We start from the raw sequence: 442,393 nt of genomic DNA, 5'->3' as shown, positions 1-442,393 counted from the left end.
CCGTCCGGTCGGGGTATCAACATATCTGGCGTTGACTTTTGGCACGCTGTTGAGTTCTCAAGGAACGGACGCTTCCTTCGTACTCACCCGGACCACTGTCCGAGGCTTTCCTCCGGGCGCTTCCCTTCGGTGTTTCTTTATTTTTGCTTTGTTGCTGTGTTCCGTTCTTGCGTTTCCGACTCTATCAGACTCTTTCGTGTCCGATTCCCCGTCGGAGCGGGGTTGCTTTCCAGTTCTTCGCTTTCGCGTTTTCCCTTTCCAGCGATTCCGACTTTATCAGAGATTCTCCGAGCCGGATTCCCACCCTCCAGCGGCAGCGGCTCGGGCACATGAAAACCCGGGCTTCCCGTTCAGGTGGAGCCGTAAACGTACTGGAGCGGGGGGCCTCGAAGCAAATCGAGGCCCCCCGCTCCAGATACCGTGACGGTCCGTCAGACCTCGACCACCACGGGGAGGATCATCGGGCGCCTGCGGTAGGTGTCCGAGACCCACTTGCCGACCGTGCGGCGGACGAGCTGCTGGATCTGGTGCGGCTCCGCCACACCGTCCGAGGCCGACTTGGCGATGACCTCCTCCACCTTGGACAGCACCGCCGAGAACGCCGCGTCCTCGATGCCGGAGCCGCGCGCGTGGAAGTGCGGGCCGCCGACGACCTTGCCGCTGGTGGAGTCGACCACCACGAAGACCGAGATGATGCCCTCGTCGCCCAGGATGCGGCGGTCCTTCAGGGACGCGTCCGTCACATCGCCGACCGAGAGGCCGTCGACGTAGACATAACCGGCCTGGACCTTGCCGACGATCCGGGCCTTGCCGTCGACCAGGTCGACGACGACGCCGTCCTCCGCGATGACGATGTGGTCCTTGGGGACCCCTGTCAGCGCGCCCAGTTCGGCGTTGGCCCGCAGGTGGCGCCACTCGCCGTGGACCGGCATCAGGTTCTTCGGCTTGCAGATGTTGTAGAAGTACAGCAGTTCGCCGGCCGAGGCATGACCCGAGACATGGACCTTGGCGTTGCCCTTGTGGACGACGTTCGCACCCCACCGGGTCAGGCCGTTGATCACGCGGTAGACCGCGTTCTCGTTCCCCGGGATCAGGGACGACGCCAGGATCACCGTGTCGCCCTGGACGATACGGATCTGGTGGTCGCGGTTGGCCATCCGGGAGAGCGCGGCCATCGGCTCGCCCTGGGAGCCCGTGCAGACCAGGACCACCTCGTGGTCGGGAAGGTCGTCGAGGGCCTTGACGTCGACGACCAGGCCCGGCGGGACCCGCAGATACCCCAGGTCACGGGCGATGCCCATGTTGCGGACCATGGAGCGGCCGACGAAGGCGACCCGCCTGCCGTACTCGTGCGCGGCGTCCAGGATCTGCTGGATGCGGTGGACGTGGCTGGCGAAGCTCGCCACGATGATCCGCTTCTGCGCGCCGGCGAAGACCTGGCGCAGGACGTTGGAGATGTCCCGCTCCGGCGGGACGAACCCCGGCACCTCCGCGTTGGTCGAGTCGGAGAGCAGCAGGTCGATGCCCTCCTCGCCGAGCTTGGCGAAGGTGGGCAGGTCGGTCAGCCTGCGGTCCAGCGGGAGCTGGTCCATCTTGAAGTCGCCCGTGTGGACGACCATGCCCGCGGGGGTCCGGACGGCGACCGCCAGGGCGTCCGGGATGGAGTGGTTGACCGCGACGAACTCGCAGTCGAAGGGGCCGATCCGCTCGCGGTGGCCCTCGCTGACCTCCAGGGTGTACGGGCGGATGCGGTGCTCCTGGAGCTTCGCCTCGATCAGCGCGAGGGTCAGCTTGGAGCCGATCAGCGGGATGTCCGGCTTCAGCCGGAGCAGATAGGGGACGCCGCCGATGTGGTCCTCGTGGCCGTGGGTGAGCACGACCCCGTCGATGTCGTCGAGGCGGTCCCTGATCGTGCTGAAGTCCGGCAGGATCAGGTCGATGCCCGGCTGCTCCTCCTCGGGGAAGAGGACGCCGCAGTCGACGATGAGCAGACGGCCGTTGTACTCGAAGACCGTCATGTTCCGGCCGATCTCGCCCAGACCGCCGAGCGGGGTGACGCGCAGGCCGTTCTTGGGCAGCTTCGGCGGGGCGCCGAGTTCAGGATGCGGATGACTCAAAAGACTCTCCTCACCACACGCGCCACGTACCGCTGAGGCACGTGGCGCGCATGACATTCGTGCACTTGCAGTTGTCTGTGTATACCGGTGTGTGTATACCGATGTGTCGCGCGTGACCATGACCGTCGGTCACCGGTCGGGAGCGCGATCGGGTTCTGCTGTCCTCGCGTATTCAGTTGTGAAGTCTGTGGCTAGATCTGTACCCCGCCGGCGGCCAGGTCGATCTTGAGCTGGGCCGTTTCCTGGGCCGACAGTTCGACCAGGGGCAGCCGCAGCGGTCCGGCCGGCAGGTTCTGCGAGGCGAGCGCGGCCTTGGTGGTGATGACCCCCTGCGTGCGGAACATCCCGGTGAAGACGGGAAGCAGCTTCTGGTGGATCTCCGTGGCCTTCTGGACGTCGCCGTTGAGGTGGGCGTCGAGGAGGGCGCGGAGCTCCGGGGTGACCACATGGCCGACGACGGAGACGAAGCCGACCGCGCCCACGGAGAGCAGCGGCAGGTTGAGCATGTCGTCGCCGGAGTACCAGGCGAGGCCGGACTGGGCGATCGCCCAGCTCGCCCGGCCGAGGTCGCCCTTGGCGTCCTTGTTGGCGACGATGCGCGGGTGCTGTGCGAGCCGCACGATGGTCTCGGTGTCGATGGGGACACCGCTGCGGCCGGGGATGTCGTAGAGCATGACCGGGAGCCCGGTGGCGTCCGCGATGGCGGTGAAGTGCCGCAGGAGGCCTTCCTGCGGGGGCTTGTTGTAGTACGGGGTCACCGCGAGGAGCCCGTGGGCGCCGGCCCGTTCCGCGGCGCGGGCCAGTTCGAGGGAGTGCCGGGTGTCGTTGGTGCCGACTCCGGCGACGATGTGGGCCCGGTCTCCTACGGCTTCCAGTACGGCCCGTACGAGCTGCTCTTTCTCCGTATCACTGGTGGTCGGCGACTCACCGGTGGTGCCGTTCAGGACCAGGCCGTCGTTGCCTGCGTCCACCAGATGGACGGCGAGCCGCTGGGCACCGTCGAGGTCGATTGCGCCGTCAGCCGTGAAGGGCGTGACCATGGCGGTGAGGACCCGCCCGAAGGGGGTCTGCGGAGTGGAGATCGGAGCCATGGGTAACACGCTACTCGCTGCTCAGTCCGCCGTGTCCCTTTGGGGGACGGGTTGAGGGGCGGGACGGTAGGAGCCCGGCACTGCCTGCTCGGGGGTTCAGGCAGTGCCGGGTCCGTTTGATCAGCCTAGATGAACTTCTCGAAACGCCGCAATTTGGACACTTCACCCGGCTGACCGTACATCTGTACCCCGGGCAGCCCGCGACCGTACCCGGGCATGCGGCGCTCCTAGGGGGCGACGCGGCCGTTCAGGTTGAAGGCCGCGTGGGTGAGGGGCATGAGGCGCGCCCAGTGCTCCTCCATCAGCTCCCCGACCATCTCGATCTCGCGCTGCGGGAAGGACGGCACCTTCGCCTGCTCGTGCTGGGTGCGCAGACCGAGGAAGTGCATCAGCGAGCGCGCGTTGCAGGTGGCGTACATGGAGGAGAAGAGGCCGACGGGAAGGACCGAACGGGCCACCTCACGGGCGACGCCCGCCGCCAGCATCTCCTGGTACGCCTCGTACGCCTGGATGTACGAGGCCTCCATCGCGCGCGCCGTCAGCTCGTGCTGCGCCTCCGTTCCCGGCACGAACTCGTACTTGCCGGGACGGCCCTGCTGGACGAGCTTGCGGTCCGTGTCCGGGACGTAGAAGACCGGCTGGAGCTCCCGGTAGCGGCCCGATTCCTCGTTGTACGACCATCCGACGCGGTGCCGCATGAACTCGCGGAAGACGAAGATCGGGGCGCTGATGAAGAAGGTGATCGAGTTGTGCTCGAACGGGCTGCCGTGGCGGTCCCGCATCAGGAAGTTGATCAGGCCCTTCGAGCGCTCGGGGTCCTTCGTCAGCTCGTCGAGGGAGTCCTCGCCCGCGGTGGAGACGCGCGCGGCCCAGAGCACGTCGGAGTCGCCCGCGGCGTGCTTCACCAGCTCCACGGTGACATCGCCGCGGAAGCTCGGTTTGGTCTCGGCGGAGGTCACGGAGGTATCCGCGGGGGTCTCGCTCACGAAGGGGTCCTTCCAGTCACGACGCTCGGGCGGCGACCACTTTACGGCGCGGCACCGACAAGACCGGCCACGGCCGGTGTTCCTCGGCCAATCCGGGGAATTCGGGCACGGCTCGGCGCTTCTGTTCGTCAGAAGAAGTAGCAATCGACCGACCAGCGGCGTTCCCCATCACGGCCGCTCCGACCCCGAGGAGAAGTGCCTCCATGTTCCGCCGGCGAGAGGCCGTCCCGTTCGCGTTCGTCGCCGAGGCCGACCGTTTCCGCAGTAATGTCACTCCCCCGCCCCGCCACCGTGCCACTGTCCCCGAGGTGGTGGGCCGTACCCTGATCGGGCTCACCGTCGCCGCCGGTTTCGTCGGCGCCCTGCTCTTCGGGATGCCGGCGCTGGACACGAACCACGCGTCCGGCCACAGTCAGCAGTCGGAAGCGTCACAGGGCCGCTGACACATCCGGCCCACACGGGGTGGTCCGGGCGGGGGCGTGATCGATAACCTCACCGGGCACAGCAATCGAGCGTGCTTGTGAGTGAGGATCAGTCGTGCCCCTGCACTTTCTGACGGCCGACCGGGCCTTTGAGGCGACCGACGAGGTCGCACTGCCCTTCGACGATCATGATGACTGGCGGCGTCCGTACCGCCCGGGGCCCTGGCGGGTGGTGGCCTCGGCGCTGCTCCTGCTGCTGGCCTCGTTCGTTCTGCTCGCGGCGCTGATCACCGCGATCGCGGCCGGGATGGCCGGGGCGACGTTCTGCCTGGTCGTCGCGGCCGTGGCCATCGCGGTCGCGCTGCGGCTGCTGCGGGTCGGCGCCTGGGTGAGCCGGCACGGCGTTCGGCGGGTGAGCCTGCTCCGTACGACCACACTGGCGTGGAACCAGGTCACCGCGGTCCGCACCGTCCAGCAGCCCGTACGGTGGCTCGGGCTGCCCCGCACCGTACAGGGACAGGCGCTGCTGGTGGTCCGCCGTCAGGGTGAACCTCTGGTGGTACTGACCGATCACAACGCGGACTTCCTGTCGCGTACGGAGGCGTTCGACCGGGCGGCCGACACGGTCGAGGCCTGGGCGGACGAGTACCGGGGCGCCTGAGCCCGGCGGAGAGACGACAGGAGCGGGGCCCGGCTACGGCGGCCGGGCCCCGCTCCTTCGCGTGTGGGGCGCCGTACGGGGCGTAGCCGTACGTACGGGGCGGACCGGCCCGCGCCGTACGGTACGCGGCGCCCCGTACCCCCCGTACCGGAGCCGGAAGCGGGTCAGGCCCGGACCGGGGGGCGGCCCTCGTGGAGGGCGATCGCCCGTTGCATCGCCTTGCGGGCGCGGGGGGTGTCCCGGGCGTCGTGGTAGGCGACCGCCAGCCGGAACCAGCAGCGCCAGTCGTCCGGGGAGTCCTCCGTCTCGGCGCGGCGGGCCGCGAAGACGGCGTCCGCGGAGTCCCGGTCGATCCGGCCGCCCGGGGTCCGTACCAGCTCGTCCACCGGAAGTCCGCCCTCCGCCTCCAGCTCGGCGGCGAGCCGGTTGGCGCGGGTGACGAACCGGGTGTTCTGCCAGAGGAACCAGACGCCGATGGCGGGCAGGATCAGCACCGCGACGCCGAAGGTGACGGTGAGCGCCGTACCGTGCCGGATCAGCAGCACGCCCCGGCTGCCGACCAGGACGAAGTAGACGACGAGGACGGCGGCCGTGACGCAGTAGGTGATCTTCGCGCGCATGGGTCAGCCCAGGTCGAGGAAGTGTTCGAGCCCGAGGGTGAGCCCCGGGGTGGAGACGACACGCCGTACACCGAGCAGGATGCCCGGCATGAAGCTGCTGTGGTGCAGCGAGTCGTGCCGGATGGTGAGGGTCTCGCCCTCGCCGCCCAGGATGACCTCCTGGTGGGCGAGGAGGCCCCGGAGCCGTACGGAGTGCACCGGCACGCCGTCGACATCGGCGCCGCGCGCGCCGTCCAGCGCCGTGACCGTCGCGTCGGGCTGCGGGGCGCTGCCCGCCTCCGCGCGGGCCGCCGCGATGAGCTGGGCGGTGCGGGTGGCCGTCCCGGAGGGCGCGTCGGCCTTGTTCGGGTGATGCAATTCGATGACCTCGACGGACTCGAACCAGCGGGCGGCCGTCTCGGCGAACTTCATGGTGAGGACGGCGCCGATGGAGAAGTTCGGTGCGATCAGCACACCGGTGCGCGGCGAGGCGTCGAGCGAGGTGTGGAGCTGCGCGAGCCGTTCGTCGGTCCAGCCGGTGGTCCCGACGACCGCGTGGATGCCGTGGCGTACGCAGAAGTCGAGGTTGCCCATCACCGAGGCCGGGGTGGTCAGTTCCACCACGGCCTCGGCGCCGGCCTCCACCAGGGTCTCCAGCTTGTCGCCCCGCCCGAGGGCGGCGACGAGTTCGAGGTCCTCGGCGGCCTCGACGGCCCGTACGGCCTCGGCTCCGATCCGGCCCTTGGCGCCCAGCACGGCCACGCGCAGCTTGCTCATTGCTCTGTTTCCTTCACCTTGGGGGTACGGCCGGCCCGGGGCCGGTCAGGAGACCGCTTCGTCGAGGCGGGCGGCCTGCTTGTCCTTGAGCGGCCCGATGACGGCGAGTGAGGGGCGCTGTCCCAGGACGTCGCGGGCGACGGCGCGGATGTCGTCGGGGGTGACCGCGGCGATCTTGGCGAGCATCTCGTCGACGGACATCTGGGTGCCCCAGCACAGTTCGCTCTTGCCGATACGGTTCATCAGCGCTCCGGTGTCCTCCAGGCCGAGGACGGTGGAGCCGGAGAGCTGGCCGACGGCGCGGGCGATCTCGTCGTCGGGGAGTCCGCCGGCCACGACGCGGTCGAGTTCGTCGCGGCAGATCTTCAGGACGTCGTGCACCTGTCCCGGCCGGCATCCCGCGTACACCCCGAAGAGCCCGCAGTCGGCGAAGCCCGACGTGTACGAGTAGACGCTGTAGGCCAGGCCGCGCTTCTCCCGTACCTCCTGGAAGAGGCGGGAGCTCATACCGCCGCCCAGCGCCGTGCTGAGGACGCCGAGGGCCCAGCGGCGCTCGTCGGTACGGGAGAGGCCCGGCATCCCGAGGACGACATGGGCCTGCTCGGTGGAGCGGTCGAGCAGGTCGACGCGGCCCGCGGCCCGTACGGCGGTGGTGCCGTCGCGGGGCGCGACGGGCGTGGCGTCCGTACGGGAGAGGGCGCCGGCCCGGTCGAACGCGGCGCGGACCAGGTCCACCACCGCGTCGTGGTCGACGTTGCCGGCCGCGGCGACGACGAGGCGCGTCGGGTCGTAGTGCTCGCGGTAGAAGCGGCTGATCCGGTCTCGGTCCAGGGCGTTGACGGTCTCCACGGTGCCCAGGACGGGGCGGCCGAGGGGGGTGTCGCCGAACATGGTGTGCGCGAAGAGGTCGTGCACACAGTCGCCCGGGTCGTCCTCGGTCATGGCGATCTCTTCGAGGATGACGCCGCGCTCGGCGTCGACGTCGGCCGCCTCGATGAGGGAGCCGGTGAGCATGTCGCAGACCACGTCGATGGCGAGCGGCAGATCGGTGTCGAGGACCCGTGCGTAGTAGCACGTGTACTCCTTGGCGGTGAAGGCGTTCATCTCACCGCCCACCGCGTCGATCGCCGAGGAGATGTCGAGGGCGCTGCGCCGTCCGGTGCCCTTGAAGAGCAGGTGCTCCAGATAGTGCGTGGCGCCGTTGAGGGCGGGGGTCTCGTCGCGGGAGCCGACCTGGACCCAGATGCCGAAGGTGGCGGAGCGCACCGACGGCAGGGTCTCGGTGACGACGCGGAGCCCGCCGGGGAGCGTCGTACGGCGGACGGTGCCGATGCCGTCCCGGCCGGCGAGAAGGGTTTGGGTACGGGCGACGGCCCGCGCCTCGGAGGAGGTGCGGGCCGTCGTCCTGGAGCTGTCCGTCACTTGGAGGTGTCGTCCTTCGCGTCCTCGGATCCGGACTCCTCGCCCTCGATCACGGGGATGAGGGAGAGCTTGCCGCGCTGGTCGATCTCGGCGATCTCGACCTGGACCTTCTGGCCCACGCCGAGGACGTCCTCGACGTTCTCGACGCGCTTGCCGCCGGCGAGCTTGCGGATCTGCGAGATGTGCAGCAGCCCGTCCTTGCCCGGGAGCAGCGAGACGAACGCGCCGAAGGTGGTCGTCTTGACGACCGTGCCCAGGTAGCGCTCGCCGACCTCCGGCATGGTCGGGTTGGCGATGCCGTTGATCGTGGCGCGGGCGGCCTCGGCGGCCGGGCCGTCGGCGGCACCGATGTAGATGGTGCCGTCGTCCTCGATCGTGATGTCGGCGCCGGTGTCCTCCTGGATCTGGTTGATCATCTTGCCCTTGGGGCCGATGACCTCGCCGATCTTGTCCACGGGGATCTTGACCGTGATGATCCGGGGGGCGTTCGGGGACATCTCGTCCGGGACGTCGATGGCCTCGTTCATCACATCGAGGATGTGGAGGCGTGCGTCGCGGGCCTGCTTCAGCGCGGCGGCCAGCACCGAGGCGGGGATGCCATCGAGCTTGGTGTCGAGCTGGAGCGCGGTGACGAAGGTCTTCGTACCGGCGACCTTGAAGTCCATGTCGCCGTAGGCGTCCTCCGCACCGAGGATGTCGGTGAGGGCGACGTAGTGGGTCTTGCCGTCGATCTCCTGGGAGATCAGGCCCATGGCGATACCGGCGACGGGGGCCTTGAGCGGCACACCGGCGTTCAGCAGCGACATGGTGGAGGCGCAGACCGAGCCCATGGAGGTCGAGCCGTTGGAGCCCAGCGCCTCGGAGACCTGGCGGATCGCGTACGGGAACTCCTCGCGCGTCGGCAGGACCGGCACGATGGCGCGCTCGGCGAGCGCGCCGTGGCCGATCTCGCGGCGCTTCGGCGAGCCGACGCGGCCGGTCTCGCCGACGGAGTAGGGCGGGAAGTTGTAGTTGTGCATGTAGCGCTTGCGCGTCACCGGGGAGAGGGTGTCGAGCTGCTGCTCCATGCGGAGCATGTTGAGGGTGGTGACGCCCAGGATCTGGGTCTCGCCGCGCTCGAAGAGCGCCGAGCCGTGCACCCGCGGGATGGCCTCGACCTCGGCGGCGAGCGTACGGATGTCGGTGACGCCGCGGCCGTCGATGCGGACCTTGTCCTTGATGACGCGCTCGCGCACCAGGGTCTTGGTCAGCGCCCGGTAGGCGCCGGAGATCTCCTTCTCGCGCCCCTCGAACTGCGGGAGCAGCTTCTCGGCGGCCAGCTCCTTGACGCGGTCCAGCTCGGCCTCGCGGTCCTGCTTGCCGGGGATGGTGAGCGCCTGGGCCAGCTCGGAGCGTACGGCGGCGGTGAGGGCCTCCAGGACGTCGTCCTGGTAGTCGAGGTAGACCGGGAACTCACCGGTGGGCTTGGCGGCCTTGGCGGCGAGGTCGGCCTGGGCCTTGCAGAGCGCCTTGATGAAGGGCTTCGCGGCTTCCAGACCGGCGGCGACGACCTCCTCGGTGGGGGCTTCGGCGCCGTCCTTGACGAGCTGGATGGTCTTCGTGGTGGCCTCGGCCTCGACCATCATGATCGCGACGTCGCCGTCCTCCAGGACCCGGCCGGCGACGACCATGTCGAAGACGGCGTCCTCCAGCTCCGTGTGGGTCGGGAAGGCGACCCACTGGCCCTTGATGAGGGCGACGCGGGTGCCGCCGATGGGGCCGGAGAAGGGCAGGCCGGCGAGCTGGGTGGAGCAGGAGGCGGCGTTGATGGCGACCACGTCGTACAGGTGGTCGGGGTTGAGCGCCATGACCGTCTCGACGATCTGGATCTCGTTGCGCAGGCCCTTCTTGAAGGAGGGGCGCAGCGGGCGGTCGATGAGGCGGCAGGTGAGGATCGCGTCCTCGGAGGGCCGGCCCTCGCGGCGGAAGAAGGAGCCGGGGATCTTGCCGGCCGCGTACTGCCGCTCCTCCACGTCGACCGTGAGGGGGAAGAAGTCGAGCTGGTCCTTGGGCTTCTTGGAGGCTGTGGTGGCCGACAGCACCATGGTGTCGTCGTCCAGGTACGCCACGGCGGAGCCGGCGGCCTGCTTGGCCAGGCGGCCCGTCTCGAAGCGGATGGTGCGGGTGCCGAAGGTTCCGTTGTCGATGACGGCCTCGGCGTAGTGGGTCTCGTTCTCCACTAGTGATTTCTCCTCGTCTTCGTCCCGTGCCCGTGTGGCAGGGACGTGGCGGAGGAGCGCGCTCCTTGGTGCGGGCCGGTCTTCGATCGAAGCTCCCGGGGCGGCGGCATGGGCCGTGCCTTTCCGGGCGCCACTACCGAGGACCGGCGGCGGTGGAGATCGCTCCCCCTGCTTCAGTTGTGCACTTCGGTGGTACTCGTGTGTCCAGATTACTGAGCTTGGCCACGGGATGGCATTCCGGCCGTCCCGGGCGAGGCGCCCCGTCCGCCCCGGTACGGCGTGGACGGTGGGCCCGGAAGATCCCGTACCCACCGTCCGCCCCGTACATACGGCGAAGGGAGCGGTTCCCCGGACGTGGGGAACCGCTCCCTGGTCGCCATGGACTTACTTGGCGCCGCCGGCCGCACCGCGGCGGATGCCGAGGCGGTCGACCAGCGCGCGGAAGCGCTGGATGTCCTTCTTGGCCAGGTACTGGAGCAGGCGGCGGCGCTGCCCGACCAGGATGAGCAGGCCACGACGCGAGTGGTGGTCGTGCTTGTGGGTCTTGAGGTGCTCGGTCAGGTCCGAGATCCGGCGCGACAGCATGGCGACCTGGACCTCGGGGGAGCCGGTGTCACCTTCCTTGGTGCCGAACTCGGTCATGATCTGCTTCTTCGTAGCGGCGTCGAGCGACACGCGTACTCCTCGTGATTCTTCGTGGCCACCGAGTGCCCCAGGTCGAATACTCTGGGGAGCTTCCGTTACTCGGGAGGCGGGAGATCCGTCGTACGCCGACCGCGCAGCCAGGGGCTTCGGTGGTCGCGTACAGAGACGGCCGCCGCCCAGGGTATCAGCCCTGGGGCGGGGTCTCGGCCGGGGTGCGGGTCCCGGCGTACGGGGCCCGTACGGCGCGGTACGGGGCCCCGGTACGGGGCGGTACAGGGCGGGGTCAGCCGGTGAGGGCGCGGGCGGCGCTGAAGACGTCGAGGACCGCGAGGCAGAGCGGTACGAGGGTGAGCAGCACCGCGCCCTCGGTGAGGTCGAGGAGGCGCCCCCAGAACGGCGAGAGCCCCTTGCGCGGGATGATCAGGCCGATCGCGGTGATCAGGGCGGCGCCGGCCGCGACGCTCGCGGTGAGCCAGATCGTACGGATGTCCAGGGCGCCCCGGTCCCCGTACACGAGGAGCTCCCTGACGTGGTCCAGGGGCGGGTTGAGGGAGAGCCCGAGGATCAGCAGGGCGATCGCGGCGATGCCCGCGGCGAGCGCGCAGACGACCTGGGCCGTGTAGCGGAAGAGGCGGGCGCGGAGCAGGGTGGCGAGGCCCGCCATGAGGGCCAGGAGCTGGGCCCAGAGGGAGTCCGCGAAGCCGAGGACGGCGGCGGAGCCGACGACGACCGCCGCGCAGCCGCCGACGAGGCCGAGGAGCATCTCGTGGCCCCGGCGGGCCTGGGCGGCGATCCGTTCGGCGTCGACCGGGTCGGCCTCGGCGGCGTGGGGGTCGGCGTGCGGGTCGCCGGGGGTGCCGAAGGTGTCGTCGTAGGGGCCGCCGCCGGTGCGCGGCGAGGCGTAGCCGATGGGGAGGCGGGCGAAGCGCGCGGAGAGGCCCGGCAGGAAGGCGACGAGGCCGACGGCGACGGGGGCGCAGACGGCGGCGGTGTCGGTGGCCGACGCCTCGGTGAGGATCATGACGAAGGTGGCGAGGGTGCCGACGGTGGCGAGGAACGTCGCGGCGACGAACGGGGCGTCGCCGCTCGGGGTGAGCGCGACGAGGGCGACGGAGGCGACCAGGACCGTGACACAGCCGAGGAGGAACTGGAGCCGCCCGGGGCCCTGTCCCGGCTCGGCGGCGAGGATGCCGGAGCCGCCGATGAGCAGGAGCGGGAGGGCGCCGAGGCCGAGGGCGACGGCGGTGGCGCGATCGGCGTACACCCGGGCCCGTACCCCCGCGAAGGCGGTCAGCAGGAGGCCGGCGACGCCCGCGATGACGCCGGGCAGCCCGTGCATGTCGTGGCGCACCGGGTCGGCGTACCAGAGGACGAAGCCCATGAGGACGAGGAGGAGGACGCCGCCGACGAGGCCGGCGCCGCGCAGCATGTCGTCGCTCCACAGGTGGCGGTCGCGGCGTACGGCGGAGGCGACGGCGTCCGAGACGTCGTCGAAGACGGCGGGCGGCAGGGAGTGGCCGAAGGGGCGCAGGCTGAGGATCTCGCCGTCGAGGACCTGCTGGGCGGCGAGGGTGCGGGCGCCGTCGAGGACGGTGCCGTCGCGCCGTACGAGGTGATAGCCGGTGGGGGTGCCGGCCGCCTGGGTCTGTCCGGTGAGCCGAAGGATCTCCGGGTGGACGTCGGCGACGGCGAGATCTTCCGGCAGAGCGACGTCGATCCTGCTGTCCGGCGCCACGACAGTGACGCGGCAGAAGCCGGTCGCTGTGGTCGTACTCACGTGTCTGTCCCCCTGATTCGCGGTTGCGCACGGTGCGCGCGTCACCCTACCGGGAGGGGTGCGGTGCGGCTGCACGTAGGATCACGGTCGCGCGGAGCGACGCCGTCGCCACGGGGGCGCCGGTACGGAATCGCCCGTCCGTCATGAGGGATTGATGCGCCGGTGAGCCAGATCGTAGTCAAACGCCCGCCACGTTCCCTTCCGCCGGAAGTGCCCTCCGATGCGCTGACCTTGGAACCACCGCCCGAACTGCCGCGCGGTCAGCAGGAGGGCATGCTGATGCAGGTGCTCCCGGTGCTGGGCATGGCCTCGTCGGTGGTGTTCTTCTTCTCGCCCCAGGCGCCGCCGTTCATGAGGATCATGGGCGTGCTGATGCTGTTCTCGACGGTCGCGATGGTCGGTGCGCAGATCGTCCGGTACCGCCGGGGTACGCAGGGGCAAATGTCCGATGTACGGAGCGACTACCTCAAGTACCTGGCTCAGACGCGGCGTACGGTGCGCAGGACGGCGCGGGCGCAGCGCGACGCGCAGTTCTATCTGCACCCCTCCCCCGAGCAGCTCTGGTCGGTGGTGGCCGAGGGGTCGCGGGTGTGGGAACGCCGGGTCGGCGACGAGGACTTCGCTCAGGTGCGGATCGGGCTGGGGGCGCAGCAGCTCGCGACGCCGCTGGTGGCGCCGGAGACGGCGCCGGTGGACGAGCTGGAGCCGCTGTGCGCGGGGGCGATGCAGCGCTTCCTGGCGGTGCACGGCTCGCTGGACGGGCTGCCGATGGCGGTGTCGATGCGTGCCTTCTACCACGTGACGGTCTCGGGTGAGCAGGAGTCGGCGCAGGGTGTGGCGCGGGCGCTGGTCGCGCAGTTGGTGACGCTCCACTCGTGCGAGGACCTGATGGTCGCCGTGGTGGCGTCGCCGGGCGCGGCGGGGCGCTGGGAGTGGACGAAGTGGCTGCCGCACACGCAGGTGCCGGGGCAGATCGACGGGGCGGGTACGAAGCGGCTGTTCGGGGACGACCTGGGCGAGCTGGAGGCGCTGTTGCAGAGCAGGCTGGAGGGGCGGCCGCGGTTCGGCAGGGACGCCTCGCCGGTGCTGGACCAGCCGCATGTGGTCGTGGTGCTGGACGGCGGTTCGGTGCCGCCCGACTCGCTCTTCGCGGCGGCGGAGGGCGTGCAGGGCGTGACGATCGTCGAGGTGGTCCCCGGGGAGCTGGACGAGCCGCGGGGCGGTCTTTCGGTGGTCGTACGGCCGGGACGGCTGCGCCTGGAGTCCGGGGGCGGTCTGGCGTACGAGGGGGTGGCCGACGGGCTCTCGCTGCCGGCGGCGGAGGCGCTGGCGCGGCAGCTCGCGCCGCTCCGTACGGGCGGGGGCGACGACGACGAACCGCTGCTGGCCAACCTGGACTTCACCGACCTGCTGGGGCTGGGCGACGCGGGCGCCGTAGACGTGGCGCGTACGTGGCGGCCCCGGTCGACGGCGGAGCGGCTGCGGGTGCCGATCGGGGTGGGCGAGGACGGCGCTCCGGTGATGCTGGACCTGAAGGAGGCGGCGCAGGAGGGCATGGGGCCGCACGGGCTCTGTGTCGGGGCGACGGGGTCGGGGAAGTCGGAGCTGCTGCGGACGCTGGTGCTGGGGCTCGCGGTGACGCACTCCTCGGAGACGCTGAACTTCGTGCTCGCGGACTTCAAGGGCGGCGCGACGTTCACCGGGATGTCGCAGATGCCGCATGTGGCGGCGGTCATCACCAACCTGGCGGACGACTTGACGCTGGTGGACCGCATGGGGGACGCCATACGCGGGGAGTTGCAGCGCCGTCAGGAGCTGCTGCGTTCCGCGGGCAACTACGCCAACATCCATGACTACGAGAAGGCGCGGGCGGCGGGCGCGGCGCTGGAGCCGCTGGCCTCGCTGGTCCTGGTGATCGACGAGTTCTCCGAACTGCTGACGGCGAAGCCCGACTTCATCGACATGTTCATCCAGATCGGCCGGATCGGCCGTTCGCTGGGGGTGCATCTGCTGCTGGCCTCGCAGCGGCTGGAGGAGGGCAAGCTGCGCGGGCTGGACACGTATCTCTCGTACCGCATCGGTCTGCGCACCTTCTCGGCGGCGGAGTCGCGTACGGCGCTGGGGGTGCCGGACGCGTACCACCTGCCGTCGGTGCCGGGTTCGGGGTATCTGAAGTACGGCACGGACGAGATGACGCGGTTCAAGGCGGCGTACGTCTCGGGGACGTACCGCGCGGGCGGGCCGGATCTCTCGGTGGGGCAGCTCGCGGTGGAGCGGCGGCCCGCGGTGTTCACGGCGGCGCCGGTGCCGGTGGTGTACGCGGCGCCGGATCCGGTGCGTACGGTCGCGGAGCCGGTGGAGGACGACGCGCTGGCGGACACGGTGCTGGACGTCATCGTGCGGCGGCTGGACGGGCAGGGGGTGCCGGCGCACCAGGTGTGGCTGCCGCCGCTGGACAAGGCGCCGACGCTGGACCAGTTGCTGCCGGGGATCGCGGTGACGGCGGAGCGCGGGCTGAACGCGACGGAGTACTCGCGGCCGGGCGGGCTGACCGTACCGCTGGGGCTGATCGACAAGCCCTTCGAGCAGCGGCGCGAGGTGCTCTACCGGGACTTCTCGGGGGCGGCCGGGCACCTGCTGGTGGTGGGTGGCCCGCAGTCCGGGAAGTCGACGCTGATGCGGACGCTGATCTCGTCGTTCGCGCTCACGCACACGCCCCGTGAGGTGCAGTTCTACGCGCTGGACTTCGGTGGCGGCGGGCTCGCCTCGCTGGCGGAGCTGCCGCATGTCGGCGGGGTGGCGTCGCGGCTGGACCCGGAGCGGGTGCGGCGTACCGTCGCGGAGGTGCTGGGGGTCCTCAACCGGCGCGAGGAGTTCTTCCGCGCGCAGGGCATCGACTCGATCGCGACGTACCGGCGCAGGCGCGCGGCGGGGGAGCTGCCGGGCGAGGCGTGGGGCGATGTCTTCCTGGTGATCGACGGCTGGGGCGGTTTCCGCAACGACTACGACATGCTGGAGTCGGTGATCTCCGACATCGCGGCACGGGGGCTGGGATACGGCGTCCATGTGGTGGTGACGGCGGCGCGCTACATGGAGGTGCGCGCGGCTCTGAAGGACCTGATCCTGAGCCGGCTGGAGCTGCGGCTCGGCGATGTCATGGACTCGGAGTTCGACCGCAAGGTCGCGGCGAACGTCCCCGCGGGGGTGCCGGGCCGTGGCCAGGTGCCGCAGAAGCTGCACTTCATGGGCGGGCTGCCGCGTGTCGACGGGGTGAGCGGCGCCGAGGACTTGGCGGAGGGGGCGGCGGCCTTCGTGGCGGCGGTGCGGACGCACTGGGCGGGCCCTTCGGCCCCGACGGTGCGGCTGCTGCCGCGCAAGCTGCCGGCCGACCGGCTGCCGAAGGGGTTCGAGTTCCCGCGGGCGGGGATCGCGGTCGCGATCGACGAGACGAGTCTGGAGCCGGTCTTCGTCGATTTCGAGACGGACCCGTTCTTCCTGGTCTTCGGGGAGAGCGAGGCGGGCAAGACGAATCTGCTGCGGCTGATCGCGAAGCAGCTCGCCGAGCGGTACACGCCGGACGAGGCGAAGTTCGTGGTCGGCGACTACCGGCGGACGCTGCTGGGGTCGCTGTCGGAGGCGCATCTGCTGGAGTACGCGCCGATGGCCTCGTCGCTCCAGATGCACATGGAGGCGCTGGGCGGCGTCTTCGCGCGGCGTCAGCCTCCGACGGATGTGACGCCGCAGCAGCTCAGGGACCGGAGCTGGTGGAGCGGGCCGCAGATCTTCATCATCATCGACGACTACGACCTCGTGGCGACGAACTCGGGCAACCCGCTGGCGCCGCTCGCGGAGTACCTGCCGTTCGCGCGGGACACGGGGATCCGCTTCATCATCGCGCGGAACGCGGCGGGCGCCTCACGGGCGCTGTACGAGTCGTTCATGCAGCGGGTGCTGGAGCTGGGCGCCCAGGGCGTGGTCCTGTCGGGTGACCCGTCGGAGGGCGATCTGATCGGCCGCGTACGGGCGACTCCGATGCCGCCGGGGCGCGGTTACTTCGCGTCGCGGCGGCGTGGCAACCCGCTGGTGCAGACGGGGCTGCTGCCGGGCGCGTGAGGCGGGGCGGGCGGTGCCACGGGGTGCGATCCGCCCGGCGCGGCACCGCCCGGGTCGACAAAGATGTCTGCCGACAACGAAAGAAACGGGGGAGGAACCTCATGGGGTTCGATCAGGAGTGGAGCCAACTTCGGTCGGAGGCGACAGCGGCATGCGGCTGAACAGCGCCGACGCCGGCGGCGCCCCGTGGGGCGACGCGGACGTCGCCTCGACACCGGGCCAGAAGAAGGCCGCCGCGAACACGATAGAGACGGAGTTGGAGCCCGACACCAGGAAGGCCGGGAACTGGGCGGACGACGCGTCGGGCAAGGCCGTCACCGGCTTCGACGGCTGGGACACGGCGGCGGGCCTGAAGAAGGTCCGCGAGACCTGGGAATCCCAGGTCAAGACCCTGATGGGCCGCCTGTCGGCGGAGAAGGGCGCGCTCCGGGGCGCCGGCGGCCTCTTCGCCCAGAACGACCTGGCCACGGAGAGCGCCTTCAAGAACGGGTCGAAGCTGAACGGGCTGTAGGGCACGGCCTCTGACTGCCCGGAGCGCCCGGAGCGCCCCGAGCGGAGAACGGCATCGGGCGCGTACAGGGTGCTCTCACGGGCGTACGAAGCGCTCGTACGCCCGTGAGAGCACGGGCAGGGACTCGACGGGCAGGGACATCGACGGGCGGGAACACGGCCCCGGGCACGGCGACGGGCCGGGGTGTGAGGCGGCCCCGGGCGCGGCAGCGGGCCGGGGCGTGAAGCGGCGACGTTTTCTCACGGGGAGAGCAAGAGAGACATGCTGACGTACGAAGACGTCATGACGACCGACTTCGGCCTGCTGACCACGGCGGCGGGCAAGTGGGACGACATGGCGGCCGAATTCAAGAAGGTCGAGACCCGCTACAAGGAGAGCGTCCAGTCCATCACCATGGGCTATCAGTGGCAGGGTGCCAGCGCGATGGCGGCGCACACGAACTTTGCGGCGACCCGCTACGAGTACAAGGCGGCCCAGACGCAGGCCAAGGCGATCGCGAGCCTGCTGCGCGACGCCCACGAGCAGTTCGTGGAGTTGAAGAAGCGGGTCGAGTCGGCGCGGGACGACGCGATCAAGGCGGGGATGAAGGTCTCCGAGTACGGGACGGTCTCGTACGACTACGCGAAACTGAGCGACTCGGAGCGCACCGCCGTCCGGCACGATCCGGATACCCGCACCATCGAGCAGTCCTGGGCGAAACACATCAATGATCGCGTGAAGGCGGTCGACGACGCGGACAAGGGCGTCAAGCTGGCGCTGGCGGCCGTGGTCATCGACTCGTACGGGGACAAGAACGACGAAACCCTGGGCACCGGCTTCAACGCGCATGCCAAGGGCGACATCGAACTGTACGAGGCGGAGAACCAGAAGGAGATCGCCACCCGTATCAACAACGGGGAGAAGGTCTCCGCCGCGGAGTGGGCCGAATTCCAGCGGGCGTTCCGGGACAACGCCGACAACAAGGTCTTCAACCAGACGTTCCTCAACGGCCTCGGTCCGGACGGCGTCATCAAGCTCAACGACAAGCTGAACGATTTCACGCACGACAAGGACAGAAAGGCCGATCGCGACCAGTTCAAGGCCGTCCAGAGGGGACTGGCCAACTCGGTGGCCGAGGCGACCCGCGTTCCGGGCAGTGTCGCGGACGCGCCGCCCGGTTCGAAGAAGTACCGGGACTGGGTGGCGAGTTCCGACGGGAAGTTCTACCGGGAGTGGACGGAGGAGCTGGATAAGTCCGGCACGAAGAACTTCGGTTCGAACACGGAACCGCTTTACGGCTATCAGTTGTTCGTCGACATGATGGACCACGCCGACAGGAAATACGACGACCAGTTCCTGTATGCGCTGGGCGACGACCTCATCGCCGCCGAGAAGGACCATCCGGGCATCTTCACCAAGTGGGGCCGGGGTCATGAAGGGGTGAACACCGATGCCGTCGACGGACTGCTCAAGGTCATGAGCAAGAACCCGGACGCCGCCACCGCCTTCTTCGATCCGGATGGCAACGGGACCGGCGAGAACCACGTCTCCAACAACCATCTGAAGTATCTGGTCGGCAGCGGGGACGATACCCGCGAATGGCCGAAGAACATGGTCACCGGCCTTGGGACGAAGCCGTTCGACGACCCGGCGAGCCGGCAGGGCCTCGGCGCGGCCCTGGAGGCCGCCACGACCGGGCATCCGCCGCTCAAGGAGGGCCAGTCCGGCGGCGAGCCCGGCCCGCACACCGCCGCACAGGCCCGGGTGATGCAGGAGACCATCAACACCCTCGACAGCAAGGCGGGCGGCGAATCCGTCCACCAGAACCTCCAGAGGAATCTCGGGCGGGCGCTGGCCGACTACGCCCAGGACAATCACAACATCCTTGCGGAGAAGGGCACGAAGTACGGCAGCCCCGAGGGGATGGACGACATCTGGACGAACGATTCCGGCAAATCCGGAATCACCGTCGGAAAGGACAGCCTCATGCGTGTGATGCGCGGGGTCTCCTCCGACGACCAGACCTATGCCCTGCTCTACGACACCCAGCGGGCGTACGCGATGGATCAGCTCGCCGAGGCTCCGAAATCCGGCGGAGAGGGCCACGAGGCGTGGAAGAACCCGGCGAGTGATGTGGGCTCCGTACTGGGCGCGATGAACTCGATCGGCTCCGATGTGATTCTGGACGAACGGGACGGAAAGATAGCCGCCGTGAACGACCAGGCACGGTACGCCTATCACTTCGCCGGTGCCCCGGTGACCGGACTTCCGGTGTTCGGCGACACGGCGCAGCGACTGATCGACGCGGCGACCTACGAATGGTCGAAGGATGTCAGCTCGGCGGCGTCCTCGGCGGCCCAGGAGAAGAACTCCGAACATTACGCGTCCGGAATCGGCGGCACGTACAGCATGATCGACAGTTGGGCCCAGGACCGCGGCGTGGACATCACGGACGAGAACAACAGCAAGAAGGACCCGAACTGGGATGCCTGGCAGGCCATGCGGCGCGAGGCCAAGCAGTCCTATTCCAGCTCCCGCGGCGACGCCGCGGTCAACCTCGGATGGGAATGACCCGCCATGCCCGTACGTCTGCCGGCACGACTGCCGATACGTCTGCCCCGATCCCGGCGTGCCAGGTGGACCGCCATCGCGGTCCCGGCTGTGCTCGCGCTCCTCGGCGGAGCGTTCCTCACGTACAACACCCATGTCCTCGGCCCGGAGAAGCTCTGTCACGGGCTGGTGTCGGCCGAGGACGTCAAGCGGGCGTTTCCCGGCATGGGACGGCTGAGCGGTGAGGACTCCGGAACGGGCCGGAGCCGGAGCTGCACGGTGGAGCGGAGCGCCGTGGGCACCGGAGACGCGCGGTTCTCGCTGCGGGTGTCCTCGGAGACCGCCTCGTTCCCCTTCGACGTGGGCCATTGGGAGATGACCGCGAGCGGTGACGTCCTGACCGGTGCCACGCCGGGTACGGCCGATCCGTACAAGGGCTGGGTCCTGCTGCCCTCCTCGTGCGCGGCGCTCTCCGGCCCGGCAGGACCGGCCGGCTCGGCCGGCCGGCCGGTGCTGCGGGTCTCGGTGGAGAAGGGCAGCGCGGAGCCCGCCGCTCTGGCGCGGCTCCTCGCGGCGGCGGCCGCGTCCCTGACCGCCGAGAGCGGCTGCCCGCCCCGTACCGGGGCGGGCGGGGACGACGTACAGCCGGCCTCCGCGGTCTCCCCCACCGACCTCGGCCGGGTCTGCTCCCTGCCGGGGTTCCGGCTCGGCAAGGTGACCGGACCGCGCGGCGGAACCGTACAGGAGCGGACATCCGGATCGTTCGACACCGCGTGGTTCTGCGACCTCTCCTTCACCGGGGACGAGCGCGACGGCCCCTTCACCACACTGGCCGTCGTCAAAGACCCGGAGCTGGCCGCGGTGCTCAAGGAGCGGAACGTGAAGAAGGCCACGTGCGGGGGCCGGGAAACATACTTCTTGCAGGACAACGCCACCTACCCGTGGGAACCGGAGGAGCGCGCGGCGGCGGGGTTCCCGGCCGAGAGCGAACTGAGCGACCTCTTCTCGGAGGCCGCGCGCAAGGCACTCCACTGCTCATGACCAGTTGCTCATCAACCGTCACTCATCAACCGTTGCTCATGAACCGTTGCTCATGAACAGTCACCGAGGAACAGCAGAATGAAGAAACGCCGGTACGGGCTTCCCGCCCCGCTCCCGTTCGCCGCCCTCGCGCTCGCGTGGCTGTTGAGCGGCTGTACGAGCGGCGCGGAGCCGGTGAGTGTGAAGGAACTCGTCAGGATCGCGGACGAGGCCGGGCCGGGGAAGAACGGGAAGCCTGCCGAGCTGGACGCCTGTCCGCTCCCGTACGACATCGGGAAGGCCGCCGAGGCGGCAGGAGTGACGGCCGGGAGCGGAGCGGGAGGCGGCGGGGACGGGCCGGCGGCCACGGTCGAGGGCGGGAAGTACGCCGCTTCCGGAGATCCGTTGGACGTCAACCCCGGTGCGCTGGTGAGTTGCGCGTTCCGGCTCGGGGACGAGGACGTGGAGGTGCACACGATCGGCACCGAGCGGCCCTCGGCGCTCGCCGTGCTGGCCCCGGCGATCCAGGCAGCGGCGAAGATGAGGACGGAGGACCTCGCGGCGTACGTCGACAAGGCCGCCCAGGGCGCTCCTGGGACGCCGCTGGTGTCCGGGAGCGGGAATGTCGCCTCGGTGCCGCTCAAGGACGCCGACGGGGGCTCCACCGGCCTTGTGGTGGCCGTGGCGCCCGACGCGGGGAAGACCTCGCTGAGCCGGGCGCAGATCGAGGGTCTGGCGAAGGCTCTCGTGTCGCAGGCGGGGTGAAGCTCCGCGACCGGCGTGAGCGACAGCACCGACTACGGATACTTTGGTCTGCGACTCCGTACCGTGACGAGGAAGGGGAGGACCCTGATGGGTACTCAGCAGGAGAAGGACGAACTGTACGCGCTGGACATCAGCGGCGTGGAGTGGCAGGGCGCTCCCGGTACGAGCCCGGACGAGGAGCGCGTGGAGATCGCCTACCTGCCGGGCGGCGCCGTCGCGATGCGGTCGTCCCTCGACCACGACACCGTGCTGCGGTACACGGAGGCCGAGTGGCGGGCGTTCGTCCTCGGCGCGCGGGACGGGGAGTTCGACCTGGAGTAGGGCCGGGAGCGGAGAGCGGGACGCCGGGGCGGCCCGGCGGACGTGTCGTTCCCGGGAGAGGCCGAGGGGCACGCGCGGTACGTGTACGTACGGTGCGTGCCCCTCCCCGTGTTCCCGGTGGTGGGCCGGTGGCGTCAGCGCGCCTCGGCTCAGTACGCCTCGGTGAAGTAGCGCGACGCCTTGTGGTCCGTGGCGCGGTAGCCGTCCTTGCCGCTCTCGATCAGCTTGGCGACCTTCTCCAACTGGTCCTTCATGTGCGTGGCCTTGCCCTTGTACTTGCGCTGGAGCGCCTCGTACTCGCGGTGCGCCTCACCGTCCCAGGTGTCGGTCACCACCTTGAGCGCGTTGTCCATCTGCTGGAGGTCCTTGATGATGTTCTTCGAGACCGTACGGACGCGGTCGGCCATCTCCTGAACGGACTCGTACCGGACCCGGGTGCCCGGATCTGTGCCGGCCATGGTGTTCTCCTCGCTGTGTGATGGGGCGGCCGTGGGGCCGCGGGCGGAGCGGGTGGTTCAGATGCCGTTGAGGCCCGAGGTGTTCGGCGGCGGGGCCGGGGCCTGGGACTTGGCGGCGGCGAACTGGGCGCGCACGTCCTCGTCCTGTTCGTTGCTCAGGTTCTTCGTCGCGCCGACAGCGTGCTCCAGGACGGTGAGCAGACGGAGGATCTCGTCGTGGTCCTCGTTGATCATCACCTGGGCCGAGACGAAGCCGCCGGCGCCCACACCCGTCCAGCCCGCGCTGACGGTGGCGATGATGTCCGCCAGCTCCCTGGACTGCCTGGAGACCGCGTCCTTGGTCTCCGCGATCTTGTTCTTGGCACTGACGACCGGGTCGTCGGTAAGTCCGAACCCGCCTGAGGGGTTGCTCATCCGGAGTCCTATCTATCGGTTCCCGGCCCGGCGGACACCGTCGCCGCCGGGCTTCTTCTCTTCGCGCGCGCGGCCGGATCCGCCCGGGTGTGGTGCCCGGACGTTCCCGCTGGTACGTCGCGCCTGCCCCCGTGTCCCAGAAGAGGGGGAAGCAATGGGTGAGGGCGGCTTCTCCGTCGGGCGGGACGGTACGACACACCGCGTACCCGGACGGCGGGAATCCCCCGCGCCGTCCAGTGTTTCCCCCGCCATGTCAGGTCCCCCACGCCCCCGTCGGCCCCATGGGCTTCATCGCACTCGTGAAGCCACGGTCACTCTAGTCATATCCCTTCCCGCCCCCAACACGGGTTTCGGGGAGAGTCCGCCTTCACTCCGCCGAAAGCATCGCAAAGGACGGTGGTGGCTCACGTCAACCTGCGTGGACGCCGGCGCCGTGCGTCCCGCCGCCCCAGGTCTCGCAGCACGGTGGCCGAGCCGGCGACGACCGCGACGAGCACGGCGCCGATCCCCAGGGCGTAGGTGGCGTACCGCTCCGAACGTTCCTGCGGCGTCTCGGAGAGCGCGAGGTGCGCGGGCTCCGGCGCCGGCGCCTTGGGCGGGCCAGGGTCGGGACGCGGGGACTCGGGCGGGGTGTCGGCCTCGGCGAGCGCGCGGACCGGGTCTACGACGCCCCAGCCGACGAAGTCGTCGTGGCCGTTGACGCTGCGCTCGGCGGTCTGCTCGATCTGCGCGACGATCTGGTGCGCCTTCCACGTGGGGTGCTTGGCGCGCAGCAGCGCGGCGACGCCCGCGACGTACGGGGCGGAGAAGCTCGTCCCGTTGTCGACGCACTGGCCGTTGCCGGGGACGGTGGAGACGATGTCCACGCCGGGCGCCGCCACCCCGACGAACGCGCCGGCCTGGGAGAACGCCGCGCGCTCGTTGTTGCGGTCGGACGCGGCGACCGCGAGGACCCCGGGGAAGGCCGCCGGGTAGGTGTTCTTGCGCTTCCCGTCGACGCCGTCGTTGCCGGCCGAGGCGACGACCACGATCTCCCGGTCCAGCGCGCGGCGTACGGCGCGGCCGAGCGCGGAGTCCTCGGTCAGGGGCTTGGTGGTGTCCTGGGAGATGTTGATGACATCGGCATCGTGGGCGATGGCGTGGTCGATCGACTCCGCCATCGTGGTGTCGTTGCCACTGTTCTTCTCGTCGTTCTGGCGGATCGGGATGATGGTCGCCTCGGGGGCGAGCCCGACGAACCCGGTGCCCTTGCGGGGGCGTGCGGCGATGATCCCGGCGACCTTGGTGCCGTGACCGACCCGGTCGTCCGTGCCGTCGCCGTCGGCGCCCTTCTCCATCTTCTTGGCCAGGAACTCGGTTCCGGCGGCGGTGTCGACGGCCTTGCGGAGCTGCCGGTTGGTGTTGTCGACCCCGGTGTCGATGACCGCGACGCGCACCCCCTTGCCCTTGGTGTCCGCCCACAGTTCGTCGAGGATCACACGCTGGAGGGGCCAGGGGGTGTCCGCTATCTGCTTCTTCATCGGGAAGGCGCATTCGCCGCTGCCGTCCAGGCCGAGGGCCGGCAAGGCGGCTCCCTGGCCGTCTGCGGGCCGTTCGGCCCCCCGGACGGGGGGAACGGCCGCCAGGGCGGTCAGGGCCGTCACAGCGGCCACCACGGCCGTTGGTCGCATCAGAGACATCGGATCCCGGTCCCCCTCACGAGCCCTGCGGCTGGCGCGCGCTGTTGGTGTCGAGACGGGGCCCCTTCGACAGGAACTCCGACCAGGCGAGCGGGACCAGCGCCGGGGTGACCTTCTCGTAGCCGAGCCGTATCTGCGCCGCGCTGGGCTCGGGCCGGCCGTCCTGCTGCTTCTCCCCGTTCCCGGTGCCGATGTCGGAACGCGCCGCGTCACTGTCGCCGTTCGTCTGGACCGCGTACCGCAGTCCGGTGTCCGTCACCAGGAAGAGCGAACCGTCGGGGTTGGTCTGACGGCCCCGCACCTGCGTGTAGAGCAGTCCGCTGCCCGGGGTGACGTATGTGCTCGTCCCCCCTGCCGTGATGTCCGCGGGGTACGCGGAGCCGGCCCAGGTGGAGAGCGTCGCGCGGCCCTTGGCGTCGACGGAGCGCAGCACGCTGCACACGGTGTCGCGGGCGCCCGCGCCGCTGCCCGTGTTGACCTGGGTGGTGCGCCGTTCGGGCCAGCGCTTCTTCGCTCCGAAGGTCTCCGTGTCCGGGGAGAGGGCCTGCGCGTCCACGGTGTCGGCCTTACCGCCCATCTCGAGACCGCCGGTCTCCGGGGAGTTGATCAGCAGCCAGGCCGTGAACTCCGACACCGGCTGGACCCTGCCCTTGAGGACCACGTAGTGCTGCGGTCCCGCGCCGGTCTGGGCGAGCAGCACCTTGCCGACCCGGTCCTGCTCGGGCGTGAGCCCGCCGCCGACGCCCGCGTCGGCGGCGACGGTCCCGGGGACGTCGGGGAAGTCGATGGTGCTGCCGGTGCGCAGCGTGGCCAGCCAGTCGTCGGTGACGGCCTGCGGCTCCCGGTCACCGACCAGGGCGCGGGTGAGGTTGTCGCTGGCCTTCTCGCGCACCAGGTACTTCGTACCGTTGGCGTCGACCAGGTAGCGGTCGCCCTTCTGGCCCTTCACATAGAGCACCTGGGCGCCGGAGAGCCGCTGCCGGCCCTCGGTCCTGGCGAAGTCGCGGGAGGCGAAGAGGAACGCGGCCTTCTGCACGCTGGCGCCCTTGCCGCCGCCCGGCTGCTCGCAGACGGCCCACCGTTTGGGTGCGGCCGCCTCCTTGTCGCCCGGAAGGCGGTCAGGGGCGTACGGGATGCCGAGAACGGGGCCGCGCGGTGGCTCGCCCGCGTCCAGGATCGTGTCGGGCACCTGGATGACCGCGAACTCCTTGGGCGTGAGCAGGAGTCGCGCCGATGCCAGGTTCAGCACGGGGTGCAGCAGTGTCTCCTTCTGCTTCCCCTTGCCGGTGCTCAGCACCACGTACCGCGTGGTGGAGTCCTTGCCGACGATCACCTTGGTGTCGGGTTCCGCCCAGTCGGCGGGCGCCGTGGGCTTGAACATCCCCCACGCGCCGAACCCGGCCAGGATCAGCGCGCCGGCTATCAGCCCCGGGACGACGGCGCGCAGCGGTCTGGGCGCGCCCTCGTCGGTGGCCGTGGCCGTGGGTTGGAGAAATGCTGCCACCGTGCGCTTCTTCGCGAAGGTGTACGCGTTGAGCTCATCCCGCCGTGATGCCATGAGTCCCCATCGATGAAAAACGGCTCGGTCTCCCCCGAAGGGCAGGGCACCCCGGCAGGGCCGCCGGGCCCTGCCTGACTGTCGGACCGGCCCCCTACTATGCCTGTAGACGGGGTGTGCTGGTGGGGCGGGTAGGGTGAGCGCGCTGTCAACGCCCTGGTCCGCCAGGGTGATCGGGATGAATGGGGGGATTCTCCGCATGGCTTCAGCGACGCAGACGCGGCCTGCCGTGACCGCGCCGTCCGGCGCCGCGCCCCGAGGGCAGGCACGGCCCGCACTCCGGGCGCGGCCGGGGCAATTCGGACCTTTCCGAATGCAACAACTCGTCCTGATCGAGCTGGCGGTGGCGCTGCTGCTGGTGGCGTGGGTGATCAGCCCGCTGATGCTGGTCCCGGCCGGCGCGGTCGCCACGGTCCTTGTGCTGCTGGCCGTGGTGCGCCGCCACCGGCGCGCGCTGCCGGACTGGCTCTCCACCGTGCTGGCGCTGCGCGCCAGGACCCGCAGGGCGGCCTCCCTGGCGCTCCCCGCCGGTACGGAGCCGGGGCTGGCGCCCGCCGTCGAGTGCGACCCCGCGTTGCGCACGTACACGTACAGCGACCGGGACCGGCGCCCGGTGGGGCTGATCGGAGACGGCACGTTCCTGACGGTGGTGCTCCAGATCGAGTCGGACGCCACGGCGCTGCGCCCCGAGCGTTCGGCCAGGCCGCTCCCGGTCCGCCTGGTGCGGGAGGCGCTGGACGTGGACGACGTACGGCTGGAGTCCGCCCAGGTCGTCCAGCACACGCAGCCCGCGCCGTCCCCGTTCCTGCCGGAGCAGTCGGTCGCCGCCCGCAACTACGCGCCGCTACAGGCCCAGACGGGCTCGCCCGCCGTACGGCTCACCTGGGTCGCGCTCAAGCTCGACCCGGAGCTGTGCCCCGAGGCGGTCGCGGCGCGCGGCGGCGGTCTGGTGGGGGCCCAGAAGTGCGTGGTCCGCGCGGCGGACCAGCTCTCCAGCAGGCTGGCCGGCGCCGGGTTCAGCGCGACGGTGCTGACGGAGCAGGAGCTGACCGCGGCGATAGCCGTCTCCTCCTGCGCCAATCCGCTGGCCATAGCGCAGGCGGGACGCTCGGAGACACCCGCGCGGCGCACCTCGGAGACGTCGCGTACGTGGCGCTGCGACGACCGGTGGCACACCTCCTACTGGGTGGCGCGCTGGCCCGAACTGGGCGGAAGCGGCGCGTCCATGCCGCAGTTCGTCGCGCTGCTCACCTCGATACCGGCGCTCGCCACGACCTTCAGTCTGACGCTGGGGCGCGGCGAACGGCAGGGGGTGACGGTCAGCGGGCACGTACGGATCAGCGGGCGCAGCGACGAGGAGCTGGTGAACGCCCGTCATCAACTGGAGCGCACGGCCCGCGGGGTGAAGGCCGGGCTGGTACGTCTCGACCGTGAGCAGGGGCCCGCGGTGCTCGCCACTCTTCCGCTCGGGGGTACCCGCTGATGTCCGTACCGACGATGAGGCCCACGTCGGGGGCCGTCCCGGTGACCGGGACGCCCGCTGCCGGGGCGCCGCTGCCCGCGATGATGCGGGAACCGGTACGGGGCCGGGGCAGGCCGCGGATCGGCTTCGGGCTGATCGGGCCGCGCCGGGAGCGCCACGCGATGTCCGTGGACCAGTTGGAGGCGCTCGCGCTGCCGGTCGGGGATGACGGAGTGGTGATCGGTGTTGACGCGAACAACCGCCCTGCCGTGCTCGGCGTCAACCGGCCGACCCCGTACGACATCACCTTGATCGGCGGCTTGTGGACGGCCCAGGTGATGGTGTTGCGGGCCGCCGCGACCGGTGCGCGGATCGCGGTGGAGACGGGCCGTGCGCATGTCTGGGCCGCGCTCGCCCAGGCGGCGGGTGGGGGCACTCCTTGTGTCACCCTGCACGACGTGGGACGGGTGCCGCCGCAGGGCGCCTCGGCGGGCAGCCCGGTGATCGTCGTACGGGACTGCGGTATGCGACCGCCACGCGGCCGCGTGGTGTCGGCTCCCTGGCAAGCGGTGTTGACGCTGCTGCCGTACCTGAGTCCGGTGGCGCCTCGGCTGCTGGAGAAGTCCGCGCTCGTCGGCCTGCAACGGGTGTCGCCCGACGAGGCGGCGCAGATCGGCCGGATCATGAGTCTGCCGCGCGCCGAGACGGAAGCGCTGTCGACGCTCTCCGACGGGGTGACCCTCTGGTGCACTCCGCGGGACCGGCAGTTCGTGATGACCCAGGCGACGGACGCCGAGACCGGATTGTTGGGCAGCGCGCGCCGGATGGACTGAGACCGCGCCGTACGGTACGGGGCCCGGCCCGCGTGGCCCCGTACCGCCCGCACACAGGTCGCCACATGTCTCGATTCAGCCACCTTGCACCGTTCTGACAACCCCTTATGTCCGCTCCGTTCCGCCCCGTACGCCGCCCGGTGCTCACCCTCCTCATCTCCGGGGTCACTTGGGGGGAGCGCGGGGGCGGCGGAGCGGGCTTCCACGGGGCGGTCCGCCCTGCCGTATCCGCGCTGTTGGCGATTAGGGTGGGTGGGGGCGCGGGAGCAGCGAACCTGCGGGCAGACCGGCCGCGTCGCAAGGGGAAGAGCCGGGCGGACCGGAGCGAAGGATTCGGCCGCCCCCACCCACCACGGCACAAGGGTGCTCGACCACACCAGGAGGCAAAGTGAACGGCGATCGGGACGAGATCCGCGGCGGCTGGAACCGGCCGGCCGCGGACGATCAGTCCGACGCGGAGCCCGAGATGACGGGTGAGTTCACCATCGACTACACCCCGCCCGCCTGGTACACACAGAACGCGCCGGGGGACACGACCGGTGGTGGCGCGACGAGCGCACCGTCCTACGCGAACACTCCCCCGCCGCCCGGTGGGGCGCCCATAGCGGTACCCGGGCTGCCGGCGGGGGGCAGCTTCGAACCCAACTGGGCAGCGCGGCCCGCCGGCCCGGCGGGCGCCACACCCGCCGCCCCGGGACCGGCCGCTCCGGCGGCGCCCGTCGCGCCGGCCGCTCCCGCTGCTCCGGCTTCCGGCGGGGCGCCTGCGGCGTCCGCGGCGGCTCCTGGGCCCTCGCACGAGGAGACGGGGGCGTTCGGCGGCGGCGACGTGGAGAGCGGCGCGACGATGCGGTTCTCACCGACGGCGCTCAAGCGCGAGTTCGAGCGGCGCGACGCCGAGAAGGCAGCAGCGGAGAAGGCGGCAGCCGAGAGGACCGGCACCGCCGCCACGCCGGAGGACGGCACGCAGGCGGCGGGGGCGGGCACGCGCCCGGACGCCGCCGACGGGACGGCCCCGGCCGACGGCTCCGGTACGGAGGAAGGTGCCGCCGCCGAGGGCGGCGAGGGCGCGGGGAACGACGCGCGCGCCGATGCCGCGGCCGCCCCCGTGGACGCCGCGCGGGACGGGGCCCGGGAAGGGACGGAGGACGCGCGGGACGCCTCAGGCGCCCCTGACGCGCCAGATACTCCCGGCGCGAGCGCCGCCGTGGGTGACGGGGCGGAGAACGGCGCCCCGGAGGGAGCCGACGCCGCCTCCGTGCCGTCGGTGCCCGAGGGCTCGTCGGACGGCGAGGACGCCGCGTCCGACGGTGCGGTGAACGAGGTTACGGAGCCGGACGCCGCACCGGCGGACACGGCACCCGAGGCCGGAACCGAGGCCGCCAGCGGCCCCGGGAACGTGGCGGAGGCGGAGTCCGCCGCCCCGTCCGATGCCTCCGACGGCGGCATCGACGGCGTCGAGGACGCCGTCCCCGCGTCTCTCAAGGATGCGACCGACAAGGAGCCGTCCGACGCGGTCCCCCCGGCCGAACCGGAGGACGCCGTACCAGCCGTAGAGGACGCCGTACCGCAGGACGCGGTCCCCGCCGACGCGCCCCAGGACGCTCCCCCGGCCCCGCCGTGGGCGCTCCAGCCGGGGGCGGCGCCGGCCGCCGGACTGCCGCCGCTGCCCCCGGCGTTCCAGCCCGCCGCACCGGCCGCCGCGCCGCAGTGGTCAGGACCGGAGCACTCCGCCGAACCGCCCGCCGCCCCGCAGAGCCCGGTGCCCCCGGCCGGGACCACGCCGCCCGTTCCTGCCCCCGCCGCCGCACAGGCGCAGCCCCAGGACCAGCCTCCGGCGGCGCCCCAGGGGGCGAGCCCGTGGCCCGCGCTGCCCGCCGCCCCGCAGGCACCGGGCGGCTACGGCTTCCCGCAGCAGCAGCCTCCGGCCGGCCAGGCCCCGGCGCCCGCCGCCCCGGTGCCGGCCCTGCCCGCACCGGCGACGCCCGCCGCGGCGGCCCCCGTACCGGCTGTTCCGGCTCCCCTGCCGCCCGCGCCGCAGCCGCCCGCCGCGCTGCCGCCCGCGGCGTCCTCGGGCCCCTCGGCGCCCGCGCCGAACGCTCCGGCCCCGGACGGCCCCGTACCGCCCGCCGGTTACGGCTTCCCGCAACCGGGCGCCCCAGGGCTCCCCGTACCGGCGAACGCGGCGCAGCCGCTCGCGCCCCAGCTCCAGCCCCAGAGCGGTTACGGCTTCCCCCAACAGGGTGGATACGGATTCCCGCAGCAGGGCAGCCCCGGCGCCCCGGCAGGCGTCCCTGGGCAGCAGCACCCGGTGCCGCCCGGTTACGGCTTTCCCCAGCAGCAGGGCCGCCCGGACACCGGGGCGCCCGTACCGCCGTCCCCGCCGGCCCCTTCGGCGCCCCAGCCGTCGGCGCCCGGCACGCCGCACCTCCCCGCGCAGCAGGCTCCGCAGCCGCCCCAGGGGCAGGCCACACCGCCGGGGGCCGGGGAGCCGCCCCAGCAGTTCCACCAGGCGCTGCCCCAGGCGGCCCCCGGGGCGCCGCCCGTCGACCCCCGTACCGGTGCGGCGTGGCCCTCCCCCGTCGCGCACGACCAGCGCGAACGCTCCGTTCCCGGCGCGCCGCTCGGCTACACGGCGGCCGTGGAGCTCTCTTCCGACCGGCTTCTGCGCAACAACAAGCAGAAGCCCAAGAGCAGCCGCAACCCGTCCGGCGGTTCGCGCTTCAAGATCGGCGGGAAGGCCGCCGAGGCGGAGCGTAAGAGGAAGCTCGAACTGATCCGCACACCGGTGCTCTCCTGCTACCGGATCGCGGTCATCAGCCTCAAGGGCGGCGTCGGCAAGACGACGACCACCACCGCACTGGGCGCGACGCTCGCCTCCGAGCGGCAGGACAAGATCCTGGCGATCGATGCCAACCCGGACGCCGGCACGCTCGGCCGCCGCGTACGGCGCGAGACCGGTGCGACCATCCGTGACCTGGTGCAGGCGATTCCGCATCTGCACAGCTACATGGACATCCGTCGCTTCACCTCGCAGGCACCGTCCGGCCTGGAGATCATCGCCAACGACGTGGACCCGGCGGTCTCCACCACCTTCAACGACGAGGACTACCGGCGCGCTATCGATGTCCTGGGCAAGCAGTATCCGATCATCCTCACGGACTCGGGCACCGGCCTGCTCTACAGCGCGATGCGCGGCGTGCTGGACCTGGCCGATCAGCTCATCATCATCTCGACGCCCTCCGTGGACGGCGCGAGCAGCGCGTCGACGACGCTCGACTGGCTCTCCGCGCACGGGTACGCCGATCTCGTGCAGCGCTCCCTGACGGTCATCTCCGGGGTCCGTGAGACGGGCAAGATGATCAAGGTGGACGACATCGTGCGGCACTTCGAGACCCGCTGCCGGGGCGTCGTCGTCGTACCGTTCGACGAACACCTCGCGGCCGGTGCCGAGGTGGACCTCGACATGATGCGGCCGAAGACCCGCGACGCGTACTTCCACCTCTCGGCGCTGGTCGCCGAGGACTTCGTACGGGCTCAGCAGGCGCAGGGGCTGTGGACGGCGGACGGCCAGCCGCCGCCGCACCTCGCGCCGCCGATGCCGGGGCCACAGGGGCAGCCCGTCCAGGGCCGGCCCGCGGCGCCGCAGCAGGGGCAGGCGCCGTACGGGGCGCCGGTCCAGGGGCAGCCATACGGGCAGCCGACGCACGGTCAGCAGCCGTACGGGGCCCCGTACGGCGCTCAGCAGGGCCAGGAACAGGCTCAGGGGCGGCCGGGCCCGGCGCAGCCTCCTCAGCCCGCACAGGGCGCCCAGGGCGCGCCGCACCAGGGGCAGCCGTACCCGCCACAGCAGTACGGGCAGCCGCCGATGCCCCAGCAGCCGCAACCGCCACACGCGCAGCCGCAGCCCCACCAGGGTCAGCAACCGCACCAGGGACACCCGCAGCAGCCACCGCAGCAGCAGCCTCCGGTGTATCCGCAGCCGTACCCGCCGCAGCAGTACGGTGCGCCGCCCGGGCCCGGGGTCCAGCAGGGCTGGCAGCAGTCCCCGCCCTCCCAGGCGCAGTCCCCCGCGAGCCCGGCGGGCGCCCCGCAGCCCCAGCACGGGGCCCCCGGCCAGCCGGTACCGCCCGGTCAGCCGGTGCCCCCCGGGGGCCGGCCCGCCCTGCCCGGTCCGTACGGTCAGCAGCCGCCGGGCACCGTGCCCGCGGACCCGTCGGAGCAGCCCGACCCGCGGCACCCCGTACCGCCCGGCGGCTGGCCCCAGCAGCAGACCCCACCCGCACCGCCAGCGCCTCAGCAGTAGGGCGTCAGAGGTAGAGACCAATGAGAGGCCGCACCGTCTTCACGGTGCGGCCTCTCGGCGCATTACCGCAGACCACACGCGGTATGGGCGGCCGTTGACGCGGCCGACAACCGCTGATAAACCTTCGCTTCACCAGTTGACGAATCAGCATCAACCCGGCTTCTCCGTGCGAGTGATAACGCGAGGTCACCCTCCCATGGTCGAAAGAGTTCCGCCGCGTACGCCGCGGCAGGCCGCGCCGTGCCCCGCGCACCGGCCCGAACCCCGCCCCGTACGGCAGCGCCGCCGTCCCCGGCTCCGTCATCTCCTGGCCTCCGTCGCCGCCTCCGCCGCTCTGGTGGCCGGATCGGTGATCCCGCTCGGTCCGCTGCTCCCGGCGCCCCAGGAGGCCCGTGCAGCCGACGGAAAGAACGTCCTCACGGTCGCGGTCAGCCAGTCGATCGACTCGCTCAGCCCGTTCCTGGCGCAGCGGCTGACCAGTACCAGCATTCACCGGCTGGCCTATGAGTACCTCGTCAACTACGACCCCAAGGACGCCCATCCCGTCCCGGGCTTCGCGACCGCGTGGAAGCCGTCGGAAGACAAGTTGACGTGGACGTTCACCATTCGTGACGACTCGAAGTGGTCGGACGGGCAGCAGGCCACCGCCGAGGACGCCGCCTGGACGTTCAACAAGATGATGTCGGACCCGAACGCCGCCGTCGCCAACGGCAGCTTCACCGCCAACTTCGAGAAGGTGACGGCGCCCGATCCGACCACCTTGGTCGTCAAGTTGAAGAAGCCCCAGGCGACGATGACAGCGCTCGACATACCGATCGTCCCGAAGCACGTATGGGAGAAGGTCGGGGACTTCTCCACGTTCAACAACGACAAGACGTTCCCGATCGTCGGCAACGGTCCGTTCGTCATCACGGACTACAAGGTCGATCAGTACGTCAAGCTGAAGCCCAGCAAGGACTTCTGGCGGGGCGCGCCCAAGTTCGACGAACTGGTCTTCAAGTACTACAAGGACGGGGACGCCGCCGTCGCGGCGCTTCAGAAGGGCGAGGTGTCCTTCGCCGCCAACCTCACCCCGGCCCAGGCAGCGGCGCTCAAGAGCGCCAAGGACATCAAGGTGAACAACGCCCCGGGGCGGCGCTTCTACGCCCTCGCGGTCAACCCCGGCGCACGCGCCAAGGACGGCAAGAAGTTCGGCAACGGGAACGTCGCGCTCCAGGACCCCGCCGTGCGCAAGGCGCTCTTCCAGTCCGTGGACCGCGGCACGATCATCGACAAGGTGTTCCAGGGGTACGCGGTCGAGGGCGAGGGGTACATCCCGCCGCGCTTCACCTCGTACTTCTGGAAGCCCTCGGAGAGCCAGAAGATCGCGTACGACCCGGCCGAGGCGGCGAAGACGCTCGACGCCGCCGGCTACCGGAAGAACGCCGAGGGCAAGCGGCTGGGCAAGGACGGCAAGCCGCTGGACTTCCGGATCCTGTGCCACGCCACCGACCCGAACGACAAGTCGATCGGCAAGTACCTCCAGGAGTGGTGGGGCACGCTCGGCATCGGGCTGAAGGTCGACTGTCTCGACAATGTCTCCGACCCCTGGCTGGCCGGTGACTACGATCTCGCCTTCGACGGCTGGTCCGTCAACCCCGATCCGGACTTCGTCCTCTCCATCCACACCTGCGGGGCGCTGCCCGCCACGCCCAAGGACTCCGGCGCCACCGACAACTTCATCTGCGACAAGCAGTTCGACGAGCTGTACGCGCGGCAGGTAGCGGAGTACGACGCCGCCAAGCGGGCGGATCTCGTCAAGCAGATGGAGTCGCGGCTGTACGACATCGGGTACATGAACGTCATGGCGTATCCGAACGCGGTCGAGGCGTACCGCACCGACCAGATCAAGTCGATCACGACGATGCCGGAGGCGGCCGGGAACATCTGGGGCCAGGACGGTTACTGGAGCTGGTGGTCCGCGACGCCCGCCGACGGCACGGGGGGCGCTTCGGGCGGTTCCTCGTCGAACGGGGCGCTGATCGGGATCGGCGCGGCCGTGGTGGCCGCCGCGGCGCTCGGGGGCTTCTTCGTGCTGCGGCGCCGCTCCACCGCGGAAGACCGTGAATAGCCCATGAGCGCAGCGAGCACGCCCCGTACGGCGCGGGACGCGGCGGACGGTCCGGTGTCCCCCGGGCCGTCCGGCTCCGCCGGTCCCGCTGGCTCCACCGGCCCCGGCGCGCGCGACGTCCGCGCGGCGTCGGGCGCCGGGGCCGCTTATGCGGTCTATGTGGCGGGAAAGCTGGGCGGGGCGCTGGTGTCCCTCTTCGCCGTCCTCGTCACCAGTTTCTTCCTCTTCCGGATCATCCCGGGCGACCCCGTCAAGGCGATGACCCATGGGGTGCCGACCTCGGCCGAGCAGTTGGCGACGCTGCGCCGGCAGTTCGGGCTCGACCTGCCGCTGTGGCAGCAGTTCACCGACTACTGCGCGAAGGCGCTCAGTGGCGATCTGGGCGTCTCGTACCAGTTCCACGCGCCGGTGGGCGAGCTGATCGTCCAGAAGCTGCCTGCGACGCTGTTGCTGACGGGCGTCGCCGTGGTGATCTACTCGGCGCTGGGGCTCTGGCTCGGCACCCGCTCCGCGTGGCGCAACGGCAGCCTCGGCGACCGCGTCAACACCGGCGTGGCGCTCACCCTGTGGTCGGTGCCGTCCTTCTGGCTCGGGCTGCTGTTGATCATCGTCTTCGCGGTGGGCATCGGACCTCTGCCCGGCATGTTCCCCACCGGCGGGATGGAGTCGGGGAACACGACCGGCCTCGCGTACGTCGCGGACGTGGCGCACCACATGGTGCTTCCTGTGATCACCCTGGTGGCGGTCGGCTACGCGCAGACGCTGCTCGTGATGCGCTCCTCACTGCTGGACGAAATGGGCAGTGACTATCTGACGACGGCACGTGCGAAGGGGCTGCGGGACGACCTGGTGCGCCGCCGCCACGCGGTGCCCAACGCGCTCCTGCCGACCGTCACCATGGTCTTCATCAATCTGGGCCATGTGGCGGCCGGTTCGATCCTGGTGGAGACGGTGTTCTCGTGGCCGGGGCTGGGCGGGCTGTTCTACTCGGCGCTGAGCGTGCCGGACCTGCCGCTCGTCCAGGGGCTGTTCGTCGTCTTCGCCGGCGCGATGATCCTCATGAACCTCGTCGCGGATGTGCTCTATCCGCTGCTCGATCCCCGGGTGGGCCGATGACGCTGGAGAAGACCCCGCCGACGCCGCCCGTCCCGCCGTCCGGCGCGGACGGGGCCGCGGTGGCGCCGGACCCCCCGGAGGGCGCCGCACGGCCCGGCACGGGGCCTACGGCGGCCTCGCTCGCCCGGGCGCGGCGGCGCCGCTCGGTGGCCCGCTTCTGGGCGGCGTACCGCACGCACCGTACGGGGCTCTTCGGCCTCGTCGGGCTCGCCTCCGTCGCGCTGCTCGCGCTCCTCGCCCCGCTGCTGGTCGGCGGCGACGTGGCGAGCGTGACGGACGCCCCGGGGAAGGCCCTGGAGAAGCCCAGCGGGGCGTTCCCGCTCGGCACGGACCAGTTCGGACGGTCGCTGCTGGGGCTGCTGATCTGGGGCTCACGGGTCTCGCTGACGGTGGGTCTGCTGGCCGCCGCGCTCTCGGTGGCCATCGGGACGCTGGTCGGCATCGTCGCCGGGCACTACGGCGGCTGGTTCGCCACCGTGGTCATGCGGATCACGGACTGGTTCCTGGTGATGCCGGCGCTCGTCCTGGCCATCGTGCTGGCGACGGTCATGTCCCGTTCGATCTGGACGGTGATCCTGGCGATCGGCGTCACGAGCTGGCCGACGACGGCGCGGCTGGTACGGGCGCAGACGATCGCCGTCGAATCCCGCCCGTACATCGAACGCGCGCGGGCCCTGGGCGGCGGGCACCGCCACATCATGACGCGGCATGTGCTGCCCAATGTGATGCCCCTGGTACTCGCTCAGACGACGCTGGGCATCTCCAGCGCCATCCTGACGGAGGCCACGCTCGCCTTCCTCGGCCTCGGCGATCCGATCGTCATCTCGTGGGGCGGCATGCTCCAGGACGCGCGCGAGGCGGGCGCCGTCTCGTCGGGGCACTGGTGGTACCTGGCGCCGCCCGGTCTCGCCATCGCGTTCGTCGCGCTCGCCTTCACTCTCTGCGGCCGCGCCGTCGAGGCCGTGCTCAACCCGAAGCTGGGGGTCTCCCGTTGACCACTGCGAGCAGCATGCCACCGCAGCCGGGCGCGAGCGGCGCCACCAGTCTGCTGGAGGTCAGGAACCTGCGGGTGACGTACGGTACGGGGCCCACCGCCGTGCCCGCCGTACGGGGCGTCGACCTCACCCTGGCGGCCGGCAGCAAGCTGGGTATCGCGGGCGAGTCGGGGTGCGGGAAATCCACGCTGGCGCTGGCGCTTCTCCGGCTGCTGCCGCCCGCGGCGAAGCTCTCCGGGGAGATCCTGCTCGACGGTGAGGACGTTCTCGCCATGAAGTGGGGCCGGCTGCGCGCCGTACGGTGGGCGGGCGCGTCCATCGTCTTCCAGGGCGCCATGCACTCGCTCAACGCCGTGCACCGCATCGGCGACCAGATCGCCGAACCGGTGCTGCTGCACCGCCGCACCACCCCTGGTGCGGCGCGGGCGCGCGCCGCCGAACTGCTGGAACAGGTCGGACTTTCGGCGGCGCGCGCGGACGCGTACCCGCACGAGCTCTCCGGCGGCCAGCGCCAGCGCGTCATGATCGCGATGGCGCTCGCCTGCGATCCGCGCCTGATCGTCGCGGACGAGCCGACCACGGCGCTCGACGTGATGATCCAGGCGCAGATCCTGCGGCTGATCGAGCAGCTCGTCGCCGACCAGGACATCAGCCTGCTGATGATCAGCCACGATCTGGCGGTGCTGGCCGACACCTGTGACCGGCTCGCCGTGATGTACGCGGGCCGCGTCGTCGAGGAGGGCCCCGCACGGGGCGTGTACGACGCGGCGGAGCACCCCTACGGCCGCGCCCTCTCCGCCGCGTTCCCCCGTATCGGGGACCTCACATCACGCCGCGCCCCCCGTGGCCTCCCCGGCGACCCGCCCGACCCGGCGGCGCTGCCGTCCGGCTGTACGTTCCACCCCCGCTGCCCCGTGGCACTGGCCACCTGCGCCGAGCAGGACCAGCCCCTGCGCCACGTCACCCCCGACCGCCGCGCGGCCTGCGTCCACGCGGGCCTCCCACGCGAGGCCGACACGACGGCGCCGACGGGGCGGACAGCGCGAACGGAGACGCCCCAGGCTCCTCCTGAGGCGGCGGAACCGACGGAAGCAACCCAGACGGCCCCCGAGGCGGCGGAGCCCCTGCCGTGACGGGACGCACGGCACGGGGCCGCAGAGCGGCGCCCTGCCCGCCCCGTACGGCGCGGAGCGGCACGGACCGCCCCTGCGCGCGCGGTACGTCGCGGCGCGTCCCGGTGCGCGGGGCGCCGCTCCGTGGCACGGGGCGCGGACCACGACGCCGGTGCGTCGCCCCGTACGGTGCGCCATGGCACACGGCCCCGTACACCGCGTCGTGGCGCGGGCCGCGTACGGTGCGCGACGCGTCGCGGCGGCACCTACCACCGCGCCATGGGTCACCCGCAGTGCCATGGCACTGCGCCCCGTACTACGCGCCCTGTACGCCGCATACGCCGCGGCCCTGCGCAGCTCCTCACGGAATGGCGTCACGCCGTACGCCGCGCGGCGGCGCAGGGCCCCGTACCGCGCCCCGTACGCCGCGCCGCGCGGGCCGTCCCCGTCCCGTCGCCGAAGTCCGCCTCCTCGCCCCGTCGTCCGGCGGCGCGTCGCGCCGTTCCCTTCCGTATGCCGCGCCCCGTACGCCCCGTACGGGGCGTACGGCGCACCACCGTGGTCCGTACGCACACCGCACGGCCGTTCTCCAGGAGCCAGCCATGACGACCACCCCCGCACCGTCGGCGCCCCCGGTGCCGGCGCCGCTGCTCTCGGCCGCCGGGCTGAGCGTGACCTTCCCGGGGCGGCGCGGGGCGGCGCCCGCACGCGCCGTTGACGGGGTCGACCTCGACATCGCCCCCGGGGAGATCGTCGCCCTGGTCGGTGAATCCGGGTGCGGCAAGACCACCCTGGCGCGCTCGCTGCTCGGGCTGGTGGCGCCGACGGCGGGCCAGGTGGCCTTCGCCGGGGCGCCGCTCGGCTACGGGGCCCGCGACCTCAAGGCGTACCGCCGGCGCGTCCAACTCGTGCTCCAGGACCCCAGCGGCTCGCTCAACCCGCGCCACACCGTGTACGACGCGGTCGCCGAGGGGCTCCGGATCCACGGCCACCAGGGCGACGAACGCGCCGCCGTCGCCGAGGCGCTGGCGCGCGCGGGGCTGCGGCCCCCCGAGCGCTTCTTCCTGCGCTACCCGCATGAACTGTCCGGCGGGCAGCGCCAGCGCGTCGTCATCGCCGGGGCGCTGGTCCTCGAGCCCGAACTGATCATCGCGGACGAGCCGGTCGCCTCCCTGGACGCCTCGGTACGGGGCGAGATCCTGGCGCTGCTGCTGTCGCTGCGCGACGAACTCGGTCTCTCCGCACTGGTGGTGACGCACGATCTGGGGCTCGCCTGGAACATCGCGGACCGGGTCGCGGTGATGTATCTCGGCCGCATCGTGGAAACGGGCCCCGTCGAGGACGTACTGACGGCGCCTCAGCACCCGTACACACAGGCGCTGCTCTCGGTCCTGCCGGAATCGGACGCCGCCCCGGTCGTCCTCACGGGCGAGCCGCCGGACCCGTCGCGTATCCCCCAGGGGTGCCGGTTCCACGTACGGTGCCAGGTGCTCGCGTCGGGCGCGGCGGAACGCGCGGGCGTCGCGGACCGGTGCCGTACCGCGCCGCTGCCGGTACTGACGGGCGGCGCCGGGGCGCAGGTGGCCTGCCACGCGGCGACGACGGCGCCCACAGCCACGGAGTGACGGGACATACACGGCGGCCCCGTACGGGGCGCGGGGCCGGTGGATGCAGCCTGGGTCGCGCCGTACGGGGCCGCAAGGCCGGCACGTGACCGGAGTCGCGCCGTACGGGGCCGTGGCGGCGTCGCTCTACGGGGCGGCAGCGGCGCCGCTGGGTACAGCCGGGGGGGGGCGCCCCGTATGGCGCCGTACGCCCGCCGTACGGGGCTTCTGGGGCCCCGGGACGGTCCCTGCGCACCGTACGGCGCCATACGGCGTGAACGGTCGCCGCGTAAGACGCCGCCCCGGTTACGACGCGTCGTACGACTCCGTCAGGGTTCGTGCGCGCTTCACGTCGTCGCCCATCGCGTCGAGCAGCGCCTCGATGGACTCGAACTTCCGCATGCCGCGCACATAGGCGAGGAAGTCGACAGTGACATGGAGTCCGTAGAGATCCAGGCCCACCCGGTCGATGGCGTACGCCTCGACGGTCCGGTCGACGCCCTCGAACTGCGGGTTCGTGCCCACGGAGATCGCGGCGGGCATGCGCTCGCCGTCGGCCGTGAGCCACCCCGCGTAGACGCCGTCGGCGGGAACGGCGGTGTGCGGCAGGGTCTCCACATTGGCCGTCGGGAAGCCGAGTTCGCGTCCGCGCTGCGCGCCGCGCACCACCACGCCCTCCACCCGGTGCGGCCGCCCCAGGATCTCCGCGGCGCCCGCGACGTCCCCCTCGGCGACGAGGCGGCGGGTGAGCGTGGAGGAGAAGGGCTCGCCGCCCCCCGCGGCGCCGCGGACATACAGGTCGACGACCTCGACCTCGTAGTCGTACGTGGCCCCCAGGTCGGCGAGGACGGCGACGTTGCCCGCCGCCTTGTGGCCGAAGCGGAAGTTCGGGCCCTCGATGACGGCACGCGCGTGCAACTTGTCGACCAGGACCTTCACGATGAAGTCGGCGGGCGACAGCTTCGAGAACTCCAGCGTGAACGGCAGGATCAGCAGCGCGTCCACGCCCAGCTCCGCCATCAGCTCGGCGCGCCGGTGGTGCGGGGCGAGCAGCGGTGGGTGGCTGCCGGGGCGTACGACCTCGCTGGGGTGCGGGTCGAAGGTCACCACGACGGACGGTACGCCCAGTTCCCCGGCGCGCTCCACGGCGCGGCCGATGATGAGCTGGTGCCCGCGGTGCACCCCGTCGTAGGAGCCGATGGTGACGACGCTGCGCCCCCAGTCCTGGGGGATGTCCGCCAAGCCACGCCAGCGCTGCACTGAGACCGCTCCTCGCCCGAACCCATGTACGTCATTTCCAGTTACGCAATGCTAAGACTGCCATGCCGCCCGTTCACGCCCCCCAATGCCCCCGGAGTGCATTCCGCGCGCCCCGCTGAAGGGGTGACGGGGAGGTTCCGGCTGGACAGAGATCTTTCTCGGAGGGGGACCGTGGGGCGGACAGGCGAGCCCGTCCGTCCCACGGTGGGAATCCGGTGACGAGGCGACAAGGTGACGAGGCGACGAAGCGACCGGCAGCCTGCCAACCGGCGGCCTGCCTGCCAGCAGCCTGCCGGCGGCCTGCCGACCAGTGGCCTGCCAATCCGGCAGCTTCCACTCGCCGGTATCCGCCCGCCGACCACCCGCCCGGGCAGAACTCGCCGGCCGCCCGCTCAGGCGAAAACCGCGAGGCTCTTCGCCTTGCCGTGCCGCTCCTCCAGCAGCGCCAGAAACCGGCCCGCCGGGTCGAAGGCCGCGACCGGCCCCGTCCCGTACGCGGGCATCTCCAGCCGTACCCCGTTGAGCAGGAGCTGCGCCCGCTTCTCGTCCACGTCCCAGCGCGGGAACGCCGCGGCGGCCGCCTCGGCGACCGGCATGACGGTCAGCTCCTCCTGGAGCTGGTCGAGCGTCCGCGCGGCGTCCAGCGCGTACGGGCCCACCCGGGTCCTGCGCAGCGCGGTGAGGTGGCCGCCCACCCCGAGCCCGGCCCCGAGGTCGCGCGCGAGGGCGCGGATGTACGTACCGGAGGAGCAGACGACGGAGACGACCAGGTCGAGGACGGGGGTGCCGTCCTCAGCGACGGCGGCGCGGACGTCGTAGAGCCGGAAGGAGGAGACGGTGACCGGCCGGGCCGGGATCTCGAACTCCTCGCCGCCGCGCACCCGCGCGTACGACCGCTTCCCGTCGATCTTGATGGCGCTGACCTTGGAAGGCACCTGCATGATCGCGCCGGTGAGGGCGGCGATCCCGGCGTCGATCGCCTCGCGCGGTACGGCGGAGGCGTCGGTGACGGAGGTGATCTCCCCCTCCGCGTCGTCCGTGACGGTGTCCTGGCCGAGCCGGATCGTCCCGAGGTACTCCTTCTCGGTCAGCGCGAGGTGGCCCAGGAGCTTCGTGGCGCGCTCCACGCCGAGGACCAGGACTCCGGTCGCCATCGGGTCCAGGGTGCCCGCGTGGCCGACGCGACGGGTCCTGGCGATGCCGCGCATCTTGGCGACGACATCGTGCGAGGTGAAGCCCGACGGCTTGTCCACGATGATCAGGCCGTCGGGCGTCCGGGGCCGCTGATCCTGCCGCTGGCCCTGCTGCCGGCTGTGGTGCTGAGTCATTCCGCGGCGGCGCCGTCCGTGCTGCCGGCCGCACCGTCCGTGCTGCCGGCGGCGCCGCGCCGGGTGGCCCCGCCGGAGGCGTCCGCACCGGCGGCCCCGCCCTCGGCGGCGCCGCCGTCGTCGGAGTCGGGGTCGGCGGCGGAAGCGGAGGCCGCGTCGTCGTCGGAGGCGTCCGCCTTACGGTACGGGTCGGCCCCGGCCGCGTACGTCTTGCCGGTCGAGACGTTCCGTACCTCGGCGTCCTTGGCGCGCGCCTTGTCGAGCAGGTCCTCGATGGTGCGCGCGTTGTCCGGGAGGGCGTCGGGGACGAACGCCAGGGTCGGCGTGAAGCGGACGCCGGTCTGGCGGCCCACCTCGGAGCGCAGGATGCCCTTGGCGCTCTCCAGGGCCGCGGCGGACGCCGCGCGCTCCTCGTCGTCGCCGTAGACCGTGTAGAAGACCGTGGCCTCCCGCAGGTCGCCGGTGACGCGGGCGTCCGTGATGGTCACGAAGCCGAGTCGCGGGTCCTTGATACGCCGGTCCAGGGTCTCCGCGACCACGACCTGGATACGGTCGGCCAGCTTGCGCGCCCGCGCGTTGTCGGTCACCGGTCCGTCACTCTTCCTTCTGGGATTCTTGCTGGTTCCCCGGCCGCTCGCACGGCCGGTCTTCTCTGGTCGGTCCTGCCGCCCTGGACCTCGTGCCCCGGTCCTGAGCGCTCCGTACAGCGTCTTCTCCATACGGCGCCCTCTGTACGGCACCCTCTCCCTACGGCGTCTTCTCGTACAGCGTCGCCTCGGTCCTCGTCACCTCTGTACAGCACCGTCACCGTACGGCGACGGTGCCTCCGTACGGCGCGGCGTCTCAGTCCTCGTCGTCGCCATGGAGGCGGCGCCGTACGGAGAGCAGCTCCACCTCGGGGCGGCCGGCGACCATGCGCTCGCACCGGTCCAGCACCTCGGTGAGGTGCCCCCAGTCGCCGGAGACCACCGCGAGACCGATCTCGGCCCTGCGGTGCAGGTCCTGGTCGCCGGTCTCCGCCACGCTCACGGCGAATTTCCGCTGCAGCTCGGCGACGATCGGCCGGACGACGGAACGCTTCTCCTTCAACGACCGTACGTCGCCGAGAAGGAGATCGAAGGACAGTGTCCCCACATACATGGATGTCCGGATGTCCCGCCGGTACGGGTTCGACGGTCCCGGCCGTGCTGGGCAGGGACACCAGAACCGTACACGGAACGGCCGGGGCCGATCGACGGAAATACGTCCCGTCGACCGGCCCCGGACCGGCTGCCGCGCGTCAGCCGCGCGGCTTCTCCCGCATCTCGTACGTCGCGATGACGTCGTCGATCTTGATGTCGTTGAAGTTCCCGAGGTTGATACCGCCCTCGAAGCCTTCGCGGATCTCGGTGACATCGTCCTTGAAGCGGCGCAGACCCTGGATGTTGAGGTCCTCCGCGATGACCTTGCCGTCGCGGATGAGCCGGGCCTTGGTGTTGCGCTTGACCTCGCCGGAGCGGATGAGAACACCCGCGATGTTGCCCAGCTTGGACGAGCGGAAGATCTCGCGGATCTCCGCCGTACCCAGCTCGACCTCTTCGTACTCCGGCTTGAGCATGCCCTTGAGGGCCGCCTCGATCTCCTCGATCGCCTGGTAGATGACCGAGTAGTAGCGGACGTCCACACCCTCGCGGTCGGCCATCTGCGCGGCGCGCCCCGCGGCGCGCACGTTGAAGCCGATCACGATGGCGTCGGAGCCCATCGCCAGGTCGATGTCCGACTCCGTGACCGCACCGACGCCGCGGTGCAGGACGCGGATGTCGACCTCGTCGCCGACGTCGAGCTGGAGCAGCGAGGACTCCAGGGCCTCGACCGAACCGGACGCGTCGCCCTTGATGATGAGGTTGAGTTCCTGCACCAGGCCGGCCTTGAGGGCCTCGTCCAGGTTCTCCAGGGAGAACCGGACGCCCCTGCGGGCGAACGCCGCGTTCCGCTCACGGGCGGCGCGCTTCTCGGCGATCTGCCGGGCGGTACGGTCCTCGTCCACGACGAGGAAGTTGTCGCCGGCGCCGGGGACGTTGGTGAGCCCCAGGACCAGGACGGGCGTCGAAGGCGTCGCTTCCTCGACGTTGTTGCCGTTGTCGTCGAGCATCGCCCGGACCCGGCCGTACGCGTCACCGGCGACCATGGTGTCACCGACGCGCAGCGTGCCGCGCTGGACGAGGACGGTCGCGACGGCGCCGCGGCCGCGGTCGAGGTGCGCCTCGATCGCGATGCCCTGCGCGTCCTGCTCCGGGTTGGCCCGCAGGTCGAGCGAGGCGTCGGCGGTGAGGACGACGGCCTCCAGCAGGCTGTCGATGTGCAGACCCTGCTTGGCGGAGATGTCGACGAACATGGTGTCGCCGCCGTACTCCTCGGCCACCAGACCGAACTCGGTGAGCTGGCCGCGCACCTTGGTCGGGTCGGCGCCCTCGACGTCGATCTTGTTGACCGCGACCACGATCGGCACGTCGGCCGCCTTGGCGTGGTTCAGCGCCTCGATCGTCTGGGGCATCACACCGTCGTTGGCCGCGACCACGAGGATCGCGATGTCGGTGGACTTCGCACCACGGGCACGCATGGCGGTGAACGCCTCGTGACCCGGGGTGTCGATGAAGGTGATCTTGCGCTCTTCACCGTTGACGTCCGTGGCGACCTGGTACGCGCCGATGTGCTGGGTGATACCGCCGGCCTCGCCCGCGACGACGTTCGTCTTGCGGATCGCGTCCAGCAGCCGGGTCTTACCGTGGTCGACGTGACCCATGACGGTGACGACCGGCGGCCGGGACACGAGCGCTTCCTCGCCGCCCTCGTCCTCGCCGAACTCGATGTCGAAGGACTCGAGAAGCTCGCGGTCCTCCTCCTCCGGGCTGACGATCTCGACGACGTAGTTCATCTCGCCGGCGAGGAGCTGCAGCGTCTCGTCGGAGACGGACTGCGTGGCCGTGACCATCTCGCCGAGGTTCATCATCACGGCGACGAGCGACGCCGGGTTGGCGTTGATCTTCTCCGCGAAGTCGGTGAGCGACGCACCGCGCGACAGCCGGACCGTCTGGCCCTGGCCGCGCGGCAGCATCACGCCGCCTACCGACGGGGCCTGCATGGCCTCGTACTCCTGGCGCCTCTGCCGCTTCGACTTACGGCCACGACGCGCGGGCCCGCCGGGGCGGCCGAACGCACCCTGTGTGCCACCACGGCCGCCGGGACCACCCGGACGTCCGCCGAAGCCGGGACGGCCACCGCCGCCGCCGAAGCCACCGCCGCCGCCGGGACGGCCCGGGGCACCGCCGCCGCCACCGGGACGGCCCGCGAAGCCGCCACCGCCGCCGCCACCCGGACGGCCGGCGAAGCCGCCGCCGCCGGGACGACCGCCGCCGCCACCACCGGGGCGACCGGGGCCGCCGGGTCCACGGCCGCCGCCGGGACCGCCACCGGGGCGCGGGCCGGCTGCGGGACGCTGCGGCATCATGCCCGGGTTCGGACGGTTACCGCCGGGGCCCGCGGGGCGCGGCGCCTGGGGGCGCGGCATGCCGCCCGGGGTGGGCCGGCCGCCGGACTGTCCGCCGGGGCCCGCCTGGGGCCGGGGACCGCCCTGGCCGGCGCCCTGGGGGCGCGGGGCGCCGCCGGGGGCACCGGGGCCGCCGGGACGCGGGGCGCCGCCGGGACGGGGCGCCTGCGGGCGCGCCATGCCGGTGGAACCGCCGGACGTGAAGGGGTTGTTGCCCGGACGCGGGCCCGCGGGGCGGGCGCCGGGACGGGGTGCCTGGCCGGGACGCGCGCCGCCGGGGCGGCCGCCCTGGCGCTGCTCGCCGCGCTGGTCTCCCTGGCGCTCCTGCCGCTCTCCCTGGCGCTGGTCGCCCTGGCCGCCGGAGGGGCGGGGGGGACGCGGTCCCGGGGTGGCGCCGGGCCGGGGGCCGGACGGGGCCGACGGGGGCGCGGTGAACTCCGGCGCCGCCGGGGCGGGCGCCGGACGCGCGGGCCGCGGGGCGGCCGGGGTCGGACGCGGGCCCGGGGCCGGCACCGGGGAGGGTGCGCTGCTCCTGGGGGCCTCGGCGGCCGCGGGCTTGGGGCCCGGGACGCCCGGCTTGGGGGCAGCGGGACGGGCCGCCTGGGCCTGCGGGCCCGGAGACGGCGGGGCGGGCCGCGCGGGGGTCGCCTTACGGGGCGCCCCGGGCTTGGCAGCGGGCTTGCCGGCGTTGCCACCGGGCCCCTGCAAAGCATCAGTCAACTTGCGTACGACCGGCGCCTCGATCGTCGAGGACGCCGAACGGACGAATTCACCGAGTTCTTGGAGCTTGGCCATGACGACCTTGCTCTCCACACCGAACTCCTTGGCGAGTTCGTATACCCGGACCTTAGCCACTTCGCTCCTTTTAGGTCCGGGTTACCGCCGGACCGTCGCTACTTCATGGGCGTACTCATCGCGTACTCATCGAGTGCTCATCGCAATCTCGACCTACTTCCAACTCGCGAGGTACCTGAACCGCACGGGGTCCCGTGCCGTACTTCTTCTTACAGTGCCGACCGCTCGACATACCGGCGCAGTTCCGTGCTGTCGAGCGGCCCCTGAGCCTTGAAGGCCCTGGTGAACGCCCGGCGGCGGATGGCCAGGTCGAGACAGGTCAAGGCGGGATGCGTGTACGCACCCCGGCCGGGCAGCGTACCGCGTTGATCGGGAACACAGTGTTCACCCATCACCACGATGCGCAGCAGATCGCTCTTGGCCGCTCGCTTCCGACAGCCCACGCACGTTCGCTCAGGGCAGGGTCGGTCGCTCGTCCGGCCAGACACGTTCAAGTCTACCTCCCCGCGCCGACCTCACCCCTTTGGGGCAGCGTTCGGGCGCTCACGTACAGACTCATGGACACCTACGGGCCGTGCTGGTGCCGCGACGTGCGGTGCCGCACGTCGCGGCACCGGTACGCGGCTCACTGCGGCGGTGCGTGGTGGTGCGCGGCAGGATCTCCGCCGTACGGGGCGCGTGGGGGCGCGCGAAAGATCGCCCCCGGATCGTTACCAGCGGTATCCCCCGCGTCAGCGGTCCCGTCCCCGATCGGCGCGCTCGCCGCGCTCCGTACGGGGCGCGCGCTCCGTACGCCCCGCGTCCCGCCCCGCGGCGCCACGGTCGGCGGTACGGTCCCGGTCGGCCGGGCGATCGCGCTCGGCGGTACGGTCCCGGTCGGCACCCTCCGGTTGCTCCGTGTCGGGGCGGATGTCGATACGCCACCCGGTGAGCCGCGCGGCGAGCCGGGCGTTCTGCCCCTCCTTGCCGATGGCCAGCGAGAGCTGGTAGTCCGGCACGGTCACCCGCGCGGAACGGGCGCCCAGGTCGACGACCTCGACCTTGCTGACCCGGGCGGGCGAGAGCGCGTTCGCCACCATCTCCGCCGGGTCGTCCGACCAGTCGACGATGTCGATCTTCTCGCCCAGCAGCTCGGCCATGACGTTGCGCACCCGCGCGCCCATGGGGCCGATGCAGGCGCCCTTGGCGTTGAGTCCGGAGCGCGTCGACCGTACGGCGATCTTGGTACGGTGCCCCGCCTCGCGGGCGATCGCCGTGATCTCCACGGAGCCGTCCGCGATCTCCGGGACCTCCAGCGCGAAGAGCTTCTTGACCAGGTTGGGGTGGGTGCGGGAAAGGGTCACCGAGGGGCCCCGTACGCCGCGGGCCACGCGCACCACGTACGTACGCAGCCGCAGCCCGTGGGTGTACTCCTCGCCCGGCACCTGCTCCTGCACGGGGAGGATCGCCTCAAGCTTGTCGTCCAGCTTGACGAGGACGTTCTTGGGGTCCTTGCCCTGCTGCACCATGCCGGCCACGACGTCGCCCTCACGGCGCGCGTACTCGCCGAAGGTGACGTCGTTCTCGGCGTCGCGCAGGCGCTGCTGGATGACCTGACGGGCGGTGGTCGCGGCGATCCGGCCGAAGTCCGAGGGGGTGTCGTCGAACTCCTTGGGCTCCTGGCCCTCCTCCAGATCGGCCGGGTCCTCCTTGGCCCAGACGGTGACATGGCCGTTGTCGCGGCTGAGGACGACGCGGGCGCGGCGGTGGCTGCCGTCGGTGCGGTGGTAGGCGATGAGGAGGGCGGATTCGATCGCCTCGACCAGCAGATCGAAGGGGATCTCCTTCTCTTGTGCCAAGCCCTTCAGGAGCTTCACATCGATGTCCACGGCTACGCCTCCTCTTCCTTCTTGTCCTTGCGGTTGAACTCGATCTCGACCCGCGCCTTGGCGATCCGGGCGAATTCGAGCCGCCGGGCGGTGGGCTTACGGCCCTTCACGCCGGGCACTTCGAGGTCGATGCCCTCGTCGTCCACGGTGAGCACGCGGGCCACCAGTTCGTCGCCCTCATGCGGCTGGATACGGGCGAGCCTGCCGACGGCGCGCAGATAGTGGCGCTGCTCGGTCAGCGGGCGTTCCGCTCCGGGGGAGGTGACTTCGAGCTGGTATTCGCCGTCGCCCATCGCGTCCGTCTCGTCGAGTTTCTCGGAGATGGCGCGGCTCAGTTCGGCGCACTCGTCGAGGTCCACGCCCTCGTCGGAGTCGACCACGATTCTCAGCACACGACGCCGGCCGGCCCGGGACACCTCGATCTCTTCCAGATCCAGGTCCTTGGCGCTGACGAGCGGTTCCAGCAGTCCGCGCAGCCTTTCGCTCTGGGTGGTGCTCATCCGGGTGACTCCTCGGCCGCGTGTGCTGTTGTGGGATCGTCGCGTGTCAGATCAGTCGTGTGTCGGATCAAAGGGTATCCGGTCCTGAGGGGTGTTGCCGTCCACGAAAGAGTGACCCGCGGGTACGCTCAACCCTGTTGATCATGGAGATCTTCACCAGGCCCGAGGAGAAACGCGTGGGGCTCACGGGGACGACACGGAGACATGCTCTCTTGGCCGCGGGCGCCGCGACGGCCGGTCTGCTGACCGCCGCGTGCTCCTCGTCGGACTCCGCGGAGGGGCCGGCCGCCGCGGCGTCGGAGCGCGCCGTGCGCGCCGCGGCGCGGGCGGAGCAGACGTTGCGGCGGCGGACCGCGGAGAGCGGCCGGGCGCTGCTGGCACGGTACGACGCGGTACGGGCGCGGCATCCGGGGCAGGAGGCGCGGCTCGCCCCGCTGCGGAAGGCGGTGGCCCGGCATCTCGCGGTGTTGACGCCGGAGCCGAACCAGGAGCCGCGCAAGGAAACGTCCCCCAAGGCGCAGGGCACGCCCCATGAGGCGCGGCACGGGGCGGCGGACGGGGCGAAGGGCGGGGCGGCGGACGGGGCCGCCGCCAGCGCGGAGCACCGTGTGGCGGCCGACAGGAAGTCCCCTCCCGAGTCGGATACGGAGCCGGGCACGGGGCAGGCGCCGATGTCGGCACCGGAAAAACCTTCCGCCACTCCCGCCCCGTCGGCCACAGTGTCGGCGGCCCCGGGCCCCGGGGCGACGGCCGAGCCCGTGGCCGACGACCCCGCCACGGCGCTCAAGGACCTGGCCGCCGTGGAGCGCCGTACCGGCGACGCGTACACGGCCGCCCTCATGGCCGCTCCCCCGGAACTCGCCCGGCTGCTGGCCTCGCTCGCCGCGGCGAGCGCCGCCCACGCCTATCTGCTGACGGAAGGAGCCCGCTCGTGACCACCCGTGCGCTGGAGGCCGCGCAGGCGGCGCTCGCCGCGGAGCACGCCGCCGTCTACGGGTACGGCGTGGTCGGCGGCCGCGTCGGCACGGAGCACAAGGCCGAGGCGACCGCCGCGTACACCGCGCACCGTGCCCGGCGCGACGCGTTGACGCGCACCGTACGCGACATGGGTGCCCGGCCCGTCGTCGCGGCGGCGGCGTACGAACTGCCCTTCACGGTGCCGGACGGGGCCACGGCCGTACGGCTCGCCGCCGAACTGGAGGACCGGGTCGCGAACGTCTACGCGGACCTGGTACGGGCCTCCGAGGGCGCCCTGCGGCGCGAGGCGGCGGGGGCGCTGCGCGAGGCGGCGGTACGCGCCGTGCGCTGGCGCGGAAGCGGCGTAGCCTTTCCTGGGCTCGCCGAGAGAGCGTGAGCCCGGCACATTCCTGGCTCCGAAAGGGATCTCCGCGCGTATGGGTTTCGAACCGCCGCAGCGTCTGGCGCGTACGCTCGGCGAGCTGACCGGGGAACCCGCCGCCGCGGAATGGCTCGCGCGGCTGCCCGCGCTCGCCGCCGAGGCCGTGGCGCACCGGGGCCTGGACGTCGAACGGGTGGTCGCCCCGGGCGGCCGGAGCGGCCTGGTGATGCTGGTACGGCGCCCCGACGGCTCCCCCGCCACCCTCAAGCTCGCGCCCCCGTTCGCCGCCCCGGCCCTGGAGCACACGGCGCTGGCCCACTGGCACGGCTGGGGCTCCGTCCGGCTCCTGGCCGCCCCGTACGGAGCCGAGGGCGCCCCGCAGGGCGCCGGGGCCGCCCCGTACGGCGCGGAGGGCACCGGGGCGGCGGAGGACCCCGCAACGGACGCCCCGCCGTACCCACCGGACGGGGCGCTGCTCCTGGAGCGCCTGCACCCCGAGGTGTCCCTACGCTCCCTGCCGGAGGCCAAGGCGCTACTCGAAGCGGCCGGCACGGTACGCCGCCTGTGGGTGGCCCCGCCCGCGGGTCACGCCTTCCCGACGGTGGCCGAGCGGACCGCTGCCCAAGCGGCGACGGTGCGGGCGGCGTCGGACGAGAGCACCGCCCCGCTCGTCGCGGCGGCGCTGACGGCGCGCGACGAACTGTGCGCCGCACCGCCCGAGCACCTGCTGCTGCACGGGGAGTTCCACCAGGGCAAGGTCCTGGCGGGCGACCGCGCCCCGTGGCTGGCGGTGGGGCCCGAACCCGTCGTGGGCGAACGCGCCTACGACGTGGCACGGCTGGTGCGCGACCGGGTGGAGGACCTGGTCGCGGCCTCCTCCGGCGCCTCCTCGGCCCGCCGCCGCGTCAAGCGTCTGGCCGACTCCCTGGACCTGGATCAGGAGCGGCTGCGCGGCTGGACCCTCTTCCGCGCGGTGGAGTCGGGCACCCGAGCACTGTCGACGGGCCACCGCCAGAACGCCGAAGTGCTTCTGGAGTTCGCGAGCTGGCTCTGAGCACACTCCGCGACGTACGGGGCACGACGAGGCGTACGGGCGCGGTACTGAGCAGCGGCGCGGCGTAGGCGTGGGCGTACAAGCACTCCCCATGAGTCGTGCACAAGCACGTGGCCACCTAGAAGTGGCGCACTGTGCCACACCACACCGCGCGCCGTGCGGGCGGCGGAAGCCGGGCCCCGTACGGCGCGCGGTGGCGGATCCGTGGTGGAAACCGTCAGGCGGTGAGGCGGGCGATCGCCTCCGCGACGGTCAGCTCCTCGCGCTCCCCGGTGCGGCGGTCCTTCAGCTCCACGACGCCCTCCGCGGAGCGGCGGCCCGCCACCAGGATGTGCGGAACACCGATCAGCTCGGCGTCCGTGAACTTCACGCCCGGCGAGACACCGGCGCGCTCGTCGACCAGGACGCGCAGCCCGGCCGCCGAGAGCTGCTCGGAGACGTCCAGCGCCAGCTCGGTCTGGAGCGCCTTCCCTGCGGCCACCACATGGACGTCGGCCGGGGCGATCTCCCTCGGCCAGCACAGGCCGCGTTCGTCGGCGCTCTGCTCGGCCAGGGCCGCCACGGCGCGCGAGACGCCGACACCGTACGAGCCCATGGTCACGCGGACCGGCTTGCCCTGCTGGCCCAGCACGTCGAGCTGGAAGGTGTCGGCGTACTTGCGGCCGAGCTGGAAAATGTGGCCGATCTCGATCGCACGGTCCAGCTTCAGCCCCGTACCGCAGACCGGGCAGGGGTCGCCGGGCTCGACGACCACGACGTCCAGGTACTGGTCGACCTCGAAGTCGCGCCCCACGACGACGTTGCGCGCGTGGGTGTCGGGCTTGTTGGCCCCGGTGACCCAGGCGGTGCCGGGGGCGACGCGCGGGTCGGCGATGAAGCGGACCTTGAGGCCCTGGGGGCCCACGTAGCCCCGTACGAGGTCCGGCCGGTCGGTGAAGTCGTCGGCCGTCACCAGTTCCACCACGGCGGGCGCCAGGTGCTCGCCCAGCTTGCCGAGGTCGACCTCACGGTCGCCCGGTACGCCGACCGCCGTGATCTCGCCGTCGACCTTGACCAGCAGGTTCTTCAGGGTGGCCGAGGCCGGCACGCCGAGATGCGCGGCGAGCGTCTCGATGGTCGGGGTGTCGGGCGTGTCCAGCTCCTCAAGGGGGCCGTGCTCGACGGGCGCCGTCTCCGGGGCGTTGAAGGTGACGGCCTCCGTGTTGGCCGCGTAGTCGCAGGCGGGGCAGTCGACGAAGGTGTCCTCGCCCGCCGCGGCGGGGGCCAGGAACTCCTCGGAGGCCGAACCGCCCATCGCGCCGGAGACCGCGGAGACGATGCGGTAGTCGAGCCCGATCCTCGCGAAGATCTTCTGGTACGCGGCACGGTGCAGCGCGTACGACGCGGCGAGGCCCTCGTCCGTGGTGTCGAAGGAGTACGAGTCCTTCATCTGGAACTCACGGCCGCGCAGCACGCCGGAGCGCGGACGCGCCTCGTCGCGGTACTTCGTCTGGATCTGGTAGAGCATCACCGGCAGGTCCTTGTAGGACGTGCACTGGTCCTTGACGACCTGGGTGAAGATCTCCTCGTGCGTGGGACCGAGCAGGTAGTCGCCGCCCTTGCGGTCCTTGAGGCGGAAGAGCAGGTCCCCGTACTCGTCCCAGCGTCCGCTCGCCTCGTACGGCTCCTTGGGCAGCAGCGCGGGCAGCAGGACCTCCTGCGCGCCGATGGCGTCCATCTCCTCGCGGACGACGCGCGAGATGTTGTCGAGGACCTTCTTGCCGAGCGGCAGCCAGCTCCAGATACCGGCGGACGTACGGCGGACATAGCCGGCGCGGACGAGCAGCTTGTGGCTGAGGGTCTCGGCGTCCGCCGGGTCGTCGCGCAATGTCTTGACCATCAACCGGGACATGCGCTGGACCTGGGACATGGGGAGCACTCCTGCGTTCTGCTTCTCTCGGGTGTTGCCTGGAGGTTAGCCGGGGTGCGTCGGCTGGCGGAAATCAGTATGTGCCGGGCACGGTGCGCCGCAGCGGCAACGGGGCGCCCATCACGGCATACGGCTTCGGCGCGCTGGGGAAGTGGACCTGGCGGGCGAGGTCCTCGTAACCGAGGGTGCGGTACAGCCTCCGGGCGGGGCTCTCGATGTCGATGGCGGAGAGGATCGAGCGGGGCTGGACCGCGGCGTCCGTGATGGCGGTGATCAAGGCACGGCCGATACCACGTGCCTGAAACTCGGGATGCACATGGAGCTCGGTGATGACGAAGGAGTCGTCGAGCCACATATCGGCCCCGCCGGCGCGCAGATACGGCTCGACGACCGTGGACCACCAGTGGGCGCGGTCGTTGGGCATGCCGTAGACGAAGCCGACGAGGCGCCCCGATCCGGTGGTCGCGCCGAGCGCGCGGCAGCCGCGGTGCAGTACGTGGCGGAGCACGATGTGGCGCCGTACGCCGACCTCGGCGTCGCTGAGGCCGAAGGCGAGGGCCTGCACAGCGAGGGCCTCGTCGACGCGCGCGGCGAGGTCGACCGGGCCAACCTGTACGTCGGGGGTGCGGGGGGTGCCCCCGGGGATGCTCGGCATGGCCGAACCCTACTTTCAGAACAGCACGCTCATGAAGGCACCCACTTCGTGGAAACCCACGCGCCGGTAGGCGGCCCTGGCGGGCACGTTGTAGTCGTTCACATAGAGGCTCACTATGGGGGCGAAGTCGGCGAGGGCGTACCGTACGACGGCCGCCATACCGGACTCGGAGAGGCCGCGCCCCCGGAACGCGGGGTCGACCCAGACGCCCTGGATCTGGCAGGCCTGTGAGGTGGCGGCGCCGATCTCGGCCTTGAAGAGAACCTTGCCGTCCTCTATGCGGGCGAACGAGCGCCCCGTACCGACGAGTTCGGCGACGCGCGCCTGGTAGAGCAGTCCGCCGTCGCCCGCGAGCGGGGAGACGCCGACCTCCTCGGTGAACATGGCCACGCAGGCAGGCATGATCACGTCGAGCTCGTCCTTGCGGATACGGCGGACGAAGGGGTCGGGCGCGACGGTGGCGGGAAGCTGCTCCGTGACCATCAGGGGCTGATGGGAGCGGACCTCGCGGGCGGGGCCCCAGTGGGGCTCCAGAAGGCGCCAGAGCGCGGCGGTGGGCTCGGCGGGGCCGACGACGGAGGAGCAGCGGCGGCCGGTCCTGCGGGCGCGGTCGGCGAAGGCGCGGACGGCCTCGGGGGTGGCGCAGATGGGGACGAGGTTGGCACCGGCGTAGCAGAGCGAACGGAGCCGGCCGTCCTCGTACCAGCCCCACATCTCGCCGCCCAGGCGCCACGGGTCGAGCCCGGCGACCTGGACGCGGGACGTGACGAATGCGTTGGCGACGGGCTCGCTCTCCAGGATGGCGAGCGCGGCGCCGAGTTCACCGGGTTCGAGGACCCGGGTGGTGGTCTGCGTCAACACGAGGGGGCCTCACCATACGTATGCCGATCTCCGCACTGTACCCGCCACCACCACACGCCGCCGCCCGCGCGCACGCAAGGCCCCACCACGCCCCGTACGCCGCCCGCTACGCCCCGTACGCGCGCTGCCGGCGGACGGGCACCGCACCTGCCGTACGGGCTCCCCAGGCGGCGCTCCAGGGCCGCGCAAGACGCCACGTGAGGCAGCGGCGCACGGCGCCCGGGCAGGACGCTGCGGGACGGAGCGCGCATCGCGGCGTCCCGGGGCGGTGCGGGGCAGACCGGTGTGTACGGCGCGGGGCCGAGCCCGGAGCGGCGTACGGGCAACGTACGGGGCGGCTTTGCCGTCTGGGGCGACGCCGCCCCGCGCGGCGTACGGCGCGCAGGGCCGGGCCGTACTACAGGGCCAGGCCGGCGTACAGGGCCGGGCGAGCCTGCGCGTCGCCGAGAGGGCGGCGTACGGGGCGGTTCATGGCGGCGCGGCCGGCGCAGGGCGGGCTCGGGGCGGCGTACGGAGCGCTGGCGGGTCAGGCTCGTAAGGCGCGGCACGGGCCCGAACGGGGCGGCGTACGGGGCGGCGTGGGGCGGCGTACGGGGCGGGCACATCGCCCATCCACCCGCGCCCCGTACGGGGCCACAGGCGCCCCGCAACGGCGACGGCCCCGCAGCCAGTGCCCAGAAGAGGGTGGCTGCGGGGCCCACGGGGCGTGGGGCCGGGCGACGGGTTGGTGCTCGGCTGGTGCTCGTCCGGCCGACCACGTGCCTTACGAGTCGTGCGTACGGTGCGCTACGGGGGCCGTGGGTCAGCTCACGGAGACCTCGGGCTCGCCCGAGGCGACGCCGTCCTTCTCCATCTGCTCGGCGATCTTCATGGCCTCGTCGATCAGGGTCTCCACGATCTTCGACTCCGGGACGGTCTTGATGACCTCGCCCTTGACGAAGATCTGGCCCTTGCCGTTGCCGGAGGCGACGCCGAGGTCGGCCTCACGGGCCTCACCGGGGCCGTTCACGACGCAGCCCATGACGGCGACCCGGAGCGGGACCTCCATGCCCTCCAGCCCCGCCGAGACCTCGTCCGCGAGCTTGTAGACGTCCACCTGGGCGCGGCCGCACGACGGGCAGGAGACGATCTCCAGGCGCCGCTGCCGGAGGTTCAGCGACTCCAGGATCTGGATACCGACCTTGACCTCCTCGGCCGGGGGCGCCGACAGCGAGACGCGGATCGTGTCGCCGATGCCCTCCGCCAGCAGCGCGCCGAACGCCACCGCCGACTTGATGGTGCCCTGGAACGCCGGTCCCGCCTCCGTGACACCGAGGTGCAGCGGGTAGTCGCACGCCGCGGCGAGCTGCCGGTAGGCGTTCACCATGACCACGGGGTCGTTGTGCTTCACGGAGATCTTGATGTCGCGGAACCCGTGCTCCTCGAAGAGCGACGCCTCCCAGAGCGCCGACTCCACCAGCGCCTCGGGGGTGGCCTTGCCGTACTTGGCGAGCAGCCGCGCGTCGAGCGAACCAGCGTTCACCCCGATACGGATCGGCGTGCCCGCGTCGCCCGCCGCCCGAGCGATCTCGCGCACCTTGTCGTCGAACTGCTTGATGTTCCCCGGGTTCACGCGGACCGCCGCGCACCCGGCGTCGATCGCCGCGAAGACGTACTTGGGCTGGAAGTGAATGTCCGCGATCACCGGGATCTGGGACTTCTTGGCGATGACCGCGAGCGCGTCCGCGTCGTCCTGGGTGGGGCATGCCACGCGTACGATCTGGCACCCCGAAGCCGTCAACTCTGCGATCTGCTGAAGCGTCGCGCCGATGTCCGATGTCCGCGTCGTCGTCATCGACTGCACCGAGACCGGCGCGTCCCCGCCGACCGCCACCGACCCGACCTGGATCTGACGGCTGACCCTTCGATCGGCGAGCTTCGTCGGTACGGACGGCATTCCGAGAGAAATTGCGGTCATCTGTAGTGCAACCCCAAGGTATGGATCAAGGTCCCGAGATCGGCGGGCTCCAGGACCCGAGATTACGCCACCCCGCGCCGGGCGGGCACATCCTCGCGGGAAGTCCACGCAAAGGTAAGCGGCCGGACACACATGGTGCCCGGCCGCTGTAAAACGGCTGTTATCAGCTGATCTTCACGGGGTTGAAGACATCAGCGACCAGAACGAGCAAGGTGAAGCAGATGAAGATCCCGGCCACCACATAGGCGACCGGCATCAGCTTCGCCACGTCGAAGGGGCCCGGGTCGGGGCGCTTGAACAGCCGCGCCAGCCTGCGCCGCAGGGACTCCCAGAGGGCGCCCGCGATGTGGCCGCCGTCGAGGGGCAGCAGCGGCAGCATGTTGAAGAGGAAGAGCGAGAGGTTGAAGCCGGCGAGCAGGAACAGCATCATCGCGATCTGGTTCTGCGCCGGAATGTCGAGGGTCATCACCTCACCGCCGATGCGCGCCGCGCCGACCACGCCGACCGGCGAGTCGTCCTTGCGCGGCCCGTCGCCGAACGCGGCGCTCCAGAGGTCGGGGATCTTCGAGGGCAGCGAAATGATCGAGTCAACGCCGTGCACGATCATGTCGCCCATGCGGTCCACGGACTGGGGGAAGGAGAGCGGAACGATCTCCGTGGCGGCGGCGAACCCGAGGTAGCCGGCGGGGACGTACTTGTCGGGGATGACCTCGCCCTTGGAGTCCTTGGCGGCCACCATGTTCTTGGCGAGCGTGGCGTGCAGGACCTGCTCCGTACCGTCGCGCTGAACGGTGATGGTGGCGGGGCCGATCGTGCCGCGGATCAGGTTGGAGAGTGTCGACCAGTCCTCGACGGGCTTGCCGTCGAAGGCGACGATCTTGTCGCCTTGCTTGAGGCCGGCCGCTTCGGCGGGCGAGACGGGGTCGCCCTTCTCGCAGGTGTCCCGCTTGTCGCTCTGCGAGATCACGCACTTCTGGACGCCGGCGACGGTCGTGGTCTGCGTCTGGAAGCCGAAGCCCATGGCGACGCTGATGAAGATGACCGCGGCCAGGACGAGGTTCATGAACGGGCCCGCGAACATCACGATGACGCGCTTCCACGGCTTACGGGTGTAGAAGAGCCGCTTCTCGTCACCGGGTTCGAGCTCCTCGAACGCGGCGGACCGTGCGTCCTCTATCATCCCGCGCCAGGGCGACGTGGAGCGCGCCTCGATGCGCCCGTCGGGGCCCGGCGGGAACATCCCGATCATGCGGATGTAGCCACCCATAGGGATCGCTTTGAGGCCGTACTCCGTATCGCCCTTCTTGCGCGACCAGATGGTCGGTCCGAAGCCGACCATGTACTGGGGTACGCGGATACCGAAGAGCTTCGCCGTGGACAGATGTCCCAGTTCATGCCAGGCGATGGAGAAGAGCAGCCCTGCGACGAACACAAGGATGCCGAGGACCGTCAACAGAATCGTCATGCGCGAGCCTCCGCTGGCTGTTCATCACGTGACTGACGTAGGTCACTGAATTTCGCTGCTGTCTCACGGGCACGGGCGCGTGCCCATGTCTCGGCTTCGAGGACGTCGGCCACCGTGAGCGAGGTTCCTTCCGCGGCGCCCCGTCCCGCGACGTCACCCGCGCCGGTACGGGGCGCCGCGCGCTCAGCCTCCGCCACGACGGCGGTGACCGTCTCCATGATGGCGTTGAACGGCAGCCGCCCCGCCAGGAACGCGTCCACGCACTCCTCGTTCGCGGCGTTGAACACCGCAGGGGCCGTGCCGCCCAGCTCCCCGACGTGCCGGGCGAGTCCCACGGACGGGAACGCCTCGGTGTCGAGCGGGAAGAACTCCCAGGTCGAGGCCTTCGTCCAGTCGAACGCGGGCGCGGCGTCGGGAACCCGCTCGGGCCAGCCGAGACCCACGGCGATCGGCCCGCCCATGTCGGGCGGGGTCGCGTGGGCCAGTGTCGAACCATCCATGAATTCCACCATCGAGTGCACATACGACTGAGGGTGGACGACCACCTCAATGCGCTCGAAGGGAATGTCGTAGAGCAGGTGGGCCTCGATCACTTCGAGGCCCTTGTTGACGAGGGTCGCGGAGTTGACCGTGATCACCGGCCCCATGGCCCAGGTGGGGTGCGCGAGGGCGTCGGCGGGGGTGACGCTCGCGAGATCGGCCTTGGAACGGCCCCTGAAGGGCCCTCCTGAGGCCGTGACGACGAGCTTGCGGACATCGGCGCGGGTGCCGGCCGCCAGCGCCTGGAAGAGCGCGGCGTGCTCGGAGTCGACCGGGATGATCTGCCCGGGCTTCGCCAGCGCCTTGACGAGGGGGCCGCCGACGATCAGCGACTCCTTGTTGGCGAGCGCCAGGGTGCGGCCTGCCGTCAACGCGGCGAGCGTGGGGGCGAGCCCGATGGATCCGGTGATGCCGTTGAGGACGGTGTGGCACTCCGAGGCGGCCGCCTCGGTGGCGGCGTCGGGGCCGGCGAGGATCTCGGGGAGCGGTTCGCCCGCCCCGTACCGCGCGCGGAGGGCCTCCCGCAGTTCGGGGACGGCGCTCTCGCGCGCGACGGCGACCGTACGGACCCGCAGCCGCCACGCCTGCTCGGCAAGGAGCGCCACGCGGCCGCCGGCGGCGGAGAGCGCTGTGACGCGGAAGCGGTCGGGGTTGCGCAGGACCAGGTCGATGGCCTGCGTGCCGATGGATCCGGTGGAGCCGAGGACGACCACGTCACGGCGGCCTTCGATCGGGTCGAAGAAGAGGTGCGGATCGGCGAGAGGGGCTGGGCTGTCGCTCATGCCCCCCATTCTTGCCGCATCCGGGGGTGCGACCGACAACGCGCCCCCATGGGTGTCTCCATGCGCCACCCGTGCCCGCGCCCCGGCCCGCCCGGTACGGAGCCCCGGACCCGCCCCCTAGGGGACCTCACGCCGCGACGCACGGGCACAGGCACGAAGGAGGCCGACACAGCGGCGGGCGGCGCAGCCACGGGCCTCGGCACCGTACGGGGCCTGAGTGAGGCATTGCGTACGGGGCGCGTGGGCGCTTCGTACCGGCGCGGCCCGACGGCACCGTACGGGGCGTGTGCAACAGGCACCGTACGGGGCGTGCGCGCGGCGGGTGGGGGCGGTTCCGTAAGCCTCCGGTCGGCTCCGGTCCGTGGGAACACGTTGACACGTCTGCCGTCCACCCTGATCCTGAGAGCGCTCTCAGACTCTTCTTTCCACCCCCACTGGAATCCACCTCCTAAGGAGGAAGAGCGTGCCTGCCCTACGGAAGGTACTGACCCACCTCGCCGCCACCGTGGTCTTCGCTACGGGGTTCACGGCCACAGGACCCGCATCCGCGGCCACCGCAGCCGCCCCCACGGCGTCCGCCACGCCGTCGGCAGAAGCGGCGGTTCCCGAGACCATTCCGCTCACCATCAAGAACAGCTCCGGGCGCGGCGATCAGGTCTACGTCTACAACATCGGGACAGAGCTCTCGACGGGCCGGCAAGGCTGGGCCGACGCGAACGGTACGTTCCACGCCTGGCCGGCCGGGGGCAATCCGCCCACCCCGGCGCCGGACGCGTCGATCGCCGGGCCCGCCAACGGGCAGTCGATGACGATCCGGATGCCGCAGTTCTCCGGCCGGGTCTACTTCTCGTACGGCCAGAAGCTCGTCTTCAAACTCACCACGGGCGGCCTCGTACAGCCCGCCGTGCAGAACCCGTCCGACCCGAACCGGGACATCCTCTTCAATTGGACCGAGTACACGCTCAACGGCTCCGGGCTGTGGATCAACAGCACCCAGGTCGACATGTTCTCGGCCCCGTACGCCGTGGGCGTCAAGGTCCCGGACGGCACGACGAAGACCACCGGCCACCTCAAGGCGGGCGGCTACAACGGCTTCTACGCCTCTCTGCGGGAGCAGCCGGGCGGCTGGGCCAACCTGATCCAGACACGCGCCGACGGCACCGTTCTGCGCGCTCTCGCGCCCGGTCACGGCATCGAGGCGGGCGCGCTGCCCGCGTCCGTCATGGACGACTACATCAACCGCGTGTGGAACACCTATGCGTCCTCCACGCTGACCGTGACTCCGTTCGCGGACCAGCCGGGCACCAAGTACTTCGGCCGGGTCTCGGGCAACGTCATGAACTTCACCAACGCGTCGGGCGCGGTCGTCACCTCGTTCCAGAAGCCCGACTCCGACAGCGTCTTCGGCTGCTACAAGCTTCTGGACGCGCCCAACGACGCCGTACGGGGCCCGATATCGCGCACCCTCTGCGCAGGCTTCAACCGTTCCACCCTCCTGGTGAACCCCAACCAGCCCGACACCAATGCGGGCAGCTTCTACCAGGACGGGGTGACCAACCACTACGCGCGGAAGATCCACGCGCAGATGGCCGACGGGAAGGCGTACGCCTTCGCCTTCGACGATGTCGGCAACCATGAGTCGCTGGTGACGGACAACAACCCGCAGGAGGCGTTCATCACCCTGGATCCGTTCAGCTAAAGGACGTGTGACGGGGCATCACGGGGCCGGGCCGGGGGGCACGCCGCCCACCGGCCCGGCCTCCCCTGTGGCGCCGTACGGGGCGCCACAGGGGCTCAGCGGATGGTACGGCGCACGTTCTCCCGCCGAGTCGGTCCCGGCGTCGCGTCGGCGATCCAGGGGCCCTCTCCGCTCGGATCGACGATGCCGTCCTCCAGCCAGGCGTACGTCCCCGAGAGGACACCGTCCACGACCTTGCGGTCGAGGTCGTCCGTGTTCGACCAGAGTCGCGTGAAGAGCTCCTCGACGCGGATCCTGGACTGCTCGCAGAAGGCGTCGGCCAGTTGGTACGCCTCGCGGCCGTGGTTGCCCCGCGTGCGCAGCAGGTCGGCCCGTACGCACGCGGCGCTCATCGCGAACAGCTCCGCGCCGATGTCCACGATCCGGCCCAGGAAGCCCTGTTTGGTCTCCATACGGCCCTGCCAGCGCGACATGGCGTAGAAGGTGCACCGGGCGAGCCTGCGGGCCGTGCGCTCGACGTAGCGCAGATGCGCCGCCAGGTCGGGGTGTCCGGCCGGGTGGAACGCCGCGTACGAGCCGGGCAGTTGCCCCGGGCCCGCCACCAGCTTCGGCAGCCAGCCGGCGTAGAACTTCCCCGCCCGCGCCCCCGCCCGCGCCTTGTCCTGGAGTGTCTTGTCGGGGTCGATGATGTCGCCGGCCACCGCGAGGTGCGTGTCGACGGCCTCGCGGGCGATCAGCAGGTGCATGATCTCGGTGGATCCCTCGAAGATCCGGTTGATGCGCAGGTCGCGGAGCATCTGCTCGGCGGGGACGGCGCGTTCGCCGCGGGCCGCCAGGGAGTCCGCCGTCTCGAAGCCCCGGCCGCCGCGGATCTGAACGAGTTCGTCCGCCATCAGCCAGGCCATCTCGGAGCCGTACAACTTGGCGAGCGCCGCCTCGATCCTGATGTCGTTGCGGTCCTCGTCGGCCATCTGGGAGGCGAGGTCGACGACCGCCTCCAGCGCGAACGTGGTGGCGGCGATGAACGAGATCTTCGCCCCCACGGCCTCGTGGCGGGCCACCGGCCTCCCCCACTGCTCGCGCACGGACGACCACTCGCGGGCGATCTTCAGCGACCACTTGCCGGCGCCCACGCACATCGCGGGCAGGGAGAGCCGCCCCGTGTTGAGCGTGGTGAGCGCGATCTTGAGGCCGGCGCCCTCCGGGCCGATACGGTTCGCGGCGGGGACGCGGACCTGGTGGAAGCGGGTGACGCCGTTCTCCAGACCGCGCAGTCCCATGAAGGCGTTGCGGTTCTCGACGGTGACGCCGGGCGAGTCCGCCTCGACGACGAACGCGGTGATGCCTCCCTTGTGCCCCTCTTGCCGGGGGACGCGGGCCATCACCACCAGCAGGTCGGCGACGACACCATTGGTGGTCCACAGCTTGACGCCGTCCAGGAGGTAAGCGTCTCCGTCGGGAATGGCGGTCGTGGCCAGCCGGGCGGGGTCGGAGCCGACGTCGGGCTCGGTGAGCAGGAACGCGGAGATGTCGGTACGGGCCAGGCGCGGCAGGAAGCGGTCCTTCTGCTCCTGGGTGCCGAAGAGCTTGAGCGGCTGCGGTACGCCGATCGACTGATGCGCGGAGAGCAGCGCCCCGACGGCGGGGCTGGCGGAGCCGACGAGTTCCAGGGCCTTGTTGTAGTACACCTGGGTGAGGCCGAGACCGCCGTACTTGATGTCGATCTTCATACCGAGGGCGCCCAGTTCCCTGAGGCCGTCAACCACCTCGTCCGGGATCCTGGCCTCGCGTTCGATGAGCGCGCCGTCGACGCGCGTCTCGCAGTACGCGCGGAGCTTGGCGAGGAACTCCTCGCCGCGCCTGACGTCCCCCGGGGCCGGCAGAGGGTGCGGATGGATGAGGTCGAGGCGGAAGCGGCCGAGGAACATCTCCTTCGCGAAGCTGGGCTTGCGCCAGCCCTGCTCACGGGCGGCCTCGGCGACCTGCCGCGCTTCGCGTTCGGAGACCTTGGGCTTGCCCTGTGGCTCGCGAGGGCCTTGGGGCGCGGACGCTGCTGACGGTGCGGATGGGGCGGACATGAGGAACTCACCTCGCCGCGGAGTCGGGGCCAATGGCGTTGCCTGGCGGGTACGGGGCCGGTACGCGGCCCTGTACGCGACGGCGCGGGACGGAGCCGCCTCCGCCAGTGACGGTGTCGATATGCCGACTGCTGCTACTGGTCCGTATCTACCCGATTCCGGGCGCCCCCACCAGTCGTGCACGGCTCCCCCGTCGCCCCGTACGCGCTCCGTCGCCCCTCGATGACGCCTCCGCCCCTCATGCCCCCCATTCCGCCCGGCATGGAGACGCCGCCCCGTACGTCGCTCCGTATACGCACCCCGTACGGAGCCCCGACGAGGCGGCGTACGGGGCGCGTATACGCGTATAGAGGACGGCTTTACGAAGCGGCGTTACAGGGCGACCACAAGGGCGCGGTATGGGCCTGCCTAGAGGTCGATCCCCGTCAATACGAGAACGCGCTCGTAGGTGTAGTCGTCCATGGCGAACCGCACACCCTCACGGCCCACACCGGACTGCTTGGCCCCGCCGTACGGCATCTGGTCGGCGCGGTACGAGGGGACGTCGCCGACGATCACACCGCCGACCTCCAGGGCGCGGTGGGCGCGGAACGCCGCCCGCAGGTCGTGCGTGAACACGCCGGCCTGGAGGCCGTACTTCGAGTCGTTGACGCGGGCGAACGCCTCGGCCTCGGTCTCGACGCGCTGGAGGGTGAGGACCGGCCCGAAGACCTCCTCGCAGGCGAGGGTGGTGTCCTCGGGGACGTCGGCGAGGACGGTGGGCGTGTAGCTGGCGCCGTCACGCTTGCCGCCGGTGAGGAGCCGCGCTCCGGCACGTACCGCCTCGTCGACCCAGGATTCGACGCGCTTGGCGGCGTCCTCGCTGACGAGGGGGCCCACGTCGGTGGTGTCGTCCGCGGGGTCGCCGGCCACCTGGGCCTCGACGGCGGCGACGATGCGGGGTACGAGGCGCTTGTACACGGTGGCGTCGGCGATCACCCGCTGCACGGAGATGCAGGACTGGCCGCCCTGGTAGTTGGAGAACGTGGCGATACGCGTCGCCGCCCACTCCAGGTCCTGGTCGCTCGCGTAGTCGGCGAGGACGACTGCCGCGCCGTTGCCGCCGAGTTCGAGGGTGCAGTGCTTGCGCGGGACGGAATCCATGATCGCGTAGCCGACCTTGTCGGAACCCGTGAAGGAGATCACCGGCAGCCGCTCGTCCTGTACGAGTGCGGGCATGCGGTCGTTGGACACGGGCAGCACCGACCACGTACCGGCGGGGAGGTCGGTCTCGGCGAGCAGTTCACCGAGGAGAAGGCCGGAGAGCGGCGTCGCCGGGGCGGGCTTGAGGATGATCGGAGCGCCCGCGGCGATGGCCGGGGCGACCTTGTGGGCGCAGAGGTTGAGCGGGAAGTTGAACGGCGCGATGCCCAGGACGACGCCGCGGGGGAAGCGGCGCGTCAGCGCGAGGCGCCCCGTACCCCCCGCGTCGGTGTCGAGCCGCTGGGCATCACCGGAGTTGAAGCGCCGGGCCTCCTCGGCGGCGATCCGGAAGACGGAGACGGCGCGGCCGACCTCACCCCGGGCCCACTTCAGGGGCTTCCCGTTCTCGGCAGAGATCAGTTGGGCGATCTCCTCGGTGCGCTCGGCGAGGCGGCGTGAGACGTGGTCGAGGGCGGCGGCGCGTACGTGCGCGGGCGTCGCGGCGAACTCGTCGACCACGGCGTACGCGGCGGCGACGGCCTCCTCGACCTGTGCGTCGGTCGGTACGGAGACGGTCCCCACGACGCGCCCGTCCCAGGGGGAGGTGACGTCGAGGGTGTCGTCGCCGGTGGCCTGGCGGCCGGCGAGCCAGAAAGCGTGGGTGGAAGTCATTGCGAGTCCGGGCCCTTCCGAGGAGACGTCGTGTATGTCCCACGGTAGGGGCGCGAGGGCATGCGGCGGATTATCCGTGGTGGAGTGGTGCGCCGGGAGTTGTGCTACGCAATGTCGTACGTAGGGACCTGCGGCGGCCCCGCACCGTACGGCGCCCAGCAGGGCACATGGCGTCCCCGGCGTTCCCCAGGCCCCGGATGTGACCGCCTCGGTGCCCCGCAGGCCGAGCCGCCCCCGCACCCGGCTGCCCCGTGCTCTGCTCCCCGTGCTCCGCTGCCCCGTCCCCGCTACGTACGAGGCTCCGGGGGCGTGGGAACGGGCGGCGTCGGGGCCGACGGTGCCGGGGAGGGCGTGGGGGCGGGCGGCGTCGGGGCGGCCGTGGTCTTGAGCGCCAGCCACAGCTCCATCCGTACGTCCGGGTCGTCCAGCGAGCGGCCCAGGATCTCCTCGACCCTGCGCATGCGGTAGCGGAGCGTGTGGCGGTGCACGCCCAGGTCGGCTGCGGCGGCGTCCCACTGACCGTGGCGGGAGAGCCAGGCGCGCAGGGACTCGACCAGATCGCCGCGTCCTTTGGCGTCGTGGTCGCGCAGTGCCCGCAGCATGCCCTCCGCGAAGGCGCGTACGGCGTCGTCCGCGAGCAGGGGCAGGATCGAGCCCGCGGCGAGCGCCTCGTGCTCGACAAGGGCTCTGCCGCGCCGTCTGGCCACCGACAGGGCCTGCTCGGCCTGTTTGTAGGCGCCGGCCGTCGCGATCGGCCCCGTCGGCGCGGAGAGGCCGATGACGACGCCCGCCTCCTCGGCCTCCTGCGGCGTGTACGGCGCCGTGGCGGCGACCACCGCGCCGCCGTCGGAGGCCACCACGGCAAGACGGTCCTCCCCGTCGGTCACCACGAGCACGGCTTCGGCGGCGCGTGAGGCCGCCGCCTCGATGGCGTCGGTCAGCGCCTGGAGCGGGTGGTCCGTCCTGGCGCCCCCGGCCCCGTGCGGGGCGGCGTAGTTGCCGGCTCCCGCCACGGACTCCGCGATCAGCAGCCGGAACGGCGCGTCGAGCAGCGCACCGTACAGGTCCCCCGCCACGGTCCGCGCGTGGTCCGGTTCGCCGGACAGCAGCATGCGGAGTACGGCGGCGCCCAGCCGCTGCTCGGCGGCCTGGAGGGCGCGGGAACGCTCCGTGGTGAGCGTCAGCAGCGCGACGGCGGAGTGCACCGCGTACCGCTCGGCCGTGCCCAGCGCGGCCCCCGTACCGACCGCGAGGGCGCCCCGGACGCGGCGGCCGGTGCCGAGCGACTGGAGTTCCACCCGGTCCTCCGCGTCGCCGGGCGCGCCGTCCCCCGCGTCCGCGCCGCCGACGACGGCACTCGCCGGCGCGGGGCGCTCACGCAACCGCTCGACCTCCGCCGTGAGCCGCGCCGCGCGCCGCGCCGCCCACTCGGGCGCCGCCGCGACGACGGCGCCCGACGCGTCGTACAGCGCCGCCCAGCCGTTCACATGTGCTGCGAGCCGCTCCAGCAGCGCGGCAGGCCCTTCGGAGAGCGCGGCGCGGGTCAGCTCGCGCTGGACCTCGAACCCCGCCGTCACGGCGCGGTACTGGTCGGCAGCGAGCGCCGCCGACACGGCCTTGCTGATGGCCAGGAACGGGGTACGGCGTGGAACGCCCAGCAGCGGCAGCCCCGCCTCGCGCGCCGCGCCGACGAGGGCCTCCGGGACGTCTTCGTAGTTCACGCCGATGGCGAAGCCGAGCCCGGCGACCCCGGCGTCCGCCAGCCGGCGTACATACGGCCGCATCGCCCCGGCGTCCGCGGCGTCCAGCGTGGTCGCCGTGATGAGGAGCAGTTCCCCGCCCTCCATGTACGGGACGGGGTCGGGCAGCTCGCTGGCGTGGACCCAGCGGACGGGCGTGCTCAGCCGGTCCTCCCCCGCGTACACGGTGAGGTGGAGCGCCGAGTGCTGGACGAGCGAGGCGAGGGTGGGCGGCATGGTGGAACCGTAGGACCTTCGGCAGCGGAGGGGCAGGGCGACGGACAGAGGCCGTCAGGGGCATGGACACCCCCGTCCGGCCCGAGCGTCCGGCCCGAGATCCGGGCCGTGCGGTCATTTTGCCGTCTTGTAGCAACGGTAACCCTCAATTGTGCCAGCCTGTACGAAGTACAGGTCATATGCACTCACCCGGAGAACCGCCCGGCCCCACGCATCGTGGACGGCGCCATGGGGCCCGGCCGCCGCGCGACGGCCGGGCCCCACCGGCTCAGTTCCGCAAGTCGACGAGGAGGGGCGGCGCGTGCTCACCGTCCACCGTGCGCAGCGACAGGACCGCATGGCCGGCGGGCACGGAATGCGCCAGGTCCGAGGCCGACCAGCGCTCGCGCTCGACCTTCCGCACGGTTACCGCGTCCGTGGTCACCGCCTTGCCGGTGACCAGCTTGCGGAAGGCGTGGATGGCCCGGGTCAGCGGTTGGTCCGCGAAGACCGTGCGCTGGGTGACGTCTCGGGTCTCCACCCATTCCGTGCCCCATGCCTCCGCGAAGCGCTTGCCGTCCCAGGTGGTGATGCCGGAGAAGGCCATACGGCAGCCGACGGCTCCGAGCAGCGCGGTGTGCAGCGCCTCGGGTACGTCGTCGAGGGTGCGCAGCGTGAGCACCGCGCCCGCGTTCACGGACCGGAGGCGCTGTACGCCGCGCAGTGTCTCCGGGGTGAGGGTGCGCGTCGCGTCGTCCAGGACGAGGCAGGCGAAGAGCGACCGGTCGGCCCGCGTCGCGGCATTCGCCGCGAACTGGGCGAGGACGATCCTGGCCAGCATCCGTGACGCCTCCGCATGCCCACGCTCGGGCAGGTCGATCCGGACACGGAGCGGGTGCTCCAGGGTGCGGAGGGAGAACGGCCTGGTGCGGCCGTTGGTGTCGAAGAAGCCCGCGAAGGCGGGCCGGTCGAGCAGCGCCACCCGGTCGGCGAGAGCCCGCCCCGGGTCCCCGGGGGTCCCGGACTGCCGTTCGCGGGTGTCCAGCTCACGCCGCATGGCGGTCTGTCCCGCGGCGTCCAGGGCCTCGCGCAGCGCGACGAAGGCCGTCGGTTCACCGTCGAGCAGCTCCCGCAGCTCCGGTACGGCGGGGAGGCGGCCGTGCGCGGCACGGAACGGCCCCAGAAGCTGCGCGAGGGCCGTGGAGGCGCGCCGGGTGTCCGTGTCCGCGAGATCGCCTACGAGGCCCTCAGCGAGGGCGACAGCGGCCTCGTCGGGGTCGTTGGTGCCACCGTACAGGTCCAGGTCGTACACCGACTCGGGATCTCCGAGCCTGACGACGACGTCGTAGGCGCTGTCCGGCCCGAGTTGTGTGCCGGTGGCGCACACCGCGATGACGGCGGCCTGCCCGGCGAGCGCCTGGAGCGCCAGCGATTCGACGACGGGGCGCACCAGGGTGTGTGTCTTGCCGGCGCCGGGCGGGCCGACGGCGAGCAGCGAGGTGCCCAGCAGGACGGGGTCGAGTGCGAGCCCCGTACCGCGCCGCGGGTACGGATTGCGCTCTCCGTCGTGAACGGTGCCGAGCCTGACCTGCCGCACGAGCAGATCGTGCCGTGCGGCGCGCACGGGCAGATCCCGCTTGCCCGAGGGGTGGACACAGGCACCCGCTCCGTCGCCCCGTACGGCCTCGGCGAACGCCGTGAGGCGCGACGGATCGGCGCGTACGGAGTGCCAGGCGCGGCGGATCCTGGCGTAGTCGACATCGTTCATCCGCCCGTCCCGCACCTCGGAGGCGAGGCGCGCGGCGACGTCGCCCTGCCCCGCGGCCCGCAGCTCGGGCCACTCGGCGAAGTCGTCCTCGGGCTCGGGGGGCGGCGGGGCGGCTTCCTGGGCGGCGACGCCGGGGACCAGGCCGAAGACGCGGCGTACGAGTTCGGGCCAGCGGCCGAGGCGGCCGAAGAGGAAGGCGATCGCGCCGCCGATCACGACCACGATGTAGAACTGCGCGGCGCGTTCGCCGGTCTGCGTCCCGGGCCAGGAGTCGGGTGTGACCAGGAGGAGAGGCCAGAGCCAGAAGCTCCCCAGATAGCCGTTCGACACCAGTGACCAGAGCAGCAGACCCGCCAGAAACGAGATGAGCGCCCCGCTCACGAGCTGACGGAGCGGCGTCCGCTCCGGTTCCTCGGCGGGCCGGGCCCGGTGGCCGTACGCCCACGTACCGGGCGCGTCGCCGACCCGTGGGACGCGCAGCCACTCCGCCAGCGTCGGCCCGGAGCTCGGCGCGTGGCCCGGCGCGGGGGGCGGGACGGATTCGAGCGGCGCCGACGACGGCATCGGCGGGGGGGTGGCGGGCCGCTCGGGCGGTGGCCCCGCCGGGCGCGGCACAGGGTTGGCGCGTGTGCCCCGTGCGTCGTGCGTGCCGTCGCTGTCCATGTGAACTCCTGCCCCCTGCGCAGTCCGCCCTGCTGTACCCGCTCAATGTATTGCCACCACCGGGTGTTGGACGGGTGGCCACCTCCGAAGGTCTCACCCTCGGGGCGCCGACACCCACCCGTGCCCGCGCCGCGCGACGCGCCCCCGCGACGTGGCCCCGTACGGCGCGCCGCCATGCTGCTATGTCCGTCGCGGACAACGACACACCCTTCACCACTCCCGATCGGAGCATGCCCGCCTTGCTCTCCCGCCCCTAGCCTGCGGAGAAAGACCCGGAATACCCCCAGGAGCCCCGCATGACCGCCATTCCGCAGGAGCGCCGCGTCGTCACCGACATCCCCGGACCCAAGTCGCGTGAGCTACAGACCCGCCGTACGGCCGCGGTCGCGGCCGGGGTCGGGTCCGTACTGCCCGTCTTCGCCGCCCGCGCGGGCGGCGGCATCCTTGAGGACGTCGACGGCAACCGGCTGATCGACTTCGGTTCGGGCATCGCCGTGACCTCCGTCGGGGCCAGTGCCGAGGCCGTCGTACGCCGCGCCGCCGCCCAGCTCTCGGACTTCACCCACACCTGTTTCATGGTCACGCCGTACGAGGGGTACGTGGAGGTCTGTGAGCAGCTTGCCGCGTTGACGCCGGGCGACCACTCCAAGAAGTCAGCTCTGTTCAACTCGGGCGCCGAGGCGGTGGAGAACGCCGTCAAGATCGCCCGTGCGTACACCAAGCGCCAGGCGGTCGTCGTGTTCGACCACGGTTATCACGGCCGTACGAACCTCACCATGGCGCTGACCGCCAAGAACATGCCGTACAAGAACGGCTTCGGCCCGTTCGCGCCCGAGGTCTACCGCGTGCCGGTCGCGTACGGCTACCGGTGGCCGACCGGTGCCGAGAACTGCGGCGCCGAGGCCTCCGCCCAAGCCATCGACCAGATCAGCAAGCAGGTCGGCGCGGAGAACGTCGCCGCGATCATCATCGAGCCCGTGCTCGGCGAAGGCGGTTTCATCGAGCCGGCGAAGGGCTTCCTGCCCGCCCTCGCGCGGTTCGCCCGCGAGAACGGCATCGTGTTCGTGGCGGACGAGATCCAGTCGGGCTTCTGCCGCACCGGCCAGTGGTTCGCGTGCGAGGACGAGGGCGTCGTACCCGACCTGATCACCACCGCGAAGGGGATCGCGGGTGGCCTGCCGCTCGCCGCCGTCACCGGCCGCGCCGAGATCATGGACGCCGCGCACGCGGGCGGCCTGGGCGGTACGTACGGCGGGAACCCGGTGGCCTGCGCCGCCGCGCTCGGCTCCATCGAGACGATGCGGGAGTTGGACCTCAACGCGAAGGCACGCCGCATCGAGACGGTCATGAAGGGCCGCTTCTCGGCGCTGCGCGAGAAGTACGACGTCATCGGCGACGTCCGCGGGCGCGGCGCGATGATCGCCATCGAGCTCGTCAAGGACCGCGACACCAAGGAGCCGGACCCGCAGTCGACCGCGGCGCTCGCCAAGGCGTGCCACGCCGCGGGGCTGCTGGTCCTCACCTGTGGCACGTACGGCAACGTTCTGCGCTTCCTGCCTCCCCTGGTGATCGGCGAGGAACTGCTGAACGAGGGCCTGGACATCATCGAGACGGCACTCGCCGCTCTCTGAGCAGACCGGCGCACCGCAGCGCACCGTGGGCGCGTTCGGCAGCGCACTTCAAGGGCATGACGGCGCCACCACACGTGTCAGGGCCTGTGAAGAAGGTGTGCGGGGGCGATGGCGGGATGGGTTTCCCGCTGTCGGAGCCCCCGGCGCTGCCGTACGGTTTTGCCAGATGAGAGAAACACCCCGCTCACAGGGGACTGCGAAGCGACCTGTGGGCGACACCAATGCGGGGCATCCCCAGCGTCGCCTTGGTCGTGCCTTCGCGCACAGCACTGGAGCTTCTGGCTCTGGATCTCCTCACCGATCGGATGTCCGCTCGCCCCAAACCCCCCGGGGCGTGCGGTACACCGGTCCTGACGGCCGCCCCGGAACATCCCCCCCTGTTCCCGGGCGGCCGCCTCTTTTCGCTCCGCGCGTCTCGCGGCGCGCCGTCGCCAGCTTCGCCCTGTGTGCGGTCGCCTTCGCCCTGATGACCTGGCAGACGGCCTCGGACGGGCCACTGCGGGCCGCCGACGAGCGGCTCGGCCTTCTGCTCGCCGGCGAGGGCCCGGGGGCTCTGACGCAGCTTCTGGCCGATCTCGGAAGCATGGCGGTCGCCCTGCCCGTGCTCGCCCTCGCGCTGGGTGAGGCGCTCCGACGCGGCCAGCGCGTGCGACCGCTGGGCGCCGTCGTCGCGATGGCCGCCGTACCCGCCCTGGTCGTTCCGCTGAAGCTGTGGATCGACCGGCCGGGCCCGCTCACGGACGCGACCGGCTACTACCCGTCCGGGCACACTGCGACCGCGATGGTCGCGTACGGCAGCGCCGCGCTGCTTCTCGCCCCGTACCTGGGCCGGAGCAGGACGCTGCCCGTCGCCGCGCTGCTCACCCTGGCGACAGGTGTGGGCCTCGTACTGCATGGCTATCACTGGCCCCTGGATGTCCTCGGGAGCCTGGCACTGTGCGGCATGCTGCTTCTCCTGACGGAAGCGGCGATCAACGGCTTCTGTTCACGTCAACTGGAACATGACGGTGAACGCCACCAAGGTCCCGGATCGCCTCACACCTGAGGCGATCCGGCGGGGCGCCCCGTACGGTGCTCCGTGGCCGTGCGCCGTCGGTCCGCGGCATCCCGTCGCTCCGCTGCCCATCACTCCGTACCGTCACCCTCCTAGCCACCTCCGCCCCCGCTCCCGCGCGCCATCCCTGCCGCCGCCTCGTGCATCGCGAGCTCCAGGAGCGCCGCGTCGGTGAGAGTCCCCGCACCGTCCGGTGGGATCAGCCAACGCACCCCGCCGCTCGCCCGCCCCGGGTGCGGAACGACGATCCAGGTGCCCCGACCTGCGCCCCGTACCCCGGTACCGATCCAGCGCGCGGCTGTCCCCGGTGGCACGAAGAACCCCATCCGCGCGTCACCGAAATCGGCGAGTACCGGGCCCGGGCGGTCCACCAGCCGGGCCAGCACATCGAGCGTCGGATACCCGAGTTCGCCCGGCAGGATCAGTACGTCCCAGCGCTTGCCCGCCGGAAGGAGAGTCACACTGTTCGGGCTGCGTTCCCATTCCCACCGACAGGCGTCGGGATCCGGTGCCACCGATACCAGCCAGTCCACCGCGCTTTTCGCCCCCGCGCCAGCCATCCGCCTGGCCTCCCATCCGTGTTGTTGGACAGTCCGTCCAACAAAGGAGAAGGCGGCAGATCCGGTATATGACGCGGGTTCGCTTCACCATCTTGCGGTGATCTGGCTCACGGGCTCCGAAGGAAGCGCGGGACGGGGCGCCGTACGAGGCCGCATCGACCGCCCCGCTCCACGCATGGCCAAAGCTCGCGTCCACCAACTGCGGGGACAGCGGAAGAAATAAGCAGCGGGCTGGAGACACACCCGGGATGGTGCTCCGCATGGCGACGCCCCGCCGGTCCCCCAGGGCCTGCCCAGGAAGGCCGGTGAGTCGACCTCAGCGCGGAGCGCGTCGCGGTCGAGAAGTTCAAGCCCCTTCAGCCCATTCTCCCCCGCTGCACGTGCCCCCTCGCGGCGCCCGTCGAACCGATAAGGCGCGGTAGCGACGTCAGTCCTACCTGCGCGTTCGAAGGTGCATTCGATGACATAGCGGGAGGCGCGGCGGCATTGATGGCTTCGAGGTTGCCCTCGTTGTTGCCCTCGCTCGACTTCTTAAGCATCCGCAGTTCGCCGGGCGAGTGGGCGAGCCTGCTGTCGAGGCCATGAGGGAGGAAGGCTGCTCAGAAGCCGCCTTGCGGCCCAAGTCGGCCCAGCCGACCTGGTGAATCCCGATCACCTCGATCAGAACTTACGTCGCGCTCCGCGGCGCGCTATCGGACGGCAAATGAGCTACCGCCGGGCTCCCCGCTGTTCAGGCGCTCGTAGCGCTCTTCCTCCGCCGGTTTCCGACGGTCTGGCCGATGACCACCGACACCACGGCCACGATGAACATCGCCGTCCCGATCACATTGATCTGCACCGGCGTGCCCCGCTGCGCCGAGCCCCAGACGTACATCGGGAAGGTGACGGCCGCCCCGGCGTTGAAGTTGGTGATGATGAAGTCATCGAACGAGAGGGCGAAGGCGAGCAGTGCTCCTGCGGCGATACCAGGCGCGGCGATGGGCAGTGTCACCCGTACGAAAGTCTGTACCGGCCCCGCGTAGAGGTCACGCGCCGCTTCTTCGAGGCTCGGATCCATCGACATCACGCGTGCCTTGACGGCGGTCACGACGAAGCTGAGGCAGAACATGATGTGCGCGATCAGGACAGTCCAGAAGCCGAGTCGCGCACCCAGGTTGAGGAAAAGCGTCAACAGCGATGCCGCCATCACCACTTCGGGCATGGCCATCGGAAGAAAGACCAACACATTGATCGCACCACGCGCCCGGAAACGGTAGCGGGCCAACGCAAAAGCGATCATGGTTCCCAGAACAGTCGCGCCGAGTGTCGCCAGGACGGCGATACGGAGCGAGAGCACCAGCGAGCCGCACAGGTCGGCGACGCCGCACGGATCCGCCCAGGCGTCGAGTGAGAAGCGCTGCCACGCGTAGTTGAAGCGACCGTTCGGCTTGTTGAACGAGAAGACCATCACCACGACATTGGGGACGATCAAGAAGCCGAGCGTCAGCGTCCCGGCCATAAGCACCAGATTGCGTCGTACCCAGCGCGCCGCCGCCCTGAGACCGCCCCGTGGTGCTCTGTTCGCCGGATTCATCGAACCAGCTCCTCCGTCCCGGCCCGACGGATGTAGATGGTCACCAGCAGGAGGACGGCGGCCATGAGGATGAACGAGAGTGCCGCGGCCGTCGGGTAGTCGAGGACCCGCAGGAACTGCGTCTGGATGACGCTTCCGACCATCTTGGTGTCGGTCGAACCGAGCAGTTCGGCGTTGACGTAGTCACCGCTCGCGGGGATGAAGGTGAGCAGTGTGCCGGCGACGACGCCCGGTGTGGAGAGCGGGAACGTCACCTTGCGGAAGACTGTCACCGGTCTGGCGTAGAGATCGGCCGCCGCCTCGTGGAGTCGGCCATCGATGCGTTCAAGCGACGCGTAGAGCGGCAGGATCATAAAAGGAAGGAAGTTGTACGTCAGCCCACAGACCACTGCCATGGGCGTCGCCAGGACACGGCTGCCCTCGGTCCAGCCGAGCCATCTGGTCACATCGAGGACATGCAGGGCGTCCAGGAGGCCGACGACGGTGCCACCGTCCGCGAGGATCGTCTTCCACGCGAGCGTACGGATCAGAAAGCTGGTGAAGGACGGCGCGATCACCAGAACCAGCAGCAGACCGCGCCGGCGCCCCGCCTTGAATGCGACGAGATAGGCCAGGGGGTAGCCGAGCAGCAGGCACAGGAGCGTCGCGGTTCCTGCGTACAGCAGGGAGCGGACGAACTGCGGGTAGTACTCCCGAAGCGCCTCCCCGTACGTCGCGAAGTGCCAGGTGACCTGGAAACCCTCCTCCAGGGAGCCGGTCTGTACGGACGTCGACGCCTGGTAGACCATCGGCAGCGCGAAGAAGACCAGCAGCCAGAGAACGCCGGGCAGAAGCAGCCCGTACGGAACGAGGTATTGCCGCGCGGCCGCCCCACGCCCGGCGCTCCCGGGTTCCGCACTGTCCGGCGCGGTGCGCGAGGGCGGCGCGGGCGCGGCGTACGGGGCCTCTGTGGCGGTCACACGCCCACCCCTCCGGCCCGACCCTCGCGGGCGGCCTCCAGGGCCGTACGAGCGCCTGCGACGCCGCCGTCCGGCGCCACGTGGACACCGTCGTCCCCCGTGGTGCCGGCCAGGAGCGACTGCGCGGCGTCCAGGCCGAAGGTGTGCGCCGGGCTCCAGTGCAGGACGACCTCGGTCCCCGGGGCCAGGCGCCTGTCGCGTTCGATGTTCTGCGCGTACACCTCCAGCCCGGGACAGACTGCACTGTCGATCACGTACTGCGTGGAGACGCCGATGAAGCTGGAGTGGACGATCCGGCCGGATATGCGGTTGCGCCCGTCCGGAATCGACGCGGCGTCGCCGGCGTGCGTCAGCGAGACCTTCTCAGGGCGTACGCCGACCAGGAGCCGGCCTCCGCGGGCGATCGGAGCGGCGCACTGCGCGCTCGGGAGCAGGAGCCGTACGGGGCCGGCCATGACCGCGACGTCGCCGCCCTGTGCGCCCGCCGTCTCGGTGATCTCCGCCGCTATGAGGTTCGACGTACCGAGGAAGTTGGCGACAAACGTGCTCCGCGGATTCTCGTAGAGCTCGGCGGGGGTGCCGAGCTGCTCGACGTTCCCCGCGTTCATCACCGCGACGGTGTCGGCCATCGTCATGGCCTCCTCCTGGTCGTGGGTGACATGGATGAAGGTGATCCCGACCTCGGTCTGGATGCGCTTCAGTTCACGTTGCATCTGGCGGCGCAGTCTGAGATCGAGGGCACCGAGCGGTTCGTCGAGGAGGAGTACGCGCGGATGGTTGATCAGGGCGCGGGCAACCGCGACGCGCTGCTGCTGACCGCCGGAGAGCTGGTGCGGCTTGCGCCGTGCGTGGTCACCGAGCTGAACGAGGTCGAGCATGTCGCCGACCTGACGGCGTACGGACCTGATGCCTCGACGTCGCAGTCCGAACGCGACGTTCTCGTAGACGTCCAGATGCGGGAAGAGGGCATAGCTCTGGAACACGGTGTTGACGGGACGCTTGTACGGGGGGAGCCCCGTAACGTCCCTGTCGCCCAGGAAGACCGTGCCATGGGTGGGTTCCTCCAGTCCGGCGATCATCCGCAAGGTGGTCGTCTTGCCACACCCCGAGGCACCGAGCAGGGCGAAGAAGGACCCTTGCGGCACAGTGAGATCGAGCGGCCCTACGGCGCGGACGGAGCCGTACGTCTTGCTGATCCCCACGAGGTGTACGGCTCCGCCATCCCGCCCGCCGGACGCGGTCTCTGGCTCTGTCATGCGTCCTGTCATAGGTCATGGTCCCGGTAATGAATGAGAGAGGTGATGTAGGGAGACGGCGCAGGTGGCGCGCACCGTACGGGGCGGACGACGCGAGGTTACGCGCCGATCAGCTTGGCGAACTTCTGCTCGTAGACCGTCTCCTCCTCGGCGCTGAGGGTACGGAAGGCACGCGACGCCGCAGCCATCGCCGCATCGGGGAGAATGAGCGGGTTGTCCGCCATCGACGGGGAAATTCTCGCCAGCTCCGCGCGGACTCCGTCGACCGGGCAGACATAGTTGATGTACGCGGCGAGCCGCGCGGCGATCGGCGGCCGATAGTAGTGGTCGATGAGTTGTTCCGCATTGGCCTTGTGCCGCGCCTGAGCGAGGACGAGCAGGTCGTCGCTGGCGAGCATGTAGCCGACCCGCGGGATCGCGAACCTGATGTCCGGATTGTCACTCTGGAGCTGCACAATGTCGCCCGCCCACGCGACGCACGCCGCGATATCGCCCTTGTCGAGATCCGCCGTGTAGTCGTTGCCTGTGAAACGGCGTATCTGCTTCCTGTCGACAGCCTTCTGGATCCGATCAAGCGCAGCGTCGAAGTCGTCGTCGGTGAAGTCCGCTGGGTTCTTGCCGAGGTCCAGGAGGGTCATGCCGACGGTGTCACGCATCTCGGAGAGCAATGCCACCCGTCCCTTGAGCTCCGGGTCGTCCAGGAGCTGGGAGACCGAGTCGACGGTGCGCCCACCGGTCGCCCTGGCGTTGTAGGCGATAACGGTCGGGATGCCGGTCCAGGGGTACGAGTAGGCGCGGCCCGGGTCCCAGTCGGGCGCGCGGAACGGCGCGGAGAGGTTGGCGAACGCGTTCGGAAGATGCGACGGGTCGAGTTTCTGCGCCCAGCCGAGCCTGATGATGCGGGCGGCCAGCCAGTCGGTGACACAGATGAGGTCACGCCCGGTGCCCCGACCGGCGGCGAGCTGTGGCCGGATCTTGCCGAAGAATTCGACATTGTCGTTGATATCAGCCGTGTAAGTGACAGCGATGCCGGTGCGCCGCGTGAACATCTCCAAGGTCGGATAGTGCTTCTCGTCTTCGCTGACGTCCATGTACTCGGTCCAGTTGGAGAAGACGACGCGGTTCTCCTTCGCCGAGTGATCGTGGGAAGCCACCCCCTCGCCCTCCCGTTTCGCGGGCGGAATGCCGCAGCCGCTCGTCGCGGCCGGCCCGCCGAGCATGAGGGCCCCGGCCCCGGTGGCGCGCAGCATCGAGCGGCGGCTCAGGGCACCTCTGCCGCCGGCCATAGTGCGCCGTATCGCCGCCCACTGTGCCGCAGAGAGGCGGTCGGGTCCGTACTGCTCCATCTGTTCCACGCACTGTGTCCTTCGGCTGTACGGCTGGCTGACGCTGGCCGACGTGGTGACTCGGCCGCCCCGCCGACGAGGCGGCCGAGTCACGGATCGGTGAGCAAGTCGGGGAGGGCTGTCAGTGGTGGCCGGCAGACTCGCCCCATGGGGATGAACACGAGGGTCACGCGGAGCTCCGCTCGTACCGCGGCCGATTTGGTGGAGCGTGTGAAGGGCGGCGAGCCGGTCAAGTACCTGCGCTTCTGGGGGCACACCCCACGGCGTGACGGCACGCTGAGCGCGAGCTGTCTGAGTCAGTGGTGGGCCTCACCGTTCACGGTCGACGGGGTCGGATACGCGACGGCCGAGCACTGGATGATGGCCGCCAAGGCGCGCCTGTTCGGGGACAAGGCGGCCGAGCACAGGGCCCTGGGCGCCCCGAATCCGGCGCTCGCCAAGAAAGCAGGCCGCTTGGTGCGCGGCTTCGACCAGGAAGTCTGGGAACGGGAACGGTACGGCATTGTGGTAGCGGGCAGCGTCCACAAGTTCGGCCAGGACGCCACCCTCCGCGGCTTTCTGCTGAACACGGGCGACAGGGTGCTCGTCGAGGCGAGCCCGATGGACCGGATCTGGGGCATCGGGCTCGCCGCCGACGACGAGCGAGCGGCTAACCCCACGCGCTGGCGCGGGCTCAACCTGTTGGGCTTCGCGCTGATGGAGGCACGCGACAGGCTCCGGGCGGACCAGAGGTAGGAGCCCGGTGGGGCCGGGTTTCTCGCGTCCACCATGCGGGCGGTTCAGCGGTGGGACAGGGCACCGACGACGAGCGAGGTGGCGAACGGATCGGTCCGGTTCGAGTCCAGTTCCTCGCCATTGGCGATCGCCCAGATCAGGAAGCCGAGGAAGGCGGCGCTGAGCAGCGTGCCGATCGCGCCGAGGATGATGCCCGCCAGGGCCATCCCGGCGTTGTTCGCCTCGCCGCGCTGGGCCCGGCCCCGCCCGACGAACCCGAAGATCAGCGCGAGGACGCCCAGCAGGATCCCGAGCCCCCAGAAGCAGAAGCTCACGACGGCGAGGATGCCGAGCACCAGCGCCGTGATCCCCATCCCGTTCGACTGCCCCTGTTGCCAGCCGGTCTGGCCGTACCCCTGGTACGGAGCGGCCGAGTAGCCGGGATAGCCGTATCCCGGCCCCGTACCGGCCCCGTACGGGGCACCGGGCTGCTGGGCCGCCCCGTAGCCGAACGGTCCCGGCGTGGGCCTCGCAGGGCCCCCTGGAGCGGTCGGTGGCGGCGGTACGGCTCCCCCGCCCGCCCCTGATCCCGTGGCCGGCCCCGAGGCGGCGCCGGCGGCCGGCATCCCGGTGACCGTCGGCTGGTTGTGCACCGACCCGTCGGACGGCGGCGACGGCGGCGCCGACGAGCTCTGTGGGGTGTGCGGCTGCTGTGCGAACGACTGCTTGTCCAGCGGTACGGGACGCTCTGGTGGCGCCCAGGGGTCGCGGGGCTCGTTGCCGCGCGACGGCTGCTCGCTCTGGTCTGACATGGGCCTCCCCCACTCGTAATCCGTCATGCTACGGCCTCCGCTCCGCACGGATCCGGCCCGGCCTACGATGATCCCTGCCCCGGAAACCGTCCGGCAGGCGCCCCTGGTGGCGCGCCCCGCCGTGGCCTCGTTCCGGGCATCCACGCCGGGGTCCCGCCCCGTACCGCTCCCCTCCCTGGAGGATCACGATGACCGATCCGAGCGCCTTCATCGCCGGTCTGCCCAAGGCTGAGTTGCACGTTCACCACGTCGGCTCGGCGTCGCCGCGCATCGTCGCCGAACTGGCGTCCCGGCACCCGGACTCCACGGTACCCAGCGACCCCGACGCCCTCGTCGACTTCTTCACCTTCACCGACTTCGCCCACTTCATCGACGTCTATCTCGCCGTCGTCGATCTGATCCGGACGCCGGAGGACGTGCGACTGCTGACCTTCGAGGTCGCGCGCGACATGGCCCGGCAGAACATCCGCTACGCGGAACTGACGGTCACCCCCTTCAGCTCGACCAGCCGCGGCATCGACGACCACGCCTTCATGGATGCCATAGAGGACGCGCGGAAGGCCGCGGAGACCGAACTGGGCGTCGTACTGCGCTGGATCTTCGACATCCCGGGAGAGGCGGGGCTGCGATCCGCGGAGGAGACGGCGCGCCTCGCGGTCGACCTGCGCCCCGAGGGGCTGGTGGGTTTCGGACTGGGCGGTCCCGAGATCGGGGTGCCGCGGCCTCAGTTCAAGCCGTACTTCGACCGGGCGATCGCGGCCGGGCTGCACTCCGTGCCGCACGCCGGGGAGACGACGGGGCCGGAGACGGTCTGGGACGCGCTGCGCGAACTGCGCGCCGAACGCATCGGTCACGGCACCAGCTCCGTCCAGGACCCGGAGCTGTTGGCCTACCTCGCCGAGCACCGCATCCCGCTGGAGGTGTGCCCTACGTCCAATATCGCCACCCGCGCCGTCGCCGACCTCGACGAGCACCCCATCAAGGCGATGGTCTCGGCGGGCGTGCTGGTGACGGTCAACAGTGACGACCCGCCCATGTTCGGTACGGACCTGAACAAGGAGTACGGGGTGGCGGCGCGGCTCCTCGGCCTGGACGAGCGGGGTATCGCGGACCTTGCGAAGAACGGGGTGGACGCGTCGTTCCTGGATCCGGCCGCCAAGAAGCGCCTCGCCGAGGAGATCGACACGTACACCACGCAGTGGCTCGCGCGCTGATCATGGCCGGTGGCGACAGTTCGGGTGGCCGCGTGGGCGGTACGGGGCGGGCGGTCGTCGCCGTGGGGCACCGCGGCGACCCGTACCGCCTCCGGGAGAACACCCTCGCGTCGCTCCGTTCCGCGCGGCTACGGGGCGCGAACGCGGTGGAGATCGACGTACGGCTCACCCGGGACGGCACGCCCGTCCTGCTCCACGACGCGTCGCTGGCACGGCTCTGGGGCGACGAGCGACGGCTCACCGAGGTGACATACGAGGAACTGCGCGAGCTGACGCGCGGCGAAGTACCTCCCCTGCGCGACGCGCTTCTGCCCCCACCGGGCGCGGCGTACGGCGCCGACGGGGCGGCCTGGGGTGAGGCGGGTGGCCGGCTCATGATCGACCTGCCCGGAGCCACCGCGGCGTCGGTGCGTACGGTCGTGGGCACTGTCCGCGAATGCGGCGCGCAGGACCGCGTGTACTACTGCGCGGGACCGGACGCGATGCTCGCCGTCCGCGCCGCCGACCCGCGCGCCGAGATCGCGATGACCTGGACGACGCTGGCGCCGCCGCGCCCCGCGCTGCTCGCCGCGGTGCGGCCGCGCTGGCTCAACTACCGCTTCGGACTCGTCAGCAGGGAACTAGCCGACCGCAACCACCGGGACGGATTGCTGGTATCCGCCTGGACGGTGGACACGCGGCGCAGCATGCGCAGGCTGATCGGGCGTGGTGTGGACTCGATCACCACGAACCGGATCGACGTGCTCTCCGACGTACTGCGCGGGACCCTCGACGCACCAGCTTCACAGGCGACGGACCCGCCGACCGCTCCCACGTCGCTCCGGTGACAACTCCTTGGCCGGCGACCTACACGGCGGGCTTCCGCCGATCGGCCAGAACGCGACGTGCGACGGTGTGGGAGAGCACGGTGGCCGCGGCGGCCAGACCCAGCCCTGCCGCCACGTCGCGCGCCCTGCTCTGCCTGAGGACGCCCGCACGGCGCAGCCGTGTCCGTGCCCAGAGGGTGAACGGAACGACGAGCAGCGGCGACGTGACGGACCCCGGCGTGTAGCCGCGTACGGCTACGGCCTGGGCGATGTGGACGACCCCGTGCAGGCCGAACCCGTCCAACGCCCCCTGATAGAAGCCGGACCGCCCGCCGGTACGCCGCCCCGCCACGGCCGCGGCGGCGACGACGGCGCCCATCATCCCGACGGCGACGGCGAACTCGCGCTCGTCCACCGCCTCCATGGCGCGCCACAGCCGCTCCGGAGCGGCCGGGACGCGTGTGCGCAGGGCAGGCAGGTTCTCCCGGATCCACCCGGGCCCCGTGGCCAACTCCTCCGCATCGTGCGCCACCCATGCGGCGAGGAGCCCCAGAGTGACGGCGGCGCTGACATCACTGTCGTTGTTGTCGCCGTTCATTGACGTCAGTCTGCCGCAAGGGCGCCTGCCGGCGTAGCGGTCCACCGCGCGTTTCCCACGCACCGTACGGGGCGGCGAACGACGCACCGTACGCCGCGCATTACGGTGCGTCCGGACACCGGTGCACGAGAACACGCACAAGACGGACACCGGTGCACGAGGACACGTACAAGACGCACCAAGGGGTGTACGAGGCGGAAAGCACCGCGCCCCGCAGACCGCTCCCCCATACGTCCTCCGCCGCCCCGTACGGCGCCCCGCTTCTGCGCGAGCCTTAGCCGTCCAGCGACGTCATCACATGCTTGACGCGGGTGTAGTCGTCGAAGCCGTACGCCGAGAGGTCCTTGCCGTACCCCGACTTCTTGAAGCCTCCGTGCGGCATCTCCGCGACCAGCGGAATGTGCGTGTTGATCCATACGCAGCCGAAGTCCAGGGCCTTCGACATCCGCATGGCCCGTGCGTGGTCCTTCGTCCATACGGAAGACGCGAGCGCGTACTGGACGCCGTTGGCGTACTCCAGTGCCTGCGCCTCGTCCGTGAAGGACTGGACGGTGATGACAGGGCCGAAGACCTCGTTCTGAATGATCTCGTCGTCCTGCTTGAGGCCCGAGACGACGGTCGGGGCGTAGAAGTAACCCTTGTCGCCGACCCGGTGCCCGCCTGCCTCGACCCGTGCGTGCGCCGGCAGACGCTCGATAAAGCCGGAGACCTGCTGGAGTTGCTGAGCGTTGTTGAGCGGCCCGTAGAGCACGTCCTCGTCGTCCGGAGCGCCCGTCTTCGTGTCCGCCGCCGCCTTCGCGAGCGCGGTGACGAACTCGTCGTGGATCGATTCGTGGACCAGAACGCGCGTCGCCGCCGTACAGTCCTGCCCCGCGTTGAAGTACCCCGCCACCGCGATGTCCTCGACGGCCTTCGCCAGGTCGACATCCTCGAAGACCACGACCGGCGCCTTGCCGCCCAGTTCCAGGTGGACCCGCTTGACGTCCTTGGCCGCTGACTCGGCGACCTGCATGCCCGCCCGAACGGAGCCGGTGATGGAGGCCATCGCGGGCGTCGGGTGCTCGACCATGGCACGTCCTGTGTCACGGTCACCACAGATGACGTTGAAGACACCCTTGGGGACGATCCCGCCGATGATCTCGGCGATCAGCACTGTCGAGGCGGGGGTGGTGTCCGACGGCTTGAGCACCACCGTGTTGCCCGCGGCGAGCGCCGGGGCGAACTTCCACACCGCCATCATCATCGGATAGTTCCAGGGCGCGACCTGGGCGCAGACACCGACCGGCTCACGTCGGACGATGGAGGTGAAACCGTCCATGTACTCCCCGGCCGACCGGCCTTCGAGCATCCGGGCGGCACCCGCGAAGAAGCGGATCTGGTCCACCATCGGAGGGATCTCTTCGGTACGGGTCAGTCCGATCGGCTTACCGGTGTTCTGGGACTCCGCGGCGATGAGGTCCTCCGCGCGCTCCTCGAAGGCGTCCGCGATCCTCAGGAGCGCCTTCTGCCGCTCGGCAGGGGTGGTGTCCCGCCACGCCGGGAACGCCGCGGCAGCGGCGTCCATCGCGGCGTCGACATCGGCCTTCCCCGAGAGCGGGGACATGGCGTACGCGTCGCCCGTGGCCGGGTCGACCACCTCGATGGTCCGCCCGTCAGCGGCGTCCCGGAACTCCCCGTTGATGTAGTTGCGCAGCCGACGCAGTTCGGTGGTCACTGCCACCCCTCCCTGCCAGATGTCCGATGGGTGAGACACCTACCCTAGTCACTCGGTCGACGCTTTCGACAGATCCGACCCTCCAGAACTTCGAATTCCGCACTTTAGAGTCACAAGAACAACGAATTTCATCGTTTCAGAGTTGCGATACGGACAGTCCCGGTGCACAGTGAAACTTGTGGCCACTCGTAACACAGACTCCTCGCCGCCCCTCGACCCCGTATCGCTCGCGATCATCGAACAGCTCCAGCAGGACGGACGCCGCCCGTACGCAGCGATCGGCAAGTCCGTCGGCCTCTCCGAGGCCGCTGTACGCCAGCGCGTCCAGAAACTGCTCGACCAGGGCGTGATGCGAATCGTCGCCGTCACCGACCCGCTCACCGTCGGCCTGCGGCGACAGGCCATGGTCGGCATCAACGTCGAGGGCGACGCGGAGACAGTCGCGGACTCGGTCTCCGAGATGGCCGAGTGCGAGTACGTGGTGATGACGACGGGCTCCTTCGACCTGTTGGTGGAGATCCTCTGCGAGGACGACGACCATCTGCTGGAAGTGATCAACAAGCAGATCCGCGCACTGCCCGGCGTGCGCTCCACCGAGAGCTTCGTCCACCTCAAGTCGAAGAAGCAGAGCTGCATGTGGGGAACCCGATAGCCCTTCATCGCCAGGGGTGGCTGCGAGCCGTGGAGACCTATGGAAGCTTGCCAGGGGGACGCCCCGGAGACGCTCGGCCACTGGGGCGCCAACCGGATCGAGCAGCAGATTCTCTTCGAACGCGAGAGCCCGAACCAGCATGTGCTCGACAATGAGGGCACGTACTTCGAGACCCGCGGAAGCTGACCGACCTGCCCACCGTGGGCGACGTCCGCGCGTTTCGTGCTGAGTGGGCGCCTGCGGCCCGTACGGACCCGGCCGCACCCCCTGTGGGGCCCTCCCCGCGACTCCCGGGCTCGTACAACACCCTGTAAGCCCCTTGCGCCCCCTTTCGGGTGATATAGGGCGGCACCTGGGCCTGTGCTGTCCGCCCTTCCCGCTCCGAAAACCTAGCGTGCCCTATGACCGATCGTCGCCGCCCCCGTTCCATCGGACGAGGTCCGCCGGGCGAGGGGATGGCCAGGGGAAGCGCCCAGGCGCCCCCACATCCGATCAGAACCGAGGTGTACGCCATGGTGGCCCCGCCGGACAACGACGTGCTCTGGGCGCGTTCCCTGACCTACTCCCACAACGGATCCCCCGCCCTCGACAACGTTTCGCTCGGCGTGCGCGAGGGCGAGATCCTCGCCGTGAACGGCCTGCGCGGCAGCGGTAAGACGACGCTGCTCCAATGCCTGTCGGGGCAGTTGGTCCCGCAGGAGGGCGAGGTCTGGTTCGACAGCTCGCCGGTGCACACCATGAGCCCGTTGCTGCGCGAACGGCTGCGCCGTGACCGCTTCGGCTGGATCGGGCCCGAGCCGGCCCTCGTACCCGAGCTGACGTCCTGGGAGAACGCCGCGCTGCCCCTGCTGATGCGCGGTACGCCGCACCGTGCCGCCAAGTCCGCCGCCTTGGAGTGGCTGGAACGCCTCGATATCGGTGCCTGCGCCCGCAAACGGCCGTACGCCCTCTTCCGCTCCCAGCAGCAGCGCGTCGCCGTCGCACGCGCCCTGGTCACCGAACCCTCGGTCGTCTTCGCCGACGAGCCGACGGCACCCCTGCACCGCAAGGACCGGGCACAGGTTCTGCGTACGTTGACCACTGCGGCGCGTTCACACCGGATCACCGTCGTCCTGGCCACTCTGGACGCGGAGGTCGCGACGCTCGCCGACCGTACGGTCACCCTGGTGGACGGCCGACGCGACACAGCGTCGCGCTCGCCCGAGGCGGAAGGCCAGGCCGCGTGCTCGCTCTCCGTCTAGGCCGCGGCACTCACCCCCTGGTCCAGTTCCGGCGACTGCTGGTCGCCGCGGCGTCGGCGGGTGTCGGTTTCCTCTTGCTGTGCACACTCGGCGGGGCGATGGGTCACCCGGCGGGGGCGATGGGCCGGCTCATCTGGTGTCTGATCCCGCTCGCGGCGACGGTGCAGTTCGCCGTCGCCGTGGCGCGCGCCGACCCGCGTACCCGCTCGCGTCGCGGCCTGTCGGCTGTGGGCCTCGGCCCGGCGCGGCTCACCGCCCTGGCGGCGACGTCGACGGCGATCTCCTGCACCCTGGGCAGCGCGCTGGCGCTGCTGTTCTTCCTGCATTTGCGCGGCGATCTGACGGGCATGCCGTTCGACGGCGAGGCGGCCGACCTGCTCGCCACCGGCCAACCGCTGCCGCTCGGCGCGGCCCTGACGCTGCTGGCCGCCGCCCCGGTCCTGGCCACCGTGGCGACGGCCTTCGCTCTCCGCAGAAGGGGATACGCCGAGGCGAGGGCCACAGGCGCCGTACGGGCCCCGGCACGGGGCCGGATGCGGGCGACCACGGGAACCACGATGGCAGGGGACGGTGGCGGCGCGGAGACACCTTCCGCGGCTCTCTCGGCGCCAGCGGCACCGGAGATGGACGACGGGGGCTCCACCGCCGAGGGCCCCGTAGCAGTCCGTACTGCCGTCTCCGCGCCCACCGCTCCCGCCCCGAAGCCCGTCCACACGCCCGTGGCAGCACCGCATCCCTCGCCGGCACCGACGGGGCTGCCCTGGGGCGTCGCGCTCGTCGCGGCCGGCCTCGCGGTGGAGACGTACGCGAGCCGGGGTGGGGGCGACTCCGCGCTGGCGCTGCCCGGCCCCTTGGGCAGCAGCCCGACGGGGGTCCTGGTCGGCTGGGCACTGACCGCCGTGGGGCTGACGCTGGCCGGGCCCGGCATCATGTACCTGTGCGGCTGGCTGCTTCAGGTCGTACGTCCCGGAGCGCTCCGTCTGCTGGCGGGGCGGACCCTGATGGCGGAGTCGCGGCGTATCGGTCACCCTCTGGGCGTGCTGTGCGCCGTACTCTCGGGCACGTTCGCCGCAGTGTCCTTGTACGGCCCCACGGACGAGCGCCCGTTCGGTCCGCTCACTGCGCTCGGCACCGCTCTGGTCATCGGTTGCACTGCGGCCACGGTGCTGACAGCAGCCCTGGAAGCGCGGCAGACCCGACTGGCCACCACCGAGAACCTGCGCGTCACCGGCGCTCCGGCGACGCTGCTGCGCACAGCGACGGTGCTCAGAACAGTCACCGTGGTAGCCGTCTTCACTGCCCTGACATGGGGCGTGGCAACGCTGGCCGCGATCCCGCTCACCGCGTAGGTACGGGGCGAGGCCACGGGCCCTCGCCCCGTTGCATCCCCGCCCACGGCCCCACGGCGCGCAGCCGCGCTTCGTGGGGCCGCCCCGTACGTCGCCGACTCGTCGACCTTCCGGCGCTACCGCTCCATCAGGGGCTGCCTCAAGGGGACGCCGTTGCGCCCCGTACGGGGCGTGCGGGGCGCTCCGTACGTTCGTCCAGGACCACTACATCCTCGGCTTCGAAGACGACGCCCACCGTCGCGCCCTCCGCCGGGGCGGCGTACAGGCCGCATTCGGCCTCCAGGGGCGGTACGTCGCCAGGGCAGTCGGGACGCAGCAGGACGGCGACGCGGCTGCCCCGGAATGTGCGGGCCTCCACGGTGCAGCGCAGCCCCTGGGCGGCGTCGACGAGGCGTACCCCGCCGGGTCGTACCAGGAGAGACTGTTCGCCCGTCGCGGAGCCTTCCGGTACGGGGATCTCGCCCCAGGGAGTGTCGGCGGCCCCATCGCTCACCGTCGCGGGTACGACATTGTCGAAGCCGAGGAATCGCGCGACGAAGGCGGAGGCGGGGCGCTGCCAGACTTCCAGCGGTGTGCCGTTCTGCGCGATCCGGCCTTCGCGCATCACCACGACGCGGTCGGCGAGCGCGAATGCCTCGCCCTGGTCGTGGGTGACGGCGAGCACGGTCGTACCCAGTCGTCCGAAGAGGCCGCGCAGTTCGACCACGAGGCGCTCGCGCAGGCTCCGGTCCAACTGGCCGAGCGGCTCGTCCAGCATCAGCAGCCGAGGCCGGGGCGCGAGCGCCCTCGCCAGGGCGACCCGTTGTTGTTCGCCGCCGGAGAGCGTGGTGACGGCGCGGTGTCCGGCGCCCGGGAGGCCGACGAGTTCGAGCAGTTCCTCGACGCGTCGCGCCTGCTCGTCGCGTGACCCACCGTGCATCCGCAGGCCGAAGGCCACGTTCCCCGCCACGTCGCGCTGGGGAAAGAGCTGGTGATCCTGGAACATCAGGCCGACGCCACGCCGGTGCACGGGTACGTACGACAGGTCGGTGCCGTCGAGGGTCACGCGCCCAGCGTCCGTGGCCTGGAGGCCCGCCACGACACGCAGCAGTGTCGACTTGCCACTGCCGCTCGGCCCGAGCACACAGACGATCTCGTGTTCGGCAACTTCCAGGTCCACCGCGTCGAGGGCCGCGCGCGGCACGGTGCCCGCGCGCGTGCCCGTACCGAACCGCACGGTCACGTCGGAGAGGGTCAGCAGGGGCATCAGAACTCTCCCGAGCGGTCGGTACGGATACGTTCGAGCGCCAGCAGCGACACGGCGCACACCACCATCAGGACGGTGGACAGTGCCATCGCCTGCCCGTAGTTGAGTTCGCCCGGCCGGCCCAGCAGCCGTGCCACCGCGACCGGGAGCGTCGGCCGGTCGGGGCGTGCGATGAACACTGTCGCGCCGAACTCGCCGAGCGATACGGCGAAGGCGAACCCCGCCGCAACCAGCGCGGCGCGCCCTACCAGCGGCAGATCGACCTCGCGCCAGACGCGCAGGGGGGAGGCGCCGAGGACTGCCGCCGCCTCGCGCAGTCGGCCGTCCACCGCGCGCAGGACGGGCAGCATGGTCCGTACGACGAAGGGGACACCCACCAGCGCTTGGGCAAGCGGTACGAGGATCCAGGACGCCCGCAGGTCGAGCGGAGGCTTGTCGAGGGTGATCAGGAAGCCGAAGCCGACGGTCACGGCGGAGACACCGAGAGGCAGCATCAGGAGTGCGTCGAAGCCCCGTACGAGGCGTCCTGCGCGGCGGGTCAGCGCGGCGGCGGCGAGGCCGCCGATCACTACCGCGACGGCCGTGGCGACCAGCGCGTACCGCAGCGAGTTCCAGACGGCCTCCAGCGGCGGTACGAGGAAGGTGCCCGCGCTCGCCTCGACGGAGGCGAGCGCCCGGTAGTAGGCGAAGCCGTACCCGTCGGGGCCTTGTAGGGAGCGTTCGACGAGCACGCCCAGGGGCAGCAGGATCAGCAGCGCGACGGTCGCGAGCACACCGGCCAGCAACGCCCACTGTCCCGCTCCGCGGGGCCGGTGCGCGGTCCGTGCCGGGTCGACGAGCTTCAGCGCGGTCTCCCGCCGCCGTACGGTGCCGGCGTGTACGGCGAGGACCGCCCCGACCGCCGCGAACTGCACGAGGGTCAGTACCGCAGCGGTGGGCAGGTCGAGGAGTTGGGCGGTCTGCCGGTAGATCTCGACCTCAAGGGTGGAGAAACCGGGGCCGCCGAGAATCTGCACGACACCGAAAGAGGTGAAGGTGAAGAGAAAGACCATCAGTGCCGCGGCGGCGACGGCGGGGGCGAGCGCGGGGAGCGTCACATGCCGCCACGCCCGGAGGCGCCCCGCGCCCAGTACGCGCGCGGCTTCCTCCTGGCGCGGGTCGAGCTGTGACCACAGGCCGCCCACGGTGCGTACGACCACCGCGTAGTTGAAGAAGACATGGGCCAGCAGGATCGCCCAGACGGTGGTGTCGAGCCGTATGCCCCACATGTCGTCCAGGAGTCCACCGCGACCGAGCAGCGCCAGGAAGGCGGTACCGACGACGACGGTGGGCAGCACGAAGGGCACCGTCACGGCGGCGCGCAGGACGTGTTTCCCTGGAAAGGCGAAGCGCGCGAAGACGTATGCGCCGGGCAGGGCGATCAGCAGGGTGAGCGCCGTGGAGGCGAGTGCCTGCCATGTGGTGAACCACAGGACGCCGAGAATGTCGGGGCGGCCGAGTACGTCGCCGACGCGGCCGAACTGCCAGGCGCCGTCCATCTTGAGGCCGCGGCCGACAATCGCTGCCACCGGGTAGGCGAAGAAGACCGCGAAGAAGGCGAGGGGCGCGGCCATGAGGGCGAGGCGTACGGCGCCGCCGTGGCCGCGCCGACGTCCCCGCCACCGCTCTCTGCGCCACGAGGCGCCCCGTACGGCGCCGCGCAGGCCGCCAGCGTGCCGTACGGGGCGCCGGGCGGTCTGGTCGTCCTGTGCTGCCCCGTCGGCCTTCTCCGGGGTTACTTCACGGCGAGTGAGGACCACGACTGAATCCACTGTTCACGGTTGGCCGCGATGCGTGTGGGCGCCACGGTCTCGGGCCGCTCGACGGTCGCGCCGAACTTCGTGAACAGTTCGGGCAGTGCGACGTCCTTGACCACCGGGTTGACGAACATGTTCAGCGGCATGTCCGCCTGGAACTTCTCGCTGATCAGGAAGTCCAGCAGAGCCTTGCCCCCCGCCACGTTCTTCGCGCCGTCGAGCAGACCCGCGAACTCCGTCTGCCGGAAGCAGGTGCCGGTGGAGACACCCGTCGGGGCCTGCTGGGGCTGCGGCTTCGCGTACAGCACCTCCACAGGCGGGCTGGAGGCATAGGAGACGACCAACGGCCGGTCGCCCTTGGCCTTCTTGCCACCGGCGGAGCCGGAGAAGCTCTCGTTGTACGCCTGCTCCCAGCCGTCGACGACCAGGACGCCGTTGGCCTTCAGCTTCTTCCAGTAGTCCTGCCATCCGTCGTCCCCGTAGTGCGCGACCGTGCCCAGAAGGAAGCCGAGGCCCGGCGAGGAGGTCGCGGCGTTCTCGGTGACGAGCAGGTTCTTGTACTGGGGCTTGATCAGATCGTCGAAGGACTGCGGCGGAGTGAGCTTCTTGCCCTCGAAATACTTCTTGTCGTAGTTGACGCAGATATCGCCGCTGTCGACGGGGGTGACGCGGTTCTTCTCCTTGTCGAGTCGCGCGCTCGCGTCGACCCGGTCCAGCCCCTTCGCCTCGTACGGTACGAACAGGTCGTTGTCGAGAGCCCGAGAGAGCAGCGTGTTGTCAACGCCGAAGAAGACGTCACCCTGAGGCGCCCCCTTGGTGAGGATCTCCTTGTTGAGCGCTTCGCCGGCGTCACCGCTCTTGAGGACCTTGACGGTGTAGCCGGTCTCCTTGGTGAACTCCTTGAGCACCTCGGGGGACGTGTTGAACGAGTCATGGCTGACCAGGGTGACGGTCTTGGACTCCGTACCGCTGCCGCTTCCGCCGTCGCCGGACGGGGCGGAGGCATCGGAGCCGCCGCAGGCCGCGAGGGTGGTGATGCCGAGCGCCACGGCGATCGCGGCGTACGCCGCCTTTCTGGCACCGGTACGCGTACGGGTGGTGCTCACTGGTTTTCCTCCTGGGGGTGTCCAGGAGAAGACGCCGCCCTGCCCGGAGCACGGCAGTCGACAAGGACGGCCGGTCTCCGGGCAGGGCGCAACAGCTTGAGTGATGTCCGAACTTCCTACCCAGAATGACCTGGGCAAGGTTCAGAGGGTCTGCGACCGCTGCCCGCTCTCACGGGCACATGCCGCACTCTCAGCGCTGTAGCGCTCCCCTGCCGGAAATATGCAATACGTTTCGGGGCTAGGTTACCCCTAGGACGCGCTAGCGCTCCGTGGCGGCCAACTGTCCGCACGCACCGTCGATCTCTTGGCCACGTGTGTCACGTACGGTGACCGGCACGCCGTGCGCCGCGATGGCCTCGACGAACTTCTTCTCATCCTCCGGGCGGGACGCCGTCCACTTCGACCCTGGGGTCGGATTGAGTGGGATCAGGTTGACGTGGACCCGCCTGCCCTTGAGGAGGCGGCCGAGACGGTCGCCTCGCCACGCCTGGTCGTTGATGTCGCGGATCAGGGCGTACTCGATGGAGATGCGGCGGCCGGACTTCTCCGCGTACTCCCACGCGGCGTCCAGCACCTCCCGTACCTTCCAGCGGGTGTTGACCGGGACGAGGGTGTCGCGCAGCTCGTCGTCGGGGGCGTGCAGGGAGACCGCGAGCCGGCATTTGAAGCCCTCGTCGGCGAAGCGCAGCATCGCGGGGACCAGGCCGACCGTGGAGACGGTGATTCCTCGCTGCGAGAGCCCCAGGCCGTCCGGCTCGGGGTCGGTCAGGCGGCGGATCGCGCCGACGACACGCTTGTAGTTGGCGAGCGGCTCGCCCATGCCCATGAAGACGATGTTGGAGAGCCGCGCCGCGCCGCCGGGCACCTCGCCGTCGCGCAGGGCACGCATCCCGTCGACGATCTGGTGGACGATCTCCGCGGTGGACAGGTTGCGGTCCAGGCCGGCCTGTCCTGTCGCGCAGAAGGGGCAGTTCATGCCGCACCCTGCCTGCGACGAGATGCACATGGTGACCCGGTCCGGATAGCGCATCAGGACGGACTCGACGAGGGTGCCGTCGTGCAGCCGCCAGAGCGTCTTACGGGTCGTGTCGTCGTCGCACGAGATATGCCGTACCACCGACATCAGGTCGGGCAGCAGCTCCGTCGCGAGTTTCTGCCGCGCGGTGGCCGGGATGTCGGTCCACTGCTCGGGGTCGTGCGCGTACCGCGCGAAGTAGTGCTGCGACAGTTGCTTGGCGCGGAAGGCCTTCTCACCGATGGCGGCGACCGCCTCGCGGCGCTCGGCGGGGGTGAGGTCGGCGAGGTGCCGCGGCGGCTTCTTGGCTCCGCGGGGCGCGACGAAAGTGAGTTCTCCGGGTGCAGGCATGGTCCGTCCAGTGTCGCAGACGGTGCCCGGTGCCCCGTATGCCGATCGCGGCGGGCATACGCGAGGGGGGTACGCCGCACCGTGGCGGACGTACCCCCTTCGCCGAAACCGGCACGCGCCCCGTACGGGGCGCGCGGCGGTCCCCTTCATGCCCGGGGACCGCCACTGTCTTTCATGCCCCCACGAAGAGCACCAGGAGCAGCCAGACCACCGGCGCCGTGGGCAGCAGCGAATCGAGCCGATCCATGATGCCGCCGTGCCCCGGCAGCAGGGTGCCCATGTCCTTGATCCCGAGGTCGCGCTTGATCATGGACTCGCCGAGGTCGCCGAGTGTGGCGCTGGCCGCGACGGCGAGGCCGATCAGCAGACCCTGCCACCAGGCTCCGCCGTCGATCATGAACTCCATCAGGAGCGCGCCGGCCACCATGGCGAAGCTGACGGCGCCGCCGAGCCCCTCCCAGGTCTTGCCGGGGCTGATGCGCGGCGCGAGCTTGTGCGTGCCGAAGCGCCAGCCGACGGCGTACGCGCCGGTGTCGCTCACGACGGTCAGCACGAGGAACATCAGCACCCGCTGCGATCCGTCGCCCGCTGTGAGCATCATCGCGACGAACGTCGCGAGGAAGGGTACGTAGAACGCGGCGAAGACCCCGGCCGTGACGTCCTTGAGGTAGCCCTCGGGCGGCTCCGTCATCCGCCAGATCAGCACGGCGAGCGCGGTGAGGGCCATCGCGACCCAGGCGCCCTCCGCGCCGCGCGCGTACCCGGCGACGACCATGGCTGCGCCGCCCACGGCGAGCGGTACGAGCGGTGCCTTGATGCCCTTCTTCTCGTCGAGTCGCGAGGTCAGCTCCCACAACCCCACGACCACGGCGATCGCTATGACACCGATGAACACGGCCTTGACGATGAAGAGCGAGGCGGCGACCACCGCGCCGAGCCCGACACCGACCCCTATGGCCGCGCGCAGATCGCGGCCGGCCCGCTTCTTCGGCGGGGGCTGCGGGGGAACGGCCATGGGCTCCTGCGGCGTCTCGTCACGGAACGGGGGGCCGCCCGGTCGAGCAGCCCCCCGGTCGTCGTTGTGGTCCCCGCCGTTCGCGGGTTCGTCGGGCACGATGGGCATGGGCCGAGTCTGCGATGCGGGCTGCTCATCGTATGCGGGACCCGCCGGGGCAGCCCCCTGGTCGGTCGGTCCCCAATAACCGGCTGTCGGCGAGGCACCCCGGGAAGAGTCGTTCATCAGACTTCGAGCAGCTCGGCTTCCTTGTGCTTGAGCAGCTCGTCCACCTGCGCGACGTACTTCGCGGTGGTGTCGTCGAGCTCCTTCTCGGCGCGGCGTCCCTCGTCTTCGCCGACCTCGCCGTCCTTGATCAGCTTGTCGATGGTCTCCTTGGCCTTGCGGCGGACGGCGCGGATCGAGATCCGCGAGTCCTCGGCCTTGGTCTTGGCGACCTTGATGAACTCCTTGCGGCGGTCCTGCGTCAGCTCCGGGAAGACCACCCGGATGATGTTCCCGTCGTTGCTCGGGTTGACGCCGAGGTCGGAGTCGCGGATGGCCTGTTCGATGTTGCGCAGCGCGCTCTTGTCGAACGGGGTCACCACGGCCATGCGCGCCTCGGGCACGGCGAACGAGGCGAGCTGGTTGATCGGGGTGAGGGCACCGTAGTAGTCGGCCACGATCTTGTTGAACATCGCCGGATGCGCCCGCCCGGTGCGGATCGCGGCGAAGTCGTCTTTGGCGACCAGGACGGCCTTCTCCATCTTCTCCTCGGCCTCAAGGAGGGTCTCTTCGATCACCACTTGCTCCTGCGTGTCTTGAGTGGGTCCGGCATGCTTGCCGGCCGGCGGAACCTGCGTCGCGTCTTGTCCTGCACGGTGTCCGACCGGCAGGGCTTTGTCCATCCCCGTGCGGGGCCGCCCGGAATCAGCTCCGGGTGCCCTGGTCGCTCACGAGAGTGCCGATCTTCTCACCCTTGACGGCGCGTGCGATATTGCCTTCCTTCAGCAATTCGAAGACAAGGATCGGCAGCCGGTTGTCCTGGCACAGCGTGATAGCGGTCATGTCGGCGACGCGCAGATCGCCGGCGATGACCTCGCTGTACTCAAGTGCGTCGAACTTGACCGCGTCGGGGTTGGTCTTGGGGTCGGAGTCGTACACCCCGTCCACGCCGTTCTTCCCCATCAGCAGCGCCTGGGCGTCGATCTCCAGGGCCCGCTGGGCGGCGGTGGTGTCGGTGGAGAAGTACGGCATGCCCATACCCGCGCCGAAAATGACGACGCGGCCCTTCTCCAGATGGCGTACGGCCCTCAGTGGAATGTACGGCTCGGCGACCTGCCCCATGGTGATGGCCGTCTGGACGCGGGAGTCGATGCCTTCCTTCTCCAGGAAGTCCTGAAGCGCCAGACAGTTCATGACCGTACCGAGCATGCCCATGTAGTCGGAGCGTGCCCGGTCCATGCCGCGCTGCTGGAGTTCGGCGCCGCGGAAGAAGTTCCCGCCGCCGAGGACGACCGCGATCTGGGCGCCGTCGCGGACGACGGCGGCGATCTCGCGGGCGATGGCGTGGACGACGTCGGGGTCGACTCCCAGCGCCCCGCCGCCGGCGAACGCCTCACCGGACAGCTTCAGCATGAAGCGGCGCTTCGTGCTGTCGTCGGTCTTCTCGACGCTCTTGTCGGCCTGTTCCATGGAGATCTCCTCGTGCACATACGAAGAAGGCCATTGCCGGGGGTCCTTACGGTTCCCTGTGCGGCAATGGCCTCCTCGTCAGATCTGCGGTCGCCCGGCCGCCTACGAAGCAATGCCGTCAGGCACGCGCGAGCGACTGCCTCCGACCCTATCGGGGTCTTTGGTTGATCGCGTACGGGCTCAGATGCCGACCTTGATGCGCGAGAAGCGCGTCAGGGTGACGCCGGCCTCGTCCAGGATCTTCTGAACGGACTTCTTGTTGTCCTTGGCGAAGGCCTGCTCCAGAACGACGTTCTCCTTGAAGAAGCCGTTGACGCGACCCTCGATGATCTTCGGAAGGGCGGCCTCGGGCTTGCCCTCCTCGCGCGACGTGGCCTCGGCGACGCGGCGCTCCTTCTCGACCGTCTCGGCCGGGACCTCGTCACGGTTGAGGTACGTCGGCGCGAACGCGGCGATGTGCTGCGCGATGTCCTTGGCGACCTGGGCGTCTTCCTTGTCCAGCTGGACCAGGACACCGACCTGGGGCGGGAGGTCGGGCATGGTGCGGTGCATGTACGCCGCAACGTAGCCACCGGTGAACTGCGCGAAGCGGTCCAGGACGATTTTCTCGCCCAGGTTCGCGTTCGCCTCGTCCACGTACGCCTGGACGGTCTTGCCGGCCTCGATCTCGGAGGAGAGCAGGGTGTCCAGGTCGGCGGGGGACGTCGCGGCGACGTGCGCGGCGAGCGCGTTGGCGACGGCCTGGAACTTGTCACCCTTGGCGACGAAGTCCGTCTCGCACTTCAGCTCAAGGAGGACGCCGGAAGTCTTGTCGTCGGAGATGAGGGAGACGACAGCGCCGTTCTCGGCCGAACGGCCTTCGCGCTTGGCGACGCCCTTCTGGCCCTTGACGCGGAGCGTCTCGACAGCCTTGTCGACACTGCCGTCGGCCTCTTCCAGGGCCTTCTTGCAGTCCATCATGCCGGCGCCGGTGAGCTCGCGGAGCTTCTTGACGTCAGCGGCGGTGAAGTTCGCCATGATCTGTAATTCTCTTTCGAAGGTCTGAAAGATCTACGGGTGGACGGCGGGGACCGATGGCCCCCGCCGTCAACTGCCGAACCTGGTGAAGGTCAGGCCTGCTCGGTGCCGGCGGCCGGGGCGTCGGTGGCCGGGGCCTCGGTGGCCGGGGCGGCGGGCGCCTCGGCGGCGGCCTCGGCCGGCTTCGCGGCGTCGTCCTTCTTCTCGCCTTCGAGCAGGTCGCGCTCCCACTCGGCGAGGGGCTCGCCGGCAGCCTTCTCGCCCGGCTTCGAGTCGCCGGTGGCGACGCCGGAGCGGGCGATGAGGCCCTCGGCGACGGCGTCGGCGATCACGCGGGTCAGCAGGGTGACGGAGCGGATCGCATCGTCGTTGCCCGGGATCTTGTAGTCGACCTCGTCGGGGTCACAGTTGGTGTCGAGGATCGCGACGACCGGGATGTGGAGCTTGCGCGCCTCGCCGACGGCGATGTGCTCCTTCTTGGTGTCCACGATCCAGACGGCGCTGGGCACCTTCTGCATCTCGCGGATACCACCGAGGGTCTTCTCCAGCTTGGCCTTCTCGCGCGAGAGGACCAGCAGCTCCTTCTTGGTGAGGCCGGAGGCGGCCACGTCCTCGAAGTCGATCTGCTCAAGCTCCTTCAGACGCTGAAGGCGCTTGTAGACGGTGGAGAAGTTGGTGAGCATGCCGCCCAGCCAGCGCTGGTTGACGTAGGGCATGCCGACGCGCGTCGCCTGCTCGGCGATGGCTTCCTGCGCCTGCTTCTTCGTGCCGACGAACATGATGGAACCGCCGTGGGCGACGGTCTCCTTGACGAACTCATAGGCGCGGTCGATGTACGACAGCGACTGGAGCAGGTCGATGATGTAGATGCCGTTGCGCTCCGTGAAGATGAAACGCTTCATCTTCGGGTTCCAACGACGGGTCTGGTGACCGAAGTGGACGCCGCTTTCCAGCAGCTCCCGCATCGTGACGACGGCCATGGCCGTACTCCTTGAGATACTCGGTTGTCGCGCCCGCCGGACGGCAGTCGCGCCTGACGCCCCGAGCGCGCTGTGCCACGGAAGAGCCCGAGACCGAGAAGCGCAGGCATCGGCACGGAGAGGCCGATGACGGGGCGTGCGAAGTCGACCCGGTGACCCGGATCGCCACAAGAAGTGTACGGGACCTTCGCACCCCCGGGTGACGGCGTTATCCACAACCGGTCGGTTGTCCACAGATCCGGTTCATGATCAGCGCGGTCGGGCCGTTCTGGTCCACGGTGTATCGCATGATCACCCATCGATTCACCCGCCGTTCGCGTCTCCCGCGCCTGCTCGCCCGCGCCGGAGGACATGTCCTCAAGCCGTCCTTCACCCCTGTCCTCTCGCTGGCCATCGCGCTCGCGGTGGGGCTGCTCTGGCAGCCTCGCGCCGCCGCGGACCCGGCTGCCGACCCGGCCGGTACGCCAGCTCCCGCGCCTGCGCGCGCACCCGCCGAGCCCCCTCCCGATTCCCCGGGCGCGCCCCCGCCGCCCGATCTCCCCGACGCACGCCGGTCCTGGCCGGTGGGTACGCGGCCCACGGTGCTGCGCGGCTGGCAGCCGCCCGCGACGGAGTACGGGCCGGGGCATCGGGGCGTGGACCTCGCGGCGCCCGCGGGTGCGCCGGTACGGGCCGCCGCGTCGGGGCAGGTCTCCTTCGCGGGCCCGGTGGCGGGGCGCGGGGTCGTCTCGATCACCCTGCCCGGCACCGGCGACCCTCCGCTGCGTACCACCTACGAGCCGGTGGAACCGCTGGTCAGGAAGGGTGAGCAGGTCGTTGCCGGCCAAGTCGTCGCGATGTTGTCGGCCGGCCCTTCACACTGCCCGACGACCTGTCTGCACTGGGGGCTGCTCCGGGGCAGGACGTATCTGGATCCGCTGTCGCTCCTGCCGCCCGCCCTGCTGCGCCGGGGCCCGGCCCGGCTGCTGCCGGTGTTCGGGGTGTCGGAACCGCGGGAGCCGGCCGTATCCCGGGGCGCGACCGGTCGCCTCGGGCATCCGCCCGGCCCGCCGCGGCCTGCGGGGCCGGTGCCGTTGGCCACGGTTCCGGCCGGGCGCCAGGGTGTCTCGTACGGGGTGTTCGGGTGGTACGCGCTGGTGCTGCTGGCGGTGGCGGCCTGGGCCCACCGGGCGGGGCGGCGCCGGGGTCAGCCCCGTACGCCGCGCAGCGCCATGGAGACGGCCGCCTCGGCGATCTCCGGGGGCGCCTCGGCCGCGCCCAGTTCGATGCGGCGGACCGCCGCGTCCACCACGCCCTGGAGCAGCATGGCGGCGAGCCGGGGCTGCTCGTGGCCCAGCTCGGCGAGGGCTTCGACGATCATGGCGATGAGGCCGCCGTGCGCGGCGCGGATCTTCTCGCGGGCACCGGCGTCCAGCTCGCTCGCGGAGATCGCGACGACCGCGCGATGGCGCCGGTCGCCGACCAGGGCGAGCTGCTGCCGTACGTACGCCTCCACCTTGGCCTCGGCGGTGTCCGCGTCCGCCATGGCCGCCTCGACCTCGGCTGCCCAGACCGGGAAGTCGACCGCGCACAGTTCCTCGACCACGGCGGCGCGCGAGCGGAAGTATTCGTAGACCGAGGACCTGGCGAGTCCCGTGCGCTCGGCGAGGGCGGGGAAGGTCAGCGCCTCCGTACCGCCTTCGGACAGGAGGGAGCGCGCCGCGTCCAGCAGGGCGCCGCGTTGCATGGTCCGGTGCTCGGCCACGGAGGCCGCTCGAATCCTGGGCACGCCTCCACTTTACGGATGCGGTCGCCGCGGCACAGTGTCAGCGTCCGACGTCGGCCAGCTTGGCCCGCAACTGGAGCACGGACTTTGTGTGGATCTGGCTGACCCGGCTCTCGGTGACTCCGAGCACGTTGCCGATCTCCGCGAGGGTCAGGCCCTCGTAGTAGTAGAGCGTGACCACGGTCTTCTCCCGGTCGGGGAGGGTGTTGATGGCGCGGGCGAGCAGCCGCCTCAGCTCACGGTCCTCGGCGACCTCCACCGGGTTGTCCGCAGCGGTGTCCTCCAGGGTGTCCATCAGGCTGAGCCGCTCGCCGCCCTCGCCGCCGACATGGAGCAGTTCCTCCAGCGCCACGACGTTCGCGAGGGACAACTGGCTGAAAACCGAGTGCAGTTCCTCCAGGGCGATACCCATCTCCGTGGCCACCTCGCCCTCGGAGGGGGTGCGTCTGAGCTGGGCTTCCAGGGTGGCGTAGGCACGCTCGACGGCGCGCGCCTTCTGCCGTACGGAGCGCGGGATCCAGTCCAGCGCCCGGAGCTCGTCGATCATGGCCCCGCGGATCCGGGTGATCGCGTAGGTCTCGAACTTGATCGACCGCGCGATGTCGAACTTCTCGATCGCGTCGATGAGCCCGAAGACCCCGGAAGAGACGAAGTCCGCCTGCTCGACGTTGGCGGGCAGGCCCACGCTGACCCGGCCGGCGACATATTTCACCAGCGGCGAGTAGTGCAGGATCAACTGCTCGCGCAGCCGGCCGTCCCCTGTGGTCTTGTAGGTCCGCCACAGCTCGTCGAGTGACGAGGGCGCGGGGGAACGCACGGCGCTCCGGGCGGCGGGGGGCGCTGCCGCGCGGTCAGACCCGGAGATGTGCTGGGGCATACGTCGCCTTGAGCCGTTCTGCCGTGAAGTGCGGGGGATGTCTCCTTGGACCGGAGTCCAGGTGAGCGTAGCGTGACTGAGGCGTCGCGCTGCGCGAGGGGCGGGCGCCGGGCCCCGCCCCGGTGAATGCCGTCGGCCACGTATTCGATCGTGCTCGGGGTCCGCCAGGCCCTGTCCGGCCGCCGGCCCTGCGGGGATCGCCACAGGTGGAACGGGGGGCGTCCGCCTCACCTTTTCACCCGATTGCCCCAGGTCGAGCGCCGCCTCGCCGAGCGCTGGTCTCCGCTCTGGTCCGGGCGGCCAACTGCCATCGGTCGCCGCGCCGTTCGACGTACCCCAACGAGTGCAGTTCGTACAGCTTGCCGAGCGCTTCGTCCTCGCCGGCCCCGGCGTCCCGCGCGATGTCGAGCCGGTCGGCGGCTCCTCGGGACGGCAGGGCCTCCAGGATCCGCGCGCTCAGTGGATCGAGCAGGTCTCTGGGGAGTACGGGGCCCTTGCGCGCGGGGGCCAGCTCCCCGATGTCCCCGACGAGTTCGGCGACCTCCGCGGCGTCCGTGACCAGCGTCCCTTCCCCGCGCAGCAGTTCGTGCACGCCGGCCGAGAGTCCGCTGGTGACGGGGCCCGGGACGCCCATCGTGTAACGGCCGAGCCGCCGGGCGCAGCGGGCGGTGACCAGGGATCCACTGCGGTACTCGGCCTCCACCACGACGGTGCCCCTGGTGAGGGCGGCGATGACGCGGTTGCGCAGCACGAATCTGCTGCGGGTGGGGTGGTCGCCCGGTGGCAGTTCGCCGACGACCAGGCCCTGTTCGACGATCCGGCCGACCAGTTCGGCGTGGCCCGGCGGATACACCACGTCGACGCCGCAGGCGAGTACGGCCACGGTCGCCCCACCGGCTGCCAGGGCGCCCCGGTGGGCCGCTCCGTCGACACCGAACGCGGCCCCCGAGGTGACCACCCAGCCGCGCTCGGCGAGACCGGAGCCGAGGCTCGCCGCCATATGTGCCCCGTACGGAGTACACGCCCGCGCGCCGACGACGGCGACGGAGCGCAGGGACCAGATGCGCAGATCCGGTCCGCCGCGGACCCACAGACCGATGGGCCGGGCCGTACCGAGGTCGTCTAGCTGGCTCGGCCATTCCGCGTCACCGGGGCAGACGAATCGGCCGCCGATCCCGGTGATCGCCGCCAGGTCCCGCTCGGGTACGGCCCGCCGGGCCCGGGCCCGGTAGCTGTCGAGCCGCCGTTCGGTGGCTCCGGCGAGGCGGCCACGTACCTCGTCGGCGGAGTCGGCCGGCGCGGCGAGCAGTTCCAGCAGGGCGACGGCACCGCAGGTGTGCAGCCACCGGCCGCCCTGTTCGTCACCTGGTTCGAGGATCCGGGTGAGGGCGGCGCGCGCCCGGCGTTCCTCGGGGCCGACGGGGGTCATGAGAGGGCTCCTGCCGCGGCCCGGGCGCCGTGCGCGATGCCGGTGCGCAGTTCCAGGGCGAGGTCCACGTGGTGGGCCTGTGGCAGATCGCTCCCGGCGAGGTCGGCGACCGTCCAGGCCACTCTCAGGACCCGGTCGACGCCCCGTGCGGTGAGCAGCCCGCGCTCCAGGTCCCGTTCGGCGGCCGCGAGGGCACCGGGGGCGACGGACCAGCGGGTGCGCAGCTCATGACCGGGGACCTGGCTGTTGACGGCCCAGGGAGTGCCGGACAGCCGGGCGGCGGAGCGGGCCCTGGCCTCCCGTACCCGCGCGGCGACCACCTCCGTGGACTCGCCCCGGTCCCCCTGTCCCAGCAGGTCGGCGCGGCCGACGGGCTGAACGTCCACGCGCAGGTCGACCCGGTCGAGCAGGGGCCCGGAGAGCCGTGACTGATAGCGGCGGATCACCGAGGGCGGGCACTCGCATCCCGCACCGTTCACGGTGTGCCGTCCGCAGGGGCAGGGGTTGGCGGCGAGGACCATCAGGAACCGGGCCGGCAGCCGGACCACCCCCGCGCTGCGCGCCACCACGACATGTCCGGATTCGAGAGGCTGGCGCAGCGCGTCGAGTGCCCGTCCGGAGAATTCGGGCGCTTCGTCCAGAAAGAGAATTCCGCGGTGGGCCAGCGAGACCGCGCCGGGACGTGGCAGCCCGTTACCGCCGCCGACCAGTGACTGCATGGTCGCCGAGTGGTGGGGCGCGCAGTACGGCGCCGTGTGGACCAGGGGTTCGCCGGGCGGCAGGATGCCGGCGACCGAGTGGATGGCGGTGACCTCCAGGGATTCCTGTGCGGTCAGCGGGGGCAGTACGGCGGGGAGCCGCTCGGCCAGCATGGTCTTGCCCGCGCCCGGCGGCCCCTGGAGCAGCAGGTGGTGTCCGCCCGCCGCGGCCACCTCCAGCGCTGTACGGGCGGCGGTCTGGCCGGCCACGTCCGCGAGGTCGGGCCGGTGTCCGTCGGCCGTGGTGCGCGTGGCGAGCCCGGTGCCCACCCCGGCTCCGGGCACCATCAGCCCCGCCAGCATGGCGTCAGGACGGCCCTGGAGCGGTTCCTGCGGCTCTTCCGGAACGGCCTCGCCGGTGAGGACCGCGATGAGTTGGCGCAGGCTCCGTACGCCGAGGACGGAGACTCCGGGCACGAGGGAGGCCTCGCCCGCGGTCCGCTCGGGGACGACGACCTGCCGGTACCCGGCCTCGGCAGCCGCGAGCACCGCGGGGAGCACTCCGCGCACCGGCCGGACCCGTCCGTCCAGGCCCAGCTCCCCGATGAGCACCAGGTCGGCGATGGCCTGTGGATCGATGCGCTCGGCGGCGCCGAGGACGGAGCAGGCCACCGCGAGATCGAAGCCGCTGCCGCTCTTGGGTACGGAGGCGGGGCTGAGGCCCACCGTGAGTTTCTTCTGCGGCCACTCGCCGCCGGAGTTGACGATGGCCGCCCTGACCCGGTCACGGCTCTCGACCAGGCTCTTGTCGGGCAGGCCGACGAGGGTGAAGGCCGCCACCCCGGGCTCCAGGTCGGCCTGGACCTCGACGACCACTCCCTCGACGCCCACCAGGGCGACCGAGCACGTACGCGCGAACCCCATCAGGCCACCCCCCGCGCGTGCTCGACCTCGGGGGCGCCGCGCCGGGGCACCACCACGCCGATCAGGTCGATCCGTACGCCACCGGGCGGCGGGCCGCCGTACCGCTCCAGCCAGCAGCCGGCGAGCCGCCTGAGCCGGTCGGCCTTCTCCGGCGTGACCGCGGCCATCGGGTGTTCGAACGAGCCCACCCTGCGGGTCTTCACCTCGCAGACGACCAGCGTCTCCCGGCCCCGCGCGTCCCTGTCCCGGGCGACGATGTCGATCTCGCCCGTCCTGCCGCACCGCCAGTTGCGGGCGAGCACGGTCATGCCCGCCGCGACCAGCCGTCGCGCCGCCAGATTCTCGCCGTACTTTCCGAGTGCCCCCGTCGCGTTCATGTCGGCACCACCTCCGGCACCGACTCTGACGCGATTTCCCGAAACAAGTGGATCTTGGTGGATAACTCAGCGAATGTGGATAACTCGCTCACCCGTCCGAGTGATCATCACCGCACGGGTGAAGCATCTCGCCCCCCACAGCCCGTCCCCCGTCCAGGTGATGGCCGGAACCGGGAACCCTCAGCCGTCTCAGCTGCCGGGCAGTTCGAGATCGCTCTTGTTCAGCTCCTCGATATTCACGTCCTTGAACGTGAGCACCCGCACCTGCTTGACGAACCGAGCGGGGCGGTACATGTCCCAGACCCATGCATCGGCCATCGTGACCTCGAAAAAGACCTCGCCCTGGACCGAGTGGACCTGCATCTCGTAATCATTGGTGAGATAGAAACGACGCTCGGTCTCGATCACATACTTGAACAGACCGACGACATCGCGGTACTCCCGGTAGAGCTTCAGCTCCATCTCGGTCTCGTACTTTTCGAGGTCCTCGGCGCTCATGGCATGTTCCCCTTCAGCCGTACGTGCCCCTATTGTGCTCCGGACTATGCCCTGGCCCCGCGCCGTCAGACGTGCTCGGACGCGAGGTCCACCGGTGTGTCCGGGGGACCGTCGTCGAGCAGCGTGCGCAGCAGCTCGGCGAGCCTGTTCGGATACACCGTCTCACGCGCCGCCGACAGTTCGGCGGAGGTCCACCACCTCAGCCCGGCTACGCTGCGCCGCTCCAGGTCGGTCAGGCCGGTGGGGGCGACGTCGGTGCGGGTCGTACGTGCCAGGAAGTACCACTCGTCCTGTTCCCAGCGGCGCCCGTCGAACGGGAAGGAGCAGATACGGCGCCACAGCACGGGCCCCAGCTCCACCTCTGTGATCCCCGTCTCCTCCGCCAGCTCGCGCAGTGCCGCCTCCTCCCGGGACTCGCCGCCCTCCAGGCCGCCGCCCGGGGTGAACCACCACCGTCTCCCGGGGTCGTCCGGTTCGTACCCGTGCATCAGCAGGATCCGGTCCTCGGGGTCGAGCAGCACCACCCGCGCCACGCGCCTGAGCGAGCCGCCCCGTCCGTCGCCCGCCGTTCCGGGCCGGTCCTCAGCCGGCATGCGCGGACGCCTCCTCGTGCCGGAGCGCGCTCCGGCGCCGCTTCGCGATCGCCTCGGCGACCGGAGGGTACGCCGCGCCACCGAAGATCAGCAGCGCACCGCCCGCCACCGCCACGAGCAGCGGCGCCAGCGGTCCGGGCGCGGACACGCCGCCCGGGAGCGCCGCGAAGGACGACGGGCGGTCGATCATGCCGCCCCATGGCCATGCGACGGCGTCCACCCGCGCGTCCACCGCCGTACGGGGCACCGAGCCCTGTGCGGGGTCCTGGAGATGGACCCGGGAGTCCAGCGAACCGCTGCGTTCGTCGCCGAGCAGAAAGAGCTGCCCCTGGGGCACGGTCGCCTCGAAATCGGTCGAGGAGGCGCGTCCGCCGAGCATGCCGTGTACGTACGGTTCCTCGATCGGCCGCCCGTTGACGGTGAGCCGGCCGGCGGCGTCGCAGCAGGCGATCCTGTCGCCTCCCACGCCGACCACGCGCTTGAGCATGGGCAGGTCACCCCAGTCGGCGTCGCTGAAGACGACCACGTCGCCGCGGCGTACGTCGCCGCCGGAGATCCGCTGGGCCAGTACCCGGTCCCCGGCCTTCACGGTCGGGTCCATGGAGTTCGTGGGGACGGTGTACGGCCGGTACTCGACCGCCGCCCAGGCGAATCCGCCGAGGAAGAGCACACAGCCGACGGCCACGGCCAGCCCCGACAGAATGCTGCCGAGGCGGCCGTGGCCGTCGTTGTCGCGTTTCGTTATGCCCATCCCAGCACCCCCCGTTCGGAGAACGATCTGGGACGGCACCCTACCCGGCGGTACTCCGGCGGGTCAGCCTCCTTCTGCGCCAGAGCACGATCGGCACGGCTCCGGCCAGGGCGAGCGCACCAGGAGTCGCGGCCGTCGCGACAGAGGCCGCGGTGCTCAGTCCCGGCTGGTCGAAGGTGCCGGGCACCGGCAGCAGAGACCAGCGGTTCACCGGCCAGGCGACGACGACGGCGCGTCCGACGACATCCTTGTTCAGCACCGTGCCGTGACCGGGAAGCTCCTGGTGGTAGCGGGAGTCCAGCGAGTTCTGCCGGTGGTCGCCCATCACCCAGATGCTGTCCTTGGGCACGGTGATCGGGCCGAACGGCTGGTCGTCGCAGGGAGTGTTGCCGGGGTAGATGAAGTCCGTCTCGTTCAGCGCGTGGCCGTTGACCTGGACCTTTCCGCCCTTCTTGCACTCCACGGTGTCCCCGCCGACCGCGATGACCCGCTTGATGAGGTCCTTCTCGTCGGAGGACGGCATCAGGCCGATCTGCCCGAGGAACCACTGCACCGCGTTCGGTTCGGGGGTCTCGGCCCCGTCGAGCCAGCCGCCCGGGTCGTGGAAGACGACGACCTCGCCGCGCTGCGGTTCCGCGCCGAACCATGGTGTGAGCTTGTCCACCAGCACCCGGTCGCCGCGCTGCAATGTGTCCTGCATCGAGTCCGAGGGGATCGAGAACGCCTGGACGAGGAATGCCTTGATCAGGAAGGCGAGCAGCAGCGCGATCCCGATCAGCAGGGGCAGTTCCTTCCAGAAGGAACGCGGCTTTCTCGCGGCGCCTGCGCCGCTGCCCTCCGCCGTGTCCCTGTCGTCCCGTCGCTCCCCGCCGTCACCGCGCTGTTCCGCCGGCCTGTCCGTCACGTCTTCGGGCGACTCGGCGAGCTGCTCGCGTCCCTCCTCGGGATCGTCGTGTCCGGATCGTGCGCCGACCGCCACGTCCCCCACATCCACTCCTTACTCCGCGCGAATACTCTCTGTGATCGCCTGTCCCGGAGAAGGGACAGGCTCACCACTCCCATAACGAGCGGGAGTTCCGCAGGGGTCGGGAGCCGGACCAATCCGTTTCGATCCTGGGACGACAGACTATTCGACGGTGCTGTGGCCGTCGCCGGTGCGGCACGCGGATCGGGTACCGAAGCGAAGGTGGAGCGCTGTTCCAGGCCGCTCCAGTGGTCGAGCGGCCAGGCGATGACCACGGCGCGGCCCACGACCCCGGACTCCGGGACGGTCCCGTTGTACTCCTCCTGGAGATGAAAGCGGGAATCGGCCGAATTGGAGCGGTGGTCCCCCATCACGAAGATGCGCCCTTCGGGAACCGTGACCTCGAAGGGGATCGTGGAGGGCGCGTTACCGGGGTTCAGGTACCCCTCCGTAAGAGGCATGCCGTTGACCGTCACTTTGCCGTTGACGTCACAGCACCTCACTGTGTCGCCGCCCACCGCGACGACGCGCTTGATCAGGTCCTTGTCGTCGGCGGACGGCAGCAGACCGATGGCGGAGAGACCTTCCTTGATCTGCTTGACCACCACGGGGGAGTTGTCCGGCGGGGGCTGCTCGTCCTGGAGCCAGTTGCCGGGGTCCTGGAAGACCACGACGTCGCCGCGCTGCGGTTTGGCGCCGAACCAGGGGGTCAGCTTGTCCACCAGCACCCGGTCGCTGATCCGGATCGTCTGCTCCATGGACCCCGAGGGGATCACGAACGCCTGCACCAGGAAGGTCTTGAGGACGACGGCGATCAGGAGCGCCACTGTGATCAGCAGTGGGATCTCCTTGGCGGCGGAGCGGCTGCGGCGGCGCTTCACCTTCTTGGCCAGCTTGCGCCGCTCCGCGCGGCCCGGCAGCGCCCGGCCCGACGTCGGCCGTGAACCGGTCGGGAGTCTGGTGTCGTAACCGTGATTCGCCGGACGTCCGCGCTTACCCATGGCCACCGCCCTCCGGCCCCGGCACCCGCCGGAAGGCGTCCGTAGGCTCCAGGGCGGACCAGCGGTCCAGCGGCCAGCCGATCCAGTCGGCCCGGCCGATCACTCTCTTCACGGGCACCATCCCGCCTCCCGGCTCTCCGAGATGATCCCGGGAGTCACGCGATTCACTGCGATGATCGCCCATCACCCAGAGGGTTCCCTCGGGCACGACGATGTCGAAAGGCACGCGGGAGGGTGCGTCTCCGGCATGCAGATACCGCTCGTCAACGGACCGGCCGTTCACTTGGACCCTGCCCCCCTTGTCGCAGCAGACCACACGGTCACCCCCCACACCGACCACGCGCTTGACGAAATCGGTCTCGGCGGGCTCGGCGAGACCGAGGGCCGCGGCCGCCCCGTGCAGCAGTCCGGTGACGGGGTTCTCGCGGGGCGGTTCCTGTACGAAGGAGCCGGTGCCGTCGAAGACGATCACGTCACCACGCTGCGGCGCGGTACCGAAACGGTACGCCAACTTGTTGACGAGCAGGCGGTCTCCCACCTGGAGGGTGGGTTCCATCGAGCCACTGGGGATCAGGAACGGCTGGAGGACGAACGTACTGAGGAGCAGAAGGAAAACCGCACAGATGATCCCCAGGAGGCCCGTACGGCGCCAGGAGAGCCCTCCACGCCCGGTTTCCTCCGCCGCCTCCGGGGCCGTCCCCGCCTCCTCGGCGGGCCGGGGAGAACGCGAGAAGCGCGACCGCTCTGCCGTCCCCGTGGGGGTGACGGAAGAGTGGTCGCGCTTCTCGTGCTGCGTATCGGTGTCCATCGGGGCCAGATCTTATCCGGCGGCCCTGTGACACCGGGCGTGAGAAGAGTCCCGGCCCCGGGCGTGAGAAGTCTCCCACCCGGGGCCGTGGGGATCAGCGGTCGCGCTTCTCCTTGATCTTCGCGGCCTTGCCGCGCAGCTCACGGAGGTAGTACAGCTTGGCGCGACGGACGTCACCGCGGCTGACCAGCTCGATCTTCTCGAAGATCGGGCTGTGGACCGGGAAGGTGCGCTCGACGCCGACCGAGAACGAGACCTTGCGGACCGTGAAGGTCTCGCGGACGCCCGAACCCTGGCGGCGGATGACAACGCCCTTGAACTGCTGGATACGGGAGCGGTTGCCCTCGATGACACGCACGTGGACGTTCACGGTGTCACCGGGGCGGAAAGCGGGGAGGTCGCTGCGGAGCGACGGGGCGTCGACGGCGTCGAGCAGGCTGGCCATGAAGGTCTGCTTCCTCGCTGATGCCACAGGTCATCAGCGGATGATCGGGAGAGTGTTGAGTGCCGTTCGCGTCGGACGGGCGTCGGTCCCCCTGTGGCAGGGGCGTCCACCGGACGTACAGCAGCGGCCTATTCTTCCACGTCGTCGGGCCTGCGCCAAAATCGGCCGCCGGGTTCGGGTGCCCACCCCAGGATGGAGAGCGTCTCCCGGTCCTTCTTGTCGAAGGCGGCCGGATCGCACCGTTCGATCAGGTCGGGCCGGTTGCGCGCGGTACGCCGGAACGCCTCGTCGCGGCGCCACCGCGCGATCTTCCCGTGGTGGCCGCTGAGCAGGACGTCGGGGATGCCGCGACCGCGCCACTCGGGCGGCTTGGTGTAGACGGGCCCCTCCAGGAGGTCGGCCATCGCGCCGGGGGCGAAGGAGTCGTCGCGGTGCGACTCCGCGTTGCCGAGGACGCCGGGCAGCAGCCGGGCGACCGCCTCGGTGATCACCAGCACCGCCGCCTCGCCGCCGGCCAGCACGTAGTCGCCGATGGAGACCTCGACCACGGGGATCCGGGTCGCGTACTCGTCGATGACCCGGCTGTCGATGCCCTCGTAGCGTGCGGGCGCGAAGAGCAGCCAGGGGCGCTCGGAGAGCTCCACGGCCAGCTTCTGGGTGAAGGGGCGGCCGCTGGGCGTGGGGACGACCAGGACGGGGCCGTGCGCGCCCGCCTCGTAGCCGTCCGCCAGGGTCTCGTCGAGGGCGTCGCCCCAGGGGCCGGTCTTCATGACCATGCCGGGGCCGCCCCCGTAGGGCGTGTCGTCGACCGTGTTGTGCCGGTCGTACGTCCACTCGCGCAGGTCGCGTACGTGGACGTCGAGCACGCCCCGGGCCCGCGCCTTGCCCACGAGCGAGACGTTCAGGGGCTCCAGGTACTCCGGGAAGATCGTGAGAACGTCGAGCCTCATCGGTCGCCGCCCGCTCCGGCGCCGCCGTTCCCGGAGTCCGCCGCAGGGCGCTCCCCGGGGCGTTCTCCCGTCTTCTCGCCGGGCACGGTCTCCGCCCGGTCGTCGATCAGTCCGGGGGGCGGTTCGATCACGGCCCGCTGCTCCGTCAGGTCGATCTCGGTGACGATCTCCTCGACGAACGGGATCATCACCTCGCTGCCGTCGGGGCGTTCCACGATGAAGAGGTCCTGCGAGGGCAGGTGCGAGATCTCGGTGATCCGGCCGATCTCCGTGCCGTCGGCCAGGACGACGTCCAGGTCCATCAGCTGATGGTCGTAGAACTCGTCCGGGTCCTCGGGAAGCTCCTCCGGGTCGACCTCGGCGATCAGCAGGATGTTGCGCAGGGCCTCGGCGCCGTTACGGTCCCGTACGCCCGCGAAACGGAGCAGCAGCCTGCCGCTGTGCACCCGGCCGTTCTCGATCGTCAGCGGCCCGGCAGAGGCCGGTTCCGTGGCGAGGACGGCGCCGGGGCCGAGTCGAACCTCGGGCTCGTCCGTACGCACCTCGACGGTGACCTCGCCCTTGATGCCATGGGCGCGGCCGATCCGCCCGACTACCAACTGCACTGCCAAGCCCGCCTTCGCGCGGCCGGACCGCCTGCCGCTCGTGTGCGGGGGGGGGCCGCTTGCCGCCGTGGTTCCGTCATGAGTGGTGCGGAGACGTCAGCACGGGCCGGGAAGGTGGGTGCCCTTCCCGGCCCGTGCCGTTGTTCCGATGTGTCAGCGGACCTGGTCCACGTCGACGAGGTCGACGCGGATACCGCGGCCGCCGAGGGCGCCCACGACCGTCCGCAGAGCACGCGCGGTGCGGCCGTTGCGGCCGATCACCTTGCCGAGGTCCTCGGGGTGTACCCGGACCTCCAGCACCCGGCCGCGGCGCAGGTTGCGCGAGGCGACCTGCACTTCGTCCGGGTTGTCGACAATGCCCTTGACGAGATGCTCAAGAGCCTCTTCGAGCATGCTCAGGCTCCGGCCGACTCGGCGGCGGCCGAGGACTCGGTCGCTTCGTCGGCCTTCTTCTCGGACTTCTTGGCCTTCTGCGTGATGGCCTCGCCCTTGGGCTCGTCGCCGGCGTCCTTCGCGGCGGCCTCGAAGAGGGCGCGCTTGTCGGCCTTCGGCTCCGGCTGGAGCAGCGGCGCCGGGGCCGGGAGGCCCTTGTGCGCCTGCCAGTCACCGGTGAGCTTGAGGATCGCGAGAACCGGCTCGGTCGGCTGGGCGCCGACGGAGAGCCAGTAGCGCGCGCGGTCCGAGTCGACCTCGATGCGCGAGGGGTTCTGCACCGGGTGGTACAGACCGATCTCCTCGATGGCCCGGCCGTCACGACGGGTACGGGAGTCGGCGACGATGATGCGGTAGTGAGGCGAACGGATCTTGCCCAGACGCTTCAGCTTGATCTTGACTGCCACTGGAGTGGTGTCTCCTGGTCTTGACGTGGTTGGGCACAGCGGAACGCCGCGTGGGGTTGCGGTACCCGATCTGCCCGATGGACGCGTCAGCCGGAGGAGAGAGGGGTCCTGTGCGACTGTCGAGTACGGCTGGCCATTGTGCCATACCTCGGCGCCGGGGTTGACCCGACCGGGGGACGGCTCAGGGCGTACGGGGCGGGCCGTACGGCTCCGCGGGCGGAAGGGCGCCGGTGCACGGCCCCGTGGAGGACGGGGCCGTGTACCGCGGGCCCGGAGCGCCCTACGGAGCGCCGGGTCCGGAGCAGGACACGCCGTGTGGGGCCGGCGGGGTCCGGCGGGAGCCGGAGGTCGCTTCGGCCGGGCGCGAGGGTCCGTCGTCCGGTTCGGGCGGGACGTCACGGACACGCCCTACCCGGCCGCGCCGACCGGTTCCGGGATACGGAAGGGCTTTCCGCAGCCGCCGCAGACGATCGGGGCCTGGGCGAGGACCGAGGGGACGACCCGCACGTTGCGGCCGCAGTCGCAGACCGCCTTGACCCGTACCCCGCCACCGGACGAGCCGTGGCGGGCGGCCGGGCCGCGGAAGCTGCGCTTGGTGTCGGCGGCCGTGGCGACCGTGTGTGCCTTGAGGGCGCGCTGGAGCCGCTCGATGGTGGGGCGGTACCGGCGCTTCGCCTCGGGACTGAGCGCGACCAGGGAGAAGCCGCTGCTGGGATGCGGCTCCTCGGGGTGGTCGAGCCCCATCTCCTCGGCGATCGCGAGGAATCGGCGGTTGTGGTAGCGGCCCGCGCGGGAGGTGTCACGGACACCTCTGGCCGCGGCGATGCCGTGGACCGCTTCATGAAGCAGTCGTTCGAAAGAGAGTTCGGCGCCACAGGCGGACGACGACTCTCCGATCAGGGACTCTGGCGCGGCAAGATCCGGCAGCTCGGGGTGGGACCGCTGAATGTCGGCCCACGCCTGTGCCAGCTCTGCGGCGAGAACAGGTGGTGTCGTGCTCACGTCGTGAACAACGAGCCGGAACGCTCCCGGGTTCCATTACGGGGCATCACAAATAATTTGCACGTACCCGTCAGTTGCCGTTGATGCGTCCTGACGAGGGCGGGTGCGTAGAACTGCGGAGAAGGCTCACAGGGAGCAACAAGGTGGTACGTAGCACCGGATACGTAGCGGCATGTAGCCGATCCACGTCGGTCCCCGGCCTGGGGGGGCCGGCGTCGCCCGGTGCGGGGGCGGTACGGAGCGGGGGCACCGTCCGCCCGTACGGCGCGGGCCGCGGTACCGCTGCCCCGAATGGCTCAATCGGGGCCGGGACGCGCGCCGCTCGGCCGCGCGTCCGCTCGACCGTCCTGCTCAGATCCTGGTACGCGTTCCGGAGCCAGGAAAAGGAATCAGCCATACACGCGGGGGCGTGCGCCCGGGGCACTCACACAGTGCGCTTCATCCACTGGACGCGGGCACGGATGGGGAGTTCTCTGACATACGGGGGATGTGTGCTCGCACGTACAGGGGGGCTGTCCATCAGGGTACGAACGACCTCTCGGCGGATTGGGGCGCTATCCATGACACGTACGCTCGCCCAGCACCACCAACTCCCTTCGGGCGCCGGCACGAGCGCGGGTACGGGACCGGGCGCGGCGGCCGGGGCGGCGTTCGCGGCGCCGTCGGAGGCCGGCGCGCGGGCCCGCGACTGGGCCGAGATCCAGGAACGGATGCTGGTGCCGCTCTACGAGGCGGTGTACGAGCGCCTGGAGGTGCGCTCCGGAACCCGGGTGCTCGGGCTCGGCTGCGGCTCGGGGCTCGCGTTGTTGCTGGCCACCGCGCGAGGCGCCCGGGTCACCGGGGTAGAGGCGGACCGGGAACGGCTGGCGCTCGCCCGCGAGCGGCTGCGCGCCGAGGACGAACGGGACGGGTCCGCGCGACGTCCGGGCGGCACGGGGAGCGGGGCGCGCCGGCGGAGCGGGACGCTGCTGCCCGCCGAGCGCATGGCCGACGCGGTGGCGGAGGACGGAGGCTCCGGGGGTGAGCCGCGCGCGGGGTACGACCTGATCACCGCCTTCCAGCCGATCGGCTCCGTGCCGGGCGACGCCAGGGGGCTCGAACCCGCTCTCAGGGCGGCGATACCGCTGGCCGGGCACGGCACTCCGGTGGTGCTGGCCGGCTGGGGGCCGCCGGAGCGCTGCGCGACCGACGCGGTGCTGCGCGTCGCGGGACGGCTGGCGGACCGGCTGCGCAAGGGGGTCAGGCGCCCCGCGTATCGGGACGATCTGGAGGATGTCGCGGCGCGAGCGGGGCTGAAACCGGATGGTTCCGGGCGGGTGGCCTGCCCGTTCGGGTACGCGGACCGGGAGAGCGCGGTGCGCGGGCTGCTCTCGACCGGGGTCTTCGACGGCGCGATCCGGGCGACCGACCGGAGGCAGGTGGAGAAGGAGATCGGCGAGGCGCTCCATCCGCATCTGCGCCGTGACGGCACGGTCTGGATGCCGAACGTCTTCCGGTATCTGATCGCCCGCACACCCTGACACCCCCGGCCGGCAGATTGGCGTGTGGACGCCAATCCGCCGGGAGATCTTGCCAGAATCCAGAATCCTGTTTACTGTCGTTTTCGTGATCGACTTCATGGATTTCGACGAGCGCTTCCTGACCCGCAACGGGCTCGCGGCCCGGCAGCTCGCGGTTCTGCTGCTGAACCACGAGCCGGACACGCGGCTGCCGCGCGTCCGCGACTTCGCGCAGGAGCTGGGGGTCGGGAACGGGACGGTGCAGGCGGCGCTCCAGCTCCTGGAGGACGCCGGCGCCATCGAGACGACGGCGCGGGGCCACCTGGGCACGTTCCTCGTCCGCTCCGATCGCTCGATACTCTGGCGGCTCTCCGGGCTCGGCACGGTGGTCGCCGCCATGCCGCTGCCCTACTCCCGTCGCCACGAGGGGCTGGCCACCGGGCTGCGGTCCGCCTTCGAGGAGGCCGGGGCGCCCTTCGCGATCACCTTCATGCACGGTGCGGACGCCCGGGCCGCCACGCTGCTCGAAGGGAAGGTCGACCTCGTGGTGCTCTCCCGCCTCGCGGCCGACCGGCTGGTCGAGGAGTACCCGGTCAACCTCGTCGCGGACCTGGGCCCGATCACCTACGCGGGGGCGCACGGCATACTCCTGCGGCACGGCTCGGACCTGGCGAGCCCGGGGCTGCGGGTGGCTGTCGACCCGTCCTCGGAGGACCAGCGCGCCCTCGCGGAGCGCACGTTCGCGGAGCGGGACGACATCGAGTGGATCGACGCCTCGCCCACACAACTGGGCGAGCTGTTCGCGTACGACCGGGCGGATGCCACCGTCTGGAACCTGGACGAGGCACAGGGCCTGGTCGGCACGGGGGTGGAGGTGCTGCCGCTCGGCGACGAGGTCACGCGCGAGCTGTCGCCACGCACCTCCAGCGCCGCGATTATCGGCAGACAGGGGGGGGCGAAGGCACTCGGCGCGGTACGCGACTCCCTCGATCTGTCCGTCGTCACCGCCTTGCAGGCGGAGGTGGTACGAGGCGAGCGCACCCCCACGTACTGAACCGGCCCTCCGCCCGGACCGGGGCACCTCCCTCGCACCCCCCAGCCGAGCAGAGTGCATCCGGCGCGCCCGACCGGGGCTCAAAATCCAAAATACTGGTTACTGTTTTATCTTTTCATCCGCTCGTACGACCCGAAGGAAGGAGCATCGTGGACGATCAACTCGCCCTCCGTATCCGGCTTTTCCATGAGACCGGCCAGGCCCGCCCCGAGGTGGCCGCGTTCGTCGCGGCGGAGCTGGACGCCCTGGCCGCCGAGGGCCTCACCGTCACCGAGGACACCGCGGGGCTGCTCACGAACCATCTGATGACGGCGCTCACCCGGCTGATGGACGGCCTGCCGATCGAGACCTTTCCCGGGGACGCCCAGGTCACGGCCGAGCTGGCCGGGCACCCCGACGCGGTCACCCGGGCGCGTGCCGTGGCCGTCCGGGCCGAGAAGGCGCTCGGCGCACCGCTGCCCGGCTCCGAGGTCAACTTCCTGGGCCTGCATCTGGCCGCGCTGGCCCAGAACTCCCCCGTCCCGCGCCACTCGTCGGCGGCGGAAGAAAGGACCCGGTCATGACGGAGATCCTCACCGGGGGCGTCGGCAAGACCGAGGTCGCGGACATCCTCTCCCGGCTCGGCCTCGACGGCGTGGCGGTCCGGGTCTCCAACGACATGGACGCCGCGACCGCCCTCCGGACCGGTCGGGCCGACTACTACCTGGGGACCTGTCACACCGGGGCGGGTGCCTCGCTGGGCCTCCTCGTGGCGCTGTTGGGCACTTCCCAGTGCCACACCTTCGGGCGCTCCGTGCCGACGGAGGACGAGGTGGCCGCGCTGCTCTCGGACGGCAAGAGGGCCTTCGGCTTCGCCCTCGACCAGATCGATGTCCTTGCCCCGCTGATGGCCCGCGCGATCGCCGCGCACGGCTGACCCGTTGACCCATCGGACCGCAGAGGAGACTTCCGGTGCACACCGTTCTCGCGGCGAGTACGCGTCTGGACCTCTCGCCGACGCAGCAACTGTTCGTCGTCGCCCTGTGCGCGCTGACCGCCTTCGTCTCGCATCTGGCGCTGGCCGTCTTCAACGACGGGGTCCGTCCCTTCCTGCTCGACTTCGTCCAGGGCCGCACCGAGCGCTCCGCCACCGCGGCGGTCTCCTTCGGGCTCTCGGCCGGCTTCATCTTCGGCCTCGGCGCGCCGATGGCTCTCGCCAGCGGGGTCCTCAACCCCTGGCTGCTCTTTCTGCCCACGGACATCCTGGGGCTCCTCGCCCCGAGAAAGTGGATCGCGCCGTTACTGGGCGGCGGTTGGGGCGCGGTCGTGGTGCTCGGCCTCGGCGGGGCCAATGCGGTGGCGCACGATCTGCCGGTCGACTTCCTGACCGCGATGCAGCAGATGTCGACCCCGATCCTCTTCCTCTTCACGCTCTTCCCGGTGCTCGCCATCACCAGGCAGTTCGGGCGGTGGCCCGGAGCGCTGGCCGCCGTTCTGGAACTGGCGCTGGTCATCATGACGATGAAGCTCTGGCCGAAGATCTTCGCGGGTTCGCTCGCGATGGCGGCGGGGGTACTCCTGCTCATCGCCTTCGCCGTCAGGAAGGACCTGCTCCAGCGGAGGCGCGAGAAGGACCGGGAACACCTCCAGGAGCCGGACCGGGGACAGGGCCGGCAGGCCGCAGAGGTCGGGGAGGATCCGGTGGTCTCCCTGTTCAGCGCCGGCGCCCTGCGGCTCCGTCGCCATCTGCCGCTCTTCATGCTGCTCGGGGCGGGGATCTGCGTCCTGGCACAGACCCACATATTCGGCGGCGGCGAGGCGACCAGCTTCCTGATCGCCAAGGGGCAGTACGGCGAGGCCGCCCAGGTGGACCTCTACCGGGCGTTCGGCTTCATCCCGCTGATCGCGACGACCGCGCTGGCATCCGGCGCGTACGGCATCGCCGGGTTCACGCTCGTCTACCCCATCGGCTATCTGCTGCCGGATCCGTTCCTCGCCGCCGCGGTCGGCGCCGTGGTCTTCGCCCTGGAGGTGCTGGCGCTCTCCCTCATCGGGAGGGTCCTCGGCAGGCTCCCGAGCGTGCGCGATTCCTCCGAGCACCTGCGGGCCGCGATCACGGAGACGCTGGGGCTGGCCATCGTCTTCGGCTCCCTGCTCGCGGCCCATGTGATGGGCGGCGGACCGGCGATCTTCCTCGTCGGCGGGCTCTATCTCCTCAACGAGGCGATGGGCAGACCGGTGGTACGGATGGCCGCCGCGCCCGCCGCGGTCGTGGTCGGCGGTGTCCTGCTCAACGTCCTCCACTGGCTGGACCTGTTCACCCCGTTGAAGAGCTGACCCCTGGGGCTCGACGCTCGCGTTCCGGTCGTCCGGTCCCGGTCAGCTCCCCAGAGAAAGGCAGAGGCAGAGATGCGTTACCCGATCTCCGGCAGGTCACCGGCCGCGGCCACGGCGACGCTCACCACGGTCGCCGGACCGCTGTCCGTCCGCGCCGTGCGCGGTCCTGTGCTCCCCCATGAGCATCTGGTGCTCGACCTCGACCGTACGGGCGACGGCGCCGCCGTTCTCGACTCCGGACGCCATCGGTCCGCCGTCGTCGCCGAACTGGCCTCCTTGCGGGCCTCGTTCGGGCTCGGTCTGGTCGTCGAGGTGACCTGCCGGGGGATGGGGCGCGATCCGCGCGCCCTGGCGCGGATCGCCGCGGAGTCCGGGGTCGCGCTGGTGGCCGCCACAGGGTGGTATCACCAAGCCTTCCATCCGCCGGAGACGGAAGAGGCGAGCGTCGCGCGGCTGACGGAGATCCTGGTGCGGGAGATCGAGGACGGCATCGGAGGCAGTGGCGTCCGCCCCGGGGTTCTCGGTGAGATCGGCAGCGGCGGCGAGCGGCCGAGCGCGCGCGAGGGCCGCACGCTGGTCGCCTCGGCCCGGGCCGCGTGTGCCACCGGTCTGTCGCTGGTCACCCATGCCCACCTGGGCCGTGGCGGGTTCGCCCAACTGGAGCTGCTGACCGGTGCGGGGTTGCCACCGCACCGGATCTCCATCGGGCACCAGGACCTGCTGGACGATCCGGGGACGCACCGTGCGCTCGCGGCGAGCGGCGCTTACGTCGCGTTCGACACCGTGGGCAAGGAGCGCTACCAGGGCGACGACACCCGGCTGCGGCTGCTGCTGGCCCTGTTGGAGGCGGGTTACGCCGACCGTGCGCTGCTGAGCTGCGACATCTCCCGCCACAGCTATCTCAGGGCGGAGGGCGGCCGGGGGTACGGGCATCTCTTCCGCTCGTTCCTGCCGAAGGCGCGCGCGGCCGGGGTGGACGACGGGCTGATCGACCTGCTGACGCGCCGCAACCCGCTGCGCTTCCTGACCGGCGCCGAAACCGACACCGAGATCGACACCGACACCGGTACCGGCATCCCTGACCGAGCGGGCCCCGGGACCGGATCCGTCCGCCCTCTGGGCGGCCTTGCGAAGGAGACCTGAGATGGCCCCGCAGCTTCCCCGGACCTTTCCGCTGCCCACGATCCCGCTGGAGGAAGCGGTCCGGCTCCAGTTCCGGCTGCTGGAGCACACCGCGGCGCACTTCGAGGGGCCCCAGCTCTTCGAGGCGGACGCCGGTGTGGTCACCGGGCTGGGGCGGCCCCGTACGACGGCACGGGTCGAGGCCGTCCTCGCCGACTGGTTCGGCGCAGAGGACGCCGCACTGGTCCAGGGCGCCGGTACCGGGGCGATCCGGGCCGCGCTCCAGGCCGCCCTCTCCCCCGGCGACCCGCTGCTGATCCACCGTGCCCCGGTGTACCGGACGACCGCCGTCACCCTGCGCGGCCTGGGCGCCCGTACCGTCGAGGCCGACTTCAACGACCGTACGGCGCTCCGCGACGCCCTGGCCTCGCCGGAGATCACCTGGGCGTACGTCCAGCACAGCCGGCAGCGGCTCGGGGACGCGTACGGCCTGGGCGAGACGGTGGCGGCCTGCCGCGCCGCAGGGGTCCGTACGGTCGTCGACGACAACTACGCGGTGCTGCGGGTGCCCGCGTGCGGCGTCCAGCTCGGTGCCGACGCCTCCTGTTTCTCGCTCTTCAAGCTGCACGGGCCGGAGGGGGTGGGCGCGGTGGTCGGCGCCCGGGATCTTGTCGGGCGGGTCCGCGCCGACAACTACTCCGGCGGCGGCCAGGTCCAGGGCGGTCAGGCCCTGGAGGCGCTGCGCGCGCTGACCCATGTGCCGGTGCTGTGGGCGCTCCAGTCGCGGGTCTCCGCCGAGATCGCCGAGCGGCTGGCCGCCGGGGAGGTGCCGGGCGTCGCCGAGGTACGGATCGCCAACGCGCAGGACCGCTGTCTCCTGGTGCGGCTCGACCATCCGCTCGCCCGTGGGCTGCCCGCCGTCGCCGCGCGGTACGGGGCCGCGCCGTACCCCGTGGGCTCCAACTCCCGTTACGAGATCGCCCCGCTCGTCCACCGGATGTCCGCCTCCTCGCTGGAGGACGCTCCCGAACTGGCCGACTGGACCGTGCGGATCAACCCCATGCGGGCCGGAGCCGACCTGGTGATCGGCATTCTCCGCCGTTCACTGCACGATCTGAGGGGCTGATCATGTTCCTGGACACCGTCCTCGCCCGTAACCCCGCGCTCGTCGAGACGGCCACCGCGCTGCACTCCTCCGGGGCGATCCCACCCGACACCTATGTGCTGGACGCCGACACCGTGGAGGCCAACGCGGCGCTGCTGGCGGCCGAGGCGCGGCGGCTCGGGGTCTCGCTCTGGTTCGTGGCCAAGCAGTTCGGCCGTAACCCCGCGCTGGTGCGGGCGGTCGCACGGCATCTCCCCCGGTTCGCCGCGATCGACCCGTCCGAGGCGAGGACCGTGCGCGCGGCGGGCGCCTCGGCGGGCAATCTGGGCCATCTCGTGCAGATCCCGCGCCGGGCCCTGCCGGAGATGCTGGCCTGGCGGCCCGAGGCGGTCACGGTCTTCGACCTGGCCAACGCGCGAGCCGTCGCGGAAGCGGCGGGCCGGCTCGGCCTGGTCCAGGATGTGTGGGTACGGGTCGAGGCGGCGCCGGGCGACGGTCATCCGGGCCAGGAGGGCGGCGTACCGCCGGCGGCGCTGGACGGTTTCGCGGCGGCGGTCGAGCGGCTGCCGTCGGTGCGCGTCGCTGGGGTGACGGGGTTCCCCTGCGTGCGGTGCGCCCCGGAGACCGGGCGGCCCGCTCCGACGGCCACCTTCGAACGGGCCCTCGCGGCCCGGGAGCTGCTGGGTTCGCGGGGACATGAGGGGGTGGGGCTCAGCGCCCCGGGGGTGACCTGTGCGGCGACGCTGCCGCTGCTGGCCCGGCTGGGTGCCACCCATGGGGAGCCGGGCCACGCCCTCACCGGCACTACTCCGCTGCACGCGGCGGATCCGCGGCAGCCGGAGCGGCCCGCGTCCGTGTATGTCACCGAGGTGGCCCACACGCTCTCGGACGGGCGGCCCGCGCTCTTCGGCGGCGGGTTCTACCCGCGCGCCGGGATCCGGTCGGCGTTGCTGCCGCGTACAGGGCTGCGGCTGCCGGTGTGCGACGCGCCCGCCGAGTACATCGACTACTACCGGGCGCTGGGCCGGCCCGCCCCTGGCTCCGGGGAGGTCAGGGCCGGGGACACAGCCGTACTGGCGTTCCGTACGCAGATCTTCGTCACCCGCTCGACCGTGGCGGTCGTCGCGGGGCTCGCCACCGGGCGGCCCCGGCTGACGGGGCTGTACGACGCGCGGGGCCGGGCCCTGGAAGGAGCCGTCTCATGAACAGGTCGCTCTTCGGCCGAGCACGCGGGCCGGGCCGCTGGGCGCTCCTCGGCACCGTAGGGCGTTCGGTGGCCCGTGGAGTCCGGGCGGCGCGGCTCCTGACGGCGGGGCGCGGGGCAAGGGAGCACGGAGCAATGGGGCACGGGGCGGCGGGGCGCCGACCGTGGCCGGCGCGCCCCCGTTCGCCGTATCCGGGCGGGTCAGCCCATGAACTTCTTGAACTCGTCGGGCAGTTCGAAGTTCTTGTCCTGAGCCTTGTCGGGGATTCCGAAGGCGCCGCCCGCCTGGGCCGCCGCGGCCTCCTCGCGCCGCGTCCGGGCCGCCTGCTCCTCGGCCTTGCGCTTCATCGGGTTGCCGGAGCGCTGCTTGCCCTTGGCCTGCTTGGCCTTCTTCTTCGTACGGCCGGGGCCGCCGCCCATGCCCGGGACGCCCGGCATGCCCGGCATGCCGCCGCCCTGCGCCATCTTCGACATCATCTTGCGGGCGTCGAAGAACCGCTCCACGAGGTTCTTCACTGCGCTGACCTCGACGCCGGAACCACGGGCGATACGGGCGCGGCGCGAGCCGTTGATGATGACCGGGTCCTGGCGCTCGGCCGGCGTCATCGACTTGATGATCGCGGCCGTCCGGTCCACGTCCTTCTCGTCGATGTTGTTGATCTGGTCCTTGATCTGCCCCATGCCGGGCAGCATGCCGAGCAGCTTGGAGATGGAGCCCATCTTCCTGACCTGCTCCATCTGCGCCAGGAAGTCGTCGAGGGTGAAGTCCTTCCCGCCCTTGCTGCTCGCCAGCTTGGAGGCCATCTTCTCGGCCTCGGCCTGGCTGAAGGTCCGCTCCGCCTGCTCGATCAGGGTGAGGAGGTCACCCATGTCGAGGATGCGGGACGCCATCCGGTCGGGGTGGAAGGCGTCGAACTCGTCCAGCTTCTCGCCGTTCGAGGCGAACATGATCTGCTTGCCGGTGACATGCGCGATGGAGAGGGCCGCGCCGCCGCGGGCGTCGCCGTCGAGCTTCGAGAGGACCACGCCGTCGAAGCCGACGCCGTCGCGGAACGCCTCCGCGGTGTTGACGGCGTCCTGGCCGATCATGGCGTCCACGACGAAGAGGACCTCGTCGGGGCTGACGGCGTCGCGGATGTCCGCGGCCTGCTTCATCAGCTCCTCGTCGATGCCGAGGCGGCCCGCGGTGTCGACGATGACGATGTCGTGCTGCTTGGTCTTCGCGAACTCGATCGAGTCCTGGGCGACCTTGACCGGGTCGCCGACCCCGTTGCCGGGCTCCGGCGCGTAGACGGCGACGCCAGCGCGCTCGGCGACGACGGAGAGCTGGGTGACGGCGTTGGGGCGCTGGAGGTCGCAGGCGACGAGCAGCGGGGTGTGGCCCTGGCCCTTGAGCCAGAGGCCGAGCTTTCCGGCCAGGGTGGTCTTACCGGCACCCTGGAGACCGGCCAGCATGATGACGGTGGGCGGCTGCTTCGCGAAGCGCAGGACGCGGGTCTCGCCGCCGAGGATGCGGACCAGTTCCTCGTTGACGATCTTGACGACCTGCTGGGCGGGGTTCAGCGCCTGGGAGACCTCGGCGCCGGCCGCGCGCTCCTTGACCTTGGCGATGAAGGCGCGGACGACGGGCAGCGCCACATCGGCTTCGAGCAGGGCGATGCGGATCTCGCGGGCCGTGGCGTCGATGTCCTCCGGGCTGAGGCGCCCTTTGCCCCGGAGGCTCTTGAACGTGGCTGCGAGGCGGTCGGAGAGAGTGTCGAACACGGCGGTCGCGAATCCTCAGGTCGGGAGCGGATGAGGGGGCTGTCCCGCGCGGTGAGGGACAGACCGTCCCCCAGGGTATCCGGCCCCGTGCGGTGTGGTCTGCCCCGTGGGGGCGCCTCTGCGGCGCTTACGGCTCCGGGCGCGGGGCGGCGGGGGTCAGCGCAGCGCGGTCTCCACGGCTCGGGCCAGCTCCGTGGCGGCCTCCGGCGTCAACGGGCGTCCACGGTCGGTGGTCACGTAGAAGGCGTCCACGGCGTTGGCGCCCAGGGTCGACACATGGGCGCTGCGCACCATCACCCGCGCGTCCTCCAGGGCGCGGCCGATGCGGTGCAGCAGGCCCGGGGCGTCCTGGGCGCGTACCTCGATGACCGTCGCGTGGTGGGAGGCGGTCGGCGCGACCGTGACACGGGGCGGCGGGGCCGTGACGCCTCGGCGCCGCGGGTAGGCGGCCTCGCGTTCGGCGAGCTTGGCCGGGATGTCGAGGGTGCCGTCCAGGGCCCGTACGAGGTCGGCGCGGAGCCGGGCCGCCTGTGGGAGCGAGCCGTACGCGGCGGCGACGCGCCAGCTCAGCAGCAGGATGCCGGTGGTGGGCCCGGTCGTCGTGCCCGCGCCGGGGCGGCCCGGGCCGCCCTCCGGTTCGGCGGGCGGTCCGTCCAGGCCGCCGGGGAGTTCCACGGCGCGCAGGTCGGCGGCGCGGACGGTGAGCCGGTGCAGGGCGAGCACCCCGGCCGCCGCGGGGAGCACTCCGGGCTGGTCGGGGAGGGCGATGAGCAGTTCGACGCCCACCGGTTCGGGTGTGCCGTCCGGCTGCCCGGCGCGCTCGTCCGCCCCGCCCCGCGGGGGCTCGGACTGGGTACGCAGGGCGAGTACGGGGCCGCCGGTGCGGAGCGCCTCGACGGCGAGGCGCTCCTGCTCCGCGCTGGGCGCGGCGGGTTCGGGTTCGGCCGGGCCGTCCCCCGCGAGGACGGTGGCGACGCGGTCGACCAGGTCGGCGACGAGGGCGGAGCGCCAGGAGGACCAGGCGGCGGGGCCGGTGGCGAGCGCGTCGGCCTCCGTGAGGGCGTGCAGCAGTTCCAGGGTGGCGGTCGAGCCGACGCGGGTGGCGACGGAGTCGACGGTGGCCGGGTCGTCCAGGTCGCGCCGGGTGGCGGTGTCGATGAGCAGGAGGTGGTGGCGTACGACGGTGGCGATGACGGCGGCGTCCTCGGGGTCGAAGCCGATCCTGGCGGCGACGTCGCGGGCGATGACCTCGCCGGCCACGGAGTGGTCGCCGGGCCACCCCTTGCCGATGTCGTGGAGCAGGGCGCTGACGAGGAGCAGGTCGGGGCGGCCGACGCGGCGGGTGAGCGAGGAGGCCCGGACGGCGGCCTCGACGAGGTGGCGGTCGACGGTCCAGGTGTGGACGGGGTTGTGCTGGGGCCGGCAGCGGACCCGCTCCCAGTCGGGCAGGAGTCCGGTGATCAGCCCTTCGGCCTCCAGGGCCTCCCAGACCGGGACGGTCGGCTCGCCGGCGCCGAGCAGGGTGACCAGTTCCTCGCGGGCCTCGGCGGGCCAGGGCACCGGCAGGGGGGTGGCGGCCTGGGCGAGGCGGCGTACGGCGTGCGGGGAGATCGGCAGTCCGGCCTGAGCGGCGGCAGCGGCGGCGCGCAGCGGCAGGACGGGGTCGCGTTCGGGGCGCGCGGTGCGGGCGAGGACGACCTCGCCGTCCTGCTCCACGACCCCCTCGGCGAGCGGGGTGCGTTCGGGGGCGGGCCTGCCGCCGAGCATGGCGCGGAGCCGGGGGCGTACGGAGCGGGCGCGCAGGACGCGGTTGACCTCGCGCCAGGTGATGTCGGAGGCGTACGAGACGGTGCGCGCGGCCTCGTACACCTGGCGCAGCAGGGTGTCGGCGTCGAGGAGGCCGAGTGCGTCGGCGACGGCGGCCTGTTCCTGGAGGGCGAGCCGGTCGGTGGCGCGTCCGGTGATCAGGTGGAGGGCGTCGCGGGCGTCGAGGAGGGTGCGGCGGGCGTCGTCGAGGCCGGCGCGGGGGGCGTCGGCGAGCCAGGAGGCGGCGACGGCGCGGAGCACGGTGGCGTCGCGTACGCCGCCCCTGGCCTCCTTGAGGTCGGGTTCGAGGAGGAAGCGGAGTTCGCCGTGGCGCTCGGCGCGCTCCCGGCAGAGTGCGTCGAGTTCGGGAAGGCGCTTGGGCGCGGTGTTGCGCCAGTCGGCGAGGATGGCGGTGCGGGCGCCGGTGACCAGGCCGAGGTCGCCCGCGAGGTGCCGGGCGTCGAGCAGGCCGAGCTGGACCTTGAGGTCCTCGGCGGCGGTCGCGCGCGCCTCGGCGGGGGTGCGTACGGAGTGGTCGAGCGCGATTCCGAGGTCCCAGACGGGGTACCAGACGCGGTCGGCGAGGGCGGCGACGGCTTTGGCGGAGGTCTTGCCGTCGTGCAGGAGGAGCAGGTCGAGATCGCTGCGCGGGGAGAGTTCGCCACGCCCGTAGCCGCCGACGGCGACGAGGGCGGCGCCGCGTACCCCGGTCTCCCGGGCGGCGGTGGTGAACAGGGCGTTCAGCCAGTCGTCGGTCAGACGGGCCAAGGCGGCACGGCGCGGCGGCCCTGGCCGCGCCTTCTCCTGGAGGAGGCGCAGCCGGGCCGCCGCATAGCCGCTGGGTCCCGAGTCTGCCTTTTCGGTGGTTTCTTCGACGCTCGTCACCCAGTCGTTCCCGTCTCTGGTGTTTCTAGAGGGCGTCCGGGCCGCGCTCGCCGGTCCGTACGCGGACCGCCGTGTCGACCGGGACGCTCCATACCTTGCCGTCACCGATCTTGCCGGTGCGGGCGGCTTTCACCACGACGTCGATGAGCTGTTCGGCGTCGTCGTCCTCGACCAGTACCTCGATGCGGATCTTCGGTACGAGGTCGACGGTGTACTCCGCGCCCCGGTAGACCTCGGTGTGGCCGCGCTGCCGGCCGTATCCGCTGGCCTCCGTGACCGTGAGGCCCTGGACGCCGAAGGCCTGGAGGGCCTCCTTGATCTCGTCCAGCCGGTGTGGCTTCACGACTGCGGTGATGAGCTTCATGCGTCCACCTTCTTGTTCTGCGCCGCGGCGGCGTGGGTCTCGTCCTTGCTCGGTGCGGCGAGGCTACGGCCCGACGGGGAGCCCCCGACAGCGCTGTAGTCGTAGGCCGACTCCGCGTGGTACGCCATGTCGACGCCGCTGGTCTCGTCGTCCTCGGAGGCCCGGAAGCCGATGGTGGCGTCGACGATCTTGGCGAGGATCCAGGAGACCACGAAGGAGTAGGCCATCACCGAGAAGGCCCCGGTGGCCTGCTTGCCGAACTGGGCGAGGCCGCCGACTCCGTCGACCGCGAGGAGGCCGACGAGGAGGGTGCCGATGACGCCGCCGACCAGGTGGACGCCGACCACGTCGAGGGAGTCGTCGTAGCCCAGCTTGAACTTGAGGCTGACGGCCCAGGAGCAGACCAGGCCGGCGACGAGGCCGATGAGGATGGCGCCGAAGGGGCTGACGTTGGCGCCGGAGGGGGTGATGGCGACGAGGCCGGCGATGGCGCCGGAGGCGGCGCCCAGGGTGGTGAAGGCGCCGTGCCGGACGCGCTCGTAGATCAGCCAGCCGAGCATCGCGGCGCCGGTGGCGATCTGCGTGTTGAAGGCCATGATGGCGGCGGTGCCGTCGGCGGCGAGTTCGGAGCCGGCGTTGAAGCCGAACCAGCCGAACCACAGCAGGCCCATGCCGAGGACGACGAGCGGCAGGTTGTGCGGCCGCATCGGGTCCTTCTTGAAGCCGATGCGCTTGCCGACGACCAGGACCGCGGCGAGCGCGCCGACACCGGCGTTGATGTGGACCGCCGTACCGCCCGCGAAGTCGATCACGCCCAGCTTGTGGAGCCAGCCGTCGGACTGCCAGACCCAGTGGGCGACCGGGAAGTAGACCACGGTGACCCAGAGCGTGATGAAGAGCGCCCAGGCGGTGAACTTCACGCGGTCGGCGAGGGCGCCGCTCATCAGCGCGGGGGTGAGCACCGCGAACATGAGCTGGAAGAGAGCGAAGGCGAAGACGGGGATGCCGTCCTTGCCGGTCAGGGTGTCGACCGTGATGCCGTTGAAGCCGATGTGGTCGAAGTTGCCCAGGAGGCCGCCGCCGATGTCGTCGCCGAAGGTCAGCGAGTATCCGTAGAGGACCCACAGGACGCTGACGATCCCGAGCGAGATCAGGGACATCATGAGCATGTTGAGGGCGCTCTTCACCCGCACCATGCCGCCGTAGAAGAATGCCAGTCCGGGCGTCATCAGCATGACGAGCGCGGCACTGATCAGTACGAATGCGGTATCTGCGCCATTCAAGGCCACGTCTCCTCGTGGGTCGGATACGGCCCGTGCGGATGCTTGAGCGGGTAGAGGGGCCGACTGTGCTCAGGAGATTGGCGCAGCGCGGTTTCAGCCAGTGCCGCTCGATGTTTCACGGCGGTGACGAAGGTGTCCCGCGCGTTACACCCCGGTGAACCGGCCGATCAGCCGGGGTGACACGCGCGGCGGGCCGTACGCGGGCGGAAGAGGACCGGCCGCGGCACCCACCCTGCTGTCCTGGCGGCGGGGGAGCCGTGTCGGGCTGTACGGGGTGGTTGCCGCGGCCGGAGCTGGGGCGGGCCGTGCGGCGCGGGGGCGGGCTTGTGTACGACCGGAGGTGGTCCCGGGGGACGTACGGAGCGGCCTCCGCGGGGTTCTCAGACGGCCTCCGCGGAGTCGGGCAGCTTCTGGGCGAGGACTTCGCTGAGGTCGATGACCTCGGCGACGTCCCCGAAGTCCCTGGCTGCGGCGTCGAGCGTCTTGCGCAGCCGGGTGTTGACCCGCTCGGAGCGCACCTTGCCGACGGTCTCCAGGGCCTTCTCCGCCACCGCCGTGGCCTGCTCGGGCTCACGGTTGAGGAGGTGGACGGTGGCCATGCCGATCAGGTTGAGGGCGTAGGAGCGCTGGTAGGCGTCGTCCTTGGCGAAGAGTTCGACGGCGCGCCGCATGACGGGCTCGGCGAGCGAGGCGTAGGTGGGGCTGCGACCTGCCACATAGGCGAGGTCGCGGTAGGAGTGGGCGTTCTCGCCGTTGAGTTCCGCCTCGGAGAAGAAGCGGATCCAGTCGGGCTCCGGCTCGCCGTCGAGGCCGACGTCGGCGAAGGTGTCCTCGGCCATTCTGACGGCGCGCTTGGTCTTGCTCGGCTGGCCCATGTTGGCGTACGCCCTGGCCTCCATCGCATACAGCATCGCCTGGGTTCTGGGGGTGGCGGTGTCGCGGCTGCCGTACTGCGCGAGGTGGATGAGTTCGAGCGCGTCGTCGGGCCGGCCCACGTGGATCATCTGGCGGCTCATGGAGGAGAGGATGTACGAGCCGAGCGGCCGGTCCCCCGCCTCCTTGGCGGCGTGCAGGGCGAGGACGAAGTACTTCTGGGCGTTGGGCTGGAGGCCGATGTCGTAGCTCATCCAGCCGGCCAGCTCGGCCAGTTCGGCGGCGCACCGGAAGAGCCGCCTGGAGGTCGCCTCGGGGTGGGGTTCCTGGAGCAGTTCGGTGACCTCGTGGAGCTGGCCGACCACCGCTTTGCGGCGCAGTCCGCCGCCGCACTGCGCGTCCCACTGCCGGAAACAGACCGTGGTGGACTCCAGCAGTTCCAGCTCGGGGGCGGAGAGGTGGTGCGAGCGGGTCGGGGCGACGAGGTCGGGCACCGGCTCGCCCGGGTCGGCCGCCGGGGTGGGCACCAGCCAGCGCTGCATCGGCTCCACCAGGGCGGGCCCGGCGGCCAGGCCCAGGGATGTACCGAGGAAGCCGCGGCGGGCCAGCATCAGGTCGCCTCGGGAGAACTCGCTGATCAGCGCGACGGTCTGGGGGCCAGCCCAGGGCAGGTCGACCCCGGAGGCGGAGGTCGAGCGGTGGGCGGCGCGCAGCCCCAGCTCCTCGACGGCGACCATGGCGCCGAAACGCTCGGAGAACAGTTCCGAGAGGATGCGCGGGATCGGCTCGCGGGGCTGCTCGCCGTCGAGCCAGCGCCGTACGCGCGAGGTGTCCGTGCTGATGTGGTGGGCGCCCAACTGCCGTGCGCGGCGGTTGACCTGGCGGGCCAGCTCGCCCTTGGACCAGCCGCTGCGCAGGAACCACGACGTGAGTTGCTCATTCGGACGCTTGCCGGTATCCGAACCGCCTGCGCCGCTGCCGCCCACTGGAAAGCCCCCATCCGACGAAATGCCCTATGTCTCGCGAACCACTATCAGAATGCCGTGGATGACGGTCCCGTGTCCGGAGGTCGTCCCCCTTCGAACAGGAAACCGAGTTGCCCATGGCATACCCGCGAGACTGTCTCACCCGAGGTTCATGCACCGAAAGTAATCCTACGATCACCCGTCCGGCGAGGGTGAATCCACAAACGCCACCATTCGCCACCCCATCGAATGAACTACCCCCTGGCATGGCGCGATTGACTTGACGCACGAGGTTCACAGGGGTGGTGAAACGGAGTGCAAGGGGGCGCGCGAATCGGATCGCACCGTCCCGAACGCTTCAATGCGCCACTCGAATGGCGCAAGCGACGACGGAGGGTCACAGGCAGACTGCGACTCGTAACCACCGGCGAGTTCCACCCGTTGGAGGGGGCATGGGCTTCACGATCGGCGGCATCCGGGAGATACGGTCCGGCTCACGCCGTCGCGGTCGCACCACAGAGTGCACCGCGGTGGCGGAGTACACCGGACTCTGGGGGTGGGACGTCGCACCCGGCGCGCGGGCCTCGGGCGGGGCGTGCTCCTGCGGGGAGTCGGGGTGTACGGCGCCGGGCGGCCACCCGCTCGGCCGCCGCCCCGAGATCCCGGCGGGCGCCACGCTGGAGTACGTGACCAAGGCGTGGGCCAGGACGCCCGGGGCGGATGTCCTGCTCCCGGTGGGCCGGAGCTTCGACATCCTCGACGTCGGGGAGCCGGCGGGCAGCCGCGCGCTGGTGCGGCTCGAACGGATGGGGCTCCCCCTGGGCCCGGTGCTGGCCACCGCGACGGGCCGGGCGCACTTCTTCGTCGCGCCGGGCGCCGCGGCCGAGCTGCCCGAACTGCTCTACCGGATGGGCTGGGACGACGCCCGCCTCGATCTGCGCGGCCTGGGCGCCGGTACGTATGTCACCGCGCCGCCTTCGGAACCGACGGGGCCGGTCCCGGTCCGCTGGCTCCGCCCGCCGTCGCTGGACACCGCGGTGACGCCGCCGCAGGCCCGGCTGCTGCTGGGCACCCTGGCGTACATCTGCCACCGCTCGATGCCACCGCCCTGAGCAGGCTCCGCGCCGTACGCAACGGTACGGCGCGGCCCCTCCCCGGGTGCCGCGCCGTACCGTACGGGCTCAGAGCCGCCGGGTCACTCCCCGACCAGCGCGTCCACGAAGGCGCGCGGCTCGAACGGGGCCAGGTCGTCCGGGCCCTCGCCCAGGCCCACCAGCTTCACCGGGACGCCCAGTTCGCGCTGGACGGCGACGACGATGCCGCCCTTGGCCGTGCCGTCCAGCTTGGTCAGCACGATCCCGGTGATGTCGACCACCTCCGCGAAGACCCGCGCCTGCACCAGGCCGTTCTGTCCGGTCGTCGCGTCCAGGACGAGCAGCACCTCGTCGAGCGGGCCGTGCTTCTCCACGACGCGCTTGACCTTGCCCAGCTCGTCCATGAGGCCGGTCTTGGTGTGCAGCCGGCCCGCCGTGTCGACGAGGACGACGTCCGCGCCCTCCGCGATGCCCTCCTTGACCGCGTCGAAGGCGATCGAGGCGGGGTCGCCGCCCTCGGGGCCCCGTACGGTGCGCGCGCCGACGCGCTCGCCCCAGGTCTGGAGCTGGTCGGCGGCGGCGGCGCGGAAGGTGTCCGCCGCCCCCAGGACCACCGAGCGGCCGTCCGCGACGAGCACCCGGGCGAGCTTGCCCGTGGTGGTGGTCTTGCCCGTGCCGTTGACGCCGACGACCATCACGACGGCGGGCGTCTCCAGGCCGCTCTCCGTCTTCACCGCCCGGTCGAGCGAGGGGTCGAGGAGCGCCAGCAGCTCCTCCCGCAGCAGCGTGCGCAGCTCCGCGGGGTCGCGCGTGCCCAGCACCCGTACCCGCTCACGCAGCCGCTCGACCAGTTCCTGGGTCGGCGCGACGCCGACGTCGGCGGTGAGCAGGGTCTCCTCGATCTCCTCCCAGGTCTCCTCGTCCAGGTGCTCCCGGGAGAGCAGGGTGAGCAGCCCCTTGCCGAGGGAGTTCTGCGAGCGGGCGAGCCGCGCGCGCAGCCGGACCAGCCGGCCCGCCGACGGCTCGGGGACCTCGATCGCGGGCGCCTCGGCGGCCGCCGCGGGCTCCTCGACGGCCACCTGCCCCTCGGCGGTGCCGGGGAGGCCGACCTCCTCGATCGTGCGGCGCGCTTCGTCGCGCGGCGTCTCCGCCTCGTCACCGACGTGCGGTTCGGCGGGTGGGGCTGTGATGGTCGGCGAGTCCGACGGTGCCGGGGGCGGCAGCTTCTTCTTGCGGCTGCTGACCACGAGCCCGCTGATCGCACCGACCGCGACCAGGGCGATGACTACAACAAGGATGACGATTTCCACCCCCTCATCCTCGCAGGGGGCGGACGGCTTCGGACGCCGAGGCAGGCCGGGGAGGGCCGGACGGTCCCGTCAGGGAGCAAGCGCGCCCTTCGGGCTGCTGAGCGGGCCCTTCGGGGCCGGGCACGCCCAGCCGGGGCCCGGCAGCCCAGTCCGGGAGCTATAGGAACATATGCGACAGTGGGTGGGTATCCGGGTTCGCCCGCTGTCCGCTCCCCCAGGAGCCCCCACCTCTGTTCGGAGCCTGTTCATGCCCCACGCCTCCGCATCCGAAGGCGCGATGGAGACCCGTGGCCTGGAGCCCGTCCCCGACGGTGAGCGCACCGGTCACATCCGGGAACTCTTCCCCACCTGGGTAGCCGCCAACATCAGCGTGCTCCTGCTCACCATGGGCGCCGGTCTGATCGTCCTCAACGGTCTCAACTTCTGGCAGGCGCTGGTCGTCGGGGTCGCCGCGCCCGTCGTCGCGTACGGCACGGTCGGGCTGATCTCGATCGCGGGGAAGCGCGGCGGGGCGCCGGGGATGGCTCTGTCGCGTGCGGTGTTCGGCCAGCGCGGGAACCTCTTCCCGGGGGCGCTGATCTGGGTCGCCCGCTGGGGGTGGGAGACGATCAACGCGGTGACCGGCGCGTACGCCGTGCTGACCGTGCTCGACCTGCTCTTCGGGATCAAGCGGAGCACGCCGCTCATAGTGGTGACGCTGCTGCTCTTCGTGGCCGCCACCTTCCTGGTCTCGGGTCTGGGCATCAAGGCGCTGCGGGTGTGCAGCACCTGGTCGGCGTATCTCTTCGGGGCGTTCAGCGTGCTGGTGCTGATCCATCTCGTCGCGGAGACGGAGTGGTCGGCGGTCTTCGACCGGCCCGCGGGGCCGACGGCGCTGATGGTCGCCGGCATCGGCACGATCGCGGCGGGCGGTCTGAGCTGGGCGCCGACCGGACCCGACTTCACCCGCTATCTGCCCCGGTCCGTCTCCGGCCGGGCGATGGTCGGCTCGACGGTGGGCGGCGCGGGCGTCGTGGTGCTGCCGCTGGTGCTGATGGGGGCGGTGATGGCGGTGGGGACCCCGGATCTCGCCAGGGCACAGGACCCGGTCTCCTTCATCGGCGCTCTGCTGCCGGCCTGGATCTCGGTGCCGTATCTGCTGATCGCCCTGGTGGGGATGGTGCTGATCAACGCGATGTCGATGTACTCGGCCGGGTTCACGGCGCAGACGCTGGGCGTACGGGTGCCCCGTGCGTGGGCGGTCAGCGTGAACGCGGCGATCAGTCTGGTCCTGGGCTTCCTGCTGATGGTGGTCGCCACGAGCTTCATCGGCTCGTTCGTCTCGTTCCTGACGCTGCTCGCGGTGGCGTTCTCGGCGTGGATCGGGGTCTTCGGCGTGGACATGGTGCGGCGGCGTACGTACGACCCGGTGGCGCTGATGGACACGGGGCGCACCAGCGCTTACTGGTACCGGGGCGGCTTCGCCCCTTCGGCCATGGCGGCGTGGGGTACGGCGCTGGTGGTCGGGGTGCTCTTCACCTCGGTGCAGTGGTTCGCGGGCCCCTTCGCTGGGTCCTGGGTGGGCCGTAACGGCCTGGGCTGGGTCGTCACCGTCCTGGTGGCGGCGGGGCTGTACGCGGTGCTGCCGAGGGCGCGCGCGAAGGCCCCGGCGACCGCGGGGGCGGAGGCCGGGGCCGGTACGGAGGGCGGCACGGAGGCGGGGATAGCCGTGGGGACGGGGCGCGCGTTGGACACCCCCGCCCCGTGAGTCAGCCCATCTCCTCCAGCGTCTTGCCCTTGGTCTCCCGGACGAAGAGCAGCACGAACGGGATGGAGAGCGTGGCGAAGCAGGCGTAGATGACGTACGTCCCCGACAGGTTCCACTCGGCCAGGCTCGGGAAGCTCGCGGTGATCGCCCAGTTGGCGATCCACTGCGCGGAGGCTGCGACACCGAGCGCGGCGGCGCGGATCCGGTTCGGGAACATCTCACCGAGGAAGACCCAGACGATGACGCCCCAGGAAAGGGCGAAGAAGAGCACGAACACATGCGCGGCGACCAGCGCGACGGTGCCCTCGGTGCCGGGCAGCTTGCCGTGGACCAGGGGGGCGGAGAAGGCCCAGGCCTCGCAGGCGAGCGCGACGGCCATCCCGGCGGAGCCGGCCAGCGCCAGCGGCTTGCGGCCGACCCGGTCCACCAGGACCATCGCGATCACGGTGCCGATGATGTTCACGATCGAGGTCGTGAACGAGTAGAGGAACGAGCTGGACGGGTCGATGCCGACCGACTGCCAGAGCGTCGCCGAGTAGTAGAAGGCGACATTGATGCCGACGAGCTGCTGGAAGACGGAGAGGCCGATCCCCACCCAGACGATGGGCAGGAAGAGGAAGCCGCCCCCGCCCAGCAGGTCCTTGAAGGTCGACTTGTGCTCGCGGTGCATCGCGTGCTCGATCTCGGCGACCCGGGCGTCCAGGTCGACGCCCTTGCTCTCGACCTCGGCGAGGACCTTCTTGGCGCGCTCCACCTTGCCGACGGAGAGCAGGAAGCGGGGCGACTCGGGGATCGCGAGGGAGAGCAGACCGTAGAGGAGTGCCGGTACGACCATCACACCGAGCATCCACTGCCAGGCTTCGAGGCCGAGCAGCTTGCCGCGCTGGTCGCCGTCGGCGAGCTGGAGGATGCCGTAGTTGACGAGCTGCGAGACGGCGATGCCGATGACGATCGCGGCCTGCTGGAAGGAGCCGAGGCGGCCCCGGTACGCGGCCGGGGAGACCTCCGCGATGTACGCGGGGCCGATCACCGACGCCATACCGATCGCGAAGCCCCCGATGATCCTCCAGAACGCGAGGTCGTAGATGTCGAAGGGCAGGGCGGAGCCGACCGCGCTGATCGTGAAGAGCGCCGCGGAGATCCGCATGCAGCGGATCCGGCCGATCCGGTCGGCGATCCGGCCCGCCGTGGCCGCCCCGATCGCACAGCCGATCAGGGCGATGGCGATGACCTGGGCGAGGGCCGCCGAACCGATGTCGTACCGGTCCCTGATGGCCTCGACGGCGCCGTTGATCACCGAACTGTCGTAGCCGAAGAGAAAGCCGCCCATCGCGGCGGCCGCCGTGATGAAGACGACATGGCCGAGATGTTCGGGGTGGGCCGCTCGACCTCCTGTCGGCGGAACCTGCGCTGTGCTGGTCACGTGTACTCCTGAAGCCGCCCGGCCGCGTCGCCGGGCGTGGGGGTGGGCGAGCCCTTCAAGTGAGGCATAACGTCCCGTCAGACACCACTTGAAGGCAAAAGCAACGCGAAAGAGCGTATTCCTTCAAGCTGTGAAGGGATGCGGCGGGGTGGCTCCGCGCCACGGTGCGACAAAACAGGCGACTCGCCCCGAGTGATCGTTCAGGACACGAAGCGGGGGAGGCCGGGGGCGTCAGCGGAGCCGCTGGCTGATGACCTTGGAGACCCCGTCGCCCTGCATCGAGACCCCGTAGAGCGCGTCGGCGACCTCCATCGTCCGCTTCTGGTGGGTGATCACGATGAGCTGGGAGCTCTCCTGGAGCTCCTGCATGATCCGGATCAGCCGCTGGAGGTTGGTGTCGTCGAGCGCCGCCTCGACCTCGTCCATCACATAGAACGGGCTGGGTCTGGCCTTGAAGATCGACACCAGCAGCGCCACGGCCGTGAGGGAGCGTTCGCCGCCGGAGAGCAGCGAGAGCCGCTTGACCTTCTTCCCCGGCGGCCTGGCCTCCACGTCCACGCCGGTGGTGAGCATGTTCTCCGGGTCGGTGAGGATCAGCCGCCCCTCGCCGCCCGGGAAGAGCCGGGAGAAGACGCCCTCGAACTGGGCGGCGGTGTCGCGGAACGCCTCGGTGAAGACCTGCTCGACCAGCTCGTCGACATCCTTGACCATGCCGAGCAGATCGGCCTGCGCCTTCTTCAGGTCTTCGAGCTGCGAGGAGAGGAACTGGTGGCGCTCCTCCAGCGCCGCGAACTCCTCAAGGGCCAGCGGATTCACCTTCCCGAGCTGCTGATACGCCCGTTCGGCGGCCTTGAGGCGCTTCTCCTGCTCGGCCCTGACATACGACTTCGGGCGGTTCCCCGGGGCCTCGGGGCCCTGCGGCGGTTCCTCGCCCTCGGCCGGCGGGGCGGGCGGCACGGGCTGGTCGGGGCCGTACTCGGCGACCAGCCCGGCCGGTTCGACGCCCAGCTCCTCCAGCGCCTTCGCCTCCAACTGCTCGATCCGCAACCGTTTCTCGGCGCCCAGTACCTCGCCCCGGTGCACCGAGTCGGTGAGCTTGTCCAGTTCGGCCTTGAGGTCGCGGCCCGCGTTCCGCTCGGCGGCCAGCTCCCGCTCCCGTACGGCCCTGGCCTCCTCGGCGGCGGTGCGTTCGGCCGCGGCGCGCACGACCGAGACCTCGACATGGGCGAGCAGGGTACGGGCGCCGACGGCGACCGCGGAGGCCACGTGCGCCTCGTGGCGCAACCGCGCGCGGCGCCGTTCCGCACGCGCCCGCGCCTCGCGCTCGGCGCGCGCCGCGCGGTCGAGGCCGTCGGCCCGGCCCGCGAGCCCCTTCATGCGCTCCTCGTGGGTACGGACCTGGAGCCGGGCCTCCATCTCGGTCTGCCGGGCGTTGGCGCCGTCGGCGGCGAGGCGGTCCCGTACCGAGGTGTCGGGCTCCTCGTGGCCCTCCCCGAAGGGGGACTCCTCCTCCGCGACGAGCAGCCGCTCCGTCAGCTCCTCCGCCTCCTCCGTGGCGCGCTCCAGCGCGGTCCGCCCCTCGGCGGCGGAGGCGGCGGCGCGGTCGGCCTCCGCGGCGGCGGCGCGGGCCTGCCCGGAGAGCCGCCCGAGCCGCCCGGAGACGGCGGAGCGCTCCCGGTCGGCGGCCCTGCGGCGCTCCCCCAGCTCCTCGACGAGCGCGGCGTGTTCGGCGCGGCGCGCGGTGGCGGCGCGCTGCTCGGCGGCGAGTTCTCCGCACCGTACGGCGAGCCGTGCCAGCTCGGCGGCGGCCTGGTCCACGGAGGCCCGCACCTCCAGCAGGCTGGGCGCCCCCGCGGAGCCGCCCTGCGCGAAGTGCGCCCCGAGGACATCCCCTTCGGCGGTCACGGCGGTGAGCTCGGGCCGTACGGCGACCAGCGCCTCGGCCTCCTCCAGCGTCGCGACCACCACCATGCCGCGCACCAGCCGCCCCACCGCCCCCATCAGCCCGGCGGGCCCCTGGACGAGATCGACGACGTACGGCGCGGAGAGCCGGGTGCGTACGGTGCCGGGCGCACCCGGAGCGGCGTCGGGCGCGGCGTCCGGGACATCCGGGACGTCCGGGGCGGCGTCCGGGGTGCCGCCCTGCGCCGGGACGGGCGCGGCCGGCGGCGGGGCCGGGGCGTCGGGGGCCCCGGCGGCCTGCCCGGGCACCCCGGGGCGCGCCTCCTCGGCCCCGTGGAGGACCTCCGCCCCGCCGCCCCGTACGCGCGCCTCCGGGGCCTCCGCCCCGCCCCGTACGCCCGGCTCGTCCCGTACGTCCGCCGCCGTATCCCCCGTCGCGGCGCCCAGCAGCAGGGTCGCGCGGCCCGCGTCCTGTGCGCGAAGGAGGCGGATGGCCTCGGCGGCCGTGGTGGGACCGGTGGCCGCCAGGGCGTCGGCGGCGGTGCCCAGCGCCGCGGCCACCGGGATCTCCTGGCCCGGGGTGACGGTGAGGAGTTCCGCGGCGGGGCCGAGCAGGCCGGTGAGGTGGTCGCGGGCGGCCAGCAGCGCCCCGGTGCCGTCCTTGCGGCGCAGGCCCAGCGCGAGCGCGTCATGGCGGGCGGTGAGCGCGGCGTGTTCGCGCTCGGCCGCCGTCGCGGCGTCGCGCGCGGTGGACTGCGCCGTCTCCGCGGCGGCGAGCGCGCTCCGGGCCGCCTCGTACCGCTCGGCGAGCGCGTCGTCCTCCGCGTCCGCCGCCTCGACCTCCGCCTGGAGCTGCTCGTACTCCTCCCGCGCGAGCGTCGCGCGCTCACGCGCCTCGTCGCCGGCGGCGGCGAGCCGGCCGATCTCGGCCTGCGCCGAGGCGGCCCGCCCGCGCGCCGCGGTGACCTGGCCGTGCAGCCGGGCCAGCCCCTCGCGGCGGTCGGCGAGGGCGCGCGCGGCGTCCCGCAGGCGGCGCTCCTCGGCGGCCAGCTCCCGCTCCAGCTCGGCCCGGTGGGCGACGGTGTCCTCGCGGGCGTGTTCGGCGGCCTCCAGCGCGGCGGCCAGCTCCGCCTCCTGCTCGCGGATCCGGGCGGCCTCGCGCTCCAGGTCCTCGGGGTCGCGGCCGCGCCGCTCCTCCTCGGGGGCGCTGGTGGCACTGGTGACGCGGGCGTCGGCGAGGGAGACGGTGCCGCGGACCCGTTCGGCGAGCCGGGAGAGCTCGTACCAGCTCTGCTCCGCCGCGCGCAGCCGGGGCGCGAGCCGCCGTACCTCCGCCTCCAGCTCCGCCTCGCGGCCCAGCGCCTCCCTCAGCCGGCGCTCGGCCTCCTCCTTGCGGCTCTTCAGCTCGGCCTCGTCCGCGATCTCCGCGCGCAGCGCCTCGCGCAGCCGCACCAGGTCGTCGGCGAGCAGCCGCAGCCGGGCGTCGCGCAGATCAGCCTGGATGACGGCGGCGCGGCGGGCCACGGCGGCCTGCCGGCCGAGCGGCTTGAGCTGACGGCGGAGTTCGTCGGTCAGATCCTGGACGCGGGCGAGATTCGCCTTCATCGCCTCCAGTTTCCGCAGCGCCTTCTCCTTGCGCTTGCGGTGCTTCAGCACCCCGGCGGCTTCTTCGATGAATGCCCGGCGCCCCGTCGGATCGGCATGGAGTACGGAGTCGAGCTGGCCCTGCCCGACGATCACATGCATCTCGCGGCCGATACCGGAGTCGGAGAGGAGTTCCTGGATATCGAGCAGCCGGCAGGTGTCACCGTTGAGCTGGTATTCGCTGCCGCCGTTGCGGAACATGATCCGCGTAATGGTGACCTCGGCGTATTCGATCGGCAGCGCCCCGTCGGAGTTGTCGATCGTGAGAGAGACCTCCGCGCGGCCGAGCGCGGGGCGCCCGGTGGTGCCGGCGAAGATCACGTCTTCCATTTTCCCGCCGCGCAGCGACTTCGCGCCCTGCTCCCCCATGACCCAGGAGAGCGCGTCCACCACATTGGATTTCCCGGAGCCGTTCGGGCCCACGACACAGGTGATACCCGGCTCGAAGCGCAGCGTCGTGGCGGAGGCGAAGGATTTGAACCCGCGCAGGGTCATGGCCTTGAGGTGCACGCCGCCGGACTCTACCCGGCGCGGATCGTCCGCCGGCGGTTTCACCGGGGAACGCGCAGGGCACATCAGTCGTTAAGAAAGGCGTGGGAGCGCCAACAATGCTTCGTTCAGGGGAAGTTCGGAGCGGGGAAGACGGAAAGAAAGAAGGGACGCCGAAGCGTCCCTTGCATATCTTGCGAGAGTGTTTCTCACCCGGCCCCGACGGGGGCTGTCGTCAGGTGAGCGCGGGCTCCGCCTGAGGGACGTCGATGTCGATGCCATTGACATTGAGCAGCGACTCTCCGGGGTGCTGTGCGACAGCGGCGTTCAGCACGTCGTTCTCGGACTGGATCCGTACCAGCTCGGATTCCAGGTCCTGGACGCGCTGCTGAAGCCGTCGCATCTCGGCGAGGAGTCGCGGGTCGGAACCGCCGACATAACCGAGAAGCGCCTTTGCCATGATGAATGGTCCTCCACACTGAGTGACCGACCGAATGCGGTGTGGGTCGTGAGGGAAATCGCACCCGCGGTGCCCGGCAGTGGATGTTCGTCACTGCGGTTCTTACTGCGGTTCCTACTGCCAAACAGCTAAGGTGCGCGGGGATTCCAGAGTCTCACCAAAAAGTTTGACGGTCAACACGATCACCGCCCGCCGCGCCGGGGTGCCCGGGGGCGCGACGGCCCGGGCGTGCGCGGTACGCGCCCTCCCCGGGGCGCCCGGTACGGCGCGGCCGGCCCGGTCCGGGGAGCGTGGCACGGCCGACCGCTCCCGGCAACCTCCAGGTCATCGCTGGTCATCACGGAGAGTCGCGAATGCCCCCGGCATGTACCGGTTCCCGGGGGTGTTCCCGGGCGCGCGCCTCTCAGCGGATCGCGAACCCTTCGTAGCCGCCGCGCGGGGTGTCCCAGATCTCAGTGACTCCCTCGACTCTCCCGGGTGTGTCGGCGGAGCGCAGCCACTCCAGGAGACGGTGGCAATTCTCACGCGGCCCCTCGGCGACGATCTGCACCCTGCCGTCGTCCAGATTGAGGGCGAATCCGGTGAGACCGCCGATCTCCAGGGCGTTCGCCCTGGTGAACCAGCGGAAGCCCACTCCCTGTACGCGTCCGCGCACCCACGCCGTGAGTCGTACGTCTTCTTTCATACGCGCAAAACTAATCGGCCAATTGCTCTACAGCCCCGGCGGCCCCACGGGGCATGCCGTACAGTCCGGCGCAATGAGCCTCACTCTTACGGGTGAGTAACGTTGCCGTCGAGACTGAGGAAGGCACCACGGATGGGACGCCACCGACGCTCCGCCGCCCCCGGCGCACCTGCCGTACCTCCGGAGAGCCCCGCCGCTGCCCGCACCGGCGCCGCGCCGCGCCCCAGGCGCCGGGTCGCCAGGCCGGTCCGTACGGGGCTGCTCGGGGCGTCCGCCGCGATGGCCGTCGGCGCCGTCGCGGTCGCCTCGGGGCTGCTGCCCGGCGGGGGTTCGTTCTCGGTGAGCGGCGGTGGCGGCACCGGTGAGCAGATACGCAGCGAGGGCGCGCCCGAGTTGCAGCAGCAGGGCGGGACGTCCGCGGAGCCGACGCGCGAGACCACGGACGGGCCGAGCCGCGACGCGGAGCGGACGACCGGGCCGGCGAAGTCCCCCTCGCCCTCCGCCACCACCCCTTCCGCCTCACCTTCGGAGGCGAAGCCCGCCGCGGCGCCGCCGAAGGCGAAGACCGAGGCGCCCGCGCCCGAGACCTCCGCCCCGGCCACCGGATCGGGTGACTCCGCGAAGGCGGAGACCTCGGCGCCCGCCCAGACCACGGAGCGCGCCGTCGAGCAGCCCCAGGCGCCGACGTCCGCCGCTGCCGCCGTGCTCTCGCTGGTCAACCAGGAGCGCGCCAAGGTCGGCTGTGCCGCGCTCAAGGCGGACGCGAGCCTCAACGCGCTGGCCCAGGCGTTCAGCGACGACATGGCGGCCCGGGGCTTCTTCGACCACACGGACCCGGACGGCAACACGCCCTGGGACCGCGCGGCGAAGGCCGGGGTGAAGAACCTCGGGGGCGAGAACATAGCCAGGGGGCAGGCGACCGCCGAGGCCGTGATGGACTCCTGGATGAACAGCGAGGGCCACCGCGCGAACATCCTCAACTGTGACTACACCCGGCTCGGCGTCGGTGTGCACACCGGTTCCGGCGGCCCGTGGTGGACGCAGAACTTCGGCTTCTGAGCACAGGCCCCGGCCCGGCGGGCACACGCCCCGGCCCGGCGGGCACCCGCACCCGCCCCGTATCTCTCCGTCCGCCCCACGCTCACCGTTGGAAAGCGCTGCCCGTTCGGGTGGCGCTTTCCGGTTGTAGGGTGCGGATATGGACACTTTCTCCGCCGACACCGGGCGGCCCGTCGTCGGCGACGACACCGACGACGCCGAGTTCGCCTTCGACGTGTTCTCCCGGCGGTGCCCCTCACGCTCCACGCTGGAGCACGCGACGGGACGGTGGGGCGCGCTCACCCTCGGCGCGCTCCACGAGAGCGGTTTCCGCTTCAACGAACTCCGGCGGCGCGTGGACGGGGTGAGCGAGAAGATGCTCGCCCAGACGCTGCACGCGCTGGAGCGGGACGGCCTCGTACGGCGCGAGGCGCAGCCCGTCAACCCGCCGCGCGTGGACTACGCGCTGACGCCGCTGGGCCGGGATGTCGCGGAGCGGCTGTCCGGCCTCATCCACCTGGTGGAGGGGCGGATGCCCGAGGTGCTGGCGGCGCGGGAGCGTTACGACGCCGCGCGGGCGCGGGGCGACGCGGCGCGCGGCGGGCGCTGACAGCGCGGGCAGAAGTAGCTGGACCGGTTCATCCAGGGGCGCCGGCGGATCGGGGTGCCGCAGCGGCGGCACGGCTCGCCCTCACGGCCGTACGCGTCGAGCGACCGGTCGAAGTAACCGGACTCGCCGTTCACATTGACGTACAGGCTGTCGAAGCTGGTGCCGCCGACCGAGAGCGCCGCGTTCATCACCTCGCGCGCGTGGCCGAGGAGTTCGGCGGCGCGCGGCCGGGGCAGCGTCGCGGTGGGGCGTTCGTAGTGCAGCCGCGCGCGCCAGAGCGCCTCGTCCGCGTAGATGTTGCCGACCCCGCTGATGAGCGTCTGGTCGAGCAGCGCCCGCTTGACGGTCGTACGGCGCACTCGGAGCGCGGTGAGGAAGGCGCCGTCGTCGAAGGCGGGGTCCAGGGGGTCGCGGGCGATATGCGCGATGACGTCGGGAACGCCGTCGGGGGTGTTGTCGTGGAGCGAGAGGCCGCCGAAGGTGCGCTGGTCGACGAAGCGCAGCTCGGTGCCGAGCGCGTCGTCGAAGCGGACCCGGATCCGCAGGTGCTTCTCGTCGGGCGCGCCCTCGGGCTGGACCAGGAGCTGGCCGCTCATCCCGAGGTGGCCGAGGACCGAGGCGTCGGTGTCGGTGAGCGGCAGCCAGAGGTACTTGCCCCGGCGCCGCGCGGCGCCGATGGTGTGGCCCTTGAGGCGTGCCGCGAAGTCCGGGCCGCCCCCGAGGTGGCGCCGTACGGCGCGCGGATGGAGCACCTCGGTCTCGGCGACGGTCCGGCCGCTCACCCACCGTTCGAGTCCGCGCCGGACGACTTCGACCTCGGGCAGCTCGGGCACGGAAACTCCTGGGGACGGCCGGGGCGGGTGATACGGAGCGGGGTGGTACGAACGGGGTGTGGTGCGGAGCCGGAGGGCAGGGCCACGGGAGACGCCCCCCGCGCCGCGTACGGCACGAGGGGCGCGCACCAGAAGGAGCGTACGGCGGGACGGTCAGGGGGCCGTGGCCGGGTCCGCCGGAGCCTGTTCAGAGGCCGGGGCGGCCTCGTCGGCGGCGGCACCACCGGTACCGGTCTCCGCCCGGCCCCCGGTTCCGGCGTCCGAGGAGGCCGCGGCCTCCGCCGCCTCCCGTTCGTCGGCCGAGGCGCGGATGGAGCGCCAGGCGGACTCCGCCGCCTGCTGCTCCGCTTCCTTCTTGCTGCGGCCGGTGCCGGTGCCGTACGAGACACCACCGACGCGGGCGGCAGCAGTGAAGGTCTTCTCGTGGTCGGGTCCCGACTCCGTGACGAGGTACTCGGGCACGCCGAGCGCCTCCGCCGCGGTCAGTTCCTGGAGGCTGGTCTTCCAGTCCAGGCCCGCCCCGAGGTTCGAGGACTTCTCGATCAGCGGGTCGAAGAGCCGGTGGACCAGCTCGGACGCCGCGTCGAGGCCCTGGTCGAGATAGACGGCTCCGATCACCGCCTCCAGGGTGTCGGCGAGGATGGACGCCTTGTCGCGGCCTCCGGTGCCCTCTTCGCCCCGGCCGAGCCGGATGAAGGAGCCGAGTTCGAGGCCGCGGCCCACCTCCGCCAGCGCACGCGAGTTGACCACCGCGGCCCGCAACTTGGCCAGCTGGCCCTCGGGCAGATCCGGGTGGATGCGGTACAGCGTGTCCGTGACCACCAGGCCGAGCACCGAGTCCCCGAGGAATTCGAGCCGCTCGTTGGTGGGCAGACCGCCGTTCTCGTACGCGAACGAACGGTGGGTCAGCGCACGCACCAGAAGGGCGGTCTCCAGGTGATACCCGAGCCGCCCTTCCAGAAGCGTGTGCGACGAGGCCGTACTGACAGTGTCTGTCTGCTTCTTGGCAGGGGACAGTTCAGACATCGAGCCTCTCACCAGCCGCTCAGACCTCGATGACCTGGCGCTTGTTGTAGGTGCCACAGCTCGGGCACGCGATGTGCTGGAGCTTCGGCTCCTGGCAGCGCTCGCACGAAACCAGGTTGGGGACCGCAGCCTTCCACTGCGACCGGCGGTGGCGCGTGTTGCTGCGCGACATCTTCCGCTTCGGAACAGCCACGGCTACTTCTCCTGCTTCTCGTCGACGCCCGGTTCGGCGCCGCCCATGTTGTCCTTCTCGCCGTCCTTGACGGTCTCGGCGAGTCCCTGCAATGCCGCCCATCGGATGTCGACGGCGTCATGGTGGTGGTCCGGGTCGTCGTCCAGCCTGGCTCCACAGGTGGAACACAGGCCGGCACACTCCTCCCGGCACACCGGCTGCATCGGCAGTGCGAGCACCACCGCGTCACGCAGTACGGGTTCGAGGTCGAACAAGCCGTCCTCGACGAAGAGCGTGTCCTCTTCCCCGGAGTCCTCGTCACCCGCCGCCGGTTCCGCGCGGACGCGGCCCCGGTCGTCGGTCTCGTGGTACGAGAACAGCTCCTGGAAGTCCGCCGCCACTTCCCGGCTGAGCGGCTCCAGACACCTTACGCACTCCCCCTCGGCCGTGACACGGGCGGTGCCCGTGACGAGCACCCCTTCCATGACCGACTCAAGGCGGAGGTCGAGCTCGACCGGGGCGCCCTCCGGCGCTCCGATCACCCCGTCGATACCGAAGTCCTTCGGGGCGGGCACCGAGCGGGTGACCTTCCGCAGCGCGCCAGGACGCCGCCCCAGCTCGTGTGTGTCGAACACGAGGGGGTTGTGGTGGTCGAGGCGCGCGTTCAGGACCGTTTCCCGCTTTCGGATCGTGGAGGGGGGCCGCCACCGTCGCGGAAGCGAAGCGGGCAGCCTGAGCCGCGGACATGCACACGGCCGAAGAACCAGGGTACTGGACCGGCCGCCGTAGACCCAATCGGGCCCCTGCGGTCAGCGGCCCTGTTCGTAGCGGCGGAGCTGCTCGATGTCGATCATGCTCGTGTCGAAGAAGCTGGTCTCGTCGAGCGAGCCCTGCTGGTCGGACGGGGCGGGCGGCAGGGCGGGCAGCGCGGGCCGGCCGCCCTGCTGCTGTTGTTGCTGCTGCTGCCAGCCGTAGTCCGAGGCGTACCCCTGGGCCTGGCCGCCGCCCTGGCTCTGCGCCTGGCCCTGGTCCTGGCCGTACCCCTGCTGCTGGTACGTGTACGGGTCCTGCTGCTGATAGCCGTAGGCGTCCTGTTGTCCGTACGACGCGGCGTAGCCGGGCTCCGCGGCGGGGTACGCGGGGTCCTGGTACCCGCCGCCGGCACCGGTGGCACCGTCCTGGTAGCCCGTGCCGGTCGCCGCCGCCGCGTAGGCGGGGTCCGTGTACGGCTGCTGGGCGGGCAGGGGAGGCAGGGCGGGGTCCGAGGGACCCAGGGGCTGTCCCGAGGCGTCCACGGGCGCCTGAGGGGCCTCCCGGGGGGTTCCCGCGAGGTCGGCCAGGTAGTCCGCGTCGCTGGTGAGAGAGTGGGGCCCGGCGGCGTCCTGGGCGGCCATGTGCGCGCCGAGTTCGTCGGACTCCGTACGGCCGTGGAGCTTCTGCCGGCCCCGGCCGACCGCTTCCAGGGTCTTGGTCAGCACGGCCTCGAAGGCGCCGATCTTGGCGTCGACGTACTCGTCGGCGCGCCGGATCAGGGTGCTGGGGTCGGAGCTGTACTCGGGGGCGTCGTCGTCATCGGCGCCGCCGTACCCCGGCTCGCCGCCCGGGGAGCGGCCGAGCAGCTTCTCGCGGCCCCGGTCGACGGAGCCGATGGTCTTGGTGAGGACGACCTCGAAGTTGGCGAGCTTGGAGTCGACGTAGTCGTCGGCCTCGGCGCGGATCTCCTCGGCCTCCCTGCGGGCGTCGGCGAGGATCCGGTCGGCCTCCTCCTGGGAGCGGCGCGCGATCGCGGTGTCCGAGACCAGGGTGGAGCGCTGGGCGTGCGCCCCTTCGATGATCCGCTCGGCCTCCTGACGGGCCTGCTCGGCGAGCTGGGCCTGCCCGCCGATCAGCTCCTGCGCCTGGGCCAGCGAGTCGGGCAGCGCGTCGCGTACCTCTTCGAGCAGCGCGAGCAGCTCCGCCCGGTTGACCACGCACGACGCCGACATGGGCATCGAGCGGGCGTTGCTCACCGTGTCGACGATCTCGTCGAGCTTCTTCTGCACGTCCACCGTGTGCTCGCCACTCTTTCGGCCGGTTCGAAGACGGACGGAACGACTGTAAGGCCAGTCGGCGCCCGGCCGACACCGGGTGACGGGTGGTCGGATCCGGTCAGGGGCGGCGCAGGCGCTCCAGGACCGCGGCGTGGACGGCGGGGGGCAGCAGATGGGAGACGTCGCCGCCCCAGGTGGCGACTTCCTTCACCAGGGAGGAGGAGAGGAAGCTGTAGGTCGGGTTGGTGGGGACGAAGAGTGTCTCGACGCCCGAGAGCCCGTTGTTCATCTGGGCCATCTGCAGCTCGTAGTCGAAGTCGCTGACGGCCCGCAGGCCCTTCACGATGGCGGGGATGTCGCGCTCTTTGCAGAAGTCCACGAGCAGTCCGTGGAAGGACTCCACCTGGACGTTGCCGAACTCGGCGGTGACCTCGCGGATCAGCTCGATCCGCTCCTCGATCGTGAACAGTCCCTTCTTGGACTGGTTGATCATCACCGCCACGTGGACGACGTCGTACAGCTTGGAGGCGCGGGCGATGATGTCGAGGTGTCCGTTGGTGATGGGGTCGAAGGACCCCGGACAGACGGCGCGGCGCAAGTGAATTCGCTCCCTCTCCGGTCCGGTCATGGGGCGTCTCTCTGGGCGTCTTCGTGACGAGATGCGGCGCGACCGTACCAAAGCGTCCCCTCGCCGTAGCGACGGGACCGCAGGGGTACGAAACCTGCCGGCCAGCCGAACTCCCCGCCTCTGGTGCTCCGTTCCACGGTGGCGACCGCATCGTCGGCGAGCCACCCCCCGGTCCGGAGTGTGAGGAGGATCTCCCGAAGATCGTCGTCGGTGACGGCGTACGGCGGGTCGAGGAAGACCACGTCGTACGGGTCCGCGGGGGCCGGTCCCGTGACGACCTGCTCCGCCCTCGCGGTACGGACCTCGGCGCCGGGCAGCCGGAGCGCCGCGACGTTCTCGCGTACGGTGCGGGCGGCGCGGGAGTCCGCCTCGACCAGCAGCGCGTGCGCGGCGCCGCGCGAGAGCGCTTCGAGGCCGACGGCGCCGGAGCCGGCGTACAGGTCGGCGATCCGGACGCCTTCCAGGGTGCCCAGGAGCGACTGCCAGGTGGAGAAGAGGCCCTCGCGCGCCCGGTCGGAGGTGGGGCGGGTGCCGGTGCCGGGCGGTACGGCGAGACGGCGCCCGCCGGCGGCACCGGCGATCACGCGGGTCATGGGTGTCGGGCCTCGTTCTCTGCGTTGTCGCTCTGGGGAGTTGCCTCTGGGTGGTCGCGGGCGTCGGCACGACGACCGCTCCGTCTCCACGATATGGCGTACGGCGTGACCTGCCGGGCCCGCCTCCTTGCCCCGCCGGACTGTCCCGTGCCCCGTCGGGCTATCCCTTGTCGAGGAACTGTTCGCGCTCCGTGTCCAGCAGCGCGTCCAGGGCCGTGCGCAGCTCCGGGGCGTTCGCCAGCTCCGGATCCGCGGCGACCACCGCCGCGGCCTCCTCGCGGGCGGCGGCGATGATCTCCTCGTCCTTGATGACGGCGAGCATCCGCAGCGACGTACGCGCCCCGGACTGGGCCTGGCCCAGCACATCGCCCTCCCGGCGCTGTTCGAGGTCGATCCGGGAGAGCTCGAAGCCGTCGAGCGTGGCGGCGACCGCGCCGAGCCTGGCCCTGGCGGGGCTCGCCTCGGGCATGTCGGTGACCAGGAGGCAGAGCCCCGGGGCGGCGCCCCGGCCGACCCGGCCCCGGAGCTGATGGAGCTGGGACACGCCGAACCGGTCCGCGTCCATGATCACCATCGCGGTGGCGTTGGGGACGTTCACCCCGACCTCGATGACCGTCGTGGCGACCAGGACGTCCACCTCACCGGCGGCGAACCGGCGCATCACGGCGTCCTTGTCGTCCGGCTGCATCCGGCCGTGCAGCACCTCGACGCGGAGCCCGGCCAGCGGCCCCGTCCCGAGCCGTTCCGCGACGTCGAGAACGGCGAGCGGGGGCCGCTTCTCCGCGTCCGCCGCCTTCTCCTCGGCCTTCTCCCCGGCCGACGCCTTCTTCTTCGCCCCCTTGGCGGCCGCCCCCTTGGTGGCCGCGCCGTCGGCGCCGTCCTCACCGTCCCCGGCGTCGTCGCCGATCCGGGGGCAGACCACATACGCCTGGTGCCCCTTGCCGACCTCCTCGCGCACCCGCTCCCAGGCGCGGGCCAGGAAGTGCGGTTTGTCCTCGGCGGGGACGACATGGCTGGCGATCGGGGAGCGCCCGGCGGGGAGCTGGTCCAGTACGGAGGTCTCCAGGTCGCCGAAGACGGTCATGGCGACCGTACGGGGGATGGGGGTGGCCGTCATGACCAGCAGGTGCGGCGGCTGTTTGCCCTTGGCGCGCAGGGCGTCGCGCTGCTCCACCCCGAAGCGGTGCTGCTCGTCCACGACGACCAGGCCCAGATCGTGGAAGCGCACCTTGTCCTCGATCAGCGCATGGGTGCCGATGACCAGGCCGGCCTCGCCGGTGACCAGGTCGAGGAGGGCCTGTCGGCGCGCCGCGGTGCCCATGGAGCCGGTCAGCAGCACCACCTTGGTGGCGTGTTCGGCGCCGCCGAGCATGCCGCCCTGGGCCAGCTCCCCCATCATCTCGGTGATCGACCGGTGGTGCTGCTGGGCGAGGACCTCGGTGGGGGCGAGCAGCGCGGCCTGGCCGCCCGCGTCGACGACGGCGAGCATGGCGCGGAGCGCGACGAGGGTCTTGCCGGAGCCGACCTCGCCCTGGAGGAGCCGGTGCATGGGGTGTTCGGTGGCGAGGTCGGCGAAGATCTCGGCGGTGACCTGGCGCTGGCCGTCCGTGAGGGTGAAGGGCAGCCCGGCGTCGAAGGTGTCGAGCAGCCCGTCCGCGACCTGCTTGCGGGCGACGGCGGGGAGCTGGCTGTCCGCGTACCGCCGCCGGGCCAGCGCGACCTGGAGGACGAAGGCCTCGTCCCACTTGAGCCGGGCGCGGGCGTCCTCGATGTCGGCCCGGGTGTCCGGCCGGTGGACCTTGAGCAGCGCCTCGGGGAGCGGGACGAACCCGCGTCCCTCACGGAGCGTGGGGGGCAGCGGGTCGGCGGCCTCCACGGCGCGCGGCAGTACGGCGTCGACGGCCTTGGTGATCTTCCAGGACTCCAGGCCCTTGCAGGCCGGGTAGATCGGGATCAGCTTCCCGGCGAAGTCGTCCACGGCGCTCGTGTCGTCGTCAGGGGTGGCGCCGTCGGGGCGGCCGAGGGGGACGTAGGTGGGGTGGGCGAGCTGGAGTTTCCGGTTGAAGACGGAGACCTTGCCGGCGAACATGCCCCGGCTGCCCGGCGGGAGTTCCTTGTGGGGTTTGTGGAGGCCGCGTCCGAAGAAGACGAGCTGGAGCCGGCCGCTGCCGTCGGTGAGGGTGATCTCCAGGCGCTGGCCCCGGCCGTGGTTGAAGGTGAGGATGCGGGAGTCGGCGACCTGCGCGACCACCGTCACCTCTTCGTCCAGCGGGAGTTCGGCGAGCGTGGTGAGCCGGCCGCGCTCCTCGTACCGCCGTGGGTAGTGGTGGAGCAGATCGCCCACCGTGTGCAGGCCGAGCTGCTCGGCCATCACCTTCGCGGTGGCGGGGCCGAGCGACTTCTTGAGGGGTTCATCCAGCGCGGACACGAGATCCATTGCACACCACCCCACTGACAACCGTCGGGCACCCCCGGGTTTTCGCAGGTCACGGCCGTGCCGCCGGCCCTGCGGTCACTCCACGCCGACGAGGAGCGGCGCGGACTGCCGGCCGCCCCGGTAGACCACGGTGTCGACGGCGAGATGGCCCTCCCGTACGTAGCTCTCCAGGCGCCCGGCGAGCGTCCCGGGTACGTCCTCGCCGAGGACCAGGGTCACCAGTTCGCCGCCGGCCGCGAGCATCCGGGAGAGCACCGTCTCCGCGGTGGCGGCGAGGTCGGTGCCGATGACCGCCACGTCGCCGTCGATCAGCCCCAGTATGTCGCCGGCCTGGCAGACGCCCGCCGTGGTCCACGACTGGTGCTCCGCCACGGCCAGTTCGGCGTACCGGGTGGCGCCGGCTGCGCTGGTCATGGCGACAACGTCCTCGTCGAAGCGGCGTTCCGGCTGGTGCACGGCGAGCGCGGCGATGCCCTGGACGGCGGCCCTGGTGGGGATGAGGGCGACGCGTACGCCTTCGGTACGGGCCTGTTCGGCGGCTGCGGCGGCGGTGTGCCGCAGGGCGGCGTCGTTGGGCATGAGGACCACCTCGCGGGCGTGCGCGCGCCGGATCGCCTCGACGAGTTCGCCGCTGGCGGGCGGTTCTCCGGGGCGGGCCAGCACGGTGGTCGCGCCGGCCTCGGCACAGAGCCCGGCCAGGCCCTCGCCGGGGACGACGGCGACGACGGCGCGCTGGACGCGCGGCTCCTCGGCGGCGGCGCCGAAGTGGGTGATACGGATCCGGTACGGGCGGCCCGCCTCGACGCCCGCCTCGACGGCGGCGCCCGCGTCGTCGACATGGACGTGCACGTTCCACAGTCCGTCGCCGCCGACGACCACCAGGGAGTCGCCGAGTCCGTCGAGCCTGCCCCGTAGCCGGGCCACGGCCGCCTCGTCCGCCTCCAGCAGGTAGATCACCTCGAAGGCGGGCCCGCCCTGGGCGGCGCACGCCGCGTCGGCGGGGCCGTCGAGGGCGGGGTGGCCGGGGCGGCGCGAGGCGGGCGGGAGCGCGGCGGGGGCCTCGCCGGTGAGGGCGTTCACCAGCGCGCCGAGGACGGTGAGCAGCCCCCGGCCGCCCGCGTCCACGACGCCGGCCCGGCCCAGCGCGGGGAGCTGCCCCGGGGTGGCGTCGAGCGCGGCCCGCGCCCCCGCGTAGGCGGCCCGTACGGTCCCGGCCGCGTCGGCCCCGTACGGTGCGGCCTCCCCGGTCCCGTGCGCCCCGTACGGCGCGTTCCGCGCGCCGTACGTCGCGCCCTGCGCCGCGCCCCGTGCCGCGTCCTCGGCCGCGTCGGCGGCGGCGCGGGCCACGCTCAGGATCGTGCCCTCGACGGGGTGCGCAACGGCCTCGCGGGCGAGCTCGGCGGCGCGCCGCAGCGCCCCGGCGAGCCGCGCCCCGTACGCGGCGTACGGGGCCTCCCGCGCCGTCCCGTCCGGGCGGTCCCCGTGATCCCCGTCACCGCCTGCGTCACCGGGCGGCTCGTCCGTCAGCACCTCGGCCATGCCGCGCAGGAGCTGCGCCAGGATCGTCCCGGAGTTCCCCCGGGCGCCGATCAGCGCACCGTGTGCCATGGCCCGTACGGCGTCGGCCGGGGCGGGCTCCGAGGCGCCGGCGGTGCCCGTCCCGTACGCGGCGAACACCGCCTCGACCGCCTGTGCGGCGGACTCCACGGTCAGGTAGAGATTGGTCCCGGTGTCCGCGTCCGCGACCGGATAGACGTTGATCGCGTCGATCTCCTCGCGCTCCCGGCCCAGGGCCTCCAGCGCCAGCGCGCACCAGCTCCGCACCGCTGCGGCGTCGAGGGTCTGCGGCACCTGCGGGGTCCTCCTCCGTCGGCTGGGGGTGTTGCGAGAAGGGTATAGTTTCCGGCTACCGAGGCAGGCGTTGTATGCTGCTGCGGTTGCCCGATGAAAGTCGGGCCAATCCCCCGGCAAAGCGACGTCGGCGACATCTCACGTTCGTCGAACCAGCCACGCCGGATTTCTCTGTACGAGCATCTGAAGTCTTTGGAGTGACCCGTGGCTGCCAACTGCGACGTCTGCGGCAAGGGGCCGGGCTTCGGCAACAGCATTTCCCACTCGCACCGCCGTACGCCCCGTCGCTGGAACCCGAACATCCAGCGCGTGCGTGCCGTGGTCGGTCGGACGCCGAAGCGCCTCAATGTCTGCACTTCGTGCATCAAGGCCGGCAAGGTCTCGCGCTGACGCCCGCGTCGTAGCGCAGCCCCTGCGGTTGCCTTGAAGGGCCGGTCCCGCCTCCGGGTGGGACCGGCCCTTTGCCGTGCGCGCCGTCAGCCCCGGAAGCGCCAGGCGTGGTCCACCGGGCCGATTCCCGCGCCCAGCGGGAAGCCGTGCGCGATCGCCCCGGTGACGTACTCCTTGGCCGCCCCGACCGCCGCCACCACGTCCTGGCCGGCCGCGAGCCCGGAGGCGATCGCCGCGGCGTAGGTGCATCCGGTGCCGTGCGTATGGCGGTTCTCGTGGCGCGGGGCGCGCAGCCAGTGCTCCTGGTCGCCGTCGGTCAGCAGGTCCACCGCGTCCCCCGGCAGGTGCCCGCCCTTGATCAGCGCCCAGCGCGGGCCGAACTCCAGGACGGCGTGGGCCGCGCGCCGCAGGTCGGCCTCCTCGGTGACCCGTACGCCGGTGAGCTGGGCCACCTCGTCCAGGTTGGGGGTGGCCACCGTGGCGACCGGAAGCAGCCGCCTCCGTACCCCGTGCAGCGCCGACGCGGCCAGCAGGGGGTCTCCGTGCTTGGAGACGCCCACCGGGTCGACCACCACGGGGGCGTCGGTACCGGCGAGCAGTTCGGCGACCGCGTCGACGAGGACGGCGGAGGAGAGCATCCCGGTCTTCACGGCCTGGACGCCGATGTCCCCCACCACGCTGCGGTACTGCGCCCGCACCGCCTCCACCGGCAGTTCCCAGGCGCCCTGGACGCCCTGGGAGTTCTGCGCGGTGACCGCGGTGAGCACACTCATGCCGTGGACGCCGAACGCCAGCATGGTCTTGAGGTCCGCCTGGATGCCCGCACCGCCGCCGGAGTCGGATCCGGCGACGGTGAGTACGCGGGGAGGTACGGGTACGGGGACGGGCACGGATATCGCCATGGGTCCGAATCTACGGGGTGTCCTCGATGTCGCCGAAGTGGTCCCAGCCGCCCTTGCGGGTCCACGGGGCGCCGTCGACCGTCACCTGGGGCAGCGCGGACGGGTTGAGGACCTCCCCGATCACCTTCCAGCGCGCCGGGAGTTTGGCGTCCATGGGGAACGTCGCGACGATCGCGTGGTCCTCTCCCCCGGTCAGCACCCACTGGAGCGGGTCGACGCCGACCGCCTGGCCGATGTCGTTCATCTGCGAGGGGATGTCGATCAGCCCTGAGCGCAGGTCGATACGGACCTGGCTGGCCTCCGCGATGTGCCCGAGGTCCGCGACGAGGCCGTCGCTGACGTCGGTCATGGCGGTGGCGCCGAGACCGGCCGCCGCGGGGCCCGCGTGGTACGGCGGCTCCGGCCTGCGGTGCGCCTCCACGAAGGCGCGCGGCGAGCGGAAGCCCCGCGAGAGCACCGCGTGCCCCGCCGCCGACCACCCCAACCAGCCGGTGTAGGCGACCACATCGCCCGGGCGGGCGCCCGAGCGGGTCACCGGCTCGTGGTTGCGCAGATCACCGAGGGCGGTGATGGCGATCGTGATGGTGTCGCCGCGCACCACGTCGCCGCCGACCACGGCCGCGCCGGCGACCTGGCACTCGTCGCGGATGCCGTCCATCAGCTCGGTGGGCCAGGTGACCGGGAGTTCGGCCGGTACGACCAGGCCGAGGAGGAGCGCGGTGGGCACCGCGCCCATGGCCGCGATGTCGGCCAGGTTCTGCGCGGCGGCCTTGCGGCCCACGTCGTACGCGGTCGACCAGTCGCGCCGGAAGTGCCGCCCTTCGAGGAGCAGATCCGTACTCGCCACGACCCTGCGGTCGGGGGCCGCCACCACCGCGGCGTCGTCGCCCGGCCCGAGCCGGACCGCCGGGGTGGTGGTGAGCCGGGACGTCAGCTCTCCGATGAGCCCGAACTCCCCCAGCTCGCCCACGGTTCCCTTCACCGAGTCTCCCCTCTCTTCGCTCTCTCTTCGCCGGGCCGCCTCTGCGGTCGCGGTCCCTCACTGCTCCCATGACGCCCACCAGGTCGCTGACCTGCGTCAACAACGGTGGACGTCAGGTCATGCCCTCTTGATGCGGCACACTCCGCGCCGTACGCGCCGTGCCCCGCACCGTACGGTGCGCACACCATGGCGCGCCCCCGCGTCAACGTGGGCCTTTGTACGCCACCCCGCGGGCGCCACCGGACCCCCGGGTCTCCCCGCCGCCGTGGGCGACGCGATACCGTGGCGTCTCTTTCCCCCCACATGATCCTCGTGGCCGCCCTGGAGGTTCCGTGGTACAGGCGTACATCCTTATTCAGACCGAGGTGGGCAAGGCGACGTCCGTCGCCGAGACCATCGCGAAGATTCCGGGAGTCATCCAGGCCGAGGACGTCACAGGACCCTACGACGTGATCGTCCGGGCCCAGTCGGACACCGTCGACGAACTGGGCCGCATGGTGGTCGCCAAGGTCCAGCAAGTGGAAGGCATCACCCGCACCCTGACCTGCCCGGTCGTCCATCTCTAGACCGCCCCCGTCTACGCTTGGCCGGTGATACGTTCCCGTCGCCCTCTTCCGAGCCGCAGGCTATCCGGCCGCTCTCTCGCCCGCTTTCCCGCCGTCGCCGTCCTTCTGACGGCGGCGGCGGGCTGTTCTCCGACGGACGCCCCGGCGACGGTCACGGTTCCGAGCCCCTCCGCGCCGGAGGCCGCCCTGTGCCGCGCCCTGCACAAGGAACTCCCCCGGAGCCTCGCGGGCCTCGACCGTGCGGACCCGAAGCCGGCCTCGGCGCTGACCGCGGGGTGGGGGGACGGCGCGATCGTACTGCGCTGCGGGGTCCCCCGGCCCGCGAGGATGGACGACCCCCAGGCGCAGGCGGTGGAGGCGGACGGGGTCAACTGGATGCTGGAGGAGCGGGACGACGGGCCCCGGTTCACCACGACGTACCGCGAGACCTATGTGGAGGTCACGATGGACACGCGGTTCGCGCATGACATCACCCCGCTCGCGGGGCTGGCGGGACCGGTCGCGAAGACGGTCCCGCCCAGCCTGTAGGGCCTGTCCCCCGTGTCCCCGCCGGCTCAGCGCAGGCCGGTCGGGCGGCGCAGCGCCGCCTGGAGGAGCCGGTCCACCAGCTCCTCGTAGCCGACCCCGCTCTCCTGCCACATGCGCGGGTACATGGAGATGGGGGTGAACCCCGGCAGGGTGTTGATCTCGTTGATGACGAAGCCGTCCTCGGTGAGGAAGAAGTCCGCGCGGACCAGCCCCTCGCAGGAGACCGCGTCGAACGCCGCCACCGCGAGCCGCTGGACCTCCGCGGTCTCCTCGGCGGTGAGCGGCGCGGGCACCAGGCCGGTGGCCGCGTCGATGTACTTGGCCTCGAAGTCGTAGAAGTCGTGGGCCGTGACCGGGGGGATCTCGGCGGGCACGCTGGCGCGCGGGCCGTCCTCGAACTCCAGGACGCCGCACTCGATCTCCCGGCCGCGCAGCAGCGACTCGACCAGGATCTTGGGGTCGTGGCGGCGGGCCTCGGCGATCGCCTCGTCGAGCCCGGAGGCGTCGTCGACCTTGGTGATGCCCATGGACGAGCCGCCCCGCGCGGGCTTCACGAAGAGCGGCCAGCCGTGGTCGGCGGCGAACTCCGTGATCCTGCGGCGCGCGGCGGCCGCGCCGTCCGGGCGCTCCCACTCGCGGGGCCGGATCACCACGTACGGGCCGACGGGCAGCCCGAAGGAGGTGAACACCCGCTTCATGTACTCCTTGTCCTGGCCGACGGCGGAGGCGAGGACGCCCGCGCCGACGTACGGGATCCCGGAGAGCTCCAGCAGCCCCTGGAGGGTGCCGTCCTCCCCGTACGGGCCGTGCAGCACCGGGAAGACCACGTCGACGTCGCCGAGCACCTTGGGGACGGAGCCCGGTTCGCTGTAGACGACCTCACGGCTGCCCGGGTCGACGGGGAGGACGACGGTGCCGTCCGCGGACTCGGCGATCTGCTCGACGCTCGGCAGGGCGCGGTCGGCGATGCCCATGCGCTCCGGATCGTCGGCGGTGAGCGCCCAGCGTCCTTCGGTGGTGATGCCGATGGGGAGGACGTCGTACTTCGTCCGGTCGATGGAGCGCAGGACGGCGCCGGCGGTGACCACGGAGATGGCGTGCTCGGAGCTGCGGCCGCCGAAGACCACGGCCACGCGCGGCTTGCGGGCCGGCCGTACGGGGCCGGGCTCCGGGGTGTTCCCGAGGGGGCGCTCAGGGCTGGGTGAGGAGTTCTCGCTGCTCATATCGCGATGAGCGTACCTGCTGGTACCGCCCGAGTCAGCGCCGCTCGGGCTTGGCGCTGCGCGACATCAGCTCCTTGAGTGACACGAGCGGCGACTTGCCGTTGTGGACGATGTCCACGACGGTTTCCGTGATGGGCATGTCGACGTCGTGGCGGCGCGCCAGATCCAGCACGGACTCACAGGACTTGACGCCTTCCGCGGTCTGTTTGGTGACCGCGATGGTCTCCTCCAGCGTCATGCCCCGGCCGAGGTTGGTACCGAAGGTGTGGTTCCGGGAGAGCGGCGAGGAACAGGTCGCGATGAGATCGCCCATTCCGGCGAGTCCGGAGAAGGTGTGCGGGTCGGCGCCCATGGCGAGACCGAGCCGGGTGGTCTCGGCGAGGCCCCGGGTCATCAGGGACGCCTTGGTGTTGTCGCCGAGGCCCATCCCGTCGGCGATGCCGACGGCGAGTCCGATGACGTTCTTGACGGCGCCGCCGAGCTCGCAGCCCACCACGTCGGTGTTGGTGTACGGGCGGAAGTACGGGGTGTGGCAGGCGGCCTGGAGCCGCTGGGCGACCGTCTCGTCGGCGCAGGCGACGACGGCGGCGGCGGGCATCCGGCCGGCGATCTCCTTGGCGAGGTTGGGCCCGGTGACCACGGCGACGCGCTCCGCCGGGGCCTTGGCGACCTCCTCGACGACCTCGCTCATCCGCTTGGCGGTGCCGAGTTCGACGCCCTTCATCAGCGAGACGAGGACGGTGTCGGAGGGGAGCACGGGCGCCCATCGCGCGAGGTTGCCGCGGAGCGTCTGGGAGGGCACGGTGAGGACGGTGAACTCGGCGTCCCGCGCGGCCTCGGCGGGGTCCGTGGTGGCGCGTACGCCGGCGGGGAGTTCGAAGCCCGGCAGGTAGTCGGGGTTGGTGCGGGTGGTGTTGATGGAGTCGGCGATCTCGGGGCGCCGGCCCCAGACCGTCACGTCGCATCCGGCGTCGGCGAGGACCATGGCGAACGCCGTTCCCCAGGACCCCGCTCCGAAGACGGCGACGCGCGTCACTTGGACCCCTCTTCCGCGGCCTTGCGCCGCTGTTCTTCCCTGGCCTTGCGGTAGTCGTACGAGACGGTGGGCACCGGCTCGCCGCGTACCTCGGACAGCAGTTCCGTGATGGCGGCCATGATGACCTCGGTTGCCTCGCGCAGCAATTCGGGGTCGATCTCGCGGTCGTAGAAGCGCGTCAGATCGACGGGCGGGCCGACCAGCACATGGTGCGTCTTGCGCGGGAAGAGGTCCGGCTTGGTGGCGTACGGGGGGAGGACGAGGTTGGCGCCCCACTGGGCGACGGGGATGACCGGGCACTTCGTCTGGAGGGCGACCCGGGCGACGCCGGTCTTGCCGGTCATGGGCCACAGGTCGGGGTCGCGGGTGAGGGTGCCCTCGGGGTAGAACGCCACGCACTCGCCCCGTTCGACGGCGTCGATGGCGGCGCGGAAGGCGCTCAGCGCGTCGCTGGTCTCGCGGTAGACGGGGATCTGCCCCGTGCCGCGCATGACGGAGCCGACGAACCCCTTGCGGAAGAGGCCGTCCTTGGCGAGGAAACGCGGCAGGCGGCCGGTGTTGTACTGGAAGTGGGCGTAGGCGAGCGGGTCGAGATGCGAATTGTGGTTCACCGCGGTGATGAATCCGCCGTCGGCCGGAATGTGCTCCGCGCCCCGCCAGTCCCGTTTGAGGAGAAGGGTCAGCGGCGGTTTTGCGATCACCGCCGCCAGGCGGTACCAGAAGCCGATTCTACGGCGGGACACTCGGACACCTTCCTTTTCTCGCCGGGCTCGCCCCGGCCGACGGGGGTCAAGTGTGGCCCCGGTCCCCCGGTCTGTCGAGAACACCGTACGCCCCGGTCCGCGGACCGGGCCTGTGGGTGGGCGGGGTGCCGGGCCACAATAGAGGTCCGGTACACACGGGCCACAGGTGGGCCACCGCACAGGGAGGGAGAGCGGACGCGGAGATGGAGCCGGAGCTCGCCACGCACACCGACCCGGCCGCGCCGTGGTCCCTGGTGGTGCCGTTGAAGCCGCTGCGGATCGCGAAGAGCCGGCTGGCCCGGGCGACGGGCGAGGCGCTGCGCCCCCGGCTGGCCCTGGCGTTCGCGCTGGACACGGTGGCGGCGGCGCTGGCCTGCCCCGTGGTGCGGGACGTGGCGGTGGTCACCGACGACCCGACGGCGGCGGGCGAGCTGGCCGCGCTGGGCGCCCGGATCGTGCCGGACACCCCCGCGGACGGCCTCAACGCGGCGCTCGCGCACGGGGCGCTGGCGGTGCGGGCGGTGCGTCCGGGGGCCGCGGTGGCGGCGCTCAACGCGGATCTGCCCGCGCTGCACCCGGCGGAACTCGGCCAGGTCCTGACGGCGGCGGAGTCTTTTCCCCGTGCTTTTCTCGCGGACGCCGTGGGAATCGGTACCACTTTGCTGACGGCTGCCCCGGGGGTGGAATTGAATCCGGCTTTCGGCGGGGAGTCGAGAATGCGGCATCTGACGACCGGGGCGGTGGAAATCATTCTGGCCTCGGTGGATTCCGTACGGCGGGATGTCGATACCGGCGAGGATCTGCTGGCGGCGGCTGAGCTGGGGCTCGGGCCGCGCACGGCGCTGCGGTACGAGGGGTACGCGGCGTCCGGGCCGGGGTGCTGAGGCCCTGGGGACGGCGATACGCTGCGGTGATGCAGGCGACCTCGTACACATACGATCCCGAGACCCGCTGCGGGAGTGTGCTGCTCGACGACGGCACTCCGGTGGAGTTCGACGCGGCGGCCTTCGACGCGGGCGGGCTGCGGCTGCTCCGACCGGGTCAGCGGGTACGGATCGAGACCGAGCCGGTGCCCCGGGGCGAGGGCGTGCGCATCACACTGGTGACCCTTCAGACGCTCTGAGTTTCCGCGTCACCTCTTTTCGCGGCAGCCTCGTGGGGCGCCGCGAGGGAGCTGCCCACAGCGGCCCGCAAGGCGCCCGTACCGTGCCCGCCCGCCGCCCGGCCAGCGCCGTCCGCCCCGTCACACGCCGCGGGCCGGGCTCCCCGAGGGGAGCCCGGCCCGGCGCGTACGGCCTTGTCAACCGCTTCCTGCCTACTTCTTCCTGGCGACGACCTTCTTCGCCGTGGTGGTGCGCGCGGTGGCCTTGCGCGCGGGGGCCTTCTTGGCCGTCGCCTTCTTGGCCGGGGCGGTCTTCTTGGCGGTGGCCTTCTTGGCCGCGCCGGTGGCCTTCTTGGCGGTCTTCTTCGCGGTGGCGGTGGTCTTCTTGGCGGTGGTCTTCTTCGCCGTCGCGGTGGTCTTCTTGGCGGCGGTGGTGCGGGCGGCCGTGGCCTTCTTGACCGCGGTCTTCCGCGCCGTGGTGGCCACCTTCTTGGCGGTGGCCTTCTTGGCCGCGGCCTTCACGGTCGTACGGGCGGAAGCGCCGCCCGAGAGGCTGCCCTTGGGGGCCTTCTTGACGGCCACATCGTTCTTCGGGAGCTTCTTCGATCCGCTCACGAGGTCCTTGAAGCCCTGGCCCGCGCGGAACCGCGGCACCGAGGTCTTCTTGACCCGTACGCGCTCGCCCGTCTGCGGGTTACGGGCGTACCGCGCCGGGCGGTCGACCTTCTCGAACGAGCCGAAGCCGGTCACCGAGACCCGGTCGCCCGCGACCACCGCGCGGACGATCGCGTCGAGTACCGCGTCGACCGCGTCGGCGGCCTGCTGGCGCCCGCCGACCTTGTCCGCAATCGCTTCTACGAGCTGCGCCTTGTTCACGTCTTCCCCTTCGGAAACATTGCCAGAACGAAAGTGTTCAAGCTTTTTCGCACGTTAGGCAGATATATACCGCAAATCAAACACGAAACGGGCTAATCACCCTAGTGCCGCAACGAAGTCGGCTCGACGGAGTTCCGGCGGGTCAGCGACCTTCCGGAAAACGCCCCTCGTCGAGGTCCTTCATCAAGCGGTCCAGACGCCTTGCCGCGTCCGGGAGATCGTGCTTCGCCGCGGCCGTGATGACCAGCAGCTTCCGTGAGAGAGCTTGTCGCACGCCCTCCGGGACCTGCAGTGCACGCACCTTCGCGTGCGCATCTTTGAGTTGTTCGGCGACTAACCCGTAGAGCTTGAGTTGGCTGTCGCGTTCCATGCACCGATTGTGCCATCTGGGGCGAGTTGTCGCCCGACAGGGGCTCAACAAGCAACTGCACCCCCTGCCGGGAGGCAGGGGGTGCAGAAGGGGAAACGCGCTGATCAGACCGTGATTGTGCGTGGTTTGAAGGAGGGCCTCGCGGCCTCGTACGCGGCGATGTCGGGCTCGTTCTGAAGGGTGAGGCTGATGTCGTCGAGCCCGTTCAGGAGCCGCCAGCGGGCGTTCTCGTCAAGCTCGAAATCGGCCACAAGCGTTGCTCCGTCGGAGGAGGCCGCCCGGACCTGGCGCTGCTCCAGGTCGACCGTGACCTCCGCCGTGGGGTCGCTCTCGGTGATCTTCCAGAGGGCGTCCACGACCGGCTGCTCCAGAACGACGGTCAGCAGGCCGTTCTTGAGCGAGTTGCCGCGGAAGATGTCGGCGAAGCGCGAGGAGATGACCGCCTTGAACCCGTAGTTCTGGAGGGCCCAGACGGCGTGCTCGCGGGAGGAGCCGGTACCGAAGTCGGGTCCGGCGACCAGAACCGTGGCTCCGGCGTACTCGGGCTGGTTGAGGACGAAGGACGGGTCCTTGCGCCACGCCTCGAAGAGGCCGTCCTCGAACCCGTCCCTGGTGACCTTCTTGAGCCAGTGGGCGGGGATGATCTGGTCGGTGTCGACATTGCCCCGGCGGAGCGGAACGGCCCGGCCGGTGTGGGTGGTGAAGGCTTCCATGGTTATCGCGCTCCAGCGGGCGTACGGTCGCCGGCACCGGCGTCGGACAGATCGGCGGGGGAGGCCAGATGGCCCAGTACGGCGGTGGCGGCGGCGACCTGCGGCGAGACCAGATGGGTCCGGCCGCCCTTGCCCTGCCTGCCCTCGAAGTTACGGTTGGACGTGGACGCGGAGCGCTCGCCGGGCGCGAGTTGGTCGGGGTTCATGCCCAGGCACATCGAGCACCCCGCGTGCCGCCATTCGGCGCCGGCCTCGGTGAAGACCTTGTCGAGCCCCTCGGCGACGGCCTGGAGGGCGACCCGTACGGAGCCGGGGACGATCAGCATCCGTACCCCGTCGGCGACTTTGCGGCCCTCCAGCAGGGCGGCTGCCGAGCGCAGGTCCTCGATACGGCCGTTGGTGCAGGAACCTACGAAGACGGTGTCGACCGTGATGTCGCGCAGCGGCTGCCCGGCGGTCAACCCCATGTACTCCAGGGCCTTTTCGGCGGCGAGGCGCTCCGAAGCGTCCTCGTACGAAGCAGGGTCGGGGACGCTCGCGGAGAGCGGCAGGCCCTGGCCCGGGTTGGTGCCCCAGGTGACGAACGGGGCGAGTTCCTCGGCCTTGATGAAGACCTCGGCGTCGAAGACCGCGTCGTCGTCGGTGCGCAGCGTCTTCCAGTACGCGACGGCCGTGTCCCAGTCGTCGCCCTGGGGTGCGTGGTCGCGGTCCTTGAGGTAGTCGAAGGTGATCTGGTCCGGGGCGATCATGCCCGCCCTGGCGCCGGCCTCGATGGACATGTTGCAGATGGTCATCCGGGCCTCCATCGAGAGCTTCTCGATGGCGGAGCCGCGGTACTCCAGGATGTACCCCTGGCCGCCGCCGGTGCCGATCCGCGCGATGATCGCGAGGATGAGGTCCTTGGCGGTGACATCGGCGGGCAGTTCGCCCTCGACGGTGATGGCCATGGTCCGGGGCCGGGCCATCGGCAGCGTCTGGGTCGCGAGGACGTGCTCGACCTGGCTGGTGCCGATGCCGAACGCGAGCGCGCCGAAGGCGCCGTGGGTGGAGGTGTGGCTGTCGCCGCAGACCACGGTGGTGCCGGGCTGGGTCAGACCGAGCTGGGGTCCCACGACATGGACGACGCCCTGCTCGACGTCGCCCAGCGGGTGGAGCCGTACCCCGAACTCCGCGCAGTTCTTGCGCAGGGTCTCCAACTGGACACGGGAGACGGGGTCCGCGATGGGCTTGTCGATGTCGAGGGTCGGGGTGTTGTGATCCTCGGTCGCGATGGTGAGGTCGAGGCGCCGGACGCTCCGGCCGTTCTTGCGGAGACCGTCGAACGCCTGGGGGCTGGTCACCTCGTGCAGCAGGTGCAGATCGATGAAGAGGAGGTCGGGCTCGCCCTCGGCGCGCCGGACGACATGGTCGTCCCAGACCTTCTCCGCGAGTGTCCTACCCATCGCTTTCCCTCCGGCCGGCCTCTCATGGCCGGCTCTCCTAGAGATATGTGGGGCCCACGTCCGTACCCCACGCTCCGGACGCCGGCGGGGGACCCTTGGTCATGGGCCCGTCTCCCGCGGACCCGATTCCGCGGGCCCGTACCTACCAGGTTGGCAAGTTCTCCGGAAAATTGAACTTGCGTTTCACAGAGTGAGACGCGAGTATCGTTTCATGGACAACTCTAGCGGCGTCGGCGTTCTCGACAAGGCGGCTCTGGTATTGAGCGCCCTGGAGTCCGGTCCGGCCACCCTCGCCGGGCTGGTCGCGGCGACCGGGCTCGCACGACCCACGGCCCACCGGCTGGCCGTGGCACTCGAACACCACCGGCTGGTGGCGAGGGACATGCAGGGCCGGTTCATCCTCGGCCCCCGGCTGGCCGAGCTGGCCGCCGCGGCGGGCGAGGACCGTCTGCTCGCCACGGCGGGGCCGGTCCTCACCCATCTGCGGGACCTGACCGGGGAGAGCGCGCAGCTCTACCGCCGCCAGGGCGACATGCGGATATGTGTGGCGGCGGCGGAGCGGCTCTCCGGACTGCGGGACACGGTCCCGGTGGGCTCCACCCTGACCATGAAGGCGGGCTCCTCGGCCCAGATCCTGATGGCCTGGGAGGAGCCGGAGCGGCTGCACCGCGGCCTCCAGGGCGCCCGCTTCACGGCGACGGCGCTCTCGGGCGTACGGCGCAGAGGGTGGGCCCAGTCGATCGGCGAGCGCGAGCCGGGCGTGGCCTCGGTCTCGGCGCCGGTACGGGGCCCGTCGAACCGGGTGGTCGCGGCCGTCTCGGTATCCGGACCGATCGAGCGGCTGTCGCGCCATCCGGGGCGGATGCACGCCCAGGCCGTGATCGACGCGGCGGGGCGGCTGAGCGAGGCGCTGCGCCGCGCGGGCTGACCCCCGCTCCGGTCACGCTCTCCCTTCACGCTCCCCCTTCCCCGCCGCTCACCTCTCCCGCTCGCCCCTCCCTCACTCCCCCGGGCCGCTCCAGCGCCGTAGCGGCCCCACCTCCCCCACAGACCTCAGGGCCCCCTCGCACCTCATCCCGTCCCCCGATCGGGACGAGGCCGAGGCGAGCCACCCGGCGCCGCGCGTCCCGCGCCCGGCGCCCCGCGTTCACGCCGCCGGGCTCTTCTTCACGGCCAGCCGGTCCGCCGCGCGGTCGCCGCGCCTGCCGACCGGGATCACCCCCGTCGCCGCGCCGAGGCCGAACTCCGGCATGTTGACGTAGACGGTCTCGTACGAGCCCGCCGGGACCAGATAGGTCTCGTGCCAGAACCCGACCCCGGCGCCGCCCGCCCGCGCCCTGCGGTTGAACGCCGCCCAGGCCGGCCGGTGCCCCCGGTCCGGGGCCGCCGCGTACGCCAGCAGCTTCTCCCGGGACTCCCAGTACTGGACGAGGTAGGCCAGCCGGGCCCCGCCGACCAGGAAGCGGGCGCCTATCAGCCCGCCGGCCGGGTCCTCGGTCAGCTCCTTCAGCATCCTCGGCATGGCCCGCATCACCGGCCACCAGTCGCGCGGGGAGCGGAACTTGTTGATCCGCATCCCGATCAGGAAGACCACCACGCCGTCCTCGGCCGCCGCGGTCATCCGCCCTTCGATCACCTGTGCACTCATGACGCCCCCATCGATCTCTCGCCTTCGCCAAACTGGATAGCTCGACTATCCATGATTGGATAGTGGCACTGTCCAAGGAAAGGTGCAAGCGGGATGCGCATGAAGGAACTGAGCGATCGCAGCGGGGTGCCCACCGCCACGATCAAGTACTACTTGCGCGAGGGGCTGCTCCGGCCGGGCCGCCGGATCAACGCCACGCAGGCGGCGTACGACGAGGAGCATCTGCGCCGGCTGCGGCTGGTGCGGGCGCTGATCCAGGTGGGGCGGATGCCGGTGGCGACGGCGCGGGAGGTCCTGGTGGCCGTGGAGGACGATGCGCTGGACCTCCACAGCCGGATCGGGGCGGCGGTCTGGTCGCTCCCGGCCGACTTCCCGGACACGGGGGCGAAGACGCCGGGCACGGCGCCGCCGCCGGACGCGGAGGCCCCCGTACCGGACGCGGCACCGGATCCGGTGGTGGCGGCCGCCGAGGAGCGGGCGACGGAGTTGCTGGTGCGGCTCGGCTGGAGCTTCGGCAGCGCGGCGCGGGGCGAGTCCCCGGCGTACCGGACGCTCGTCGAGGCGATCGCGGCGCTGGAGCGGAGCGGGTATCCGTGCGCGATGGAGGACCTGCTCGCGTACGGGCGGTGTGCGGACCAACTCGGCGTCGTGGACATCGACATGATCGAGGCGTACGAGCCGGGCACGCGGATGGTGGAGGCGGCGGTCGCCTCGACGGTGCTCTACGAACCGGTGTTGCTGAGCCTGCGGCGGCTGGCCCAGGCGGAGGAGTCGAACCGCCGCTTCGGCGACGGGGGTTGAGGGAAACGAAAAGACCCTCCCCGAAGGGAGGGTCTGATCTGGTACCCCCGACCGGATTCGAACCGGCGCTACTGCCGTGAGAGGGCAGCGTGCTAGGCCGCTACACAACGGGGGCAAGCCTTGCGGCGAGCTGGGCTACCAGGACTCGAACCTAGAATAACGGAACCAGAAACCGTCGTGTTGCCAATTACACCATAGCCCATGGTGATTCAAGTGAATCAGTACCCCCGACCGGATTCGAACCGGCGCTACTGCCGTGAGAGGGCAGCGTGCTAGGCCGCTACACAACGGGGGCCTTTGGCGATCCTGCATCGACGTTCCCGGGTGCGACCCGAGGACATCGGAGAGAAGGATCAGTACCCCCGACCGGATTCGAACCGGCGCTACTGCCGTGAGAGGGCAGCGTGCTAGGCCGCTACACAACGGGGGCGTGTTCGCAGAAGACAGTCTGCGCTGGGCTACCAGGACTCGAACCTAGACTAACGGAACCAGAAACCGTCGTGCTGCCAATTACACCATAGCCCACCAAAGCTGAACCCCCTGGTGGGGGCCTTGTCTGGCGTGCGCTTCCCGGTCGTTCCTCGCGGTTTTCCCGGGCGGCGCAGGAAGAACATTACCTGATCGCGGACAGGCCACCAAAACGAGATTGCCCGCGGAGTACGGCGGGCAACTGCCCCAGATCGGTGATCCGCACCAGCTCGGGACGGCCGCCGACGCCGCCCCGGTCCAGCCAGACCCCGGCCAGCCCGGCGGCGACGGCGCCGCCGGCGTCGATGTCCGGCTCGTTCCCGACGTACGCGACCTCGCCGGGGTCGAGGGCGAGGGCGGCGCAGGCGGCGTGGAAGGCGGCGGCATCGGGTTTGGAGACACCGAGTTCGACGGCGCAGAGCACGCTCTCGAAGTGATCGCGTACGCCCAGGGCGCGGAGTTTCGGGTCCTGGTTGGCGATCGAGGAGTTGGAGAGCACGGCCTGGCGGTAGTCGGCGGCGAGCAGATCGAGGGCGGCGAGGCTGTCGGGGAAGAGGCTCCAGGCGGCCTGGTAGTGCGCGATGTACCGCTCGAACCAGGCGTCGGCCTCGGCGTCGCTCAGCTCCGCCCCGGTGAAGATCCGCACCCGCTCGCGCCGCTGCCCCAGGAAGTCCAGCTCCCCGGCGGCGAACCGCAGCCACTGGGAGTCGGTGATCCCCCGCCACCGTTCGAGGCTCCGCTCGACGGACTCCCCCGGCTCCTCCATCCCTTCGGCCGCGAGATGCCGCGCCATTCCGGCGCGGTCGGCGCTGGTGTGGTCGAAGAGGGTGTCGTCGATGTCCCAGAGGACGGCACGAATCGCCATGGAGCCGACGCTACCGCGCCGACGCGGCCCCCGTGGCGCCCGGGACGGGGCGGACGGGGGCGGCCCGGGAGCGAAGAGGGAGCGGACCGGGGGCGGGGGCGCGGAGTGGACCGCCCGGGCGGGCGGTCCGGCGCGGGGGCCGGGCCGGACGCCGGTCAGTGGTCGTCCCAGTGCCCCTCGTGACCGGCGTGACGGTGGCCGTCGTGCACATAGTCGACGTGCCCCTCGTGCGGCACCGCGACATGCCCGCACCCCTCGCCATGACGGTGGGCGTGGTCGTCGTGGGTCACATGGCCCGCGGTCCGGCACTCGTCGGTGTGGTCCTCGTGGGCGCGGTGGAGGTGGCCGTCGTGTACGTAGTCCACGTGCCCCTCGTGCGGCACGGCCACGTGGCCGCAGCCTTCGCCGTGGCGGTGGGCGTGGTCGGGGTGGGTGGCGTGTGTGGTGTCCATAAGCCACATGGTGGCCCGGGCCGGCCCCCCTCGCAGCTTGAGCGGGGCGGGCGGGGGCCGCCCCGCTGTCGGGCCGGGGTCAGGCCGGGATCAGCAGTTGTCCCCGATGGCGTCCATCAGCTTGCCGAAGCCCTGGTCGTAGTTGTCGGCGTAGTCGCCGGCGCGTACGGTCCGGCACTCCTTGGTGCCGTTGTTGTAGTTGATGAAGGCACCGCTCCGGTTGGCCCGGAACGAGTACACGTGGTCGTGGAACTCCGCCGGGAGGTCCCGGTAACCGCCCTTCCAGACCAGGAGTTGGCCGCCACCGTTCTTCTTGGTCCAGAGACAGATGGCGTTGGCCTCGCAGGCCGGAGCGGCAGTGGACGGGGTGATGGTGGCGAGTGTGGCCAGCACGGCCGTTCCGGCGACGACCAGTGCTTTCACCTTGCGCAGGGACATATGTCCTCCTCTCGGGCGGGCGCCCCGGAACGGCGGAAATCCCGTTACAGGCGGAGAGCGCCCTCGATGGAGGGATATGCCCAGGGGTGCGCTCGTTAAGTGAGCGCACCCCTGTCGCGTGAAGCGTGCAGAGGTGAACCACGCACCTCCTGGTGCCCCGCTTCACCGGCGCGCACGACGGGGCGCGCGGGGCGGATGCGTTCACCTGTCGCGGTGCCCTCCCCCGAGGGCACGGGTGGCGACCGTGGCGGTCCCGCCCGCGCCCGCACGGCGGTCCGCGCCGGTCACGCCCCCAGCTTCGCCAGCGCCGCGTCGATACGGGCCAGGGTGCGGTCGCGGCCCAGGAGTTCCAGGGACTCGAAGAGGGGGAGGCCCACCGTGCGGCCCGTGGTGGCCACGCGGACCGGGGCCTGGGCCTTGCCGAGCTTGAGGCCGTGTTCCTCGCCGGCCGCCAGGACCGCGTTCTTGAGGGACCCGGCGGTCCACTCCGCCTCCGCGATCTTCGCGCGCGCCGTGGTGAGCAGCGCGTCCGCGCCCGGCTTCATCGCCTTCGCCCAGGACGCCTCGTCCTCGACCGGCTCGTCCAGGAAGAGGAAGTCGACGTTGGCGGTGATGTCCGAGAGGACCGTGACCCGGGTCTGGGCGAGCGGGGCGAGTGCGTCGAAGGCGGCCGGGTCGAAGTTCTCCGGGGCCCAGGGGGCGTGCGGGGCCTTCAGCCAGGGGGCGCAGGCGTCCGCGAACGCCTTCGGGTCCAGCATCCGGATGTGGTCCGCGTTGATCGCCTCGGCCTTCTTCAGGTCGAAGCGGGCCGGGTTCCCGTTGACGTCCGCGATGTCGAACGCCGCGACCATCTCGTCCATCGAGAAGATGTCCCGGTCGGCCGAGAGCGACCAGCCCAGCAGCGAGAGGTAGTTGAGCAGTCCCTCGGGGAGGAAGCCGCGCTCCCGGTAGAGGTTGAGGGACGACTGGGGGTCGCGCTTGGAGAGCTTCTTGTTGCCCTCCCCCATGACGTAGGGGAGGTGGCCGAAGGAGGGGACCTCCGACGCCAGGTCCAGTTCGATCAGGGCCTGGTACAGGGCCACCTGGCGCGGTGTGGAGGAGAGCAGGTCCTCGCCGCGCAGGACATGGGTGATGCCCATCAGCGCGTCGTCGACGGGGTTGACGAGCGTGTAGAGGGGCGCCCCGTTGGCGCGGACGATGCCGTAGTCCGGGACGTTCTCCGGGGTGAAGGTCAGCTCGCCGCGTACCAGGTCCGTGAAGGTGATCGGCTCGTCGGGCATCCGGAAGCGGACGATGGAGCCGCGCCCCTCCGCCTCGTACGCCGCCCGCTGCTCCGCGCTCAGGTCCCGGCAGTGGCCGTCGTACCCGGAGGGCCGCCCCGCCGCGCGTGCCGCGTCCCTGCGGGCGTCCAGCTCCTCCGTCGTGCAGTAGCAGCGGTACGCGTGGCCGGCCGCCTGGAGCTTCTCGGCGACGTCGCGGTAGAGGTCCATGCGCTGCGACTGGCGGTACGGGGCGTGCGGGCCGCCGACCTCGGGGCCCTCGTCCCAGTCGAGGCCCAGCCAGCGCAGCGCGTCGAGGAGCTGGACGTAGCTCTCCTCGGAGTCGCGCGCCGCGTCGGTGTCCTCGATGCGGAGCACCAGGGAGCCGCCGGTGTGGCGGGCGTACGCCCAGTTGAAGAGGGCGGTACGGACCAGGCCCACATGGGGGTTGCCGGTCGGGGAGGGACAGAAACGTACACGGACGGGTGCGCTAGCCACGCTTGATCACCTTGTTGGTGAGAGTGCCGATGCCTTCGATGGTGACGGCGACCTCGTCGCCGACGGTGAGGGGGCCGACCCCCGCGGGGGTGCCCGTGAGAACGACGTCGCCGGGGAGCAGCGTCATCGCCTCGGTGATGTTGACGATCAGGTCCTCGATGGAGTTGATCATGTCGCTCGTACGGCCGAGCTGCCGCTGTTCGCCGTTGACCGTGCACTGGATGGTGAGGTCGGAGGGGTCGAGTTCGGTCTCCACCCAGGGGCCGAGCGGGCAGGACGTGTCGAAGCCCTTGGCGCGCGCCCACTGCTTCTCGCTGCGCTGGGTGTCGCGGGCGCTGACGTCGTTGGCGCAGGTGTAGCCGAAGATGACGTCCTTGACGCGTTCGCGCGGCACCTCGCGGCACATCCGTCCGATGACGACGGCGAGTTCGGCCTCGTAGTGCACCTCGTTCGAGAAGGACGGGTACTCGATGGCGTCGCCGGAGCCGATCACCGAGGTGGTGGGCTTGAGGAAGGCGAACGGCACGTCGGGGACGGCGTTGCCCAGCTCCGCCGCGTGCTCCGCGTAGTTGCGCCCGTACGCCACGACCTTGTTGGGCAGGACGGGCGGGAGCAGCCGCACCTTGCTCAGCGGGACCTTGGTGCCCGACAGTTCGAAGTCGGTGTACGGAATGCCCTTGATGATGTCGAGGACGAGGCCGGCGGTGGAGCCGGCGGCGTCGCCCTCGACCGCGCCGAAGGCGACATTGCCGTCGATGGAGAATCTGGCGATGCGCACGGAAGCTGTCGCCCTTCGCTTGCTGGGTGCTTGCTGAGTGGTCTGGTCGCCCGCCGGGATGGCCCCGGAGGACGCCTCAGGCTAACGCGGCCCGCGAAGAACCCTGGACCTTCACCGCCTCCCACGCCTTCCACCGCTTCGACGGCTCCGTGAACGGCGGGTGCCTCCGGTGCGTATAACACGGCACGGGCGGGCGAACGGGCGGCAGAAGCGGGCAGGGGCTGATCGTGCGGGGCGTACGGGACGACCGGAGCGGGCGGCACAAGGGGTGCGCGCGGCGTGCGCGGAGCGGGCGGCGTACGGGGTGCGCGCCGGCATCCGGAGCCGGGGCGCACCCCGTACGACGGGACGTCCGGCGTTACGCCGTGGCCTCCGCCGTGCCGGGCTGTACGGCCGGGGCGGTCATCAGCGTCGTACGGCGCGGGTTTGCCGTACGGTTCGGGAGTGCGGCGGCGTGTTCCGGCCGGTCGGCCTGGTCGGTACGGACCAGTTCCTCGGCGTCCTTCAGGTGCGCCAGCGTGGTGCGCCGGGGGTTGGCGGTGTTGCGGAACATCATCGTTGTCTTCTGCGGACTCATCTGCGCTGTCAGACCTTGTCGGGGTACGGGCGCCGGAACGCCGGTTGTCGGATGTGCCATACCTGTAAAGCGTCAGGCTAAACATCGAATTCCCGGCAGAAGTCGTGAACGATCGCCGATCACCGTGTGAGTTTCCTCACCAACCACCCGGCATATCACCCATTCCGGACCCGAGTTGGTGACCAAGGAAACGGACAATGAAGTACTGAACGTGACATTCCGCTGCTGATCATCCGGACTGGGACACCCCCCACCCGTACGCGGCTCGTACGCGAAAGTCCGATTCCTCCGCGAAACCTTTCCACGGCCGGTGACTCGCCGCTCACGCCGTGTCATTCCGGTCACAGGGCGCCCCACCGCCCTTGTTGGAGATCCTGCACTGTGCTGGAATTCCCCCCACCGCCGCGGGTTTGGATGTGCCGGCGCGCAGGGGCGCAACGCAGCGCCGAGTGGCGGTGGGGAAGGGGAGCAGCGCCGGTCACTCACGACCACCATGGGGGGCGGGTTTCCGCGCCCCACGACGCCGACACCGTTCCGCCGTCCAGCGGGGGAACGCCTGGTCCAGAGGTTGCGACGCTAGTGCAGGGACGTTACAAGAGGGATGGCAGCGCTGCGGCGGAGCAGGAGCACCGCGGCGGATCCGACCGCGGCTCCTCGCCCCAGCACACCCAGAACCCGGGCCCGGGCCCGGCTCCGTCGGACGGCCAGGGCGGCGGTCGGAGCGGTCATCAGGGGCCCGGGGGCCCCGCTCCCAGGAGCGGACCGGGCAAGGGCGGCCTCGGCGCGCCCGCCATGCCGCCGGCTCCGCAGACGGTCTCCAGCGGGACGGCGCCGGGCGATCCGGGGAACCGAATAGCCCTGCGCAACTGGCGCATCAGCACCCGTCTGGTGGCGCTGCTGACCCTTCCCGTGGTCGCCGCCACCACGCTGGGCGGACTCCGTATCAACGAGTCCCTCAACGACATGCAGCAGCTCGAACACATGCAGCTGCTCACCAAGATGACCAAAGAGGCGACCACGCTCGCCCAGGCGCTCCAGGCCGAGCGCGACGAGTCCGCGGGCCCGCTGACCAACGGCGCCGACGCCAAGGACTTCAAGGTCCAGGACCGCCGCACCAAGACCGACCGGGCCAAGAAGGCCTTCCTCGACGCCACGGTGGACATCGGCAACACCGAGGGCGACCAGGCGCTGGAGAGCATCCGCTCGAACGTCAACCAGATTGCCACCCAGGTCAACCGCATCAACACCATCCGCAAGGACGCGTACAGCGGCACCGGTTCCGACTCGCTGACGGTCGACGCGTACGACGGGCTGATCACCTCGCTGCTGAGCCTCTCGCAGGACATGGCGCAGGCGACCAACAACCCCGACATGATCAAGCGGACCCGCGCGCTCGCCGCGTTCTCGTCCGCCAAGGAGTACGCCTCCATCCAGCGCGCGATCATCGCCGCCGCGCTCCCCGCCGACCCTTCGAAGAAGGGCAAGCTCGACGAGAACGACCGGCTCTACGGTCTCGCGGCGGCGACCAAGGAGAAGAACGCCCTCACCTCGTTCAGCTTCCTGTACGAGTCGATGGGCGGCGACGCCGAGTCGCTGATGGCCCCGCTCAACGGGCAGGGCAACCCCGAGATCCAGGCGTCCGAGAAGTACGCGGACCGGGTGCTCAGCACCGCCGACGGCCTCCAGAGCCAGCCCAACCGCTCGTATCTGGACTGGACCGACCAGGCGTCCACCCGGCTCAACGCGATGAAGACCATCGAGGCGACGCTCCTCGGCGAGATGGAGAGCAAGGCGCGCGAGCTGCGCACCCAGTCGCAGCGCGACGCGCTCATCAACGCCGCGCTGATCCTCATCGTCCTCGGTGTCTCCCTCGTCGGCGCCTTCGTGGTCGCCCGCTCCATGATTCGCTCGCTGCGGCGGCTCCAGGACACGGCCACCCGGGTCGCCCAGGACCGGCTGCCCGAGCTGGTCAAGCAGCTCTCCGACTCCGACCCGCAGGACGTCGACACCTCCGTCGAGTCGGTCGGTGTGCACTCCCGGGACGAGATCGGGAAGGTCGCCGCGGCCTTCGACGACGTGCACCGCGAGGCCGTCCGGCTCGCCGCCGAGCAGGCACTGCTGCGAGGCAACGTCAACGCGATGTTCACCAACCTGTCGCGCCGCAGCCAGGGCCTCATCCAGCGCCAGCTCGCCCTCATCTCCGAACTGGAGTCCCGCGAGGCCGACCCGGACCAGCTCTCCTCGCTCTTCAAGCTCGACCACCTCGCGACCCGTATGCGCCGTAACGGCGAGAACCTCCTCGTCCTCGCGGGCGAGGAGCCGGGGCGCCGCTGGACCCGGCCGGTGCCGCTGGTCGACGTGTTGCGCGCCGCCGCCTCCGAGGTGGAGCAGTACGAGCGCATCGAGCTGGCCTCCGTGCCGACCACCGAGGTCGCCGGGCGGGTCGTCAACGACCTCGTGCACCTCCTCGCCGAGCTGCTGGAGAACGCCACGTCGTTCTCCTCGCCGCAGACGAAGGTCCGGGTCACCGGTCACGCGCTGCCCGACGGCCGGGTGCTGGTGGAGATCCACGACACCGGTATCGGCCTCTCCCCCGAGGATCTCGCGGCGATCAACGAGCGGCTCGCCTCGCCGCCCACCGTGGATGTCTCGGTCTCGCGCCGCATGGGTCTCTTCGTGGTCGGCCGGCTCTCGCTCCGCCACGGCATCAGGATCCAGCTCAGGCCTTCCGACTCCGGGGGGACGACCGCGCTGGTCATGCTCCCCGTCGATGTCGCGCAGGGGAACAAGAAGGCCCCCGCGGGGCGGCCCGGCGGGGCAGGGCCCGGCCAGGGTCCGATGGGCCAGCAGGCACCGAACGGCGCGGGCCAGCTCCCCGGAGGCCCCGGTGGCCAGGGCGGCCCCGGTGCTCCCGGGGCTCCCGGCGGCGCGCCCGGCGGGCTGCTCGGTGCCGGTGCTCCGCGCGGCCAGGTCGGTGCCGGTGCGGGGCCGCGCGCGGCGCTGCCCTCGCGCGGGGACGGGGCGCCGGGCGGCGGGCCGCAGGGCGGCTCGAACGACCCGCAGCGGACCGGATCCGGCCAGCCCAGCATCTTCGCGCAGAACGCCTTCGGGCCGGGGTCGCAGGGGCCCTCGTCGCAGGCTCCGTCCGGACAGGGTCCCGGGCAGGGCGGCCAGGGCGGTCCCGGGCAGGGTCAGGGCCGTACCGACCGCTCCGGTGTCGCGAACGCGTTCGGCCAGGCACCCGGCGGCCCCGGCAACCAGGGCGGCCCCGGCGGCTCCGGCCAGGGGCAGAACGGTTTCAGCGGGCGCGCCCAGAACGCCTTCCAGCAGGGCGGCGCCCCCGCCCCCCAGCGCGACCGGCAGCTCCCGCCGCCCGGCGGGCCGCGCGCCGAGCTCCCCGGCGGCACCCCGCAGCCGTCCCGCCCGGGGACCCCGGGCTGGGGCGACGGCCACCAGGGCCGTCCCTCGCCGGACGCCCCGCGCGGCCACGAGGAGCACGGGTCCGGCAACCAGTTCGCCCGCCCCTCCGGCGAGCGGCAGGGCCCCGGCTCCACCTCCGAGTTCCCCCGGCCGGACTTCGACGGGCCCCGCCCGGACCAGAACGGCCCGCTCGGCGGCGGCCAGGACCCGGCGTCCACGGCCCCGTTCGCGCGCCCCGACTTCAACGCCCCGGCCCCGTACTCCGCGCCTTCCGGGGAGTACGGCAGCCAGCAGCAGGGCGGCACGGACTACGGCCGGCAGAACGAGAACGACGGCTACCGGCCGCAGTCGCAGTCCGGCTTCGCCACCGGCCAGCAGGACTTCAACGCCCCGCGCCCGCCCGCGCCCGCCACGGCGCCCGGCGGCGAGGGCGACTACCAGCGGCCGAGCCTGCCGCCGCAGCCCCAGCCGGAGGCGCTGCCCCCGGCCTCGGGCCCCGGTGACGGCCGTACGCCGCTCTACGACACGCTGGAGACCAACTGGTTCCACGCGTCGCAGGACACCGGCCGCCAGGACACCGGGCGCCAGGACACCGGCCCCCAGGGCGGCCCGATCGGCGACAGCGCGTTCGGCGGCGGCTCCCTGGGCGGCAACGGCTCCCTCGGCGGCGGTACGTTCGGCGGCGGTGCCGGATCCGGCTCGTACGACAGCGGTCTGCCGGCCAGGAACCCGGCCGCGGACAGCCCCTCGGCGCCGCCCCCGATGCCGCGCCGCGAACCGGGCGGCGCCCTCGGTGCCAACGGCGGCGCCAACGGCGCGGACACGAACGGCGCGGGCGCCACCTCCGGCAACGGCTTCGGCGTGGGCACCGGGCGCCCCGGCGTCAACGACCCGCAGAGCCGGCGCCCCGGGCTCAATGGCCTCGGCCAGGGCTCCGGGACCAACGGCTCCGGCTTCAACTTCTCCAGCGGCGGTTCGGACTCCCAGGGGTCCGCCGGGGGCGTGGGCGCCACCTCCTCCTGGCGTACCTCTCCCAACGATGAACTGGTACGCCAGGCCGAACGGGCCAAGAAGCCCCAGTCCGGCGGCGTCACCACATCCGGTCTGCCCCGCAGGGTGCCGCGCGCCAACCTGGTGCCCGGTACCGCGCAGGAACAGAACACCCAGGCCGGTCCGCAGGTCTCCCGCGCGCCCGCTGACGTGCGTGGCCGGCTGACCAATCTCCGTCGGGGTATCCAGCAAGGTCGTCAGGCGGGCAGCAACTCCCCGGCGAACAGCGGATTCAACCTCGGCACCTCTCACCAGCAGGAGCGTTAGTTGAGTCCGATGAGTCAGGCTGCGCAGAATCTGAACTGGTTGATCACCAATTTCGTGGACAACACCCCCGGGGTGTCCCACACCGTGGTGGTCTCCGCAGACGGACTTCTGCTGGCCATGTCCGAGGGCTTCCCCCGTGACCGCGCCGATCAGCTCGCGGCCGTGGCGTCGGGGCTGACCTCGCTGACCGCGGGGGCGTCCCGGATCTTCGAAGGCGGCCCGGTCAACCAGACCGTGGTGGAGATGGAGCGCGGCTTCCTCTTCCTGATGTCCGTCTCCGACGGTTCCTCCCTGGCCGTGCTCGCCCACCCCGAGTGCGACATCGGCCTGGTGGGGTACGAGATGGCCCTCCTGGTCGACCGCGCCGGTACGGTCCTCACCCCGGATCTGCGCGCCGAGCTTCAGGGAAGTCTGCTGCACTGAGTCTTCCAGGAACTACCCAGCTACTCACCGTCAGGCCGCCCAACCGGCCCCCCACCGGCCAAGTCAGACGGCACGCAGACATCTTGCTGTCACGCCCGGAGGATTCATGACCCCGCCACCCGCCTCTCACGATCCGTACGGCGTCTCCGTCGACGCCTCGTACGGACCCGAGGGCGATCAGCCGCTGGTACGTCCGTACGCCATGACCGGCGGCCGGACCCGGCCGCGTTACCAGCTCGCCATCGAGGCGCTGGTCAGTACGACCGCGGACCCGGCGCACCTCGCCACCCTGCTCCCCGAGCACCAGCGGATCTGCCACCTGTGCCGTGAGGTCAAGTCCGTGGCCGAGGTCTCGGCGCTGCTGACCATGCCGCTCGGTGTCGCCCGGATCCTCGTGGCCGACCTGGCGGAGGCCGGCATGGTGGCCATCCACCAGCCGGGCAACGGAGAGGCCGGCGGTACGCCGGATGTGACACTGCTCGAAAGGGTGCTCAGTGGACTTCGCAAGCTCTAGCGGCGGTGCGGCCCGATCGACCACCAGCGCGAAGATCGTGGTGGCGGGCGGCTTCGGCGTGGGCAAGACCACGTTCGTAGGCGCCGTCTCAGAGATCAACCCGCTGCGTACCGAAGCCGTCATGACCAGCGCATCCGCCGGCATCGACGACCTCACCCACACCGGAGACAAGACCACCACCACCGTGGCCATGGACTTCGGACGCATCACCCTCGACCAAGACCTCATCCTCTACCTCTTCGGCACCCCCGGACAGGACCGCTTCTGGTTCATGTGGGACGACCTCGTACGCGGCGCCATCGGCGCCGTCGTCCTCGTCGACACCCGCCGCCTCGCCGACTGCTTCCCCGCCGTCGACTACTTCGAAAACTCCGGACTCCCCTTCGTCATCGCCCTCAACGGCTTCGACGGACACCAGCCCTACACCCCCGACGAAGTACGCGAAGCACTCCAGATCGGCCCCGACACCCCCATCATCACCACCGACGCCCGCCACCGCGCCGACGCCAAAAGCGGACTCATCACCCTGGTCGAACACGCCCTCATGGCACGACTGAAGTAGGGGGAGCCGTAAGGCAGTTGCCGTAGACCACCCGGAGGTGGGCCCTGTCCCTGGACACGGCCCGCCGCTGTGTTCATAACATTTCGACAGAGAATTCACGCTCTCCGGCCACCCGCCGCACTCGCGTGGTGTCCCTGCGCACATGCCGGCCCCGTCTTTTGCCGGGGCTCGTTCTCTATGCCCGTTTTAGGTGAGGCCTCCGCCACTCGGAATGGCTGGTTCCCGCTGTTTGGATCGGGAGCGTTCCCCGTGCTGGAATTCGAGAACTCCCGAGTATTACGGCCCTGAAACAAAACACGGCACAGCGTAGGTGCCGACGCCGAGAGGTTGTTGGTCGAGTGAGGCGAAGCACGACAAGCTCCGCGGAGCAGAAGGCGCGGGGCAACTTCACCCCGCCGCCGCGTGCGGCGGCGCCCGCCGTCACCACCGGCCCGCCCCCGGCGGCCGGCAGCCCGAGCCGGTTCTCGCCGCGCAACTGGCGGGTGACCACCCGGCTCTACGCGATCCTCCTCGTCCCCGTCCTGGTCGGCCTCGTCATGGGCGGCTTCCAGGTCAAGGCGTCGGTGGACACATGGCAGGCCGCCAAGGACGCGGAGCGCACCGCCCTCGTCGTCAAGGCCGCCTCGGAGTACGGCCACGCGCTCCTCAACGAGCGCGACCTCACCGCGCAGTCGTTGCTGACCAACAAACGGGACGCGCCGGTCGTCGCCCAGAGCTACGCGGCGACGGACGCGGCGAAGAAGAAGTTCGACCTGGCGGTCGGCGACATGCCCGCCGAGCAGGGCCTCGAACGCCGGCTCGGGCTCTTCCGCAGCGTGGAACCGTCGCTGGAGAACATCCGCAAGACCGCGTTCACGGCCGGGGTGGAGACCCCGGACAAGAGCGGCGGCAACGGCGGCCCGGTCGCCACCGAAGAGGCGTACGTGCCGCTGGAGCACACCCTCATGGAGTTCGCCAACGAACTCGGCCTGGGCACCGGGAACATCACCAGTTACGGCCGTACCGTCTACGCCATCGGGCTGGCCAAGGGCGCCGAGTCGCTCCAGCGCTCCATCGGTACGCACCTGCTGGTGCGGCCGAGCCAGAAGGCCGACGTCAGGAGCGGTCAGACGATCGCCTTCTCCAGTTACGCCTATCTGGAGGACATCGCCATCGGCGAGTACCTCTCCGGTGGCACCCAGGAGGACGCGGTCAAGCTCCAGCAGGTCATGCGGGAGCAGACCGCGGAGGCGACCAAGAAGATCGCCGCCGCGCAGCAGCAGGCCGCCGCCGCGGGCCAGGAGTTCACCGCCCCGCCGAGCAAGGACGGCTCCGTCTTCGACGGCATGGTGGCGGCGATCGCCTCCGGGGACAGCCCGGAGCAGCTCGCCCAGCGCGGGATCACCCCGGAGACCTGGATGGCGGCCTCCACCGCCAAGTTCGACGGGTACAACACGATCGAGACGGACCTCGTCGACAAGGCGGTCTCCGAGGCGTCGTCGATCGCGGACAACGCGCGGAACAACGCGATCATCAACGGTGCGGTGGTGCTGGTCGCCCTGCTCGCCGCGTTCATCCTGGCGGGCATCATGGCGCGGCAGATGAGCCGGTCGATGCTCTCGCTCCGTACCGCCGCCTTCGGCATCGCCGAGCAGCGGCTGCCGATGCTGGTCGACCAGCTCTCGCGGGCCGAGCCGGGCCGGGTCGACACCCGGGTGCAGCCCATCCCGATCGACTCGCGCGACGAGATAGGCGAGGTCGCCCGCGCCTTCGACCAGGTGCACCGGGAGGCGGTACGGCTCGCCGCCGAGCAGGCCATGCTCCGGGGCAATGTCAACGCGATCTTCACCAACCTCTCGCGCCGCAACCAGTCGCTGATCGAAGGCCAGTTGACCCTCATCTCCGATCTGGAGAACAACGAGGGCGACCCGGACCAGCTCGAAAACCTCTTCAAGCTGGACCACCTGGCCACCCGTATGCGCCGGAACGGCGAGAACCTGCTGGTCCTCGCGGGCGAGGAGCCGGGGCGCCGCTGGAACCAGCCGGTGCCGCTGGTGGACGTCCTGCGCGCGGCCTCCTCCGAGGTGGAGTCGTACGAGCGCATCGAGCTGACCGGGGTCCCGGAGACGGAGATCCACGGCCAGGCCGTGACCGACCTCGTCCATCTCCTCGCCGAGCTGCTGGAGAACGCCACCACGTTCTCCTCCCCGCAGACGAAGGTGCGGGTCACCGCGACACGGCTGCCGGACGGCCGGGTGATGATCGAGATCCACGACAAGGGGATCGGGCTCACCGCCGAGGACTTCGCGGACATCAACCACAAGCTGGCCAACCCGCCGACGGTGGACGCCACGGTCTCCCAGCGCATGGGCCTCTTCGTGGTCGGCCGCCTGGCGGACCGGCACGGGGTACGGGTCCAGCTCCGCCCCTCGGGCGAGCAGGCGGGCACCACCTCGCTGGTCATGCTGCCGGACGCGATCACGCACGGCGGCGGGGGCGGGGCCGCGGGCGCCGGCTCCGGCGAGGAGTTCACGGTCTCGCAGATCCTGCCGGAGCAGCCCAACCTGCCGGAGAGCGAGCAGCAGTCCTTCCCGAGCCCCCCGATGCTGACGGCGGCGGAGCTGGGCTTCGACGACTCGCGCTACGAGCAGCCGCAGGAGCAGGGGTCCGGCCAGGCCGACCAGGCCGAGCGGCTCGACCCCGTCAACCGCGCGCAGAAGCGCGACGAGCGCCGCGCGGCCGTCGGGACGGACGGCCAGGCCCCGGCGGACGGGCAGCGGCACTTCACGGCCGAGGACGGCGCCTTCCCGCCGGGCCCGACGGCGTACGGAACGGGGTACGGGGCGCAGCAGCCCGCCGCCGGGACGGCCGGGGCGGTCGGGGCGGAGTTCGACACCGGCGGCTTCGACGCGTTCCCGCAGCGGAACGAGGCGTTCGCGCCGCAGGCGGAGGCGTTCCCGCCCCCGGCGGACGCGTTCGCGCAGCCGTCGCCTTCGGACAGTTTCGCGCAGCCGTCCGACGCCTTCGCGCCGGGGAGCGACCCGTTCGCGCCCGCCGAGACGTACGGGCACTCCGACGGGTTTCCGGGGATCCCGCCCCAGCAGGGGTATGCGGAGCCCCCGTACCCCGCCGCGCAGGGCGCCGGGTCCTCGTACGAGAATCTCTTCAACCCCCAGCCCCACCAGGGTGAGTGGAGCGACGGGAACGGTTTCCCCGGGACGTACGGCTCGGAGCCTCCCGCCGATCCGGAATCGGACCTCGGCGCTCCCGGGAACGCCCGGGACAACGTAGGCTTGAACCGTCCGGGGCCCTCCCCGAGCACCAGTCACGAGCTGACGGACGCGGGTCTGCCGCGCCGTGGCGGCGGCCAGGCGCAGAAGCCGCGGTCGCCGGAGGCGTGGCAGCCGACCGGTGAGGGCGAAGGACAGCCGCCCGTACAGGCCTCGTCGACGGCGCTGAACGGGCGGGGCACCACCGGGAGCGACTTCCAGGACGAGCAGGGCAGTGAGCAGGACAAGGGCCGCGGCGCGGGGGAAACCCCGGGCGACGGTCTCGGCACCACCCGGACCACCGGTCAGCTCAACGGCCTGCTCAACGGCCGGGGGGAGACCGCCGGGCGGAACAACGGCGGTGGACAGGGCGGCGGACCGGGCGGCGGCCTCCTCGGCGGCGCCGGCCAGGGTGTCGGCGGGCAGGCGGACGCCGGTCCGGACGACGACTGGCGGGCGCGGAACGACGAGCGCTGGCACCGCGCGGAGAAGCTGCGCGAGCCGAAGGCGGGCGGAGTCACCTCGTCCGGTCTGCCCCGTCGGGTGCCCAAGGCCAATCTGGTCGAGGGCGCCGCGGAGCAGACCACGCACAGCGGTCCCCTGGTCTCCCGTGCCCCGGAGGACATCCGGGGCAGGCTGAGCAACCTGCGACGCGGCGTCGAGCGGGGCCGCAACGCGGGAGCGGACACGAACGGACCGGGCCGCGGCCCGGGCAGTACCTACAACCAGGAGCGTTAGTGTGAGCCCGATGAGCCAGGCGGCGCAGAATCTGAACTGGTTGATCACCAACTTTGTGGACAACACCCCCGGGGTGTCCCACACCGTGGTGGTCTCCGCCGACGGACTCCTGCTGGCCATGTCCGAAGGATTCCCCCGCGACCGCGCCGATCAGCTCGCGGCCGTCGCGTCGGGGCTGACCTCGCTGACCGCGGGCGCGTCCCGCATCTTCGAGGGCGGGGCCGTGAACCAGACGGTCGTCGAGATGGAGCGCGGCTTCCTCTTCCTGATGTCCATCTCCGACGGTTCCTCGCTGGCCGTCCTCGCCCACCCCGAGGCCGACATCGGCCTCGTCGGGTACGAGATGGCCCTCCTGGTCGACCGGGCGGGGACGGTCCTCACCCCGGACCTCCGCGCCGAGCTTCAGGGCAGTCTGCTGAACTGACAGACAGTGCGCTGTTGGCCGCCGCACCATTAGGGTGCGGTGGCGCGGATGTATCGGTGTCCGCCAGGATCGGGCCCGGCGCCCCGGCGGTTCGGAGGAGGAAACGTGGCTACACCCCCAGGTGGGCATACTTATGACGGTGGCTCCAGGTCTCCGGGTGAGCATGTCCAGAACCGGTTCAACTTCCCTTCCACGCCCAGCGGACAGAGCGTCGGACAGGGCGGGCAGAGCCATGAACAGGGCGGACCGGGCCACGGTGGTCAGGGCGGTCACGGCGGTCACGGTGGTCCCGGCGGTCAGGGGCACCCGGGACCGGGCGGCGGGCCCGGCGGGCCGCAGCACCAGCCGTACCAGCAGCCTCCCCCGCCATCGCAGTACGAGTACGACGAGCCGCGGCAGCCGCGCATCCAGCCGGTGCCGCCGCGGCGCTCCCCGGAAGCCGAGCCTTCCATGGGCACACACAATCCCTTGGTGCGCCCGTACGCCATGACCGGCGGCCGGACCCGGCCGCGTTACCAGCTCGCCATCGAGGCGCTGGTCAGTACGACGGCCGATCCGTCGCAGTTGCAGGGGCAGTTGCCCGAGCACCAGCGGATCTGCCGGCTGTGTTTCGAGATCAAATCGGTCGCCGAAGTATCGGCGCTCCTCTCCATTCCTCTCGGCGTGGCCCGGATCCTCGTAGCCGACCTGGCGGAGGCGGGCCTTGTAGCCATCCATCAGCCCGGTGGCGACGAGGCCACCGGTGGCCAGCCAGACGTGACACTGCTCGAAAGGGTGCTCAGTGGACTTCGCAAGCTCTAGCGGCGGTGCGGCCCGATCGACCACCAGCGCGAAGATCGTGGTGGCGGGCGGCTTCGGCGTGGGCAAGACCACGTTCGTAGGCGCCGTCTCAGAGATCAACCCGCTGCGTACCGAAGCCGTCATGACCAGCGCATCCGCCGGCATCGACGACCTCACCCACACCGGAGACAAGACCACCACCACCGTGGCCATGGACTTCGGACGCATCACCCTCGACCAAGACCTCATCCTCTACCTCTTCGGCACCCCCGGACAGGACCGCTTCTGGTTCATGTGGGACGACCTCGTACGCGGCGCCATCGGCGCCGTCGTCCTCGTCGACACCCGCCGCCTCGCCGACTGCTTCCCCGCCGTCGACTACTTCGAAAACTCCGGACTCCCCTTCGTCATCGCCCTCAACGGCTTCGACGGACACCAGCCCTACACCCCCGACGAAGTACGCGAAGCACTCCAGATCGGCCCCGACACCCCCATCATCACCACCGACGCCCGCCACCGCGCCGACGCCAAAAGCGGACTCATCACCCTGGTCGAACACGCCCTCATGGCACGACTGCGCTGAGCGTCGGTCCACGGATGCCCGGTGCCGTACGGCGCCGGGCACCGGCCTTTCCCGGCACCGGCGCCCCTCCGGGCCGGAGCCGGGCCCCGGGCCGTATCCGGGCCGCGTCCGCCCCGTACGGGCATCACGGCATGACGAAAGCCCCCGCACTCCGGTGCGGGGGCTTCGTCGTGTGCGACGGTACGGCGCGGGCGGTCAGCCCTGCCAGCTGTGCGGGGCGCGGAAGCCGGGGGTGCGCTCCAGGCGGCGCCAGCCGGCCGTGGAACGGCCCCGGTGGGCCGGGGCGGCGGCCGGCCTGGTGGCGGCGCGGGCCAGCAGGAGGGCGGTCAGGGCGGCCAGTTCCTCCGGGGCGGCCTCGCCCTTCTCGACGCGCAGCAGGGAGTCGTTCGTGGCTTCACTCATGGAGTCGTTCTCCGTTGTCTCGGCAGGGACGGCGACGGCGGGGCGCGCGGCGGGCGCGGGGCGCCGGGTCACTGCGGGGGGTTGCCGTGCTTGCGGGACGGCAGGTCGGCGTGCTTGGTACGGAGCATCGCGAGCGCGCTCACCAGGACCTCACGGGTCTCGGCGGGGTCGATGACATCGTCGACGAGGCCGCGCTCCGCGGCGTAGTAGGGGTGCATCAGCTCGGACTTGTACTCCTTGACCATGCGGGCGCGCATGGCGTCGGAGTCCTCGGCCTCGGCGATCTGCTTGCGGAAGATGACGTTGGCGGCACCTTCGGCGCCCATCACCGCGATCTCGTTGGTGGGCCAGGCATAGGTCAGGTCGGCCCCGATGGACTGGGAGTCCATGACGATGTACGCGCCTCCGTACGCCTTGCGCAGGATCAGGGAGATCCTCGGCACGGTGGCGTTGCAGTAGGCGTAGAGCAGTTTGGCACCGTGCCGGATGATTCCGCCGTGCTCCTGGTCGACGCCCGGAAGGAAGCCGGGGACGTCCAGCAACGTGACGATCGGGATATTAAAAGCATCACACATCTGGACAAAGCGCGCAGCTTTCTCCGATGCCTCGATGTCCAGCACCCCGGCCAGGGACTGCGGCTGGTTGGCGACGATGCCGACGACCTGGCCGTCGAGGCGGGCCAGGGCGCAGATGATGTTGCGGGCCCAGCGCTCGTGGATCTCCAGGTAGTCGCCGTCGTCGACCAGTTCCTCGATGACCTTGTGCATGTCGTACGGGCGGTTGCCGTCGGCGGGCACGAGGTCGAGGAGGACGTCGGAGCGGCGGTCCGCCGGGTCCTCGGAGAGGACGGTGGGCGGGTTCTCGCGGTTGTTCTGCGGGAGCATCGAGAGGAGGTAGCGGACCTCGGCGATGCAGGTCTCCTCGTCGTCGTACGCGAAGTGCGCGACGCCCGAGGTCTCGGCGTGCACGTCCGCGCCGCCCAGGCCGTTCTGGGTGATCTCCTCGCCGGTCACGGCCTTGACGACGTCGGGGCCCGTGATGAACATCTGCGAGGTCTCGCGGACCATGAAGACGAAGTCGGTGAGGGCGGGGCTGTAGGCCGCGCCGCCCGCGCAGGGGCCGAGCATCACGCTGATCTGCGGGATGACGCCGGAGGCGCGGGTGTTGCGCTGGAAGATGCCGCCGTATCCGGCGAGCGCGGAGACGCCCTCCTGGATCCGGGCGCCCGCGCCGTCGTTGAGGGAGACGAGCGGGGCACCGGCCGAGATGGCCATGTCCATGATCTTGTGGATCTTGGTGGCGTGGGCCTCGCCGAGGGCGCCGCCGAAGATCCGGAAGTCGTGGGCGTAGACGAAGACCGTACGGCCTTCCACCGTGCCCCAGCCGGTGATGACACCGTCGGTGTACGGCTTCTTCGCCTCCAGGCCGAAGCCGCTCGCCCGGTGCCGGCGGAGCTGCTCGACCTCCTTGAACGATCCTTCGTCGAGCAGCAGCTCGATGCGCTCACGGGCGGTGAGCTTGCCCTTGGCGCGCTGGGCCTCGGTGGCGCGGTCGCTGGGGCCTCGGCGGGCCGTCTCGCGCAGGGCGTGCAGTTCGGCGACCCGGCCCCGGGCGTCGGTGGGCTCGCTCGGCGTCTCGTCCACTACGGTCATGTCCCAACCCTACGAACCCCGCCAAGGAATGCGCGCCGTCGACTCCGCACAGTCTCCCGCGGGTATTCCTGGTGGGCATGGACAGAACGGGGGCTCCGACGGCGACACCGGACAGCACGGGCCCCCTGGCGGTTGTAGGGATCCGCCATACCGGTCGGCCGTCCCGGTCGGCCGTCCCGGTCGCGCGGGTGTTCCAGCCGTGCGGGCCTTCCGGTGTACGACGTGGCGGCCGCGCTCAGCGCAGTTCCAGGGTGCAGGTGTGGCGGGCGCAGGCCGTGCCCGGGGTGATCCTCAGCCGTACCGTACGCCCCGCCGCCAGGACCTCGACGGAGGGGTCGTGGGCGGTGACGCGGCGTACGGGGCGGTGCGTGCGGTCCCAAACGACCTCCAGGGGCGCGCCGGTGCGGGGCGGCTCCGCGACGTACAGGGCGGCGGTACGGCCCCGCTCCACGGCGAGGAGGCTCGCCGGGGCGGTGGCGGAGAGCGGCCCGGCCGTTCCCGGGGTCCAGAAGTTGGCGGCGACGCAGCCGAGCCGCCGGACCGCGACGGCCTGGGCGTGCTCCGTGTTGGCCAGGATGTCCAGCCAGTGGCGGTCGGCGGCGCGGGCGGCCACGGCGCGCCGGCCGGCGCCGGGGAGCAGCAGATACGCGTACGACGCGGCCACCGGGTCGGTGCCATGGTCGAACCAGAGGCTCCGGTAGCGCCGGGTACGGCGTTCGGGTGAACTGGTGGTGTTGATGTCGCTCCACGCGCCGGTGCGCGCCTCCGCGAGGGTCCGTACCCGCGCGCCCCCGGGGAAGACCCAGCCGCCGTGCCCGGCCAGATGCGCCCAGCGGGGGCGGGTCCCGCCGCCGGGGTCGAGGGTGAAGCCGCCGGGGTCCCGCTCGCCCAGGTTCCGGTTGTCGATCACCGTCTCGACGGGCACGCCGTCCCGTGCGGTGATCCCGGCGCCGAGGCAGACGACGGTGTCATCGAGGCAGAACCAGGACTTACGGGCCTCCAGGGTCGAGCCGAGCCCCTTGAGGTGCTGCCCGACGGCGGCGTACGTCCCGTCGGTGACGCCGCCGACCCACCGTACGGCGGGCTTCGGCTCCCCCCACTCGCCGCCCGCGCGGTCGGCGAGCCGCAGGGTGGAGACGGTGGTGCCGGGCATGCGGTACGGGTCGACGGTGGGCCAGAACCAGTCGGTGTACTGGCCGGTGGTCCCCTCACCGGTCCCGATCCCGGTCCCGGCCGGTCCGGCGGTCCACCACAGGAGCATCCCGGATCCGGTGTGCCAGCCGTGCGGATGCTCGCCGTTGCCGCACTCGTAGTGGGCGATCCGCTCCGAGGCCATGGAGATGTTCGCGGCCCACCCCGGGCGGCGGTGGACGGCCCGGTCCATGGCGGCGAAGAGGGTGTGGCCGACCGGCTCGGGCGCGGCGGGGAGCTCCGAGGCGGCGACGGCGTGGAGCCGGGCGAGGTCGGCGACGTCGAACTGGCGGGCGGTGAGGACGGGCGCGACCGTGTTCCGCTCGATCCACCCCTTGAGCAGCCCGGTCCAGCGGGCGCGCTCGGCGGCGTCCGCCGCGCCCGCGAGCAGGGCGATGGCGGCGATCACGCCCTGGCCATGGAAGTGGTCGCTCCGCATGACCCGGCGTTCGTCGCTCAGCAGATAACCGCGGCTGACGGCGCGCCCGTTGACGCTGTCCATCATCAGCCCGTGGAAGATCAGCGGGGCGAAGGCGCGCTCCACGCCGTCCAGGACGGTGCGCCGGGCCGGGTCGGTGACCTCCCAGGGCGACCCGGCGAGCAGGGCGAGGAGCCGGCCGAGGCCGTCCAGCAGGACCTGGCCGTACGTCCCGGAGTAGGCGACCCAGGTGTGCTGCACGAACGACCCGTCGGCGTAGAGCCCGTCGCCCGTGGTGACGTACGGGAAGACCGGCGAGAGCGCGTCCCTGGCGAGCGCGATCCGCTCCGGCGCGCGGCCCAGGACGCCGCGCAGGGCGACGGAGCGGCAGAGGTCGACCCGGTTGGCGCCGGTGCTGGTGCCGGTGTACTCGGTGAGCAGGGTGTCGGGGATGAAGTGGTCGACGGCGGCGGTGGCGGCGGTGCGCCGCGCCTCGCCGAGCCGGTCGTACAGCACGGCGGTGATGTCCATGAGGAGCCGGGGGGTGCCGATCTGCCACTCCCACCAGTTGCCGTACGGGGCGGTCCCGGGGTGGTAGACGGTGGCGCCGAGGTGGTCGAGCCCGCCCCGTACGGCGTCGAGCAGCCCGGCGTCCCCGGTGAGCCCGGTGCCGGGCTGGGCGTGGGCCCGGGTCATGGTCCAGAGCCGGCTGTAGCTCTGGGTGATCCCGGAGGGCGGGTCGTACGGCAGCCCCGGCCAGAGCGATCCGGCGGCCGGCTCCATGGTACGCAGGAACCCCGAGGCCAGCTCCCCGGTCTCGGCGAGCCGGGCGGCGTACGGCTCGGCCCCCGGGTCGTACCCGCTGCCCAGCGCGAGATCCACCCAGCGCAGCCGCAGCTCCTCGAAGGGGTCGTCGGGTACGGGGGCGAGGGGCGCGGCGGAGGCCGTGGCGGCCGCGTACGGAAGGTGTACGGCCCCGGTGGCGGCCAGCACCCCGAGCACCCCCCGGCGACTCCAGACGGGCGAGGACGACACGGGGCCTCCCGGGGCGAGAGCGGGGCGGACGGCTGCCCGTTGGTGTAGCACCGCACGGGGCGCCTTTCAACGGCCCCCGCACGGCGGGGCGGTCATGACACGGCGCGGCGGGCATGTCACGCCGCCGCGTCCACCGCCCCGGACGCGGGGCACGCCCCTGGCGCACCGCCCACGTCAACGGGCGCAGGACGCCAGCGCTTCCCCTGACGCACTGCTCACGTCAACGGGCGCAGTACCCCGGCACCTCGCCAGGCGTACCGCCCACGTCAACAGCGGCAGGACCCCTGCGCTTCCCCTGGCGTACCGCCCACGTCAACAGCCGCAGGACCCCGGCGCCTCCCCAGGCGTACCGCTCACGTCAACGCCGCTCTCTCCAGCCTCGCATGACGGCGCGTCAGTTCTCCCACGGTGTGAGAGCGCTCTCAGTCCCACTACTTGACTCGTTCCCCACCCGCAGCGAGGCTGGGGGGCCACGCTGGGCGCCTCCTCCCACCCGCCGCGCCCTCGTGCCCCCCACATATCTGGAGTTCTTCCGTGATATCCCGCCGACTGTTCCTCACCGGCACGGCCGCCGCGGCGACAGCGCTCACCTACCCCGTGTGGGGAAGCGCTCTCAGCCCCCACGCCTCCGCGGCGCCGGAGACCTGTGAACTCGCCCTGCAGAACAAGTCGCTGCCCGGCTCGGTCAACGCGTATGTCACCGGGCACGACGGCGCCACGGGCGACTGGGTGCTGCTCCGCGCCGACGGCGGCGTCTACCGGCCGGAGTCCCCCGGCAGCCCGCTCACCCCGCTCCCGGTCGACTGCGCCATCCCGCTCAACCCGGCGGGCGGCGCGCCCGTCGTGCTACGGCTGCCGCAGATGTTCGGCGCCCGCGTCTACTTCGTGCGCGACGACAAGCTGGACTTCTTCCTCAACCCGGGCCCGGCCCTGGTCGAGCCGGCGTTCGCGACGCCCGCCGACCCCAACTACGGCCGTACCTGGTCGTTCTGCGAGTTCACCTTCAACTCGGACCAGCTCTTCTCCAACATCAGCTATGTCGACCTGGTGACGGCGCTGCCCATCGGCATCTCGCTGGAGGGCGACGCCACCCACACGGTCGCCCCGCTGCCCGAGGGCGCGCTGGACCGGATCGCGGACGGGCTCACCGCCCAGGCGGCGAAGGACGGCTACCCGTGGGACAAGCTGATCCTGCGCAACGGCGACGGCCAGGTGCTCCGTATCATCTCGCCGCAGAACGTGCCCGGCCAGACCGGCTTCGACGGGGTCTTCGCCGGCTACGCCGACCGGGTCTGGGAGAAGTACCGGTCCACCGACCTGTCGGTCGACCTCCAGGGCGGCCGGGGCGTGTTCACCGGCCGGGTCGAGGGCGACACGCTCACCTTCAACGGCGGGCACACCTTCGCCAAGCCGACCTCGATGGACATCTTCACCTGCAACAGCGGTCCGTTCGCCAACAACCCGGCCGACTCGGACGAGAAGAAGGGGCTGCTGGCCCGGCTCGGCGCCGCGTTCACCCGCTCCACGCTGCTCACCCACGCCCAGACCCCGAACGGTCTCACGGCGGCGGACTACTACCTCGACGAGGCGACCAACCACTACGCCCGGATCGTGCACGAGCACAACCCGGTCGGCTACGCCTTCCCGTACGACGACGTCCAGGCCGAGGGCCAGCCGGATGTCTCGGGCGCGGCGCACGACGGCAACCCGCGCCGCTGGACGGTCACCGTCGGCTCCTGACGGCGGGAGCGAGAGGGCGGCAGCGGGCCTACGACGGTGCCCCGTCCCCGGCGTCATGGCCGGCGGGGACGGGGCACCGTCGTGTGTTCCGCGGAGGTGTTCCGCGGGGCGCCTCGGCTCAGCAGCCGCCGCAGTTGTAGTACGTGACGTCCCAGTGGTTGCCCTCGTCCGCGTAGAGGTTGCCGGCGCCGGACTTCCACTGCGGGTAGCCGTCGCCGCGCAGCCCGATGTACGTGAACGTGTTCTTCACGTAGTTGGTGAGGCAGGTGGCCTTGCTGAAGTCGAGCTTGTAGCCGTTCCAGTGCGAGTACGTGCCGCTCGCGTGCCCGGTCTCGGTACCGCCGGTGATGGTCAGGGCGCAGCCCGAGGCGCTCCTCAGGGTCTGCGCGCCCTTGGCCGTGTCCAGGTTGAGCTGGTCGAACGAGGTACAGGTCGCGACGTTCCGGTTGGAGCAGTTGCCGGAGGAGGTCCAGCCGATACCGGACGCGCTGAACATCGACGTGGCCGTGGCGTGCGTGATCTTCGTGGCGGCCTGGGCGTCCGTGGCGGTGCTGAACACGCCGAAGCCGGGGGCGAAGAGCGCGCCCAGGACCAGGGCGAGCGCGGTGAGGACGGAGCGGATCTTCATGGGGGGAGGTTCCTCCTGCTGGAGACCGTGATGGGGAGGCGGTGCGGTGGAGCAGGGCGGTGCGCGGCCGATCCTGCCGGATGTCTACGCGCGTCCGCCAGAGGTGCCACGGACTCCGCACATGAATATGACGCGTACATGACGTGCACATCCCGTGATTCCGTTGATCTTTGAACGAGCTTGACTCCATTGGCCTTTGAACGAGAGAGCAACGAGAGAGCGCGGCGCCCCTCGCCCCACCCCATACCAACGGGGTCCGGCCGGGAACGGCTCTCGCCGTCCTGACCGGACCCCGCGGATGCCGGGCCCGCCGTCGCGGGCGCGCCGGGCGCCTCAGAAGCCTCCGCCGTCGAAGCCGCCGCCCCCGCCGAAGTCCCCGCCGCCCCCGAAGTCCCCTCCGCCGCCGCCGAATCCGCCGCCGAAGTCGTTCGGGTTGAAGTCCGCGCCGGAGTAGTCGCCGCCCTCGAAGCCGGAGGTGTCCCCGCCGCCGAAGTCCGCCGCGTACGCGGGGCCCGCCATCATCGAGCCGAGCATCGTGCCCATCAGCAGCCCCGACAGCATCCCGCCGCCGAAGTAGCCGCCGGCCCACGGGCCGTACGCCGGGCCAGCGTCCCAGTACGGGCGGGGCCCCTGGTCGGTCTGGACGGTGCGGGTCATCGGCTCCTCGCCGTCCGCCAGCCGCGCCGCGTCCGCCGCGCAGACCGGCACCGCGCGCCGGGCGGCGCCGGGCTCGGGCGACCACTCGGCGTCCGTGGTGGAGGGACCGTGGCGCGGGTCGAAGAAGCAGGGCGAGCGGCGCTCGGGCAGCGGGGCGCCGGTACGGCGGGCGGCCAGCGTCGCCAGCGAGAAGCGGCCGTCCTCCAGCGCCTCGGTCACGCCGCGTACGTCGTCGGGGCGCCGGGCCTCGCCCATCCGGGCCTTGGCACGCTCGTACGCGTCCAGCGCGTGCTCGTAGTCGGTGCGCATCGCGTCGTCGGCGCCGCGCTCGCCGGGGTGGAAGTCGAGCCGGTCCAGCTCCTCGCCGAAGGCGGTGATGTCCTCGTCCACGACGACCCGGAGCTGCTCCAGCGCCTGCCGCTCGCTCTCCTCCCGCTTGCGGCGGTTCCTGCGCGCGACCGCGTACGCCCCGCCGCCGCCCAGCACGACGGCCGAGCCGAGCACGATCCACCCGGTGGACGAAGTGCCGCCGCCCTCGTCGCCCGCGCCCTCGTCCCAGGAGGCCGGCGCGTGGCCACGGGTCTGCGGGAGCGCCTGGTCGACGAAGTTGTCGAGCTGGGTGGCGGCGTCGACCGGGGCGCTGCCCGCCTTCACCCCGGCGACCAGGTTCGAGACGGCCTGGCGGGAGAGGGCGGACGGATCGGCGCCCGCGTCGAAACGGTCCCCGAGGCGGATGGCGTAGACGCCGGTCACACCGGTGGCGGTCCGTACGGTACGGAGCAGGGTCGCCGCGGGGAACTCCGCGTTGTCCGGCACCACCGCGACGAAGAGCGGCTTGTCCGCGTCCTTGATCTTCTTGGCCAGGGCGTCGGCCTGGGCGGCCGAGAGCTGGTCCTTGGCGCCCGGATCGACGTAGACGGGGCCCTTCTTCAGAGCATCGGCCACCGCCTGGGGGCCGGTGTCGGCGGCGTGCGCGGCGGGCGCCGCGACAAAAGCGGTCGCCGACAGTGCGAGAAGCGATCCGAACAGAAAAGAAAACAGCCTCGGCCTCATGCCTCGACGCTACCCGAACGCGAGCGGGAACGGACGGGCAAAGAGGCGGCAAAATACGCAGGTATCCCGACACCCCCTGCGACACCCCGGCCCGGCATCCCGGCCCGGGCCCCCGGCCCGGCACCCCGGCCCCGGCCGCCCGTCCCCTCCGGCACCCCGGCCGCCCGTCCCGTCGCGGGCAGGTCCTACCGCGCCGGTTCGATGCCCGCGCGCAGCAGGCCGTAGGTGTAGGCGTCCTCCAGGGCCTGCCAGGACGCGGCGATGACGTTCTCCGCGACGCCCACCGTCGACCACTCCCCCGTGCCGTCGCTCGTGGTGACGAGGACGCGGGTGGTGGACTCGGTGCCGGAGCGGCCCTCCAGGATGCGGACCTTGTAGTCGACCAGCTCCAACTTGGCGAGCTGCGGGTAGATCCGCTCCAGGCCCACCCGCATCGCCCGGTCCAGCGCGTTGACGGGGCCGTTCCCCTCCGCCGTGGCGACGATGCGCTCGCCCTTGGCCCAGAGCTTCACCGTGGCCTCGTTGGCATGGGTGCCGTCGGGGCGGTCCTCGACGATGGCCCGCCAGGACTCCGTACGGAAGTACTGGCGCGGCCGGCCCTCCACCTCCGCGCGGAGCATCAGCTCGAAGGAGGCGTCGGCGGCCTCGTACGTGTAGCCCTTGAGCTCCTGCTCCTTGACCCGGCCCACGACGCGGCCGACCAGGTCGCGGTCGCCGCCGAGGTCGATGCCGAGTTCCTTGCCCTTGAGCTCGACGGAGGCGCGGCCCGCCATGTCGGAGACGAGCATCCGCATGGAGTTGCCGACCCGCTCGGGGGCGATGTGCTGGTAGAGGTCCGGGTCCACCTTGATCGCCGAGGCATGCAGGCCGCCCTTGTGGGCGAAGGCCGACACGCCCACGTACGGCTGATGGGTGGAGGGAGCGAGGTTGACGATCTCGGCGATGGAGTGCGAGATCCGGGTCATCTCGGCGAGCGCGCCCTCGGGCAGCACCCGCTGGTCGTACTTGAGCTCCAGCGCGGCGACGACGGGGAAGAGGTTGGCGTTGCCGACGCGCTCGCCGTACCCGTTCGCCGTGCACTGCACATGCGTGGCGCCCGCGTCCACCGCCGCGAGCGTGTTGGCGACGGCACAGCCGGTGTCGTCCTGGGCGTGGATGCCGAGCCGGGCGCCGGTGTCGGCGAGGACGGTGGAGACGACCGCCTGGATCTGGGCGGGGAGCATGCCGCCGTTGGTGTCGCAGAGGACGACCACATCGGCGCCGGCCTCGGCGGCGGCGCGGACGACGGACTTGGCGTACTCGGGGTTGGCGCGGTAGCCGTCGAAGAAGTGCTCGCAGTCGACGAAGACCCGCCGGCCCTGCTCGCGCAGGTGGGAGACGGTGTCGCGGACCATCGCGATGTTCTCGTCCAGCGTGGTGCGCAGGGCCAGCTCGACATGGCGGTCATGGGCCTTGGCGACCAGCGTCACCACCGGGGCGCCCGACTCGACCAGCGCCCTGACCTGCGGGTCCTCGGCGGCCTTGGCGCCGGGGCGGCGGGTGGAGCCGAACGCGACGAGCTGGGCGTGGCGGAAGGTGATCTCCTGCCGGGCCCGGGCGAAGAACTCGGTGTCCCGGGGGTTGGCGCCGGGCCAGCCGCCCTCGATGAAGCCCACGCCGAAGTCGTCCAGGTACCGGGCGATGGCCAGCTTGTCGGCGACGGTCAGGTTGATGCCCTCACGCTGCGCACCGTCGCGCAGCGTCGTGTCGAAGACATGGAAACCGTCGTCGGCGGCCGTGGACTCTGTGGTCATGGTGGACTGCTCCTGTCGAGTGGAAGGTCTGGCTCCACTTGCCCATCATCGCGTGCCGGTCGCTTTCGGCCGTGGTGGGCCGGAAAACGAAAAAACCCCTCGCGGGTGCGAGAGGTCTGCGCGCGGGTCCGGGCAAAGTGTCCGCGCCGTACGGGTGGTACGGGGCGGTCACCGCGGACCGGCGCGCTTGCTGCCGATAATCATGGCGAACGAGAGCACGGGCCGATTTTCGCATGTCTCGCCCGTCCGGAAAGACCCGTCTCACGATACGAACGGAACGGGCGATACGGACGGTGCGGGCGGGGGCGGACGGGGCGGATGGCACGGACAGGGCGGATGGCACGGACGAGCAGGGGGGGCGAGCAAGCGGCGGACGGGCCGCCCGTGTCCGGCCGGGGCTCCCCGGCCGGACACGGGCCCCGGCGGCTCAGCCCAGCCGGTGCATCCAGCCGTGCAGGTCGGGCGCGGTGCCCCGCTGGATGTCGAGCAGCGCCCGGCGCAGCTTCATGGTGACCTCGCCGGGCTGGCCGCCCGACTGGGTCCACTCGCCGCCCGCCGACTTCACGGTGCCGACCGGGGTGATCACCGCGGCCGTACCGCAGGCGAAGACCTCGGTGAGGGTGCCGTTCTCGGTGTCGCGGCGCCACTCCTCCGTGGAGATCCGGCCCTCCTCGGAGGTGTAGCCCAGCTCGTCCGCGAGGGTGAGCAGGGAGTCCCGGGTGATCCCGGCGAGCAGCGAACCGTTGAGCCGCGGGGTGACGATGCGGTCCCCGTACACGAAGTACAGGTTCATCCCGCCCATCTCCTCGACCCAGCGGTGCTCCAGCGCGTCCAGCCAGACCACCTGGTCGCACCCCTTCTCCGCCGCCTCGGCCTGGGCGAGCAGGGATGCCGCGTAGTTGCCGCCGGTCTTGGCGTCGCCGATGCCGCCCGGGACGGCGCGGACGTAGTTCTCGGAGAGCCAGACGGAGACCGGCTTCACCCCGCCCGGGAAGTAGGCGCCGGCGGGCGAGGCGATGACCAGGAAGAGGTACTCGTTCGCGGGGCGGACCCCGAGGCCGGCCTCGGTCGCGATCATGAACGGGCGGAGGTAGAGGGACTCCTCGCCGCCGTGCGCGGGGACCCACGCCTTGTCCTGCTGGACGAGCGCGTCGCACGCCGCGATGAAGGTCTCGGTGGGCAGCTCCGGCATGGCGATCCGGCGGGCCGAGCGCTGGAACCGTTCGGCGTTGGCGTGGGGGCGGAAGGTGGCGACCGACCCGTCGGCCATGCGGTACGCCTTGAGCCCCTCGAAGATCTCCTGCGCGTAGTGGAGCGTCATGGTGGCCGGGTCGAGCGGGAGCGGCCCGTACGGCACGAGCTGGGCGTCGTGCCACCCCCGGCCCTCGGTCCACCGGATCGTCACCATGTGGTCGGTGAAGTACCGGCCGAAGCCCGGGGCGGCGAGGGCCGCCGCGCGCTCCGCGGCCGGCAGCGGGTGGGCGGAGGGCTTCAGTTCGATCGTGAGACCGGTGGTCGGTGTGGTGGCTGGCGTGGTCATGAATACTCGTCCTTCACGTGTGGGTGTGATGGACCGCGCTCACGCCGCTACTGCTGATAGGACGTCCGAGCATTCCCGCATGCCGCGGCCCACTGGCGATTATCACTCGGGGGGTGCGGCGGGGAGAACAGGGGTGAGTGCGGTCCGGGAAGTGTCGGGAGGGAAGCGCCGGAGAGATGTCGGCGCCTCCCGCCGGGATCCCGGTGGCCGCACAGCACGACGCGGCCGCCGGGTTCCAGTGGACCCGGCGGCTGCGGTGAGTCGACGGGTCAGCTCGCTACGCGTACGGCGAGCGCGTCGCCGATCTCGTCGGTGGTACGCGGGGACGCCGTACCGTCACGTCCGGCGAGGTCGGCGGCGACGGCCTCCTCGATCCGGCCGGCCTCGGCGTCGAAGCCGAGGTGGCGCAGGAGCAGGGCGACGGACAGGACGGTGGCCGTGGGGTCGGCCTTGCCCTGGCCCGCGATGTCCGGTGCCGAGCCGTGGACCGGCTCGAACATGGACGGGAAGGTGCGGTCCGGGTTGATGTTCGCGGACGCGGCCAGGCCGATGCCGCCGGTCACGGCAGCGGCGAGGTCGGTGAGGATGTCACCGAAGAGGTTGTCGGTGACGATCACGTCGAAGCGCTCCGGCTGGGTGACGAAGAAGATCGTCGCGGCGTCGACATGCAGATAGTCGGTGGTGACCTCGGGGTACTCCTGCCCGACCCGGTCGAAGATGGTCTTCCACAGGTGGCCCGCGTGGACGAGGACGTTGGTCTTGTGGACCAGCGTCAGCTTCCTGCGGGGGCGGGAGTTCGCCCGCTCGTACGCGTCCCGGACGACCCGCTCCACGCCGTACGCCGTATTGAGGCTCACCTCGGTGGCCACCTCGGCGGGCGTACCGGTGCGCAGCGAACCGCCGTTGCCGGTGTACGGTCCCTCGGTGCCCTCGCGGACGACGACGAAGTCGATGTCCGGGCGGCCGGCCAGCGGGGTCTCCGTGCTGGGGAAGAGCTTCGACGGACGCAGGTTGACGTAGTGGTCGAAGGCGAAGCGCAGCTTGAGCAGCAGCCCGCGCTCCAGGACGCCGGAGGGCACGGACGGGTCGCCGATCGCGCCGAGGAGGATGGCGTCGTGCCCCTTGAGGGCCTCCAGCTCCGTCTCCGGGAGGGTCTCCCCGGTCCGGTGCCAGCGGCGCGCGCCGAGGTCGTACTCCTTGGTCTCCAGCTTCACATCCTGCGGGAGCACCGCGGTCAGGACCTTCAGGCCCTGGGCGACGACCTCCTGACCGATGCCGTCACCGGGGATCACTGCGAGATTGAGGCTGCGAGACATGTCGGCACCTTACCCGCCCGTCCCAGCGGCTGACACGGTGCGTCCATTCTGTGGACACATGGCGAACCTGTCACCGCATGGACGTCTCTTGTGCCGCCGTTTCGACGCGTTCAATACAGACTTCCGCCATCGGTCGGTGTCACCGTCTGGTCATGGAAACTCCCCGCGTCGGGATTCCCGACCCTCTCGCCTCGCGTATGACCATGCCGGAACAGCACGAGTACCTGCGGGCCAGGATCGGCCGGCGCGGGCTGCTGCGTGCCGGGACCGTCGCCGCCTCCACCGTGGCGGGCGCCGGGCTGCTGGGCGCCAGCTCAGCGACGGCGAGGACGACGCTCCCCGCCCCCGGCTTCCTGCCCTCGACGGCCGCCGCGGGCCGGGTCGACGGGGCGCTGGTGGCCCCGTTCGGCCGCCATCTCGCCTTCGGCGCCGACCCGAAGACCATGATGGCGGTCTCCTGGCAGGTGCCGCTGCCGGTGAGGGACCCGTATCTGCGGGTGGGGCTGAAGCCCTGGGAGCTGGACCGGAAGATCCCCGCCGAGGTCCGGGCGCTGCACACGCCGGCGCTCACCGCGAAGCTGCCCGCCGTGGACCAGTACTATCTGCACGCCTCGCTGGAGCGGCTCCGTCCCGGTACGACGTACTACTACGGCATCGGCCACACCGGCTTCGACCCGGCGGACCCGGGGAACCTGGGGACGGTCGCGTCCTTCCGTACGGCTCCGGCGCACCCCGGTCCGTTCGTCTTCACCGCCTTCGGCGACCAGGGCGTCTCGTACGACGCGCTCGCCAACGACCAGTTGATCCTGGGCCAGAACCCGGTCTTCCACCTCCACGCGGGCGACATCTGCTACGCGGACACCAGCGGCCAGGGCCGGGAGACGGACGTGTACGACGCGCGGGTGTGGGACCAGTTCCTCGCCCAGACCGAGTCGGTGGCGGCGCGGGTCCCGTGGATGGTGACCACCGGGAACCACGACATGGAGGCCTGGTACTCGCCGCACGGCTACGGCGGGCAGAACGCGCGGTGGACGCTGCCGGGCGGCGGGATCGACCCGGTGAACGCGCCGGGGGTCTACTCGTTCACGTACGGCAATGTGGGCGTGGTGGCGCTGGACGCCAACGATGTCTCGAACGAGATCCGGGCCAACACGGGGTACACCGGCGGGGCGCAGACGCGCTGGCTGGACCGGCGCCTGGGCGAGCTGCGCCGGGACAAGGGGATCGACTTCATCGTGGTCTTCTTCCACCACTGCGCCTTCTCGACGACCAACGCGCACGCCTCGGACGGCGGGGTGCGCGACGCGTGGGTGCCGCTCTTCGACAAGCACCGGGTCGATCTGGTCGTCAACGGCCACAACCATGTGTACGAGCGGACGGACGCGCTCCGGGGCGGCGCGGTCGGGCGCCGGGTCCCGGTGGGCGCGTCGGTGAGCTCGGTGCGGGACGGGATCGTGTACGTGACGGCGGGCGGCGCGGGCAAGGCGCTCTACGACTTCCCCGTGCCGGACAGCTACGAGGGCCATGTCGCGGACGTCGAGTCGGTGGACTCGTACCACTGGGCCGAGGGCGGTGCGAAGGCGACCGAGACGGTGGAGTGGTCGCGGGTGCGCTACACCGGGTTCTCGTTCCTCGCCGTCGAGGTGACGACGGGGGCGCGGCCCGCGCTGAAGGTCAGCGCGCTCGCGGAGACGGGCCACCGGGTGGACCACTTCACGATCACGCGCTGAGGCTCACGGCGGCGCGGTCGCGCGGCGCGGCGCCACCGTCGCGCGGCGCGGCAGGCCGGTGACGGGCGTCAGTGGCCGGTCGCGCCGCCGTTGTCCCTGCGGTCGAGGGCGCGCTGGAGGGCGGCGGCCGCGTTCTTCCGCTCGGCGTCGGCGGCAGCGGCGGAGTGCGGGGTACGGGGCGTACGACGGACACGTCGGACGGCGGCGGTCTCGGCCATGGCGGTCGGCTCCTTCGCTCGGCTCAGACGGACGCCTCGGGCGAGCGGGCCGCGCGGGCCTGCCGGGGATGCGTCCATGAAGGACCGAAAGGGGCGGGAGGCCAGCGCGACAGGGGTCACCTGTGTGGGGGCACGTGCCTCGACCGCCGTTCGCTCGATGGAGCGAGACGTTCGGCTCTTCCAAGCTAAGCGAGGCGGGCCGCCCTGTCTTCACGATTACTCGGACTTCCTACTATCTGAGACGGTGGCCTTCGACACACGAAGGCCACCGTCCGTCCCGGCCGGCCCCTGCGGCCGGGATGTCCCGTCAGCCCATGTGGGGGTAGCGGTACTCCGTCGGCGGGACCAGGCTCTCCTTGATGGCGCGGGTGAGGGTCCAGCGCATCAGGTTCTGCGGGGCGCCCGCCTTGTCGTTGGTGCCGGAGGCCCGGCCGCCGCCGAAGGGCTGCTGGCCGACGACCGCGCCGGTCGACTTGTCGTTGATGTAGAAGTTCCCGGCCGCGTACCGGAGCTTCTCCATGGTGCGGACGGCGGCGGCCCGGTCGCCCGCGATGACGGCGCCGGTGAGCGCGTAGGCGGAGACCGACTCCATCTGGTCGAGCACGGCGTCGTAGTCGGCGTCGTCGTAGACGTGCACCGCGAGGATCGGGCCGAAGTACTCGGTGGTGAAGACCTCGTTCTCCGGGTCGGTGCAGACGATGACGGTGGGCCGGACGAAGTAGCCGACCGAGTCGTCGTACGTGCCGCCGGCGACGATGGCGCAGCTCGGGTCGGCGGCGGCGCGGTCGATGGCGGCCTTGTTCTTGGCGAAGGCCCGCTCGTCGATGACGGCGCCGATGAAGTTGGTCAGGTCGGTGACGTCGCCCATGGTGATGCCCTCGACCTCGGCGGCGAACTCCTCCCGGAATCCGTCGTTCCAGATCGACGCGGGGATGTAGGCGCGGGAGGAGGCCGAGCACTTCTGGCCCTGGTACTCGAAGGAGCCCCGGGTCAGCGCCGTCTTCAGGACCGCCCGGTCGGCACTCGGGTGGGCGACGACGAAGTCCTTGCCGCCGGTCTCGCCGACGATGCGCGGGTAGGAGCGGTACGTCTCGATGTTGGCGCCGACCGTCTTCCACAGGTGCTGGAAGGTCCTGGTCGAGCCGGTGAAGTGGATGCCGGCGAGTTCGGGGTGGGTCAGCGCCACCTCGGAGACGGCGAGGCCGTCGCCGGTCACCAGGTTGATGACGCCCTGGGGCAGCCCCGCCTCCTCCAGCAGCTCCATCAGCAGTACGGCGGCGAGGGTCTGGGTCGGGGAGGGCTTCCAGACCACCACATTGCCCATCAGCGCGGGCGCGGTCGGCAGGTTGCCGGCGATCGCGGTGAAGTTGAAGGGCGTGATCGCGTAGACGAAGCCTTCGAGGGGGCGGTGGTCGAGCCGGTTCCAGACGCCCGGGGAGTTGGCGGGCGGCTGCTCGGCGAGCAGGTCACGGGCGTACTTCACATTGAAGCGCCAGAAGTCGACCAGCTCGCAGGGACAGTCGATCTCGGCCTGCTGGGCGGTCTTGGACTGGCCGAGCATCGTCGCCGCGGCGAGCTTCTCGCGCCAGGGGCCGGCGAGGAGTTCGGCGGCCCGCAGGATGATCGCGGCGCGGTCGTCGAAGGCGGTCGCGCGCCAGGCCGGGGCGGCGGCGAGCGCGGCGTCCACGGCGTCCTGGGCGTCCCGCTCGGTGGCGCCGGCGAACGTCCCCAGGACGGCGCGGTGGTTGTGCGGCTGGACGACGTCGACGCGCTCGCCGCCGCCCATCCGCTTCTCGCCGCCGATGGTCATCGGCAGGTCGACCGGATTCTCGGCCAGCTCCTTGAGCCGGGCCTCCAGCCGGGCCCGCTCGGGCGTACCGGGGGCGTAGCCGTGCACCGGCTCGTTGACCGGCGCGGGAACCTGGGTCACAGCGTCCATGGGGGCCGCATCTCCTTCATCTGCTGGGTGCTGGGGGGCTGGGTGCTTCGAGGGCCGACGTTCGAGGGCTGACGGGGGGTCCGGACCGGGCGATTCACGTACGGGTGACGAGCGAGCGCAGGAAGAACCCGAGGTTGGCGGGGCGCTCCGCGAGTCGGCGCATGAAGTACCCGTACCAGTCGGTGCCGTACGCGACGTACACACGCATCCGGTGTCCCTCGGCGGCGAGCCGGAACTGCTCGGCCTCCCGGATCCCGTACAGCATCTGGAACTCGTACTCGTCCGGCTTACGCCCCGCGCGCCGCGCCAGGTCCTGCGCCACGGCGACCAGCCGCGGGTCATGGGTCCCGACCATCGGATACCCCGAACCGGCCATCAGGACGCGCAGGCACCGTACGTACGCCCGGTCGACCTCGCCCTTGTCCTGGTACGCGACGGAGGCGGGCTCCTTGTAGGCGCCCTTGACCAGGCGCACCCGGGAGCCCGCCGCGGCCAGCGCCCGGCAGTCCTCCTCGGTGCGGAAGAGGTACGACTGGACGACGGCGCCGGTCTCCGGGAAGCGGGCGCGCAGCTCGGCGTGGACGGCGAGGGTGGAGTCGAGGGTGGTGTGGTCCTCGGCGTCGAGGGTGACGGTGGTGCCGATGGCGGCGGCGGCCTCCACGACCTCGGTGACGTTCCGCAGCGCGAGGTCGTGGCCGCCGGGGAGCGCCTGGCCGAAGGAGGAGAGCTTCACCGACATCTCGGCGCGGGCGGCGAGGTCCAGCGGGGCCAGGGCGTCGACCAGCCGCAGATACGCGTCGCGGGCGGCGAGCGCGGCGGCCGGGTCGGTGATGTCCTCGCCGAGGACGTCGAGGGTGACCTCCAGGCCCTGTTCGGCGAGGGAGCGGACGACGGGGGTGATCTCCTCGACGGACTCGCCGGCGATGAACCGGTTCACCACCGGCTTGGTGACCGGGGCGGCCGAGAGCGTACGGCGCAGGGCGTCGCTGCGCGACGCGGCGAGGATCACGGGACCCAGCACAGGGACCTCCACGGGGGGATCGGACGGCGCCGTGACCGGGGCGGACCGGCGCGGCGGGAGAACCACTGTGAACGCTAAGGACCGCTCCGATCCTCTGCCATCGACACGTGTCACGCATCCGTGGCCCGGATCTCAGACAGATGTCTGAAGAGGGGCGGCGCCGGTGGGAGAATGTCCGGGTGAAGGACGATTACCAGGAACTGGTGGACGAGATCTCGGCGCTGCTGGGGGTCCCGGCGACCCTGGAGAACCGGGACTTCGGGCTGATCGCCTTCGGGGTGCACGACAGCGAGGACGACACGGCGGTGGACCCGGTCCGCACCCGCTCGATCCTGACCCGCCGCTCCACGCCGGCCGTCCGTACCTGGTTCGAGGAGTTCGGCATCGCCCACGCTTCGGGCCCGGTCCGTATCCCGGCGGCCCCGGAGGCCGGGGTGTTCCGGGGCCGCATCTGTCTCCCCGTACGCCACCGGGGCCATGTCCTCGGCTACGTGTGGCTGCTCGACGACGCGGCTCCGGGCCGGGGCCCCGACGACGCGACGCTGGCGGCGGCGATGGAGGTGACGGCCCGCATCGGCGACCTCCTGGCCGGCGAGGCGAAGGCGGGCACGGAGCTCTCCCGGGAACTCCGGACGGCCCTGACGGCGCCCCCCGGCTGGCAGCGCGAGATGGCGACGGCGGCCCTCCGCACCGCCCTGGGCCCCAGCGCGGACGGCCCCCACGTCCTGCTCTGCGTGGCCCCCTGGCCGGACGAGGAACCCCCGGCGCGCGCCGTCCCGGGGGCGGCGGCGCTCTGCACGGTGCCGTGGACGGCGCGGGCCGGGGCGCCGGACGGCGCGGAGGTACGGGGCGAGGCGGGGCCCCGGGGCGGGACGGGGCGCGGCGCGGCGGCGTACGGAGCCGGAAGCGGTGGCGGGGCGCACGGCGCGACGCGCGGTGCCGGGGCGGCGGTGCGGGGCGCGGTGGACGGTGCCGGGAGCGGTGGTCCCGGGGCGCCGGACGGCGCGGCGCTGGCGCTGCTCGTACGGTTGCGGTCGGCGGAGGCGGAGGGGCCCGTCCTGACGGCGGCGGCGCGGCTCCGTACGGCGGCGGGCCCCGGCGCCGGGGCCGGGCTCTGCGCCCCGCGCCGGGGTCTCGCCGGGCTTCCGGCGGCCTGGGGCGAGGCGGTGGGGGCGGCCCGGGCCTCGGTGGCGCAGCCCCGGCTCGGCCCGGTGGCCCGCTGGGCGGGGCTCGGCGCCTACCGCCTGCTGACGGCGTTGCCCACGGCCCCCGACCCGGCGGTGTCGGCGCTGCTCTCCCCCGCCCACGGCGAACTGGCCCGCACGGCCGAGTCCTTCCTCGACCACGCGGGCCAGGCGGGCCGCACGGCGGCGGCGCTCGGCATCCACCGGCAGACCCTCTACTACCGGCTCTCCCGCATCGAGCAGCTCACCGGCCTCGACCTGGCCGAGGGCGAGGACCGCCTGCTGCTGCACATGGCGCTGAAGGCCGCCCGGCTCTGAGCCCCCGTCCACGGGGAACGCCCCCGGCGACGCCGCGGGGCCCGGCGGGGAGCCCCCGCGCCGTGGCGTCGGAGGGTCCCGCCGGGCCCCGGGGGCGTGGCGAAAGGGGCCGCGTCAGTCGGTCAGGTCGACCGAGCGGGCCGAGACCGCGCCGATCTCCGTGGAGATCTCCGCCAGGACCGGCTGCGGGACCGTGTCGTCGACCGTGAGGACGACCAGCGCCTCGCCGCCCTCCGCGACCCGGGAGACCTGCATGCCCGCGATGTTCAGCCCGGCCTCGCCGAGGATCCGGCCGACCGTGCCGACGATGCCGGGGCGGTCCTCGTAGCGGAGGACGATCATGTGGTCAGCGAGGGCCAGGTCCACGTCGTACGCGCCGATGGCGACGATCTTCAGCAGGTGCTTGGGGCCGGCCAGCGTGCCGGAGACCGAGACCTCCTCGCCGTCCGCGAGCGTGCCGCGCACCGTCACCACGTTGCGGTGGTTCGGGGACTCGCTGGAGGTGGTGAGGCGGACCTCGACGCCGCGCTCCTGCGCGAAGAGCGGCGCGTTGACGTAGCTGACCGTCTCGTCGACGACGTCCTCGAACACACCCTTGAGCGCGGAGAGTTCGAGCACCTTGACATCGTGCTGGGTGATCTCGCCGTAGACCTCGACATCGAGCCGCGCGGCGACCTCGCCCGCGAGCGCGGTGAAGATCCGGCCGAGCTTCTCGGCGAGCGGCAGCCCCGGGCGTACGTCCTCGGCGATGACCCCGCCCTGGACGTTGACCGCGTCGGGGACCAGCTCACCGGCGAGCGCGAGGCGGACGGAGCGGGCGACCGCGACGCCCGCCTTCTCCTGCGCCTCGTCGGTGGAGGCGCCGAGGTGCGGCGTACAGACGACCTGGTCGAACTCGAAGAGCGGGGAGTCCGTGCAGGGCTCCTTCGCGTAGACGTCCAGACCGGCGCCGGCGACGCGGCCCTCCTTGAGCGCGGCGGCGAGCGCCGTCTCGTCCACGATCCCGCCGCGCGCGGCGTTGACGATCCGGACCGTCGGCTTGACCTTGTGGAGCGCCTCGTCACCGATGAGACCGATGGTCTCGGGGGTCTTCGGCAGGTGCACGGTGATGAAGTCCGACACCTCCAGCAGCTCGTCCAGCGTCAGCAGCTTGACACCCATCTGGGCAGCGCGCGCGGGCTGTACGTAGGGGTCGTACGCGACGATCTTCATCCCGAAGGCGGACATGCGCTGCGCGACGAGCACCCCGATCCGGCCGAGGCCGACGACCCCGAGGGTCTTCTCGCTCAGCTCGACGCCGGTGTACTTGGAGCGCTTCCACTCGCCGTTCTTCAGCGCGGAGTTGGCCTGCGGGATATGGCGCGCGGTGGCCACCAGCAGACCGCAGGCCAGCTCGGCGGCGGTGACGATGTTGGAGGTCGGCGCGTTGACGACCATCACGCCGGCCTTGGTGGCGGCGGGCACGTCGACATTGTCGAGGCCGACCCCGGCGCGGGCGACGACCTTCAGCTTCTTCGCCGCCGCGACGGCCTCGGCGTCGACCTTGGTCGCGGAGCGGACGAGGATCGCGTCCACGTCGGCGATGGCGTCGAGCAGCTCCGCGCGGTCGGCACCGTTGCAGTTCCGGATCTCGAAGTCCGGACCGAGCGCGTCGACGGTGGCGGGCGAAAGCTCTTCAGCGATGAGTACGACAGGTTTCGAGCTCACGTGAGTCCTCACAAGTCCCATTGCGGACGGCCGTCCCGACGGCCGCATGCGGTGGAGGGGTCCTAGGGCGGAGCGCGCCCTAACCGCGTGAAAGACGCACGACGCTGTGGGCCTGACGCGTATGTGTTGAGCAGTGTAATGCTGACGCCCGGGTGGTGTTCCGCCCTTGCGAAAGGATCACTCATACGTGCGACCGGGGCCCGGAAGACTCCCCTCCGCGGCCCCCTCGGCGCCCGGCACACGCCCCGTGCGTCCCGGTTGTACGGGCATGTACGGGCGGCCCCGGCGCGGGCCCCCGGCCCCGTCCCGGTCGTGCCGGGGAGGGGCGGGGGCGGCGCCGGGGCCGCCTCGGGGCGCGGTTACGCGTCCTCGTCGTCCACCCAGCTCATGAGCTTGCGCAGCTCCGCGCCGGTGGTCGCCAGCAGGCTGTCGCTGTCGGCCTTCTTGTACTCGTTGTACTTCTTCAGACCGCCGTGGTACTCGTCCATCCAGTTCTTGGCGAACGTACCGTCCTGGATCTCGGCGAGGATCTTCTTCATCTCGACCTTGGTCTGGTCGGTGATGACGCGCGGGCCGCTGACGTAGTCGCCCCACTCGGCGGTCTCGGAGACCGACCAGCGCATCTTCTCCAGGCCGCCCTCGTACATGAGGTCCACGATCAGCTTCAGCTCGTGGAGGCACTCGAAGTACGCGATCTCCGGCTGGTAGCCGGCCTCGGTCAGCGTCTCGAAGCCCGCCTTGACCAGCGCTGCGGTACCACCGCAGAGCACGGCCTGCTCACCGAAGAGGTCGGTCTCGGTCTCCTCCGTGAAGGTCGTCTTGATGACGCCGGCGCGGGTGCCGCCGATGCCCTTCGCGTACGAGAGGGCCAGCGCGAACGCGTTGCCGGAGAAGTCCTGCTCGACGGCGGCGATGCAGGGCACGCCGCGGCCTTCCTCGTACTGGCGGCGGACCAGGTGGCCCGGGCCCTTCGGGGCGACCATCGCGACGTCGACATTGGCCGGCGGCTTGATGAAGTCGTACCGGATGTTCAGGCCGTGGCCGAAGAACAGCGCGTCGCCGTCCTTCAGGTTGTCCTTGATGGACTCCTCGTAGACCTGCGCCTGGATCGGGTCCGGCACCAGGATCATGATGACGTCGGCCTCGGCGGCGGCCTCGGCGGGCGTCACGACGCGCAGACCCTGCTCCTCGGCCTTGGCCTTGGACTTGGAGCCCTCGTGCAGGCCGACCCGGACGTCGACACCCGAGTCACGGAGCGACAGCGCGTGGGCGTGGCCCTGGCTGCCGTAACCGATGACCGCGACCTTGCGGTTCTGGATGATGGACAGGTCGGCATCGTCGTCGTAGAACAGCTCGGCCACTGGGTCTTCTCCTTTTTGTGCACTTCTGTGAATTGTCGCAGCTTGCGTCCACCGTACGGCGGGGCGGACGAAGCGGGTCTCCCGGTCTCGGCATACGAACCGGACCGGGTGCGGTCCTTGTCAGGCGCTGCGGTCCAGGGCCCGCAGGCTGCGGTCGGTGATGGACCGCGCGCCGCGCCCTATGGCGATCGTCCCGGACTGCACCAGCTCCTTGACGCCGAACTGCTCCAGCATCTTGAGCATGGCGTCGAGCTTCTCACTCGATCCGGTGGCCTCGATGGTGACGGCGTCGGGTGAGACGTCGACGGTCTTGGCGCGGAAGAGCTGGACGATCTCGACGATCTGGGAGCGGGTCTCGTTGTCGGCGCGGACCTTCACCAGGACGAGCTCGCGCTGGATCGCAGCGCCGGGCTCCAATTCGACGATCTTCAGGACGTTCACCAGCTTGTTGAGCTGCTTCGTCACCTGCTCCAGGGGCAGTTCCTCGACATTGACCACGATGGTGATGCGGGAGATGTCGGGGTGTTCGGTGACACCGACCGCGAGCGAGTCGATGTTGAAGCCGCGGCGGGAGAACAGGGCGGCGATCCGGGCGAGGATACCGGGGGTGTTCTCCACCAGAACGGAGAGGGTGTGCCTGGTCATGTGTCGGTCTCTTCTCTCGTTCTCGCGGCTCAGTCGTCGGCGCTGTCGCCGAAGTCGGGGCGGATCCCGCGCGCGGCCATGACCTCGTCGTTGGAGGTGCCCGCGGCGACCATCGGCCAGACCTGGGCGTCCTCGTGGACGATGAAGTCGACCACGACGGGGCGGTCGTTGATCGCGTTGGCCTTGGCGATCACGGCGTCGAGGTCGTCGGGGGACTCGCAGCGCAGCGCGACACACCCCATGGCCTCGGAGAGCTTGACGAAGTCCGGGATCCGGGTGCCGCCGCCGGAGGTCTCGCCGCCGCCGTCCCCCGCGTGCAGGACGGTGTTGGAGTAGCGCTGGTTGTAGAAGAGGGTCTGCCACTGGCGGACCATCCCGAGCGCCCCGTTGTTGATGATCGCGACCTTGATCGGGATGTTGTTGAGGGCGCAGGTGGTGAGTTCCTGGTTGGTCATCTGGAAGCAGCCGTCGCCGTCGATCGCCCAGACGGTGCGGTCCGGCTGCCCGGCCTTGGCGCCCATGGCGGCCGGCACGGCGTACCCCATGGTCCCGGCGCCGCCGGAGTTCAGCCAGGTGGCGGGGTGCTCGTACTCGATGAACTGGGCGGCCCACATCTGGTGCTGGCCGACGCCGGCGGCGAAGACCGTGCCCTCGGGGGCGAGCTTGCCGACGCGCTCGATGACCTGCTGCGGCGAGAGGGAGCCGTCGCCGGGCTGCTCGTAGCCGAGCGGGTAGGTCGCGCGCCAGCGGTCGAGGTCCCGCCACCAGGCGGCGTAGCGGGAGCGGGCGGCCTCGCCGAGGTGGTCCTCGGTGTGCTCGGTCTGGACGGCCTGGACGAGGTCGGCCAGGACCTCGCGGGCGTCCCCGACGATCGGCACGTCGGCGGTGCGGTTCTTGCCGATCTCGGCGGGGTCGATGTCGGCGTGGACGACCTTGGCGTACGGCGCGAAGCTGTCCAGCCTGCCGGTGACGCGGTCGTCGAAGCGGGCGCCGAGGGCGACGATCAGGTCGGCCTTCTGGAGCGCGGTGACGGCGGTGACCGACCCGTGCATGCCCGGCATCCCGACGTGCTGCGGGTGGCTGTCGGGGAAGGCGCCCAGCGCCATCAGGGTGGTGGTGACGGGGGCGCCGGTCAGCTCGGCGAGGACCTTCAGCTCGGCGGTGGCGCCGGCCTTGATGACGCCGCCGCCGACGTAGAGGACGGGGCGCTCGGCCTGGGTGATCAGCCGGGCGGCTTCGCGGATCTGCTTGGCGTGCGGCTTGGTCACCGGGCGGTAGCCGGGCAGGTCCTGGACGGGCGGCCAGGAGAAGGTCGTACGGGCCTGGAGGGCGTCCTTGGCGATGTCGACCAGGACCGGTCCTGGCCGGCCGGTGGACGCGATGTGGAACGCCTCGGAGATGGTGCGCGGGATGTCCTCGGCCCGGGTGACGAGGAAGTTGTGCTTGGTGATCGGCATGGTGATGCCGCAGATGTCCGCCTCCTGGAAGGCGTCCGTCCCGATGGCCTTGCTCGCCACCTGGCCGGTGATCGCGACGAGCGGCACGGAGTCCATGTGCGCGTCGGCGATGGGGGTCACGAGGTTGGTGGCGCCCGGCCCCGAGGTGGCCATACAGACGCCGACCTTGCCGGTGGCCTGCGCGTATCCGGTGGCGGCGTGGCCCGCGCCCTGCTCGTGGCGGACGAGGATGTGCCGGACCCGGGTGGAGTCCATCATCGGGTCGTACGCGGGGAGGATGGCGCCGCCGGGGAGACCGAATACGACTTCGGCGCCCACCTCTTCAAGAGAGCGGATGAGCGACTGCGCGCCCGTGACGTGCTCGACTGAGGCGGAGGACGGTCCGGTGTTACGGGCCCGCGGCTGCGGATGGTGGGCCCCGGTGGCCTGCTCGGTCATCGGCATTCTCTTCTCGAAGCTGAGGGTTTGTGCGGGGTTTCTGCGGGTTCTGCGGTGCACCGGTGCAACAAAAAACCCCTCGTGCCGGGAGGCAGGCGAGGGGAGCGCGTCGGTTGCGGTCCGCAGAGCGGGGAGGGGCTCTGCGTCAGCCGACGCGCTGTCCAAGTACGAGAATTCGGGTGCGCATGGAAATGACCCTCCCTCCGGCGCGCCCCGGCTGTCAAGTGGGTGGGACGGGAGTCTCACTATGTGAGCGGAGGGACGGCTGCATCGAGGGCTGCCGGGACGGTGGCAGGGAGGGCTGCGGGATCCGGTCGGAGACGGGCTGGCGGGAGCGGCGTACCGGCCCGGGGCCGCCGGTACCGGCCAGGACGGGGAGTGCGTTGGTCCCCGGCAGGGGATAGGAACCGGCCACCAGGGCACGGCGCAGCCGGTACTCGTCGAGCGGCCCGGAGAAGGCCATCCCCTGGCCGTGGGTGCACCCCATGGCCCGCAGGGCGGTCACCTGTTCGGGGAGGTCCACGCCCTCGGCGACGGACTGGAGCCCGAGGTCGGAGGCGATCCGGAGGAGCCCTGCGGTGATCTTGTGCAGCCGGCCGGACTCCACGACGCCCTCGACCAGACCGTGGTCGATCTTCAGGACGTCCACGGGGAGGCGGCGCAGGGCGTTTATCGCCGCGTAGCCGCTGCCGAAGCCGTCCAGGGCGATCCGGACGCCGAGCCTGCGGAGCGCGGCGAGGCGGTGTTCCAGCTCGTCCAGACCCGCGCGGTCGCTGTCGGAGAGTTCGATCATCAGGGCGCCCGAGGGGAGCCCATGGCGGTTGAGCAGGGCTTCCACGGAGCCGAGCGGGAGGGACTTGTCGAGGAGTCGCCGGGCCGGGATCCGTACCGAGACGGGTGTGGAGTAGCCGAGCCCGGCCCGGTCGGCGGCCTGTTTGACGGCCTCTTCGAGGAGCCAGCGGCCCAGTTCGGAGGTGCGGTCGCCGTCGTCGGCGCCGCGCAGGAACTCGGCCGGGGTGAAGAGGATGCCCTGGGCGGAGCGCCAGCGGGCCTGGGCGGCGACGGCGGAGACCCGGCCCGAGGTGAGATGGACCACGGGCTGGTGGAGCAGGGCGAACTCGCCGTCGTGGAGCGCGGTACGGAGACGGGTGGCCAGCTCGGTTCTGCGGACCACGTCGGCCTGCATCTGGGGCGCGTACATCTCGACGCGGTTCTTGCCGCCCGCCTTGGCGCGGTACATGGCGAGGTCCGCGTTGCGCATGAGGTCGGTGGGGGTGATGCCGGGCTCGGCGAAGGCGACGCCGATGGAGGCGGCGACCCGGACGTCGTTGCCGTCGATCTTGTACGGCTGGGAGAGCCGGAGCCGGAGCCGGTCGGCGATCTCGTGGACCTGGAACTCGCGGGCCGCCTGGTCGCCGGAGCCGTCGCCGAGGACGATGGCGGCGAACTCGTCGCCGCCGAGGCGCGCCGCGGTGTCGCCCGCCCGGACGGAGTCCTGGAGCCGGTGGGCGGCGAGGATGAGGAGTTCGTCGCCCACCTGGTGGCCCAGACGGTCGTTGACGGCCTTGAAACCGTCGAGGTCGATGAAGAGCACCGCCGTGCCGGGATCGGTCGTCCGGCGGCCGGAGAGGGCCTGCCGGACCCGCTGGGTGAAGAGCGCCCGGTTGGGCAGGTCGGTGAGCGGGTCGTGCTCGGCGTTGTGCTGGAGCTGCGCCTGGAGGCGGACCCGTTCGGTGACGTCCCTGCTGTTGAAGATCAGCCCGCCCTGGTGGCGGTTGACGGTGGACTCGACATTGAGCCAGTCGCCGGTTCCGGAGCGGAAGCGGCACTCGATACGGGTGGTGGGTTCGTCGGCGGGCGGGGTGGCCAGGAAGCGGCGCACCTCGTGGACGACTCTGCCGAGATCGTCGGGATGGATGATCGAGGCGAGTTCCGCGCCGACCAGGTCCTCGGCCTCGCGGCCGTAGACGCCGGTGGCCGCCGGGCTGACGTAGCGCAGTATCCCGGAGGGCGCGGCGATCATGATGACATCGCTGGAGCCCTGGACCAGGGAGCGGAAGTGGCTCTCCTTGTGGGCCAGTTCATGGGTGAGGGCGATGTTGTCGACCAGCATGATGCCCTGCCGTACGACGAGGGCGAGCACCACCGTGCACCCGGTGAAGACCACGAAGCGGTCGACCTTGCGGCCCTCGGTGACGTTGTACAGGATCCCCAGTGTGCAGACGGCCGCCGCCAGGTACGGCGTGAGCGCGCCCAGGGAGCCGGCGATGGGCATGGCGCCGCGCGTCTGGCGCTCCTCGTGCGCCGGGTCGGGGTCGGGTGGATCGGGGAGGCGCCGGACGCCCCAGGGCGCGTACGCGAGGAGCAGCGACCCGGCGAACCAGCCCGCGTCCAGGAACTGGCCCGACCGGTAGCTCTCGCGCAGCAGCGGCGAGGTGAACAGGGCGTCGCAGAGCACCGTCAGGGCGAGTGCGGCGATGGCGGTGTTGACGGCGGGGCGGCTCCCCGCCGCCTTCCGGAAGTGGAGCGCGAGGACCATGCTGACCAGGACGATGTCCAGCAGCGGGTACGCGAGGGAGAGCGCGGCCTGGGTGATGTCCTCGCCCTGGGACTGCGCGGTGCGGGCGAGGGCGAGGCTCCAGGAGAGCGTGAGGAGCGAGCCACCGATCAGCCAGGAGTCCAGCCCGAGGCAGACCCAGCCGGCCCGGGTGACCGGCCGTTTGGCCAGCACGAGCAGGCCGACGATGGCGGGTGGCGCGAAGCAGAGGAAGAGCAGGTCGGCGAGGCAGGGGTTGGGCACGGGCCGCTCCAGCACGACTTCGTACCACCCCCAGACCGCGTTGCCCGCCGAGGCCATCGCGGAGGAGAAGGAGAAGAGCAGCCATGCCGGCCGGAAGCGGCCGTCCTGGCGGCGGGCGTAGAAGAAGCAGGAGACCGCGGCGATCAGGGCGGCGATGCTGAGTCCGAAGTCGCCCATGAACAGGGCGAGTTTCTCGGAGCCCCAGCCGACCGCAGCGCCGGCCGCGTAACCGCCGCAGATCAGGGCGAGGAGGAGCTGGCCCGCCGGTCCCGTGGACCCGCCGGCGAACTGTCGCCCGCGCACGAGCATGCCCTCGGCGCTCACCGGATCGTCCTTGAGACGGTCCGCGCGGCGACCCGCGCGGCGGTCTGTCCGGTGGCCGGTGCGGTGAGCCGTGCGCCGGCCCGTTCCGTGGCCCGTACGGTGATCCGTGCGCCGGTCTTCGGGGCAGTCCCGGGGATCGCCTTCGGGATCGCCGCCCGGATCACCGCCCGGTTCACCGTCGGGATCGCCGCCCGGATCACCACCGGGACCGCCGTCGGAATCCGTGAGCTCTCCTCCGTCGCCACCGGCGGGCGTGGTGCGCACGCCGGGGAGTCCGGAGGTCGCCGCCGACGCCCCTGCCGCGTCGGATCGTTCGTCCATTGGCCGTACATCGCCCGTCGCCCCCCTCGCAATCCGTTCACTCCGCCGCGCCGCCCCACGCGCGGCGCAGCCCCCAGATCGGGACGATACACCAGACTCGTCACTCAGGGCCATAGTTTCTCTACTCTCCGTGACGACCAGCGGAGTTGTCGGTATCGAGGGTGTCCGTACGGGTGCGGAGCGTGGTGCCGGGGCGCTCGCGCGGGGGTGCGTCCGGCGGCGCGGGCGCCCCCTGCGGCGCCGGATCCCGCGACGGGCTCCGGGTGGCGGGTCGGGCGGCGGGTCAGGCGGCGGGTGATCCGGTCGGTCCTTCCGTCGTTCCGGTCGGCCCTGCCGTCGTGAGGACCACGTTGCGCGGCTCCTCCCCGGCGGCGAACCGGGTGAGCTGGCCGGCCAGCAGGCGCCGGGCGCGCGGCAGGAAGGCCGAGGTGGGGCCTCCGACATGGGGGCTGATGAGGACACCCGGAGCATGCCAGAGGGGATGTCCCGCGGGGAGCGGTTCGGGGTCCGTCACATCGAGGGCGGCCGTGATCCGGCCACTCTCCACCTCCGTGAGGAGCGCCTTGGTCTCCACCACGGCGCCGCGCGCGACGTTCACCAGGAGGGCACCGTCCTTCATCCGGGCCAGGAACTCCGCCCCGACCAGGCCCTTCGTCTCCTCGGTGAGCGGCGTGGAGAGGATCACCACATCGGCATCGGGGAGCAGCGCGGGCAGCTCGTGGAGCGCGTGCACGGGCCCGCGCTCCGAGGCACGTGCGGAGCGCGCGACGCGCACCACCCGCGCGCACTCGAACGGAGTGAGCCGGTCCTCGATGGCCGCGCCGATCGAGCCGTACCCGACGATCAGCACCGACCGGTCGGCGAGCGCGGGGCGGAACCCGGCGCGCCACTCCTCGCGGTCCTGGCCGCGTACGAAGTCGGGTACGCCGCGCAGCGAGGCGAGGGTGAGCGTCAGGGCCAGCTCCGCCGTACTGGCCTCGTGGACGCCCTTGGCGTTGCAGAGCAGGACTCCGGCGGGCAGCGCGGAGAGCGCGGGGGCCACATTGTCGGTGCCCGCCGACAGCGTCTGGATGACGCGGAGGGACGTCATCGCGGGGAGCGGCCGTATGACGGTCTCCGGAGGGCGCATGTACGGCACGACGTAGAAGGCGCAGTCGGCGGGGTCGGCGGGGAACTCCTCCTCGCCGTCCCACTGGAGGTAGCGCGGCCCCTCGGGGAGTCCCTCGATCTCAGCGGCCGGAATCGGAAGCCATACGTCAGGAGTCATGGTCAGGAGGCTATGCGACGCCCTGGGCGCGGGGCGCCGGGCCGGGGAGCCGGGGTACGGCCACGGAGCGGCCACGGGAGCGGCTCCGGCGGTGGTCCTGAAGGGGTCCCTGGGGGCAGATCCGCAGGTCGATGGGGTTAGTTTGAGGGCGGCACGAGGAGGGCGGGGTTGGAGCGCAGGACAATCGGCGGGGCGCTCGCCGTGGGGGCGGTCGGGCTCGGCTGTATGCCGATGCACTGGGGCTACACCGCCTCCCAGCGCCATGGGGAGCGCTCGCTGCGCACCGTGCACGCGGCGCTGGACGCGGGGTCGACGCTGCTGGACACGGCCGACATGTACGGTCCGTTCACCAATGAACTGCTGCTGGGGCGGGTGCTCGGGCGGCGGCGCGCGGACGCGGTCGTCTCCACCAAGTGCGGGCTGCTGGTGGGCGATCGGCAGGTCGTCGCCAATGGCCGCCCCCAGTACGTACGGCGGGCGTGCGACGCGTCGCTGCGGCGGCTCCAGACCGATGTGATCGACCTCTACCAGCTCCACCGGGTGGATCCGGAGATACCCGTCGAGGAGACGTGGGGCGCGATGGCGGAGCTGGTGGCCGCGGGGAAGGTACGCGCGCTGGGGTGGTGCGCCGTGGGGGCGCGGGCGGGCGGGGCGGGCGTGCGGGGAGCGCGGCGGGTCCCGGGGGAGCCTCCGTACGCGGAGACGGTGCGGCAGCTCCAGCGGGTGCAGCAGGTGTTCCCGGTCGGCGCGGTGGAGGCGGAGCTGTCGGTGTGGTCGCCGCAGGCGCTGGAGGTGCTGCTGCCGTGGTGTGCGGCGCGGGGCGTCGGCTTCCTGGCGGCGATGCCGCTGGGCAGTGGTTTCCTCACCGGGACGCTCACCCCTGGGCAGGGGTTCGAGCCGGACGACGTACGGGCCAGGCACCCCCGGTTCACGGCGGAGATGATGGCCGCGAACCAGCCGCTGGTGGCGGGGCTGCGGCGGGTGGCGGAACGGTACGGGGCGACGCCGGCCCAGGTGGCGCTGGCGTGGGTGCTGGGGCAGGGACGCCAGGTGGTGGCCGTACCGGGGACGAAGCGGGAGCGGTGGGCGGTGGAGAACGCGCGGGCGGCGGAGGTGTCGCTGACGGCACGGGACCTGGCCGAGATAGCGGCCCTGCCGCCGGTGCGCGCGTCCTGGGAGTAGGGCGCGTCCCCGGGCGGCCCGGTGGGCCCGGCGTGCCACATCGGTGGCGGAGTCGGGGAACCTTCCTGGGACGCCCGGTGTAAGAACAGGAGGAAGGAACAGCAGTGCCGTACGGCGCGGAACCGCGCGGGCGGAGCTGTCCGGAGTCGTCGAAGGGACCGGGACCGTGAAGCGTTCAGCAGGGACGGCCGTGGGGGCCGCCGCCGCCCTTCTCCTGGCGGCGGGGTGCTCCTCCGGCGAGGACACGGGCACGCCGTTCGACCGTGCCACGTCCTCGGCGGCGGCCCCCTCAGCCGCCGCGTCGCCGACCCCCACCGTGCCGCCCGCGCCCGCCAAGGGGACGGTGAAGGTGGTGTCGACGGTCACCGAGGGGCTGGCGTCGCCCTGGGGGCTCACGGCGCTGCCGGACGGCGGGCTGCTGGTCGCCTCGCGCGACGAGGGGACGATCACCCGGGTCGACGTGGAGAGCGGGAAGAAGACGGTGATCGGCTCGGTGCCCGGGGTGGCGCCGGCCGGCGAGGGCGGGCTGCTGGGGCTCGCCGTCTCCCCCACGTACGCCAAGGACCAGTTGGTCTACGCCTACTTCACCACCGCGTCGGACAACCGCATCGCCCGGATGTTCTACGACCCGAGGAAGCCGGTGGGCCAGCAGTTGGGCGCGCCCGACACGGTGCTGCGCGGGATCCCCAAGGGCACCGTCCACAACGGCGGCCGGATCGCGTTCGGCCCGGACAAGATGCTCTACGCGGGCACCGGGGAGACCGGCGAGACGGGGCTCGCCCAGGACCCGGAGTCGCTGGCCGGGAAGATCCTCCGGATGACCCCGGACGGGCAGCCGGTACACGGGAACCCGGAGGCCGACTCGGTGGTCTACTCGCTGGGCCACCGCAATGTGCAGGGGCTGGCCTGGGACGCCGAGAAGCGGCTGTGGGCCTCGGAGTTCGGCCAGAACACCTGGGACGAGCTCAATCTGATCGAGCCCGGCAAGAACTACGGCTGGCCGATCGCGGAGGGCCGGGCCGGGAAGCCCGGCCAGGTGGACCCGGTGGAGCAGTGGCGCACCGACGAGGCCTCGCCCAGCGGCATCGCGTACGTCGCGGGCTCGGTCTGGATGGCGGGCCTGCGCGGCGAACGGCTCTGGCGGATCCCGCTCGCGGGACGGGAACCGGTGGCCGCCCCCCAGGCGTTCCTGACAGGCGAGTACGGCCGCCTCCGCACCGTCCTGGCCGCCGGCGGCGACCGGATGTGGCTGGTGACCAGCGAAACCGACAACCGGGGCACCCCGAGCCCGGCCGACGACCGGATCCTGCTGCTGGAGGTCTCGTAACGGCGGGGGGGCCGGCGCTCAGGCCGTGACGTCCGGGAAGAGTCGGAGGCGGTGGGCGAGGGCGGCTGCTTCGGTGCGGCCGGAGACGCCCAGTTTGGCCAGGATGTTGGAGACGTGGACGCTGGCGGTCTTCGGGGATATGTACAGTTCCTCGGCGATCCTGCGGTTGCTGTGGCCCGCCGAGACCAGCCGGAGGACGTCCTGTTCCCGCCGGGTGAGCCCCAGTTCGCGTACCGGGTCGGCCTCGGGGCCCGTACCGGCGCCCCGGGGGCGGGAGGGCTCCGTACCGTCCGCCGATGGTGCCGCGAGGCCGATTCTGGCGCGGGCGGCGAGCAGGGTGATCTCCTCGGCGAGGGGGCGCGCGCCGAGCCGGGTGGCCTCCCGGTGGGCGCGCTCCAGCAGCGTGGCCGCCTCCGTACGGTCCGCGTGCGCGTCGAGGAGCGCGGCGGCCCTGCGGAGCCGGACCTGCGCCAGCTCGTACGGGCGGTCGAGGCCGGCGAAGGCAGCCTCCGCGCGGCCCCACTGCGCGGGGGTGTCCTTCCCGTGGGCGCGGGCCAGTTCGGCCTCCAGCGTCAGTCCGTACGCCGCCCAGACCGGCACCAGCCCCGGCAGCCGCTTGCCGTGGGCGCGGACCGCGGCCAGCACCGCGGCGCGGCCCGCCTCGGCGCCGGGCAGCCCCCGGGCGTCCGCCTCGATCGCCGCCGCCGTACAGAGCAGCGGCAGCGTGTACCGGTGGGTCCCGAGCGGGAAGCCGTGCGCGGCCATCTCCTCGAACGCGGCCCGCGCCTCGTCCAGCGCCCCGCGCCGGGCCGCGACGACCATGCTCAGCCGGGCCGGGGTGATGGCGTGCTGCGGCTGGTGGTCATGGGTGCCCAGGAAACCCCTGGTCAGCTCCACCTGGCGGGCGGTCTCCTCGAAGTCGCCGCGCGCCAGGGCGAGTTCGGCCCGGCGTACGGCGAGCAGGGCGCGCGCCTTGGGGGACCGGGCCAGCTCCACCGTCTCGTCCAGGACCGTGTCCGCCTCCGCCCAGCGGCCCAGCGAGATGAGGGACTGGGCGAGGTTGGTCCTGACCCAGGCCTCCGTGTCGGTGAGGCCGCGCTGGTGGCTGAAGGCGACGCCCTCGCGTGCGGTCGTCACGGCCTCCTGGGAGCGGCCCATGGACTCCAGGGTGGACGGCAGGTTGTTGGCGGCGCGGCCCTGGATGGAGACCGAGCCCAGCTCGGCGGCGCGGTCGCGGACCGCGTACATCTCGGCGATGCCCTCCTCGATGGCGCCCGCGTCGGCGGTGAGCCACCCCCGGGTGAGCCGCGCGTGGAGTTCGGTGCGCTCGGCGCCGACCAGCCGGGCGTACTCGACGGCCCGGTCGGCGGCGGCCAGGCTCTCCGGGCCCGGCTGGTGCAGCGCGCCCCAGGCCGCGACATTGGCGAGGACCTGCGCGTGCACGGCGGAGGGGTTGAGCCCGCGCACCAGCTCCTGCGCGCGGGCCAGCTCGGCCCAGCCGTCGCCCCGGGTGAGGTCCTGGACGAGCCGGGAGCGCTCGATCCAGAACCAGGCGGCGCGCAGCGGGTCCTTCTCCCCCGACTCGCCCTCCAGCAGCCGCATCGCCTTCTTGGCGATGGCCAGGGCCCGTTCGCGGTCGCCACTGGCGCGCGCGGCGACGGTCACCTCCGCCATGAGGTCGAGATAGCTCAGCGGCTCGGAGTCCTCGGCTCCCCCGCAGGGCGGATAGACGTCCAGTTCGTCCGGCGGGCGCAGAATGGCCCGTATCGCGGCGGGGGCGTCGTCCCACAGCTCCATGGCGCGTTCCAGCAGCCGCAGTTGCTCGGAGTGGGCGTACCGCTCGCGGGCCTCCACGGAGGCGAGGAGGACGGCGGGGAGCGCCTTCGCCGGGTCGTGGGCGTGGTACCAGTAGCTCGCCAGCCGGGTCGTCCGCTCGTCGGCGCGGACCAGGGAGGGGTCGGCCTCCAGCACCTCCGCGTACCGCCGGTTGAGCCGGGAGCGCTCGCCGGGCAGCAGGTCGTCGCCGACGGCCTCGCGGACCAGGGCGTGCCGGAAGCGGTAGCCGTCGCCGTCCGCCGTCGGCAGCAGGATGTTGGCGCCGACGGCGGCGCGCAGCGCCTCGATGAGCGCGTCCTCGGTGAGCCCGGCGACGGCCAGCAGCAGCCGGTACTCGACGGTGGAGCCGCCCTCGGCGACGATCCTGGCGACCCGCTGGGCGTCCTCGGGCAGCGTCTCGACCCGTACGAGGAGCAGGTCGCGCAGGGACTCGCTGAGGCCGCCGCCACCGCAGCCGGTGCCGAGGGAGCAGGCCAGCTCCTCCACGAAGAACGCGTTCCCGTCCGAGCGGTCGAAGATCTGTTCCAGCAGCTCGGGGCCCGGCTCGGCGGCGAGGATGCCGGTGAGCTGGCTGCGCACCTCGGCACGGGTGAAGCGGGGCAGTTCGAGGCGGCGGACGGTGCGGAGCCGGTCGAGCTCGGCGAGGAGCGGGCGGAGCGGGTGGCGGCGGTGCAGATCGTCGGCACGGTAGGTGCCGATGACCAGGAGCCGGCCACGGCGCAGCGAACGGAAGAGGTAGGTGAGGAGGTGGCGGGTGGAGGCGTCCGCCCAGTGCAGGTCCTCCAGGACGAGGACGACCGTACGGTCGGTGGCGAGCCGTTCCAGGAGCCGCGCGGTGAGCTCGAAGAGCCGGGCGGTGCCCTCCTCGCCCTGGGCGTCCCGGCCGGAGTGGCCCAGCTCGGGCAGGATCCTGGCCAGCTCGTCCTGCTGCCCCTCGGCGGCGGCGTGGAGCTCGTCGGGGAGGCGCCGGCGCAGGGTGCGCAGGGCGCTGGAGAACGGCGCGAAGGGGAGCCCTTCCGCACCGATCTCGACGCAGCCGCCGACGGCGACGACGGCCTTCTCGTCGCAGGCCGTGCGGTGCAGCTCCTCGATGAGGCGGGTCTTGCCGACGCCCGCCTCCCCGCCGACGAGCACCGCTTGGGGCTCGCCCGCGGTGGCGCGGGCGAGCGCTGACGTGAGCGCGGTGAGCTCGGCGGACCTGCCGACGAACACCGGGCTGATTGACCTGGTCTCCACATCGCCGAGCATCGCACAGCCCTCTGACAACACGGCACCCGTTATCGGGTGGCCGGCTCAGGCGGCCCGGGCGAAGCGGTTGCGGAGCTGTCTCACCCGCCCTTCCGCGGCGTGCTCGGCATCGCGCCGGGCCTGGCGGCGGGCGGCGACGGCGGCGCGGACGAGGCGCCGGTGGTCGGCCGCCCGGTGCAGTTCCTCGGCCTGGATCTTGTGGAGTTCGTACGCGAACATCGGGGTGCTCCCTGGGGAAGGCGGTAGGTCATCTGGTGATGCCTCCACCTTCGTCTCCCAGGGGGCGGGGCCGCATCGGGAGTGTGCCGCATCTTGACGGGGCCCGGGGCCTTAGAAAGCGGGGCCCCGGCCCGAAGATTGCCTCAGGCTCTAAGGCCCCGTCAGCGACGTGCGGGGCGCCGTTCGCGGTGTCCGAGGCGTGGTGGCCCGTCCGGGGTCAGCCGGTGGCCGCGCCGGTGGTGGGAAGGGCGGCGAAGAGATCGAAATACATACCCAGGGAGATCAATACCCCGAGGAAGCCGAGGACGGACGCGGCGAGCGCCACGGGACGCACCCAGCCCGCGCGCGGGGGCAGCGCCAGCACGATCACCCCGAGGAGCAGGGCGACCAGGGCGACCCCGCCGTTGACGGCGGCCGTGACATGCCAGGCGTCGCCGTAGATCGCGGCGATCTGCTGCTCGGCGGTGGCGGACTGGCCGGTGGTGAGCTGCCCGACGAGGCCCTGGCGCTCGGCAAGGACCTTGCCGGTCCAGGTGCCCGTGAGGGCGACGACGCCGAGGCAGACGGCGACGACGGCCGCGGCGGCGGCGCCGAGCCCGTACGAGGTGTCCGAGGGCCCGTCGACCGGGTCCAGCGCCTCGTCCTCGGGGTACTCCTCCTCGTCGGCCTCGGCGGCGGCGTCCGGGGCGTTCTTGGCTTCCGTGGCCTCCGGGGTCTCCCCGGCGGTGTCCTTCGGGGCGTCGGTGATGGTGTCCGCCGGGGCGTCGGCCGTGTCCGTGCCGGTCTTCGTCAGTTCCGCCTTGGCGGCGGGGTCCTCCGCCGTCTCCGGCTCGGGGGTCTCGGTCTTGGAGGTGGGGGTGGGGTTCATGGGACGCACGCTAGGGGCCCGGCGTGAGAACTTCCTGAGAACGCCGGAATTCACCCGCACGAGGAACCGGATCGTGACCCGGCTACGGTGTGTCCGGGCCCGACCCCGGTTCCGGGCTCGCCCCCGATCCCGCCTCGGGTCCCGGTTCCGCCGCTGTCCCCGATCCCGCCTCCGTCCCCTGGGCGCCGGCCGCGCGCCACTCCGGGGCGAGGACCGACCAGACCTCCAGGTCGTGCCGTACGCCCCGGTACGGGTAGGCCTGGCGCATCACACCGTCCCGGGTCATCCCGAGCCGCCGGGCGACCCGGATGCTCGCCTCGTTGCCCGCCGAGGCCCACCATTCGACGCGGTGGATGCCGCGCTCCCCGACGGCCCAGTCGATCAGCACCCGGACGGCGCGGGTGACCAGCCCGTGGCCGGTCGCCGCGGGCTCCAGCCAGCAGCCGACCTCGCAGGTCGAGAGCTTCGTGTCGAAGATCCGGAAGAGCACGCCGCCGACCAGGGTGCCGTCCCGCCAGATCCCGTAGACGCGCCCGCCGTCGGCCGCCTGCTTCTCGGCGTACGAGGTGAGCAGTGTCCGCGCGGAGTCCAGGTCGGTGGCGGAGCGGGCGAACTGGATGTACTCGTCCACCAGTTCCCTGGCGCGGTCCATATGGGCCAGGAACTCCTCGGCCTGCCAGGGCTCCAGCGGGCGCAGTTCGGCCCCGTCCCCCAGTGGTACAGCGAACATGACGATCCCCCATGCGGTACGGATGGCGTGCCGAAGCCGAGGCGAACCTGGTGAACGCGACGAGGACCGACCTGTCCGACCCGTCCGACCCGCCCGACGCGGCTTCAGCGCACGAGGGGCGGCGTGCCGGCGCTCTCGTTCTCGCCCCCGCGCCCCTTCGGCACCGGCATCTTCGCACGTCCATGACGTTCGGGCGGCTCGATACTGATCCGGGGCAGCCGGCGCTCCAGAAAGCCGGGGAGCCACCAGTTGGCGCCGCCGAGCAGATGCATCAGGGCGGGGACGAGGAGCGTACGGAGCAGGAAGGCGTCCAGCGCGACCGCCGTGGCGAGCCCGACGCCGAACATGGCGATGACGCGGTCCCCGCTGAGGACGAAGGCGAGGAAGACGGAGATCATGATGACCGCCGCCGAGTTGATCACCCGCCCGGTCTCGGAGAGCCCGACGCGCACGGCCCGCGCGTTGTCGCCGGTCGCCAGCCACTCCTCGTACATCCGGCTGACCAGGAAGACCTGGTAGTCCATGGAGAGCCCGAAGAGCACCGAAACCATGATGACGGGGAGGAACGGTTCGATCGGGCCCGGGCTGCCGAGCCCCATCAGTTCGCTCCCCCACCCCCATTGGAAGATCGCGACGACGACCCCGAAGGAGGAGGCGACAGCGGCCACGTTCATCAGCGCGGCCTTGAGGGGGATGCCGACGGAGCGGAACGCCAGCAGCAGGAGCAGGCATCCCAGGGCGATGACCACGCCGACGAAGAGCGGGAGTTTACCGACGATGATCCCGGCGAAGTCGTCGTAACTCGCCGTCACGCCGCCCACGTACACGGTGAGCGAGGTGCCGGCCGAGGCCTCGGGCAGGACGCGGGTACGGAGCCGGTCGACCAGCTCGCTGGTCTGCCGGGACTGCGGCGATGTCGCGGGGACGACGGTGAGCAGCGCGGTGTCGGCGCTGCCGTTGAAGACGGCCGGGGAGACCGAGGCGACCCCTTCGGTGGTACGGAGGAGACCGGGGAGCCGGTCCATGGCGAGCCGGTCGGCGGCGCCCTCCAGGTGGGCGACGAGCGTCAGCGGGCCATTGACGCCGGGGCCGAACCCCTGGGCGAGCCGGTCGTACGCCTGGCGCGTGGTGGAGGCGGGAGGGTTGTTGCCCTGGTCGGAGGTGCCGAGATGGAGCGCGGCGGTGGGCAGCGCGAGGACCACCATGACGGCGGCGGCGAGGGCGCCCAGCAGCCGGGGGTGGCGTTCGACGAAGTGCGACCAGCGGACGGCGGGCCCGGCCCGCCCCCGCGCCGTCCCCGACGTCCCCTCCGCCGGCACCGACGGCCCCTCCGCCGCCCAGGGGGCCTCGGCCGCCCGCGGGCCCCGTACGGGCGTCCCGCGGCGGTCGCGGCGGCGGAGCACCCGTTCGCCGATGTACGAGAGCAGCGCGGGCAGCAGGGTGACGGCGGCGGCCACGGTCAGGACGACGGTCAGCGAGGCGGCGATCGCGACCCCGTTGAGGAAGCCGAGGCGCAGGATCAGCAGGCCGAGGAGGGCGACGCAGACGGTGGCCCCGGCGAAGACGACGGCGCGCCCCGTCGTGGCGACCGCGTTCGCGGCGGCCTCCGGGACGGTCAGCCCGCGCAGCAGCCCCTTGCGGTGGCGTACGACGATGAAGAGCGCGTAGTCGATGCCCACGCCGAGCCCGATGAGCAGCCCCAGCACGGGCGCGAATTCCGCGACTGTCATGACATGGCCGAGCAGGGCGATCCCGGCGTACGCGGTGCCCACCGAGACCAGGGCGGTCGCCAGCGGGAGCAGCCCGGCGGCGAGCGAGCCGAAGACGACGAAGAGCACGACGGCCGCCACCGCGACGCCGACGATCTCGGCGGTGTGGTCCGTGGTGGCCTCGGTACGGGCGACGGCGCCGCCGCCGAGGTCGACCGCCAGGCCCGGATGGGCCGCCTCCAGGGAGGTGGCCGTCTCGACGAGGGCCCGCGCCCGGGAGACCGGGAGCTCGTCGGCGGGGCGGTCGAAGGCGACCCGGGCGTAGGCGGTGCGGCCGTCGGCGCTGATCTGCCCGGCGCCGTCGGCCCCGTACGGACCCGTGACGGAGGAGACGCCGGGCAGTCCGGCGACGCGGGCCAGCATCCGCCCGGCTCCGTCCGCGATGCCGGCGTCGCGGACGGAGCCGCGCTCCGTGTGCCAGACGATGGTGTCGCTGTCCCCGGCGAGCCCGGGGAAGGCCGTGGCGAGCAGGGCGGTGGCGCGGCCCGACTCGGTGCCGGGAACCTCGTAGTCGTCGGAGTACGCGGTTCCCGCCACCGCCGCCGCGCCCGAGACGCCGCCCAGTGCGAGCAGCCAGAGGAGGACGACGAGAAGCCGGTGGGTGACGCACCATCGCGCGAGGGCTGCCAACGGAGTGCTCCCTGGGGTGGTTCGTGGATCTTTACCGGGAACGGCCCGTGGGAGGGTGCCCGCAAAGAACGCGTGACCTACGGAGAGCTACTATCGCAGCCGAAAGTGATCGTTGGTGATCCTTTGTCCGGTTGGTGCGGTTACTCACAGGAACAGCATTGCGCGGCGGAAGCGTCAATTCCGTGGTGACGGTGCGAGACGCCTCCCTTGTGCGTCAACCGGCGACGCTCGGGCGGCCGTTCTCGATATGCCCCATGAGACGGCGCCGGAACGGTGTGCCCCGCTCCTCCGGGTAGGGGTCGGCGGGGGACCCCGGCGCGTCGGCGGACTCGGCGGTGACCTCGATGTCGTACCAGCCGTGCGCGTCGGCCGCCGAGTGGACGACGGACCTGCCGCGCCCCGGCTTCACCGTGATCCGGCGTGTCCAGCCGTCCAGGTCCGCCTCGTCGACGTACCCGAGGGGCCGTACGGTGAAGGTGACCGGGCGGGTGCCCCGGTTGGAGAGGGTCAGGTGGAGATCGCGGTCGTGGTGGTCGACGGAGGAGGCGACCTCGGCACCGTCCCCGGCCACGGGGCCCGAGAACTCGCGGCGGAAACCGTTCGGCCCGGTGATCGTGAACCGGTAGGCGTCGCGTTCCGTACCGGCCGGCCCCGTACGACCGGCGGGCCCGGTAAGGGGCACCGTCCACTGCGCCTTGCCCCTTACATCGCGGTGCTGGGGGACGGTGAACTCACCGGCGTAGGGGTAGAGCGTGAAGTGCGCGCTGGCGGGGCCCGTGTTGCTGAGCGCGACCGTGAACGTCCGCCCGCCCTCGTCGACCCGCCCGTGCGCGTCCGGCTGGTACGGCAGCGGCCTGGCGGGGCGCGCGCCCTTCTCCGGTACGGGCATCCGGCGCTCGTCCGGGGCGGGGGGTACGGGGTGCCAGCGGCCGGTGAACGGCGGGATGGCGCCCGGCTGTTCCACCTCGGGCAGGCCACGGCCGCGCCGGAAGTCGAACGCGGAGGTCAGATCGCCGGTGACGGTGCGCCGCCAGGGCGTGATGTTGGGCTCGGCCACCCCCGTCCAGCGCTCCAGGAAGCGGATGACGGAGGTGTGGTCGAAGACCTGGGAGCAGACGTAGCCGCCCACCGTCCACGGCGAGACGACCAGCAGCGGGACCCGTATGCCGAGCCCGGTGGGGCGGCCCTGCCAGCGCTCGTCCGGGTCGTACACGGGCGGCACGGGCGGCGGCACATGGTCGAAGAAGCCGTCGTTCTCGTCGTAGTTGACGAGCAGCACGGTGTGCCGCCAGACCTCCGGGTGGGCGCCGAGCGCGTCCAGCACCTGGTAGACGAGGGAGGCGCTGGCGACCGGCGAGGAGGAGCCGGGGTGTTCGGAGTCGGCGGCGGAGGGCACCAGGTAGGAGACCTCGGGCAGGGTCCCCGCCGCGACGTCGGCGCGGAACGCGGCGGCGAGCGTGCCGCTCTCGACCCGGCGCAGCCCGCGCTCGAAGAGCGAGCGCTCGGCGGCGGTGAGTCCCGTGACGCCCTCCTCCAGCGCGTCCAGCAGCCGGGTGCGGCGCGTGGTGTCCCCGGCGGCGTCGGCGTCCCGTACGGCGGCGTAGAACGCCTCCATGAAGGTGAAGCCGGCGGCGCCCGGCTCCCCGGTGAGGGCGCGGGCCCGGGTGAGCGCCTTGCGGGCGATGTCCTTGAACGTCGTGAAGAACTCGATGTTGTTGTCGGTGAAGTTCTCCCACTCGGTGTACGTGCGCCAGCTCCGGCCCGCCTTCTCCAGCCGCTCCGCGTAGGTCGGCCAGGGGTAGCCCGGGTGGGTGTCCTCCTCGTAGGCGTCGTTGCCGACGGCGCGCCGCCCGTCGGCCTCGTAGCCGGTCCAGCCGCTCCAGAGGTGGTTGCGGTTGGGGCTGGTCGAGGTGTGGACGGAGGAGTGGTAGGCGTCGCAGACCGTGAAGGTGTCCGCCAGTTCGTAGTGGAGCGGGAGGTCGCGCCGGTCGTAGTAGGCCATGGTGGCGGCGGTCTTGGCGGAGACCCAGCGGTCCATCCAGCCGTCGTGCCAGGCGGCGTGGCCGCCGTCCCAGGAGTGGTCGAGGGCGCCGATGTACTGGAGGTCCTTGCGCTGCGCGGCGGCGGCGTCCCGGACCGGGAACGGCAGGACGGTGTCGGCGCCGGTGCTGGTGCCGGAGCCGCGGACGGCGCCGTCGGCGGGCTGGGCGAAGACGGAGTTCCCGGAGGGCAGTTCGACGGCGTTGCGGTCGCCGAAGCCCCGTACGCCGCGCAGGGTGCCGAAGTAGTGGTCGAAGGACCGGTTCTCCTGCATGAGGACGACCACGTGCCGGATCTCCTCCATCCCGCCGGGCGGGGGCCCCGCGGCGAGCGCCGCCTGGAGGGAGGGCGGCAGGACGGAACCGACGGCCGCCGCGCCGACGGCGCCGGAGCCGAGGGCGAGCACCTTCCTGCGCGACATCGTGCCGCTGGTCGTCCCGCTCGGCGCCGTCGCGCCCGGCGTCATCTCGCGCGTCGTCGTTTCGCGCGTGTTCTCCGCTGACATGTACGGGACGGTAACCAGGGCGGATGGCAGCGGGAAGACCCCGGCGCGTCCACCAGGTGAACGTCGGCGCGCCCGGTACGGACCCCCGGCCCCGGTACGGATATCCGCGCCCGGTACGGGGCCCCGGCTCACTCCTCCCCGTACGGCCAGACCAGCAGCACCGGGCAGGGCGCGTGGTCGACCACGAAGCGGGTCGCGTGGCCGAGGCTGTGCGGCCCGGGGCGGTCGCGCTCCCCGTCCCTGGCGCAGACCAGCAGATCGGCGCCGGCCGCCGCCCGTACCACCTCGTGCTCCACCCGCCCATGGAGCTCGCGGCGTTCGCAGGGCCGGTCCAGGCGGTGCGCGGCGGCCTCCAGCAGCTCGGCCGCCGCCGTACCGGAGAGGGCTTCGAGCCGGGCGCCCGGGTCGCGTCCGGGGTGGTGGCCCCGGCCGAGGAGCCCCGTATAGGCGTGGTGGGCCGCTGCGGCGACCTCGTCGTCGCTGACGTGGAGGAGCACCACGGCGTCGTACGGGGCGCGGTCGCGGGCCGCGTCGACACAGGCGGGCCAGGTGGACTCGGTGAGCCAGACGAGCACGCTCCGCTCCCCATCGGCCATGGTTCGCTCCACGTCGGTCACGGTCAGCCTCCGATCAGTCGCAGGGAGCCCCACAGTGCCACGGTGGAGACGGCCAGGGTGGCAGGCACGGTCAGCAGCCCCAGCCGGGTGAAGTGGCCGAGCCGGGGCTCCGCGTCGTGTTCGTGCAGGATGCGGCGCCACAGCAGGGTGGCGAGCGAGCCGACGTACGTCAGGTTGGGCCCGAGGTTGACCCCGATGAGGGCGGCGAGCAGCGGCCCGGGACCGGCCGGGGCGAGGACCGGCAGGAGCGCCAGGATCGCCGGGAGGTTGTTGATCGCGTTGGCCAGGACGGCGGCGACCGCGGCGATCCCCAGCAGCGCGGGGAGCGAGGAGCCGCCCGGCAGCAGCCGGCTGATCCCGGTGTCCAGACCGTTGTCGACGACCGCCTTGACGACGATGCCGAGGGCGAGGACGAAGAGGCAGAAGAGCGGCGAAGCGGCCCGGAGCAGCTTGGCGGGGCCGGTACGGCGCTGCCGCAGGGCGCGGGCGGCGAGCACGGCCGCACCGGCGAGGGCGGCCCAGAGCGGTTCGATCCCGGCGAGCGAGGTGACCGCGAACCCGGCCAGCGTCAGCCCCAGCACCACCAGCGTGAAGACGGGGAGCGGGCGGCGCTCGCCCGGCGCCGGGGCGTGCGCTCCGGCGGCCAGGTCGGCGGCGAAGAAGCGGCGGAAGACGGCGTACTCGACGGCGATCGCGGCCAGCCACGGCAGCGCCATCAGGGCGGCGAACCGGGTGAAGGAGAGCCCGCTCGCGGTGAACGCCAGCAGATTGGTCAGGTTGGAGACCGGCAGCAGCAGGGACGCGGAGTTCGCCAGGTGTGTACAGGCGTAGACATGTGGCCGGGGCCGCGCCCCGACCCGCGCGGCGGTCGCGAAGACGACCGGGGTGAGCAGCACGACCGTGGCGTCCAGGCTGAGCACGGCGGTGATCAGCGCGGCGACCGCGAACACCCCGCCGAGGAGGGTACGGGGCCGCCCGCCGCAGAGCCGCGCGACGAGATCGCCCGCGGCGGTGAACAGCCCCTCCTCGTCGCAGAGCTGGGCGAGTACGAGGACGGCGGCGAGGAAGACGACGACGGGCAGCAGGGTGCGCGTCTGCTCCCACGCCTCCCCCGGCGACACGGCGCCGACGCCGACGAGCAGCAGCGCCGCGGGGACGGCGGCGACGGCCTCGGGCAGCCCGCGGGGGCGGACGACGGCGAAGGCGAGGACCGCGAGGAGAAGGACGACGGAGACGGTCTCGGCGGCGACGGTGTTCACAGGTCTGCCCTGCCTGCCTAGTGGATCTGCTCGGTGGATCGGGGGAACCACGCCACTGGGGGCGGCACACCGTCGCCGGTGCACCGCCCCCAGTGGCGTGTTGATGTACGCGTCGACGTACGAGCCCGGACCGGCCGAGGCAGCCGGAACAGCGGCCCGGGCCCAGAACGCCCAGCTTCCCAGACCGCGCTTGCCGTACTTGTCGTGCGTGCCGTGCTTGTCGTGCGCGTGCCGTGCATGCCGTGCGCGTGCCGTGCTTGTCTATTCCTTCGGGGCGAGCCGCTCAAGGATCAGCTCCCGGACGCGTGCGGCGTCGGCCTGCCCCCGCGTGGCCTTCATGACCGCGCCGACCAGCGCGCCCGCCGCCGCGACCTTGCCGGCCCGGATCTTGTCGGCGATGGCCGCGTTGCCCGCGATCGCCTCGTCCACGGCGGCGCCGAGCGCGCCCTCGTCGGAGACGACCTTGAGCCCGCGCTTCTCGACGACGGTGTCCGGGTCGCCCTCCCCCGCGAGCACGCCCTCGATCACCTGGCGGGCCAGCTTGTCGTTGAGGTCACCCGCGGCGACGAGTTCCGCGACCCGGGCGACCTGCTCCGGGGTGATGGGCAGCTCGTCGAGCGCGCGGCCGGACTCGTTGGCGTTACGGGCCAGCTCGCCCATCCACCACTTGCGGGCCTGGTCGGCCGGGGCGCCCGCGCCGATGGTGGCGACGATCGGGCCGATCGCGCCCGCGTTGAGGATGGACTGCATGTCGTGCTCGGAGACGCCCCACTCCTCACGGAGCCGGTTGCGCCGTACCCGCGGCGGCTCGGGCAGCGCGGCGCGCAGCTCCTCCACCCAGGCCCGGGCGGGGGCGACGGGGACGAGGTCGGGCTCCGGGAAGTACCGGTAGTCCTCGGCGTTGTCCTTGATCCGGCCCGAGGTGGTGGAGCCGTCCTCCTCGTGGAAGTGGCGGGTCTCCTGGAGGACCGTACCGCCGCTGTTCAGCACGGCGGCATGGCGCTGGATCTCGAAGCGGGCGGCGCGCTCGACGCTGCGCAGCGAGTTGACGTTCTTGGTCTCGGAGCGGGTGCCGAACTCCTCGCGGCCGTTCGGGCGGAGCGACAGGTTGACGTCGCACCGCATCTGGCCCATCTCCATCCGGGCCTCGGAGACGCCGAGCCCCTTGATCAGCTCGCGCAGCTCGGCGACGTACGCCCGCGCGACCTCGGGCGCCCGCGCGCCGGCGCCCTCGATGGGCTTGGTGACGATCTCGATGAGGGGGATGCCGGCGCGGTTGTAGTCGAGCAGCGAGTGGGACGCGCCGTGGATCCGTCCGGTGGCGCCGCCGACGTGGGTCGACTTGCCGGTGTCCTCCTCCATGTGGGCGCGCTCGATCTCCACGCGGAAGATCTCGCCGTCCTCGAGCTGGACGTCCAGATAGCCGTTGAAGGCGATCGGCTCGTCGTACTGGGAGGTCTGGAAGTTCTTCGGCATGTCCGGGTAGAAGTAGTTCTTCCGGGCGAAGCGGCACCACTCGGCGATCTCGCAGTTGAGCGCGAGCCCGATCTTGATGGCGGACTCGACGCCGACCGCGTTGACGACCGGGAGCGAGCCCGGCATGCCCAGACAGGTCGGGCAGGTCTGCGCGTTGGGCTCGGCGCCCAGCTCGGTCGAGCAGCCGCAGAACATCTTGGTCCTGGTGCCCAGCTCGACATGGACTTCGAGGCCCATGACGGGGTCGTACGCCGCGAGGGCGTCCTCGTAAGGCACCAGGCTCGTCGTGGCGGTCACAGAAAACGCAACTCCTTCAAGGCAGCCGTCAGTTCGGCGCACCACATCTGGTACGCGGGGAGGGTTCGCAGACGGTCCAGATCAACGCGTTCGCCGAGGAACCCGGCGAGTTCCCGGCTGTCGCCCCCGGGCAGGACCCGGGAGAGCAGGGCTTTGGGGTCCGCGGCCCGTTCCACGCCCCGCGCACCGGCGGGGATGTGCTCGGGCACCGCTCCCGGCAGCGAGCCGAGGAGCGGACCGTCGGCGAGCAGCCATGCCTCCGTCTCACGTACGGGGACCACTCCGACAATACGGCAGTGGGAGGGCGGCGCGACGTCCCGGCGGATCTTGTCGATCTTGTTCCGCTCGCGGTGGTCGTTGTGGATCAGCAGCAGGTCACAGTCCTCGGCGAGGTCTGCCACTTCCGCGCAGATCTGTTCATGTGCGGTACGGGCGGTGCTGTACCGGCCCCGCAGAGGGGTGTCGCCCACATCGAAGTGCCCGCTGTGGTGCGCCGCCAGTTCCTTGAGCTGGCGTACGGCGACGGTGCCCAGGAAGATCTCGTCCTCCGGGCCCTCCGCGAGCAGCCCGACCGTCAGATATCGGGTCACCCGTCGCCTGCCCGGGCGGTCTCCAGGTACTGGCGTGCCTCGCGGGCGGGGACGTAGGTGCCCCGCTCCCCGGATTCGGCCAGCGGGCGGATCCGGCTGTGCCGGGACGGGGTCGCTCCACCGCCGACCCGGGTCACGGTGTCGACGAAGAGCACATCGCCGGGGTGGTCGGGGTACACGGCGGCGAGCACGACCGGGGAGTGGGTGGTGACGATGATCTGCTGGAGCGTCCCGGGGCCGGTGCGCCGGCGGAGCCGCCGTACCAGCTCCTTGACCTGGCCGGGGTGGAGACCGTTCTCGACGTCCTCGACCATGAGGGTGGTGCACGCGTTGAACCTGCGTACGTGATGGACGAACGCGTACTCGTCGGGGCCGCCCCGGTCATGTGCGGCCGCGAGCACCGCCAGGACATGGAGGGTTCCGTCGGAGGCGAGCCGGGCCGGCGTGGGAGCCGCGTCCCGGTAGCCCAGCTCCAGTTCCCATGCCCCACGGTGCGGGTCGGCGGCGGCACTCAGGTCGGTGAGTCCGGGCAGTACGGCGACGGCGTCGGCCTTCAGCAGCAGCGCCTCGTGGGCGGTTTCCTCCCGCGGGCCGAGCATCCGGCCCAGCACGGCGGAGAGGTTGTGCGCGTCACGGGCCATGCGTTCGTCGTCGTGCAGGTCCGCCTCCTGGCGGGCCTCGCCGGCATCCGGTGCCAGCCCGTACCACCGGCCGCCGGGGCTGGAGCGCTCGAAAGAGGTGCCCAGCTCGGCGTTCCGCCGGATCTCGGTCTCCTGTTCCGCGCTCAGCCCCCATGCGGCCGGGGCGTCGGGCAGCAGGGTGACCGTGCCACGTACGACGGGGCGGGCCGCCTCCCCCTCGCGGGTGATCTCCAGGACCAGCCGGAGGTGGCGCATGCCGTGGGAGGCGTCGGACTGGAGGAAACAGAGCGCGATGCCGATCCGGTCGGCGGCCGTACCGTCGCCGTACCGGTGGAAGAGGTCGACGACCCGGCCCCGCAGGCCAGCGCCCGGGCGCAGGTCGCCGGTCCAGTGCACGCCGTCGGCCGACTCCCACCAGGTGTTCGTGTCGGCGCCACCGGTCAACCGCGCCGCGAGGTCGATCGCTTCGAGCAGGTTGGTCTTGCCCGAGCCGTTCTGGCCGACCAGCACCGTGAAGGGGGAGAGGTCGACGGCGCAGTCACGGAAGGACCTGAATCCTTCCACTTCGATACGGGTGATCACGCGTGTCACCCCCTTCCATGGTGTGGGTACGGTCGCCGGGGCCCGCGAAGGCCCCGGCTCCCGTGCCGGTCAGCCCAGCAGGATGTCGTCGTCGTTCAGGCGCTTCAGTTCGCGGAACAGGAGGGCCAGGGTGGTCACGACCGCCGCCGCGGAGACCGCCGCGTCGATCAGTTTGAGCGTGTCCTGCTCCTTGCGGGCCGACTTGATCTGCTTCACGGCGCTGACGGCGCCGAACACGCTGCCGCCGATCGACAGATATGTACCGGCCTTGGACTTCTTGAAGCCCTTGGCTTTGCTCATTGCACTGCTCACAGTGACGGTGCCTCCTCCAGCAACGGGTGCCCCCACCTTTCCACGAAGGCCGCTTCGACGGCGGCACCGACCTTGTAGAGCCGGTCGTCCCGCATCGCGGGGGCGATGATCTGGAGGCCGACCGGAAGACCGTCCTCCGGGGCGAGGCCGCAGGGCAGGGACATGGCCGCGTTGCCCGCCATGTTGACGGGGATGGTGCACAGGTCCGCGAGGTACATCGCCATCGGGTCGTCCGTACGCTCCCCGATCCCGAACGCGGTGGTCGGGGAGGTCGGCGAGACGATGACGTCGACCTGCTCGAAGGCGTTCTCGAAGTCCCGGGTGATGAGGGTGCGGACCTTCTGGGCGGAGCCGTAGTACGCGTCGTAGTAGCCGGAGCTGAGCGCGTACGTACCGAGGATGATCCGGCGCTTGACCTCGTCGCCGAAGCCGGCCTCGCGGGTGAGCGCGGTGACGTCCTCGGCGGAGCGGGTGCCGTCGTCGCCGACGCGCAGGCCGTACCGCATGGCGTCGAAGCGCGCGAGGTTGGAGGAGCACTCGGAGGGCGCGATCAGGTAGTACGCGGCGAGGCCGAGGTCGAAGGACGGGCAGTCCAGTTCGACGATCTCGGCGCCGAGCGAGCGGAGCAGCTCCACCGACTCGTCGAACCGCTGGAGGACCCCGGCCTGGTAACCGTCGCCGCGGAACTGCTGGACGACGCCGACCCGCATCCCGGCGACCGAGCCGTTGCGGGCCGCCTCGACGACCGGCGGGACCGGGGCGTCGATGGAGGTCGAGTCGAGCGGGTCGTGGCCCGCGATGGCCTCGTGGAGCAGCGCGGTGTCCAGGACCGTACGGGCGCAGGGGCCGCCCTGGTCGAGGGAGGAGGAGAAGGCGACCATGCCGTAGCGGGAGACCGCGCCGTACGTCGGCTTGACGCCGACCGTGCCGGTGAGGGCGGCGGGCTGGCGGATGGAGCCGCCGGTGTCGGTGCCGATGGCGAGGGGCGCCTCGTACGCGGCGAGGGCGGCGGAGGAGCCGCCGCCGGAGCCGCCGGGGATCTTGGTGAGGTCCCAGGGGTTGCCGGTGGGGCCGTAGGCGCTGTTCTCGGTGGAGGACCCCATGGCGAACTCGTCCATGTTGGTCTTGCCGAGGACGACGACATCGGCGGCCCGGAGCTTCTTGGTGAGCGTCGCGTCGTACGGCGGCAGCCACCCTTCGAGGATCTTGGAGCCGACCGTGGTCGGGATCCCCTCGGTGGTGAAGATGTCCTTGAGCGCGAGCGGAACGCCGGCCAGCGGGCCGAGCTTCTCCCCCGCCGCGCGCTTGGCGTCCACGGCGCGGGCCTGCGCGAGCGCGCCCTCGCGGTCGACGTGCAGGAAGGCGTGGACCTTCTCGTCGACGGCCTCGATGCGCGCGAGGTGCGCCTCGGTGACCTCGACGGCCGTGAGGTCACCGGAGGCGATCCGGGCGGCGATCTCGGCGGCGGTGAGCTTGATGATCTCGGTCTGAGCGGTGTCGGTCATGCTGTTCAGTCCTCCCCCAGGATCTGCGGCACCTTGAAACGCTGCTGCTCCTGGGCAGGGGCGCCGGAAAGCGCCTGCTCGGGGGTGAGCGACGGGCGGACCTCGTCCGCGCGCATGACATTGGTCAGCGGCAGCGGGTGGGAGGTCGGCGGTACGTCTTGGTCGGCTACCTCGGATACGCGGGCGACCGCGCCGATGATGTCGTCGAGCTGTCCGGCGAAGTGGTCCAGCTCTTCGGCCTTCAGCTCCAGACGCGCCAGCCGTGCGAGGTGGGCGACCTCCTCGCGCGTGATGCCAGGCATGCGGCGATCCTCTGGGGTGAGTGTGTCGTTGATTTCGCCCCAATCCTATGGTGCGCACACCCCTGCCCACGAAACGGCCGGGACGGGGGGCAGCGGACTGCGGGACGACAGGGGTACGGGGCGACAGGGGTACGCCGCCACCGCGCCGCCCGGGTACCCGCCGCGCGGAGTCTCACCCCAGTCCGGCGGCCTGCCTGAGCGTGTCCCGCCCGCCCACAGGGGTCAGGTGTTCCCCGACCGCCTCCACCACCCGCGCGTACTCCGCGAACACGGCCCGGCACAGCGCGCGCTCGGGGTGCTCGGCTTCGCTGCCGTACCACAACGTCATGGCGGCGCACTCCCCGTCGACCGACTCGGCGAACCCGGCGACCAGGACCAGCAGGTCCAGCAGCGCGGCCCGCTCGGTGACCCCGGGGTCTCCGGCCAGGCGGAGGAGGAACGGCAGCGCCGCCGGAGCGGCGGGGTTCATCGCGGCGATGCTGTCGATGAGGCAGTGGGTGAGCGTGTGCGCGGCGGCGGACGCGGCGACCGGTTCGAGAACGGCGCGCAGCAGCGTCGGGATCCGGGCGGGGCAAGCGGGGAACCCGGCCCAGTCGATCTCCTCGCAGCCCTGGAGGGCGGGGTGGCCGCGCCCCGCTTCGGCGGCTCGCGGGTACTCCTGGAGGAAGCGCTCGATCGCGGCCTCCTTGCTCACCAGGTCCATCACACACATCCGGCTGTCCCCGTCCTGTCCTGCGCGACGGGGTACGGCGTCGCCCCCCCTGTTCAGGGCGTACGTCGCGACCCGTCTCCGGTGTCCTAAGTGACCGCCTGGCCCGACTGTTCGCGGGCCCGGGCGGCCTCCAGTTCCGCGGGGCGCTGCCAGCCTCGTTCGCCTCGGGCCAGGAGCCAGGCGGTGGCTTCGTGGGGCGGCATGGCGGCGGCCACCAGCCAGCCTTGTACCGCGTCGCAGCCGAGGTCGCGGAGGCGTTCCCAGGTTTCGTCGTCCTCCACGCCCTCCGCGACGACCAGCAGGCCCAGGGAGTGGGCCAGGTCGACCGTGCAGCGGACGATCTCGGCGTCCTCCGTGTCGACCGCCAGGCGGGCCACGAAGGAGCGGTCGATCTTCAGTTCGCTCACCGGGAGGCGGCGGAGGTGGACCAGGGAGGAGTACCCCGTGCCGAAGTCGTCCAGGGACATCTTGACGCCGTGGCCGGTGAGGCCGGCCAGGGTGTCGGCGGCGCGCTGGGGGTCCTCCAGGAGGACGTGTTCGGTTATCTCCAGTTGGAGGGAGCCGGCCGGGACACCGTGCCGGGCCAGCCGGGCGGCGACCGCCCCGGCGAAGCCGGGGGTGTGGACGTCGCGGGGCGAGACATTGACGGCCACCGGGACCATGAGTCCCTGAGAACGCCAGCGGGCCACTTGAGCGAGAGCGGTGTCCAGTACGTATTCGGTGAGGTGAGGCATGAGACCGGAGGACTCGGCGATGGCGATGAACTCGTCCGGTGGGACGCGCCCGCGCTCGGGGTGCACCCAGCGGACCAGCGCCTCCAGCCCGGCCACCTGGCCGTCGAAGCCGACCTTGGGCTGGTAGTGCAGCTCCACCTCGTGCGCGTCCAGCGCGCGGCGCAGATCGCCCAGCAGGCCGAGGCGGTCGGGGGTGTTGGAGTCCCGCTTGGACTCGTAGACCTCGACGCCGGTACGGTCCCGCTTCGCCTGGTACATGGCGACGTCGGCACGCTGGAGCAGCCCCTCCGCGTCGAGCGCGTGCTCGGGGTAGACGGCCACCCCGGCGCTCGCCTCCAGGACGAGGGTGAGCCCGTCGAGGTCGAGCGGCGAGGAGAGGTCGGCGACGAGATGCCGGGCGACGCGCTGGGCGCTGGTGGTGGAGTCGCAGGTCGGCAGGAGGACGGCGAACTCGTCGCCGCCGAGCCGCGCCGCCTCCGCCCCGCGCGGCAGGGCGTGCTGGAGCCGGTCCGCTATCTGCAAGAGCAGCCGGTCGCCCGCGAGATGGCCGAGGGTGTCGTTGACCGAACGGAAACGGTCGAGGTCGATCAGGACCAGCGCCGAGCGGGCGCCCTGCCCCTCGGCCTCCTCCAGCGCCGTCCAGGTGCGCTCCAGCAGCCACTGGCGGTTGGGGAGTTTGGTGAGCGGGTCGCGGAGCTGCTCCTCGGCGCGTGCCCGGGCGATCCAGAGGGTGGAGTCGAGGGCGATCAGCGGGACGGAGAAGAGCGGCAGGAGGACCGGCTGCGACATCGCGACGACGCAGATCAGCGGGGCGATACCGAGCAGGGCGACCGCGACCAGGCCCTGCCGGTAGAGGCCGGTGCGGACGGCGGCCGGCATCTTGGTGCCCTGCGGCGCCAGCGCGTACCGCGAGAGCAGCCGGACGACGCCGAGCTGTGCGGCGGCGGCGAGGACGACCAGTGGTACGTCGCCGACGGTCCAGCCGAGCGGCTGCCAGGGGTCCTCGACGGTGGGGACCACCCCGAACGCCGCCAGGGCGAGCGCCGCGACCCCCGTCCCCAGCAGATCGGCGGCGCCGTACAGGACGCCCTGGCGCCAGCGGTGTCTGCGGGCCGCCCCGACCAGGACGACCACGGCGAGGGAGACCAGGCCGGCCGCGACCCAGCCGTACAGCAGCAGCACGGCGAGGGTGAGCGCGGCGCCCGAGCCCGTACCGCCCCACCAGCGGTCGCGGCCGAGCGCGATGAGGTAGCCGACGATCACGCCGGTGAGGACGCCCAACGCCCAGCCCGCCTCGGAGCCGGGGAAGAGGGCGCGCCCCTCGCGTACGGTCCACACCGCGCCGGTCACCAGGGCGGCGCCGGCGAGTCCGACCACTAGAACGGGCGTTCTGGCCGCCATCCCCCCAAATCCCGCGAATCCGCGCGGGGGTGAGACCGGGGCGGCGCTCTCGGTCGGTTTCATTCCCGTCCCTCTCACAGCCGGCGGAGCCGATGCCACGCGTGGGCACACTGTCGGGTGACACGGCCGGAATCGGACCACTGAGCCGTGTTCGACAAGCGCACACCTCAACAGTAGGCCGCGAACGGCCTCGACGGGCAGCGCTCTACATCTGTTGCCCGAATGCGACCGGCCCATCCTTAACCATCTGGTATGCGCCGTACGGGTGAGTTGGACGGCCCGAAATCGACGGTCCCCGAGCGCGGCCGGGTCACTCCTTCGGCGGAACGGACGCGTCCGCGGCGTCCTGTGCGGTCCCCTCCCCGGCGCCGGCCGGTTCCTCGGGCGGCAGCGCCGCCTCCCGCGCGGCGTCCGGGCCCTGTTCGAGCAGGACCGCGAAGCCGTCGCCGTCGAGCACCGGGACCTTCAACTGCATCGCCTTGTCGTACTTCGACCCGGGGTTCTCACCGACCACCACGAAGCCGGTCTTCTTCGAAACCGAGCCGGTCACCTTCGCTCCCCGGCTCTGGAGCGCCTCTTTCGCGCCATCTCGCGTGTAGTGCTCCAGCGTGCCCGTCACGACGACCGTGAGCCCCTCCAGCGGCCTCGGACCCTCGTCCTCGCCCGAGCCCTCCTCCTCCATCCGGACCCCGGCGGCGCGCCACTTGCGGAGAATCTCGCGGTGCCAGTCGACCGCGAGCCACTCCTTCAGCGAGGCCGCGATGATCGGCCCGACGCCCGCGACATCCGCCAGTTCCTCCTCCGTCGCCGCCTCGATCCGGTCGATCGAGCGGAACTCCCTGGCCAGCGCCTCGGAGGCGACGGGCCCCACATGGCGGACGGAGAGCCCGGCGATGATCCGGGCGAGCGGACGGTCCTTGGCGGCCGCGATGTTCTCCAGCATCGCGAGGGCGTTCTTCCGCGGCTCGCCCGCCTGGTTGGCGAAGACGGTGGCGATTTTCTCCTCGCCGGTCTTCGGGTCGCGCTTGGGCAGACCGCTGTCCTGGTCGAGGACGTAGGCGCGGATGGGCAGGAGTTGATCGATGGTCAGATCGAAGAGATCTCCCTCGTCGATCAGCGGTGGAATGGCCGGTTCCAGCGGTTTGGTGAGGGCCGCCGCGGCGACGTATCCGAAGTTCTCGATGTCCAGGCACTTCCGTCCGGCGAGATAGAAGAGCCGCTCCCGCAACTGGGCGGGGCAGGTACGCGCGTTGGGGCAGCGGATGTCGATGTCCCCCTCCTTCATCGCGCGCAGCGGCGTACCGCACTCGGGGCACTCGGTGGGCATCACGAACGCGTGGGCGTCGTCCGGGCGCAGGTCGATGACGGGGCCGAGGATCTCCGGGATGACGTCACCGGCCTTCCGCAGCACCACCGTGTCGCCGATCCAGACGCCCTTGGCGCGCACCACGTCCTGGTTGTGCAGGGTGGCGAACTCGACCTCGGAGCCCGCCACCGTGACCGGCTCGACCTGCGCGTACGGCGTGACCCGTCCGGTACGGCCCACGCCGACCCGGATGTTGACCAGCTTGGTGTTGACCTCCTCCGGCGGGTACTTCCAGGCGATGGCCCAGCGCGGCGCGCGGGAGGTGGAGCCCAGCCGGCCCTGGAGGGGGATCTCGTCCAGCTTGACGACCACACCGTCGATCTCGTGCTCGACCGAGTGCCGGTTCTCCCCGAAGTGCGCGATGAACTCCCGGACTTCGGCGACGGAGCCGACCACCTTGTTGTGCCGGGCGGTCGGCAGCCCCCAGCCGCGCAGCAGATCGTAGGCGTGGGAGAGCCGGTCGATGTCGAAGCCCTCGCGCGCCCCGATGCCGTGCACCACCATGTGGAGCGGCCGAGTGGCGGTGACCTTGGGGTCCTTCTGGCGGAGCGAACCCGCCGCCGCGTTCCGCGGGTTGGAGAACGGCTTGTCACCGGCCTCCACCAGGCGGGCGTTGAGCTCCTGGAAGGCGTCCATCGGGAAGTAGACCTCGCCCCGGATCTCCACCAGGTCGGGGATGTGCTCCCCCGCCAGCCGGTGCGGGATCTCGGCGATCGTCCGGACGTTGGGCGTGATGTCCTCGCCGGTGCGGCCGTCGCCCCGGGTGGCGGCCCGGGTCAGCCTGCCGTGCTCGTAGGTGAGGTTGACCGCGAGGCCGTCGACCTTCAGCTCGCAGAGGTAGTGGAAGTCGGGGGTGCCGACGTCCCGGGCGATCCGGTCGGCCCAGGCTCCCAGTTCCTCGTCGTCGAAGGCGTTGTCGAGGGAGAGCATCCGCTCGCGGTGCTGGACCGCCGAGAAGGCCGCGTGGGCAAAAGCTGCCTCGTACGCGCCCGCGACCTTCTGCGTCGGCGAGTCGGGGGTGCGCAGCTCCGCGTACGTCTCCTCCAGCGCCTCCAGGGTGCGCAGCAGCCGGTCGAACTCGCCGTCGCTGACAACCGGCTGATCCTTCACGTAGTACCGGAAGCGGTGCTCCTCGATCTGCTCGGCGAGGAGGGCATGCCGCTCACGCGCCTCCGCGGGCACCGCGCTCTGCTGTTCGCCAGCCACCGTCTCGTCCTCCCGTATCACCATGCCCCGACCTCCGGGACCGTCACTCAGGGTTGTCCGCGAGGGATCTCGCGGCCCTGACGCAGTGCGCCTGCGCGGCGTGCGCGTACGCGGGTGAGGCACCCGCGAGCCCGCAGGTCGGCGTGAGCACCACGGACTCCGTCAGAGTCCCCGGATCCAGCCCCAGCCTGCGCCACAGCGTCCTGACACCCATGACGCTACCGGCCGGGTCTGACAACGGGCTGTCCGTGCCCGACACGACGCCCGCGAAGAGCTTCGTCCCGGCCTCGACCGCCTCCCCGATCGGCTCCTCGTCACGCTCGGTGAGCAGCCCGGCATCGAACGAGACGGCCGCCGCGCCCGCCCGGCGCAGCAGTGCGAACGGCACGTCCGGCGCGCAGGAGTGCACGACGGTGGCGCCCGGCGCGAGCGCCGTCAGCTCGCGCAGCGCGCCCTCCACGACCTGGCGGTCCACGGCCCGGTGGGTGCGGTAGCCGCTGGCGGTCCTGACCTGCCCGCGCAGTACGGCGGTGAGGGAGGGCTCGTCGAACTGGAGGACTGGGACGGCGCCCGGCACCCGGCGCCGTACGTCGGCGAGGTGCGCGGCCACCCCCTCCACCAGCGAGGCGGTGAGGTCCCGGCAGGCGCCGGGGTCGGCGAGGGCGGACTCGCCGCTCCGCAGCTCCAGGGCGGCGGCGAGCGTCCAGGGGCCCACGGCCTGCACCTTGAGCGGCCCCTCGTACCCCTGGGCGAACTCCTCCAGCGCGTCGAGGTCCTCGCCCAGCCAGGACCGGGCCCGCCGGGTGTCGCGGCCGGGGCGGTCGCCGATCCGCCAGCCGCTGGGCTCCACCCGGGTGTAGATCTCGGCGAGGAGTCCGGTGGTACGGCCGATCATGTCGGCGCCGGGTCCCCGGGCGGGGAGTTCCGGGAGGTACGGGAAGTCCTCGAAGGTCCCGGTGACGGCGCGGGCGGCCTCCCGCGCGTCGCCGCCGGGCAGCGAGCCGACCCCGGTGGCGGCGCCCCAGCGGAGCGGGACGGGCCCGTCGTCGGCCGGGACGCCGCCGTGCCGCGCGCCGCCGTTCCGGGGCGCCTCGGAAGCGGATACGGACCCGGGCGTCCCGTTCACCGGCCGCTCCCCTCGGCAGCGGGGGCCGGCCGCACCGGGGATCCCGGCCGTACCGTCACATCGTCGATCTGCGCGTCGCGCGGCAGGTCGAGCGCGGCCAGGATCGCCGTCGCCACCGACCCGGGGTCGATCCAGCGGGCGGGGTCGTACTCCCTGCCCTCCTGCTGGTGGACCTTGACCTGCATGGGGCTCGCGGTACGCCCGGGGTAGACGGAGGTGACCCGGACGCCGTTCCCGCGCTCCTCCTCGCGTACCGCGTCGGCGAGCGCCTTCAGTCCGTGCTTCGAGGCGGCGTACGCGCTCCACTGGGGGTGGGCCCGCAGCCCTGCCCCGGAGTTGACGTAGACGAGCTGCCCTTTGGCGACCCGGAGCTGCGGCAGCAGGAGCCGGGTCAGCTCCGCCGGGGAGATCAGGTTGACGGTGAGCTGGCTCTGCCATGCCTTGGGCGTCAGCTCCCCGACCTCGCCCAGTTCGACCACGCCCGCGATGTGCAGCAAGGAGTCGAGCCGGTCGGGCAGCTCCTGCTGGGCGAGTGCCCAGGAGAGCCGCTCCGGGGTGGCGAGGTCGCCGACGAGGGTACGGGCGCCGGGCAGGGCCGACGCCAGCTCCCTGGCGCGGCCGGCGTCGCGCGCGAGCAGGATCAGGTCGTCGCCGCGTTCCTGGAGCCGGCGCGCGACGGCGGCGCCGATGCCGGAGCCCGCACCGGTGATCAGATGGGTAGCCATGCGGTCATCGTCGCATCACCCGGTGCCGATCACCGCATGCCGGCCGACTCCTCCAGCCAGGCCAGCGCCGAGACCCCGTCCTCGGCGAAGAAGACCAGGTCGGTGAGGGGCAGCGGCAGGAAGCCCTCCTCGTCCATCCGCTGGAACTGCCGCTTCAGCCCGTCGTAGAAACCGGCCGTGTTGAGCACCACCACGGGGTGGGTGTGCTTGCCGTGCTTCTTCAGCTCCAGGATCTCGGTGGCCTCGTCCAGGGTGCCCATGCCGCCGACCATGACCACCACGGCGTCGGCCTTGGCGAGCAGCAGGGACTTCCGTTCGGCGAGGTCCCCGGCGAAGACCATCTCGTCGGCGGCGGGCCGCGCCGTGTGGCGCAGGAAGTCGACGGAGACCCCGACGAGCCGCCCGCCGGCCCCCTGCACCCCGTCGGCGACGACCTTCATCAGCCCGCTGTCGGAGCCGCCCCAGACGAGGGTGTGCCCGGCCTTGCCGAGCAGTTCGGCGAAGTCGCGGGCGGGGCGGGTGTAGCGCTCGTCGAGGTCGGCGGAGGAGAGGAAGACACAGATGTTCATGGCGTCAACGGTACGGCCGGGAAGAGCGCGCCCCGCGCCATTGCTGAAGAGTACGGAGAACCGCTGAAGAGTACGGAGGACGGCGCGCGACCCCGGCCGCGCCGTATCAGGGAAACTTAAACTCCCGGGAACATTGTGCCCGGCAGACGTCAACCCCGAAGGGACGATCACCATGACCCAGGGACACCGCATCACGGTCGAGCCGTCGACGGAGCACGTACGCGTCGTACGGGACGGCCAGGTCCTCGCGGAGAGCCGCGCCCCGCTGGTGCTGCGCGAGACCGGCTGCCCGGTCCGCTACTACCTTCCGCCGCAGGACGTACGGACGGATCTGCTGACCCCGTCGGAGACCACGACGCACTGCCCGTTCAAGGGCGACGCCTCCTACTGGTCGCTGCCGGACGCCCCGGACCTGGTCTGGGCGTACCCGACCCCGAAGGCCGAAGTGGCCCAGGTCAAGGACCACTTCTGCTTCTACGACACGGAGGTGGTGACGGCCTGAGCGGCCCCGTACGGAGCCGCCGTAAAAAACTTCCGGAAACTTCCCGCCGCCGGCGATGAGTTGGCCGCACACCGCCGGTCTGACTCTCCATGGACAACGTGTACAGGGTGAAGTCGGGGGACGGCACCCCGATCGCTTACCGGCGGTCGGGCGAGGGGCCGCCGGTGATTCTGGTGGGCGGCGCGTTCAGCACGGCGGAGTCGGAGGCCCCGCTGGCCCGGCTGCTCGCGCCGCGCTTCGCGACGATCACGTACGACCGGCGCGGCCGGGGCGCCAGCGGGGACCGCGCCCCGTACGCCGTGGAGCGGGAGGTGGAGGACCTCGCCGCGCTGCTCGCGGTGGCGGGCGGTGACGCGGCGCTGTACGGGGTGGCCTCGGGCGGCGCGCTGGTCGTGGAGGCGGTGGCGGCGGGCCTTCCGGTCAGCCAGTTCGCGGTGTACGAGCCGCCGTACGCCGCCGATGCGGCCGCCCTGGCGGCGCGCGCGGAGTTACGGCCCCGGCTGACGGAGCTGCTGGCGCGCGGGGCGCGGGACGCGGCGGTGGAGCTCTTCCTGAGCGCCCTGGAGGTGCACCCGGAGACGGTCGCCGCGATGCGGCGGGCGCCGCTCTGGGCCGAGCTGACCGGGCTGGCCCACACCCTCGCGTACGACCTGCAACTCGTGGGCGAGGGCCGGGTCCCGGCGCGCCGGCTCGCCGCGGTCCGTACCCGCGCGATGGTCGTGGACGGCGGGGCCAGCCCCTCCCCGGTCCGCGCCGCAGCCCGGGCCGCCGCCCAGGCGCTCCCCCGGGGCCGCCACCGCACCCTGACGGGCCAGACCAACGAGGTGGCCCCGCATGTGCTGGCGCCGGTGCTGGAGGAGTTCTTCGCGGCGTGAGGGGTACGGGGCGGGGCGGCGCGTGGGAGCGGGCGGGGCAGTGGTGCCGGCCGTACGGCCCGTACGCCGCCCCCTCAGCCCGTCAAAAGCCCCTCAGCAGCCCCTCACCCCGTCAGCGCCCCCGTGCGGCGTTCCGTCGTGGCGATGGTGGCGGAGCCGACGACGCGGGGGCCGTCGTACAGGACGATCGCCTGGCCGGGGGCGACGCCGCGGACCGGCTCCGTGAAGCGGACGTGGAGGGTGGAGTCGACGAGCTCCGCCGTCACCGGGGTCTCCCCGCCGTGGGCGCGGAGCTGGGCCGTGTACGTGCCGGGGGCGGTGGGGGCGGTGCCGCACCAGCGAGGGCGGAGGGCGGTGAGGGCGGTCACGTCGAGGGAGGCGGCGGGGCCGACGGTGACGCGGTTGTCGACCGGGGAGATGTCCAGGACGTACCGGGGCTTGCCGTCGGCGGCGGGGTGGCCGATGCGGAGCCCCTTGCGCTGGCCGATGGTGAAGCCGAAGGCGCCGTCGTGGGTGCCGATCTTCGTACCGGACTCGTCCACGATGTCGCCCTCGGCGCGGCCGAGGCGGTCGGCGAGGAAGCCCTGGGTGTCGCCGTCGGCGATGAAGCAGATGTCGTGGCTGTCGGGCTTCTTCGCGACGGCCAGGCCCCGGCGCTCGGCCTCGGCGCGGATCTCGTCCTTGGTGGTGAGGGTGTCGCCCAGGGGGAACATCGCGTGCGCGAGCTGCCGCTCGTCGAGGACGCCGAGGACATACGACTGGTCCTTGGCCTGGTCGCTGGCGCGGTGGAGTTCGCGGCTGCCGTCGGGGGCGGTGACGACCGTCGCGTAGTGGCCCGTGCACACGGCGTCGAAGCCGAGGGCGAGGGCCTTGTCGAGGAGCGCCGCGAACTTGATCTTCTCGTTGCAGCGCAGGCAGGGGTTGGGGGTACGGCCCGCCTCGTACTCCGCGACGAAGTCCTCCACGACGTCCTCGCGGAACCGTTCCGCCAGGTCCCACACGTAGAACGGGATGCCGATCACATCGGCGGCGCGGCGCGCGTCGCGGGAGTCCTCGATGGTGCAGCAGCCGCGCGCGCCGGTGCGGAAGGACTGCGGGTTCGCGGAGAGCGCCAGGTGCACACCGGTGACGTCATGCCCCGCCTCGGCGGCGCGGGCGGCGGCGACGGCGGAGTCCACGCCACCCGACATGGCGGCGAGTACGCGCAGGGGGCGCTGGGGATTCTGAGTCATAGCCCCACCAGGGTACGGCCCGGGGGAACCACAGTCGCGCGCGTATGCGTTGACGATCATATGGGCGAAGAAACGCGGAACGGGACCGGTGGCGGGGGCGGTGGCGGCCATCGTGCGGGCGCGCGTCCGGGCGGAGGGCGGATGGGCCGCCGGGCGGTGCTGATCGGCGGCGCCGCGGCCGTGGTGGGCGGGGGTGTGCTGGCGCGGGACGAGTTGTCCCGGCTGTGGTGGCGGGTGCCGGGCGTGGAGAAGCCCCGGGTCGAGGGCGAGCTGGACTACGCGCTCTCGGAGTGGGTGGCGGCGTCGTCGGCGAACTGGCGGCGGGCGAGCCGCCCGGACGACTTCCGGGTGGACCGGGTGATCGTCCATGTCGTGCAGGGCAGCTACGACGTGGCGCTCCGGGTCTTCCGCGACCCGGGGCACGGCGCGGCGTCGCACTATGTGGTCCGGAAGGACGGCCATGTGGCGCAGATGATCAGGGAGCTGGACGTCGCGTACCACGCGGGGAACAGGAGCTACAACGAACGCTCGATCGGGATCGAGCACGAGGGGTACGTGGACAAGCCCGCGTCGTTCACGGACGCGATGTACGCGTCGTCGGCGCGGCTGACCGCGGACATATGCCGGCGGTACGGGATACCGGTGGACCGGAAGCACATCCTCGGCCATGTGGAGGTCCCGGGGACGGACCACACGGATCCGGGGCCGCACTGGGACTGGGACCGCTATCTGAAGCTGGTGCGGGAGGCGGAGCCGGTGCCGAGCCCGGCGCCCTCCCCCACGTCCTCGCCCGCTCCGTAACCCTTGCGGACGTCAGCTCAGGCCGGCGCTCCGGGCCCGTTCGACCGCCGGGCCGATGGCGCGGGCGACGGCCGCCACGTCCTCCGCCGTGGAGGTGTGGCCGAGGGAGAACCGCAGGGTGCCCCTGGCCAGGTCCGGGTCGCTGCCGGTGGCGAGCAGGACATGGCTGGGCTGGGCGACCCCGGCCGTACAGGCGGAGCCGGTCGAGCACGCGATGCCCTGCGCGTCGAGGAGCAGGAGCAGGGAGTCGCCCTCGCAGCCGGGGAAGCTGAAGTGCGCGTTGGCGGCGAGGCGGTGGTCGGGGTCGCCGCCGAGGACCGCGTCGGGGACGGCGGCGCGTACGGCCGCGATCAGCTCGTCCCGCAGGGCGCCGATCTCGCGGACGAAGGTCTCGCGCCGTTCGGCGGCGAGCCGTCCCGCCACCGCGAAGGCGGCGATGGCGGGCACGTCGAGGGTGCCGGAGCGGACATGACGCTCCTGGCCGCCGCCGTGCAGCACGGGCACGGGGGTGTGCTCCCGGCCCAGCAGCAGGGCGCCGATGCCGTACGGGCCGCCGATCTTGTGGCCGGAGACGGTCATCGCGGCGAGCCCGGAGGCGCCGAAGTCCAGCTCGGTCTGGCCGAAGGCCTGGACGGCGTCGGAGTGCAGCGGAATGCCGAATTCCGCGGTGACGGCGGCGAGTTCCGGGACGGGGAGGATGGTCCCGATCTCGTTGTTGGCCCACATGACGGTGGCGAGGGCGACATCGTCGGGGTTCCGCTCGACGGCCGCGCGCAGGGTGGCGGGCAGGACCCGTCCGTAGGAGTCGACGGGGAGGTACTCGACGGTGGCGCCCTCGTGTTCGGCGAGCCAGTCGACCGCGTCGAGCACGGCGTGGTGTTCGACGGGGCTGGCCAGGACGCGGGTCCTGGCCGGGTCGGCGTCGCGGCGGGACCAGTACAGGCCCTTCACGGCGAGGTTGTCGGCCTCGGTGCCGCCGGAGGTGAAGACCACCTCGCTGGGGCGCGCGCCGAGGGCTTCGGCGAACGCCTCGCGGGCCTCCTCGACGGTACGGCGCGCCCGGCGCCCTGCGGCGTGGAGCGAGGAGGCGTTGCCGGCGAGGCCGAACTGGGCGGTCATCGCCTCGATCGCCTCCGGCAGCATCGGAGTGGTCGCGGCGTGGTCGAGGTAAGCCATGGTGGTCCTGATTCTACGAGCGCCCTCGCCCACGCCCGCAGCCGGTACGACGCGTGGTCACCCGGGCCGGGCCCGCCGCCCGACACCGGCCGGCACCCGCCCGCAAAGAACAGACACCGGCCGGCACCGGCCGGCACCGGGTTGATTGCCTCCCCCGTCATGAGCGTTTAGCGTTATGGTCATGACAGAGTGGATTCTCGACCGCACGTTCCCGAGTTCGTCCGGCGAGATCCGCTGGACCGAGCTCGGCCCGCCCGGCCTGCCGCCCGTCGTCCTGCTGCACGGGACCCCGTTCTCCTCCTACGTCTGGCGCACCGTGGCCCGCGCCCTCGCGCGGGACCACCGGGTCCTGGTCTGGGACATGCCGGGGTACGGCGCCTCGGAGCAGAGCGCCGGGCAGGACGTGTCGCTGGACGCCCAGGCGCGGGTCTTCACCGAACTCCTGGACCACTGGGGCCTGAACGGCGGTCCCGGGCGGACACCTGCCGTCGTCGCCCATGACTTCGGCGGATGCGTGGCCCTGCGGGCCCGTCTCCTGCACGGCGCCGCGTACGAACGGCTGGCGCTGGTCGACCCGGTGGCGCTGGCGCCCTGGGGATCGCCCGCCTACCGGCTGCTGGGGGCGCACAGCGAGGTCTTCGGGCAACTGCCGCCCGCCCTGCACCGGGCACTGGTGCGGGAGTACGTCTCCTCGGCGAGCCACCAGGGACTGGCGCCCGCCGTCCTGGAACGACTGGTGGACGCCTGGTGCGGGGCGGCCGGCCAGCCCGCCTTCTACCGGCAGATCCAGCAGAACGACCAGCGGTACACGGACGAGATCCAGGGCCGGTACGGGGAGTTGGGGCTGCCCGTGCTGATCTGCTGGGGAGCGGAGGACACCTGGATCCCCGCCGCCAAGGGGAAGGAGCTGGCCGGGCTGATCCCGGGCGCCGAACTGCGGCTGCTGGCCGGCGCCGGCCATCTCGTCCAGGAGGACGCGCCGGAGGAACTCACGACGGCGGTCGCCCGCTTCCTGCTCGACGGGGGCCCCGGTCCGCGGACCAGGAGCGTGGGTCAGTAGACAACTCCTCGGAACGCCGAGCCTCGTGGTGGAGCGGTGGTGTCGGGCGGTGCCGCGGACGGGGACAAACTGGCGCTTGCCGTGTGCCGCCGCGGTGAACCCGGCGTCCTCGGCGAGGTGACGCTCACCCTGGCCGACGCCCGCGCGGCACAGGCCGAGATCGGCTGGACCCTCGACCCACGTCACCAGGGCCACGGCTATGCGACCGAGGCGGCCGGGGTGCCGGCCGGGTTCGCCTTCGACCGGCTGGGCGTGCACCGGCTCTACGTACGGCTGGATGTGGAGAACACCGGGTCCGTGCGGGTCTGTGAGCGCCTCGGGATGCGCCGGGAGGCGCACCTGGTCGAGAACGACCTCGACGGGGACCGCTGGGGCAGCGAGTACGTCTACGCGGCGCCGGCCGCGGACCTCGCCGTTCGGCCGGACATCAGCCAGTTGAGCCCGACGCCGCCGACCGCGCCGACGGTGCCGGCGAAGACGACGTTCCGGGCGTTCGTCCCCGATCAGATGATCCTGGCGGCCTGCGCCGAGAAGCGCGGGTTCCCGCCGTATGGCCCACCCTGCTTCACCGGACCCGGACGAACGGCCGCGACCGGCCATCAGCCGATCCACGACCGCTCGCCGGCCGGGTCATCGCCGACCCGCGCTCCTCGCCCGTGCGGCCGGGCCTCCCCTCGCCCGCCCGGAGCGTCCTCAGCCGCGTGGCGCGCGGGCGAGTTGGCGGGACTGGGCCACCAGCCGGTCCGCGCTGTCCCAGATCTCCGCGTCCTCCTCCAGGAAGCCGCCGGCCAGGTTACGGGTGGTGACGGCGGCGCGGAGCGGCCCCGGGGCCGGGCGGCAGCGGATGTGCGCGGTGAGCTCCACGGTCGGGGTCCAGCCGCTCAGCCCGAGGTCGAAGGCGGCCGGGGGCAGTGCGTCGAGAGCGAAGAGCAGCGAGAGCGGGTCGGGGGCGCGGCCGTCGGCGAGTTCGAACCAGGCGCGTATCTCGCCCCGCCCGGAGGGCTCGCCGACCGCCCACCCGACGGTGGCGGGGTCGAACCGCATGCCGAGGCGCCCGAGAATCGCGAAGTCGCCCTCCAGGGCCGGCCCCTCGTCAGCCGAGACACAGCGCTCAGGGGGCGGCATCTCGGGCGGCTTGGCGGCGGTGCGCACGTCGTCGGAGAGGGCGTCGAGGAAACCGTACGAGGCGAGGAGCCGGATCCGCTCCACCTCCTGGCCGTCCTCCCCGCCCTGGAAGAGGGAGGCCTGCCCGGTGGAGAGGGTGCGCCCGGTGCGCACGGTCTCGGTCCGTACGGTGGCCGGGCCCGGTGTGGAGGGGGTGAGGAAGTGGGCGGAGACGGCGAAGGGGTCGGGGTTCGGCAGGGTCTCGCCGAGCGCGCGGCCCATGAGGGCGAGCAGATAGCCGCCGTTGACGACGTTCAGGATGGTCCACCCCGGGTGGAGCCGTGTGTCGTAGACGCCGGGGGCGCGGAGGGTGACGGCGGTCTCGCGGTCGAACTCGCTGTCACCGATGGTTGCCTGAGCCATGGGCAGCACGCTACAGCAGCTACGTACTAAGCGGTAGCTTATGCGACCGCCACGACATACCCGCGACCGGGCGGGGAGGCCGGGAGGCGCGGGCAGGCAGGCAGAGGGAGACAGGGAGGCAAGGGGTACGCGGCCCCGTGTCCCCGGCTAGGAGGGCTCCTCGGCCGCCGAGGAGCGGCGGTTCCAGGCGCGGGGCGCGCGCCAGTGGTACCGCATGGCCAGGAGCCGCAGGACGAACCCGGTCACCACGGCGACCCCGATCGTGGCGCCGTTGAGCACGTCGAAGGCGATGAAGACGGCCGCCAGCGTGGCGCCGACCAGGGCGGGCACGGCGTAGAGGTCGCGGTCCCAGCGGAGCAGCGAGGGGACCTCGTTGGCGAGGATGTCGCGGAGCACACCGCCACCGGCGGCGGTGGCCATGCCGAGCACGACAGAGGAGGTCAGGCTCAGCCCGTACTCGGACGCCTTGATCGTCCCGGTGACGCAGAAGAGGCCGAGACCGGCCGCGTCGAAGACGTTGATCGCGCCCTGGATCCGCTCGACGTGAGGGTGGAGGAAGAAGACGATCACGGTCGCCACCAGCGGCATGGAGAAGTAGCCGAGATCACTGAAGGCGGCGGGCGGGACGGCCCCGATGATCAGGTCGCGGAGGAGTCCGCCGCCCTGCGCGGTGACCTCGGCCATCACGGCCATGCCGAAGACGTCGAAGTTCTTGCGGACGGCCATCAGGGCGCCCGAGATCGCGAAGACGAAGATGCCGACCAGGTCGAGCGAATGCTGGACGGAGGGGGTGAACAGGTCGTGGAGCACCCGCACATTGTGCCGGGCCCCATGAGCGGCGGCGCCGACCGGCCCCGCCCCGGCGGATGCGGCGTCGGGGTACCGGAGATCCTCCGGTACCCCGACGCCGTACGTGTACGGGCTACTTCTCCGTGACGGAGTCCGACGCCCCGGACGCCTCAGCGGTCCCGGAGGTCTCGGCAACCCCGGAGGTCTCGGCAGACCCGGATGCCTCCGTAGACCCGGACGCCTTCGTAGACCCGGACGCCTCCGTAGACCCGGACGCCTCCGTAGAACCGGAGCTCTCGGCAGACCCGGACGCCTCCGCAGACCCGGACGCCTCAGCGGCCCCGGAGCCCTCCGCAGACTCAGAGGCAGAAGCCTCCGTCACCTCCGCCGCCTCCGTCACCTCCGCCGGCTCGGTCGCCTCCGTCGCCTCCGCCGCCCCCGAGACATCCGCCAGCTCGATCGTCTCGCGCGTCGCCACCGACACCGTGTCCTGCGGGCGCTGGTCCGGGGCGTTCTCCGGGTGGTGGCAGGCGGCCTGGTGGCCGGGGGCCAGTTGGAGCAGAGGGGGCTCCGTGGTCTTGCAGACCTCCGTCGCCTTCCAGCACCGGGTGTGGAAGCGGCAGCCGCTCGGCGGCGAGATCGGGGACGGCACATCGCCCCGGAGCAGGATGCGGTCGCTCTTGCCGCCGCGCCGGCTCGGGTCGGGCACCGGTACCGCGGAGAGCAGCGCCTTCGTGTACGGGTGCATCGGCGACTCGTACAGCGACTTGCGGTCGGCCAGTTCGACGATCTTGCCCAGGTACATCACCGCGATCCGGTCCGACACATGGCGGATGACGGAGAGGTCGTGCGCGATGATCACGTACGTCAGCCCCAGCTCCTCCTGGAGGTCGTCCAGCAGGTTCACCACCTGGGCCTGGATCGAGACGTCCAGCGCGGAGACCGGCTCGTCCGCGACGACGAGCTTCGGGTTGAGGGCGAGCGCGCGGGCGATGCCGATGCGCTGGCGCTGGCCGCCGGAGAACTCGTGCGGGTAGCGGTTGTAGTGCTCCGGGCTCAGGCCGACCAGCTCCAGCAGCCGCTGCACCTCCTTCTTCACGCCGCCCTCGGGCTCGATGCCCTGGAGGCGGAAGGGGGTGGAGACGATGGCGCCGATGGTGTGGCGGGGGTTCAGCGACCCGTACGGGTCCTGGAAGATCATCTGGATGTCACGGCGCATCGGCCGCAGCGCACCGGTGGAGAGGTGCGTGATGTCCCGGCCCTCGAACTCGACCTTGCCGCCGCTCGGTTCGAGCAGCCGCGTGATCAGCCGGCCCATCGTCGACTTGCCGCACCCGGACTCGCCGACGACCCCCAGGGTCTCCCCGGGCCGTACGTCGAAGCTGATCCCGTCGACCGCCTTGACGGCGCCGACCTTGCGTTTCAGCACGCCCTTGGTGATCGGGAAGTGCTTGACCAGGTTGTCGACCCGGAGGATCGGCTCGGCATCCCCCGCCGGGGAGCCTCCCGCGTCCGTACCCGCCGCGACCTGTTCCGGAATCTTCTTGGTCAGCTCAGTCACAGCTTCGGCGCAATCTCTTCGGTCCAGATCTTTTCCCGCTCCGTGCGCGACATGTGGCACGCGGAGAAGTGCCCGTCGGTGATCTCCTGGAGGTCAGGGCGGACCGTACGGGTGAGGTTGTCCTTGGGGACGTCGGCGTACGGGCAGCGCGGGTGGAAGGCGCACCCCGAGGGGACGTTGATCAGGCTGGGCGGGGTCCCCTTGACCGGTACGAGCCGGTCGGTCTGGTCCCGGTCGATGCGCGGCATCGAGCCCAGCAGGCCCCAGGTGTAGGGGTGCTGCGGCTGGTAGAAGACCTTCTCCGAGGAGCCGCGCTCGACGCACCGCCCGCCGTACATCACGAGCAGGTCGTCCGCGATCTCGGCGACGACGCCGAGGTCGTGGGTGATGATGACGACCGCCGAGTGGAACTCCTTCTGGAGGTCCCTGATGAGGTCGAGGATCTGCGCCTGGACGGTGACGTCGAGGGCGGTCGTCGGCTCGTCGGCGATGAGCAGTTCGGGGTTGTTCACCAGCGACATCGCGATCATCGCGCGCTGGCGCATCCCGCCGGAGAACTGGTGCGGGTAGTCGTGGTACCGGCGGGCCGGCTCGGGGATCCCGACCCGGTCCAGCATCTCGACCGCCCGCTTCTTCGCGGTCTTCTTGTCGACCTTGTTGTGGACGCGGTACGCCTCCACGATCTGCGCGCCGATGCTGTAGTACGGGTGGAGCGCGGAGAGCGGGTCCTGGAAGATCATCGCCATCTTGTGGCCGCGCAGCGCTCGCACCCGTTCGGGGCCCGCGCCGATCAGCTCCTCGCCGTCGAGCCAGATCTCGCCGGAGATCCGGGCCCGCTCGGAGCTGTGCAGCCCCATGATGCCGAGCGAGGTCACGGACTTGCCGGAGCCGGACTCGCCCACGATGCCGAGGGTCTTGCCGGCCTGGAGGTCGAAGCTGACCCCGTCGACGGACTTCACCAGACCGTCGTCGGTGTCGAAGTGGATGCGCAGGTCCCGTACGGAGAGGAACGCGTCCCCAGGAGCCGACGTCCCGTCCGGGGCCGACGTCCCGCCCGGGGCCGGGTCCTGAGCGCTCGCGTCCTGCTTCTTGCTCACGTCGCTCATGAGAGCCTCACCCGGGGGTCGATCGCGGCGTACACGAGGTCCACCAGCAGATTGCAGAGAACGATGAAGAAGGCCGCGACCAGCGTCACACCCATGACGATGGGCAGGTCGCTGCGGGTCACGCCCTGGATGGCGTAGGCGCCCATCCCCTGGAAGCCGAAGACCTTCTCGGTGATGACGGCGCCGCCCAGGAGCAGCGCGAAGTCCATGCCGAAGATGGTGACCAGCGGGGTGAGCGCGGCGCGCAGCCCGTGCTTGACGACCACCTTGCCCTCGCGCAGCCCCTTGGCCCGCGCGGTCCTGATGTAGTCCTCGCCCATGGTCTCCAGCATCCCGGCGCGGGTGAGCCGCGCGTACAGGGCGGAGTAGAGGAAGGCGAGCGTGAACCAGGGCAGGACGAGGGTCCGCGCCCATCCGACCGGGTCGTCGGAGAAGGAGACGAAGTCACCCTGCCAGGAGCCGACCACGGCGAGCACGACCAGACCGGTGAAGAACATCGGCAGCGAGACGCCGGCCAGGGCGACGCCCATGGCGAGGCGGTCGAAGAGCGAGCCCCGCTTGAGCGCGGAGAGGACGCCGATCGCGACACCGGAGAGGACCCAGACGACCGCCGCGCCGATGGCGAGCGAGAACGTGACCGGGACGCGCAGGAGGATCTCGGGCCAGACCTCGAGATGGGTCTTGAAGGAGTACCCGAAGCACGGCGCGTGGCAGACCGAGGGGTTGGGGCCGAAGTTGTACTCGGCGCCGACCACGATGGCCTTGATGAAGTTCCAGTACTGGAGGTAGAGCGGGTCGTCCAGCCCCAGGTTCGCCTTGATGGCGGCGATGGCGTCGGGGTCGGCGCCCTTGCCGACGTACTGGGCGGCCAGCGAGTCGGTCGTCTGGCCGCCCAGCCGGGGCACCAGGAAGAAGATCGCGAACGTGACTGCGCTGACCACCAGCAGCAGCAACACCGCGGCGAATACGCGTCGGATGATGTACGCAGCCACAGCCGTGCGGTACCGGTTCTTCCGGGCGGGGTGCGCCCGGCCTGGCCGGCACCTTCACCTGCCTTTCGGGGGGTGCTGATTGATGTAACAGGTGCGAGGGCCCCTCCTGGCGGTACGGAAGGAGGGGTGACACCCGGTCGGGTCCCGCCGGGCCTGGTCGGCGGCCGGCGGGACCCTCGGTGCGTGGTGCGGGCCCGGAGCGGTGTGCCCGGGCCCGCGGGGTGTTACTTGGCGGAGCTCATCAGCACGTAGTCGTACATGCCGAGGTACGACTCCGCGACGGTGACATTGGTCGCCGACAGCGGGCGGTAGAGCAGGTTCTTCTTGTAGAACAGCGGCACGGCGGACGCGTTCTCCATGACCATCTTGTCGACCTCGGCCCACTTCTCACCGCGGGCGGCGGTGTCGAGGGTGCCGATGCCGTCGACCAGCGCCTTGTTGATCTTCGGGTCGTTGAGCTCCATCAGGTTCGTGCCACCGGACGGCTTGATGGCCGAGCCGTTCACGATCGAGTCCAGGAAGCCGTAGCCGGTGGGCCAGTCGGCACCCCAGGCCATCATCATCAGACCGGCCTTGTTCTTGTGGACCCACTCGGGCGAGCCCGCGAAGTCGGTGAAGTACTTGTCCGCCGGGAACTGCTTGATCTCGGCGTCGATCCCGATCTTCTTCAGGGACTGCTGGATCTGCGTGGCGGCCTGGACCTCGTCGGGACGGTCGGAGCGCGCGGTCAGCGAGGTCTTGAAGCCGTTCGGCTGCTTGCACGCGGCCAGGTGCTCCTTGGCCTTCGCCTCGTCGCCCTTGCTGTCCTTCGACGGGTACAGGTCGAACTTCTTGTACCCGGCGACCGACGGCGGGATCATCGTGGAGGCGGGCTCGCCCTTGACCGAGCCGCCGACCGCGTCGACCACACCGGACTTGTCCACGGCGTACTGGACGGCCTTGCGGCACTCGATGTTGTCGAACGGCTTCACGTTGACGTTCATCGCCAGGTACTGGAGCGCGCCCGCGTACGGGTTGTCCGTCTGCGCCTTCTCGTCCGCCTTGACGAGGACCTTCGGCTGGGTCTTCGACTGGAGGCCGGTGCCGGCGATGTCCGCGGTGATCGAGTCGTCGAGCAGGTGCTCGTCGAGCGTGGTCGCGTTGACGTTGAACTTCAGCTCGATCTTGTCCGGCAGCGCCTTGCGGATCGGGTCCGTCTTCGGGTCCCACTCGGGGTTCCGGGAGAAGGTCGCGCCGCGGCTCTCGCTGTACGAGTCGAACTTGTACGGGCCCGAGGAGACGATGTTCTGGACGTACTCGGCGCCCTTGTCGGCCTTGCGCGGCACCGGCGCGGTCTGCGAGAACGTGGCCAGGTAGTCCATGTCCGCGAACGGCTTGCTCAGCTTGAAGACGATCGTGTACTTGTCGGGCGTCTCGATGGACTTGATGCCCTCGGGCGACTTGTCCTTGTACGGGCCCTTGTACTTGTCACCGCCTTCGAGGTACGCCTTGAAGTACGTCGGGCCGTTGGACATGGCCTCGGGCGCGAAGTTGGAGCGCTCGATGGCGTACTTGACGTCCGCGGAGGTGACCTCCGTGCCGTCCTGGAACTTCACGCCCTTGCGGATCGTGTACGTCCAGGTCTTGGCGTCGGGGCTCGCCTTGCCCAGCGAGGTCGCGAGGTCGGGGACGACCGTCAGGCCCTCCTTGCCCGCGGCGGGCTTGAAGCTGACCAGGGAACGGGCGTACAGGCGGGAGAAGTTCTGCACCCAGCCGTAGTACGTGTTGCCCGGGTCCAGGGAGTCCGGGCCACTGGAGTGCTCGTACGTGACCGTCCCCCCCTTCTTGTCGCTGGCGTTGACGATGCTGGTCAGACCGGCATCGGCCTTCGCTTCGCCGCCCCCCTTGCCGTTCTTCTCCGTGCTGCCGCCACCGCAGGCGGTCGCGCCGAGCGCGAGCACCAGCGTGACGGCGGTGGCCGACGCGATCTTTCTGCTGTTCATCCTGAGGAAAGCCCCCTCGATCGACGGTGCGGCAGGGCCGCGTTTACTTGCCACGGGGGTCGAGTGCGTCACGCAGACCATCCCCCAGCAGGTTGAAGGCCAGCACGGTGATGAAGATCGCCATGCCGGGAATGATCATGTACATCGGGTCGACCTCGTAGAGGTCGACCGCGGTGGAGAGCATGCCGCCCCAGGAGGACTGCGGCGGGGCGATCCCGACGCCGAGGAAGCTCAGCGACGCCTCGAAGAGGATGTTGGTGGGGATCAGCAGCGTCGAGTAGACGAGGATCGGCGCGATCAGGTTGGGCAGCAGCTCGCGGAAGAGGATGAACGGGCCGCGCGCGCCCAGCGACTTGGCCGCCTCCACGAACTCCCGCTCGCGCAGGCTGAGCGTCTGCGCCCGCACGATGCGGCCGATGTACGGCCAGCTGAAGAAGCCGATGACGAAGATCAGGACGGCGATACGGAGCGAGAGCCCGTCGAGGCCGAACACATTGCCCTGGAGCGAGGCCGAGATGGAGATCGCGAAGAGGAGCAGCGGGAAGGCGAGGAAGGTGTCCATCAGCCGGCTGATGACGCTGTCGGCCCAGCCGCCGTAGAAGCCGGCCACGACGCCCATCACGACGCCGATGACGACGGAGAGCAGGGTGGATCCGGCGGCGACGACCAGCGAGACCCAGGAGCCCTCGATGATGCGGGCCAGGAGGTCGCGTCCGGTCTGCGGTTCCACCCCCAGCGGGTGGTCCCAGCTCATCCCGCCGAAGCTGCCCTTGGGCGCCAGCAGGACGGGGTCGACGAGATCCTGGTTGAAGGCGTTGGGGTCGAGGCCGAAGAGGGACTGGAGCGGCTTGGAGAGTACGGCGACGAGGATCAGCAGGATCACGACGATGCCGCCCGCGACGGCGACCTTGTCCCGCTTGAAACGCGTCCAGGCGATCCGGCCGAGCGAACGGCCCTCGATCTGCTTGCCCCCGACGCCCGCCGGCACCGCTTCCGGCTGCGCCTGCGCCGCCGACCCGGTGGTCTCGATAGGTGCCGTCATTGCGCTGGAGACCCCTCTCGGCCGACGGTGGCCGGCCCATGACCGCCGCTGTAGCGGCTTGTTCACTGCATTGATGTCGGCATGGTGGGCTCCCGATGGGGGGGAGCTGCTTGTGTCAGCGCTTCGCCCACACATCCTTCGCACATATGTGCCGAGGCCACCTGCCTCAGGGAGTCTTCAGCCCCATCGCGATCACCCGCCACCCCCAACGGGGAATGTTTGCTCAACCGTGATGCGATCAGAGGGTTACCGTTATACGGACACCACTTACCGCCTCAGCGGACGATTTTGGTGGCCAATCAGTCGGAATCCGTCAGAACGGGCAGAGCACTCCCCCCGTTCCTCCCCTGGCCGTGCGCTCAGTATGCGCGCGAGGCGGGGGGCGGGTAGCCGTATCCGGAGGACTGGACCGGCGCCGCGTGCGCCGCGTGCGCCTCCCGGTCGTAGAACGGACGGGCGTTGGCCCGCAGCCACATCGTGATCGGGTCGTACTCGTCGGACATGGCGACGGTGGAGACCGGCAGCCCCTCCGGTACGGCGGCGATCGACTGCCGCATCATCGTGCGGACCGAGTCCACGGAGGCCTGCCCCGTGTCGTACAGGTCGAGCCCGATCGCCAGATACGGGGCGCCGAGCGCGGGCTGCACCCAGGCGCGGCGCAGCGCCCGCACGGCCGGGGTGCGGTGCGCGTTCTGGGTGAGCAGGGCGTAGAACTGCGGGAGCTGGATGGCCGGTTCGGAGAGCCGCAGCGGCCCGGCCGGCATCCGGTCGAGGCCGGTGGCGATCCGGCGCAGATCGAGCCAGGGGATGCCGAGACCGCCGCCGGGGGCGTGCGGATTGAGCCAGATCCCCCAGCGGTCGGGGTAGAGGGCGCGGGCGATGTCGCGCCCCGAGACCACTTCGTGCGCCCGGGTCCAGCCGCTGGCGGAGAGCTCGTGAGCGGAGGTGACACAGGGCGCGTAGCCGAGCCCGTCGACCTCCATGTTGCCGTACTGGGCGTCGGGCGAACCGGCCCGGCCGTGCCAGAGCAGCATCCAGACGCTGTCGTCGGCGAGCGCCTGGAGCAGCGCCTCGTACGCGTCGTACCGTCCCGGCGTCACCTGGCGCAGCATGTGCTCGACCTGCCCGGCCGCCGCGGTGCCTGACGCGCTCACTCTGGGTCCCGCCCCTCGTTCGATCCACCATTCGTGCCGCTCCCCGGCGCCGCCCCGCCGCCACGGGACTCCCGCGCACCGGGGCCCCGGGGAGGACCCGCCGCGCGGGCGGTGCGCCGGCCCGGCCATCAAACCAGCTTAGGCGGCTGGCCTGACACCGACTTGACGGCGGGTGTACGTGCCGCATAGGCGGGAACATGCGGTACGGCTGGTTCCGGCCCCGGAGGCCGGGGTTGTGGCGGTGATGTGCCCGCGAGTACGGCTCATACCCGCCCGGGCCGGTCGTACCCCTGCTTTCCGCCACCAGGTCGGCAACGGTTCGGACGCGTTCGCGGGGACGGTTCAGGACCGTTCGTAGAAGGGCCTGACCTTGCCGAGCATCCACTCCCCGACCGGGTCCTGCGTCAGGTCGAGCAGCAGCAGATTGACCGGCCAGCCGACCGGCACCCGGCCCAGGGCACGGCCGAGCGCGTCCATCGGGGCGTTGCGGTCGGCGGCCTCCCAGGAGGAGAGCTGGACGCCGATGAAGAGGACCGGCGGCTCGCCCTCGACGCTGGCGAGGGCGCGGCGGGCGGTGGCCACCGTGCCGGTCGCCGCGAACTCGGCGGAGGCGGCGGAGAGGAAGTCGACCGGGTCCTCCTGCCAGTCCGGTTCGAAGAGCCGGACCCGGCCCCCGCTGGCCGGGCCGTCGAGCGGCGTACGGCCCACCCGGCAGAGCTCGGCGACGGCGAGCGGCGGCAGCGGGGCGCCGACCGCGCCGCCGGGGTTGATCGCGATGCCGAGCTGCGGGGGCAGCCCCCGGGCGAACTCACGGGCGGGCGCGACGGTGCACGGCATGTGCTCGCCGACGCAGCTCAGGAACTGCCCGCGGGAGCTGAAGACCGGGACGTACGGGGCACCGTCGATCTCCATCGTGGGCAGATCGAGCGAACCGCTCTCGGGCCCGCCCCCGTTCGGCAGCGGCACCCAGATCTCGCTGCGCCCGAGCACCTCGACCAGCCGCGCGCCCGCCGCGTCGTTCCCGAGCGAGGCCGAGAGCACCTCTTCCAGCTCGTTGCCCGGCCATGCCGTGTTCACCACGGTTTCCCCTCCACCCACGTACTTCCACCCACGTATTTCCGCTTTCTGCGCCAGACCTTAATGCCGTACGGGGCCGCCCGTGTCCCCCCGCGACGGCAGCGGCAGGGCCGCCGGGAGGAAGGCGATCCGGCGCAGCGCGGCCGCCGCGTCCCGGTCGAGGAGCACGGCGGAGGCGCACCCCTCGGGGGGCCGGCCCGCCGCCGTCCCGGCGAGCAGCCGGGCGACGGCGCCCCGGTGGCGGGCGAAGGCGTATCCGGAGACGCCCCGGCCGCGCTCGCGCTGGCCCGCGCGGGCGGTCTCCGGCGGGACGTCCAGCACCAGCAGGTGGAGCCGCCGGCCGCGCGCCCTGGCCTCCCGGGCGAGCCAGTGCCGTACCCAGGTCTGCGTCCCGCAGTCGTGCACGACCAGGGAGGCGCCGGAGCGCAGGGCGCGCCCGAGCCCGGCGTAGTGCGCGGCCCGCACCAGGGGGCGGTAGACGGCGTACGGCAGCGAGGGCGGCAGTCTGCGGGCCCAGCGGTCCCGGGTGTCCTGCGAGTCGATGGCGCCGGCGGGGACGGCGCGCCGCATCAGGGTGGACTTGCCGCTGCCGGGCAGCCCGGAGACGACCACCAGGTCCCCGGCGTCGAAGTGCAGGTCGAAGGGGGGCGCGCCGGGGCCGCCGCCGGGCCCCCGGCCGCGCAGATCGCGTACGGCGGGCGGGCCCGGGTGGTCCACGCCCCCGGCCGTGGCGCACGCGCCGGCCGGGGCGCACGCGCCGCTCCCCTGCGGGATCATCGCCGCCCCCCTGTCACCTAAGTCGTTCACATCCATCGGTCAGCTCGATCCGCCCGGTCGCACCGTCTCCCGGCCCCTGCCCGGGCCCGGAGCCTGGCCCGGGCCGGTGGCCCCTGCCCGCCAAGTGTAAAGAATTGGCAATCTCTCCCCGGCTCTCTCCGGTGTCCCCGATGTGAGAATGCGGTGTGAACCCCTCGCACGCCCCGCCGTACGCCTCGCGCGCGCCCCGCCCCACGACCCCTCGCGCGCGCCGCGACCGCCCATGCGATGATGTGGCCGCCAACCCGATGTACCAGCTGGACCAACTGCATACCGGCCGTTTGAATCCGCGCGGGAGAGTCCCGGTCACCCTGTGCACCGGGCGCCGAAGGAGCAAGTTCCTCCCTTGAATCTCTCAGGCCCCGAACCGCGTGGACGAGGCAGATCTGAAAAGCGGGCCGTACCACCGGCGTTGTGGCCGCGGCTCCACCCAAGGTGCAAGTCATGACCTCCCTTACGGAGGGTCGTGACGAACCTCTCAGGTTCCGATGACAGATGGGGAGGACCGTCCTCGTCCTATGCCCTGGGAGCCACCCCGCGATGACCGATACGCCCCATGCGACCCATGCCACCCCGGCCGGTACACCCGGCGGGACCCCGCGCCGTACCGCCCTCGACGCCACCCACCGCGCGCTCGGCGCGACCATGACCGACTTCGCCGGGTGGGAGATGCCGCTCCGCTACGGCAGCGAGCGCGAGGAGCACCTCGCCGTCCGCACCCGCGCCGGGCTCTTCGATCTCTCGCACATGGGCGAGATCACCGTCACCGGACCGGAAGCGGGGCGCTGCCTCGACCACGCGCTCGTCGGCGACCTCGGCGCCCTCGCCGTGGGCCGGGCCCGCTACACCATGATCGTCCAGGAGGACGGCGGCATCCTGGACGACCTGATCGTCTACCGCCTCGCCGAGGACACGTACCTCGTCGTCGCCAACGCCTCCAACGCCGGGACGGTGCTCGCCGCGCTCACCGACCGCGCCGCCGCCTTCGACGCCGCCGTACGCGACGACCGCGACGCCTACGCCCTGCTCGCCGTCCAGGGCCCGGAGTCCCCCGGCATCCTCAAGGCGCTCACCGACGCGGACCTCGACGGGCTGAAGTACTACGCGGGGCTGCCCGGCACCGTCGCCGGGGTCCCCGCCCTGATCGCCAGGACCGGCTACACCGGCGAGGACGGCTTCGAGCTCTTCGTGGCCCCCGAGCACGCGACCGCGCTCTGGCAGGCGCTCACCGAGGCCGGCGCGGGCGCCGGGCTGATCCCCTGCGGGCTCTCCTGCCGGGACACGCTCCGCCTGGAGGCGGGGATGCCGCTGTACGGGAACGAACTGTCGGCCTCGCTCACCCCCTTCGACGCGGGCCTCGGCCGGGTCGTGAAGTTCGGCAAGTCCTCCGGCGACGGCGCCTTCGTAGGGCGTACGGCGCTGGAGGAGGCGGCCGCGCGGGCCGCGTCCGCGCCGCCCCGCAAGCTGGTCGGCCTGATCGCCGAGGGCCGCCGGGTGCCGCGCGCCGGCTACCCGGTGGTCGCCGGCGGCGCCGTCGTGGGCGAGGTCACCTCGGGCGCCCCGTCGCCGACCCTGGGCCGGCCGATCGCGATGGCATACGTGGACGCCGCGTACGCCGCGCCCGGGACGGCGGGGGTCGGCGTCGACATCCGGGGCACGAGCGAGCCGTACGAGGTCGTGGCGCTCCCCTTCTACCGCCGCCCGAAGTAGCCCCGGGCCACCGCCGCCCGAAGCAGCCCCGGGCCCGCTCGCCCTCTCCCCCGGGGGCCGGATCCGCCCGGGGCCGTCTCGCTCCGTAAGACACCAGTTCCGCACCACTCCCCCGCGTACAGGAGAATTCAGGTCATGAGCAACCCCCAGCAGCTTCGCTACAGCAAGGAGCACGAGTGGCTGACGGCCGCCGAGGACGGCGTGTCGACGGTCGGCATCACGGAGTACGCGGCCAACGCCCTCGGCGATGTCGTGTACGCCCAGCTCCCCGAGGTCGGTGACTCCGTGACCGCGGGCGAGACCTGCGGCGAGCTGGAGTCCACCAAGTCCGTCAGCGATCTGTACGCCCCGGTGACCGGCGAGGTCACCGAGCGGAACCAGGACGTGATCGACGACCCCTCGCTGGTGAACTCCGCGCCCTTCGAGGGCGGCTGGCTGTTCAAGGTACGCGTCACCGAGGAGCCGGAGGACCTGCTCAGCGCGGCCGAGTACGCAGAGTTCTCCGGCCAGTGATGTGACGCCGCTCACCACGCCGACCCCGCACCAAGAGACCCCAGGGACCGTGATGTCTTCGAAGTCGCTTCTGAACGCCTCGCTCCACGAGCTGGACCCCGATGTCGCCGCCGCCGTCGACGCCGAACTCCACCGCCAGCAGTCCACCCTCGAAATGATCGCCTCGGAGAACTTCGCGCCGGTCGCGGTCATGGAGGCCCAGGGCTCCGTACTGACCAACAAGTACGCCGAGGGCTACCCCGGCCGCCGCTACTACGGCGGGTGCGAGCACGTCGACGTGGTCGAGCAGATCGCCATCGACCGGGTGAAGGCGCTCTTCGGCGCCGAGCACGCCAACGTACAGCCGCACTCGGGCGCGCAGGCGAACGCGGCGGCGATGTTCGCGCTGCTCTCCCCCGGCGACACGATCATGGGGCTGAACCTCGCGCACGGCGGGCACCTCACCCACGGCATGAAGATCAACTTCTCCGGCAAGCTCTACAACGTGGTCGCCTACCACGTGGACGGCGAGACCGGCCAGATCGACATGACCGAGGTCGAGCGGCTCGCCAAGGAGTCCCGGCCGAAGCTGATCGTGGCGGGCTGGTCGGCCTACCCCCGTCAGCTCGACTTCGCGGCGTTCCGCCGGATCGCGGACGAGGTCGGCGCGTATCTCATGGTCGACATGGCGCACTTCGCCGGTCTGGTCGCGGCCGGGCTGCACCCCAACCCGGTGCCGCACGCGCATGTCGTCACCACGACCACGCACAAGACCCTCGGCGGTCCGCGCGGCGGCGTGATCCTCTCCACCAAGGAGCTGGCCAAGAAGATCAACTCCGCGGTCTTCCCGGGCCAGCAGGGCGGTCCGCTGGAGCATGTCATCGCGGGCAAGGCGGTCTCCTTCAAGGTGGCGGCCACGGAGGAGTTCAAGGAGCGCCAGCGCCGCACTCTGGAGGGCGCCCGCATCCTCGCCGAGCGCCTCGGCCAGGCGGACGTCACCGAGGCGGGCGTCTCCGTCCTCTCCGGCGGGACCGATGTCCACCTGGTCCTGGTCGACCTGCGCGACTCCGAGCTCGACGGCCAGCAGGCCGAGGACCGGCTCCACGAGGTCGGCATCACCGTCAACCGCAACGCCGTCCCGAACGACCCGCGCCCCCCGATGGTCACCTCGGGCCTCCGGATCGGCACCCCGGCGCTGGCCACCCGCGGCTTCACGGCGGAGGACTTCACCGAGGTCGCGGATGTCATCGCCCAGGCGCTGAAGCCCGCGTTCGACCGGGAGGCGCTGGCGGCCCGGGTCACCGCCCTCGCCGCGAAGCACCCGCTGTACCCGGCCCTGTAACCCGTAACCGACCGGGCCGCACCCCCGTCCGTACGGGCTGAAGCACCGCCGGGGCACCGCGCCGCACCGACCACCACCCGGGAACCACCCCGGGCCAGGCCGGCACGGCCCGGTGCCCCTCCCCTTGCGAAGCCCCTCTTCTCCCTTCTCCCGGACGACCCGCACGCCCGCGACGCTCACAGCTCGCCCCCGCCCTAAGGAGTCCCCGTGGCCATCTCGGTCTTCGACCTGTTCTCGGTCGGCATCGGCCCGTCCAGTTCCCACACGGTCGGCCCGATGCGGGCGGCCGGCCTCTTCGTACGCCGCCTCAAGAACGAGGGCCTGCTGGCACACACGGCCTCCCTCCGGTGCGAGCTGTACGGCTCCCTCGGCGCGACCGGCCACGGCCACGGCACCCCGAAGGCGGTGCTGCTCGGCCTGACCGGCGACTCCCCGCGCACCGTCGACGTGGAGAGCGCGGACGACCGGGTGGCGGAGATCCGCGCCTCCGGGCGGCTGAACCTGCTCGGGGCGCACGAGATCGCCTTCGACGCCGACGAGGACCTGGTCCTGCACCGCCGCACGTCCCTCCCGTACCACGCCAACGGCATGACGGTGGCCGCATACGACACCGAGGGCAGAGCACTCCTGGAGAAGACGTACTACTCGGTGGGCGGCGGCTTCGTCGTCGACGAGTCCGTCCTCGACGAGGGCACACCGGGCGAGACCCGCATCAAACCCGACGACACCGTGCTCAAACACCCCTTCCGCACCGGCGACGAACTGCTCCGCCTCGCCACCGACACGGGCCTGTCGATCTCCGCGCTGATGATGGAGAACGAGAAGGCGTGGCGCACGGAGGACGAGATCCGGGCCGGCCTGCTGGAGATCTGGCGGGTGATGCAGGCGTGCGTCTCGCGCGGCATGTCCCGCGAGGGCCACCTCCCGGGCGGCCTCAAGGTCCGCCGCCGCGCCGCCCACTCGGCCCGCCAGCTCCGCGCCGAGGGCGACCAGCAGGCGCACGCGATGGAGTGGATCACCCTCTACGCGATGGCCGTGAACGAGGAGAACGCGGCGGGCGGCCGCGTCGTCACCGCCCCGACCAACGGCGCGGCCGGCATCATCCCGGCCGTCCTGCACTACTACATGAACTTCGCCGCGGGCGGCGCGACCCCGGCCGAGAAGGACGACAACGTGGTCCGCTTCCTCCTGGCGGCCGGCGCCATCGGCATGCTCTTCAAGGAGAACGCCTCCATCTCCGGCGCCGAGGTCGGCTGCCAGGGCGAGGTCGGCTCCGCCTGCTCCATGGCGGCGGGCGCCCTCGCCGAGGTCCTGGGCGGCACAGCGGAACAGGTCGAGAACGCCGCCGAGATCGGCATGGAACACAACCTGGGCCTCACCTGCGACCCGGTGGGCGGCCTGGTCCAGATCCCCTGCATCGAACGGAACGGCATGGCCGCGGTGAAGGCCGTCACGGCGGCGAAGATGGCCCTGCGCGGGGACGGCAGCCACAAGGTCTCCCTGGACAAGGTCATCAAGACGATGAAGGAGACCGGCGCGGACATGTCGGTCAAGTACAAGGAGACGGCGCGGGGCGGGCTCGCGGTGAACATCATCGAGTGCTGAGGAAACCCGCTCTGAACAGGTAGTTCTCCTCTTTCAGCGCTGTCACGGTCTTTCCCGTCGAGCTGGCGGATCGTCCCTGAAAAGTCCCTCTGACAGAGCTGAAAGTCCCTGAAAAATCCCTGGGACAGCGTCCGTCCCGTCGCCGCGCCGACGTCCGGCCCGCCCTCGCGAGGCCGGGTCGAGCAGCGCACTTTTCTCTGCGCGTTCGGCGGTGAGGCCGCCTCAGTTCGCCGCACCGGTGAGCCACTGTGATGTCGGCCTTGGGCGGCCTTCGGTGAACCGAGGGTGAACAACGCGATCAGTCACCCCAGCCCCCCGGTCCGCCGTGAACCGCTCCTTCTGTGGACCTCGCACCGCCCACCTGTTTCAATAGATCTACATCTACATAAGCGAGCATCTATATTCACCCGTTGTTCATTCATAGTCGTCTATGAATACATCGGCTGTTCCTAGCTTCCGAGGTGGAGCGACGCGCTGGGCGTCGCGGTCTCCAGAGGGGCGAAGTACTCATGGCTCGCAAGACGCTCGCCGCGCTCGGCTCGGCTGTGGTGGTGGCGCTCGTGGCTACCGGCTGCGGCAGCACCAGCGACACCGGGTCCGGCGACAACAGCTCCACCAGCGGCGCGGGCAAGCAGGTGGCCTTCGCCGGTCAGATCTGCGGCCAGGGCGGCGGTGCCAAGCCCGGCTACAAGAACACGTACGCGACGCTTCCGGGCGGCGCCTCGAAGCTGTCGGGCGCCGGCTCCACATTCGTCGCCCCGATGCTGTCGGTGTGGACGAAGGACTACAGCCGGCAGGCCGAGGTCGAGGTCGCGTACCAGTCCATCGGCTCCGGCGGCGGTGTCCAGCAGATCAGCGCGAAGACCGTCGACTTCGGCGCCTCGGACACCCCGATGAAGGACGACGAGCTCAAGGCCGCCAAGGGCGGCGACCTGCTGCACATCCCGCTGACGCTCGGCGCGGTCGTCCCGGCGTACAACGTCAAGGGCATCAAGGCGGGCCTGAAATTCGACGGTCCCACCCTGGGCAAGATCTTCACCGGTGAGATCAAGACCTGGAACGACCCGGCTCTCAAGGCGCTCAACCCGGGCATCGACCTGCCCGGCGAGCCGATCGCGGTCGTGCACCGCTCGGACGGCTCGGGCACCACGGCCGTGTGGACGGACTACCTGACCAAGGAGTCCCCGGAGTGGGTGTCCAAGCTCGGCGGCGAGGACAAGAGCTTCGGCAAGGAGGTCGCCTGGCCGACCGGCATCGGCGGCAAGGGCAACGAGGGCGTCTCCGGACAGGTCAACCAGACCGAGGGCGCCATCGGGTACGTCGAACTGGCCTACGCCCTGTCGCAGAACATGAACTACGGCCAGGTCAAGAACAAGTCCGGCAAGTTCATCCAGCCGTGTGTGGAGACCGTCTCCGCGGACACCGACGGCCTGACCTACCCGGCGGACCTCCGCACCTCGCTGACCGACGGTACGAACGAGAACGCCTACCCCATCAGCGGGACCACCTACGCGCTCGTCTACGAGAAGCAGACCGACAAGGCGAAGGCCGCCTCGCTGGTCAACTTCCTGGCCTGGGTTCTGACCACCGGCCAGGACGATGCGGAGCAGATCCACTACGCCCCCCTCGGCAAGGATCTCCAGGCCAAGGCATACGCGCAGTTGAAGAAGATCACCGTCGACGGAAAGCCGCTGGTGAAGTGAGCTGAGCCCGTACGGGCCGACGCGGGTGGGCCCGCGGCCGAAGCGGGCCCACCCGCCCCACTCCCCGAACCACCTCACTCGTACCTGGAGCATCATGACCGGCATACCGGCCGACCGGGCCGCCGCGCCGCCGCTGCGCGGCAGGGCCCGCCGGCTCAGCGGCGACCGGATCTTCCACGGCGGCATCACCGCGGCCGGGCTGTTCGTCGTCCTGGTCCTGCTGGCCACCACCGTGTTCGTCGTGAACAAGGCGTGGCCCGCTCTCTCCCACTACGGGCCGGGCAGTTTCCTCTCCTCCGGCCGGTGGGCACCGTCGGAGGCGGCCGCGAACGCGGCGGACCCGAACCCGTACGGGATCCCGCAGTTCCTCTACGGGACGCTGGTCACCTCGGCCATCGCCATGGTCATCGCCGTACCGGTGTCCGTCGCCGTGGCCCTGACCATCACCGACGTCGCGCCACGGTGGCTGCGCAAGCCGCTGTCGTCACTGGTCGATCTGCTGGCCGCGATCCCGTCCGTGGTCTACGGCTTCTGGGGGATCTTCGCGCTGATCCCCGCGCTCAAGCCGTTCGGCACCTGGGCGGCCACCACCTTCGACGGTGTTCCCGTGCTGGGCACGGTCTTCGCCGGTCCGTTCTTCGGGGTCTCGTACTTCGCCGCCGGGGTGGTCCTGGCGATCATGGTGCTGCCGATCGTCACCGCCATCTGCCGCGAGGTCTTCGCGACCGCGCCGGTCGCGGAGAAAGAGTCCGCGTTCGCGCTGGGCGCGACGCGGACGGAGATGCTGCGGATGGCGGTGCTGCCGCGCTCGCGCTCCGGAATCGTCGGCGCCTCGGTACTGGGGCTGGGCCGGGCGCTGGGCGAGACGATCGCCGTGACCATGCTGATCGGCAACAACGTGCTGTCGATCAGCACGTCGATCCTGGGCCAGGGCGCGACCATGCCCTCGGTGATCGCGAACGAGTTCACCGAGGCCAACCAGCCCTTCCATCTGTCGTCGCTGTTCGTCGTGGCCGGCTGCCTGCTGGCGCTCGCCCTGCTCGTGAACACGCTCGGCAAGCTCATCGTCCGCCGCACGGGGGAGAACATCGCCTGATGGCCACGCACCTCACCCACCACCCCCGAAGTCCGCGGCCCGGCGGCCCCGGTCTCAAGCGCCGGCAGGCCACGAACGCCATCGGCTCCGCCGTCCTGTACGCCGCGTCCGCCGCGACCGTGGGCGTGCTGTGCTGGGTCCTGTTCTACGTCGCCGAGCAGGGCTTCAGGTACCTCGGCCCGGAGTTCCTGGCCAACACGCCGCCCGGCAACCCCTCCGAAGCCGGCGGCGGCTTCCTCAACGGCATCATCGGCTCGCTGATCGTCGTCGGGCTGGCCACTGTCGTCGCGGTGCCGCTGGGCATCGGGGCCGCGCTGTGCGTGGTGGAGTACGGCGGACGCCTCGCCCGGGCCGTGAACTTCCTCACCGATGTCCTGATCGGCATCCCGACCATCGTCACCGGCGCCTTCGTCTACGCCCTCTGGGTGACACGGTACGGATTCTCCGGCTACGCGGGCGCGATCTCGCTGGCCCTGGTGATGCTGCCGCTGATCGTGCGGGCCACCGCCGAGATCCTGCGCCTGGTGCCGGGCGAGCTGCGCGAGGCCAGCCTCGCGCTGGGCGTCACCCGGGCCCGCACCATCGTCTCCGTGGTCCTGCCGTCCGCCCTCGGCGGCATCACCACCGGCGTCATGCTCGCCGTGGCCCGCGCCATGGGCGAGACCGCGCCGCTGCTGCTGACCGCACTGGGCAACGACCTGTTCGTGGAGGCGAACCCGGGCCACCGGATGTCGACGCTGTCGCTCCAGATCTTCTCCAACGCGATCACCGGCTTCCGAGCGGCCCAGGCCCGGGCCTGGGCCGGAGCGCTCACGCTCGTCATCCTCGTCCTGCTCTTCACCGCCCTCGCACGGCTCGCGGGACGCCGTGGCATCGGGACGAGCGCCCGATGACGTACGGCAGCCGCACCCCTCCGACCGCCCTAGACCTCACCGCCACGAAGGAGCCCGAGATGCCGCCGACCCCGGCGCCCGTAGACCAGCAGCCCCCGAGGACCGAGTTCGCACCGGCGCGTATCGATGTCGTCGGCCTCACCGCCTCCTACCGGGGCGTGCCCGCAGTCGCCGGGGTCGACCTGTCCATCGAGCCGCGCCGGGTAACCGCGCTCATCGGGCCTTCCGGCTGCGGCAAGTCGACGCTGCTGCGCTGCATGAACGGCATGCACCTGATGGCCCCGCACGCCGGCGTCACCGGCAAGGTGCTGCTCGACGGCGCCGACATCTACGCCGAGCGCGTCAACCCGATCGAGATCCGTGCCCGCGTCGGCATGGTCTTCCAGCGCCCCACCCCCTTCCCGACCATGTCGATCCGCGACAACGTGCTGGCCGGCCTGCATCTGGGGCGCCGGCTGGGCAGCGGTGACCACAGCGACCTGGTGGAGTCGGCCCTGACCAAGGCGGGGCTATGGAAAGAGGTCAAGGACCGGCTCAAGGCACCCGGCGGCGGTCTGTCCGGCGGCCAGCAGCAGCGGCTCTGCATCGCCCGCGCGCTCGCGGTCGAGCCGGAGATCCTGCTGATGGACGAGCCCTGCTCGGCTCTCGACCCGATCTCCACGCTCGTCATCGAGGACCTCATCAAGGAGATCAAGGAGTCCTACACGGTCGTCATCGTCACCCACAACATGCAGCAGGCCGCCCGTGTCTCGGACACCACGGCCTTCCTGACGGTGCGGGCCGCGGGCGAGCCCGGCCGGCTGATCGAGGTCGGCGACACCGAGCAGATCTTCAACACCCCGCAGCGAAAAGCCACCGAGGACTACATCTCCGGAAAGGTCGGCTGACCCGCCCTGCCCGTACGGGCGCGGGCCGGAATGTCACAGCACGCCATCCCCCCGCGCCCCACGGCCGCCCTTGTCCACGCGGCGCACATCCCCCATCGCGCACCGCCCGAAGAGGAGCACCACGGGTGTCACCACCAGCACGCACAACCACCGGTCCGGACGACGAGCACAGCCCCGACCTGCTTCTCGTCGAGCCCGACGAGGAACTCGCCGCCACGGCCCTGGCCGCCTTGGCGGGAGCCGGCATAGAGACCGTCGTGTGCCACGACGGTGCCGAGGCCCTGCTCCAGGTCGGCGCCTGCCAACCCCATGCGGTGCTGCTCGCGGCCCCGCTGCCCGTCGTCGGTGCCGCCCAGGTCACCGCATTGATCGCCCGGCTCCACCCGGTACCCGTCCTCGTCGCCGCCGGACCCGACGGAAGCGAGGAGGCGACCGCGTCGGTCACCGCCGGGGCCCTCGCCTACGTCGCGCGCCCCTACCGCATCGAGGAGATCGTCCCCCTGCTCCGCTCCCACCGCACGGGCGGCGGTGCGCCCCGCCCCCTGCTCGTCGGTGACATCCAGCTCGACCCCGCGGGCTTTCACGTCTACGTACGCAGCCGGTCTCTCCAGTTCCCCGTACGGGAGTTCATGCTGCTGCGGTACTTCATGGAGCACGCGAACCGGGTCATCAGCCGCCAGGAACTCACCCAGGCCCTGTGGGGCTCCGACCGCCTGGACAGCAACACCCTCACCGTCCACATCCGCCGGGTACGCAACAGGCTCCGGGACGAAGGGGAGAGCTGCTGCACCATCGACGCGATCCGCGGGATGGGCTACCGCCTGGAGTGCTCGGCCTCATGCTCCGGCCGGCGGACCGAACCGTCCCCCACGGCGTAGGGCGTGGGGAGACCGGGCATGGCGGGCGAGCGGGAAGAGGACTCCTATATCGTCCTGCCGGTCTGGGCCACCGGCTACCCCCGCTGGGGCGCGGTCCACGGACGGCACCACATCCCCACCGTCGGCACGCTCTCGCACCGTAAACCGTGGTACTCGGCGAAGGTCCGCGTACGGTTCCGACCCGCCGACCGCACGTCGGCGCGCCACTTCACCACCGACCCAGCGACCCTGCTGGAGATCATCACTGCGGAGACCCTGGCGGATGCCCGGACTCTGATCTCCCTCTGCCTGACCGACGCGCAACCGTGAGCGGCGCGTCCACCTACCCCGGCCGACGGGCTGCATGGCGGTGCCCCGTCGGCCGGTCCACCCTCCTCCCCCGGAGCCGCGATCCGCGCGCGTACGACCGTACGGACCGCCTCTCGCCCGAACAGCTCACGCCCGGGGAGCGCTTGCCGGCAGGAGCTCACCCGCCAGTGCGTCGATACGGGTGGCGAGCGCGTCCCGTACGGCTCGCGCGCTCTCGATGTCCAGACCGGTCAGCTCCGGCAGGTCCCAGACCAGGTAGCGGCGGCCCGGAAGTACCGGGCAGGCGTCCCCGCAGCCCAGCGTCACCACGATGTCGGCGGCCGTGACCACCTCGGCGGTCAGCGGCTTGGGGAACTCGCCGCCGGTATTCAGATTCCGCTCGGCCAGCAGCCGCAGCGCCACCGGGTCGATGTGCGGACCCGGCTCGGAACCTGCCGTCTGCACCCGGACCCCGGCCTGCGCGCGATGCCGCATCAGCGCGGCGGCCAACTGCGAACGGCCCGCGTTCTCGGTGCACACGAACAGCACCTCGGGCACCGGTTTCGGCGACAGCCCCCTGCCACGGGCCAGCGCGCCGAGCCTCTGGTCGGCGAACCGCTCCACCAGAACCGGCACGTGGTTGGTCACACGGGCCTTCGCGGACAGCAGCCAGGAGCACTCCTCCACGTACCGCTCGACCGTCTCCCGCGAGAACGACCCGCCGTACCGCGCCGCCAACCGGGCCGTGATGCGGCGGAGTACGGGATCGATACTCCGCAAGGCAGGAGTCGTCCGCCTGGAAACGCGAAACTCCGGTTCTGGCATGAGGAACTCCTCGCTGGCGTCGGCCCCACCCGACCAGCAGCAATAATAGATGGGCTTCTATTAATCGGGGAGAGGCGGGGCGACGCCGACTCGAAGGTGAACGCTTGGTGAACAAGCCCCCGAAAGGATCTTCGAACGTCTGTTGGCGCTTGACCCGCACTTATGGTGAATAGATGGCCATCACTGAATTGAGCGCCTCGGAGGTGGCAGCCGAGGCGAAGGCGGAAACCTGCTCCCCCGGGCTGTCGTGCCTGTTCATCGAGCGTGACGAGGCGGAACGGCTGACGGCCATGCTCAAGTCCATCGCCGACCCGACCCGCTTGCAGATCTTCCGCATCATCGAGGGCGCGCCCGCCGGTGAAGCCTGCGTCTGCGACCTGGCCGACTGCCTCGGTCTGCGCCAGCCGACCATCAGCCACCACCTGAAGGTCATGACCGAGGCCGGCCTCCTGAACCGCGAACGCCGCGGGACCTGGGCCTGGTACTCGGTCAACTACGACGGTCTCAACCGGGTGCGGGCGATCCTGGACCCGTCGACCGCCTGACCCCGCCGGTGTACGCGCTCCGGGTGCCCGGAGCCGGGGGCCGCTGACCGGCGCCGTATCCGGCTGGTTCTGCCCGCGCCCGGCCGGTGCCCGGCCACGCATGCGGTCAGGGCTGTCCCCATGCATGCGGGGGAACAGCCCTGACGAGCGGCGGTCGATTCAGCCGATGCGGTCGGCCGGCTCCCGTTCCAGCACGGCTTTCGGCTTGGCGCCGACAATGTTCTGCACGATGTCGCCGCCCACGTAGACGTTCATCGTCGCGATGGACATCGCCGTACCGGGCCGCGGTGGCCGGGTTCCCGTCGGGCGGTCAGGCGGAGACCGCCGCCCTGTCCGGCTCGGCGGTCATCTCGGTGTCGGCGCGGGCCGCCAGATACCGCTCGGCGTCCAGCGCGGCCGCGCAGCCGGAACCGGCCGCCGTGACGGCCTGGCGATAGGTGTGATCGACGACGTCGCCCGCGCCGAAGACACCCGGGACGCTCGTCCGTGTCGACGGCGACTCGACCTTCAGATAGCCCTCGCGGTCCAGCTCCAGTTGGCCCTTGAACAGCTCCGTACGCGGGTCATGGCCGATCGCGATGAAGAGACCGGTCGCGGCCAGTTCGCGGGTGCCGCCGGTGAGGGTGTCGCGCAGCGTCAGGCCGGACAGCATGCCGTTGTCCTCATGGAGTTCGGCGATCTCACTGTCGAAGGCGAAGGAGATCTTGTCGTCGGCGAAGGCCCGGTTCCGCATGAATGGCGAGGCCCGCAGGGTGGAGCGGCGGTGCACGATCGTCACGGAGCGGGCGAACCGGGTGAGGAAGGTGGCCTCCTCCATCGCCGTGTCGCCGCCGCCGACGACCACGATGTCGCGGTCACGGAAGAAGAAGCCGTCACAGGTGGCGCACCAGGAAACACCCCGCCCGGAGAGCTCGTCCTCCTTGGGCAGGCCGAGCTTGCGGTAGCCGGAGCCGGTGGCGACGATCACCGCCCTGGCGCGGTGGACGGTGCCGGCAGTGTCGGTGACTTCCTTGATCTCGCCGCTCAGGTCGACGGCGGTGATGTCGTCGTCGATCATCTCGGTGCCGAACTTCTCGGCCTGGGCCCGCATGTTCTCCATGAGGGCGGGGCCGTCGACACCGTCGGGGAAGCCGGGGAAGTTCTCGACCTCGGTGGTGGTGGTCAGGGAGCCGCCGACGAAGACACTGCTGCCGAACAGCACCGGCTTGAGCTGGGCGCGGGCGGTGTAGAGGGCTGCGGTGTATCCGGCGGGGCCGGAGCCGATGATGACGACGTCATGTATGCCGCTCACGCCGTGACCTCCGGCGCGATCTCGGCGATCAGGCCCTCGACGAGCGTCTTGATCTCGTCCCGGATCGGCCGGACGGCCGCCACGCCCTGTCCCGCCGGGTCGTCGAGCTTCCAGTCGAGGTAACGCTTCCCGGGGAAGACCGGGCAGGTGTCGCCGCATCCCATGGTGATGCACACGTCGGACTCGCGGACGGCGTCGACGGTGAGGACCTTGGGGGTCTCGGCGGAGATGTCGATGCCGACCTCGGCCATCGCCTCGACGGCGGCCGGGTTCACGGCATCGCCGGGGTTGGAGCCGGCGGAGCGGACCTCGACACGGTCGCCGGCCAGATGAGTCAGCCACGCTGCGGCCATCTGGGAGCGGCCGGCGTTGTGGACACAGACGAACAGGACGGACGGCTTGTCGGCCATGATGATTGTTCTCTCTCGTCGCATGGCGGAATCCAGCCGCCAATGACTTCAGCCCCCACTGGTGTCAGTGAGCGATGATGTGAGAGTATCAGCGCATGCTGACTTCAGTCGATCCTGATGTGATCCGGGTGCTGGGCGACCCGCTCCGCCTGAAAATCGTGTCCCTGCTGGCGCGCGAAACGCTCTGCACCACGCACCTGGTCGAGGAGACCGGAGCCAAGCAGACCAACCTCTCCAACCACATGAAGGTGCTGCGCGAGGCCGGGATCGTGGAGACCGAGCCATGCGGCCGCTTCATCTACTACAAGCTGCGCCCCGAGGTCCTGGCCGGCCTGTCCGAGCACTTCGCCGAACTGGCCGCCTCCGCCCGTAACGCCGCCGAGAACAAGAGGGCCTGTCCGTGACCTCCACCGAACCCACCACTGCCTCCGCCCAGAGCGCCGGCCCGGCGGGGGACGACTCGATCGTCAAGAAGCTCTCCACCCTCGACCGCTACCTCGCGGTGTGGATCCTGCTCGCCATGGCCGTCGGCCTGGGCCTGGGCCGTGTCGTCCCGGGCATGAACGACGCGCTCGCGAAGATCGAGATCGGCGGGATCTCCCTGCCGATCGCGCTCGGCCTGCTCGTCATGATGTACCCGGTGCTCGCCAAGGTCCGTTACGACCAGCTCGACACCGTCACCGGCGACCGCAAGCTGATGGTGTCCTCACTGGTCATCAACTGGATCGTCGGCCCGGCCGTCATGTTCGCCCTGGCCTGGGTCTTCCTGCCCGACCTGCCCGAGTACCGCACCGGTCTGATCGTCGTGGGCCTCGCCCGCTGCATCGCCATGGTCATCATCTGGAACGACCTCGCCTGCGGCGACCGCGAGGCCGCCGCCGTCCTCGTCGCGCTCAACAGCGTGTTCCAGGTGCTCGCGTTCGGCCTGCTGGGCTGGTTCTACCTCGACCTGCTGCCGCGCTGGATGAACCTCGGCGACGGCCAGGGCCTGGATGTGTCCGTCTGGCACATCGCGCTGAATGTCATCATCTTTCTCGGGGTCCCGTTGCTGGCCGGCTTCCTCACCCGCCGCACCGGCGAGCGGAAGCTGGGCCGCGCCGACTACGAGGCGAAGTTCCTGCCGAGGATCGGCCCCTGGGCCCTGTACGGGCTGCTGTTCACGATCGTGATCCTCTTCGCCCTTCAGGGAAAGACGATCACCTCGCAGCCCCTGGACGTGGTCCGGATCGCACTGCCGCTGCTGGTCTACTTCGCGGTCATGTTCTTCGGCACCTTCCTGCTCGGCAAGGCCCTGGGGCTCGCCTACGACCGTACGGCGACCCTGGCGTTCACTGCGGCGGGCAACAACTTCGAGCTGGCCATCGCGGTCGCCATCGCCACCTTCGGTGTCACCTCCGGACAGGCGCTCTCCGGTGTGGTGGGTCCGCTCATCGAGGTCCCGGTCCTGATCGGGCTCGTGTACGTCGCGCTCGCCTGGCGCAAGAAGTTCCCGTCCGGGGCACTCACCACTGCGGGAAGGGACGTCTGATGCTCCGCCTCGGCCGTCACACCACGGGAACGGAGAGCGCCGCCCTCGGCGCCTGCCCGAGGTGCGTCTGCCCGAGGCACGGCACCGGGATCTGCGCCGCGCACACCTGCGGCGCGCCCCGGATGCGTGTGCGCCGGGGCAGCCCGCTCGGCTCCTGGGATCGGGCGCGGTCGCGTACCGCGCCGTCCCCGATGTGTGCCCCCGCGTGTGCCCCGGTCGAGGCGTCGGCCCGGGCGGCTTCGGCCCGGTGACCGGGACGGCGGATGTCGTGGTGATCGGCGGCGGGCAGGCAGGGCTCGCCGCCGGCTACCACCTGCGCCGCAAGAACCTGGACTTCGTCGTCCTCGATGCCCAGCACACGCCCGGCGGAGCCTGGCAGCACGCCTGGGACTCCCTGCGCCTGTTCTCCCCGGCCGCGTTCTCCTCACTGCCCGGCCACGTCATGCCCGCCCAGCCGGGCGAGCAATACCCGGACGCCGGGCACGTGGTGGAGTACCTGTCCGACCACGAGCGGCGTTACGGCCTGCCCGTCCACCGCCCGGTCCGCGTCCGGGCGGTGCACCGGGACGGCGAACGGCTGCGGGTCATGACGGACACCGGCAGTTGGTCGGCGCGGGCGGTCGTCTCGGCGACCGGCACCTGGTGGCGTCCCTTGCTGCCCGCCGTCCCCGGCCGCGAGGCGTTCACCGGCCACCAGATCCACACCACCGGCTACCGGCGTCCGTCCGCCTTCGCCGGACAGCGCGTGGTCGTGGTCGGCGGCGGGAACTCCGGCGCGCAGATCGCCGCCGACCTCGCCGTTCACGACGGCATCGACCTGACCTGGGTCACCCGGCGCCCGCCCCGCTTCCTCGCCGACGACATCGACGGCCGCGCCCTGTTCGACGCCGCCACCGCCCGCCGCCACGCCCTGGACGAAGGCCGCACCGACACCGGCGGCGTCGCCTCGCTCGGCGACATCGTCGCCGTCCCACCGGTACGCGAGGCCCGGGATGCCGGGCTGCTGAAGGCCCAGCCGATGTTCGACCGGCTTCTCGCCGACGGCATCCGATGGCGCGACGCAACGTCCGCCCCCGTGGACACGGTGATTTGGTGCACCGGCTTCCGCCCCGCCCTCTCCCACCTCGCCCCGCTGGGTCTGCGCGGGACCGGCGGCCACATCGCCACCGACGGCACCCGTGTGCTCGACGAACCACGGCTGCACCTGCTCGGCTACGGCGACTGGACCGGGCCCGCCTCCGCCACCCTCATCGGCGTGGGACGCCCTGCCCGCGAGTCCGCCCGCCAGATCGCCGAGTTGCTGGCCTGAACGCGGCGCCATGCGCGCAGCATGCGGGGCGAGGTGCGCTTACCCGCGCAGGTCGAGCATGGCGGCCATGGCCGCCACCACGGACGGGGCGACCTGGTAGTAGACCCAGGTCCCGCGCCGCTCGGAGGTCAGCAGGCCGGCCTCGCGCAGCTTCTTCAGGTGGTGGGAGACGGTCGGCTGGGAGACGCCGACATCGGAGATGTCGCACACACACGCCTCACCGCCCGGATGAGAGGCGATCTTGGAGAACAGGCGCAGCCGCACCGGGTCCGACAGCGCCTTGAACATCACGGCCATCTTCTCCGCGTCGCCCTGCGACAGTTCCCCGGCGGTGATCGGCGGGCAGCACGGCACCGTGCTCCCCGCCTCCAGGACCGGCAGCTCCACAACCTCTGATTTCGACATGTGTCTATGTTGACGCTTGTCGATGCGAGTGGCAAGCTCCAGATATCGACAGCAATCGAAACAGCGGCCGGACCGGCCGCCCACCCTGGAGGACACCACTCTCATGACCGCCACTACAGACCTGCCGGTCGTTGTCGTCGGTGCCGGCCCCGTCGGTCTGGCCGCCGCCGCCCACCTGGTCGGACGCGGCATCGAACCCCTGGTGCTGGAGGCCGGAGACGCCGTCGGTGCGACGGTACGCGAGTGGTCGCACGTACCGCTCTTCTCCACCTGGGGCGAAATCGTCGACCCGGCCGCCGAGAAGCTCCTCGCCCCGACCGGCTGGACCAAGCCGGACGCGACCGCCTACCCGACCGGCGGCGACTGGGCCGACCGCTACCTTCAGCCCCTCGCCGACGCGCTCGGCGACCGCGTCCGCACCGGTGCCCGCGTGACCGGCGTCTCCCGCGTCGGACGGGACCGGATCGTGGACGACGGCCGTGAGAACCAGCCCTTCGCCGTCCACGTCACCCGCGCCGACGGCAGCGAGGAACGCGTCCTCGCCCGTGCCGTCATCGACGCCTCCGGCACCTGGACCACCCCCAGCCCGGCCGGGGCCAACGGCCTGCCCGCCCTCGGCGAGCGCGCGGCAGCCGGACACGTCACCTACCGCGTCCCCGACCTCAAGGACCCGGCCGTCCGCGCCCGGTACGCGGGCAAGCGGACCGCCGTGGTCGGCTCCGGCGCCTCCGCCTTCACTGCGCTCGCCCACCTCGCCGACCTCGCCAAGGCCGACGACGGCGCCGGTACGAAGGCGGTGTGGATCCTGCGACGCGGCATCTCCGGGTCCACCTTCGGCGGCGGCAGCGCCGACCAACTGCCTGCCCGCGGCGCCCTCGGCCTCGCTGCCAAGGCCGCCGTCGAGGACGGCCACGCGGACGCGGTCACCGGCTTCCGTATCGAGGCGATCGAGCGCGACAGCGAAGGCCACCTGGTTCTGACCGCCGAGGACGGCCGCCGGCTGGACCCGGTCGACGAGGCCATCGTGCTCACCGGCTTCCGCCCCGACCTGTCCTTCCTCTCCGAGATCCGACTCGGCCTCGACGAGCGTCTCCAGGCGCCCACCGCGCTGGCCCCGCTGATCGACCCCAACCAGCACTCCTGCGGCACCGTCTACCCGCACGGCCACCGCGAGCTGTCCCACCCCGAACCCGGCGTCTACCTGGTCGGCATGAAGTCCTACGGCCGCGCCCCGACCTTCCTCGCCATGACCGGCTACGAGCAGGTCCGCTCCGTCGTCGCCGCGATCGCCGGCGACCTGGAATCCGCCGACAACCTCGAACTCACCCTGCCCGAAACCGGAGTCTGCGGCGGCGCCGGCCTCTTCGACGCCCCCGAAACCGACCAGACAGGCAGCGGCTGCTGCGCCACCCCCACACCCGCGCTCGTACAGATCGGCGCCACGGGCGCCCCTCTGCCCGCAACCGCCGATGAGGAAGCACCGTCGGCAGACGGCTGCCGCACCACCTGAGCCGAAGTGCCCCGGCCCCTGGCCGGGGCACTTCGCCACATGCCATGAGCGAGCTCTTCCCCCGAAGCCTCAACCGGAGCAGGGAACCGGCGGCGGCAGTCCGATACACATCACGCCGGAAGTCATCTCGATCTCACGATCTCGGAATAATCACTCCCTTCCGTCGATTGATTGTCCTGCCGAGATCGCGGGAGGGGACGCTGGTGGCCGAGCTGATGTTGTTCCGGCGAGATGCTGACGGCCGGGATGTCGAACTGTCCGGCTCGACGGTCGCCCTGGAGGTGGAGTTGCAGCGGCGGGTCGAGACCGGCCTGGAGACGATGCTCGGCATCCGGCTCCTGGCGTCGGAGTACCCGACGGGGCCATGGCACCGGGGACGTATCGACACCCTGGGGCTGGACGAGAACGGCAGCCCGGTGGTGATCGAGTACAAGAAGGGCTCCGACAGCGGGGTGCTGTCACAGGCCGTCTCCTACCTGTCCTGGCTGGACTCCGCACACCACGAGTTCGAGGCCCTCGTCCGGAAGGTGCTGGGCGCTGAGGCCGCCGAGTCGATCGACTGGCGCCGCCCGCGGATGGTCTGCATCGCGGCCAGCTTCTCCCACCACGACCGCGTGGCCGTGCAGCGGCTGCCCCAGCGGATCGATCTGGTGCGCTACCGCGTCTTCGAGGGCGACCTGCTGAGCCTGCTCCTCGTGGACTCCTCCCCGGGCTCCCCGACCACCGCTTCGTCCCGACGCACCAGGGAGCGGAGCCCGGCGAGCACCAGCGCGCCGGCTTTCCCGACGCCCTCCACACCGGCCGACGCCGGTCTCGTCCCGGAGTGCCTGCGGAGCCTGTACGCGGAACTGGACGACGCGCTCATGGCCTGGAGCGAAGTCAAGGTGGCCGCCCTCCTGCACTACATCGCCTACCGGCGGCTGGTGAACGTGGCGTGCGTGGTCTTCCGTCCGAAGCACAAGGTGATACTGCTCTACCTCAGACTCGACCCGAGGACGGTCACGCTGGAGGAGGGCTTCACCCGAGATATGCGCGAACTCGGACACCTCGGGACCGGCGACCTGGAGGTACGCATCGCCTCGGCCGCCGACCTGGAGAAGGCCGCACCGCTGATCCGGCGGGCGTTCGAGGCGGCCTGAACCCCGCGCAGCGGTAGCACGCCATTCTCCTTGTCACGCCACCCCTCCGGGAATCCTGCGGATACCTCTCGAAGGTGACCGGCCATGGGGAGACCTGACCAAATCTGCAAATCAGAGCGGAATCACCACAGTTTATCACCAATAGCCGAGGCTGCCGCAATCTCGGATACTCGATCATCTTGACTTATGTGGTCGAGGGCCGTTTTGGTCATGTTGCTGCACAAGGGATGAATATCGGCAGGAGCAGGAGGAAGCCAGCCGAGCACAGGTGTTCCGTAGCGGCCGAGATTATATTCCACTCGTTCCGTGAAGGCATCCGATTCCCTTTCCTTTTTATGGTTACGAACGAGCACGAGCCCGACCAATGGAATCCGCGACAGGTCATTTTGCCCCAGGTGATTTTCCCTCCAAAGAGCAGCAGAGTCTTCCGGGGCAAGGCCAACCGCACGGTCTCCGTCAATAGCCCGGCGCCACGCCGGAGTGGTCGTCTTCCTTGGATATTCGCTGGCGCCAAAGGAGAAGACCACACCGTCAATCCCCTTATTTGCAAGGCCACCAGACCAGGAGGAAGGTCGTTCATCCAGGACGAGGATGCGGCTGCACCGCTCTCGCGCAGTACCGAGAGCGGCGTCGATGGCTCCATCCTCCGCGACGGCGAAAAGGCCATCACCAAGGTTCAGACTCGCCCTCCATGCTTCTCCGCTTCCCGGTGTCAAACGCAGGCGGTTCCAGCGTGCGGCGTGGCCCGTCGGCCGTGGCATCTGGCCCGTCGGCCATGCCTTGTTTCGGCGGCCATACCAACTGAGGTCGAGATCGTCATGTTTGATGGACAGCACGGCAGCTACGTGACCTTGAGCAGCCCAGGCGGTCACTAGCCGTACGGCAGTGACAGCGGTTTCGCCGCGCACTGCCTCCCGAGACAAGGGACCGGATGTCAGAACGAAGCATCGCGCTGGCTCAGATCGTCTTTCAGCGCCGAGTCGACGGGCAGGGCGGCTGGGAGCTCGCACCTCGCCGAGAACCGCCAGGGCACGCCCCGGACTTCCGGTAACCGAGTTTCCGTGCTCGGTGCGGACAGTAAGGGCACCGCTCCAGCCTTCGGCACGTACAACAGCCCCGACGAAGCGCAGCGTGCACGAATCCGACTCACAGAGATGATCGAGGAGTTGAAGGTTGGGCCCTACGATCCCGTCCTGAAGCAACTCGACAAGCCGTTCATCGTGAAGCACTGTTCCAACTGCCACGCTCCGTACGAAAACCCAGTCCAACCCATGCTCAGAGATTGCACTGCTCACCGCGAATCCGTTGTTCCCGGCAAACGCTGTCCACATCCGCGGGCGGCGCACCAGTGCGCTCGCCAACTGCGCACTCGTGCGATGCTGGAAAATCACATCGCGGGCTAGCGGCGGGCGGCGCCGCAGCGGTGCGACTCTCTGGCCAGGTACCCAATGTGGAGTGCATCGTTCCTGGATCACACGTTCGTGGCGCGCCTGAAGCAGGGTCTCCATGAGCACATCCCCCTGGAGATGGATCCGCACCTTGGGATCTGCACCATTCCACCGGATGCCCGTCTTGTCACCAAAGGAGGCCGTCAGTTCAAGTTGCTTTCCGATCACACATGCCTGCAGGCCAGAAACCCCCCGCCTCGTTCCCCGTTTCTCTGCATACGGAAGCAAATCGAGCAGCACTCCGACAGCGTTGGCGCTTTCCAGTCGCAGATGCAGCAGATTCGCTTCCGCACGAAACGCCTCCACAACGCCGAGAGGGTGTCCGGACGGACGATACGATGCCAACCCTTCGAGGATTAGTGCTTCGAGCAGGGCCTGGTCCTGGCTCGCGGAAACCACAAGATCTGTCCACGTTCGACGATCGGCGAGGCGGGTGCGTGCCGATCTGAATGCCTCGCCGGTCAGGTCGGTGGCGGCAGTGGCAATAACGTTGAGGAAGGTATTCATGGTCGCATGCTCCTTTCGCCCGCTCTGCTGCCTCCCGACCAGGCTGCTTGGAACGGATCTCAGGGCCACGTGATCCACAGAATGACGATGCACTTGTCCAACAAGGGTGATACGTGTACGTAGATTGCCTGTCAGCGTCTGGTCGGGTCTAAACGCTCAGGTCTGGCCGCGCACTGAGGCCAGGCATCGTTATTGAACCACACTCATGGCGCTCTCGGATGAATCATGGCCCCGCAAGTACACGCGACACCTCATGGAGCCCATCCCATCCAGTCAGTAACGCCTCTGTAACCCACAGGTGGGAGCCGGAGGCGAAGGACGGCTGGCACATCGGTCTCCCGTGCACCAACCCCCTTTGCCTTCATGGCCCGCATCTTCCAGCACGATTCTCGTGATCACTCCTCCGGTCCCGCCAGGACGAAGTCGTCCCGCGTCAGCTCCGCGCGGAGCCGCTGCTCGGCCACGTCGGCGTAGTGCGAGGACAGCTCGACTCCCACGAACCGGCGGCCCTCGCGGAGGGCTGCGATCCCTGTTGAGCCGCTGCCCGTGAACGGGTCCAGGACGATTCCGCCTTCGGGGCAGATCTGGACGAGCTGCCGCATGATCTCGATGGGCTTCTGGGTGATGTGGACGCGGTCCTTGCGGGGCTGGGAGGCGATGAAGTGGCCGGGCAGGTAGAGGTCCTGGTCCTTGGCCAGGGTGCCCTTGACGCCCCAGGTGATGAACTCGGCGGACTGCTTGAACCCGCCCTTGCGGGGCCGGCTGGCGGGCTTGATCCACGGGATCGTGCCGCTCCAGGTCCAGCCCGCCATCTGTAGGGCGTCGGACGTGGTCGGCTCCTGACGCCAGTCCGAGAAGACGACGGCGACCGCGTGCTCGGTGGAGGCCCGGTACGCCTCGGTGAGCAGGGCGGTGAGCCAGCTCCGGTAGCTCCTCTGGTCGCGGTTTTCTCCGGGGAAGTCCCGCAGGTCGTGCGCGCTGTTGCTGGTGACGTACTTGGCTCGCGCGGTGCGGCCGGTGCGGTCCGAGCTGGTGCGTCCGCCGGAGTTGTACGGCGGGTCGGTGATGACCGCGTCGACGCTCTCGTCCGGGAGAGTCTTCAGCACGGTGAGGGCGTCGCCTCGGTGCAGGGTGTAGCTCATGTACGGGGCCTCTTTCAGGGCGCGGCGGGGCTGGAAACCCGCTTCGAACGTCGCTCGGCCGCGTGCGGTCCGAGCGGGGTTGCGCTGAAGGGTAACGGCGAATTCCGGCCGCGACTAACGAGCCGCCGCGCGGTTCGGAGGCCGGCTTCGGGAGCCGTTTGGTGCGGCCGGAATCGCGGTCTACTGTCTCGCCACGTCACCGGGTCGGATCACCGATCCAACCCCGTTGACCTGTGCTTATCCGTGTCGTCTCGTCCGAAGGGACGGCGCGGAAGGCCCGTTGCCCCCCTCGTTCGCGAGGCCATGAGGAGACCCCTGTGCGTCGACTGAGATTACGAGCGCGGCCGACTGCCGCGCATTGACCCGACACCGGCGTCCGGGAGCTACCAACTCCCGTGCCCCGGGCCCGCCCTGAGCGGCGGATTCACATCGGCGTGGTGCCGACGGCTTCGCACGAGAAGTCGGCACCACGCCTCCTACGAACCACAAGGAGCCGCTGCGATGCAGCATGCCCTCACACCCCCGCCCGTCGATCCGGCACCGCTGTCCGGCAGGCCCCGCCGTCCCGGTGAACGTCGGCGGCGGCGGTGAAGAAGACCGCCGGAGCCGTCGTCGGTCTCTTCGCCTCCGGCCCGCTGTTGCTGGCCGTTCCGATCCTCGCCGTCGGTGCCGGGACGGCTTCGGCCTCCTGCTCGGCCGACGGCGCACAGGCTGTGGACACCTCGGCGGTGGCCTCCCAGGTCAAGGCGATCTTGGACGGTAGCGGCCAGAAGACGGTCTCCGTTCCCGGCCTGGACAACCCGTCCGAACAGGTGCCCAACGCCAAGACGATCCAGGCCACCGGCGTCGCCATGAACATCCCGGCCCGTGGACAAGTAGTGGCTCTGGCAACCGCCCTCCAGGAGAGCGGTCTGCGGAACCTGACCTACGGCGACCGCGACTCGCTGGGGTTGTTCCAGCAGCGGCCCTCGCAGGGCTGGGGCACAGCCAACGAGGTCCTCGACCCGGTGCACGCCTCGACCACGTTCTACGAGGCGCTGGAAAAGGTCCCGGGCTGGCAGTCGTTGTCCGTCACTCAGGCCGCCCAGGCCGTACAGCGATCGGGTTTCCCGGAGGCGTACGCCAAGTGGGAGCCGCTGGCCACCGCCTTGCAGAAGGCCATCGGGCCCCTGCTGTCACAGAACGGCGGCGCGTCGCCCAGTCCTTCCGCATCCGGCTCGGCCGACACCGGCAGCCCTCCGACCACGACCACGACGGCGACCGGGAGCGGGAGTGGGAGCGGTTGTGCGACCGACGGGGATGGAACCGACTTCGGAACCATCCCGGCCGGCGCGGTGCCGACCGGTTACGAGATCCCGTCCGGCGTTTCGCCGAAGGTCCGGACGGCGATTCGCTGGGCGCTCGGCCAGCTCGGCACTCCGTATCAGTGGGGCGGAAGCTGTACCGACTCCCACGGACCCGACCCCATGGGCCGCTGTGACTGCTCCTCCCTGATGCAGCAGGCGTACAAGGCCGCCGGGGTCCCCCTGCCCCGGACTACGTACACGCAGGTCAAGGCGGGCAAGAAGGTCTCGGCCGACGCTCTGCGGCCCGGTGACCTCGTCTTCACCGACGGTTCGGCCCAAGTCCCCGAACACGTCGGCATGTTCATCGGCCAGGGCCTGATCGTCCACGCCCCGCACACCGGGGACGTGGTCCGCGTCGCGACCCTCGCCTCCTGGAAATCGCGCATTCTCGCGGCCCGCCGAGTCGTCTGACCGGCGCTTCCCCCTCCCCGTCTCCTCCCTCGCTTCTCGCACCGCCGCTCCGCCTTCGTGGGCTTCAGCGCGCAATAAATCGAACTGGAGTTCGTAATGTTTCTCGCCGGCAAGGTCGTCCAGCTTGCTTACGACCCCGGTATAAAGCCGAACGACGGCGGGTTGCCCGGCCTCGCCGTCCTCAAGCAGGTGATGGGCTCCATCAACCTCTTCGGCATCGTCGCCGTGGTCGGCGCGCTCGCCGTCAGCGCTGGCGTATGGGCCTGGGGCCACCACTCCGGCGGCCACCAGGCCGAGGCCAACGGCAAGAAGGGCGTGGTGGTGAGCGCCGGCGCAGCCCTTCTGCTGGGTGCCGCGAACGGCGTGGTCGCGTTCTTCAGCACGCTGGGGACGCGGGTCCACTGATGCCCTCCCCCGCCTCGAACCCCGGCGGCGCATCTCGTATGCGCCGCCGGGCGCTGCTCGGCACCGGCGTCCTGCTGGTGCTCGTCGCCCTCGCCGGTCTGGCCGCCTACCTGACCCGCGACAACCGGGAAGTCTCCAAGCCTCCCGTGGCGCGTACGGGTTCGGGCTCCGCGCCTTCCTCGGCCGCTTCCCCGTCCGGCTCGGCCTCGTCGAGCGCGCGCCCTCACGGTCTCCCGGTCCCACCGGACACCCACGATCCGATCGCCTTCGGGAAGGCAGCCGCCGCCGCACTGTGGTCCTACGACACCCGCGCGTACTCCCGTGCAGAGCTGCTGACCGCCCTGCACGGATGGCTGACAGCCGAGAGCGAGTACGCCGACCCCGCCTCGGTCGACGCGGTCGTCCCCTCGCCCGTGCTGTGGAAGGAAATGGCCGCGAACGACCAGCTCGCCACGGCCACGGTGTACGAGGGCCACTTTCCGGACTCGTTCACCCGGGCCCTCCAGGCGAATCCCGGAACGATCACGCAGGCGTACGTCTACGCGGTGACCGTCTCCGGCAAACAGTCGATCGCCTGGAAGGGCTCACCCGCCGGTGGTGCGGAGAGCCGCGTCACCACCCTCGCGGTCCAGTGCCGTCCCTCCCGCTCCTGCGCCCTGGCCGGCGTCATGCCGTCCGTCGCGCCCTGACACCCACCCCGAGAAAGGAGGTATCGCCATGGAAGTCTGTGACCTCCCCCTGATGGACCAGGTGTGCGGTGCTGTCGACTTCGTCTCCAACCCCGCCGGGTCCGTCACCGACGGCATCGGGGCATGGATCGCGAAGTCGGCGGGTGAACTGGCCGCCAGCGCCGCGGATCTCGCCGCGAAGACGGTCAACGCGACCACCGCCATCGATCTCAACGCCGGATGGTTCCGAGACAACTACGAACTCCTGCTCCCCATCGGGCTCGCCCTGACCGTCGGCACCTTCTGCATCCAGTTGATGTTCGCGGCCTGGCGACGGGACGAACGCGCCCTGGCCCAGGCCGCCATCGGCACGATGACCGGCGTCCTTTTCAGCTTCAGCGCCATCGCCTTCACGACCGTCGCCATCACCGTCGTCGACGCGCTGTCCGACGGCCTGTTCAAGGCGGCCAACAGCTCCGTTGACGACGCGATCCGCCGGGTGGTGAAGGTCAACCAACTGGGGGCCATGTACGGCCTCGGGTGGGGAGTCCCGGCCCTGGTCGCCCTCGGATGCGCCATCGGCGCGTTCCTGTACTGGGGAGTGATGGTCGCCCGTAAGGCCGGCGTCCTGATCCTGGTCGCCCTCGCCGTCTTCGCCGGATCCGGCGGCGGCTGGGAAGTCGCCAAACGATGGCGGCGCGGCTGGATCGAGGCCACCGCCACACTGATCGTCTCGAAACTCCTGATGACCGTCGTCTTCCTCATCGGCGTCTCGGCGATGGGCAAATCGGATGCCCACGACGGCCTGGCCGCACTGTCCGACGCCATGGCGGGCATCGTCGTGATGGTACTGGTCCTGTTGTGCCCGTACGCGACCTACAAGTTCGTCCACTGGGCCAGCGACGGAGGCGGCCACGACGACCTGCACCGCACCGGCGTCGCCGGCATGGCCGTCGCCGCAGGGGCCGCGAAGACCGCGGGCAGCCTGGCGATGCAGGTCGGCACCGGCACTCCCGCACCGCAAGGTCCACGCCAGGTCCCCGGCACGGGCAGCGACGGCGTCGTCTCCGGCATCAACCCCACCGGCGGCAACCTCAGCAAGGAGGGCATCGCCGCCGGGCCGTCCAAGCCACGGACCAGCTTCCGTTACGGCGAAGACCCCAACGCCTCCGGCGACAAGGGGCGCGCCCTGATCCAGCGCCCCGGCATCCCTCCGCTCATCACCCGGCCCGGCGAGGGTGCGTCGAAAGGTTCCGAAGAAGCCGTCCCAGCAGGGCAGTTCACCGCCACGTCGACTCCGGGCGGCACCATGACCCGCGTCGGCTCCGCGCCGTCCGCCGGCCCCGTACCCGGAGGAACGAGCAGCCCCGGAGCGCCACCGCCGTCCGCCACGGGTCCCTCGGCGACGGGCTCCCCGACGCCGACGAGCTGGCTGTGCCCCGAACAGCCGCCTTCCCGGCCCTGACCAGCCGTAATCAGGGGCGGGCCGCGCACGCGGCCCGCCCCCGTACCCCCACCATCTCCGATCACCGATCGCCCGAACGGAGCCCCGCCATGACCTCCAGAAGAGCGCCGCACACCCCGCCCTCCGCCCGCTCCCACCGTCTGGAACCACCATGTCCGACAAGTCCGAGGCCGAAGCCACCACGGCCGCCGTGAAATTCCCGCACCGCTCACGGCGCGGCATCCTGCTCGGCCTGACCGCCCCGCAACTGATCGCCGTCAGCCTCACCGGCCTCCTTCTCCTCGGCGTGATCCTCGCCCGTGGCGTGGTCGGTGCCCTCGAACTCGTTCCCCTCTGGGCCGCCATCGCCCTCCTCGTCTTCGTCCGCCACCGAGGCCGGGCCCTGGCCGACTGGGCTCCGATCGTCACCCGGTACGTACTGCGCCGGATGCGAGGCCAGTTGATCTGGCTCGCCCGGCCCTCTCGCCGCCCGAACCGCGAAGGGCTGCTCCACCTGCCCGGCACCGCGGCGAGCCTGCGTGTGGTCACCGCCCCCGACCGCCGGTACGGTGCGGTCCACGACCCCCACACCGGCACCCTGACCGCCGTCGTCAAGGTCTCCTCCCGCGCCTACGCTCTGCTCGACCCCGGCACCCAGAACGCCAACGTCAACGGCTGGGGGCGGGCACTGGCCGCGCTCGCCCGCACCGGCCAGGTCGCCCGTATCCAGGTGATCGAGCGCACCGTCCCGGACTCCGGCGACACCCTGCGCCGGTACTGGGAGGAGCACGGCCGGCCCGACGCACCCGTGGCCGGCGCGATCTACAGCGAGCTGATCCAGAGCGCGGGCCCGGCCGCGGCACCGCACGAGGCGTACGTCGCGGTGTCCCTCGACGCCAAGGCGGCACGGCGGCTGATCAACCAGGCCGGCGGCGGCCTCACCGGGGCCTTCAGCGTCCTGGCACAGCTGACCTCGACCTTCGATCAGGCCGCACGCACCGCCGGACTCAACCCCACCGGCTGGCTCGCCGCCCGCGAGATCGCGCCCGTCGTACGAACGGCGTACGACCCCAAGGCGCTCGCGCCGCTGGACCGTTGGTCCACCGCCGGTCGCCCGGAGGCCGAGCCATCCGCCGCCGGCCCCGTCGTGGTCGTCGAGAAGGCGAACCACATCATGACCGACTCGGCCGTCCACACCACGTACTGGGTGGAGAACTGGCCCCGCACCGAAACCTCGGCGGGCTTCCTGCACCAGCTCCTCTTCACTGCCGGGGTCCGGCGCACCCTGTCGCTGTCGTACGAGCCCAAGGGGCTGGAGGCCGCGCTGCGGGATGTCCAGCGCAGGAAGGCCAGCGTGATCGCCGATGCCGCCGAGCGAGCTCGGCGGGGGCAGGTCGACTCCGAAGCGGACTCGATCGAGTACCAGGACATCAAGTCCCGGGAGCGCCAGCTCATCGCGGGCCACGCGGATGTCGCCCTGACCGGCCTGCTGACCGTCTCGGCCGACTCCGAGGAGGAACTCCGCTCCGCCTGCGCGGTCGTGGAGACCGCGGCCGTCGGCGCCCAGCTCGACCTCCGGCCGCTCACCTGGCAGCAGGCCGAAGCGTTCACCGCCGCCGCCATGCCGCTCGCCCTCACCGTCTGACGCCGGCCTTCCCTTCCTCCGAATGAGCAGCGCCATGTCCCGCACCGCCAGTCCGATCGCGCAGGACTTCGTGCCCTTCGCCACCGCCGCACTCGATTTCCACCGCACGCTCAACATTCCGGGCGGCCCCCTCGTCACCACCCGCGCCGAGCTGGACGCCCTGCACGCCCATCTCGTCTCGCTGTACGGCCTGCTCGACGCCCATGCCGCCCGTACCGGCCGGCTCGTCCCGGTCGAGGGCGAGCACCTCCGCGCCGTACGCATCCGGATCTGGCAGGCCGCCGACCACGTCCACGCCGCGTACCACGCCGCACCCCGGCCGGACTCCGGCGAGGTGCCCGACCGCGAGGCGTGCCGGGCGGGCCTGCCCGAAGGGGCGCCGGAGCTGACCGTCTGCCAGCGCCACCAGCGCACCGCGCACCTGGTGCGCCGCCGCATCACCCCGGCCGAGCTGCACACGCCGTTCACCGGTCTCGTACGCCGCTGACCTCACCTTCCGTCCGGAGAAACCCTCATGCCCCGCACCCGCGCCACCGCCTCCCCTCTGTTCGTCCCCCGCAAGGCATCACGCACCGAACAGCGAGCGACCCGCGCCGGTTTCGCCGAGGCCCGCCGTCAGGCCCGCCTCGCCGGAACCCCGCCGCGACGTCGCGCCGAGGAGACCTCCGACCCGGAACTGCGCCCGACCTACCCACCGTCCGGACGCCCCGGCCCCTCCTCGGCACGGGGCGGCAAGCTCACCCTGCCCACCCACCGCATGACCACAGCCACCGTCAGCGGCGCCTACCCGTTCCTCGCGGAGGGCGGCCTGGGCGCCGAGGGGATCTTCATCGGACGGGACGTACACGCGGAGGCCGCGTTCTGCTACGACCCGTTCTCGCTGTACAGCAGCGGGCGGATCGAGGGCTTCACGAACCCGAACGCCGTCCTGGCCGGGATCATCGGCATGGGCAAGTCCGCGCTGGCCAAGTCGATAGCCACCCGGGCGATCGCCCACGGCTACCGGGTCTACGTGCCCTGCGACCCCAAGGGCGAGTGGACGGCCGTCGCGCAGGCGCTCGGAGGCTACAGCATCGCGCTCGGGCCGGGGCTTCCGGGTCGGCTGAACCCCCTGGACGCTCCGGCCCGGCCCGCTTCGGTGAGCGAGGGCGACTGGTCGACCGAGGTCCGAAAGCGCCGCCTCCTGCTCCTGGCCGGCCTGGCGCGCACCGTGCTGAAGCGCGATCTCCTGCCGATGGAGCACACCGCTCTAGACCTCGCGCTCGACCTGGTGGTCGCCGAGGCCGACGCCAGGGGCACGGTGCCGCTGCTCGGCGAGATCGCGCATGCCCTCGGCTCGCCCGAGCGCCTCGACCGGGCCCTCGGCGACCAGGCCGGACGTATGGGACCCGCCGCACAGGACCTCGCGCACGCCCTGCGCCGACTGGTGCACGGCGATCTGAGCGGCATGTTCGACGCTCCGTCGACGGTGGCCTTCGACCCGACCACCCCGATGCTCTCCATCGACCTCTCCCGGCTCGGCGGCTCCGGCGACGACACCGCCCTGGTCCTGGCCATGACCTGCGCATCAGCATGGATGGAGAGCGCCCTCGCCGACCCCGACGGCGGCCGACGCTGGGTGATCTACGACGAGGCGTGGCGGGTGATGCGCCATGTCGGCCTGCTCGAACGCATGCAGTCGCAGTGGAAGCTCTCCCGTGGGCTCGGCATCGCGAACCTCATGGTCATCCACCGTCTCAGCGACCTGCTCAGCGCGGGCGACGCGGGGTCACGCGGGCGAGTTCTGGCCGAGGGCCTCCTCGCCGACTGCTCCACCCGCATCATCTACCGCCAGGAACCCGACCAACTCGCCGCCGCTGCCTCGCTCCTCGGCCTGACCGGCATCGAGACCCAGGCGGTATCCGCCCTGACCAAAGGCCGGGGCCTGTGGAAGGTCGCGGGTCGGAGCTTCATCACCCAACACATCCTGCATCCGGCTGAGCGCGAGCTGTTCGACACCGATGCCCGCATGGCGGCCTAGGCCAACCAAACCTACCGGTACGGGAGTTACCTGTCGGCACTGAGTGGAGGTCTCTTGGAAACCGGTGGGGAACATCCCCTCGACCCCCTCGAACTACTCCCCGTCCTGGGCAAATCCGGTCGCTTATCAGCACTTTCCGGCAGGGCCAAATCTCAGATTCGGCAGACCCTCTCTCCGACGGTCCGCCCCCACACCCAGGAGTCCTACGTGCCTGCTCCTTCCATCACCATCACATCCGAGTTCAGTGGCAGCGTCGTGGCAAAGGGGGCCACCGACGATCTCTCCGCCTCGCTCCTGAAGCACGCCGGCTTCCAGCAGATCGACGACTGGTACGGACGACGTCATCGCCTCCCCACCACCATCCCCATCGCTGACAAGGTCGCCATCGCCACCCACGCGGCCGAGATGCTCCGCGCCGCCCGCTACAGCGTCGACCTCGCGCCTTCCCTGGATACGGCCCGGATGAGTACTCCGGCACACCCCCTCGGGCCCTACGCCGCCGGAGCGGAACTCCTCCAGATCACGGACCGGATCAGGGCGGCCGAGAACGGGCCCGACCTCCGGCGAGCGGTCGAGCACCTCCTTCATCCCGAGCACGGCGCCCTGGAGCGCGTGCGCGAAGCACTGGAGGCGGCGGGCGAGCAGATCAACGGCCTCGACAACGAGGCGTACGCACTCGCCGACCGGTTCGACACCGCCTCGGAGTTCGTCATCTCGGCGCAGTCGGAACTCGTCGACTCCGACGCCGAGCTGCGTCAGGTCGGCAAAGTGCAGCAGCCTCCGGTCGCGACGCGAGCGCCCTCCGCCAGGCTGGCCGACCCTGCGGGCGTTGCCTTGGCCACGTCGCCGGCTGCGGCGAAGGCCAAGGTCTCCCCGGCCCACGGCGACGAAGCGGCGCATCCCAGCGCGGGTCGTATGCCCGCCGCACACCCCTGGTCTGCGGCGGTGATCCCGCCGCCCGCGGCGCCGCCGATGACGGGCAGGAGGTAGGCCCGTGAGCTGCAAGAGAACCGAGCGCGCCCCGCCCCCGCCCGCTCGCACACCCAAGGAACCGCCGTGTCTTCCCCGCGCACCAGCGCGCCTTCGACCACCACCGGGTCGGACGCGCTCCTCTATCTCCTGTTCGGCGTCCTCGGCGCCGCCATGGCCTGCGGCTCCCTCGCCTGGCTGACCGGTAACCTCACCAACTCCTTCGTCGGCAGCGGCCCATGGGCCCCGTTCCACGCCACCGACGCCCTGGTGCACCCCGAGGTGCTGTGGCCGGGCCTGAGCGCCAACGCGTTGCTGATCGGCGCCCGGGTAGCCCCGGCCCTGCTCACTCTGGCCCTGGCCACCACCGGCGTACTCCTTTGGATGCGCTGGCGCTCCGGTTCCAAGGCCGGTCTCGCTCGCAAGGGAGACCTGGCGCCGCTGCTGGACAAGGAGATCACCGCCAAGGCGAAGGACCTGCGGCCATCCCTCATCGACCGGGAGCGTAAAAGAGGTCGCCCCTGCCGACCGCGGCATCCTGCTCGGCACCCTCGCCCCGGGGCGGGCAGAGGTCCGCGCTTCCTGGGAGGACGTGATCGTCGCGATCATGGCCCCGCGCAGCGGGAAGACCTCCGGGCTGGCGATCCCGGCGATTCTCGCGGCGCCCGGCCCGGTCCTGCTCACCAGTAACAAGGCCGCGAACGACGCCTTCACCGCGACGGTGGACGCTCGGGGCGAGGTCGGTGCGATCTGGACGCTCGACCCGCAGCAGATCGCGCACCATCCGCGCGAGATGTGGTGGGACATCCTCGCCGACGCGCGCGACCTGGCCGGGGCGAAGCGTTTGGCCGGGCACTTCGTCGCCGCGAGCGTGGACGAGTCGAACGGATCCGACTTCTGGTCCACCGCCGCGAGCAACACGCTCGGTGCGCTGTTCCTCGCCGCCGCCAGTCACCGCCGCCCGATCACCGATGCCCTGGCCTGGCTCGCCTCCCCGGCCGACCGGACCCCGGTCGATCTGCTCACCGACGCCGGCCACGACGCGGTCGCCGCCCAGCTCCAGGGCACGGTCTCCGGCGCGACCGAGACACGCGACGGGATCTACGAGACGGCGCGGCAGTACGCGAGCTGCCTGCTCGACCCGGATATCGCGGCATGGGTCACGCCGGACAAGGACCTCCCCGAGTTCAAGCCCCTCTCCTTCGCCACGTCCCGCGACACCTTGTATCTGCTCAGCAAGGACGGCGGCGGCAGCGCGGGCGCGATCATCGCCGCGGCGGCCGACGCCGTGATGCGCGCGGCCGTGGTCGTCGCCGAACGCTCCGGCGGACGGCTCGACCCGCCTGCCCTGTGCGTCCTCGACGAGGCCGCGAACGTGTGCAAGATCAGCGATCTTCCCGACCTCTACAGCCACTTGGGAAGCCGGGGCGTCATCCCGATGACGATCCTCCAGTCCTACCGGCAGGGCCAGCGATGCTGGGGCGAGGCCGGCATGGATGCCCTCTGGTCCGCCGCCACCATCAAGATCATCGGTTCGGGCATCGACGACGCCGACTTCGCCGACCGGCTCAGCAGGCAGGTCGGTGACCACGATGTCCAGACCACCTCGGTGTCGACCAACAACGGCGGCAAGTCCACCTCCGTGAGTATGCGCACCGAGCGGATCCTGCCGCCCGACGCGATCCGTGCGCTGCCCAAGGGCAAGGCGCTGCTCCTGGCCACCGGCATCCGGGTCGCCATGCTCGACCTCCGCCCCTGGTACAAGGAGCCCTCCGCGAAGGTGGTCGGCCCGGCCTCCGCCCGCGCGACGAAGGCCATCACCGAGCGGGCCCTGGCGAAGACCCACGGCCGCGACGGCTTCGGGCTGTCGTCGTGAGTGCGCCCATGCCGCCTACCGGGCTGCTCGTACGCGCGCCGGTCGCCGACCTCCGTGCCCGGGAGAGCGGGCTTCCCGCCCCCGGCACAGGGAGGCGGGGATGAACCCGTTGCTCGCTGCTGAGCAGGCGCTGCTCGGTTCGGTCCTCCTCGACCCGGGCCAGCTCTCGCGCCTTGACCGGCTCGCTCCGGATCACTTCCACCGGCCAGTCCACCAGGCGCTGTTCACCGCATTGCGCAAGCTACGAAATGACGGCCACCCCGCGTTGTCCGAGCGGCCCGTACCGCTGTCGTGGGTGACCGACGCGGTCGACGAGGCCGGCCTTCACGTACGGGGGCTGACCACGGTGTACGCCCACTCCCTGGTCTCGGCCTGCCCGCGTCCCGCGCATGCTCCGGTGTACGGCCGCATGGTGCTGGAGGGCGCGATCCATCGCAGCATCGCGGAGCACGCCATCCGTCTCCATCAAGCGGCCCGCGCCGACGCCCTCCAGGGTGGCGTCGAGGGAGCCCTGCACCGCGCGGATGTCCTGATCGGGGCACTCCGTGATCTCGCGCGGCGTTGGGGAACCGAAACGCGCCCCGTCGCGCCCGCTACGCCGCCGACCACCACCCCGGTCGCGCGACAACCCGCTCTGGCCGACCGGATCGCCGAGGACGAGCAGATCCTTCTGGCCGTCCTCGCCGAGCAGCCGAAGTCCCTGGACGACGTGGCCGGCTGGCTACGGCCGGGCGACTTCGCCGACCGCGCCCATGGGCAGATCTACCGCTGCCTCGGCGCGCTGCGTCATCGAGGCGAGCCCATCGATCGGATCACCCTGCTCTGGGAGGCCCAGCGGCGGGGCCTGCTGGCCGACGGGACGCTCTCCGGCGACCAGCTCACTGCCGTCTGCGACGGCGTCGAGCCTGGCAGTGCCGAACGGCTCGGCGAGGTGGTGATGCGCTCCTCGGTCACCCGGACAGCGGCAACTGCCGCGCGTGCCATCCGGGCCCTGGCGGAGAACGACGCTCTGGCCCCTGGTCAGCTCATCAACCACGCCCTGCACGCGCTTGGTCCGCTCGACGACGTACGTACCCGCTGGCAGTCCGCGAACGGCGGCCCCGCCCCGGCGCCGCCCGCCCCGACTTCCACGCCGAACAGGCCGTCCTCCGCGCGGATTCACGCTGCCCTCGCCCGCAGCACACCACGCTCAGCCGCGCCGCCGCCGGCCCTGCCTCGTCCCGCCCCCAACCCGGCCGCCGTACGGCCGCCCTCTCGCGGGCCTATCTGAAATCCCCCCTTTCTCGCCCTTCGTCCTCTCCTTCTTGGGATCCACCATGAACCACACCTCTGTTTCCGATGCCCGGGCCCTACGAACCGCCGCCTCAGCCTTCGACGCCCAGCGCGGCAAGCTCCCGGATCCCGGCGACCTCCGCAGCTCACGCAGCCTCGTCGGCATCGCCCTGCGCGAGGCCGCCGATTCCCTTCACTCCGCATCGGCGGTGGTTTCAGCCCCGTCCGTACGGCTCCAGGCCGCCCTCAGCCGGTCCACACCCCCAGCTCCCGCTCCCTCTTCGCCTGGTGCCACCGTCCCGGCGGCAGCAGTTCCCGCCGACCGGATCGCCCGGAGCCGGTGACATGGGGAGCAGCATCACGCGCCGTCCGCTGATCGGCTCGCTCTGCTCCGGGTACGGCGGGCTGGACCTCGGAGTCCTGGGTGCCCTCGGCGGCACGCCGGCCTGGCACGCCGAGGTCGATCCTGGCGCCTCCCGCATCCTGGCCCGGCACTGGCCCGGGGTGCCCAACCTGGGCGACATCACGACCGTCGACTGGTTCCTCGTCCCCCGGGTGTGCGTCCTGACTGCGGGTTTCCCCTGTCAAAGACGTCTCGGTCGCCGGCCGCCGGGCCGGACTCAACTCCCAGACCCGCTCCGGGCTCTGGCTGCACGTCGCCCGTGCGGTCGAGGCCCTCCGACCCTGCCTGGTTGTGATCGAGAATGTACGCGGCCTCCTCACCTCCCCCGCCGGTTCCCCTGGCGACGTGGAACCCTGCCCGTGGTGTCTGGGAGACACCCCAGGTCAGCCTCCTCTGCGGGCACTCGGTGCCGTACTCGGCTCCCTGGCCGACCTCCGGTACGACGCGAAGTGGCTCGTGCTTCGCGCCTCCGACATCGGAGCCCCGCACCGCCGCGAGCGCACCTTCCTCGCCGCCTGGCCCGCCGAACGCCCTGCTCAAGACGCCGACCAGCAACATCGCGAAGAACGGCGGCTCGCAACACCCGTCCAAGAGGAAGAGCGGGGGCCACGGCCCGAACCTGGCCGACGAGGTCGAGTGGCTCCTTCTGCCGACCCCGAAGGCGTCGGATGGGATCAAGGGCTCGCCCAACCAACGCCATGGCAACGGGGACATGACCCTGCCGAGTGCGGCGGCGTCGCTGCTGCCCACGCCGCAGGCCGGCCACCCGGGCAGCCGGGGACGCCGACCGGGCGAGACGTCGCGTCCTCCCTCGCCGGCAGTGGTCCTGCCGCTCTGGACGACATCGGCTCCGGGGGCGGGGGAGCCGACCGACGGTGGGGAGCGTACGCAGCCGCCATCACCCGATGGGAGACGCTCACCCGCCCCGCGCCGCCGCCCACCGACGCGGCCGGACGGCTCCGTGCCGACTTCGTGGAGTGGATGCAGGGCCTGGACCCCGGCTGGGTCACCGCCACGCCAGGACTCGGACGGCCGGCTCAGCTCACCGCGCTCGGCAACGGCGTCGTGCCCCAACAGGCCACCCGAGCGGTGCGGTTGTTGTCCCCGCCCTTCCCGCGTTGCCCTCGCTGCACGGCGGCGTAGCGCCTCACTACCCGGTTTTCCCGGCCGGGCCAAACCGTGGAATCTCCGGATCCTCTCCCCCACGCCGCCGTCCTACAGATGGAGCACAACCCCGTGTCCGACCCCAGCACGACCGCCCCCGGCCCGGAGCCGTTCCGCGTCCCCGACGGGGATCTCAACGATCTCGCCAGCACCCTCGCCAAGACCATGGCCGAGGTCAGGCAGCATGGCGCCCTCCTCGACCGACTGAGCTCCGAGCCCGCTCCCGCACCTGCCACATCCCCTCCGGCCGACGATGTTCCAGCCTCGGAGGCAGCCGACGCCGCGCCGGAGGACGGCCCCACGTCGGTGTTCATCCTCGCCCTGGGCGAGGAGGCGTACGCCGCGGAACTCGCGGCCCTCAGTGACTGGGTGAACTACCTCTTCCTCCCGGTGTACGGCCGGGAGATCAGCACCAGCCGCCCGTGGTGCGCGCAGTGGCACGAGCACCCGGAGGCCGTCGCCCGGCTCCATGCCCTCTGGCTCGCGTGGCAGCAGCTCACCGACGCCGAGGCCGGCCTGTCCGGCCCTTCGACCTGGCACCGCGACCACCTGGACCAAGCCCTCGTACACCTCCGCGCCGCCGACGGCCCGTTCGGCGCGTGCACCACCAGCCCCAGCCGACTCAACCACCGCGTACTGGCCACACCGGCCCCCGCCCTCACGGGGGCCGCCTCGTGACCCGCGAAGTCGACCTCCGTCTCGACGGCCTCGCGCCGGTCGACGACGCCTCCGCGTTTGCGTACGGGGGAATCTGGCCCAGTGCTCTGACGCCCATCGTCGAGTACCACACGAACCCGACCGGGATACGCAGCTACCTGGCCGCCCACGATGATTCGGTGGCCTGGGGCACTCCGAGCGACCCCCAGATCATCGCCATCAGCATCGAACGTGACTACGACCGGGACACATTCACCTTCGAGACCGCATATCACGCCACCGTGTCCTTCGCTCAGAACTGGCTGATCGAGCACGGGGGCCCGCCCGAGCGGATTGCCCAGGTCAGCGACGCCTTCAAGAAGCCTGCCGACAATCTCACCACACAGGTCGAGCAGAAGCTCCGCACATCGGGCGCCCGCTACAAGGTCCTCGACAGCCACACCTCGGACTACGGCCCGTACGAGACGTGGACATTGACCCGCGACACCGGTGCTGCCCAGGCACCGGTTCGTGTCTTCCTCGAAGCGGAGGACTTCAACGCGCGCGCCTACACGCTGCGTGAGGGCGCCTTCGCCGACGAGGACGCCGCCCGGCGATGGCTGACCGGCCGGGACAGCCCGCTGCCGCAGCCGCCGGAGTACGGCAGTGAGAACGCCGCCCTCCGGACCCGCGCCGCCCTCACCCGGTCGGCCGGCGCCTCCGCGACACCGAAAGCCGGCATCGACACCCCCGACGCTCCGTCGGCTGGAACAGCCCAGCGGCCGGCCCCTCGGAGGCTGATGTGAGCCGCGCCCGCTTCGCCTTCGCCGCGCACCCCGACGCCATCGCAGATCTGCGGGCACTTCCCGATGAGATACGCGACTTGGCGCTGCTGGAGCTACAGAACCTGGTCCACGGAAGCGACGACTGCCTGCCCCTGAAGGGGCGCCTCGCGGGCTTCCACAAGGTCTATGTGGACCCGTCCGTCTCCTACCGGATGGTCATCCAGTTCCGCCCGGCCCCGCCGTCCTCGCACCACAAGCGCGAGATCTATCTCGTCGCCGCAGGCAGCCGAAAGGACTACGCGGTCTACCGCTCCGCTCACCTCCGCACGGGTCCTCACCCGGACGCCGAGAGCGCTTCCGCCATCGAGGCGCGGGTGCGAGCCGCCCGCTCCCGCTCTCCCCGCGCTGACGACCGGCCGACGGCCGCACCGACAACTCCCCCGGCGCCGGCCCCGCACGCCGCCACTTCCCGAAAGGCCCTCCACCGATGACCGTCGCCCGCTCTCCCCTGGCCCGTACCGAACTGGCAGACCTCCTCACCAGTGCCGCGCAGAGCGTCTCCGGCATCCTTGCCGCCGAGTACCCGACGGCCGCCGGCCGCTCCTACCTTCATCCCGTACTGGGAACCCTCTCGGCCGGCCCCCGAGTGATCTGCGAACTGAACGACCGGCTCGAAGACTTCGTAACCGACGAGCCGCTCCCCACCACACCCGCGGGTCTCTTCGCTCTGGCTTCCTACGCCTCCGCGCTGGGCTGGCTCACCGAGTCCCTCGCCGAACTGACCGCCTCGGTGGAACAGATCTGCGCGCGCGTGGGCATCCCCACAGGACGACCGGCCCCAGAATGTGCCGCGCCCACCGACGCGGAGCACGACATCGAATTCGACTTCGCCTTCAGCACCGAGGAGTTGGTGGCGATCCGCACTGCCGCCGAGGCGGCCGGCCTCACCCCGGACGACTACGTCGAGGTGCTCTCCGACTCCCTGCTCGCGGCTTCCCGGATCACCGACGCCTGCAAGGAGATCTCCAGCGGCCTGCTCGAAGACGCCGCGTACGTCCTCAACGAGGCGACCGACCGTGTCTGGATCGGCGACGGCCCCGACAGCCTTCCCACTCTCGTCCGTTCACTGCTCGCCCGGATGAAGGCTGCCGAATGAACCCCGTGACGCGACCGACACCCCCGTGCCCGCCGCGCTACCGAGCAGCGTCAAGCACCAGTACAGCCGCCCGCTGAGAGAACCACGGCGCGGCGACGTCTCCAGCCGCGTCCCCCGGCCTCCACTGACCACCGGCCCCGTGGGCGGTCGAGCAGCCCGCTCCGCCGCGCACGCGGGCGCGTTCCCTTCCCCTACGCTCCGGAGCCTCGACCATGAGCACCCACCAGTCCTACGGCCAGGACCCGTACCAAGAGGTGCTGGTCAGTCCCCGCTACCTGGCCGGTTCCAACGGCACCGGCGACGCCGGCTTCGCCCCCGTCGCCAACTGGCCGCACCACTACCTCGACGAAGGCCCCTGTCAGCTCCTGGTCACCTCGCCCGACCGGAGGATCAGCATCGGCTGGTTCGGCGACGACTTCGAGCTGTGGAAAATCGCCGCGTCCAAGGAGGCCGTCTCCGCGCCCCGCTGGACGGCAACGTTCAACCACGTCACCCCGGCCGAGATAGTCGCAGGGCTCACCACCACGTTGGCTCATGACTACGCCGAAGCCGATGCCTACGACGGCAACGCCCGCTTTCTCGCGAGCCCGTCCTATCACTGGGCTGACGCGGTCCGGCCACTGACCGAGGCCGGCTGGACCCGTGACGGCGGGGCCGAGCGGGGCACCGTCGAGATCATCGCACCCGACGGACAGGCGGGCGTCCTGATCGACAACCGCCTCTCCGACTGGGACGACGAAACCATCACACTGTGGGCGGGGCCACCGGGGTGGGGCACGCGCGCCGAGGCGGGCTTCACCGCCCTCACCCCCTCCCATCTGATCGCCGCGACGGCAGCAGCCATGGCCGATCAGACCCCGGTGATACGCGAACGGCACCAGCTCCACCCCCAGATGGAACACCTGGTCACCCTGACTCCCGCCATACCGCCCGCCCCTCGGGTTCCTCGCGCTCCGACCCCGCTCGACGTCCGCCGCACCGCTGTCACCCAGGCGGTTCACCGCGCCGCCCGTGTCCCTCAGACAGCCGCCAACCTCAGGGTCATGGCCGCCCGCAGCCGCACGGACCTCTCCGGCCGGCACCGGCCGAACCCCGCACCCGCCCTCGGACCCGGCCCCCAGAGCATTTCTTCGAGCCCGCGCCGCAGCCGCTGACCGCCTGGCCCAGGCCGTCCACTTCTGCCCGAAACAGCACCTCCGAACGCCGGGAGTCCCGCCCTGCCCGACACCACCGCACTCGACCAGGCCACAGCCATGATCGAGGAAGCCTGGGGCCTCCCGATCGACGCCCTGGAACCCCTCGCCGTCCGCCTTCCGAGCCAGGACCCGCTCCTGCGCTCGGCCATGCACATCCGCTCGACCATGGTCGTCACCGACAACGCCGTGACCGTGTATCGGAACCGTCTGCACACCCTCACCCGGCCTGGCCACTTGTCGCACTTCTACGACCTGGAACGGCTCACCAGTTCAGCGGCGGACCTCCGTGTTGCCCAAGCGGAGAGCCAGGCTTCCCTGCGGGCCATCAGCCACGTGATCGAAGCGCGCGAAGCCACCGCGACCGCAGACCGGGCCCCAGCAGCCCGACTGGCCCAGGCCGCTGTCGCCCGCTCCGGGCACGCACCGCGCGCTGTGGGGCAGTCACCCGACCAGACCGCTCCTCCAGCCACTGTCGGGCCGTCGGCGGCCGGGCGGGGGCCGTACCGCTGACGGGTCAGGCGCGGTCCTCGTCACGGTGGGCGTCCCAGACGCCGGAGTCCACCGCGCGGGCCAGCTCCTCCAGCGTCAACTCGACGCGACGCCCGTCCGCGACCCGCTCCTCCACCACCCCTTCGTCTCCCCGTCCGCCGGCCTGCGCACCGACAGCCCACTGGCCGTCAGCGACCATCGCGATGTCGCCCACCCTCCACGGCCGCCCGGCAGAACGGATCTTGCGCTCCAGCCCGGCCCCGTCCCAGTACCCGCTCGGCCCCGTGATCCCGGCTCCCCCTTCGGCCTCGTGCGGCCCGCTGCCGCAACCGGGTTTACGACAACCCGGCTCGCCGATCCATTCCCCAAGGCCGCGGTCCCTTCCCCGACGGCCGCCGGTTCGCCCACGGCAGACGCCGCTCTCCCGAACAGGACTACGTACTTCGGCACTTCTCATGCCAACGTACAGGTGTCGGGAAAACCGCAGGTCAACGAAGGGATCGCGCGCCACCGTGAACGTCCCCGCCACCCTCCTGCCCGCTGTCGTCCGCCCGGCCGTCGAGGAGCGCCGCTGGCTCTCCTCCGACCACTGCGCCGACTCCGTGCTCGACCTCCTCACCACCCTTGGCCGGGCCGTCATCGACACCCCGGAGGCCAACATCCACGCGACGAGCCCAGACGGCCGTGTCTACGTCGGCTGGCTTCCCGAGGACACCACCGCCTGGAAGCGCGGCACCGTCCGGCAGGTCCGGGTGCAGCCCACCGCAGGCGACCCGTGGGTCCAGGAGTTCGGCCTCCACACGCCCTCCGAGGCCGTCGCCGGATTCATAGCCGCCCTCGTCGCCCACCACTGACCACGTCTCCGCACCCTGCTTCGAACAACACCGACCCGGCAAGGAGTTACGGCCGTACGGATGCTCTTGGCCACTCGCCCCGGCTACCGCCGTACATGCGCTTACGCCCGGCGCTGCACCTGCTACTACATACCCGGTCAATATGGCCGCCGCGCCAAGACCATCCGCCGTCGCACTGCCCGTCGCGCCGAACAACGCCAGTGGCGGCGAGACCAGGCGGAATGACCGTGCACAACCGGCAACCGCTCCTAAAACAACCCGTTCCCCGGAGATTCCAGTGCCCCACTACCCGACCGTCGGCCACCTGTTGCGCCAGCTCCAGGACCTCGACCCCGGCCTGCCGATCCGTCTTGCCGTCAACCCGGACTTTCCCTTCGCCCACTACCTGGGAGCGGAGGTCGTCGTCCGGGACGGCACGGCGTTCATCGCCGACGACGGCCAGGAGGACTACCTCCCCACAACAGTCAGCAACGCCCTCGGCTGGGCCTGAACCATTCACCGCACCTCCGGAGGCTCATATCCCGTCACGCACCCCTCCCACGCGCCCTCTTCCCCTGCACAGCCTCGCCGTACGCCCCATGCCGAGCGACGCGCGCGGCGCACTGGTCCAGCGCGTCTCCGCCCTGCCCGACGGACCGCTCGACGTCACCTGGCTCGCCGCCGAACCCCCACGCCTGCCTTTCGGCCGCATCCGCCTGCGCTGGGAACCGGCCCCCATCTCAGGCTGGAACGTCACCGCCCACCTGGGCCTGGCCACCGGCGAGGTCCATCTCGCCTCCTGGCCCGCCGCCCCGGACAACTGGCCCTGCCTGGTCCGCCCCACCCTTTACGAAGTCACCGGCCTCTGCGCAGCCCTGGCCACCGCCACCCGCGCTCTCCGCTCTTGCGGAGACCAATAACCCACCATGCAGTTGGCCGCCTCGGACAATGTACCGAGGCGGCCAACTGCTTCTTTGAAGCGTGGCTACACATTCCCGGAAATGACTCCGCGATGGCGACTTCGCGTCAGGGCCCCCTTTCCCACATCTGATAGCCCGCTGACCGGTAGCCGCATAGGACGCCACGAACCCACCGGGCCAGCAATCAGCCTTCGGCTGACCGGCGGTTCTGTCCACCCATAGAGCTCGTAACACGATCATGAGTGGGTCTTCTTGAGGCGTCTGAAGCAGATCAGGCTGCAGGCGAGGGAGACGAAGGCGTCGTAAAGTTCGGTGCGGCGTTCCCAACGGACTGCGAGGCGCTTGAAGTGGTGGAGCAGGGCGAAGGTCTGCTCGACGACGTAGCGGAGCTTGCCGATGCCTTTGATGTTCGGTGATCCCTTGCGGGAGATGACGGGCAGGATTCGCCGGTGACGGAGCTCGTCACGGTTGGGGTTTGAGTCGTATCCCTTGTCGCCGAGCAGAGCCTCGGGCCGTCTGCGGGGCCGGCCGGGGCGTCCTGCGACGGGTGGGATGCCGTCGACGAGGGCGAGTGTCTGGGTGACGTCGTTGACGTTGGCCGCGGTCGTGATCACCTTCAGCGGAGTGCCACGTACGTCGCAGATCAGGTGGTGTTTGCTGCCCGTCTTCCGCCGGTCGACCGGCGACGGACCGGTGTCGGGTCCCCCTTTTTCGCGCGGATATGGGAGCCATCCACGCATGCCCGGGACCAGTCGAGCTCGCCGGCGGCGTTCAGCTTCGCGAGCAGGATCCGGTGCAGCCGGTCGAAGACCCCTGCTTTCTGCCACCGGTCCAGGCGGCGCCAGCACGTCTGCCCCGAGCCGAACCCCAGCTCCAGCGGCAGCAGTTGCCAGGCTATGTCGTTATAGAGGACGAACAGGATGCCCTGCAGGCAGAGCCGGTCCGACACCGGCCGAGGCCCCTGCGACCGTTCCGGCCACGGCGGCAGCAACGGCTCGATCAACGCCCACAACTCATCGTCCACGATCCACGGTCGAGTACCCACACCTCACGAACGGCCGAATCATCACACCGGTCACGGCCTACCAGGGCATCTCAACAAGATCGTGTTACGAGCTCATAGGCTGCGACCATGCCGTCAGACTCTCGGATGCTGTCCCCACCGTTCCCGTCGCCCGACAACGCCGTGCTCCGAGTGGTCGTCGGCAACGCCATCGCGTCGGTCCCCAACGGAGAAGCCTCGGTGGAGGAGGCGATCCTGCACGCGGCCGTCCACGGCTGGTACGAGGGACACATACAGGGCGAGGACACCTGCCCTGGCCGCGACTTCCGTGGTGTGCTACCGGGGGCACAACAGCCGCAACTGAGCACCTCGCACCATCAGGAGTGCCGGAGCGAGAACAGCGCCTCACCTGACCACCGCATCGAATCACCACAAAAGGAACCAATAGGCCATTGCGCAGATCGAGTTGAGCTCCACAGCAAAAGAATCTTCAATCCACAGGCCGGATCACACGAAGGGGCAGGTCAGAGCCGCTAATTACCCCACCCCCGCACGCCCACCCACTCATCCACCCACCCTCCTGTCCACAGAACTGGCCCAGTTTTCCACAGGAATTCGGACCTTACCCCCAACACCTGTGGAAACCTGCGTGGCTATGCGCTCTCTCAAGTGCCACCATTCCTCCATATGTAGGCGCCGCCGTTCCTGATCGACGGTCGACTACACAACGCCGTCACGCAGGATGGGAGGGCCGAAGAAGTGCCCCCGGCAATGGAAGTTGTCCTGCCAGCGCAGGTCCGTCACAAGTCGGCCATGCGTCGGCTGCACGCATTCATTGATGAAGCAGGAGTCCGCTCGCATAAGCCGAAGGCGAGTGACCACTTCGTCCTGTCCGCCGTCGTCATCGCCGAGGAAAACATCCCTCTGGCGCGCGAGTTCCTGGCTGGCCTTCGACGCGACTTCGGACGTCACCCAGGGGACACTCTCCATTGGCAGAAGTTCAAACACGAGGAACGGGTTCACGCCGCACGTCTACTCGGCGAGCAGGAGTGGCCGACCATCTCATCCGTCGTGGTTGCGAAGAGGCTCCTCCCACCTGAGACTCGCATCCTCAATGAAGATGACGCATACCTTCTCACCGTGCGATACCTGCTTGAACGGCTCTCCTGGTTCGCCCGTGACTGCAGCGCTAGCCTCAGCTACACCCTCGCGCACATTGTCCGTATGGAGGTTGCGAAGCTCCGCCGTTTCGAAGCGCTGCTCCGCGCGGAAGGCTCAGAGACCTGCCGCATTGAATGGACTGCTCTTGATCCCCACGGCGGCTGTATCGACCAGCCAAAGCGCATTGAGATGCTCCAACTCGCCGACATCGCCGCGTCTGCCACCTACAAGGCTTTCGACAAGGACAAGTTTGGCAATACCGAGCGTCGCTACCTCGAACATCTCCACCCCCGACTCTATCGCCGTGGGCAGTCAGCACTGACCTCGTACGGCCTCAAGATGTGCCCTTGGAACGAAACCACAAAGGTCGCTTACCCGTGGATAAGCGACCTTGGGATGCACGTCAGCCGGCTGTAACCGCCCTGGGGCGGGTGCCGCCGAATCCGGTGGCAGACGACCATCCGTGCGTGGTTCCCACTGTAGAGCCAGGCACTGACAAGTCAATCGTCCCGGGGGACGATGCGCCTACCCGAGGCGCCGACAAGTCAGTCGCATTCAAGATCAGCAATGCCCCGCGCCAGGCCCCGGACCTGCAGAAATGTGTTCATTGCTCCAGGTAGGTACCAGCAAATGCCCCATCGAAGCCGAGCGCGGCGAGGCCCTGCTCGACGCTCGGGTAGGTCGTCCCGTCCGGGATGGTGATCAGGGCGTCGAAGTCGGTGCGGGTGATTTCGGGGTCGAGCCATTGGTTGCCGCAGCGGCAGCAGACCCAGATGCTTCGGCCGTGGTTGATGAGGAGCCAGTCGCGTCGGGCGCGGCAGGCGGTGCACATCACGGGGATGCCGCGAAGGGCCAGTTGGCCTGGGTGGCTGAGGCAACGAGTCGCGTCGGGGCCGCTGGGCGGCTGTGCCTCGTACCGGGGCTGTGGTACGGGATCGGATCCGGTAGGGAGGGCGGGGGCCTGCTCTGCTGGGCGGGCAGCGGTTCTGGGCACGTGCGTCATCTCCCGGTGGAGGGCCTTCTGTTTCATCCGTAGCAGCCGGTGAAGTCGGCTGTCCAGGTGTTTCACGGTGGCCGGCAGGGCCTTGATGGTGGCGGACCGCAGGTCAGCGGCGCGTAGGTCGGCTTTGGGGGGCCGGTACGGCGGGGTGGGGCGTTGTCGGGGGTGGAGTCCGGGTGCCTGTTTGGTTGGGGGCGGGCTTGGTTCGACCGGTTCCGGTCTGCGAGGGACCGACGACGGCGGACGGGTGTGCGGGCAGTTGGGCGAGTCGGCGCAGACGCCAGACCAGGACGTCGTTCACATCGTCGGCGGTGTCGAGTTCGCGCATGTCGATGGCCTGCTGGAGAAGGGACTTGGGGTCGTGGCCTGCTTGCTCGGCCTGGGCAAGCGTGGCGGTCAGGACATCGGTCTTCGAGGACGAGTCGGCTGCCCGCAGGACTGCTTCGGGTAGGACGGCGCGGATGGTGGCCTGGTGGGCTCGGCGTTCGGTCACGGGCAGGGTGCGGGCTGTGTCGTGCAGCGCGCGCAGGGAAGTGGCGGCGGCCTGACGGTAGGCGGCTCGAAGATGTTCGGCGGTCTGCTGGGCGGCGTGGGCCTGCTGTGCGTGGCCTCGGGCGGAGTGCCAGCGGGCGGCGGCCAGGGCGACGAGGACCAGGGTGGAGAGGAGCATGGCGGTGGTGCCGCCGTCCTCACCACGACCGAGGGCGCTGCCAGCCTGGATGATGCCCCGGGCTGCCGAGCGGATCGCCCGGGTGTCGGCACGCTCCGCTCGGACGTGGCTGCGGGTGGCGCGCTCGAAGGCGCGGGCGGCGGCGCCCAGTTCGGCGCGAGTGGCGGCCGGGGAGGTCTGTGCGACAGCGTCCAGGAGTTCGCCCACCCCCACAAGTTGGGCTGCGGCTTCGTCTTCGTCACCGTCCAGCAGGATGGCCGCCCGTTCGGCGATGCCCGTGGCGTTGCGTCGTTCCCGGGCAGGCTCGGACCAGCCCGGTCGGCCACTGGTGGCCGTCGCCGGTGTCGTCTGGTCGGCCGGGCCGACGGCCAGACGGCTGCGGATCTTGGGGAGGGAGAGGTCGGGGGCCAGCTTGGAGCCGGGGTACCAGATCGGCTTGCCCTCGCGGTTACGGTCGCCGGGCAGTGCGACGTTGTAGCCGATGGCGTCGCCGGACGGGGCGTATCGGATCTTCACGCGGAGACCTGCCTCGCGGAGCCTGGTGAAGAACTCCTCTTCGGTGACCGTCCCGGTGACGGCTCGGCGTACGGCTTCACGCAAGGTCTCGCGAGGAGCCTCGGGTTGCCCGATGCGCTCGGCCTTGAAACGCTCCGCGCTCGTGGGGGACTTGGCTGCGGTGCCGTCGCCGGGCTTGAGCCGGCGCAGGCCCATCCCTTTCTCTATACGTCGACATTCGGCCTGAGCCTTCTTGAAGTCGTAGTTCATCCTCGGGCGGCGCAGATCGCCCCGGACCATGGTGGCCAGGATGTGGATGTGATCGTCGGCGTGGCGTACGGCGACCCAGCGGCAGCCGTCCGGGTCGCCTTCGGGGGCAAGGTTGACAGCGTGGACCAGGCGGCGGGCGACGGTGTTCCATTCGGCGTCGGTCAGATACCGGTCGCCGGGGTCGGTGCGGACCGAACAGTGCCAGACATGCTGGGCCGGTGCGGTGCTGCCGGCCTGCTTGACCCGCAGGTCGAGTGCTGCCGTGAGCCGCGCCAGGGTCACCTTCGGGTCCGGGTCCGCGCTGGTGTCGCGGCCGGGGTCCGGTGCGAATCCGTCCCAGCTTCCGACCAGGTGGGGGTCGATGTGCTCGTCGCGTTTCCCCGGGCCGTAGAGATAGACGAGGAGGCCGTGGGTACGGGAGCCGCGTCGGACCTTGGGGACCATCAGAGCCGCTTCTTCACCAGGGCATCGGCCGCGTCGTCGGCACGGGCGAGGGTTCGCGTCAAGGCAGTGAGAGCGCGATCGAGTTCGCCGCTGAGAGGCTGTCCGCCCGAGTTGAGAACGTACGCGATCTGGTTGATGTTGTTGCCGATCCTGGAGAGGGCGATGCGCAGTGCGGCCAGCTCGTCGATGGCGGTGTCGAGCTGTTCGTTGGTGTGGACGGTGGTCGAACCGCGGGCGGCGGCGAGGGCGGCAGCGGCGAGGAAACGGGCGACGGTGACGGCGCGCTGCGTGGCGGCGGCGGTGATCTCGGCTTTCTCGCTGTCGGAGAGGCGGATGGTCGTCTTGTGCGTGCGCTCGCTGGGGTTTCGGCTGCGGCGGCGCGGCTTGCGGTCGGGGAACGGCGGGGTGCTCGGTCGCTGCTGTTCACGGCTGGTGGGCCGGTCGGAGGCTTCTCCCCGAAGCGGCGCCCCCTGGTGCCGGGGGTCCGGCTGGTCCCTGTGCGCCCTCGCTCGGGGACCAGCCGGATCTCCCTCGCCCTCCCGGGCGGGGGCAAGTGCGTACGACGGGCCGTAGGACCGTCGTACGCGACAACTTGCTCCGCCAGGAGCCGCCGTGGGGTCACGTTCGGGTCCGGACGTGCTGTCCACCGGGTCGTTGCCGGTCACCGGCTCGCCTCGGGGTCCTCTTGCCGTACCTCTCGGAGGACTTCCTCGATCCAGTCCATCGCCAGCACCGGATGGTGGAGGGTCCAGGGGAGGTCTTCGCGACGGCGTCGCACCGTCCAGATGCCCCGGGGGCCGGGGTCGGCGCGGTAGAGGTGACCGCATTGGTGGAGAACGGTCAGCCAGGACTCGACCTCGGCCGGTGTCGCGGGGTTCGTACGCATGACGGGGTGGTCTCCGGTTCGCTACGCGGGTCGGCGATGTGGGGATCGGGGTGGGTGACCGGCCCGGTCGTCCGGTCCGGTCACCCACCCCCGGGTGCGGGCGGTCAGTTCCGGGAGGCGGTGACCGCGTGTCCGTGCTGCTGACGGAGCTTGATCATCAGGGCGGTCAGGGTGTCGTTGCTCAGCGGGATCTGCTGACCGCGGATCGCTTGGGCGACCACCTTGCGGGTCAGCTTGTCCTCGGCCTTGACCGCTTCCCGCGCGATGTCGAGCAGTTCCTCGGTGTCCGGGTCAGGTCGCCGGGTGGCGGTGACCGGCGTGCCCGGGGCAGTGACCGGCGTCGCGGTGACCGGGTGGTCAGCGACCGGCTTCGAGGTGACCGACTGCCCGGCTTTGAGCCGGCTGTCCGCCGGGGGCCGAGTGACCGCTTGGCCGGTGTCCGGGTGTCCGGGCTGGTCAGCGCCGGTCTCGATGCCACCAGGCGGGCCGGTGTCCGGCTGACCGCCGCCCGGCGAGTCACCTGGCTCGGCCAGTGACCGGCCGTCCGGAGCGCCCTTGTCCAGGGACGGGCGCGGACGGCGGGTCAGAGAAGAGGGCGTCCTCTCCCCGCTGACCTGTCCGACCGGGGGCTTCGGGTGACCGGCTCGGTCGGTCCGAACGGCCGGGGCACGCTCCGGCTGGTCACCCGCCCCGGGCCGACCGGCCGGCCCGAGTCGGTTACTTCGGTCGGTGGCGTTGACCGCTCCCCGGGCTATGAGGATGTAGAGGTGGACCGCTCCGGCCAGGGCGAGCGGAGCGATGGTGGACAGTACGGCGACCACCGTGTCTCCGAGCCTCAGCCCGTGGGCGGCCGGGTTCTCTTGGTTGAGCCGGACAGCGTGCAGCGCGTTCGCCCAGATGCTGGCTGCGGTGGCGGTGCCGAAGAGGGTCCAGACGTACAGCCGGGCGCGCAATGGCGCGTCGCGGAGGACGAGCAGGGCTCGGACCCCGTACGCGATGAAGCCGTCGATCACGAGCGGGAAGAGGTAGGTCAGGAGGCCGCGGATGTGGATCGCGACGGCCATCTGCTGGAGGGCGTCGTACGACAGAGCGCATCCCGCGCCGCCGAGCGCGATGACGACCGTACGGTCCCACCCGGTGATCCGCGCCGTCCTAGGGGCGGTTCCGGTGCTCACGCCGCCGTCCCGAAGTCGCTGCGGCCGAGGTGGTCGTCGTCGGTCCCGGTGGGAAGCATGGGCTCCGGGGTCTGCTCCAGGTCGCGGTTGCGGAGGGCTCGCCGTGTCTCGCGGTACAGCTTCTGGGCGTGCTCCTCGGTGATCTTCAGAAGCCAGGCCAGGCGCTGTTCGGTCAGGCCGTGACGGTAGGCGGCGTGGACGACCGCGCGGCGCTCGGCCTTGGTGAGGTGGACGTCGCGCCCGGCGATGGTGGCGTTGACGCGGCTGTAGTCGAGGCGGCCGGCCAGCTTCTCGTGCAGGGGCCCGCGCTCCTCCTCTGTCAGTCCGCCCCGGATGCCGTCGGTGTCGCCGCTCTCCAGGGCGGCGTCCAGGCAGGTGCGGCGGACCGGGCACTGGTCGCACAGCGACTTGGCGGTGGAAATCTTCTCGGTCTCGTCGGGCTCCGGGAAGAAGATGTCGGGGTCGACCGGGTTGTACTCCGTGCTCTGGCAGACGGCCTCGTCCTGCCAGGTCTGGTCGCCGAGCGACCGGTGGCGGGCAGGGTTGATCGTCGTGGTGGTCATGCGGGTTACTCCGATCGCCCTCCGCGCGCAGGACGTCGGCGGAGGGGTGCGCTGGGTCGGGAGGTGCGTGGCGGCGCTGCGGCGGCGCGCCCACCGGGGGCGGCGTACGGTGCGTCAGGCGGCGGCGCGGTGGCGTCTGCGGTCCACCGGCTCGAACTCGACCCGGTCGGTCATCTGGGCGAGCCTGCTGGTGACTCGGTCGCCGAGGTAGGCGCGGAGATCCTTGATCGCCAGGTTGGTGGTCACCAGGGTCGGCAGCATGAGGTTGTAGCGGCGGTTGACCAGCCGGTACGTCACTTCCTCGACCCACTCGGACGTTTTGGCCGCCCCGAGATCGTCGATCAGCAGCACCGGGCAGCGGCTGACGGCCGCCAGCTCCCGCTCGCTGTCGACACCGGGCCGGGGCCGCAGGTCCGCGTACAGGTCGGCGGCGGTGGTCGCGCGCCAGCGGACTCCGAGGCCCATCCGGACGAGCAGCCGGATCGCGCCGTACGCCTGGTGCGTCTTGCCCGCACCGACCACCCCGGCCAGCAGCAGGCTCGGCCCGGTCGTAGCCTGCCTGCGCGCTCCTGGGCTGGGGGCGACGGCCTGCTCGGCGACTTCCCGGGCCCAGGCCAGGACCTGAGGGTGGTCGGCCTCGGCCTCCCGGTAGCGCGGGGGCATCCCGGCGGACAGGGTCTCCAGCGGCGAGACCGGCTCGGGCTCGGCGGCCAGGTCTTCGACGGAAGCCGGATCGATGTTGCGTGCGGCCAGGATGCGGGCCAGCCGGTCGAGGGTTTCCGCACTGCCGAGGGGCTGCGGTTGGCGGGTACGGGTGCCCATCACAGCTCCTCGGCGTAGGCGGCGGCAGCGTCGACCGGGTTGGTCCATGCCTGGTGGGCGGCGAGATTAGGGCCGAATCCCGGCCGCGCCAAACCGCCGGCGCGGGCGTTCATGGCCTCGTTGACCATGCTGGTCAGCACGCTCGGGTGCTTGGGGTTGGCGGCGAAGAGGCGCAGCCCGGCCCGGATGTCCGCCGGGTCGATGCCTTCGGCGAGGAGCTTCTTGACGACCCGTCCGAGGTGCCCGACCACGTCGTTGGGCGGGCGCTTGTCGCAGGCGCCGACGTACTCGCCGACGAGCTGATGGGCCGAGACGTCGGGGGCGGGCGCTCCGCGCCCCGTAGGGAAGGACGATCCAGGATCCAAGATCCTAGATCCAGGCCCCGAGGACTCTCCGAGGATTCGGGGAGGCTTCGGAGAGTCCTCGGTGAGTGCGGCCTGACCTGTGGTTTTCACCCCTCGCACGTCAGCGATGGCGGCGGGGACGACGAGGCTGTCCTGCTGGACGGTCGGGGCCTCGTCTCTGGCCTCGGCGGCTGTTGGTGAAGGCGGCGCGGGGCGGCCGAGGGCTCGGGGAGGGTTCGACGCGCCCTCAGCGGATCCTCGGTGAGGGGCGGGCGCCGCCTCGGTCCTGTTGGTGCAGATCCCCTTGCAGGGTCCGCACCGGAACGCCGCGTGGTGCTCCGGGCAGGCGGGCAGCCGGGACTGGCTCGGCTTGTCGATCTTCTGATGTTCGGACCAGGTGACGATGTGCAGGTACCGCCTGCCGTCGCAGCCGGTGTAGCGGCAGACGAGACCCGCGTTGGCGAGCTGCTGGAGGTCGTCCTCGACGTGGACGCTGGTGTGCTCGGCGCGCAGGGGCCAGAGGAGCCCCGCGATGATGGCCGCGTTGTCACGGTGACGGCCGTGGTCGTCGGACTGGGTGAGGAGGCCGAAGAAGGTTCGCTCGGCCTCGACGGTCACCTCGGCGAGGGACTCGGAGGTGAATGCCTCCGGTTTGATGGTTCGGATCCGTGCCATGTCAGCGGCCCCGGCCTGCGGCAGGGACGCTGCGGGTGAGGGTCGCCGTGGCGATGTCGAAGGTGTGGGCCCTGTTCCAGTCGAGGGTGGGCCAGACTCGCAGGATCCAGCGGGCCGCGATCCTGGCCGTGGTCCGGTTCAGGTCGATCGTCTCCCCGGCCGCGTCCTTCGCGATGGTGTACGGGTGGGGCCAGGACTGCCTCGGGTCGTTGAGGCTGACGCGGATGGTCGCCAGGCCGGGGATCATGTCGGCGAGCTGGGTCGCGAGACGCTGCTGTCGGGCTGTGTCCGGGCAGGCCGGACTTCCGCCGTCGGCGGTGTGCATGCGATACTCCGTTGTTCGTAGGAGCGCGTGCGGCGTTCTCGTGCGAAGAAGCGCGCCGCCCGCGAGATGTGAATCGGTACCCCTCGGGGTGCTGGCCCGGCGCTTGGGAGTTGGTAGCTCCCGGGCGCCGGTTCTGTCTCTCCTGGGGTTCACGGCCCCCGCGTCTGCATCGCTTCCTCCTTGTCTTTCGGTCGGTGCTCCGCTTACGCGGGGACCAGAACCATATGGCGGCCTCGGGCACAAGTCCATTCCTTGCAACCCTCTGACCAGGGGCGGAACATCGCAGTGTGACCGACCGAAGGTCAACGTACACTGCAATGGCGGACTCTCGTCAACTGCAATGGTGAGGCCTCGCGTGCACATGTGCGAGATCACCACTGGAGTGGATAGCATGGGGGTGACGAAGGGCTGGAGATGACCAACGAGACCGAGCGGCCCTTCGCGGAGCTGCTCGACTACCTGTTCCGCGAGGTGCACCCGAAGGGCCGAGGCCCTTACACGTACGCGGAGGTGTCGAACGGGATCCGGGAGAAGTCCGGGGTCGCCATCTCGGCAAGCGCCATCCAGCAGCTCCGGACGGGGACCAACACGAACCCGAAGATGCAGACCATCGCGGCGCTCGCGGGGTTCTTCGGCGTCTCCCCCTCGTACTTCTTCGACGAGGCGGCGGCGGAGAAGCAGCGGGCGGAGATCCAGCTCGTCGCCGCCATGCGCGATCAGGGAGTTCGCCGGGTCGCACTACGAGCGAGTGGCCTCAGCTCGTCGAGCCTGGACATGCTCAACACGGTGATCGCCCAGGCGAGACGGCTGGAAGGGATCCCGGAAGACCCGGACGACGGCCTGCTCGACGACGAGTGAACCGCTCGGCAACGCCCGCCCCGGCTTGGCGCTTCTAGTGTCGCGACCGGCAATGTTTGCCCCGTAAGGAGCGTCGTCCAGTGCGTGCGATCGCAAGGCGGCCGGAAGTCCTCGTAGCGGAGCTACTAGGGCTTTTGGCCAACGCGGCGAGCGTGCGTGCTGGGCGGCGCGACGGGGCAAAGCTTGCCGGGAGGGGCACTAGGTCGCGGACATCCCGCGCCCCTGCTCCATGAGCACCACCACCCTCAGCCGATCGCTCCGCATGGGCCGGAGGGCGAGGATACGGACGACCACTTCCCGACCGTGGTGCACCGGGAGCCTGAGCCTGCGGGTGTCACCGTCAGGGTGCGCGACGACCTCCGGGCGGTCCCACAGCTTCCGTGCGTCGGCCGATCCGGCGAGGATGTCGCGCTCCAACTCCCGGAGCGCCTCACTCTCCGGGTGCCGAGCACGTTCATAGCGGATCTGACCGAGGTACGGGCGGGCCCAGTCCTGCTCCCAGTTGACGAGTTGTTCACGGGCTTCGTCCTGGAGGAAGGCCCAGCGCATCTGGTTGGCCTGGTACGCCCCCCACGGAAACCACTCCGACACCGGTTCGTTGTAGGCGATCACATTCCAGGCCAGGTCGGTCACGAACGCTGGGTCAGGGGCTTGGTTGTTCAGGAACTCCTGGAGCGCCTCGTCGACCTCGGCCTCGGCATCCGCCTCCGGTACGGCCGCCGGCGCCGGGGGACGGCCGACGGCTCCGAGATAGAGGGCGTGGCGCTCGGCCGGGCTCAGGCGGAGCACCGAGGAGAGCCGGTCGAGGAAGTCCGTGGAGTAATCCGCGCGCTGACCGCGTTCCAGCGAGCCGTACCACCGCTCGCTCACCCCGGCCAGCCGAGCGGTCTCGCGCTGCGTCAACCCGTCGGAGCGCCGACGAGACGCCACGGTCCCCGGCGTCGCCCGAGCGGCTACGCGCTTCCGCCACGAGCGCAGCAGCTCCGGGAGGGACTCGTCGTCGTCATGGCGCCCGCCCCTTGAGGAGTCCATGGCGTGAGACTACGACCAGCCCGTACATGACATGGGCCACAAAATAAGGTGATCACCCATCAGTGGATCTTGCGTCCGTCATTCAGCGTAGCGGAACATAACGGATAGTCCATCATTCAACCTCGATCCCGGCCGGCCTTACTCCTTCGCAACATGCGGAGCTGTCGGGGGCGAATCAAGATCAACGAGCGTTTCACCCTCGCTCGGCTTTCGCCCGACACTCCGACGGCAATCACCACGGGTAATCGGAACTGCGAATTCCTGGAAGCGCGACTTCCTGTCTCCCCTTGGCATGCTCTAACCCTCACCCAGCAGCAAGTTGACGCACCGCACAGACCGAGGGGGATTGCCATGCCCTTGTCACAGAAAAACGAGACACGACTTCGCAGATCATGCGAGGAAAAAGTGGACCGCTTGGGCCTTCCTTATCGGTTCGGCACGCGAGAACTGCGCAGCGCAATCACCGAGTTGCGCGGAAAGCCCATCATCCTCAGGCCACTGAGCACACTCGGGGCGATCGATGCCCCGTGCGGCATACGTCTGGAGACCACAGAGGCTGACCTGCTCTTCTACGAGGAGGGAGCGTCCGTGAACCACCAGCGCCACATCTTGACGCACGAACTGTGCCACGTGTATTGCGACCATCCAGGCAGCCTCGAAGTCGACGCGGAAACCGCGCACGCACTCGGAGTCAACCCGACGCTGGTGATGCGAATGTCCGGGCGGACGAGCTATTCGACCGCCGACGAACGCGAAGCGGAGACGATGGCGAGCGTCATTCGCCAGCGCATCTATCGCGAAAGAGAACTCCCACCCCTTACCCCCGATAAGGGCACAGATAGCTGGGATGTCCTGTTTTCCCAGCCAGTCAAGAAAGGTCGGTTTCGCTTCCGATGAATGCTCTCTTCCTCGGTATGGCTTGTATTCTCGCGGCTGCCGCCGGCTACTGGGTATTCGGCCGAGGCACACCCAGGCCCGCCGGTGCCTGGGCCATGGGAGCGCTCCTGGCGTCGTTCGCCGCCGCCTTCGCCTCGTACTCGCCCCTGGTCGAGGACACGGTCGAGGCAGTCGTCCCGCATGTGGCCCGCCTGCTGAGCAACAGCGCCTCTCTCGCCGCGGCGACCTCGGTCCTGGCCGTCTCCTTCCAGGTGAATCTCCCGCGCGAGGAGGCCCGTCGCCGCACCAGGTCGCGCGTCGGTCTTCTGGCCGCCGCCGTGTCCGGCATGACGCTGCTGTTCGCCGTGGAGCAGATGGCGCACCGGTCCCCGCAGGTCTACGCCCTCTACCTGCTTCTCTTCATCGCCTACCTGGGCTTCGCCGTCGTCGACTTCCTGCGCCAGGCCCTCTTGCAGTCCAGGTCATCGCGGAGGGCCAGCGTCCGCTTCGGCTTCCGTACGGCTGCCGTTGGGTGCGGCTTCGCCCTCGTCTACACGGTCTACAAGCTCACGGTGCTCGTCTCACTCGGGCTCGGCTTCCACCTGTTCCCCGCCCACTCGAAGTGCTCATCGCTGGTGGCGGGCCCCTGCGTGTTCAGCGTGACCTCACCCGCCCTGGCCGTCCTGCTGATCTGCGTCGGCCTCACGCTGCCCGCCGTGGCCTATCCGCTCGCCCAGTACCGTCGCCGCCGTTGGGAGGAGCGGTCCTTCGAGGCTCTCGCACCGCTCTGGCAGGACATGGCGCAGGCCATGCCGCAGATCGTGCTCGCTGCTGCTGACCTGGGCGGCGAAGTGGCCGAGGAACCCGACTTCCTTCTCCAACGACGAGTCATCGAGATCAGCGACGGGATCCTCGCGCTCCGCCCGTACCGCTCACAGCAGGTGGAAGAGGCCGCGAACAAGCTTTCACCAGATCAGGGAGAAAAGAGGGCGGCCTTCGTGGAGGCGGCCGTCGTCAAGGACGCGTTGGCGGCGATGCGTGTGGGCAGGTTCCCTCGGGTTGCCGCAGCCCCGGCGACGGCGGACGCCTCCGCCAGGAAGAGCCTCCGGGACGACGCCGAGTGGCTCCTTCTGGTGGCCGACGCGTACGCACAGCACGGCCCCGTGCGTGTCGCCGACGACGGCAGGACCGAATCGGTTGGAGCCTGATGGCATGAGCGACCCGACAACAGAACCGGCCTTCCCCCGTGGCCCCTACCCGGCCTACGCCGCCCAGAGCTCGCGATGCCCAGTGCAGCAGGTATTGGCCGGCTCGGGCGGGCGCGGCAGCTACCTCGTCACCGGGTACGAGGAAGCCCGCGAAGCCCTCGCGGACCCACGGCTCTCGAAGGACACGGCGGCGTTCTTCGCGGGTAAGGAGTCGCGCCGTGGCCTCCATCCGGCTGTCGCCCACAGCATGCTGGCCACCGACCCGCCGGACCACACCCGCCTGCGCAGGTTGGTGACGGGCTCGTTCACCGCTCGCGCGGTCGAAGAACTTCGACCGTTCATCGCCAGGGCAACCGACACCCTGCTGGACCAGTGGGCGGCCGAAGGCCCCGTCGACCTCGTCGCGGAGCTGGCGGTGCCGCTCCCCGTCATCGTGATCTGCGAGCTGCTCGGTGTCCCGGAAGCAGACCGCGCGGAGGTCCGGCGGTGGTCCGGCGACCTGTTCGCGGCAGGGGCACCCGACACCATCGACGCGGCCTCCCATTCCTTGGCGGACTACATGGCGCGGTTGATCGCCGACAAGCGCGCTCGGCCGGGGAACGCTCTGCTCGACCGCCTCATCTCGGCCCGCGACGGGGACGACCGGCTCTCCGAGGAAGAGCTGGTGTCCCTGGGCGTGCTGCTCCTGGTCGCCGGCCACGAAACGACGACCAACTTCCTCGGAACCGCCGTCCTCTCTCTGCTCCAGCGTCCCTCGGAATTTCAGCGCCTCCGCCGGCGCCCCACCGAAGTCGCTTCGTCGCTCGACGAGCTGCTCCGGTTCGACTCGCCTGTCAGCACCGCGACATTCCGGTTCGCCACCGAGCCCGTCACGCTCGGCGGCGTCGAGATCCCCGCTGGCGAGCCGGTGCTGGTCGCCATCGGCGCCGCCAACCGCGACCCGGCGCGCTGGCCGAAACCGGACGACCTGGATCTCGACCGGAGCGCCGCCGGGCACCTGAGCTTCGGACACGGGATCCACCGGTGTGTCGGAGCTCCCCTTGCCAAGGCCGAGGCGGACATCGTGCTCCGGAAGCTGCTCAGCCGGTTCCCCGATATACGGCTCGCGGTGCCGGGCGAAGAGCTCACTTGGCGGAGGACGCGCCTGGTCCGGGGCCTGGCAGCGCTGCCGGTCCATCCGGTCGCTTCTACGCCCGGGCAATCTCCACCCGACGAGCGATCTGGAACAGCTCGGACGTGACGGCGTGCGGCGGAAAGCGCTCCACGACACGGTGGTGGACATGCTGGCGGTGAACCACCCGGGCCAGGGTGGTGAAGGCGGCCATGTCGAGCTGCTGCTGGGAGGCGAAGCAGCCGAGGGCTGCCCTCTTCGCCTTGAGAAGGCTCGTGGTTCCCATGAAGACCATGTTCGGGTCGAAGCCCTCGCTGTAGGGCGACCGGAAGTAGGTGAGGTTGGCGGCCTCGCGCAAGGCCACCGCCGTTACCTCGCAGCCTGTGACGATGTGGTCGAGGTGCTGGTCCTCCGGATAGTGGGTGTAGACGGTGTCAGGTCGTCGGCGTCCGAATACACGGAAGAGTTCGCCGTTGATGTCGCCCCGGTGGTCGTTGAAGCGGGTATCGGGGATCTCCGAGAAGGTGTACTCCTCCACGCCGAGCACGGCACCGGCGGCAAGGCACTCCGCCCTGCGTACCTGGCGGCCGTCCGGACCGGCTGCCCCTGGTGTCAGGCAGTGCACGCGCACGTGGGCGCCGTTCTCCGCGTACCAGCGCATCCGCATGCCCATCGCGATCTCGGCGTCGTCCGGATGGGCGACCACGACGAGGACGTTCATCTCGGCCCCCGGGAGATGGTGATCACCAGGGCACTGCGCAGAAGGCGGCCGTCGAGCCCCTGCCAGCGGAAGGGTTCGCCATCGGTCGCGGGCCACTTGAGGTAGTGCAAGCTGCCGACGACGTCCGGCGCCCGGCGTTCTCGTCGGAAGGCGATCTTGGACGTCTGGCCGCCGTCCAGGTGGAAGACCTGGACGGGATCGAGCCCGGCCGCAGTGCAGAGGTCGGCGGTCTCACGAACAGTGGCTCCCTGGAAATCCCGCGTCAGTGGGGCACCGTCGAGGACCTGGAGTTGAAGCGTGCGGTCGCGGAGGGCGAGCAGAGTCCGGGCGTAACGAGCGGCCGGACGGAACGGGGAGGTTCCCAGGCTCTGGTCCCAGGCTTCGGTGTGTCCGTCGGCGGCGTCCATCACGGACGGTCCGAGTGAAAGCGCGGACCGGAGCTGTTCGACGCCGACGGTGTCGACGCTGGTCACCCGTACGGGTGCGCCGACTGCCAGATGGCCGGGCCAGGGGCGATGCGCGCGCAGGATGAAGGCGCCGGCGAACAGGTCGGCGCCGCCGCCCGGTCGCACGGCGGTGATCTTCAGCCCATCGGGGGCCGGAGAGACGGCGCAGTCGAGCGCGCCGGGGGTGAACGGGGTGGTGTTGGTGGTCGGATCGACATCGCGGAGGAACCCGGTGCGGGCGTTGTCCCGGTAGCGAATACGGCAGTTCGCGGCGGTGTAGACGGTGAGGTGACCGGGCTGGTCCTGCTGTGGGCGGGGTTCCTTGGAGCCTGCCCAGGTATGGAGGTGACCTGCGGCCGTCAAGGTGCCGACGGCGGTGAGGAGCCGAACTTCGGGACGTCCCTGGCTGATCAGGAGCGCGGGCTTGGTCGCCGTGGGCAGGCCGGCGACCCGGCCGTCGCGGATCGCCAGATCGAGGCAGGGTTCGGTCGGCTGGTAGGCGGGCTCGTCGGAGATGTACGAGAAGGAGCCGCTGACCGCGGCGACGACACGGTCCCGGACGAGATCGCGCAGGTGGAATCCGGCCGATGAGCTCACGGCGTGGCACTGTGCCCTGTCGAGGTCGACGGTGAGGGTGAACGCGTTGGTGAATCCGTCTTCCAGTTCTACCGGCCGCGCTGTGAGCCTGACGCCCGGGGCGATGACGTGCTCCCCGTACGGGCTGCGCCGTGCGAAGGCGTTCTGGTCGCGGGCCAGGATCTGGATGTCGGTGACGGGGAACCCTCGGGCGCGCAGGGCCACGAGCGCGTTCCGCTCCTCCGGGTCGGTCGCCTGGTCGGTGGGGGCGTTCACGCCGCAGCCTGTTCCGTGATGCCGAGCAGACGCGGCAGGGTGACGTTACCGGAGTCCAGGAGGTGGGTGATCAGCCTCCGGTACTTCTCTCCCACCCGGAGCGGCGCGGTGAGGGGGTACGGGGTGATGAGCGCGGCGAGGCGGTAGAGGAGTACTCCGGCAGCGAGGGTCGCCGTCAACGCTTCGACTTCATCGCTTTGGGCGGAGTGGGGTGCGGCATCACCGTAGGAGCTCAGCAGGGCGGTTGCGAGCGCGGGTGCCTCGGCCGGCCACCGCAGGTGGTGCAGGAGGATGTGCGCGAGGAGGTATGCCACGTCGTAGAGGGGCGAGTTCCGGTGGACGTTGTCGAGATCGACGAAGGCCACACGGCCGGCGGCGAGGCTGAGGTTCTTCGGGGCGACGTCTCCGAGCACGAGCTGCCGGCAGGGGAGCGCGGCCAACTCCGTACAGGCGTCCAGCAGTACGGGATGCCGGCCGGGCCGCAGGCAGAAGTCGAAGGTGTGCTCCCGGAACCAGTCGTCGCCTTGTGACCGGATCGGAGTGCGCACGGCGGCGGTGGCGCGATGGACGTGAGCGAGGGCGCGTCCGAGGCGGGTCACCTCGTCGGTGGTGGCCGGTCGCTGGTCCAGGTGTTCGTGCCAGGTGCGGCCGTCGGGAAAGACGTCCGTCATGATCATGGCGTGGGCTTGCGGCAGGAAGGCGAGCATGCGCGGAAAGTGGTCAGGCAGGGCCTGTCCGTAGATACCGAGGGCGCGGTGCTCGTCGGCGATCAGCGCCGGATCGGTGCTCAGGGTGGGGATGTTGGCGAAGCGGTTCCCGCGCACTTTAAGGATGGCGTGTCCGGCGTCACCGTGGACGCGGAAGACGTGGCTGACGTTGCCGCCGGTCGCGCGCTCGAAGCGGGTGACCTTCCCGGTGTGCTGGGCGCAGGCGGCGAGAACGTCGGGCAGGTGGCGGCCGAGGAGTTCGTCGGGTCCCGGCACCGCAGGGGCGTCCGGGGCGGGGTTCGGGGTGGTCACCGCGCCTCCTCCAACCGGACGGGCGGGAGGGCCGGGATCTCCTGGTCCGTACGGAAGTCGAGGGTGGCGGCCGGGCTGCCGCCGGTGTGTCGCTGGGCCATCGAGAGGTAGACGCCGGCCATGAGGCGGGCGGAGCGACGGTGGGCGGTCAGGTCGGAGGCCATCTGCTCGCGCGGGAGCTGTCCGGCCAGGTACAGCAGAAACTCGGTCACGGCCCGGTGGCGGGAAGCCCTCTGGGTGGGGAGCGTCGTGGCGGGGCCGGGTCCCACGGTGAGGTCGTCGAAGCCGAAGGTGGCGTACCTCTTCCACCGTGGCCGTAGGCGGTTGTTCCGGAAGACGTGGACGGCGATGTGGTCGGCGCCGCCGACCGCTGCCGGATCGGCTTCCGCCGTGTCGTCGTGGAGGGTCTGGAGGCAGTGGAAGTGGAGTGCCTGGAACGGGCCCTGCTGGATGATGTGGCTTTCTTGCCCGACGCGGCCGTTGCGCTTGTAGAGGTCGGCCAGTACGGGGGCGAGGTTTCCCCTCTGGGAGAAGGTGTGGTGTGCGAGGTTGATGCTGCCCAGCGTCATGGTCCGTCCACCACTGCGGCAGGCGATCGACGAGAAGGCGTCCACCTCACCGAAGTTGCCTGTCACCCGCTGGAGTTCGTCCTGTCCGTAGGGGTTGCGGGCACCGAAGCCCGGTAACAGCCGCTCGTGGTCGGCCACGGTGAGCTGGGCGAGGGCGTCCGGAGGGCGGGTGATCTGCGTGATCACCTCCACCTCGTCCAACGCCTTGCCGGGGCGCTCTCCGGCGGCGATCAGCCAGGGCACGATGTCGAAGAGGTGATAACCGGAGTGGGCGGCCTTTCCGTATCCGTGATCGAAGCCGTGGTAACTGAGGTCGACCAGTTCGTCCGGCAGGCGCCACTGCCCGTCGCCGTGGAAGGACTGGACCGAGGTGACCGGGCAGTTCGTCTCGTCGGCCACCTCGGCGATCAGTTCGCGCATCCGCTGGAACGCGGGGTGGTAGCGACGCTGGCTGAGAACGCTCACCACCACGGCGGAGGCGCGCAGGCGGGCCTCTGCGTACGCGCGGAGGAGCGTGTCGTAGTCCTCGGCGATGGCGGCGGCTGCCGCAGGGTTCACCGACGCCCCGGCGTGAACGCTCAGCGGCTTGTCCAGCAGCACGGAAAGCCCCCGCTCCAGCGCCCATAGGACATAGGGGACATGGGCGGACGGCTCCGTCGCCACCACAACCCCACGGATCCGTTCGCGGACGACCAGCTCGTCCAGGACCGTGCGCGTCGCCGCCGGGAGGCTCGTACGCGATGAAGGGAACGGCTCCACGCCGATCACCGGCAGCAGGCGGGCCTCGCCGACCGGGCCGTACGGAACGGGCAGTTGTGCCACGGCGGGCAGGTCGACGCCGGTCACGGTGCCGGCCAGCCCCCTGTCCTGGCAGGCCGCCAGTGCGGGGAGGTGGTTCAGGCGGGTGTGCGGGCCGACGCCGATCACCAGCAGGTTCGTCGTCATCGCCGTACCACCTGGGTGAGGTGCGTGAGCCTGGGCAGGACGCCTTCGCCGACCCAGTACGTCTCCTCCAGGTGGGGGAAGCCGGAGAGGATGAACTCGTCGATCCCCAGTGCGGCGTATTCGGCGATGCGGTCGGCGACCTCCTGGTGGGAGCCGACGAGCGCGGTGCCGGCGCCGCCACGCAGCAGCCCCACCCCGGCCCACACATTGGGGTAGATCTCCAGGTCCGATGTACGGGCGCTCTCGCGGTACCGGGCGTGCAGGCTGCTCATACGGGCCTGGCCGGTGGACTGGCTGGCGGCCAGCGTGGTCTGGACACGGGCGACATGGGCACCGTCCATCCCGGCCAGGAGCTTTTCGGCGGCTGTCCAGGCTTCGGCGTTCGTGTCCCGGGTCACGACGTGGAACCTGATGCCGAAGCGGAGCGTACGGCCGTACTCGGCGGCCAGGCCCCGCATCCAGTCCAGCTTCCGGGTGACCTGCCCGGGCGGCTCACCCCAGGTGAGGTACGTGTCCACGTGCTCGGCGGCGACCGGCCCGGCCTCCGCCGACGACCCGCCGAAGTAGAGGCGCGGCATCGGGTCGGGGGGCGCCATGACGGTGGCACCGCGTACGTCGTAGTGCCGGCCGGCGAACGTGAACGGCGCGCCCGACCATGCTCCTCGGAGGATGGTGAGGAACTCGGCACACCGCTCGTAACGCTGGGCCTTGCTCAGGTGGTCGCCGAAGCGCGCCTGCTCGTCTGCTTCACCGCCGGTGACGACGTTCAGGAGCAGTCGTCCGCGAGAGACGCGCTGGAAGGTGGCGGCCATCTGGGCGGCGATCGTCGGGGAGATGAATCCGGGCCGGAACGCGACCAGGTACCGCAGCCGCTCGGTCTCCTGGGCGAGGGCGGCGCAGATCAGCCAGGCGTCTTCGCACCAGGTGCCGGTCGGCGTGAGGACGGCGTCGAAGCCCACGTGCTCGGCGGCTTGGGCGATCTGGGTCAGGTAACGGATATCGGGCGCGCGGAACCGGTCGGCGCCCGGGTCGGCGGCGGCTTCGGCGTCGTGCCCAGGGCCGTGGGTGCCGCGCGTTCCGACGGTGAGGGACCGGCCGTCGCTGGCCGTGGGGAGGAACCAGTGGAACTTCGCCATGATGGACTCCAGAGTCAGTCGGAGAACAGGTCGCCCTCCGCGCGGGCCCGCAGGCGCCGGAGGACCTGCTCGGGGATGTCGACCGCCCCGTCGGCCAGAGCGGCGGCAGCGCGGGCGCGACCGCGCTCGCCGGGGAGACGCAGCATGCCGCCGTCTGCGTCCCGTGCCCTGCGGAGCCGTTCCGTGAAGCGGCTGTTGGCGGTGGCGGTCTGCCCGTCGGGGACCGCGAAGGACGGGTCGAGGGCGATGAAGGTGTAGCCGGTGGTCCAGGTGTCGCCCACCTCGTCCCCCATCGGGAAGGCGAACAGGGAGCCGGTGAGGGACTGCAAGAGCAGAGAGAGGGCGAAGCCTCGGTGCTCGCCGAACACCACGGCAGAGCAGGCGCGGTCCGGATCGTCGGTGGGCCGACCGTCCGCGTCCACGAAGCATCCGGCCGGCAGGGGCTGTCCCGACCGCCTGCACTCCCACAACACGCCCATCGGGGACAACGTGGTGGACATGTCGGCCGACAGCGGCTCATCGAGAGTCGGCAGCGCGTAGGAGAGGGGGTTCACGCCCAGCACGGGGGTACGGCCACCCGAGACGGCGGCCTCGGCCCGGGAGGTGTTCGTGGCGATGCCGATCAGGCCGTGGCGGGCGATCTCCTCGGTCCAGGAGGCGAGGATGCCGTACCGCTGGGTGTTGATCATCCCGACGAGCCCGGCACCGTACCGGGCGGCCTTCTCCAGGGCGACGCGGACGGCGAACGTGGCGCTCAGCGGACCGATCTCACGATGCGCGTCGATGACCGCGAACACACCGCGCTCGCGCACCACCTCCGGCGGCGCCTGGCGCTCGTGGAAGAACCGGGCCTCGAAGCAGAGCTTCGCGACACCGTGTGACGTCTTGCCGCGCAGTTCACCGGTCAGATAGTGCTCCACCACCAGAGAGGTTTCCTGGTCCGGGACACCGGCGGCACGGCAGACGGCCGCCATCAGCTTCCTCAGATCCGTGATGGCCACCCGCACGGCTACCGCCCTCCCGAGGGGTGCTCGTACGGTGCCACCGGCCTGGTCTTCCCAACGCGCCGGCAACGGGGGTGAGGCATGGGTCTCCTTCACTTCGGAGGAATAGAGGAATACGGGGTGAGTGCGACTCCGGCCGGGTCCGTGGTGGGGGCGGATGTCGTGGTCAGTCGCCATGCCGTGGTCAGTCGCCATGCCGTGGTCAGTCACCGCGATGGGCTCGGAGCCATCGGCGTGCGGCCAGAGCCTGTGCCCGCCGCTCCGCTCTCCTTCGTACGGGGCAGGAGGCGGCCCGCTCGGCTCGTCGGCGGGCCAGGGCCGCGACGAAGGTGTCGACAGCCGCCTCTCCGGCCGCCAACCACTCCGGGAAGGTGTCCGCCGCCCAGCGCTCCGCGCCGGCGGGGGCGGCGCCCGCGTCGATGAGGCCGGCCAGCAGGAATCCGAGGTTGAGCCAGGGCGCCGCTCTGGCGGGTAGCGCCCAGTCCACCAGTCGCGCGGTGCCGTCCTCGCCCACCAGGATGTTGCCCGAGTTGAGATCCGTGTGGACGAGCCGGTCGCCGGCCAGCAGCCCGAGGTCCAGGTCGGTCCCGAACCGGGCCCAGCGGTCCTGGAGCGGCGTCGAGGCGGAGGTGTCGTGTCCGGCGGCGGCGCAGAGCCGCCGCATCACCCCCGCCAGCGCTTCGAGGTCGGTTGAGTCGGCGGACAGGTCAGCGTGTCGGCCCTCCACGTGTTCGTACACGAGGAAGGTCCATGTACTGGTGGTGCCGTGGTGCAGAACCCTCGGGGAAATGCCCGCGACGCCGGGCGCGATACGTGCCTCGTTCGCCAAGGTGTACGCCGCTCGGTGAGCGCGCGGCATGGCCTTGAGGAACACCCTCGTGGAGGGGACATCGAGGGTGAGGGCGAGATACGCGTTCACACCGGCCGACGCGCTGGTGGCGGAGTGAACCGGGCCGACCGATGCTTCGACCGCGCGCCGCAGTTGTTCGGGCGTTCTCTCCCACGCGACTCGCCTCGGACGCGACACCGTGTGAGGGAGGCGGGACACGTCGCCGGGCCTGCCGGACGGTGCGGACATGGTTGCCTCCTTCATGCGGGGCCGGCTGATAGGACGCTGAGATGTGGGGAAGGCGCGGGAGGGCGGCTCCGGCACCGCCCACCCTTCGGGCTAGCGGTACTCGTTCGTCATCCGGCCGAGGACCAGGTGGCCTCGCTGGACCAGGTCCTCCCGGTCCTTGACGAGGCCGGAGTTCAGGTACGAGACGCCCAGCCGTACGGTCAGCAGCCTCAGCAGCCGCTCTTCCCGCTCCGACAGGTCCCTGCCGTACCCGGCGAAGTACGCCGCCTTGAGGTCCGGCCGCGTGGCCCAGACCGCTCCGCACAGCCATACGAACTCCCCGACGGCGTGGCCGTACCGGGACATCGCGAAGTCGATCAGCGCGTGCTGACGGGTCTCGGCATCCCACAGCCAGTTCCGGGTGGAGTAGTCGCCGTGCTGGAAGACCAGCGGGAGGTGTCCGGCCAGCTCCGGCAGTTCCTTGGACGCGGCTTCGACCAGGGCGAGTTCGTCGGCGTTCAGGTGCTCGGCGGTGCTCCGGAGGCAGGCGGCGGCCTCATCCGCCTGCTCGCGCATCGCGGTGCCGACCGCCTGGCGGTCGTCCTCGGACGGCAGTCCGGAGTGGTCGTGCCACCGGCGCAGGAGGCGGCCCGCGTCCTCGTACACCCGGGACTCCGCCCCCTTGTCCAGAGGCAGTTCCCGGACGACCTTTCCGGGCAGTGGCGAACTCATGATCGCGCGGAGTCCGGGGTGCGCGGCCAGCAGCCGAGGGGCCTCGCGGTCGTCCAGGACCTGCGCGGCGTAGGCGTAGCCGACGATCTCGCGGTCGAAGTCCAGTTCGCTCGGGCTGAGTTTGACGAACGCCGCGTTCGGGCCGGCCGTCACCCGCCAGACCCGCGAGTTGCCCCGGGGCCAGGACACGTCCGTGACCCCGTCGAGGCCGTTCAGGTTGGTGGTGACCCATTCGCGCAGGTCGGACGGGAAAGGTTTGTCGGTCATGAGATGTCGTCTCCGGTTGATCAGCAGTAACAGGATGGTGCGGCAGTACGGCGGCCGGGCGGGTGCGCGGCGTCTCCGAGGGTTTCGAAGGAGCAACAGCCGGAAGCGGGCAGTGGGTACGACCGGTCTGCCGGGCGGTATCCGGGCGGACCCGGGACGGTCAGAAGTAGTCGGCGAGCCAAGGCTCTCGGTCGGCGGTGGCCAGCAGGAGCTTGGTGATCGCGGCGGGATCCCCGCGCACCCCGGCGAGGGCAGCCGCCGCCGCGCTGCGGTATCCGCCTGCGTACCAGACCGCGAACTGGCCCCTGGTCAGGGTCAGGCCGGCCCGGCTGTCGCCGTCGGCCAGTTCACCACGGCCGTCGGCGACCCGGAGAACGTAGTTTTCCGTCCCACGGCCGTCGTCGGAGGTGACAGCCAGCGGAAGAACGAGGTCGAGCCCGCCCGGCCAGCCCCGCAGTTCCACCGCGCGGCGCAGGTCGAGGACGCGGAGCATCCAGGGGTGCCACGACCGTGCCGCCGCCGCACCGGTCCGGCGCAAGGTGTGCTGGAGCAGCGGGCCGGGTGGCAGGCCGGTGCGTTGGAACACGACGGCGGGGATCCGGCTGTTGTGGCGGCCGAGGAAGGCGAACATCGCGGAGGCGGTGGCGTGGTCGGCGGCCCAGAAGTCGTGGACGACCAATTGGCGCCCGCCGGCCGGTGGTCGCTCACCTGCCACTGACAGCACCCCGGTGGGCTCCCCTCCGGAGGGCCCGAAGTGATAGGTGCCGGCAGCGGGGTGCTGTGCCTGCTGCCAGCCCGACCACCATGCGGGTCGCTGCCAGGTGCCGTTCCACTGCCCGGCCAGTGTGTCCCACAGCGGGGAGAGTCGCGGGACTCCGCCGTGATGGACCTCGATGTCGGACTCGCCGAACACTCTCCACAGCTCGTCGGTCGGCACGGCCCACGAGAACACCGTGGTCGGCGCTTCCCAGCCCATCCGCCGTACGTAGTTGGTCGACGAGGTCCATACGGTGGCGAGGACGGCCCCCTGGTCGCGAAGCGGTCGCAGTCGCTCGGCGGTCAACCGCGCGGCGATGCGCTCGCCGCGTTCCTCCGGTGCCACGCACCCGCAGGCCAGGCTGGCGCTGGGTACGGGCCGGCCGCCGAACCACTGCGGGATCAGCAGGCCCAGGCCGCCGGCGATGACCTTCCCGTCGCGCAGCACCACACGCCGGTCGGCATGCCGGCCCAGGCGCGTGATGTCTTCGACGGGGTGCCCGTACGCCCGGCGGGCCAGGGCGTCGTACTCGTGCCATACGTCGTCGTCGGCTTCGGTGAAGACCAGCGGTGGAGCGGCCATGAAACTCTCCTTGGCTCCTAGTAGCCGGTGGTGTCGCGCGTGCTGCCGCCGTCGGCGGGAACGAAGAATGTGCGGGTGCAGCTCAGGACCCGCTGGTCGTTCTGGTTGTGGCCCTCGACCCGGCAGGCGACGATCCCTCGTTCGGGACGGCTGCGGGAGCGCCGGGCGGCCAGGATCGTGCTCTGGGCATGCAGGGTGTCGCCGACGTGTACGGGGTGCTCGTACCGCACATCGTCCAAGGCGAGGTTGCCGCTGGTCATGGCGCTGGTGGCGCGGACCGTCATGCCCAGTACGACGTTGAGGGTGAGGATTCCGCAGACCAGCACCTGTTCGTGGCCGGTCTTCCGGCAGAAGTCGAGGTCGGAGTGGACCGGCGCCTCGTTGCCCATCAGGGCGAGTACGTGGACGTGTTCGGCCTCGGTGATGGTCCGGGCCGGCCGGTGCTCGATGACCAAACCGATGGCGCACTCGTCGAGGCTGAGTCCGATGACTTCGCGGACACGGTTCTCCGCGATCCGCCGGAAGCCCGGCAGGAGGCCACTACTCATGGTCGGACCCCTTCGTACGGCGGGAGGCGGGTTCGTGTCCCGCTCGGGCGGTCAGAGAGCGCGCGGCGGCCACTATCGGCGGGCCCACCATGGCACCACCGACCGTGGTGATCGTGCCGTCGGCGGCGTCAGCGGCCTCGACAACGGCGCGCGCGAACTCCAGCTCGCTCCGACTGGGCCGGAACGCATCCTGGATCACCGGGAGTTGAGCAGGGTGGATGGCCACCTTCCCCACGAACCCGAGTTCTGCGGCCTCTTCGGCCTCACGACGCAGACCGTCCGGGTCGTGCAGGCTGAAGTACGGGGAGTCCACCGCCGGCAGACCTGAGGTGGCCGCCATGGCCGCGAGGATGGCCCGCGGGTACCACATGGCCCGACTCGTGATCTTGCACCCCGCCTCGGCCGCGTAGTCCGCAGCGCCGAAGACCACCCCGGTGAGGCAGGGTGCGCGCAAGATGTCGGTCAGGTTCTGGATCCCGCGAGGGGACTCGATGAGCGCCCATACCTGGGACGGCGTCGAGGCGTCTCCTCTGATCTGGTCGACGAGTCCGATGTCCCGGGCCGATTCGGCCTTGGGCACCAGCAGCAGGTCCGGCCAGTGGCCGTGCTCCGCCAGCTCGGCCAGGTCTTTCAGCCCGTGGAGGGTACCGGGCGCGTTCACCCGTACCCCCACGGTCGCCGGGAAGGTGGCCTCCCCCTGGTCGTGGAGACGCAGGAAGCGCAGCACCAAGCGTCGGGCCTCGTCCTTCTGCGGCTCGGGGACGGAGTCCTCCAGGTCCAGAAGGGCGACGTCAGCTCCCGAGCCGGCCGCCGTGGCAAAGCGGTCGGGAGAGATCCCCGGTGTGACCAACCAAATGTGCCGACCCGCTCGGGCACCGGTGCCCGAGCGGGCGTTCGCCGGTTTGTCCTGCATGGAAGTTCCCTTCACGCTGCGTCCCAGAGGCACCGGGCAGTCGGTGCCGATGCCTCTGGGGCGGTGAAATATCGGCACGATGGCCGTGGAGATCGGAACATGGTGGGACAGGGCGTCTCGTCTGTGGAAGGGACGGCGGTCCGCGCACTTACGCCGAAGCTCAGGGCGGTGTCCGGCGTGGCAGGGCGGTCTCGGCCTCTTGCTCCAGGTCGACCACGGTGACTCCGACAAGGCGGACCACGGACTGACTGGCGAGGATCCAGGGCATGCGCATGTCTCCGTAGGCCACCGGCCTCCCGTCATCGGGCATCCGCACCGGGCGTCCGAAGGCGTCACCGGCGCAGAGGGCACCGATGACTCCGTAGAGCAGGGGGAGCCGGACGCGCATCGCCAACGGTCGGCCGTCCAGGTGCGGGCACTGCGTCGCGGAGGTGAGAGCGTGCGGCAGACAGACCGGGGGCTGGGCGGTCAGCACTCCCTCGACGGGGGTGATGTTCTCCGCAGGGAAGGTGTTCTCCGAGACGACCGGGCCGTGCAGGAAAAGCCAGCCGCGCTCGTCGCGGTCGGCGGGCCGCGTACAGATCTGGCAGAGCAGCCCTTCCATGCATCGGCGTTGACGGCGTGGATGGACATCTCGCCAGCGAGGAGGAGCGTCCTCCGGCGCCCTCGCGCACCGGGCGTAGAGGGTTCGTCGGTGATCACGGTCGTCGGGGATCTCGTTTCGGTACCCGAGTCCGCGGCGGCCGACGATCAGATCCGAGAGCGAGCCGGGGGCTTCGCCCCGACGGGCCGTGATGTAAGGGACCACCAGTCGTCGGCTCATGCCGTGACCCTGGAGCGACTCGGCACGGCGATCCGCGATCCGGGCAGGATCAGCCCGCCGTCCTCGAAGACGACTATTCCGTTGCACAGCAAGGACCAGCCCTGCTCCGGGTGGCTCGCGATGCTCGCGGCGGCCTCCCGGTCCGTGGTGTCCGCGCTGGGACAGGGCGGCGTGTGCTCGCACATGGGGTGCTTCCTCGTGGTCAAGGGCAGCCGTTGGTTGCCACATCCGGAAGGCTCGGAGGGGGCTGCCGTCCGTTCGGTCGCGTCGTCCACGGCTCACAGCCCTCGGACGCCGACGAGAACGCGGCCCAGGACGGTGAGTTCGACCGGCGGTGCCTTCGACTCCTCGGAGCCGCTCCCGCCCCGTTGTCCTGGAGTACCGGCCGAACTCTCGGGGGCATCGGGGACGACGGACACCTCCGCCCATACGACCTTTCCGGGCATCTGGCGTGCGGGGTAGCACCCCCAGCGTCGGCTCATCGCGGCGACGAGGAAGACTCCCCGTCCCCCGGTCGCCTCGACGCCGACCTGTTTCACGACGGGTGGCCTGCTGTCCCGGTCCCAGACCGACACCCGGACGGAGCCGTTGACGATCTCCAGCGCGACCTCGAAGGTCTGCACCGCGCACCGCTGCTCGTAGGGGGAGCTCGGCCGGCTCTCCTCCTTCGGGTGCCGGACGGCGTTGGTGGCCAGCTCCGACACCAGGAGCTTGACGGTCTCGATGGTGTCGGGGTGCACACCCCAGCGGGAAAGGACATCGGTGGTGTTGAGCCTGGCCAGTCCGACGGCGTTGGGGGTGTCGGCCAGCAGGAGCCTGTCTCGCAGGTGTGGCGTCTGGGACACGGTGTGCCTCCCGAGTGGGGAGAGGAGCGCAGGGTGCCGGTCGCTGGCTCTCACTCGATGGGGGTTGGGCCGTCGGCCCCCGACGCGGCGGTCCAGGGGCGGGAAGGCGGAGTGCCGGGGTCGTGCCGTACCCGGGCGTGGGGCGCCGTGGCCGACAGGCCGTCGGCTCGACGGTGGTTCCGGATCGGGCATGACCACAAGAGAACCGCTGCCACGAAGAGATATGAAGGACGCGAGAAGGATGGCTTTGGACAGGCGCGTTGGCATGGTTGGCCGGAGGTTGTACGCATGGCAGACAGCACGGAGCGGGGCAGGCGATCCGCCCGGCGGTCCGGCGGATTCGCGGGCCGCCGGGTCGTGGTGACGGGCGGTTCCAGGGGGCTGGGAGGAGAGGTGGTCCGCCTGCTGCTGGCCGAGGGTGCCCGCGTCGCCGCCTGTGCCCGGAAGGCTGAGCACCTGGACGGGCTACGGCGTTCCCTCGGAGCCGGCGACGAGTTGTTCACCCGGTCGCTCGACGTCGCCGAACCCGAGCTGCTGGAGCGGTTCGTGGACTCGGCCGCCGAGACCTTCGGTGGCCTGGACGGCGTCGTCGCCTGCGCGGGCGGCGCCCGGGGCCGGGGCATCACCGAGGCCACGGCCGAGGACTGGGCGACGACCTGGGCCCTGAACGCCGGCCACTTCGCCCGGCTCACCGCCTGTGCCACCCCTCACCTGCGAGCATCGGGCGGCGGTTCGATCGTGGTCGTGTCGTCGATCTCCGGCTGGAAACCCGGGCCGCAGGCGCAGTACGGCGCGAGCAAGGCCGCCCAGCTCCACATGGTGTCCTCGCTGGCGCGCGAATTGGGCCCGTACGGGATTCGCGTGAACGCCGTCAGCCCCGGGTCGATGCTGATCCCGGGAAAGCGCTGGGACCGCATGCGGCTGGAGGATCCCGTCGCGTACGAGCGGTTCACCGCGGAGTTCCCCGGGCGGGAGCTGATCCGTCCCGAGGAAGTCGCGGACGTGATCGCCTTCTTGCTCTCCGACCAGGCCCGTGGCGTGACCGGGGTCAACCTTCCGGTGGACCGGGGGCAGAACGCGCCGACGCCGCAGGGCTACTGAGGTCCGGCTCAGGCGGCGGAGGCCCCGAGTAGCGGGCGGGCCTTGCGCTCGAAGTCGCGGACGATCGGCTCGTTGCGACGGGGGGTGAGACGGGCGCGGAAGTCGCGCAGCGCCTGTACGGACCGTTCGCTGTGCACTCCGCCGAGCAGGTCCAGGGCGTTGCCGGCCGTGCCGACGGCTTCGTCGAGGCGGTCCTGCTGGAGCAGCGCCGTCGCCAGCACGGAGCTGCTGATCGCCTGACGGCGGCGCCGGTCGGTGTTGGCCTCTACCGAGGCTGCCGCGAGACGCTCGGCTTCGGTCGCCTCACCGAGGTCGCGGTGGACGAGGGCGGCCTCCGCCTCCAGGTAATGGTGGTCGAGGAACCGGACCCACGGGGACTCCTCGGCAGGACCACGGCTCCGGTCCAGGGCGGCACCGGCGGCGCCGAGCGAGGCCGTCGCCTGCCGGGCGTCGTCGAGCAGGGCGTATCCGCGGGCCGCCATGGCGTGCAGGCGCATGAGGCCGAGAGGGCTGCCGGAGGACTTGGCGGTCGCGATTCCGGCGCGGGCCAGGGCGACGCCTTCCGCCGGGTTGCCGAGGCTGGTCGCGAGGTGGGACATGCCGGCGAGGATCTGCCCGCCCAGCACCCGGTCGCCGCCTTCGGCACAGAGGCGGAGCGCCTGGATCATGTACCGCTCGGCGAGGCCGTAGTCGGCCGTGTCGTACGAGCACCAGCCCGCCGTGGCGGCCAGTTTCGCGGCGTAGACGTAGAGGGTCCGCCGCTGGTTCGCGGGCAGGCTCCGCTGCTGGAGCATGGGGGTGAGCTGGGTGCTGAGGTAGCCGACGATGCTCGGGCGGACGCTCCCGCCGCCGAAGCGGTTGTCCATCAGGTCGAACATGTCGATCATGGCTTCGACCTGATGGATGGGCCCGCCTCCGGCCACCGCCTCCAGGTGGGGGGCCTGCTCGTCTTCGAGGAGCCATAGCAGCCACTGTCTCTGCGGGTCCATGAGGGCGCCCGCGACGAACGGAACAGCCCCGAGCAGGCTGCGTCGCGAGATGTCCGTGGAACCCAGCTCCGCAAGTGTGTGCAGCGTTTCACCCACGTCTTCACGGTACGCCAACGCACGGGCGACGACGGGCCGCTGGGCCTGCTGGGGAAATCCGAGGTCCGTGGGGGAGACGGGGCGGCCCAGGAGGGCCCCGATGGCCTCGGCGATGAACTGAGGGGACTTGCCCTTCGGCGTCATCCCCTGCACCCAGCGGGTGACCGACGCCTTGTCGTAACGCGTGATCTCTCCGCGCAGGGAGCCCAGTTCGTTGACGCGCCGCGCCAAGGCCGCGTTGGAACATCCCGCTTCCTTGATGTGAGCCGCGAGGGCGTTGTTGCGCCCTTCGTCCCCCGTCGCACCACCCATGGGTAGATGATGCCCTGCCGGTCACCCTGTGTCCTAGTCCTCGGACACTCAGGCAGGAAAGACCAACCCCCGTACAACCGAACAACCCCCGTACTCCCTCCTCCCATCGCCGTCGAGCGATGAGACTGATGGCGCTGTGGGCCGTCAGGCCTTCCAGCACGGACGCCGCTGGAGCGCCACCGACGCCCCCGGCTTCGGCTTCGGCTTCGGCTTCGGAGGGAGAAACGTGCGGCCCGTAGTCATCCTGGACTGCTTCACCGTCGAGCCCAGCGGACTCGGCGTGCCGCCCTACCTGTCGGCCTACGTGCGCGCCGCCTGGTCCGCGCTGCGCCGGGCACGCCCCGAGGCGGAGGTCCGGTACCTGACCGTCGACGACGTGAGGTGGTGCCTGGCCGGGGGCAGGCCGGCCGTCGAACCGCCCCGAAGCGATCCGCTCACGTACTCGACAACCACCAACCGGGAGAATGCCATTCAGCTTCTGCGCGACGCCGAGATCGTCGTGGTGGTGGCCGGCGACGCAGTGCCGTCGGTCCATCTCCACGCGGTGAACGGGTCGCTGAGGGAGATCGCCCGAGCGCTCGCCTGCGTACGAGGCCGCCGCCTCCTGCTGGGCCCACTGGCCGCGTACGCCGTTGCCGCGCCCGCTGAGTACGCCGGTCTGTTCGACGCGCTCCACACCCACACCGTCACCTCCGGCGACCTGCTCCTGGGCAGCAGCAGCCCGGCGGAGTACGGGCGGATCCGGCGCGACCGCGACTCGTTCAACGGGCTGATCGAACAGATGCCGTGGCGGCCGATCGCCGAACTGGAGCTCTACCGCGGTTGCACCCGCCGGACGTTCTGCTCCTTCTGCAACGAGCCGGCCAAGTCGCCGCTGGTCGCCTTCCGCGAGGTGGACGATGTCGTCGCGGAGGTGGAACAGCTCTACGCGGCCGGCGTCCGCAACTTCCGCCTCGGACAGCAGACCTGCTTTTTCTCCTACCGCAACCGGGACGAGGAAGCGATCCGCGCCCTGCTGGGCGGTGTCCGCGAACGCTGCCCCGACCTGGAGGTCCTGCACATCGACAACGCCGACCCGCTGGCCGTCGCCTCCCCCGTGGGGCGGCGCATCGCCAAGCTGGTCGCGGAGTACGGCACCGAGGGCAACTGCGCGCCCATGGGCATCGAGTCCTTCGACCCCGCCGTCATCGAGCGGAACGCCCTCACCTGCACGCCCGAGATCCTCATGCGGGCGGTCGAGCACATCAACGAGGCCGGGGCCGCCCGTGGCCCCGGCGGACTGCCGATGCTCCTGCCCGGCCTGAACCTGATCTACGGCCTCCCCGGGGAGACCCACCGCACCCACGCGGCCAACCTCCAGGGCCTGGCCGCGATCCTCGACGCCGATCTGCTCTGCCACCGCACCAACGTCCGCCTGGCACGGGCTTTCCCGGGGACGCCGCTGGCCGACCTCGGCGAGCTGGGGCCGCTGCCGTCCGCCGAGCACTTCGCCACGTGGAAGGCGGATATCGACCACACCTGGGACCAGCCGATGAAGGAACGGGTCTATCCCACGGGCCTACGGTTGGCGGGGCTCCACTCCTACTTCATCGACCAGGACGGCACCTGGTGGCGACGGCTCGGCTCGTACTCCATCCAGGTCGTCGAGCGCGGGTCGGCCGTACCACGCGGAGCCACCGCCGACCTCGCGGTCACCGGACACGCTCCACGGGTGATCTACGGAGAGCGCCGTGCTCCCGCTGCCTGACGGATCGCTCGCCACCCTGGCGGCCCTGGACGCGAGCGCCCGTCGGACCGTACGGGCCGGACTGCTGCTGCCGTGGGCGAACGTGGCCGTCGAGACCGAGCTGCCCCGTCTGGGCCTGCGCAACACGGTCTTCCACCACGCCCGGCTGGTCCCCGGCTCCGGGACGACCGCCGTCGACGAGTCGTTCTGGCACGGACTGCGGCTGGCGTCGGCGGACGCGCTGGACTCGCTGTCCCCCATCGAACTGGACGCGGCGCTCCTCGCCTGCACGTCCGCAGGATTCACCGGCGGGCCCCCGCTGCCCGCCGGCCTCATCACGGCGTACGACGCGATCCTCGCCGCGCTGGCCGCCTCCGACGTGACTCGGGTGGTGCTGGCCACGCCCTATCCCACCGAGGTCACCGAGGCCGAGGCGGGGGCGCTCGCGGGCGCCGGCATCGAGGTCCTGGGTCACGCGAGCCTGGCTCAGGACGACGGGTATCCGCAGGTCATCACCGATACGATCCTGGCCCTGGTGGACCGGATTCCGCAGCACGCGGTGGCTGCGGCGCAGGCCGTGGTGCTGTCCTGCACCGGGTGGCACACCCTCCAGGCGGTGGCGGAGCTGGAGCAGCGCCTGCGGATCCCCGTCCTCTCTTCCAACCTCGCCATGGCCCTCTTCGCCGCCCGCCTCAGCTCAATCGACGACTTCTCCCGGCCCATGCACGAGGCCGAGGCTCCGTACAAGGTGGCCCAGTGCACGCTGCTCACCGCTCGTGGACAGCGCTGCGGCATCACGCCCCGAGCTCACCGCGACAGAACCGACCGGCCAGGAAGCATCAGATGACGCGCCTCGACGTGATCGGCAACGTCAGCCGGGACGTGACCCACTACCCGGACCACCGTGGCGGCGCCCATCTCGGCGGCGCGGCGCTGTTCGTAGCGCTCGCGGCGACCAGGGCGGGCCGCTCGGCCGCGCCGGTCTGCGTCCTCGGCGAGGACTTGGCGCCCGTGCTACCGCAGGCGCCGGGGCTCGGCGGGATCGACTGGTCGGCTCGTGGCGAGGCCGAAGGCCCCTCGGCCCGTTTCGACCTCCGGTACGACCTCCTGGGCGAGCTCGTCGACGCCCGTACGGAGTACGGCGCCGCCGAACGGCTGACCGAGCACGCTCTCGCGCACGTGGACCGGTACCCGGACAGCCAGTACCACGTCTGCTGCCGCCGCCCCCTTGACGCGGCAGCCGTCCTCGGCCGACTCGTACGTCGTGGCGCGGCCTTCAGCGTCGACTTCTTCCTCCCGAGCGCGGCGGACATGATCCGGACCGCCGCTCCCTGGCTCACCAAAGCGAGCACGGTGTTCGTCAACGCAGCCGAGTACCGCCTCCTCCGAACAGCCACCAACACGGCGGCCCTGCCGGAAATCGTCGTGACGGACGGCCCCCGCCCGGCCCGGGTATGGGCCTTCGGTCGGCAGACCGCCTCGGTGGTACCGCCCTCCCGGCCGCCGCACGAGGTGTCGGGGGCGGGCGACACCGTGGCCGGCACCTTCCTCGCCCACCGCTCACGCGGCGCCACACCCGCCCAGGCCCTCACCGAGGCAACAGTGGCGGCAGCCCACTTCGTGGCGGCCCCTTCTCTTCCCATTCCTGCGCAGCCCAGCGCCTGATTACCAACTGGGGGCCTCCTACCGGTGTCCATCTACATAGCCCACCGGCTCTTCGCCGCTCACGACCGTGCCCTCGCCGCCGCCCTCGCCGAACGGCTGGCGGCGAAGGCCGGCGCCGAGCACATCTTCCTGCCCTTCTGCGACACCGACGAGGAGAACCTGATCGCCGAGGTCAAGGGCCGCCGTCTGTTCGAACTGGACCGGGCTCGCCTCGCCCGCCTCGACGCGATGATCGCCCTCCTGCACGGGCCGAGTCTCGACGACGGGGTCTGCATGGAGATCGGCTACGCCGCCGCCGGCGGCATCCCGGTTCTTCTGCTGACCACCGACTTCCAGAGCTACTCCCTCACCGAGGGCGGCGACCGCCTGGACTTCCCGGACCCCTTGATCCAGGCGGTGGCCACCCACGTCATCCGCGTGCCCCGCCCAGGACCGCCGCCCTCCTCGCACCAGCAGCGCGTGACGCGCTACGGCGAATTCCTCTCCAGGAATCTGGCCCAGGTAGACGCCACGCTCGACGCGGCGGTCGAGGCCGCCCTGGCCCTGCCGGCCCCCGACCCACGATCGGCGCCGCGCAGCAAGGCCGGCACCGTCTACGTCGAGGGATCGCCGTACACGGCATGGGGCCACGATCGCCTGGCCCACCTCTGCCTGGACGCGGGCCACGCCGTCGTACTCCCCCAGAGGTTCACCGCCGCCAATCCGGCCGGCAGCGCCCTGGACGACCTGCTCGCGGTGTGCGCTTCGTCGCGGCTCCTGGCGGATGTCTCCGGCCCGGAGACTCCTCCCGGCACCGCGACCCTGATCGGTGCCGCTCTCGCGACCGGCGTACGGATCGGAGCGTTCCACCCCCGTCCGACGTACACCCACGCCCCTGGCCGTGAGCCGAACTGGCGCAACCTCATGATCCAGTACGCGGCGCACGCTCACCTCGACACCCCGGGGGCGGTGCGAGCATGGCTGGCGAGGTGAACCTCGACGAGATCGCCACCGCACACGACACGCTTGTACTCGAAGGCCCCGTCGGAGTCGGCAAAAGCACCCTCGCCCACCGCCTGTCGGTGCGACACGGCTTCCAGGTGGTCCACTCCCCCAGGACACCGGACCACCTCGACCTGGCCACCCGCTACCGCGAAATCCTCAGCGGCCCCGGCCGTATCCTCTTCGACCGCTGCTTCGTCAGCGAACTGGTCTACGGCCCCCTGCGTCGCGGCAGGTCACGTATCACCTGGAGCGAGGCGCTCGACCTGGCCGAGAGCGTGATCGACCGCAAGGGGCTGTTCATCCACCTGACCGCCCCCGAGCCCATCATCCGCCGGCGCCTCCTCGGCCTCGGAGGGGAGACCGAAACCCTCGACGAAGTCGCCGCACTGGTCGCCGGCTACCAGCGGGTGTTCACCACGCTCGCGGACTACACCAAGGTGCTCGCCTTCGACACGACAGCCCTCGAACTCCCGTCAGCCAGATGAACGACGCCCAAGAGCGGACCCACCCTGCAAGGGCAGCCCCTGCCCCACACCAGGGAGCGCCCCCGTTTCCGGCCGTACGTAGTGGTCATCATCAGGCCGCCAAGGCGTGCCCCTCCGCTCTGGCATCCGGGGCGGCACCACCGTCCCCGCGCTCCGCCTGCGGGCGCTCCAGGCCGAGCAGCTTCAGGAGCTCGGCGGTCGGGACGCGGTAGGCGTTGCCGAGCCGCAGCACCCTGACGGGGTACTCCCCTTGCTTGGCGAGTCCGTACCCCGTGGACCGGCCGATCATGAGCGCCTTGTTCGCGGTGTCGAGGTCGATCACTGCCGGGAGAGACAGCAGTTCCTCGCCGGTCACTCCGCGCCCGCCATAGGAAGAAGGTGCTGCCACGTCGCCCTCCAGAGCATTAAAGGTGTTCAGGTGCCGCCAAACATGTATCACGGAGTTGCAGTAACACTTTTTCGATGCTTAAAGTGCCTCCATGACACACGACGGATGGGCAGCGGCGTTCACCGCCCGAGTGGCCCAGGCGATCAGGGAGGCCCGCAAGGCGGCCGGCCTCACCATGGGTGAGGTGGCGCAAGGTTGCGCGGACCGCGGTCTCGCGGAGGTCACCGAGCACTCGTTGAAGAACCTGGAGCTGGGACGGAAGTCGAGCCTCACCATCGCCGACTTCGTCGTGCTGGCGGACATGCTCGGTGTCCCGCCCGTACTGCTCCTGTTCCCGCTCGGTACGTCCCCCACGGTGGAAGCCCTCCCCGGAAGGACGACCTCGACGTGGGACGCGCTCGCGTGGTTCACCGGCGAGACCCCGCAGGACGAACCCGCCTCCGAGGGCACCGCCCGAGATGTCCTCGACCGCTTCCGGCAGCACAACGATCTCGTGGCCGCCGCCACAACCTCCTACGCCCTGGCCAGGGAGCGGCGGCGGACAGCCAGCACCACGCTCGACCGGACCCGCCGCGCCACGCTCCTCCAGCGCGCCGAAGGTTACGAGGAGCACGCCTTCGAGGACGCGCAGGAGCTGCGCACCTACCGGGAGCGGATGCGCCGACGCGGGCTCACGCCTCCCGGCCTCCCCGACGAACTCGCCTTCGTGGACCAGCCCGGCACACCCACCACCACGACGGAGAGCGAGTGAAGAACGGCACCATAACCCGGCGCTGCCGGTGCACCGCCCCCGAGACCGGCAAGGACCTCGGGGCGTCCCGCCCGAAACTCCAGTCCTCCCGATGGCACGGCACCTACGGGGTCTTCCAGGAGCCGAACAAGGTCCGTGCCCTCCTGGCTATCCCCGAAGAGAACGACGCCTGGCGCAGGACCCAGATCAGCGACCTGCTGGAGAACAGCGTCAAGGACAGGTCCCCACTGCCGGACCAGACGAGATCCGCCGCCGGTTCCAGACCGGACAGCCACTGAACTCGAAGGTCACCGTCGCTCCGAACAGCTCCGCAATCGTGTCACGATCGCCGACTTCGTCATCATGGCGGACGCCGTCGACGTCCGCCCGTGGCACTACCACACTTTCCCAGCTTCACTGAACAGCAGGATATCCGGATCCTCTGCGCCGTGATCGACCGACCATGTCACGGGAGCCTCACTATGCCGGAAATCAGCACGTCCACCCCTCTGACAGCTTTTATGAATCTTCCCAAAGCTGCCGAGTATCTCGGTGTCTCCCCCAACACTCTCTACGTGTGGCGGCACCGCCGCCAAGGGCCCCCGAGCTTCCGGATGGGACATCGAGTGATGTATCGGATCTCAGCTCTGAACAAGTGGGTCAACGAGCAGGAGCAAGCAGACTCCCGGTCCAATCAGGCCCTCAATCCACTGCGCCAGAAGCCACAGCGGCGCGTGAAGCGCGACTCCGGCCAGTGATCCCCACGGCATCGCCAAAAAATTTCCCAAATCGATCCACGGAATCGGGATAAGCAGTCCGCAGGTGCGGCGTTACCCACACCACCTCGCGCAACGCAGTCGAGCGGACAACCAGGAGGATGGCCTCACGTGGCGGGCTACATAGAAGACCGTTGGCTCAAGAAACGGCCAGACAAGGAGACTGGACGGCGCGAACGTACCTCCCTGTGGGGGAAGTGCAAGCGATACCGGGTCAAAGGGATACCTGGCATTCAGGATCGTTCCTTCGATACGAGCAAGGACGCAAAGCAGTGGCTCGCCTCAGCGAAGACCGACACCAAGCGCGGCGAGTTCGTCGACCCTCGCGACGGGGCGATATCTCTCAACGACTACATCGAGGAGTACTGGTGGCCGGGTCGCACCGACGAACCCTCGACCAAGGGGCCGATGCGCAGCCGGATCTGGAATCACATCATTCCTCTGCTGGGCGACTTCGCACTGCGAGAAATCGATGCGGCGTCATTGCGTGCTTTTAAAGCTGAGTTGCTGACCCGGGTGGAGGAATCGACCGCCGAGGTCATTTGGCGTCACCTCACGACGATCTTCAGCGCAGCGGTGGACGACAAGCGCCTGCTCAAGAACCCCTGCAAGGCGCATCGCAGCGTCAAGCCTCCAAAGCCGTCTCAGAAGAAGGCGAAAGCATGGCGGCGCTCGGTCGTGGACCTGGTGCGGTCCTCATTGCAGGAGCGCTACAGGTTCGCGGTGGATCTCGGCCTCGGACTCGGTCTGCGCCAAGGAGAAGCCTTCGGCCTGGCCGAGGAGGACTTCGACTTCGAAGCGTGCGTCGTACACATCAGGCGCCAGCTCAGGTGGGACAGCAAGGGGCGGCCGTACTTCTGCCTCCCCAAGGGCGGCAAGACGCGCACAGTACCGCTGCCTCCCAACCTCGCCGCCCGAGCCCGTGCCCATTTCCGTCGTTTCCCCTCCACCTCGTGCACGCTGCCGTGGAGGAATCCGGAGCCTCCCGCCAACGCGCTGGAGGCTCGGCAGCGGAAGCCGATCACGGTACAGCTCGTCCTCACGACCTCGCACGGCAACCGGATCTACTACCGGACATGGAACGAGCGGAGTTGGAAACCCGCACTCGCCGCAGCCGGGCTCATCCAGGCCGTGGACGAGAAAGTCCGCCGGGACGGCGGCCGGATCCGGCGGACTCCTGTCTACCCGGCCCAGCGCGAGGACATGTTCCACGTCCTGCGGCACACCTACGCCAGCGTGCAACTGGAGGCGGGCGAGTCGATCGTGAGCGTGTCCACATGGCTCGGACACTCCTCACCGAATATCACGCTGGACCACTACGCTCACTTCATACCCGGAGCCGGCCGACGCGGCTTGGCCGTCATGGATACGTGGCTGGAGCAAGATCAACCGCAGATTGTCCCTGAGAAGTCCCTGGTAACCGGATGGATCAAGAAACTGGCCCCGGATCAGCAGGTCAAAGACCTCATCCCTTCGGGGGCGAGCATGAAGGTCAAGTACAAGGAGACGGCCCGGGGCGGGCTCGCGGTGAACATCATCGAGTGCTGAGGGCCGACTGAGGGCGGGCCTCGGCCGGTGGCGCGTCGGGCCGTCAGGCCGCGTCGATGAGGCGGAGGTCCCGGGGGACGAGGTTGGTGGAGGTGAGGAGGGCTCGGATGAGGTGGTCGTTGAGGGCGTTGCCGACCGGTTCGCCCACCTCCTCGCGGGTCAGCCAGGGGACGCCGTCGCGGGAGAGGCGGATGCGGACGGCGTTGACCGTGTGTTCGACGCGTTTCTCCGTCCAGCGGGCCCCGGGCTGGAGTTCGGCGAGTTCGGCCGCGGTCTGGCGCCAGGTCAGGGGCTGGGGGTGGGGGTCGTGGCGGAGGTAGCGGCGGCCGAGCACGACGAGGGCGAGTTTCTCCTGGTCGGAGAGGACCCAGACGCGGGGCGGGCGGGTGACGTCGGTGTGGCGGGGGCGGGGGTGTTCGTCGTCGGGGCCGGTGACGAAGACCTCCAGGAGGTGTTCGCGGCCCCGTGAGCCGCCGACGAACAGCGGGGTGTAGCCGGTGCCGAGGGCGAGCGGTTCCTCGTCGCGGACGAGCAGCCGGCCGCCGGGGCACCGGATCGGCGGCCGGCCCACGGTGCTCAGCAGCCACTGTCCGCCCCGGTGGGTGAGGGTGCCCTGGTGGCGGCTGACCTGGGGGTCGTCCTCGCCGAGGCAGATATGGACCTCGGGCCGGTTGCGGCCGAAGAGGACGGTGCGGCCCTCGCCGGGGCCGAGGGTCATGCCGCCGGTGAGGGCGAGCGCGAAGACGGTGCCGCGGACAGGGGCCGAGGCGCCCCGGGCCAGGCTGTCATGGCCGGCGGGGAGGGCCCTGGCGTCCGGGGAGGGCGGGGGCGGGCTGTTGCGGTTGCGGGAGGGCGACGGTCGGCGGGGTGGCGAGGGGGGCTCGGGGTGGGAGGGGGGAGTCGTGCGGGCGTACGTGCTCACTTGGCCTCCGGGAGCTGCTCGCCGATCTTCCGGGTGACCGTCGCCGCGAGGGTGGTGGCGGCGGCGCAGAGCGCGTCGGGCGATCCCGGTCCGTGCACGGTCAGGATGGAGTGCTCCACCGTCGTATCGCCGAGGTAGTTGACGTACGTACGGTGCGCGACGCGGATGAGGCAGGTGTCGTCGCCGTACTCCCGCGGGGAGAGATAGCCGTCCTTCCCGGCGACGGAGACATGCTTCCCGTCGTCGGTCAGGTCGTTGTCCCGGCTGAACTGGATCTCCACGCCCGCGTCGTCGCCCCGGGACTCCCAGTCGCAGTACCACGCCCCGAAGCCGTGGTCCGGGTGGTCCGCCTCGTCGGCGATGCCCGCCCCGATCCGGGGCACCTTCCGGATCGCCGCCTCGTCGAGCAGGTCGCACGCGTCGAGCCGGGCCAGCGACGCCTTGGGCACCGTCCCCGCGCGCCGGGGCACCGCCCCCTTCGCCAGCACAGCCGTCACCTGGGCCACACCCGTGTCCGCGAGGGCGCACGGGTCGGGCGACGGGGTGCCGAGTTCCTTGCCCCTGACCAGGATCTCCTTGTGGTCGGCGGTCGCGACGAACCGTTCGCACACCCTGCCGTCACGCGCCGCGACGCCCACGGTGAGCCCGCCCATCCGCCGGGTGGGGATGTCGCCGTCGAAGCGCGGCGCATCGGGGTTGAAGTTGACCTCCAGGTCGGCGACATCGTGCCCGCTGCCGTTGTGGACGAGGAGATCGCACCGGTCGAACTCGCCGTAGTCGGGGTCGAGCTTGTTCTCCCCGTACCGGTTGAAGCCGGTGGCGTCGAGGAGTGCGCACGGGTCGGCCGTACGCGCCTCCCCGATGGTCCCGGGCTCCCCGCCGGCTCCATCGCTACGGATACCACCGGCCGCCCCGGCGGGTACGGCGGCCGAAGAGGCCGAAGAATCGGACGCAGCGGTGCCCGTACCGGAGCCCCCGCCCTCCCCTCTGCCCCACTCCACGCCGAGGGCGAGCGCCCCCGCCACCACGGCCCCGGCCACGACGGCCGCGAGCGTACGGCGGTACCGGAACGGCGGGCGCACGGGCGCCGGACCGTCCGGGCCGTCCGGGCGATCCGAGCGGACCGGGCCTTCCGAGCGGACCAGGCGGTCCGGGCCGTCCGAGCCGTGCGGGCGATCCCAGCGGACCGGGCCCTCCGAGCGGACCAGGCCGTCCGGGCCGACCGAGCGATCCGAGCCGGTCGGGCCATCCGGGCCCTCCGGGCGATCCAAGCCGTCCGGGCCGTCGTTCCCGGGACCGGAAGCGGCACCGGAGCCGACGCCGCCCTTCCGGCCCCCGGCCGCCTCACCGGCCCCTGCCGCCTCACGAACCCCGGCCGCCTCGCGGGACCTGTCCTCCCCCGGCCCGCCCGGTATCTCCACGGGCGCCGGGGCCGCGCCGGTCAGCAGGCCGTGGGCCTCCACCGCGTCGGCACGCTGCCGCGGGTCGGCCGCCAGCAGCACCGCCAGCGCACCGGCGAGCGGACCGGCCCGTTCCGCCGTCTCGATCCGCGCCTCCGCCGCGCGCGCCAGATACGCCACGGGGTGCTCGGCCTCCCCGTACGGCGAGTGCCCCTCGACCGCCGCGAAGAGCGAGGCCCCGAGCGAGAAGACGTCGGCCTTCTCGTCCGCCGCCCGCCCCTTGGCCACCTCGGGCGCGAGGTACTTGACCTTGCCGCGTACGGCGCCCGTCGTGGTGTGGGTCTGCGTGACATCGCTCCAGAGCGCCCGCGCGATCCCGAAGTCGGTCAGCCGGGCCACTCCCTCGGCTGTGACGAGGATGTTCTCCGGGGTGACATCGCCGTGCACCACGCCCTCGGCGTGGGACTTCGCCAGCGCCGCCGCGATCTGACGGCCGATCGACCCGACGGCCTCGGGCGGCAGCGGCCCCTCGTCGGCGACCATCCGCGCGAGGCTGGGGGCCGGGACGTACTCCATCACGATCCAGCAGGCGGTGTCCTCTTCGACAAGGTCGAAGACCGGCACGATGTTCGGGTGGTGGAGCCGCGCGGCGTACCGGCCCTCGGTCCGCAGCCGGGCCACCGCCTCGCCGTCGCCGGGCCGCGCGCACTTGACCGCGACCGGCCGGCGCAGACGCTCGTCCCAGGCCAGCCAGACGATGCCCATCCCGCCTCTGCCCACGGCTTCCTGGAGGACGTATCGGTCGGCGATCCGGTGACCGGCCTCTGGGGTGTTGAGCACGATCAGGGAGTGTACGCAGCCTGTACGCAACTATGCTGAACTTCACATGACTCAGGACGGACCGGCACAGGATCCGCCCACCCAGTACGCCCGCCCCGTACGCCCACCCCGTCCGCCATCCGCTCATCCGCAGGAGAAGCCGCCGGCCCATGGACAACGCGCACAGAGTACGGCCGGAACCAGGACAGTTCGACCGGATGCTGGCGGCGGCGGGCGTCGACCCCGCCCTGGTGCGCTCGCGCACCGAGCTCTCCGACGCGACGTTCAACACGGTCCACCGGGTACGGCTCCACGAGGACGCCCCGTACCCGCGCGGCCTCATCGTCAAGACCGCCCCCGATCCGGCCGCCCCGACGCTCAGCCACGAACGCGGCATCATGCGCACCGAGGGGATGTACTACGCCGCGGCGGCGGGCCGGGCGCCGGTACCCGAGGTGGTGTACGCGGACTTCTCCCGGGAGCTGATCGGCACCGACTTCCTGGTCCTGACCGAACTGCCCGGCACCAACTGGCATACGGCGCACGGGACGCTGGCGGACGCCGAACGGGCGCGGCTCCGGCGCGAGCTGGGCACGCTGGTGGCGGAGGTGCACCAGGTGACCGGGCCGGCCTTCGGCTATCCGCAGTCCTGGCCGACGACGCTGGCGGCCCCCATGGTGACGGCCCCCCATGTGACAGCCCCCAATGTGACAGCTCCGATGGTGACGGCGCCCGCGCCGACGGCATCCGCGCCGACGGCTTCCACGGGGTCCCCGGTACCCGCGCCGCCGGCACCCACGGCATCCCCGATGCCCTCGGCGCCTCCCCGTGGCCCCGCCGTCGCCGGCCCCGGGTGGCGGGCCACGTTCCTCGCCATGGTCGACACCGTCCTCGCCGACGCGGAGGAGTTCGGCGCGCCGCTGCCCGAGCCCGCCGGGCGGATCCGGGAGGCGGTGCACGCCGTGGCGGCCCCGCTCGACGCGGTGACCACGCCCGTTCTGGTCCACTTCGACCTCTGGGACGGCAACATCCTCGTGGACCGCACGACCGCCGCACCGGGCACACCGACCGCACCGGGCACACCGACCGCACCCGGCACACCGCGCATCGGCGGCCTGATCGACGGCGAACGCGCCTTCTGGGGCGACCCGCTGGCGGAGCTGGTCTCGCTCGCCCTGGGCGGCGGCATCGAGGGCGACGAGGCGTTCCTCGCCGGGTACCGGGCGGCGGGCGGCCAGGTCGTCTTCGACGAGGGGACCCGGCTGCGGCTCACCCTCTACCGCCTCTACCTCTGGTTGATCATGCTAGCCGAGGCGGCGCCGCGCGGCTTCGCCGGGCCGGAGCGGGCGGCCAGGGACGCGTGGGTGGACGGGCTGCTGCGGGCCGAGTTGGCGGCGCTGCGGATGGCGTAGGCGGGTGTGGGCCGTTCGGGGGAACGTCGGGCCGCGACAGGCGTCGGAGGCGCCCTCGGCCGACCGGTTCCTCTGTGCTGTGTCCTATGCCCTGCTGTCCTGTGCCCTGCCCCTGCGCACCGCCTGTTCCGCCCGTCGCGCCTGTTCCGCGCGCCCTCGCCGGTCCCCTCGCGCGTCCCCTCGCGCGTCCCCTCGTACGCGCCGCGCATCCGGTACGTCACCTCGTACGCCGCGCCGCCGCCCCCGTACGCCCCGATACCCCCGCCAGGACCGGTGCGCAAGCGCGGCGCCCCCGTGCCCCGTACGCCGCCCTCGGCACCGCCGCCCTCTGCGCGCTCGCGCTGACCGGGTGTTCGCTGCTGGGGTCGGCTGGGCGGGCCGGGTCGGACGACGACAAGGCTGCCAAGGCCGCCGCGGTCGCCACGGGCACCGCGGAGCTCGCCGCGGTACGCCCGGTGGACCGGCTCTCCGAGCCCGCGCCCGAGGCTCTGCGGGGCGTCCAGGTCAATGTCGGGGACGGGGCGGTGGTGGGGATCGGGATGCCGGTGTCGCTGCGCTTCGCCGAGCCGGTGCCCGCCGCCGGGCGGGCCAGGATCGAGGAGGCGCTCGCCGTCTCCAGCACCCCGCGCGTGACCGGCGCCTGGAGCTGGGTCAAGGACCGCAACCTCGACGAGGGCCAGCGCCTCGACTACCGGCCCCGCGCCTACTGGCCGCCGGGCACCCGGGTCACCCTCCGCGCCGCCCCCGGCGCGCTCGCCGACACCGGCGTCCCGGTGAACCGGCGGTTCACGATCGGCCGTTCCCTCATCGCCACCGTGGACGTGGCGGACCATACGATGACCGTCGTACGGCAGGGGGTGGCGACCCGGATCCCGGTCACGGCGGGGGCGCCGGGCACCGAGACCTGGAACGGCGTGATGGTCGTCTCCGACAAGGAGCGCCGGGTGCTGATGGACTCGCAGACCGTCGGCTTCGGCGACGCGTACAAGGACTACTACAACTACGCGGTCCACCTCACCTCCTCCGGCACCTATCTCCACGAGAACCCGATGGCCGACACCCACGCGGGCCGCGAGAACGTCACCCACGGCTGTGTGGGGCTGCCCACGGACGGCACGGCGCGCCGCTTCTTCGACGAGGTCATCCCCGGCGACGTGGTACGGGTGACGGGCGCGCCCGAGACGGTCGCGCCCGGGAACGGCTACGGCGACTGGAACGTCCCCTGGGAGCAGTGGCTGGCGGGCGGCGCCCGGACCACCTGACCACCTGACCACCAAGGCCGCCGAGGACCCACCAAGGACCGCCAGGACCGGCCGGCCGACCGGCCGACCGGCACACGCCGGCCGGGCACCGTCAGCGGATGCTGAGCCAGTGCGGGTCCGGGACGACCGTCAGGACCGCGGAGACGAGCACCACCACGGCGAGGACGGCGAGTTCGGCGCGGGCGGGGCGCACCGCGTCGCCGCCGCGCCGCAGCCGGAGCCGCGCGGTCAGCGCCAGTGCGCAGACCACGGCGACGAGGGCCAGCTTGGCGAGGAGCACCCGCCCGTACGCCGTGCCGAACACGACGTCGGCGGGGAGCCTGCGCACCGCCGAGACGGTGCCGGTGGCGGCGAGCAGGGCGAGCAGCCGCGCCGCGTGGCGCGCGTACCGCCCGAGCAGGGCGTGGATCCCGGCGGCCCGTTCCGGGTCCCCTCTCCCCCTTCCCTCCCGTACCACCCGCAGGACATGGAGCAGCCCGCCGGTCCAGAGGGACGCCGCGGTGAGGTGGACGACGGTGAGCGCGGCGCCCAGCAGCGGGGTGTACTGCTCGGGGTGGGCCCGCAGCGCCTCCGCGCCGATGACGGCGGCGAGCGGGAGGAGGGCGAGGGCGGGGCGGGTGAGCGTGGCGCAGCCGGCCGCCAGCAGGAAGCCGTTGGCCATGACGAGCAGGAGCCGCCCGTCGGTGGTGCCGTACACGGTGGCGAGGTCGAGCCCGCTGACCCGGGCCAGCACCACGATCTGCCCGGCGGACCCGGCCGCCCCGGCGAGCGCGGCCCCGACCGCCCAGCGCCGGGGCTCGGGAAGACCGGGAAGACCGGCAGGATCAGGGAGGCCGGGAGGGGCGTCCCCGGGGGCTGCGGCACGGGCGAGCCGGCGCCCGGCGAGTTCCCCGAGGTGGACGGCGAGCGCGGCGTACACGACGGTACGGAGCACGGTGGTCACCCCGGCCCCGGGGATCCGCAGCTCCCCCGTCCCCCGGGCGGCGAGCCACCCGCCCGCCATGGCGACGAGCAGCGCGGCGAGCGCTCCGCCCGCCGCCCGGAGCCGACGGGTGACCGGCGCGCCTCGGCGGCCGGCGTCGGGGGCGGCGGCGCCTCCCTCGGCGGGCGGTTCGGGGAATATCACCCGTTCATCATCTCTACGGACCGCGCGGGGCGGCAACGCGATCGCGTACGAGCGGGAAGGGGGGAGGCAGGGCGGCGGACGGGGCCGTCGGGGGTACGGCGTACCGGACGTACGGTCCGTCAGGGCTACGGCGGTCCGGACGTACGGTCCATCAGGGCTACGGCGGTCCGGACGTACGGTCCATCAGGGGTACGGCGGTCCGGAGGTCCGGTCCGTCAGCCGCGCCAGGGCTGGTAGTGCGGGTTGTCCTCGCACTTGGCCATCGTCTCGGTCTTCTTCGCGGGGTCGACCGGGCAGGCGCCGACGATGCGTTCGCGCGAGATGCCGCCGGGGAAGGCGACCTCCTCGGTGGCGGCGGGGCCGCGCGGGGTGCCGAGGGTGCGGTCGACGTCCACGCCGCCGGGGGCGTCGATGTAGTAGTTGTAGGCGGCCTTCTCGCCCACGGTCGTCTTGTAGAGGTCGTGGTCGTAGCCGGCGGAGACATACGGGGAGCCCTGGCCCGCCAGGGTGTGGCGGGCCAGGTCGTACGAACCGTTCACCGGGGCCTCGGGGTGGAGCCCCCGCTCGAAGATGTCGCGCGGGGCGCGGGCGTCGGCGCGGTAGAGCTGCCGGCAGTCGGTGCGCCAGACCGGCGTGGGGGTGATCCGGTCGGCCTCGACCCGCAGGTCCACGGCGGCGAACAGCTTGTCCTCGACCACGGGGCACCGGTCGGGTGCGGGGGCGGGCCCGGCGGGGTCCCCGGCGGACGGTGCGGCGGGAGCGGGGGCCGGCTCGGCGGCCGGCGGGGTGGGCGCGGGCCCGGGACGTGCCTCGGTGGCCGGGGCGGGGACGAGGAGGGCGGCGAGGGAGAGGGCGACGGCCGCGCCCCGCCGCCGCAGGCGAGAAGTGGTCATGGGGAGCACCCTCCACGCTCGGCGGCGGCGGGGCGTGGACCGTCCTCCGGACGGGGGCGTGTTGACCGGTCGCCGGCCGCACGGAGCGGCCGGCGGCCCGCACCGCCGCCGCCCCGTCGACGGGAAACGCCGGCCGGCCCGGCCGGCCGGGACAGCGCGTCGGCCGGGAACGCCCGTCGGCGGAGAGCCTCCTCGGCGGCCCTCCGTCAGCGGAAGACCCCGGTGTGGCCCAGCGAGTAGCGGCCCGGCTGCGGGTAGACCGCGAGGCCGTGCGGGCCGCCGCCGACCGGGATCCGGGCGAGTTGCTTGCCGGTGGCGGTGTCGATCGCGTAGACCTCCGCGTCGTAACGTCCCGACAGCCAGAGCACCTTGCCGTCCGCGGAGACGCCGCCCATGTCGGGGCTGCCGCCGTTCGGCAGGTGCCACTTCTTCGTCAGTTCGTCGCGCCGGAAGTCGAAGACGGAGATGGTGCCCTCGCCCCGGTTGGAGACGTACATCTCCCGCGAGTCCCGGCTCACGTACAGCCCGTGGGTGCCCTTGCCGGTGTGGAGCAGCTTGGGTGTGGCGAACTTCTTGCCGTCCAGGACCCACATGCCGTCGGCCATCATGTCCGCGATGTAGAACGTGGAGCCGTCCGGTGAGATCTTCACGTCCTGCGGCATGGCGCCCTCGAAGGGCAGTTTCTGCTGGCCGACGACCTTCATCCGCTCGGTGTCGACCTTGAGGAGTTCGCCGGAGAACTCGCAGGAGACGATGAAGTACCGGCCGTCGGCGGAGAAGTCGGCGTGGTTGACGCCCGCGCAGGTGACCGGCTCGGTCTTGACGACCTTCATGGTGTGCGGGTCGCGGAAGACGAGTTCCCGGTCGAGGGAGGCCATCACGACCGCGTACTTGCCGTTGGGCGTGAAGTAGAGGTTGTACGGGTCGTGCACGTCCACCGGCTCGCCCGCCTCGCCGGTGGCCGGGTCGATCGGGGTGAGGGTGTGGCCCCGGTTGTTGTTGACCCAGAGGGTCTTCAGGTCCCAGGAGGGCACGACGTGCTGGGGCTGCCGGCCGACCGGGATGGTCTCGATGACCTCGTACGTGGCCGGGTCGATGACCGAGATCGTGTCGGAGTTGGTGTTCGGCACATAGACCCGCGAGGGGAACTTCCGTACGACGGGCGAGAGCATCCCGGGCCGGTCGGCGGCGTAGATGTCCTTGGGGTCCTGGACGGGCGGCATGCCCGGCAGCCCGGAGGAGACGGGGCGGGCCGAGGCGGGCGGCCGGGCGGCCTTGGTGGCGGCGGCCTCGGTACGGTCCGGGGCGCCGGCGCCGCCGCACCCCGCGAGCAGCGCGGCGAGACAGACGGCGGCACCGGCGGCACCGGCGGCGCTCGCGGACCGGGGGGTACGGCGCGCGGCCGGGCGGCGGAGGGCGGTACCGGCCGGGCGGCGGGGGGTGTGGGGGGCGGTTCGGTCCATCAGGTCAGCAGCTCCGTGGTCGTGACCGCGCGCAGGCCGCGGCGTTCCAGTGCGTCGAGGAGGGCGGGCAGCGCGGCGACCGTGTCCGCGTACCCGAAGTGCAGGCTCACCACGGAGCCGTCGCGCAGCTCGCCGGTGACATTGCGGACGACGGCCTCGGCGCCGGGTGAGGTGAAGTCGAGGGAGTCGACGTCGTACGAGAGGACGTGCGGGTAGCCGGCCCGGTGGGCGAGGCGCCGGACGAGCGGGGTGGCGTGCTGGGTGCGGGAGGGCCGGAACCAGGTGCCGATGGAGCCGGTGAGCCGGCGCAGCCGCTGGGCGCAGCCGGTGATCTCCGCGTACGCCTCGGCCTCGGCCAGGTCGGAGATGTCGATGTGGTGCAGGGTGTGGTTGCCGAGGTCGTGGCCGCCGTCGAGGATCCGGCGGGCCATGGCGGGGTGTTCGTCGAGCCAGGTGCCGACGGCGAGGACGGTGACCCGGGCGCCCCTGCGCTCGGCCTCGGTGAGCAGGGCGGTGGCGGTGGCGGGGTCGCCCTGGCCGTGGAAGGTGAGGGCGACCCGGGGCCGGTCGCGGGGGCCGTGCCCGATCTCGGCCGGCTGTCCGGGGAGCCGCCGGGGCGCGGGGGCGGTGCGGGCGGCGGGTGCCCCGGTGCCGGAAGGGCTGGAGAGGGCCGAGGGGGCGGTGGGGGCGGCGGGGTTCGGTCCTGGGGCGGAGTGCTTGACAGAATCGGGCGCCGTGTCGGAACAGCCGGTGGCGAGGGCGCCCGTGACGGCGGCGCCGGCTGCGGCACGCAGCGCGCTGCGGCGGTCGATCGGGATCACGGACCCCATTTAAGGGGGAAAGCGGGACAAAGGGGGCGATTGACCCGCTGCCGGGCCCGCCCGTCACCCCTCGGGGCCGGGCGGCGGCGGTACGGCGCGGAACGGGAGCCCCGTCACGGGGCCTGGCGGTCCGTCACCCGCATCTCGAACCAGGTGGTCTTGCCGCGCGGCAGCAGGTCGACGCCCCACCGGTCGGAGAGCCGGTCCACCAGGAAGAGCCCGCGCCCGCTGGTGTCCAGCTCACGGACGGGCATCTGGCAGGGCAGCCCGCGCGAGGGGTCGCGCACCTCGACCCGGATCCACCCCCGGCGGCGGAGCATCCGTAACCCGAAGGCGCGGGCCCCGGTGTGCCGTACCGCGTTGCCGACCAGTTCGGAGACGAGGAGGACGGCGTGCTCGGCGGTGACCGGTGAGAGCTGCCACTGCCGGAACACCACACAGTGGGTGATCCGGCGGGCGGCCGCGGCGGATTCCGGGCGGGAGGGGAGCCGGACCTCCGCGTCCGTCGGGTTGCCGAACAATTCCAGCGCTTTGAACGCCTGTTCGTCGTCGATGGACGGTATCCACCGCTCGGCGGCGGCGTTTCCGCGCTGCCGCGGCTGCTCCGTACCCTCCAGGCCCGCCATGCCCCCATCATGGCCGGACGGCGCTCTCACCGTGGGAGTTCGCGGGGATTCAGCTCCCCGGAACGGGGTATTCCGGGAAGCATGATCGGCATATGCCCTTGGCAGAAATTGAGCTTGAGCACCTATCCTGACCTGCGCTGACGAGAAGCGATTTATTGATCACCAAAACTGATCGCCAAGACTGCCTTAAGGCTGTCTTAAGGTTGCGCTAAGCGTTGCACGGAGTTGACGGATCCGCCAACCATGTCCAACAGGCCGGTTCTCAAAGGAACTTCGCCTTGCCGGGCCCTTCCTCGACGAAGGAGCGCATACCGCGCTCGCGGTCCTCGGTGGCGAACAGCCCGGCGAACCAGGTGCGTTCGACGGTGAGCCCGGTCTCCAGGTCCGTTTCGAGCCCCCGGTCGACCGCCTCCTTCGCGGCGCGGAGCGCGAGCGCGGGCCCCTTCGCGAGCCGCGCGGCCCAGGCGTGCGCGGCCTCGTACACCTCCGCCGCCGGGACGACCTGGTCGACCAGGCCGATCCGGAGCGCCTCGTCCGCCCGTACCTGACGCCCCGTGAAGATCAGGTCCTTGGCCCGGGAGGGGCCGATCAGCCGGGGCAGCCGCTGGGTGCCGCCCGCGCCCGGGATCAGCCCGAGCAGGATCTCCGGCTGGCCCAGCTTGGCGTTGTCGGCGGCGATCCGGTAGTCCGCGCAGAGCGCCAGCTCGCAGCCGCCGCCCAGGGCGTACCCGGTGACGGCCGCGACGACCGGCTTGGGGATCCGCGCCACGGCGGTGAACGCCTCCTGGAGCGCCTGGGCGCGTACCGCCATCGCCGCGTGGTCCATGGCGCGCATCTCCTTGATGTCGGCGCCGGCCGCGAAGACCTTCTCGCCGCCGTAGAGGATCACGGCGCGCACATCGTCCCGGACGCCCGCCTCGGCCGCGAGGAGGCGGAGCCGGTCCTGGAGGGCGGTGTCGAGGGCGTTCATCGGGGGGCGGTCGAGCCGGATCGTACCGACGCCGCCGGAGACTTCGAGACGGACGGATACGGGCGCTGACGCGGATTCGGATGCCATGGGGACGAGCGTAGCCGGGGGCCGGGACATCGTCCCGGCCCCCGGCCGTTCGCTGGTCACAGCAGCGTACGGGCCGCGTACGCCCCGCTGGTCCGCCCTACTTGGCGGTCCACTCCGCCCAGGACATGTTCCAGCCGTTGAGGCCGTTGTCCGGGGCGATCTGCTTGTCGTTCGAGTTCTTCACGATGACGACGTCGCCGATGAGCGAGGCGTTGTACATCCACGCCGACGGGGTGCCGTTGTCCCCGCCGCCCCGGATGTCCCGCAGGCCGACACAGCCGTGGCTGACGTTGGCCGAGCCGAAGGTGCCGGCGGAGGCCCAGTAGTTGCCGTGCATGAAGGTGCCGGAGGTGGAGAGCCGCATGGCGTGCGGCACGTCCTTGATGTCGTACTCGCCGCCGAAGCCGACCGTGGCGCCGTCCATCCGGGTCACCGGGTACTTCTCGCTGATGACCATCTGGCCGTTGTACGTGGTGGTCGACGGCGCGCCCGCGGTGATCGGGATGGTCTTGATCAGCTCGCCGTCCCGGACGACCTTCATCGTCTTGGCGCTCGCGTCGACCGTGGAGACCTGGCTGCGGCCGATGGTGAAGGAGACGCTCTTGCTCTGCTTGCCGTAGACGCCGGGGCGGCCCTCGACGCCGTCCAGGTTGAGCTTGACGGTCACCTTGGTGCCGGGCGCCCAGTACTTCTCGGGGCGGAAGTCGAGCCGGTCGTTGCCGAACCAGTGGCCCGCGATCTCCACGGCCGGCTCGGCGGTCACCGTGATGGCCTTCTCGACGGCCTCGGGCTCGGTGATGCCCCGGGTGAAGTTGATGGAGACCGGCATGCCGACGCCGACGGTGGAGCCGTCCTCGGGCGTGTAGGTGCCGATGAAGGTGTTCTTCGGGACGAGGGTGGTGAAGGTGGTGTCCTTCGCGGACTCGCGCCCGTCGGTGTCCTTCGCGATCGCGTGCACCTTGTACTTGGTGCCGGAGGAGAGGTGCTGGAGCGGCTCCCAGGTGGCGCCGTCGGCGGCGATCTTCCCCTCGACGTCGCCGCCCTCGTCGTCCTGGACGGTGACGGTGGTCAGCTTGCCCTTCTCCGCCGAGACCTTGAGGGCGCCGGTGGTCTCCACCCCTTCGGCCTTGTCCTTGGGCTCGACGGTGACGATCGCCGCCGAGGCGGTGTTCTTCCCGTCGCCGTCCCCGCCGCCCTTGCCGTCACCGCCGGAGCCCGAGCCCCCCGAACACGCCGTCACGAACAGCAGCAGCGCCCCCAGGACCAGCGCGAACAGCCCCCGGCGACGCGCCCGCCCCGTACCGTTGCCGCCGCTGCCGCCCGTACCGCTGCCGCCGTTGCCGCCCCTGCCGCCGGCGCCACCGCCGTGGCCGTACGCGGCCGATATCGGCGCCTGCTTCTCCATGGTCGTCTCCCCTTCGCACGGCCTGGCCCCGCCACGGCCCGCACCCCACGCGTCGAGTGCAACGCGCCTGGCGAAAGATAATCACACGGGGTGCGTGACGTAGATCTCGCGCATGTCACCATTCCGTCCCAACCTCCGGGGGACGGCGCAGGTCATGGCGGGGTTACGGGGGTGGCTCAGGGGTGATTCAGGGGCGACTCAGCGGAGGGCGGACCCCGATCTCCACCGGTTCCACTCCATGTTCCAGCCGCCGAGGCCGTTGTCCGGGGCGACCGTCTTGTCGGGGGAGTTGACCACTTCCACCACATCCCCGACGAGGGTCCGTTCGAAGAACCACCCCGCCGGGGTCTCCGGGCCGCCGCCCTTGACGTCACGGAGCCCGATGCACCCGTGGCTCACGTTCTCCGAGCCGAACGTGGGCCCCGACTCCCAGTAGTTGCCGTGCAGGAAGGTGCCGGTGGTCGTCAGCCGGATCGCGTGCGGGACATCCTTGATGTCGTACTCGGCACCGAATCCGACCGACTGACCGTTCATCCGGGTCACCTCGTGCAACTCCGTGACCACCATCTTCCCGTTGTAGGTGGGGTTCTTGGCGTCGCCCGCGGTGATCGGCACCGTCGACAGCAGGGCGCCGTCCCGCCGTACCTCCATCGTGTGGGCCTCCGTGTCGACCGTGGAGACCTGCGAGCGGCCCACGGTGAAGGCGAGCTTCTTGTGCTGCATGCCGAAGACGCCGGGCGCCCCCCGCACATCCCGCAGCGCCATCTCGATGGTGACCTCGGTGCCCGGCTCCCAGTAATCCTCCGGACGGAAGTCGAGCCGTTCGTGCCCGAACCAGTGGCCCGCGATCTCCACCGGCGGGTCCGCGACGATCCTGATGGCGCGCTGGACGGCGGCGCGGTCCTCGATCTTCCGGTTGAAGTCGAAGGAGATGATCATGCCGGTGCCGACGGTGGCCCGGTTCTCCGGCGAGAAGTAGGCGGTGAACCGGTCCTCCGGGACCACCGTCGTGAAGGTGGTGTGGCGGGCCGAGCGGTGCCCCGAGCCGTCGGTGGCCACCGCGTCCACGGCGTACTTCGCCGCGAGGGTGACGACCGAGCCGGGGCGCGGGGTCCACGTACGGCCGTCCGGGGAGATGTGCCCCGGCAGTTCCGCCGTGCGCGCGTCCTCCACCTGGGTGACGGTCACCCGTTCGAGCCGCCCGTCCGGGACCGTCACCTCGATCCGGTCGGCCCTGGTGACCCCCGTGGCGCCGTCCTTGGGGGTGACGGCGATGGTGTCGGCGGCGCCGCCCGCCTTGCCCTCCAGCAGCGCGGCGCCCGCACCGCACCCGGTGAGCGCCGTCAGGGCCAGCAGGACCAGCGCCAGGGCCAGCGGTGCCACCAGGGCCCCTGTCCGTTTCGTTACGTTTCTCATGACCGCCCCAACGACCACCCCCCGCCGGGGGAAACGTGAGGGCGGGGCCTCTTGGGGGCAGAACAGGAGAAGAACCACGCGCGGAGGGGCCATGGCCGGGACGCCGTGCCCACCGGGGAGCGGGGTCACGAGCCGCGGGAGGCCGGTCGGTGGCGAGCGCAGCCGAACAGAGGACGGAACGCCCTGGGGACACCACGGAGGCGGAGCCGGCGCGAGGGACGGAGCCGGCGGAAGCTCCTGGACAGGAAGGGCGGACGGAAGGGGCGGTACGAGCGGAACAGGTGGTACGAGCGGAACAGGCAGTGCGGACCGGACAGGCGGTGCGGACGGGACGTCAGGATCACCCCTGGCCCGCCGTCAGGCCGGGGGCGCCGATGCCGCTCGGGGCGCGCTACCGGACCGGGCCCGACGGGGTCACGGGCACCAACTTCGCGCTCTGGGCGGGCGGCGCCGAGGCCGTCGAGGTCTGTCTCTACGACGAACGGGGCGCCGAGACCCGGCTGCCGCTCGCCGAGCTGACCCATGAGATCTGGCACGGCTTCGTCCCCGGGGTGGGCCCGGGGCAGCGGTACGGCTTCCGGGTGCACGGCCGCTGGGACCCGTGGACGGGCGCCCGCTGGAACCCGGCGAAGCTCCTCCTCGACCCGTACGCGCGCGCCGTCGACGGGGAGTTCACCCTGCCCCCGGAGGTCTACGGGCATGTAAGGGACTGGCCGCAGCCGCATGTCGCCGACACCGTACGGGACGACCGCGACTCCGCCCCGTACGTCCCCAAGGGCGTGGTCGTCCACGACGACGCGCCCGGCGACGGCTGGCGCGACGACCGGCGCCCCAAGACGCCGCTGGCCGACTCCGTCATCTACGAACTGCACGTACGGGGCTTCACCAAGCTCCATCCGGGGATCCCCGAGCACCTGCGCGGCACCTACGCGGGGCTCGCGCACCCGGCGGCCATCGGCCATCTGCGGCGGCTCGGCGTCACCGCCGTCGAACTCCTCCCGGTCCACCACTTCGCCCACGAGGACCATCTGCTGCGGCGCGGCCGGCGCAACTACTGGGGGTACAACTCGATCGGCTACTTCGCCCCGCACGCCGGGTACGCCGCGAGCGGCACCCGGGGCCAGCAGGTCGAGGAGTTCAAGGAGATGGTGCGCGCGCTCCACGCGGCCGGGATCGAGGTCATCCTCGACGTGGTCTACAACCACACCGCGGAGGCCGACGAGCGCGGGCCGACGCTCTCGCTGCGCGGCATCGACAACCGGGGCTACTACCGGCTGCCCGCCGACGCCCGCCGCTACACCGACTACACGGGGTGCGGGAACACCCTCCATGTCGTCCAGCCGCAGGTGCTGCGCCTGATCACCGACTCGCTGCGGTACTGGGTGACGGAGATGGGCGTGGACGGCTTCCGCTTCGACCTGGCGGCGGCGCTGGCCCGCTCCCGCCACGACGTGGACATGCTCTCGCCGTTCCTCGCCGTGATCGCCCAGGACCCGGTGCTGCGCCGGGTGAAGCTGATCGCCGAGCCGTGGGACGTGGGGAGCGGCGGGTACCAGGTGGGGGCGTTCCCGCCGCTCTGGGCGGAGTGGAACGACCGCTACCGGGACGCCGTACGGGACTTCTGGCGCGGCGCGCTCCCCGACGTACGGGACCTCGGATACCGGCTCTCCGGGTCGAGCGACCTGTACGCGTGGGGCGGGCGGCGGCCGTACGCCTCCGTCAACTTCATCACGGCGCACGACGGCTTCACCCTGCGCGACCTGGTCTCGTACGGGCGGAAGCACAACGAGGCGAACGGGGAGGAGAACCGGGACGGCACGGACGACAACCGGTCGTGGAACTGCGGCGCGGAGGGCGAGACCGACGATCCCGCCGTCCTGGCGCTGCGCTGGCGTCAGCTCCGCAATCTGCTCACCACCCTGCTGGTGTCGACGGGGGTGCCGATGCTGGTCGCGGGCGACGAGATGGGCCGGACGCAGGGCGGCAACAACAACGCGTACTGCCAGGACAACGAGGTGAGCTGGGTCGACTGGTCCCTGCTGGGCGGGATCGCGGAGGACGTCGCGGAGGCCCCGGACGCCTCGGATACCCCGGGGGGAGAGGTCCCGGACGGAGCGGCCGACGGTCCCGCGGGGCTGTACCGGCTGGCGGTGCGGCTGCTGGCGCTGCGCCGCGCCCACCCCGTGCTCCGCCGCCGGGCCTTCTTCTCGGGGCTCCGGCAGTCCCCGGACGGGGTGCGGGACCTGGCGTGGTTCACCCCGTACGGCGCGGAGATGACGGAGGCGGACTGGTACGCCCCGGCCGCCACGCTGGGGCTCTTCCTCTCCGGGCGGGACATCCCGGGGCGGGACGCGCGCGGCGAGAAGATCACCGACGACAGTTTTCTGACGGTGCTGCACGCGGGCCATGAACCGGTGGAGTTCACGCTCCCCGGGCCGCCGTGGGCGGGCGGTTACGAGCTGGTGGTGGACACGGCGCGGGCGGACCAGCGGGCGGCGCCGGGGACGGTGTGGCGGGGCGGTACGGCGGTACGGGTCCCGGCGCGGGCGGTGCTGCTCCTCCGGGTGACCGAGTGACCGGGTGACCGGGTGACCCGTACGGGTACGGAGGGCGCGGCGCTTCAGCCGAGGATGCCCCGGTCGTACCCGGCCGCGACGGCCGCCGCCCGGTCCTTGACGCCCAGCTTGGCGTAGAGGTGGGTGAGATGGGTCTTCACCGTCGCCTCGCTGATGAAGAGTTCGGCGGCGATCTCCCGGTTCGAGGTGCCCCGGGCGACCAGCCCCAGCACCTCGCGCTCGCGCGCCGACAGCGGCTCGCCCCCGGCGGCGGCCGGCTTCCGTACATGGGAGACGAGGCGGGAGGCGACGGCGGGCGAGAGGACCGTACGGCCGTCGGCGGCGGCCCGTACCGCCGTGAAGAGCTCCTCGCGCGGGGCGTCCTTGAGGAGATAGCCGGTGGCGCCCGCCTCGATCGCGGGGAGCGTGTCGGAGTCGGTGTCGTACGTGGTGAGGACGAGGACCTTGGCGCGGGCGCCCCTGCGGGTGAGTTCGGCGATCGCCTCGACCCCGCCGCCGCCCGGCATCCGCAGGTCCATCAGGACGACGTCCGGGTCGAGCCGGGCGGCGAGCGCCACCCCGGCGACGCCGTCGGCCGCCTCCCCGAGCACCCGGAACCCGGGCGCGGACTCGAACATGCCGCGCAGTCCGTCCCGTACGACGGGGTGGTCGTCGACGACGATCAGGGTGATGGGGCGGGGACGCGGCGCGTCGGTCGCGGCGTCGGTCACGGCATCAGTCATGGCGTACCAACGGTACGCGAGCGGAGACCGCCGTCCCCTCCCCCGGGGCGGACTCGACGGTGACCGTACCGGCGAGACGCTCCGCCCTGGCGCGCATCCCCGGCACCCCGAAACCGCCCGCCGCCGGGCCTCCGCCACCGGGGCGCGGGGGCGGGAAGAGCGGGTCGAAGCCGCGTCCGTCGTCGCGGATGTCGAGGGTGATCTCGTCGCCCATGTAGGAGAGCGTGACGCCCACGCGGCGGGCCCGTGCGTGCCGTTCGGCGTTGGCCAGGGCTTCCTGGGCGATCCGGAGCAGGGTCGCCTCGACCTCCTCGTGCAGCGGCTCCTCGGTGCCGGTGACGGTGCACGCGGCGCGCACGCCGGTGCGTTCGGCCCAGGCGGCGACGGTGCGGCAGAGCGCGGTGGGCAGGGCGTCGTGCTCCAGCTCGGCGGGGCCGAGGTTCTGTACGGACCTGCGCGCCTCCCCGAGGCTCTGCCGGGCGAGCCGGGCGGCGCGGTCCAGATGGACCCGGGCGAGCGCCGGGTCCGCGGTGACGGTGACCACCTGGAGCTGGGCGATGATCCCGGTCAGCCCCTGGGCGATGGTGTCGTGGATCTCGGCGGCGAGCCGGCGGCGCTCGTCGGCGACCCCGGCCTCCCTGGCCTGGAGGAGGAGCTGCGCCTGGAGGGCGGCGTTCTCGGCGAGGGCCTGTTCAAGACGGGCGTTGGCGCGCTCCAGTTCGGTGATGGTGGCGGCCTTATGGCGGGCGTTGTCGGCCTCCCGGGCGGAGAGCCGGCCGAGGACGGAGACCAGGACGCAGTGGAGCAGCAGGAGCGCGCCGAAGACCGCCGCCTGGACCGGGGACTTCGGCGGCAGACCGCCGGACTGCGATCCCGCGAGGATGACGGCGGTGACGAACATGCCGGGGTATCCGTAGCGGCGCGGCAGATACCGGTCGACGTCGAAGTAGCCCAGGGTGGCGTAGATCGCGAAGAAGGGGTGCAGCCAGGTGAGGGCGAAGGCGAGCGCCGTACGGGCCACGAAGTAGCCCTGGGCGGGCCGCGAGCGGGCGGGCGCCCGGCCCCGGACCCGGTGCCACCAGAGCTGGAGGACGAGCGCGGCCAGCAGCAGGGCGGCGCTCGGGAGGGGGGCGCGGTGGGCGTCCACGACGGCCGAGATCGCGACGGAGAGCCCGAGCGTGCCGTAGGGACCCCAGCGGTAGAACTGCTCCCAGCCCTCCTCCACCGGCGCGGGGGCGGTGGCGGTGGCGGGCCCGGCGTCGACGGGGAGCGTGGGATCGCCGGGGGCGGCGGGGGCGGCGGGGGCGGGGGTGCCGGGCATCTCCCCAGTGTGACCGTGGCCGTCACCGCACCGGACCCCCGGTCGCCGGTACCCCGTCGAGCCGTACGCCGTCGTGCTCGTGGCGTGCCGTGTCGAACCGCGCGCCGTCGGCCCGTGCACCCCCTCGCCCCGCATCCGCCCGCTCACTCCCACCGGAACCAGCGGGCCGCGCCCGCCGTCAGCGCGACCGCCCACACCAGCGTCACCCCGAGGTGGACCGCCCCCGGCCAGCCGCCGCGCATCGCCTGGTCGAGCGCCTGGGAGGCGGCGCCGAGCGGGGTGGCCTCGACGATGTGGCGCAGGGTTCCCGGCATGGTCTGCACCGGGAGATAGACGCCCGCGGTGAACAGGGCCGGGAAGAAGACGGCGGAGCCGATGACCGAGGAGATCTTCTGGGTACGGGAGACCGCCGACACCAGCGCGCCCAGCGCGAGCGTGCTCGCCGCGGCGAGGACCAGCGCGAGGGCGTACCCGGGGAGGTGGCCCGGCAGCTTGACACCGAAGGCGGTTCTGCCCACCGCGATCACCAGCGCGGCGGAGCCGAGCGACGCCGCCCCGTGGAGCGCGATCTCGGCGCCGAGCAGCGACGCCGGGCGTACGGGGGTGGTGGACATCCGGCGCAGGATGCCGCGTTCGCGGTAGCCGGTGAGGATCGGCGGCAGCGCCTGGAGGCCGCCCATGATCAGGGCGAGCAGCACCCCGACGGGGACGTAGAGGTCGATGACGCGCCGTCCGCCGAGGTCGGCGGAGGCCTCGCGGAAGGAGGGGACCAGGCCGAGGATCGCGGTGAGGAGCGCCGGGAAGAGGAGGACCCAGAAGAGGGTGCCCGGTTCACGGACGAAGAGCCGGGCCTCGGTCCTGAGGACGGCGGCGGCGCCCCGGCCGCCGGGGGCGCGGAAGGCCGCCGGGTTCGGGGAGGTCGTGGAGGCCGGTGCGGTGGACATCGGGTCAGACCCGCTTTCCGGTGGTGGGGCCGGCGGAGGCGGCGGCCTTCCGGGCGCCCTCGGCGCTCCCGGCGGCCTTCCGGGCGCCCACGGCGCTCCCGGCGGCCTTCCGGGCGTCCTCGGTCGTACGGGACGGTTCCGGCGGCCCCGTGAGGTCGAGGAAGGCGTCGTCCAGTGTCGCGTCGGCCACCCGGAGCTGGCGTGCGGTGATCCGGCGGCGGGCGAGCAGCGCGATCACGGCGTCGACGGTCTCGTCCGTCCCGTTGATGACGACGCGTCCGTCCCGGATGTCGACGGAGGCCGCCAGCGGCAGTCCGGCCAGTTCCGCCTCGCCCAGCGGCTCGGAGGGGGTGAAGGAGATGACCGTGGCGGCGGCCGAGCGGCCGATCAGCCCGGCCGGGGTGTCGAGCGCGGCGACCCGGCCCCCGTCGATGACGGCGATCCGGTCGCAGAGCCGCTGGGCCTCCTCCATGAAGTGGGTGACCAGCAGCACGGTCACCCCGGAGTCCCGTACCTCCTCGATCAGGGACCAGGTGTCGCGGCGGGCGCGCGGGTCGAGCCCGGTGGTCAGCTCGTCCAGGACGACCACGCGCGGGCGGCCGACCAGCGCGAGCGCGATGAACAGCCGCTGCTTCTGGCCGCCGGAGAGCTTCGCGAAGCGGGTGTCCAGCCGCTCGCCGAGGCCGAGCCGTTCGGCCAGGGGCCGCCAGTCGGCCGGCTCGGGGTAGAAGGCCGCGTACAGTTCCAGCGCCTCCCGTACGGTCAGCTTCGGCTGGAGTTCGCTCTCCTGGAGCTGCGCGCCCAGGATCCGGGTCACGCGGTCGTGGTCGGCCACCGGGTCGAGCCCGGCGACCCGGACCGTACCGGCGTCCGGGACCCGCAGCCCCTCGACGCACTCGACGGTGGTCGTCTTGCCGGCCCCGTTGGGCCCGAGGATCCCGAAGATCTCCCCCTCGGCCACGGTGAAGGAGACACCGTCCACCACCGCCCGGCCGCCGTACGCCTTGCGCAGGCCGTTCACTTCGATGATCGCCATGGTCCGAGGTTCGCGTACGGGGCGGGCACGGGGTATCGGCCGACACGCTCGACATACCGTCATCCGATCGGCTGATGGGCTCGTACGACCAGGCGAGAACGGCAGGAAAAGCACATGAGCGCTGTCAGTGGCGGACCGTAGGCTCGCCCCGATGACCGACACCACCGCGCCGACCGACGCCACCGCACCCGCCGCCCCGACCACCGCCGCCGACGACGACACCCCCGCCGCCGCTCCCGGGCCCCCCGCCGGCGCCGCCACCCCTTCCGGGCGGGCCGCCCGGCGGTCGACCGTACGTTCGCTGCTCCGGCTCTGGCCGTACGTACGGCCGGTGCGGCGGCGGTTCTTCACCGCGGCCGTCGTCGCGACCGTGGCGTCCTCGCTGGGGCTGGTGATGCCGCTGGTGCTCAAGTGGCTGGTGGACGGTCCGGTACGGGACCGGGACCCCGGCGGTGTCTGGCTCGGCGCGCTCGTGCTGCTGGCGCTCGGGGTCGCCGAGGCGCTGCTGTTCGGGCTGCGGCGGTGGCTGGTGGCCCGGCCGCTGGCGGGGGTGGAGGCGGCGATGCGCGCCGACCTCTACCGCCATCTCCAGCGGCTGCCGGTCGCCTTCCACGACCGGTGGCCCTCGGGCCAGCTGCTGTCGCGGGGCACGACGGATCTGATGCTGCTGCGGCTGTTCCTGGCCTTCCCGCTGACCTTCCTCGTCGTCAACGGGGCGACGGTGGTGGTCGGTGCGGTGATCCTGCTGCTCCAGGAGTGGTCGCTGGGGCTGGTGCTGCTGCTTCCGGTGATCCCGCTGGTGCTTCTCCTGTCGGTCTTCGAGGCGCGGTACTCCCTGGTCACCAGGGAGGCGCAGGACCAGGTCGGGGATGTGACGACGGTGGTCGAGGAGAGCGTGCTCGGCATCCGGATCGTGAAGGGCTTCGGCCGCCACCGCAGCCAGGCGGAGGCCTTCCGGGCGCTGACCCGGCGGCTGCGCGCGACGGAGCTGCACAAGGTGCGGCTGCTGGCGGCGATCTGGGCCGTGATCATGTCCGTCCCAGAGCTGGCGATCGGCGCGGCGCTGGTGCTGGGCACGGTCCAGGTGGCGGACGGCGCGCTCTCGGCGGGCACGCTGGTGGCGTTCCTGTCGACGGCGCTGGCGCTGCGCTGGCCGGTGGAGTCGATCGGGTTCCTGCTGGCGATGAGCCAGGACGCGGCGGCGGCCACGGACCGGTTCTTCGAGGTGATGGACGTACGGGAGGAACGCGACCCGGATCCGGCCCCGGGCACGGGCACGGGCACGGCACCGACCCCGGCTCCGGGCAAGGGCAACACGGGCAGGGGCCCGGCCCCGGCTTCCTCCTCGGCCCCGGATCCGGGCCCGGGCCGGGATCCTGCCGCGGGTGGCGAAGCGTCCCCGCCGCCGGATCCGGGCGGGCTGCGCTTCGAGGGTGTCTCCTTCCGGTATCCCGACGCGGCCCCGGAAGCGCCGCCCGTGCTGGACCGGATCGACCTGCACATCGCGCCCGGCGAGACGATGGCGCTGGTCGGCGCCACGGGGTCGGGGAAGACGACGCTGACCGCGCTCGTCCCCCGGCTGCACGAGGTGACGGCGGGCCGGATCACCCTGGACGGCGAGGACATCGCGCACCTGCCACGGGAGCGGGTGCGGGAGATGGTGTCGGTGGCCTTCGAGGAGCCCACCCTCTTCTCGGCGACGATCGGGGAGAACGTACTGATGGGCGCGGCGGGCGCGGGGCCCGGCGCGGTGCGGCGGGCGCTGGACGTGGCCCAGGTGGACTTCGTCGCGGGGCTCCCGGGCGGGGTGGACACCGAGGTGGGCGAACAGGGCCACCGGCTCTCCGGCGGCCAGCGCCAACGGCTCGCGCTGGCCAGGGCGGTGGCGGGCCGGCCCCGCTTCCTCGTCCTGGACGACCCGCTCTCGGCGCTGGACGTGCACACGGAGGCGCGGGTGGAGGCGGCGCTGCGGCGGGTGCTGCGGGAGACGACGGCACTGGTGGTGGCGCACCGGCCGTCCACGGTGCTGCTCGCGGACCGGGTGGCGCTGCTCTCCGGGGGCCGGATCGCCGCCGTGGGGACCCACCAGGAACTGCTGCGGAGCAGCACGGAGTACGCGTGGCTGATGACCGGGGCCGAGACGCACGGAGCCGGGGGGCACGGGGCCGGGGAACACGGGGCCGGGGAACACGGGGCTGGCGGACCCGGCACCGGCGGACCCGGCACCGGCGGACCCGGCACCGAGGCGCGCGGGACCGCCGCACCGGTCGACGCGGAACCGGTCGGCCCGGAGCCGGCCGACGCCGAGCCCGTCGGCACGAAGCCCCTCGGCGCCGAGCGCGCTGACGCCGAGCCCATGGCCGCCGAGCCCGTCGAGGAGGGGGCCCGATGACCACGACGCCCGCGACGAAGGGCCCGCACGGCCCGGACCCGGAGCCCGAGCCCCCCTCGGGGGCCGCGCCCGGCGCCGTACCCCCGGTGCCGCCGGGCGCCCCCGGACCCCCCGCCGGGCACGCTCCTGCCCCGGACCAGGACGACCCCTTCGCCCAGGACGCGCTGCCCTCACCCCGTGGGGCCACCAGGGCGCTGCTGGGCTCGCTGCTGCGGCCCCGGCGGGCGCGGGTGGCGGTGGGGGTGGTGCTCCTCCTGCTCCAGCAGGCCGCGATGCAGGCGGGGCCGCTGCTCGTCGCGTACGCCATCGACCGGGGCGTGCCCGCGTTCCGCGCCGGGGACCTCGGTCCGCTGTACGCGCTCGGCGCGGCGTATCTGGTCTGCGCGACCGGCTCCGGCGGGCTCCAGTACGCGTTCCTGCGAGTCGCGGGAGGCATCAACCAGGACGTCCTGCTCGATCTGCGCGGCAGGATCTTCCGCCATGCCCAGGCGCTCAGCGTGGACTTCCACGAGAGGTACACCTCGGGGCGGCTGATCTCCCGGTCCACCACCGACGTGGAGTCGCTGCGCGAACTGCTCGGCGAGGGGCTCCAGGAACTCGTCGGCGTGGTGCTGTCGTTCGTCTCGATCTCGGCGATGCTGCTCTATCTGGACCTCGGGATCGGCGCGCTGGCGGTGGCGTCCTTCGTACCGCTCTATCTGCTGGTACGGCTCTACCAGCGGCGCGCCGCGCGGGCGTACGCCCAGCGCTCCACGGCGATCGCCGCGGTCATCGTGAAGTTCGCGGAGACGATGAACGGGATCAGGCCGGTGCGGGCGTTCCGGCGCGAGCGGGCCAACGACGCGGAGTTCCGCCGCCTCAACCACGGCCACGAACGGACCAACGGGGACGCGATACTGGAGATGGCGCGGTATGTGACCGGCTCCCGGCTGGTCGCCAACACGGCGGTCGCCGGGATCGTCCTCTGGGGCGCCTACCAGGTGGCGGAGGGCACCCTGCCGCTCGGGGTGCTCGCGGCGGCGGCGCTCTATCTGCGGCGGCTGTACGACCCGATCGACCGGCTGGCGATGTTCCTCAACTCGTACCAGTCGGCCGCCGCCTCGCTGGAGAAGATCGCGGGGCTGCTCGCCCAGACCCCGTCGGTGCCGGAGGCGGAGCGGCCCAGGGAGCTGCCCCCGACCGAGGGCGGCTTCCCGGGCCGGGCGGCCGTCTTCGAGGGGGTGAGCTTCGCGTACCGTACGGGCGGCGAGGTGCTGCCCCGCTTCGACCTGGCGATTCCGGCCGGCCAGACGGTCGCGGTGGTCGGCTCGACGGGCGCGGGCAAGTCCACCCTGGCGAAGCTGCTGGCCCGGTTCTACGACCCGACGCACGGCCGGGTCCTGCTGGACGGCGTGGACCTCCGCGACCTCGCCACGCCCGAACTCCGGCGCGGGGTGGTGATGGTGACGCAGGAGGCGTTCCTCTTCTCCGGGACGGTCGCCGAGAACATCGCCATCGGCCGCCCCGACGCCGACCGGGCGGCGATCGAGGCGGCGGCGAAGGCGATCGGGGCGCACGACTTCATCGCCGGGCTGCCGGACGGCTACGACACGGACGTACGGAAGCGGGGCGGCCGGATCTCGGCGGGCCAGCGCCAGTTGGTCGCCTTCGCCCGCGCGCTCCTCGCCGACCCGGCGGTGCTGATCCTGGACGAGGCGACCAGCTCGCTGGACATCCCGAGCGAGCGGGCGGTGCAGCGCGCGATGGACACGGTGCTGCGCGGCCGTACGGCGGTGGTCATCGCGCACCGCCTCTCCACGGTCGAGATCGCGGACCGCGTCCTGGTGATGGAAGACGGCCGCATCGTCGAGGACGGCCCCCCGGCCGACCTGATCGCCGGTACGGGCCACTTCGCGGGCCTGCACCGGGCGTGGCGGGAGAGTCTGGCCTGAGTGGGAGCGGGGGCGGGGGCGGCCCCGCTCCCTCAGTGACCGGCGGCCGGTTCCCGGCGCGCCTCGGTCGCGTCGCGGAACGCGGCCAGCGCGGCCCTGCGGCGGCGCAGCTCCGCGATGTCCGCGTCCATCCGTTCCAGATGGGCGCGCATCGCGCGCAGCACCTCCGGGCAGGGCTCGATCCCCGGCCCGGCGCCCCCGGCGCACGGCAGCATCTCGCGGATGGCGTCGGTGGTCAGCCCGGCCGCCAGCATGCCCCGGATACGCGCGACGACCTGCGGGGCGTCGGATCCGTACACGCGGTATCCACTGCCGGCGCGGCCGGGACGGAGCAGGCCCCGCTCCTCGTAGTACCGCAGCAGCCGGGTCGCGACTCCGGTCCGTCGTGACAGCTCGCCTATCAGCATCGGCTCTCCTCGTCGCGCCATGGGCTTGACCTTCACACCGGTGTGATGCGTCAACGTTCGGGCCATGAGCGATTCATTCCCCGCCCTCGCCACCACCGTCACCGGGTCCGGCCCCGGGCTGCTGCTCGCCCATGGCGCCACCGGCAGCATCGCCGGCAACTTCGCACCGGTGCTGCCGGCCCTCGCCGCCGCCCACACGGTCGTCGCCCCGGACTACCCCGGGTCGGGCGAGACCCCGGTCGCCGGCGCCCCGCTCGGCCTCGACGCCCTCACGGACGCGGTCGTCGACTCCGCCGTACGGCGCGGTGTCGGGCGCTTCACCCTGGCCGGCTTCTCGCTCGGCACGCTGGTGGCGGTACGCGCCGCCGTACGCCATCCCGAACGGGTGACCGGGCTCGTACTGACCGCGGGGTTCGCCCGGCCCGACGACCATCTGCTCGGCCTCCTCCCGGGCTGGCGGGACGAGGTGCCGCCCGCGCTCCATCCGCACATCGCCCTGATCCCCTCCCTCGACATCACCGGAGACCTGGCCGAGGTCGCCGTCCCCACGCTGGTCGTCGCGACGACCGCCGACAGCATGGTGCTGCCCGCGGGGTCCCGTGCCCTGGCGGCCGGGATACCGGGCGCGCGGTACACGGAGATCGACAGTGACCATGTGGTCATGGCCGAGCGTCCGGAGGAGTGGCTGAGGCCGGTCCTCGCCTTTCTCCGGTTTCTCCGGGCCTGAGACCGCCCCGCCCGTCCGCCCGGGTCCCCCGCCGCTCAGGCCCCCTGGGCGGCGAGTTCCCGTACGGCGGGCGGGAGGGCGGGGTCGGCGGCCAGACGGGCCAGGGCGGGACGGCTCTCCGGGAGTTCGGGGGTGAGGCGGAGCATCCAGACGGCCTGTTCGGCGGCGAGCCCCCGGCGGGCGCAGAGCTCCGCCAGCTCCGGGGCCCAGGGGGTGAGGCCCGAGGTGTCGTCGACGGTCAGGCCCAGCCAGCGCAGGGTCTGCTCGGCGATCCAGGCGGAGATGCGGAGCGTCCAGCACGCCGTGAAGTCCGTCGTGTCCAGGCCCGCCCGGGCGCACCGCGCCTCCGCCTCGGCCATCCGGCCCCGGGTCACGTCACGCGCGTACGGCATCAGCCTCCGCAGGATGACCCGGGCCTCGATCCAGTCGGGCGGTTCCTCTCCCTCGGGGAGGTACTCGGCCCGTACCTCGGGGGGCGGCTCCGGTACGGCGAGGGGGGCCGGCGGCAGGCAGGCCTCCAGTACGGCGCGGGCGAGGGCCAGGTTCCCGGGGGTCTCCATGGTCTCGGGCGGCCAGCCGAAGCCGGTGTCCCAGGCGTACGGGAAGGACCGTACCGGCTCGGGAAGGAGCGGTGTGGCGCCGTCCCGCACGCCACCGTCCCGCACGCCCCCGTCGCGCTCGCCACCGTCCCGCACACCCCCGCCCCGCACGCCGCCTTCCTCCGCACCGTCGTCCTTCAAGCCGCCCTCCCCCGCACCGTCGTCCTTCGTCACGACACCCCCAGGTATTCCATCGCGCTCTCGGGCGTGTCCATCCTGCCCGCATCGCGCGCCGCCTGCTGCTCGGCCGGGCTCTTCGCGTTCCAGGCGGCGTCCAGGTCCCTGAGCTGCCGGGGGCTGATGTCCTGGCCGTCGATCCGGACGCTCAGGCCGTTCTCCGCGAAGGTCTGCGCGGGGGTGCCGGGCGGGGTGGTGCCGGTCTTCTTGTCCTTCTGGTAGCCGTTGAAGATCCTGTCCCAGTCCGTCGTGTTCTGGATCTCGTACCGCGCCGCGCGCGGCGGGTTCGCCCCCTGCTGCCCGGCCCATTCGGCCAGCCGCTCGGCCTGGGCGGGCAGGGACGCCTGGGTGGTGGCGTTGGCGGTGTTCTTGACCTCCACCACATGGACCGTGCCGTCCCGGCCCCGGTAGACGACATCGGCGTCGTCGATGCCCGTGAGATCGGCGGAGGTGCCGTCCCCGAAGTCCACCGACTGACGGCCCTTCTTCTCTCCGACGCCCGCGAAGACCCTGGTGCCGTCCGCTGCTTCCAGTTCGGCGGCCCGCGTCGCGGCGCGGACCTCGGCCATGGCCTCCGCGAGCTGGTGCCGGTTGGTGGCTCTCAGCACATCCGCGCCGAGGGAGCCACGGCTCTGGTTGTCGATCCGGGTGTTGTCGAGCATGTCGGAGAGATCGTCCAGCGCGGCGGCCAGCTCGTCCTTGCCGAACTCGCCACGCCGGTGGTCCGGGTTGTCCTTGGCCCGCTGGGTGAGCCGGTCGAGCGCGTTCTCGTCGAGGTTGAACCGGTCCTGCTTGGGCGTCTTCTGCTTGTTCCGCCCGTCCAGGATGGTCTGCCTGGCCCGGTCGGCCGCCTCGTCGAGTTCGACGCCGGTGGCGGCCCGGTCGGCCTCGTCGGCCTCCCGCCGCGCGTCGCGCGCGTCGTCCGCCTCCGCGCCCTCGCACCTGTCGCCGCCCGCGGCGAGCACGATCAGGGGTACGGAGGCCCGGGGCGCGGCAAGGACACCCGTACCGGAGCCGGCCACACCGTACGGACCGCCGGACGGGCCGTCAGATGTGCCACCGCCGCCGTACGGTACGCGGAGCGCGCCGCCCAGCGCGATCGAGCAGCTTCCGGCCTCCTCGACATGGCGCGTCGCCTCGTCGGCGTGCTCGCGGGCCTCGTCCGCCGCCTCGCGGGCGGCCCTGGAGTCCCCGAGGCCGGCGGCCCGCCGGGCCCGGTTCGCTGCCTCGCCCGCGCTCTCGGCGGCCTCGGCGATCTTCTGGGCCACCTTGCCCAGCTTGCCGAGTTTGCTGACCTTGCCGACCACCTTGAGGTCGACGCCGGGGATGAAGAGCGAGCCGATGTTCCAGATGACGTTGGTGGTGGCCCGGGTCCGCTCACCGTTGTTCCACCGCTCGCGGACCTCGTCCCCGATGAACATGTCGTCCAGGACCGAGCCGCCGGTGCTGACCGCGGCGCCGCCCCAGCCGAGGATCGCGCCGAAGTAGTCGCCGTCGTCCCACTTGTCGGAGGCACTGCGGGAGTTCTCGTTCCACCGGTCGGCGATCACACCGCCGTACTCCCGGAGCCCTTCGAAGGTCTCCACGGGGTGCCTGATCGTGTTGTACAGGTCCGTGACATCGCCCCAGACCCCGTCGACGAACAGGCCCTCCGCTGTCTGCGAGATCTTGTCCCAGGTGCATCCCCAGAATCCGGAGCAGTCGTTCCGGTCCTCGCCGCCGTCGCCGTTCTCCCCGCGCTCCTCCTGCTGCTCCGGGGAGAAGATGGGCTCGTACGGGTCGGTGGGGTCGCCCGCCTCCTCGTCCTCGGGAAGCCCGGAGCCGGCGGGGGCGTCTACGTTGCCGGCCGTACCGCCGGAACCACCGGAACCACCGGATTCGCCTGTGGCGCCGGAGCCGCCTGTGCCGCTGGAGCCTCCTGAGCCACCGGTGGCGCCGCCCGTACCGCCGTCGGCGCCGCCCGTGGCCCCGCCGCTCGCCCCCTCCGTACCGCCGTCGGCGCCGCCCGTACCCCCGGTGGCACCCCCCGTCGTACCCGTCGTACCCGTCGTGCCCCCCGTGTCCCCCGCATCCCCCTGGACCCCGTCGCGGGCCTCGACCGACTGGCCGTCGTCGCCCTCCGCCGCGCAGCCGACGTCGAAGACGGAGCAGATACGGCTCTGGATGCCGCCGCCGATCTGCGCGGCGCCGACCACCAGACCGCCGATGACCGCCACGACGACCAGGACGAGGCCCAGGTACTCCATCGCCGTCTGGCCCCGGTCCCGGCGCCACCTGATCATGTGGGCGAGGGAGAACGGGGGGCTCACGGCGCGTTCGTGAGCCTCCAGCAGGAACCACTCACGGGTGCGCACCCGGCTCAGCAGCACCAGGGCCACCACGGGCAGCGCCATCTGGGTGAGGCCGCGCCCCGAGCCGTCGCGGAGGTTGGCGAGGCCGCCGAGGATCAGCCAGGCCTGGACGGCGACCAGCCCCCACCAGACCCTGATCCCGCCGTCCGGCGCCTGCCGGGCGAGCAGCCAGCCGGCCAGCCCCGGCAGCGACGCGTACGCGACGAGCCCGATCAGCTGGCCGTCGACCGCGTCCGCCGTGAGGGCGCTCAGCAGCACCCCGAGCCCGCCGAGCAGCGTCGCGCCGAAGAGGAAATACGCCAGGATCCGCACCGTCACGAGATGCCTGGGCATGGGCCGCCGGCCGGCCCCTGTCCCCGCCCCCGCGCCGGGCCCCGTACCCGCGAATGACATGTCAGACCTCAAACCGCCCCGAAAAGAAGGGCTGTTCATGGTGGCGCACGTCGCCCCACCCCCCGTGGTGGCCGACGGTACGTCAGTCGCCACGTCATGTCACAGGCCCCAGGGCTCCATCGGGACGCGACCGTTACACCCGGACAACACGAACGGGACAGGAAGGAGGGCGACATTTTGCCAAATCGGGGAACATACCGGTGTGTCGCGTTACCAACTCTTGGGGTTCTGTAAATCTTTTCCCCGTACCCCCCACCCCCACTTCTCACCCCCACCCGAGGAGAGCCATGCGTTACGGAAATGCCCTGCGGGAAGCGGTGCGGACCCCCGGCACCACCCCGCTCATCGGTATCTACGACATGTATTCCGCCTCCATCGCGGCCCAGCACTACGACGGCTTCTTCGTCTCCGGATTCGGCTTCGCCGCCTCGCACTACGGGCTGCCCGACATCGGCTACATCGCCTGGCCCGACATGGTGGCCTTCGCGGAGCGGCTCCGGCTGGCCTTCCCCGCCCACCACATGCTGGTGGACATCGACGACGGCTACGTCGACCCCGAGGTCGCCTGCCATGTCGTCCAGCGGCTGGAGCGGGCCGGGACCTCCGGGGTGATCCTGGAGGACCAGAAGCGGCCCCGGCGGTGCGGGCACGCGGACGGGAAGCTGATCCTGCCGCTGGAGGAGTACCTGGCCAAGCTGGACCTGGTGCTGCGGAGCCGGGAGGAGCTGCTGGTGGTGGCCCGTACGGACGCCACGGAGGAGGCGGAGATCGTACGGCGCGCCCAGGCGCTCGCGGAGACGGAGGCGGACGTCATCCTGGTCGACGGGGTGCGGAGCGTGGAGTGGATCCGGCGGATCCGGTCGGTCGTCGGCGACAAGCCGCTGCTCTTCAACCAGATCGCGGGCGGGAAGTCGCCCCGGCTCTCGCTCACCGAACTCACCGAACTCGGCGTCGACGTGGCGATCTACAGCACGCCGTGCCTTTTCGCGGCGCACGGCGCGATCGAGGGCGCGCTCGTCGATCTGAAGATGTCCGACGGGCGGCTCCCGGACACCCGGGAGACGAATGCCATCGGCGTGCGGGGCGCCACGGAGCTGCTGGAGAAGAACATCAGCAGGCACCACGACTTCCGCGGCCCCGCGCCCGTACCGGCGTCGGCCACCGGGTCCGTACCGGCGTCGGCCACCGGATCCGTTCCCGCTTCGGTCTGAGCGGGGCGGTGAACTCCATGTCATCCCACCTCTTCGGGCCCGGACTCCGGGCCGGGCTCCGGGCCGGATTCGGGGCCGCGACGGTCGCGGGCGCATCGCTCCTGTACGGCGCCACCTGCGCCGCCGCCGCACCCGCACCCGCACCCGCACCCGCACCCGCCGGGAACGTCGGGCTCATCGTGGTCGACAACTCGGACGCGGACTCCTGGCTGGAGGTCGACCGCACCCTCAACACCCTGATCGGCAGCAAGGGGACGGCCGGCAGCGATCACGACGGGGGCGGCGGCGCGATCGACGTCCAGGCCGGGGAGAGCTCCGGCGCCACGCCGGGCCTCCTCGGCTGGATCCCCCAGATCGGCCACCCGCCCTGGCAGGGCGACGACGGCGGGGGCGACTGAGGGGGGCGACTCAGAGAGGCGATGGCCGCGGCCCGGCGAGCGGGCCGCGACAGTACGGAACGCGCCACAGTACGGCCGGGGTTCGACGGGGTTTCCCGCCACCCGGCCGTACTGACGTTCACAGGATTCGCACAGCCGTGCCACAGTCGCCCCACAGTTGACCGGTCTGTCGAGGTGGAACGACAAGCCGTGAAACGTCCGCTTAACGAACACCCCATGTCGCGCAGCGAACGACTTCCGGCCAACTTGTTGACGCGCTCCTGACAGGAGTAGTCCACTGCTGCCACTCTTCCCCCGTTCTTCCGCTTCATCAAGCGCTCATCAAGCGCCCGTCGAGCGCTCATGGAGTGTCACCACCCTCCACACAGCTCCGCGTGCACCGCCGGGCGGCCCACCGGGCCTCCCGGTCCCCCCTCGCAGAAGGAGTCAGCGTGAGACCCACTCACAGACCCCGCCGGCGCGCCACCGCCACCGGTGCCCTGCTCGCCGTGGCGGCGATGCTCACCGTCGGCGTCCAGGCGGGCCCCGCCGCCGCGCGGCCGGACGACGCCCCGACGGCCGTCCCCGCGCTCGCGCCCGCGAACGTGGCGGCGCGGGACGCCGCGCCCGGTTCGCTGCCCCGCTCGCTCTCCCCCTCGCAACGCGCCGAGCTGCTGCGCGAGGCCGACGCGACCAAGGCGGCCACCGCCGAGGAACTGGGCCTCGGCGCCCAGGAGAAGCTGGTGGTACGCGATGTCGTCCAGGACGTGGACGGCACCACGCACACCCGGTACGAGCGCACCTACCAGGGGCTGCCGGTCCTCGGCGGCGACCTCGTCGTCGCCACGTCGGAGGCGGGCGCGACGGAGTATGTCGGCAAGGCCTCGAAGGCGAGCCTGAAGAACGTCTCCACCACGGCGGCCGTGGCGCCCGCCGCCGCCGAGAAGCAGGCGGTCGCCCTCGCGGCGGCCGACGGCTCGGCGAAGACCTCGGCGGAGAGCGCGCCGCGCAAGGTCGTCTGGATGGCGGAGGGGACCCCCACCCTCGCGTACGAGACGGTCGTCGGCGGTCTCCAGCACGACGGCACGCCGAACGAGCTGCACGTCATCACCGACGCCACCACCGGCGAGAAGCTCTACGAGTACCAGGGCGTGGCGAACGGCATCGGCAACACCCAGTACAGCGGCCAGGTCACCCTGGGCTCCACCGCGTCGGGCTCCACGTACAACCTCACCGACGGGGGCCGCGGCAACCACCGTACGTACAACCTGAACCGCTCCACCTCGGGCACCGGCACCCTCTTCTCCAACTCCACGGACACCTGGGGCAACGGCCTGCCCGCGAACCTGGAGACGGCGGGCGCCGACGCCGCGTACGGGGCGGCCGAGACCTGGGACTACTACAAGAACGTCTTCGGCCGTACCGGGATCCGGGGCGACGGCGTCGGCGCGTACTCCCGCGTCCACTACAGCAGCGGCTACGTCAACGCCTTCTGGCAGGACTCCTGCTTCTGCATGACGTACGGCGACGGCTCCGGCAACGCCCGGCCGCTGACCTCGATCGACGTGGCGGGCCACGAGATGACGCACGGGGTCACCTCGGTGACGGCCAAGCTCGTCTACAGCGGCGAGTCCGGCGGTCTGAACGAGGCGACCTCCGACATCTTCGCCACGGCCGTCGAGTTCTACGCCGACAACCCGAACGACCCGGGCGACTACCTCATCGGCGAGAAGATCAACATCTACGGCGACGGCAGGCCGCTGCGGTACATGGACCAGCCGAGCAGGGACGGCGTCTCCAAGGACTACTGGTACTCCGGTATCGGCAGCGTGGACGTCCACTACTCCTCGGGTCCGGCGAACCACTTCTTCTACCTGCTCTCCGAGGGCAGCGGCGCCAAGACCATCAACGGCGTCTCGTACAACTCGCCGACCTCGGACGGGCTCGCGGTGACCGGGATCGGCCGGGACAAGGCCGCGGCGATCTGGTTCCGGGCGCTCACCACGAAGTTCACCTCGACGACCAACTACGCGGCGGCCCGTACCGGGACGCTCGCGGCGGCGGGTGAGCTCTACGGCACGTCGAGCGCCGAGTACACGGCCGTGGCCAACGCCTGGGCGGCCATCGCGGTCGGCTCCCGTCCGTAAGCACGGCACAGCACACCTCTCCGGCACACCACGGGCCGCCCGGGGCATCCTCGCCCCGGGCGGTCCCGCGCGTCGCAGCCCCGGGCGGCCCCCCGGGCGTCGAAAAGGAAACGAACCTCGTCGAGGGCGCGGCGTACGGTACGGGTGTCCCCCCACCCGAGCCGAAGGAGCCGCGCCCGTGTCCGGAATCGCCGAAGCCACCGGAATCACCTACGACGACGTCAAGCAGGCGGCGGACCGGATCGCCGGGCAGGTGCGCCCCGTCTCCGTGGCGCTCGCGGACCCGGCCGGCGCTTCCGGCCCGGGGCCCGAGCTCTGGCTGGCGCTGGAGCACCTCCAGTACACGGGGAGCTTCAAGGCCCGCGGCGCCCAGAACTTCCTCCGCGCCCACCACGCCGCCGGCACCCTGCCGGACGCGGGCGTGACCATCGCATCGGGCGGCAACGCCGGGCTCGCCTGCGCCTGGGCGGCGCGGCAGCACTCCGTACGGGCCACGGTCTTCCTGCCGGAGACGGCCCCGCCGGTGAAGGTGGCCCGGCTGCGCTCGTACGGGGCGGAGGTGCGGCTGACCGGGTCGACGTACGGGGAGGCGCTGGCGGCCTGCGGGGAGTTCGGCGCCACGACGGGCGCGCTCTCCTCGCACGCGTACGACCATCCGCTGATCGCGGCCGGCGCGGGCACCCTGATGGAGGAGATCCACGCCCATCTGCCCGAGCTGGACACGGTGGTGGTGTCGGTGGGCGGCGGCGGCCTCTTCACCGGGGTCGCGACGGCCGCGCTCCACCACGGGGTACGGGTGGTCGCGGTCGAGCCGGAGCACTGCCGGGCCCTGAACGCCGCGCTGGAGGCGGGGCGGGTCGTGGACTCCCCGGTCGACTCGGTGGCGTCCGACTCGCTGGGCGCGACCCGGGCCTCCGCCATGGCGCTGGAGACGGCCGGACGGGAGGGGGTGCGCTCGGTGCTGGTCCCGGACTCCGCGATCACGGCGGCCCGGCAGGCGCTCTGGGACGGCCACCGGATCGCCGTGGAGCACGCGGCGTCGACGGCGCTGGCGGCCCTGACCGCCGGGGCGGCGGACGACGGAGCAGGCGCCGGGGACGGGCGGTACGGCTACCGGCCCGCCCCCGGCGAGCGGATCTGCGTGGTGCTGTGCGGCGCCAACACCGACCTCACCACGCTCGTCCGAGGCACGGACACCTGAGCCAGGCTCACCTGAGGCGCGCCCGGGGGGGGCGCCCGCCCGGCTCCGGCGCCCGTGAGCCGCCCTCAGCGCAGCAGCACCCCCGCGCCCTCCCCGGTCGCCTCCGTCGGCAGCGCCACCAGCCCCAGCTCCGCGCTGGTGGCGAGGGACGGGTGGGCGGGCAGGACGCGGACGGTGTAGCCGTACGGGCCCGTACGGTCCAGGGCGAGCGGGCCCTCGTACACCCAGCGCCCCTCCAGGTCCGGGCCGCCGGCCGGTTTGAGCGGGAACGGGCGCGCGTCCACCAGTGTGTCGTCCGAGCCGACCCGGCCAGCGACGGCCTGCACCTCGACATCGTCGGGGCGCAGTTCGCCGAGGGCGACGGCGACCCGGAGGGTGAGGGTGGAACCCAGCTCGGTGCTGCCCCCGGCGCCGGTGGCTGCCACCGCCTCGACATAGTCGACGGAGACATACGGCCAGAGCGTGCGGGTCCGGTACTTCCAGGCGGCCACCGCGGCCGCCGTACCGGGGTCGAGGGCGCGGTGGGCGCGGGCGGCCGGGGCGTAGAGCCGCTCCACGTACTCGCGCACCATCCGCCCCGCGAGCACCTTGGGCCCCAGGGTGACCAGGGTGCTCCGCACCATCTCGATCCACCGCTCCGGCAGCCCGCCGTCCGGGGAGCCGCCCGCGCCGCTCCGGTCGTAGAAGCGGGGGGCGACGCGCTCCTCGATGAGTCCGTAGAGGGCGCCCGCCTCCAGTTCGTCGCGGCGGTCCTCGTCGGCGGTGACGGTGTCGGCGGTGGGGATCGCCCAGCCGAAGTCCGGCTCGAACCACTCGTCCCACCAGCCGTCCAGCACCGAGAGGTTGAGACAACCGTTGAGCGCCGCCTTCATCCCGCTGGTGCCGCACGCCTCCAGCGGGCGGAGCGGGTTGTTGAGCCAGACGTCGCAGCCGGGGTAGAGCTTCCGCGCCATGCCCATGCCGTAGTCGGGCAGGAAGACGATGCGGTGGCGGACGCGCGGGTCGTCGGCGAACCGGACCAGCTCCCGCACCAGCCGCTTGCCGCCGTCGTCGGCCGGGTGGGCCTTGCCGGCGACGACGATCTGCACCGGCCGCTCCGGGTGGAGCAGCAGCCGGGTGAGCCGCTCCCGGTCGCGGAGCATCAGGGTGAGGCGCTTGTACGAGGGGACGCGGCGGGCGAAGCCGATGGTGAGGACGGACGGGTCGAGCACCCCGTCGATCCAGCCGAGTTCGGCCTCCTCGGCGCCGCGCGAGCGCCAGGAGTCGCGGAGCCTGCGGCGTACCTCGGTGACGAGCTGGCCGCGCAGTTCGCGCCGTACGGCCCAGAGTCCGGCGGCCGGGGTGGTGGTGAAGTCGGGGAGCTCCGAGAGATCAGCGAGGTCGGCGAGGTCGCCGGGGGTGCCGAGGCGGGCCATCTCGGGGGCGGTCCAGGTGGGGGCGTGCACCCCGTTGGTGACGGAGGTGAGGGGCACCTCCTCGGGGTCGAAGCCGGGCCAGAGGCCGGCGAACATCTGCCGGCTGACGGCTCCGTGGAGGGTGGAGACGCCGTTGGCGCGCTGGGCGAGGCGCAGCCCCATGACGGCCATGTTGAAGAGGTGGGGGTCGCCGCCAGGGTAGCTCTCCATGCCGAGTCCGAGGACGCGTTCGACGGGGACGCCGGGGAGTTCGCCGTCGTCGCCGAAGTGACGGGCGACCAGGTCGCGGTCGAAGCGGTCGATGCCGGCCGGTACGGGGGTGTGGGTGGTGAAGACCGTACCGGCGCGGACGGTCTCCAGCGCGGCCTCGAACCCCATGGCGGTACGGGCCGGATCGGCGCCCGGGGCGCCCGGCTCGCCGCCCGGGGCGGCGGCGGGATCGGCGGCGGGGGCGACGCCGGGGGCGGTGACGAGTTCGCGGATGCGCTCCAGGCCGAGGAAGCCGGCGTGGCCCTCGTTGGTGTGGAAGACCTCGGGGGCGGGGTGCCCGGTGAGGCGGCAGAAGGTGCGGAGCGCGCGGACGCCGCCGATGCCGAGGAGCATCTCCTGGAGGAGCCGGTGTTCGCTGCCGCCGCCGTAGAGCCGGTCGGTGACCTCGCGTTCGCCGGGGCCGTTCTCCTCGACGTCCGAGTCGAGGAGGAGCAGCGGGACGCGGCCGACGTCGGCCTGCCAGATTCCGGCGTACAGGGTGCGGTGTCCCGGGAGGGCGAGGGCGACGCGGGCGGCGGTGCCGTCGGGTTCGCGGAGCGGGGTGAGGGGCAGCTCGTTGGGGTCGAGGACCGGGTAGTGCTCCTGCTGCCAGCCGTCCCGGGAGAGGGACTGGCGGAAGTAGCCGTGCCGGTAGAGGAGTCCGACGCCGATGAGGGGGACGCCGAGGTCGCTGGCGGCCTTGAGGTGGTCGCCGGCGAGGATGCCGAGGCCGCCGGAGTACTGCGGCAGCGCCGCCGTCACACCGAACTCTGGCGAGAAGTAGCCAATGGCCGCGGGGAGTGCCGCGCTCCCGCGTACGCCCCCCGCGCCCCCCGTTCCCGGCTCCCCGGATCCGGCTTCCCCGGCCGCCGTTTCCGGCTCCCCGGCGTGTTCCTGGTACCAGCGGGCGCCGTGCAGATAGGTGTCGAGGTCGGCGGCGACGGCGGTGAGCCGGTCGAGGAAGGAGCGGTCCGCCGCGAGGGCGGCGAGGCGTACGGCGCCGACGCCGCCCAGCATCCGTACCGGGTCGGCGCCGGAGGCGCGCCACCCGTCGGGGTCGACGGACTCGAAGAGTTCACGGGTCTCGGTATGCCAGGACCAGCGCAGGTTCCTGGCGAGGTCACCGAGGGGCCGGAGGGGGTCGGGCAGGACGGGGCGGACGGTGAACCGACGGATTGCCTTCACGTGTTCCACCTTCGCAAGGGACATCGAGGGACGTTCGGACCGCTGAAGGGAGGTTCGGGGTGGTACGGGGATGTTCGGGGCGGTACGGAGACGTTCGCGGGGGCGTGCGCAGGGGGCGGTCTTCGACCGTAGCCCTACCCCGCCCGGCGCGACCACGGCGCACACATGGGGGTGAATGCACTCCATTCGCTCCCTCCCCGGTGGTTTCCCCGCTTGTCCCGTCGGTGATATCGCGGAGGTGTGGTGCGGGCGATGACGGCGGGAGGAGTTAACACGGGAGCCGGATTGCCGCCCGGAAACACCCGGGAAGGCTCCAGAGACACCCAGCGCGTCTACCGCACCTGAGCGCGCCCCGTCCCGATTTCCAGCGCTATTCGAGTGAACGCGGACAGGAGAGGTCATGCTCGCAGCCTCGCAGTCGCCCATCGAGCAGCTACAAAGAGCATCAAAACCACAAAAAGCACGTAAACCCGCGCGCCGCTCGGGGCGCTCGGCGCCGCCGTGGCCCCGCACTGCGAGACCTCCGTTCCACCTGCCCCATCCGCACCACCCGTCCTGCCTGTCAAGCCCGCACAGCCCTCAGGTGATCCAGTGAAACCGCTGATCGGACGCATTCCCGTCCTGGATGTCCACCCTCTCGTCGACTGTGGCAGACGCCCGGCGAAGGCGGTGGTCGGTGAGTCCTTCGAGGTCACCGCCACCGTCTTCGGCGAAGGCCATGACGCGGTCGCCGCCAATGTCGTCCTCGTGGACCCGGGCGGACGCCCGGGCCCCTGGACCCCGATGCGTGAACTCGCCCCCGGCACCGACCGCTGGGGCGCCGAGGTCACCCCCACCGAGGAAGGCCGGTGGTCGTACACGGTCGAGGCGTGGGGCGACCCCGTCACGACCTGGCGCCATGCCGCCGGGGTGAAGATCCCGGCGGGGACCGACGATGCCGGCCTGGTCCTCGCGGAGGGCGCCGAACTCTACGAGCGCGCCGCCGCCGGGGTGCCGAAGCGGGACGGCCGGGAGGCCGTGCTCGCCGCCGCCGACGCGCTGCGGGACACCGCGCTGCCGGCCGCCGCCCGGCTCGCCGCCGCGCTCGCCCCGGAGGCCACCGCGGCCCTCGGCCGCCACCCGCTGCGCGAACTGGTCACGTCCTCGCGCCCGCTGCCGCTCCTGGTCGAGCGGCGCCGCGCGCTCTACGGGTCGTGGTACGAGCTCTTCCCGCGCTCCGAGGGCGCGGTGGTCCGGGCGGGCGAGCCGCCGGTGAGCGGCACCCTGCGGACGGCGGCCGAGCGGCTGCCCGCGGTGGCCGCGATGGGGTTCGACGTGGTCTATCTGCCGCCGGTCCACCCCATCGGCACGACCTTCCGCAAGGGCCCCGACAACAGCCTCACGCCGGGCCCCGAGGATGTCGGGGTGCCGTGGGCGATCGGCTCGCCCGAGGGCGGCCATGACGAGATCCATCCGGACCTCGGCACGATCGAGGACTTCGACCACTTCGTGGAGCGCGCCCGCACTCTGCGGATGGAGGTCGCGCTCGACTTCGCGCTCCAGTGCTCGCCGGACCACCCGTGGGTCGAGAAGCACCCGGAGTGGTTCCACCACCGGGCGGACGGCTCGGTCGCGTACGCGGAGAACCCGCCCAAGAAGTACCAGGACATCTACCCGATCGCCTTCGACAGCGATCTGCGCGGGCTGGTCCGGGAGACCACCCGGATCCTGCGGTACTGGATGGCGCACGGGGTGCGGATCTTCCGGGTCGACAATCCGCACACGAAGCCGGTGCTCTTCTGGGAGAAGGTCATCGGGAACATCAACCGGACCGATCCCGATGTCGTCTTCCTCGCGGAGGCGTTCACCCGGCCCGCGATGATGCGGACCCTCGGCGCGATCGGCTTCCAGCAGTCGTACACGTACTTCACCTGGCGCAACACCAAGCGTGAGCTGACGGAGTATCTGACGGAGCTGTCGGGTGAATCCGCCTGGTCCATGCGGCCCAACTTCTTCGTCAACACCCCGGACATCCTGCACGCCTATCTCCAGGAGGGCGGCCGGCCCGCCTTCGAGGCACGGGCGGTGCTCGCGGCGACGATGGCGCCGTCCTGGGGGGTGTACGCGGGGTACGAGCTCTGTGAGAACACCCCGCTCAGGGCAGGGAGCGAGGAGTATCTGAACTCGGAGAAATACCAGCTCAGACCCCGTGACTGGGAGGCCGCCGAGCGTGAGGGGCGGACCATCGCGCCGCTGATCACCGCGCTCAACCGGATCAGACGGCGCCACCCCGCGCTCCAGCAGCTCCGCGATATCCACTTCCACCACACCGACAACGACGCGGTCATCGCGTACAGCAAGCAGTCGGGTACGGACATCGTTCTGGTGGTCGTCAACCTCGACCCCCACCACACCCAGGAGGCGACGGTCTCGTTGGACATGGCACGGCTCGGCCTCGCACGGCACGAGACCGCCCCGGTCCGCGACGAGCTGACCGGCGAGACCTATCACTGGGGCAGCTCCGCCTATGTGCGCCTGGAGCCGGGCGTCAGGCCCGCGCACATCGTGGTGCTGCGACCGTCCCCGCCGATCGGAGGGTCACCCACATCATGATCGTCAATGAGCCCGTCCACGACACGTTCGAGGACACCCCCGCCAAGGACCGCGATCCCGACTGGTTCAAGCGCGCCGTCTTCTACGAGGTCCTGGTCCGTTCGTTCCAGGACAGCAACGGCGACGGCATCGGAGATCTCAAGGGTCTCACCGCAAAACTGGACTATCTCCAGTGGCTCGGGGTCGACTGCCTCTGGCTGCCGCCGTTCTTCAAGTCGCCGCTGCGCGACGGCGGCTACGACGTCTCCGACTACCTCGCCGTGCTCCCGGAGTTCGGCGACCTCGCGGACTTCGTGGAGTTCGTGGACGCCGCGCACCAGCGCGGCATGCGCGTGATCATCGACTTCGTCATGAACCACACGAGCGACCAGCACGACTGGTTCCAGGAGTCCCGCAAGGACCCCGAGGGCCCCTACGGCGACTACTACGTCTGGGCCGACGACGACAAGGCGTTCCAGGACGCCCGGGTCATCTTCGTGGACACGGAGACGTCGAACTGGACCTTCGACCCGGTCCGCAAGCAGTACTACTGGCACCGCTTCTTCTCCCACCAGCCGGATCTCAACTACGAGAACCCGAAGGTGCAGGAGGAGATCGTCTCCGCGCTCCGCTTCTGGCTCGACCTGGGCATCGACGGCTTCCGGCTGGACGCGGTGCCGTACCTGTACCAGGAGGAGAACACCAACTGCGAGAACCTGCCGGCCACCCATCGGTTCCTCAAGCGGGTCCGGGCGGAGATCGACGCGAACTACCCGGACACGGTGATCCTCGCCGAGGCCAACCAGTGGCCCGAGGACGTCGTCGACTACTTCGGGGACTACGGGAAGGGGGGCGACGAGTGCCATATGGCGTTCCACTTCCCGGTGATGCCGCGGATCTTCATGGCCGTACGGCGCGAGTCGCGCTACCCGGTCTCGGAGATCCTGGCGAAGACCCCGGCGATCCCGACCCGCTGCCAGTGGGGCATCTTCCTGCGCAACCATGACGAGCTGACCCTCGAAATGGTCACGGACGAAGAGCGCGACTACATGTACGCGGAGTACGCGAAGGATCCCCGGATGCGGGCGAACATCGGCATCCGGCGCCGGCTCGCCCCGCTGCTGGACAACGACCGGAACCAGATCGAGCTCTTCACAGCGCTGCTGCTGTCGCTGCCCGGCTCCCCGATCCTCTACTACGGGGACGAGATCGGGATGGGCGACAACATCTGGCTGGGCGACCGGGACGCCGTACGGACGCCGATGCAGTGGACACCGGACCGGAACGCGGGGTTCTCCTCCAGCGATCCGGGGCGGCTCTATCTGCCGACGATCATGGACCCGGTCTACGGGTACCAGGTCACCAACGTGGAGGCGGCGATGGCGTCGCCGTCCTCGCTGCTGCACTGGACCCGGCGGATGATCGAGATCCGCAAGCAGAACCCGGCGTTCGGGCTCGGCTCGTACACGGAGCTGCCCTCGTCCAACCCGGCGGTGCTCGCCTTCCTCCGGGAGGCGCCCTCCGAGCAGGGGGACGGCGACGACCTGGTGCTCTGCGTCCACAACTTCTCGCGCTTCGCGCAACCGACCGAGCTGGACCTGAAGGAGTTCAGCGGGCGCCATCCGGTCGAGCTGATCGGCGGGGTGCGCTTCCCGGCGATCGGTGAGTGGCCGTATCTGCTGACGCTGGCGGGCCACGGCTTCTACTGGTTCCGGCTGCGCAAGGACGCGGCGGCGCCGCTTGCCGTATAAGGCGGGCGCGGTCCGGTGCGGGGCGGTTTCCGCCGCCCCGCACGGGGCACGCTCCTCCACATCCCGTTCGATCGATTCGATCAAGTTCGTATTGAAACCGTACGGAATCGAGCCGTACGGATAATCCTCACCCGACACGTCCCGCACAGCCGGACAGCCATTGCCGCAATCCGGGACACTCTGCGCATCCTGTGGTGTGCCCGGGGAAAGGACGCGATGCCATGTCGAAGGCTGCATCCACCCGGATTACTCCGGGTCTCGCCGACCGAAGCAACCCTCCGCAGGACCCCGTGACCTACCCGGCCCAGGACGGGCGCCCCGAGCGGGGCGTCCCCCGGCTCAGGAGCCCCCTGCCCGCCGCGGAGCCGGCCGACGCGGCGCACCGGCTGGTCGGGGCGCTCGCGCCGCTGCTCCATGAGTGGCTGCCGCGTCAACGCTGGTTTGCCGGGAAGGGCCGTCCGGTCACCGGGTTCGCGCCGGTCGCCGTCACCGAGCTGGTCACGGAGGGACCCGGCCGTCCCGGCCTGCTCCATCTGCTCATCCGGGTCGACCAGCACGGCCGGGCCGGACAGCGCTCGGCCCCCGCCCCGGCCCCGGGGCGCGACCGCTACCAGGACTGCTATCAACTCCTCCTCGGGGTGCGGCACACGCTGCCCGCGTCGCTCGCGGGCGCGGCCCTCGGCCGGGTCGAACAGGGCCCGCTGGCCGGCCGTACGGTCTACGAGGGGCTGCACGACCCGTATATCGCCGACGTACTGCTGGAGCGGCTGCGCACCCCGGGGACGCCGGGGCCGCTCCGGTTCTGCCGCGCGGCCCCCGTCCCCGCCGGGCTCACCGGCCGCCTCCTCGACGCCGAACAGTCCAACTCCTCGCTCGTGTACGGGACTTCCGGGGCCGGGTACGGGGCCGACGCACCCGGCGGGCCAGGGTCCGGCGGGTACATCCTGAAGATCCTGCGCCGGGTCTTCCCCGGCCCGCACCCCGATCTGGAGCTGCCGCTCGCCCTCGCCGCCGAGGGGTGCGAGCGGGTCCCCGCGCCGGCCGGCTGGATCGAGGCCGCCGACCCGACGGCGGGCGCCCGGACCGGCGCCGGGGAGACCCTGACGCTCGGGGTGCTCCAGCCGTATCTACGGGACTCCCGGGACGGCTGGTGCCTGGCGCTGGGCGCGCTCACCGGCGACCGGGAGTTCACCGAGGAGGCGCGGGCGCTGGGCCGGGCCACCGCCGAGGTCCATCTGGCGCTCGCCGCCGCGCTGCCCACGGTGACCCTGGGCCGCCGGCAGACCGCGCTGCTCGCGGAGTCCATGACGGAGCGTCTTGAGGCGGCGGCCCGCGCGGTCCCCGCGCTGCTGCCGTACGTCCCGGGGCTGCGCACCGTGTTCGACGCGCTCGCCGCGCTGGGCTCCACGGGGGGCGGCAGGACCGCGCAGCGGGTGCACGGCGATCTCCACCTCGGGCAGGCGCTGCGGACCCCGGACGGCCGCTGGTCGGTCATCGACTTCGAGGGCGAGCCCGCGCGCCCGCTCGCGGAGCGGCGCCGTCCGCAGCTCCCGGTCCGCGATGTCGCGGGCATGCTCAGGTCCTTCGACTACGCGGCGCGCTCCCACGAACCGTGGCGCCCGGAGTGGGCGGCGCGCTGCCGGGCGGCGTTCTGCGAGGGGTACGCGGCGGGCTCCGGCAGCGATCCGCGCGCGGAGCCCGAGGTGCTGCGGGCGTACGAGACGGACAAGGCCGTGTACGAGGTCCTGTACGAGGCGCGGCACCGGCCCGCCTGGCTCCCGGTCCCGATGGCCGCGATCCGCCGGCTGGCCGAGGGCGCCTGAGCCCGAGCCCCTTCCTGCCCGAACCCTTCCTGCCCGTCCCCCGCTCCCCCGTCCCCCGCTCCCCGTTCCCCGCTCCCCCGTTCCCCGCTCCCCCGTTCCTTCTCCTGCGCCGCTCCCCGTTCCCGCGCCTTCCCTCGCTCCCCTCCCCCGCGTTCCCCCCTCCCCCCCACCGTGTGACACCGAAGCCCCTTCCAGGAGGCAGCCCCCGTGACCGCCCGCACGCCGTCCGAGCGCACGCACCAGCCCCAGCCCCAGCCGAAGTCCGCGGCGAAGCCCAGGCCCAGGGCCGGGACCAAGGCGAAGGGGAAGGCGAAGCCGAAGGCCAAGCCGATCCCCGCCCCGGCGGCCCCCGCCCTGGCGCCCGCCTCGGACACCCCCGCCTCCCCCGGCTCCCCCGGCTCCCCCGACTCGGCCGGCTCCGGCCCCGGCGTCGCGCCGCTGTGGGACCCGGCCGACCGGGAGCGGCTGCTCGGCGGGGCCCATCACGACCCGCACGGGGTGCTGGGGGCGCACCCGGTGGCCGGCGGGGTGGTGTTCCGGGTGCTGCGGCCGTACGCGCGGGCGGTCACCGTGCGGGCCGGGGAGGTGCGGGCGGAGCTGGCCGACGACGGGGACGGTTTCTTCTCCGGGGTGCTGCCGCTGGACGCGGTGCCCGCGTACACCCTGCTGGTGCGGTACGGGGAGGAGGACGCGGCCGGGGCGGACGCCGACGAGATCGAGGTGGGGGACCCGTACCGCTTCCTGCCCGCGCTCGGCGAACTCGACCTGCATCTGATCCGGGAGGGCCGGCACGAGGAGCTGTGGACGGCGCTCGGCGCGCGGGTGATGACCCATCAGGGGGTGACGGGGACGCGCTTCACGCTCTGGGCGCCGAACGCGCTCGGGGTGCGGCTGGCCGGGGACTTCACCTACTGGGACGGGACGGCCCTGCCGCTGCGGTCGCTGGGCTCCTCGGGGGTGTGGGAGCTGTTCGTGCCGGGGGTCGGGGAGGGCGCGCTCTACAAGTTCGAGATCACCCGCCCGGACGGCTCGCACACGCTGCGGGCCGACCCGATGGCGCGCCGTACCGAGGTGCCGCCGGCGACCGCGTCCATCGTCACCGAGAGCCACCATGTCTGGCGCGACGGGGAGTGGCTGGCGCGGCGGGGCGAACGCCCGGTGCACGAGGCGCCGTTCTCGGTCTACGAGGTCCATCTCGGCTCCTGGCGGCCGGGGCTGACCTACCGTCAACTGGCCGAACAGCTCCCCGCGTACGTCAAGGAGCTGGGCTTCACGCATGTGGAGCTGATGCCGGTGGCCGAGCACCCCTTCGGCGGTTCGTGGGGGTACCAGGTCACCGGGTTCTACGCGCCGACGGCCCGGATGGGCACGCCGGACGACTTCCGGTTCCTGGTGGACGCGCTGCACCGGGCGGGGATCGGGGTGCTGGTCGACTGGGTGCCCGCGCACTTCCCGAAGGACGAGTGGGCGCTGGCCCGGTTCGACGGCCGGCCGCTGTACGAGCACGCCGACCCGCGCCGGGCCGAGCACCCGGACTGGGGGACGCTGGAGTTCGACTACGGGCGCACGGAGGTCCGTAACTTCCTGGTCGCCAACGCGGTGTACTGGTGCCAGGAGTTCCATGTCGACGGGTTGCGGGTGGACGCCGTCGCCTCGATGCTCTACCTGGACTACTCGCGCGAGGAGGGCGAGTGGGCGCCGAACGAGCACGGGGGCCGGGAGAACCTGGACGCGGTGGCGTTCCTCCAGGAGATGAACGCGACGGTCTACCGGCGCTGTCCCGGCGTGGTGACGATCGCGGAGGAGTCCACGGCGTGGAACGGCGTCACCCGCGCCACCCACGAGCAGGGCCCGGACGGGCTCGGCGGGCTCGGTTTCGGGCTGAAGTGGAACATGGGGTGGATGCACGACTCGCTGGGGTACGTGGCGAAGGAGCCGGTGCACCGCAAGTACCACCACGGGGAGATGACGTTCTCCATGGTGTACGCGTACAGCGAGAACTATGTGCTGCCGATCTCGCACGACGAGGTGGTGCACGGGAAGGGCTCCCTGGTCGGCAAGATGCCCGGCGACTGGTGGCAGCGGCGGGCGAACGCCCGCGCGTATCTGGGCTTCATGTGGGCGCACCCGGGGAAGCAGACGCTCTTCATGGGGCAGGAGTTCGCGCAGGGCGCCGAGTGGTCGGAGGGGCACGGCCCGGACTGGTGGCTGCTGGATCCGTCGTACGCGGCGGAGGCGGACCACCGGGGGGTACGGGACCTGGTGCGCGACCTGAACACGGTGTACGGGGCGACGCCCGCGCTCTGGCAGCGGGACACGGTCCCGGAGGGGTTCGCCTGGGTGGACGGGGGCGCGGCCGAGGACAATGTCTTCGCGTTCCTCCGCTTCGACGCGCACGGCGCTCCGCTGCTGGCGGTGGCGCACTTCTCGCCGGTGGTGCGGGAGGGGTACCGGCTGGGCGTGCCGGAGGAGTTCGGGGCGTGGGCGGAGGTGCTCAACACGGACGCGGCCCGGTACGGTGGCGGCGGGGTGCGGAACGCGGACCCGGTGAAGGCGGAGCCGGTGGCCGCGCACGGCCGGCCGGTCAGTCTGCGGCTGACGCTGCCGCCGCTGGCGACGGTGTGGTTCCGGCCCGCGTGATCACCCGGTGTGAGGGTCGCGGCGGTCTCCGGGGGACCCCGGGGCGCTCCTCTCGCCGTATGACCTGAACACGCCGCATTTCTGACGTACCATCAGACGCACGTGGCCCCGCCGGATCCGCTCGCCGACGGGGCCACGTGGTGTGTCCGGGTGTGCGGGTCTCTCCCCTACTCGAAGAACTTCAGGCTGGATCCGGTGTTGCTGGTGTCGCCGGGGACGTTGGCGCGGCTGTAGGTGGTGGATCCCCACCAGACCGCGCGGCCGATCATCCAGTCCCGGTTGGACCAGCTGTAGGGCGTGCCCTTGGGGACGGCGTGGTACATGATCTGGAACGTGTTCCCGGACGGCGGGCTGTTGGCGATGTCGCCGTTGACGAGCGCGAAGGTGTGGCTGCCGGGTCCGTCGACGAAGAGGGTGGGGTCCCAGCCCTTCATCATGGTCTCGCGGTGCGAGCCGAAGAGGCAGCCGTTGGACTTGTACCAGTCCCATACGTAGGTGGGGTCGCCGCCGGCGCGCAGCCGGAGGTCCCCGAGGCAGTACTGGTCGCTCCAGGAGCCGTTGGCCGAGTAGACGATGTGGAGCTGGCCGTTGGGGTCCTTGATCGGGATGGGGGCCTCGTTGATGTACGGGTTGCCGACGACCCGTTCCCAGCTCTCGCGGGGCTGGGAGATGAGGTAGCGGGAGCCGGTCGGGGTGGTGGGGCCGGACATCCGGGCGAGGTAGAGGTTCTGCTCGATGTTGGTGTCGCCGGCCCAGCCGGACCAGACGAACCAGAGCTGGTTGCCGAAGGTGAACGCGCTGCCGTCGATGGCCCACTTGTCGTTGGGGAGCGCGAGTTTCTGCTCGGCGCTGTACCCGCTGGTGGGCGAGTCGGAGCTGATCACGTACATCCGGTGGTCCGCGCTCTTGCCCGCCGAGAAGTAGATGTAGTACCGGCCGTTGATCCGGGTGATCTTGGGCGCCCAGACCTCGCCCATCCCCGGGTCGAGCCAGACCTGCTGGGGCGGTACGTCCACGAAGCCGGCGAGCGAGGTGGCGGCGCGGACGGATACGCCGCCGCCGGTCGCCTTCGCCCCGTAGTACATGTCGCCGACCTTGATGATGCTCGGGTCGGCCCCGTGGAGCGAGGGTGTCGCGGCGGCGAGGCCGAAGTCCGATCCGGTCTTCTCCGACACGTCCGACACCCCCGGATCCTTCGACGTCTCCGATGTGCCGGCCGCCGCCGACGGGGTTCCGGACCCGGCGGGCCCGGCGGCCTCGGTGGCGCCGAGGGTCGCCGGGACCGCCAGGGCGAGCAGCGCCGCGGCCACCAGCGCGGCTCGGCGGAACGGTCGGGGTATGCGATTCGCCTTGGGCATGTTCCCGCCTCAGAGTTGACGGAACGGAAAGGCTCGCCCGGAGCTTCGCAGCGGCCACGGGCGTCCGAAGGGCAGCGCCATCAAAGCGGAGCAAGCGCTTTCGGTCAAGGCTGTCCTTCAAAGGACTTGAGGCGGGACGGGACCGAGGCGTCGCGGATGACGCCGAGCCGCTGGGTGGCCCGGGTCAGGGCGACATAGAGGTCGTTGACGCCGCGCGGGGAGCCGTCCAGGATCGCCTCCGGGTCGACGACGATCACCGTGTCGAATTCGAGCCCCTTCGCCTGCCGGACGTCGAGCAGGACGACGGGGCGGGTGAGATCGGGGGCGGCCCCCCAGGAGGCGTCGGGGAGTTGGGCGGCGAGGGCGGGGAGCAGCGCGGCCGGGGCGACCACGGCGAGCCGGCCCTCGCTCGGCTGGACGATCGCCAACTGAGCTGCCGCACGGGCGAGTTCGGCGGGCGGCACGGCGCGGACGACCGGGGCGGCGCCGGTGGCCCGTACCGACCTCGGCGGCTCGAAGAGCGGGTCGGCGAGGCGGCGTACCTCTGCGGCCAGCTCCATGATCTCGGCGGGGGTGCGGTAGTTGACGCCCAGCCTGGTCAGCTCGTACCGCCGCTGGACATACGGTTCCAGGATCTGGCCCCAGGAGTCGCAGCCGGCCGCGTCGCCGGTCTGGGCCGGGTCCCCGACCAGGGTGAGGGAGCGGCTGGGGCAGCGGCGCATGAGCAGCCGCCAGGCCATGGCGGAGAGTTCCTGCGCCTCGTCCACCACGATATGGCCGAAGGCCCAGGTGCGGTCGGCGGCGGCGCGTTCGGCGGCGCTGCGGGTGTCGGCCTCCTCCTGGCGCTCCGCGAACCGTTCGGCGTCGATGATGTCGTGGGCCGCGAGCACCTCGGATGCGTCGTCGTCCCGCTCCTCGAACTCCTGGGTGCGGGAGCCGTACGACAGGTCGAGCACGCCCTGCGCGTAGGCGATCCGCTCCTGGCGTTCGCGGGCGGCGGCGGCGCGGGCCGCCGTGTCGTCCTCGCCGAGGAGTTCGGCCGCCTCGTCGAGGAGCGGGATGTCGGCGGGGGTCCAGTCGGTCCTGGCGTCGGCGCCGGTACGGGGCGCGGGGCGGCGTACGGCGGCGGCGTCGGCCGGGTCGAGCCGTACCGGGGCGGCGAGGAAGTCCGCGAGGAACCCCTGCGGGGTGAGGGTGGGCCAGAGGGTGTCGATCGCGGCCTGTACCTCGGGGCCGGCGGCGATCTCCTTGCCGAGCTGGGCGATGTCCGCCGGGTCGAGAAGGTTCTCGCCGCCGAGCGGGTCGGCGCCGATGCGCTCGGCGAGCTGGGCGGTGAGGGCGTCGATGACCCGGAAGGCGAAGGTGGGCCGGGCGAGGTTGTGCGGCAGCAGGGTCTCCCTGGCGCGCTCCCTGGCCTCGTACGCGGTGGCGCGGTCCAGCAGCAGGGTGCCGTACCCCTCGTGCGGGATCTCCAGGACGGGGTCGGGGAGGGTCTGCCGGTCGCGCACCTCCTCGGCGAGGACCCGCGCCATGCCGGCCCGTCCCTTGACGGCGGCGGCCTCGGGGGTCTCCGTACCGGTGGCGCGTACGCCGGGGAAGAGTTCGGCGACGGTGGCGAGCAGGACGCCGGTCTCGCCGAGCGAGGGCAGCACCTCGCCGATGTAGCCGAGGAAGGCCGGGTTGGGGCCGACGATCAGCACGGCGCGGCGGGCGAGCTGCTCGCGGTGGGCGTAGAGGAGGTACGCGGCGCGGTGCAGCGCGACGGCGGTCTTGCCGGTGCCGGGCCCGCCCTCGACGACGAGGACACCCCGGTGCGGGGCGCGGATGATGCGGTCCTGCTCGGCCTGGATGGTCTGGACGATGTCGCTCATCCGGCCGGTGCGGGCGGAGTTGAGCGCGGAGAGCAGCACGGCGTCGCCGTCCGGGTCCTCGAAGCCGGTGCGGGTGGTGTCGCTGAGGTCCATGATCTCGTCGTGGAGCGCGGTGACCGTGCGCCCCTGGGTGGTGAGGTGGCGCCGGCGGCGCAGCCCCATCGGGGTGTGGCCGGTGGCGAGATAGAAGGGGCGCGCGACGGGGGCCCGCCAGTCGATCAGCAGCGGGGTGCGGTCGGCGTCGTCGCGGCGCATCCCGATACGGCCGATGTGGTGGGTGACGGTGGTGCCGGGAACGGCCCCGTCGGACAGGGAAGCCTCTGCGCCGAGGTCTATCCGGCCGAAGCAGAGGCCGGACTCGACGGCGTTCAGCGTGGCGAGCTGCCCGGCGTGTTCGGCGACGCTGATGTCCCGCTCGACCCTGGCCTGCCGGACGGTGCTGACCTGGCCGATCGACGCGTCCCTGGCCGACTCGGCGCGTTCGCGCAGGGCGTCGAGCCGGTCGTAGAGGAGCGAGACGAATGCTTGTTCCTCCTGCATTTCGTTCCGCAATTCCTCGGATGACTGCGCGGATGATGGCGCGGTTGACAATTCAGGCCCCTGTCCGATACGGTACTCGTTGTTGAAAGTTATTCCATGAATATTCGCCGACCTTGCGCGAACATGAGCGGACGCGAGTTCCGGCAACATCGCTTTCGGCGCACGAAATCCATGGAAACAATCAATATACGCACCTTCCCACCTCGGTCGTCAATTCGATGCCGGGGTATTTTTCTGCGTGCGGCGCGCCCGGTGGCCGGCGGGCTAGCGTAAGACCATGGACAGAACCAGTGACGGCGTCTCGGAGTCCGCCGCCCGTGCGGCGCGTGATCTGCGGGTGGTGATGAGCCGGGTGCGGCGCAGGGCGCGGGAGGTCTCCTCGGACGGCGCGCTCACCCCGTCGCAGGTCTCCGTCCTGAGCCGGCTGGGCAAGGAGGGCGACACCACGGCGAGCGCCCTGGCGGCGGCCGAGGGGGTCCGTCCGCAGTCGATGGCGACGATCCTCGCGGCGCTCGACGGGCGCGGGCTGATCCGGCGCCGCCCCGATCCGAACGACGGGCGGCGCCAGCTCGTCTCGCTGAGCGAGCTGGGGGCGGAGACGTACGCGGGTGACCGTCAGGCCCGTACGGAGTGGCTGAACCGTACGTTCCAGGACCGCTACACCGAGGCGGAGCTGCGCACCATCAACGAGGCGTTGACGCTGCTGGGGCGCTTGACGGACAAGTGAGCGGGGAGGGCGGGGGGCGCCGGGGGCGCGGGGGTTTCCGGGAATGTGGTGCCGATGTGACGAGGTGACGCCCGCCGGGATGCGGTCCCGGCGGGCGTCGGGTACGTACGGGGCGGGCGCGCCGTCCTGGTTCAGAGGCCGATGCGGACCGGGCCCTTCTTCGGGTCGATTCCGCGCAGGAGGTTCCACGGCACCCGGAAGACCCGGCCCGGGGAGGCCGGCCAGGGGAGCGTGCGGCAGTTGAGGATCCGGGTGTCCTGGCGGACCGTCACGCGGGGGACCCGTACCAGCCGGTCGGACCAGAGCAGGAGGCGGGCGCGGGGCGGGGCCGGGTCGCCGACGCGGAGCAGTCCCGGCGCCACCCAGCGGAACGGCGCGTCGGCGACGATCGGCACCGTCACGCTGGAGGGGGCGAGGCCGTCGAGCCAGAGCCGTACCTGGCGGGCGGCGTGCCGGCCGTCGAGCGCGGCGATGTCGGCGGTGTCGACGGCGTGCAGCACGTTGCCGGCGGCGAACACGCCGGGACGGCTGGTCCGCAGCGCCGTGTCGACCAGCGGTCCCTTCGTCCCCTGGTCCATGTCGAGCCCGGCGGAGCGGGCCAGTTCGTGGTCGGGGATCCAGTCGCCGGTGAGGATCAGGGTGTCGCAGGCGACCGTACGGCGCCGCCCGGTGGCGATCTCCTCGACCTCGACGGCGCGGAGCCTGCCGTGGCCGATGATCCGGGTGACCCGGGTGCCGGTCGCCACGTCCACGCCGAGCAGCGCGCGCCCCGGGAGGTGGAAGGCGGCGTACGCGTCGGGGTGGGGGTATTCGGTCGTCATCAGCTCCGTGCGGCAGCCCGCCTCGCGCAGGGTGAGGACGGCGGACCAGCTCACCAGCTCGCCGCCGACCACGACGGCGCGCCGGCCGACCTCGCGGTGGTGGAGGTGGACGAGGTTCTGGAGCTGGCCGGTGGTGTAGACCCCGGCGGGCCGGTCGCCCGGGATCAGGCGCGCGGCGCGGGGCCGTTCGCGGGCGCCGGTGGCGAGGAGGACGGCGCGGGCGTCGACCCGTACCCGCCCCTGGGGGGTGGTCACGTCGAGGGAGTGGTCGCCGGCCCAGCCGGTGACGGTGGCCTCGGTACGGATCTCCGCGCCGGCGAGCTGGGCTCGGCCGACGAGGGCGCGGGCGTACGCGGGCCCGGTGACACACCGCTTGAGGTCACGGACGCCGTAACCGGTGTGGTCGCTGTGGCGGGGGATGCCTCCCGCGGTGGGCTCGCGGTCCAGGACGAGGACGCCGCCGGGGAGATGCGGGGCGAGTTCGGCGGCGGCGGTGAGCCCGGCGGGGCCCGCGCCGACGATGACGACGTCGGGGGTGAGGACCTCGGGGGCGACCGGGGAGACGCCGGAGACGACGGGGGCGTCGTCCGGGAGGGCGGGGGCGGACGTACCGGCCCGGGGGTCGGGGGCCGCCGGGCGGCGGCGGGGCGGGGTCATGCGGAGGTCTCCTGGTCCTGCTGGTGGTGCTCGTGGCGCTGGTGCTGCTCCTGCTGCTCGTGGTGCTCGTACCGCTCGTGCTGCGCGGGCTCGTTCGGGGGAATGCGCCGTGGCCCGGGTTGACCGGTGGCGAGGCCATCGGCGAGGAGGGCCTCCACCCGGGCCCCGCAGTAGAACCCCTGGCAGCGGCCGTTCATCGCACGGGTGCGGCGGCGCAGGCCGTCGAGCCCGGCGGGCGGCAGCGGGGATCGGCACGCGTCCCTGATCTCGCCTTCGGTGACCCGCTCGCAGAAGCAGACGACCCGCCCGTAGGCGCTGTCCTTGGCGATGAGCGCGGCGTCCTGGTACGGCCGGATGAACGCCTCGCCCAGGTTGGGCATCGCGGGCGGTGCCGGGAGATCGGCGACGGCACGCGGCTCCAGGGCGAGTCCCGCCTCGGCGAGGACACCGCGTACGTACTCCGCGATGGCCAGCGAAGCGGTGAGCCCGGTGGAGCGGATGCCGCCGACCAGCAGGTAGCGCTGCTCGGGGTCGGGTTCGATCAGGTAGTCGCCGTGGTCGATGGCGGCACGGAGCCCCGCGTACGACGCGCTCACCTCCTCCTCCAGGAGGGTGGGCATCAGCCGGGCGCCCTTGTCGAGGAGGAAGGCGAAGCCGGACTCGGAGGTTCCGGTGTCGGTGCGGTCGGTCAGGTCCTCGGCGGTGGGGCCGAGCATGACGTTGCCGTAGATGGTTGGGCTGATCAGCACGCCCTTGCCGACCTTGCTGGGCACGGGCAGCACGATGCGGTCCGCGAGGGGGCGGGCGAGCTTGTCGTAGACGAGGAGTTCGCCCCGGCGCGGGGTGACGGTGAACCGGCGGTGCCCGAAGAGCCCGTCGAGGACATCGGCGCCGAGCCCGGCGGCGTTGACCACCCAGCGGGCGGTGACGGGGCCGCGGGGGGTGAGGAGGGTCGTCGTACCGCCGGTGGCGTCGTTGGCGCTGGTGGCACTGGTGGTGCCGGTGGCGCTGGTGGTGTCGCTGTCGCCGGTGGCGCTGGTGGTGTCACTGTCGCCGGTGGTGCTGGTGGTGCCGGTGTCGCGGCGTACGGACTCCACGCGGTGGCCGAGGAGGATGTGGGCGCCGCGCGCCTGGGCGTCGGTGGCCAGGGCGAGGGTGGTCGTCCACGTACAGATGATCGACTCGTCGGGGACGGTGAGGCCGCCGAGGGCGCCGGGGCCGAGCGCGGGGACCTGGCGGTAGACCTCGTCGGCGGTGACGGTCTCGCAGTGTTCGTACCCGTTGGCGACGGCCTTGTAGCGCAGCCCGGGGAGGGAGTCCAGCTCCTCCTGGGTCCAGGCGACGAGGAGGGCGCCGGTGCGTTCGACGGGGATGCCGGTGCTCTCCGCGTACGAGGAGAGCAGCGTGTAGCCGCGCCGGACCAGGCGGGATTCGAGGGTGCCCGGCTTGGCGTCGAACCCGGTGTGCAGGATCGCGGTGTTGGCCTTGCTGGTGCCGTCGCCGACGTCGTCGCGGGCGTCGAGCAGGGCGACGGAGAGGGGGCGTCCGGCGCGGCCCGTGAGTCCGGCGAGCTCACGGGCGATGGCGGAGCCGACGACGCCGGCGCCGATGACGGCTACGTCGTAGGGGCGTACGTCAGCGGGGGCCTGGGCTTCGGTTCCGGTTCCGGCTTCCGTTCCGGCTTCGGCTTCCGTTCCGGCTTCGGCTTCGGCTTCGGCTTCGGCTTGAACGTCGGGGTCGGTCTGGTCGGTCATGGGGTTTCCTCCTGCGGCCGCGGCGCTGTCGCGTCCACCGCTGCCAGCCAGCGGGCACGGAAGTCCTGCGCCCGGTCTTCGGACCAGCGTGGTTCGTAGGTGGTGCCGGGGGTCCACTCCGGTACCGCCTGTTCGAGGGTGAGCTCGGGTTCGGTCGCCAGCCGCGCCATCGCCGCGGCGCCGAGCGCCGTGGCGTGCGGCGACGAGTAGACGTCGACCGGCATCCTGGCGAGGTCGGCCTGCGCCTGCATCAGCGTCGCGCAGCGGGTGAGCCCGCCGTCCGCGCGCAGCCGGGTCAGCGGTGCGCCCAGGTCGGCCGCGACCAGCCCGGTCACCTCCGCGACCTGGGCGGCGATGCCCTGGAGCACGGCGGTGACGAGATGTTCCCGCCGGGTCGAGAGTGTCATACCGGTGAGGGAGGCGGTGGCATCGGGGCGCCACCAGGGCGCGGCGAGCCCGGCGAGGGCGGGTACGCACAGGACGCCCCCCGCGTCGTCTGCCGCGACCCGGTCGAGCTCGCCCGCGTCCGCGACGAAGCCCAGCTCCTGGAGCCAGTGCACGGCGGAGGCGGCCGTGTAGACCTGGCCGTCCACGCAGTACGGGGCGGCGCCGCGGGCCCGCCACGCCACCGACGAGGTGAGCCCGGAGGCGGAGCGGAGCGCGGTGTCGCCGGTGTGGGCGAGGAGGAACGCCCCGGTGCCGTATGTGCACTTGGCGGTTCCGGGGGTGAGGCAGCCCTCCGCGAAGAGGGCTGCCTGCTGGTCGACGATGAGCCCGGCGAGCGGCAGCCGCTGCCCGCCGAACGCGTCCGTCGTACCGACGATCTCGTCGCACCCCACGATGCGGGGAAGCTCCTCGCCGTCGAGCCCGAAGAGCGCGATCAGCTCGGGGTCCCAGTCGACCGCGTCGATGCCGAGCAGGAGCGAGCGGCTGGCGGTGGACGCGTCGGTGACGAAGGCTCCGGTGAGCTGGTGGACGAGCCAGGAGTCGGTGGTGGTGACCACGCCCTCGCGGGTCGTGTTCGCGCGCAGCCAGGCCATTTTGGGCGCGGAGAAGTACGGGTCGAGGACCAGCCCCGTACGGTCCGCTACCCACTCCTTGGCGTCGGCGCGTTCCGCGCAGAGCGGCTCCGACCTGCGGTCCTGCCAGACGACGGCGGGCGAGAGGGGCCGGCCGGTGCGCCGGTCCCAGGCGAGCACGGTCTCGCCCTGGTTGGCGAGCGCGACGGCCCGCAGGGGGCGGCCCCCGGCCTGGTCGACGGCGCGACGGCCGGCTTCCAGGACGGAGGCCAGGAGCTGCTGGGGGTCCTGCTCCACGCCGCCACCGGCCAGGTGGACGGGGGTGACGGGCACCTCGGCGACGGCGACGACACCGTCCGCCGGGTCGACGACGAGGGCCTTCGTCCCCGAGGTGCCCTGATCGATGGCGAGCACGGTCACTGGGAGTCGGCCTCCTTCGGGCGGGGGGTGGGGGTGGCGTCGGCTTCGGACCCGGGCGCGGCCTCGGGCTCGTCCTTGGCCAGGGGTACGGACTTGGTGTCCGCAGGGGGCTCCGTCTCCGTAACCACGGCGGGGCTCGCCTCAGCCGCTGCCTCAGCCTCCGCTTCTGCTTCCGCTTCCGCTTCCGCCTTCGGCTCAGCCTCGGCCGCCGCCTTCGGCGACCCCGTGCCCTCCCCCGGCAGTTCGTCGCCGATGAGCCCCTCGCCGTCCAGGCTCGGCTGCTGCACCAGGCGGGCGCGGCGGGTGACCCAGACCGAGGCGAAGAGCAGGCCGCCGACGACCAGCGTGGCCAGGGCGTACTGCTGGGCGCCCCGGAAGTCGGACGGGATCATGAAGATGCAGAGTTCCAGGACGAGCCAGATGACCGCCCCCGCCACCACCGGCTTCTCCCACTTGCCGAGCTGGAAGTCGTCCGGACGGGGCGTGTAGCTCCGGCGGGTGAAGATGAAGAGGGCGACCGTCCCCGCGTACAGGATCGCGGGCATCAGCGTGCCCGCGCCGAGGAGCTGGGGCAGGGCGTCGGCGTTGCCGGAGAAGAGGGTGACGATGCCGATGGAGGTGACGGCGACGGTCAGGGTCGCCCAGGTCGGGCCGCCGGTGGGACGCGGCACCTGGCTGAGCGTCTCGGAGAACGGCAGGCGTCCGTCCCGGGCCATGGAGTGCACGAGGCGGCTGTTGCTCACCATGATGACCAGGCCGCAGGCGAAGATGGCGATGCAGACGACGACCAGCATCGCGGTCGCCACGGCGCCGCCGACGGTCGACTCGATGATGGAGGCGACGGGCGCGGAGTCCTTGGTGAGCGCGGCGACGTTGTCGCCGACGCCCGCGGTGATCACCATGAGGAAGACCATGCCGATACCGCCGCTGAGCAGGATGGCGCGGACCATGGCCTGCGGAACGACCTTCTTCGGGTTGTGGGTCTCCTCCGCGAGGTTCGCCGCGGACTCCCAGCCGACGAGGGTGAAGGCGCCGAGCAGGGCGGAGAGCATGAACGGGCCGAGGAAGCCGTAGTAGCCGTCGGTGGGCGTCGTACCGTACGAGCCGAGGTTGCTCCAGTCGCCCTTGCCGAAGAAGATGACGGCGCCCGCGATCAGCACGGTCAGGCCGACCATGGCGATGACCTCCGCGCCCACCGCCATGTTGTTGACCTTGGTGGTGATGGGGGTCGACCAGATGATCAGGGACATCTGGAGCAGCAGCACGATGATGGTGCCGATGGCGCCGCCGGCCGCCGTGTACTCGATGCCGAGCAGCGGGAAGAGGGCGACCTGCGTCAGCCCGTAGTCGACGGCGACGACGACGATGGCGAGGAACGAGAAGGAGACCCAGCCGAACCACCAGCCCAGGACGGGCGAGGCGAGGCGGCTGGCCCACTGGTAGCTGTAGCCGGAGATCGGGATACGGCTGGCGAGCATGCCGTAGACGAGGGCGACGAGGACGGTGCCGAGGGTGACCAGCGGCCAGGTCCAGATGCCGGCGGGGCCCGCGTAACCGAGGACGGTGCCGTAGGTGGTGAAGAGGCCGGTGGTGATGGAGATGAAGGAGAAGGCGACGGCGAACGACTCGAAGCGGCTCAGGGTGCGCGCGAACTGCGGCTTGTAGCCGGTGACATGGCCGTCGATGTCAGCCGCGGCGGAGCCGGATGCGGATCCGGAGCCGGCCCCCGCCCCGGCTCCGGTTCCGGTTCCGGTTCCGGTTCCGGCGGCTGGGTCGCCCGTACCGGCGTCCGTGGCCGTATCCGCGCCCGTCGCGGACGCCTTTCCGCCATTTCTTGTGGATGTGCCAGTAGGAAGGGGGGAAACCGCCGTATTTTCCGCCGGCGTGGGAGACTGGGGCACGATCGACTCCTTTGCATTGATGAGGTGCTGCCAGGTGCTGACAGGCACAGGTGAGCCCTGAGTGAACTTCGGTGGACAGGGATTCCGGTCATGGTCGGGGGACGTAGCCGCGTCACCCGGCCACCACTCTTTTGATTGCGCATGAGACGGCTGATTGCGCATTACGCGACGACGACCACTCCGCCGGATCGCTCCATGCCCGACTCCAGCGTCGAGGAGGGGCGGGCATCGGTGATCAGTCCGTCGACATCCTCCAGGCCGCAGACGCGATGGGGCGCGACCCGGCCGAACTTGCTGGAGTCCGCGAGGATGTACGAGCGGACGGTGTTGGCCAGCATCAGCCGCCGGGTCGCCACCTCGTCGAGGTGGAAGTCGGTCAGCCCGGCCGAGGCGTCCACGCCGCCCGAGCCGAGGAACGCGACATCGGCGCGGAGGTCCGCGAAGAACGCCAGCGCCTGCGCGTTCGAACAGGCGAGGTCGCCCGCCCGCAACCGGCCGCCGCTGACGAGGACTTCGATGTTCGGCCGGGTGGAGAGCTCGGCGGCCACCAGCAGCGAGCAGGTGGCGACGGTGCCGCGGTGGTCGGCGGGGAGGGCGCGGGCGACCTCCACCGCCGTCGTACCGATGTCGATCACCACGGTCTGCCCCGGCCGTACGAGCGCCGCCGCGGCGGCCCCGATGGCCACCTTGGCCTGCCGCTCCAGACCCGACCGTTCGTCGAACGGGGGCTCCTCGCCGAAGCCGCCCGCCGTGTTGGTCGCCCCGCCGTGCACCCGTACGAGCAGACCACGGCGTTCGAGGGTCACCAGGTCACGGCGGACCGTCTCCTGGGAGACGTCCAGCATGCGGGAGAACTCCTCCGTGGAGACGATCCGCTGCGCGCGCAAGGCCGCACAAATGCGGCGGTGACGCTCAGCGGGCAGCACGGCGGATGCCCGCTTCTGTGGATTGCTGACCGTCCATGGGGAGGAGTGTGGAGGCTCACATCAGAGCACGTCAAGGCCAAATCCGCCCCAACTGGAGCCTCGTAACCATCACTTAATCACCGGCCGTGCCCGACTGTGCCCAACCGGGTCCAACCGTGCCCAACCGACCGCCGGTTGCCGGGCGCACGGGGGTGGGAACGGGGGCGGGGCAGGGGCGGGACCCAGGGGGTGATGGAGGGGGAGACGACGAGGGGGCCGACGGCACAGTACCGTCGGCCCCGCAGGAAGCCGCGCCCGATAAGGGAGTTGAGCGCGCCCGCTTCCCGCCCGCTTCCCGCCGGGGGGGGGGGACGGGCCGGGCACGGGCCGGGGTACGGGCGGGGTACGGGCCTGGGTACGGGCGGAGTACGGGCCGGGGTACGGGCGGGGTACGCACCCGCCCCGTACCGTACGAGCGCCTCCCCTTGCCCTCCCCCGGACCTCTCCTACCCCCGGAGGGCGTCGTCCAGTTCCTCCAGCAGGCGGCGCTTCGGGCGGGCTCCCACCATCGACCGTACGGGTTCACCGTCCCGGAACACGATGAGCGTGGGCATCGCGAGCACCCCGTACCGCGCCGTGATCACCGGATTGGCGTCCACGTCGATCTGCACCACCCTGATCCGGTCCCGCTCCTCCTCGGCGACGGCACTCAGCACGGGCGCGAGCTGGCGGCAGGGCGGGCACCAGTCGGCCGTGAACTCCACCAGCACGGGCAGGCCGCCGCCCCGTACCTCCGTGTCGAAGTCCGCGTCCGTCACTTCGTCGACACCCACAGCCTTGATCATTTCTCCGCCTCTCCGTCCCGGCCCGGTCCTTGCCGCACCGCGTAGGCCGGTTCCGCGACTTCTGTCGCATCCGGCACCGTCAGTTCACAGAGCGGCTCGGGGCCGCCCGGGTGCTCCGCCTCGGCGGCGAGTCCCGCCCGCGCCGCGTCGGCCCGTGCGAGCTGCTCGCCGATCTGGGCCCGTACGGACCGGAGCTGCTCGATCATTCCGTCCAGCTCCGTGAGCTTGCGCCGGTAGACGGCGAGCGAGGCGGGGCAGGAGTCGCCGGCCGGGTGCCCGGCACGCAGGCACTCCACGAACGGCCGGGTCTCCTCCAGGTCGAACCCGCACTCCTGGAGGGTCCGGATCTGCCGGAGCAGCCGCAGGTCGCTCTCGTCGTACGCGCGGTAACCGTTCACCGCGCGCCGGGCGGGGAGCAGCCCGCGCGACTCGTAGTACCGCAGGGCACGGGTGGTCGTCCCGGCCCGCTTCGCCAGCTCGCCGATGCGCATGTCTTCGACGGTAATCCTTGACGTGCACGTCAAGGCAAAGCCATTGACGTTGCGCGCGGCCCCCGCTACAAGACGTACTGAGAGCGCTCTCATTCCCATCCTCACGCCCACACCCACGCGCACCACCACGTCACCGCGCGCCGTCCGCCCCGGAGGTGTCCCCCGTGCCCCCCTTGAGACCAGGCCTCACCCGCCACCCCCGTACCCACTCCCACAGAACACCCAGAGCACCCAGAACGCCTAGAGCACCCCGCACACCCCGCACCCCCTTACTGACAGCCCTGGTGGCAGCGCTGACCCTGGCCTTCACGGGCCTGTTCGGTGTCACCGGCGGCGGTACCGCCCAGGGTGCGATCCCGCCCGTACCCGACTGGACGCTCCAGTGGGGCGACGACTTCGACGGTGCGGCGGGCACCCCGCCCTCCTCCGCCAACTGGCAGACCGACACCGGCCACAGCTACCCGGGCGGCCCGGCCAACTGGGGCACCGGTGAGATCCAGAACTACACCGCGAGCACCGACAACGTGAGCCTCGACGGCAGCGGCAATCTCCGCATCACGCCGCTGCGGGACAGCGCGGGGAACTGGACGTCGGGCCGGATCGAGACCCGGCGCGCCGACTTCAAGGCCCCGGCGGGCGGTCTGCTGCGGATCGAGAGCCGGATCCAGATGCCGAACGTGACCGGCGCGGCGGCCAGCGGCTACTGGCCGGCGTTCTGGGCACTCGGCGCCCCGTACCGCGGTAACTACTGGAACTGGCCGGGCATCGGCGAGTTCGACATCATGGAGAACGTGAACGGCCTCAACTCGGTCTGGGGCGTGCTGCATTGCGGCGTGAACCCGGGCGGGCCGTGCGGCGAGACGACCGGCCTGGGCGCGAGCAGGGCGTGCCCCGGGTCGACCTGCCAGTCCGCGTTCCACACGTACCGCTTCGAGTGGGACCGTTCGATCACCCCGAACCAACTGCGCTGGTACGTGGACGACCAGCTCTACCACACCGTCGGCCAGAACCAGATGGACGCGACGAGCTGGTCCAACATGACGGACCACGCGGGGTACTTCATCCTGCTCAACGTGGCGATCGGCGGCGCCTTCCCCGACGCGCTGGGCGGGCCCACCCCGACCGCCGCGACGGTGCCGGGACGCCCGATGCTCGTCGACTACGTGGCCGTGTGGACCCGGGGCGGCACCTCCAACCCCGACCCGCCCACCGGCTCCTCGACCCTGTACGCGCGTACCGGCAACGCCCTGGGCGACTCCACCGGCTCCGCCTCCTCGTCCACCCTCACCTCGGCGGGCGGCGGCAACTACGACGGTACGGTGACCAACCCGCAGGTCTTCACCTCGGGCGCCATCACCCGGACGTACAACGGCGGCTCCACCGAGTTCGACCTCTTCGTCGACGCGGGCACGACGGTGGGCAACGGCCAGCAGGTCCGGGTGAGTTACGACCACACGGGCGACGGCGTCTGGGACCGTACCGAGACCTACCAGTACTTCGCGACCGACCCCCTGCCCGGCTACGAGCACTACACCCAGGCCCGAGGCCTGAAATCCGCCACCGGCACCCACGCCAACCTGGTCAACGGCAAGGTCCGCATAGAGGTCTGGAACGCCATAGGCAACGGCCCCAGCACCCTGGGCACCGGCAACCAGTCGACAGTGAAGATCCCCTACAACTGACCCACCACCCCCGGTGCGCGGCAGCGGCCCCCAACCCCGCCGCCGCGCACCCGCGCCGGGGCGCGGGGTGTGTCAGCTGATGGCCTGATACCCCGTCCAGTCACCTGCGACAGGGACCTTCCTCTTGCGGTCGGTTCCGAGGTCGAGGTAAGCGATCAGGCTGGAGACTCCGTCGGTCTTGCGGGTGTACCAGATGTCGAAGGCTCCACTGTGGTCGGCGTCGCCGGGTGAGGTGATGAGGGGGTTGGCGGCGACGGTGAACTGGCTGCCCGCCTGGATCTTGGTGCTGTGGTCCGCGAGCCCGTCGCCGTCGTCGCCGCTGCCCCGGTAGATGAAGATGTCGCCGGTGGTGCGGTCGCGGGCACCGAGGTCGACGCGGCCGTTCCCTGTTGTGTCACCGGGGGCGAACAGGTCCATGTTCTTCCAGCCGTCGGTGCCGATGAGGACGGGTTCACGGTCGGTGTCGAGGCGGTTGTCGGGGGCTCCGTAGTAGAGCCACAGGAGGTTGCCGTTGCGGACGAGAAGGTCGGGGTGTCCGGGGACGTCGGGGATGCCGTCGTTGTCGACATCGAGCGGGCCGTCGACATCGCCGATGGCCAGGATGGCGTCCGCGTCGCTCCAGTGGTTGTTGGCGGGGTCGTAGACGGTCAGTTCCTGGCGGTCCAGCGTGTCACCGGCGCAGTCGGTGCAGGCGAAGCCGAAGCCGTTGTTGGGGTGGATCCACAGGCGTTTGGTGCCGGTGGTGGTGTCCGGGCGCAGAGCGATGAGGTCTTCGTATCCGTCGCCGGTCCAGTCACCTCGGTGAGTGATCTTCGCCCCGGTCCAGTTGAAGTCGGAGGCGGACTTGGGGTTGTCGGTGAGGGTGCCGTCACCGGCTCCGTAATAGCGGTGGAGGGTGCCGTCCTTGTCGACGGCCCACATGTCGGGGTTGCCGTCGCCGTTGATGTCACCGGGCGTGTCGGCCTGCTTCAGACCGTTGGCGTAGAAGAGGTAATCGGCGCTGTCGGACTTGTTGCCCGCCTTGTCGAGGCTGCGTGCGTAGAGGTGGTTGGAGCCCGCGGTGGTGGGAGTGAAGGCGACGCTGACGCTCCCTCCCGTGGCGGAGGGAGTGGCGGTGCGTACGGTGGCGTCGGTGTCGGTCCAGTACTCGTACTTGGCGACGTCGGCGACGCCTCCGGCGGCGAGGGTGAAGGTTCCCTCGGCGCGTACGGAACCGGTGTTGGAGGGCCACCCGTCGGTGCCGTCCGGGAACTGCCGGGAGGAGATCACGGGCGGGGTGCTCGGCCGGTCGGGGTCGAAGACGAAGCGGCAGCCGGGCTTCCCCGCGGCCGGGGTCCAGTCCGAGGTCGCCTTGCCGTCATCGGCCCGGGCCTTCCAGGAGAAGTTGCCGCCGGCCACACCGAGGTACTTGCTGAGAGTGGCTTTGGTGATCTTCAGCTTGGCAACGGTGCCTGAGGTCACGGAGACACTCTGATTGACGATCATGACCCCGTTGGGGTCGTCGTTGGGGTGGTGTCCGGTGGCCCAGAGGTTGAACTGGACCTTTACGGTGCCGCCGTCCTTGTCCGTGGCCTTGGCGGTCACGTAGATGTCGGTGTTGCCTATGAGGCCGTACGGAGCCGTGTCTCCACACCCCTTGGAGTTCTTCGTGCTGGGGACGGTGTCCAGTCCGGTGGGCGCGCCGGGAGGCGTGTTGTACTCGGTGGACATCACGGCCGACTTGGCGTCGAACTTCTTCCACCCGTAGACGTCGGACTCGTTGTCGGCGGCGAGTTCGAAGATGATGGTGTTCCACTTGCCCGAGGCCGCGTCCTTGGCCCCACGGGTGACGTCGAAGGCCAGGTTGCCCGCAGGGCAGTTCGAGCCCCAGCCCTTGGCGTCGGAGACGCTGTCCATCTGTTCCCTGCGCGTGGGACGCTTGTTCCAGGTGGTGGAGGAGTCGATCTCGGTGGTACGCCAGAGGTTGACACGCGAGGCGGTGCAGGACCAGGACCAGGTGTTCTTGATCCGGAACGTCGACTTGATGACCTGCTTGTCCGTACTCCACAGGTTCTTCGTGTTCATACGGAAGTAGGAGCGGGCCAGGCCGTTGGTCTCGTTCTCGTACCCGGCACGGGCGGTGGAGGTCGAAGAACCGGAACCACCCCAACCGGCTCCGTTGAAGAAGGCGCTGTTGGGGTACTTCTTGTAGGCGATGGTCCACGAGTAGCGGGAACCCTCGACGTAGGGATCGATGTAGACCGGGTACCGGGTGTCGGTGCCGGTCATCAGTTCCGTGTCGGGTGTCAGTTCCAGGGCACCGTCCTTGACCTCGACCGGCATGGCCGCCTGCTGGGCCCCGTGTCCGGGTTCGAACTCGTCGGCGGTCTGTGGAGGGCCCGCCGGGTCTTCGGCGGTTTCGGCCGCGGCCCGCGACGCCATCCGTGAGACGGGGGCAGCCACCGTGCTGCTGTCCCACATACGGGGCGTGGGAGCGGTGAAGAGTTCCTGGCCTCCAGGATTGACGGCGCTGAGATTGCCGTGTTCGTCCGTGGTGACGTCGACGCCCCGGCTGGACATGCCGTACGCGATGGTCTTGAGTGCCGGATTGGCCGCGGCCTGAGGAGTTTTGACGACCAGGAGCTGAGCGAAGCCGGAGGCGCCCGCGCGTAGTTTCAGGTCGACATCCGGCAGCACGTCCGGGTAGGTGACGGTGTCGTCCGAGATCCTCGGCTCCGGAAGCGGTGTGGGCCACGACAGGGAGAGGCTGCGTCCGTCGCGGGTGATGGTGGCCAGTGGTCCCCCGCCGCCACTGGAGAATGCGAGTCCCACTCCGGTCGCCACAGGAGTGATCGTTCCGTCCGGGCCACGCCGGAGGCTGGTGTCGATGTCCACCAGCCGGTTGCCCTGACGCGCCCACTGGGCTGTGGCGAACCGTTCCTCTGTGAAAGTTCCCGAGGGGTTGGCGAAGACCTGGGACGCCTCGGTGCGCTGCGAGAGCACTTCGACGGGTTCGCCCGACTCGGCGGCCTGTGTCAGCGCTCGGGCCTCGGGGGTGGATTCCGTGGCCGACGCCGTTTCCGAGCTGGCGTCAACTGCCTTTGCAGGAATGCTGGTTACAAGTGGCGCGGCTATCAGGAGAGCGAGCGCCGCAGCAAGCCCGACACGCCGAGATGCCACAGCCTTCGGTCTCTCACGATGAACCTTCATCACACTTCCTTTTCGGTTTACGCACGGCATTCCGCGCACCCTACAACCCCGACCAACTGGGCCGCGCACGGACTACAGGAGAGCAATTAAGACCTCAAGTTCACACAAAAGACAAAGAGATCAAAAGGTGCAGAGCACCCCACAAAGCTTGATTACCTTCCGTTTTCCATCCAATCGGGACGGTAAGGATCCGCAGATCAGAGGCCATCTGCCCGACGCGATTCAGGGAAACCTCCCACCTTGACCTTTCGCGAACGTTCGCACGTCTGATAACACCCTCCCCCACCTCCGAACTGACCCCTTCCTCTCGAAGAGGGAGCTGTTTGCCGTTCCATTGCATGCTGCTAGGGTCCCTCCTTGGTCTCCATATTTGTGAACTTCCCGTGGGGGGAATCGGTGTCAGGTCTGCGGGCGAAGTCATTTCGTCGTTCCATACGCCGGGTCAACAGACCTGTGCGCACTGTCCGTTGGGTCGCGCTGTCGCTGGTGGTCTATCTCGTGGTGGGGCTGCTGGGCGGACCGGTGGCCGCCGCGGCCGAGCTGGATCTGCTGGGGTTGAAGAAGCCCGAGCCGGTTCCCACCGCCGCGGCCACGCAGCGCACGCTCGCACGCCCCGACCAGACCGCACGGCACAACGGGGAGACGGCGAAAGGGGCCTGGCCGAAGCCGGGCACCACGCGGATATCGGTCCCGCGTACACGCGGCGGCACCGGTCGGGGCCACGCCGGCTCCCTTCCGGTCCAGTTGACGCGGCCCTCCTCCCAGCGCTCCGCGTCCGCCGGCCCTGATCAAGCGCGGGTGCAGGTCCTGGACCAGAAGGCGGCACAGGCTCTGGGCATCGACGGGGTCCTCGTGGCGGTCGAGCCCGTGGCGGGCGCGGCGGGCACGGTCGACCTGCGGATCGACTACAGCGGCTTCCGGAACGCGATCGGCGGTGACTGGGCATCACGCTTGACGCTGCGGCAGTTGCCCGCCTGCGCCCTGACGACTCCGCAGGCCAAGGGGTGTGGAACAACCACGGCCCTGCGAGCGGTCAACGACACCGACAGGGCAAGCGTGTCGGCACCGGTCGCCCTTCCTCCCGCATCCACCATGTCCGCCGCATCCACCGGCGACGGACAGGAGACCACCCCCGTCGTGAAGGCGGCGGCATCCGAGCGCTCGGCCACGGGCCTGTCGGCGAGCGGGCAGTCCGTCCTTCTGGCCGTCACGGCGGCAGCGTCCGGCGCATCCGGTGACTTCAAGGCCACCTCACTGGCCCCGTCCGCCTCCTGGGCGGCCGGTGGCAGCAACGGCGGGTTCACCTGGACGTACGACATCGACACCCCTGAGGTGCCCGGCGGGCTGGAGCCCGACCTGTCGCTCGCCTACTCCTCCCAGTCGGTGGACGGCCGCACAGCGGCCACCAACAACCAGGCCAACTGGATCGGTGACGGCTGGTCCATGGAGCCCGGCTACATCGAGCGCCGGTACATCCCCTGCACCGACGACACCAAGAACAGCAACGCCACCGGCAAGGTCGGCGACCAGTGCTGGAAGAAGGAAAACGCCGTCCTCAACCTCGGCGGCCACACCTCCGTCCTCGTCAAGGACGACTCCGTCAAGGACGACCCCGAGGGCGAATGGCGCCTGGAGAGCGACGACGGCACCAAGGCGGTCAAGCTCACCAGCGCCAACCGGGGCAACGGCGACAACGACGGTGAGTACTGGCGGGTGACGACTCCCGACGGCACCCGGTACTACTTCGGCTACAACCGGCTGCCCGGCTGGGCCGAGGGCAAGCCGGAGACCAACTCCACCTGGACCGTGCCGGTCTTCGGCAACCAGAGCGGTGAACCCTGCCACGCCGCCGCGTTCAAGGACTCATGGTGCCAGCAGGCCTGGCGCTGGAACCTCGACTACGTCGTGGACCCGCACTCCGACGCCATGGCCTACTACTGGGAGAAGGAGACCAACTCCTACGGCCTCAACGTCAACGACACCACCGGCGCCTCCACCGCCACCGAGTACACCCGGGGCGGCTATCTCAAGCGCATCGAGTACGGCCTGCGTTCCAACACGATGTACGGCAAGAAGGCGGCCGGCAAGGTCGACTTCACCGTCTCCGAACGCTGCCTGAGCACCTGCGGCACCTTCGACAAGGCCAACGCGAAGAACTGGCCGGACGTGCCGTTCGACCAGTACTGCGCCCCGGGCACCGAGTGCAAGGACCGCTACTCGCCCTCGTACTGGAGCCGTAAGCGGCTCACCCAGATCGACACCTCGGTCCTGACCGGCGGCGCGTACCTGGCGGTCGACACCTGGAAGCTGGCCCACGACTTCCCCGCCACCGGTGACGGCACGGACCCCGCCCTGTGGCTGAAGTCCATCGCCCGCACCGGGCACACCGGTACCGGCGACGTCACGCTGCCCTCGGTCACCTTCAAGGGCCAGCAGTTGGCCAACCGCGTCGAGGGCGCCACCACCGGCGGCAGCGCAGACCCCGTACCTCCCCTGGTGCGCTACCGCGTCTACGGCATCGACACCGAGACCGGCGGCACCATCGGCGTCACCTACTCGGCCGCCGACTGCAAGGCCGGAAGCGTGCCCGCCCCCTCCTCGAACACCCGTCGCTGCTACCCGGTCATGTGGTCTCCCCCGGACGCGCCCGGCACCGGCTACGAGCCGTACCTCGACTGGTTCCACTCCTATGTCGTCACCCAGGTCCTGGAGTCCGACAACACCGGCGGAGCCCCGGTCCGGCAGACCGACTACGCCTACCTCGACGGACTGGCCTGGGCCAAATCCAAGGACGACGAGTTCACCCAGGCCAAGCACCTCACCTACGACGACCGCAAGGGCTACGGACGTGTCCAGGTCCGCACCGGCGCCGGCGCCGATCAGCGGACGCTGAAGGAGTACCGCTACTTCCGTGGCATCGACGGCGCCCAGGTCAAGGACGAGGAAGGTATCGCTGTCACCGACCGTGAGGCCTTCGCCGGTATGACCCGCGAAGAGGCCGTGTTCGACGGTGACGGCGGCAAACTGATCACCGCGACCAGCTACGAACCGTGGCGCTCCGCCGCGACCGCCACCGAGTCCCGCTCGGAGGGGCTGCCCGCGGTACGGGCGTATGCCACCGGTATGGCCGGCGAGAAGACCCGTACCGCCGTGGGCGCGGGCCGGCGCACCACGCAGACGAACCGGACCTTCGACGCCTACGGGCAGGTCGTGACCGAATCCCGGCTCGGCGACACCGCCAGGACCGGCGACGAGGAGTGCACGACCACCACGTACAACCGCAACACAGGCAGCAATCTCCTGAACCTGGCCTCCGAGATCAGGACCGTCGCCAAGGCCTGCGGGACGACTCCCGCGCTCCCCGCCGACCTGGTCTCCGTGGCCCGCTACTACTACGACGGCGCCACGAGCCTCACCACCGCTCCGACCAAGGGCGACGTCACCCGTCTCGACGAACAGGACGCGGCGGGCACCGGCTACCTCACCACCGCCACCACCAGCTACGACCAGCACGGACGGGAACTCACCGAGACCGACGCCCTGGGCCGGAAGAACACCGTCGTGTACACCCCGGCCACCGTCGAGCCCCCGACGTCGATGACCGAGACCAACTCCCTCGGCCACACCACCACCGTCGAGTACGACCCCGCCCGCGGCACCACCACGGCCACCGTGGACGCCAATGGCAAGCGGGCCGACGCGGTGCACGACGGGCTGGGACGGGTCCTGAAGGTCTGGGGCACCGGGTGGACCAAGGCGGACCACGCCACGCAGCCGTCCACCGAGTTCACGTACACCGTCTCGAAGAGCGCCCCGAACGCCGTCGCCACCAAATCCCTCCAGTACGACGGCTCTTACGCGACGTCGTACGTCCTCTACGACGGTCTGCTGCGCGAGCGGCAGACCCAGGCCCCGGCCATCGGCACCAAGGACCGTGTCGTCACCGAGACGCACTACGACACCCGTGGCTTCGTCTGGAAGACCTACGCCCCGTACTACGCCACAGGTGCCCCGTCTAAGACGCTGGTGAACGGCGCCGACAACAAGATCCCCGCCGCCACGGAGACCCTCTATGACGGGGTGGGCCGGGAGACCGCCGCGATCTCCCGTACCTTCGGCGACGAGAAGTGGCGCACCACGACGCTCTACGACGGCGACCGCACCACGGTGATACCGCCGAAGGGCGGTACTGCGACCACCGTCGTCACCGACGCCCTGGGCCGGACCACCGAGCGCCTCGAATACACCAACGCGGCCCGGACCACGTCCCAGAAGACCGCCTACACCTACGGTAAGTACGACGAACCCTCGGTCGTCACCGACCCGGCGGGCAATACCTGGACGTACACCTTCGACAGCCGTGGCCAGCAGATCGCGGCGGACGACCCGGACAAGGGTGCCTCGACCACGGTCTACGACAAGCTCGGGCAGCCCACGTCGACCACCGACGCGCGCGGTGTCACGCTGACCCGCTCCTACGACGAACTCGGCCGCGCCACCGAACTGAAGCAGGGCAGCACGCTCCTGGCGAAGTGGAGTTACGACACCGTCGCCAAGGGCCAACCCGCCGCCGGCAGCCGGTACCTCGACGGCAAGGAGTACCGTACGGCCACGGACGCCTACGACGACAGGTACCAGCCCACCTCCACCACGGTGACCGTCCCCTCCCAGGCCGGCGCGCTCGCGGGCAGCTACACCTGGACCTTCGGCTACAACGCCTACACCGGCCAGCAGGAATGGATCAGGCACCCTGCGGTCGGAAACCTGCCCAGTGAACGCCAGACCACCATCTACAGCGAGGGCAACCTTCCCCAGAAGACCACCGCGGGCTCCATCACCCTGGTGAACTCCACCGCCCACGACGTCTTCTCACGCCCCGTACGCATCGAGTACGGAACGCTCGGCAAGAAGGTCTACACGTCCCGGGTGTACGACGAGCACACCGGCCGGATGACCCGGCAGACCACCGACCGCGACCTCGCCCCCCAGCGCATCGACGACACGTCGTACGCCTACGACCCGGCGGGCAACATCACCGGTATCACCACCGCCGGCGGCCAGGATGCCGCCAAGACCGTGGACACGCAGTGCTTCACCACCGACCCGCTGGGCCGGCTCAGCGAGGCGTGGACCGCCAAGTCCGCCTGCACCACGGCCCCGTCGTCGACCACGGTCGGCGGACCCGACCCGTACTGGCAGACCTACGGCTACGACAGCCTCGGCAACCGCACCCAGCTCGTCGAACACGCCACGGGCACCCAGTCCGGCTCCGACGCCACCACCACCTACACGCATCCCGCGGCCAAGACGGGTCTCCCCCACGCCGTACGGCAGACGAAGACCACCGGCGGCCCCGACAACGGCCGCACCAGTACCTTCGCGTACGACAAGGCCGGCAACACCACCGAGCGTGCCATCGGCTCCCGGACGCAGAAGCTGACCTGGGACGCCGAAGGCCACCTGGCCACCCTCACCGAATCCGGCGCCACCAGCAGTTACGCCTACGACGCCGACGGCAACCGCATGATCACCAAGGACGCCGACGGAAGCCAGACCCTCACCCTCCCCGGCGGCAACGAACTCAAGGCCACCAGCACGGGAGCCAAAGAAGCCGTCCGCTACTACACCCACGAAGGTGAAACCGTCGCCGTCCGCACCGGCAGCGGCTTCTCCTTCCTCCTCTCCGACCACCAGGGCACCGCGATGGCCGCGGTGGGCATGACCACCCTGGCCCTCACCCGCCGCAAACAACTCCCCTTCGGCCAGACCCGCACCGAACAGACCGAACAGATCCCCGGCACCCGCGGCTTCGTCGGCGGAACCAACGACCCCACCGGCCTCACCCACCTGGGCGCCCGCGAATACGACCCCACGCTGGGCCGTTTCCTCTCCGTCGACCCGGTCATAGACTTCGACGACCCCGCCCAGATGAACGCCTACAGTTACGCCCACAACAACCCGGTCACCCAGTCCGACCCCACCGGCCTCCGCCCCGACGGCCCTGCGGGCGGCGCGACCTACAGGGACGACTACTGGGCCGACCAGCGCGGCATGAACGCCGGGTACACCCTCGGCAAGAACGGCAAGTGGACCTGGAAGCAGACCCCGAAGAAGGACAAGGCGTCCCAAAAGAAGTACGCCGCATACAAGGCGAACCCGTCCACCTACAAGGTCTACCACTACAACCCGAATACTGCGGCGAAAGCAAAAGCGGAAGCTGCGGCACGGGCAAAAGCCAGGGCAGCAGACGAGGCCCAGGCCGCCAAAGCCGCCAGGAAAAAAGCAGAAGCAGAACGACGCAAAAAAGATGGAATATGGGGGAATATTGGACGCGGCATTAGCCGAGCATGGAATAACACAACGGACTTTGTACACAATCATCAGACAGCGCTCGGATGGGTCGGCGTCGGCCTCGGGGTAGCATCCATGATCACGCCACTCGGCGCGATCGCCACCGGAGCCATGATCGCCAGCTTCGCGTTGGGCGCGATAACAACGGCAGACTCGTGTATATCCAAACAGTGGGGCAGTTGCGCTATAGGCGTGACAAGCCTTGGACTGGCGGGCGCCGCACTGGGGGCGGCCAGAGTGGCAAGCTCGGCAAGCAGGGAAGCCTCAGGAGCATGGATACCGAAACGTCTCGGCCTCCAGGCAGTGTCGGCAATTATGAGGTTCGGCAGCCACAACCTCAACATCCAATCAATTGCCTGGACATTCGCCGGAACAGTATCCGGCGGAAGAATGACCGATAAGAACTGAGCATCACAGATGGGATCAAACAAATGACGGACGCACCCAGAACGCAAGAACTCAAGGAAGGCGAAAAAATCCCTTGGGGCGCACGAATTCGGTTGCACAGGGCCCTCAAAAAGGGCCAAACAGGCCTCCTACTGCACGCCGAAATCAGAGAGCCGCCACGCAGCATTTCTCCCCACTGGAGCACTGTCTGGGTCAGCGAAAGCGGAGAGCAGCTTTGCGCGTGCAGCAAAGTCGAAAGACTCCCCAAATTCACAGAACTCAAGCCGGGGATTCATAAAATAAAATTCATCGTAACTCGCCGAGGAAAGGACGACACATCATTCGCTAGGGAAATTAACCTAGGAAAGGGGGATATTTTCGTTGCGCTATGCGATCCCGTACAGCCGAATGTATTCTACAGAAAAAGCAAGGAAGTGGATCACTGGCGGCTTGGCATAATCTCTTCCTCTAACAACGGCTAACACAATGAGGTGGACCGCCCCTGGTTGCCGTGTCCGGGACAGGAGTTGAGCGTTCGGCCTGGTGTGGGGACATCGCCTTGGATCGTGTCGGATGAGCTGTGGGACCGCCTGGGGCCGCTGCTGCCGCAGCGTGAACGGCGCTTTCGGTACCCGGGCCGCAAGGCGTTACCGGACCGGGAGGTGCTGTGCGGGGTCCTGTACGTGCTGCACACCGGGATCCAGTGGGAGTACCTCCCGCAGGAGCTGGGTTTCGGGTCGGGCCGCGCCGCAGGCCCGACTCGCCGTTCGCCGACCGCGGCTACGACATCTACCGCGACCAGGTCCGCGATCGCGGCATCGTCCTCGCCATCGCCCGCCGCGGAACACAACACGGCACCGACGGGCACCTACCGCTGGGCGGTGGAGGGAACCTTCGCCTGGCTGCACGGCTTCCGACGCCTGCGGATCCGCTGGGAACGACGGGCCGACATACACGAAGCGTTCCCCAGACTCACCTGCTGCCTGATCAGCCACCGACAACTCAACTCATTGTGTTAGCCGTTGTAACAGAGGCTACTCAGGGTGAACTCGTGTCGTGTCGTTGGTTAGGCGAGTCTGACGGTCAGGCTGGTCTCGGCATATCAGGGCAACGCAATCGCCCGTTTCCCTTCGGCTTACCGGACCAAGGTCCCTGGAGTACGTGGCGTCGGTGGAGGAGCCTGTTGATCGAAACACCAGCAGGGGCGGAGGAGTCGTCGCACTCCCCCACCCCTGCGGTGCGCACTTTCAGGAAGGGAAGAGCAGTGTTCAAGGATCGCGAGAACGAGACCCTCCGGCGGATATCGTTCAAGATCCTGTCGTGGGTCTCCACCATCGCTTTTGGACTGGCTGCGGCGGGCCTGACGATCAGCCTCACCTACAGCTTCGAGAGCGGCCCGACATTCGGCGTGGCCGCCTGCCTGTTCACCATCGCACTCATCGACGCGTCTTGGGCTCGCATATCGTGCTCGGGCGCGCCGTCGTGACGGTCGTCAACCCGTTGGTCACCTACACGGTTCCGTACGGCGCTGTCACGGAGGTGCGGGGCGGGGGTGGCGAAACACTGAATCTGGTCACGAGAACAGGGGACGAGATCCATTGCACGGCATTCGGCGGGTCGGTCATCGACAGCTTCGTCGGATCTGCCGCCCGTTCCGCGGAGCGCATCGAGCAGCGGGTGAAGCGTAGGCGCAAGACGGCGCCTCAAGCACAGATGACGAAGAAGCTCACCGTCTCGTGGATCGCCGATGTCTGCACTGTCGGCGCTACAGCGTGCGTGATCACGGCGGCAGCCCTGGGGGGCTGAATAGATATCCTCGCGGACGACGCGCCCGCGAGGACCTTCACCACCTGCGAGGCGACCGCCGGGACCAGAGGAAACCAATGCACCTCGCAGAAGCAACCAGAAATCAGATGTCCGGGAGCGGGCAGATGATCCTGCTCATCTCCATCGGATCAATATTCACCCTCACGGGAATATCCTTCCTGAGAAAATTCCGCAGCCCGGGCCAGAGCAACGTGGATCACCCACGCAGGATTTCAGAATTCGAGCAGCACTCCACACCGGAAACGCGAACACAGCTCGCGCTATTCGGAATAGCCTTCAGCCTTTTCGGAGTCGGCGCCCTACTGGGAGCCATCTTCATCATGCTCACATAAGGAAACAGGATGAGACCCGACGCCCACTTCGACACATACGCAGCAGCGAGTGCGCGCACTTCCCCCGGAGCCGACATCACTTCCATCATTTTTTGCGCGCTACTTGCAATGGTCGGTTTCGCCCTTGCCTTCAACCTCAAGGACAGTGCAGACCGTTTCTACGAGGTGACCTCGAAAATGACTCTCGGCTTCGTAGGCAGCGCAACGCCGAAAACCCTTCGTTTCGTGGGCGGGGGTGTGGCCGCCCTCGGGACAACAGGGGTAATCGTGGAACTGGTCGCTGGACTCACCTGACGGGTGTCTGGTTCGAGAGGCTGGGTGAAGAGCCGGAGGGTGGAGAGGTTGCCCATAGAGGTGGCCGCTTCGGTCCAGGACGCAAGCTGATCGCTTGAGGTGGGCGCGCTCATGTACCCGAAGGAACACATGTGCTCGCCAAGCATCGTCGGTCTGGTGCAGTTCACCGGGACGACTTCGGGCTGGACCCGGTCGCCCTCGGGCAGGGCGCTGGGATGGGGTGAGGATCCATCGCGTGATGGCGCGGGCCGACGGCAGACGGGGGTCAACGAATTGAGGCTCGTCTCGAAGATTCCTGCTGCCGTGGGCGCCGGCGCCGATGCGGTCGCGCCGGACAGCCCTGTTCCCGCATCTCCTCCCACCAGCTTCCAGGGGGGGCGTTGGTGCAGCAGTATCCGCGGCTTTCGCGTTTCGGTGCCGCGGTTTCGCGGCCGGTCCGGGCGTGCGGTGTCACCGGTCGACGAGCCCTTTGTCGACCATGCTGCGGCCCGCGGATGCGACGGCCTCTGCGCTCGGGCGCGGGTTCCAGCCGAGGATCCTGTGTGCTTTGTCGGTGGTGAAGTGCCGGGTGTAGCCGAGGTTTTGCGCGGCCGAGGCGAGCGCGGGGCTGGTGGCGGCGCCGGCCCGCACAGCGTCATCGGGGATCGTCTGGGCCGGTACGCGGTCGGCGGCCGGCCCGAGTTCGGTCCGCAGGATCTCGGCGATCTGCGCCATCGTCAGCGCGGGGTCGCTGCCCAGCAGGATCCGCTGGCCGGCGGCTTCGGGAGCGGTCATGGCGGTGACGTGCGCCGCGGCGACGTCGCGCACGTCGACGACGGGGAACGACAGGTTCAGCAGGCCGGGCACGCTGCCGGCCAGCAATCGCTGGATCATGAGGTTGCCGCCGGAGAGCTGCGTGCCCAGGGCCGCGCCCATCACGGCGACCGGGAGCAGCGTGACCAGTTCCGGGTGTCCGCCCCCGGCGGCGGTGAATTCCCATGCCGCGCGCTCGGCCAGAGTTTTGCTGCGCCCGTAGGCGTCGGTTCCGGGCCCGTCGGGGACGGTCCAGTCCTCCTCGGTGAACACGTGGCCGTCGTGCGGGTGTCCCCAGGCGACGGCGTGGAACGCCGAGGTCAGCACGACCCGGGTCACCCCGGCGGCGCTGGCCGCCCGCAGTACGCGAAGGGTGCCCTCGCGGGCCGGGTCGATGATCTGTGTCTCGTCCTCCACATGGCCCGGCATGACCGGTGAGGCTACGTGGATGACGTGGCCGATGCCGTCGAGCGCCTCCGGCCAGCCGTCGTCACAGGTCAGATCTGCGGCGGCGAACTCAAGGCGGTCACCGGCCGTCATGCCTGCCGTGGTCAGGGCGGCACGGACGGATTCCGCACGGTCGAGGGTGCGGACGGTGGCCCGCACCCGATGCCCCCGGGCGAGTGCTTCGAGGATGACGTGACCTCCGATGAAGCCCGATCCTCCGGTCACCAGAACGCACTGCCGGAACATTCCGCCCACTCCCGTCTGATATGCGATATATACGATGCGTGACTTGTGCCTGTCCGCACCTGTCCTGGCCAGGATGCGGGTGCGCGGGCCCATTCCGGCAGGTCCCTCGTGATCCTGGTAGCGGCAGGGACAGGCACCCGCCTCCTGCCGCGCCTACGCTGGTGGCCATGGGCGAGAAGACGAATCTGCTGGGCGAGTACCTGCGCGCCCGCCGCGACCTCGTCACGCCCGAGCAGGCCGGCATCCCGGTCCTGGGAGCACGCCGTGTCCCGGGGCTGCGCCGGGAGGAGGTCGCGATGCTCTCGGGCATCAGCGCCGAGTACTACCTGCGGCTGGAACAGGGTCGCGACCGCCATCCCTCGGTCCAGGTACTCCAGTCCATCGCCCGGACACTGCTGATCGAGGACGAGACCTACCTCCTCGGCCTCGTGGCGGTCCGGCCCCGACGGAGAAGCCGGCGTCCGCGCCGTGAGACCGTCCCGCCGAGCACAGCCCGGCTGGTGCACACACTGAACCTGCCGGCGTTCGTCGAGGGCCGCTACCTCGACGTCCTGGCCGCCAACGCTCTGGCCTCCGCGTTCTCACCACGCCTGGCCGTGGGGCGCAACCGGCTCAGGGACGTCTTCCTCGACGAGGCCGAAGCGGCGATGTTCCCCGCATGGGAGGGGACCACCGCCGGTCTGGTCGCGAGCTTCCGCAACTCGGTCGGCACCGATGCCGACGACCCGCGTGTGATCGAGCTGGTCGGCGAGCTCTCGGTCGCCAGCCCGCAGTTCAGACGTCTGTGGGCCCGCCATGACGCCGGAAACCCGCGAACCAGTGCCACCATCACCTTCGACCACCCCCAGCTCGGCCCCGTCACACTGGACCGCGAGAAGCTCCTCATCAACGGAACCGACGGCATCATGCTCGTCATCTACCACCCCGACCCCGGCTCCCCGAGCGCCGAAAAGCTGGGCCTGCTCGCCTCCGCAGCGCTCGGTCCTACGACTTCCGGAACCACCACGGCCCCCTCGGACACGGTCTGAACCAGCACCCGCGAGCAACACTTCGCCGCGTGGCACGGGTGCCTCGGCGCGGAGCCGATCGCGCGTCGGCAGCGGCTTCTCCTTCCTCCTCTCCGACCACCAGGGCACCGCGATGGCCGCGGTGGGCAGGACCACCCTGGCCCTCACCCGCCGCGAGCAACTCCCCTTCGGCGTCGAGCCATGTGCCGGCGCGCATGATGACCCTGCCGCGCGGTTCCGGCTCGCCGCGCCACGCGAGGACGGTTTTCGGGAGCACGCGCAGGTACAGGAAGGGCCCCTCTTCCTCGCGTGGTCTCGGGCGGGGGCTCCGGTGCGATCCGGGTCGGGGGCTTCATGAGGGACGACCTAGCCACGTGGGGGCCGGTGCGCCTGGGGCTCAGGGCCTACTCCCCGTGACCGAGGGCGCACGTCGGTCTGTTCGTTCTGTGGCTGGTTGGTTAGGGTCGCGCCACGAATGACGGGAGGGGGGCGGGTGACGGGGGACGGGGGACGGGGGACGGGTGAGTGGGGCTACGAGGAGCTGGGGTGCCTGTGGGGCTGGTGGCGTTGGCTCTGGGCGGGTTCGGGATCGGGCTGACCGAGTTTCTGATCGCCGGGCTGCTGCCGCAGGTGGCGGGGGATCTCGGGGTGTCCGAGGCCGCGGCGGGGTGGCTGATCTCCGGGTACGCGCTGAGTGTGGCCGTCGGGGCGATCCTGCTCACCGCCGCCACGGCGCGGCTGCCCCGTAAGACGGTGCTGGTCGGGCTCGTGGGGCTCTTCGTCGTGGGGAATCTGCTCTCGGCGGTCGCGCCCGGCTATCAGGTCATGCTGGTCGGGCGGGTTGTCGCGGCGCTCTGTCACGGGTCGTTCTTCGGGATCGGGTCGCTCGTCGCGCGGAGTCTGGTCGCGCCGGAGCGGAAGTCGCGGGCGGTGGCGGTGATGTTCGCCGGGCTGACGGTGGCGAATGTGCTGGGGGTGCCGTTCGGGGCGCTGGTCGGGGAGCGCTGGGGGTGGCGGGCGGCGTTCTGGGCGGTCACCGGAATCGGAGTGCTCGCCCTGATGGGGATCGTGCTGCTGGTTCCGGCCTGGGCGGGGGAAGCGGGGGGAGGTTCGCCGGGGCCGCTGGGGGTGCGGGATCAGATCCGTACGTTCAAGTCGGCACAGGTCTGGTTGACGCTGGGCGCCACCGCGCTCGGATACGGCGGGATGTTCGGGGCGTTCAGCTACATCGCGTATACGTTCACCGAGGTCAGCGGCTTCTCCTCGGGCGATGTCGCCTGGCTGCTCATGGTGTACGGGGTCGGTCTGGTCGTCGGCAATCTCGTCGGAGGGCGCGCCGCCGACCGGGACCGGGACCGCGCGCTGCTCCTCTCGCTGTTCGGGCTCGCTGTCACGCTGGGGCTTTTCGGGGCGTTGGCCGGTAGTGCGGCGGCCTCCGTTGTGCTGGTGTTCCTGATGGGTGCGTTCGGGTTCGCGAGCGTGCCGGGGATGATCACCCGGGTCACCGACTACGCGCAGGGCGCCGCGCTGGCCGCCAGTGCCAATGTCTCCGCGTCCAACGTCGGCAACGCCCTGGGCGCCTGGCTCGGCGGCCTCGCCATCACCGCGGGTCTCGGGTACGCCTCGCCGCTGTATGCCGGTGCCGGGATCACGGTGGGGGCGCTTGGGGTCATGGGGGTTGCCGTTTATCGGGGCCGGGCACAGGAGCAGGCCCGCCCTCTTTCCGCAGGGGCGTCGGTTTCACGGGCTGGTCCTGCGGTGTCCCCCGTGCGAGCTACGGGGGAGTGTCCTCCGCGCGGTGACGATTCCGGGGCGCCCTCTCCGTAGCGTTCGGGTCGTCGCGGCAGAGCGCCGCGGGGCTCGAAGGAGGCATGGGTTCATGAGGGTTGTCTGGCAGCTCCTGGCTGTCGTAGCGGTCGCCGCGATCGGCGGTCAGGCCACCGCCGCGGTGAGCGAGAACCCCTGGCTCACACTCTTCGTCGGCACGGTGTCGGCCGTACTCGCGGTGCTCGTGTACGGGTGGGTGGTACGGAAGACCGAGCGCCGCCCGTCCACGGAGGTGGCCCGGGAGGGGGCGGTCGGCGCGCTGGGGCGCGGGGTTCTGATCGGCGTCGGGGTGTGCGCCCTGGTCATGGTGAACATCGCGTTCCTCGGGGGGTACGAGGTCCACGGCCTCGGCTCGGTGCCGGGCGCCATCGGGCTGCTCGGGTTCATGGCCGCCGCCGCGGCGACCGAGGAGGTCCTCTTCCGGGGCGTCCTGTTCCGGCTCGTCGAGGAAGTCGCCGGTACCTGGATCTCCTTCGTCCTGACCGGGCTGCTCTTCGGGCTGATGCACCTGGCCAACCCGAACGCCGGCCTGTGGGGCGCGATCGCCATCGCCATCGAGGCGGGCGGCATGCTCGCCGCCGCGTACATCGCCACGCGCAATCTCTGGGTGCCGATCGGGCTCCACTTCGGCTGGAACTTCGCCCTGGGCGGCATCTTCAGCGCCGAGGTCTCGGGGAACGGCACCTCACAGGGGCTGCTGGACTCGTCGACCTCGGGCTCCGCGCTGCTGACAGGCGGCGAGTTCGGCCCGGAGGGGAGCCTCTACACGGTGACGTTCGGGGTGCTGGTGACCCTCGCGTTCCTGTGGCTGGCGCGGCGGCGCGGGAATCTGGTTCCTCGGCGGCGGGCTGAGCGGGCCGGTGTCGGACAGGAGCGGAACGGGCAGGCGCGTATCGGAGAGGGCCGCGCCGGAGAGGGCCGTACCGAGGACGCCGGTACCGGGGAGGCCCGTACCGACCAAGCCCGTACCGGGGAGGACCGTACCGCGTCTGCCGACGCCCCTACACTTCCCCGGTGATCCGACTTCAGCGAGTCCGCCGAGAGGTGCGGCGACTGCGGCGACTGCGGCATCCGCGGGTCCCGGACTGGTGGCGTCGGCTCGACGTCACGGTCCGGGACCTGCCGCTGGGGCTGCTGCTCCTCGTCGGTTCGCTCATCCCGGCCTTCCAGAGCCACGGAACGCAGGTCGGCGGGTTGCCGGCACGACCGTACGACGCCCTCGCCGTCGTCGCGCTCGCCCTCGAATGCTTCCCGCTCGCCGTGCGCCGCAGGATGCCGGCACTCTGCCTCGCCCTGACGTCGGTCGGCTTCGCCGTCGACCAGCTCCGCGGCTACCACTCCCTCGCGGGCACCGGGTTCTCCATCGCGGTGCTGAGCACGGGGGCCCATCTGGAACGGCGCCGGTGGCTCACTGCGGCGCTCTTCTCCGTCGCGTACGCGGCGCTGGCGGTGGCGCTGTACCGGCTCGGTACGACGACCCCGGGGGCGACCGGCGAGACGCCGGACGAACTGGCCACGTTCTTCCTGGCGTTGGCCCTGGTCTGGGGCGCCGGGGCGTGGCTGCGCTCGATCCGGTTCGCGGAGGCCGAGCGCCGGCGCCGGATCGCCGAGGACTCGCGGGCCGCCGAACGCACCCTCATCGCCCGGGAACTCCACGATGTCGTGACCCACCATGTGACGGCGATGGTCGTGCAGGCGGAGGCGGCCCGCTATCTGACCGCCGCACCCGAACGGCTCGGCCAGTCCCTGGGCGCCATCACCGACACCGGGCGCCGGGCCATCACGGATCTGCGCCACCTCCTCGACGTGCTCAACCCCGACCATGGCGTCGACGGCGGCGTGCCGTCGGTGGACCGCATCCTCGCGCTGGTGGAGGACGTGCGGAGGGCCGGGCAGCCGGTGGAGTTCCGGGAGGAGGGGGCCCGGGCGGGGGGAGGAGGGGGTGGCCGGGCCGGATTCGTCGCGTACCGGGTGGTGCAGGAGGCGCTGACCAACGCCCTCAAGTACGCTCACGGGCACCGCACATCGGTCCTCGTGCGGCACGGCGAGAGGGAGATCTCCGTGGAGGTCAGCACGAACGCCCCCGGGGCAGGCGGTAGTTCGGGGGCAGGTCCCGGTGGTGGCGTCGGCGGGAGCGGGCGCGGGCTGGCCGGGCTCCGGGAGCGGGTCGACGGGCTGGGCGGCGAGTTCAGCGCGGGGCCGGTCGCGGGTGGCGGTTTCGTCGTACGGGCGCGGATACCGGCGGAGAGCACGCTTTGACCGGGGGGACGGGGAACGGGAACGGGGGCGGAGTCGGGGGCGGAAGCGGAAGCGGGGTGGAAGCGGACCGTACCTCCGGGAGCCGGGCCGGAAGCGGGGCGGAAGCCGACCGTAACGCCGTGGGCGGGACCGCGCCGATCCGGGTGCTCATCTGCGACGACCAGGTCCTCATCCGTACCGGCCTCGCCACCATCGTCGACGCCCAGCCCGATCTGGAGGTCGCGGGCGAGTGCGCGGACGGGCGGGCCGCGGTCGACCTGGCCGCCCGGCTCCGCCCGGACGTGGTGGTGATGGACGTACGGATGCCGGTGCTCGACGGCATCCAGGCGACCAGGCTGCTGGCCGGCTCCGGGGTGGCGCGGCCGGTGAAGGTGCTCGTGGTGACCACGTTCAACCTGGACGAGTACGTGTACGAGGCGCTGCGCGCGGGGGCCAGCGGCTTCCTCCTCAAGGACGCGCCCCCGTCCCAGCTCCTGCACGGCATCCGTACGGTGGCCGCGGGCTCGGCCCTGCTGGACCCCGAGGTGACCCGCCGCCTCGTCGGGAGATACGCCGCCCGGATCCGGCCCGCCGGCCACCCGGCCCCGGACGATCTTCCGCTGACGCCACGGGAGTTGGAGGTGCTGCGGCTCATCGCGGACGGGAACTCCAACAGTGAGATCGCCGCGGCGCTGGTGATCAGCCAGGAGACGGTCAAGACGTTCGTCTCCCGCATCCTGAGCAAACTCGGGCTGCGGGACAGGGTGCAGGCGGTGGTGTACGCGTACCGGCAGGGCCTGGTGACGTAGCTCTGGTGGGAGGCCCCGGCAGCCTGTTGCCCGGCGGATTCACGGGCCCGGAAGGTCACCGGAAGGTCATGGGTAGGGGCCCGCCCGGAAGGTCACGGGTAGAGGCCCGCCCGGAAGGTGAACGAGACGAGCTGTGCCCGGTCCCGCGCGCCGACCTTCGTCATCGCCCGTACCGCGTGCGTCTTCACGGTGAACGGCGACACCGACATCCGCGCCGCGATCTCGTCGTTGCCGAGCCCGCCCGCGACGAGGGCGACCACGTCCCGTTCCCTCGGGGTCAGGGCGTCGAAGCGGCGCAGCAGCTCCCGGTCGACCGCCGGGGGCGGACTGTCGGTCATGTGTCCGATGAGCGCGGCCGTGGCGGCTGCCGACAGCGCGCCGCCACCGCCGACGACCTCGGTGATCCCGGCGACGAGTTCGGCGGGGCTGACCGTTTTGCTCAGGAAACCGTTGGCGCCCGCGCGAAGTGCGGCGAGAACGATGTCGTCCTGGTCGAAAGTGGTCAGCACGATCACGCGCGTCCTCTCGGGCGGGTGCTCCGCGCGGATCCGGCGGGTGGCTTCGACCCCGTCGATACCGGGCATCCGGATGTCCATCAGGACCAGGTCGACGGGGTGGCGGCGGAGGAAGGGGACGACCTGGAGGCCGTCGGAGAGATCGCCCACGACGACGAGGGCGGGATCGGGCCGGAGCATCACTCTGATACCGGCCCTGATCTCGGCCTGGTCGTCGACGATCAGAATGCGCGTGGTCACAGGGCGACTCCCAGGGGGCTGAACTCCGCGTGGATCCGGAAGCGTCCGTTGCCGTCGTCGATGGTCAGCCGCCCGCTGGAGGACTCGACGCGTTCCCGCATCCCGAGGAGTCCGAGTCCGCCGCCGGAGCCGGGGCGGGTACCGGGGGCGGGGCGGTTACCGGGGGCGGGGTGCGTACCGGAGCCGGAGCCGCCGGCCGAGCTGACGCCCGTACCGGAGCCGCTTCCCGAACCCGAACCGGAGCCGCTTCCCGAACCCGTACCGGAGCCGCTTCCCGAAGCCGAACCGGAACCGGAACCGCCTCCCGAACCGGAACCGCGCACCGCATGCCCGACGCCGTTCTCCACGGTGACGCAGATCCTGCCGTCGCGCTCGCGTACGTCCACCGTCGCCGCCCCCTCCCCATGCCGGTACGCGTTCGTGAGCGCTTCCTGTACGACCCGGTAGACCGTCACCCCGACGCTCGGCTCCACGAAACCCTCCGGGATGTGCACGGAGGACCGGACGTCGAGGCCGATGCCCGCGTAGGAGGCGATCAGCCCCTCCAGGCCGCTGAGTGCCGGTGCCGGCCGGAGCGCCTCGCCCCCGGCGGCACCCCCGGCGGTACCCCCGACGGCGCCCCCGGCGGCCTCGGATACGGCGTCCCCGGCGGCGTCCCCGATCCGCAGGAGCGCGAGGATCCGTTGCGTCTCGACGATGACCGTACGGGCGCTGGACCTGGCCGAGACGATGGCCTCCCGCGACGACTCCGCGCCCTCGGGCAGCCCGATCTCCGCGGCGCCGAGGTGCAGGCTCAACATCGCGACCTGGTGGCCGATGACGTCGTGGAGGTCGCGGGCGATACGGAGCCGTTCCTCGGTCACCCGCCGGGTGGCTTCGATCTCGCGGGTGGCGATGGCCATGTCGGCGCGTTCCTCCAGGGTGAGCCAGTGCTCCCGGTGGATGCGGAGCGCGGCCCCGGTCGCGCCGCCCGCCACGGCGGAGAAGAGCGCGGCGGCTCCGACGACCGCGCCGCCGCGGAATCCTCCCACCGTCATGAACGCCCCCAGGAAGAACGCCGCCACGATGCCGGTCCCCACCAGCGGCCGCTTCCCCCTGAGGGTGGCCGAGAACAGCACGAGCACCGCCATCATCCACACCGACAGCGGGTCGTGGCCCACCGCCGTGACGGCGAAGGACGCCGCGCCCGCCACGACGAGCCCGGCCCACGGCCACCGCCAGGAGAGGACTACGCCGCCGCCGGCGAGGAGGACGGAGAGGGCCGTCGGCCCGTCCGAGCCGCGCAGGACCACCGCGACGATCTGCCCGGTGAACACGAGCGCGGCCACCACGTGGGCGACGAGGTGCAGCGCCTCGGGGCGGCGGACCCACAAGGGGGTCCACAGGGGTGCTCCCGGCCCGTCCTGACTCTTCTCCGCCTTGACCATGGCCTGATTGTCGTCGACCGGTGCTGCGGCCATGTACTTCGTTCGAAGTACGCGGTCCGTCCCGATGCCCCCGAGACTCCTCCCCGAGGCGACCGTCTCACACCGTCACGATCACCACACGGGACACCCGATGACTCACCGCACAGCGACGCCGAACACGACACTCTCCGGACTCCGATCGCTCCACCTGATCCGAGTCGTCTTCTCCCTGGTGTGGGTGACGCTCGTCGTCACCACATCCGCCTCGCTCGTGTCGCCGGACAGGCCCACGGCGATCGCGGCCGTACTGCTCGTCGTCTACCCCCTGTGGGACGTCGTCGCCACGCTCCTCGAACACCGTATGACCAGCGCCGCAGCCGACGCCGAAAGGGACACGGAAAGGGGCACCGAAAGGGGCACCAGCACCGACCGCGCCGGTACCGACCGCGCCGGTACCGCCAACGTGGCTCTCGGCCTCGCCGCCACCGCCGGGATGGTCATCGCCGTCTTCTCCACCATCGGGACGGCCCTGCTCGTGTTCGGCGTCTGGGCCCTCCTCGCCGGAGCGATCCAGCTTGCCGTGGCGGTACGGCGCCGGCGTACCGTCGGTGCGCAGTGGCCCATGGTCATCAGCGGCGGGCTGTCCGTCTTCGCCGGAGCGTCCTTCGCCGTCATGTCCGCCTCGGCGACGAGCGACCTGTCCTCCGTCGCCGGGTACTCGGCCTTCGGCGCCTTCTGGTTCCTTGTCTCCGTGATCGCCCTGAGCATCCGGGGCCGCCGCGAAAAGCGCTGACCACTGCCGTGGCCGGGGACGCTCGCCGGCCGACCGTTTGGCAGGTCCATGCGGTGCCCCCGCGCGCGCCGAGGAAACCGGTCCGCATTAGGATCACCGGCCATGGCGAAACGCAAGGTCCGGCGGCAGGCCCGGAAGATACTCGGCGAGGATCCCGTGGCCCTGGTCTGGTGCGAGCTGCACGGGCCCATCCCCACGCCGCCCAAGGAGATTCAGCGGGCCGCCGGCAAGGTCCGCCTCAAGCCGAAGCACCACTGGCTGTATTACGTCGCGATCGTGGTGGGCTGCTTCATCTTCATCCCCCTGATGCTGATCGACCAGCTCGACAAGGCGCTGGACCGGCTGCTGGCGGGGAAGCAGGACCGCGCCCAGCGTTCCGGCGGCAGCGGCAACGGCGGCGCCAAGCGGCGCGCCGAGCGGCGTCCTCCGCCGAACCGCGTCTTCGACGGCGACTGGAACCTGGCCGCCGGCCAACTGCTCCTGCGCTGGTACGCCGACTCGCCCAACGCCCGGCGCCTGGTGCTGCTGGGCAGCGACCGTATCCATGTGGCCGCGTCGCCGGGCCGCCGGCTCTTCGCGACGAGGGCGGACAACTTCCAGACCGTCAGGGAGTACGCGCACACCGAGGTCCGCGCCGAGGGCGACGCGGGCCAGCCGCGCGGCTTCGCCACGTTCCGGCTCCGCTTCCCGGACGGTTCCTGGCTGGAACTGGGCCAACTGCACCGCCCGGACGACGCCGACCACTTCCTCCGTACGATCAGCGGCTGATCGTACGGAGACCGGGAGCGCGGGACGGTCATCCGGCGCGACCGGGGACCGACCAGGGACCGACCGGCACACCATTTTCCGTACCAATCGATACGGAACGATAGGATCGGCCGCATGGAGAGCGAGCCGAAGACACAGCGGGCCCCGATCGGCCGGCCCAGGGAGTTCGACGCGGACGAGGCGCTGGAACGCGCGATGCGGGTGTTCTGGGAGCAGGGTTACGAGGGCGCGAGCCTGACTGACCTGACCGAGGCGATGGGGATCACCCGGACCAGCATGTACGCGGCCTTCGGCAACAAGGAGGACCTGTTCAGGAAGGCCCTGAAGCGGTACACCAGGGGCCCCGCGTCGTACGGTACGCGTGCCCTGCTGGAACCGACGGCGCGGGAGGTGGCCACGGCGTTCCTGAACGGTTCCGTCCACGCCACGACCACCCCCGGGAGCCCGGCCGGCTGCCTGGGCGTCCAGGGCTCCCTGGCGGCGGGCGCCCCGGGCCGCGCCGGCCGGGACACGCTGACCGCCTGGCGCAACGACGCGCTGGCAGAACTCCGGACCCGCTTCGAACACGCCGCCGCCGAGGGCGACCCCCTGCCCCCGGACACCACCCCGGCCGAGCTGGCCCGTTACGTCATGGCCGTGGCCAACGGAATCGCCGTCCAGGCAGCGAGCGGCGCGACCCGCGCCGAACTGCAACGGGTAGCCGACATGGCGCTGCGCCACTGGGCTGCTGGGGGGTGAGGGGGGCCTGGGGCCCTTCGTCCCCGCTGGCGCGGGGCACACCGGACGGCCGGCGACCGAGGCCGAGATCCTCTGGATGGGGTCATCCCCGCTGGCGCGGGGCGGAGACGAACGCGAGCGTGTTCTACGTCGAGTGGAACGGGTCATCCCCGCTGGCGCGGGGTGGAGGTCACCGAGTTCCAGCCCACGTGGCCGCCGAACGGGTCATCCCCGCTGGCGCGGGGCGGAGCCTGGACCTCCGTGCCGGTCGTGTGGTGCCACGCCGTGCGGTACGCCTTCTCGGCCGCGTCCAGCAGTTCGGGGCCGGGATCGGTGGCGCACCAGCAGGTGGGGAAACCGATGCGCAGATAGGCGAGTTCCATGATGCCGTTGCCCAGCGCGGCCTGTTCGAAGTCGATGAACCGTACGCCGGTGGCGGTGTGCAGGTCGTTCCCGGGGCAGGGGTCGCCATGCAGCAGGGCGTGGCCGCCGGCCTGGTCCAACCGTTCCAGCAGGGCGTCCAACTCGGCCCGTACGCCGCTGGGTACGGGTACGCCGAGGGTCCGGGCGAGCCGGAGGAACGCCTCGATGTCATCCGGGGTGGGGCCCGACCAGGCCGGGAGGGCACCCATGGCATCGGCATCCGGGGTCGCGACGGCTGTCGCGGGCGGCGCGGGGGCGGCAGCGGTGGTGGCGTGGAGCCGGGCGAGTGCGGTCGCGTACGGCACGATCCAGTCCGGGGCGGGCTTGCGCTGGTCCAGGTGTTCCAGGACCAGGATCCGTTCCTCCGGGTCGGTGCCGAGCAGCGTGGGCACCACGGGCGGGGTGGCGCGGGAGGCGAGTCGGAGGGCGGCGACCTCGCGGGCGTACCTGTCGGTGGCCTCGGGCCCTTCGACAAGTTGCTTGACCACTACGGGGGTACCGGAAAGTTCGGCCCGCCACACGCGTGAGCGCGGGCTGCTCTCCAGCCTGCGAGCGCGCCGGGGTGTCCCCAGCTCGGCCCGCAGCTTCTCCCCGAACACCGGTCGCGACTCCATGCGCCCCATCCTGCCAGCCGGTGCGTTCCCTGGCGCACCCTGTCACGGCCCTGGAGCACCCTGGCACGCCCTGGAGCGCCCGGGAGCGCCCTGGCGTGGGGAGTACGGAGCCGAGGGGGCCGGCCCCTGCCCTACGGCGTGATCACCGTGATCCCCTGCGGCGAGCCCCCGCTCAGCGCCGCCAGCGCCGCCGGGGCCTCCGCCAAGGGGATCGTGGTGGCCACCAGCAGGTCGGGGCGGAGTACGCCCGCCCCGATCTGCCGCATCATCTCGGGATAGGCGTGCGCGGCCATGCCGTGGCTGCCCAGGAGTTCGAGTTCGCGGGCCACCACTCTGGCCATCGGTACGGGGGTACGGGCGGATGCGAACAGCCCTACCTGGACATGCCTGCCCCGGGTCCGCAGGCTCTCCACCGAGGCCGCGCAGGTTTCGGGCGAGCCCAGGGTGTCCAGGGAGACATGCGCGCCGCCGCCCGTCGCCTCCCGTACCGCGCGGGCCGGGTCGGGTTCCGTCTCCGCCGATACGCGGACCGCCGCGCCGAGGCGGCCGGCCAACTCCCTTGCCCCAGGGGTGACATCGACCGCCACGACGCGGGCGCCGGCCGCCGCCGCGATCATCACGGCGGAGAGGCCGACGCCCCCGCAGCCGTGCACCGCCACCCACTCGCCGGGGCGGGTACGGCCCTGGGTGACCACGGCGCGGTACGCGGTGGCGAAGCGGCAGCCCAGGGACGCGGCCGTGGTGAACCCCATGGTGCCGGGGATCGCCACCAGGTTCGTGTCCGCGCGGGGCACGGCCACGTACTCCGCGAACGAACCCGGATAGGTGAACCCCGGCTGCTCCTGCCGTTCGCACACCTGCTGGTCACCCGCCGCGCAGGCGGCGCACGTACCGCAGGCGCAGACGAACGGCGCCGTGACCCGGTCCCCCACCCGCCAGCGCTCGACGCGGGAACCCACCGCCGCCACGGTGCCCGCGAATTCGTGGCCGGGGATGTGCGGGAGGGCGATCCCTTCGTCGTGGCCCATCCAGCCGTGCCAGTCGCTGCGGCAGAGGCCGGTCGCCTCGACCCGTACGACCACGCCGTCCGGCGCGGGCTCGGGGTCGGGCACGTCGTCCCGTACCTCCGGCAGCCGCCCGAACTCCTCGAACACCACGGCCCGCATCCGCACCACTCACCTTGTCCCTCAGGGGCCCCTATTGGATCACCACCGGGAGCCTCCGTGGCGCCCAGGCCCCAGGTCCCCGGCCCCCGGGGTCCCAGGCTCCGGGGCCCATGCCTCCAGGCCCCACGCCCCGGGTCCCCTGGCGCCCCGGGTCCCCTGGCCCCCGGGGTCCCCGGTCGCCGTCATGACCGCCGCAGCCTCCGGAGCTTCAGCGCGTTGTCCGTGCGGGTCATCTCCTCCCCGGACGGGGCGGTCTGGCGGCGTTCGTGCTCGCCGTTGAGCCGCACCTCCCACTCGCCCTCCGGGAGGTCCAGCGACGCCAGCACCTCGTCGGGGGTCGGGAGATGAAGGCCCTCGTGCTGGTCCTCCCAGGGCGGGAGGCCCGCGTGGCCGACGATCAGGAGGGTGCCGCCGGGGGCCACGCGGGCGGCGGCGGTGCGCAGGACCCGCTCGCGGGGGAACGCCTCGGCGGGGGTGTGCAGGAACTGCGCCGACACCAGGTCGTACTCCCCCTCCGGGAACGTCTCCCCCAGGTCGTGCCACTGCCAGTCGACACGGTCGGCCACCCCCGCGTCCGCCGCGTGCCCGGCGGCCCGGTCCAGGGCGACGCGCGAGATGTCGGTGGCCGTGACCCGCCACCCGCGCCCCGCGAGCCAGACCGCGTCCGCGCCCTCACCGCACCCCAGGTCCAGGGCGCGGCCGGGGGGCAGGTCGGTCACCTCGCGGACCAGGACGGCATTGGGGTTGCCGCTCCATACACGGTCGCTGGACGCGTAACGGCCGTCCCAGAACTGCGCGGGCGTCAGGGAGGGGTCGATGGCGTAGGGGTTGGAGGGAGGTGTGGGAGTGGAGGGGGTGAAAGAGGTGGACGGGGTGGACGGGGTACGTTGCGCCAGGGCCCGCTCCGTGTCCGCCGTGACCAGGTCCGCGTTGAGCGCGCCCGCCGCGCGTACGCCGGCCGCCGCCGCGCCGATGACCGTGTCCGCCGGTGTGGTGACGTTGCCTGCGGCCCATACGCCGGGCACCGCCGTCCTACCCGTCGCCACGTCGGCCGGTACGGCGGTGGCGACGACCGTGCCCGCCATCTCCTGCTCCACCGCCGCCAGGCCCAGGTCCCGGAGGAATCCGGCGCGGGCGGTGAAGCGCGGGGCGACCACCAGGGCCGTACGGGGGATGGTGCGGCCCCCGGCCAGAGTGACGCCGGTGAGGTGGTCGCCGGTCACCTCCAGGGACGTCACCTCGCCCTCGACCACCGCCACGCCCCGGGCCGCCAACTGCTCGTACTCCTCGTCGGACGGCTCGGGTCCGGTGTGCAGGAAGAGGGTCAGGTCGTCGGTCCACTGCCGCCACAGCAGGGCCTGGTGTACGGCAAGGGGGCCGGTGGCCAGGACCCCGACCGGCTGGTCGCGGACCTCCCAGCCGTGGCAGTACGGGCAGTGCAGGACCTCACGGCCCCAGCGCTCGGCGAGCCCGGGGACCGGGGGCAGTTCGTCCACGAGGCCGGTGGTCACCAGCAGGCGGTCGCCCTCCGCCTCCGTACCGTCGGTGAGGAGTACGCGGAAGCCGCCATCGGGCAGCGGGCGCGCCGTGGCGACCTCGCCGGACAGGAACGCGGCACCGTATCCGGCGGCCTCCTCCCGGCCCAGGGCGAGCAGGTCGGCCGGGGGTGTGCCCTCGCGGCCCAGGTAGTTGTGGATGTGGCCGGCGGGCGCGTTGCGCGGCTCTCCCACGTCGACGACCAGCACCGAACGGCGCGCCCGCGCCAGGGTCAGGGCGCCGCTCAGGCCGGCCGCGCCGCCGCCGATGACGATGGCCTCGTAGCGCCGGCCGGCGGGGCCGGGCGATTCGGGCCGACCGGGCCGGTCGGGCCGACCGGGCTGGTCGGGCCGGTCGGGCTGGTCGGGCCGGTCGGGCTGGTCGGGCCGGTCGGGCTGGTCGGGCCGGCTACGGGGGGTGGACGTGGGGTGGGTCATGAGAGGGCTGCCTCCGTTCTGCTCCGTTGACGCCGAGCGTCCGCCCATGCCCGCTCCCCCGGCAATCAGACTTGCCGATGCCGCAAAAACCAGGGATTGGCGACTCATTGCCAATCTGCCGTAAACCACGCATATGCAGGGATGGGCGGAGGTATCTATGCCTGGGCGGACAAAGGTCGCGTCACCTCCGGTCCGCCGTCCGCCTGTCACCCACTGCCCGCCGCCCGCCCTACCACTGGAGCCACCTGATGACCGAGACCGGTACCGGTACGACCCCCGACACCCCCACCTGCCCCTTCGACTTCAGCCGGGGACTGGAGTTCGACCCCTCGCTCGCGGAGCTGATGAACCAGGGGGCCGTCACCCGGATCCGGCTGGCGTACGGCGAAGCCGACGCCTGGCTGGTGACCGGGTTCGAGGGGGTACGGCAGGTGACGACCGACCAGCGGTTCAGCCGCGCGGGCATCATGGGGCGCGACTACCCCCGGATGACGCCGGAGCCGATCGTCTCGGCCGAGTCCATCAACGTACTGGACCCGCCGCGCTCCACCCGGCTCCGCACCCTCGCCTCCCAGGCGTTCACGAAGGGGGCGGTGGAGCGGATGCGGCCGGCCGTCGAGGCGGTCGCCGGCGAGCTGCTGGACGCCATGGCCGAGCAGGGGCCGCCCGCCGATCTGGTGCGCCATCTCTCGGACGAGCTTCCGCAGCAGACCATCTGCACGCTGCTCGGGATCCCCGCCGCCGACCGGCCCGCCATGCGGAAGTACGCCCATCAGCTGCTGTCCACGGCTCCGGAGGCGCGGCAGGGCGCCGCCGACGCCAAGCGTGAGCTGCGGGGGTACTTCGGGGCGATGGTCGCCGAGCGGCGCCGGGCGCCGGGGGACGATCTGATCAGCGCGCTGGCCGCCGCCCAGGAGGGGGAGGACACGTTCGACGACGAGGACCTGGCGGTCATGTCGCTGACGCTGATGCTCAGCGGGCACGACACGGCGACCTGCGAGATCAGCAACATCGCCTATCTGCTGCTCACCCGGCCCGAGTTGATGCGGAGGGCGCGCGGCGGCCCGGAGAGTCTGTCGCGGCTCCTGGACGAGCTGCTGCGCTATATCCCGTTCCGGAAGGGCGTCGGCATCCCGCGCGTCGCGCTGGCCGATGTGGAGCTGGGCGGGGTGACGATCCGGGAGGGCGACTTCGTCCATGTCTCGTATCTGACGGCCAATCGGGACCCGGAGCGGTTCGCGGAGCCGGACACCATCGACCCGGACCGCCCGGCCGCCCCCCATATGACCTTCGGGTGGGGCGGCCACCGCTGTATCGCCGCGCCGCTGGCCATGGTGGAGCTGGAGGCGGCGTTCGGCGGGCTGCTGGCGCGCTTCCCCGGGCTGCGGCCGGCGGTGGAGGAGAAGGATGTCGTCTGGGACACGGATACGATCCGGCGCTTCCCGCTCACCCTGCCCGTGAGCTGGTAGCGGGGGCGGCGCCGGAAGCCCTCAGGGAACGGAGGATCAGCTCCAGTCCATAGGCGAAGCGTTCGTCGAAGCTCGACTCGGTGAGGTACGGCGCGCACCGGCTCAGTTCGGGGTACGCGCCGGAGGCGAGCGCCCGGGTGAGGCGGGGGGTGTCGGCGGTCCGGGACGCCTGTTCCTCCTGGGTGAGGCCGAGGACGTAGTAGACCAGGGTGAAGCAGGCCCAGAGCGCCTCGCGCTCCGGCAGGCCGCCCGCGCGGAGGGCCGCGACGAACGCCTCGGCACCGCGCAGGGTGGCCGGCTCGGCGGCGTACGTACCGGCCACGACGGCGGCGCCGTCGCGGTGGGCGAGGAGGGCCCGGCGGTAGCGGACGGCCAGTTCGCGGACGCGTTCGTCCCAGGGGTCCGGCAGCCCCTCCAGCGCCATCCCGGCGACGATCGCGTCGGCCATCAGCTCCAGCAGCCCGGCCTTGGTCTTGACGTGCCAGAGCACGGTGTTCATCCGTACCCCGAGCCGGTCGGCGACGGCCCGTACCGATACGGCGTCGACGCCCTTCTCCGCCAGCAGTTCCAGCGCCGCGGCCGCCACGGTGGCGGGGTCCAGCCGGGTTCTGCCGGGCGCGTTCCCCGCGGTTTGCTTTTTGGTCACTGACCTAGTCTACTCGGGGCGAGGGAATTGGTCGGTGACCAATAAGCCATCAGGGCCTGCTGGAGTCCGGAGTCCGGAGGAGATGTCTGTCGTGGAAGAGGTCGAAGGAGCCGAAGTGGTCGGAGGGGGCGGAGGGGCCGACGCGGTCGACGGGGTCGAGGACGTCATCGTCGTCGGGGGCGGGCCCGTGGGGCTCTGGCTCGCGGCCGAGCTGCGGCTCGGTGGCGCGTCCGTCACCGTGCTGGAGGCGCGGACGGTCCGGTCGCCGCACTCCCGGGCGCTCACCATCCATCCGCGCACCATCGAGAACCTGGCCTTCCGGGGCGTCGCCGGGCCGTTTCTGGCGGAGGGCGGGCGGATCCCCCGGGGCCACTTCGGGGGGCTGGAGGCGCTGCTGGACTTCTCGGTGCTGGACACCCCGTACCCGTTCACGCTCGCGCTCCCCCAGGCCCGTACGGAAGAGCTGCTGGAGGATCACGCGCGGGCGGCCGGCGTCCGGATCCTGCGCGGCCACCGGGTGACCGGGCTCTCCCAGGGGGCCGGCTCCGACTCCGTGACCGTACGGGTCGAAGGAGCGGAGGGGGTCGGAGGAGCGGCGGCGGCCGGAGGCGGGGAGGCGGGTGTGGGGGCGTACGCGCTGGCCGGGCGGTACGTCGTCGGGTGCGACGGGACCCGTAGCACGGTGCGGGCCGCCGCCGGTATCGGCTTTCCCGGTACGGACGCGACGGTCTGGGGGTGGCTCGGCGATGTGGTGCTGGACGACCCGCCCCCGGGGGCCGGGCTGCTGAACCTGTCGGGGCCGGAGGGCGGCCTGCTCGTCGTGCCGCTGGGCGGCGGGCCGCACCGCTTCGTCGGGATCACCCCGGAGGACATCGGGGCGGCGCCGGACGGGCCGCCGGTCCTGGCGGAGCTGCGCGCGAAGGTCACCCGGATCGCCGGGCGGGACTTCGGGATGCGGGATCCGGCCTGGCTCTCGCGGTTCGGCAACGCGACCCGGCAGGCGGCCCGGTACCGCGCGGGGCGGGTGCTGCTCGCCGGGGACGCCGCGCATATGCACTTCCCGGCCGGGGGTGTCGGGCTCAACGTGGGCATCCAGGACGCCACCAACCTGGGGTGGAAGCTGGCCGCCGTGGTCCGGGGCGCGGCCTCCCCCGGGCTGCTGGACAGCTACCACGCGGAACGCCATCCGGTCGGGGCCGAGCTGCTGGAGAGCACCCGGGCGCAGACCGCCCTGATGCTGGGGTTCTCGCCCGAGGGGCAGGCGCTGCGGGCGTTCCTGAGCGGGCGGATCGCGGGCGTACCGGAGTTCTCCCGGGATCTCGCCGAGCGGCTCTCCGGGCTCTCCGTGGCCTACCCGCCCGCGCCGGGGAGCGGCGCGCACCCGCTCACCGGGCGCCGGGCCCCGGATCTCGCCCTCGAACCGGCGCCCCCGGGCGGCCCCGACGCCGGGAGCCCCGACGCCGGGAGCCCCGATTCCGGAAGCCCCGCCGCCGGGAGCCCGAGCGCCGGTGCCACCACCCTCTTCGGGCTGCTGCGGGACGGGCGGCATGTGCTCCTGCTCGGCGGGGGCGGGGGTGCGGGCGAGGAGGGCCACGGCCCCGCCGAGGTTCCGGACGGCACCGTCGTCCGCCGGGCGCGGCTCGTCTCGTCCCACCCCGGCTGGTCCGGGGTGCGCTCCGTGCTCGTACGGCCCGATGGGCATGTGGCCTGGGCGTACGGGGAGGACCGTCCCCCCGCGCGCCGCTGAACGCGGACCGGCCCGTACGGAAGGCGTCTCCGTACGGGCCGGTCATCGGGTGGCCGGGGGCGGTGGGAACGAGGGGGGTCCCCCGGCCGTGGTCCAGGCTCAGAGGGGTCGGAGCGCGGAGGCTGTCGCCTCGGAAGCCGCGGCCCAGAGGCTGTGACGCTGCGGCTCCGGACTCCGGAGCCGCAGCGTCAGCGGCTCAGACGCCCGCCTTCTCGCCGTCGCGCGGGCCCGGGGCCTTCTCGGCCGGGGCGGCGTCGCCGCCGCCGTGGCCGTGGCCGTCGTCCACGAGCGTCCGCTCGTCGAAGGGCAGTTGGCCCGAGAGGACCTGCGCGACCTGCTTCTGGTCGATCTCCTTCGTCCAGGAGCCGATGAGCACCGTGGCGACCGCGTTGCCCGCGAAGTTGGTCATGGCGCGGGCCTCGCTCATGAAGCGGTCGATGCCGACGATCAGGCCGACGCCGTCGACCAGTTCGGGGCGGTGCGACTGGAGGCCGCCGGCCAGGGTCGCCAGACCCGCGCCGGTGACGCCCGCCGCGCCCTTCGACGCGATGATCATGAAGAGGAGGAGCGAGAGCTGCTCACCGATGGAGAGCGGGTTGCCCATCGCCTCGGCGATGAAGAGCGAGGACATCGTCAGGTAGATGGCGGTGCCGTCGAGGTTGAAGGAGTAGCCGGTCGGCACGGTGATGCCGACGACCGGCTTGCTGATGCCCAGGTGCTCCATCTTCGCGATGAGACGCGGCAGCGCCGACTCGGAGGAGGAGGTGGAGAGGATCAGCAGGAACTCGCGGCCCAGGTACTTCAGCAGCGAGAAGATGTTCATGCCCGCGACCAGGCGCAGCAGGGCGCCGAGGACGAGGAAGACGAAGAGCGCACAGGTGACGTAGAAGCCGATCATGATCATGGCGAGGGACTTGAGGGCGTCGATGCCCGTCTCGCCGACCACGGCGGCGATGGCGCCGAAGGCACCGACCGGGGCGGCCCACATGATCATGCCGAGGACGCGGAAGACCAGGCGCTGGATGTGCCCGATGCCCCGCAGGATCGGCTCGCCGGAGGAGCCCATCGCCTGGATCGCGAAGCCCGCGAGCAGCGCGATCAGCAGGGTCTGGAGGACCGAGCCCTCGGTGAAGGCGGAGACCATCGTCTTGGGGATGATGCTGAGCAGGAAGTCCGCGGTGGACTCGCTCGCGCCCTCGGCCTGGGCGGCGCCCGCGCCACGGTTGGCGTCGGTGATGTGCAGACCGGCGCCGGGCTGAAGGATGTTGCCGACGATCAGGCCGATGCCGAGTGCGACGGTCGACATGATCATGAAGTAGCCGAGGGCGAGTCCGCCGACGGCGCCGACCTTGGCGGCCTTCCTGACCGAGCCCACGCCCAGCACGATGGTGCAGAAGATGACCGGTGAGATCATCATCTTGATGAGGTTCACGAAGCCCGTGCCGAGGGGCTTCAGCTCCACGGCGAACCCGGGGGCCGCGAAGCCCACCGTGATACCGAGCAGTACGGCTGCGATCACCGCGATGTACAGAAAGTGGGTACGGTCCCGCTTTGCTGCGGCCACGGGTCCTCCTTGACTCGTTCCCTGCGATTCCCCTCGTCCCTGACCGAGGGGTCCCGGTGACTATCCACCACCATGTGACCCCGGTCACCCTTACGTTCATTTCGTTCATATGAATCAGGCCAGGCATTCTTGTTTCATGTATCTGCCCCGCCCCCGCAGCCTCGCCGCGCAGCTCTTCACGATGCAGGTCGTGCTGGTCGCGGCCGTCGTCGTGGGGTGCTCGTTCTTCGCGTACGTCACCAGCAGGGAGCACGCCGACGAGACCGCGCGCAAGCAGGTCCTGGCCACGGCGCACTCGGTGGCCGACTCGCCGTCCGTACGGGAGGCCATCCGTACCCCGGATCCGTCCACCGCACTCCAGCCGTACGCGGAGCGGGTGCGCCATGACACCGGGGTCGACTTCATCACGATCATGAACCCGGAGGGCATCCGCTGGACGCATCCGGACCCGGGCCAGATCGGCCAGCGCTTCCTGGGCCGGACGGCGCCCGCGCTGCACGGCAAGGCGTTCACCGAGACGTACACGGGGACGCTCGGGCCCTCGGTACGGGCCGTGGTGCCGATCCGGGACGACGGCCGGGCCACCGGCCGGATCACCGGTCTGGTCAGCGTCGGGATCACCGTCGAACGGATCTCCAGCGAGCTGACCCAGCAGGTCAGGGTGCTGGCGCTGGCGGCGGGGGCGGCGCTGGCGCTGGGCGGGCTCGGTACGTACGTGATCAACGCGCGGCTGCGCCGGCACACCCACGGGATGAACGCGGCGGAGCTGAGCGCGATGCACGACTACCACCAGGCAGCGCTGCACGCGGTGCGCGAGGGGCTGCTGATGCTCGACGGGTCGCGGCGGATCGCCCTGGTCAACGACGGGGCGCGGGAGCTGCTGGGGCTCGACGGGTCGGCGGTGGGGCGGCCGGTGGCCGAGCTGGGGCTGCCGAAGCCGCTGACGGGGGCGCTGCTCGCCTCGGAGCCGCGCGTGGACGAGGTGCATATGACGGATGACCGGATCGTGGTGGTCAGTACGCGCCCGGTGGTCGGCGGGGAGCAGCGCGGTACGGTGATCACCTTGCGCGATCACACCGAGCTCCAGGCCCTCTCGGGCGAGCTGGACTCCGAGCGAGGGTTCACCCAGGCGCTGCGTTCGCAGGCGCACGAGGCGGCCAACCGGCTCCACACGGTGGTCTCGCTGATCGAGCTGGGGCGGGTGGAGGAGGCGGTGGAGTTCGCCACGGCGGAGCTGGAGCTGGCCCAGGAGCTGACCGACAAGGTGGTCGGCGCGGTCGCCGAGCCGGTGCTCGCCGCGCTGCTGCTGGGCAAGGCGGCGCAGGCCAACGAGCGGGGCGTGGAGCTGGTGCTCGCCGAGGACAGCCGGATCGACGACGGGGTGCTCCCGCCGACGCTCCCCGCCCGCGACCTGGTGACCATCCTGGGCAATCTGATCGACAACGGGGTGGAGGCCGCGCAGGGCGGCGAGGGCGCGCGGGTGACGGTGACGGCACTGGCCGACGCGACCGCCGGCGAGCTGCTGCTCGGGGTGCGGGACACCGGGGCGGGGGTGGCCCCCGGCGATCAGGACGAGGTCTTCCAGCGCGGCTGGTCCACCCGGGGCCCGGGCCGCGGCCTCGGCCTCGGCCTGGTCCGCCAGGCGGTGCACCGGGCACGCGGCACGGTCGAGCTGACCCGGGGCGCGGAGGGCGGCGCGGAGTTCACCGTACGCCTGCCCCTGGGGGCGCGGCCCGGGGGTACGGGTCCGGACGCGGCTCCGGGCGGCGCCGGGCGGGACGCGGCTCCGGGCGGTGAGGGGCCGGGCGGCACGGGCGCGGGCGGCACGGGCGCGGGCGGCACGGGCGCGGGCGGCACGGGGCCGGACGCGGCTCCCGGACGTACAGGGCCCGCGGCGTCGGCCGGTCCGGCCTCCGGGGCACCCTCGGGGGCCACCGGGAGCGCGGAGGTGTCCAGATGAGTGCGGGCGGCGGGAAACCGGGGCCGATCCGGGTGCTGGTCGTCGAGGACGACCCGGTCGCGGCCGACGCGCACCAGCTCTACGTGGGCCGGGTCCCTGGCTTCACCGTCGCGGGCGCCGCCCACTCGCGTACGGAGGCGGTACGGCTGCTGGACCGGGTGCCGATCGACCTGATCCTGCTCGACCTCTACCTGCCCGACGGGCACGGCCTGCAATTGCTCCGCAACCTGCGGGCGGCCGGACACCACGCCGACGTCATCGCGGTCACCTCGGCGCGCGACCTGACGGTGGTGCGGGAGGGCGTCTCGCTCGGGGTGGTCCAGTACGTACTGAAACCGTTCACGTTCGCGACGCTGCGCGACCGGCTCACCCGGTACGCGGAGTTCCGCGCGGCGGCCGGGGAGGCGAGCGGCCAGGAGGAGGTGGACCGGGCGCTCGGCGCGCTGCGGGCGCCGCAGCCGTCCTCGCTGCCGAAGGGGCTGAGCGCGCCGACGCTGGAGGCGGTGACCCGGGCGCTGCGCGCCTCCCCCACCGGGCTGACCGCCAGCGAGACGGGGACCGAGGTGGGGATCTCGCGGATCACCGCGCGCCGGTATCTGGAGCACCTGGTGACCGAGGGGCGGGCCGCCCGCAGCCCGCAGTACGGCCAGGTCGGCCGGCCCGAGTTGCAGTACCGCTGGGTGCCCTCCGCGCACTGACCGCCCCGCGCACCGGGCACACACCGGCCGTACACCGGAAACCCGCCTGCCGCGCACCGGCCGTACACCGGGCGCGCGTCTGCCGCGCACCGGCCGCGCGCCGGGGGGCGCCGACGGCCGTACCGTGCAGGGGGATTGACCTTGCGTTCCGGCCGGTCCTACGGTCGCGGGCAGCCCCCCGTGGCTCTTGAGGAGGTCGCCCGTGCGCCCCACCGCTCCGCTCATCCTCGCCTCGTGTCTCGCCACCGTCCTCGCCGCAGGCACGCTCACCGCCTGCGGCGGCGGCTCCGGCGGCGATCCGGACACGGTCAAGGTGGCGTACAACCGCTCCACCGACAACGGAATCCGCTTCAAGGACGAGCATTTCGCCGCCGTGGCCAAGGAGTTCGAGAAGAGCCACCCCGGCAAGAAGGTCGAACTGCTGCCGATCCAGGCCCCGGACAACGACTACGCGACCAAGGCGCAGCAGATGATGCGCTCCGCGAAGACCGCCCCCGACCTGGTCTACGAGGACACCTTCCGGATCAACTCCGATATCAAGGCAGGGTACTTACGCCCGCTCGACGACTATGTGGCGAAGTGGGACACCTGGGACCGGTTCATCGACCGGGCGAAGGCGGCGGCGCGGGCCGAGGACGGCAGGACGTACGGGATCCCGGACGGCACCGACACCCGTGGTCTCTGGTTCAACAAGAAGATCTTCGCGCGGGCCGGACTCCCCGCCGACTGGGCGCCGAAGAGCTGGGCGGAGATCCTGGACGCCGCCCGCACCGTCAAGGAGAAGGTCCCCGGGGTCACCCCGCTCAACGTCTACACCGGCAAGGCGCCCGGCGAGGCGTCGGTGATGCAGGGGTTCGAGATGCTGCTGTACGGGACGGGCGCCGACCCCCTCTACGACCCGGCGGCGAAGAAGTGGAAGACCGGCGGCCAGGGCTTCCAGGACGCGCTGGGCTTCATCAGGACGGTGTACGGGGAGAAGCTCGGCCCGGATCTCTCGGACGCCCTGGACGCGAACATCACCACCCGGGTCGCCACCGAACTCCTCCCCGCCGGCAAGCTGGCGATAGCGCTGGACGGCTCCTGGATGGGGCAGAACTGGATCAACAAGGGGATCAAGGAGTGGCCCGCGTGGTCGAGCGAGCTGGCCCAGGCCCCGATGCCCACCCAGCACGGCCAGGCGCCGGGCACGGTGTCGATGTCCGGCGGCTGGACCTGGGCGATCCCCCAGAAGGCCAACAACCCCGATCTCGCCTGGGAGTTCATCAAGGAACTCCAGACCACCGAGAACGCGGTCACCTGGGATGTGACCGCCGCGCAGATCGCCGTACGCGACGACGTGGCGGCCGACCCGCGCTATCTGAAGTCCATGCCGGGCATCCAATTCTTCACGAAACTGGTGGAGTTCACCCACTACCGGCCCGCGCTCCCGGTCTACCCCCAGGTGTCGACGGCGATCGGCGAGGCGATGGAGACGGTGACGACCGGGAACGGCACCCCGGCGCAGGCGGCCAAGGCGTACGACGAGCAGCTACGCACCCTCACGGACGGCGCGGTGACCGGCGAGTGAGCACGGCGGGCCCCCGGGGCGGCGGGGCCCGGCGGTGGCTGCCGCTGGCCCCGGCCACCCTTCTGCTGCTGCTCTTCCTCGCCGGGCCGATCGCGTACTGCGTCTGGATCGCCTTCACCAACGCGCAGTTGACAGGTTCGTCGTCCACGGACTTCGTGGGGCTGGCGAACTTCCGGCGCGCCTTCGCGGACCCCGCGTTCCGCAACGCGGTGGTGCTCACGCTGGTCTTCACGGTCGTCTCGGCGATCCTCGGCCAGAACACCCTGGGGCTGGCGCTCGCCGGGCTGATGCGCGCCGCCTCCCGGCCGGTCCGTACGGTGACCGGGGCGCTGGTGATCACGGCATGGGTGCTGCCGGAGATCGTCGCGGCGTTCCTGCTGTACGCGTTCTTCCGCCGCGAGGGCACCCTCAACGCGATCCTGGCGGGGGTGGGGCTGCCGGGCCAGAACTGGCTCTTCACCCTGCCGATCCTGGCGGTGTCGTTCGCCAATGTCTGGCGCGGCACCGCGTTCTCGATGCTGATCTACTCGGCGGCGCTCGCCGAGATCCCGCAGGACGTGACGGAGGCGGCGCAGGTCGACGGGGCGGGCGGGGTACGGCGGCTCTGGCACATCACGCTGCCGATGATCCGGCGCTCCATCGGCACCAACCTGATGCTCAACACCCTCTCCACGCTCTCCGTCTTCGGGCTGATCTGGGCGATGACCCGGGGCGGCCCCGGCAACCGGAGCCAGACACTGCCGGTATTCATGTACGACCAGGCGTTCCTGAAGTCCCTGATCGGGTACGGCACGGCGGTGGCACTGCTCCTGCTGCTGGTGGGGGCGGTCTTCTCGGTGGTCTATCTGCGGCTGATGCGGGTGGAGGTCTGATGCGGCGCGTACGGGCCCGGCTCGCCGCCGACGCCGCGCTGCTGGCCGTGGCGGCCGGGTTCGCGCTGCCGCTGGCCTGGCTGGTGCTCGCCTCCGTGGACACCGGGGCGGGTCTGCGGGTACGGGTCCCCTCCGCGCCCACGGCGGAGAACTTCGGCGCGGTCCTCACCGACGAGATCACCTTCACGCCGATGGTCAACAGCGTGCTGCTCTGCGGCAGCGCCACCCTCCTGACGGTGGTGTGCGCGGCGCTCGCCGCCTATCCGCTCTCCCGCTACCGCTCCCGCTTCAACCGCCCGTATCTGCTGACGATCCTCTTCACGACCTGTCTGCCGGTCACCGCGGTCATGGTCCCGGTGTACGGACTCTTCGTCCAGGTCGAGCTGATCGACACGCTGTACGGCACCGCGCTCTTCCTGGCCGCCACTCAACTCCCCTTCTCCATCTGGCTGATGAAGAACTTCATGGACGGTGTCCCGGTCTCCCTGGAGGAGGCGGCCTGGACGGACGGGGCCTCGTACGTCCAGACGCTGACCCGGGTGGTGCTGCCGCTGATGGGCCAGGGGCTGACGGTGGTGACGATCTACACGTTCATCCAGCTCTGGGGGAACTTCTTCGTCCCGTTCATGCTGCTGCTCACCCCGGAGCGGCTGCCCGCCTCCGTCTCGATCTTCACCTTCTTCGGCAGTTACGGCACGGTGATCTACGGGCAGCTCGCGGCGTTCTCGATCCTCTACTCGGTCCCGGTGCTCGCGCTCTATCTGCTGATCTCCCGCAGGCTGGGCGGCGGCTTCGCGCTGGGCGGGGCGGTCAAGGGTTAGCGGGGTCGAGAGGTAGCGGGGTCAAGAGGTAGCACGGTCAAGGGGTAGCACGGCCAGTGGCACGGTCAAGGGGTGGCGCCGGTCAGGAGCGCGCCGGCGACCACGCCGAAGAGCCGGTCGGCGCGGGGCGCGAGCGCGGGCTGGTCACCGAGCCAGGCGACCGCCGCCACCAGCGCGAAGAGGTCGGTGCCGTCGAGGTCGGTACGGGCCGCACCCGCCTCCTGGGCGCGGGTGAGGAGCCGTGCGCCGGCCGCGCGCAGGGCGACGCAGGAGGCGTGGAGCGCGGAGCCGGGGTCGTCGATGGCGGCGGCCATCAGCACCGTCACGCCCCGGTACTCGGTGGTCCACGCGGTGCACTCGCGCACCCAGGTGACCAGCGCCTCGCCGGGCGCCTCCGGCGCCTCCAACTCGGCCGCCCGCGCGGTCAGCTCCTCGAAGCCGGTGCGGAGGAGGGCTTCGAGCAGCGCCTCGCGGGTCGGGAAGTGCCGCAGGAGCGTCGCGAGCCCGACCCCGGCCCGGCGGAGGTGCTCGTCCGCGTCCACGCGATCGGCGTCAACCCGCCGGACTGGTATCTGCGCGGCGGGCTGACCCGGATGCCCGGATCGGACGCGGAGGTCGGCCTCCCGGTGATCCCGGGGACGGACATCTCGGGCACCGTCGCAGCCGTCGCCCCCGGCACCACGCCCGGCGCCACTCCCAACGTCGCCCCCGGCACCACGCACCGACGGCACCGGTCACACCGCACCTTCCTCCGCGTCGACAACACGTAACCCGCCGGGCCCTTTTCCGGATGGCTCTATGCGCATAGAGTCCACGCCGTCATGTCCACTACAACGGGCAGTCGCGGGGCGGTTCCGGCCATCGGACCGGTCACCGCCCCCGCCCGATTCGGGGGAAGGTACATGTCCACCGGAACCACCGGAACCACCGACACCACCAGAGCCGTCGGCGCCACCGCACGACGTACACCCGCCAGGGGCGCCCTCGCCGCCACCGGGACGCTCCTCGCCACCGTCCTCTCCCTGCTGCTCGCCGTCCCCGGCACCGCCGCAGCGCGCCCCGCCGAGGAGACGCCGCAGCCCACCGCCGTCACCCACCCCGAGCAGGACCACGCCGGATCCGGGCTGGCCCGCCGCTCCGGGGCCACCCCGCGCGCCGTCTCGCTCGCCGCGGCGCCCTCCACCGGGCCGGCCGGACTCGACGTCAGCGGCTGGCAGGGGAACGTGGACTGGGCGAGCGTCAAGAGCAAGGGCGCGGCGTTCGCGTACGTGAAGGCCACCGAGGGCACCAACTACACCAGCCCGTACTTCAGCCAGCAGTACAACGGCTCGGTGGGCGTCGGGCTGATCCGCGGCGCCTACCACTTCGCGCTGCCCAACAACTCCGGCGGCGCGGCCCAGGCCAACTTCTTCACCGGCCACGGCGGCGGCTGGTCGGCGGACGGCAAGACGCTGCCGCCCGCGCTGGACATCGAGTACAACCCGTACGGCGCCACCTGCTACGGCCTGAGCCAGAGCGCGATGGTCCAGTGGATCCGGGACTTCAGCAACCAGGTCCACGCCAACACCGGGCGCTACCCGACGATCTACACCACCACCGACTGGTGGACGAGCTGCACCGGCAACTACAGCGGCTTCGCCGCCACCAACGCGCTGTGGATCGCCCGCTACGCCAGCGCCCCGGGTGCCCTGCCGGCAGGCTGGTCGAGCCAGACCATCTGGCAGTACGCGGACTCCGGGACCTTCCCCGGCGACCAGAACACCTTCAACGGCACCCAGAACGACCTGGTCGCCTTCGCCAAGGGAAGCTACTCGCCGCCGCCCACGGCCAGTTGGCCCACCGTCAAGTCGGGCTCCTCGGGTGAGCGGGTCAAGACCGTGCAGTACCTGCTCAACGCGCACGGCGCCGCGCTCACCGTGGACGGCGCCTTCGGGCCCGCGAGCGACTCCGCCGTGCGCTCCTTCCAGTCCGCGAACGGGCTCTCCGTCGACGGCATCGTCGGCCCGGCGACCTGGCAGGCGCTGATCGTGACCGTGCGCCAGGGCGCCAACGGCTCGGCGGTGAAGGCGGTGCAGAGCCAGCTCAACGCGCACGGCGCCGCGCTCACCGTGGACGGCGACTTCGGCCCCGCCAGCGACGCCGCCGTGCGCTCCTTCCAGAGCGCCCGCAAGCTCGCCGTCGACGGGATCGTCGGCGCCAACACCTGGCAGGCCCTGGTCGCCTGAGCGCCCGCCCCTGCCGAGACCACACCAGACGCCAAGAGGAGAGCATGACGATGAACACAGCGGGAATCCCCGGTTCCGGCATGGACCGCCGTACCCTGCTCCGCACCGTGACCGGGCTGGCAGCGGCGGCCGGTGTCGCCTCCGTCGCCAACCTGGCCGCCGCGGGCCCGGCTTCCGCGTACGGCTGGAGCCGCACCCTCCAGCAGGGCGCGAGCGGCGCGGATGTGACGGAGCTGCAGATCCGCGTGGGCGGCTGGGCCGCGCCGAGCGCGCAGCGCGTCTACATCGCCTGGGACGGCTCGTTCGGCCCGGCCACCGAGAGCGCGGTCAAGCGGTTCCAGGCGGCGTACGGCCTGTCGGCGGACGGCGTCGCCGGGCCGCAGACCCACGCGGCGCTCAACGCCCTGGAGGCGTCGGACGGTTCGACGGCGCACTTCGACTTCAGCGAGTTCCACTCCAAGGACGGCGCCGGCTTCAACAACGGCAAGGTGGCTGCGGCCACGGTCAAGGAGAACGTCCGCCGACTGATGTACAAGCTGGAGGCGGTCCGCAAGAAGGCCGGAAACAGCCCCATCACCGTCAACTCCGGCTTCCGCTCCATCGCCCACAACGCGGCGTCGGGCGGCGCGTCCAACAGCATGCACCTGTACGGGGTCGCCGGGGACATCGTGGTCTCGGGCCACTCGACCCTCCAGACCTACAAGATCGCCGAGACCTGCGGCTTCTCCGGTCTTGAGGCGTACACCCACTCCTGGCAGCACGTCGACAGCCGGGTGCAGTACCCGTCGTACGGCTCCGGTTCCTGGTGGTGGGAGAGCGGTACGGTCTGATCCGCCCGCCCACCGGGCCGGGTCGGGGCAGGACAGGGGGGTGGGGGGGGGGGCGGGCGGCCCCCCCCCCCCCCCCCCCCACCAACAAAAACAAAAAAAACCCCCCACCCACACAACAACAGCAGAGCGGCAGGGGGGGGCAAAATGGGGTATATGTTGTTTTGAGGAAG

The 442,393-nt window shown here is 71.4% G+C and carries 371 protein-coding genes, 5 tRNA genes, 13 pseudogenes and 2 riboswitches; of the genes and pseudogenes, 159 read left to right on the top strand and 230 right to left on the bottom strand.

Annotation, left to right across the window (positions count from 1 at the left end; genetic code table 11):
* Positions 1–431 precede the first annotated feature (431 nt).
* The 3 genes from AB0O07_RS20680 to thyX form a co-directional block, all read right to left on the bottom strand.
* Complete coding sequence (locus AB0O07_RS20680) at positions 432–2,117, bottom strand: ribonuclease J (protein WP_365635265.1); 1,686 nt, start codon at positions 2,115–2,117, stop codon at positions 432–434.
* Positions 2,118–2,308: 191 nt separating this feature from the next.
* A complete protein-coding gene (gene dapA, locus AB0O07_RS20675; RefSeq protein WP_365635262.1) occupies positions 2,309–3,208 on the bottom strand; it encodes a 4-hydroxy-tetrahydrodipicolinate synthase in 900 nt (299 codons plus the stop codon).
* Between the two features lie 227 nt (positions 3,209–3,435).
* Positions 3,436–4,194 carry an FAD-dependent thymidylate synthase gene (thyX, locus tag AB0O07_RS20670; protein ID WP_365635259.1) on the bottom strand — a complete coding sequence of 253 codons (759 nt, stop codon included), beginning with the start codon at positions 4,192–4,194 and terminating at the stop codon, positions 3,436–3,438.
* A 203-nt stretch (positions 4,195–4,397) separates the two neighbouring features.
* On the opposite strand from thyX, the gene AB0O07_RS20665 reads away from it, so the two are divergent.
* Together AB0O07_RS20665 and AB0O07_RS20660 are read left to right on the top strand one after the other, a co-directional pair.
* Complete coding sequence (locus tag AB0O07_RS20665; protein WP_365635256.1) at positions 4,398–4,637, top strand: hypothetical protein; 240 nt, start codon at positions 4,398–4,400, stop codon at positions 4,635–4,637.
* Between the two features lie 94 nt (positions 4,638–4,731).
* Positions 4,732–5,277 carry a hypothetical protein gene (locus AB0O07_RS20660; RefSeq protein WP_365635254.1) on the top strand — a complete coding sequence of 182 codons (546 nt, stop codon included), beginning with the start codon at positions 4,732–4,734 and terminating at the stop codon, positions 5,275–5,277.
* 164 nt (positions 5,278–5,441) lie between these two features.
* On the opposite strand, the gene AB0O07_RS20655 is transcribed toward AB0O07_RS20660, so the two are convergent.
* The 6 genes from AB0O07_RS20655 to eccD form a co-directional block, all read right to left on the bottom strand.
* Positions 5,442–5,897: a tetratricopeptide repeat protein gene (locus AB0O07_RS20655; RefSeq protein WP_365635250.1), complete on the bottom strand. Its 456-nt coding sequence runs from the start codon at positions 5,895–5,897 to the stop codon at positions 5,442–5,444.
* A 3-nt stretch (positions 5,898–5,900) separates the two neighbouring features.
* The gene (dapB, locus tag AB0O07_RS20650) at positions 5,901–6,653 is read right to left on the bottom strand and encodes a 4-hydroxy-tetrahydrodipicolinate reductase (protein ID WP_365635247.1); all 753 of its coding nucleotides are present in this window, start codon (positions 6,651–6,653) and stop codon (positions 5,901–5,903) included.
* A gap of 45 nt (positions 6,654–6,698) precedes the next feature.
* Positions 6,699–8,075, bottom strand: a complete 1,377-nt coding sequence (locus AB0O07_RS20645; protein ID WP_365635244.1) for a pitrilysin family protein — start codon at positions 8,073–8,075, stop codon at positions 6,699–6,701.
* The gene (locus AB0O07_RS20640; protein WP_365635241.1) at positions 8,072–10,294 is read right to left on the bottom strand and encodes a polyribonucleotide nucleotidyltransferase; all 2,223 of its coding nucleotides are present in this window, start codon (positions 10,292–10,294) and stop codon (positions 8,072–8,074) included. The genes AB0O07_RS20645 and AB0O07_RS20640 overlap by 4 nt, the downstream gene beginning before the upstream one ends.
* Positions 10,295–10,678: 384 nt before the next feature.
* Positions 10,679–10,969 carry a 30S ribosomal protein S15 gene (gene rpsO, locus AB0O07_RS20635; protein WP_093600212.1) on the bottom strand — a complete coding sequence of 97 codons (291 nt, stop codon included), beginning with the start codon at positions 10,967–10,969 and terminating at the stop codon, positions 10,679–10,681.
* A gap of 253 nt (positions 10,970–11,222) precedes the next feature.
* Positions 11,223–12,716 carry a type VII secretion integral membrane protein EccD gene (eccD, locus tag AB0O07_RS20630; protein WP_365635237.1) on the bottom strand — a complete coding sequence of 498 codons (1,494 nt, stop codon included), beginning with the start codon at positions 12,714–12,716 and terminating at the stop codon, positions 11,223–11,225.
* A gap of 162 nt (positions 12,717–12,878) precedes the next feature.
* Between eccD and eccCa the strand changes: the two genes are divergently transcribed.
* From eccCa to AB0O07_RS20600, 6 genes are all read left to right on the top strand, one after another.
* On the top strand, positions 12,879–16,829 hold the full coding sequence (eccCa, locus tag AB0O07_RS20625) for a type VII secretion protein EccCa (protein ID WP_365635234.1): 3,951 nt from the start codon (positions 12,879–12,881) through the stop codon (positions 16,827–16,829).
* Between the two features lie 151 nt (positions 16,830–16,980).
* Positions 16,981–17,340, top strand: coding sequence for a hypothetical protein (locus tag AB0O07_RS20620; RefSeq protein WP_365635231.1), 360 nt, complete (start codon positions 16,981–16,983; stop codon positions 17,338–17,340).
* A gap of 282 nt (positions 17,341–17,622) precedes the next feature.
* Positions 17,623–19,890, top strand: coding sequence for a hypothetical protein (locus tag AB0O07_RS20615; protein ID WP_365635229.1), 2,268 nt, complete (start codon positions 17,623–17,625; stop codon positions 19,888–19,890).
* A 6-nt stretch (positions 19,891–19,896) separates the two neighbouring features.
* Complete coding sequence (locus AB0O07_RS20610; protein WP_365635226.1) at positions 19,897–20,910, top strand: hypothetical protein; 1,014 nt, start codon at positions 19,897–19,899, stop codon at positions 20,908–20,910.
* A 78-nt stretch (positions 20,911–20,988) separates the two neighbouring features.
* Complete coding sequence (locus tag AB0O07_RS20605; protein WP_365635223.1) at positions 20,989–21,654, top strand: hypothetical protein; 666 nt, start codon at positions 20,989–20,991, stop codon at positions 21,652–21,654.
* Positions 21,655–21,741: 87 nt separating this feature from the next.
* Positions 21,742–21,975 carry a DUF397 domain-containing protein gene (locus AB0O07_RS20600; protein ID WP_365635220.1) on the top strand — a complete coding sequence of 78 codons (234 nt, stop codon included), beginning with the start codon at positions 21,742–21,744 and terminating at the stop codon, positions 21,973–21,975.
* Positions 21,976–22,124: 149 nt separating this feature from the next.
* Here AB0O07_RS20600 and AB0O07_RS20595 read toward each other — a convergent pair whose 3' ends face one another.
* The 4 genes from AB0O07_RS20595 to eccB form a co-directional block, all read right to left on the bottom strand.
* Positions 22,125–22,433, bottom strand: coding sequence for a WXG100 family type VII secretion target (locus tag AB0O07_RS20595; RefSeq protein WP_365635218.1), 309 nt, complete (start codon positions 22,431–22,433; stop codon positions 22,125–22,127).
* Positions 22,434–22,490: 57 nt separating this feature from the next.
* A complete protein-coding gene (locus AB0O07_RS20590; RefSeq protein ID WP_365635215.1) occupies positions 22,491–22,847 on the bottom strand; it encodes a hypothetical protein in 357 nt (118 codons plus the stop codon).
* Positions 22,848–23,251: 404 nt separating this feature from the next.
* On the bottom strand, positions 23,252–24,517 hold the full coding sequence (mycP, locus tag AB0O07_RS20585) for a type VII secretion-associated serine protease mycosin (protein WP_365635213.1): 1,266 nt from the start codon (positions 24,515–24,517) through the stop codon (positions 23,252–23,254).
* A 25-nt stretch (positions 24,518–24,542) separates the two neighbouring features.
* On the bottom strand, positions 24,543–26,084 hold the full coding sequence (gene eccB, locus AB0O07_RS20580) for a type VII secretion protein EccB (protein ID WP_365635210.1): 1,542 nt from the start codon (positions 26,082–26,084) through the stop codon (positions 24,543–24,545).
* Positions 26,085–26,283: 199 nt separating this feature from the next.
* On the opposite strand from eccB, the gene eccE reads away from it, so the two are divergent.
* From eccE to AB0O07_RS20545, 7 genes are all read left to right on the top strand, one after another.
* The gene (eccE, locus tag AB0O07_RS20575; protein WP_365635207.1) at positions 26,284–27,567 is read left to right on the top strand and encodes a type VII secretion protein EccE; all 1,284 of its coding nucleotides are present in this window, start codon (positions 26,284–26,286) and stop codon (positions 27,565–27,567) included.
* An 80-nt stretch (positions 27,568–27,647) separates the two neighbouring features.
* Positions 27,648–28,379 (top strand): hypothetical protein, encoded by a 732-nt coding sequence (locus AB0O07_RS20570; RefSeq protein ID WP_365635327.1) that lies wholly within the window; start codon positions 27,648–27,650, stop codon positions 28,377–28,379.
* A 388-nt stretch (positions 28,380–28,767) separates the two neighbouring features.
* Positions 28,768–32,682, top strand: coding sequence for an SCO5717 family growth-regulating ATPase (locus AB0O07_RS20565; protein WP_365635204.1), 3,915 nt, complete (start codon positions 28,768–28,770; stop codon positions 32,680–32,682).
* 196 nt (positions 32,683–32,878) lie between these two features.
* Positions 32,879–34,792, top strand: coding sequence for an ABC transporter substrate-binding protein (locus tag AB0O07_RS20560; protein WP_365635201.1), 1,914 nt, complete (start codon positions 32,879–32,881; stop codon positions 34,790–34,792).
* 3 nt (positions 34,793–34,795) lie between these two features.
* Positions 34,796–35,908: an ABC transporter permease gene (locus AB0O07_RS20555; RefSeq protein ID WP_365635199.1), complete on the top strand. Its 1,113-nt coding sequence runs from the start codon at positions 34,796–34,798 to the stop codon at positions 35,906–35,908.
* Complete coding sequence (locus AB0O07_RS20550; RefSeq protein WP_365635196.1) at positions 35,905–36,903, top strand: ABC transporter permease; 999 nt, start codon at positions 35,905–35,907, stop codon at positions 36,901–36,903. Before AB0O07_RS20555 ends, AB0O07_RS20550 begins: the two co-directional genes overlap by 4 nt.
* A 14-nt stretch (positions 36,904–36,917) precedes the next feature.
* Positions 36,918–38,036, top strand: a complete 1,119-nt coding sequence (locus AB0O07_RS20545; protein WP_365635193.1) for an ABC transporter ATP-binding protein — start codon at positions 36,918–36,920, stop codon at positions 38,034–38,036.
* A 353-nt stretch (positions 38,037–38,389) separates the two neighbouring features.
* Here the strand turns inward: AB0O07_RS20545 and AB0O07_RS20540 are convergent, their stop codons facing one another.
* A complete protein-coding gene (locus AB0O07_RS20540; protein ID WP_365635190.1) occupies positions 38,390–38,590 on the bottom strand; it encodes a hypothetical protein in 201 nt (66 codons plus the stop codon).
* A gap of 27 nt (positions 38,591–38,617) precedes the next feature.
* Here AB0O07_RS20540 and AB0O07_RS20535 point away from each other — a divergent pair, with 27 nt between their 5' ends.
* Complete coding sequence (locus tag AB0O07_RS20535) at positions 38,618–39,640, top strand: ABC transporter ATP-binding protein (protein ID WP_365635187.1); 1,023 nt, start codon at positions 38,618–38,620, stop codon at positions 39,638–39,640.
* 285 nt (positions 39,641–39,925) lie between these two features.
* Here AB0O07_RS20535 and AB0O07_RS20530 read toward each other — a convergent pair whose 3' ends face one another.
* The 8 genes and pseudogenes from AB0O07_RS20530 to rimP all read right to left on the bottom strand — a co-directional run bounded on the left by AB0O07_RS20530 (position 39,926) and on the right by rimP (position 48,896).
* Positions 39,926–40,879, bottom strand: coding sequence for a bifunctional riboflavin kinase/FAD synthetase (locus tag AB0O07_RS20530; protein WP_365635184.1), 954 nt, complete (start codon positions 40,877–40,879; stop codon positions 39,926–39,928).
* Positions 40,880–41,271: 392 nt separating this feature from the next.
* Positions 41,272–42,207 (bottom strand): tRNA pseudouridine(55) synthase TruB, encoded by a 936-nt coding sequence (truB, locus tag AB0O07_RS20525; protein WP_365635181.1) that lies wholly within the window; start codon positions 42,205–42,207, stop codon positions 41,272–41,274.
* Positions 42,204–42,794, bottom strand: coding sequence for a 30S ribosome-binding factor RbfA (gene rbfA, locus AB0O07_RS20520; RefSeq protein WP_365635178.1), 591 nt, complete (start codon positions 42,792–42,794; stop codon positions 42,204–42,206). Before rbfA ends, truB begins: the two co-directional genes overlap by 4 nt.
* A 256-nt stretch (positions 42,795–43,050) precedes the next feature.
* The gene (locus AB0O07_RS20515) at positions 43,051–43,347 is read right to left on the bottom strand and encodes a DUF503 domain-containing protein (protein ID WP_365635175.1); all 297 of its coding nucleotides are present in this window, start codon (positions 43,345–43,347) and stop codon (positions 43,051–43,053) included.
* Between the two features lie 139 nt (positions 43,348–43,486).
* Positions 43,487–46,588, bottom strand: coding sequence for a translation initiation factor IF-2 (gene infB / locus AB0O07_RS20510; RefSeq protein ID WP_365635172.1), 3,102 nt, complete (start codon positions 46,586–46,588; stop codon positions 43,487–43,489).
* Positions 46,589–46,737: 149 nt separating this feature from the next.
* Entirely contained in the window at positions 46,738–47,016 is a 279-nt protein-coding gene (locus tag AB0O07_RS20505) for a YlxR family protein (RefSeq protein WP_365635325.1), read from the bottom strand.
* Positions 47,017–47,376: 360 nt separating this feature from the next.
* Positions 47,377–48,396 (bottom strand): annotated as a pseudogene (gene nusA / locus AB0O07_RS20500) (transcription termination factor NusA); the annotation flags it as partial.
* A 2-nt stretch (positions 48,397–48,398) separates the two neighbouring features.
* Positions 48,399–48,896 (bottom strand): ribosome maturation factor RimP, encoded by a 498-nt coding sequence (gene rimP, locus AB0O07_RS20495; RefSeq protein ID WP_365635169.1) that lies wholly within the window; start codon positions 48,894–48,896, stop codon positions 48,399–48,401.
* A 143-nt stretch (positions 48,897–49,039) separates the two neighbouring features.
* Here rimP and AB0O07_RS20490 point away from each other — a divergent pair, with 143 nt between their 5' ends.
* The 3 genes from AB0O07_RS20490 to AB0O07_RS20480 are packed head-to-tail and all read left to right on the top strand — an operon-like array spanning position 49,040 to position 51,289.
* Positions 49,040–49,831, top strand: coding sequence for a hypothetical protein (locus AB0O07_RS20490; protein ID WP_365635166.1), 792 nt, complete (start codon positions 49,040–49,042; stop codon positions 49,829–49,831).
* Complete coding sequence (locus AB0O07_RS20485; RefSeq protein WP_365635163.1) at positions 49,828–50,250, top strand: ferritin-like domain-containing protein; 423 nt, start codon at positions 49,828–49,830, stop codon at positions 50,248–50,250. The genes AB0O07_RS20490 and AB0O07_RS20485 overlap by 4 nt, the downstream gene beginning before the upstream one ends.
* A gap of 40 nt (positions 50,251–50,290) precedes the next feature.
* Positions 50,291–51,289, top strand: coding sequence for an aminoglycoside phosphotransferase family protein (locus AB0O07_RS20480; RefSeq protein WP_365635160.1), 999 nt, complete (start codon positions 50,291–50,293; stop codon positions 51,287–51,289).
* A gap of 217 nt (positions 51,290–51,506) precedes the next feature.
* Here the strand turns inward: AB0O07_RS20480 and AB0O07_RS20475 are convergent, their stop codons facing one another.
* The 6 genes from AB0O07_RS20475 to dxr form a co-directional block, all read right to left on the bottom strand.
* Positions 51,507–53,198 (bottom strand): proline--tRNA ligase, encoded by a 1,692-nt coding sequence (locus AB0O07_RS20475; protein WP_365635157.1) that lies wholly within the window; start codon positions 53,196–53,198, stop codon positions 51,507–51,509.
* Positions 53,199–53,271: 73 nt separating this feature from the next.
* Positions 53,272–53,853 carry a GNAT family N-acetyltransferase gene (locus tag AB0O07_RS20470; protein ID WP_365635154.1) on the bottom strand — a complete coding sequence of 194 codons (582 nt, stop codon included), beginning with the start codon at positions 53,851–53,853 and terminating at the stop codon, positions 53,272–53,274.
* 15 nt (positions 53,854–53,868) lie between these two features.
* Complete coding sequence (locus AB0O07_RS20465) at positions 53,869–54,714, bottom strand: GNAT family N-acetyltransferase (protein WP_365635152.1); 846 nt, start codon at positions 54,712–54,714, stop codon at positions 53,869–53,871.
* A gap of 802 nt (positions 54,715–55,516) precedes the next feature.
* Complete coding sequence (gene ispG, locus AB0O07_RS20460) at positions 55,517–56,671, bottom strand: flavodoxin-dependent (E)-4-hydroxy-3-methylbut-2-enyl-diphosphate synthase (protein WP_365635149.1); 1,155 nt, start codon at positions 56,669–56,671, stop codon at positions 55,517–55,519.
* A gap of 163 nt (positions 56,672–56,834) precedes the next feature.
* A complete protein-coding gene (locus AB0O07_RS20455) occupies positions 56,835–58,136 on the bottom strand; it encodes a site-2 protease family protein (RefSeq protein ID WP_365635146.1) in 1,302 nt (433 codons plus the stop codon).
* Complete coding sequence (dxr, locus tag AB0O07_RS20450; RefSeq protein ID WP_365635144.1) at positions 58,133–59,458, bottom strand: 1-deoxy-D-xylulose-5-phosphate reductoisomerase; 1,326 nt, start codon at positions 59,456–59,458, stop codon at positions 58,133–58,135. Before dxr ends, AB0O07_RS20455 begins: the two co-directional genes overlap by 4 nt.
* A gap of 463 nt (positions 59,459–59,921) precedes the next feature.
* Here dxr and AB0O07_RS20445 point away from each other — a divergent pair, with 463 nt between their 5' ends.
* A complete protein-coding gene (locus tag AB0O07_RS20445) occupies positions 59,922–61,157 on the top strand; it encodes a glycoside hydrolase family 64 protein (protein ID WP_365635141.1) in 1,236 nt (411 codons plus the stop codon).
* Positions 61,158–61,252: 95 nt separating this feature from the next.
* Here the strand turns inward: AB0O07_RS20445 and AB0O07_RS20440 are convergent, their stop codons facing one another.
* The 4 genes from AB0O07_RS20440 to AB0O07_RS20425 all read right to left on the bottom strand — a co-directional run bounded on the left by AB0O07_RS20440 (position 61,253) and on the right by AB0O07_RS20425 (position 69,475).
* The gene (locus AB0O07_RS20440) at positions 61,253–63,235 is read right to left on the bottom strand and encodes an acyl-CoA dehydrogenase family protein (protein ID WP_365635138.1); all 1,983 of its coding nucleotides are present in this window, start codon (positions 63,233–63,235) and stop codon (positions 61,253–61,255) included.
* A gap of 408 nt (positions 63,236–63,643) precedes the next feature.
* Complete coding sequence (locus tag AB0O07_RS20435) at positions 63,644–65,089, bottom strand: aldehyde dehydrogenase family protein (protein ID WP_365635135.1); 1,446 nt, start codon at positions 65,087–65,089, stop codon at positions 63,644–63,646.
* A 287-nt stretch (positions 65,090–65,376) separates the two neighbouring features.
* Positions 65,377–67,065: a PucR family transcriptional regulator gene (locus AB0O07_RS20430; protein ID WP_365635132.1), complete on the bottom strand. Its 1,689-nt coding sequence runs from the start codon at positions 67,063–67,065 to the stop codon at positions 65,377–65,379.
* A 268-nt stretch (positions 67,066–67,333) separates the two neighbouring features.
* Positions 67,334–69,475, bottom strand: coding sequence for an ATP-binding protein (locus AB0O07_RS20425; RefSeq protein WP_365635129.1), 2,142 nt, complete (start codon positions 69,473–69,475; stop codon positions 67,334–67,336).
* Positions 69,476–69,771: 296 nt separating this feature from the next.
* Between AB0O07_RS20425 and gabT the strand changes: the two genes are divergently transcribed.
* Together gabT and AB0O07_RS20415 are read left to right on the top strand one after the other, a co-directional pair.
* The gene (gene gabT / locus AB0O07_RS20420; protein WP_365635127.1) at positions 69,772–71,106 is read left to right on the top strand and encodes a 4-aminobutyrate--2-oxoglutarate transaminase; all 1,335 of its coding nucleotides are present in this window, start codon (positions 69,772–69,774) and stop codon (positions 71,104–71,106) included.
* A 166-nt stretch (positions 71,107–71,272) separates the two neighbouring features.
* Entirely contained in the window at positions 71,273–72,151 is an 879-nt protein-coding gene (locus tag AB0O07_RS20415; protein WP_365635124.1) for a phosphatase PAP2 family protein, read from the top strand.
* A gap of 101 nt (positions 72,152–72,252) precedes the next feature.
* On the opposite strand, the gene AB0O07_RS20410 is transcribed toward AB0O07_RS20415, so the two are convergent.
* The 5 genes from AB0O07_RS20410 to AB0O07_RS20390 form a co-directional block, all read right to left on the bottom strand.
* Complete coding sequence (locus tag AB0O07_RS20410; RefSeq protein ID WP_365635121.1) at positions 72,253–72,720, bottom strand: hypothetical protein; 468 nt, start codon at positions 72,718–72,720, stop codon at positions 72,253–72,255.
* Positions 72,721–73,450: 730 nt separating this feature from the next.
* Entirely contained in the window at positions 73,451–74,293 is an 843-nt protein-coding gene (locus AB0O07_RS20405) for an ABC transporter permease (protein ID WP_365635118.1), read from the bottom strand.
* Positions 74,290–75,252: an ABC transporter permease gene (locus AB0O07_RS20400; RefSeq protein WP_365635115.1), complete on the bottom strand. Its 963-nt coding sequence runs from the start codon at positions 75,250–75,252 to the stop codon at positions 74,290–74,292. Before AB0O07_RS20400 ends, AB0O07_RS20405 begins: the two co-directional genes overlap by 4 nt.
* Positions 75,249–76,508: an ABC transporter ATP-binding protein gene (locus AB0O07_RS20395; protein ID WP_365635112.1), complete on the bottom strand. Its 1,260-nt coding sequence runs from the start codon at positions 76,506–76,508 to the stop codon at positions 75,249–75,251. The genes AB0O07_RS20400 and AB0O07_RS20395 overlap by 4 nt, the downstream gene beginning before the upstream one ends.
* A gap of 98 nt (positions 76,509–76,606) precedes the next feature.
* On the bottom strand, positions 76,607–77,854 hold the full coding sequence (locus AB0O07_RS20390; RefSeq protein WP_365635323.1) for a spermidine/putrescine ABC transporter substrate-binding protein: 1,248 nt from the start codon (positions 77,852–77,854) through the stop codon (positions 76,607–76,609).
* Between the two features lie 147 nt (positions 77,855–78,001).
* Between AB0O07_RS20390 and AB0O07_RS20385 the strand changes: the two genes are divergently transcribed.
* Entirely contained in the window at positions 78,002–78,589 is a 588-nt protein-coding gene (locus tag AB0O07_RS20385; RefSeq protein WP_365635109.1) for an NADAR family protein, read from the top strand.
* A gap of 44 nt (positions 78,590–78,633) precedes the next feature.
* Here AB0O07_RS20385 and AB0O07_RS20380 read toward each other — a convergent pair whose 3' ends face one another.
* Positions 78,634–79,380, bottom strand: coding sequence for a DUF4190 domain-containing protein (locus AB0O07_RS20380; RefSeq protein WP_365635106.1), 747 nt, complete (start codon positions 79,378–79,380; stop codon positions 78,634–78,636).
* Between the two features lie 188 nt (positions 79,381–79,568).
* Here AB0O07_RS20380 and AB0O07_RS20375 point away from each other — a divergent pair, with 188 nt between their 5' ends.
* Positions 79,569–80,594 carry an adenosine deaminase gene (locus tag AB0O07_RS20375; RefSeq protein WP_365635103.1) on the top strand — a complete coding sequence of 342 codons (1,026 nt, stop codon included), beginning with the start codon at positions 79,569–79,571 and terminating at the stop codon, positions 80,592–80,594.
* Between the two features lie 2 nt (positions 80,595–80,596).
* Positions 80,597–81,421, top strand: coding sequence for a glycerophosphodiester phosphodiesterase (locus tag AB0O07_RS20370; RefSeq protein WP_365635321.1), 825 nt, complete (start codon positions 80,597–80,599; stop codon positions 81,419–81,421).
* 19 nt (positions 81,422–81,440) lie between these two features.
* Here the strand turns inward: AB0O07_RS20370 and AB0O07_RS20365 are convergent, their stop codons facing one another.
* Both AB0O07_RS20365 and AB0O07_RS20360 read right to left on the bottom strand, forming a co-directional pair.
* Complete coding sequence (locus AB0O07_RS20365; RefSeq protein ID WP_365635101.1) at positions 81,441–81,998, bottom strand: HXXEE domain-containing protein; 558 nt, start codon at positions 81,996–81,998, stop codon at positions 81,441–81,443.
* 274 nt (positions 81,999–82,272) lie between these two features.
* Positions 82,273–83,712 (bottom strand): gamma-aminobutyraldehyde dehydrogenase, encoded by a 1,440-nt coding sequence (locus AB0O07_RS20360; RefSeq protein ID WP_365635098.1) that lies wholly within the window; start codon positions 83,710–83,712, stop codon positions 82,273–82,275.
* A 169-nt stretch (positions 83,713–83,881) separates the two neighbouring features.
* Between AB0O07_RS20360 and AB0O07_RS20355 the strand changes: the two genes are divergently transcribed.
* The 4 genes from AB0O07_RS20355 to AB0O07_RS20340 all read left to right on the top strand — a co-directional run bounded on the left by AB0O07_RS20355 (position 83,882) and on the right by AB0O07_RS20340 (position 86,954).
* Positions 83,882–84,364, top strand: a complete 483-nt coding sequence (locus tag AB0O07_RS20355) for an Lrp/AsnC family transcriptional regulator (RefSeq protein ID WP_365635095.1) — start codon at positions 83,882–83,884, stop codon at positions 84,362–84,364.
* Positions 84,365–84,403: 39 nt separating this feature from the next.
* Positions 84,404–84,550, top strand: a complete 147-nt coding sequence (locus tag AB0O07_RS20350) for a hypothetical protein (RefSeq protein ID WP_365635093.1) — start codon at positions 84,404–84,406, stop codon at positions 84,548–84,550.
* Between the two features lie 326 nt (positions 84,551–84,876).
* Positions 84,877–85,605 carry an ATP-binding cassette domain-containing protein gene (locus AB0O07_RS20345; protein ID WP_365635090.1) on the top strand — a complete coding sequence of 243 codons (729 nt, stop codon included), beginning with the start codon at positions 84,877–84,879 and terminating at the stop codon, positions 85,603–85,605.
* Entirely contained in the window at positions 85,587–86,954 is a 1,368-nt protein-coding gene (locus tag AB0O07_RS20340) for a hypothetical protein (RefSeq protein WP_365635087.1), read from the top strand. Before AB0O07_RS20345 ends, AB0O07_RS20340 begins: the two co-directional genes overlap by 19 nt.
* A 139-nt stretch (positions 86,955–87,093) precedes the next feature.
* Here AB0O07_RS20340 and AB0O07_RS20335 read toward each other — a convergent pair whose 3' ends face one another.
* The 9 genes from AB0O07_RS20335 to rpsB form a co-directional block, all read right to left on the bottom strand.
* Positions 87,094–88,200: an ABC transporter ATP-binding protein gene (locus tag AB0O07_RS20335; protein ID WP_365635084.1), complete on the bottom strand. Its 1,107-nt coding sequence runs from the start codon at positions 88,198–88,200 to the stop codon at positions 87,094–87,096.
* Positions 88,200–89,813 carry an iron ABC transporter permease gene (locus tag AB0O07_RS20330; RefSeq protein WP_365635319.1) on the bottom strand — a complete coding sequence of 538 codons (1,614 nt, stop codon included), beginning with the start codon at positions 89,811–89,813 and terminating at the stop codon, positions 88,200–88,202. The genes AB0O07_RS20335 and AB0O07_RS20330 overlap by 1 nt, the downstream gene beginning before the upstream one ends.
* A gap of 161 nt (positions 89,814–89,974) precedes the next feature.
* Positions 89,975–91,102, bottom strand: coding sequence for a thiamine ABC transporter substrate-binding protein (locus AB0O07_RS20325; RefSeq protein ID WP_365635082.1), 1,128 nt, complete (start codon positions 91,100–91,102; stop codon positions 89,975–89,977).
* A 95-nt stretch (positions 91,103–91,197) separates the two neighbouring features.
* A riboswitch (TPP riboswitch) is annotated at positions 91,198–91,323 on the bottom strand.
* Between the two features lie 38 nt (positions 91,324–91,361).
* Entirely contained in the window at positions 91,362–92,468 is a 1,107-nt protein-coding gene (gene rlmN, locus AB0O07_RS20320; RefSeq protein ID WP_365635079.1) for a 23S rRNA (adenine(2503)-C(2))-methyltransferase RlmN, read from the bottom strand.
* A gap of 172 nt (positions 92,469–92,640) precedes the next feature.
* Positions 92,641–93,708 (bottom strand): phosphatidate cytidylyltransferase, encoded by a 1,068-nt coding sequence (locus AB0O07_RS20315; RefSeq protein WP_365635076.1) that lies wholly within the window; start codon positions 93,706–93,708, stop codon positions 92,641–92,643.
* Entirely contained in the window at positions 93,708–94,265 is a 558-nt protein-coding gene (gene frr, locus AB0O07_RS20310) for a ribosome recycling factor (protein ID WP_351393766.1), read from the bottom strand. The genes AB0O07_RS20315 and frr overlap by 1 nt, the downstream gene beginning before the upstream one ends.
* 127 nt (positions 94,266–94,392) lie before the next feature.
* Positions 94,393–95,157, bottom strand: coding sequence for a UMP kinase (gene pyrH / locus AB0O07_RS20305; RefSeq protein WP_365635073.1), 765 nt, complete (start codon positions 95,155–95,157; stop codon positions 94,393–94,395).
* 180 nt (positions 95,158–95,337) lie between these two features.
* Complete coding sequence (tsf, locus tag AB0O07_RS20300; RefSeq protein WP_365635070.1) at positions 95,338–96,174, bottom strand: translation elongation factor Ts; 837 nt, start codon at positions 96,172–96,174, stop codon at positions 95,338–95,340.
* A 92-nt stretch (positions 96,175–96,266) separates the two neighbouring features.
* Positions 96,267–97,154 (bottom strand): 30S ribosomal protein S2, encoded by an 888-nt coding sequence (gene rpsB / locus AB0O07_RS20295; RefSeq protein ID WP_365635067.1) that lies wholly within the window; start codon positions 97,152–97,154, stop codon positions 96,267–96,269.
* Between the two features lie 392 nt (positions 97,155–97,546).
* Between rpsB and AB0O07_RS20290 the strand changes: the two are divergent.
* Positions 97,547–98,146: pseudogene (locus AB0O07_RS20290) on the top strand (M23 family metallopeptidase); the annotation flags it as partial.
* A 194-nt stretch (positions 98,147–98,340) separates the two neighbouring features.
* Here the strand turns inward: AB0O07_RS20290 and AB0O07_RS20285 are convergent.
* The 17 genes and pseudogenes from AB0O07_RS20285 to AB0O07_RS20205 all read right to left on the bottom strand — a co-directional run bounded on the left by AB0O07_RS20285 (position 98,341) and on the right by AB0O07_RS20205 (position 111,680).
* Positions 98,341–98,898: a helix-turn-helix domain-containing protein gene (locus AB0O07_RS20285; RefSeq protein WP_365635317.1), complete on the bottom strand. Its 558-nt coding sequence runs from the start codon at positions 98,896–98,898 to the stop codon at positions 98,341–98,343.
* Between the two features lie 61 nt (positions 98,899–98,959).
* Positions 98,960–99,796, bottom strand: coding sequence for an RNA polymerase sigma factor WhiG (gene whiG, locus AB0O07_RS20280; protein WP_365635064.1), 837 nt, complete (start codon positions 99,794–99,796; stop codon positions 98,960–98,962).
* 235 nt (positions 99,797–100,031) lie between these two features.
* Positions 100,032–101,225: a DNA-processing protein DprA gene (gene dprA / locus AB0O07_RS20275; protein WP_365635061.1), complete on the bottom strand. Its 1,194-nt coding sequence runs from the start codon at positions 101,223–101,225 to the stop codon at positions 100,032–100,034.
* Positions 101,222–102,847, bottom strand: a complete 1,626-nt coding sequence (locus AB0O07_RS20270) for a YifB family Mg chelatase-like AAA ATPase (RefSeq protein ID WP_365635058.1) — start codon at positions 102,845–102,847, stop codon at positions 101,222–101,224. The genes dprA and AB0O07_RS20270 overlap by 4 nt, the downstream gene beginning before the upstream one ends.
* Positions 102,847–103,224 carry a YraN family protein gene (locus AB0O07_RS20265; RefSeq protein WP_365635055.1) on the bottom strand — a complete coding sequence of 126 codons (378 nt, stop codon included), beginning with the start codon at positions 103,222–103,224 and terminating at the stop codon, positions 102,847–102,849. Before AB0O07_RS20265 ends, AB0O07_RS20270 begins: the two co-directional genes overlap by 1 nt.
* Positions 103,225–103,413: 189 nt before the next feature.
* Positions 103,414–103,722 carry a DUF2469 domain-containing protein gene (locus AB0O07_RS20260; protein WP_006139554.1) on the bottom strand — a complete coding sequence of 103 codons (309 nt, stop codon included), beginning with the start codon at positions 103,720–103,722 and terminating at the stop codon, positions 103,414–103,416.
* A 65-nt stretch (positions 103,723–103,787) separates the two neighbouring features.
* Positions 103,788–104,315, bottom strand: a complete 528-nt coding sequence (locus AB0O07_RS20255) for an NUDIX hydrolase (protein ID WP_365635052.1) — start codon at positions 104,313–104,315, stop codon at positions 103,788–103,790.
* On the bottom strand, positions 104,305–105,066 hold the full coding sequence (gene lepB / locus AB0O07_RS20250) for a signal peptidase I (RefSeq protein WP_365635049.1): 762 nt from the start codon (positions 105,064–105,066) through the stop codon (positions 104,305–104,307). The genes AB0O07_RS20255 and lepB (AB0O07_RS20250) overlap by 11 nt, the downstream gene beginning before the upstream one ends.
* 40 nt (positions 105,067–105,106) lie before the next feature.
* Positions 105,107–106,045 (bottom strand): signal peptidase I, encoded by a 939-nt coding sequence (lepB, locus tag AB0O07_RS20245; RefSeq protein WP_365635315.1) that lies wholly within the window; start codon positions 106,043–106,045, stop codon positions 105,107–105,109.
* Positions 105,939–107,031 (bottom strand): annotated as a pseudogene (gene lepB, locus AB0O07_RS20240) (signal peptidase I). The gene lepB (AB0O07_RS20245) and the pseudogene lepB (AB0O07_RS20240) overlap by 107 nt, the downstream one beginning before the upstream one ends.
* Positions 107,024–107,839 carry a signal peptidase I gene (lepB, locus tag AB0O07_RS20235; RefSeq protein ID WP_365635047.1) on the bottom strand — a complete coding sequence of 272 codons (816 nt, stop codon included), beginning with the start codon at positions 107,837–107,839 and terminating at the stop codon, positions 107,024–107,026. The pseudogene lepB (AB0O07_RS20240) and the gene lepB (AB0O07_RS20235) overlap by 8 nt, the downstream one beginning before the upstream one ends.
* Before the next feature lie 94 nt (positions 107,840–107,933).
* On the bottom strand, positions 107,934–108,284 hold the full coding sequence (gene rplS / locus AB0O07_RS20230; RefSeq protein WP_365635044.1) for a 50S ribosomal protein L19: 351 nt from the start codon (positions 108,282–108,284) through the stop codon (positions 107,934–107,936).
* A 128-nt stretch (positions 108,285–108,412) separates the two neighbouring features.
* The gene (trmD, locus tag AB0O07_RS20225; protein ID WP_365635041.1) at positions 108,413–109,234 is read right to left on the bottom strand and encodes a tRNA (guanosine(37)-N1)-methyltransferase TrmD; all 822 of its coding nucleotides are present in this window, start codon (positions 109,232–109,234) and stop codon (positions 108,413–108,415) included.
* On the bottom strand, positions 109,231–109,839 hold the full coding sequence (gene rimM, locus AB0O07_RS20220; RefSeq protein ID WP_365635038.1) for a ribosome maturation factor RimM: 609 nt from the start codon (positions 109,837–109,839) through the stop codon (positions 109,231–109,233). The genes trmD and rimM overlap by 4 nt, the downstream gene beginning before the upstream one ends.
* Positions 109,840–109,992: 153 nt before the next feature.
* Positions 109,993–110,232 carry an RNA-binding protein gene (locus tag AB0O07_RS20215; protein WP_365635036.1) on the bottom strand — a complete coding sequence of 80 codons (240 nt, stop codon included), beginning with the start codon at positions 110,230–110,232 and terminating at the stop codon, positions 109,993–109,995.
* A gap of 2 nt (positions 110,233–110,234) precedes the next feature.
* Positions 110,235–110,678, bottom strand: a complete 444-nt coding sequence (rpsP, locus tag AB0O07_RS20210; RefSeq protein ID WP_365635033.1) for a 30S ribosomal protein S16 — start codon at positions 110,676–110,678, stop codon at positions 110,235–110,237.
* Between the two features lie 408 nt (positions 110,679–111,086).
* A complete protein-coding gene (locus tag AB0O07_RS20205; protein ID WP_365635030.1) occupies positions 111,087–111,680 on the bottom strand; it encodes a hypothetical protein in 594 nt (197 codons plus the stop codon).
* 710 nt (positions 111,681–112,390) lie between these two features.
* Between AB0O07_RS20205 and AB0O07_RS20200 the strand changes: the two genes are divergently transcribed.
* From AB0O07_RS20200 to AB0O07_RS20165, 8 genes are all read left to right on the top strand, one after another.
* Entirely contained in the window at positions 112,391–113,200 is an 810-nt protein-coding gene (locus AB0O07_RS20200; protein ID WP_365635313.1) for a methyltransferase domain-containing protein, read from the top strand.
* A 97-nt stretch (positions 113,201–113,297) separates the two neighbouring features.
* A complete protein-coding gene (gene yhfZ / locus AB0O07_RS20195; RefSeq protein ID WP_365635311.1) occupies positions 113,298–114,233 on the top strand; it encodes a GntR family transcriptional regulator YhfZ in 936 nt (311 codons plus the stop codon).
* Positions 114,234–114,382: 149 nt separating this feature from the next.
* The gene (locus AB0O07_RS20190) at positions 114,383–114,796 is read left to right on the top strand and encodes a transcriptional antiterminator (protein WP_365635027.1); all 414 of its coding nucleotides are present in this window, start codon (positions 114,383–114,385) and stop codon (positions 114,794–114,796) included.
* Positions 114,793–115,149, top strand: coding sequence for a DUF2620 domain-containing protein (locus AB0O07_RS20185; RefSeq protein WP_365635025.1), 357 nt, complete (start codon positions 114,793–114,795; stop codon positions 115,147–115,149). The genes AB0O07_RS20190 and AB0O07_RS20185 overlap by 4 nt, the downstream gene beginning before the upstream one ends.
* A gap of 35 nt (positions 115,150–115,184) precedes the next feature.
* On the top strand, positions 115,185–116,549 hold the full coding sequence (locus AB0O07_RS20180) for a YhfT family protein (protein ID WP_365635022.1): 1,365 nt from the start codon (positions 115,185–115,187) through the stop codon (positions 116,547–116,549).
* Between the two features lie 72 nt (positions 116,550–116,621).
* Positions 116,622–117,692, top strand: coding sequence for a phosphotriesterase (locus tag AB0O07_RS20175; protein WP_365635020.1), 1,071 nt, complete (start codon positions 116,622–116,624; stop codon positions 117,690–117,692).
* A gap of 1 nt (position 117,693) precedes the next feature.
* A complete protein-coding gene (locus AB0O07_RS20170; protein WP_365635017.1) occupies positions 117,694–118,797 on the top strand; it encodes an aminotransferase class V-fold PLP-dependent enzyme in 1,104 nt (367 codons plus the stop codon).
* Between the two features lie 2 nt (positions 118,798–118,799).
* Positions 118,800–119,981 (top strand): alanine racemase, encoded by a 1,182-nt coding sequence (locus tag AB0O07_RS20165; protein WP_365635014.1) that lies wholly within the window; start codon positions 118,800–118,802, stop codon positions 119,979–119,981.
* Positions 119,982–120,181: 200 nt separating this feature from the next.
* Here the strand turns inward: AB0O07_RS20165 and ffh are convergent, their stop codons facing one another.
* From ffh to AB0O07_RS20140, 5 genes are all read right to left on the bottom strand, one after another.
* On the bottom strand, positions 120,182–121,744 hold the full coding sequence (gene ffh / locus AB0O07_RS20160) for a signal recognition particle protein (protein WP_365635011.1): 1,563 nt from the start codon (positions 121,742–121,744) through the stop codon (positions 120,182–120,184).
* 156 nt (positions 121,745–121,900) lie between these two features.
* Positions 121,901–124,435: a [protein-PII] uridylyltransferase gene (locus tag AB0O07_RS20155; protein WP_365635009.1), complete on the bottom strand. Its 2,535-nt coding sequence runs from the start codon at positions 124,433–124,435 to the stop codon at positions 121,901–121,903.
* Positions 124,436–124,460: 25 nt separating this feature from the next.
* Positions 124,461–124,799, bottom strand: coding sequence for a P-II family nitrogen regulator (locus AB0O07_RS20150; protein ID WP_084904268.1), 339 nt, complete (start codon positions 124,797–124,799; stop codon positions 124,461–124,463).
* Positions 124,796–126,082, bottom strand: coding sequence for an ammonium transporter (locus tag AB0O07_RS20145; RefSeq protein ID WP_365635005.1), 1,287 nt, complete (start codon positions 126,080–126,082; stop codon positions 124,796–124,798). Before AB0O07_RS20145 ends, AB0O07_RS20150 begins: the two co-directional genes overlap by 4 nt.
* Before the next feature lie 380 nt (positions 126,083–126,462).
* Entirely contained in the window at positions 126,463–127,941 is a 1,479-nt protein-coding gene (locus tag AB0O07_RS20140; RefSeq protein ID WP_365635002.1) for a hypothetical protein, read from the bottom strand.
* 431 nt (positions 127,942–128,372) lie between these two features.
* Here AB0O07_RS20140 and AB0O07_RS20135 point away from each other — a divergent pair, with 431 nt between their 5' ends.
* On the top strand, positions 128,373–129,032 hold the full coding sequence (locus AB0O07_RS20135; RefSeq protein WP_365634999.1) for a bifunctional DNA primase/polymerase: 660 nt from the start codon (positions 128,373–128,375) through the stop codon (positions 129,030–129,032).
* Positions 129,033–129,115: 83 nt separating this feature from the next.
* On the opposite strand, the gene ftsY is transcribed toward AB0O07_RS20135, so the two are convergent.
* Positions 129,116–130,324 (bottom strand): signal recognition particle-docking protein FtsY, encoded by a 1,209-nt coding sequence (gene ftsY / locus AB0O07_RS20130; protein ID WP_365634996.1) that lies wholly within the window; start codon positions 130,322–130,324, stop codon positions 129,116–129,118.
* Positions 130,325–130,571: 247 nt separating this feature from the next.
* Here ftsY and AB0O07_RS20125 point away from each other — a divergent pair, with 247 nt between their 5' ends.
* Positions 130,572–132,071 carry a cytosine permease gene (locus AB0O07_RS20125; RefSeq protein ID WP_365634993.1) on the top strand — a complete coding sequence of 500 codons (1,500 nt, stop codon included), beginning with the start codon at positions 130,572–130,574 and terminating at the stop codon, positions 132,069–132,071.
* A gap of 1 nt (position 132,072) precedes the next feature.
* Here the strand turns inward: AB0O07_RS20125 and AB0O07_RS20120 are convergent, their stop codons facing one another.
* The 4 genes from AB0O07_RS20120 to AB0O07_RS20105 all read right to left on the bottom strand — a co-directional run bounded on the left by AB0O07_RS20120 (position 132,073) and on the right by AB0O07_RS20105 (position 138,674).
* A complete protein-coding gene (locus AB0O07_RS20120) occupies positions 132,073–133,494 on the bottom strand; it encodes a sugar porter family MFS transporter (RefSeq protein ID WP_365634991.1) in 1,422 nt (473 codons plus the stop codon).
* Positions 133,495–133,725: 231 nt separating this feature from the next.
* The gene (locus AB0O07_RS20115; protein ID WP_365634988.1) at positions 133,726–137,550 is read right to left on the bottom strand and encodes an AAA family ATPase; all 3,825 of its coding nucleotides are present in this window, start codon (positions 137,548–137,550) and stop codon (positions 133,726–133,728) included.
* A gap of 214 nt (positions 137,551–137,764) precedes the next feature.
* Positions 137,765–137,989: a hypothetical protein gene (locus AB0O07_RS20110; protein ID WP_365634985.1), complete on the bottom strand. Its 225-nt coding sequence runs from the start codon at positions 137,987–137,989 to the stop codon at positions 137,765–137,767.
* A gap of 403 nt (positions 137,990–138,392) precedes the next feature.
* On the bottom strand, positions 138,393–138,674 hold the full coding sequence (locus tag AB0O07_RS20105; RefSeq protein WP_365634982.1) for an acylphosphatase: 282 nt from the start codon (positions 138,672–138,674) through the stop codon (positions 138,393–138,395).
* Between the two features lie 132 nt (positions 138,675–138,806).
* Between AB0O07_RS20105 and AB0O07_RS20100 the strand changes: the two genes are divergently transcribed.
* Both AB0O07_RS20100 and AB0O07_RS20095 read left to right on the top strand, forming a co-directional pair.
* A complete protein-coding gene (locus AB0O07_RS20100) occupies positions 138,807–139,733 on the top strand; it encodes a CAP domain-containing protein (protein ID WP_365634979.1) in 927 nt (308 codons plus the stop codon).
* A 139-nt stretch (positions 139,734–139,872) separates the two neighbouring features.
* Positions 139,873–140,322, top strand: a complete 450-nt coding sequence (locus AB0O07_RS20095; protein WP_365634976.1) for a helix-turn-helix domain-containing protein — start codon at positions 139,873–139,875, stop codon at positions 140,320–140,322.
* Here the strand turns inward: AB0O07_RS20095 and mutM are convergent.
* From mutM to AB0O07_RS20050, 9 genes are all read right to left on the bottom strand, one after another.
* Positions 140,274–141,155 carry a bifunctional DNA-formamidopyrimidine glycosylase/DNA-(apurinic or apyrimidinic site) lyase gene (gene mutM / locus AB0O07_RS20090; RefSeq protein WP_365634973.1) on the bottom strand — a complete coding sequence of 294 codons (882 nt, stop codon included), beginning with the start codon at positions 141,153–141,155 and terminating at the stop codon, positions 140,274–140,276. The genes AB0O07_RS20095 and mutM overlap by 49 nt on opposite strands.
* 153 nt (positions 141,156–141,308) lie before the next feature.
* Positions 141,309–142,181 (bottom strand): ribonuclease III, encoded by an 873-nt coding sequence (gene rnc / locus AB0O07_RS20085; RefSeq protein ID WP_365634971.1) that lies wholly within the window; start codon positions 142,179–142,181, stop codon positions 141,309–141,311.
* Positions 142,182–142,200: 19 nt separating this feature from the next.
* On the bottom strand, positions 142,201–142,374 hold the full coding sequence (gene rpmF, locus AB0O07_RS20080; RefSeq protein ID WP_365634968.1) for a 50S ribosomal protein L32: 174 nt from the start codon (positions 142,372–142,374) through the stop codon (positions 142,201–142,203).
* Positions 142,375–142,376: 2 nt separating this feature from the next.
* On the bottom strand, positions 142,377–143,021 hold the full coding sequence (locus tag AB0O07_RS20075) for a DUF177 domain-containing protein (protein WP_365635309.1): 645 nt from the start codon (positions 143,019–143,021) through the stop codon (positions 142,377–142,379).
* Between the two features lie 141 nt (positions 143,022–143,162).
* Entirely contained in the window at positions 143,163–144,401 is a 1,239-nt protein-coding gene (locus AB0O07_RS20070) for an ATP synthase F0 subunit B (RefSeq protein ID WP_365634966.1), read from the bottom strand.
* A 100-nt stretch (positions 144,402–144,501) separates the two neighbouring features.
* Entirely contained in the window at positions 144,502–144,981 is a 480-nt protein-coding gene (gene coaD / locus AB0O07_RS20065; protein WP_365635307.1) for a pantetheine-phosphate adenylyltransferase, read from the bottom strand.
* Between the two features lie 26 nt (positions 144,982–145,007).
* Positions 145,008–145,604, bottom strand: a complete 597-nt coding sequence (gene rsmD / locus AB0O07_RS20060) for a 16S rRNA (guanine(966)-N(2))-methyltransferase RsmD (protein WP_365634963.1) — start codon at positions 145,602–145,604, stop codon at positions 145,008–145,010.
* Between the two features lie 160 nt (positions 145,605–145,764).
* Positions 145,765–148,041, bottom strand: coding sequence for an ATP-dependent DNA helicase RecG (recG, locus tag AB0O07_RS20055; protein WP_365634960.1), 2,277 nt, complete (start codon positions 148,039–148,041; stop codon positions 145,765–145,767).
* A 75-nt stretch (positions 148,042–148,116) separates the two neighbouring features.
* Positions 148,117–149,892, bottom strand: coding sequence for a DAK2 domain-containing protein (locus AB0O07_RS20050; RefSeq protein WP_365634957.1), 1,776 nt, complete (start codon positions 149,890–149,892; stop codon positions 148,117–148,119).
* A gap of 204 nt (positions 149,893–150,096) precedes the next feature.
* Between AB0O07_RS20050 and rpmB the strand changes: the two genes are divergently transcribed.
* The gene (gene rpmB / locus AB0O07_RS20045) at positions 150,097–150,282 is read left to right on the top strand and encodes a 50S ribosomal protein L28 (protein WP_028426177.1); all 186 of its coding nucleotides are present in this window, start codon (positions 150,097–150,099) and stop codon (positions 150,280–150,282) included.
* 86 nt (positions 150,283–150,368) lie between these two features.
* On the opposite strand, the gene thiD is transcribed toward rpmB, so the two are convergent.
* Together thiD and AB0O07_RS20035 are read right to left on the bottom strand one after the other, a co-directional pair.
* Positions 150,369–151,184, bottom strand: coding sequence for a bifunctional hydroxymethylpyrimidine kinase/phosphomethylpyrimidine kinase (gene thiD, locus AB0O07_RS20040; RefSeq protein ID WP_365634954.1), 816 nt, complete (start codon positions 151,182–151,184; stop codon positions 150,369–150,371).
* Positions 151,185–151,194: 10 nt separating this feature from the next.
* Positions 151,195–152,166, bottom strand: coding sequence for a thiamine-phosphate kinase (locus tag AB0O07_RS20035; protein ID WP_365634951.1), 972 nt, complete (start codon positions 152,164–152,166; stop codon positions 151,195–151,197).
* Between the two features lie 332 nt (positions 152,167–152,498).
* Between AB0O07_RS20035 and AB0O07_RS20030 the strand changes: the two genes are divergently transcribed.
* Positions 152,499–152,732 (top strand): Lrp/AsnC ligand binding domain-containing protein, encoded by a 234-nt coding sequence (locus AB0O07_RS20030; RefSeq protein WP_365634948.1) that lies wholly within the window; start codon positions 152,499–152,501, stop codon positions 152,730–152,732.
* Between the two features lie 105 nt (positions 152,733–152,837).
* On the top strand, positions 152,838–153,260 hold the full coding sequence (locus AB0O07_RS20025; protein ID WP_365635305.1) for a DUF3515 domain-containing protein: 423 nt from the start codon (positions 152,838–152,840) through the stop codon (positions 153,258–153,260).
* Between the two features lie 26 nt (positions 153,261–153,286).
* On the opposite strand, the gene AB0O07_RS20020 is transcribed toward AB0O07_RS20025, so the two are convergent.
* The 3 genes from AB0O07_RS20020 to AB0O07_RS20010 are packed head-to-tail and all read right to left on the bottom strand — an operon-like array spanning position 153,287 to position 156,262.
* Complete coding sequence (locus tag AB0O07_RS20020) at positions 153,287–154,483, bottom strand: D-alanine--D-alanine ligase family protein (protein ID WP_365634945.1); 1,197 nt, start codon at positions 154,481–154,483, stop codon at positions 153,287–153,289.
* 34 nt (positions 154,484–154,517) lie between these two features.
* Positions 154,518–155,519, bottom strand: coding sequence for an NAD(P)H-dependent glycerol-3-phosphate dehydrogenase (locus tag AB0O07_RS20015; protein ID WP_365634943.1), 1,002 nt, complete (start codon positions 155,517–155,519; stop codon positions 154,518–154,520).
* Complete coding sequence (locus tag AB0O07_RS20010) at positions 155,516–156,262, bottom strand: lysophospholipid acyltransferase family protein (RefSeq protein WP_365634940.1); 747 nt, start codon at positions 156,260–156,262, stop codon at positions 155,516–155,518. Before AB0O07_RS20010 ends, AB0O07_RS20015 begins: the two co-directional genes overlap by 4 nt.
* Before the next feature lie 203 nt (positions 156,263–156,465).
* On the opposite strand from AB0O07_RS20010, the gene cofC reads away from it, so the two are divergent.
* Both cofC and AB0O07_RS20000 read left to right on the top strand, forming a co-directional pair.
* Positions 156,466–157,146 (top strand): 2-phospho-L-lactate guanylyltransferase, encoded by a 681-nt coding sequence (cofC, locus tag AB0O07_RS20005; protein WP_365634937.1) that lies wholly within the window; start codon positions 156,466–156,468, stop codon positions 157,144–157,146.
* Positions 157,147–157,175: 29 nt separating this feature from the next.
* Positions 157,176–157,385 carry a hypothetical protein gene (locus AB0O07_RS20000; protein WP_365634934.1) on the top strand — a complete coding sequence of 70 codons (210 nt, stop codon included), beginning with the start codon at positions 157,176–157,178 and terminating at the stop codon, positions 157,383–157,385.
* Between the two features lie 192 nt (positions 157,386–157,577).
* On the opposite strand, the gene AB0O07_RS19995 is transcribed toward AB0O07_RS20000, so the two are convergent.
* From AB0O07_RS19995 to leuC, 4 genes are all read right to left on the bottom strand, one after another.
* Positions 157,578–158,240, bottom strand: coding sequence for an HU family DNA-binding protein (locus AB0O07_RS19995; RefSeq protein WP_365634931.1), 663 nt, complete (start codon positions 158,238–158,240; stop codon positions 157,578–157,580).
* A 142-nt stretch (positions 158,241–158,382) separates the two neighbouring features.
* Entirely contained in the window at positions 158,383–158,610 is a 228-nt protein-coding gene (locus AB0O07_RS19990; RefSeq protein ID WP_365634928.1) for a hypothetical protein, read from the bottom strand.
* Between the two features lie 104 nt (positions 158,611–158,714).
* On the bottom strand, positions 158,715–159,323 hold the full coding sequence (gene leuD / locus AB0O07_RS19985) for a 3-isopropylmalate dehydratase small subunit (protein WP_365634926.1): 609 nt from the start codon (positions 159,321–159,323) through the stop codon (positions 158,715–158,717).
* A 2-nt stretch (positions 159,324–159,325) separates the two neighbouring features.
* Complete coding sequence (gene leuC, locus AB0O07_RS19980) at positions 159,326–160,765, bottom strand: 3-isopropylmalate dehydratase large subunit (protein ID WP_365634923.1); 1,440 nt, start codon at positions 160,763–160,765, stop codon at positions 159,326–159,328.
* Between the two features lie 211 nt (positions 160,766–160,976).
* Between leuC and ndgR the strand changes: the two genes are divergently transcribed.
* Complete coding sequence (gene ndgR / locus AB0O07_RS19975) at positions 160,977–161,693, top strand: IclR family transcriptional regulator NdgR (RefSeq protein ID WP_365634920.1); 717 nt, start codon at positions 160,977–160,979, stop codon at positions 161,691–161,693.
* A gap of 219 nt (positions 161,694–161,912) precedes the next feature.
* On the opposite strand, the gene AB0O07_RS19970 is transcribed toward ndgR, so the two are convergent.
* Complete coding sequence (locus AB0O07_RS19970; RefSeq protein WP_365634917.1) at positions 161,913–162,413, bottom strand: DUF4188 domain-containing protein; 501 nt, start codon at positions 162,411–162,413, stop codon at positions 161,913–161,915.
* 93 nt (positions 162,414–162,506) lie between these two features.
* On the opposite strand from AB0O07_RS19970, the gene AB0O07_RS19965 reads away from it, so the two are divergent.
* Positions 162,507–163,214, top strand: a complete 708-nt coding sequence (locus AB0O07_RS19965; RefSeq protein ID WP_365634915.1) for a MerR family transcriptional regulator — start codon at positions 162,507–162,509, stop codon at positions 163,212–163,214.
* A 39-nt stretch (positions 163,215–163,253) separates the two neighbouring features.
* Here the strand turns inward: AB0O07_RS19965 and AB0O07_RS19960 are convergent.
* From AB0O07_RS19960 to AB0O07_RS19910, 11 genes are all read right to left on the bottom strand, one after another.
* Positions 163,254–163,329, bottom strand: a tRNA-Glu gene (locus AB0O07_RS19960).
* A 15-nt stretch (positions 163,330–163,344) separates the two neighbouring features.
* Positions 163,345–163,416: transfer RNA gene (locus AB0O07_RS19955), tRNA-Gln, on the bottom strand.
* Positions 163,417–163,436: 20 nt separating this feature from the next.
* Positions 163,437–163,509, bottom strand: a tRNA-Glu gene (locus AB0O07_RS19950).
* Between the two features lie 62 nt (positions 163,510–163,571).
* Positions 163,572–163,644 (bottom strand) — tRNA-Glu (locus AB0O07_RS19945).
* Positions 163,645–163,667: 23 nt separating this feature from the next.
* Positions 163,668–163,739, bottom strand: a tRNA-Gln gene (locus AB0O07_RS19940).
* A gap of 88 nt (positions 163,740–163,827) precedes the next feature.
* Positions 163,828–164,547 carry an HAD family hydrolase gene (locus AB0O07_RS19935; protein ID WP_365634912.1) on the bottom strand — a complete coding sequence of 240 codons (720 nt, stop codon included), beginning with the start codon at positions 164,545–164,547 and terminating at the stop codon, positions 163,828–163,830.
* 155 nt (positions 164,548–164,702) lie between these two features.
* Positions 164,703–164,999 carry a hypothetical protein gene (locus tag AB0O07_RS19930; RefSeq protein ID WP_365634909.1) on the bottom strand — a complete coding sequence of 99 codons (297 nt, stop codon included), beginning with the start codon at positions 164,997–164,999 and terminating at the stop codon, positions 164,703–164,705.
* Positions 165,000–165,089: 90 nt separating this feature from the next.
* The gene (locus AB0O07_RS19925; RefSeq protein WP_365634906.1) at positions 165,090–165,437 is read right to left on the bottom strand and encodes a peptidase inhibitor family I36 protein; all 348 of its coding nucleotides are present in this window, start codon (positions 165,435–165,437) and stop codon (positions 165,090–165,092) included.
* A gap of 284 nt (positions 165,438–165,721) precedes the next feature.
* Positions 165,722–167,194, bottom strand: coding sequence for a glutamate--tRNA ligase (gene gltX, locus AB0O07_RS19920; RefSeq protein ID WP_365634903.1), 1,473 nt, complete (start codon positions 167,192–167,194; stop codon positions 165,722–165,724).
* A complete protein-coding gene (locus AB0O07_RS19915; RefSeq protein WP_365634900.1) occupies positions 167,187–167,972 on the bottom strand; it encodes a fumarylacetoacetate hydrolase family protein in 786 nt (261 codons plus the stop codon). The genes gltX and AB0O07_RS19915 overlap by 8 nt, the downstream gene beginning before the upstream one ends.
* Before the next feature lie 358 nt (positions 167,973–168,330).
* The gene (locus AB0O07_RS19910) at positions 168,331–168,549 is read right to left on the bottom strand and encodes a hypothetical protein (protein WP_365634897.1); all 219 of its coding nucleotides are present in this window, start codon (positions 168,547–168,549) and stop codon (positions 168,331–168,333) included.
* Positions 168,550–169,128: 579 nt separating this feature from the next.
* Between AB0O07_RS19910 and AB0O07_RS19905 the strand changes: the two genes are divergently transcribed.
* The 8 genes from AB0O07_RS19905 to AB0O07_RS19870 all read left to right on the top strand — a co-directional run bounded on the left by AB0O07_RS19905 (position 169,129) and on the right by AB0O07_RS19870 (position 180,558).
* Positions 169,129–173,286: a nitrate- and nitrite sensing domain-containing protein gene (locus AB0O07_RS19905; RefSeq protein ID WP_365634894.1), complete on the top strand. Its 4,158-nt coding sequence runs from the start codon at positions 169,129–169,131 to the stop codon at positions 173,284–173,286.
* 9 nt (positions 173,287–173,295) lie between these two features.
* A complete protein-coding gene (locus AB0O07_RS19900) occupies positions 173,296–173,709 on the top strand; it encodes a roadblock/LC7 domain-containing protein (protein WP_030351794.1) in 414 nt (137 codons plus the stop codon).
* 106 nt (positions 173,710–173,815) lie between these two features.
* Positions 173,816–174,223 carry a DUF742 domain-containing protein gene (locus AB0O07_RS19895; protein WP_319683976.1) on the top strand — a complete coding sequence of 136 codons (408 nt, stop codon included), beginning with the start codon at positions 173,816–173,818 and terminating at the stop codon, positions 174,221–174,223.
* Positions 174,204–174,785, top strand: a complete 582-nt coding sequence (locus AB0O07_RS19890) for an ATP/GTP-binding protein (protein ID WP_189282429.1) — start codon at positions 174,204–174,206, stop codon at positions 174,783–174,785. The genes AB0O07_RS19895 and AB0O07_RS19890 overlap by 20 nt, the downstream gene beginning before the upstream one ends.
* A gap of 338 nt (positions 174,786–175,123) precedes the next feature.
* Entirely contained in the window at positions 175,124–178,771 is a 3,648-nt protein-coding gene (locus AB0O07_RS19885; RefSeq protein ID WP_365634890.1) for a nitrate- and nitrite sensing domain-containing protein, read from the top strand.
* 10 nt (positions 178,772–178,781) lie between these two features.
* Positions 178,782–179,195 carry a roadblock/LC7 domain-containing protein gene (locus tag AB0O07_RS19880; RefSeq protein ID WP_010984131.1) on the top strand — a complete coding sequence of 138 codons (414 nt, stop codon included), beginning with the start codon at positions 178,782–178,784 and terminating at the stop codon, positions 179,193–179,195.
* 105 nt (positions 179,196–179,300) lie between these two features.
* Positions 179,301–179,996, top strand: a complete 696-nt coding sequence (locus AB0O07_RS19875) for a DUF742 domain-containing protein (protein WP_365634888.1) — start codon at positions 179,301–179,303, stop codon at positions 179,994–179,996.
* Positions 179,977–180,558 (top strand): ATP/GTP-binding protein, encoded by a 582-nt coding sequence (locus AB0O07_RS19870; protein ID WP_031229389.1) that lies wholly within the window; start codon positions 179,977–179,979, stop codon positions 180,556–180,558. Before AB0O07_RS19875 ends, AB0O07_RS19870 begins: the two co-directional genes overlap by 20 nt.
* Positions 180,559–180,753: 195 nt before the next feature.
* On the opposite strand, the gene AB0O07_RS19865 is transcribed toward AB0O07_RS19870, so the two are convergent.
* The 3 genes from AB0O07_RS19865 to AB0O07_RS19855 all read right to left on the bottom strand — a co-directional run bounded on the left by AB0O07_RS19865 (position 180,754) and on the right by AB0O07_RS19855 (position 185,256).
* On the bottom strand, positions 180,754–180,960 hold the full coding sequence (locus AB0O07_RS19865; protein WP_365634886.1) for an acyl-CoA carboxylase epsilon subunit: 207 nt from the start codon (positions 180,958–180,960) through the stop codon (positions 180,754–180,756).
* 68 nt (positions 180,961–181,028) lie between these two features.
* Positions 181,029–182,612: an acyl-CoA carboxylase subunit beta gene (locus tag AB0O07_RS19860; RefSeq protein ID WP_365634884.1), complete on the bottom strand. Its 1,584-nt coding sequence runs from the start codon at positions 182,610–182,612 to the stop codon at positions 181,029–181,031.
* Between the two features lie 235 nt (positions 182,613–182,847).
* On the bottom strand, positions 182,848–185,256 hold the full coding sequence (locus tag AB0O07_RS19855; protein ID WP_365634881.1) for a polysaccharide lyase 8 family protein: 2,409 nt from the start codon (positions 185,254–185,256) through the stop codon (positions 182,848–182,850).
* A 534-nt stretch (positions 185,257–185,790) separates the two neighbouring features.
* Here AB0O07_RS19855 and AB0O07_RS19850 point away from each other — a divergent pair.
* A complete protein-coding gene (locus AB0O07_RS19850; protein ID WP_365634879.1) occupies positions 185,791–186,996 on the top strand; it encodes a glycoside hydrolase family 64 protein in 1,206 nt (401 codons plus the stop codon).
* Between the two features lie 118 nt (positions 186,997–187,114).
* On the opposite strand, the gene AB0O07_RS19845 is transcribed toward AB0O07_RS19850, so the two are convergent.
* From AB0O07_RS19845 to AB0O07_RS19825, 5 genes are all read right to left on the bottom strand, one after another.
* Positions 187,115–187,624 (bottom strand): hypothetical protein, encoded by a 510-nt coding sequence (locus AB0O07_RS19845; RefSeq protein WP_365634876.1) that lies wholly within the window; start codon positions 187,622–187,624, stop codon positions 187,115–187,117.
* A 333-nt stretch (positions 187,625–187,957) separates the two neighbouring features.
* A complete protein-coding gene (locus AB0O07_RS19840; RefSeq protein WP_365634873.1) occupies positions 187,958–189,334 on the bottom strand; it encodes a hypothetical protein in 1,377 nt (458 codons plus the stop codon).
* A gap of 185 nt (positions 189,335–189,519) precedes the next feature.
* On the bottom strand, positions 189,520–191,127 hold the full coding sequence (gene cimA / locus AB0O07_RS19835; protein WP_365634871.1) for a citramalate synthase: 1,608 nt from the start codon (positions 191,125–191,127) through the stop codon (positions 189,520–189,522).
* Positions 191,128–191,554: 427 nt separating this feature from the next.
* On the bottom strand, positions 191,555–192,667 hold the full coding sequence (locus tag AB0O07_RS19830) for a branched-chain amino acid aminotransferase (RefSeq protein WP_365634868.1): 1,113 nt from the start codon (positions 192,665–192,667) through the stop codon (positions 191,555–191,557).
* Between the two features lie 269 nt (positions 192,668–192,936).
* A complete protein-coding gene (locus AB0O07_RS19825; protein WP_365634865.1) occupies positions 192,937–193,983 on the bottom strand; it encodes a 3-isopropylmalate dehydrogenase in 1,047 nt (348 codons plus the stop codon).
* Positions 193,984–194,135: 152 nt separating this feature from the next.
* On the opposite strand from AB0O07_RS19825, the gene AB0O07_RS19820 reads away from it, so the two are divergent.
* Positions 194,136–195,713: a metallophosphoesterase family protein gene (locus tag AB0O07_RS19820; RefSeq protein ID WP_365634862.1), complete on the top strand. Its 1,578-nt coding sequence runs from the start codon at positions 194,136–194,138 to the stop codon at positions 195,711–195,713.
* A 68-nt stretch (positions 195,714–195,781) separates the two neighbouring features.
* On the opposite strand, the gene AB0O07_RS19815 is transcribed toward AB0O07_RS19820, so the two are convergent.
* From AB0O07_RS19815 to AB0O07_RS19805, 3 genes are all read right to left on the bottom strand, one after another.
* Positions 195,782–195,931 carry a hypothetical protein gene (locus tag AB0O07_RS19815; RefSeq protein ID WP_365634861.1) on the bottom strand — a complete coding sequence of 50 codons (150 nt, stop codon included), beginning with the start codon at positions 195,929–195,931 and terminating at the stop codon, positions 195,782–195,784.
* Positions 195,932–196,238: 307 nt separating this feature from the next.
* Positions 196,239–197,870 (bottom strand): L-glutamate gamma-semialdehyde dehydrogenase, encoded by a 1,632-nt coding sequence (pruA, locus tag AB0O07_RS19810; protein WP_365634858.1) that lies wholly within the window; start codon positions 197,868–197,870, stop codon positions 196,239–196,241.
* Positions 197,871–197,964: 94 nt separating this feature from the next.
* Positions 197,965–198,891, bottom strand: coding sequence for a proline dehydrogenase family protein (locus AB0O07_RS19805; RefSeq protein WP_365635303.1), 927 nt, complete (start codon positions 198,889–198,891; stop codon positions 197,965–197,967).
* Positions 198,892–199,070: 179 nt separating this feature from the next.
* On the opposite strand from AB0O07_RS19805, the gene AB0O07_RS19800 reads away from it, so the two are divergent.
* On the top strand, positions 199,071–200,393 hold the full coding sequence (locus AB0O07_RS19800) for a helix-turn-helix domain-containing protein (protein ID WP_365634855.1): 1,323 nt from the start codon (positions 199,071–199,073) through the stop codon (positions 200,391–200,393).
* 114 nt (positions 200,394–200,507) lie between these two features.
* Here the strand turns inward: AB0O07_RS19800 and serA are convergent, their stop codons facing one another.
* The 7 genes from serA to AB0O07_RS19765 all read right to left on the bottom strand — a co-directional run bounded on the left by serA (position 200,508) and on the right by AB0O07_RS19765 (position 210,713).
* Complete coding sequence (gene serA / locus AB0O07_RS19795; RefSeq protein ID WP_365634852.1) at positions 200,508–202,100, bottom strand: phosphoglycerate dehydrogenase; 1,593 nt, start codon at positions 202,098–202,100, stop codon at positions 200,508–200,510.
* 359 nt (positions 202,101–202,459) lie between these two features.
* Positions 202,460–203,461, bottom strand: coding sequence for a ketol-acid reductoisomerase (gene ilvC, locus AB0O07_RS19790; RefSeq protein WP_365634850.1), 1,002 nt, complete (start codon positions 203,459–203,461; stop codon positions 202,460–202,462).
* 120 nt (positions 203,462–203,581) lie between these two features.
* Entirely contained in the window at positions 203,582–204,106 is a 525-nt protein-coding gene (gene ilvN / locus AB0O07_RS19785; protein WP_365634847.1) for an acetolactate synthase small subunit, read from the bottom strand.
* A 29-nt stretch (positions 204,107–204,135) separates the two neighbouring features.
* On the bottom strand, positions 204,136–206,001 hold the full coding sequence (locus tag AB0O07_RS19780; RefSeq protein WP_365634844.1) for an acetolactate synthase large subunit: 1,866 nt from the start codon (positions 205,999–206,001) through the stop codon (positions 204,136–204,138).
* A gap of 220 nt (positions 206,002–206,221) precedes the next feature.
* Positions 206,222–209,110: an EAL domain-containing protein gene (locus AB0O07_RS19775; protein WP_365635301.1), complete on the bottom strand. Its 2,889-nt coding sequence runs from the start codon at positions 209,108–209,110 to the stop codon at positions 206,222–206,224.
* Between the two features lie 11 nt (positions 209,111–209,121).
* Complete coding sequence (locus AB0O07_RS19770; protein WP_365634841.1) at positions 209,122–209,370, bottom strand: hypothetical protein; 249 nt, start codon at positions 209,368–209,370, stop codon at positions 209,122–209,124.
* Positions 209,371–209,729: 359 nt separating this feature from the next.
* The gene (locus AB0O07_RS19765; RefSeq protein ID WP_365634838.1) at positions 209,730–210,713 is read right to left on the bottom strand and encodes a 2-hydroxyacid dehydrogenase; all 984 of its coding nucleotides are present in this window, start codon (positions 210,711–210,713) and stop codon (positions 209,730–209,732) included.
* Between the two features lie 168 nt (positions 210,714–210,881).
* On the opposite strand from AB0O07_RS19765, the gene AB0O07_RS19760 reads away from it, so the two are divergent.
* Both AB0O07_RS19760 and AB0O07_RS19755 read left to right on the top strand, forming a co-directional pair.
* On the top strand, positions 210,882–211,895 hold the full coding sequence (locus AB0O07_RS19760; protein ID WP_365634835.1) for an aldo/keto reductase: 1,014 nt from the start codon (positions 210,882–210,884) through the stop codon (positions 211,893–211,895).
* Between the two features lie 166 nt (positions 211,896–212,061).
* Positions 212,062–213,222, top strand: coding sequence for a PQQ-dependent sugar dehydrogenase (locus AB0O07_RS19755; protein ID WP_365634832.1), 1,161 nt, complete (start codon positions 212,062–212,064; stop codon positions 213,220–213,222).
* A gap of 18 nt (positions 213,223–213,240) precedes the next feature.
* On the opposite strand, the gene AB0O07_RS19750 is transcribed toward AB0O07_RS19755, so the two are convergent.
* From AB0O07_RS19750 to AB0O07_RS19655, 20 genes are all read right to left on the bottom strand, one after another.
* Positions 213,241–216,306, bottom strand: a complete 3,066-nt coding sequence (locus tag AB0O07_RS19750; RefSeq protein ID WP_365635299.1) for an AAA family ATPase — start codon at positions 216,304–216,306, stop codon at positions 213,241–213,243.
* 45 nt (positions 216,307–216,351) lie between these two features.
* Positions 216,352–216,525, bottom strand: a complete 174-nt coding sequence (locus AB0O07_RS19745; protein ID WP_365634829.1) for a hypothetical protein — start codon at positions 216,523–216,525, stop codon at positions 216,352–216,354.
* A gap of 217 nt (positions 216,526–216,742) precedes the next feature.
* Entirely contained in the window at positions 216,743–217,393 is a 651-nt protein-coding gene (locus tag AB0O07_RS19740) for a hypothetical protein (protein WP_365634826.1), read from the bottom strand.
* 82 nt (positions 217,394–217,475) lie between these two features.
* Positions 217,476–218,123 carry a GNAT family protein gene (locus AB0O07_RS19735; protein WP_365634823.1) on the bottom strand — a complete coding sequence of 216 codons (648 nt, stop codon included), beginning with the start codon at positions 218,121–218,123 and terminating at the stop codon, positions 217,476–217,478.
* 104 nt (positions 218,124–218,227) lie between these two features.
* Entirely contained in the window at positions 218,228–220,522 is a 2,295-nt protein-coding gene (locus tag AB0O07_RS19730; RefSeq protein WP_365634820.1) for an MMPL family transporter, read from the bottom strand.
* Between the two features lie 214 nt (positions 220,523–220,736).
* Positions 220,737–222,983 carry a phosphocholine-specific phospholipase C gene (locus AB0O07_RS19725; RefSeq protein ID WP_365635297.1) on the bottom strand — a complete coding sequence of 749 codons (2,247 nt, stop codon included), beginning with the start codon at positions 222,981–222,983 and terminating at the stop codon, positions 220,737–220,739.
* A gap of 212 nt (positions 222,984–223,195) precedes the next feature.
* Entirely contained in the window at positions 223,196–223,663 is a 468-nt protein-coding gene (locus AB0O07_RS19720) for a universal stress protein (RefSeq protein ID WP_365634817.1), read from the bottom strand.
* A gap of 23 nt (positions 223,664–223,686) precedes the next feature.
* Positions 223,687–224,943 (bottom strand): SLC13 family permease, encoded by a 1,257-nt coding sequence (locus AB0O07_RS19715; protein WP_365634814.1) that lies wholly within the window; start codon positions 224,941–224,943, stop codon positions 223,687–223,689.
* A gap of 261 nt (positions 224,944–225,204) precedes the next feature.
* Entirely contained in the window at positions 225,205–226,716 is a 1,512-nt protein-coding gene (gatB, locus tag AB0O07_RS19710; protein ID WP_365634811.1) for an Asp-tRNA(Asn)/Glu-tRNA(Gln) amidotransferase subunit GatB, read from the bottom strand.
* Positions 226,713–227,306: a hypothetical protein gene (locus AB0O07_RS19705; protein WP_365634808.1), complete on the bottom strand. Its 594-nt coding sequence runs from the start codon at positions 227,304–227,306 to the stop codon at positions 226,713–226,715. Before AB0O07_RS19705 ends, gatB begins: the two co-directional genes overlap by 4 nt.
* Positions 227,303–228,538 (bottom strand): AAA family ATPase, encoded by a 1,236-nt coding sequence (locus tag AB0O07_RS19700; RefSeq protein WP_365634805.1) that lies wholly within the window; start codon positions 228,536–228,538, stop codon positions 227,303–227,305. Before AB0O07_RS19700 ends, AB0O07_RS19705 begins: the two co-directional genes overlap by 4 nt.
* A 60-nt stretch (positions 228,539–228,598) precedes the next feature.
* Entirely contained in the window at positions 228,599–228,841 is a 243-nt protein-coding gene (locus tag AB0O07_RS19695; protein WP_365634802.1) for a hypothetical protein, read from the bottom strand.
* Complete coding sequence (gene gatA / locus AB0O07_RS19690) at positions 228,838–230,346, bottom strand: Asp-tRNA(Asn)/Glu-tRNA(Gln) amidotransferase subunit GatA (protein WP_365634799.1); 1,509 nt, start codon at positions 230,344–230,346, stop codon at positions 228,838–228,840. Before gatA ends, AB0O07_RS19695 begins: the two co-directional genes overlap by 4 nt.
* A gap of 5 nt (positions 230,347–230,351) precedes the next feature.
* Positions 230,352–230,648: an Asp-tRNA(Asn)/Glu-tRNA(Gln) amidotransferase subunit GatC gene (gatC, locus tag AB0O07_RS19685; RefSeq protein WP_010984178.1), complete on the bottom strand. Its 297-nt coding sequence runs from the start codon at positions 230,646–230,648 to the stop codon at positions 230,352–230,354.
* Between the two features lie 172 nt (positions 230,649–230,820).
* A complete protein-coding gene (locus AB0O07_RS19680; RefSeq protein ID WP_365634797.1) occupies positions 230,821–231,342 on the bottom strand; it encodes a hypothetical protein in 522 nt (173 codons plus the stop codon).
* Between the two features lie 104 nt (positions 231,343–231,446).
* Entirely contained in the window at positions 231,447–233,558 is a 2,112-nt protein-coding gene (locus tag AB0O07_RS19675; protein WP_365634794.1) for a bifunctional diguanylate cyclase/phosphodiesterase, read from the bottom strand.
* A 247-nt stretch (positions 233,559–233,805) separates the two neighbouring features.
* Entirely contained in the window at positions 233,806–236,091 is a 2,286-nt protein-coding gene (ligA, locus tag AB0O07_RS19670) for an NAD-dependent DNA ligase LigA (RefSeq protein ID WP_365634792.1), read from the bottom strand.
* Positions 236,092–236,110: 19 nt separating this feature from the next.
* The gene (locus tag AB0O07_RS19665; protein ID WP_365634789.1) at positions 236,111–237,193 is read right to left on the bottom strand and encodes a methionine synthase; all 1,083 of its coding nucleotides are present in this window, start codon (positions 237,191–237,193) and stop codon (positions 236,111–236,113) included.
* Complete coding sequence (locus AB0O07_RS19660) at positions 237,190–237,918, bottom strand: SDR family oxidoreductase (protein ID WP_365634786.1); 729 nt, start codon at positions 237,916–237,918, stop codon at positions 237,190–237,192. Before AB0O07_RS19660 ends, AB0O07_RS19665 begins: the two co-directional genes overlap by 4 nt.
* 29 nt (positions 237,919–237,947) lie before the next feature.
* On the bottom strand, positions 237,948–238,487 hold the full coding sequence (locus tag AB0O07_RS19655; RefSeq protein ID WP_365634784.1) for a TIGR00730 family Rossman fold protein: 540 nt from the start codon (positions 238,485–238,487) through the stop codon (positions 237,948–237,950).
* Positions 238,488–238,653: 166 nt separating this feature from the next.
* On the opposite strand from AB0O07_RS19655, the gene AB0O07_RS19650 reads away from it, so the two are divergent.
* Positions 238,654–238,989 (top strand): DUF427 domain-containing protein, encoded by a 336-nt coding sequence (locus AB0O07_RS19650; RefSeq protein ID WP_365635295.1) that lies wholly within the window; start codon positions 238,654–238,656, stop codon positions 238,987–238,989.
* Positions 238,990–239,087: 98 nt separating this feature from the next.
* Positions 239,088–239,864 carry an alpha/beta fold hydrolase gene (locus tag AB0O07_RS19645; RefSeq protein WP_365635293.1) on the top strand — a complete coding sequence of 259 codons (777 nt, stop codon included), beginning with the start codon at positions 239,088–239,090 and terminating at the stop codon, positions 239,862–239,864.
* Positions 239,865–239,968: 104 nt separating this feature from the next.
* Here the strand turns inward: AB0O07_RS19645 and mnmA are convergent, their stop codons facing one another.
* The gene (gene mnmA / locus AB0O07_RS19640; RefSeq protein WP_365634781.1) at positions 239,969–241,096 is read right to left on the bottom strand and encodes a tRNA 2-thiouridine(34) synthase MnmA; all 1,128 of its coding nucleotides are present in this window, start codon (positions 241,094–241,096) and stop codon (positions 239,969–239,971) included.
* 141 nt (positions 241,097–241,237) lie between these two features.
* On the opposite strand from mnmA, the gene AB0O07_RS19635 reads away from it, so the two are divergent.
* Positions 241,238–241,897: an N-acetylmuramoyl-L-alanine amidase gene (locus AB0O07_RS19635; protein ID WP_365634778.1), complete on the top strand. Its 660-nt coding sequence runs from the start codon at positions 241,238–241,240 to the stop codon at positions 241,895–241,897.
* A gap of 12 nt (positions 241,898–241,909) precedes the next feature.
* Here the strand turns inward: AB0O07_RS19635 and AB0O07_RS19630 are convergent, their stop codons facing one another.
* A complete protein-coding gene (locus AB0O07_RS19630) occupies positions 241,910–243,073 on the bottom strand; it encodes a cysteine desulfurase family protein (protein ID WP_365634775.1) in 1,164 nt (387 codons plus the stop codon).
* Positions 243,074–243,254: 181 nt separating this feature from the next.
* On the opposite strand from AB0O07_RS19630, the gene AB0O07_RS19625 reads away from it, so the two are divergent.
* Both AB0O07_RS19625 and AB0O07_RS19620 read left to right on the top strand, forming a co-directional pair.
* Positions 243,255–244,133: an alpha/beta hydrolase gene (locus tag AB0O07_RS19625; protein ID WP_365634772.1), complete on the top strand. Its 879-nt coding sequence runs from the start codon at positions 243,255–243,257 to the stop codon at positions 244,131–244,133.
* A 54-nt stretch (positions 244,134–244,187) separates the two neighbouring features.
* Positions 244,188–244,526 (top strand): annotated as a pseudogene (locus AB0O07_RS19620) (GNAT family N-acetyltransferase); the annotation flags it as partial.
* A 300-nt stretch (positions 244,527–244,826) separates the two neighbouring features.
* Here the strand turns inward: AB0O07_RS19620 and AB0O07_RS19615 are convergent.
* The 10 genes from AB0O07_RS19615 to AB0O07_RS19570 all read right to left on the bottom strand — a co-directional run bounded on the left by AB0O07_RS19615 (position 244,827) and on the right by AB0O07_RS19570 (position 256,140).
* A complete protein-coding gene (locus tag AB0O07_RS19615) occupies positions 244,827–245,660 on the bottom strand; it encodes a thioesterase family protein (protein WP_365634769.1) in 834 nt (277 codons plus the stop codon).
* 147 nt (positions 245,661–245,807) lie between these two features.
* Positions 245,808–246,470: a trimeric intracellular cation channel family protein gene (locus AB0O07_RS19610; protein WP_365634766.1), complete on the bottom strand. Its 663-nt coding sequence runs from the start codon at positions 246,468–246,470 to the stop codon at positions 245,808–245,810.
* A gap of 112 nt (positions 246,471–246,582) precedes the next feature.
* Positions 246,583–247,989: a dipeptide ABC transporter ATP-binding protein gene (locus AB0O07_RS19605; protein WP_365635291.1), complete on the bottom strand. Its 1,407-nt coding sequence runs from the start codon at positions 247,987–247,989 to the stop codon at positions 246,583–246,585.
* Positions 247,990–248,006: 17 nt separating this feature from the next.
* Positions 248,007–249,116: an ABC transporter ATP-binding protein gene (locus tag AB0O07_RS19600; RefSeq protein ID WP_365634763.1), complete on the bottom strand. Its 1,110-nt coding sequence runs from the start codon at positions 249,114–249,116 to the stop codon at positions 248,007–248,009.
* Positions 249,113–250,108: an ABC transporter permease gene (locus AB0O07_RS19595; protein WP_365634760.1), complete on the bottom strand. Its 996-nt coding sequence runs from the start codon at positions 250,106–250,108 to the stop codon at positions 249,113–249,115. The genes AB0O07_RS19600 and AB0O07_RS19595 overlap by 4 nt, the downstream gene beginning before the upstream one ends.
* A gap of 224 nt (positions 250,109–250,332) precedes the next feature.
* Positions 250,333–252,090 carry an ABC transporter substrate-binding protein gene (locus tag AB0O07_RS19590; protein WP_365634757.1) on the bottom strand — a complete coding sequence of 586 codons (1,758 nt, stop codon included), beginning with the start codon at positions 252,088–252,090 and terminating at the stop codon, positions 250,333–250,335.
* Positions 252,091–252,133: 43 nt separating this feature from the next.
* Positions 252,134–253,132, bottom strand: a complete 999-nt coding sequence (locus AB0O07_RS19585; protein ID WP_365634754.1) for an ABC transporter permease — start codon at positions 253,130–253,132, stop codon at positions 252,134–252,136.
* A 359-nt stretch (positions 253,133–253,491) separates the two neighbouring features.
* Positions 253,492–254,286, bottom strand: coding sequence for an enhanced serine sensitivity protein SseB C-terminal domain-containing protein (locus AB0O07_RS19580; RefSeq protein ID WP_365634751.1), 795 nt, complete (start codon positions 254,284–254,286; stop codon positions 253,492–253,494).
* Positions 254,287–254,628: 342 nt separating this feature from the next.
* On the bottom strand, positions 254,629–255,363 hold the full coding sequence (locus AB0O07_RS19575; protein ID WP_365635289.1) for an enhanced serine sensitivity protein SseB: 735 nt from the start codon (positions 255,361–255,363) through the stop codon (positions 254,629–254,631).
* A 60-nt stretch (positions 255,364–255,423) separates the two neighbouring features.
* Complete coding sequence (locus AB0O07_RS19570; RefSeq protein WP_365634749.1) at positions 255,424–256,140, bottom strand: AAA family ATPase; 717 nt, start codon at positions 256,138–256,140, stop codon at positions 255,424–255,426.
* Positions 256,141–256,461: 321 nt separating this feature from the next.
* Positions 256,462–256,559: riboswitch (glycine riboswitch) on the top strand.
* Positions 256,560–256,719: 160 nt separating this feature from the next.
* On the opposite strand from AB0O07_RS19570, the gene gcvT reads away from it, so the two are divergent.
* From gcvT to AB0O07_RS19520, 10 genes are all read left to right on the top strand, one after another.
* Entirely contained in the window at positions 256,720–257,889 is a 1,170-nt protein-coding gene (gene gcvT / locus AB0O07_RS19565) for a glycine cleavage system aminomethyltransferase GcvT (protein WP_365634746.1), read from the top strand.
* Positions 257,890–258,024: 135 nt separating this feature from the next.
* Positions 258,025–258,402, top strand: a complete 378-nt coding sequence (gene gcvH, locus AB0O07_RS19560; RefSeq protein WP_365634743.1) for a glycine cleavage system protein GcvH — start codon at positions 258,025–258,027, stop codon at positions 258,400–258,402.
* 52 nt (positions 258,403–258,454) lie between these two features.
* Positions 258,455–259,723, top strand: a complete 1,269-nt coding sequence (gene glyA / locus AB0O07_RS19555) for a serine hydroxymethyltransferase (RefSeq protein ID WP_365634740.1) — start codon at positions 258,455–258,457, stop codon at positions 259,721–259,723.
* 207 nt (positions 259,724–259,930) lie between these two features.
* Complete coding sequence (locus AB0O07_RS19550; RefSeq protein ID WP_365634738.1) at positions 259,931–261,328, top strand: L-serine ammonia-lyase; 1,398 nt, start codon at positions 259,931–259,933, stop codon at positions 261,326–261,328.
* 509 nt (positions 261,329–261,837) lie between these two features.
* Entirely contained in the window at positions 261,838–263,031 is a 1,194-nt protein-coding gene (gene pstS / locus AB0O07_RS19545; protein WP_365634735.1) for a phosphate ABC transporter substrate-binding protein PstS, read from the top strand.
* A gap of 94 nt (positions 263,032–263,125) precedes the next feature.
* The gene (pstC, locus tag AB0O07_RS19540; RefSeq protein WP_365634732.1) at positions 263,126–264,127 is read left to right on the top strand and encodes a phosphate ABC transporter permease subunit PstC; all 1,002 of its coding nucleotides are present in this window, start codon (positions 263,126–263,128) and stop codon (positions 264,125–264,127) included.
* On the top strand, positions 264,127–265,020 hold the full coding sequence (gene pstA, locus AB0O07_RS19535; RefSeq protein WP_365634730.1) for a phosphate ABC transporter permease PstA: 894 nt from the start codon (positions 264,127–264,129) through the stop codon (positions 265,018–265,020). The genes pstC and pstA overlap by 1 nt, the downstream gene beginning before the upstream one ends.
* A gap of 59 nt (positions 265,021–265,079) precedes the next feature.
* Positions 265,080–265,907: a phosphate ABC transporter ATP-binding protein gene (locus AB0O07_RS19530; protein ID WP_365634727.1), complete on the top strand. Its 828-nt coding sequence runs from the start codon at positions 265,080–265,082 to the stop codon at positions 265,905–265,907.
* Positions 265,908–266,032: 125 nt separating this feature from the next.
* Positions 266,033–266,785 (top strand): response regulator transcription factor, encoded by a 753-nt coding sequence (locus AB0O07_RS19525; RefSeq protein ID WP_365634724.1) that lies wholly within the window; start codon positions 266,033–266,035, stop codon positions 266,783–266,785.
* 18 nt (positions 266,786–266,803) lie between these two features.
* Positions 266,804–267,094 (top strand): hypothetical protein, encoded by a 291-nt coding sequence (locus tag AB0O07_RS19520; RefSeq protein ID WP_365634721.1) that lies wholly within the window; start codon positions 266,804–266,806, stop codon positions 267,092–267,094.
* Between the two features lie 126 nt (positions 267,095–267,220).
* Here the strand turns inward: AB0O07_RS19520 and AB0O07_RS19515 are convergent, their stop codons facing one another.
* Positions 267,221–267,853, bottom strand: a complete 633-nt coding sequence (locus tag AB0O07_RS19515) for a three-helix bundle dimerization domain-containing protein (protein ID WP_365634718.1) — start codon at positions 267,851–267,853, stop codon at positions 267,221–267,223.
* Positions 267,854–268,071: 218 nt separating this feature from the next.
* On the opposite strand from AB0O07_RS19515, the gene AB0O07_RS19510 reads away from it, so the two are divergent.
* On the top strand, positions 268,072–268,443 hold the full coding sequence (locus AB0O07_RS19510) for a metalloregulator ArsR/SmtB family transcription factor (protein WP_365634715.1): 372 nt from the start codon (positions 268,072–268,074) through the stop codon (positions 268,441–268,443).
* Positions 268,444–268,602: 159 nt separating this feature from the next.
* Here the strand turns inward: AB0O07_RS19510 and AB0O07_RS19505 are convergent.
* The 3 genes and pseudogenes from AB0O07_RS19505 to AB0O07_RS19495 form a co-directional block, all read right to left on the bottom strand.
* Positions 268,603–268,747, bottom strand: a pseudogene (locus AB0O07_RS19505) (thiol reductase thioredoxin); the annotation flags it as partial.
* A gap of 6 nt (positions 268,748–268,753) precedes the next feature.
* Entirely contained in the window at positions 268,754–269,734 is a 981-nt protein-coding gene (trxB, locus tag AB0O07_RS19500; RefSeq protein ID WP_365634713.1) for a thioredoxin-disulfide reductase, read from the bottom strand.
* The gene (locus tag AB0O07_RS19495) at positions 269,731–270,144 is read right to left on the bottom strand and encodes an arsenate reductase ArsC (protein ID WP_365634710.1); all 414 of its coding nucleotides are present in this window, start codon (positions 270,142–270,144) and stop codon (positions 269,731–269,733) included. Before AB0O07_RS19495 ends, trxB begins: the two co-directional genes overlap by 4 nt.
* A gap of 95 nt (positions 270,145–270,239) precedes the next feature.
* Here AB0O07_RS19495 and AB0O07_RS19490 point away from each other — a divergent pair, with 95 nt between their 5' ends.
* The 3 genes from AB0O07_RS19490 (at position 270,240) to AB0O07_RS19480 (ending at position 272,981) form a co-directional block, all read left to right on the top strand.
* Positions 270,240–270,548 (top strand): metalloregulator ArsR/SmtB family transcription factor, encoded by a 309-nt coding sequence (locus AB0O07_RS19490; RefSeq protein ID WP_365634707.1) that lies wholly within the window; start codon positions 270,240–270,242, stop codon positions 270,546–270,548.
* Positions 270,545–271,672 carry an ACR3 family arsenite efflux transporter gene (arsB, locus tag AB0O07_RS19485; protein ID WP_365634704.1) on the top strand — a complete coding sequence of 376 codons (1,128 nt, stop codon included), beginning with the start codon at positions 270,545–270,547 and terminating at the stop codon, positions 271,670–271,672. The genes AB0O07_RS19490 and arsB overlap by 4 nt, the downstream gene beginning before the upstream one ends.
* Positions 271,673–271,919: 247 nt before the next feature.
* Positions 271,920–272,981 carry an ArsO family NAD(P)H-dependent flavin-containing monooxygenase gene (locus AB0O07_RS19480; protein WP_365635287.1) on the top strand — a complete coding sequence of 354 codons (1,062 nt, stop codon included), beginning with the start codon at positions 271,920–271,922 and terminating at the stop codon, positions 272,979–272,981.
* A 39-nt stretch (positions 272,982–273,020) separates the two neighbouring features.
* Here the strand turns inward: AB0O07_RS19480 and AB0O07_RS19475 are convergent, their stop codons facing one another.
* The gene (locus AB0O07_RS19475; protein ID WP_365634702.1) at positions 273,021–273,386 is read right to left on the bottom strand and encodes a metalloregulator ArsR/SmtB family transcription factor; all 366 of its coding nucleotides are present in this window, start codon (positions 273,384–273,386) and stop codon (positions 273,021–273,023) included.
* A 103-nt stretch (positions 273,387–273,489) separates the two neighbouring features.
* On the opposite strand from AB0O07_RS19475, the gene AB0O07_RS19470 reads away from it, so the two are divergent.
* Together AB0O07_RS19470 and AB0O07_RS19465 are read left to right on the top strand one after the other, a co-directional pair.
* Complete coding sequence (locus AB0O07_RS19470; RefSeq protein WP_365634699.1) at positions 273,490–274,896, top strand: NAD(P)-binding domain-containing protein; 1,407 nt, start codon at positions 273,490–273,492, stop codon at positions 274,894–274,896.
* Positions 274,897–275,099: 203 nt separating this feature from the next.
* Positions 275,100–276,035 carry a hypothetical protein gene (locus tag AB0O07_RS19465; protein ID WP_365634697.1) on the top strand — a complete coding sequence of 312 codons (936 nt, stop codon included), beginning with the start codon at positions 275,100–275,102 and terminating at the stop codon, positions 276,033–276,035.
* Between the two features lie 122 nt (positions 276,036–276,157).
* Here the strand turns inward: AB0O07_RS19465 and AB0O07_RS19460 are convergent, their stop codons facing one another.
* Complete coding sequence (locus AB0O07_RS19460) at positions 276,158–277,990, bottom strand: hypothetical protein (protein ID WP_365634694.1); 1,833 nt, start codon at positions 277,988–277,990, stop codon at positions 276,158–276,160.
* Between the two features lie 395 nt (positions 277,991–278,385).
* Complete coding sequence (locus tag AB0O07_RS19455; RefSeq protein ID WP_365634691.1) at positions 278,386–279,132, bottom strand: site-specific DNA-methyltransferase; 747 nt, start codon at positions 279,130–279,132, stop codon at positions 278,386–278,388.
* 587 nt (positions 279,133–279,719) lie between these two features.
* On the opposite strand from AB0O07_RS19455, the gene AB0O07_RS19450 reads away from it, so the two are divergent.
* The 10 genes and pseudogenes from AB0O07_RS19450 (at position 279,720) to AB0O07_RS19405 (ending at position 291,186) form a co-directional block, all read left to right on the top strand.
* Complete coding sequence (locus tag AB0O07_RS19450) at positions 279,720–280,889, top strand: C40 family peptidase (protein ID WP_365634688.1); 1,170 nt, start codon at positions 279,720–279,722, stop codon at positions 280,887–280,889.
* A gap of 96 nt (positions 280,890–280,985) precedes the next feature.
* Positions 280,986–281,294, top strand: coding sequence for a DUF6112 family protein (locus AB0O07_RS19445; protein WP_365634685.1), 309 nt, complete (start codon positions 280,986–280,988; stop codon positions 281,292–281,294).
* Positions 281,294–281,983 carry a hypothetical protein gene (locus tag AB0O07_RS19440; RefSeq protein ID WP_365634682.1) on the top strand — a complete coding sequence of 230 codons (690 nt, stop codon included), beginning with the start codon at positions 281,294–281,296 and terminating at the stop codon, positions 281,981–281,983. The genes AB0O07_RS19445 and AB0O07_RS19440 overlap by 1 nt, the downstream gene beginning before the upstream one ends.
* 28 nt (positions 281,984–282,011) lie before the next feature.
* Complete coding sequence (locus AB0O07_RS19435; protein WP_365634680.1) at positions 282,012–283,427, top strand: ATP-binding protein; 1,416 nt, start codon at positions 282,012–282,014, stop codon at positions 283,425–283,427.
* 151 nt (positions 283,428–283,578) lie between these two features.
* Positions 283,579–285,051, top strand: a complete 1,473-nt coding sequence (locus AB0O07_RS19430; RefSeq protein ID WP_365634677.1) for an SCO6880 family protein — start codon at positions 283,579–283,581, stop codon at positions 285,049–285,051.
* A 34-nt stretch (positions 285,052–285,085) separates the two neighbouring features.
* Positions 285,086–285,538, top strand: coding sequence for a DUF6238 family protein (locus tag AB0O07_RS19425; RefSeq protein WP_365634674.1), 453 nt, complete (start codon positions 285,086–285,088; stop codon positions 285,536–285,538).
* A 27-nt stretch (positions 285,539–285,565) separates the two neighbouring features.
* Positions 285,566–287,071: an ATP-binding protein gene (locus AB0O07_RS19420; RefSeq protein ID WP_365634672.1), complete on the top strand. Its 1,506-nt coding sequence runs from the start codon at positions 285,566–285,568 to the stop codon at positions 287,069–287,071.
* A 207-nt stretch (positions 287,072–287,278) separates the two neighbouring features.
* Positions 287,279–288,061, top strand: coding sequence for a hypothetical protein (locus AB0O07_RS19415; protein ID WP_365634670.1), 783 nt, complete (start codon positions 287,279–287,281; stop codon positions 288,059–288,061).
* Between the two features lie 66 nt (positions 288,062–288,127).
* Positions 288,128–289,916, top strand: a pseudogene (locus tag AB0O07_RS19410) (TraM recognition domain-containing protein).
* Positions 289,917–290,016: 100 nt separating this feature from the next.
* Positions 290,017–291,186, top strand: a complete 1,170-nt coding sequence (locus AB0O07_RS19405; RefSeq protein ID WP_365634667.1) for a DnaB-like helicase N-terminal domain-containing protein — start codon at positions 290,017–290,019, stop codon at positions 291,184–291,186.
* Between the two features lie 248 nt (positions 291,187–291,434).
* Here AB0O07_RS19405 and AB0O07_RS19400 read toward each other — a convergent pair whose 3' ends face one another.
* On the bottom strand, positions 291,435–291,641 hold the full coding sequence (locus AB0O07_RS19400) for a hypothetical protein (protein ID WP_365635329.1): 207 nt from the start codon (positions 291,639–291,641) through the stop codon (positions 291,435–291,437).
* On the opposite strand from AB0O07_RS19400, the pseudogene AB0O07_RS19395 reads away from it, so the two are divergent.
* The 8 genes and pseudogenes from AB0O07_RS19395 to AB0O07_RS19360 all read left to right on the top strand — a co-directional run.
* A pseudogene (locus tag AB0O07_RS19395) lies at positions 291,594–291,716 on the top strand (DNA methyltransferase); the annotation flags it as partial. The gene AB0O07_RS19400 and the pseudogene AB0O07_RS19395 sit on opposite strands and share 48 nt — an antisense overlap.
* 40 nt (positions 291,717–291,756) lie before the next feature.
* Positions 291,757–292,734, top strand: a complete 978-nt coding sequence (locus tag AB0O07_RS19390) for a DNA cytosine methyltransferase (RefSeq protein WP_365635286.1) — start codon at positions 291,757–291,759, stop codon at positions 292,732–292,734.
* Positions 292,735–292,827: 93 nt separating this feature from the next.
* Positions 292,828–293,433, top strand: a complete 606-nt coding sequence (locus tag AB0O07_RS19385) for a DUF4913 domain-containing protein (RefSeq protein ID WP_365634664.1) — start codon at positions 292,828–292,830, stop codon at positions 293,431–293,433.
* Positions 293,430–294,197 carry a glycosyl hydrolase gene (locus tag AB0O07_RS19380; protein ID WP_365634662.1) on the top strand — a complete coding sequence of 256 codons (768 nt, stop codon included), beginning with the start codon at positions 293,430–293,432 and terminating at the stop codon, positions 294,195–294,197. The genes AB0O07_RS19385 and AB0O07_RS19380 overlap by 4 nt, the downstream gene beginning before the upstream one ends.
* A complete protein-coding gene (locus AB0O07_RS19375; RefSeq protein ID WP_365634659.1) occupies positions 294,194–294,667 on the top strand; it encodes a hypothetical protein in 474 nt (157 codons plus the stop codon). Before AB0O07_RS19380 ends, AB0O07_RS19375 begins: the two co-directional genes overlap by 4 nt.
* Complete coding sequence (locus AB0O07_RS19370; protein ID WP_365634656.1) at positions 294,664–295,332, top strand: hypothetical protein; 669 nt, start codon at positions 294,664–294,666, stop codon at positions 295,330–295,332. The genes AB0O07_RS19375 and AB0O07_RS19370 overlap by 4 nt, the downstream gene beginning before the upstream one ends.
* A 212-nt stretch (positions 295,333–295,544) precedes the next feature.
* Entirely contained in the window at positions 295,545–296,486 is a 942-nt protein-coding gene (locus AB0O07_RS19365; protein ID WP_365634653.1) for a DUF317 domain-containing protein, read from the top strand.
* 99 nt (positions 296,487–296,585) lie between these two features.
* A complete protein-coding gene (locus AB0O07_RS19360) occupies positions 296,586–297,038 on the top strand; it encodes a hypothetical protein (protein WP_365634650.1) in 453 nt (150 codons plus the stop codon).
* Positions 297,039–297,042: 4 nt separating this feature from the next.
* Here the strand turns inward: AB0O07_RS19360 and AB0O07_RS19355 are convergent, their stop codons facing one another.
* Positions 297,043–297,216, bottom strand: coding sequence for a hypothetical protein (locus tag AB0O07_RS19355; protein ID WP_365634647.1), 174 nt, complete (start codon positions 297,214–297,216; stop codon positions 297,043–297,045).
* Between the two features lie 313 nt (positions 297,217–297,529).
* Between AB0O07_RS19355 and AB0O07_RS19350 the strand changes: the two genes are divergently transcribed.
* The 3 genes from AB0O07_RS19350 (at position 297,530) to AB0O07_RS19340 (ending at position 298,770) form a co-directional block, all read left to right on the top strand.
* Complete coding sequence (locus AB0O07_RS19350) at positions 297,530–297,871, top strand: DUF317 domain-containing protein (RefSeq protein WP_365634644.1); 342 nt, start codon at positions 297,530–297,532, stop codon at positions 297,869–297,871.
* A 277-nt stretch (positions 297,872–298,148) separates the two neighbouring features.
* Entirely contained in the window at positions 298,149–298,361 is a 213-nt protein-coding gene (locus tag AB0O07_RS19345; protein WP_365634641.1) for a hypothetical protein, read from the top strand.
* Between the two features lie 88 nt (positions 298,362–298,449).
* A complete protein-coding gene (locus AB0O07_RS19340) occupies positions 298,450–298,770 on the top strand; it encodes an esterase (protein WP_365634638.1) in 321 nt (106 codons plus the stop codon).
* 236 nt (positions 298,771–299,006) lie between these two features.
* Here the strand turns inward: AB0O07_RS19340 and AB0O07_RS19335 are convergent.
* Positions 299,007–299,815, bottom strand: a protein-coding gene (locus tag AB0O07_RS19335; protein WP_365634635.1) for an IS5 family transposase whose coding sequence is annotated in 2 segments (ribosomal slippage) — positions 299,007–299,495 and positions 299,498–299,815 — 807 coding nt in all. Because the reading frame shifts where the segments join, the coding sequence is not laid out codon by codon here.
* A gap of 729 nt (positions 299,816–300,544) precedes the next feature.
* Here AB0O07_RS19335 and AB0O07_RS19330 point away from each other — a divergent pair.
* The gene (locus AB0O07_RS19330; RefSeq protein ID WP_365634632.1) at positions 300,545–301,351 is read left to right on the top strand and encodes a DUF3800 domain-containing protein; all 807 of its coding nucleotides are present in this window, start codon (positions 300,545–300,547) and stop codon (positions 301,349–301,351) included.
* A 187-nt stretch (positions 301,352–301,538) separates the two neighbouring features.
* On the opposite strand, the gene AB0O07_RS19325 is transcribed toward AB0O07_RS19330, so the two are convergent.
* The 9 genes from AB0O07_RS19325 to AB0O07_RS19285 all read right to left on the bottom strand — a co-directional run bounded on the left by AB0O07_RS19325 (position 301,539) and on the right by AB0O07_RS19285 (position 308,603).
* The gene (locus AB0O07_RS19325; RefSeq protein WP_365634629.1) at positions 301,539–301,766 is read right to left on the bottom strand and encodes a hypothetical protein; all 228 of its coding nucleotides are present in this window, start codon (positions 301,764–301,766) and stop codon (positions 301,539–301,541) included.
* Positions 301,767–302,040: 274 nt separating this feature from the next.
* Positions 302,041–303,813 (bottom strand): mobilization protein, encoded by a 1,773-nt coding sequence (locus tag AB0O07_RS19320; protein ID WP_365634627.1) that lies wholly within the window; start codon positions 303,811–303,813, stop codon positions 302,041–302,043.
* Positions 303,813–304,478, bottom strand: a complete 666-nt coding sequence (locus AB0O07_RS19315) for a MobC family plasmid mobilization relaxosome protein (RefSeq protein ID WP_365634624.1) — start codon at positions 304,476–304,478, stop codon at positions 303,813–303,815. Before AB0O07_RS19315 ends, AB0O07_RS19320 begins: the two co-directional genes overlap by 1 nt.
* Complete coding sequence (locus tag AB0O07_RS19310) at positions 304,475–304,699, bottom strand: hypothetical protein (RefSeq protein ID WP_365634621.1); 225 nt, start codon at positions 304,697–304,699, stop codon at positions 304,475–304,477. Before AB0O07_RS19310 ends, AB0O07_RS19315 begins: the two co-directional genes overlap by 4 nt.
* A gap of 104 nt (positions 304,700–304,803) precedes the next feature.
* On the bottom strand, positions 304,804–305,874 hold the full coding sequence (locus AB0O07_RS19305) for a DUF2637 domain-containing protein (protein WP_365634619.1): 1,071 nt from the start codon (positions 305,872–305,874) through the stop codon (positions 304,804–304,806).
* A complete protein-coding gene (locus AB0O07_RS19300; protein WP_365634616.1) occupies positions 305,871–306,437 on the bottom strand; it encodes a WhiB family transcriptional regulator in 567 nt (188 codons plus the stop codon). The genes AB0O07_RS19305 and AB0O07_RS19300 overlap by 4 nt, the downstream gene beginning before the upstream one ends.
* A gap of 114 nt (positions 306,438–306,551) precedes the next feature.
* On the bottom strand, positions 306,552–307,259 hold the full coding sequence (locus AB0O07_RS19295) for an ATP-binding protein (RefSeq protein WP_365634613.1): 708 nt from the start codon (positions 307,257–307,259) through the stop codon (positions 306,552–306,554).
* Positions 307,259–308,278 (bottom strand): hypothetical protein, encoded by a 1,020-nt coding sequence (locus AB0O07_RS19290; protein WP_365634610.1) that lies wholly within the window; start codon positions 308,276–308,278, stop codon positions 307,259–307,261. The genes AB0O07_RS19295 and AB0O07_RS19290 overlap by 1 nt, the downstream gene beginning before the upstream one ends.
* 1 nt (position 308,279) lies before the next feature.
* Positions 308,280–308,603: a transcriptional regulator gene (locus tag AB0O07_RS19285; RefSeq protein WP_365634607.1), complete on the bottom strand. Its 324-nt coding sequence runs from the start codon at positions 308,601–308,603 to the stop codon at positions 308,280–308,282.
* Positions 308,604–309,017: 414 nt separating this feature from the next.
* Between AB0O07_RS19285 and AB0O07_RS19280 the strand changes: the two genes are divergently transcribed.
* Positions 309,018–309,461, top strand: a complete 444-nt coding sequence (locus AB0O07_RS19280) for a Secondary metabolite protein (protein ID WP_365634605.1) — start codon at positions 309,018–309,020, stop codon at positions 309,459–309,461.
* 198 nt (positions 309,462–309,659) lie between these two features.
* On the opposite strand, the gene AB0O07_RS19275 is transcribed toward AB0O07_RS19280, so the two are convergent.
* Positions 309,660–310,493: a helix-turn-helix domain-containing protein gene (locus AB0O07_RS19275; protein ID WP_365634602.1), complete on the bottom strand. Its 834-nt coding sequence runs from the start codon at positions 310,491–310,493 to the stop codon at positions 309,660–309,662.
* Positions 310,494–310,898: 405 nt separating this feature from the next.
* On the opposite strand from AB0O07_RS19275, the gene AB0O07_RS19270 reads away from it, so the two are divergent.
* Genes AB0O07_RS19270 through AB0O07_RS19260 form a run of 3 tightly spaced genes read left to right on the top strand, consistent with a single transcriptional unit; the run spans position 310,899 to position 313,817 of the window.
* Positions 310,899–311,390 carry a regulator component gene (locus AB0O07_RS19270; RefSeq protein ID WP_365634599.1) on the top strand — a complete coding sequence of 164 codons (492 nt, stop codon included), beginning with the start codon at positions 310,899–310,901 and terminating at the stop codon, positions 311,388–311,390.
* Entirely contained in the window at positions 311,387–312,577 is a 1,191-nt protein-coding gene (locus AB0O07_RS19265; RefSeq protein WP_365634596.1) for an MAB_1171c family putative transporter, read from the top strand. The genes AB0O07_RS19270 and AB0O07_RS19265 overlap by 4 nt, the downstream gene beginning before the upstream one ends.
* Before the next feature lie 4 nt (positions 312,578–312,581).
* Positions 312,582–313,817, top strand: coding sequence for a cytochrome P450 (locus AB0O07_RS19260; protein ID WP_365634593.1), 1,236 nt, complete (start codon positions 312,582–312,584; stop codon positions 313,815–313,817).
* Here the strand turns inward: AB0O07_RS19260 and AB0O07_RS19255 are convergent.
* The 14 genes from AB0O07_RS19255 to AB0O07_RS19190 form a co-directional block, all read right to left on the bottom strand.
* Positions 313,765–314,409 carry a PIG-L family deacetylase gene (locus AB0O07_RS19255; RefSeq protein ID WP_365634590.1) on the bottom strand — a complete coding sequence of 215 codons (645 nt, stop codon included), beginning with the start codon at positions 314,407–314,409 and terminating at the stop codon, positions 313,765–313,767. The genes AB0O07_RS19260 and AB0O07_RS19255 overlap by 53 nt on opposite strands.
* A complete protein-coding gene (locus tag AB0O07_RS19250) occupies positions 314,406–315,707 on the bottom strand; it encodes a phosphodiester glycosidase family protein (RefSeq protein ID WP_365634588.1) in 1,302 nt (433 codons plus the stop codon). The genes AB0O07_RS19255 and AB0O07_RS19250 overlap by 4 nt, the downstream gene beginning before the upstream one ends.
* On the bottom strand, positions 315,704–316,726 hold the full coding sequence (locus AB0O07_RS19245; RefSeq protein ID WP_365634585.1) for a phosphotransferase: 1,023 nt from the start codon (positions 316,724–316,726) through the stop codon (positions 315,704–315,706). The genes AB0O07_RS19250 and AB0O07_RS19245 overlap by 4 nt, the downstream gene beginning before the upstream one ends.
* Entirely contained in the window at positions 316,723–318,240 is a 1,518-nt protein-coding gene (locus AB0O07_RS19240; protein ID WP_365634583.1) for a Gfo/Idh/MocA family oxidoreductase, read from the bottom strand. The genes AB0O07_RS19245 and AB0O07_RS19240 overlap by 4 nt, the downstream gene beginning before the upstream one ends.
* Entirely contained in the window at positions 318,237–319,379 is a 1,143-nt protein-coding gene (locus AB0O07_RS19235) for an LLM class flavin-dependent oxidoreductase (RefSeq protein WP_365635284.1), read from the bottom strand. Before AB0O07_RS19235 ends, AB0O07_RS19240 begins: the two co-directional genes overlap by 4 nt.
* 11 nt (positions 319,380–319,390) lie before the next feature.
* Entirely contained in the window at positions 319,391–320,383 is a 993-nt protein-coding gene (locus AB0O07_RS19230; RefSeq protein ID WP_365634580.1) for an Ldh family oxidoreductase, read from the bottom strand.
* 199 nt (positions 320,384–320,582) lie between these two features.
* Positions 320,583–321,458: a hypothetical protein gene (locus AB0O07_RS19225; protein ID WP_365634578.1), complete on the bottom strand. Its 876-nt coding sequence runs from the start codon at positions 321,456–321,458 to the stop codon at positions 320,583–320,585.
* A gap of 90 nt (positions 321,459–321,548) precedes the next feature.
* On the bottom strand, positions 321,549–322,436 hold the full coding sequence (locus AB0O07_RS19220) for an aminoglycoside phosphotransferase family protein (RefSeq protein WP_365634575.1): 888 nt from the start codon (positions 322,434–322,436) through the stop codon (positions 321,549–321,551).
* 160 nt (positions 322,437–322,596) lie between these two features.
* A complete protein-coding gene (locus AB0O07_RS19215; protein ID WP_365634572.1) occupies positions 322,597–323,775 on the bottom strand; it encodes a GNAT family N-acetyltransferase in 1,179 nt (392 codons plus the stop codon).
* A gap of 17 nt (positions 323,776–323,792) precedes the next feature.
* Positions 323,793–324,323 (bottom strand): MaoC family dehydratase, encoded by a 531-nt coding sequence (locus AB0O07_RS19210; protein ID WP_365634570.1) that lies wholly within the window; start codon positions 324,321–324,323, stop codon positions 323,793–323,795.
* Positions 324,316–325,173 (bottom strand): aldolase/citrate lyase family protein, encoded by an 858-nt coding sequence (locus AB0O07_RS19205; protein WP_365634567.1) that lies wholly within the window; start codon positions 325,171–325,173, stop codon positions 324,316–324,318. The genes AB0O07_RS19210 and AB0O07_RS19205 overlap by 8 nt, the downstream gene beginning before the upstream one ends.
* A gap of 223 nt (positions 325,174–325,396) precedes the next feature.
* On the bottom strand, positions 325,397–325,840 hold the full coding sequence (locus tag AB0O07_RS19200) for a hypothetical protein (RefSeq protein ID WP_365634564.1): 444 nt from the start codon (positions 325,838–325,840) through the stop codon (positions 325,397–325,399).
* 215 nt (positions 325,841–326,055) lie between these two features.
* A complete protein-coding gene (locus AB0O07_RS19195) occupies positions 326,056–326,244 on the bottom strand; it encodes a DUF5999 family protein (RefSeq protein ID WP_365634561.1) in 189 nt (62 codons plus the stop codon).
* A 93-nt stretch (positions 326,245–326,337) separates the two neighbouring features.
* The gene (locus AB0O07_RS19190; protein ID WP_365634559.1) at positions 326,338–326,904 is read right to left on the bottom strand and encodes an ATP-binding protein; all 567 of its coding nucleotides are present in this window, start codon (positions 326,902–326,904) and stop codon (positions 326,338–326,340) included.
* Between the two features lie 288 nt (positions 326,905–327,192).
* Between AB0O07_RS19190 and AB0O07_RS19185 the strand changes: the two genes are divergently transcribed.
* On the top strand, positions 327,193–328,005 hold the full coding sequence (locus tag AB0O07_RS19185) for an SDR family oxidoreductase (protein WP_365634556.1): 813 nt from the start codon (positions 327,193–327,195) through the stop codon (positions 328,003–328,005).
* Between the two features lie 8 nt (positions 328,006–328,013).
* Here the strand turns inward: AB0O07_RS19185 and AB0O07_RS19180 are convergent, their stop codons facing one another.
* Positions 328,014–329,402: a hypothetical protein gene (locus tag AB0O07_RS19180; RefSeq protein ID WP_365634553.1), complete on the bottom strand. Its 1,389-nt coding sequence runs from the start codon at positions 329,400–329,402 to the stop codon at positions 328,014–328,016.
* Between the two features lie 136 nt (positions 329,403–329,538).
* Here AB0O07_RS19180 and AB0O07_RS19175 point away from each other — a divergent pair, with 136 nt between their 5' ends.
* From AB0O07_RS19175 to AB0O07_RS19155, 5 genes are read left to right on the top strand one after another with little or no spacing between them, the layout of a single operon-like run.
* Entirely contained in the window at positions 329,539–331,149 is a 1,611-nt protein-coding gene (locus tag AB0O07_RS19175) for a radical SAM protein (protein ID WP_365634550.1), read from the top strand.
* Positions 331,133–331,975 (top strand): hypothetical protein, encoded by an 843-nt coding sequence (locus AB0O07_RS19170; protein WP_365634547.1) that lies wholly within the window; start codon positions 331,133–331,135, stop codon positions 331,973–331,975. The genes AB0O07_RS19175 and AB0O07_RS19170 overlap by 17 nt, the downstream gene beginning before the upstream one ends.
* On the top strand, positions 331,972–332,793 hold the full coding sequence (locus AB0O07_RS19165) for a carbohydrate kinase family protein (RefSeq protein ID WP_365634544.1): 822 nt from the start codon (positions 331,972–331,974) through the stop codon (positions 332,791–332,793). The genes AB0O07_RS19170 and AB0O07_RS19165 overlap by 4 nt, the downstream gene beginning before the upstream one ends.
* A gap of 24 nt (positions 332,794–332,817) precedes the next feature.
* Entirely contained in the window at positions 332,818–333,765 is a 948-nt protein-coding gene (locus AB0O07_RS19160) for a nucleoside 2-deoxyribosyltransferase (RefSeq protein ID WP_365634542.1), read from the top strand.
* Positions 333,750–334,262, top strand: coding sequence for a hypothetical protein (locus AB0O07_RS19155; RefSeq protein ID WP_365634539.1), 513 nt, complete (start codon positions 333,750–333,752; stop codon positions 334,260–334,262). Before AB0O07_RS19160 ends, AB0O07_RS19155 begins: the two co-directional genes overlap by 16 nt.
* 91 nt (positions 334,263–334,353) lie before the next feature.
* Here the strand turns inward: AB0O07_RS19155 and AB0O07_RS19150 are convergent, their stop codons facing one another.
* Positions 334,354–334,650 (bottom strand): hypothetical protein, encoded by a 297-nt coding sequence (locus tag AB0O07_RS19150; RefSeq protein WP_365634536.1) that lies wholly within the window; start codon positions 334,648–334,650, stop codon positions 334,354–334,356.
* Positions 334,651–334,741: 91 nt separating this feature from the next.
* Here AB0O07_RS19150 and AB0O07_RS19145 point away from each other — a divergent pair, with 91 nt between their 5' ends.
* The 4 genes from AB0O07_RS19145 (at position 334,742) to AB0O07_RS19130 (ending at position 337,704) form a co-directional block, all read left to right on the top strand.
* Positions 334,742–335,401, top strand: a complete 660-nt coding sequence (locus AB0O07_RS19145) for a helix-turn-helix transcriptional regulator (protein WP_365634533.1) — start codon at positions 334,742–334,744, stop codon at positions 335,399–335,401.
* Positions 335,398–335,679 (top strand): hypothetical protein, encoded by a 282-nt coding sequence (locus tag AB0O07_RS19140; protein ID WP_365634530.1) that lies wholly within the window; start codon positions 335,398–335,400, stop codon positions 335,677–335,679. The genes AB0O07_RS19145 and AB0O07_RS19140 overlap by 4 nt, the downstream gene beginning before the upstream one ends.
* Before the next feature lie 183 nt (positions 335,680–335,862).
* Positions 335,863–336,138, top strand: a complete 276-nt coding sequence (locus AB0O07_RS19135) for a helix-turn-helix domain-containing protein (RefSeq protein ID WP_365634527.1) — start codon at positions 335,863–335,865, stop codon at positions 336,136–336,138.
* Positions 336,139–336,267: 129 nt separating this feature from the next.
* Positions 336,268–337,704: a tyrosine-type recombinase/integrase gene (locus AB0O07_RS19130; protein WP_365634526.1), complete on the top strand. Its 1,437-nt coding sequence runs from the start codon at positions 336,268–336,270 to the stop codon at positions 337,702–337,704.
* 43 nt (positions 337,705–337,747) lie between these two features.
* Here AB0O07_RS19130 and AB0O07_RS19125 read toward each other — a convergent pair whose 3' ends face one another.
* Both AB0O07_RS19125 and AB0O07_RS19120 read right to left on the bottom strand, forming a co-directional pair.
* Positions 337,748–338,626, bottom strand: coding sequence for an FHA domain-containing protein (locus AB0O07_RS19125; RefSeq protein ID WP_365634523.1), 879 nt, complete (start codon positions 338,624–338,626; stop codon positions 337,748–337,750).
* The gene (locus tag AB0O07_RS19120) at positions 338,623–340,866 is read right to left on the bottom strand and encodes a protein kinase (RefSeq protein ID WP_365634521.1); all 2,244 of its coding nucleotides are present in this window, start codon (positions 340,864–340,866) and stop codon (positions 338,623–338,625) included. The genes AB0O07_RS19125 and AB0O07_RS19120 overlap by 4 nt, the downstream gene beginning before the upstream one ends.
* A 149-nt stretch (positions 340,867–341,015) precedes the next feature.
* Between AB0O07_RS19120 and AB0O07_RS19115 the strand changes: the two genes are divergently transcribed.
* Positions 341,016–342,257, top strand: coding sequence for an aminoglycoside phosphotransferase family protein (locus AB0O07_RS19115; RefSeq protein ID WP_365634518.1), 1,242 nt, complete (start codon positions 341,016–341,018; stop codon positions 342,255–342,257).
* Positions 342,258–342,358: 101 nt separating this feature from the next.
* A complete protein-coding gene (locus AB0O07_RS19110) occupies positions 342,359–343,519 on the top strand; it encodes a L,D-transpeptidase (protein WP_365634515.1) in 1,161 nt (386 codons plus the stop codon).
* A 91-nt stretch (positions 343,520–343,610) separates the two neighbouring features.
* Here the strand turns inward: AB0O07_RS19110 and AB0O07_RS19105 are convergent, their stop codons facing one another.
* The 8 genes from AB0O07_RS19105 to AB0O07_RS19070 form a co-directional block, all read right to left on the bottom strand.
* The gene (locus AB0O07_RS19105; RefSeq protein WP_365634512.1) at positions 343,611–344,645 is read right to left on the bottom strand and encodes a CopD family protein; all 1,035 of its coding nucleotides are present in this window, start codon (positions 344,643–344,645) and stop codon (positions 343,611–343,613) included.
* Positions 344,646–344,860: 215 nt separating this feature from the next.
* On the bottom strand, positions 344,861–345,538 hold the full coding sequence (locus AB0O07_RS19100) for an ADP-ribosyltransferase (protein WP_365634510.1): 678 nt from the start codon (positions 345,536–345,538) through the stop codon (positions 344,861–344,863).
* A gap of 206 nt (positions 345,539–345,744) precedes the next feature.
* Positions 345,745–347,001 carry a YncE family protein gene (locus AB0O07_RS19095; protein WP_365634507.1) on the bottom strand — a complete coding sequence of 419 codons (1,257 nt, stop codon included), beginning with the start codon at positions 346,999–347,001 and terminating at the stop codon, positions 345,745–345,747.
* Positions 347,001–347,831, bottom strand: a complete 831-nt coding sequence (locus tag AB0O07_RS19090) for a polysaccharide deacetylase family protein (RefSeq protein ID WP_365634504.1) — start codon at positions 347,829–347,831, stop codon at positions 347,001–347,003. The genes AB0O07_RS19095 and AB0O07_RS19090 overlap by 1 nt, the downstream gene beginning before the upstream one ends.
* A gap of 104 nt (positions 347,832–347,935) precedes the next feature.
* The gene (locus tag AB0O07_RS19085) at positions 347,936–348,448 is read right to left on the bottom strand and encodes an ATP-binding protein (protein WP_365634501.1); all 513 of its coding nucleotides are present in this window, start codon (positions 348,446–348,448) and stop codon (positions 347,936–347,938) included.
* 262 nt (positions 348,449–348,710) lie between these two features.
* On the bottom strand, positions 348,711–349,505 hold the full coding sequence (locus tag AB0O07_RS19080) for an enoyl-CoA hydratase-related protein (RefSeq protein ID WP_365634498.1): 795 nt from the start codon (positions 349,503–349,505) through the stop codon (positions 348,711–348,713).
* A gap of 97 nt (positions 349,506–349,602) precedes the next feature.
* On the bottom strand, positions 349,603–350,910 hold the full coding sequence (locus AB0O07_RS19075) for an Ig-like domain-containing protein (RefSeq protein WP_365634495.1): 1,308 nt from the start codon (positions 350,908–350,910) through the stop codon (positions 349,603–349,605).
* Positions 350,911–351,108: 198 nt separating this feature from the next.
* Complete coding sequence (locus AB0O07_RS19070; RefSeq protein WP_365634493.1) at positions 351,109–352,326, bottom strand: Ig-like domain-containing protein; 1,218 nt, start codon at positions 352,324–352,326, stop codon at positions 351,109–351,111.
* Between the two features lie 374 nt (positions 352,327–352,700).
* On the opposite strand from AB0O07_RS19070, the gene glgX reads away from it, so the two are divergent.
* Entirely contained in the window at positions 352,701–354,902 is a 2,202-nt protein-coding gene (glgX, locus tag AB0O07_RS19065; protein WP_365635282.1) for a glycogen debranching protein GlgX, read from the top strand.
* A 44-nt stretch (positions 354,903–354,946) separates the two neighbouring features.
* On the opposite strand, the gene AB0O07_RS19060 is transcribed toward glgX, so the two are convergent.
* From AB0O07_RS19060 to AB0O07_RS19045, 4 genes are all read right to left on the bottom strand, one after another.
* Positions 354,947–355,624: a response regulator transcription factor gene (locus tag AB0O07_RS19060; protein WP_365634490.1), complete on the bottom strand. Its 678-nt coding sequence runs from the start codon at positions 355,622–355,624 to the stop codon at positions 354,947–354,949.
* Positions 355,617–356,945 carry a sensor histidine kinase gene (locus AB0O07_RS19055; protein ID WP_365634487.1) on the bottom strand — a complete coding sequence of 443 codons (1,329 nt, stop codon included), beginning with the start codon at positions 356,943–356,945 and terminating at the stop codon, positions 355,617–355,619. The genes AB0O07_RS19060 and AB0O07_RS19055 overlap by 8 nt, the downstream gene beginning before the upstream one ends.
* Positions 356,946–357,088: 143 nt before the next feature.
* A complete protein-coding gene (locus tag AB0O07_RS19050) occupies positions 357,089–357,889 on the bottom strand; it encodes an ABC transporter permease (protein ID WP_365634484.1) in 801 nt (266 codons plus the stop codon).
* 4 nt (positions 357,890–357,893) lie between these two features.
* On the bottom strand, positions 357,894–358,925 hold the full coding sequence (locus AB0O07_RS19045) for an ABC transporter ATP-binding protein (RefSeq protein ID WP_365634481.1): 1,032 nt from the start codon (positions 358,923–358,925) through the stop codon (positions 357,894–357,896).
* A gap of 151 nt (positions 358,926–359,076) precedes the next feature.
* Here AB0O07_RS19045 and AB0O07_RS19040 point away from each other — a divergent pair, with 151 nt between their 5' ends.
* Positions 359,077–361,317: an ABC transporter transmembrane domain-containing protein gene (locus tag AB0O07_RS19040; protein WP_365634478.1), complete on the top strand. Its 2,241-nt coding sequence runs from the start codon at positions 359,077–359,079 to the stop codon at positions 361,315–361,317.
* Positions 361,314–363,248: an ABC transporter ATP-binding protein gene (locus AB0O07_RS19035; protein WP_365634475.1), complete on the top strand. Its 1,935-nt coding sequence runs from the start codon at positions 361,314–361,316 to the stop codon at positions 363,246–363,248. Before AB0O07_RS19040 ends, AB0O07_RS19035 begins: the two co-directional genes overlap by 4 nt.
* 32 nt (positions 363,249–363,280) lie before the next feature.
* Here AB0O07_RS19035 and AB0O07_RS19030 read toward each other — a convergent pair whose 3' ends face one another.
* Complete coding sequence (locus AB0O07_RS19030) at positions 363,281–363,676, bottom strand: MerR family transcriptional regulator (protein WP_365634472.1); 396 nt, start codon at positions 363,674–363,676, stop codon at positions 363,281–363,283.
* A gap of 43 nt (positions 363,677–363,719) precedes the next feature.
* Between AB0O07_RS19030 and AB0O07_RS19025 the strand changes: the two genes are divergently transcribed.
* Positions 363,720–364,382 carry an alpha/beta fold hydrolase gene (locus AB0O07_RS19025; protein WP_365634469.1) on the top strand — a complete coding sequence of 221 codons (663 nt, stop codon included), beginning with the start codon at positions 363,720–363,722 and terminating at the stop codon, positions 364,380–364,382.
* Between the two features lie 35 nt (positions 364,383–364,417).
* Here the strand turns inward: AB0O07_RS19025 and AB0O07_RS19020 are convergent, their stop codons facing one another.
* Together AB0O07_RS19020 and AB0O07_RS19015 are read right to left on the bottom strand one after the other, a co-directional pair.
* Positions 364,418–365,155, bottom strand: a complete 738-nt coding sequence (locus AB0O07_RS19020; protein ID WP_365634466.1) for a hypothetical protein — start codon at positions 365,153–365,155, stop codon at positions 364,418–364,420.
* Positions 365,152–367,842: a hypothetical protein gene (locus AB0O07_RS19015; protein WP_365634463.1), complete on the bottom strand. Its 2,691-nt coding sequence runs from the start codon at positions 367,840–367,842 to the stop codon at positions 365,152–365,154. The genes AB0O07_RS19020 and AB0O07_RS19015 overlap by 4 nt, the downstream gene beginning before the upstream one ends.
* A 347-nt stretch (positions 367,843–368,189) precedes the next feature.
* On the opposite strand from AB0O07_RS19015, the gene AB0O07_RS19010 reads away from it, so the two are divergent.
* From AB0O07_RS19010 to AB0O07_RS18995, 4 genes and pseudogenes are all read left to right on the top strand, one after another.
* Positions 368,190–369,113 (top strand): isocitrate lyase/PEP mutase family protein, encoded by a 924-nt coding sequence (locus tag AB0O07_RS19010; RefSeq protein WP_365634460.1) that lies wholly within the window; start codon positions 368,190–368,192, stop codon positions 369,111–369,113.
* A gap of 17 nt (positions 369,114–369,130) precedes the next feature.
* Entirely contained in the window at positions 369,131–369,511 is a 381-nt protein-coding gene (locus tag AB0O07_RS19005; protein WP_365634457.1) for a hypothetical protein, read from the top strand.
* A gap of 431 nt (positions 369,512–369,942) precedes the next feature.
* Positions 369,943–371,634, top strand: a pseudogene (locus AB0O07_RS19000) (M4 family metallopeptidase); the annotation flags it as partial.
* Between the two features lie 181 nt (positions 371,635–371,815).
* Positions 371,816–372,838, top strand: a complete 1,023-nt coding sequence (locus tag AB0O07_RS18995; protein WP_365634454.1) for a serine/threonine dehydratase — start codon at positions 371,816–371,818, stop codon at positions 372,836–372,838.
* A 65-nt stretch (positions 372,839–372,903) separates the two neighbouring features.
* Here AB0O07_RS18995 and glgP read toward each other — a convergent pair whose 3' ends face one another.
* Complete coding sequence (gene glgP / locus AB0O07_RS18990) at positions 372,904–375,687, bottom strand: alpha-glucan family phosphorylase (protein WP_365634451.1); 2,784 nt, start codon at positions 375,685–375,687, stop codon at positions 372,904–372,906.
* Between the two features lie 600 nt (positions 375,688–376,287).
* Between glgP and AB0O07_RS18985 the strand changes: the two genes are divergently transcribed.
* The 4 genes from AB0O07_RS18985 to glgB all read left to right on the top strand — a co-directional run bounded on the left by AB0O07_RS18985 (position 376,288) and on the right by glgB (position 384,472).
* Positions 376,288–378,279, top strand: coding sequence for an alpha-1,4-glucan--maltose-1-phosphate maltosyltransferase (locus AB0O07_RS18985; protein ID WP_365635280.1), 1,992 nt, complete (start codon positions 376,288–376,290; stop codon positions 378,277–378,279).
* Positions 378,276–380,009 (top strand): maltose alpha-D-glucosyltransferase, encoded by a 1,734-nt coding sequence (gene treS / locus AB0O07_RS18980; protein WP_365634448.1) that lies wholly within the window; start codon positions 378,276–378,278, stop codon positions 380,007–380,009. The genes AB0O07_RS18985 and treS overlap by 4 nt, the downstream gene beginning before the upstream one ends.
* A gap of 221 nt (positions 380,010–380,230) precedes the next feature.
* Positions 380,231–381,832 carry a maltokinase gene (locus tag AB0O07_RS18975; protein WP_365634445.1) on the top strand — a complete coding sequence of 534 codons (1,602 nt, stop codon included), beginning with the start codon at positions 380,231–380,233 and terminating at the stop codon, positions 381,830–381,832.
* A gap of 438 nt (positions 381,833–382,270) precedes the next feature.
* Positions 382,271–384,472: a 1,4-alpha-glucan branching enzyme gene (gene glgB / locus AB0O07_RS18970; RefSeq protein WP_365635278.1), complete on the top strand. Its 2,202-nt coding sequence runs from the start codon at positions 382,271–382,273 to the stop codon at positions 384,470–384,472.
* Between the two features lie 167 nt (positions 384,473–384,639).
* Here glgB and AB0O07_RS18965 read toward each other — a convergent pair whose 3' ends face one another.
* Positions 384,640–385,830: a glycoside hydrolase family 43 protein gene (locus AB0O07_RS18965; RefSeq protein ID WP_365634442.1), complete on the bottom strand. Its 1,191-nt coding sequence runs from the start codon at positions 385,828–385,830 to the stop codon at positions 384,640–384,642.
* Between the two features lie 104 nt (positions 385,831–385,934).
* The gene (locus AB0O07_RS18960; protein WP_365634439.1) at positions 385,935–388,241 is read right to left on the bottom strand and encodes a UvrD-helicase domain-containing protein; all 2,307 of its coding nucleotides are present in this window, start codon (positions 388,239–388,241) and stop codon (positions 385,935–385,937) included.
* A gap of 277 nt (positions 388,242–388,518) precedes the next feature.
* On the opposite strand from AB0O07_RS18960, the gene AB0O07_RS18955 reads away from it, so the two are divergent.
* Positions 388,519–388,968, top strand: a complete 450-nt coding sequence (locus tag AB0O07_RS18955) for a MarR family transcriptional regulator (RefSeq protein ID WP_365634436.1) — start codon at positions 388,519–388,521, stop codon at positions 388,966–388,968.
* A 131-nt stretch (positions 388,969–389,099) separates the two neighbouring features.
* Here AB0O07_RS18955 and AB0O07_RS18950 read toward each other — a convergent pair whose 3' ends face one another.
* The 7 genes from AB0O07_RS18950 to AB0O07_RS18920 form a co-directional block, all read right to left on the bottom strand.
* Positions 389,100–390,446: an FAD-dependent oxidoreductase gene (locus tag AB0O07_RS18950; RefSeq protein ID WP_365634433.1), complete on the bottom strand. Its 1,347-nt coding sequence runs from the start codon at positions 390,444–390,446 to the stop codon at positions 389,100–389,102.
* Positions 390,443–392,200, bottom strand: coding sequence for an NAD(P)/FAD-dependent oxidoreductase (locus AB0O07_RS18945; protein ID WP_365634430.1), 1,758 nt, complete (start codon positions 392,198–392,200; stop codon positions 390,443–390,445). The genes AB0O07_RS18950 and AB0O07_RS18945 overlap by 4 nt, the downstream gene beginning before the upstream one ends.
* Positions 392,197–393,633 (bottom strand): FGGY family carbohydrate kinase, encoded by a 1,437-nt coding sequence (locus AB0O07_RS18940; protein ID WP_365635276.1) that lies wholly within the window; start codon positions 393,631–393,633, stop codon positions 392,197–392,199. The genes AB0O07_RS18945 and AB0O07_RS18940 overlap by 4 nt, the downstream gene beginning before the upstream one ends.
* A 2-nt stretch (positions 393,634–393,635) precedes the next feature.
* On the bottom strand, positions 393,636–395,540 hold the full coding sequence (locus tag AB0O07_RS18935; protein ID WP_365634428.1) for an amino acid permease: 1,905 nt from the start codon (positions 395,538–395,540) through the stop codon (positions 393,636–393,638).
* A 161-nt stretch (positions 395,541–395,701) separates the two neighbouring features.
* On the bottom strand, positions 395,702–396,466 hold the full coding sequence (locus tag AB0O07_RS18930) for a DeoR/GlpR family DNA-binding transcription regulator (RefSeq protein ID WP_365634425.1): 765 nt from the start codon (positions 396,464–396,466) through the stop codon (positions 395,702–395,704).
* A gap of 485 nt (positions 396,467–396,951) precedes the next feature.
* The gene (trxA, locus tag AB0O07_RS18925; protein WP_365634422.1) at positions 396,952–397,290 is read right to left on the bottom strand and encodes a thioredoxin; all 339 of its coding nucleotides are present in this window, start codon (positions 397,288–397,290) and stop codon (positions 396,952–396,954) included.
* Positions 397,287–397,781, bottom strand: a complete 495-nt coding sequence (locus tag AB0O07_RS18920) for a MerR family transcriptional regulator (RefSeq protein ID WP_365634419.1) — start codon at positions 397,779–397,781, stop codon at positions 397,287–397,289. Before AB0O07_RS18920 ends, trxA begins: the two co-directional genes overlap by 4 nt.
* Before the next feature lie 293 nt (positions 397,782–398,074).
* Between AB0O07_RS18920 and AB0O07_RS18915 the strand changes: the two genes are divergently transcribed.
* Entirely contained in the window at positions 398,075–399,463 is a 1,389-nt protein-coding gene (locus tag AB0O07_RS18915; RefSeq protein WP_365635275.1) for a glycoside hydrolase family 16 protein, read from the top strand.
* A 72-nt stretch (positions 399,464–399,535) separates the two neighbouring features.
* On the opposite strand, the gene AB0O07_RS18910 is transcribed toward AB0O07_RS18915, so the two are convergent.
* Positions 399,536–402,445, bottom strand: coding sequence for an FG-GAP-like repeat-containing protein (locus AB0O07_RS18910; RefSeq protein WP_365634416.1), 2,910 nt, complete (start codon positions 402,443–402,445; stop codon positions 399,536–399,538).
* A gap of 660 nt (positions 402,446–403,105) precedes the next feature.
* Between AB0O07_RS18910 and AB0O07_RS18905 the strand changes: the two genes are divergently transcribed.
* The 5 genes from AB0O07_RS18905 (at position 403,106) to AB0O07_RS18885 (ending at position 411,843) form a co-directional block, all read left to right on the top strand.
* Positions 403,106–409,411, top strand: coding sequence for an RHS repeat-associated core domain-containing protein (locus tag AB0O07_RS18905; protein WP_365634413.1), 6,306 nt, complete (start codon positions 403,106–403,108; stop codon positions 409,409–409,411).
* A 470-nt stretch (positions 409,412–409,881) separates the two neighbouring features.
* Positions 409,882–410,409, top strand: coding sequence for a transposase (locus AB0O07_RS18900; RefSeq protein WP_365634410.1), 528 nt, complete (start codon positions 409,882–409,884; stop codon positions 410,407–410,409).
* 245 nt (positions 410,410–410,654) lie between these two features.
* Positions 410,655–410,876 (top strand): hypothetical protein, encoded by a 222-nt coding sequence (locus AB0O07_RS18895; protein ID WP_365634407.1) that lies wholly within the window; start codon positions 410,655–410,657, stop codon positions 410,874–410,876.
* Complete coding sequence (locus AB0O07_RS18890; RefSeq protein ID WP_365634404.1) at positions 410,873–411,196, top strand: hypothetical protein; 324 nt, start codon at positions 410,873–410,875, stop codon at positions 411,194–411,196. The genes AB0O07_RS18895 and AB0O07_RS18890 overlap by 4 nt, the downstream gene beginning before the upstream one ends.
* 362 nt (positions 411,197–411,558) lie before the next feature.
* The gene (locus AB0O07_RS18885) at positions 411,559–411,843 is read left to right on the top strand and encodes a hypothetical protein (RefSeq protein ID WP_365634401.1); all 285 of its coding nucleotides are present in this window, start codon (positions 411,559–411,561) and stop codon (positions 411,841–411,843) included.
* 450 nt (positions 411,844–412,293) lie between these two features.
* On the opposite strand, the gene AB0O07_RS18880 is transcribed toward AB0O07_RS18885, so the two are convergent.
* A complete protein-coding gene (locus AB0O07_RS18880; RefSeq protein ID WP_365634398.1) occupies positions 412,294–413,421 on the bottom strand; it encodes an aldehyde reductase in 1,128 nt (375 codons plus the stop codon).
* A 74-nt stretch (positions 413,422–413,495) separates the two neighbouring features.
* Here AB0O07_RS18880 and AB0O07_RS18875 point away from each other — a divergent pair, with 74 nt between their 5' ends.
* Positions 413,496–414,356 (top strand): helix-turn-helix transcriptional regulator, encoded by an 861-nt coding sequence (locus AB0O07_RS18875; RefSeq protein ID WP_365634395.1) that lies wholly within the window; start codon positions 413,496–413,498, stop codon positions 414,354–414,356.
* A gap of 172 nt (positions 414,357–414,528) precedes the next feature.
* On the opposite strand, the pseudogene AB0O07_RS18870 reads toward AB0O07_RS18875, so the two are convergent.
* A pseudogene (locus tag AB0O07_RS18870) lies at positions 414,529–414,648 on the bottom strand (pyridoxamine 5'-phosphate oxidase); the annotation flags it as partial.
* A 233-nt stretch (positions 414,649–414,881) separates the two neighbouring features.
* Between AB0O07_RS18870 and AB0O07_RS18865 the strand changes: the two are divergent.
* From AB0O07_RS18865 to AB0O07_RS18850, 4 genes and pseudogenes are all read left to right on the top strand, one after another.
* Positions 414,882–416,162 carry an MFS transporter gene (locus AB0O07_RS18865; protein ID WP_365634392.1) on the top strand — a complete coding sequence of 427 codons (1,281 nt, stop codon included), beginning with the start codon at positions 414,882–414,884 and terminating at the stop codon, positions 416,160–416,162.
* Positions 416,163–416,214: 52 nt separating this feature from the next.
* Positions 416,215–417,018 (top strand): annotated as a pseudogene (locus AB0O07_RS18860) (type II CAAX endopeptidase family protein); the annotation flags it as partial.
* A gap of 206 nt (positions 417,019–417,224) precedes the next feature.
* On the top strand, positions 417,225–418,421 hold the full coding sequence (locus AB0O07_RS18855) for a histidine kinase (RefSeq protein WP_365635273.1): 1,197 nt from the start codon (positions 417,225–417,227) through the stop codon (positions 418,419–418,421).
* Between the two features lie 119 nt (positions 418,422–418,540).
* A complete protein-coding gene (locus tag AB0O07_RS18850; protein ID WP_365634390.1) occupies positions 418,541–419,209 on the top strand; it encodes a response regulator transcription factor in 669 nt (222 codons plus the stop codon).
* Positions 419,210–419,301: 92 nt separating this feature from the next.
* Here the strand turns inward: AB0O07_RS18850 and AB0O07_RS18845 are convergent, their stop codons facing one another.
* Together AB0O07_RS18845 and AB0O07_RS18840 are read right to left on the bottom strand one after the other, a co-directional pair.
* Entirely contained in the window at positions 419,302–419,964 is a 663-nt protein-coding gene (locus tag AB0O07_RS18845) for a response regulator transcription factor (RefSeq protein ID WP_365634387.1), read from the bottom strand.
* Positions 419,961–421,391 carry a histidine kinase gene (locus tag AB0O07_RS18840; protein ID WP_365635271.1) on the bottom strand — a complete coding sequence of 477 codons (1,431 nt, stop codon included), beginning with the start codon at positions 421,389–421,391 and terminating at the stop codon, positions 419,961–419,963. The genes AB0O07_RS18845 and AB0O07_RS18840 overlap by 4 nt, the downstream gene beginning before the upstream one ends.
* 130 nt (positions 421,392–421,521) lie before the next feature.
* Between AB0O07_RS18840 and AB0O07_RS18835 the strand changes: the two genes are divergently transcribed.
* From AB0O07_RS18835 to AB0O07_RS18825, 3 genes are all read left to right on the top strand, one after another.
* Positions 421,522–422,163 (top strand): hypothetical protein, encoded by a 642-nt coding sequence (locus AB0O07_RS18835; protein WP_365634384.1) that lies wholly within the window; start codon positions 421,522–421,524, stop codon positions 422,161–422,163.
* 102 nt (positions 422,164–422,265) lie between these two features.
* Entirely contained in the window at positions 422,266–422,931 is a 666-nt protein-coding gene (locus AB0O07_RS18830) for a hypothetical protein (RefSeq protein ID WP_365634381.1), read from the top strand.
* 114 nt (positions 422,932–423,045) lie between these two features.
* Positions 423,046–423,669 carry a TetR/AcrR family transcriptional regulator gene (locus tag AB0O07_RS18825; RefSeq protein WP_365634378.1) on the top strand — a complete coding sequence of 208 codons (624 nt, stop codon included), beginning with the start codon at positions 423,046–423,048 and terminating at the stop codon, positions 423,667–423,669.
* Positions 423,670–423,902: 233 nt separating this feature from the next.
* On the opposite strand, the pseudogene AB0O07_RS18820 reads toward AB0O07_RS18825, so the two are convergent.
* The 3 genes and pseudogenes from AB0O07_RS18820 to AB0O07_RS18810 all read right to left on the bottom strand — a co-directional run.
* Positions 423,903–424,685: pseudogene (locus AB0O07_RS18820) on the bottom strand (aminoglycoside phosphotransferase family protein); the annotation flags it as partial.
* 131 nt (positions 424,686–424,816) lie between these two features.
* Positions 424,817–425,851 (bottom strand): alcohol dehydrogenase catalytic domain-containing protein, encoded by a 1,035-nt coding sequence (locus AB0O07_RS18815; RefSeq protein WP_365634376.1) that lies wholly within the window; start codon positions 425,849–425,851, stop codon positions 424,817–424,819.
* A gap of 182 nt (positions 425,852–426,033) precedes the next feature.
* Positions 426,034–427,824: an FAD-dependent oxidoreductase gene (locus AB0O07_RS18810; protein ID WP_365634373.1), complete on the bottom strand. Its 1,791-nt coding sequence runs from the start codon at positions 427,822–427,824 to the stop codon at positions 426,034–426,036.
* 248 nt (positions 427,825–428,072) lie between these two features.
* On the opposite strand from AB0O07_RS18810, the gene AB0O07_RS18805 reads away from it, so the two are divergent.
* On the top strand, positions 428,073–429,293 hold the full coding sequence (locus AB0O07_RS18805; protein ID WP_365634370.1) for a cytochrome P450: 1,221 nt from the start codon (positions 428,073–428,075) through the stop codon (positions 429,291–429,293).
* Here AB0O07_RS18805 and AB0O07_RS18800 read toward each other — a convergent pair.
* A complete protein-coding gene (locus AB0O07_RS18800; protein WP_365634367.1) occupies positions 429,271–429,939 on the bottom strand; it encodes a TetR/AcrR family transcriptional regulator C-terminal domain-containing protein in 669 nt (222 codons plus the stop codon). The two genes, AB0O07_RS18805 and AB0O07_RS18800, sit on opposite strands and share 23 nt — an antisense overlap.
* A gap of 82 nt (positions 429,940–430,021) precedes the next feature.
* Between AB0O07_RS18800 and AB0O07_RS18795 the strand changes: the two genes are divergently transcribed.
* Positions 430,022–431,686, top strand: coding sequence for an FAD-dependent monooxygenase (locus tag AB0O07_RS18795; RefSeq protein ID WP_365634364.1), 1,665 nt, complete (start codon positions 430,022–430,024; stop codon positions 431,684–431,686).
* 196 nt (positions 431,687–431,882) lie between these two features.
* Here the strand turns inward: AB0O07_RS18795 and AB0O07_RS18790 are convergent, their stop codons facing one another.
* Entirely contained in the window at positions 431,883–433,250 is a 1,368-nt protein-coding gene (locus tag AB0O07_RS18790; protein WP_365634361.1) for a cation:dicarboxylase symporter family transporter, read from the bottom strand.
* Between the two features lie 136 nt (positions 433,251–433,386).
* On the opposite strand from AB0O07_RS18790, the gene AB0O07_RS18785 reads away from it, so the two are divergent.
* From AB0O07_RS18785 to AB0O07_RS18765, 5 genes are all read left to right on the top strand, one after another.
* Positions 433,387–435,210 (top strand): sensor histidine kinase, encoded by a 1,824-nt coding sequence (locus AB0O07_RS18785; protein ID WP_365634358.1) that lies wholly within the window; start codon positions 433,387–433,389, stop codon positions 435,208–435,210.
* Complete coding sequence (locus tag AB0O07_RS18780; protein ID WP_365634355.1) at positions 435,207–435,908, top strand: response regulator; 702 nt, start codon at positions 435,207–435,209, stop codon at positions 435,906–435,908. Before AB0O07_RS18785 ends, AB0O07_RS18780 begins: the two co-directional genes overlap by 4 nt.
* Positions 435,909–436,110: 202 nt before the next feature.
* A complete protein-coding gene (locus tag AB0O07_RS18775) occupies positions 436,111–437,475 on the top strand; it encodes an ABC transporter substrate-binding protein (protein ID WP_365634352.1) in 1,365 nt (454 codons plus the stop codon).
* Positions 437,472–438,347, top strand: a complete 876-nt coding sequence (locus AB0O07_RS18770) for a sugar ABC transporter permease (RefSeq protein ID WP_365634349.1) — start codon at positions 437,472–437,474, stop codon at positions 438,345–438,347. Before AB0O07_RS18775 ends, AB0O07_RS18770 begins: the two co-directional genes overlap by 4 nt.
* The gene (locus AB0O07_RS18765; RefSeq protein WP_365634346.1) at positions 438,347–439,168 is read left to right on the top strand and encodes a carbohydrate ABC transporter permease; all 822 of its coding nucleotides are present in this window, start codon (positions 438,347–438,349) and stop codon (positions 439,166–439,168) included. Before AB0O07_RS18770 ends, AB0O07_RS18765 begins: the two co-directional genes overlap by 1 nt.
* 65 nt (positions 439,169–439,233) lie before the next feature.
* Here the strand turns inward: AB0O07_RS18765 and AB0O07_RS18760 are convergent, their stop codons facing one another.
* A complete protein-coding gene (locus tag AB0O07_RS18760) occupies positions 439,234–439,710 on the bottom strand; it encodes a TetR family transcriptional regulator (RefSeq protein ID WP_365634343.1) in 477 nt (158 codons plus the stop codon).
* Here AB0O07_RS18760 and AB0O07_RS18755 point away from each other — a divergent pair.
* From AB0O07_RS18755 to AB0O07_RS18740, 4 genes and pseudogenes are all read left to right on the top strand, one after another.
* A pseudogene (locus AB0O07_RS18755) lies at positions 439,672–439,839 on the top strand (alcohol dehydrogenase catalytic domain-containing protein); the annotation flags it as partial. The gene AB0O07_RS18760 and the pseudogene AB0O07_RS18755 overlap by 39 nt on opposite strands.
* Before the next feature lie 339 nt (positions 439,840–440,178).
* Positions 440,179–440,940 (top strand): annotated as a pseudogene (locus AB0O07_RS18750) (lysozyme); the annotation flags it as partial.
* A gap of 12 nt (positions 440,941–440,952) precedes the next feature.
* Entirely contained in the window at positions 440,953–441,393 is a 441-nt protein-coding gene (locus tag AB0O07_RS18745; RefSeq protein WP_365635268.1) for a peptidoglycan-binding protein, read from the top strand.
* Between the two features lie 50 nt (positions 441,394–441,443).
* The gene (locus tag AB0O07_RS18740) at positions 441,444–442,223 is read left to right on the top strand and encodes a D-Ala-D-Ala carboxypeptidase family metallohydrolase (protein WP_365634340.1); all 780 of its coding nucleotides are present in this window, start codon (positions 441,444–441,446) and stop codon (positions 442,221–442,223) included.
* Positions 442,224–442,393: the final 170 nt, after the last annotated feature.

The sequence above is a fragment of the Streptomyces sp. NPDC093085 genome (genome assembly GCF_040683935.1).
Taxonomy (GTDB): Bacteria; Actinomycetota; Actinomycetes; order Streptomycetales; family Streptomycetaceae; genus Streptomyces.
Note: the sequence above shows the minus strand (reverse complement) of the source record. Positions and strands in the feature narration are given on the sequence as shown.

Coding starts and splice junctions, on each gene's coding strand:
- AB0O07_RS19860 (WP_365634884.1), bottom strand. CDS start 182,612: ATGACCGTAGTGGACGAGACGCCGAGCGAGCCCACCGACGCCCGGGGC.
- AB0O07_RS18815 (WP_365634376.1), bottom strand. CDS start 425,851: ATGCGGGCCGTGGTGTTCGAGGAGTTCGGGCGGCTGCCGGAGGTACGG.
- AB0O07_RS20385 (WP_365635109.1), top strand. CDS start 78,002: ATGGGGATGAACACGAGGGTCACGCGGAGCTCCGCTCGTACCGCGGCC.
- AB0O07_RS20125 (WP_365634993.1), top strand. CDS start 130,572: ATGCCCCACGCCTCCGCATCCGAAGGCGCGATGGAGACCCGTGGCCTG.
- AB0O07_RS19630 (WP_365634775.1), bottom strand. CDS start 243,073: ATGGCTTACCTCGACCACGCCGCGACCACTCCGATGCTGCCGGAGGCG.
- AB0O07_RS19720 (WP_365634817.1), bottom strand. CDS start 223,663: ATGGCCGATGGGGAGCGGAGCGTGCTCGTCTGGCTCACCGAGTCCACC.
- AB0O07_RS20365 (WP_365635101.1), bottom strand. CDS start 81,998: ATGAACGGCGACAACAACGACAGTGATGTCAGCGCCGCCGTCACTCTG.
- AB0O07_RS19725 (WP_365635297.1), bottom strand. CDS start 222,983: ATGTCGCGCAGGAAGGTGCTCGCCCTCGGCTCCGGCGCCGTCGGCGCG.
- AB0O07_RS20315 (WP_365635076.1), bottom strand. CDS start 93,708: ATGAACGACTCTTCCCGGGGTGCCTCGCCGACAGCCGGTTATTGGGGA.
- AB0O07_RS20335 (WP_365635084.1), bottom strand. CDS start 88,200: ATGCCCCTGCTGACCCTCTCCGACGTGACCGTGCGGTTCGGTACGGGC.
- AB0O07_RS19435 (WP_365634680.1), top strand. CDS start 282,012: ATGGAAGTCTGTGACCTCCCCCTGATGGACCAGGTGTGCGGTGCTGTC.
- AB0O07_RS19660 (WP_365634786.1), bottom strand. CDS start 237,918: ATGGCTACCCATCTGATCACCGGTGCGGGCTCCGGCATCGGCGCCGCC.
- AB0O07_RS18765 (WP_365634346.1), top strand. CDS start 438,347: ATGCGGCGCGTACGGGCCCGGCTCGCCGCCGACGCCGCGCTGCTGGCC.
- AB0O07_RS18960 (WP_365634439.1), bottom strand. CDS start 388,241: ATGCAGGAGGAACAAGCATTCGTCTCGCTCCTCTACGACCGGCTCGAC.
- AB0O07_RS19325 (WP_365634629.1), bottom strand. CDS start 301,766: ATGTGCACCGCCTGCCGCGCCCGACGCGACTGGCTCCTCATCAACCAC.
- AB0O07_RS19625 (WP_365634772.1), top strand. CDS start 243,255: ATGACAGAGTGGATTCTCGACCGCACGTTCCCGAGTTCGTCCGGCGAG.
- AB0O07_RS20515 (WP_365635175.1), bottom strand. CDS start 43,347: ATGTATGTGGGGACACTGTCCTTCGATCTCCTTCTCGGCGACGTACGG.
- rsmD (WP_365634963.1), bottom strand. CDS start 145,604: ATGACCCGCGTGATCGCCGGTGCCGCCGGCGGGCGCCGTCTCGCCGTA.
- recG (WP_365634960.1), bottom strand. CDS start 148,041: ATGGATCTCGTGTCCGCGCTGGATGAACCCCTCAAGAAGTCGCTCGGC.
- tsf (WP_365635070.1), bottom strand. CDS start 96,174: ATGGCGAACTTCACCGCCGCTGACGTCAAGAAGCTCCGCGAGCTCACC.
- AB0O07_RS19210 (WP_365634570.1), bottom strand. CDS start 324,323: ATGAGTAGTGGCCTCCTGCCGGGCTTCCGGCGGATCGCGGAGAACCGT.
- AB0O07_RS20185 (WP_365635025.1), top strand. CDS start 114,793: ATGACGGAGATCCTCACCGGGGGCGTCGGCAAGACCGAGGTCGCGGAC.
- AB0O07_RS20620 (WP_365635231.1), top strand. CDS start 16,981: ATGCGGCTGAACAGCGCCGACGCCGGCGGCGCCCCGTGGGGCGACGCG.
- AB0O07_RS19115 (WP_365634518.1), top strand. CDS start 341,016: ATGGACAACGCGCACAGAGTACGGCCGGAACCAGGACAGTTCGACCGG.
- AB0O07_RS19675 (WP_365634794.1), bottom strand. CDS start 233,558: ATGAAACCGACCGAGAGCGCCGCCCCGGTCTCACCCCCGCGCGGATTC.
- AB0O07_RS20260 (WP_006139554.1), bottom strand. CDS start 103,722: ATGAGCGCCGAGGACCTCGAAAAGTACGAGACCGAGATGGAGCTGAAG.
- AB0O07_RS20175 (WP_365635020.1), top strand. CDS start 116,622: ATGCGTTACCCGATCTCCGGCAGGTCACCGGCCGCGGCCACGGCGACG.
- mnmA (WP_365634781.1), bottom strand. CDS start 241,096: ATGACTCAGAATCCCCAGCGCCCCCTGCGCGTACTCGCCGCCATGTCG.
- AB0O07_RS20270 (WP_365635058.1), bottom strand. CDS start 102,847: ATGGGGTTCGCGCGTACGTGCTCGGTCGCCCTGGTGGGCGTCGAGGGA.
- AB0O07_RS19615 (WP_365634769.1), bottom strand. CDS start 245,660: ATGGCTCAGGCAACCATCGGTGACAGCGAGTTCGACCGCGAGACCGCC.
- AB0O07_RS19830 (WP_365634868.1), bottom strand. CDS start 192,667: ATGACCACGCCAGCCACCACACCGACCACCGGTCTCACGATCGAACTG.
- AB0O07_RS19010 (WP_365634460.1), top strand. CDS start 368,190: ATGCGTTACGGAAATGCCCTGCGGGAAGCGGTGCGGACCCCCGGCACC.
- AB0O07_RS20350 (WP_365635093.1), top strand. CDS start 84,404: ATGGAAGCTTGCCAGGGGGACGCCCCGGAGACGCTCGGCCACTGGGGC.
- AB0O07_RS19060 (WP_365634490.1), bottom strand. CDS start 355,624: ATGACTGATGCCGTGACCGACGCCGCGACCGACGCGCCGCGTCCCCGC.
- AB0O07_RS19260 (WP_365634593.1), top strand. CDS start 312,582: ATGAGCGACCCGACAACAGAACCGGCCTTCCCCCGTGGCCCCTACCCG.
- dapB (WP_365635247.1), bottom strand. CDS start 6,653: ATGAGCAAGCTGCGCGTGGCCGTGCTGGGCGCCAAGGGCCGGATCGGA.
- whiG (WP_365635064.1), bottom strand. CDS start 99,796: ATGCCCCAGCACATCTCCGGGTCTGACCGCGCGGCAGCGCCCCCCGCC.
- AB0O07_RS20490 (WP_365635166.1), top strand. CDS start 49,040: ATGGAGATCTTCACCAGGCCCGAGGAGAAACGCGTGGGGCTCACGGGG.
- AB0O07_RS19340 (WP_365634638.1), top strand. CDS start 298,450: ATGCCGAGCGACGCGCGCGGCGCACTGGTCCAGCGCGTCTCCGCCCTG.
- AB0O07_RS19655 (WP_365634784.1), bottom strand. CDS start 238,487: ATGAACATCTGTGTCTTCCTCTCCTCCGCCGACCTCGACGAGCGCTAC.
- AB0O07_RS19035 (WP_365634475.1), top strand. CDS start 361,314: ATGACCACGACGCCCGCGACGAAGGGCCCGCACGGCCCGGACCCGGAG.
- AB0O07_RS19005 (WP_365634457.1), top strand. CDS start 369,131: ATGTCATCCCACCTCTTCGGGCCCGGACTCCGGGCCGGGCTCCGGGCC.
- AB0O07_RS19320 (WP_365634627.1), bottom strand. CDS start 303,813: ATGGTCCCCAAGGTCCGACGCGGCTCCCGTACCCACGGCCTCCTCGTC.
- pstA (WP_365634730.1), top strand. CDS start 264,127: ATGGCCACGCACCTCACCCACCACCCCCGAAGTCCGCGGCCCGGCGGC.
- ndgR (WP_365634920.1), top strand. CDS start 160,977: ATGGACAACTCTAGCGGCGTCGGCGTTCTCGACAAGGCGGCTCTGGTA.
- AB0O07_RS20470 (WP_365635154.1), bottom strand. CDS start 53,853: ATGCCGAGCATCCCCGGGGGCACCCCCCGCACCCCCGACGTACAGGTT.
- truB (WP_365635181.1), bottom strand. CDS start 42,207: ATGACTCAGCACCACAGCCGGCAGCAGGGCCAGCGGCAGGATCAGCGG.
- AB0O07_RS20395 (WP_365635112.1), bottom strand. CDS start 76,508: ATGACAGAGCCAGAGACCGCGTCCGGCGGGCGGGATGGCGGAGCCGTA.
- AB0O07_RS19825 (WP_365634865.1), bottom strand. CDS start 193,983: ATGTCTCGCAGCCTCAATCTCGCAGTGATCCCCGGTGACGGCATCGGT.
- AB0O07_RS19360 (WP_365634650.1), top strand. CDS start 296,586: ATGATCGAGGAAGCCTGGGGCCTCCCGATCGACGCCCTGGAACCCCTC.
- gabT (WP_365635127.1), top strand. CDS start 69,772: ATGACCGCCATTCCGCAGGAGCGCCGCGTCGTCACCGACATCCCCGGA.
- AB0O07_RS18945 (WP_365634430.1), bottom strand. CDS start 392,200: ATGACCGACCAGACCGACCCCGACGTTCAAGCCGAAGCCGAAGCCGAA.
- AB0O07_RS20170 (WP_365635017.1), top strand. CDS start 117,694: ATGGCCCCGCAGCTTCCCCGGACCTTTCCGCTGCCCACGATCCCGCTG.
- ilvN (WP_365634847.1), bottom strand. CDS start 204,106: ATGACCAGGCACACCCTCTCCGTTCTGGTGGAGAACACCCCCGGTATC.
- AB0O07_RS18955 (WP_365634436.1), top strand. CDS start 388,519: ATGGACAGAACCAGTGACGGCGTCTCGGAGTCCGCCGCCCGTGCGGCG.
- AB0O07_RS19165 (WP_365634544.1), top strand. CDS start 331,972: ATGACGCGCCTCGACGTGATCGGCAACGTCAGCCGGGACGTGACCCAC.
- AB0O07_RS19475 (WP_365634702.1), bottom strand. CDS start 273,386: ATGTCGAAATCAGAGGTTGTGGAGCTGCCGGTCCTGGAGGCGGGGAGC.
- AB0O07_RS20375 (WP_365635103.1), top strand. CDS start 79,569: ATGACCGATCCGAGCGCCTTCATCGCCGGTCTGCCCAAGGCTGAGTTG.
- AB0O07_RS19070 (WP_365634493.1), bottom strand. CDS start 352,326: ATGAGAAACGTAACGAAACGGACAGGGGCCCTGGTGGCACCGCTGGCC.
- AB0O07_RS19355 (WP_365634647.1), bottom strand. CDS start 297,216: ATGGTCGCTGACGGCCAGTGGGCTGTCGGTGCGCAGGCCGGCGGACGG.
- AB0O07_RS19330 (WP_365634632.1), top strand. CDS start 300,545: ATGGAAGTTGTCCTGCCAGCGCAGGTCCGTCACAAGTCGGCCATGCGT.
- yhfZ (WP_365635311.1), top strand. CDS start 113,298: ATGGATTTCGACGAGCGCTTCCTGACCCGCAACGGGCTCGCGGCCCGG.
- AB0O07_RS19845 (WP_365634876.1), bottom strand. CDS start 187,624: ATGAAGATCCGCTCCGTCCTCACCGCGCTCGCCCTGGTCCTGGGCGCG.
- AB0O07_RS19050 (WP_365634484.1), bottom strand. CDS start 357,889: ATGTCCACCGCACCGGCCTCCACGACCTCCCCGAACCCGGCGGCCTTC.
- AB0O07_RS19455 (WP_365634691.1), bottom strand. CDS start 279,132: ATGAGCTACACCCTGCACCGAGGCGACGCCCTCACCGTGCTGAAGACT.
- dapA (WP_365635262.1), bottom strand. CDS start 3,208: ATGGCTCCGATCTCCACTCCGCAGACCCCCTTCGGGCGGGTCCTCACC.
- AB0O07_RS20215 (WP_365635036.1), bottom strand. CDS start 110,232: ATGCTCGAAGAGGCTCTTGAGCATCTCGTCAAGGGCATTGTCGACAAC.
- AB0O07_RS19090 (WP_365634504.1), bottom strand. CDS start 347,831: ATGGGGTCCGTGATCCCGATCGACCGCCGCAGCGCGCTGCGTGCCGCA.
- AB0O07_RS18825 (WP_365634378.1), top strand. CDS start 423,046: ATGGAGAGCGAGCCGAAGACACAGCGGGCCCCGATCGGCCGGCCCAGG.
- AB0O07_RS20605 (WP_365635223.1), top strand. CDS start 20,989: ATGAAGAAACGCCGGTACGGGCTTCCCGCCCCGCTCCCGTTCGCCGCC.
- AB0O07_RS19510 (WP_365634715.1), top strand. CDS start 268,072: ATGGCCATCACTGAATTGAGCGCCTCGGAGGTGGCAGCCGAGGCGAAG.
- AB0O07_RS20550 (WP_365635196.1), top strand. CDS start 35,905: ATGACGCTGGAGAAGACCCCGCCGACGCCGCCCGTCCCGCCGTCCGGC.
- AB0O07_RS19765 (WP_365634838.1), bottom strand. CDS start 210,713: ATGACTCCTGACGTATGGCTTCCGATTCCGGCCGCTGAGATCGAGGGA.
- pstC (WP_365634732.1), top strand. CDS start 263,126: ATGACCGGCATACCGGCCGACCGGGCCGCCGCGCCGCCGCTGCGCGGC.
- AB0O07_RS19195 (WP_365634561.1), bottom strand. CDS start 326,244: ATGTGCGAGCACACGCCGCCCTGTCCCAGCGCGGACACCACGGACCGG.
- AB0O07_RS19490 (WP_365634707.1), top strand. CDS start 270,240: ATGCTGACTTCAGTCGATCCTGATGTGATCCGGGTGCTGGGCGACCCG.
- leuD (WP_365634926.1), bottom strand. CDS start 159,323: ATGGAAGCCTTCACCACCCACACCGGCCGGGCCGTTCCGCTCCGCCGG.
- AB0O07_RS20475 (WP_365635157.1), bottom strand. CDS start 53,198: ATGTCCCAGGTCCAGCGCATGTCCCGGTTGATGGTCAAGACATTGCGC.
- AB0O07_RS19600 (WP_365634763.1), bottom strand. CDS start 249,116: ATGAGCGACGTGAGCAAGAAGCAGGACGCGAGCGCTCAGGACCCGGCC.
- AB0O07_RS19255 (WP_365634590.1), bottom strand. CDS start 314,409: ATGAACGTCCTCGTCGTGGTCGCCCATCCGGACGACGCCGAGATCGCG.
- AB0O07_RS19025 (WP_365634469.1), top strand. CDS start 363,720: ATGAGCGATTCATTCCCCGCCCTCGCCACCACCGTCACCGGGTCCGGC.
- AB0O07_RS19460 (WP_365634694.1), bottom strand. CDS start 277,990: ATGAATACCTTCCTCAACGTTATTGCCACTGCCGCCACCGACCTGACC.
- AB0O07_RS19180 (WP_365634553.1), bottom strand. CDS start 329,402: ATGGGTGGTGCGACGGGGGACGAAGGGCGCAACAACGCCCTCGCGGCT.
- glgX (WP_365635282.1), top strand. CDS start 352,701: ATGCCGCTCGGGGCGCGCTACCGGACCGGGCCCGACGGGGTCACGGGC.
- AB0O07_RS19300 (WP_365634616.1), bottom strand. CDS start 306,437: ATGACCACCACGACGATCAACCCTGCCCGCCACCGGTCGCTCGGCGAC.
- AB0O07_RS19275 (WP_365634602.1), bottom strand. CDS start 310,493: ATGGACTCCTCAAGGGGCGGGCGCCATGACGACGACGAGTCCCTCCCG.
- AB0O07_RS19420 (WP_365634672.1), top strand. CDS start 285,566: ATGCCCCGCACCCGCGCCACCGCCTCCCCTCTGTTCGTCCCCCGCAAG.
- AB0O07_RS19080 (WP_365634498.1), bottom strand. CDS start 349,505: ATGGCATCCGAATCCGCGTCAGCGCCCGTATCCGTCCGTCTCGAAGTC.
- AB0O07_RS18740 (WP_365634340.1), top strand. CDS start 441,444: ATGAACACAGCGGGAATCCCCGGTTCCGGCATGGACCGCCGTACCCTG.
- AB0O07_RS19840 (WP_365634873.1), bottom strand. CDS start 189,334: ATGAGGCCGAGGCTGTTTTCTTTTCTGTTCGGATCGCTTCTCGCACTG.
- AB0O07_RS20020 (WP_365634945.1), bottom strand. CDS start 154,483: ATGAGCAGCGAGAACTCCTCACCCAGCCCTGAGCGCCCCCTCGGGAAC.
- AB0O07_RS19820 (WP_365634862.1), top strand. CDS start 194,136: ATGGAAACTCCCCGCGTCGGGATTCCCGACCCTCTCGCCTCGCGTATG.
- AB0O07_RS18885 (WP_365634401.1), top strand. CDS start 411,559: ATGAGACCCGACGCCCACTTCGACACATACGCAGCAGCGAGTGCGCGC.
- AB0O07_RS19990 (WP_365634928.1), bottom strand. CDS start 158,610: ATGGAACGCGACAGCCAACTCAAGCTCTACGGGTTAGTCGCCGAACAA.
- AB0O07_RS19735 (WP_365634823.1), bottom strand. CDS start 218,123: ATGTTCGCTGTACCACTGGGGGACGGGGCCGAACTGCGCCCGCTGGAG.
- AB0O07_RS20435 (WP_365635135.1), bottom strand. CDS start 65,089: ATGACTTCCACCCACGCTTTCTGGCTCGCCGGCCGCCAGGCCACCGGC.
- AB0O07_RS18840 (WP_365635271.1), bottom strand. CDS start 421,391: ATGGTCAAGGCGGAGAAGAGTCAGGACGGGCCGGGAGCACCCCTGTGG.
- AB0O07_RS20570 (WP_365635327.1), top strand. CDS start 27,648: ATGATGCGGGAACCGGTACGGGGCCGGGGCAGGCCGCGGATCGGCTTC.
- AB0O07_RS20200 (WP_365635313.1), top strand. CDS start 112,391: ATGCTGGTGCCGCTCTACGAGGCGGTGTACGAGCGCCTGGAGGTGCGC.
- AB0O07_RS19045 (WP_365634481.1), bottom strand. CDS start 358,925: ATGGCGATCATCGAAGTGAACGGCCTGCGCAAGGCGTACGGCGGCCGG.
- AB0O07_RS19520 (WP_365634721.1), top strand. CDS start 266,804: ATGGCGGGCGAGCGGGAAGAGGACTCCTATATCGTCCTGCCGGTCTGG.
- AB0O07_RS19570 (WP_365634749.1), bottom strand. CDS start 256,140: ATGATCCCGCAGGGGAGCGGCGCGTGCGCCCCGGCCGGCGCGTGCGCC.
- AB0O07_RS20105 (WP_365634982.1), bottom strand. CDS start 138,674: ATGAAAGAAGACGTACGACTCACGGCGTGGGTGCGCGGACGCGTACAG.
- trmD (WP_365635041.1), bottom strand. CDS start 109,234: ATGAGGCTCGACGTTCTCACGATCTTCCCGGAGTACCTGGAGCCCCTG.
- gcvT (WP_365634746.1), top strand. CDS start 256,720: ATGACCGATACGCCCCATGCGACCCATGCCACCCCGGCCGGTACACCC.
- AB0O07_RS20610 (WP_365635226.1), top strand. CDS start 19,897: ATGCCCGTACGTCTGCCGGCACGACTGCCGATACGTCTGCCCCGATCC.
- AB0O07_RS19085 (WP_365634501.1), bottom strand. CDS start 348,448: ATGGCGGGCCTGGAGGGTACGGAGCAGCCGCGGCAGCGCGGAAACGCC.
- AB0O07_RS19965 (WP_365634915.1), top strand. CDS start 162,507: ATGCGCATGAAGGAACTGAGCGATCGCAGCGGGGTGCCCACCGCCACG.
- AB0O07_RS19970 (WP_365634917.1), bottom strand. CDS start 162,413: ATGAGTGCACAGGTGATCGAAGGGCGGATGACCGCGGCGGCCGAGGAC.
- glyA (WP_365634740.1), top strand. CDS start 258,455: ATGTCTTCGAAGTCGCTTCTGAACGCCTCGCTCCACGAGCTGGACCCC.
- leuC (WP_365634923.1), bottom strand. CDS start 160,765: ATGGGTAGGACACTCGCGGAGAAGGTCTGGGACGACCATGTCGTCCGG.
- AB0O07_RS19865 (WP_365634886.1), bottom strand. CDS start 180,960: ATGAGTGAAGCCACGAACGACTCCCTGCTGCGCGTCGAGAAGGGCGAG.
- AB0O07_RS20590 (WP_365635215.1), bottom strand. CDS start 22,847: ATGAGCAACCCCTCAGGCGGGTTCGGACTTACCGACGACCCGGTCGTC.
- AB0O07_RS20560 (WP_365635201.1), top strand. CDS start 32,879: ATGGTCGAAAGAGTTCCGCCGCGTACGCCGCGGCAGGCCGCGCCGTGC.
- AB0O07_RS18880 (WP_365634398.1), bottom strand. CDS start 413,421: ATGGGCCCGCGCACCCGCATCCTGGCCAGGACAGGTGCGGACAGGCAC.
- thiD (WP_365634954.1), bottom strand. CDS start 151,184: ATGGCGATATCCGTGCCCGTCCCCGTACCCGTACCTCCCCGCGTACTC.
- dprA (WP_365635061.1), bottom strand. CDS start 101,225: ATGACCCCCGTCGGCCCCGAGGAACGCCGGGCGCGCGCCGCCCTCACC.
- AB0O07_RS19075 (WP_365634495.1), bottom strand. CDS start 350,910: ATGGAGAAGCAGGCGCCGATATCGGCCGCGTACGGCCACGGCGGTGGC.
- pstS (WP_365634735.1), top strand. CDS start 261,838: ATGGCTCGCAAGACGCTCGCCGCGCTCGGCTCGGCTGTGGTGGTGGCG.
- AB0O07_RS18975 (WP_365634445.1), top strand. CDS start 380,231: ATGTCGAAGGCTGCATCCACCCGGATTACTCCGGGTCTCGCCGACCGA.
- AB0O07_RS20410 (WP_365635121.1), bottom strand. CDS start 72,720: ATGGCTGGCGCGGGGGCGAAAAGCGCGGTGGACTGGCTGGTATCGGTG.
- AB0O07_RS19925 (WP_365634906.1), bottom strand. CDS start 165,437: ATGTCCCTGCGCAAGGTGAAAGCACTGGTCGTCGCCGGAACGGCCGTG.
- AB0O07_RS19215 (WP_365634572.1), bottom strand. CDS start 323,775: ATGGCCGCTCCACCGCTGGTCTTCACCGAAGCCGACGACGACGTATGG.
- AB0O07_RS20345 (WP_365635090.1), top strand. CDS start 84,877: ATGGTGGCCCCGCCGGACAACGACGTGCTCTGGGCGCGTTCCCTGACC.
- AB0O07_RS20455 (WP_365635146.1), bottom strand. CDS start 58,136: ATGACGATTCTGTTGACGGTCCTCGGCATCCTTGTGTTCGTCGCAGGG.
- AB0O07_RS19430 (WP_365634677.1), top strand. CDS start 283,579: ATGTCCGACAAGTCCGAGGCCGAAGCCACCACGGCCGCCGTGAAATTC.
- ispG (WP_365635149.1), bottom strand. CDS start 56,671: ATGACCGCAATTTCTCTCGGAATGCCGTCCGTACCGACGAAGCTCGCC.
- gatA (WP_365634799.1), bottom strand. CDS start 230,346: ATGACCGACACCGCTCAGACCGAGATCATCAAGCTCACCGCCGCCGAG.
- AB0O07_RS19055 (WP_365634487.1), bottom strand. CDS start 356,945: ATGCCCGGCACCCCCGCCCCCGCCGCCCCCGCCGCCCCCGGCGATCCC.
- AB0O07_RS19310 (WP_365634621.1), bottom strand. CDS start 304,699: ATGCGTACGAACCCCGCGACACCGGCCGAGGTCGAGTCCTGGCTGACC.
- eccE (WP_365635207.1), top strand. CDS start 26,284: ATGGCTTCAGCGACGCAGACGCGGCCTGCCGTGACCGCGCCGTCCGGC.
- AB0O07_RS20665 (WP_365635256.1), top strand. CDS start 4,398: ATGTTCCGCCGGCGAGAGGCCGTCCCGTTCGCGTTCGTCGCCGAGGCC.
- trxA (WP_365634422.1), bottom strand. CDS start 397,290: ATGATCAAGGCTGTGGGTGTCGACGAAGTGACGGACGCGGACTTCGAC.
- AB0O07_RS20100 (WP_365634979.1), top strand. CDS start 138,807: ATGGGACGCCACCGACGCTCCGCCGCCCCCGGCGCACCTGCCGTACCT.
- AB0O07_RS19100 (WP_365634510.1), bottom strand. CDS start 345,538: ATGACCACTTCTCGCCTGCGGCGGCGGGGCGCGGCCGTCGCCCTCTCC.
- AB0O07_RS19635 (WP_365634778.1), top strand. CDS start 241,238: ATGGGCCGCCGGGCGGTGCTGATCGGCGGCGCCGCGGCCGTGGTGGGC.
- AB0O07_RS20655 (WP_365635250.1), bottom strand. CDS start 5,897: ATGCGCGCGAAGATCACCTACTGCGTCACGGCCGCCGTCCTCGTCGTC.
- AB0O07_RS19440 (WP_365634682.1), top strand. CDS start 281,294: ATGCCCTCCCCCGCCTCGAACCCCGGCGGCGCATCTCGTATGCGCCGC.
- AB0O07_RS20430 (WP_365635132.1), bottom strand. CDS start 67,065: ATGCCGCCCACCCTCGCCTCGCTCGTCCAGCACTCGGCGCTCCACCTC.
- AB0O07_RS19155 (WP_365634539.1), top strand. CDS start 333,750: ATGGCTGGCGAGGTGAACCTCGACGAGATCGCCACCGCACACGACACG.
- AB0O07_RS18810 (WP_365634373.1), bottom strand. CDS start 427,824: ATGACCCACCCCACGTCCACCCCCCGTAGCCGGCCCGACCAGCCCGAC.
- AB0O07_RS19895 (WP_319683976.1), top strand. CDS start 173,816: ATGACCCCGCCACCCGCCTCTCACGATCCGTACGGCGTCTCCGTCGAC.
- AB0O07_RS19365 (WP_365634653.1), top strand. CDS start 295,545: ATGAGCACCCACCAGTCCTACGGCCAGGACCCGTACCAAGAGGTGCTG.
- AB0O07_RS20380 (WP_365635106.1), bottom strand. CDS start 79,380: ATGTCAGACCAGAGCGAGCAGCCGTCGCGCGGCAACGAGCCCCGCGAC.
- AB0O07_RS18785 (WP_365634358.1), top strand. CDS start 433,387: ATGTATCTGCCCCGCCCCCGCAGCCTCGCCGCGCAGCTCTTCACGATG.
- AB0O07_RS19145 (WP_365634533.1), top strand. CDS start 334,742: ATGACACACGACGGATGGGCAGCGGCGTTCACCGCCCGAGTGGCCCAG.
- AB0O07_RS20095 (WP_365634976.1), top strand. CDS start 139,873: ATGGACACTTTCTCCGCCGACACCGGGCGGCCCGTCGTCGGCGACGAC.
- AB0O07_RS20440 (WP_365635138.1), bottom strand. CDS start 63,235: ATGTCCGCCCCATCCGCACCGTCAGCAGCGTCCGCGCCCCAAGGCCCT.
- rnc (WP_365634971.1), bottom strand. CDS start 142,181: ATGTCTGAACTGTCCCCTGCCAAGAAGCAGACAGACACTGTCAGTACG.
- AB0O07_RS18875 (WP_365634395.1), top strand. CDS start 413,496: ATGGGCGAGAAGACGAATCTGCTGGGCGAGTACCTGCGCGCCCGCCGC.
- AB0O07_RS19040 (WP_365634478.1), top strand. CDS start 359,077: ATGACCGACACCACCGCGCCGACCGACGCCACCGCACCCGCCGCCCCG.
- treS (WP_365634448.1), top strand. CDS start 378,276: ATGATCGTCAATGAGCCCGTCCACGACACGTTCGAGGACACCCCCGCC.
- AB0O07_RS19780 (WP_365634844.1), bottom strand. CDS start 206,001: ATGACCGAGCAGGCCACCGGGGCCCACCATCCGCAGCCGCGGGCCCGT.
- mycP (WP_365635213.1), bottom strand. CDS start 24,517: ATGCGACCAACGGCCGTGGTGGCCGCTGTGACGGCCCTGACCGCCCTG.
- rplS (WP_365635044.1), bottom strand. CDS start 108,284: ATGGCCAGCCTGCTCGACGCCGTCGACGCCCCGTCGCTCCGCAGCGAC.
- AB0O07_RS20415 (WP_365635124.1), top strand. CDS start 71,273: ATGAGAGAAACACCCCGCTCACAGGGGACTGCGAAGCGACCTGTGGGC.
- AB0O07_RS19590 (WP_365634757.1), bottom strand. CDS start 252,090: ATGAACAGCAGAAAGATCGCGTCGGCCACCGCCGTCACGCTGGTGCTC.
- AB0O07_RS19370 (WP_365634656.1), top strand. CDS start 294,664: ATGACCGTCGCCCGCTCTCCCCTGGCCCGTACCGAACTGGCAGACCTC.
- cimA (WP_365634871.1), bottom strand. CDS start 191,127: ATGACCACAGAGTCCACGGCCGCCGACGACGGTTTCCATGTCTTCGAC.
- AB0O07_RS19240 (WP_365634583.1), bottom strand. CDS start 318,240: ATGACGACGAACCTGCTGGTGATCGGCGTCGGCCCGCACACCCGCCTG.
- AB0O07_RS20000 (WP_365634934.1), top strand. CDS start 157,176: ATGCAGGCGACCTCGTACACATACGATCCCGAGACCCGCTGCGGGAGT.
- AB0O07_RS19935 (WP_365634912.1), bottom strand. CDS start 164,547: ATGGCGATTCGTGCCGTCCTCTGGGACATCGACGACACCCTCTTCGAC.
- AB0O07_RS18950 (WP_365634433.1), bottom strand. CDS start 390,446: ATGACCCCGCCCCGCCGCCGCCCGGCGGCCCCCGACCCCCGGGCCGGT.
- AB0O07_RS20545 (WP_365635193.1), top strand. CDS start 36,918: ATGCCACCGCAGCCGGGCGCGAGCGGCGCCACCAGTCTGCTGGAGGTC.
- AB0O07_RS20555 (WP_365635199.1), top strand. CDS start 34,796: ATGAGCGCAGCGAGCACGCCCCGTACGGCGCGGGACGCGGCGGACGGT.
- AB0O07_RS19405 (WP_365634667.1), top strand. CDS start 290,017: ATGAACCCGTTGCTCGCTGCTGAGCAGGCGCTGCTCGGTTCGGTCCTC.
- eccB (WP_365635210.1), bottom strand. CDS start 26,084: ATGGCATCACGGCGGGATGAGCTCAACGCGTACACCTTCGCGAAGAAG.
- AB0O07_RS20165 (WP_365635014.1), top strand. CDS start 118,800: ATGTTCCTGGACACCGTCCTCGCCCGTAACCCCGCGCTCGTCGAGACG.
- AB0O07_RS19815 (WP_365634861.1), bottom strand. CDS start 195,931: ATGGCCGAGACCGCCGCCGTCCGACGTGTCCGTCGTACGCCCCGTACC.
- AB0O07_RS18795 (WP_365634364.1), top strand. CDS start 430,022: ATGTCTGTCGTGGAAGAGGTCGAAGGAGCCGAAGTGGTCGGAGGGGGC.
- AB0O07_RS20135 (WP_365634999.1), top strand. CDS start 128,373: ATGGGCTTCACGATCGGCGGCATCCGGGAGATACGGTCCGGCTCACGC.
- AB0O07_RS18920 (WP_365634419.1), bottom strand. CDS start 397,781: ATGCGCATCGGCGAGCTGGCGAAGCGGGCCGGGACGACCACCCGTGCC.
- AB0O07_RS19930 (WP_365634909.1), bottom strand. CDS start 164,999: ATGGACACCACACACGCCACCCACCCCGACCACGCCCACCGCCACGGC.
- AB0O07_RS18780 (WP_365634355.1), top strand. CDS start 435,207: ATGAGTGCGGGCGGCGGGAAACCGGGGCCGATCCGGGTGCTGGTCGTC.
- AB0O07_RS19740 (WP_365634826.1), bottom strand. CDS start 217,393: ATGAACCCCACCCCCACCTCCAAGACCGAGACCCCCGAGCCGGAGACG.
- AB0O07_RS19470 (WP_365634699.1), top strand. CDS start 273,490: ATGACCGCCACTACAGACCTGCCGGTCGTTGTCGTCGGTGCCGGCCCC.
- AB0O07_RS20405 (WP_365635118.1), bottom strand. CDS start 74,293: ATGAATCCGGCGAACAGAGCACCACGGGGCGGTCTCAGGGCGGCGGCG.
- rpsB (WP_365635067.1), bottom strand. CDS start 97,154: ATGGCCGTCGTCACGATGCGGGAGCTGCTGGAAAGCGGCGTCCACTTC.
- AB0O07_RS19295 (WP_365634613.1), bottom strand. CDS start 307,259: ATGGGCACCCGTACCCGCCAACCGCAGCCCCTCGGCAGTGCGGAAACC.
- rimP (WP_365635169.1), bottom strand. CDS start 48,896: ATGAGCACCACCCAGAGCGAAAGGCTGCGCGGACTGCTGGAACCGCTC.
- gatC (WP_010984178.1), bottom strand. CDS start 230,648: ATGCCTGGCATCACGCGCGAGGAGGTCGCCCACCTCGCACGGCTGGCG.
- AB0O07_RS20370 (WP_365635321.1), top strand. CDS start 80,597: ATGGCCGGTGGCGACAGTTCGGGTGGCCGCGTGGGCGGTACGGGGCGG.
- AB0O07_RS19265 (WP_365634596.1), top strand. CDS start 311,387: ATGAATGCTCTCTTCCTCGGTATGGCTTGTATTCTCGCGGCTGCCGCC.
- AB0O07_RS19280 (WP_365634605.1), top strand. CDS start 309,018: ATGACCAACGAGACCGAGCGGCCCTTCGCGGAGCTGCTCGACTACCTG.
- AB0O07_RS19745 (WP_365634829.1), bottom strand. CDS start 216,525: ATGTTCGCGTACGAACTCCACAAGATCCAGGCCGAGGAACTGCACCGG.
- AB0O07_RS19285 (WP_365634607.1), bottom strand. CDS start 308,603: ATGCACACCGCCGACGGCGGAAGTCCGGCCTGCCCGGACACAGCCCGA.
- AB0O07_RS18835 (WP_365634384.1), top strand. CDS start 421,522: ATGACTCACCGCACAGCGACGCCGAACACGACACTCTCCGGACTCCGA.
- AB0O07_RS19425 (WP_365634674.1), top strand. CDS start 285,086: ATGTCCCGCACCGCCAGTCCGATCGCGCAGGACTTCGTGCCCTTCGCC.
- dxr (WP_365635144.1), bottom strand. CDS start 59,458: ATGAGCGACAGCCCAGCCCCTCTCGCCGATCCGCACCTCTTCTTCGAC.
- AB0O07_RS19880 (WP_010984131.1), top strand. CDS start 178,782: ATGAGCCAGGCGGCGCAGAATCTGAACTGGTTGATCACCAACTTTGTG.
- pruA (WP_365634858.1), bottom strand. CDS start 197,870: ATGGACGCTGTGACCCAGGTTCCCGCGCCGGTCAACGAGCCGGTGCAC.
- AB0O07_RS18805 (WP_365634370.1), top strand. CDS start 428,073: ATGACCGAGACCGGTACCGGTACGACCCCCGACACCCCCACCTGCCCC.
- AB0O07_RS20330 (WP_365635319.1), bottom strand. CDS start 89,813: ATGGCCGCGCCCCTCGCCTTCTTCGCGGTCTTCTTCGCCTACCCGGTG.
- AB0O07_RS20425 (WP_365635129.1), bottom strand. CDS start 69,475: ATGGACAGCGACGGCACGCACGACGCACGGGGCACACGCGCCAACCCT.
- AB0O07_RS20480 (WP_365635160.1), top strand. CDS start 50,291: ATGGGTTTCGAACCGCCGCAGCGTCTGGCGCGTACGCTCGGCGAGCTG.
- lepB (WP_365635047.1), bottom strand. CDS start 107,839: ATGGACACCGATACGCAGCACGAGAAGCGCGACCACTCTTCCGTCACC.
- AB0O07_RS19290 (WP_365634610.1), bottom strand. CDS start 308,278: ATGGCACGGATCCGAACCATCAAACCGGAGGCATTCACCTCCGAGTCC.
- AB0O07_RS19775 (WP_365635301.1), bottom strand. CDS start 209,110: ATGCTCGTGCGCGGGCGACAGTTCGCCGGCGGGTCCACGGGACCGGCG.
- cofC (WP_365634937.1), top strand. CDS start 156,466: ATGGAGCCGGAGCTCGCCACGCACACCGACCCGGCCGCGCCGTGGTCC.
- AB0O07_RS19910 (WP_365634897.1), bottom strand. CDS start 168,549: ATGAGTCCGCAGAAGACAACGATGATGTTCCGCAACACCGCCAACCCC.
- gcvH (WP_365634743.1), top strand. CDS start 258,025: ATGAGCAACCCCCAGCAGCTTCGCTACAGCAAGGAGCACGAGTGGCTG.
- AB0O07_RS20150 (WP_084904268.1), bottom strand. CDS start 124,799: ATGAAGCTCATCACCGCAGTCGTGAAGCCACACCGGCTGGACGAGATC.
- AB0O07_RS19585 (WP_365634754.1), bottom strand. CDS start 253,132: ATGACGGCACCTATCGAGACCACCGGGTCGGCGGCGCAGGCGCAGCCG.
- AB0O07_RS19095 (WP_365634507.1), bottom strand. CDS start 347,001: ATGGACCGAACCGCCCCCCACACCCCCCGCCGCCCGGCCGGTACCGCC.
- AB0O07_RS20600 (WP_365635220.1), top strand. CDS start 21,742: ATGGGTACTCAGCAGGAGAAGGACGAACTGTACGCGCTGGACATCAGC.
- AB0O07_RS20390 (WP_365635323.1), bottom strand. CDS start 77,854: ATGGAGCAGTACGGACCCGACCGCCTCTCTGCGGCACAGTGGGCGGCG.
- AB0O07_RS20615 (WP_365635229.1), top strand. CDS start 17,623: ATGACGACCGACTTCGGCCTGCTGACCACGGCGGCGGGCAAGTGGGAC.
- AB0O07_RS20535 (WP_365635187.1), top strand. CDS start 38,618: ATGACGACCACCCCCGCACCGTCGGCGCCCCCGGTGCCGGCGCCGCTG.
- AB0O07_RS19225 (WP_365634578.1), bottom strand. CDS start 321,458: ATGTCCGCACCGTCCGGCAGGCCCGGCGACGTGTCCCGCCTCCCTCAC.
- AB0O07_RS19530 (WP_365634727.1), top strand. CDS start 265,080: ATGCCGCCGACCCCGGCGCCCGTAGACCAGCAGCCCCCGAGGACCGAG.
- AB0O07_RS20265 (WP_365635055.1), bottom strand. CDS start 103,224: ATGAACGCGACGGGGGCACTCGGAAAGTACGGCGAGAATCTGGCGGCG.
- AB0O07_RS20110 (WP_365634985.1), bottom strand. CDS start 137,989: ATGGCAAAGGCGCTTCTCGGTTATGTCGGCGGTTCCGACCCGCGACTC.
- AB0O07_RS19185 (WP_365634556.1), top strand. CDS start 327,193: ATGGCAGACAGCACGGAGCGGGGCAGGCGATCCGCCCGGCGGTCCGGC.
- AB0O07_RS19015 (WP_365634463.1), bottom strand. CDS start 367,842: ATGCCCAGGCATCTCGTGACGGTGCGGATCCTGGCGTATTTCCTCTTC.
- AB0O07_RS19900 (WP_030351794.1), top strand. CDS start 173,296: ATGAGTCAGGCTGCGCAGAATCTGAACTGGTTGATCACCAATTTCGTG.
- rlmN (WP_365635079.1), bottom strand. CDS start 92,468: ATGCCTGCACCCGGAGAACTCACTTTCGTCGCGCCCCGCGGAGCCAAG.
- AB0O07_RS20255 (WP_365635052.1), bottom strand. CDS start 104,315: ATGCCGGCTGAGGACCGGCCCGGAACGGCGGGCGACGGACGGGGCGGC.
- lepB (WP_365635049.1), bottom strand. CDS start 105,066: ATGGGCATAACGAAACGCGACAACGACGGCCACGGCCGCCTCGGCAGC.
- AB0O07_RS20595 (WP_365635218.1), bottom strand. CDS start 22,433: ATGGCCGGCACAGATCCGGGCACCCGGGTCCGGTACGAGTCCGTTCAG.
- AB0O07_RS19750 (WP_365635299.1), bottom strand. CDS start 216,306: ATGCTCGGCGATGTGGAGACCAGGTCAATCAGCCCGGTGTTCGTCGGC.
- AB0O07_RS18830 (WP_365634381.1), top strand. CDS start 422,266: ATGGCGAAACGCAAGGTCCGGCGGCAGGCCCGGAAGATACTCGGCGAG.
- AB0O07_RS19030 (WP_365634472.1), bottom strand. CDS start 363,676: ATGGCGCGACGAGGAGAGCCGATGCTGATAGGCGAGCTGTCACGACGG.
- pyrH (WP_365635073.1), bottom strand. CDS start 95,157: ATGGAACAGGCCGACAAGAGCGTCGAGAAGACCGACGACAGCACGAAG.
- AB0O07_RS18965 (WP_365634442.1), bottom strand. CDS start 385,830: ATGCCCAAGGCGAATCGCATACCCCGACCGTTCCGCCGAGCCGCGCTG.
- AB0O07_RS19495 (WP_365634710.1), bottom strand. CDS start 270,144: ATGGCCGACAAGCCGTCCGTCCTGTTCGTCTGTGTCCACAACGCCGGC.
- AB0O07_RS19135 (WP_365634527.1), top strand. CDS start 335,863: ATGCCGGAAATCAGCACGTCCACCCCTCTGACAGCTTTTATGAATCTT.
- AB0O07_RS19200 (WP_365634564.1), bottom strand. CDS start 325,840: ATGGAAGGGCTGCTCTGCCAGATCTGTACGCGGCCCGCCGACCGCGAC.
- AB0O07_RS19445 (WP_365634685.1), top strand. CDS start 280,986: ATGTTTCTCGCCGGCAAGGTCGTCCAGCTTGCTTACGACCCCGGTATA.
- AB0O07_RS19220 (WP_365634575.1), bottom strand. CDS start 322,436: ATGACCGACAAACCTTTCCCGTCCGACCTGCGCGAATGGGTCACCACC.
- ligA (WP_365634792.1), bottom strand. CDS start 236,091: ATGGTGATACGGGAGGACGAGACGGTGGCTGGCGAACAGCAGAGCGCG.